This window comes from Microbispora cellulosiformans (genome assembly GCF_008728085.1).
GTDB lineage: Bacteria > Actinomycetota > Actinomycetes > Streptosporangiales > Streptosporangiaceae > Microbispora > Microbispora amethystogenes.
The window spans coordinates 284,933-646,337 of the sequence record NZ_VYTZ01000005.1 but is presented as its reverse complement, the minus strand read 5'-3'; the positions used below and the strand labels follow the sequence as shown (position 1 = coordinate 646,337).

Sequence of the window (361,405 nt, the reverse complement as noted above, 5' to 3'; positions counted from 1 at the left end):
TCACCTCCTTCGGCCCCGCCTTCACGATGGGCAACGCCTGGCAGTTCTTCATGGGCTACCGCTTCGGCATCTTCAACTACGCCACCCAGTCCCTGGGCGGCTCGGTCACCGTCAACCGGTTCGACCTCACCACCCCCTGACGAACACGATGTCGAGGAGCAGTCAGATGGGCAGGATTCTCCGCTGGGCGACGGCGGCGGCGCTCGCCGCCGGGTCCCTGGTCGCGATCGGCAGTGCGACGACCCCGGCCGCGGCCCTGGACAACGGGCTCGCCCGTACGCCCCAGATGGGCTGGAACGACTGGAACAGCTTCGGCTGCAACGTCAGCGACAGCCTGATCCGGCAGACCGCGGACATCATGGTGTCGAGCGGCATGGCGGCGGCCGGCTACCAGTACGTGAACATCGACGACTGCTGGTCCACCAAGAGCCGCAACTCCAGCGGCGACCTGGTGCCGGACCCGCAGAAGTTCCCCAACGGCATCAAGGCGGTGGCCGACTACGTCCACTCCAAGGGCCTGAAGCTCGGCATCTACTCGTCGGCGGGTCTCACGACCTGTGCGGGCTACCCGGCGAGCCTCGGCAACGAGCGGCGTGACGCGGCCCTGTGGGCGTCCTGGGGCGTCGACTACCTCAAGTACGACAACTGCGGCGACCACCAGGGCAAGAACGGGCAGCAGCGGTACCAGGCGATGCGCGACGCGCTGGCCGCGACCGGACGCCCGATCCTCTTCAGCCTGTGCAACTGGGGCCAGGAGAGCGTCTGGACCTGGGGCATGCAGACCGGCAACTCCTGGCGCAACACCGGCGACATCCAGGCGAACTGGAACTCGGTCATGGGCATCCTGGACCAGCAGGTCGGGCTCGAGGGCTACGCGGGGCCGGGCGGCTGGAACGACCCCGACATGCTGGAGGTCGGCAACGGCTCGATCACCGGCACCGAGGGCCGGGCGCACTTCAGCCTGTGGGCGCTGCTGAACGCGCCGCTCATCGCGGGCAACGACCTTCGCACGATGAGCGCCGACACCCGGACGATCCTCACCAACACCGAGGTCATCGCCGTGAACCAGGACTGGGGCGGCCGGCAGGGCAGCAAGATCAGCGACAACGGCAACCTCGAGGTCTGGCGCAAGCCGATGTCGAACGGATCCGTCGCGGTCGTGCTGCTCAACCGGGGCACCTCGACGGCGACGGTGTCCACCACCACCTCCGCCCTGGGTCTCGGCGCCGCGTCCTCCTACTCGGTCCGTGACCTGTGGGCGCACAGCACCGGCTCCTCCACGGGCACGATCAGCGCGTCCGTGCCCGCGCACGGGGCGGCCATGTACGTCGTGACCGGTGGGGGCCTCGTCACGCCCTCGGCCACGCCGACGCCTCCGGGCTCGACCGGCGCGATCAAGGGGGTGGGTTCCGGCAGGTGCCTGGACGTCGCCTCCCAGACCAACGGCACGCAGGCGCAGATCTGGGACTGCAACGGTCAGACGAACCAGCAGTGGACCTCGACCAGCTCCGGCGAGCTGCGCGTGTACGGCAACAAGTGCCTGGACGTGTACAACCGGGGCACGGCGGATGGCACTAATGTGATCATCTGGGATTGCAACGGCCAGAACAACCAGCAGTGGCGCTTCAACGCGGACGGCACCATCACCGCCGTCGGCGCGAACAAGTGCCTGGACGTGCCCAACAACGCCACCGCGAACGGCACCAAGCTGACAATCTGGTCCTGCAACGGCGGCGCGAACCAGCGATGGACCCGCGCCTGATTCCTACACGGTGACCTTTCTCGCCGGGGGACCAGCCCCCGGCGAGGGACGGCAAGGAGCACGCATGTCCCACTCGACGGCCCACGAGTCGGCTGCCTCGCGGATAAACACGAGCATCCCCCATCCGGCGCGGGTGTACGACTATCTGCTGGGCGGTAAGGACAACTTCGCGGCCGACCGTGAGGCCGCCGAGCAGCTCCTGAAGGCGTCCCCGGGCACGCGGGAGGGCGTCCGCGCCCACCGGGCCTTCCTGCGCCGGGCGGTGGGCTACCTCGCGGCGCAGGCGGGGATCACCCAGTTCCTCGACATCGGGACCGGCATCCCGACCCAGGGCAACACCCACGAGGTCGCGCAGGAGGCCAACCCGCAGGCCAGGGTGGCGTACGTCGACAACGATCCGATCGTCCTGGTCCACGGCCGCGCGCTGCTGCGGGGCAGCGTGGCCGGGGCGACGACGGTGATCGAGGCCGACCTGCGGGAGCCGGAGACGATCCTGTCCCACCCGGAGGTCCGGGAAGTGATCGACTTCACCCGCCCTATCGGCGTCATCCTGGCCGGGGTCCTGCACTTCATTCGCGACGACGAGGAGCCGTACGCGCTGGTCGAGCGGTTCAAGGAGGCGGTTCCCCCGGGAAGCCACCTGCTGCTGTCGCACATCACGCTCGACTTCGCCCCCAAGGTGGACCGGGAGGAGTTCACCAAGCCGTACGACAACAGCACCGCCCCCATGGTGCCCCGCACGCTCGCCGAGGTGCTGCCGTTCTTCGACGGCTGGCGGGTGATCGACCCGGGCCTGGTCGAAGTGGTGCGGTGGCGGCCGGACGACGGCTTCGAGTACATCCCGGGCGGGCACGCCTGGGCCTACGGCGGCGTCGCGATCAAGCCCTGACGCCGCCGTACCCGGCGCGCGTCCCCGTGCCCGTGCGGCCGGCCGGCCCGTGCGGTCCCGTGAGGCGGGACCGCACGGGCCTCAGCGCGCCGGGATGAGCGTGGGCCCGGCCTCCACGACCGTGAGCGGCGCGGAGCCGTACCGCCGCCGCAGCGCGGCGGAGGCCCGGGCCACGCCGGTGACGCCGACCTCCACCGCGGTGCCGTCGGGACGGACGGCCACGGAGGTGACCGACACCCCGCGCCGGCGCCAGTAGCCGATGTCGCGGCGCACCCGGGCGGCCAGCGCCTCCAGTTCGCGGGCCGCGTGCGGGGCGTCGCGGATCTGGACCGGCGCCCCCGGGAACCGCCTGCGCAGCGCGGCGTCCAGACGGGCCGACGGGCGCCGGTAGACGATCAGCCGGTGCCCCGAGGGGGCCAGCACGATCCCCGCGTAGTGACGGGGGAAGTCCCGGCGCAGGGCCGCGTCGATCCGGTCCGCCGTCCGGGCGAGCTTCACCTGATCGCCCGGTGTGCCACTCAACGTGTTGCCCGATGCGTTGGCGGGTGCGTTGGCGTACGCGCTGCGCGGTGCCGCGTCCGAGGTGCCGCTCGCCTCGCTCGGGGCCGCGGGGCCGCCGCCCTCACCGGAGGCCGGCGACGCGCAGGCCGCCGTGGTGAGCAGGCATCCCGCGGTCAGCGCCCCGAGCAGCGCCGCTCCGATCCGGCCTGCGGTCTTCGCCCGGCGTCGCGGGGGCGGGGTGTCGCCCCGGCCCGCCACGGCCGCTCCGGCAACCGGATCGTCCTGCTCGTGCCGGTTCATCTGTGGCCCTTCCTGTCGGTGGGAACCACCACGGCCCGCACCCTCTCCGGTGAGGGTGCGGGCGATGGTGACGGTGACGGGCGGGACCCGCCGTGCGCGCCGGGTCCCGCCCCGCCCGCCTGAAGCCGGGCCGATGGCCGGGATCAGCCGAGCGTGATCGCGATGCCGGGGAACGCGGAGGTCGCGTTGCTCCACGGCGAGTAGTACATCCGCCAGGCGCAGGTCCGGCCGCTGGTCACGTAGCCGGTGCAGGTGACGGCGGTGCTGGTGTCGATGGCGGTGTTGACGCCCGCCGCGTACACCTGGCTGGTGTTGGCGGAGTTGACGACCTCCACCGAGCCGCCGCTGTCGCCCTGCCCGACGGCGTTGAGGTGGGCGGTCTGCTCGGCGCGGACGGTGCCCGTGATCAGGTAGCCGACGTTGATGGTCACGCCCGTCTGCTGGACCTGGATCGTGCAGTTGGTGCCGGAGTAGGCGCCCGAGGTGCACAGCCACATGCCGACGTAGCTGCTGGTGGTGCCGATGACCGGGTTGTTGTACTCGGTGGACACGTTGCCGACGGGGTTGTTGAAGACCCGGCCCGCGGCACTGGTGTTGATCAGCAGGACGTCGAGGCCGTTGTTGTCCTGGGTGACGCTGCCGATCACCTCACCGGTGGGGTCGGTGGCCGTGTTGCCCAGCGCGGCGCAGTGACCCGCCGACAGGATCTTGCTCGACCCGCCGTAGGTCACCGCGAAGCCGGTGCTGCAGCCTCCGCCGGGGGACTGCCACGCGCCGCCGCCGTACCAGGGCGGGGAGTCGTTCCAACGGGTGGTCAGCTGCGGGCGGACGCCCGTCTCCACGCTGATCGGCACGGTCTCGCCCGACGCCGCCGAGCGGGCCCTGGAGGCGTCGAGGCCGGTGACGGTGAGGCCGGAGCCGTCCACGCGGGGCGCGATGGACGTGATCGCGCTGCCGGCCCTCTTGGCGATCCGGGCCATCGCGGCGGTGAGCTCCGCCGCCGAGTGCCGGGCGGGCAGGACGCTCACCGAGACGTCACCGCGCAGCTGGCCGACGAGCCCGTCGATCGCCTGGGAGGTGCGGCCCTTCCAGTACAGGCGCAGCTCGTGGTTCTCGGGGGCGACCACGATGCCGGCGTAGCCGCCGCCGTTCCGCTCCTGCGCGACGGCGGCGGTGATGCGGTCCGCGGCGCGGACGAGCCGCTCCTGGGTCGCGAGGAGGTCCTTCCAGGAGGCGAAGCCGCCGGGCACCGCCCCGGCGGGCTCGATGGCCTGGGTCGTGGTGTCCTTGCCCGGGTCCTGGGCGGCGGCCGGATGGGCGCCGGCGACGGCCACGAGGACGAGGCCGGCGCCGAGCGCCGTCGCCAGGCGGGCGAAGCGTCCCGTGGTCCTGGTGGTGGGGGAGAGGTTCACGAAGGATTTCCTCCTTGCCGGGTATCTATCGGGGCGAATCCGGTATTTCACGATTTCCGGGTTCGATCAATGGATTGACTATTGGGCGAACCGGCGGTATTGCTTAAAGTAAGACGGCCGTATATGGGGATTGCGGCTGAGAATTATGCGAGGGCCGCCTGCCCTCTGGGCTGCGACGATGGCTCTGCCTGCGAGGACTTACGCTCGATCCGAATATCGCCGTATCGGAATGCGCTTGGGGGAGAAGAATTGGTGAGCCGAAAGCGGGGATGAGGGGAGCCCTCAACGACGATCCGGGCCGTCCGTACGGGAAAAAGGCGCACGGAAAAAGGCGCACGGGGAAAACGGCGTACGCGAATACGTCGTGGACGGGGCGAGGGCCGTCGCCCCGGCCCGGTCGCGTGGGCCGCGATAACCGCCGGGTGCCTCGCCGGGCGACGAGCACGCCGCACGTGAGTCGGGGCCGCGCGTTCGGGACGAAGGCGGGAATGACGGAGGTGTGGGGCTGGAGGGGCGGGACGAGCGCGGCGAGGTGACGCGGCGGAGGATGCCGCTCGCGCACGAGCGCGGCCGGCAGGCCGGCGACCGGGCCGTCGAGGCGGCCGAACGGGTCCGGCAGCTCGCGGCGCCCCGTCTCGGCGGCCCGGGGGACCGGGACGGCGCCGACCGGGCGCGACCGGCCGGGCGGCCCGGCCGGTCGCGATTCGTCTCGGCCGTCAGCCGTCGATGCGGTGCGTGGTCCAGAACGACGACAGGCTGACCGAGGTCGCGGCCTGGGCCGCGACCTTGAAGTCTGCGGTCGTCGAGATCCCGTACCAGTGGGCGGCGGCGTAGTTCCTCAGGAGGTTCTCCATGGCCGTCGTGCCGATCGTGCGCCGCAGGTCGTGCAGCGCGCACTTGCCGTAGCCGTAGACGACCGTCGAATACCGGCTCGGGTGGGCGTCCCAGTAGGCCATCGAGTTGGTGATCTTCTCGGCGGACGACTGCCAGGAGACGCCGTTCCAGCAGTTGGTGCCGGAGAGGCCGTTGTAGAGGTCGGTGGCATAGTCGGCGAACGACTCGTCCAGCCACGGGCTGGTGTACTCGTCGTCGCCGACGATGCCGTACCACCACTGGTGGGCCAGTTCATGGGCGAGCGCCGTGGAGCTGACCACGTCGAGCACGAAACCGGGATACTCCATGCCGCCGAACCAGAAGTTGTTGTCCAGCACCACGTCCACCTCGGCGTACGGGAAGGCGCCGAACCGCCCGGCATGGGCGACCAGGGCGTTCTTGGCGGTGGTCATCATCGAGTTCGCGCTGCTCGAACTGATCGAGCTCACCCGGTAGACGTTCACCGTGACGCCGGTGGTCGTGGTGCCCGTGGTCTTCGTGAACGGCCCGGCCCCCCACGCGAACTCGCGGACGTTCTTCGCGGTGGCCCTGGTGACCGTACGGCCGGAGGCGCCCGGCGTGTCGACGGACGTGCCGGTGGCGGGCACGAGCAGCGATGTCGGATGGTCGAGCGTGACGTCGAAGTCGCCGATGAGCGCGTAAAAGGACTCCCCGTTGTTCGTGTAGGGGTCAAGGTGCCATCCGCTCGCGTCGCGGACCGCCAGGACCGGCAGCGCGTTCCCGACGAAGTTGTACGACCCGTCGCGGCCGAACCGGTCGGCGCCGCTGGGCACCACGATGCTCAGGTCGAAGCCGACCGAGGCGCTCTGGTTCTGGGCGAGCGCGGCGGGCAGCGCGATCTTCATCGCGGTGCAGCCGACGGAGAGGGCGGACGCCGTGCCCCCGGTCACGTTGGTCACCGTGATCGGAGTGGACGGGCACGCGCCGTGGGCGTTGTCCCACAACCGGAGGTAGACCTCCGTCAGGGGGTCGGCGGACGCGTTGGTGAAGGTGACGCTCTCGTGGCCCGTCCAGGTGGTGCCCGAGGCGTTGCTGCTCAGGGTGACGGTGTAGGAGGGTTTCGACGGAGTCCGGATGCCGTCCGCGGCGTGGGCCGCCGGCGGGACACCCAGGACGAGGAGCGACACCGCGGCCGCGGCGGAGATCAGGACTCGTCGCAGCATGAGGACGGTCTCCCTTCAGATACCCGGCCCCCCGAATCTGCCGACGTAATCTAACTTTTTGTCAACAACCGGTCAATGGACCTCCAGGACGACCGGCCGATGCGCGGCGCCCGGAAGTCGTTTACGGCCACCCTTTCCGTCTGTGCGAAACGGTGCGTTCTCCCGGATGTCATACGGGGAAACCTCCGGCGCGCCCACGGCTCCATACCACGTCGGCGGCCCGGCCGCGAAGTAGCCAAGACTTCAACGAACGAAAACTCTGTTACGCCGCTTTCACGTGAAGTTCGGGCAGCCGAAATCCGAATGCGGCGCGCCGTCGGATAAGAGGGTCCGGAAAGGCGGTCGGCCCGTACACCAGGGGCGACGGGGAAAACAATGCCGGCGGGCGTGATCGAAGCCACAGGCGAGCAGACCACCGCTGATCTCGTCGCGCGGCCCGGCTTGTGGCTACTGAAACCGCTTTCACCAGCGTGCGACACGCCGATTTTTTGATCACGGAGTCAGCTCAAATACACGAATTCCGCACAATTCCCATTAAGCCCGGGGAAGCCTAGCCTGATGCCGCATTGATCAACTCGCAGCAACCGGGAGACAACCCTTGCGAAGTTCATCCGTGGCCGTCGCCCTCACGACGGCCGCCCTCCTCGGCCTGCCCGCCGTGTCCACCGCGGCACAGGCAGCCTCCCCTCCGGCCCTCTCCAGTGCGGTCCCCACCGGAACCTCCGCGGCGACGGGAGCCGCCGCGGCGTCCCAGGCAGGCGACCACACCGTGACCCTCGTCACCGGCGACACGGTGCGGGCGCGCCTGGAAGGCCGCGACCTGCGCGTCCTGTCGGCCGAGCCGGGAGAGGGGCGTACGGGCATCACCTTCGACGTCACCGACCGCGGCGACCAGGTGTCGGTGGTCCCGTCGGACGCGGCCTCCCTCGTCCGGGCCGGCCGCCTCGACCCCGACCTCTTCGAGGTGGGCACCCTGATCGCGGACGGCTACGACGACGCGCGCAGCCAGTCGATCCCGGTCATGACCACCTATGACAAGAGCACGACCACCGAGAACGCCGACCGGGCCCGTGCCGCGTTCGGCGGGGCGGCCAAGAGCCGGCGCGCCTTCCCCCGGCTGGGCATCAGCGCGCTCGCCATTGGGAAGAAGGACGCGCCCGGCGCCTGGCGCGGCCTCACCGGCGGCTCCGCCAAGCCCACCGGCCTGCAGGGCGGCGTCACCAAGCTGTGGCTGGACGGCAGGGTGACGGCCGGGCTCGACCAGAGCGTCCCGCACATCGGCGCGCCGACCGCGTGGGCGAGCGGGTACGACGGCACCGGCGTCAAGGTCGCGGTGCTGGACAGCGGCTACGACACCGACCACCCCGACCTCGTCAGCAAGGTCGTCGCCTCCGCGGACTTCACCGGCAACGCCAACGGCGTCGAGGACGGCAACTCGCACGGCACGCACACCGCCTCGACCGTCGCCGGGACCGGCGCCGCCTCCGGGGGCCAGTACAAGGGGGTCGCCCCCGGTGCGAGCCTGGTCGTCGGCAAGGTCCTCAGCGACGAGAACTGGGGCTACGACTCCTGGATCATCGACGGGATGAACTGGGCGGTCGGCCAGCAGGGCGCCAAGATCGTCAGCATGAGCATCCAGAGCGGCCCGGGCTACGCCGACCACCCGATCGCGACGGCGATCAACAGCCTGACCTCGGAGTACAACGCGCTGTTCGTGGTCTGCTCGGGCAACTACGGCCCCGGCACGTCCACCATCAGCTCCATCGGCGTCGCCGACAAGGCGCTGACCGTGGGGGCGGTCGACCTGACCGACACCGTGGCGAGCTTCTCCAGCCGCGGTCCGGTGGGCGACCAGGGCCTGAAGCCCGACATGACCGGCCCCGGCGTGGACATCACCGCGGCCGTGCCCGGCGGCGGCTACGGCACGATGAGCGGGTGCTCGATGGCGACGCCGCACGTCGCCGGGACGGCCGCGCTCGTGAAGCAGCGTCACCCCGCCTGGGGCGCGCAGCGGCTGAAGGACGCCCTGATGGGCACCGCCGCGGCGGCCGCGGGCTCCACCCCCTACACGTACGGCACCGGCCGGGTCGACGCGGCCCGGGCGGTCAGCCAGTCGCTCACCGCCAACCCGCCGAGCGCCGCGCTGTCGGTCACCTCCGCCCAGCCCACCGCCACGCAGACCGTGACCTACACCAACGACACGGCCTCCGCGGTGTCGCTGAACCTGGCCGTGTCCGCGACCGACGCGGCCGGGACGACGGCCGCGCCGGCGGGCCTGTTCACCCTGAGCGCGAGCACCGTGACGGTGCCCGCGAACGGCACCGCGCAGGTCACCGTCACCCTGCACCAGGTGAGCTCGGCGATCAGCCTCTTCGGGGGCGTCCTGACCGCCACGTCCTCCGGCGGAGCGTCGGTGCGCACCTCGCTCGGTGGCCGGATCCAGGCGACCTCCACCTACAACACCACGATCCGCGTCCACTACAACCCCGGCGCGGGCAACACCATCACCCTCCGCGGCGACTCGCCGCTGAGCTGGACCAGCGGGCAGAACTGCGTCAACACCGCGGCCGGCCTGTGGGAGTGCGGGTTCAACCTCTCCACCGGGCAGCCGTTCCTCTACAAGCCGCTGATCAACGACAGCATTTGGGCCACCGGCTCCAACTACTACGGCGTCGGCGGCGGGACCTACGACATCTACCCCACCTTCTGACGCCTCGCTGAGGAGAGACCCCCGGCCGGACGCCTTCCGGCCGGGGGTCTTCCACGTCCGCCGGGGTCCGCGAGGAGGCCGTCGTACGCGAGACGCGGTCGTACGCGCGGGCCGGTCCCGGCGTGGGGCCGGTCAGGTGAGGGACTCGCCGCCGTCGACGGTGACGACCTGGCCGGTGACGTAGTTGTTGGCCATGAGGAAGAGGGCCGCGGCGGCCGCCTCCTCGGCCGTGCCGATGCGGCCCAGGGGAGCGGTGGACCCCGCGGCGGCGACGGCGGCATCGGAGTCCAGTCCGGGCATCGAGCGGATGAGTGGAGTGTCGATCCGGCCGAAGCGGACGGTGTTCACGCGCAGCCGTGCGGGGGCGAGCTCCACGGCGAGGGCCTTGGTGAGGGTCTCCACGGCGCCGGCGACCGACAGCGGGGCGCTCAGCCCGGGGGCGGGGCGGAGCACGAGGATCCCTGAGCTGAACGTGAGCGAGCCGCCCGCCGGAAGCCGCTCCGCCGCCGCGCGGGCGACGGCGAAGGCCGGCCAGAGGCGGGCGCCGAGGGTCGTACGGATGTCGTCGGCCGACAGGCCGGTCAGGGGGCCGGCGCCGCTGAGACCACCCGCGGTGACGAGCGCGTGGTCGGCGTGACCTGCCCTGTCGAAGGCCTCGGCGAGCGTCCGCTCGTCTCCCGCGTCGCCCGCGACGGCCAGCACGGCGTCGCCGGGATCCTCGGCCGGGCCCGCGCTCCGCACCCGGGCGACGGCGGCCTTCAGCCGGTCGGGGTCGCGGCCGACCAGCACGACGCGGGCGCCGACCGAACGCAGCAGGACGCCCGCCGCCAGTCCGATGCCCGAGCTGCCGCCGATGAGGACGGCGGTCTTACCGGAAAGGGCGCTCGGCAACGGCGGTCGAACGGGGATGGGAGTCGCGGTGGTCACGGGGAGCCTCCGATGAAATAAACCATCTGGTTGTTTTACTTCCGGGCTCGATCCTGCCGTCTGTGGGGAGAGGAGTCAACCGGATGGTTTAATCCGTCCATGGCCTACGACGCGGAGCAGACCAGACGACGGATCTTCGACGCCGCCGCCGCCGAGTTCGCCGAGCACGGCCTGGCGGGGGCCAGGGTCGACCGGATCGCGACGGCCGCCAAGGCCAACAAGCAGGCCATCTACCTGTACTACGGCGGCAAGGAGAAGCTGTTCGCGGCCGTCCTGCGGGCGAAGCTGGAGGAGGTCCGCGTCTCCGTCTCCATAGACCCCGACGCGGTGGCCGAGTCGGTGGGGCAGATCTTCGACTGGTACCGCGAGCACCCGGAGCTGATCAGGCTGCTGCTCTGGGAGGCGCTGGAGATGTGCGACGGACCCGCCGAGAGCGAGCGGGAACGCCGTGACGGCTTCCGCGAGAAGGTGCGCCATCTCACGGACGAGGGCGTCGCCCCCCACCTTCCCGAGCGTGCGCGGGTCCGCGCCGCCCAGGACCTGCTGTTCACTCTCATGGGGCTGATCGCCTGGAACTTCGCGGTGCCCCGGATGTGCCGCCTCGTCCTGGACGAGGAGACCGACCAGGCCGCCTTCGCCCGGCGCCGTGAGACCGTGATCGAAGTCGCTCGCGCGCTCGCCGCCGCCCCGGACGTCTTCGGAGCGGCGAGCGGAGCGACCTGACGCGGCCTGCGGTGCGCCGCCGGCGCCGGTCAGGCCGTCGTCCGGACCGGGCCGGTCCATCTCAGCTCGGGCAGGTTGACCACGATGGCCTCCTGGGTGCTCCGGGCGATGACGACGACGGCCTCCAGGCCGGGGTCCGGGTTCTCCTCCCGGTGGGGCACGAACGGAGGCACGAAGATGTAGTCTCCCGGCTTCGTGTCGATCCGCACCTCCCGCGGCTCCTCGGCGTCGACGTCGAGGAACACGAACGACGGGGTGCCGCTGACCACGTAGATGGCGGTCTCGGAGTCGCCGTGGTGGTGGTTCGCCGAGACCGTTCCCGGGGCCACGTGCGTCTGACCCATCCACAGGCGGCTCGAACCGACGGTGGCGCCGCTGACGGCGGCGCGCCGGGTCATGCCGCCCGTCTGTGCGGTCTCGGTCGTCAGGCCGGCCGGCGCCACGTGATGCAGCCTGCGGTGGAACGGGTCCTCGGGAAGGATGATGCTGCTCACCTGGCGCTCCTCCGGTGCGAACGGTTCTCCCCAGTCAATCAGTAGGGTGTAACGGAATATTCCGGCTGGGCGGCGGACGGCGCGGCGAAGGACTCGCCCGGATCACGCGTCCCAGGTGACGGGCAGGTTCTTGACCCCGAAGATGTCGGCGGTCTCGGGGCGCAGGCCGACCTCCCCGGCCGGTACGGCGAGGCGCAGCGTGGGGAATCGATCGATCAGCGCGGGCAGCGCGACCCGCATCTCGACGCGGGCGAGCTGCTGCCCCAGGCACTGGTGGATGCCGTGGCCGAAGGACAGGTGCCCTCCGTTCTCCCGGCCGAGGTCGAGCACGTGGGGGTCGGCGAAGCGCTCGGGGTCGCGGTTGGCGGTGTGGTACGACAGGATGACGGTCGTACCGGCCTCGACGGTCTGGCCGCCCAGCTCCACGTCCTCCAGCGCCGTGCGCATGAACGTCTTGGCGACGGTGAGATACCGCAGCAGCTCCTCCACGGCCCGGTCGGTGAGCGCGGGATCGGCCCGCCACGCGGCCAGCTGCGCCGGGTGGCTCAGCAGTGCGAAGGTGCCCAGCGCCAGCATGTTCGCGGTGGTGTCGAATCCCGCCGCCAGCAGGATCAGGGCCATTCCCCGCAGTTCCTCGTCGGTCAGGTCGCTGTCGGTGAGGTCGCTGAGCACGTCGTCGGTGGGGTTCGCGCGCTTGGCCGCTACCAGTTCCGCGAGATACCGCTGGGTCGCGGTGTAGGCCGTCAGCACTTCCTCGTCGCCGGCCTCGCCGCCGAGGAACTTGTCGATGTGCTCCTGGAAGGAGCCCCGGTCCTCGTACGGCACCCCCAGCAGCTCACAGATCACGACGGAGGGGATGGGCTTGGCGAACGCGGTCACCAGGTCGGCCGGCGGCCCGGCCTTCTCCATGGCGTCCAGGTGGTCGGCGGTGATCTGCTCGACGCGCTCGGTGAGCTGCCGCATCCGCCGCACGGTGAACCTGCCCACCAGCGGCTTGCGGTAGCGGCTGTGCCGCGGATCGTCCATGAGGAGGAACTCGCCGGGCGGCGCCGGTGGCACCTCGACGTCCCCGTAGTCGACCAGCGGGTGGTGGCGCATGAGCTCCCTGCGCGAGCTGAACCGCGAGTCGGCGAGAACCGATCGGACCAGGTCGTATCCGGTGACCAGCCAGCCCTGGTGCCCGTCGGGGAAGGGGAACCGGCTGATCGGGCCGTGCTCGCGAGCCTGGATCAGCTCCTCGGGCGGGTCGAAGGGGCAGCCGGACCGCCGGGCCGTCGGCAGCGTCGTGACGGTGTGGAGGGAGTCACCCATCGCCGTTCCTCATTTCGCGATAGTACGTGTTTCGGTGTATGTCGAAAGCTACGTTGCGTTCGTACAAAACGTCAATGAGGAAAAGTGTGTTTGCCCAGCTAGCTAGGGATAAATTGATGCAATGGTGCTGAGCGCGAACGCAATGAAGCGTTGCAATGAATGACGGCGAAGGCAATACTGGCGGCATGCCAGGAGGACGACTGACCCAGCAGGACCGCCAGCGCATCGCGGCCGGCCTCGCCGACGGGCTCTCCTACGCCGAGATCGCCCGGCGGCTCGGCCGGCCGACCTCGACGATCAGCCGGGAGATCGGGCGCAACGGCGGACCCGGCGGCTACCGGCCCCAGCAGGCGCACCAGGCGACGGTCCGGCGGGCACGGCGTGACGCGCCGGCTCCCTCACCCGCGGCCGGGCCGCCGCCTGGTTCGATGGAAGAGGAGATCATCGAGATGGCGGTCAGGACGGGCCTCCCCAGGATGATCGCGCGCGTGCACCTCGACCTGCTGCTGTCCGAGAACGGCAGGCGCACCGCGGCCGAGCTGACCCGCAGGCTGAAGGTCAGCCCGGCCTCCGTCTCCATGTCCGTGAACTACCTGGTCCAGCACGGGTTCGTCCGGCGTGAGCGCGATCCGCGGCGGCGTCGCGACGTCTACGTGGTCGACAACGAGGCGTGGTACCACTCGATCGTGACCAGCACGCGGCAGACGCTGGAGGCGGCCCGGGTCTCGATGGCGGCGGCGGAGACGGTCGGGCTCGACGGGCCCGTGGGGCAGCGGCTGGCCAGGGGAGGGGCGTTCCTGGAGCGGGTCAGCCTGGACATGATGGAGTCGGCCGACCGCTGGCGCGCCCTCCTGGCCTGACGGTCGTCGTCTCCCAAGGCGGCCCCGTGAGCAGGCGGGCATCGACCAGGCGACCATGTTCGGCCGCCTGGTGGGAACGCTGGTCCTGCTGATCATCGTGGGCGCGCTGCTCGCCGGCATCGCCGTGGCGGTCCTCTGGCTGCTCGACAAGGCGACCCGCGGCAGCCTCCTCCGCCTGGCCCGGGCCGTACGGGAGCGCCCCTGGGCCGCCGCGAGCGCGGGGGCGCTGTGGTGCGGGGCGAGTTACTGGGGTTTCCTCGGTTACCTGGGCCTCGGCGACGGTGCGTCCCTCGTGGCCGTCGTGATCACGGCGGTGGTCATCGGCGTGCTGGCCTTCCTCGTGCCGTTCCGGTTGCTCAGGCCGCGTCCGGCGGGCCGGGCGGGCATGAAGATCGTGGTCGCCGCCTTCACCGGCATCGGGCTGGGCTTCGCGCTCATGGGCCGGATGGAGGGCGACGCATAGGTGACCCTGGAGCCGGACCGCTCGTCCGGATACACCTGCGCGAAGCCGAAGAGCCGACCCTGGCCCGCCGCCTCGCTCCGCCTACCGGCCCAGGTCGCGTACGCGGATGTCGCGGAACGCGATGACAGACCCGCCGTCGTGGTTCTGCAGCCCGATGTGGCCTCGGGCGAACTGGCGGCCGCTCGTTCCGGGGTCCGCCGGGCGCCCGGGGAACGGGAGGCCGGGGACGTTGTCGAACTCGTTGACGACCTCGCCGTCGCGGATCACCGTGTAGTGCTGCCCGACCACGCGGATCTCCAGGTCGTTCCAGACGCCCTTGGCGGTCGGGCGGGCCCGGGCGAGGCCGAGGTCGGCGAACCCGTAGACGGACCCGGTCTTGCTGGGGTCGCCGGCGCCGCCCTCGGGGGTGTCGTTGATCTGGATCTCGTGGCCGCAGTTGACCGCGACCCAGGCGGGGTCGCCGGTGCCGCACTCCGGATGGGCGGCGGGGTCCACCCCGGGGAACCGTACGAACACACCGCCGTTCGACCGCGCGTCGGCACCCCCGGCCCGCTCGTCCCGGAACCGGAGACGCAGCGAGAAGTCGCCGAACCGCTCCGGCCGGTACCAGAGCAGGCCGAGCCCGCCGCCCGCGGGCGTGGCCACGGTCACCACGGTCCCGTCGTCGCGCAGCGCGAAGCCCCGGTCGCCGACGTAGCCCCAGTCGCCGAACGACGCCCGCGTGCCGTCGAAGATCCACCGGTACGGCCTGGGTCCGTCCGGCCGCCCGATGCCGGACCGGTCCGCGGTGCGCGTGAGCGCCGCGCGCTCCGGTTCGCTGATCACCCCCGAGCGGCTGAGCCGCCGGGCGACCTCGTCCACATGCGCGGTGAACGCGCCGTGGTCCGGCCACGCGCGCTCGTCGTCGACGAGGTCGTTGACGGTGCAGCCGCCCCCGGCGGCCCGGTTCGCCACGCCGGTGTCGGCGTCCAGGAACCTGACCGTGGGCCGGGCGTCGGGCACGGCGCACGACACCGCCCCGGCGGCGGTCGCCGGAGACGCGCTGCCGCGCGACGGAGGCGCGCTCCCACCGCACGCGACGGCCGCGACGGCGAGCAGGGCTCCCGCGAGTGCCCGCCTTCCCCTCGCGGCCGGGATGCGCCGGGGCAGCCGCACGCGCGTGGTCCCTTTCCCGAGGACGCGGCGCCGATCGCGTCGTGGCCGAACACCGTCCCGGCCCTGTCGGCGTGCCGGCACCCAGCGGGCCCGGGACGCACACATTGTCACGGGTCCGCGACAGTGTGGTCAACAGCCGGGTCCGGGCGCTCCTCCCGCAGGTGGTGTCGAAAAGCCGAACGTACTCGGAATATTTCGACACATCCTTGAAAGTTTCCGAGATTCCCATCCTCCTGGAAGGCCTGGCCGTCTCGTGAGCTTTGGCTCTTTCGGTTGGCTTCGGTACGAACCGGCCGCCGGTTGTGACGTCGGAAAGTTTTAGGCAGTCTTCTGAAACATTAAATGGCACAGGATCCGGTGGAGGCGTGGCCCGATGTCCCGCGATCTCGGAGCAGTGCGGGGAGCCCGATCCCGGGTGTCGCCGGCGCGGCACCGGGCCGGTGCGACCGGAGGAAGGAACTCTCACGTGAGACGACGCATCGTGGCCGTGCTGGCGGCCATGCTGATGCCCGTGGTCGCGCTGGCCGCGTTACTGGTCGCCCAGCCGGCCGCCGCGGCCTCGCTGACCCGGGTGACGAGCTTCGGGAACAACCCGAGCAACCTCAACATGTACATCTACGTGCCGGACCGGGTGGCCTCCCGGCCGGCGCTGCTGGTCGCCGTCCACTACTGCACGGGAACCGCGTCCGCGCTGTACAGCGGGTACTTCCGGGACTACGTCACCGCGGCCGACCAGTACGGATACATCATCGTGTTCCCCGAGGCCACCCGCAGCGGGCAGTGCTTCGACGTGTATTCGCCCCAGGCGCTCAGGCGGGGCGGCGGCAGCGACCCCGTGGGCATCATGTCGATGGTCGACTACGCCAGGTCGCGCTACAACGTGGACCCCGGCCGGATCTACGTCAGCGGCGTCTCCTCCGGCGCGATGATGACGAACGTGCTCGCCGCCGAGTATCCGGACGTGTTCAAGGCGGGCTCGGCGTTCATGGGCGTCCCGGCGGGCTGCTTCGCGACGACCGACGGCTCCACCTGGAACAGTCAGTGCGCCAACGGGCAGGTCAGCAAGACCGCCCAGCAGTGGGGAGACCTGGCCCGCTCGATGTACTCCGGATACACCGGCTCCTACCCCCGCATGCAGCTGTGGCACGGCACCACCGACAGCACGCTGCACTACAACAACTTCGGCGAAGAGATCAAGCAGTGGACCAACCTCAACGGCGTGAGCCAGACGCCGGCCGCCACCGACACCCCGTCGTCGGGCTGGACCCGCACCCGGTACGGCGGTAACGGCACCCAGCCGCCCGTCGAGGGCGTCAGCGTCTCCGGCCAGGGCCACTCGCTGCCCCTCAACGGCCAGATCGCCTACGCCATCAACTTCCTCGGCCTCAACAGCACGACGCCGAGCTCGCCGTCACCCACCCCGTCGCCCACGCCGCCGAACAGCCCCTCGCCCAGCCCGTCGGTCAGTCCGTCGGCCGGTCCGCCCGCCTCGACACTCGGCGAGGCGGCGGCCCGCAGCGGCCGCTACTTCGGCACCGCGATCAGCGCGAGCAAGCTCGGCGACTCGCAGTACACGACCATCGCGAACCGTGAGTTCAACATGATCACGGCCGAGAACGAGATGAAGATCGACGCGACCGAGCCCAACCGCGGTCAGTTCACCTTCACCAACGCCGACCGGATCTACAACTGGGCCGTGCAGAACGGCAAGCGGGTTCGTGGTCACACGCTGGCCTGGCACCAGCAGCAGCCGGGCTGGATGCAGTCGCTGTCGGGCAGCAGCCTGCGCCAGGCGATGATCGACCACATCAACGGCGTCATGTCCCACTACAAGGGCAAGATCTACGCCTGGGACGTCGTCAACGAGGCGTTCGACGACAGCAACGGCGGCCGGCGCGACTCCAACCTCCAGCGCACCGGCAACGACTGGATCGAGGTGGCCTTCCGCACCGCGCGGGCCGCCGATCCCGACGCCAAGCTCTGCTACAACGACTACAACACCGACAACTGGACCTGGGCCAAGACGCAGGGCGTCTACAACATGGTCAAGGACTTCAAGCAGCGCGGCGTGCCGATCGACTGCGTCGGCTTCCAGTCGCACTTCAACAGCGGCAGCCCGTACAACAGCAACTACCGCACCACGCTGTCCAGCTTCGCCGCGCTCGGGGTGGACGTGCAGATCACCGAGCTGGACATCCAGGGCGCGTCCGCGCAGACCTATGCCAACGTGGTCAACGACTGCCTCGCGGTGCCGCGGTGCAACGGCATCACCGTGTGGGGCGTGCGTGACAGCGACTCGTGGCGGTCGGGTGACACCCCGCTGCTGTTCGACGGCAACGGCAACAAGAAGGCCGCCTACACCTCGGTCCTCGACGCCCTCAACGCCGCCGTCCCCAGCACCTCGCCCAGCCCCACGCCGCCGGTGAGCCCCAGCGCGACGCCGTCCGACAGCCCGAGCGCGACCCCGTCGGACAGCCCCAGCCCGACTCCCTCCGACAGCCCCTCGCCCAGCCCGTCGGAGTCGCCCACGGTGGAGCCGGGCGGATGCAGCGCGACGATGCGGACGGTGAACTCCTGGCCCGGCGGATTCCAGTCGGAGGTCACGGTGAGCGCCGGCGGTTCGGCGATCAGGGGCTGGACGGTGAGCTGGAACTGGTCCGGCTCCGCGTCCATCACCCAGCTGTGGAACGGCGTCCGGTCTGGCTCCGGCTCGGCCGTCACCGTCCGCAACGAGTCCTACAACGGCACGGTCGCCGCGGGCGGCACCACCACCTTCGGTTTCACCGGCAGCGGCAGCGCCGAGACGCCCAGCCTGACCTGCGGCGCGTCCTGACCGGCGAAATCCGATGACGCGCTCCTGACCAGGAGGAGCACGCCGGGCATCCCCGCCACTCGCGGGGGTGCCCGGCGCACGCCTTCGGCGGCCCTCGGCGCGTCGGTGCGGCCGCGGTCCGGCGAACCCGGCCCTGCCGCCGATCTTCGGCGGGATAATGGGAGCGCCGTACGTGCCCCCGACCCGACGGAGAGTCATGCCGCAGCCGCTGGAGCCCGGCGACCCCGGTCGCCTGGGCTCCTACCGCATCACCGGCAGGATCGGCGAGGGAGGGCAGGGCGTCGTCTACCTCGGCGAGGGCGAGTCCGGCGGCCTCGTCGCGGTCAAGCTCTTCCACGCGCGACTCGGGGGAGACGCTGCGGCCCACGACGCCTTCGTACGCGAGACGGAGGTCGCCCGCAGGGTCGCCCGGTTCTGCACGGCCCAGGTGCTGGAGTCCGGCGTGGACGGCGGCCGGCCGTACATCGTGAGCGAGTACGTCCAGGGGCACGCGCTGAGCCAGGTGGTGGCCGCGCACGGGCCGATGTCGGGCGGCGCGCTCGAACGGCTCGCCATCGCCACGGCCACGGCGCTGGTCGCCCTGCACGACGCCGGGGTGGTCCATCGGGACTTCAAGCCGCACAACGTGCTGATCGGACCGGACGGGCCGCGGGTCATAGACTTCGGGATCGCCCGCGCCCTCGTCGGCGCGGGCACCGTGACCAGCCAAGTCGTCGGCACCCCCGCCTACATGGCGCCCGAGCAGTTCACGGCGGGCGAGCTCGGTTTCGCCCTGGACGTGTTCGCCTGGGCGTCCACGATGGTGTTCGCCGCCACCGGCCGCGCGCCGTTCGGCGCCGACGCGATCCCCGCCATCATCAACCGGATCCTCAACCACGAACCCGACCTGGACGGCGTCGAGGCGCCGCTGCGCGACCTGCTCACAGCCTGCCTCGCCAAGGACCCCGGACGGCGCCCGGCCGCACGGGAGATCCTCGACCGCCTCGTGCGCCCCCGCCACGACGCCCCGGCCGCGCCCACCCCGGCCCCGATCATCCCGGTCGCGCTCACTCCGGCCGCGATCACCCCAGCCACCATGCCCCCCGGGCCCTCCGCGTCCGGGCCGGTCGAGGCGCCGGGCCGCAGTCGGCGCGGGCGGGTCGTCGGGACCGTCGTCGCCGCCGTGGTCGTGGTGGCCGCGCTGGTCGCCGCCGTCGCGCTGCTGCCCTCGCTGCGCCGGCCGTCCGCGGGAAGCGGGCCCTCCCTGACGGAGCGGGCGGCGGCGGCCGGCACCGCCCCGGCCGCCGCCTCAGCCGGGGCCGGCGGAGGCGCGTCTCCGTCCGGGACTCCGTCGCGCACCCCCGCCTCGCGGTCCGCCTCGCCCGCCTCCTCACCCCGGCCACGGGTGAGCCGGCCGACGGCCGGGCCCGTCGTCACCCGGACGGCCCCGACGAGGACGATCACCGCACGGCCGACCGTCCGCCGCTCGAAGACGGCCACACCGGTCCCCGCGGATCCTCCGGCCTCGAAGTCGCCGAAGCCGTCGCCCGCGTCGGCCCTGCGGCTCGTGGAGCTGGGCGGCGGACACTTCACCGAGTACTGCGTGAGCCTCGGCTGGGAGTGGGTCGAGTACCGGGAGTCGCCCACGCCCGGTGCGTACTGCGTCAAGCGGAAGGGCGACACCATGTACCTCTCCCAGAGCCAGCGCGACGCGGGCTGCCGATGGCGCTTCCACGACCCGAAGGCCTTCCACCGGTTCAAGGGCAAGTCGAACTACTGCTACACGTACCGTTGATCGGGCGAGGTCAGGCGGGTAGTGGCGGGAGGGAGGCGAGGCCGAGGTAGCGGCCCGCGGCCGACAGGGCCCGGTGCAGATCGGCGGCGACCTCCCGCTCGACGTCCTCGTCGGGGAGCAGGTGCGGGTGCCCGAAGTCGATCCACGCCTCCGCGGTGAGGCGGCCCCGGGAGACCTGTTCCGCGTACGGGCCCGTCGCGAGCGTGCCGAAGACGAGGAACTCCTGCAGCCGGACGGACGCCACCACTCGGTCCAGACCGGCGTCTCGTTGAGCGCGGAGACGAGCCGACCGGCCGTCGCTAACCTCGATCTCCGCCACCGCGTCGGCGGCCTCGTCACTGTCGAACGGACCCTCGAGGAAGCCGATCTCATCGTCCATTGCGGTGATCTTTCCATGACCGCTCACGTCGCGCGGCGATCGCGCCGGACGGGAGCCAGGCTGGGGCCGGAGGGCGGGCGGTGCGGGACCGCGCCGCCCTCCGTGTCCTCACGTCAGGCGCCGCAGGAGGCGCCGTTCAGGGTGAACTGCTTGGGTGCGGTGTTGGAGCCGTTCCAGCCGCCGATGAAGCCGAAGCTCACGCTGCCTCCGTTGGCCGCGATCGAGGCGTTGTAGCTCGCGTTGGTCACCGTCACCTTCGCGCCGCTCTGGGTGTACGAGCCGTCCCACAGCTGGTTGACGGTCTGCCCGTTGCCGAACGTCCAGCCGAGCTGCCAGCCCTTCACGGCGGAGGCGCCGCGGTTGACGATCCGCACATCGGCCTGGAACCCGCCGGGCCACTGGTTCGTGATGGTGTACGTCACCGAGCAGGAGCCGGGCGGCGTCGGAGTCCCGCTGGGCGACGGCGAGGGCGACGGCGACCGCGTCGGGGAGGCGCTGGGGGAGGGGCTGGGGCTGCGCGAGGGCGACACGCTGGGCGACGGGGAGACGCTCGGCGAGGGAGACGCGCTCGGCGACGGAGAGGCGCTGGGCGAGGGGCTGGGGGACGTCACGGTCCCCGCCGGGACGACGATCGTACTGATCGAGTTCGCCGGGAACGTGCCGGTGAAGCCGCTCGCGCCCACCTGGACGTCGGCGTCCCTCCTGATGGCCGAGGTGTCGGCCGCGCCGTACCGGTAGACCTGCGCGGTCGCGGCGCCGGTGCGGCCCTTGAGCGCGATGTCGCTGGTCAGGGCGTCGCCGGTCTTGTTCACCACGACGAGGGTGAGGGCCTTGTCGGAGGCGCGCTCGGCGGCGTACACCGCGAGCTTGTCCTGGTCGGCGCTGACGGAGCTGACCGCGGTCTCGCCGAAGCGGCCGCCCTTGCCGTCGTAGTTGAGGTACATCCGGAAGGCGTACGCGCCGGGCTGGGAGGCGGTCGGCGGGCCCCACAGGCTGGCCAGGTCGACCCCCTCACGGCCGAAGATGCCGAGCACGTCGGCCTGCGCCAGCGCGCCGTTGATGTGGTCGAGGGCGCCCCAGTTGTACTCGGTGATCGCGGTCTTGGTGCCCGGATACTCGGCGGCGACCAGCTCCTTCATCCGGGGGATGAGGCGGACCTGGGTGTTGATCCAGCTCTCGTCGGTGTACGACGGGTCCCACAGGGCCCGGGTGGAACGCAGCCGCAGCGCGTCGGTCGCAGGGTCGCCGCCGCTCCCGAACGCGACACCCGAGGCCTGGGGGTAGAAGTGCTCGTCGAAGTAGTCGAGGACGCGCAGGTGGTTCGTGTCCTCGTACTTCTTCATCTGCCGCAGATACCAGGTCGTGAAGGGCAGGCCGTCGCGGGCCGCCTTGTCGGGCGGGTTCGACCAGCAGTTGGTCCGGCCGCAGACCTCCTGGTCGAGGCCCGAGTAGTCCCACGAGGACCAGCCCCAGCCGACCGGCCCGAGCGTCTTGGCGCCGGGGTCGGCGGTCTTGATCGCGGCGCCGATGAGGTATCCCTTGTCACGCAGCTCGACCGAGCTCGCGCCCTCGGGGTGGACGTCGCGGTGCGTGCCGTGCCAGATGTCGGGCTCGTTGTCGAGGCTGTAGAACTTCACCCCGCCGCTCGCCGCCGTGCCGTACTTGCCGGTGAGGTGGGCGATCCAGTCCTTCACGTACGACGCCCCGGCCTCCACGCTCGTGTCGTGGGGGTCGTTGCCGGTGATCTTCGTGCCGTCCGGCTTCACGCCGTTGCCGCAGTCGGGCCGCCACTGGTCGGTCTGCTGCTGCGGGCCGTACTTGGCGACGGAGAAGCCGCAGGAGGCGTCGCGGCCCTTCGGCGCCCAGCCGATCAGCGGCATGGTGAGGATCGTGTCGGTGCCGGTGCGCCGGTCCTGCTCCACGAACTTGTCGACGCTGGAGCCGTCGGGGAGCGCGGACGGGTTGGTGTTGTCCTCCGCGATGTTCTCGAAGAACCAGTCGGAGGCCCGGTTGCTGGTGTCGTACAGGTAGTTGTAGCGGGTGGTCGCGTTGCCGCCCCAGCGCCGTACGGGCAGGCGCAGTTCCTTGGCCAGCGTCTCGTCGGCGAAGTTCATGCCGTAGACGTACGGGCTGATGGCGTGCCGCCCCGCGGTCACGTCCACGGTGACCGCCGGGCCGGTGGCGGCGGCGAGGGCGGCCGGAGCCGCTCCGGCCGCGCCGGCGGCCAGGGCCATCGCCACCGTGAGGGCGGCGGGAAGCGTTTTTCTGAGCACGGGTTTCCTTCCGAATCCCTGGGATCCTGGCGGCCTGACGGCGGGGGATTACCGGGAGTCGCCGTCGCGGCCAGGGCCTCACGCTGGCCAAAGGCCCGGGCGGGAGACAAGGCGGAAGGCCGCCGGGGCAGCGGAAACGGGCGGTGAGCTGGCACGGCCCGCCGCGCGGGACGAAAGTTTCAGAGACGGCCGGGACCACGCCGGGCCGCCCGCTCCCGCCCGCGCGTGGACCCCGCGTGAACCGTAGGGCCGGCTTACCCGAGGGCGTCGGAGACGCTGGGCGGCCAGATGCCGACGTGCAGGAGCCGGTGCGCGTAGAAGTAGGCCACGAGCTGGCTGCGGTTGCTGCAGGCGAACTGGAGGAGCAGCTTGCTGATCCGCTCCGCCACGGTGTACCGGCTGAGGTGCATCTCGTGGGCGATCTTCGTCGTCGTGTAGCCCCTGGCCAGCATGACGATCAGCCATCGGTCGCGATCATTGATCAGGCCGTCGGAAACAAGGTCCATGTGCAGTCCCGGTTCGGATCGCTCGATTGTGTGACCTGGTGAGGCCCCCCTCTGCGGCGACCCTAGAAAGGCGCGCTTAACGATCGGTATGGCCGGGCCATGGCCGTGGTTATGGCCCTCCGGGCGACGCCGGTAGCCCACGTTTGTGGGGTTGTGTCACCTGCTCGTCCCCGGCTCATACTCGACCAGCGACGCGTTCCGAGCAGGCCGGGGGACGATCGGAGGGCGACTCACATCGCTGGGCAGCGGGAGGGCGAAGTGAAGGGCAGGCTGTGTTGAGAGACGTCGTGACGGCCGTGGGGCTGACCAAACAATATCGGGGCAGCGAGAGACCGGCCGTGGACGACGTCTCCTTCGAGATCGCCCAGGGGGAGACCATCGGGCTCCTGGGCCCCAACGGCGCCGGCAAGACCACCCTGATCAAGATGATCTGCGGCGTCACCACTCCGACCTCCGGTGAGATCCGGGTCTTCGACGCCGATCCGGTGCGTCAGCCCGTCCTCGCCAAGAGCGGCATCGGCGCGATGCACCAGAGCGGTCCGTTCGACATGATGCTGCCGGCGCTGGACAACCTGCGGATCGCCGCCCGGTTCCGCGGGCTGCGGTGGCGCGACGTGCGGCCGTGGGCGTTCGAGGTGGCGGACTTCCTCGGCGTCACCGGCTCGATGCAGCGCCTGGTGTTCCAGATGTCGGGTGGTCAGCGGCAGCGGCTGCAACTGGTGCGGGCGCTGCTCACCATCCCGCGGCTGCTCATCCTCGACGAGCCCTCCGCGGGCCTGGACGTCGCGGGGCGGCGTCAGGTCGAGCGGTTCGTGACCTGGCTGCGCGAGGAGCACGGCGTGACGGTGCTGTGGACCAGCCACCACATCGACGAGCTGGAGCGCAACAGCCAGCGCGTGCTGGTCGTCGACCGCGGGCGGGTGGTGCGCTTCGCCAAGCCGCGCGAACTCGTGGAGGAGTTCGGCAGCACCCACCTGCTGGTGACCGTCGAGGACCCGGCGTCGGGCGGCCTGGTGGCCGCCTGGGCGGAGTCGGCCGGGCTCAGGGCCAAGGCCGAGGACAACGAGGTGCGCATCGACGACGCGAAGGCACGCGACCTGCTGCCGGAGCTGTCCCGCTACTGCCAGGACCACGCCGTCGCGATCACCGGGGTGTCGACCGCCGTGGACTCGCTTGAGGAGGTCTTCCTCCGGATGACCGGGAACGAGGGCTGACGATGGCCGCCGGGCTGCACTTCCACGCCGCGCCCCCCGCCCCCACGGCGAGGGCGACGGACCTGCTCGCGGTGCTCTACCGGGAGTACGCGCTGCTCGCCCGCAACCGGGTCTACCTGATCCTCGGCCTGACGCCGATGCTGGTCTACCTCCTGCTGGTGAACACCTCGCTGAGTAACCTCGTCAGGGTCGTCGACTACAAGGGCGTCAGCGTCGGGTTCGCGGTCTTCCTGCTCCCCATGACGCTGGCGATGTCGGTCGTGAGCGCGGCGGCGACGTCCGCCATGGCCGTGTTCCAGGAGGAGATGAGCGGGGTGGCGACCCAGCTGTGGTCGTACCCCATGCGCAGGTCGCGCTTCCTGCTCGGCAAGATGATCGCCGGCGTCTCGCTGGTGCTGGGGCAGACCCTGCTGGGCCTCGGCGTGGCGGCGCTCATCTTCGACCTGCCGTTCGGCCCGGAGAACTGGGTGGGGCTGCTGTCGGCGCTCGTGCTGTCGGCCCTGGCGCTCAACGGGCTCTACCTGGCGGCGGCGATCACGATCACGGACTACCAGGCCTTCATGGTGCTGTCGAACGTGTCGATGCCCGTCCTCGTCTTCAGCGCCCCGTCGATGTACACCACCGAGAGCATGCCGACGGTGCTGCAGTGGATCTCCGTGGTCAACCCGCTGACGTACGCGATCAACGGCATGCGGGACGCCGCGGTCTTCGGGGTCGGCGAGGCCTGGGTGGACCTGCTCGTGCTGGCGGTCATGGCGGTCGTCGGCTACACCGTGGGCGGCCGCGCCCTGATCAACCGCGCACGCAACATCTGACGACCCGACACCTGACACGGCCGGCCTGACAGGGCGCCTCACCTCGACCCGGGCAAGGGGACGATGCGGACAGAAACCTCCTCCCACTCTTGGCTCCTCTCCCTCTCCGACGAGACGAAGGTCCGGCTGCCGGGGACGGACCGGGCCCGAGACCCCGCCGCCACCCTGGAGATGGCCGGCCGCGCCGCGCGCCGGGCCGGGGTCACCCGGGTCGCGGACATCACCCGGCTCGACACCCTCGGCATCCCGACGTACCAGGCGATCAGGCCTGCCGCGCGGACCCTCGCCGTCTCCCAGGGCAAGGGCGTCACGGCGGACCTGGCGAAGCTGTCGGCCATGATGGAGTCCGTCGAGCTCTGGCACGCCGAGCAGCCCATGCGGCCGGTCACGACCGCGTCCGCCCGTGAGCTGGCCGGGGAACTGGGCTACGACGTGGGCGCCCTTCCGCGCTGCGCGCCGAGCCTGCTGCACGACGGGCTGCCGGTGGACTGGGTCGCCGCCCGATCGCTCGCCGACGGCTCGCCGACGCTCGTCCCCATGGAACTGGCGCAGTTCACCCTCGTCCGCAGGACGGGCTGGCACCCGCCGGTGTTCTTCTCCTCGACCAACGGCCTGGCCAGCGGGAACACGCTGACGGAGGGCGTGCTGCACGCGTTGTACGAGGTGATCGAGCGGGACGCCGTCACCGCCTTCATGACCGGCGGCGACCGGGGGACCCGGGTCGACCCGCGCTCGCTCGGCTCGCCGGTCGTCGACGACCTGTGCGTGACGATGGAACGGGCCCGCGTCCGCATGGAGGTCAGGTCGCTGGCCTCGCCGACCGGGCTGCCGTGCTTCCTCGCCCGGATCACCTGCGACGACTATCCGCCGCCGTTCCTCGGCTTCGGCTGCCACCTCAGCTCGGAGATCGCGCTCAGCCGCGCCGTCACCGAGGCCGCGCAGGCGAGGCTGGGCTACATCGCGGGATCGCGCGACGACCTGCACGCGAACGTCCACGACGGCCAGGGCGCGCCGCGGCGACCGGAGCCGCCGCAGGAGCCCGGCGCGCCGATCACGCCGCTGCACGCGCACGAGAGCCTGGTCGACGACCTGGACGACGTGGTGAAGCGCGCCACGGTCGCCTTCTCGCACGCGCCTCTCGTCGTCGACCTGACGCGGGAGGACCTCGGCGTGCCGGTCGTCAGGGTGCTGGCACCGGGGAGCCGCGTGTGCCCGGAGGTCTTCTGATGAGCGAGGGTGTTCCGATGAGCGGGGGTCGTCGATGAGCTCGCCGAACGTGGTCGTCTACGCCGGTCCGACGATCTCCCCCGACGAGGTCCGCGGCGTCGTGCCGCACGCGCGGGTGCGGCCGCCCGTCGCCCGGGGCGACCTGCTCAGCGAGACCTGGAGCCCGGACGACACCGCCGTCATCATCGACGGCTACTACCGCGAGAAGCTGGCGGTGGGCCACAAGGAGATCCTCTGGCTGATCGCCGAGGGCGTGAACGTCGTCGGCGCGGCCAGCATGGGCGCGTTGCGCGCGGCCGAGCTGAGCCCGTACGGCATGACCGGCGCCGGGACCGTGTTCGACATGTACACGACGGGCGAGGTCGACGGCGACGACGAGGTCGCGGTGCTGCACGGCCCCGCCGACCTCGGCTACCCGGCCGGGACGGTCGCGCTGGTCAACCTCCGGTACGGCTGCCGGGAGGGGGCGAGGACGGGCCGGATCCCGGCGGAGGCCGGGGAGCGCATCGTCCGCGCGGCCAAGGCGATGCCGTTCGCGCACCGCACCTGGCAGGAACTCGGCGCGGCGGTGGACGGCGACGACCGCGCCTGCCTGGAGACGCTGCGGCGGCTGATCGGCACAGGGGAGTGGGACGTCAAACGGCTGGACGCGCTGGACGCGCTGGCCGCGCTGCAGGCGGCCGGCGAGCGCCGCGCCGGAGGGCCCGGCGAGAGGCCCGGTGGGGAGCCCGAGGCGTGGGCGGCCGACACGGCGCTGACCGGGATCACCCACTACGAGGCGCTCAAGTGGCGGTCGAGGCGCGAGTACGCGCCGGGCCGGTGGATGACCGACCTCGACGTCGTGACCGCGGGGCGGCTGTTCGGCGACGACTACCCCCGCCTGCACGAGGAGACGCTGACGGGCCTGCTGACCGGCTTCGCCGCCGGCCGGGGCCTCGACCTGGAGGCGTACGTGCGCGCCCGGCTCGGGGTCGCCGAAGCCGAGCCCTTGCCGCCCGTGCTCGCGCCGTGGCTCACGGAGACCGAGCGCGCCGCCCTCCCCATCGGAGAACAGCTGCGGCTGGTCATGGTGCGGGTCTGGCCGGTCTGGCAGTCGGAGGACTGGCGGCCGGTCGTGCTGGAACGGGTCCGGCGGTCGGGCCTCTGGCAGGAGTGGTCGGAGATCGTCGCCCGCGCCGACGAGGCGGCGGAGCGGACCCGTGGCCGGATCGCCGTCCCGCCACCGGAGATCTGCGCGAAGCTCTTCCTGCGCCACTGGCACGGGAAGGGGACGTCGGCCGAGGTGGAGATGGCCCGGCGCGGCTTCACCGGCCCGCAGGAGCTGGGACACGCCGTCAGACGGTTCTTCGCCCTCGACGTCCAGAACGCGCGTGCCTCCGGAAACCGCTGACGCCGGCGCGGGGGCCGGGGGCAGCCCGTGTCCCGGAACGCCGGTGAGTCCGCGTGAGGAGAGGGTCGTGACCGTGACCGAACCCGGGCAGCCGTCCGGCCCGGCCGCGCAGCTGTTCGACCCGGCGGCGGCGCGGCACCGGCCGGACCCCCATCCGCTGTTCCACCGGATGCGCGAGCAGGCGCCCGTCTACCGGTACGTGAACCCCGGGAGCGGCCGGGTGCTGTGGTACCTGACCCGGTACGCCGACGTGCAGCGCGCGCTGCTCGACCCGGACGTCGGCCGTCAGCTCGACCGGCTGCCGCCCGAGCTCGCCGCGCCGCACCGCAGGGCCGAGATGCGCGATCCGCTGGCCATGCTGCGGCGCAACGTCTTCCACCTCGATCCGCCCGACCACACCCGCATCCGCAGGCTGATGGCGCCGGCCTTCGGCGCCCGTACGGTGGCCGCGCTGGAGCGGCGCGTCCACCGGGTCGCGGGCGAGCTCCTGGACGGCATGGCGGCGGCGGGCGGCGAGGCCGACCTCATCCGGGAGCTGGCGCTGCCGCTGCCGGTCCTGGTCGTCGCCGACCTGCTCGGCCTGCCCCCCGAGGACCGCGCCCGGCTGCGCGGGTGGAGCGACGAGATCGTGGGCAGCGGGGACGCGGGCCGGATCCGCCGGGCCGGCCTGGAGTTCGCCGCGTACGCCAACGAGAGGATCGACGAGCGGCGGGCGCACCCGGGGGACGACCTGCTGAGCCGGCTCGCCGAGGCCGAGCGGACGGGCGGGATCAGCCGCGCGGAGCTGGTCTCCAGCGTGTTCCAGCTGCTGCTCGCCGGGGACGAGACGACCGTCAACCTGATCGGGAACGGCGTGCTGGAGCTGCTGCGGCACCCCCGCCAGCTGGACCGGCTGCGGGCGCGCCCGGAGCTGATCGGCTCCATGGTCGAGGAGGCGCTGCGGTTCAACGGCCCGGTCGGGCACTCCCGCCCGCTGTACGTCCTCGCCGACGTCGAGATCGGCGGGACCGTCATCCCCCGCGGGGACGTGGTCGTGCCGGTGCTGCTGGCGGCCAACCGCGACCCGGCGGTCTTCCCCCGGCCGGACGACTTCGACATCGCCCGCAGCCCCAACCGGCATCTGGGCTTCGGCCACGGCGCGCACTTCTGCCTCGGCGCGGCGCTGGCGCGGCTGCAGGCCGTGGCCGCCATCGGGGCGCTGGTGCGCCGATTCCCCGACATCGCCCTCGCGGTCGACCCCGCCGGCCTGGAGTGGACGCCCGACCTGTTCCTGCACGGCGTACGCCGCCTGCCGCTGCGGCTGCGCCTGGAGGCGGGCGTCGCGTGACGCCTGTCCCTTGTCTGTCAGAGCCTCCGGAAGGAGCCGGCCCATGAGTGACCGACCGCGAGGCCTCGCGGGGCAGGCGAACCTGTCCCGGATGGCCTTCGGCTACGCCACCTCGCAGATCCTCTACGCCGCCGTACGGCTCGGCGTGCCGGACCTGCTCGCGGAGGAGGCCGTACCGGTCGCGCGGCTCGCGGAGCGCACCGGGTCGGACCCCGGCGCGCTGCACCGGCTGCTCCGCGCGCTGGTGGTGCTGGGCGTGGCGGAGGAGGGGGAGCCGGGATGTTTCACCCTCACGCCGCAGGGACGGCCGCTCCGCGCCGACCACCCGTGGTCGATGCGCTCCAGCCTGCTGCTGCTCGGCGACCCGGCGACATGGCAGGCGTGGGGCGCGCTGACCCACAGCGTGCGGACCGGTGAGACGGCGTGGGACCACGCGCACGGCGAACCGCTGTTCGACCACCTCGCCCGCCACCCGGACCTGTCGGCGGTGTTCAACAGGGCGATGCGCGAGGGCACCGAACGGATCGCGCCCGCGCTCCCCAGGGCGTACGACTTCACCGGCGCGCAGACCGTGGTCGACGTCGGCGGCGGCAACGGCACGCTGCTGGCGGCGGTTCTCGCGGCAACCCCGGGCGTCAAGGGAATCCTGTTCGACACCGCCGAGGGAGTCGCCGGCGCCGACGAGGAGTTCCGGCGGGCGGGCCTGTCGGACCGGTGTGTCATCGAGACCGGCGACTTCTTCGAGGCCGTGCCCGGGGGCGACGTCATGCTGGTCAAGGGCGTGCTGCACGACTGGGACGACCGGCGCTGCGTCACCCTGCTGCGGAGCTGCCGCCGGTCGATCGCGGCGGACGGGCGCCTGCTCGTGCTTGAGCCGGTGATGCCGTCCGCCCTCGGCACGCCGGAGGCGGCCGGGGCCGTCATGAGCGACATCGCGATGCTCGTCTACACCGGCGGCCGGGAACGCGGCAGCGCCGAGTTCGGGGACCTGCTCGCCGCGGCCGGGTTCGACCTGACCGAGGTGACGCCGCCGCTCGGCGGCTCGGAGATCCGGATCCTCGTCGCGCACCCCGCCTGAGGTCCCCGGTCGATTGCCTGGTCGAGCTCCGCGGTCGAGCTTCCGGCTCAGGGCCGCGCTGCCGGCCCGGTCGCGGGCAGCGGGAACGTGACGCCGGTCAGCTCCTCGGAGACCGTCCACAGGCGGCGGGCGAGCGCGCCGTTCCGGGCGGCCCTCGACCGGCCGACGAGCTTCGGCGCGCCGCGCCCCAGCAGGCCGCCGGGGCCGGCGTAGCCGCCGCCCGGAACGTCCGCCACCGCCGCGTAGAGCGTGGGCAGCGCCCCGTCGTCACCGCTCTGCGCCAGGCCGTTGATGACGGCCGTACGGAGCCGCCGTAGCAGGGACCGCCCGTCGTCGAGGTGCCCGAGGAGGTTCGTGGCCGCCAGGCCGGGGTGCGCGGCGGTCGCGAGCACCGGCGATCCGGCCTCGGTGAGGCGGCGGTGCAGCTCCGCGGTGAACAGCAGGTTCGCCAGTTTCGACTGCGCGTACGCGGGGAGTGCCCGGTAGGGCTTGCGCTCCCAGTTGAGGTCGTCGAAGTCGATCCGGCCCATCCGGTGCGCGCCGGAGGAGACGGTGACCACCCGCCCCCGGACGCGCGGCAGCAGCAGGTTCGTGAGCGCGAAGTGCCCGAGGTGGTTGGTGCCGAACTGCAGCTCGAAACCGTCGGCGGTGCGCCCGAGCGGCGGGATCATCAGGCCCGCGTTGTTGATCAGCACGTCGATCGGCTCGGTGAAGCCGTCGGCGAACGCGCGGACCGAGGCGAGGTCGGCGAGGTCGAGCCGCCGCACGGCGACGTCGCCGGTCATGGTCCCGGCGGCGGCGTGGCCCTTGGCGGGGTCGCGGACGGCGAGCACGACGCGGGCGCCCCTGGCGGCGAGCGCCTGGGCGGCGGCCCTGCCGATGCCGCTGTTCGCGCCGGTGACGACGACGGTGCGACCGGTCATGGCGGGGATCCGCTCGGCGGTAAATGTTGTCATGGGAAACAAAGTAGGCAGTGGCAACAAAGATGTCAACGACAACATCTCAAGCTACGATGACGTCCGTGCCCGCGTACCACCATGGAAACCTTCGCGCGACGCTGCTCGCCGCCGCCGAGCGCAGCCTGCGCCGGGACGGAGCCGACCGGCTCTCGCTGCGCGATCTGGCCCGTGAGGCGGGCGTCAGCCACGCCGCGCCCCGCAGGCACTTCCCGGACCGTCAGGCGCTGCTGGACGCGCTCGCCGAGTCCGGGTTCGCCCGGCTCGACCAGGAGCTGCGCGCCGCGCTCGCCGAGGCGGGGGAGGAGTTCGGGCCGCGCCTGCACGCCACGGCCGTGGCCTACCTGCGGTTCGCGACCGAGGACGGCGCGCTGCTGGAGCTGATGTTCAACCGCAAACACCGCGAGGGCGCCGACCGGCTCGTCGCGGCCGCCGCCGAGCCGTTCGGGCTGATGCACGGTCTGATCGAGCAGGGGCAGGCACAGGGAGTGCTGGAGCCCGGCGACCCGCAGCGCGCGGGGATCGTGCTGTTCGCGACATTGCAGGGCATCGCCACGCTGGTCAACGGCGGCCTGGTGGCGCCGGAACTGCTCGACGGCATCGTGGAGACCGCCGTCGACCAGTTCATCCGGGGATCCCGCCGCCGTTAGCGCCTCGCGGCGCGGGGTTCCGGGGCGGCGCGGGGTCTGGAGGCGGCGCGGGTTCGGGGGCGGCGCTTCCGGCGCGTGGCGGAGCTTTCAGCGGGTGGCGGTGGCGGTGGCGGTGGCGGTGGCGGTGGCGAGACGCGAGCGCAGCCACGCGGCCAGGCCGGGATACTGCCCGATGGCCTCCTCACTGGTGAGGAGAGGCTCCGGCCGCCCGGTCAGCACCTGCGCGATCTCCGACCTGTCCGGCGCGGTGTCATCGGAGAGCAACGTCTGGGCGGCGAAGAGCTTGGCGGCGATCCGCGGGCTGCTCAGCTTCGCCTGCGCCAGGCGCGTGCGGATCTCGCGTTCGAAGGCGTTCGGCGCGCGTCGCGGCGCACCGTCGCGGCCGGCCCTCGCGTCAGCCCTTTCCACGTCACCCGCACCGGCTCTGCCAGCGGCACCCGCACCGGCTCTGCCAGCGGCACCCGCACCGGCCCTGTCGGCCGCACCCGCACCGGCTGTGTCAACGGTGCCTGCCCTGGCACCTGCGCCGGCACCGGTACCTTCAGTCCGCTCTCCTGTGCCCGCGCCGGCCCGTTCGCCGTCCGCCTCGACCGCCATGCGCCAGGACTGCTCCGCCTCCGCCGCGAGCGCGGACTGCAGCCCGGAGAACAGCGCCGGTCCGATCCCGCCGTGCCGAAGCAGCTCCTCGTCGAGCCGGAGCGCGCAGCGCGCGGCGACCGACATGCCGTGCGAATGGATCGGATTGACCGCGACGGCCGCGTCGCCGATCACGGCGAACCCGGCGGGCAGTCGCGCGCGCTCGAAGAACCGCCTCCGGTTGACGGTGTCCCGGTACGGCCGGATGAGGCCGAGGGGAGTGGCCTCCGCCATGAGGTCGGCGACGAGGGGGTCGCGCAGCGTGCGGGCGAAGGCCGCGAAGCCCTGCTCCTCGGTCGGCGGCTCACCGCCCCGGGTGCCGGTCAGCGTGACCACCCACCGGCCGTCCTCGACGGGGAACAACGTCGCTCCCCGGGCCGGCCGTCCCGGGTCGGGCCCGGGATGCAGCATGATCGCCGGGATCGCCTCGGCGAGGTCGGCGGGCGCCTCGTAGAGCCGTGTGGCGTAGGCGAGGCCGGTGGCGACCGCCGACTCCTCGACGTCCCCGGCGCCGATCTCGGCGAGCCACCGCGGCGACGCCGATCTGCGTCCCGTGGCGTCGACGACGAGGTCCGCGCGTACGGTCTCGGGAGGGGCGCCCCGCCTGCTGACCGAGACCCCGCCGACCCGGGCCGCGTCCCCGAGGAGACCGAGTGCCCGCGTGTCCTCCCACACCGCGACGGTGCCACCGCCGAGTGCCCGGCGCCGTACCACCTCGTCCAGCAGCCCGCGGGTGCAGGAGATCAGGTGGGCGTCGGTGCGCATCCGGCGGAACCAGCCGTCCGCGGTGAGGATCAGGGCGTCGCCGGGGAGGCCGCGCAGATGCGCGCCGCGGGCGAGGAGGGCGCCGACCGTGCCGGGCAGCAGCGCCTCCAGCGCCCTAGCGCCGCCGGCCACGAGCACGTGGCTGTGGTGCGCCTGGGGCAGCCCCCGGCGCGGGCGGGGACCGGACGGGTAGTGATCGCCCTCCACCACCACGACCTCGTCCGCGTGGCGCGCGAGCACGGCGGCGGCGAGCACCCCCGCGAAGCCACCGCCGAGGACGACCGCCCTGCTCATCGGCGGAAGGCCGGCGGACGCGGCACGACGACGCCGGTTCGGACGCACGCCCCTCCGGCCGGCTCCCGTACGGTCACGTCTGAGCCGGTCGCATTCGGGCCGGCCGCGTCCAGGGCGGTCACGTGAGGGCCTTCTCGGCCTTCTCGGACGGGACCTCCTCGATCAGGCCCTGCTCGATCATCGTGCCGATGAAGTCGCGTACGTCCGCCACGATCTGTTTGCTCATCGCGGAGTTGCTGCCGGCGAACTCGCGGGACAGCTTGAACATGACCGGCTCACGTTCGCCGTCGCTCGCCACGAGCTTCCATATCCTCGAGCCCGTGTCGTTCAGGCTGTGGAAGTCGCCCGTCTCGGTGTGGTAGAGCGAGACGCCCTCCCCGGTCTCCTGCCAGATCACGGCTTCGCTGATCCGGAGCGACACACTGACCTCCTCTATACCGGCGTGATGGGAAGCAACTCGCCGACCTTGATGGAGGGCGAGGGGCGGACATAGGTCTTCCAGTCGTCGAAGACGGGGTGGACGTCGCCGTTGACGACCAGGCGGGGCGTCGTCATCTCGCGGTCCTTGGTGGCGAGCTCCGACCGGTCGACACCGGCTTCGAGCCACAGCTGCGTGGCGACGCCGTGCCGCAGGATCCGGCACTGGTGGCGGCTGTTGCGCCGCAGGTCCTTCGACTCGGACATGTGCGAGGCCCGGCACCCGCCGCCGCAGGACGCCTTGATGTAGCACTTGGCGCAGTCGGCGTGGTAATCGCCGCCGAGAACGGTGCTGGTGCGCATCCCGCGCAGGAGCGGCCCGCCGAAGATCTCCGCCAGCGACTGCAGCCGTACGTTGCCCGCGTGGTGCGACCGCCCGGTGACCAGCTTGCACGGATACACGTCGCCCAGCGAGTTGATGTAGATCTCGTTGCCGCCCATCCCGCAGTTGGCCTTCACCGAGCACGGTGTGACCGGCCGCGGGCCGTCCGGCAGCAGCTTGCCGGCGGCGGGAGACGTCCAGGTGAGCCGCTGGATCCGCATGTGGTCGTCCCAGCCGAAGTCGTACTCGTCGCTCTCTCCCCGGCCCAGGTCGTTGTGGTACATCAGCCGGATGCTGTGCACCTCGATCCCGTCGGCGAACCTCGCGAAGTCCTCCAGCTCGTCGACGTTGTCCGAGGTGACGATGTGGTTGATCCGGGGCACCACGCCGGCCTCGTTGAGCAGCTGGAGGGCGCGGTAGGTCCGGGCGAAGGAGCCGGCCCCGCGGGTGCGGTCGTGGGTCTCGGCCGTGCCGCCGTCGACGCTCACCGTGACCATGCCGAACAGCTCGGCGAACCGTTTGGCCTGCGCCGGCTTTCTGATCATCGTGGCGTTAGTGATGATGTTCGACGTCAGCCCGCTCTCGTTGGCGTGTTCCACGATCTGGAACAGGTCCTTGCGGAGCATCGGCTCGCCGCCGGTGAAGATCATGGTACTCGCGCCGAAGGCGGCGACCTGGGAGACCAGGTCGAGCGACTCGGCGGTGGTGAGCTCACCGGGGAGGCACTTCTCCGAGGAGGCGTAGCAGTACGGGCAGCGCAGGTTGCAGCCGTCGGTGATCGCGTAATACACCTGGCGGAGCGACGGCTCCTTGAAGGAGAGTGCCGGGCGGTTCCCGTTGTAGTAGACGATGTAGTTCAGGATGAGCTTGGCGAGCGTCCGATCGGTCTCGTCGGACTCGCCGGTCGCCGTCTCGTCGAGGCGGGCCTGCTCCCCGCCCGCCCCGGGACGGGCCAGGGCCTCCAGGACGGCGAACTCGCGCGCGTCGAGGACGCACCGGCCACCCACCTGCGGGTTGACGACCAGATACTCATCGTCGTGCACGAAGTAGGTCAGGTCAGCCGGCACTTCGATCAACGAGCGGTTCCGGGCGAGCTTCCCAGACATCATTCCCCTTACGCTCCCAGCCGCAGGTGCGGCCCCAGACGTCTGTGGGCGACGCGCGGCCGGAGCCGCACCCGCGAACTGCCCGGACTACTCCGCCGCGCCGGATCCGGAGCCCGACCAGGCTCCGCACAGGCACTTGGCCTCGACCGGCACGGTGTGGGCCTCCACCTCGGGCCGGGACCACTCGCCGCCCGCGCCGGCGTGCGCCAGCACACCGGGCAGCGCGTTGGGGAGCTTGTCCTTGAGCGAGATGAGCAGGTCGACTTCCTCCCTGGTCAAGGTGGCGAACGCCGCCTCGACTTCGGCTGCCAGGGGGCTGTTGAGAACGCCCGCTTCACGCAGAGCTTCCCTCGGATCGAAGGCCATGCCTTCACCTCTCTGTCTGACGGGGGAATGCGGTGTGAATCGAGTATGCGCAGGTGAGAAGGGGGTGAGAAACCCCACAAACGTGGGGCTAGCCGCTCGTCGCCCGTCGGGTGACGGCCGGGAGGCGCGGCCTGGCCGGCCCGCGAGATCCACCGGCGGGCCGCCTGTGGACAACGTCTTCGGAGCGGCCGGGTGGCTGTCAGAATCGTGAACTCCGTGAGCCCCCGGCGGGGGGAAGGCCGAGGCAGGAGGACACATGGGCAGGGCGGACCGGGAGCGGCGCAGGGCCGGGGAGAACGAGCGCGGGAGCCGGTGGCAGGGGCGGCCCGGCGGGGCGCGGGCCTTCCCCCGGGGGCGGGCGGAGCCACCGCCGGAGGAGATGGTGGCCGAGCTGCTGTCGGCCGCCGTGGACGCGCGACTGCACGCGGAAGCGCCGCAGTTTCCGCGGCTCGTCGAGACGCTGACCGGCGACCCGGGCCTGCGGCCCGTCGTCGACCGCGCGTTGCTGGGCATGCTCGGCGAGCACCTGGCACGGGCCTGGCGGAACGGGTGGATGCCGGCCGACGTGGTCCGGCTCGTGGGGCGGCGGTTCGGGGCGCGGCACGTGTGCCTGGTCACCGACGCCGTCGCGGCCGAGATGCGGGCCTACGCCCCGGCGACCGTGGACGAGCGCTGGCACGACCAGCTGACCGCCCTGGACGCCACCGTCTGGTGGGGGAGAGACGAGGAATACCTGCGCGAGGACGGCGACCGGGCCGCGATGGTCGCCCGGGCGCTGGAGGTGATCATCCTGCTCGCGAGGCTGCAGCCGCTGGAACGGCTGTGCCCGCCGCCCGGTTCGGCACGCCGTACGGCCCGGGCGGCCGGGCGGGTGGACGAGCGGATGCTGACGCGGGTGCGGGCGCTGCTGGCCAAGGCCGAGTCGACGGAGTTCGAGGCCGAGGCCGAGACGTTCACCGCCGCCGCCCAGTCGCTGATGGCCCGCTACAGCATCGACGCCGCGCTGCTGGCCGCCGGAGAGGCGAACCGTACCGGCGACGAACCGCAGGGGCGGCGCCTGGGGATCGACGCGCCCTACGAGGGGCCCAAGGCGGTGCTGCTGGACGTCATCGCCTCGGCCAACCACTGCCGGTCGATCTGGAGCCGCCACCTCGGCTTCGCCACCGTGCTGGGGTTCCCGGCCGAACTGGCGGCGGTGGAGGTGCTGTTCACCTCCCTGCTGGTGCAGGCCACCACCGCGATGCGGCAGGCCGGCGCACGCCGGGACGGCGCCGGCCGGTCCCGCACGCGGTCGTTCCGGCAGTCGTTCCTCGCCGCCTACGCCTACCGGATCGGGGAACGGCTGCACGAGGCGGCGGGGGAGGCGGTCAGGCAGGCGACAGCCGAGACCGGCAGAGACCTGCTGCCGGTGCTGGCGGCCAGAGATGAGGTGGTCGACGCGGCGATGGAGAAGATGTTTCCCGGGCTGAGCATGGTCAGGACGGGCTCGGTCAGCAACCGCGAGGGCTGGATCTCCGGCCGGGCCGCCGCCGACCAGGCCGTGCTGGACGTCCATCCGAAGATCCCTTCCGGCCGCTCGTGAGAGGGCTCGCCGGACGGAGGCCGTTGACTCGACAGGCCGCCTCGCACCACTGATTTTTGTTAGTGTTTCGCCCGGATCGACGCTGGACCGTGGCTTGGGGGAATCGTCGTGGCAGGTCCGTTCGACGCGCCGCCGCAGCCCGACAGGCTCACCACGACCGCCGAGTTCGTCGCCGCCCTGGGCAGTCTGCGCCAGTGGTCCGGCCGGACCTTCCGGCAGCTCACGGCTGCCGCGAAGGCGAACGGCGACGCGCTGCCCGCCAGCACCATCGCCGGCGCCCTGGGGCGGGCGACCCTCCCGCGAGAGGAGTTCGTGGCCGCGTTCGTACGGGCGTGCGGGCTCGGCGAGGCGGAGTCGGTTCGATGGGTGGCGGCGAGGAAGCGCCTGGCCGCCGAGCTGCCGCCGCTCTCGTCCGTCGCCCCCGGCGACCCCGCCGCTCAGGTTCGTCCGCCAGAGGGCCCGGCGCGACGAGGGCCGCAGTGGCCGGCCCTGGTGGGAGTGGGAGCGGGTGTCCTCCTGGTGCTTTTCGCGGTGGTCTCGGTCCTGCCGTCGCTCTACGACCCCCAGCCCGGTGGCGGGACCCCGGGGCCCTCACCCTTCCGCGCCGCCGCGACCTCCCTCAACGACCGCATGCCGTCCGACGGGTGGTATCACATGGTTCCCGCGCACGTCGCGGAGGACGGCCTGTGCATCGGGGAGGGACGCGAGCGCAGCGGAAGGACGGATCGCCCGCTGGCCGTGCAGCGTCCCTGCGCGGGCCTGGTCCCGGACACCTTTCTGCGTGCGGTCGGTGACGGTGCATGGCAGATCGAGTGGCATCATCCCGTAGAGGGCGCCGGCTGCCTCACCGTGGACGAGGCGCTGAAGGCTCCCGGCGCGCTGATCGCCCCGGACTACTGCACGGGGGTGCCGTATCAGCAGTTCCTGCTGAAGCCCGCCGGATCGGGATTCGTCGTGCGTCCCCTGCACAGCGGCCTGTGCGTCGGCGCGCTGTACGGCGAGTCCGACATGCGGGCGGGGGCGGAGATCGCCCAGAAGACCTGCACGGGACGGCGCGACCAGATCTTCCTCTTCCGTCCGGCGCCCGCGCCGACCTGGACGCCACGCTGACGCGGCGGCAGGCGGCCCGTCAGTGCCGGGCGGGTGCGCGGAACACCTGCCGCGTGTGCCAGTCGATGTGGCCGCCGTCGACGGGGTCGAGCCCGCGCTGAGGTTCCCGTAAGGGGTGTCCGGCCAGGGAGAGGACCATCTGCGCGGCGGCCGGGCTGCGGCTCACGAACTTCCGGGAGACGGCGATCGTGCGCTCCGGAGTGAGCCCGAGGACGCCCTTGTCGAACAGCTTGTGGTGGATCGCGCACAGGCACAGCCCGTTGGCCACGTCGTCCGGCCCGTCGAAGGCCCACCAGCGGACGTGCGCGGCGTCCAGGCCGACCGCCGTGCCGTCCAGCCACCCTTCGTACGCGCAGAAGGCGCAGCAGTACTCGTACGCCACGAGCACGCGCTCCCGGAACGCCGGGTCCCGGCGGGCCGTGGAAAGAGAGGCCTGCTCGGCGGTGGTGACCTGGTCGTTCAGTTCGAGGCCGACGTGGCGGCAGATGTCCGGATGCAGAGACGGCTCGAAGTTGGTGTCCAGCAGGTGCCGCGCGAGCCGTGCGACGAGACCGGAGTCGTCGGTCAGGGCGCGCAGCAGGTCGGGATGGAGCCGTCCGGTGGCCTGGGCCTCGCGCAGCCGCCCGAGCTCGGAGCCGGGGCTTCCCGGACCGTCCACGGTCTCGACCAGCCAGAGACCGTAGTCGTTCGTCAGGTGATGGAAGGGATAACCGGGACTGGTCCTCCGTGGCGGCCCGAACTCCTTGAGCAGGAGACCGAGCTCGGCCTCGGCGGAGCTGAAGGGGATCGGCCGGCCGCCGTCGCGCTGGAACCGCCCGAGGGCGTAGAGCAGCAGGAGCGGCTTGTGCGGCGCCCGCTCGCCGTGCCGCTTCCAGGGCTTGATGCAGGCGACGCGCTCGACCCAGTCCATGACCGGCACCCTACGGTGATCTTCGCCCCTGCTGGGCGCCTTGTGTCCGAGTCGATACGCGCGCGTCACGCTCCGGGGAGCACCTCGTCGAGATGCCATTCCAGAGCCTCCCACTCGCGGAGGCGCCGGACCTCCTCGCCGGCGGAGGGACAACGGCCGGTCACCGTTGACGCGGCTCGGAATTCGAGTGGCGAGGCGCCTGTAGTGGCCCTATATCGTGCCTGCGTGGAAGATCTCGTCATTGCCCGGCGCCTGCGCGTTCCCGTCGACGTGGAGGGGGACGGCACGCCCGGTTGGGGTGAGGTGGCCGCCCGGCAGCTCGACGCGGCGCTGCTCAGCGTCGGCTTCACGTGCTCGCCGGCGCTGCTCGACCGCCTGGCCCGGCTGCCCGGGGAGCAGGTGATCGACCTCGGGCTGCGGGTCCTGGCCGCCGTCCGCCGCCTGGTCGGCGACCATGTCGAGCACAACGCCTACTTCGTCGACTTTCCGAGGAACGTCCCGGACACGCTGGACTTCTGGGCGGGGCTGCTGCGCGAGGCCATGCTCGACCCGGTCGCCGCCGCCCGGCTCCAGCCGGGCACCCTCAATCTGCTCGATCTGCCGCGGTACGGCCGCTATCAGCACACCTACGCCGACCTGCTGGCCGCGCACGACGAGCTGATCCCCCTGGCCAGGGACCGGGTGACCGTGCTTGAGCTGGGCGGGAGCCTCCGGGACGAGGCGTGCGAGCTCTACTTCTCGCTCGCCGGCTCCGAGGTCCCGCTCGCCGCCGAGGACCTCACGGCTCTGCGCGCGCTCGCCGCCTTCTGCGCCGGCGACCGGCCCGAGCATGTCCCCGTACGCGAGAACCGGGCCGTCCTCAACGAGGTGCGGCTGGCCGCCGGGCAGCCGCTGCTCGTCGACACTGTGACGGACGTGCTCAGGGTGGCCGCGCTCTGCTCCGGCGGCGACGTCACCCTGTCCATCCCTGCCCGCCTGCGCTCCTTCCGCCGCGCCGAGCGCCGGATCCTGCTGGCCGCCCTGGACGCCGTGCCGGCCGCCAAGCACGGCGACGTGCTCCGCCACCGGGAGCAGTGGAAGCGGCTCGGCGAGCGGCTGCACCCGCACGAGTACCCGCAGTACCCCCGAGCGGTCCAGGTCTTCGAGGTGGCCAGGGGTGCGCGTAAGGCGGCGAGCTTCGGCGGCCGGGTCGAGGCCGCGCTGGCCGAGGGCCGTACCGCCGACGCCGTCGCCCTGCTGGAGCACACGCCCGGCGCGCTGCTGCGCCGCCTCGACCACCTGCTGCGGACGGGTGGCGGCCCGGCCGTGCTGGAGGCGGCGGAGCGGGCCGCCGCGCACGCCTCCGGCCGCGTGCTGCTCTCCCTGCGCGAGCACCTGCAGAACCGGCTCGCCCCGACGGACCGGATCTTCACCAACCGGCACGGTACGGCGTGGGCGGCCGCCGACACCCGGTCTCCGCTCGACGAGGAGGCGCTCGGCCGGACCCTCGCCGTCCTCGACGAGGAGATCACCCGCCGCCTCCCCGACCCGGGCGAACTGATCGTCGACCCCGCCGTGCTCGACGTGGCGCTGCCCCTGTCGGGCAAGAGCGCCGCGCCCGGGCTCGGGGTGCTGCCCCGCGGCTCGCTGTCACCCGTGGACGGTGAGCTGCTCCGGTTCTTCGTCTACTGGCGGCAGGCCCGGCGGAGCACCGACTACGACCTGTCCGCGCTCATGCTCGACGCCACCTATGACAACCCGACGCACATCTCGTGGACGTCGTACGGCAACGACTTCGCGACCTACTCGGGTGACCTCACCGACGCCGCCGACGGCGCGTCGGAGTTCATCGACATACGACTTCCGCACGCGACCCAGCCGATCGTCATCCCCCAGGTCCACGTCTACGCGGGGGAGCGGTTCGACGAGGCCGCCGAGGCGTTCTTCGGCTTCATGACCAGGGACGCCGCGCAGGAGGGCAGGCCGTTCGAGCCGCGCACCGTGCGGATGAAGTCCGACCTGCGCGGGTCCGGCCGCGTCGCGCTGCCACTGGTGTTCCTGCGCGGGGACGACGGAGCGTGGCGGGTGAAGTGGCTGCATCTCCACCTGTCCGGCCATCCGGCGTTCAACCAGGTGGAGGGCAACCGGGTCACCACGTCGCGACTCGTACGCTCGATCGTGGAGCGGGACTACCTGCGAGTCGGCTACCTGGCCGGCCTGCTGCGGGCCAAGCCGTCCGAGGGCGGGCACGTCACGTACATCGGGCTCGACGCACCCGCCGGCCTGCCGGAGGGGGCACGCGTCTTCACGCCCGCGACCCTGCACGAGCTGATCCCCGCCTGATATCGTCTGGATCGCGAGGCCATGGGAGGGCTTCCTTCTACCTCTTTGGGAACCGGTTTGCCCGCAAGGGCGCCTGTCTAGTCCGCCCGCTTTCCTCGCGCTCCGGCCCGGTGAGGCCATTCGGGGGCTTCCTTCTCCTCCTGGTTCGATTCCAGGTGGGCCCGTGACGGGCCCGCTGGCACATCCAGCCTCCGAGCCCTCCTCACCGGCCGTCCGGCCGGTCCCCGCGACGCTCCGCGGGCTCATCGAGGACACCGGGAGACGCTGATGGACGAACGCAGGCTGGTGCGGGTCTCGAAGTACCTGGCCAAGCATCTGCGCCACGAACCCGAGCGCATCGGCATCGAACTGGACGCGCACGGCTGGGTCGCCGTCGACACGCTGCTGACGGCGGCGGCCGCGCACGGGTTCCCGATCTCGCGTGCCGAACTGGAGCAGGTGGTCGCCGACAACGACAAGCGGCGGTACGTGATCGAGGGCGAGCGCATCCGGGCCAGTCAGGGGCACTCGGTGGCCGTCGACCTCGACCTCCCGGTGGCCGAGCCACCCCCGATCCTCTATCACGGCACGGTCGCCCGGAACGTGGAGGCGATCCGCGAGGAGGGCCTGCGGCCGATGGAACGTCACCACGTCCACCTGTCGCCGGACCGGGAGACCGCCACCCGCGTCGGTGCGCGCAGGGGCAGGCCGGTCGTCCTCGTCGTGGACGCGGCGGCGATGCACGCGGCCGGGCATCGGTTCCGGCTGAGCGCCAACGGCGTCTGGCTGGTCGACCACGTCCCCCCGGCCTACCTCCGATAGCGACCGCGCGGCCGCCATTCATCGACGGTAACTGTTTGATAACTATCAGTAATGACGATCAATGTCCGCCTTCGGCACGCTCCTATTGTCACTCCATGCTTACGATTGAACACGAAGCGGTGATACGCCTGTTCCAGGAACGGCCCGATCTGGCCGCCGGACTTCTGGCCCGCTCCCTTGACGTACAGCTCCCGGACTTCGACTACGCGGCGGTGGAGTCGGCCGACCTCACCGAGGTCACGCCCGCCTCTCGTCACGCGGACTCGGTCATCGTGTTCCGGCGCAAGCGTCCGGGCGCCGACCCCGAGCCGGTGGTCGCCGTGATCGTGGAGGTGCAGCGAGGCCGCGATCCCGGCAAGCTCTGGTCCTGGCCGATGTACCTCGTCAGCCTGCGCACCCGCCTGGAATGCCCGGTCATGCTGCTGGTGATCTGCCCGGAGGCGGCGGTCGCCCGGTGGTGCGCCCGGCCGATCGAGCTCGGGCACCCCGGGCTGGTGCCGACGCCGCTGGTCGCGGGTCCCGACGAAGTCCCCGTCATCACCGACCCGGGCCAGGCGGCCGACGACATCGAACTGGCGATGCTGTCGGTGATCCATCACGCCGCCACGCCGCAGGGCCCCGATATCCTCAACGCGCTGTTCGCCGCGCTGCACAATCTCGACCGTGACCAGGGGGGTATGTACGCTGACATGGTGCGTGCGGCGCTCCCCCGAGAGATCTGGGATCACTTGGAGAGGCACATGAAGACAGAGAGCTACGAATACCTCAGCGACTGGGCCCGCGAGAACATCGCCAAGGGCCAGACCGAAGGCAAGACCGAGGCGATCCTGACCGTGCTGGCCGCCCGCGGGATCGAGGTGCCCGACGAGCTCAACGACAAGATCAGGAAGTGTCGTGACCTCGACCGGCTGGACGCGTGGATCCGCGCCGCCGCCACGGTCCAGTCCGCCGACGCCCTCCTGAACAACGACCTCTGACCCAGACCGTCCACCGAAGGCCGAATCGCCTGTCTGGCAGCGATGGCGATTCGGCGTTCGTGTGCGGCGTCCCACCTGGAAGAGGGCCGGCCCGCGGAGCCGCTCAGCGGGGGACGATCGGGAGGGTGACGTACGAGTCGGGGTGGACCTTCTGGTGCTGGACGACCAGGTCCGCCTCTCCGCTGCCGGGGCGGCCGGTGCCGGGGTTGCGGTCGAAGCGGGGGAAGTTGGAGCTGGATATCTCCACCCTGATGCGATGGCCGGCCCTGAAGACCTGGCTGGTGGCGACCAGATCGATGACGAACGTCCCGGACGGCGCGAGAACGCGGACGATGCCGTCGATCACGCTCATCGCCCGGCCGTCCGGATGGACGTCCACGAGCTTGGCCGTCCAGTCGGTCGAGGCGGCCGAGGTCTCCGCGCGGAGGGTCACCGACACCGGGCCGGTCACCTCGACGTCGGAGGCGAGCACCTCCGTCGAATAACAGAGCACGTCCGGCCGCCGTTCCACGTCCCGCTGGTCCTGGGGACCGACGTTGGTGGGATCGGCCAGCAGGGTCGGGCCGCCGACGGTCGGGACGGGGTCGCGCGGGTCGAAGACGAAGACGGCCGGCTCCGCCGCCGAGGGCGGCTCGGGGGAGAGCAGGCCGTCCGCGTGCAGGTAGTAGGGGGTGTCGACGGCGCGCTCCAGCGGCCAGGCCTCCTCGTCCCGCCAGACGTCGTCGCCCATCACGAAGATCCGCACCGCGGGGCCGTCGTCCTTGCCCGCGAGGAAGGCCATCTGCCGTTCCTCCAGGCCGATCGCCTGCGCCGACGCGGCCGCGCCGAAGAACAGCCGCCCGGTGCCGCCGGCGCCCGGCGCGAGATGGGACCACGGCCCGACGACCAGCGGGCCGCCCAGGCGGCGGTGGTTCTCCAGCGTCCCCGCGAGGAACAGGTCGAACCAGCCCGCCACGTGCATCACCGGCACCTCGACGCGGTCGTGCCGCAGCGTCTCGGCCAGGCCTTCCCAGTACGCGTCGCGCGTCACGTGCGAGGTCCAGTCGTGCCACCACGGAATGCCCGGGACGTCGCCGACGGGCAGGGTGCGTACGGCGGTCTCCTGGTCGGCCAGGACCCGCAGCACCTCGGCGAGGGCCGCGCCGGTGTCCTCGCCCGCCTCCGCCGCGTGCAGCAGGCCGAGCATCGCCTGGAACGCCCCCCAGTTCAGGGCCGATCCCAGCGCTAAGGCCCCGCCGTGATACTTCAGGCCGTCGTGGAAGTCGTGCGGCGTCATCGCCGCGACCACCGCCTTCAGCCCGGGCGGACGGGTGGCCGCCGCCTGCAACGCGCATCCGGCGAGATAGGACATGCCGCTCATCACGACCTCGCCGTTCGACCAGGGCTGTGAGGTGATCCAGCCGATCGTGTCGTGGCCGTCGGCGCCCTCGTCCAGCCACGGCCGGAACTCGCCGTCGCTGGTGCCGCGCCCCCGGCAGTGCTGCAGCACGACCGCGAACCCGGCCCGCAGGGCCGGCAGCACCGGCTCCGTACGGAACGAGTCCTCGCCGTACGGCGTGCGCACGAGCAGCGCCGGGAACGGACCGCCGTCCGCCGGGCGGTGGACGGAGCCGCGCAGGACGGTGCCGTCCCGCATCGGCATGGGGCTGTCGTGCTCGACGACGACCGGCAGCGGGGGGCGGTTGAGCTTCGGCATGCGGAGTCCTCGGGTCAGGGCGTGGTCCGTCCACCGGACAGTACGCCGAACCGCGGCACGCGCGTGACGGCCGGCACGGCCATACTGGGGCGGTACGGGCGCCTGCCGGGGCGGCCCGGCGAGGAGTCGGGAGAGAGGGACGGGCGCGGTGGGTGACGAGAACGCGGTGGCGCGGGTCCGGGAGATCTGCCTGTCCCTGCCGGAGGCGGTGGAGAAGCCGTTCGGCGGCCACACCGCGCCGTCGTTCCGGATCGGCGACAAGCTCTTCGCCATGACCAGCGAGGACGGGCGGTCCCTCACGTTCAAGGCGGGCCCGGGGGTGCAGCAGGCTCTCGTGGCCTCGGACCCGGAGCGCTTCTTCGTCCCTCCGTACGTCGGCCCGAAGGGCTGGGTGGGCGCGCGCCTCGACGCCGACCAGGACTGGGCGGAGATCGCCGAACTCCTTGAGGACAGCTACCGGATGATCGCGCCGAAGCGATTGTCCGGGCTGCTCGACCGGCGCCGGGCCGGCGACGCCGAGAACTGAGGCCCCCGCCAGACCCCGACAGGCCCCAGGCCCCGCACCCGACAGGCCCCAGCCTCGCCAGATTCCAAGACTCCGCGAACCCTCAGGCCCCCGGGCTCTGCCGGATCCGCCGGGTGCGTCCGGCCACCGGGGTCAGCGGGTGACCTCGTCGAGCAGTTCGAGCAAGTGGTGATAGGTCTTCCCGGTGGCGCGGGAGAGACCGATCTCGCAGGTGCGGTTGACCGACGCGTGGGCGTCGAAGCCGCCTTCGGCCACCGAGCGCGCCTCGGCGTGGGTGGCGGACGCGGTCAGTTCCGGGTGCAGCAGGCCGCGGTCGCCGGCGAAGGCGCAGCATTGCCATCCTTCCGGCACGACGACCTCGTCCGCGACGGCCGCGGCGATCTTCGCGACGGCGGCGTCCAGGCCGAGGCGGGTCGAGGAGCAGGTCGGGTGCAGGGCCAGCGACGCCCGCTTGCGGCCCTCCGGCGGCTCCGGCAGCCGGGGCAGGACGTGCTCGGCCACGAAGGTCACGGCGTCGACCACCCGGACGACGGGAGCCGCCGCGGCGGCCCGCTCGCTGCCCTGCACTCCATCCTGCACGCCGGCACCCGCGGCCTTTTCTCCGTCCTTCAGGACGGCCCGCCCGTCGCCTCCGGTCACGGCATGCCCGTCACCCACAGCGGCGAGCAGGCGTTCGAACCCCTCGGTGCAGGAGGCGGCGTCGCTGATCACCGGGAGGCGGCCGCCCTCGGTGGCGGTCAGCAGGGCCTTCCGCACCCGCTCGCGCATCACCTCGTAGCCCTCCGTGAACCCCTTGGACGACCACGGCGTGCCGCAGCACAGGCTCTGGACGCCCTCCGGCACGCTCAGCCGCAGACCGGCCCGTGCGGCGAGCCGTAAGACCGCGACCATGACTCCCGGGCCGCCGTCGGCGGGAGCGAACATCGTGTTCAGGCACGACGGCACAAACACCGCGTCGGCCCGCTCCGCGGACGCGGCCCGCCGGGGGACGCCGCCGCGCGGCAGGTCGCGGGTCCACTGAGGAATCGCGTCGGGGTCGCCGGCCGCGCGGGCCGCCCGGCTCGCCCGCTCGGCGAGCCCGGCCGGGGCCGCCGCGGCGGCGTCCATGGCGAGGTCCATGGCCCGGGTCACCGCTCCCCAGTGCCGGGCGGCGGACGTCCAGCCCGCCCGCGCCGCGCGTCCGTGGCGCTCGGCCCGCAGCCGCTTGGTGAGGTCGCCCGTGTTGATCAGTACGGGGCAGGCGGTGGCGCACATGCCGTCCACGGCGCAGGTGTCGACGGCGTCGTAGTCGTACTCCCGCTCCAGCCGCAGCGCGAGCGCCTCGTCGCCCGCCGCCCGGGCCGCGGCGATCTCGCGGCGCAGCACGATCCGCTGGCGCGGGGTCGTGGTGAGGTCGCGGCTCGGGCACACCGGCTCGCAGTAGCCGCACTCCACGCAGCGGTCCACCTCGGGCTCGACGGCGACGACGGGCTTGAGGTCGCGCAGGTGCGCGCGCGGGTCGTCGGTGAGCACGACGCCCGGGTTGAGCGTGCCGCCGGGATCGCAGAGCCGCTTGACCTCCCGCATGACCTCGTACAGCTCGTCGCCGTACTGGCGGCGGACGAAGGGGGCCATGACCCGGCCGGTGCCGTGCTCCGCCTTGAGCGTGCCGCCGCGATCGAGCACGGCGCCGACCATCTCCTCGGTGAACTCGGCGTACCGCTCCGGGTCGGCGCCGAAGCGCTCGTTGAGCATGAAGTGCAGGTTGCCGTCCTTGGCGTGGCCGAAGATCACGCTGCGCTCGTACCGGTGCCGGGCGAACAGCCCGGCGAGGTCGTCGCAGAGGTCGGCGAGGACGGGCACCGGGACGGCCACGTCCTCCAGCAGGGCCGTCGTGCCGCTGGGCCGGGCCCCGGCGACCGCGGCGTACAGGCCCTTGCGGATGCGCCACAGGGCCGCCCGTCCGGCGGCGTCCCCGCTGAGCCGGGCGGGGGCGGCGAGGTCCAGGCGGGCGAAGACGTCCGCGGCCTCCCGCTCGCGGCCGGCGAGCACCTCGGGCGCGGACTCCTGCCACTCGACCAGCAGTGCCGCGTGGTCGCGCACCTCCAGCGCGCGCAGCACGCCGTCGGCGCCCGGATCGGTCCGCGCGACCCGCAGCGACTCGGCGTCGAGCAGCTCGACGGCGGCGGGACCCGCCGCCACGATCTCCGGCACCGCCGCCATCGCCGCCCGCAGCGTCGGGAAGACCACTAGGCCGGTCGCGGCGAGCCGGTGCGCCGGCACCGTACGCAGGACGGCCCGGGCGACGAACGCGAGCGTGCCCTCGCTGCCCACGACGAGGCGGGCGAGGATCTGGGCGGGCGAGTCGTGGTCGAGGAAGCTGTTGAGGCCGTAGCCCATGGTGTTCTTGAGCGCGAACTGCGCCGTGAGCCGCCGCACCGACTCGGGGTTGCCGCGCACGCGGTCGCGTAGCCGTTCCAGGCCCTCGGCGAGCGCGGGCTCCAGGGCGCGCAGCCGCGCGTCGGCGTCGGGCGCGCCGGTGTCGAGGACGGTCCCGCTCGCCAGCACGAGGACCATCGACTCCAGCGTCCGGTAGGTGTTGGCGTGCGTGCCGCAGGTCATCCCGCTGGAGTTGTTGGCGACGACCCCGCCGATCGTGCACGCCGCCTCGCTGGCCGGGTCGGGCCCGAGCCTGCGGCCGTACGCCGCGAGCCTGGCGTTGACCTGCCGCAGCACGGCGCCGGGCTGCACCCGCACGCGGGTGCCGTCGTCCAGCACCTCGATGTCCCGGAAGTGCCTGCGGGTGTCGACGAGCAGGTGCTCGCTCACGCCCTGCCCGCTCAGGCTGGTGCCGCCGGACCGGAAGGTCAGCGGCAGCCCGGTCCGCAGCAGCGCGGCGACCTGATCGGCGTTCTCGGGCACCAGCACCGCCTGCGGGGTCAGCAGGTAGTGCGAGGCGTCGTGCGCCATGCCGAGCCGGTCGCTCGCCCGCGCACGGGTGATCCCCGGCACGGCCGCCTCCACCGCCGCGAGGGCGGCGGGGTCCGGCGGCGTCAGCCGGCGCGCTCCGGCGTCGCTAGGGCTCATCGCAATCCTCCGTGGACACCCCCGCATTCGGGCGGGGCGGGAATCGTGCTCGCTGCGGAGCGGAGTCGGTGGGCGAGCGCCTCCGCTATCGCCGCGGATCGATGTGGATCTTCGGGCCCGGCCCGGCGCCCGCCGGGCGTCGTCCCGCCAGCACCTCGGCGGCGTCGCCGAGCCCGACGGTGGCCGCCACGAGTGGATGGGCGTCGACCGATCCGTCCGCGTACGCCTGGATCGTTCCGGCCAGCCCGCCCGAGCCGCTGAGCACGCCGACGGCGGTGACGTCCTTGAACACGAGGTCGCGGGTGTCGACACGGCTGGGGGAGGCCGCGATTCCGATATACACTACCCGGCCCGCGGGCCTGACCAGGTCGAGCGCGAGCGCCGGGAGATCCGCCGCGTTGGACGCGTCGACCACGGCGTCCCACGGGTGCGACGGCAGTGACGGGCGGGTCCACACGTTCGCGAAGCCGAGGTCGCGGGGGAGCCCCAGCGCGGGCTCGTCGCGGCCCAGCAGGTGCACCTCGGACCCCCGCGCCCGCGCGAGCAGCGCGACGAGCAGCCCGATCGTGCCGGTGCCCAGCACCAGCAGCCGGTCGCCGGGCCCGACGGCGGCCGCCCGTACGGCGCGCAGGGAGTTGGCGCCGGGCTCGACGAGCGCGCCGAGCGTCGCGTCGATCGTCTCCGGCAGCGCGTGCAGGGCCGAGGCCGGCACGGCGAGCCGTTCGGCCAGCGCCCCGGGGAAGCCCATGCGGATCCCGATCTCGGCCCGGTCGGGACAGACGTGGCTCACACCGGTGCGGCAGAAGCGGCAGTGACCGCAGCCGAGCATCGTGTCGCCGGTGACGCGGCGGCCCAGCCAGCCGGGGTCGACCCCGTCCCCGAGCGCCGTGACGACTCCGCACCACTCGTGCCCCGGGCGCAGTGGATACCAGGCCTGGCCGGAGTGCAGATAGCTCATCGCGCCGCTGAACAGCTCCAGGTCGGTGCCGCAGACACCGGCCCGCTCGACGTCGACGACCACCTGACCGGGCGCGGCGACCGGCGGTTCGACGTCCAGGACCTCGGCCGCGCCGGGTCCCGTGATGACCAGTGCCCGCATGACGCCCTGCCCCCTTACCGGTGCGGCCGGACGGCGCGGCTGTGCGGGACGACGGGCGGGACGACGGGTGCGGCGGCGCCGGTGGCGGAGTGGTGCAAGTGGTTCTCCGTGCTGGTGGTTCCCTGTGCTGGTGGTTCCCTGCCGCGGATCGGTGCCCGCCGTCCTCTCACGATCTGTTCACGGGCGGAGCCTCACGATACGGAAGGGGCGGCGGGCGGCGCCCAGTAGGGTGCCGGAACGCCGCGTACGCCGACCCTGGCGGTGAACAGGTGTCCCGAGCCGGGGTGCTCGGCCAGCTCCTGGGGAGACATGTTCTCGGTGGCCGTGGTGATCACCAGGAGGTCGAGATCCGGCCCCGCGAAGGCCGGGCAGGTGGGTTTCGGGGCGCCGACCTCGACCACGGCGAGCAGGCGGCCCGCCGGGTCGCGGCACTCGACCCGCCCGCCGCCGAAGACGGCGATCCACAGGTTGCCCTCGGCGTCGGCGCACATCCCGTCGGGCAGCGTGCCGGGCGGCTCGTCGTCCAGCGAGAAAATCTCCTGTCTCGGCCCGGTCCGGCCGGTGGCCGGATCGTAGTCGCGGGCCCACACCACCCGGGACGCGCTGTCGACGCTGTAGAGGCGGTCGCCCGAGGGACTCCAGGCGAGGCCGTTCGACAGGGTGAGGTCCTCGTCGAGGTGGACCAGGGCCGTGCCGTCGAGCCGGGCCAGCACCTCCCGGCCCTTCCGGTCGTCGAGGGCCATGCTGCCGACCAGGAAGCGCCCGGCCGGGTCGACGGCGCCGTCGTTGAGCCTGCTCCGTACGCCCGGGGGCAGCACCCGGGCGAGTTCGGTGCGCCGTCCCGTGGGGCTGACCCCGGTGAGGACCGCCTGTTCGGCGACGACGAGGTCGCCCTCGGCGGAGACGGCGACCGCGCCCACGGTGCCCTCGAAGGTGTGCAGCGTGGCGGCTTCGATCATGCCGGTCGCCGGGTCGAGCCGCCCCTCGTGTACGGCGCCCGCGTCGATGTCCACCCACAGCAGGCGCTCCCGGGCGGGATCCCACACGGGACCCTCGCCGAGGGCGTACACGTCCCGGCCGGCCTGGGTCGCGGTGCACCGCATGGTCATATTTCGGGATATTAGGGCGTTCGGCGCCACGACTGCGACTGGCAGAAAAGTGGATCACTCGCCTCTTTCGGGACAAGTGAGGCGTGGGTTAGCCTCGCAGAGTCTTTGACCACTGTCTCTGACCTCTGTCTCTGACTTCCCGAGAAACCTGGGTGCCGCATGGGGACGCGAAGCGCCGAGTGGTACGGCGGAGCCGGCCGCAACTCCTACATCCACCGCGCGTGGATGCGGCGCGGGCTGCCGGCCCACGCCTTCGACGGTCGCCCGCACATCGCGATCGCCAACACCGCGTCCGACCTCACCCCCTGCAACTCGCACCTCGACGAGGTCGCCGAGCACGTCAAGCGCGGCGTGTGGGAGGCGGGCGGCGTCCCGCTGAACCTGCCGGTGGTGTCGCTGGGGGAGACGCAGGTGCGCCCCACGGCCATGCTGTGGCGCAACATGGCCGCGATGGCCGCGGAGGAGCTGCTGCGGGCCAATCCGGTCGACGGGGTGGTGCTGCTCGGCGGGTGCGACAAGACGATCCCCGCGCTGCTGATGGCCGCCGCGTCGGTGGACCTGCCCGCGATCGTGGTGCCGGGCGGGCCCATGCTCACCGGCCACTTCCGCGGCGTCCCGCTCGGCTGCGGCACGGACGTGTGGAAGCTCAGCGAGGAGGTCCGGGCCGGGACGCTGACCGAGGCCGAGTTCATGCGCTCGGAGTCGTCGATGATCCGCAGCAGGGGCCACTGCAACACGATGGGCACGGCCTCCACGATGGGGCTGCTCGCCGAGGTGCTCGGCATGACCCTGCCCGGCGTCGCCGGCACGCCGGCCGCCGACAGCCGGCTGCTGGAGGCCGCCCACGCCAGCGGCTCGCTCGCCGTCGAGATGGTCGCCGAGGACCGCCGCCCCAGCGCGGTGATGACGCGCGGGTCCTTCCTCAACGCCGTCGTCGCGCTCGCCGCGCTCGGCGGGTCCACCAACGCCGTCGTCCACCTGCTCGCGATCGCCGGGCGTCTCGGGGTGGAGCTCACCCAGGACGACTTCGACCGTACGGGGTCGGGGGTGCCGCTGCTGGTGGACCTGCTGCCCGCCGGGCGGTTCCTGATGGACGACCTGCACCGCGCCGGGGGCCTGCACGCCGTCCTGCGCGAGGTCCGCGACCTGCTCGACCCGGAGGCGATCACCGTCACCGGCCGGCCGCTGGTCGACTGGCTCGGCGCCGCGCGCATCCACGACCCCGAGGTCATCCGCCCCCGCGAGACGCCCCTGCTGGAGAGCGCCGGGATCGCCGTGCTGTACGGCGACCTCGCCCCCGGCGGCGCGGTGATCAAGCCGGCCGCGGCCTCGCCGCACCTGCTGCGGCATCGCGGGCCGGCCGTCGTGTTCGACTCCGTGGAGGACTTCCACGCGCGGATCGACGATCCCGATCTGGACGTCACGCCCGACTCGGTGCTCGTCCTGCGCGGGTGCGGTCCCCGGGGCTACCCCGGCATGCCGGAGGTCGCCAACATGCCGCTGCCCGCCAAGCTGCTCGCCCAGGGCGTACGCGACATGGTCCGCGTCTGCGACGGGCGGATGAGCGGCACCGCCTACGGCACGGTCGTGCTGCACGTCGCGCCCGAGGCGGCCGCGGGCGGCCCGCTCGGGCTCGTCCGCGACGGCGACATGATCGTCCTCGACGTCGACGCCCGCAGGCTCGACGTCGAGGTTCCGGCGGAGGAGTGGGCCGCCCGCGAGCCGTCCCCGGCCATGACCAAGGCCTTCGCCGCCCCGAGCCGCGGCTGGGAGCGGCTGTACGTCGAGACGGTCGGCCAGGCGAACACCGGCGCCGACCTCGGCTTCCTCACCGGCTCCAGCGGCCACCCGGTGCCCCGCGACTCGCACTGACCCGCGAGCCCGCGAGCACTGACAGGCGGACGTCGAAGGAGGCGTCAGCCGGGCTTGCCGGGGTGCAGCACGACCTTGGTCCAGCCCCGGTCCCGCGCGTCGAAGCGCGCGTACGCCTCGGGCGCGTCGTCGAGGTCCAGGTCGTGCGAGACGATCCAGGACGGCCGGGCGCCGACCTCGTGGATGAGGGCGCACAACTGCCGGTTGTAGTTCTTGACGTTGCACTGGCCGGTGCTCATCGTCTGCCCCTTCGACCAGAAGGTGCCGTAGTCGATCGCCACCGCCCCCCGCCGGTAGAGGGCGTCGCCACCGATGGGATCGGTCGGGACGAACAGGCCCACAACGGCGATGCATCCGGTGAACTTCACCGACTTGACCAGGTTGTTCAGGGTCATGCTGGGATGCTCGGAGCCCTCCGCGTCGTGGGCCTGGAAGCCCACGCACTCGCAGCCCCGGTCGGCGCCCAGTCCCTCGGTGAGCTCCAGGACCTGTTCCACCGGGGAGGACACGGAGTCGTCGATCGCGATCGCGCCGATCTCCTCGGCCTTGGCCAGCCGGTCCGGATGGTGGTCGATCACCATCACGCCGCTCGCGTTCCTGAGGAGGGCGGAGTAGGCGGCCATCAGGCCGACCGGCCCCGCGCCGTAGATCACGACGGTGTCGCCCGGCTGCACTCTCGCGAGCTCGGTCGCGTGCCAGCCGGTGGGCCACACGTCGGCGAGCATGACGTAGTCGTTCTGCCGCTCCCGTGCGTCCTCGGGCAGCACGAGACAGTTGAAGTCGCCGTACGGCACGCGCAGCAGTTCGGCCTGGCCGCCCTGGTAGGGGCCCATGCCGGCGTAGCCGTACGCGGCGCCGGCCCGGCCGGGCTCGGGGTTGGTGGTCAGGCAGAAGGCCGTCAGCCCGTTCTCGCAGTTGGCGCAGAAGCCGCACGAGACGTTGAACGGCATGCAGACCATGTCGCCGACCCTGACCCGGTCGACGGCCGCGCCCACCTCGACCACCTCGCCGAGGTTCTCGTGACCGAGGATCCGGCCCGGCTCGAAGTCGGTGCGGCCCTCGTACATGTGCAGGTCGGAGCCGCAGATGTTGGCCGCGGTCACACGGACGAGCACGTCGGTGTGCCGCTCCAGCCGGGCGTCCGGCACGGTGACGACACCGACCTTGCGGGGACCTTCGTAGACCACGGCTTTCATGGCTGCCTCGAACGCGATCGTTGCGCCGGACGGCGTGCGGGCGGTGCGCAGCCTCCGTACGCGCCGGGCGGGCCCTTTCGGCCCGCGCGCCGGCGATGCGCCGGCAAGAGAAGGCGTACCCCCGCCGGACGTGCGAAAAACGGCGGCCCGCACGGCCTTCGCCGGCCGTGACCACCTCACTTGAGGGGGAACCGCGCGGCGATCGTGAATCCGCCCTCGGGGGTCGGCCCGGCGGAGAACCGGCCGTGGGCGAGGCACACGCGCTCCCGGATGCCGGCCAGCCCGTAGCCGCCGCCGAGGGAGGGCGCGGCGCGGACGCCGGTCCGGTCGGCGGCTCGTCCATGCCGCGCCTCGTCAGGGGTGTCGGTCACGGAGACGGCGACCTGGTCGCCGACGGTCTCGCAGGTCACCAGCACGCGGGCGCCGGGCGCGTGCTTGCGGATGTTGCTGAGCCCCTCCTGCACCAGGCGGTAACACGCGTGCGAGACCTGCCGGGGCAGGCCCTCCGGGGGGACGTCGAGGCGGAGGTCGACGTGGAGGCCGGTCGCCTTCGCCTCGCCGACCAGCCGCGCGATGGCGTCTACGCCCCCGGCGAGGTCCCCCTCCTCGTGGCGGAGCACGGTGAGCAGCTCACGCAGCTCGGTGAGCGCCTGCACCCCCTTGTCCTCGATGACGGCCGTCAGCTCGCGCACCTCTCCGGGCTCGGTGGCGTCGCGCGCCATCCCGGCGTTGAGCACCATCGCGGTGACCGCGTGGGTGACGGTGTCGTGCATCTCCCTGGCGATCTTGCGGCGCTCCTCGGCCGCGGCGATCTCCTCGCGTTCGCGCACGCCGTGCCGCAGGTCCCGGATCAGGCGCCGGTAGGCGTGCACCCAGGTGCCGACCAGGGCGGGCAGGTAGATGAGGGTCACCGCGCGCACGATGTTGAGGTAGACGGAACGGTCGGTGTGGGGGTTCACGAAGTCGACGGCGCCGTAGACCACCACGAGGGCCAGGGCGACGTACTGCCACCGGCGCGGGCGGTGCTCGGCCGTCATCGAGAAGACGGCGAGGACCATCGGCACGGTTTGCCCGGTGACGCAGGCGCAGACGGCGGAGGCGGCGACGGCGGGCCACGGCGTGCGGCGCCGTACGAACATCGTCGCCGCCGTCACCACCCCCACCAGGACCTCGATCCAGAACGGCGCCGTGCCCCACAGGGCGAAGCCGTAGCCGATCATGGACGTCGGGATGGTGAACGCCAGCACGGCGCAGGCGAGCAACGCGTCGACGACCAGTTCGTGATGCGCTGGAACGATGCCTGCTTTATCCCCCATAATGCTAGTTTGCGCTGTTTATTGATTGCCGTCACCCCTCCCGGGTCGCGTCGGCCCGTCTGGATGCGGCGAAGATGACAGTGCGCCCTGCCCTCAATTTGGGCGTTGTCAGCCGGACGGATATCGAAGTGGCGGCGGCCGCGTCATCGACGCTGACAGGAGGCGCTCACAGGCCGCTGTCGCCGGCGAGCGCGGCGGCAGTACTACCCACGGGGCCGCGCCGGCATCCGCAGCGGGACGCCGAACCGGTTGAAGGCGTTCATCAGAGCCACCTGGACGACCAGCGCGCCGAGTTCCTCGTCGGTCATGAGGTCGCGGACGCCGGCCCAGATCTCGTCGCCGACGCCGTGCGGGGTCAGCGTCGTCGCGGCCTCGGTGTACTCGAGCGCCGCCCGCTCCGCCGCGGTGAACAGCGCCGACTCGCGCCACGCGGACAACTGGATGATGCGGTCCAGTGATTCTCCCTTCTCCAGCGCATCGTGGCTGTGCAGGTCGATGCAGTGCACGCAGTGGTTGATCTGCGAGGTGCGCAGTTTGACCAGTTCGCGGATGGTCGGATCGAGTGGTGAGGTGAGAACGGCCTGGTCTGCGGCGTAGAGCGCCTTGGCGGCCTTCGGGGCGGCCGTCCGCAGGTCGAGGCGGGGCTCGCCGGTGTGCACGTGGGTGGTCATGGCTTCTCCTTTGGGCGTGGGTATCGCGTTGTCGAGGCGGGCGTGCGCCGGCGGGGGGATCACGAGGGCTGCGCGGCTGACCTCGAATTCGGATAACTGTTGTCCGGGATTCTATTCGGACAAAGACTGTCCGAGTCAAGTAGGCTGGGCGGATGAAGATGTCCGGCGGGGTCGAGTGGGGCTTGCACTGCTGCGTCGTACTCAGCGGAGCGGGCGCGCCGGTGACGGCGGCCAAGCTCGCCGAGCTGCACGATGTCTCCCAGAGCTACCTGGCCAAACAGCTGCAGCTGTTGTCCCGCGCGGGCCTGGTGCGCTCAGCGCTGGGCCAGTCCGGCGGCTATGTGCTGACTCGGGCCGCGACTGAGATCACGGTGCTGGACGTGGTCGAGGCGATCGACGGCGTCCAGCCGGCGTTCCGGTGTACGGAAGTGCGTCAGCGGGGCCCGATGGCCGTGCCGGCGGAGCGGTGTGACACTCCCTGCCCGATCGCCCGCACGATGGATTCCGCCGACCGCGCCTGGCGGGAGTCGCTGCGCAGGGTCACCATCGCCGACCTGGTCGCCGACGTCGACCGTACGACGCCGCCTGAGATACTCGCGGGTGCCCGGGAGTGGCTGCACGCCTGAGCAACGGCGACGATCCCCGGCGCCGTACTGAGATCTGCGAGGCCGTCGGACGCGGCCGTTCGGCGCCTCCCCGCCTTGACGGATTCAAATGAACGGTCGTTTAATTCGGCTATGGGGCGGATCGCGGGTGTCACCGCCGCCGAGACGCGCGAGCGGCTGCTGCGCGCGGCCGCCGACGTGTTCGCCCGGCGCGGCTACGACGGGACGCGCGTCGCCGACATCGCCGCGGCGGCCGGGGTGAGCAACGGCGCGCTCTACGCGCACTTCGGCTCGAAGGCCGAGCTGATCGCCGCCGCGTTGCACGCCCACGGGCCCGGGCTGCTCGCCGAGCTGCTCGCCGCCGACCCGGCCCGGCCGGTCGCGGACCTGCTCGTCGCCGTGGGCCGCAGGCTCCCGCACCGCCTCGACGCGCGCAGCTCGCTCATCGCCGAGGCGCTGGTCGCGGCGCGCCGCGACGAGGACGTCGCCCGGCCCATGCGGGAGTACGTCGCGGAGCGGGCCGGATGGCTCACCGGCCTGGTGCGGGGGGCCCAGGACGACGGCGCGATCGATCCCGCGGTGTCACCCGGCGCGCTCGCCCATCTCTGCCTCCTGCTCGCGATGGGCAGCGTGCTCGTCACGCCGGACCTGCACGGGGTCGGCGACGAGGAGTGGAGCGCCCTGCTCACGCGGCTCGTCGCCGCCCTCGACCCGCCCGGCCCTCATCCACATCCAGACCCAGGAAGCACGGGGAGCGCCACCATGAAGGTGCAGATCGACCCTGGCCGGTGCCAGGGGCACGGCCGTTGCCACGACCTCGCCCCCGGCCTGTTCGAGGAGGACGACGAGGGCTACGGCCGGGTGCCCGGAGACGGCGCCGTGCCGCCGGGGCAGGAGCAGGCGGCCCGGCTGGCCGCGGCGAACTGCCCGGAACGAGCGGTCGTCCTCACCGAGGAGGCGTGACATGACCGTCGACGACCGCTTCACCGGGGGTTTCCGGAAGCAGGGGCCGCCCACGGGCACCCGCAACGAGATCGTCACCGGGCCGGTGTCGGACTGGGCGACCGACTTCTCCCACCTGGAGCCCGAGTGGGCCGCCGATCCGTACCCGATCCAGGACGACCTGCGGGCCCGCTGCCCGATCGCGCACACCGGGAGGTTCGGCGGCGGGTGGCTGCCGACGCGGTACGAGGACGTGGCCGCCATCGCCTACGACACCGAGCGCTTCTCCTCCCGGTCGATCATCATGAGCAACTACCGCCCGCCCGCGGAGATCGCGCCCGTGGGGGCGACCCCGCCCATCTCCTCCGACCCGCCGTTCCACCACGACGCGCGCAGGCTGCTGCTCCCGGCGTTCACCAAGAAGGCGGTGGCGAGGCGGGAGGAGGCGACGCGGGCGTTCTGCCATTCGCTCATCGACACGCTCAAGGGCGCCGATGTCGTGGACGCCGCCCGCGACTACGCCCAGCACATCCCGATCCGGGTGATCGCCGACATGCTCGGCTTCCCGCCCGAGGACGGGCCGCGCTTCAGCAGGTTCGTCGAAAGCGCCCTGGAGGGCGTCAACCTGCCGCCGGAGGAGCGGATGGCGCGCATGGACGAGCTGTTCGACTACCTGTACGCCCAGATCCGCGACCACGTGGACAACCCGCGCGACGACCTCACCACCTACCTGGTCGACGCCGAGCTGTACGGCCACAAGCTGCAGCCCAACCACGTCGCCGGCACGATCGCCCTGCTGCTCATCGCCGGCATCGACACGACGTGGAGCGCCATCGGCGCGTCGCTGTGGCACCTGGCGAAGACCCCGGCCGACCGAGAGCGGCTGGTCGCCGAGCCCGCCCTGCTGCCCACGGCCATGGAGGAGTTACTCCGGGCGTACGCCCCGGTCACGATGGCCCGGCTGGTGAAGCAGGACATGCACTGGCGGGGGGCCGAGATGCGGGCGGACGACTGGGTCCTGCTGTCGTTCCCGGCCGCCAACCGCGACCCCGAGCAGTTCGAGCGGGCCGGCGAGGTCGTCATCGACCGCGAGGTCAACCGGCACGTCGCCTTCGGCCTCGGCATCCATCGGTGCGTGGGCTCGCACCTCGCCCGGATGGAGCTGCGGGTCGCCCTGGAGGTCTGGCTGGAGCGGATCCCGGTGTTCGGCCTCGCCGACCCCACGGCGGTGACCTGGGCCGCCGGTCAGGTGCGGGGCCCCCGCACGCTGCCGCTGCGCCTGGGCCGCGCCTGACGATTACGCCCTTGGTTCCTCGCTCCGCCCGCGGTCAGGGCCGTTCTCCGGCCCCCGTGGCGGCGGCGTACGCCGCCAGGGTCCGCTCGGCCGTACGCGCCCAGCCGTAGCGCTCGCGCACGTACGCCGCGCCCCGCAGGCCGAGCCGTTCCGCCTCTCCGGGATCGTCCAGGCAGCGCAGCAGTACGGCCGCCAGCTCGCCGGGGTCGTCGCCCGTGCAGTGGAGCGCACCGTCGCCGACGACCTCGGGCGAGTAGCCGGGCCCGACGACCACCGGGCGGGCGAGCGTCATCGCCTCGACGGCGACCAGGCCGAACGGCTCGTACACGGACGGGAAGACGCACACGTCGGCGGCGAGGAAGTGCGCGAACACCTCCGGGGAGGGGAGGAAGCGGTTGCCGGCGACGACGTGCCCGGCGGCTCCCGTCCGTTCGACCAGCCGGGCGACCTCGGCGGCGTCGGCGGTCTGCGGGAGCCCCGCGCCGACGAGCACGAACCGCGTGTCGCCGTGCTCGGCTATCACGCGCGGCACCGCCCGGATCAGGGTCCCGACCCCCTTGTGCGGCGACGGGCGCCCGGCGAAGACGACGAGCCGGCCTCGCCCGCCGGGCAGGTAGCGGCGGCGCACCTCCGCGCGGACCCGCTCGCGTTCGTCGTCCGGCAGCGCGGCCAGCCGCAGCAGGTCGGGGTCCTCGAAGCCGTGCGGCACGACGAGCAGCCGGTCGGCGGGCCACCCACGGGCGGCGAGGTCGTCCCGCATGCGGGCACTCGGCACCACGATCAGCCGCGCCGCCCGGGCCTGAGCCGTCTCGAGCAGGTCGAGCAGGACGGCGTACGCCGAGCGGCGCGCTCCCGGCGCGTTCAGCTCGCGGGTGTGCACGTGGAAGACGACCGGCAGCCGCCCGAGCGCGCCACACAGGATCCCGGCCACGCAGCCCATCCAGTCGTGCACGGCCACCACCGCGCGCCCCTCCCCGGACCGCTTCCTCCCGGATGGTCCGGGACGGCGGCGGGCCGCCTCGGCGCGCAGGATGCGGGCGGCGGCGCGGACGTTGAACACCAGCAGCCCGGCGACCCTGGCCGGCCGACGAAGCGCGGGCGGGACGGGGGAGCCGCCGTCGATGCCGTAGCCGGGGGTGGCCAGCCGCCGCAGCGTCACGTCTCCACGGCGTTCGGCCGGGGACGCCGCGCCCCGGCGGACGGCCCCGAAGACCTCGGTCGGCACGCCGCGGTCCCGGAGGGCGGCCATGATCCGCTCGGCGTACCGGCCCAGCCCGCCGACGACGCCGGGCGGCACCTCCGAGCACACGATGTAGACCCGGGCCGGACCGCCCATCAGCCCACTCCGGCGGTGTCGGCCGGCGGGGGATCGTCGGTGAGCGCGGACACGAGGCGACGCTAGCGGGGCCGGGCCCTCCTCGCCAAGATCCGCCGCCACCCTCCCGCGGCGGCGTCCGCGGCTGCGCCGGCTTGTAGTCTTCGCCTCGTGCGGAACGACTCACGGTCCGGCGAGGACGCACGGTGTGGCGGGGGCGCCGGGCGCGGCCGGGTCTCCGGGGGCGGCGAGGACTCACCGGCCGGCGCTGACCCGCGGCGGCACCTGCGGGCCGTCGGGACCGTGCCCGGCAACCGCCTGCGGTTCGGGCCGGGCGCGGCCGGCATCGAGCGGCTGGAGGCCTCGCTGACCGGGGAGGGGTTCGCCCCCCACCGCCACGACACCTACGCGATCGGCCTGACGTTCCACGGGGTGCAGACGTTCCGCTACCGGGGCGAGGCGCGGCACTGCCTGCCGGGAGAACTGCACGTGCTGCACCCCGACGAGGTGCACGACGGCGTGGCCGGCACCGACGAGGGGTTCGGCTATCGGATCATCTACCTCGATCCGTTCCTCGTGCAGGAGGCGCTGGGCGGGGCCCCGCTGCCCTTCGTCGCCGATCCCGTGATCGGGCGGCGCGACGTCGACCCCTCGCTCGCCGCGTGCCTGCGGGACATCGACGAACCCCTGGACGATTTCGGCCGCCTCACGACGACGCTGCTGGCCGCCCGGACGCTGGTCAGGCACGCGGCTGTGCGCCGCCCGGGCAGGCCGGTTCCGCTGGCGCTGGAGGCGCTGGCCCGCGTGCGGGACCTCATCGCCGAGGATCCGGCGGTGCGGCACTCCCTGGCGGAGTTCGAGGCGGTCTCGGGCCTGGACCGGTGGACGATCGCCCGGCAGTTCCGCACGGCGTTCGGCACCAGCCCGACCCGATTCCGCACGATGCGGCAGCTCGACCGGGCCCGCCGCCTGCTGCGGGACGGCGTGCCGTTGTCCGAGACGGCTCAGCTCGCCGGCTTCGCCGACCAGGCACACCTCACCCGCATGTTCAAGCGCACCTACGGTCTCACGCCCGCCCGATGGGCCGCCGCCCTCGCCTGACCGCCCTCGTCTGGCCGTGCTCGCCTGGCACGCGTCCGCCGGAGAGCACGCGGTCGCCGGGATCGTCGCGGAGCTCCGGTCCCCGCTGCGGAGCGGGGGCGGGGGAGCGGGTCAGAGCCCGCCGGTGACCTCCAGTACGGCGCCGTTGACGTACGACGCGCGGTCCGACAGCAGCCAGCGGACCGCCTCGGCGATCTCCTCCGCCTTCCCGGGACGGCCCAGCGGCACCCGCGCCGCGACCCGCGCGGCCCGTCCCGGCTCTCCGGCCCTGGCGTGGATCGTCGTGTCGATCGTCCCCGGCGAGACGGCGTTGACCCGGATGCCCGCCGGGCCGAGCTCCCTGGCCAGGCCCACGGTCAGCGTCTCGGCCGCCGCCTTCGTCGCGGCGTAGGCGACGTACTCGTTCGGCGAACCGGTGCGGGCCGCGACCGAGGTGACGTTGACGATCACCCGGCCGGGCGTTCCGCCCGACCAGCGGCGGGCCGCCTCCCGGCACAGCCGCACCGGCGCGACGAGGTTCACCTCGACGACCCGCCGCAGGTCGGCGTCGGTCAGTTCGGCGATCGGGCCAAGCCTGCCGGTGACCCCCGCGTTGTTCACCAGGCCCGTCACCTCTCCGGCCGACTCGGCCAGGTCGAACAGCCGGGCCGGCGCGTCCTCGTCGGTCACGTCCAGGCGTAGGCCCCGGACCGGGGCGCCGCCGCCGGCGAGGTCGTCCTCCAGCGCCTTGGCGTCGGCGTCGGAGCCGGAGTGCGTGAAGACGACTCCGTACCCGTCCGCGCACAGGAGTTCGACGATGCGGCGGCCGATGCCGCGGGTGCCGCCGGTGACGACGACGACCGGGCGAGAGGTCATGCACATGCTCCTTCTTCGAGTGATTCGCCTGTCTCCGGCGTCCCTTGGGTCTCCGGCGTTCCCTGTGTCGCCCGCGTCCTCGCCTCGATCGCGTGGACGACGGCCGCCATGTCGAGCCCGCCGTGGCCCAGCCCGAGGGTCTCGCCGAACAGGGTGTGACAGACGTCCAGCAGCGGCGAGGCGATGCCGGCCTCCCGCGCCGCCTCGGCGATGAGACGGTTGTTCTTCAGCACGTCGGCGATGGCGGCCTGGGCGGCGAAGTCGCGCCCGGCCAGCTTCACCGCCTTGACCCGGGAGACGTCGCTCGCCATCTGGCCCGAGTTCAGCACGTCCACGAGCAGCCCGAGGTCCAGGCCCTGGCGCTCGCCGAAGTGCAGCGACTCGGCCAGGCCGGTGACCGTGGTGATCAGGAAGATGTTCACCGCGAGCTTCGTCAGCAGCGCCCTCGGCGCCGGGCCGCACACCACCGTCTTGCCGCACATCGGCGCGAGCAGCGGGCGGACCTCCGCCACTGTCTCGGGCCGCCCGGCCAGCATCGCGACCAGCCGCCCCTCCTCGGCGGGAACCCGGGAACCCGAGATCGGCGCCTCCGCGTAGCGTCCCCCGGCCGCGAGCACGTCGGCCTCCAGCCCGGCCGAGTAGCCGGGGGAGGTGGTGCCCATGTGGACCACCGTACGGCCCGCGACCAGCCCGGCGAAGCGCGGGGTGCCGCGCTCCAGCACGGCGTCGACGGCGGCCTCGTCGGCCAGCATGAGGAGCACCGTGGACGCCTGGCCGAACACGCCGGCCACGTCGTCGGCGACGACCGCGCCCGCGGCCCGCAGCGGCTCGCTCCTCGCGGGCGTGCGGTTCCACACCACCAGCGGCGTCCCCGCCCGGGCCAGGTTGAGCGCCATGGGCTGCCCCATGATCCCGAGCCCGACGAAGCCCACGTCCATCGTCCGCCTCCGCGCGCAGATGCCCGCGCCGACCGCCATGGCCGGCGCCGGAGACCGTTGTAGCGCGCGCCGGGGCCGTGGTCTTGAACGATTGTGCCGCCGGCCGATGCTCAGGCCACGCTGGTGGCCGTGGGCCGTGGGCCGTGGGCCGTGGGCCGTGGGCCGTGGGCCGTGGCTCGTGGCTCGAGGGTGGCCCGTGGCCCTTCGGTCCGGTGCCGGTGGTCAACGGGTGGCAGCGCGGTGGCCGCACCACCAGCCGAGCGCGAAGCCGGCGGCGAGCCCGGTCGCTGCGGCGAGCGCCTTCGGCGACGACATCGCGGACTTCATCTGCTTCAGGCCGCCCTTCGGGTCGGCGACGGCGCCCGCGACGCTCCCGGCCGCCGACACCACCGTGTCGCCCAGGTTCTTGATGGCGGTGTTCAGGGATTCCATGGTCGGCTCCAGTCGGCGGTGCCCTTCTCGGTGTTCCCGGGGACCCTGCCCGTGTGCCGGGATGCCCTTCCCGCCGTCCGCCCACGTAAACGGCGGGCCTGCCCGCGCGCCCCGGGCTCCCGGCGGGTCACCGGGGTTCTTTTACTCCTCCCGGTGGTCCGCCTGACCCGCGACGGGAAGGGTGGCTCACTGAGACGGGCCGCCCGCGGGCGGCCGACGTGAGGAGCGGTCATGGCGCGTGCCGCACCGAAGACGACCTCGCACCGGGAACCCACGCCGGGCCGGGAACGCACCCCCGGCGCGGGGCCGAGGCGGCCCCGGCCGGGGGAGGCCAGGAACCCGCCGCTGCCTCCGTACGCCGGGGAACTGCGCGACCGGCTCGGCGAGGTCGTGGCGGGGGAGGTGCAGTTCGGCGGCGGCGACCGCGCGTTGTACGCCTACGACGCCTCCGTCTACCGGCAGGTGCCGATCGGCGTGGTGACCCCCAGGGACGAGGCGGACGTCGAGGCCGCGCTGGAGGTGTGCCGCCGGTTCGGCGCTCCGGTGCTCGCCCGCGGCTGCGGCACCTCCGTGACCGGGCAGACCGTCAACGCGGCCGTGGTCTTCGACTTCACCCGGCACCTGGACCGGGTCGGCGAGATCTCCCCGGCGCGCCGCACCGCCCGGGTGCAGCCCGGCGTGATCTGCGACCGGCTCAGGGACGCCGCCGCGCCGTACGGCCTCACCTTCGGCCCGGATCCCGCCACCCACGACCACGCGACGCTCGGCGGCATGATCGGCAACAACTCCTGCGGCACCCACTCGCTGGCGGCGGGCAAGACCGTCGACAACATCGAGGAACTGGAGATCCTCACCTACGACGGCACCCGCATGCGGGTCGGCGCCACCGGCGACGACGAGCTGGAGTGCGTCATCGCGGCCGGCGGGCGGCGCGGCGCGATCTACGCCGGGCTCCGCCACATCCGCGACACCTACGCCGACGCGATCCGGCGGGGCCTGCCGGACATCCCGCGCCGGGTCTCCGGCTACAACCTCGACGCGCTGCTCCCGGAGAACGGCTTCCACGTCGCGCGGGCGCTCGTGGGCTCGGAGGGCACGCTCGCGCTGGTCCTCGGCGCGACCTGCCGGCTGGTCCGCCTGCCTCCCCGCCGGGCGCTCGTCGTGCTCGGCTACCCCGACATCCCCTCGTCGGGCGACGACGTGCCCTGGCTGCTGCGGTTCGGCCCCATCGGGCTGGAGTTCACCAGCGGGCACGTCGTCGCGAACCTGCACGCCAAGGGCTTCCGCCTGGGCGGGGAGGCCCTGCTGCCGCCGGGGCGCGCCTGGCTGCTCGCCGAGTTCGGCGGCGAGACCCAGGGCGAGGCCGACGCGCGGGCCGGGCGGCTGGTGCGCGCCGTACGGACCCGGCCGCACGGCCCGAGCTGCAGGTTCTACGACGACCCGGCGGAGGAGACCGCCGTGTGGGAGGTCCGGCGGCACTCCGCCGGCACCGCCCGGATGCCCGTCGGCATGGGCGGCCACGGCGGCTGGCCCGGCTGGGAGGACGCCGCCGTCCATCCGGACGTTCTCGGGCCCTACCTGCGCGACTTCCTGCGCCTGCTCGACCGGCACGGCTACGACGCCGTGTTCTACGGCCACTGGGGACAGGGCTGCGTGCACAGCCGGATCGACTGGGACCTGCGCAGCCTCCAGGGCGTCCGGGCCTTCCGGCGGTTCATGGAGGAGGCCGCCGACCTCGTCGTCTCGTACGGCGGGTCGTTGTCGGGGGAGCACGGCGACGGGCACGGCCGGGCCGAGCTGTGGCCGCGCATGTTCGCGCCCGAGCTGATGCGGGCCTTCGAGGAGTTCAAGCGCGTCTGGGACCCCGACGGGCGGATGAACCCGCACAAGCTGATCGACCCGTACCCGCTGGACGCGCACCTGCGTGAGGGCCCGGCGTACCGGCCGGTGGAGCTGGAGACCGTCTTCCGCTACCCCCTCGACGGCGGCAGCTTCACCGAGGCGGCCGGGCGCTGCTTCGGCGTGGGCAAGTGCCGCCACCTGTCCGGCGGGGTGATGTGCCCGAGTTTCATGGTGACCCGGGAGGAGAGGCACTCCACGCGCGGCCGGGCCCGGCTGCTGCAGGAGATGGCCGAGAGCGCGGGCCCGGTCCGGGACCGCTGGCGCAGCGACGAGGTGCGCGAGGCGCTCGATCTCTGCCTGGCCTGCAAGGGGTGCCGGAGCGACTGCCCGGTGAAGGTCGACATGGCCACCTACAAGGCCGAGTTCCTGCACCATTACTACGCGCGCCGGCCCCGGCCCCGGCAGGCGTACGCGCTCGGGCTGATCGACCGCTGGGCGCGCCTCGCCTCGCGCGTCCCGCGCCTCGCCAACGCCGTCACGCACGCCCCGGTGCTGGGCCGGATGGCGAAGCTGGCCGCCGGAATCGCGCAGCGGCGCGACACCCCGCGCTTCGCGACCCGCACGTTCCGGCGGCTGATGGCCGGCCATGTGCCGCGCAACCCCGGCGGGCCGCCCGTCCTGCTGTGGCCGGACACCTTCACCGAGCACTTCCAGCCGGAGGTGGGGGTCGCGGCCGTCGACGTGCTGGAGTCGGCGGGGTTCCGCGTGATCGTGCCGGACGGCCCCCTGTGCTGCGGGCGCCCGCTCTACGACTACGGGATGCTGACGCTCGCGCGGCGCTACCTGCGCCGGGTGCTGGACGCGGTCGGCCCGTACGTCGAGGCGGGAGTCCCGGTCGTCGGGCTGGAGCCGAGCTGCGTGGCCGTCTTCCGCGACGAGCTGCCCAACCTGCTGCCGGACGACCTCGGCGCGCGGCGGCTGAGCGCGGGCAGCCACACCCTGGCGGAGTTCCTGACCAGGTGCGCCCCGGACTGGCCCGTGCCCCGGCTGCGGCGCCGGGTGCTCGTCCAGGTGCACTGTCACCAGCACGCGGTGCTGGGGTTCGAGGCCGACCGCGCGCTGATGCGCGAGATGGGGCTCGACCTGGAGATCCCGGACTCGGGCTGCTGCGGCATGGCCGGCTCCTTCGGCTACGAGGCCGGGCGGCACTACGAGGTGTCGGCGGCGGCGGGGGAGCGGGTGCTGTTCCCGGCGGTGCGCGCCGTCGGACGCCGGACGCTGGTCGTCGCGGACGGGTTCAGCTGCCGCGGCCAGATCGCCGCCGGGACCGGCCGCAGGCCCCTCCATCTGGCCCAGGTGCTCGCCCTCGCGATCCGCGAGGGGGAGCTCGGGCCCGTCGCTCCGCGACGCGCGAAGGGAGACGATCATGGGTGATCAGCTCACCGCGGCGGACGTCCTCGTCGACCGGCTGATCCAGTGGGGCGTGGACGTCGTCTTCGGGCTGCCGGGCGACGGCATCAACGGCTTCATGGACGCACTCCACAACCGCCGGGACGACCTGCGGTACATCCACTGCCGCCACGAGGAGGTGGCGGCGATGGCGGCGGTCGGCTACGCCAAGTTCACCGGGCGGCTCGGCGTGTGCTTCGCGACCGCGGGGCCGGGCGCGGCCCACCTGCTCAACGGGCTGCTCGACGCGCGGACCGACCAGGCGCCGCTGCTGGCGATCAGCGGGATGACGTACCACGACCTGATCGGCACCAGCTATCTCCAGGACGTCAACACGGACTACATGCTCAACGACGTCGCGCTCTACAACCAGCGCATCATGGGGCCGGCCCACGTCGTCAACGTCACCGACTACGCCGTGCGGACCGCGCTGACCCTGCGGGGGCCGGCCCATCTCACGTTCCCGATCGACTTCCAGGCGGCGCCGGCGGGCTCCGGGAGCCGGTTCCGGCGCAATGTCGAGGGCCACACCTCCACGTCGTACCGGCCGCCGATCCGGGTGCCGCGCCGGCAGGACCTCGACGCGGCGGCGCGGGTGCTGTCGGGGCGGGCGCGGCCGGTCATCCTGGCGGGCGCGGGCGCCCGGGGGGCGGTGGACGAACTGGAGGCGGTCGCCGAGAAGCTCGGCGCGCCGATCGTCAAGGCCCAGCTCGGCAAGGACTGCGTGCCCGACGACAGCCTCTACACCACCGGGCCGATCGGCCTGGTCGGCAGCCGCCCGAGTGAGGAGGCCATGGAGGAGTGCGACGCGCTCCTGATCGTCGGGTCGACGATGCCGTACATCGAGTTCTATCCCGCGCCGGGGCAGGCCGTGTGCGTGCAGATCGACGACATGCCGGAACGGCTCGGTCTGCGTTACCCCGTGGACGTGCCGCTCGCCGGCGACGCGCGGGCCACCCTGTCTGAGCTTCTGCCGCTGCTGACCCGCAACGAGGACCGGGCGTTCCTGACGAAGGCCCAGCGGGGCATGCGCGACTGGTGGCGGCTCATGGAGGAGCGGGCGACGCGGACCGACCTGCCGATGAAGCCGCAGGTGCCCGCGTGGGCGCTGAACGCCGCGCTCGCGCCGGACGCCATCGTGTGCGGCGACTCGGGCACGGTCACGAGCTGGGCGGCCCGGCAGATCATGATCCGGCGGGGCCAGATGTTCAGCTTCTCCGGGACGAACTGCTCCATGGCGGCCGGCCTGCCGTACGCGATCGGCGCGCAGGCCGCCTATCCCGGGCGGCAGGTCGTCGCCTTCACCGGCGACGGCTCGATGACGATGCAGCTCGGCGACTTCCTCACCGCGGTGCAGCACGACCTGCCCATCAAGATCGTGGTGGTGAAGAACAACACCCTCGGGCTGATCAAGTGGGAGCAGATGGTGTATCTCGGCAATCCCGAGTACGGCGTGAACCTCGCGCCCATCGACTTCGTGAAGTTCGCCGAGGCGTGCGGCGCCCGGGGCGTGTGTGTCACCGACCCGGCGAGCTGCGCCGACCAGATGCGCGAGGCGCTCTCCTGGGACGGACCGGTCATCGTCGAGTGCCTGGTCGACCAGCACGAGCCGCCGCTTCCGGCCAAGGTGAAGAGCCACCAGGTGGAGAAGCTGACCGAGGCGCTGCTCCAGGGCACCCCGAACCGCAACCGCATCGCCCTGCAGATGATCAAGGACATGCTGGACGAGTCGAGCTTCGCGGCCAGCCCGGCGCACGCCGTGCCGCGGAAGGTCGGCCAGGCCGCGGCCACGCTGGTCGGCAGGCTGCGCGACCGCGCCAAGGGCGAGCACCCGGAATAGGGGCGGACCGCCGGTCAGCCCGGATGGCGGCGCAGGAGCAGCATGGCCGCGTCGTCGGGGACCGGTCCGCCGACGTGACGCAGCAGGTCGGCGCGCAGGTCGTCGAGGGCCGCCTGGGGATCGTCGCCCCAGGCGAGGTGCGCCCGCTCGGCGAGGGGATAGAAGCGTCCCTCCCGGTCCCGCGCCTCGATCACGCCGTCGGTGTAGAAAAGGATCTGGTCGCCGTCGCCGAAGGGCAGCCGGTGCGGCTTGGGCCGCGGCGAGCCCAGCGCGCCGAGCCCGAGCGGGAGCGCCTCCTCCTGGGGTTCGGCGAAAGAGGCCGTGCCGTCGGCGCGCAGCACGAGCGGGGCCGGATGGCCGCAGTTGAGCAGGGAGATCTCCCCCTCGTGCACCTCGGCGAGGATCGCGGTGACGAACTTCTCCCCACTCAGCTGGCGGCCAAGGCTGGCCTCCACGCGCTCGGCCACTCCGGAGAGCTCGGGCTCGTCGTAGGCGGCCTCGCGGAAGGCGCCGAGCACCCACGCCGCGGTCTCGACCGCCTCGAGGCCCTTGCCCTGCACGTCGCCGATGAGGATCCGGACGCCTTCCGGGGTGGTGACCACCTCGTACAGGTCGCCGCCGATCTGGGCCTCCGCCGCCGCCGAGGTGTAGGAGAGCGCCACCCGCAGGTCGCCGGCCCGGCGGGGAACCGGGCGCAGCAGCACTCTCTGGGCGGCCTCGGCGACCGCGCGGACGTCGGCGAGCTCCCGCTCCCGCCGGTTCCGCAGCCGGCTGGCCAGCATGCTCGCGGCGGTGACGCCGACGATCGCCGCGATCGTGAGGTTGTTCTGCGGCCGGCCGAACAGGCCGTCGTAGACGGAGAGGGGGAGGCAGATGGCGAGGGCCAGCGCCCCCACCAGGGCCGTGCGGCGCACGGCGCCGGCCACCGAGGCGAAGGTCGGCCCGAGGGTGAGCAGCGGCAGGAAGCCCAGACCGGGCCCGCTGACCAGGTCGACGACGACGACCAGGGAGATCGCGATGAACGGCAACGCACGCAGGACGCTCTGAGAACTGCTCACCGCGGCTCCAATGCCGGTCCCCGTACCACTACGAAACACCTTCCGTGATGGCTCTACTCCTTCCCGGCTCAGAAGGGGGCATTCCCGATCTTCCGGAGCGGATGACGACTTTTCGGGATCATCCCACCCAAGTGATTATGTGGGATGTGCGATCACTATGAGTGATGACGTTACTCGGATTCGTGATGTCGCGGGTGGTAAAGGCGGACATTCGCGCCACCGGCCGCGCCATGGACCCCGCCATGGACCCCGCCATGGACCCCGCCATGGACTCAGGGCAGCTCCGCGAACCGTTCGACCTTGTCCGTACGGCCGGACACGATGATCACATCGCCGTAGCCGAGCTCGGTCTCGGCGGTGGCGTAGGTGAACTCCTCGTCCGGCCGCTTCACGGCCACGACCGTCACGCCGTACTTGCGGCGCAGGCTGGACTCGCCGAGAGGGATGCCGACGTACTCCTTGGGCGGGAGGGTCTTGGCCAGCGCGAAGTTCTCGTCGACCTCCATGTAGTCGAGCATCCGCCCGCTGACCAGGTGGGCCACGCGCTCGCCCATGTCGTGCTCGGGGAAGACGACGTGCTGGACGCCGATCCGGCTGAGGATGCGGCCGTGCTGGCTGCTGACCGCCTTGGCCCAGATGTCGTCGATCTCCATCTCCACCAGCAGCGACGAGGTGAGGATGCTCGCCTCCAGGTCGCTGCCGATGGCGCAGACCGCGCGGTAGAAGTCCGGCAGCCCGAGCTGGCGCAGCGCCTCGGGGTCGGTGGCGTCGGCCCGGGCGATGTGGGTGATCTGGCCCGCGAGGCTCTGCACCACCTTGGGCCGGTGGTCGATGGCCAGCACCTCCGTGCCGCGCCGCACCAGCTCGAGGGCGAGCGAGGTGCCGAAACGGCCGAGACCGATCACAGCCACAGGGTCGTTTCTCATTTCAGCCAACGATGACGTCCTCCTCCGGTAGTTCATAGCGGCGGGTGCGTTCCTTGAGCGCCAGGGCGGAGCCCAGCGTGAGCGGGCCGATCCGGCCGACGAACATCAGCAGCGTGAGCAGCGTCTGCGCGGCGGGGGAGACGGCGGAGGCGACGCCGATGGACAGCCCTGCCGTGCCGAAGGCGGAGACGACCTCGAAGAGCACCTCGTCCGGGGCGTGTGGCGTCAGCACCAGCAGGATATAGGTGCTGAGCGCGACCAGGCTCACGCTCAGCACGGTGAGCGAGACCGCCTGCCGCTGGGCCGCCTCGGTGAGGCGGCGGTGGCCGATGTTCACCTGGCTCTCGCCGCGCAGCTCCGCCCACACGACGAACGTGAGCAGGCCCAGCGTGGTGACCTTGATGCCGCCAGCGGTGCCCGCGCTGCCGCCGCCGACGAACATCAGCAGCTCGGTGACCAGCCAGCTGGAGGGGTGCATCTGCCCGATGTCGACACTGTTGAACCCCCCGCTGCGCGGCATGACCGCGGTGAAGAAGGCCGTCAGCAGCTTGGCCTGCCCGTCCAGCGGGCCGAGGGTGCGGGGGTTGGCCCACTCGGTGAGGAGGAAGACCAGCGTGCCGCCGGCCAGCAGGACGGCGGTGACCGCGAGCGTGATCCGGGTCAGCAGTGACCAGCGCTTCGGGTGGCGCCAGGACCGGCGCAGCTCGAACACCACGGGATAGCCGAGGCCGCCCACGATCACCGCCACCGCGACGGTCAGGCAGATCCACGGATCGGCGGCGAACCGGACGAGGCTGTCGGGCCACAGCGCGAAACCGGCGTTGTTGAACGCCGAGACCGCGTGGAACACGCCCAGGTAGAGCCCGCGGCCGGGGGACTCGCCGTAGCCGAGGACGAACCTGAGCGTGAGGACGGCCGCGATCACGGCCTCGCAGGACAGGTTGAACACCACGACCCTGCCCACCACCCGCCGCAGGTCGCCCCCGTTGAGCACTCTGGTCTCCGCCTGGGCGGACAACCGGGCGCGCAGGCCGAGCCTGCGGGAGACCAGCAGGGTGAAGACGGTGGCGAGGGTCATGATGCCGAGGCCGCCGACCTGGATCAGGGCGGCGATGACCGCCTCGCCGAACGGCGACCAGTGCGCGGACGTGTCCACGACGGTCAGCCCGTTCACGCACACCGCGGAGGTGGCGGTGAACAGGGCGGTGATCCAGTCGGAGGGCTCGCCCGAGGTCGTCGCGAGCGGACTGGACAGCAGGGCGGTCCCGAGGAGCACGGCCGCGCCGAACACGGTCGTGATCACCTGCGCCGGCCGGGTGAAGCGCCCCAGCACCGCCCAGAACAGCCTCATGCCGTCCGATCTCCGCGTACGCGTTCCCGCAGGCGGCGGGCGGCGCCGTACCAGCCGGGCACGTCGCGCTCGTCGTCGAACCAGCGGGCCACCAGGACGTCTGTGGAGGAGTGCAGCAGGATCGAGGCGACGATGGTGACCGCGACGAGCTGGAAGACCTGCTGGGCGGCGACGATGCCGGAGCCCAGCACGATCAGCCCGTAGACGACCGAGGCGAAGCCTTTGGGCCCGAACCAGGCCGCCGCGGCCTGCTCGCGCAGGCCGAGGCGGGAGCCGAGGAAGGAGACCCAGATGGCCACCGGCCGGGCCACCACCAGCGCCAGGACCGCGAACACCCAGCCCGTCCAGCCCACCGCGCCCAGCAGCGACGGGGTGATCAGCGCGCCGAAGACCAGCAGCGCGGCCAGCTTGAACAGCTCGGCGATCAGCTCGCCGAAGTGCTCGAACGACTCGCGCTGCCGCTCGCCGAAGGTCGCCACCGTGATGCCCGCGCAGAACGCGGCGAGGAACAGGTTGCCGTGCGTGGCCTTGCCCAGCGCCAGCACCAGCAGGCCGATGGCCAGCGCGTTCAGCGGCTCGTACGCCGTGGAGGCGGAGAACCAGCGGGTGCGCTCCAGCGTGATCGCGAGCCAGGGGACGGCCACGCCGACGAGCACGCCCACGGCCAGCTCCAGGCCGAGTTCGCCGAGGTGCAGGTTGTCCGATCCGGCCGCGACGGCGAGGAACACCATCACGAACGGCAGCGCGAGCCCGTCGTTGACACCGGACTCGACGTTCAACAGCCGGCGCAGCCGGGGCGGCACCTTCTCGTTGCCGACCAGCGCGGCGGCGAAGACCGGGTCGGTGGGCGCGAGGATCGCGCCGACCAGCAGCGACTCGATCCAGCCCAGGCCGACGAGGTAGTGCGCGCCCACGGCGGTGATCAGCAACGTGAGCGGCAGGCCCCAGCCGAGCGCCCGGCCCGGGAGCTTCCACGCCTCGCGCAGCTCCGTCCAGCCGACCCGCATGCCGTCGGTGAACAGCACGGCGAACAGGGCGAGCTCGGCCAGTGTGCCGACGATCTCGTCGTCGGGGGCGACCGAGACCAGGCCCAGGGCGCCGTCGCCCAGCACGAACCCGGCGACCAGGAACAGGGCCGCGGTGGACAGGATCGTCCGGTTGGCCAGACTTGACAGCAGCACGGCCAGCAACAGGAGTCCGGCGAAGGCCGGCAGCAGTGCGCTCATGGGCGGCCTCGCGGGTCGCGTCGGCCGGTCGTGCTCGCTACCACCCGGAAACCTCCCTGTCCGGAAACGACGGGACGTTGCCGACCAGACTTCTCGCACACCGCGGCTAACCGTAACAGCATTTATGTCGCGTAACGCATCAGGGGCGATGCCCTGCCAAGGCGGTCCGGCGACCGAACGCCCCCACTGTAAATTTCACCGCCCGCTTCCCGCCGGTCGTCCCGGCCCGGTGCTCGTACCGGCAGATGAGGCGGGTTCGCGGCGTCCCGGCGGAGGAGGCGGCGCCGTACGGACCTTGACGGGTCCTCGCCGCCTCGTGTTTGCTCCGCTGCACCACCACCGTCCCGATCCGACTCAAGAACGGCCTGGCCTCCTCGAAGACTTGTTAGCGCTAACACTTAAGGCCCCCCTGTGTTAGCGCTAACAACCCTCCTCCTCGCAGCCCGTACGGGAGCGCTCATGAAGATTCCTCGTCTGCGGCTCTGGATCGCCGCCGGGGTCGCCGCCGTGATCGGCGGGGCCGGTGCGCTGACCACGACCACCGCCCACGCCGCCACCGGATGCCGGGTGGACTACTCGGTCAGCAGCCAGTGGTCCGGCGGCTTCGGCGCCAACGTGACCATCACCAACCTCGGTGACCCCGTCAACGGGTGGCGGCTCACGTGGTCGTTCCCCTCTGGGCAGACGATCAGCCAGCTCTGGAACGGCTCCTACACCCAGTCCGGCTCCCAGGTGACGGTAACCAACGCCTCCTACAACGGCAGCATCCCGACCGGGGGCAACACGAGCTTCGGCTTCAACGGCGCCTTCGGCGGCACCAACACGGCGCCGACGAGCTTCGCCCTCAACGGCACGACCTGCACCGGCTCGACGGGACCTTCCGTCACGCCCTCGAGCACCCCGTCGAGCACGCCGTCGGCCAGTCCCTCAGCGAGCCCGTCGTCCACCCCGCAGGGGTCGTCCAAGCCCTGTGACATCTACGCGGCGGGCGGCACACCGTGCGTGGCCGCGCACAGCACGACCCGCGCGCTCTACCGTGCCTACAACGGCAACCTCTACCAGGTCAGGCGGTCGTCCGACAACGCCACCCGGAACATCGGCGTGCTGAGCGCGGGCGGTGTCGCCAATGCCGCCGCCCAGGACTCGTTCTGCTCCGGCACCACCTGCGTCATCACCGTCGTGTACGACCAGTCCGGGCGGGGCAACGACGTCTGGTACCAGGGGTCGGGCGGGGCCGGCGGCAGGGCCACCCCCGCGAAGGCGACGACCGAGTCGCTGACGGTCGGCGGGAGCAAGGCCTACTCGCTGTACATCAACCCCGGCAACAGCTACTGGCGCGACGGCCACACGACCGGCGTGCCGACCGGCAGCGCGCCCGAGGGCGTCTACATGGTGACCAGCGGCACCCACGTCAACAGCGGCTGCTGCTTCGACTACGGCAACAGCGAGACGACCCGGAGGGCCGACGGCGCCGGCGCCATGGACGCGATCTACTTCGGCACGAGCTGCTGGTTCGGCGGCTGCTCCGGAAGCGGCCCGTGGGTGCAGGCCGACCTCGAATACGGCCTCTACCCCGGTGGGAGCAGCTCCTGGAACCCGAACCAGCGGGCCTTCACCAGCAAGTTCGTCACCGCGACGCTGAAGAACAACGGCACGTCCCGGTTCGCGATCAAGGGCAGCAACGCCCAGTCCGGCAGCCTCTACACCCTCTACGACGGCTCGCTGCCCCCCGGCTACAGCCCGATGAGGAAGCAGGGCGCGATCATCCTCGGCAGCGGCGGCGACTGCTGCGCCACCAACACCAACCTCAGCGCGGGCACCTTCTACGAGGGGGCGATCGTCTCGGGCTACCCGTCCGACGCCACCGAGAACGCGGTCCAGGCCGACGTGGTCGCCGCCGGCTACCGCTGAGCCGCCCGTCCCGCCTTTCCGCCTCCCGCCGCGAGGCTCCGTCCACCTGAGACCGCCCCTGAGATCGTCCCACTGAGATCGAGAAAGGCAGGCTCCTCGTGACCCTGTCCCGGAGAGACTTTACCAAGGCGGCGCTCGGTTCCGCCGCGCTCGTGACCGCGGGCGCGGCGGGCTTCCCGCGCGAGGCGCAGGCGGCGACGTACGCCGCCTACGTCTTCGCGTACTTCACCGAGTCGCCGTCGGCCCAGGGCGCGGACTACGGCCTGCACCTGGCGGTCAGCCGGGACGGCCTCAACTGGACGCCGCTGAACCAGAACAACCCGGTCGTCACCCCGACGGCCGGCCAACTGGGCCTGCGCGACCCGCAGGTGTTCCGGAAGAACGACGGCACGTTCGTGGTGATCGCCACCGATCTCAAGGGCACCGACTGGAACTCGAACAGTCAGTATCTGCACGTCTGGGACTCGGTGAACCTGACGAACTTCACCGGATACCGCCGGGTGCGGATGCAGACCACCAACGACCACACCTGGGCGCCGACGGTCTTCTGGGACGCCTCGCGCGGGCAGTACGGCATCGTCTACTCCGCGGCCGAGATCCTCAGGGTGAACTACACGACGGACTTCGTGAACGTCGGCGCCGCCCAGACCTTCTTCAGCCCGGGCTTCGGCGTGCTCGACGGCGACATCGTCGTGGACGGTGGAACCACCTATCTCTACTACAAGAACCTCGGCGACGGCCGTCTCTACGGCGCGCGGTCGTCCACGGGCGCCCCCAACAGCTTCACCACCTACACCAGCGGCCTGATCCAGGGGAGCGGCATCGAGGCGCCGCTGCTGCACCGGACCAACGAGGGCGGGTGGCGGCTGTGGGGCGACTCGTACAGTCCCGTCAACAACGACTACTACGCCTGGGGGTCGGCCAACGTCGGCGCCAACTCCTGGACCCCGCTGAACCAGCGTGACTACACCCCGCCGCTGAACTCCAAGCACGGCTCGATCGCCCAGATCACCGACGCCGAGTACAACGCCCTGGTCAGCCGGTGGGGGACGCCGAACTGGGTGCGGCTGAAGTCCTCCAACTTCCCCGACCGGTTCGTACGGCACCAGAACAACGTCGCGCGCATCGACGCCTATCCCTTCGATCCGTACCGCGACCAGATGTGGCGGATGGTCCCCGGCCTCGCCGACTCGGCCGGGGTGTCGTTCGAGTCGGTGAACTATCCCGGCAGCTACCTGCGGCACTACAACTACGAGCTGCGGCTCGCCGCCGCCGAGAACACCGCGACGTTCCGCGCCGACGCCACCTTCTACCGCACCGCCGGCCTGGCCGACTCGGCGTGGACGTCGTTCCGCTCCTACAACTACCCCGACCGCTACATCAGGCACTACGACTACCTGCTCCGCATCGACCCGCTGAGCGCGTCCTCCAGCTCCGTCGACCGGCAGGACGCCACCTTCCGCATCACCTCCTGACAACTCGGCTATGCCGTCCGGCCTTGAATATCATGTCTCTCGATATATGATGAGCGCATGACACCACGGCCGATCACCGAACCCGCCTTTCTCGTCCTCACCGCACTGGTCGACGAGCCGCGGCACGGCTACGGCATCGCGCAGGAGGTGGAGCGGCTCTCCGGAGGGCACGTCCAGCTCAAGATCGGCACCCTGTACGGCGTGCTCGACCGGCTCGCGGCCGACGCCCTGGTGGAGCCCGACCGGGAGGAGGTGAGGCAGGGACGGCTGCGCCGCTACTACCGGCTGACCGACGAGGGGGCGCGGGCGCTGGAGGAGGAGGCCGTCCGCCTGGCGGACAACGCCCACCGCGCCGTCGAGCGGCTCCGCCTCCGCCAGGCGGGAGGCCTGGCATGAGCGTGCTGGAGGAACGCTACCGGCGGGTGCTCCGGCTGCTGCCCGCGTCCTACCGGGCGCGGCGCGAGGAGGAGATGGTCTCCGCCTTCCTCGACGGCGCCCGCCGCGCGGAGACGGACCTCGACGACCAGCGCGTGCGGTGGGCGGAGATCGCCGGGGTGGCCGCGCTCGCGCTGCGGGTGCGACTCGGCGGCCCCGGCTCGCCGCCGGGGGAGTACGCCACGGGAGAGGCGGTCCGAGGGGCCGCGATCCTCGGCCTGGTCTTCTGGACGATGATCGGCGCGCTGTTCGCCGCGCAGACGGTGCTCACGTACGGCGTCGTCGCCGGCGTGCTCCCCGACGGCCTCATGGGCATCGGCGACCCCGGATCGCCCGAGCGGCTGCGTCAGGTGCTGTCCGGTCTCGCGCCGCTGTTGTGGGCCGCGAGCCTCGGAGCGCTCGTCCGTGGCCGGGCGGGCACGGCCAAGGCGGCGGCCTGGGCGGCCCTGGTCCTGCCGTACGCGCTGGACCCCGGGGCGGCCGGCGGACCCGGCTGGATCGCAGGGCTCCTGACGGCGCTGCCGGCCCTGGTGACGGCGCTGGCGCTGACGGCCGGGTTCCACCGCGACGCGCCGCCGCCGCGCCTGCCCGGTGCGACGGCCGCGCGTGTCGTCGCCGTCCCGGTCGCGGCGGGCGTCCTGCTCGCCCTGGCCGTCGGTGCGCTCGGCGCGGCGGCGAGAGCCGGAGGCGAACCGGGCCCGCTCACGCTGCAGCCATGGCTGTGGCTGGACCCGGCGGGCCTCGCCTGTGTCTCGCTGCTCGCGGTGACGGCGTGGCTGGTCCTGCGCCGGTCCGCGGTCCGGGCTTCCGCCACCCCCGCCCCGGCCACGCCCGCCCCGGCCTCCGCAGCCCCGGCCTCCGCAGCCCCCGTCTCCGCGCCGCCGGTGGTGGCCTCCGGCTCCGTCGCCCCCGCGGCGGCGATCCTGACCGTGCCCGCCGTGGTGGCCCGGGCGGCCACGCTGCACCCGGGGGCGGAGGGGTACCTCTCCGGCCTGATCACCCTCGTCGGAGCCCTGCAACTGGCCCTGCTCCTGGCGTGCGGGGTCACGCTCGTCGCCCTCACCGTACGGACGCCGGGCGCGGCCGCGCGGGACGACCTCACCGGCACCCGTGAGCAGCCCGGATGAACAGGGCCGGACAAAAAACAGGGGGCCGGACAAACAGAGCCGGCATATCCACCCTGCTCGCCGGACCGGAAACACGTATATCTCGGATAACCCGCTATTCCGGCTGGATCGATATGTGCTTTCCGGAAATGTCAACCACTGTAACGCCTATTGTCGGCATAGTAGCCTGCGCTCATGTTCCGCCCATTCGCCGCATGCCGGGCTGCCGCTCCGCGACCCATGGTCGTCTGGGCGGCCGTCGCCGGGGTCATCGCCGCCGGGTCGCCCATCGCGCTCGGCCCGTCCTCGGCGTACGCCGGGGAGTCGGGCTCGTCCGCCGACGCCGTCATCGTCTGGGACCGTAACGCCCAGACCGCGATCTGGGACGTCGCCGGTCAGCAGCCGCAGGTCCAGGCACGCAGCTTCGCCATGGTGCACGGGGCGGTCTACGACGCGGTGAACGCGATCGCCGGCGCTCCCTACCGGCCGTACCTGGTCGCACCGGCCGCCGACGGCACGGAGTCGACGGACGCGGCCGTCGCGGCCGCGAGTTACCAGGTGCTGCGAGCGCTGTTTCCCGACCAGCAGGCGAGGTTGAAAGCCCAGTACGACGAGTCGCTGGGCGCGATACCCGACGGCACCGCGAAACAGCGGGGAACAACCGTGGGCGACAAGGCCGCCGACGCGATGATCGCGGCGCGGCGGGACGACGGGGCGTTCGGCGACCAGACCTGGCCCGTGGGCACCCGCCCCGGTCAGTGGCGGCCGGCGCCGCCCGCGTACGCCTCGGACGGGGCATGGGTCGGTCACCTCAAACCGTTCCTCATCCCCAGCGCGTCCATGTTCCGCACGTCCGGCCCACCGGCGCTCACCGGCCGCCGGTACGCCCGGGACCTCAACGAGGTCAAGACGATCGGCTCGGCGACCAGCACGGTCCGTACGGCCGACCAGACGCAGGCCGCGATCTGGTGGCACGACCGGCATCTGGCCGAATGGGAGATCAAGCGTCAGCTCGCGACGCGGCAGCGCCTGAACGCCCTCCAGGCGGCGCGGATGTTCGCGATGGTCGACCTGGCCGAGACCGACGCCACGATCGCCTGCTACAACGAGAAGGCGGCCTGGAACTTCTGGCGCCCGGTCACCGCGATCCGGCTGGCCGACACGGACGGCAACCCGGAGACGGCCGCCGACCCCGCCTGGACGCCGTTGCTCGTCACGCCGCCGCACCCCGACTACACGTCCGGGCACACCTGCTTCACCGCGGCGAGCATGTCGGCGTTGCGGCACTTCTTCGGCCGGGACGACATTCCCTTCAGCGGTTACAGCGCCGACTCGGGCACCACCCGGTATTTCCGCGGCTTCTCCCACGCGCTCGCCGAGGTCGTCGAGGCCCGCGTCTGGGGCGGCATCCACACCCGCACGGCGGACGTACAGGGCGCGAAGATCGGCGCGCGGGTCACCGCCTACATGGTCGCGCACTACTTCACCCCGAGGCCGAGGAGCCGGTAGGGCCTCGCGCCCTCGGCTACCTGTGGTGACGGTGGCCGTGGCGGTGGGGGTGCCGGTGCGACCGCACGGGCGACCGGACGGGGGCGGTGGCCGCCGAGGTGGCGACGCCGCTCTCGTAGCCGGGGGCCGAGGCCGTCACCCGTACGGACAGCCGTGCCCCGCGGTCGCGGCCCGTGACGTGGTAGGCCCGCCCCGTCGCGCCCCGGATCTTCGCGCCGTCGCGCAGCCACTGGTAGCGGATCCTCTTCGGCGCGGGCGTCCACGTGCCGGGAGAGGCCGTCAGCCGCCGGCCGATCCACGGATCGCCGCGCACCACCGGGGGCGCGGTGCTGACCAGCGCGGACGGCCGCGCGTCGTGCAGGTCCACGTCGGCCGCCCGGACGAACACCTGCCGGTGGGCGTACCAGAGCTGGTAGTACCGGTCCTGGCCCCTGACGTCGGTGCGGTCGCCCGGGGCCGACCCGTCGAACGACGTCGCCCGGTAGTAGTCCGTCACCACGTCGTCGTCGCTCACCGCGTACGTCTGCCCGGCCGGGATCGTGTACTCCAGCGCCGAGACCGCCTGCGCGGGGACGTCGGTGCCGGTGTAGGCCGCCGCCTCCGGGTAGGCGCGGCCGTAGACGGCGGCCGGGCCGGTCGCGCCCGCCTTCACGGTGACCGTCTTCGCCGCCGCCGGGAGCACGACGGGCCGGTCGGCGGGGTTGTGCAGCCAGGCGAGCGAGCCCGCCCACCACACGCCCAGCCAGTCGCCCCGCACCTCCGCGACGACGAGCTTGTGCCCCGAGACGACGCGCGCGCTGACGTCGCTCACGTACGTCGTGCCCGCCTCGCCGCCGGGCTTCCAGCCGGGGTCGGCGGCGAGCGGGGCGTCCTCCGACGGCGCCTGGCGGAGCGGCAGGAAGTTCGTGCCCGCTCCCGGGACGCACTCCGGCGAGGGCGGCGACGCCGCGGCGCAGCCGGTGACCGGCTGCGCGTTGTCCTGGTATCCGGTGCGGACCTCCACGACGTCACCGGCGGAGACCTGCGTCGTGGCCGCGCGGCCGCCGCCGATCGGCGCGCCGAGAAGCTCGAAGTAGTGGTCCCAGTCCCAGTACGGCCCCGGGTCCCAGTGCATCGTCTTGGTCGTGCCCGCGACGGTGCCCGGCACCTGGTCGTGCCCGATGACGTGCGCCCGGTCGAGCGGGATGCCGTACGTCGCCGCGAGGTGCTTCACCAGCGTCGCCGAGGTCTGGTACGCCGACTCGGTGTACCAGGTCGCGTCACCGGCGAAGCCCTCGTGCTCCACGCCGATGGAGTGCATGTTGACGTACCAGTTGCCGGCGTGCCAGCCCACGTCCTTCGGGTCGAGGTGCTGGGCGACGTGGCCGTCGGCGGAGCGGATCGTGTAGTTCCACGCGAGATACGCCGGGTCCTGCACGAGCCGTACGGAAGGGTCGTAGTAGCCCTCCGTGTCGTGGATGACGATGTAGTTCAGCTTCGGCCCGCCCGGCCCGGTCCGATCGGCGATGTCGTGGTTGCCGTACTTCGTGGTGTTGTCCGGGTCGGTGGGCGTGAGCTTGGCGTACGGCGCGGGGATCGCCTCGCAGCCGAGGTCCTCCGGGCAGCCGGTTCCGGGAGCGGCGGCGGTCTCGGCCTTCGGGAGCGGGACCGACTCGTCGGCGGGGAGCGTCACCGTCTGTCCGTCGGCCGTGACCCGGCTCTCGCCGCCGCGCAGGGTCTGGTAGACCTGCCGGACGAAGTCGTGCCCGGCGCCGAAGCGCCCGACGGCGTCCCGCCAGGCGGCCAGTTCGCCGCCGTCGCCGCCGCTCCGGAGGCCCTCCCGCCGCGGGTTCTCGCGCTGGTAGGCGGCGAGCAGCGCCGCGCCGCCGCACACCCCGGCGTTCGGCACGCGCCTGAGGGCGTCGGCCGTCAGGCCGGTCAGCTCGGCCGCGCGGGTGATCTGGCTCTTCGCCTCGGCCACGCGGCCCTTGTCCGCGTCGGTGCCCGGGCCGGGCGTGCGGTCGCTCAGGTCGAAGACGCCGTAACCGCCGTCCGTGCTGGGCCGGCCCTGGTGGTCGTCCCACCGCGAGAGCATGTAGGAGACGGCCTTGAGCAGCGGCTCCGGCACGCCGGTGTCCCGCGCCGCCGCGGCGAAGGCGGCCTCCCGGGTGGGCGCGGACAGCGTCGCCGCGCAGGAGACCGGTGACCCGGGCGCCGGGGCGGGCATGGTCGCGGCGGCGGGAGCGGCGGGCAGCAGCAGCGCCGCGACGGCCAGGGCCGCGCTGCGGGTCGCGCGTCTCACGTGGCGGGCCTCTTCCTGCTGGGTTCCTGCCGGGATTCCTGCTGAGGCGGTCCGGGGGCCGGACCGGGGTGAATCACATCCCGGACGGGCGCGGCGTGCCACCGGGTTGGCACGATCTCGCCAAGATCGTAACCGAGTCCGGGCGCGCCGAGTCAGGAAATATCCCTTTTCATGCTGTCCGCAGAAGCGGGCAACGCCTTGATCCGCCGCTCGGCATGGCGGGGTTGATCTGCCGGAGGAGCTGGTGCGGCCGCGGGGCCTCAGTGGCGTGGGTCCGGACCCTCGGTGACCCCCCAGGTCTCCGCGAGCCGGCCGTTGTCGATGCGGAAGATCTCGATGAGCACGGGCCGGACGTCGCTACCCGGGGCCGCCATCCCCTCGACGGACGAGCGGATCGCCACCTTGTCGCCGTCGATCAGGATGTCGTCGGCGACGACGCGCATCGCCGGGAACCGGGCGACGACCTTGGCCCAGGCCTCCCTGCCCGCTTCGAACCCGGTGGTGCCCAGCGGGTGGTTGACGAAGTCGGGGGTGAACAGATCGGCGGCCTGGTCGAACCGCCGGGTGTTGAAGCACTCCTGCATCCGCAGCACCAGGGCGCCGGCTTCCTCGCGTGTGGTCATCGAAGGGTCCTCCTCGTGCTCGGCGCGGCCTGCCTCATGGTGAAGCGACCGATCACATAACCGGGGCTTCGCCCCGGTTATGTCCGAGGAGCATACGGGGCAGCGCCCCGGTTAAGCTAGGCGCGAGATGTCCAGCCGAACGCCTGAACCCACTCCAGCCGGGCCGACAACGGCGCGCGTGAACGACCGGGAGCTACGGGCCGACGCGCGCCGCAACCGCGAGCGGGTCCTTCGGACCGCGCAGCAGTTGTTCACCTCAGAAGGCCTCGGCATCTCGCTCGACGAGATCGCCCGCCGCGCGGGTGTCGGTCCAGGCACCGTCCACCGGCACTTCCCCACCAAGGAAGCGCTCTACCTCGCCGTCGCGATCGACCAGATCAGGCAGTTGGTCGCCGAGGGAGAGGCGCTCACCGCTACCGGCGATCCAGCCGCCCTCTTCACGCTGCTGTCCCGGATGATGGCCTCGGGCGCGGAGAACGCCGCGGTGAAGAGCGCGCTCACGGCCGCCGAGTTCGACCTGCGCGACGCCGCTCCGGACGCCGCCGCCGACCTCACGCACCAGGTCGCACTCCTGCTCGACCGCGCCTGCCGCGCCGGCGTCGTACGCCACGACGTGACGGTCGGCGAGGTGATGGCGATCGTCGCCGGCGCCTTCGCCGCGATCCGGCACGCCGACGCGGACACCAGCCGCGAACGCTCCGCGCACATCGCCCAGATCATCCTCGACGGACTTCGGCCCCGACCCCGATAGCCCTCGCGCGAGGTGCTCATACACATCACCACTGTCAGGTGACGCGCCAGGGGGCGGCGGCCTCCTCCTCGAACGTGAGCCCGTTGCCGGGGGCGGCGCGGCCGACCGGCGCCTCGCCGCCCATCGGCGACACCGCCCCGTCGAACAGCATGCTCTCGATCCGCACGTGGTCGTGGAACCACTCCAGGTGCCGCAGGTTCGGCACCGCCGCCGCGACCGCCAGGTGCTGGTGCGGGGCGCAGTGCCCGGAGACCTCCAGCCCGTGTGCGGCGGCGACGGCCGCCGCGCGGAGGAACTCGCTGATCCCGCCGCATCGGGTGACGTCGATCTGCAGGCAGTCCACGTACGGCGCCATGCGGGCGAAGTAGACGAGGTCGTAGCCGTACTCCCCGGCGGCCACGTCGGCCCGCACGAGGTCGCGGACGAGCCCGAGGCCGGGCAGGTCGTCGGAGGAGACCGGCTCCTCGAACCACCGCACGCCGAGATCGGCGGCCCGGTCCAGCAGTCGTACGGCCTGCTTGCGGGTGTAGGCGCCGTTGGCGTCGACGAACAACTCGGCGTCGTCGCCGATGGTCCGCCGGGCGGCGGCCATGCGTTCCAGGTCCCGCCCGGCGCACCGCCCCCACGACTCCCCGATCTTGATCTTGACGCGGGGGATGCCCAGCTCGTGGGCCCAGTGGGCGAGCTGCCGGTGCTGCCGCTCCGCGTCGTAGGTGGTGAAGCCGCCGCTGCCGTACACCGGGACGGCGGCGCGGGCCCCGCCGAGCAGCCGGGCGAGCGGCAGCCCGTGCCGGCGCGCCTTGAGGTCCCACAGCGCGTTGTCGGCCGCCGACAGCGCCAGCCCGGCGATCCCGGGCCGTCCCGCGTTGCGGATCGCGCGGGCCATCGCGGTCCACGCGGCCGGCACGTCGTCCGGGTCGAGATCGGCGACGGCGGGGGCCAGCGTGTCCGTCACCACCGACGCGGTGGCTGCGGGGCCGTAGGTCCAGCCGAGCCCGCGCACGCCGCCGGCCTCCGCGTGGACGACCACGATCGTCGTGCTCGTCCACGCGAGCGTCCCGTCGGCCTCGGGGAAGTCGGCCGGGATCGTGTACGCCCGCGCGCCGAGCCCCAGAGCCGCCCCGGGCCCGGTCGTCACCGGTTCACCTCCGCGGCAGCCGCCGCGCGAGCAGCCGCCGCCCCGCGAGCAGCGCGGCGCCCGCCACGGCCGCGCCGGTCGCGACGGCGGAGGCGGTCGCGGCGGCCCTGGCCGCGGCCGAGGGCGGCGCGGCCCGCAGGGCGTACGTCTCCTCCGGGCACGCCGTGTCTCCCTGGTCGCCGCGCAGCCCGGCCCGCAGCAACTCGGCCAGGTGCATCGCCCGGCGGCCGTCCGCCTCGCCCTGCTCGATCTGCGTACGGCAGCTGAACCCGTCGGCGAGCAGCACCGTCGTGGGACCGGCCCGCCGCACGGCGGGCATCAGCACCCGCTCGGCGCAGGCCTCCGACACCTCGTAGTGCCCCTTCTCGAACCCGAAGTTCCCCGCCAGGCCACAGCAGCCGGAGTCGAGCACCTCGGCGTCCACCCCGGCGGCGTCGAGCAGCGCCTCGTCGGCCCGATGGCGCATGACCGCGTGCTGGTGACAGTGCACCTGCACCAGCGCCTGGCGCGGCACCCTCGGCGGCTTCCACCCCGGCGTGTGGTCGTGCAGCAGCTCGGCGAGCGTCACCGTGTGGCCGGCGAGCCGCCGCACGTCCTCGTCGTCGGGGAACAGTTCCGGCGCGTCGCCGCGGAACACGGCGGTGCAGCTCGGCTCCAGGCCGACCACGAAGGTGCCCGCCCGCAGGTGCGGGCGCAGCTCGTCGAGCGTGCGGCGCAGCACCTTCCGGGCTGTGGCGAGCTGGCCGGTGGAGATCCAGGTGAGGCCGCAGCACCCGGCGCTGTCCGGCACGCGCACCCGCCACCCCGCCGACTCCATCACCTCGACCGCCGCCCGCGCGACCTCGGGGTGGAAGTGGTTCGTGAAGGTGTCGGGCCACAGCACGACCTCCCCGCGCGAGCCGTCACCGGCCGGTTCGCGGCCCGCGAACCACTCCCGGAAGGTGCGAGGCGCGAACAGCGGCAGCTCCCGCCGCCGGTCCACGCCCGCCGCGTTCTTCGCCAGCCGGTCCAGCACCGGCGCGTGCGACAGCGCGTTGGCCACCCCTGGCGCGTACGCCGCGAGCCTCGCCCACACGGGCAGCCACCCCATCGCGTAGTGGGCGCGCGGGCGCAGCCGACCCTCGTAGTGATGGGACAGGAACTCCGCCTTGTACGTCGCCATGTCGACGTTCACCGGGCAGTCGGACTTGCAGCCCTTGCAGGCGAGGCACAGGTCGAGCGCCTCGTGGACGGCCTCCGATCGCCAGCCGTCCGCCACCGCGCCGCCCCGGGCCGTGCCGTCCAGCATCTCGAACAGCAGCCGGGCGCGGCCCCGGGTGGAGTGCTCCTCGGCCCGGGTGACCATGTAGGACGGGCACATCACCCCGCCCTCGTGGCGGCGGCAGTTGCCCACGCCGACGCACCGCAGCACCGCGCGGCCGAAGCTGCCTCCGTCGTGGGGATACCCGAAGTGCGTGGCCACGTCGCCGTGGTTGTAGTCGGCGCCCAGCCGCAGCAGGTCGTCGAGCGGGTACGGCGCGGCCACCTTGCCGGGGTTCATCCGGTCGCCGGGGTCGAAGATCGCCTTGAACCGGCCGAACGCCTCCACCAGGTCGTCGCCGAACATCTTCGGCAGCAGCTCCGCGCGGGCCTGCCCGTCGCCGTGCTCGCCGGAGAACGACCCGCCGTACGCGACGACCAGGTCGGCGGCCTCCTCCAGGAAGGAGCGGAACGCCGCCACCCCCTCGGCCGAGGTGAGGTCGAACGGGATGCGGCAGTGCACGCAGCCCTGCCCGAAGTGCCCGTAGACCGAGGTCTGGCGGTAGCCGTACCGCGCGAACAGCGCGTTGAGATCGCGCAGGTAGTCGCCCAGCCGGTCGGGGGAGACCGCGGAGTCCTCCCATCCGGGCCAGGTGTCGGGCAGGCCGGGCACCCGGGCCGTCGCGCCGAGGCCCGACTCGCGGATCTGCCACATCTGCTCTTCCAGCGCCGGGTCGTCGAAGACGGCCACGCCGGGGTCGTCGCATCCCCTGCCGAGCGAGGCCAGCATGTCCTCGGCCCGGCGGTCGGCGTCGGCCTTGTCCTCGCCGCCCATCTGGATCAGCAGCCACGCGCCGCCCTCCGGCAGCTTCTTCAGCGCCTCGGCATTGAGATGGACCTCCCGCTGGTAGCGGATCAGCTTGTCGTCGATGCCCTCCAGCGCGATCGGCTTGTGCGGCAGGACCGCCGGCACGGCGTCCCCGGCGGCGGCGATGTCGGGGAAGGTCACGTACGCCATGGTCCGCGCCTTGACCACCGGGATCAGCTTCAGTCTGGCCCGCAGCACCAGGACGAGGGTGCCCTCCGAGCCGATCAGGGCCTGCGCCACGTTGAAGCGGTTCTCGGGCAGCAGGCTGTCGAGGTTGTAGCCGGACACCCGCCGCGGGATGTGCGGGTAGCGGGTGCGGATCTGTTCGAGGTACGCGTCGCGCAGCGCCCGCAACCGGGCGTAGATCTCGGCCCTCCGGCCGCCCTGCCGCTGGATCTCCGCGTACTCCTCGTCGCCGGTCTCGCCCACCCACATCCGGGTGCCGTCGTAGAGGAGCACCTCCATCTCGGCGATGTTGTCCACGACCTTGCCGGCCCGCTGCGCGGTCGCCCCGCAGGAGTTGTTGCCGATCATCCCGCCGATCGTGCAGTGGTTGTGCGTGGAGGGCCGGGGACCGAACTCCAGGCCGGTGTCGAGCAGCCGCTCGTTCAGGATGTCCAGCACGATGCCCGGCTCCACCAGGCAGGTGCGGTTCTCCCGGTCGACCTCCAGCAGCCGGTCGCAGTGCTTCGACCAGTCGATCACCACGGCGGTGTTCACGCACTCCCCGGCGAGGCTGGTGCCGCCGCCCCGGGACAGCAGGGGCGCGTCGTGCCGGCGGCAGACCTCCACCGCCGCGACCGCCGCCTCCACCGTCCGGGGGACCACCACCCCCAGGGGCACCTGGCGGTAGTTGGACGCGTCGGTGGAGTAGGCGCCGCGCATCGTCGCGTCGAAGCGCACCTCGCCGTCCACGGCCTCCCTGAGGTCGCGTTCGAGTGCGGCGAGATCCACCCGGCCGCCGCCGGGCGGGGGCGGAACCGTCACCGGGTCGGGCAGGAAGTGAATTGTCTCCGTCATGAGAGCAGCTCGTTGATCTTGTCGCGGGCGACGGCGGCGAGGGTGCTCGCCTTGTGCGGCTGGCCGCGCAGGAACGCCTCGGCGAAGTGCTTGGCCTGGTCGTACTTGACCCTGCCGGGCATCGGCGGCTCGTTGGGGTCGACGTCGCAGTCGACCAGGGCGGGCCCGTCGTGGGCGAGCGCCTCGCGGATCGCGCCGGGCAGGTCGCCGGGGTCCTTGATCTTCGCTCCGTACGCCCCGCAGGCGCGGGCCCAGGCGGCGAAGTCGGCCTCGGGCCGCTGGTGGCGGACGGCGTACTCCGGATAGCCGAGGATGATCTGCTCCCACAGGATCTGCCCGTAGGAGTTGTTGTTGTTGACGACGACCTTGATCGGCAGGCCGTGCCGGACCGCGGTGAGGAAGTCGGCCATGAGCATGGCGAAACCGCCGTCGCCGACGAAGGCGACCACCTGCCGGCCCGGATAGGCGTGCTGGATCCCGATCGCGTACGGCAGGCCGGGGGCCATCGTGGCGAGGTTGCCCGACAGGTAGAACTCCCGGCCGCCGCGGATCGTCCAGTGCCGGGCGGCCCAGGTGGCGATCGTGCCCGAGTCGCAGGTCAGGATCGCGTCGTCGCTCGCGGCCTCGTCCACGCAGCCCATGAGGTACTGCGGGGCGACGGGGTCGCGGGAGGCGTCCTGCAGCGCCTTCATGTCCGAGCGCCAGCCGTCCATCCTGCGCTGGTACTTCTCCAGGAACGACCGGTCCTTGGCCTCCTCCAGCATCGGCAGCAGCGCCTGGAGGGCGAGCTTCGCGTCGGCGGCGACCGGCGCCTCGGTGGGCCTGCGGATGCCCAGCAGGGTGGGGTCGGCGTCGATCTGCACGACCCGGGCCTGCCCCTCCTGCGGCAGATACTTCCCGTACGGGAAGGAGGTGCCGACCATGAACAGCGTGTCGCACTCCTCCATGAGCTCCTCGCTGGGCGCGGTGCCGAGGAGGCCCAGCCCGCCGGTGGTCAGCGGGTGGTCGTCGGGCACCGTGAACTTGCCCGGCAGCGTCTTCACGATCGGGCTCGCGAGCTTCTCCGCGACGGCGAGGATCTCGTCGCGGGCGTGCCGGGCGCCGACCCCGACCAGCATGGCGATCCTGTGGCCCTGGCGCAGCACGTCGGCGGCGCGGGCCAGTTCGTCCTCGGCGGGCCGCAGCGGCGCCACGGAGCAGTTGGGCATGCTGGCCGGCGGGGTGCCGGGGCCGACGTGCCGGTAGGGGTCCTCGGCGGCGGCGGCGACCTGGATGTCGTTGGGGAAGGTCAGGTGGGAGACCGTCCGTCTGGTCAGCGCGTTGCGTATCGCGAGGTCCACCACCCCGGGCATCTGCTGCGGGTTGGTGATCATCAGGTTGTACGCGGCCAGGTCCTGGTAGAGCCGGTCGAGGTGCACTTCCTGCTGGTAGTGGGTGCCGAGGACGGAGGTCTCCTGCATGCCGGTCAGCGCCAGCACCGGGACGTGGTCGAGCTTGGCGTCGTACAGGCCGTTGAGCAGGTGGATCGCGCCGGGGCCGGAGGTGGCGGCGCACACGCCCAGCCTGCCGGTGGCCTTGGCGTAGCCGGTGGCCATGAAGGCGGCGGCCTCCTCGTGGTGGACCAGGATGAAGCGGATCTTCTCCCGCTGCCGCCGGAAGCCCTCCATCAGGCCGTTGATCCCGTCGCCGGGGAGCCCGAAGATCGTGTCGACTCCCCACTCCACCAGCCGTCTGGCCAGGCTCTCACCGACGATCTCAGTCATGTGCCTCTCCGTTCGGGTGGAACCGTGGACGGATCGGGCCGGCGGCAGCCGCGACGACCATGCCACCGCGCCCCGCCGCGTCGAGGTCTGCCGAGGTCTGTCCGGCGTCTCGCGGCTTCGAGCGGCTCGCCGGTCGCCCTTCCCGATGCCGTTCCCCCCAAACGGCGCGGGCCCCGCGGCATGGTCTTTTGCTGCCCGCAAAAGGTGCGTTTAACAGGCATTTTGCTTGATGCAACTTTTTTCCGCGGGTGCCGCGGGGAGGCCGCCGGAACATGAGAGAGCCGCCCCCGCCGGGCGCGGGGGCGGCTCCGCCGTACGGCCGGGCGCCTGGTCAGGAAGGCGCCCGGCCGAAGGTCATGAGAGCATCACGCGTGGATCACCCAGGGGATCAGTTGCGCAGGCTCCACTGCTGGTTGGTTCCGCCGTTGCAGGCCCAGAGGATGAGCTTCGTGCCGTTGGCGGTGCCGGCCGAGTTCGCGTCCAGGCACAGCCCCGACTGGACGCCGGTGATCGTGCCGTTGGAGTTGACGTTCCACTGCTGGTTGGTTCCGCCGTTGCAGTCCCAGATGACCACCTGGGTGCCGTTGGTCGTGCCCTTCGCGTAGGCGTCGAGGCACTTGTTGCCGTACACCTGGAGCTCCTTGCTGGAGGTGGAGGTCCAGCGCTGGTTGTTCTGGCCGTTGCAGTCGTACAGCTGCACCTGGGTGCCGTTGGTTGTGGTGCTGTTGGGCACGTCGACACAGCGGCCGGACTGGCCGCCCACGATCTGCTGTCCGGTGCCCGGGTTGCCGCCCCCCGACGTGGCGTAGCCGGCGGCGACGATGTTGGCCTGGACGGCGTCCTCGGTGGCGTTCGACGGGTAGCCGGACGTCATGACACCCTCGTAGAAGGTGCCGCGGGCGCCGATGCTGTTGTCACCCCCGATGCCGAGGATGATCGCGCCTTCCTTCTTCATCGGGTTGTAGCCCGCGACGTTGGGGCGCACGCCGTCGTAGAAGGTGCCAAGGCCGCCCGACTGGGCGTTGCCGCCGCGGATCGCCCAGTGGTTCGGCTCACCCTTGATGATGGCCGTCAGGAAGCGGTGGCTGATGCTCGGGTCACCGGCGTTGTACTTCTGGTTGACGCCGGAGAACAGGCCGTTCTCCAGGTCGGCCATGATCCACGGGCCGTTGCCGGCGCCGTAGCCCCAGACCTTGATGTTGCCGAAGTAGATGGCCTCCATCGTGCCGTTGCCGTTGTCACGGCTGTTGGTCTCGGCGTTGCCGTAGTCGAAGCAGCAGCCGCCGTTGTAGTGGGTGCCGTCGAAGATCGCGTACATGCCCTCCGGCTGGTCGCCCTTGGCGACGCCGTTGGTGGCGTTGTTGCGGTAGCCGGTGCCCGGGGCGACGTAGACGCCGTACGCCTTCTGCCCGCCGACGGTGATCGGCGCGGCGGTCGCGTTGGCGAGGTTGTCGTACCCGCCCGCGGCCGGGCCGGAGAAGCCTCCGGGAGGTGCCTGGGTGAGGCGGTTGTTGCGTCCGGACTGGTCGTAGATGATCGTGATGAGGCAGGTCGTGCCGGCGCAGAACGAGTCCTGCGTCGCGGCGTTGGCGACGCCGCCCGCGCTCAGCACGCCGATGTCGCGGGTGGTGTTGTCCGAGGAACGGCGCACCTGGTAGAGCGGGCCGTTGTAGCTCGCGTAAAGGGCGCGGGTCGTGCTGTGCGCCGCGACGCAGGGGGTGCCGCCGGCGGCGTAGATGTCACACGGACCCTGCGTCGCGGCCTCCGACGGCGCGGACAGACCGGTCAGCAGACCGGCCGTGAGCGTGATCGCCGAGCCGGCGGCCAGCGATGCCGTCTTCAGGCGTCGTAATGCGGAGATCATGATGACCTTTTCCGCCCTTCTGGTGGGGGGTGTTCCCGGCTGTCGTAAGTGCTGCTCTTGTTAGCGCTAACATTCACAACCGTGAGCCGCCGTCTCACAGTCATGCGTGGAGATCGGTGCGCTCAGTTTTGACTTCTGACTCTCCCGCGTCAAGGCCCGATTTCCGGCCGCGGTGGAAATCGTGGTGGAAATTCCGCGCCCGCGGCCGGTGCGATCGGGCGGTCAGTAGACGTAGGGCCAGCCCGCGCTGTCCCAGCCGAGCTTGTTGATGCCGAGGCGCGAGGAGCCGTCGTCGGCGTACCAGTGGTAGAAGAGGATGTCTCCGTCGTTGTCGGCGAGGACCGACTGGTGCCCGGGGCCGTGGATGCTCCCGTGCCCGGCCAGCACCTGCGTGCCGCCTCCCGAGGTCATCGCCGTCCCGTTGCGGTCGACGTACGGGCCGGTGACCGAGGTGGAACGGCCCACCATGATCCGGTACGTGCTCGACGCGCCCTTGCAGCACAGGTCGAAGGAGACGAACTGGTAGTAGTAGCCGCCGTGCCGGTAGATGAAGGGCGCCTCGGTCGCTCCGCCGTTACGGCCCGAGATGCTGAGGATGGTGCTGTTCAGCCGCTTCCCGGTCGCCGGGTCGAGCTGCACCATCTTGATCCCCGACCAGAACGAGCCGAAGTCGAGCCACCAGCGGCCCTGGTCGTCAACGACGAGGTTGGGGTCGATGGCGTTCCAGTTGTCGGAGGTGTTCGACTCGATGACCAGGCCCTGGTTGGTCCACGACCCCGACGCCCCGGTCGTGCTCGTCGCCAGGAAGATCCCCGAGTGGTTGGAGCCGAAGGTCGAGGCCGCGTAGTACATGTAGTACCTGCCGTTGACGTACGTGATGTCCGGCGCCCACAGCGTGTTGCTGCCGTTGGTGTAGGCATGGGTCCACGAGGCTCCGCCGGGGAAGGCCACGCCCGCGTTGCGCCAGGCGGTCCGGTCGGTCGAGGTCTTGAGCGCGATGTTGTCGCCGGTGTACGCGAGCAGGTAGGAGCCGTCCGGCTTCTTGGTCACCTCGGGGTCGTGCGCGGTGACATCGCCGGTCACGTAGCCCGGGTCGGGGTAGGAGACGAGCTTGACGAGCTGCCACTGCTGGTTGGCGCCGCCCAGGTCGGTGTACTGGGAGATGCGGCCGGCGTCGGCGGTGGACCACTCCCAGACTTCGAGCGCCTTCCCGCTGTTGCGGTTGATGAGCTTGACGTAGCCGCCGTCGGTGTCGACGACCCGGAACTGCTGGTTGGTGGCGTTCTTGTCGGTGTACTGGATGACGTCGGCCCCGTCGGCGGTCGAGCGGCCGGAGATGTCGACGACCTTGCCGCTGTGGCGCGACTTCAGGCGGTAGTAGCCGCCGCCGGAGTCGACGAACTGCCACTGCTGCCAGGCGCCGTCGTTGCGGGAGTACTGCACCAGCGGAGCGCCGTCGTTGGTGGCCCAGTTGTAGACGTCCAGGACCTTGCCGCTGTTGCGGTTGACCAGCACGTACGACGCGTTCGTGTCGATTGTCGCCGCTGTCGCCGGGCCGGCCAGGACGAAGCCGAGGCTCAGGGCCAGGAGCAACGTGAGCGCCGACGCCAGAGCGCCGCGTACCGGTGAACGGGCTTTCATGAGGGATGCCTCCTAGTGTGAGCGTTAACATCGCGACGCGTGAGTGCCGGGGCTCCGTGTGTGGTCACCGGCGCGTGCCTGTGCCGGTGTCCCGGTGAGGCGCTTGTAGGGTGCTGGTCGTGACCGGCGAGACCGACCTGCGCGAACTGCTGACCTCGATGCGCCCGCGGCCGAACCCCGGGCGTTACGTGTTCATCACCGTCGACGGCGACATCCCGCCGGGGGTCCGTCCGGTCGTCACGGTCGCCGAGCAGGAGGGGCTCACGCTGGTCGTGCCCCAGCGGGACGCCGACGCGGCGGGCCTCAAGTACGACTACGTGGCAGGGTGGATCACGCTGGGGGTCCACTCGGCGCTCGACGCGGTCGGGCTGACCGCCGCCGTCGCGCGGGAACTCGCCGCGGCGGGGCTGAGCTGCAACGTCGTCGCCGGTTTCTACCATGATCACCTGTTCGTGCCGTACCAGCACGCCGCCCGGGCGGTCGGCGTGCTGGAGAATCTGTCGCGACGGTCGGCCCGGTCCCGGCGGCGGGAAGGGGAACCGCCGCCGGGCCCGGACGTCGCAGGGGACATCGCGGGGGACGTCGCGGGGGACGTCGCGGGGGACGCGGAGCGGGTCTACCGGTAGACGATGTCCGACGACGAGTAGAGGCAGTTGACGCCGTCGGCGCCGCTGCCGATCCTCGTCGGCTCCCCGCTGGTCACGCCCTTGTACTTGTCGCAGACGACGACTTTCCTGCTCCCGTCGTTCACGATCGTGATCTGCGAGAAGCGCGCCGTGTCGCCGTAGTTGGTGTTGATGCCGGCGAGGACCTTGCCCGGCGTGGTCGCGGTGACGTTCTGGATCACGACGTTGCGCTTGTACTGCTTGGAGCAGTTGCCGCAGGACCGGTAGAGCTTGCCGAAGTTCTGCACCTGGAAGTTCTTGATGACCATGGTGCCCGGGCCGTTGTGCTGGAAGACCTTGTCGCTGGCGGCCCGCGCGCCCCCGCCGTCGATGGTCATCGTCTGCGACGACGAGGTGCCCTTGAAGGTCGCCGCGTCCTCGCCGACGTCCTCCCACCACACGTTCTGCAGCGTGCAGGTGCCCATGCAGTGGACGCCGTCGGCGGCGGGGGAGCCGAGGATGACGTTCTTCAGGACGGCGCCGTCGGCCAGCTTGAAGAGCGGCGACTGGCCCTCCTGCTGACCGCCGGAGCCGAGGGCGCCGGTGCCGTAGTAGCGCTTGAGGTTCCCGTCGTACGTCCCGGAGACGCTGATCGTGGCGCCGACGGCCTGCTGGCCGCTCGGGGAGGGCCAGGAGGCCAGCCGCGCCGCGGCCAGTGAGGCGGCAGGGGCGGCGGCGGGTGCGGCGGCCGGGACCGCCGACGCGGAGGCGCCGCCGGCCGGTGCGGCCGCGAGCGCGATCCCCGCCGCCGAGGCGGCGACGAGCGCCGTACGGAGTCTTGCGAACGTGGTCATTCACACTCCAGTGAGGGACACGGCGGTGAGACCGCCGTGCGCGGTGGCGCCGGCCGAGGGTGCCGGCCGGCCTGTTCGGATGCGTGAACCGGACGCGGGCAGCGGAACAGGCCCGGGCACACCGGATCCGCGGAGCCGGCGACCTGTTCGCTTCCGGTGTCCGCGGGGCGGCGATCCCGCCCGGTTCACCCTGATCGAGCCGTGGACACGACGACGTGACATGACGATCCAGGCACGTGAAACGTACGGCCCGCCGCGTCGCCGGACGCGGCACGCGCGTGTCACTTCCGGCGACCCCCGCCGCCACCACCACCCAGGCAGGGGAGCCGTCTCGGGACAGTGTGAAAACGACCATGAAGGGTGTCAAGGCACGAGAGACGCTTGCCCGGTCCCGCCGCTCGTGACTCGGTGACGGCCGAGGCGACCGGCCCGGAAGTCGCACTGGTACGGCGCGTGCCGGGCCACCGGTGCGTGGCCCCGGGCTCCGTCCCGCACCGGAGGCCGATCCTCTGGAAGTTTCATGGATCTTCGCCCGGGCCGCCCTCCCACGGTGACCTGGCACGCGCCCTCTCCCGGTCTCCGGGGAGGATAGGTTGGCTCCCGATCATCTGGCGCGAGTCGCTCCTGGGAGGTGCGGGACGTGGTGCCGTCCGTACTCGGCGGTCGTTACGAGCTGGAGGACCTGATCGGCCGGGGCGGGATGGGCGAGGTCTGGCGGGGCCGGGACCTGCGGGCCCACCGCCCGGTCGCGGTCAAGATCCTCGCGCCGCAGGTCGCCGGGCTCGCCTCGCGGGAGCGCTTCGCCCGGGAGGCCCGCGCCGCCGCGCGGATCGTCCACCCCAACGTGGTGACCGTGCTGGACGTCGGCGAGGAGGACGCCCGGCCCTACCTGGTGATGGAACTGCTCACCGGCCGCAGTCTGGCCGAGGAACTGACCGACCGGGGCCGCTACTCGGTGGCGGAGGCGTGCGACCTGACGAGCCAGGCCGCCGCGGGGCTGGACGCCGCGCATCGCGCGGGGGTCGTGCACCGGGACGTCAAGCCCGCCAACCTGCACCGTACGGCGAGCGGCGCGCTCAAGGTGGTCGACTTCGGCGTCGCGCAGGTCGCGACGGAGGCGGCACGGCTCACCGCGGTGGGCGCCTTCGTCGGCACCGCCGCCTACCTCGCTCCCGAACAGATCGAGGGCCGGGGGGCCGGGGCGGCCTGTGACCTCTACGCCCTGGGGTGCGTCTGCTACGAGCTGCTGTGCGGGCAGCCGCCGTTCACCGGCTCGGCTCCGGAACTGGTGTACCGGCACATCCACCAGGCTCCGGTGCCGCCGAGCCGGCACCGGCCGGACATCCCGGCCGAGCTGGAGCGGCTGATCCTCGCGCTGCTGGCCAAGGACCCCGCCGCCCGCCCCGCCGGCGCCGAGGCCGCGCGCCGGGTCCTCGCCGCCGTCGCCCTCACCACCGGCCAGGCCCCACACCCGGCCGCCTCGCACCCGTCCGGGTCGTACCCGGCCGCCTCGCACCCGTCCGGGTCGTACCCGGCCGCCTCGCACCCGTCCGGGTCGTACCCGGCCGCCTCGCACCCGTCCGGGTCGTTCCCCGCCGGCGCTTCCGGAAGCACAGGCCCTTCCGGAAGCGCCGGGACGGCGATGCCGCCCGGGTCCCATACCTTCCCGGGACGGATGTCCGGCGAGAACGCGGCCGCGGCCGGGATCTTCCCGGGAGACCCGGGGGACTCCGGCGGGGGTGGCACCCGCGCGGGGGACACCGCGCTGCTGGACGTCCCCTCCTTCGACGGGCCGCCGTCCGGCGGGCGGCGATTCGACGGGCCGCTTGGCGGGCCGCCGTACGGGGGATCGTCGCCGGGCGGGCCGTCGGCGGCGGGCGGGTCACCCGAGCGGCGGACGCTCATCCGGCTCGGCGCGGCGGTGGGGGGACTGGCCGTGATCGTCATCGGGGTGGCGGCGCTGTCCGGCCCCGGAGGGCAGAGCGGGTCCACGGCCGCCGCCCCCACGGCGACGGCCACCCGCGCCGAGACCTCACCCACTCCGGCGAGGACCGCCTCGCCGCGCCCGACGCCCCGGCCCGCGACACCGAGGGCGTCCAGCAGGCCGACGGCCGCGCCCACCCCGGCCGCGCGCCGTGTCTACGGGGGATATCAGGAGTGGCTGGCCGCGTTCGACCACGCCGTACAGGAGCAGGAGAGCCAGGGCGGCATCGAGCAGGGGCTGGCCCGCCGGGCACACGACACGATCAGGAAGGCGGCCAGGGACCTCCTCCACGACCGGGGCAGGGGCAGGGGAGACAAGGGCGCGAGGCGCGTCTACGACCTGGTCCGCGAGCTGCAGAAGGCGCGCCGCGACGGCCGCCTCGCCGACGGCCCGCTGACGAGCTTCCTGAACACCACCGGCGTCGGCACCGACGGCGGCGCGGGCCACCACCCGCGCTGACCGTTTCCGCGAAACGCCCGGAACACCGCGACGCCCGGAACACCGCGACGCCCGGAACACCGCGACGCCCGGGACACCGCGACGCCCGGAACACCGCGACGCCCGGAACACCGCGACGCCCGGAACACCGCGACGCCCGGAACACCGCGACGCCCGGAACACCGCGACGCCCGGAACACCGCGACGCCCGGAACACCGCGACGCCCGGAACACCGCGACGCCCGGAACACCGCGACGCCCGGAACACCGCGACGCCCGGAACACCGCGACGCCCGGAACACCGCGACGCCCGGAACACCGCGACGCCCGGAACACCGCGACGCCCGGAACACCGCGACGCCCGGAACACCGCGGCGCGCGGGACCTCCGGGCGTTCGGAACGCGCGGACCTCGGAACGCAGAGGCTCTGCGAGGCACCCGGGGGATCAGCGGGGAGGGCGGCGGCCGGCGTCTCCGGCGGCGCCGGTGTCTCTGGCCGACCCGGTGTCCCTGGCCGGGCCGGTGTCGCGGGTCCAGGAGCCGAGCACCAGCAGGGTCTTGGTGCCGGTCACGTCGCCGGCCCGGCGCAGGCGGTCGATCACCTGCTGAAGGTGGCTGAGGTCGCGGACGCGGACGTGGATGAGCGCGTCCGGGTCGCCGGCGATCGTGAACACCTCCTGCACCTCGGGCACGTCCGTCGCGGTGCGGATGATCTTCGCGACCGGGGTCGTGCCGGGATACCGCAGTTCGGTGAAGGCTTCGATGCCCCAGCCGAGCTTGGCGTAGTCGACCCGCACGGTGAAGCCGGTGATGACGCCGATCTCGCGCAGCCGGTCGACGCGCCGCTTCACCGCGGCCACCGAGAGGCCGATCTCGGCCGCCATCTCCGAGAAGGTCCTGCGCCCGTCCTCGCGCAGCAGGCGTAGCACCTGGTGGTCGATCTCGTCTATCTCCGCGATGGGGCCACCTCCGTAACCGACGCAAAGAACAGTACTCATATGAGAGCGATTCTTCATAGTTTTGCGTCGTGGCCGCCGTCTGCCGCGCCGTGCTTGCGTACGGGGCGGGAGATTGCTGTGCTGTGGGTCACCCCCCAGTAGCCCAGGAGGTTCGCGTGAGTGTGAGCATGTCTCCGCGTCCCGTCTCGCTCGACGACAGGTACGCCGCCGAGAGCGGCACCGTGCTGATGTCGGGCGTCCAGGCGCTGGTCCGCCTGACCCTCGAGCAGCGCCTCCTGGACGAGGCGCGCGGCCTGGACACGCGGGTCTTCGTCTCCGGATATCCGGGCTCGCCGCTCGGCGGGGTCGACCTGGAGATGGCGCGGGCCGCGCGGTTCCTGGCGTCGGCGGGCGTGGTGGCCAGGCCCGCGCTGAACGAGGAGCTCGCCGCGACGGCGGTCGCCGGCACGCAGTTGCTCGACCAGCTGCCGGGCCGCCGGCACGAGGGCGTGACCGGCTTCTGGTACGGCAAGAACCCCGGCCTCGACCGCGCCGCGGACGCGATCCGGCACGGCAACATCGCCGGCACGGCGGCGCTCGGCGGCGCGGTGGCCTGGATCGGCGACGACCCCGGCAGCAAGTCGTCGACCGTCCCCAGCACGTGCGAGCCGATGTGCCAGAGCCTGACGATGCCGCTGTTCGCCCCCGGCTCCGTAGCGGAGATCATCGAGCTCGGGCTGCACGCCGTGGCGCTGTCGCGGGCCACCGGCCTGTGGGCCGGAATGAAGATCGTCACCGACATCGCCGACTCCTCGGCGACCGTCGACCTCGGGTCGCTCCGTGCGGGCGTCCCCGCGCCGGACCGCACCCCCCGCGGGGCGCCGCCCACCCTGGTCGGCCCGGCCTCGCTCGACGCCGAGCACGACATGCTCACCCGCAGGCTCGGCCTGGCCCGCGAGTACGCCCGCGCCCAGGGCCTCAACCGCGTGACGCACGACGCGCCCCGGGCCACGACGGGCGTGCTCGCGTCCGGCACCTCCTACGCGGTGGTCCTGCGGGCCCTCGCCGATCTCGGTCTGGACGAGACGGCGATGGACGACCTCGGCCTGCGGCTCATCCGGCTCGCGATGCCCTACCCCCTCGCGTACGACCACCTCGCGGACATGGCCGCCGGCCTCGACCGGGTGCTGGTGGTCGAGGACAAGGTGCCGTTCCTGGAGGGCCATCTCAAGCAGGCGTTGTACGACACCGACCACCGGCCCGACGTCGTCGGCCGCGAACTGCTGACCGCCCGCGGCGCGCTCGCCGCCGAGGACGTCGCCGAGGCGCTCGCCGTCTGCCTCGGCAAGGAGCGGCTGCCCCGCCGCGCGGTCGCCCTGTCCGCCCGCCCGGCGGCGCGTCCCCTGCTGCCGCTGGTGGCGGCCCGCACGCCGTACTTCTGCTCGGGCTGCCCGCACAACATCTCCACCCGCGCCTCCGACGACACGCTGGTCGGCCCGGGCATCGGCTGCCACGCGATGGTCGCGCTGCACACCGAGGGGCGCGGCAGGCAGGTCGGCATCACGCAGATGGGCGGCGAGGGCGCCCTGTGGTTCGGCCTGGCTCCCTTCACCTCCGACCGGCACTTCACCCAGAACCTCGGCGACGGCACCTTCCACCACTCGGGCTCGCTGGCGATCCGCGCCGCCGTGGCCGCCGGGGTCCCGATCACGTACAAGCTGCTCTACAACGACGCGGTGGCGATGACCGGCGGCCAGCGCGCCGAGGGCCGCCTCGACGTGCCCGCTCTCACCCGCTCGCTGGCCGCCGAGGGGGTGCGCCGGATCGTGGTCACCACGCCCGAGCCGGAGACCTACCGCGGCGTCCGGCTGGCGCCGATCGCGTCCGTACGGCACCGGGACGACCTCCCGGCCGTGGAACGGGAACTCGCCGAGGTCGACGGGGTGACCGTGCTGATCCACGACGACCGCTGCGCGGCGGAGGAGCGGCGGCTGCGCAAACGCGGCAAACTGCCCACGCCGACGGCCAAGGTGGTGGTCAACGAGCGGGTGTGCGAGGGCTGCGGCGACTGCGGCGACGCCTCCACCTGCCTGTCGGTCCAGCCGGTCGAGACCGAGTTCGGCCGCAAGACCCGTATCCACCAGGCGTCGTGCAACTCCGACCTGAGCTGCCTCAAGGGCGACTGCCCGTCGTTCCTGCTCGTCGAGCCCCGTCCGCGCCCCCAGGCCCGGGACGCGGTGCCCGCGCCGCCGGTCGCGCTGACCGAGCCGGCGCCGAGGTTCTCCGGGCGGCCGGTGCTGCTGCGGCTGCCCGGCATCGGCGGCACCGGCGTGGTCACCGTCTCGCAGATCCTCCAGATGGCCGCGCACCTGGACGGCCTGCACGCCGCCGGGCTCGACCAGACCGGGCTGGCGCAGAAGGGCGGCCCGGTCGTCAGCGACGTGCGCGTCTCCCCGCACCCGATCACGGGCTCGGTGCGCGCCACCCGGGGCGCGGCCGACGTCCTGCTCTGCTTCGACGTGCTCGGCGCCGCCGCGGACGGCACCCTCGCCGTCGCCTCGCCCGGACGCACGGTCGCCGTCGTGAACACCGCGATCGTGCCGACGGCCGCCATGATCTCCGGCCGCGCCGCGCTTCCCGGGCCCGAGGACGCGCTCGCCCGCCTGGAGTCGGTCACCGTGCCGGGCGGCAACGTCCACCTGGACGCGGGCGCGCTGTCCGACGCGCTGTTCGGCGACCACATGCCCGCCAACCTCCTGCTGGTGGGCGCGGCCTACCAGCACGGCTGCGTACCGATCTCGGCGGACGCGATCGAGCGGGCGATCAGGCTCAACGGCGCCGCGGTCGAGACGAACCTCGCGGCCTTCCGCTGGGGCCGGGCCGCCGTGCTGGACCGCGAGGCCGTGTTCCGGGCCGCGATCCCGGGGACGCCCGCCCCTGAGGAGGCCACGGAGGGGAACGCGGACGAGACCCTGGAAGACGCGCTGGCCGTGCGAATCGCCGACCTGACCGGATACCAGAACGCCGGGTACGCCGGGTCGTACGCCCGCGAGGTGCGCCGGGTGGCGGCCCTCGCCGCCGAGCGCGCGGGGGAGAAGGCGGGCGACCGGATCGCGATCGCGTACGCGCGGGGGCTGCACAAGCTGCTGGCGTACAAGGACGAGTACGAGGTCGCGCGGCTGCACCTCGACCCGGTGGAGCGCGCCAGGCGCGAGCGGGAGTTCGGCGCGGACGCCGACGTGTCGGTGCTGCTGCATCCGCCGCTGCTGCGGGCGATGGGCATGAAGCGGAAGATCAGGCTGCGCCGGTCGGCCGGCGTCGTGTTCCGCGGGCTGCGGGCCGCCCGCGCGCTGCGCGGCACCGCGGCCGACGTGTTCGGTTACGCCGCCGTCCGCAGGCTGGAGCGCACGCTGCCCGGGGAGTATCGCGAGCTGGTGCGGCAGGCCCTCGACCGGCTCACCCCGGCGAACGCCGCCGCCGTCGCCGAGATCGCCGCGCTGCCGGACATGATCCGCGGTTACGAGGGCATCAAGCTCGCCAGGGTGGCCGAGTTCCGCGACCGGGCCGCGGCCCTTCTCGCCCGGCTGGACGACCCGTCACCTGTGGAGGCACAGTGACATGGGGAGGCGCAGTGATTCGGGAGGCGCGGTGACCGTCGAGCGGCTGCTGCCGGGGCAGGACGCCCGGGACCTGATCGAGCTGACCCGGGAGATCGCCGACAAGGAGCTCGCCCGCCGGGCCGACGAGCACGAGCGCGCCGAGACCTATCCCGAGGGGCTGTTCGCCACGCTCGGCTCCGCCGGGCTGCTCGGCCTGCCCTATCCGGAGGAGTACGGCGGGAGCGGCCAGCCGTACGAGGTGTATCTCCAGGTGATCGAGGAACTCGCGGCGCGGTGGGCGGCCGTCGCGGTCGCGGTCAGCGTCCACACGCTGGCCTGCTTCCCCCTGGCGGCGTACGGCACGGCGGAGCAGCGGGCGCGCCTGCTGCCGGACATGCTGGCCGGGCGGCTGATCGGCGGCTACAGCCTGTCGGAGCCGCAGGCCGGCTCGGACGCCGCCGCCCTGACCTGCAGGGCCGACAAGGCCGAGGGCGGCTACCGGATCACCGGCACCAAGGCGTGGATCACGCACGGCGGCCGGGCGGACTTCTACGCGCTGTTCGCCCGCACCGGCCCGGGCCCGCGTGGCGTTTCCTGCTTCCTCGCGCCCGGCTCGGCCGAGGGCCTGACGTTCGGCCGCCCCGAGGAGAAGATGGGCCTGCACGCCATCCCGACCACCACCGCGCACTGGGACGGCGCGCTGATCGAGGCGGACCGGCTCGTCGGCGCGGAGGGACAGGGCCTGTCCATCGCCTTCGGGGCGCTCGACTCCGGCAGGCTGGGCATCGCCGCCTGCGCGACCGGTCTCGCCCAGGCCGCGCTGGACGAGGCCGTCGCGTACGCCAAGGAGCGCGAGACGTTCGGCAAGAAGATCATCGACCACCAGGGGCTCGGCTTCCTGCTCGCCGACATGGCCGCCGGAGTCGACGCCGCCCGCGCCACCTACATCGACGCGGCCCGCCGCCGCGACGCCGGCCTGCCGTACAGCAGGCAGGCCAGCGTCGCCAAGCTGGTCGCGACCGACACCGCGATGCGGGTCACCACCGACGCGGTCCAGGTCTTCGGCGGGTACGGCTACACGCGCGAGTTCCGGGTCGAGCGCTACATGCGCGAAGCCAAGATCATGCAGATCTTCGAGGGCACCAACCAGATCCAGCGCCTCGTCATCAGCCGCCACCTCGCCAGGTAGCTCATCGACCTGGTCGAAGCGCCACCGTCACTGGAGCCTGTAGACCCAGTACGCTCCCTGCCGGCCGGAGATGTTGTACGGCGTCTGTACGGCATCCGGATAACCGTACGTCGTGGGGATCATGTTGCCCCGTGTCCTGTCCCGGGAGGCTTCGGGGGTGTTGTAGACGCTCTCGACGGTGATGGGGACCGTGCTCACGGCCTCCTCGGCCGCGGCGAGGAGGTCACTGTAGAAAATCCGGAGGCGGGCCTTGCAGCCCGTGCACGGCCCGATGTTGCTGATCAGGATGACCTGGATGCTTTCGGCGGCTACGGCGAGTCCTCGCTCTTTGATCCACCCGTAGGCTTCGAGCAGAGTGCCGACCTCGCTGTCCTGCTGCGAGAGCCTGGCCTCGTCCAGGCTGATCTCCGCGGGACGTTCGGCGCCGTTCGCCCTCGTGAGGGTGTACCAGCCCTGGCCGGACCCGGGCGCCGCGACCGGGGTCAGGTAGCAGCTTTCACTGTCGTTCTCGGAAGGGATGTTACCGTCGACGATCACCATGACGCAGGAGTACAGGCCGGGTTCCCCTACCCGGGAATCCAGTTCGGCGAGTCCGCGGATTCTCCCCAGTTCCCGCACGATCGCCTGGGTTCGCGCGTCAGGGCTTTGAGCGTTGGTGTGTGACATCGTCGTCCTCTTCGATCCGGGGACTCCACCTTCTCACCAAGAAAGAGGGAATCAAGGGGAGCCGTTGTCCGGTTCCGGCCACCACCGCAAGCTGCGGAAAGCCGGTTCCACGGCTCAGCTGATCCAGTCGACGAAACGCCGATGGGCACGGACGCGGCGAGGCCGAGCGCGAAGAACAGCAACTGCTGGCGCCGCTGCTTCTCGCAGGAAAGCGTGTACGGCCGCGGCTTGTATTTCTGGATATTGCGGCCGGCTGTTCATGCGCGGCAGCCGACGCATTATGTCTCGGCAGGTCTACGCAATCGTCATCATCCTCGTGGCCGGTTTCCGCCCGTACCCTCGTGGTGGAGCGCTGCAATGAGGGCATGACGGTCAGACGGTCTCGAGTCCTGCGCACGGCGGTGGCGTCGGCTGCGCTCCTGGCGTCCGCCATCGCGGGTGCCGCCCTGGCCTCCGCGCGCACCGATGCGCGGCCCCCGCAGCGTCTCCCTGTCGCAGCGGGAGAGTCTCCGCCGGGCTGACCGCTCGCGAGCGCGCTTCCCGCGAGCCGATCTGAGCCGTATGGCATTGAGCGACACGTTCATGACGGACGCGAATGGGAGGGCCGTCTACCTCCCCACCATCGACCTGAGCGGGGCGATGCTGATGGGCGCGGACCTGTACGACGCAATGCTGATCGGGACGATCCTCGAGGAGGCGGACCTGCGCGGGGCGTTTCTGAGAGATGCGAACTTGAAAGGCGCGGACTTGAGTTTTTCGGATCTGCGTTGGGCGGACTTGCGGGGCGCGGCCCTTGAACAGGGAAAACTGCACTGGGCGAACCTGGCAGGGGCAGACCTGAGGGGGGCGCACTTGGACGGTGCGGACTTAACCGGCGCAAACCTGCACGGTGTACGTGGAATGACCGAAAAGCAGATACGGGCAGCAGCCGTCGTCGATTCGGCGACGCAGTTCTGAGGGCGATCGGCAAAGCCCATCACGTGCGCGGCCAATTTCGCGGGTGCCGGCCAGATCCAGCGCCTCGTCATCAGCCGCCGCCTCGCCCCCTGACGGCCGCGTACGGCACCGCGCCTCCGGGTTAGTCTCGTTTCCGGAGCCTCATGCCGTGACGGGGCGGACGGAGGTGTGGGCGGCGGATGAACGGGAGCGACCCGCACATCCATGTCGAGCGGAAGGTCATGCAGGCCGGCGCCGGCTACCGCAATCTGCTCGCGTCGTCGCTGGGGCGCGCGCCCGACGCGCCGGGCGTCGTCACCACCGGGTGCGGACTGCAGGTGCCCTACGCGATGACCTCGCCCCGTCCGGAGAGTGTCACCTGCCTCCCGTGCCGCGAGCACGCGCACCGGGAGCACCTGCGCTACGCCGAGCAGGTGGAGCGCCTGGGCCGGATGCCGGGTGCCCCCGTGACCGGCGCCCAGGCGGCCGAGGCCGCGCGATGGGCCCGGGACCTCGCGAAGCGGTTCTCCGGCTGACGCCCCCACCGGGCCACCCGCGCGATGCCTCTTTCGATCACGGCGTACCGTGGTGCGAGTTATATCCCTTAAAGAGCTTTGTGGGGGAATCGTGGGGAAGCCGGTTCTGCAGATCGTCGTCGCCAGCACGCGTCCGGGGCGGACGGGACTGCCGGTCGCGCGGTGGTTCCGGGAGCGCGCGGCGGCGCACGACGCCTTCGAGGTCGAGCTCGTCGACCTGGCGGAGGTGAACCTCCCGTTCCTGGACGAGCCCCACCACCCCCGGCTGCGGCAGTACGTCAACCAGCACACCAAGGAGTGGAGCGCGACCATCGAACGCGGCGACGCGTTCGTGTTCGTCACGCCGGAGTACAACTACGGCTTCAACGCGGTGCTGAAGAACGCCATCGACTACCTGCACCACGAGTGGCAGTACAAGCCGGTCGGTTTCGTCAGCTACGGCGGCGTCTCCGCCGGGACGCGCGCGGTGCAGATGCTCAAGCAGGTCGTCACCACACTGAAGATGGTGCCGGTGTCGGAGGCGGTCTCGATCCCGTTCGTCGCCCAGTTCCTCGACGAGGAGGGCCGCCTGCGGCCCAACGACGTCATGGACGGCGCGGCGGACGCGATGCTGGCCGAGCTCGCCCGGCTCGCCGCCGCCCTGCGGCACCTGCGCCCCGCCGCCTGACGCCCGCGTCCCGGGGAATCCGCCCGGGAATCCGGCCGGGAACGATCACCCGGGCAGGGAGCCGGTCTCGGGGTCACGTGCGGTAAGGCAGTAGACCCCGCCGGCCGGGTCGCGCATGACGATCCAGTGCCGCCCGCGCGCCACGAACGCCGCTCCGTGCCGCTCGTGCCGTACGCGGGCGGCCTCGGGGTCGGCGCAGGCCAGGTCGACGTGGGCGGTGCGGCCCGGCCCGTCGCCGAGCCGCTGCAGGAGGAGGCGTACGGGCATGCCCGGGCCTCTCAGCACCGTGAACTCGGGCAGCGACCCGGTGAGCGGGGGCCATCCGGTCAGCGCCGCCCAGAACGCCACCTCCTTCTCGTACGCGCCGGGCGCGATGTCGAGGCAGACCTGGTCGAGGCGGGTGGCGGCGACCACGGGCGGCCGCCGGGCCGCCCCCTCCCACGGCGTGAGGCAGAACGCCCTGCCCTCGGGGGAGCGGAGCACGGCCCAGTCGCCGTGGTCGGCCGCGACGGCGGCGCCGAGCGCGACGGCCCTGGCCACCTCCGCGCGGACGTCGTCCACCTCCAGATCGACGTGGGCTCCGCCGCCGTCCCGCACCGCCTGGAGCTTCACGCAGGCGTCGCCGTCCTCCGGCAGCAGCGTGGCCCACTCTCCGTCGTCACCCCTGGGGGCCGACAGCCGGGTGCCGGTGACGGCGGTCCAGAACGCCGCGCCCGCCGCGAAACGGTCGCGGGGCCGGTCGACGAAGGCCACGATCCAGCGCACCATGAGCGGGAGCCTAGTGCGCTCCCGCCGGTCTCCGCCCCGGGCGAACCGTGGCGGGTCGCGGCACTAATCCGCCAGCAGGGGCAGCAGCGCGGCTTCCAGGTCCGCCGGCACGCGGTAGTGGACGCCGGTCATGCCGAGGGCACTCGCCGCGGTGACGTTCTCGGCGCGGTCGTCCACAAAAAGGCAGCGCTCCGCCAGCGCGCCCGCGTGCTCGACGGCGATCTCGTAGATCCGCCGGTCCGGTTTGATCACGCCCACGTCGTAGCTGCTCACCACGTGATCGAAGGCGTCGTGCAGCTCCAGCTCAGTCAGGTGGGCGGCCAGCTCGGAGGTCGCGTTGCTGACGAGCACGACGGGGACGTGGGCGCGGGCCCGCGTGAGCAGCGCCAGCACCTCCTCGTCGGCCCAGGTGCGGGCCGTGACCCACTCGCCGATGAGCGCGTCCGCCCGCGCGGCCGAGCCCACCAGCCCGGCGAGGACCGGCACGGCCGACGCCATCCACTCCTCACGGGTCACGAGGCCGGTCAGCGCCGGGACGAGCAGCGGCGACGCGCCGGTCACCCGGGCCACCGTCCCCGGCTCCACGCCGTACGCCCGCTCGATCTCCGCCTGCTGCTCCAGGTCCTGCAGTTTCAGGACGCCGTCGAAGTCGCACAACACCGCGTCGAATGGTCTGCCCGCCACGACCCCGAGCCTACGCGGCGAGGGCCGCGTAGAAGGCGAGGTGGCGTTCGGCGGCGGCGGACCACGTATGGCGCGCGGCCAGTTCCCGGCCCGCCGTACGCCTGCCGGGGTCGTCGTCGGCGAGGGCGTCGCGCAGCTCGGCGGCGAGGCAGGGCGGCCCGGCGGCGAAGCGCGCGGCGGGGCCGAAGACCTCCCGCAGCACCGGCAGGTCGCGCACCACCAGAGGCACGCCCGCCGCGAGCGCCTCCATCGCGGCCAGGCCGAAGCCCTCCTTCAGCGAGGGGAAGGCGAACGCGCCCGCGCCCGCCACCAGCGACGGCAGGTCGGTCTCGGGCACCGGGCCGAGGACCACCGGGTCGGCGCCCAGCTCCGCCGCGCGGGCCTCCCACCGCGCCCGGTAGTCGCGGTAGTCGAAGAGCGTCTCGCCGCCGGCGATCACCAGCCGTACGTCCGGGTGCGTTCCGCGCAGCAGCGCGTACGCCTCCAGCAGGTCGAGCGAGCCCTTGCGCGGCTCGATGCCGCCGACCGTGAGGACGTAGGTCCCCAGGCGGCGGCGCCACTCGCGCACGGGGGCCGGACCGGCGGACGCGAACCGCTCGGCGGCGACGCCGTTGGGGATCACCGTGGCCCTGATGCCCCAGCCCGCCTCCAGCTCGGCCGCCACCGCCGCCGACACGCAGACGTGCGCGTACGGGGTGACGATCGCGCGCTCGTGGCAGGCGGCCAGCTCCGGAGTGGTGAAGTGGTCGATGTGGTGCACCGTGCGCACGCAGTCGCCCGCCGCGTTGGCGCTGATGCAGTCCTGCGCGTGCACGACGTCGTAGGAGGCGGCGGCCGGGGCGAACGCCGCCCGCAGCACGGCGATCGACCGCAGCACCCGCGCGCCGACGCCCTCGCCGGGGATGTCGGGGAACGGCACCACCCGCAGCCGTACGGTGGGCTCGACCGGGCGGAAGAACCCGGCGTCGCCGCCCCGGCCGAGCGTCCACACCGTCACCCGCTGCCCGGCGGCCGCCAGCGCCTCGGCCAGTGCGAGGGTGTGCACGACCCCGCCGCGCGGCTTGGTCGAATAGCTGAGCAGCGCGATGTTCACGTGGGGGTCTCCCGGTAGACGTCCGGCCTGCGCTCCCGGATGTGGTGGAGGATGCGCCGGGCGCGGTCGATCTCGGCCGCGACGTCGATCTCGGCGACGGCGAGCCCGGCCTTCGACCAGGTGCGGGCGAGCACGTCGCCGCCTGGGCCGACGACCTTGGCCTGCCCGAGGAACCGCATGCCGCCCATCACCCCGGTCTGGTTGGAGGAGGCGAGCACGACCTGGTTCTCGGCGGCCCGCGCCTGGTCGTACAGGTCGAAGAGCCGCGACTGCCGGTCCTGGGCCATCCGCGGCGCGCGGTTGGTGACGCTGGTCGGCCAGGCCGACAGGCAGGCGAGGATCTGCGCGCCGCCGAGGGCGAGGCTGCGGGCCGACTCCGGGAAGGTCTTGTCGTAGTCGATCAGCATGCCGATCCGCCCGGCGGGGGTGTCGAACGCCTCGAACCGGTCGCCGGGCGCGTAGGCCGCCGTCTCGCCCGCCGGCAGGTGCACCTTGCGGTGCAGGCCGAGCACGCCGTCGCCGCTGACGCAGACGGCGGCGTTGTAGCGGGCGTCGCCGCCGTCCTCGCAGAACCCGACGCACACGACCATCTCGGCGGCGAGCGCCGCCACGCGGGCGATCACCGCGTCGTCCGGCTTCAGCGCGGGCGGCAGCGCGTCGGGGTCCGGGCGGCGCAGGTCGGCGAGGTAGCCGCCGAGCGCGGCGTCGGGCAGCACCAGCAGCCCCGCGCCCGCGCCGCGCGCGTCGGTGATCAGCTTGGCCACGCGGGCGAGGTCGAACTCCAGGTCGCGGCCGAAGTGGGCGGCCGCGGCGGCGATCCGCAGCACGGTCACGGCCGGCCTTCGCGCCGCGGCCCGTACGCCTCCGGGCGGCGGTCGCGCAGGTGGCCCATCGACCGGCGGGCGGTCTCCAGCGCCGCCGGCACGTCGATCTCCGCGACCGCCATGCCGGCCCCGACGCCGGTCTCGGCGATGATCTCGCCGCCGGGCTCCACGACCTTCGCGCTGCCGACGAAGCGCAGCGACCCGAACGTGCCGGCCTGGTTCGCCGACAGCCACACGATCTGGTTCTCCAGGGCCCGCGCCCGGTCGAACAGGTCGAACCGCCGCTTCCAGCGGTCCCGCTCCAGGTCCGCCGCGGCGTTCGTCCGCGACCCGGGCCAGGCCGACACGCACACCCCGATCTGCGCGCCGTCCAGGGCCAGCGCGCGGGCGGCCTCCGGGAACGCCTTGTCGTAGCAGATCATCATGCCGATCCGGCCGACCGGCGTGTCGAAGGCGCCGAACCCGTCGCCGGAGGAGTAGCTGGCGTTCTCGCCGAGCGGCTGGTGGACCTTGCGGTGGTTGCCGAGGACCCCGTCGCCGCTCACGCACACCACGCTGTTGTAGCGGGCGTCGCCGCCGTCCTCGCAGTAGCCCGCGACCACGACCATGTCGCCCGCGAGCGCGGCCAGCCGCCGGATCTCCGGGCCGTCCACGGCGAGCGGGGGAGGCCCCGCGTCCGCGGCGTCGCCGTCCAGGCTGAGGAGGTAGCCGCCCAGGCACGCCTCGGGCAGCGCGAGCAGCCGTACGTCGCCGGTGCGGGCCTCCTTGATCAGGCGTTCGGCGACCGCGAAGTCCTCTTCGAGGTCGCGGCCGAACTCGGCGGACACCGCCGCCATGCGAAGGGCGCTCACGCGGTCCCCAATCCGGTCACCGGGCCGCCGACGGCCTCCGTGACCTCTCCGTCGGGCCAGCGCAGCGACACGCCCCGGCCGGTGGTCAACTCCCCGCAGACACGCGAGACGGCCGGGCCCGCGGGCGGCGCCGGCGCGTCCGGCCGGTCCGCCGTCAGCATGCCGAATCCGGGAAAACAGGTGAGCCAGTCGCCCATGGAGGCGGCGGCCGGGCGCGGCACGGCGGCCACGTCCAGCACGGCTCCGCAGCCCCCTGCCTCGGCCAGCATGCCGAGCGTGCCGGCGATCCCGGCCATCGACACGTCCTTGGCGGCGGCGGGCCGGGCCGCCGCGACCGCGCCCAGCATCTCTTTCAGCTCATCGGTACGGCGGCCGGTGGTGGAGTCCCACTGACGGCCCCGGTAGCCCGGCCGCCACCCGCCGCCGAGGTCGGCGGTGAGCCGCACGCCGTGTCCCGGGCGCCCGCCGCCTCCCGGCACCGGCCGCGTGGCCCGGCCCAGCGCGGTGACCGACAGCGCCGCCGGCACCCCGAGCTGCGTGTGCCCGCCGAGCACCGGCACGCCGTACGCGCGGGCGGCCCGCGCGAGGCCGTCGATCACCCGGGCGGCGTGCGCGGCGTTGGGCGCGGCGAGCGCGTCGAGCAGCCCGGCCGGGGCGGCGCCCATCGCGGCGAGGTCGTTGAGGTTGACCAGGACGGCGCACCAGCCGGCCCACTCCGGGTCCCGCTCGACCATGGACGGCACGATCGCGTCGCAGGCGGCGACGAGATCGCTGCCGGGCACCGGCGCGCCGTCGTCGCCGACGAAGCCCGGCCCGCCCAGCCGCGCCGGACCGCCCGGCAGGGCGGCCAGCAGCGGGCCGAGCGCCGACTTGGCGGCGGCCGCCTGCGCCGCGATCCGGCCGATCGGGTGGCGCATCAGCACGTGCGGCGCGCCCGCGACCACCGCCGGCCGCACCCGCGCCCAGCCGAGCCGCCGGAAGAACGCCTCCGCCCCGGCCCGTACGGTCGCCTCGAACCGCAGCGCGCCCTCCGCCTCGGCGCGGGCGCAGGCCGCCCGCACCAGCGCCGCGCCGACCTGCCGCGTGCCGCGGGCGGCGGGGGCCACGACCAGCCGCCCACCCGTCCACCAGCCGATGTCGGGGCCGTCGCAGGCCGGGCCGAGCCGCACCCCACCGGCGACCGAGCCGGCCGGGTCCCGGGCCACGAGCACGACCGTGCGCGGGTCGTCGTCCCGGTCGTCGAGGTCGTGGCCCTCGAACAGGCCCTGTTCCCGGACGAACGCCTCCCGGCGGAGGCGGCGGTAGGCGGCCAGGGTCGCGGCGTCCCCGGCCTGCTCCATCCGGAAGCCGGTCCGCCGGGCCAGCGTGCTGTGGTCGCCGAGCAGCGCGAGGATGTCCGGCGGCGTCTCCCGCGCCGGGGCCCGCGTGCCACCGTCGAGATGCACGGCCCTCACCCGCCCGCCGCGCTCAGCACGCCGCACGCCCCGCAGGCGGCGCAGCCCGCAACCTGGTCCGCGCCGCGCATGCCGGCCGCGCGCAGCAGCGCCGCCACGCTCTCGGTGACGTGCCGCAGCACCCCGGCGGTGGGCGCGCCGATCCCGTCGCGGGCGGCGAGCGTGCCCCGCATCGGGCGGAACGGGACCACGAAGGGGTAGACCCCCCGGTCGATCAGCCGGCCCGCGCCCGCGATCAGCTCGCCAGGGTCCTCGCCCAGCCCGACCAGCAGGTACGTCGAGACGCGGTTGCGCCCGAAGACCCGCACCGCCTCGTCCCAGGCGGCCTCGTACTCGCGCAGCGGCACCGACGACTTGCCCGGCATCCAGCGCCGCCGCACCTCCTCGTCCAGGGACTCCACGTGGATGCCGATCGCGGTGGCCCCGGCCTCGCGCAGCGCGCCGATCCAGGAGAGGTCGCCCGGCGGCTCGCACTGCACCTGGATCGGCAGCCCCGGCACGGCCTCCAGCACGGCGCGCACACACCGCGCCAGGTTCCGCGCGCCCCGGTCGGGCCCGGCGGTGGTGCCGGTGGTCATCACCATCTGCCGGACGCCGTCGAGCCGCACCGCCGCCTCCGCCACCTCGGCGAGCTGGGCGGGCGTCTTGGCGGCGGTCGTGGCGCCCGACCGCAGCGACTCCTCGATGGTGCAGAACCGGCAGCGGTCGGCCTCGCCGTACCGGACGCAGGTCTGCACGACGGTCGTGGCCAGCACGTCCGCGCCGTGCAGCCGGGCGATCCGCTCGTAGGGCACGCCGTCGGCGGTGACCAGGTCGTAGAACCTGGGCCTGCGGACGGGGACCAGCGTGACGCCGGTGTCCTGCTCGCCGAGCCAGACCGTGCCGTCCCGCACCGTGAACGGGCTGTCGGGGTCGACCGGGAGCGCGGCGCCGGCGCCGTCGACGAGGACGTGGCCGTCGCCGCTCGGCCCGGCGCCCTCCGGCCGCCGCACGGGGGTGTCCAGCGCCACGCCGCGCAGGGCCAGCTCGGCGCGGGTCATGATCCGTACGTCGGTCACGGCTAGAGCTGGTAGGTGGAGTTGATGACGGCGCCCTTGCGGGCGTAGTGGATCAGCGCGTCCTGCACGTCCAGCGGGTGGGTCGGGATGACGCCCTCGATCAGGTCCTCCTCGCGGGCGCCGTGCAGGGACAGGCCGAAGCGGCAGCAGTAGACCTTCCCGCCCTCGGCGATGAACGTCTTGAGCTGGTTGTTGATGTTGTGCTCGCCCGGGAAGGCCGAGTTGCCGGTGGTCGGGAAGCCGCGGGTGGCCAGGCAGTTCAGCGAGCCGGGGCCGTAGAAGTAGATGGCGGTCTCGAAGCCCTTGCGCAGGGCGCGGGTGGCCTGGAGCACGGCCACGAAGCTCACCGACGACTCGTGCGCGATCCCGTGGACGAGCGTGAAGTACGACTCGCCGTTCTCGGCCTTGTAGTCGGGGAAGACCTTGGTGGTGCCGTAGATGGTGGAGCCCTCGGGCAGGGACGGGTGGGGGATCTCCTCGATGCTCTTCTTCTCGAGGTCGTTCATGTCGACGGTCATGTGTGTCTCCTTCGATGGGTGGGGTCAGTCGTAGAGGGAGGCGAAGGTGTCGTGGAAGACGAGGCGGCCCAGGTCGCCGCCGCCGGTCGCGGCGCTCATCCGGGCGTGCTCGCCCGCGAAGTCGCCCCACGGCTGGTCGCTGGCGAACAGCACCCGGTCGTGACCGAGGCCGCGCCGCTCGATCTCCCGGGCCAGCCAGTACGGCGCGAAGCCGATGGCCCAGGACAGGTCGGTGTAGACCCGTTTGCCGGCCGCGATCCAGTCGAAGAACCGCGAGCCGGCCAGCTTGATGTGGCCGCTCATCCCGCCGCCGAAGTGCACCAGGTGGACCGGCACGCGGTCGGCGTACCACTCGACCAGGTGGCCGACCTCGTCGATGTCGGAGGCGGCGCCGGGGGAGGTGTGGACGTGGACGACCAGCCCGTGCCGCGCGGCCGCCGCGAAGATGCGGTCGAGCCCGGGCCGGCAGGCGGGGTCGGTGGGGCGGCCGCCCAGCAGGAAGCTGAGCTTCAGGGCCCGCACGCCCGACTCGCCCGCCAGGGCGAGGGCGCGGGCGGTGCGTTCCTCGTCGCGCGGCAGCGGTGAGACCCACAGCCCGGCGCGGACGCGGTCGTCGGCCTGCGCCGCCTCCAGCGCGAGGTCGTTCAGCGCGAAGGCGGCGTCCGGGTCGGGCACGCCGTAGTTGGGCAGCACGAGCGCCCGCTCGGTGCCCTCCGCGTCGAGGTCGGCGAGGAGCCGCTTGACGGTGGCGCGGGCGGTGACGTCCGGGTTCACGGGAGGGCCGCCGTAGAAGGGGTGGGCGGGCAGCACGCCGATGTGGCGGTGCGCGTCGAAGACCATGTCGTCACCCGACCGGGAGAGCGGGGGAGAGTTCGGCGGGGGCCCCGGTGAGAGCCCCGCACACGTCGGCGAGCCGCCGGGACGCCTCGATGTGGGCGGCCAGGAACTCGGCGTCCCGGCCCACGGCCTCCAAGCGGCCCGAGCCCCACGTGTGCTGCCAGGGCAGCCCGAGGAAGTACAGCCCTGGGCAGCTCGTCACGCCGCGCCAGTGCATCGGGTAGCCGCGCCCGTCGAACGCGGGGATCTCGATCCAGCGGTGGTCGCGGGTGAACCCGGTCGCCCAGACGACCGAGGTGATCCCGGCCTCCGTCAGGTCGAGGGAGCGCACCGGCTCGCCGGGGTCCCAGACCGGGACGTAGCGGGGCTCGGCGGGGGCCGCGACGCCGCGGGCCGCGATGTGGGCGTCGATGGCGTCCTTGATGCCCTCGGCCACCGCGTCGGCCCGGTCGAGGTTGTCCTTCAGGTCGGCGGCGAACCCCAGCCTCGCGCCGTCCACGCCGGTCAGCCGGCCGTACAGGCGCATGCCGTCGCGGGCGAAGGCCCGCAGGTCGATGTCGCGCCCGCCGTCGCGGCCGGTGACGTAGTGGTTGGCGCGCATCCGCACGGCGTCGGCGTCGCCGAACTCGTCGATGCTCCTGGCGTAGTGGCCCATGTCGTGCAGCCAGGCCACACAGTCCCGGCCGCGGTAGAAGCGGGCCACCCGGGGCGCGCCGCCGACCGCGAGATGCACTCGGCGGCCGGCGAGGTGGAGGTCCTCGGCGATCTGGCAGCCCGACTGCCCGGTGCCGACCACCAGGACCTCGCCCTCGGGGAGCTGTCCCGGGCGGCGGTACCGCGAGGAGTGGACCTGCTCGACCCCGGCCGGCAGCCGCTCGGCCAGGCGGGGGAGCGACGGCGCGTGGTAGGGGCCGGTCGCCACCACCACCTGGTCGGCGGTGAGGTCCCCGGCGGTCGTCGCGATCTCGAAGACCCCGCTCACTGCCCGCCGCACCCGGGTCACCCGTACGCCCTCGACCAGCGGCGGCCCGAAGGAGGCGGCGTAGTCCTCCAGGTAGCGGACGACCTCCTCGCGGACCATGAAGCCGTCGGGGTCGGCCCCTTTATAGGGGAAGCCGGGCAGGTCGCACTGCCAGTTGGGGGTCACCAGGCAGAAGGAGTCCCAGCGGCGCTCGCGCCACTCGTGGGCCACCCGGTTCGCCTCGATGACGACGTGGTCGACGCCGCGCCGGCCCAGGCAGTGGCTGATCGACAGCCCGGCCTGTCCGCCGCCGACGACCGCCACCGGGTAGTGTGCCCCGGCGAGCCGCGGCGTGCTGTGTGCTGCCATCCGGACCTCCAGGCGGTGCCATCGCTCTCGTGAGGCCCACTTCAGTCCGGGCGTGTTACCGATCGGCGGCATCCGGAATAAAAAGCCGTTGCCGAACGACCACCCTGCGTCACCGTACGAGGTGATGGCCACCGGGGCTGAACACGTCCATGAACAGCCGGTCGGCTCCGGGCAGGGAGGCCAGCCGCAGCAGCAGGTCGCGGGTCGCCATGCGCAGGCGCCCGGACGGCGCCATCCAGGGGAGGAAGCGGCGTCCGGACGCCTGCACGCGGGCGGCGACCGGCCGCATCCGCGCGGCGTACCGGGCGAGGGCGGGGGACAGGTCGCCCGGGGCGGCCGTGCCGAGTTCGCCCGTGCCGAGTGAAACCGTGCCGAGCTCGTCCGCGAGCGCCCGCGCCGCGGCCATCGCGAGGGACGCGCCGTGCCCGGCGAACAGGGAGACGGCCTGGCAGGAGTCGCCGAGCAGCACCACCCGGCCGTCGCTCCACCGGCCGGCCTCGATCTGCGTCACCTGGTCGTAGTAGAGCGCCGGGGGCCGCGGGCACCGGTCCAGCACCTCGGGCAGGATCCAGCCGAGGTGCCCGAAGCGCTGCCGGAGGAAGCCCGCCGGGTCGTCCGGCAGGGCAGGGCCGGGCTCACGCGACAGGAACAGCAGCGCGAGCCCGCCCCCGCGCACCGCGTAGGCCCCGGCCATGAGCCCCGGCTCGGTCAGCATGCGGTAGCGCGTGCCGACCCGGCGGCCGAGGTCCTCGTCGTGGAGGACGTACGCGGCGACGTGGTGACCCAGGTAGCGGACGAACCGGTCCTCCGGCCCGAACACCAGCTCTCTGACCCTGGAGTGCACGCCGTCGGTGCCGATCAGCAGGTCCACCTCGTGCCGGGTGCCGTCGGTCAGGTCCACCTCGGCGCCCCCGCCGTCCTGCCGGACCGACGCGACCGTGGTGCCGTACCGGACCGGGGCGCGCACCTCCTCCGCGAGCACGCGGGCGAGGTCGCCCCGCAGCAGGCTGATCACCCCGGCGAAGCCCGCCTTGACGGCGAGGCGGCTGGTCTGCCGCCCGTCCCGGTCGAGGAACCCGATCTCGTGGACGGGATGGCGGACCTCCTCCAGCCGGGGCCGCAGCCCCATCCGCTCGGCCACCTCCAGCCCCGGCCCGTAGAAGTCGATCATGTAGCCACCCTCGCGGAACGCCGGGGCGTGCTCGACGAGTTCGACCTCCCAACCTGCCCGTTCGAGATGCCAGGCGACGGTGAGCCCCGCGATCCCGGCTCCGCAGACGATCGCTTTCATGGTCCTGCTCCCTCCTGACGCACCATCGCCCGCAGCGGTCCGGCCAGAGTGGTGAGGTCGAGGCCGGGGTCGAGCCCCCGGTGCAGCACCAGGCCGTCGATCGCCGCGACCAGGACGGCCGCGGTCGCCTCGGCGTCACCCGGGTGCCCACGCTCACGGAGCCAGGCGGCGACGCGGGCGCGCGATTCCGCGACGATCTCGTGCAGCCGTTCGCGAAGCTCGGGCAGCCGGGCCGCCGCCAGGTACATCTCGACGATCAGCAGCGAGGCGGGATCGGTCCCCGTGTAGCCGGACAGTTCGCCGAGCAGCCACTCGACGCCGCCACCGAGGTCGGGCCGCTCGCCCAGCCGCCGCGTGAAGTCCTCCAGCATCGCGCCGGCGACACCCGTCGAGGCCGCGATCAGCAGGCCGGGCAGCGAGGCGAAGTGGTAGTGCACGACACCGGGCGCCACCCCCGCCCTCTCGGCCACCATCCGGGTGGTGACGCCGCCCCAGCCGGCCTCGGCTATCAGGGCCGCCGCCGCTCCGAGCAGCCGTTGCCGGGTGGTCCTGCCCCTGTCAGCGGACGCCTCCGCCATGTCCCACCCTCTCAGTTCCGGTTCGGACGACCGCCTTGGGCGATCGACTTGGACGTTTGCCCAAATGCTAACAGCCGAGTCGCGACATGGCCCGGGCGGAGCCGGGGAGAGGTGCGTAACCTGGGAGGACGCGAGCGGCGCGCGAGGGGGGTGACGCGCGGGATCATGACTGTCACGGTGTTCCTCGGCCTCGTGGCGGCGGCCCTCCTCGGGCTGGGCTTCGTCGCGCAGCAGCACGTCGCGTACACCGAGCCGCTGGGCGAGATGCTGCACGTGCGCCTGCTGTTCGACCTCGCGCGCAAGCCGGTGTGGCTGGCCGGGATCGCCCTGATGGTCGGCGGCCAGGTCGCGGGCGCGCTGGCGCTGCGGCGCGCCGACGTGGCGTCCGTGGAGCCGCTTCTCGCGACCAACCTCATCTTCGCCCTGGGCGCGGCGGCCCTGCTGTACCAGGAGCGCCTGGGCGGAACGGAGTGGCTGGGGGCGGTGCTGGTCAGCGGGGGCGTCGCCGCGTTCCTGGTGGCCGGGCGCCCGCACGGGGGCGGGATGCCGGCGTCGGGATCCCTGGCGTGGATCGCCGTGCTCGTCGTGGTCGCCGTCGCCGCCGGAATGGTCGCGGTGGCGCTGCGCATGCCCCTGCAGACCAAGGCGATGCTGTTCGCCGCCGCGGCCGGGGCGTTGTACGGCCTGCAGGACGCGCTGACCCGGGGGGCCCTGCTCACGCTGGCGCGGGGACCGGGGGCGCTGTTCGCCTCCTGGCAGCCCTACGCGCTGCCGGTGATCGCGGTGACCGGCATCCTGCTCAACCAGAGCGCGTTCGACGCCGCGCCGCTACGGATCTCGCTGCCCGCCACCACGGCGACCGAGCCGATCGTCGGCATCCTTCTCGGCGTCGCCGTCTTCGGGGAGCGCCTGCGCGTCGACCCGCCGGCCCTGGCGGGGGAGGTGGGCGGGCTGGTCGCTCTGGTGGCGGGCATCGTCGTCCTCGGCCGCTCGCCGTTCCTGCACAAGTCGGAGCAGGGGCCGAACGGCCGCCCCGCCGCGCCTTGAGTCGACGGTGAGCGGTACGGGCCTGAAAGGTACATGGGCGGCGGGGGCGGCTCCGGCCCCCGCACAGGTCGTGGTGTCCCGCTGTGAACGGCCAGGTCGGAGGGGTCGTGGTGCGGCCCCGGCAGCCGGGCGGCGGTGCGACGGCTGATATTACAGGCCTTAGTCAGGGTTGCCGACAGCGTTGTGTCGGCTACGATCGCAGCATCTTCGGGAGCGCTCCCCATCTCGCCCGGAACCCCCCACCGGAAGATGGAGACCCAACAGTGCACACGCAGTCTCAGGCACAACCCCACGCACGCCCCCGCGCCCGCCGCCGGGCGGTGCGCCTCACGGCACTGCTGACCTCGGCCGTCGCCTGCCTCGCCCTGTGGGCGGGCGCCGCCTCCGCCCATGGCTCGGTCGTGGACCCCGCCTCGCGCAACTACGGCTGCTGGCAGCGCTGGGGCAGCGACTTCCAGAACCCCGCAATGGCCCAGCAGGACCCCATGTGCTGGCAGGCGTGGCAGGCCGACCCCATGGCGATGTGGAGCTGGAACGGCCTCTACCGCATGTACCTCGGCGGGAACTTCCAGGGCTCCATCCCCAACGGGCAGCTCTGCAGTGGCGGCCACGCGGAGAACGGCCGTTACAACGCGATGGACGCGGTCGGCGCGTGGAAGGCGACCGGCATCCGCAATTCCTTCTCCGTCAAGCTCAACGACCAGGCTCACCACGGCGCCGACTATCTCCTCGTCTACGTCACCAAGCAGGGCTTCGACCCCACCAAGCAGGCCCTCACCTGGAACGACCTGCAGTTGCTCACCAAGACCGGCAGGTACGCCCCCGCTGACTACTACACGGTCAACCTCAGCACGTCCGGGCGCACCGGCCGGGCGGTGGTCTACACGATCTGGCAGGCCTCGCACATGGACCAGGCGTTCTTCTTCTGCAGCGACGTGAACTTCACAGGCTGACATCCCGCCGAAACCAGCGGGTCCCGCCGGACACCGTCCGGCGGGACCCGCGTACGGCCAGGGGATCAGCTGATGGTCAGGACGTGCCCGTGGTCCGCGTGGGCGCCGGTGGAGGCCGCCGCCGCCCCGGCGGTCCGGGCGGTGGGACGGGTGTCCGGCCCGGGCAGGTCACGGCTGAAGGCGTAGACGACGGCCGCCGTGGCGATCGCGCCGGTGTTCAGCGCGAGGGCCTTGTCGTTGATGTTCGCGATCGTGTCGCACGCCTTGTGATAGCAGGAGTCGTACGCCTGGCCGGCGGTGCCGCCGAACAGCGCCTGCTCCTCGGGGGTCTTGACGCCCTCCGCGCCGGTGAACAGCCCGCCGGCGGGAACCCCGGCGTCGATGAACGGCCCGTAGTCCGACCGCCCGTCGAAGTCGGTGCCCACGTGGCCCTGCCGCAGGGTGTTGAAGTACTTCTCGAAGAGCTTCTCGATCTCGTCGGAGCCGGCCGGCCCGGCGGGCGCGCCGGTGGCGTCGGAGTCGTCGCCGTCGTAGATCTTCAGCGCGTAGTTGGGAGAGGCGACCATGTCGAAGTTGAGATACAGCTTGATCTTCGCCAGGTCCGCCGGCGACAGGCTCGCGACGTAGTGCTCCGAACCGAGCAGGCCCAGCTCCTCGGCGCTCCAGAAGGAGAAGCGCAGCGTGTTCCGGGTGGGGATGGCGCCGAGCTTCGCGGCGACCTCCAGGATCGCGGCGCTGCCCGAGCCGTTGTCGTTGATGCCCGGCCCCGGCACCACGCTGTCGAGATGCGCGCCGATCTGCACGACCTTGTTCGGGTCGCCCCACCTGGAGTCGGCGATGACGTTGTGGGTGGTGCGGATCTCGCTGGTGGTGCTCGTCTTGACGTGGACGACGGTCCCGGCGGTGCCGGCCAGTTCCTGGCCGACCGCGAAGCTCACGCCCACGACGGGAATGTGCACGGTGGGCTCGCCCAGGGTGCCCTGCAGGGTCTCGGTGCGCCCCGGCTGGCCCTCGTTCATGATGATGACGCCGGCGGCCCCGGCGGCCTGCGCGTTCTCCGCCTTGACCTGGAAGGTGCAGGTGCCGCGCTGCACCAGCGCGACCGCGCCGGCCGGGAACGAGGCGAAGTCGGCGGCCTCGCAGCCGGAGGTGGAGCTGCTGGGGGTCGGCCCGGGCGGCAGCATCAGGTCGACGTTCCGGACGGCGGCCGTGACGTCGCCGGAGCCGGAGTAGGTCATCGTGGCGAAGTCCCCGACGCTACTGCCGTCCGGCGGAGTCGGCGCGTACGTCTTCGGGGCCGGAGCGGTGCGCTCCAGGGTCGCGGTGGCGTTCTCCTTGAAGAACGGGAACTCGAACGCCTGCAGGGTGACCTTGTAGCCGGCCTTCTTCAGCACCCCGGCGACGTAGTCGCGGGAGGCCACGTGGCCGGGAGTGCCGGCGGCCCGGGTGTGGCCGTTGGCGTCGGCGATCTGCTGCAGCTTCGTCAGGTGCTTCTTCACCGCCGACGCGACGATCGTCTGCACGATCCGTGCGGGATCGGGGTCGGCGTTCGCCGGCGCGGCGGGCAGGAGGGGAAGCACGAGGGCGGACGCCGCGACGGCGGCTGCGGCCCGCATGCCGAGGGTGGCGCGCATTGGGCTCTCCTTCGGGTCCAATGACGATCCGAGACGGCCCAGCAGGCTGGGGACCGAGATCGGCCTCCGCTGGACACTGATCGGGAAACTAACCGCGTTCCGCCGGTGTGGGAAGGCCCTCTTTTCCGGAAGGTTTTCCGGACGCCACCTTTCCTGGTGAACAAATCAGCTTTCGGCCGCCCAGTCGAGCAGAGATCCGGCGGTGTCCCAGCGGCGGCTGGAGACGTCCTCGCCGAGGATGACGCCGATCAGCCGGTGGTCGTGGCGGTCGGCCGCGAACGCCAGGCAGAACCCGGCGGCGTTGGTGAAGCCGGTCTTCACGCCGATCGCGCCGGGCAGGCCGAGCATGTGGTTGGTGTTGGACCAGTCGTACCTGCCGTCGTCGGTCGAGTGGTGCCGGGTCGAGGTGATCTCTGTGAAGACCGGGTCGCGCAGCGTGATCGCCGCGAGGCGGGCCTGGTCGCGGGCGGTGGAGTAGCCGTCGCCGTCGCGTGTGGGCAGCCCGTCGGCGTTGACGTAGTGCGTGTCGTTCAGCCCGAGGCTCTTGGCGGCGGCGTTCATCTTGGCCGTGAAGCCGGCCACTCCCGGGCCGTACACGCGGGCCAGGGCGTGCGCGGCGTCCGCGCCCGAGGGGAGCATCAGCGCGTAGAGCAGTTCCCCGACCGGGAGGCTGTCGCCGGGCTCCAGATCGGCCGTGGTGCCGTCGTTGGCCTCCGCGTAGGCGACGTCCTCACGCTTGATCGTCACCTCGTCGGACAGGTTCGCCTCGCGCAGCACGACGTAGGCGGTCATGATCTTGGTGAGGCTGGCGACCGGCATCCGCTCGGCGGCGTTCTTGTCCAGCAGTTCCTGCCCCGTGGTCGCGTCGAAAAGATAGACGGCCCGGCCGTACGCGTGCGGCGCCGCGTACGCGGGAAACGCCGGGGCGTGTTCGCGGACCGAGGCGGCGGCCAGGCTGGGGGCGGCCGTGGCGGGCTGCGCGAGCGCGGGCGACGCGACCCCCGTGAACAGGGCAAAGGCCGCCATGGAGGCACCAAGGAAAAGCTTGCGGGTCGGCATGCGTTTCAGCGTGCCATGACGATTCCTGCACTTCGGATGATTAACAGCAAAGAATCGGCAAAGCGCGTGACTAATGTGACTTCTGGAGGTTTGAGAAATAACTGGTAGCGCGGTGAGGGACCAGGCGTGTGCCGCTGTCGCGGGCCCGGATACGTATTCCTGCCGATGCGTCCGGCCGCCGGGTTGCCTACCGTCGAGGACGCCGACGAGACCCCGAGGTGAGCCATGCGCGTGCCGACCGCGTTCCTGTCCACCCTCCTGTTCACGCTCCTGTCCGCCGTCCTCACCGTCCCCTCCCCGGCCACCGCCGCCGTGGCCGGGACCAAACCCCCGCCCGGCGGCGTCGACGTCGTCTACCAGCGGGCCGTCTTCGGCCCCGGCACACGGGAGGGCGTGAAGGCGGGGAAGACCCTCTCCTTCGCCGCCCCCGTGGGCACGATCTCCTACACCGACGCGCTCGGCACGAAGAGCTGGGAGTACGCCCGGTGGACCGGCCCCGAGCGCCCGGTCGGGTTCGCCGCCACCGAACTGGTGGCCTCGTGGACCGCCGACGTCCCGGCCGGAAGCTGGCTGCAGGTCGAGATGCGCGGCCGCCACGCCGCCGGGCAGACGAAGTGGTACGTCCTCGGCCGCTGGGCGTACGGCGACGAGGACATCCGCCGCACGTCGCTGCCGGGGCAGCGCGACGCCGACGGCACGGTCTCGGTCGACACCTTCGTGGCCGCGGCGGGCAGGGCGATCACCGCGTACCAGTTGCGTGTGACCTTGTACCGCACGCCGGGCTCGGCCGTACGGCCGGTGGTCCGCACGCTCGGCGCGATGGCCTCCGCCGTGCCGGACCGGGAGACCGTGCCGGTGAGCCCGGGTGGCGTCGCGTGGGGCGTCGAACTGCCCGTGCCGCGCCGTTCGCAGAACGTCCACGAGGGCCACTACCCGCAGTGGGACGGCGGGGGAGAGGCCTGGTGCAGCCCGACCTCGACCACCATGGCGCTCGGCTACTGGGGCAGGTGGCCCAGCGAGCGGGACACCTCCTGGGTGGACCCCTCCGATCCCGACCCCGAGGTCGACTACGCGGCCCGATACACCTACGACTACGCGTACGAGGGCACGGGCAACTGGCCGTTCAACACCGCCTACGCCGGGCGGTACGGCATGGAGGGGTTCGTCACCCGGCTGCGCTCGCTGACCGAGCTGGAGCGGCTGATCAGGGCGGGCGTCCCGGTCGTCACCTCCCAGTCGTTCAAGGCGGAGGAACTGCCCGGCGCGGGATACAGCACGAACGGCCACCTCATGGTGATCATCGGCTTCACCGCCACGGGCGACGTGATCGCCAACGACCCCGCCTCGCGGGACGACGCTGCGGTGCGGCGGGTCTATCCCCGGGCGAACTTCGAGAACGTCTGGCTGCGCAGCACCGGCAGCGGCGGGATCGTGTACGTCATCCACCCGCCGGGCCACCGGCTGCCCGCCACGACGCCGGGCCTGCCGGCCAACTGGTGACCCCGGTGCGGCGGCGCTAGCGGAAGGCGGCCGCGTTGCGCCGCGCCCAGTCCGAGAACGGGCGCGGCGCGCGGCCGAGGACCCGCTCGACCTCCGGGCTGACCCGCCGCTCGCCGGGGGTCGGCTCGCCGAGGATGGCCAGGGTGCCGTCGGCCACCTCCTCGGGCATGAAGGCCGCCATCAGCGCGCGTGCCTCGTCGCGGCTCTGCTCGGTGAACCGCACGGGTTCACCGAGCGCGTCGCCGAGGGCGGCGGCGATCTGGCGGGGAGAGACCCGCTCCGGCCCGGTGAGCTCGTAGACCCGGCCGTCGTGGCCGGGCTCCCGCAGGGCCGCCGCCGCGACCTCGGCGATGTCGCCGGGATCGATGACGGGCAGCGCGACGTCTCCGAACGGGGCGGTCACCGCGCGGCGCAGGCGGACGGACTCCGCCCAGGCGAAGGCGTTGGAGGCGAAGCCGCCCGGCCGCAGGATCGTCCATTCCAGCCCCGAGTTCCTGACCTCGGTCTCGTCGTCCAGCGCCCGCCGGCCGTGGCCCGGGGAGAGCGGGCGCGTCCCGGCGGACTGGGAGGACAGCAGGACGACCCGGCGCACCCCGGCCTCCCCCGCGGTGCGGAGGATCGGCCGCACGTTCCCGCCCAGGGCCAGGTAGTCGCCCGGCGTCACCAGGAACAGGGCGTCCGCCCCCTCCAGCGCGGGGCGCAGGCCGGCCGGATCGGCCAGGTCCGCGGCGACCGTACGGACCCCCTCGGGCACGTCGGCGGCGGAGACGCGGCGGGCGACGGCGGTGACGTCCTCGCCCGCCTCCGCCAGGAGCCGGACCAGGACCCGGCCGACGTTCCCGGTGGCTCCCGTGACAACGATCATGATGATCTCCTTTGAGTTAGTTAGTTGACTGACTCAGAACCAACCGTAGCACGGGACGCGCCTATAGTCAGTCAGGTGACTGACTCGACCGTCTCCCGCGTACGGGCCACGAGCGCGAAGCGGCGGCGGCTCACGGCCGCCGCCGCCGAGGTGGTGCACCGGCAGGGCGCCGAGCGCACCACCATCGCCGACATCGCCCGCGCCGCCGGCGTCCCGGTGGGCAACGTGTACTACTACTTCAAGACCAAGGACGAGCTGGTCGCCGCCGCGCTCGACGAACACGCCCGGCATCTCGCGGAGCTCACCGGACGGCTGGAGCGGCTGCCCGATCCGCGTGAGCGGCTCAAGGGGCTGGTGGAGACCTGGATCGGGCAGCGCGACGTCGCGGCGCGATGGGGCTGCCCGACCGGCACGCTCGCCGCCGAGCTGGACAAACGCGGCGAGGGCGGGCTGGACGCGGAGGCGGGGAAGGTGATCCGGCTGCTGCTCGACTGGGCCGAGCGCCAGTTCCGCGAGCTGGGCCTGCCCGAGCCCGACGGGCTGGCGCTGACCCTGGTGAGCGCCTATCAGGGCATGTCGCTGCTGGCCAACGCGCTGCGCGACCCCGAGATCATGACACGCGAGGGCAACCGGCTGCTCGGCTGGCTCGGCTCCCTGCCCGGCTGAGCTGCCCGGCTGACCCGTTCAGCCCGAGCCGCCCTGGCGCCGCGACAGGAGCGTGGTCAGGGCGGTGGTCCGCGCGTCGTCCCAGCCTTCCGGCGGCGCGATCCGCGCCCAGGCGGCGGCCATCTCGCCGTCGTAGTCGTGACCGTGGCCGGGCGGCGCGTCGAGGGAGAACACCAGATCCGCGGTGACCTGCCAGAACGTGACGAACGGATACCAGCGGATCCAGGGCAGCACGTCGTCGCCGCGCCGTTCCTCCAGCCAGTCCGGGCGGCCGAGGACCAGCCGCGGGGTCCACCACACGATCGGATCCGAGGGGTGCTGGAGGTAGACCACCCGCGACCCGGCCCAGGCGGAGGCGGGCGCGGCCAGGTCGGCGGGCCCGTTGGCGAAGCGCACGGTCTCGCCGTCCCGGTAGACGGGCAGCACCTCCCGGCTGCCCGGGTCGCGGTCGTCCACGAACCGCCGCCACAGCGGGCTGCTGTCGGGCGGCCCGACGAACAGCGCGCCGCCGGTGCGCACGCGCAGGTCGCGGTCGTCGCGGAAGGCCGACTCCGCGCCGAACGCCCCCAGGCTCTCCCCGAACACCAGCAGCCGGGGCCGGTGACCGGCGGGCAGCCGCGTCCACCGGGCGTACACCTGGCCGAACAGCTCACGCCCCGCCGCCGTGACGCGCTCGCGGTCCACCAGGAACGACAGCCAGCTCGGCAGGTAGGAGTACTGAATCGAGACCAGCGCGGTGTCTCCTCCGTACATGAACTCCAGGGCGGCGGCCGCCTGGGGGTCCACCCAGCCCGTGCCCGTCGTCGTGATCACGCACAGCACCGCGCGGCGGAACGCGCCGGTCCGGTCCAGTTCCCGTACGGCGAGGGCGGCCCGCTCGCGGGCGGTCGCGGCCGAGTCGAGCCCCGCGTAGACCCGGACCGGCGGGAGCGCGGGCCGCCCGGTGAAACCGCTCAGCTCCCCGACGGCGGGGGCGCCGGCGACGAACGCCCGGCCCTCCAGGCCGAGCGACGCGAAGGAGACGAGGGAGGAGGGGCCGCCAGAGACGGTGGCGGACCGGGGCGGCGAGGTGCCGGGGGCGGTCTCGCTGTTGATCGCCGCGAAGCTGTTGTCGGCCCCTCTGAGCAGCGCCTCGCTGAGGATCCCGTCGGTGAGCAGGACGGCCAGCACGCCCACGCCGAGCCCCGCGGCCAGCCGCGCCGCCGTGGCGGGGATCCATCGGCCGAGCACGCCTCCGAGCGCCCGGGCCGCGACGCGCAGCGCCCGGGCGGCGGCCAGCAGGAGCAGGAACACCGCCGCCGCGACGAACGGCACGCCGAGGTAGCCGAGCCGTTCCGGCGGGCGCAGCCCCATCAGCGGGTAGATGGCCCGCTGGGCGCGTACGCCGAGGACCAGCGACGCGGCGCCCAGCCCGCAGCCGAACGTCGCGACCAGGCGGCGCACCCGCCGCCGTCCCGTACGGCGCCATCCCTCGCGCCACCTCTCGCGCCGGGCCTCGGGACACCGGCGGGCGACCGGGGCGGCGCTCCGGCGGGTCAGGGCGCCGGCGGTCACGCCGGCCAGGTATCCGGTCGCGGTCAGCACCCCCGCGATGATCCCCTGCAGCGGCCACGAGCGGGGCAGCAGCGACGGCGTGAGGGACAGGCAGAAGAAGATCGCGGCGAACAGGATCCCGGCCGTGTCCAGCGCTGCGCCGAGCCGCACCCGCCCTTCCCGCATCAGGCCCCCGATTCGCCGCCTGTCCGCCGATCTCGCGGAGCAGGCAGGCTATCAAGTCACCCGCAGGTCACCGCCTTGCCCCCCGCGTCGCTCCCGCGCCGCCGCGTCACCCCCAGTGGTCGCCCCAGCCCCAGAGGTTGGGGCCGAGCGCCGTGGCGGGGTCGTCGTGGTAGACGCCGAACCTGCCGCGGAAGAACAGCATCGGCCGCTGCTCCGGATGGACGGGTTCGAGTTCGCGGACCAGGCCGATCACCACGTCGTGGTCTCCGGCCACGTGCACCTCCCGCACCTCGCCGTGGACGCGCAGCAGCACGTCCCGCAGGGCGGGCGTGCCCCAGCGGGACAGGTCCCAGGCGAGCCCGGCGAACTTGTCGCCGTTGCTCGATCCGAACCTCGCGCACACGTCTACCTGCTCCTCGCCGAGGACGTTGACGCAGAAGCGGCCGGACGTCCTGATCCGCGGCCAGGCGCGGCCCTTGTGGTCGGCGCAGAAGAGGACGAGCGGTGGTTCGAGAGACACCGACGCGAACGACTGGCAGGCGAACCCCACCGGCTCTCCGTCGTCCAGGCCCGTGACCACGGTCACGCCGGTCGCGAACATGCCGAGCGCGCGCCGGAACTCCGCGGGCGACGGCGGCGGCACGTCGCCGGAGCCGGGGTCGCCGAGGCCGGGGCCGGCGGAAGCTGCGGTCATGGGTTCACCTTTCGCGTGCGGTCCGGTGCCTCTGGTGCGGTGCTGGTGCGGCTCTGGTCCGGTGACTCAGCGCTCAGGTCACGAACTTACAAACCCCCTCGGCGCCGCTTCGCACGGGATCCCGTCCAGCGGGCGGTCTGTACGACGAGTCTGCCCAGGTAAAAACATGTTTTGTCAGGTTTACACCATTGTTGCGCCGTATGTACCTTTAGGTGCCACGGCATGGATGCCGGTGACCTCCGCGTCGCCTCCGTTGCCGTGTCGTTGCCCGGACCGTGCGCTCACCAGGGCGCGCGGCCGCCGAGTCCGCGTTCCGCGGAGCCGGGGACCCACTTTTCGGGGTGAATCGCTGCGCAGGCCCCCAGATGCGCTCGTAGGGCACTTCCTGCCCGAACCCGTCAGCTAACCCGGTAGGCGGCATGGAAGCAAGGAGCTCCACCCGCGTCATGCCCACCCTCAGGTTCTCTCCCGCCATGCGGCCTTCCGGCCGCCGCCTGCGCGCCGCCCTCGCCGCGGCGGCACTCGCGGTCTCGGCCGGCACGGCCACCCTCACCGCCGCCACGCTCGCCGCCACCGCGGCGGCGCCCGCTCCCGCCTACGCGAACCCGCACACGTACGGCCAGGACGTCTCCGGCTACGAGGCCGACCACGACTGGATCAACAGCCGGGCGCAGTTCGGCTTCATCAAGGCCACCGAGGGCCTGGACTGGGTCGACTCGTCCTTCCCCCGGCACTGGCGCGAGCTGGACAAGAAGGGGATCGTCCGCGGCGTCTACCACTACGGCCATCCCTCCAACGACCCGATCGCCGAGGCCGACCACTTCCTCCGCGTGGTGAACGCGCAGCCGGGCAAGCGGGGCGACATCCTCGTGCTCGACCTGGAGACCGCCGACGGCCAGTCGGTGGAACGCGTCAACGCCTGGGCCAGGAAGTGGCTGGAGTACGTGACCGCCAAGACCGGTGTCAGGCCGATGTTCTACAGCGGCTGGAACTTCGCCGACAAGTACGGCCAGGGCCTGGGTGACTATCCGCTGTGGGTGGCCCACTACAGCCGGGACCCGGGCGACATCAGCCCGCCGGCCGACTGGACGAGCTGGGCGATCCACCAGTACACCGACTCACCGATCGACCAGAACGTCTCCTCGCTGAGCCCGGTCGAGCTGCGCGCACTCGGCCGTCCCTGAGGCCCGTTCCCGGGGCGAGCGCCGCCCGCCCCGGGAAAGCCCCGCTCAGACCACTTCAGATTCGGACCACTTCAGATTCAGACCACCGCGCCGGATCCGTCGCGCGCCACGGGGCGGCGACGGGGTGCGGCGGGCGCGGGCGGCGGCTGACCGGCGCGCCGCTCCAGCTCGATCGCCGCCGGCCCCGCCACGAACGACGACGACAGCGTGCCCACGACGATGCCGATCAACAGGGCGATCGCGAAGTCGCGCAGCGAGTCGCCGCCGAACACCGCCAGCGCCGCCAGGATGAACAACGCGCCGAGCCCCGTGTTGACCGTACGCGGCACGGTCTGCAGGATCGCCGTGTTCACCACCCGCCCGAAGGGCGTCCCCCGCGACACCGGCCACAGCTCTCGGACCCGGTCGAAGAGCACGACCTTGTCGTTGACCGAGTATCCGATGATCGTCAGCATCGCGGCCAGGAAGACGCCGTCGATCGGCTTGCCCATCCAGGCGAACGCGCCGACGACGACGGCCGCGTCCACGAACAGCGCCGCCACGGCGGCGGCGCCGAACGTCCATCGGAAGCGGAACGCCAGGTAGGCGAGCTGGGCCGCGAGCGCGACGCCGAGCGCGATGAGCGCGTTGCGGCGCAGCTCCGCGCCCAGGCTCGGCCCGACGAGCTCGTCGCGCTGCTTGGTGACGTCCCCGACGCTCCGGTCCAGGGCCTCCTCGACGCGGACGACGTCGTCGGCGGTGATCTGCCCGGTCCGTACGGAGATCGCGTCGTCCGACCGCTGCACCACGGCGGTGGGGAACCCGGCGTCCGACACCGCCTGCCGGGCCGCGGTGACGTCGACCGGCCTGCTCGTGGCGAACTCCACGATCCGCCCGCCGGTGAACTCGACGCCGTAGTTCAGTCCGCGGGTGACCAGCCCCGCGCCCACCAGCACGAGTAGCCCGGCCGCGACGGCGAGCCAGCGCCGCCCCGCCCGCATCAGGTCGGGATCACGCCGGGTCAGCCAGGTCCTGACCCGGCCGATCGAGCCGAGGCCCGAGACTCCCGGGCCGGCCCTGCCGATCAGGGCGGAGGCGAGCACCCGGGTGATCAGCATGGCCGAGACCAGTGAGGCGAGCACGCCGATGGCCAGCGTCACGCCGAAGCCCTTCACCGGTCCCGAGGCCAGCCAGAACAGCAGCCCGGCGGCGAGCAGGGTGGTGATGTTGGAGTCGGCGATCGCGCTCCAGGCGTTCTTGAACCCCCGGTCGAGGGCCGCCCTGAGGCCCCGGCGGGGCGACGCGCCGTACTCCTCCCTGGCCCGTTCGAAGACCAGCACGTTGGCGTCCACCGCCATGCCGATCGCCAGGACGAACCCGGCCAGGCCGGGCAGCGTGAGCGTGGCGCCCATCGCCACCAGTCCCGCGTACGAGATCAGGCCGTAGCAGGCCAGCGCGACCGCGGCCAGCAGGCCCACCAGGCGGTAGACGAGGCCGATGAAGACCGCGGTGAGGATCACCCCGGCGACGCCCGCCTTGGCGCTCGCCGCGATCGCGTCGGCGCCGAGGGTCGGGCCGACCGTACGCTGCTCGACCAGCTCCAGGGGCACCGGCAGCGAACCGCCCTTGACGAGCACGGCGAGGTTCTGCGCCTCCTCGGCGGAGAACGACCCGGTGATCTGGGTGGTGCCGCCGGAGATGCCCGCCCCGCAGGCCACCGTCTCGTCCACCTGGGGTGAGGAGATGATCTCGTCGTCGAGCACGATGGCGACCCTGCGCCTGGGATCGCCGGCCGGTTCGCAGGCCGCCTTGCCGGTCAGCTCCCGCCAGGGGCCCGGCTCCCGGAAGTCGATCGTCACGAACCAGCCGGGCCCGAGTTGGGGGTCGGTGCGGGCGGCGGCGTCGGTGACACCGGCCCCGCTGAGGGCGACCGGGCCGAGCTTCAGCCTCTGGCCGCTCTCGTCGGCGATCGCGTCCTTGTCGCCGTCTCCGGCCGGGCCGAGCACCGGATGGAAGTTGAGCTGGGCGGTCTTGCCGATGACCTCGGCGGCCTCGCGCGGGTCGAGCACGCCGGGCAGTTCCACGATGATCCGCTTCTCGCCGGAGCGGACCAGGGTGGGATCGACGACTCCGAGGGCGTCCGCCCGGCGCCGGAGCACGTCGAGGGCACGGTCGGTGGCGTCGGCGTCCGCCTTGACCGTGGGAGAGTCCCTCGTCTCGAAGACGAGCTGGGTGCCGCCGCGCAGGTCGAGACCGAGACGCGGGGCCATGGTGAGGGCGAGCAGCAGTGAGGTGGCGATGACGGCGAGCGCCGCCACCGCGCGCCACAAAGGCGCACGTGACATCGTGCCTCCACAGGCGGGTACGAGGAAGGAAAGGGGCCTCAGTACGCCGTGGAGGGGGGAGCCCGCGCGGCCGTCGTGCGGCGCGGGCGCTGGGCGGGAGTTTCGTCGTGACGCGGTCCGGCGCGGGTGACCCGGGTGCCGCCGCGCGGCGACGCGGAGGCGGGCGGCAGGGCGGGCCCGGCGGTGGCGCCGGGGCCGCTGGCGCCCGCGTGGACCCGGGGCTGGTCACTCTGGGCGGGCCGGCCCGCGCTCGGCGACCTCCAGTGCCGGGTCGCCGGGTGCCGCGCCGTCGTGTCCCGTGCGCTCGTGTTCTCCGCCCGCGCAGGCCGGGCGGTTGTGCGTTGGGCGGCCGTGGATGCGGCGGTCGCGGTGCCGGTGGTCGAGAGGCTCGGGGTGGACGAGCGGGCGTCGCCGGTCCCGGCCGCCGATGGCCAGGCGTGGGCCGCGTGAGGTGCGATGCCCATCGTGGCCGCCGGCCGCCCGGTGATCGCTGCGGCGCCCTGTGCGCCGGTGATCGCCGCGGCGGCGGGCGAGCCGCCGGTGGTCAGGAAACCGGTGGTCAGGAAGATCGCGTGCAGCAGGAGCAGCAGCGCGGCGGTCGGCCTGCTTCGCACGATCCCTCCCTTCGGTGACGGCCCGGTCTCACGTCACCGTAGCCGCTCCGGCCCGGACCCGCCGAGTCGCGTAATTCCTACGGGGCGAAAAATATGGCGATCTTCAGAAATGGGCGGAAATAAGGGGAGAAACGGGTGGCGGAAAACGTAGATGACCGTTTCGCGAAGGTGGGCTATGGTCGGTCTCATGGCGACCTCACGACGTGACATGTGCGGGTCCACCGCCTTCACGTGGGTGGTGGGCCTGCTGATGCTCGGCCTCGCCCTGGTCGCCTCCACGCCCGCCTGGTACGGCGGCGACCCCGCGCAGCACGCGCCCGCGACCGCCGCCGAAGTGTGGACGCCGGGCGCCTGGTCGCCCCAGTCCGCCACCCTGCCCGCGGGCGCCGGCTCGGAGCACATGCCGCTGTCGTTGCGGCTGCGGAGCACTGTGGCCGCGGTCGCGGCTCCGGCGCCCGCCCCGGCGCTCGTCCGGCACGACGAGGACGTCATCCTCAGCCCGCAGCAAACCGGGCATCGCACGGTCGGATCACGTAGCCCGCCGCTGGTCTAGAACCCCGGAGCGCTCCGAGCCGCGGCGCCTTCCCGATCTCGTCGCCGAGCCGTCCCGACTGGCTGGCCCGTCCAGTAGGCGGGCCGGTCCGCGCGTCGCGCCGGCAGCGTCCGCGACACCGTCTGTGAAACGGCATGTGAAACGGCCTCTGACCGGGCCTGCGAAACAGCCGAGGCACGGCCGGTGGCATGGCCCCCGACGCGGGTGCCGACTTCCACGCACCCGCCGCACGACGCGACGGGCGGCCTGCCCAGAACCGCACACGCCCCCGACCGGCCCCAGCCGGGCAGAGGGCCCAGCTGAGGCACGAGGCATGGCCGCCATCTGGCACGGCCGGGTCGGGCACTGAGCAGAGTCGCGCATCGGGCAGCTCCGGGCACGAGGCAGGCCGGGTACTTCGCGTAAGCGGGCATCCCGCTTCGCGCGTCGGGTGCACGCCCGCTCGTCCCACCGCACCGCCGCATCTCCGAGCGGTGTCGGGGGGCGGGGTGCGTACTCGTTCCGGGCCCGCCTCGCGACCTCGCCGACGCCGCGATGCACCTCGCGTCCGTTCCGTATCCGTTCGGCTTCCGCCTCGCGTTCGTTCCGCGTACGTGGGCGGGCCGGGCTCCGGCCGCTCGCCCCGCTCCGATCCGACCGTCACCCGGGCCGCCGCTCGCACACCCGTCTCGCGCCGGTGCGGGGGCGTCGCGTCCCACCCACCTTTTCCCACACCTGGAGTAATGCCGATCATGGCTGAGATCAGGTCGCCGGGCTCTCTCATGGAGGAGTGCCGGCAGTACGATGCGCAGCTCTCCGAGCTGCGCATGCTGCTCGACGAGCGGCTGCACGCCGCCCGGGCCGAGCTGGCCCTGGCGAGCGAACCACACGAGGTGACGCCGCCTGTCGCGTGGGTCCGCCCGTCCGCCGAAGCCGTACGGCGGGCGAGCCGCGACGTCGCGGCGATCGAGGCGGCGATCGAACGGATGGACCTCGGCCTCTACGGCACCTGCACGGAGTGTGAGGCGTTCCTGCCGCTCGACCGGCTCCGCCTGGCGCCGCACGTGCAGCTGTGCGCCGCCTGCGCCGGTGAGACCCGGATGTCGGCATGACCGGCACGACCGGCATGACGGCCGGGCACGGCATCACCCGTACGGGTGGGGGAGCGGGCGGAGGGACCGCCCTGGCCCTCGACCTCGGCACCGCGCGGACCCGCCTGCTGCTGTCCGGCAGCCCGGTGATCCGGGAGCGGCCCTCCGCGGTCGGCGCGCCGGCCGCGCCGCGCCACTGGCCGGTGCGGCACGGGATGGTCTCCGACATGCCCGGCTGCGCGCGGCTGGTCCGCTCCGCGCTGCGCGAGGCCGCCGGGCAGGAGTCGCCGGAACGCGTGCTGCTCGGCGTGCCGGTGGCGGCCTCACGGCTGGACCGGCGCGCGGCGCGCGCGGCGGTCGGCAGCGCCGCCCGCTGCCCGGTCACGATCGTCGAGGAGCCGCTCGCCGCCGCGGTCGGCTGCGGCGTCGACATCGATGATCCGAGGCCCCGGCTGCTCCTTGACGCCGGTGCGGGGATCGCCGAGGCCGTCGTCATTCGCAGCGGCCGGATCGCCGACGCGGGGGCCGTCCAGCTGGGCACGGACGGCCGTGCCCGCGGTCGTGCCCAGGACTGGGCCGAGAACGGTGCCGAGGACTGGGCCGGCGACCCGCCGGACGGTCCGCGGTTCCCGCCGTACGTGCGGGAACGCATCGTGGCCATGGTCGCCGACCTCGTCGCGCGCGTTCCCGCCCACCTGCGGGGGGTCGCGCGAGGGCGCGGCCTGCTGATCACCGGCGGTGGTGCCCGCGATCCGGAGCTGGCCCGCGCGCTCTGCGCCGGGCTGCGGATCACCGTCACTCCCGCCGTCGATCCCGCCCAGGCGACCGTCAGGGGCCTGGCCTGCCTGCTCCCCGCGGTCGCGCGCCGCGCCGCCCTCCTTTCCGCCGACGAAGTGAAGGACCTCGACTATGACCACCAGTGACGAGTTCACCGCCATCAGCGAGCCGCAGACACGGCTCATCCGCGCCGAGCTGGAGGAGCAGCTCCAGTGGCGTGAGGTGCAGTTGCGCGACCTGCGCGCCGAGGTCGACGGCGGCGAGCAGGACACGGCCCGGCTCGCTCTGCTCGCCGACGTCGCCGCCACCGAGCGGGCGGTCACCGAGCTGCGCCGGACGCTGGAGCGGATGGAGGAGGGGCACTACGGCCGATGCGCCGACTGCGCGGCGGCCATCCCGTTCGGCCGCTTGAAGATCCGGCCCCTGGCCCGCTACTGCATCGCCTGCCAGCGGCGCCACGAGGCCCGCTGACACCGCCCGGCCGCCCGTCCCCGGCACCCCGGGGGACGGGCGGCCACCGTGGGCGCGCGGACCGGGCCACCCGAAGCGCTTCACCACGGCCCTTACTTACTCTCGGCGGACAGTGCCTCGGAGGGCTGCCCGCTCACGCCCTGTCGTACCAGGTCACGGTCGTGCCGCTGCCCAAGGACCGGCTCCGGGCCGGGGTGAACGGCGTGGGGCGGAAGGCGCCGGTGAACGCGGAGATCCCGTCACCGGCCACGACCGGGTAGCTCTTGACGATCAGTTCGTCGATCTCCGGCAGCAGCGCGCCCGCGAGCGTGCCGCCTCCGCACAGCCAGATGTCCCCGCCCTCCTCCTGCTTCAGGCGCCGCACGAGGCCGGTCGGGTCGCTCCGCACCAGCTCCACCTGGGGATCACCGATCTCGGGGACCGAGGCCGACACCACGTACTGCCGCAGGTGCGCGTACGGGCTGGTGACGCCGGCGTCGAGGGCCGGCTGGTAAGTTCCACGGCCCATCACCACCGTGTCGAAGCGCCGGTTCGGCGCCTCCAGGCCCATCTGCGCGCGCATGTGACTCGGCACCGTCTCCGGATACTCGTCGATGATCCAGGCCAGGGTGTCCTCCATTGGGAAGAAGTCGAACTCGCCGCCGGGGCCCGCGATGTAGCCGTCGATGCTGACGCCGACGTAATAGACAAGCTTTCGCATACAATCACTCCGACTGAAGTACTCTATCTGTAGTGGTGACCATAGTACTACAATTGGAGTGGTGTCAATCGTGGCGCGACAGAATCCGGCGCGGCGGGCCGCGCTGCTCGACGCGGCCATCGAGGTGCTGGCCCGGGACGGCGCGCGGGGCCTGACCTTCCGCGCGGTGGACGCCCAGGCGCAGGTGCCGGGCGGCACGGCCTCCAACTACTTCGCCAACCGGGACGAGATGCTCACCCAGGCGGGCGCGCGCGTCTACGAACGGCTGGAGCCGGAGGGCGGGATCCTGGCCGGGAATCCGGAGGGGCGCACGGGCCGGGCGAGGGTCGCCGAGCTGACCCACGAGGTGGTCGAGCGGGTCAGCACCTACCGCACGGGATTCCTGGCCCTGCTGGAGCTGCGCCTGGAGGCGACTCGGCGGCCGGCCCTGCGGGCCGTGCTCACCGAGCGGATCAGGGCGGACGTGGACGCCAACATCCGTCACCACCTCGGCTCCGGTCTTCCCGGGGACGCCGCGACGGTGGAACTGCTCCACCTGGCCATGAACTGGCTGATCCTGGAGCGGCTCACGCTGCCCGAGGTGTTCCCCGAGGCCCGGCTGCACGATCTGGTGGAGCGGGCGGTGGAGCGCCTGGTCCCCGAAACCAGGGGCGAGGTGCCGGCGACGGGCTGACGGACCGGGCGCCGGGGCGGCCGGGTCAGGCGCCGTACGGCCGGGCCGCCCGGGCGGCCCGCAGGGCCCCGCCGAACCAGACGAGCTCGTCGAGCATCGTCGTGGCCGCGCTCTCCGCGCCCGCGGGGTCCTTCGGCCAGTTGCCGTCGTCGTCGAACAGCGTCCAGGGGCTCCGGAACGCGACGGAGTCGCGGACGGTCACCGCGTGCAACTCGGCGAAGACCAGCCGGAGCTGCTCGACCGCCCGCAGCCCGCTGGACACGCCGCCGTAGCTGACGAACCCGACGGGCTTGGCCGCCCACTCCCGGTGATAGCTGTCGATCATCAGCTTGAGGGCGGCGGGGAAGCTCCGGTTGTACTCGGGGGTCACGACGACGAAGGCGTCCGCCTCGTCCACCCGGGGCCGCAGCGCCGTGACCTCCTCGGGCCGGTCGCCGCCGAAGTGCCCGCGCAACCCGTCGGGGAGCCGGGCCTCGGCCAGGTCGATCACGTCGAGGGCGAGGTCGCCGCGCCGTTCGGCCTGGGCGGCGAACCAGTTCGCGACGAGGGGCGCCACCCGTCCGTCCCGGACGCTGCCGATGATCAACGCGACTCTGAGCCGGTCGTCGCCGTGCATGGTTCCTCCATGAGTGAGTACGTCGTACGCAGTGAGTACACCGTACGCGCAACTGCGTACGACGTACAAGTACAGGTACGATGTACACGCACCGAGGGTGAGGAGTGTGGCGATGGCCGGGAAGAGCGCGGACGAGGTCGCGGGCGACGCCGTCGAGTCCATCTGGCAGCGGATGGAACGCCCCGCCCGGCCGCCCCGCGCGGCGCTGACCCACGCCCAGATCGCCGCCGCGGCGGTGGAGATCGCGGACGCCGAGGGGCTCGACGCCGTCTCGATGCGCCACCTGGCCGAACGGCTCGGTGTGGCGACCATGGGGCTCTACCGGTACGTGCGCGGCAAGGACGACGTGATCGAGCTGATGCTCGACGCCGTCATCGCGGAGGAGGCGCAGGTGGAGCCCGCGGCGGACTGGCGTACGACGCTGCGCGAGGCGGCCTGCGGCCTGCGGCGCGCCGTGCTGCGTCACCCCTGGATGGTCCGGACGACGGCCAGGTCGGGCCAGCTCACGCCGCACCTCGTCGCGCGGGCCGACCGGCTGCTCGCCTCGCTGGAGGACCTCGGCCTGGACGCCGACGCCCGCATGGCCGTGGTCGGCACGGTGGGCGCCTACGTCAACGGGACGGTGGCGGTCGACGTGGGCCTGGCCGAGCTCATGCGCCGCGAAGGCGTCACCCGGGCGGACGAACTGCGCGGTCTCTACTCCTCGCACCTGAGGTGGCTGCTGGAGTCGGGCCGCTACCCCGCCTTCGAGCGCTACATCCGCGAGGGCGTCCGCAAGGACGACGGCGAGTGGCAGTTCGAGCTGGGGCTCGACTGCGTGCTCGACGGCGTCGCGGCCCGGCTGGGCATCTGACCAAGACACGAAGGATTCCCCCATGAGCAACGAGGTCCTGGACGAGGTACGCGCGCTGCTGCCGGAGATCGCCGCCCGCGCCCGCGCCGTCGACGAGGAACGGCGGGTCCCCGCCGAGTCGATCGGCGAGCTGTCCCGGGCCGGGGTCTTCCGGATGCTGCAGCCCAAGAGGTACGGCGGCGCGGAGAGCGACCCGGTGCGCTTCTACGAGGTGGTGCGGGAGATCTCGGCGGTGTGCGGGTCGACCGGCTGGCTCGTGTCCGTCCTCGGCGTGCACCCCTGGCAGCTCGCCCTGTTCGAGGAGGCCGCCCAGGACGAGGTCTGGGGGAGCGACCCCGGCGTGCTGGTCTGCTCGTCGTACGCGCCGGTCGGGCGGCTCGTCCCGGTCGAGGGGGGATACCGCCTGTCCGGCCGGTGGCGGTTCTCCTCCGGCTGCGGGCACGCGTCGTGGGCCCTGCTCGGCGGTCTCGTGATGGGCGCCGCGGGCCGGCCGGCGGACGTCGTGACCGTGCTGGTGCCCCGCTCCGACTACGCGATCGACGACGTCTGGGACGTCATCGGGCTGCGCGGCACGGCCAGCGACGACATCGTCGCCGAGGACGCCTTCGTGCCCGCGCACCGGGTGGTGCGCAACCACGACCTGGCCCGGCTGCGCGGGCCGGGTCAGCAGGTGAACACCGGCCCGCTGTACCGGATCCCGTTCGGCTCCGTGTTCACCACCACGATCACCGCGCCGATCATCGGGATGGCCTCCGGCTGCTACCGGTCGTACGTGTCGGCCATGCGCGACCGCGTACGGCTCAGCCTGGGCGGCGGCGGCCGGTTCGCCGACGACCAGTTCGCGCAGGTCGCCGTCGCCCGGGCGGCCTCGGAGATCGACGCGGCGGCCCTGCAGACCGACCGCAACGTGCGGGAGGTCTACGAGCACGCGGTGCGAGGCGAGGCGATCCCGGCCGAGCTGCGGCTCCGGGTGCGCCGGGACCAGGTCCGCGCCACCGAGCGGGCGCTGGAGGCCATCGACGTCCTGTTCAAGACGGCGGGGGGCAACTCCCTGCGCCGCGGCAACCCCATCGAGCGGGCCTGGCGCGACGCCCACGCCGGCGGCGTCCACGTCGCCAACGACGTCGAGCGCGCCCTCGCGATGTACGGCAGGGGAGAGTTCGGCCTGCCCGTGGAGGACAACCTCATCTGACAGCGTGGGAGGATCTTGACCCGCCCGAAAGGCGCATCCTAGCCTTCATGGCACCACGGCCACCCCCGTCGAAGGAGAGCCATGCGGCTTCAGGTGGGCTTCGCCTCCAGCCGTTCCGGTACAGCGGAGCTCGCCTGGGGACAGCGGGATATCTGGGGAGCCGTCCAGCAGGTCGGGCCGGACAGCGCGCACTACTTCAACGTGCCCAGGGTCCTCGCCGTCCCGCGCGCGGGCGGCCCGCGCCCTCCCGAGGCCGTGGCCGCCGCCCTGGCCGAGGTGACGGGACGGCACGACGCCCTGCGGTCCCTGGTGCGGCTCGGCGCGGACGGTCCCTACCAGGAGGTGGCCGCGTCCGGGACGCTGCCGGTCGAGCTGACCGAGGCGGCCCGCGACGAGGCGGGTGACGTCGCGGCGGCACTCGTCGCCCGCCTGGCCGCGCGGTCCTTCGGGGACGGCGAGCAGCCGCTGCGCGCCGGATTCGTGGTCTGCGACGGCGCCGTCACCCACGTGGCCCTCGTGATCCACCACGTCGTCGCGGACTGGCACGCGGCCGGCGTCGTGGTGAACGACCTGCGGACGCTGCTGCTCCGCGGCGCGATCGCGCGCCCGCCGTCGTCGCAGCTGCTCGACCTGGTCCGGGAGGAGCGGGCGGCGCCCGCCCGCTCGGACCGCGCGATCGCGCAGTGGGAGGCGCTGCTCCGGACCGTGCCGTCCGCCATGTTCCCCGAGGCGGTCCGGCCGGCCTCCACGCCGAGGTACGCGCGGGCCGTGCTGACGTCGCCCCGGCTGAACCACGCCGCGTACGTGCTCGCCCGCCAGGCGGGGGTCAGCACCGCCACCGTCCTGCTGGTGGCGGTCGCCATGCTGCTGCGCGAACTGACCGGGCACGAGGTGTCCGCGATCACCCCGATCGTGCACAACCGCTTCGACGACCGGAGCCGGGACCTGGTCACCAGCCTGAACCAGCTCGGGCTGTTCACCCTGCGCCCGAGCGGAGGCCTCGCCGAGACGGTCGTGAGCGCGTATCCGGCGGTGCTCGCGTCCTATCGGCGCGCCCGGTTCGACAAACCGGCCATGCAGGAGATGATCGACCGGCTCAGCGCCGACCGGGGCGTCTCGGTGTTCCCGTCGTGCTGCTTCAACGACCTGCGCCCCGGCGAGGATCCGGGCGCCGCCGGCCGCGCGGACGAGGAGTCCGAGCTGGAGTGGCTCCCCGGCACCGATCAGCGCAGCTGCGACTTCTGCCTGGCCCTGATGCGCCACAAGGGCACGCTCGGCGTGGAGGTGAACGCCGACACCACCCGCCTGTCCGAGGGTGAGATGGAGGCCCTGCTGTACCGGCTGGAGTCCTTCGTCGTCGCCTCCGCCCACCGGGAACCCGCCACCTGACGTCATGGGGTGGGAGGTGCCCGTGGACGCGGTAACCTACGGTGTTCACCGCAGTTGGGAGCCCGGATGCCTCGATCGCACGATCACACCACGACGACCCGCGTCCGCACGCCGGAGACGCGGCGATGAGCGCCGTCACGGGTGAGGCGGCGCGGCGCCGGACCTTCGCGGTGATCAGCCACCCGGACGCCGGAAAGTCCACGATGACCGAGGCGCTCGCCCTGCACGCCTCGGCGATCACCCAGGCCGGTGCGGTGCACGGCAAGGCCGGGCGGCGGGGCGTGACGTCCGACTGGATGGAGATGGAGCGCGCCCGCGGCATCTCCATCACCTCGGCGGCGCTCCGCTTCGAATACCGCGGACACGTGTTCAACCTCGTCGACACCCCCGGGCACGCCGACTTCTCCGAGGACACCTACCGCGTGCTGGCCGCGGTCGACTGCGCGGTGATGCTGCTCGACGCGGCCAAGGGCATGGAGCCGCAGACCATGAAGCTGTTCGAGGTCTGCCGCCACCGCCGCATCCCGGTCATCACGTTCGTCAACAAGTGGGACCGGCCGGGCCGCGAGCCGCTGGAGCTGCTCGACGAGATCGAGGAGCGGACCGGCCTGCGGCCCACCCCGGTGACCTGGCCCATCGGCGCCGCCGGGAACTTCCACGGGGTGGTCGACCGGATCGACGGCCGCGCCGTCCGCTACACCCGCACCCCGGGCGGCGCCACCAAGGCGCTGGAGACCACGCTGACGCCGGGGGAGGCGGAGGCCGATCTCGGAGCCGACTGGACCCGGGCGCGGGAGGAGAGCGACCTGCTCGCCGCCATCGGCGCCGAGCACGACCAGAAGGCGTTCGAGGCGCACGAGGCGACGCCGGTGCTGTTCGGCGCGGCGCTGTCCAACTTCGGCGTGGCCCGGCTGCTGGACCTGCTGGTCGACCTCGCGCCCGCGCCCGCGCCCCGGGCGGACGTCGAGGGCGCGGCCCGGCCGCTGGACGCGCCGTTCGCCGGCCTGGTGTTCAAGGTGCAGGCCAACATGGACCCGGCTCACCGGGACCGCATCGCGTTCGTCCGGGTCTGCTCCGGCCGCTTCGAGCGCGGGATGGTGCTCACCCACGCCGCGACCGGACGGCCGTTCGCCACCAAGTACGCCCAGTCGGTGTTCGGCCAGGAGCGCGCCACCATCGACGAGGCCTTCCCCGGGGACGTCGTCGGGCTGGTGAACGCGACCGCCCTGCGCCCCGGCGACACCCTCTACGAGGGCGCGGCGGTGGAGTTCCCGCCGATCCCGAGCTTCGCCCCCGAGCACTTCGCCGTGGCCCGCTCCCGCAGCACCGCCAAGGCCAAGCAGTTCCGCCGGGGCGTCGACCAGCTCGACGGCGAGGGCGTGATCCAGGTGCTGCGCTCCGACCTGCGGGGCGACCAGGCGCCCGTGCTGGCGGCGGTCGGGCCCATGCAGTTCGAGGTCGTGCAGCACCGCCTCGCCGCCGAGTTCGGCGCGGAGATCGTGCTGGACCGGCTGGAGTACACCCTGGCCCGCCGCACCGACGCCGAGTCGGCCGAGGTGCTGCGCCGCCAGCGCGGCGCGGAGGTGCTCATGCGCGGCCGGGACCAGGCCCTGCTCGCGGTGTTCACCGACCAGTGGCGCATGCGGTCGATCCAGCGCGAGCACGAGGGCCTGACCCTGGAGCCGCTCATCGCCGGCCAGGGTTGATCGGCTGACTGTCCCGCCCGTCCTACCCCAGGCGTACGGGGAGGCGGGCGAGGCGCCAGGAGAACGGCAGGAACTGGCGGCTGAGATCCTCCGGCGCGACCGCGAGCGCGAGGCGGGGGTGACGGCGCAGGAGGGCGCCGAAGGCCACCTCGCCCTCCTGCCGGGCCAGCGCGGCGCCCAGGCAGTAGTGCAGGCCGTGGCCGAAGCCGACATGGACCTCCTTGTGGCCGTCGGACTCCCGCGTGACGTCGAGCCGTTCGGGGTCGTCGAAGCGGCGGGGGTCGTAGTTGGCCGACACCAGGACCGCCATCACCGGTTCACCCCGCCGCACGGTCAGGTCGCCGATCGGCACGTCCTCGGAGGCGTACCTGATGCGGGTGCCCTGCACGGGCCCGCACCAGCGCATGAGCTCGTGCACGGCGCGCGGCAGCAGCCCGGGGTCGTCCCGCAGCGCGGCGAGCTGGTCGGGGTGGGTCAGCAGGGCGGCGGTCCCGTTGCCGATCAGATGGGCGGTGGTCTCGTGCCCGGCGAGGACGAGCGTGAGGACCATCGTGACCAGTTCGGTGTCCGACAGCCGGTCGCCGTCCTCGTCGTGGGCCCGGATCAGGCCGGTGAGCAGGTCGCCGGTGGGCTCGGCGCGACGGCGGCCGACGAGGTCGTGGATGTAGTCGACGATGGCCCGCAGCGGCTTGCTCGCCGCCCCCGGCTCCAGTGAGAAGAGGCCCCTGCCCCACTCCCGCCACCGCGGGCGGTCCTCCTCCGGGATGCCGACCAGCTCGCAGATGACGGTGATCGGCAGGGGATAGGCGAAGTGCTCGATCAGATCCACGACGCCGTCCTCGGCGTGGCCGGGGAGCCGGTCGAGCAGGTCCTCCGTGATCGCCTCCACCCGGGGGCGCAGCTCCGCCACGCGGCGCGCGGTGAAGGCGCGGGAGACCAGCCTGCGCAGTCTCAGGTGGTCGTCGCCGTCGGCGTCGAGGACCGAGTCGAGGATGTAGGGCGCGTACTCACGCGGGATGCCCCGGGCCTCGATGAGATCCTCGCGGATGTTCTGCACGTCCGCGCCCGGCACGTTGGCCGGGTTGTTGACGAACCGGCGGTCGCTCAGCACCGTCCTCACGTCCTCGTACCGCATGACGATCCAGATGGGGGAGCTCAGGCCGGGGAAGGAACCGCGCGTCATCGGGGCCTGCTCCCGCAGCCGCGAGTAGCCCCTGAACGGGTCGCTCGCCAGTTGCGGGTCGAACAGGTCGACGACGGTCGTGCCGGACGTCGTGCCGGGAGTGCTCATGCCAACCTCCACGTGCCAGGTAACGTCGCGTCAGGTGCGTACAGGTGCGTCTTTCACGTGCGGCGGACGTCAACGCTACGCCGCGGCCCACCCCCCGGCAACAGGCCGCGCGGTCCGGCCCTGACCGGACCGGTCAGAGCCAGCCGCTGTGGCGGGCGGCCCGGACGGCCTCCATGCGGTTGCGGGTGCCGGTCTTGGCGATGCACGACGACAGGTGGTTGCGTACGGTGCTCTCCGACAGGTGGAGGCGGCGGGAGATGTCGGCGGCCGTCGAGCCGTCGGCCGCCGCGACGAGCACCTCACGCTCGCGCGGCGTCAGCGGGCTCGGCCCGGCGCTGAGGGCGGCGGCGGCCAGGGCGGGGTCGACCACGATCTCGCCCGCCAGCACCCGCCGGATCGCCTGGGCCAGCTCGCCGACGGGCCGGTCCTTCACCACGAAGCCGCGGGCGCCCGCGTCCAGCGCCCGGCGCAGGTAGCCGGGCCGTCCGAACGTGGTCACGATGACCACGGCGCACGAGGGCAGCGCCGCCCGCAGCCCGGCGGTCGCGTCGAGCCCGCCGCCGCCCGGCATCTCGATGTCGAGCAGGGCCACGCCGGGCTCCGTCCGCAGCGCGGCGGGCACGATCTCGTCTCCGCTCGCGACCTGCGCGACGACCTCGAAGTCGTCCTCCAGGTCGAGCAGGACGGCGAGCGCGTCGCGCATCATCGCCTGGTCCTCGGCGATCAGCACGCGTGTCACGGGCGGAGTCGAAGGCTGGGCCATGGGTTCCGTCACGGGCCCTCGTCTCCGCCGAGGCGCGGGATCTCGGCGGCGAGGACGAACCCCCGGGGCAGCCGGGTGGCCCGCAGCCGCCCGCCCGCGGCGGCCAGGCGCTCGCGCAGCCCGCGCAGGCCGCTGCCGTCCTGCTCCCGGACCTCCCCGGCCTCCCCGCCCGCGCTGTCGGTGGCGGGGGCGCCGTCGTCGCTGACCTCCACCAGCACCGGGTCGCGGTCGCGGCGGAGCGTGATGACGCAGCGCCGCGCGCCGGAGTGCCGCACGACGTTCGTGACCCCCTCCCGGACGACCCAGCTCAGCAGCACGTCGGCCTCCCGGGGCAGCGCGGGCCCCGACTCCCGCACCTCGCAGTCGATGCCGGCCGCGGCGAGCGCCGCCCGGGCGGTGTCCAGCTCGTACGCGAGGCTCGCGTCCCGGTAGCCCGTGACCGCCTCGCGCACCTCCGTCAGCGCCTGCCGCCCGATCGCCTCGATGTCCTCGGCGTGCCGCACCGCCGCCGCGACGTCGCGCGGGGCCAGCCGGCGCACCGCCTCGGCCTTCACGACCACCATCGAGAGCGTGTGCCCGAGCAGGTCGTGCAGGTCGCGGGAGAAGCGCAGCCGCTCGGCCGAGACGGCGGCGGCGGCGAGCTGCTCCCGGGTGCGGGCGAGCTCCCCGATGATCTGGCCCATCCGGCGGAAGCCGTACGCCGTGATCCCCGCGAGCGTGGTGGTCAGCGCGGTGCCCCACAGGGCGGAGTCGAAGGAGCCGCCCCGGGCCAGCACCACGGCCGCGGACAGCACGGCCGTGGCGGCGACGAGCCAGGGCGCCACGCGGAGCGGCGCGACGACCCCCACGGCCACCGCGAGCAGGGAGAAGAGCGTCCGCCACTCCGTCGCCTCGTAGGCGGCGTTCGCCGCGACCGCGGCCACCGCGAGCAGCCCGGCCAGCGCCATCGGCAGGAACCGTAGGGACGGCGGGGGACGGCGGAAGGTGAGCACCGCGCCCGCGAACGACAGCCCCGCGACGGCCAGAACGGCCCACTCGGACCCGCTGTGTGCCGCCGACGCCGGCGCGAGCAGCAGGAGGGCGGTGAACCCCAGTGCCCATATTCCCGCCATGGCGGCCATTATGGTCCCCCGCGGCCGGGACGCGCAGGGTGGAACGTCTGCTTCCCGGCAGTACGAATCACCTGGTCCGTGTCACCCGGTCCCTATCACTCTGGCGGGGGAGTGTAGGTGTCGTCGACGGCGACGACCTCGCGGCCCGCGGCGGAGAGCAGGGAGGCGGCGATGGCCGCCCGGTAGCCGGTCGCGCAGTGCGCCCACACCTCGCCGGGCGGCACCTCGCCGAGCCGGGCGGGCAGGTCGTGCAGCGGGATGTTGACCGCCCCGGGCACGTGCGACTCACGCCACTCCGCCTCGCGGCGCACGTCGAGGACCACGACCGGCCGCTCGCGGCGCACGGCGGACAGGTCGGCGAACGTCGCCGTCGGCAGGGCCGCGGGCTTCTCCCCACCGGCACAGACCCAGTCGGCCGGGCCCCCCGTGGCGGCCGCGGCCGGGCGGTCGACGCCGATCCGCACCAGTTCGCGTTGCGCCTCCGCCACGTCCTCCGGCGTCTCGCCGAGCAGCGTCACCGGGGTGCCCCAGGGGATCAGCCAGCCCAGGTAGACGGCGAAGCTGCCGTCGAGCCCGAAATTGAGCGCCCCCGGCAGGTGGCCCGCCGCGAACGCCGTCCGGGACCGCAGGTCGACCACCCACTCGCCGTCCCGCAGGCGGCGGCGCAACTCGGCGGCCCCGGCCCGGTGCGGCGGGGACAGGTCGGGCGCCTCCGGCCCGGCCAGGTTGAGCGCCGCCATGTGCGCGTAGTACGCCGGGTAGGCGTCCAGCCCGGCGAGCAGCGACTCGGCGTACTCCTCCTCGCCCCGCGTCAGGACCGGGTTGGTCTTCGACTCCAGGCCGATCGTCGACTCGGTGGCCTCCTCCGACTGGGTGGACGAGCAGAAACTCCCGAAGCCGTGCGTGGGGTAGACCTCCGTCTCCGGGGGCAGTTCGCGGGCGAGGCGATGGGCCGAGGCGTACTGGGCCCGCACCAGCGTGCCGGTGTGCTCGGGGCCGAGCAGGTCGGGCCGCCCGGTCGCGCCGTAGAGCAGCGAGCCTCCCGTGAAGACCGCGGGCGGCCGGCCCGGGACCTCCAGCGCGTACGACAGGTGGGTGAAGGTGTGGCCGGGGGTGGCCAGCGCGCGCAGGCGCATGGCCCCGGCCTCGATCACGTCGCCGTCCTCGACGGGCCGGTGATCGAACGCCACCGGGTCGGCCGCGTTGACGTGGTAGTCCGCACCGGTCGCCGCGGCCAGGGCGGGCCCGCCGGTGACGTAGTCGTTGTGCACGTGGGTCTCGAAGACGTCGCGGATCTCGACGCCGCGCCGTTCGGCGAGGCGGAGCATCCGGTCGACGTCCCGCTGCGGGTCCACGACGAAGGCGACCTCCCCGTCGGTGACGAGGTAGCTGCGGTCGCCCAGCGAGGGGGTGCCGACGGCGACGATTTCGATCATGTATGTCCCTCCTCGGCTCGGGACAGACCCGTACCCAGGGAGAACGAATTCACCTCCGCCCGGGTGGGCGGGACCGCGCCGGCGCGGGTGCACACGATCGCCGCGGCGGCGCAGCCGCGCCGCAGCGCCTCGGCCACCCGCGCGGGGGTGAGGGCGCCGTCGTGCAGCGTGTCGTGGTGCGGCGTCTCGTCGTGCAGGGCGTCGAGGTAGGCGGCGGTGAAGGTGTCGCCCGCGCCGACCGTGTCCACGACCTCGACGGCCGGGGCCGGGCAGGTGATCACCTCGCCGCTCGGAGCTCCGTCACCTGGGGTCCGGCCGCCTGGAGTCCCGTCGCTTGGAAACCGGTCGCCGGCAAGCCCGTCGCCTGGGAGCCCGGCACGCAGCACCGCTGCCGCGCCGTCGCCGCCCCGGGTGACCACTACCAGCTCGGGGCCGAGCCCGGCCCACCGCCGCGCCACGTTGAGGCCGGGCTCGCCTGGGTAGAGCCAGTCGAGGTCCTCGGCGCTCACCTTCACCAGGCGCGACAGCCGTACGCACTCCTCGGTCAGGGCCACGGCCTCGGCGTGGTCGCCGGCCAGCGACGGCCGGATGTTCGGGTCGTAGGAGACCGTGACGCCCGCCGCCTTCGCGGCCCGCATCAGGGCCCTGACGTGGGCGCCGCCCGGGGACACGAGGGTGGCCAGGGAGCCGGTGTGCAGGCAGGTCACCCCGTCGAGCGCGACCGGGGCGGACAACCGCCACTCGAAGCGGAAGTCGTACGACGCCGAGCCGTCCGCGCCCACCCGGGCGAAGGCGAGGCCGGTCGCCGCCGCCGGGGCGAGATCGCCGGTGCCGATCCCGTGGCGGGTCAGGTGGTCGCGGAGCAGGCCGCCGAAGAAGTCGTCGCCGGTCTCCCCGGCGAACCGCACCGGGCGGCCCAGCGCGGCCAGCGCCACCGCCACGTTGAGCGGGCTGCCGCCGGGCACGGCGGTGAAGGTCCACGACCCCGGCGCGCCGATCAAATCGACGAGGCTCTCGCCCGTCACGAGGAACGTCATGTGGCGCCCTTCCCCGAATCCTCTCCTGTTTGCTCCGCCAGCACGCGCTGGGCGACGGCGAAGGCGGCGTTGGCGGCGGGCACCCCGCAGTAGATCGCGGTCTGCAGCAGGACCTCCTTGATCTCGTCGGTGGTGAGCCCGTTGCGCCGCGCGGCCCGCACGTGCATGGCCAGCTCGTCGAGCTGTCCCCGGGCCACGAGGGCGGTGAGCGTGACGCAGCTGCGGGTCCTGCGGTCGAGGCCGGGCCGGGTCCAGATCTCGCCCCAGGCGTACCGGGTGATGAGGTCCTGGAAGTCGGCGGTGAACTCGGTGGTCGCCGCCTGGGCCCGGTCCACGTGCGCGTCGCCCAGCACCTCCCGCCGCACCCGCATGCCGTCGTCGTCGCTCATGCCGTCCTCCGGGAGGTGGTCGTGGTCAGGTGCCGGACGATCGCCTCGGTGACGACGTCCGGCCGTTCGGCGGTGGCCAGGTGGGCCGCCCCCGGCACCACCAGCAGCGTGGCGTCCGGGATGCCCTCGGCCAGGACCTCGGCGTGCGCGGGCGGGGTCGCGGGATCCTCGGCTCCGGCGATCACCAGCGTGGGCGCACGGACGTCCCCGAGTCGGTCGCGGACGTCGAAGGCCGCCAGGGCGTCGCAGCAGGCGGCGTACCCCTCGGGATCGGTGCCGCGCAGCATGCCGAGGTAGCGCTCGGCGCCGGGGAAGCCCGCCGTGAACCACCGCGACCGGGTCGTCTCCACCAGGGGTTTCGTGCCTTCCGCACGCACCAGCGCGGCGCGTTCGCGCCAGCTCTCCGCGGTGCCGAACCGGGCGGAGGTGCAGCACAGCACCAGGCTCGCGATCCGGTCCGGCGCGCGCAACGCGAGTGCGGTCCCGACGGCCCCGCCCAGCGACACCCCCGCGTACGCCACGCGGCGGTCTCCCTGGGCCAGGCCGTGGCGGTCGAGCAGCGCCAGCACCCCGGCGGCGAGATCGTCCACGGTGAGGCCGTGAGTGAGGCCGTGAGTGAGGCCGCGAGTGAGGCCGGGAGAGGCGGCGGGGGAGCCGCCGTGGCCGGGCAGGTCGTAGCGGAGCACCCGCCAGGTGCGGGTGAGCGCCGCGAGCTGGGGCTCCCACAGGTCGAGCGTCGTGCCCAGCGACGGGCCGAGCACAATGACCGGGGCGCCCGGCGGGCCGTCGAATCGGTGGTGCGGGATCATCCGTCTTTCCTCGTGTGGAACTCCGGGGCAGGGAACTTCCCGGCATGGAACCGCAGGGCGCGGTCCACCAGGGCGGGGACCGGCCCGGTCCCGGTGTCCTCCCCATGCTCGCGCAGCACGGCGAGCAGCTCGTCGAGATTCTGCCGCATGCGGCCGGGGAACACCTCCAGGCCCTCGGTCAGCTCGGCGGCCGTCTCCGCCGCCCCGCCGGCGAGGCGCAGGCACTCGCGGAGCGGCTGCCATTCGGCGTGCCAGCCTCCGGCGGGCCGCTCGTGCTCGGCGACCCGCGACGCCAGCAGGATCTGCGCGAGGGCGGGCACCTGCAGCGCCGCCGACCTGATCATGGTGGCGAGCACGGGGTTGCGCTTGTGCGCCATCGCCGACGAGCCGCCCCGCCCCGGCGCGGCGGGCTCGGCGACCTCGCCCACCTCGCTCTGCGCCAGCAGGATCACGTCGACGGCGAGTTTGCCGAGCGCCCCGGCGACGGCGGCGAGCGCGGCGGCGAGATCCGTGACCGGGGCGCGCGAGGTGTGCCAGGGCAGCACCGGCTCGGCCAGCCCTGTCTCGGCGGCGAAGAGCGGCAGGAGCTCCAGGGCCCGCTCGCCGTACCCGGCCATCGTCCCGGCCGCGCCGCCGAGCTGGACCGGCGGCCGCACCGCCGCGAGGCGGTCACGGGCGTCCCGGCAGCCGAGCAGCCACCCGGCGGCCTTCAGGCCGAACGTCGTGGGCACCGCCCGCTGCATGAGCGTGCGCCCGGCCATCGGGGTGTCGCGGTGCTCGGCGGCCAGCCGGGCGAGCGCGGCGAGCACCTGGTCCAGGTGCGGCAGGATCACCGCGCGGGCCCGCGCCGCCACCAGCATCGCCGCCGTGTCGAGCACGTCCTGGCTGGTCGCGCCGTGATGCACCCACCTCCGCGCGTCCCCGGCGGCGGCGCGCAGGTCCTCGACCAGTGGTACGACGGGGTTGCCGGCGTCCCTGGCCCGCCGGGCGAGCCCGGCCACGTCGTAGCCGTCCTCCCCGCCGAGGAAACGGGCCGCCTCGCGGATCGCGGCGGCGGCGTGCTCGGGGACGACGCCGAGGCGGGCCTGCGCCCGCGCGAGGCACACCTCCGCCTCCAGCATCGCCCGCAACCAGGCGGCGTCGCCGGTGACCGCCTCGACCGCCGTGCCCGCCCGGACGGGGGAGAGCAGCCCCTGATCGGCGCCTGTGCCGGCATCCGCCTCGGAACTCGCGTCAGAAGTCAAGGAAGACCGTCTCCCGCTCACCCTGCAGCCGTACGTCGAACCGGTAGGCGTCCTTCCCGTCCGCGCGGGCGAGCAACGTCGCGCGGCGGTCCGGCTCCAGCGAGCCGAGCAGGGGATCGGGCACGTCGGCGAGGTAGACGCGGGTCCGCACCGGCTTCAGCAGCCCCCGGGCGAAGACCAGCAGGGGAAGGTACGGCCGGGCGGGCGGGGCGGCGCGGAACCGGTAGGAGCCGTCAGGCTCGGTGGCGCACCGGCCGAAGCCGCCCCCGCCGAACGCACCCCCGCCGGAACCGTCCCTGCCGGAACCGTCCCCACGGAACGCGCCACCGCCGGAACCGGCGCTGCCGGAACCCCGCGGCCCGAACCCCCCGGGCTCGCCGGTCCAGAGCTCCAGCAGCGCGTCGGGCACCGGCTCGCCCGCGCCGTCCAGCACCCGGCCGGTGATCGTGACCGCGCCCGGATGCCCCTCGGGCACGAGCTCCCAGCCGCCCTTGTACGGCAGGGCGAACCCGAAGAACGGCCCGACGGTCTGCGAGGGAGTGGTCACGCGTCCTCCTGCGGCGTCTCCAGCGGCGTACGGCCCAGCACGACGTCCCAGCGGTAGCCGAGCGCCCACTCCGGCTCGGTGACGTCGAGGTCGAAGGCGGAGACGAGCCGTTCGCGGGCGGCCGGGTCCGGGACGGACTGGAAGATCGGGTCGAACGCGAACAACGGGTCGCCGGGGAAGTACATCTGCGTCACCAGGCGCTGGGTGAACGCGGTGCCGAAGACCGAGAAGTGGATGTGCGCCGGCCGCCAGGCGTTGGGATGGTTGCGCCAGGGATAGGCCCCCGGCTTGATCGTGACGAACCGGTAGCGTCCCTCGTCGTCGGTCAGGCACCGGCCCGCGCCGGTGAAGTTGGGGTCGAGCGGCGCCGGGTGCCGGTCGACCGGATGGGCGTACCGGCCGGCCGCGTTGGCCTGCCAGATCTCCACCAGCGTGCGCGGCACCGGCCGGCCCGAGGAGTCGAGGATCCGCCCGGTGACGATGATCCGCTCGCCGAGCGGTTCGCCCGCGTGCCCGGTGGTCAGGTCGGCGTCGTGCGGGTCCACGTCCTCGTGCCCGAAGACCGGGCCGGTCACTTCGGCCGCCTCCGGGTCGTCCTTCATCGGGAGCGGGGCGTGGGAGGGCGCGCGCAGGACCGTGCTCGCGTAGCCGGGATACAGGTAGGGCGGCTGGGTCATGATGTTCCTTCGAGGATGAGGGCCAGTCCCTGTCCGACGCCGACGCACAGGGTCGCCACGCCGTACCCGCCGGTGCGGGAGAGACGGTGGGCCAGGGTGCCCGCGAGGCGCGCGCCCGAGCAGCCGAGCGGGTGCCCGATCGCGATCGCGCCGCCCTGCGGGTTGACGACCTCGGGGTCGAGATCCTTCCACTCGCCGAGGCAGGCGAGCACCTGCGCGGCGAACGCCTCGTTGATTTCGACGGAGGCCAGGTCGGCGAGACCGAGCCCGGCCCGGTCCAGGGCCCTGGCGACCGCGGGGACGGGCCCGATGCCGAAGTCGGCCGGGTCCACACCCGCGACCCCGGTGGACACCACCCGGGCGAGCGGGCGCAGGCCGTGCGCGGCGAGGCCGTCGGCGTCCGTGATCAGCAGTGCGGCGGCGCCGTCGTTGAGCGCCGAGGAGTTGCCCGCGGTGATCGTGCCGTCGGCGGCGAAGGCGGGCTTCAGCCGGGCCAGCGCCTCGGCGGACGTGTCGTCCCTGATCGTCTCGTCGCGGGTCAGCTCCTCCAGTGGGACGATCTCGGCGCCGAACAGGCCGTCCCGCCAGGCGGCGGCGGCCCGGCGGTGGCTGCGCACGGCGAAGGCGTCCTGCTCCTCGCGACTCACGCCGCGGCCGCGGGCGAGCTGCTCGGTCGCCTCGCCGAGGGAGACCGTCCACCGCTCCGGCATCTCGGGGTTGACCATCCGCCAGCCGAGGGTCGTGGAGTAGAGCTGCTCGTGGCCCCGGGGGAAGCCGCGCTCGGGCTTGGGCAGCACCCAGGGCGCGCGGCTCATCGACTCGACCCCGCCCGCCACCACCACGGAGGCGTCGCCGCAGGCCACCGCCCTGGCCGCCTGGATCACCGCCTCCAGGCCGGAGGCGCACAGGCGGTTGACGGTCGCCCCGGGGACGGTGACCGGCAGCCCGGCCAGCAGCGCGGCCATCCGGCCCACGTTGCGGTTGTCCTCCCCGGCGCCGTTGGCCGCGCCGAGGACCACATCGTCGACGCGCTCCGGGTCGAGGCCGGGGGCGCGGGCGAGCAGCGCTCTGATCACCCCGGCCGCCAGGTCGTCGGGGCGGATCCCGGCGAGCGCGCCGCCGTACCTCCCGATCGGGGTCCGTACGGCGTCCGCGACGAACACGTCCTTCATGAGATCTCGGCTCCCGTCTTCGCCCGCACCTCGCCGGCGCTGACGCCCGGCGCGGTCTCCGCCAGCCGCAGGCCGCCGGCGGTCACGTCGACCACGGCGAGGTCGGTGATGATCCGGTGGACGCACGCCCGGCCGGTCAGCGGCAGCGTGCACTCCGGCACGATCTTCGGCGTGCCGTCCTTCGCGGTGTGCTCCATCAGCACGACCAGCCGCCTCGCGCCGTGGACCAGGTCCATCGCGCCGCCCATCCCTTTGATCATCTTGCCGGGGACGGCCCAGTTGGCGAGGTCGCCGCGGGCCGACACCTGCATCGCGCCGAGCACGGCGACGTCGATGTGCCCGCCGCGGATCATCCCGAACGACAGCGACGAGTCGAAGAACGCCGCCCCGGGCAGCACGGTGATCGTCTCCTTGCCCGCGTTGATCAGGTCGGGGTCGACCTCGTCCTCGGCGGGGTAGGGGCCGACGCCGAGCACGCCGTTCTCCGAGTGGATCACCACGCGCCGGCCGTCCAGGTGAGCGGGGATCAGCGTCGGCAGCCCGATCCCCAGGTTGACGTAGCCGCCGTCGGGCAGCTCACGGGCCGCCCGCGCGGCCATCTCGTCACGGGTCCAGGCCATCTAGACCTCCCTCACAGCCGAGGTGACGGTCCGCTTCTCGACACCCTTGTCGGCGGCCTGCTCCGGAGTGAGCGGCAGCACCCGCCGCACGAACACCCCCGGCAGGTGCACCTCGTCGGGGTCGAGCTCGCACAGCTCCTCGACCTCCGCGATCGTCACCCGGCCCGCCATCGCCGCGAGCGGGTTGAAGTTGCGCGCCGCCTTGGCGAAGACGAGGTTGCCGTACGCGTCCCCCTTCGCCGCCCTGACCAGCGCGAAGTCGGTCACGATGCCGCGCTCCAGCACGTACGGCACGCCGTCGAACTCGCGCACCTCCTTCGGCGGCGAGGCCACGGCCACGCTGCCGTCGGGGTGGTGGCGCCAGGGCAGCCCGCCCTCGGCGACCATCGTCCCCACCCCCGCCGGGGTGTAGAAGGCCGGGATGCCGCAGCCGCCGGCCCGCAGCCGCTCGGCCAGCGTGCCCTGCGGGATCAGCTCGACCTCGACCTCGCCCGCCAGATACTGCCGGGCGAACTCCTTGTTCTCCCCGATGTACGAGCCGATGACGCGGGCGATCCGGCCGGCGGCCAGCAGCTCTCCGAGGCCCTGCCCGCTGCCGCCGCCGTTGGTGCCGCAGTTGTTCGACACGACGTGCAGCCCGCCGACACCGCGCTCCAGCACCGCGCGGATCAGCACCGACGGCACACCGGACAGCCCGAAACCGCCCACGGCGAGCGACGCGCCCTCGCCGACGCCGGCCACCGCCTCCGCCGCGCTCCCCACCACCTTGTTCACAGGCTCTCCTCGTACGGCAGGCCCACGTAGTTCTCCGCCAGCGTCGTACCCGCCGCGTCCGAGGAGGCGACGTAGTCGAGATGGGAGGTCTGCAGCCGCCGGGCGTAGGCGTCGTCGGAGTCGAAGGTGTGCAGCAGCGTCGTCATCCACCACGAGAAGTGCTGTGCCCGCCACACCCGGGGCAGGCAGGCCCGCGAGTAGCCGTCCAGCGCCTCCGCCGAGCCGCTCGCGAAGAACCGGGCCAGCGCCTCGGTCAGCACCCGCACGTCGGCCACCGCCAGGTTGAGCCCCTTCGCGCCGGTCGGCGGCACGATGTGGGCCGCGTCCCCGGCCAGGAACAGCCTGCCGTACTGCATGGGCTCGGCCACGAAGCTCCGCATGGGCGTGACGCTCCTCTCGATGATCTCACCGGTCGCCAGGGCGAAGCCGGGCACGGTCTCCAGCCGGGTTCGCAGCTCGGCCCAGATCCGCTCGTCGGGCCAGGCGGCGACGTCCTCGTCCGGGGCCACCTGGAGGTAGAAGCGGCTGATCTCCGGGGAGCGCATGCTGTGCAGGGCGAAGCCGCGCTCGGTCCGCGCGTAGATCAGCTCCTCCGACGACGGCTTCACCCGGGCGAGGATCCCGAGCCAGGCGAACGGGTAGTCCCGGCGATGCTCGGTCAGCACGCCGCCCGGGATCGAGTCGCGGGACACGCCGTGGAAGCCGTCGCAGCCCGCGATCACGTCGCAGTCCAGCCGCTCGCCGCCGAAGGTGAGGGAGGGCCGGTCGGTGCCGATGTCGTGCAGGGCCACGTCGTCCACCTCGAAGCGGACGTCGCCCCCGGCCGCGAGCCGCGCCGCGATGAGGTCCTTGACCACCTCCTGCTGGCCGTACACGGTGATGCACCGGCCGGGCACCAGCCGCTCGAAGGCGATCCGGTGGCCCGCTCCGCCGTACCGCAACTCGATGCCGTGGTGGGGGAGACCCTCCCGCTTCAGCCGCTCGCCCACCCCCGCCTCGACGAGCGTGTCCACCGTGCCCTGTTCGAGCACCCCCGCCCGCACCCGCCGCTCGACGTACTCCCTGCTCCGGCGTTCCAGCACGACCGACTCGATCCCGCGCAGGTGCAGCAGATGGGAGAGCAGCAGGCCGGCCGGCCCCGCCCCGATGATCCCGACCTGAGTTCGCATGGCCCAAGCATCGGCGGCGCCCGCCGTGCCGCGTAGGCTTTGCTTCCGCCCAGTGGAAGTCATCAGTGGAAGCCGTCAATGAGGAGTCACATGGCCGGCGGCGCGCGCGAATCGGGGCGTTCCGTGATGTCCCGGGCGCTGGCGATCCTCGGCGCCTTCGACGCCCGGCATCCGCGGCTCACGCTGACGGAGATCGCCGGACGCACCGGCCTGGCGCTCAGCACCGTCCACCGGCTGGCGGGGGAGCTGGAGGAGTGGCGGGCCCTGCGCCGCGGCGCCGACGGGCGCTTCCAGATCGGCCGCCGCCTGTGGGAGCTGGGGCAGCTCGCCCCCGACCCGCTGCAGGAGGTGGCCCGCCCCTGGCTGCAGGAGCTGTTCGGCGAGACCGGCGAGAACGTCCACCTGGCCGTGCGGGACGGGCTGGAGGTCCTCTACGTCGACAAGGTGTACGGCAAGCGGGCCGTGCCGATCCTGTCGCGGACCGGCTCCCGCCTGCCGATGCACCCGACCGGCGTCGGCAAGGCCCTCCTGGCGTACGAACCGGAATGGTTTGTGGCGTCCTACCTGTCCCGGCCGCTGGAGCGGCCGACGCCGCACACGATCACCGAGCCGGGACGGCTGGCCCGCGAGCTCGCTCAGGTGCGCGCCCAGGGATACGCCACAACCCATGAGGAGATGACGCTCGGCTCGTGCTCGGCCGCCGCGCCGGTGCCGGTGGGCGAGCATGCGGGAGACCGGCCCGTCGCGGCGGTCGGGATCGTGGTGTCCTCGCGGCGGGTGCGCGAGCTGCCCCGCCTGGTCGACCCGCTGCTGGCCGTCGCGGCCCGCATCGCCGACGACTACCGGGCCGCCGTCGCGCGGGCCTGACGGCTGCTGTGCGGGACCTCGGACGCTACAGCGGCGTGCAGGTCAGACCGGTCATCCCGAACGTGCCGCCGGTCGAGGAGCCGTTGGCGGTGACGGAGAGACTCCCCCCGGGCGCGATGGTGCCGTTCCAGGACACGTTGGTGGCGGTGACGGTCCGCACGGTCTGGGTCCACTTCGTGGTCAGCAGGGAGAAGAGCTTCTCGTCGCCGGTGAAGGTCCAGTAAAGCCGCCAGCCGTTCAGGGTGGTCGTCCCGGTGTTGACCACTCTGCCCTCCGCCACGAAACCCGAGGGGAAGCTGTGGACGGTCGGGAAGCTGACCGAGCAGGAGGCCGTGTCCGCGTGCGCGGCGGGCGCGCCCATGGCCGCGGTGGCGGCCAGCGCCGCCGCGGCCACCCAGGCGCCCCGCGTGTTGAAACCGGTTTCATGATACCGCCGTGCCATTCCCTCTCCTCTCGCCGTGCCGGGGGTCTCCGGCGGCTGATTCGATGAACGTCCCTCCGGATTGTGATCACGTCCGGCGGGGAATGTCATGGCCGCGGGCTCCGTACGTGCCGTAGCGCCGATACGCGGATGAACGTTTCATCGGCCGGGACGACGGGCGTACTGTGAGTGCGAGGGGCATCACAGGCAGCTTCACAGGCAGCGGCGAGGGGGCCGCCATGGACGCCGTCGTGATCGAATCGCTGGAACCGCTGATCGCCGAGTTGCGGTCGCGGGGCTTCGCCGTCGTGGGCCCGGTCGTGCGCGACGGCGCTATCCGCTTCGAGGAGATCGCCTCGGCCGGTCGGCTGGCGCGGGGGGTCACCGACGACCAGGAACCCGGCCGTTACCGGCTGCGGGAGACCGGCGACGAGATGATCTTCTCGTTCGCGGCGAGCCCCGACTCGGCCAAGCGGTACACCCAGCCGCCCCGCCAGGCGCTCTTCCGCATGCGCGGCGAGCGGATCGAGGAGGCGGAGGAGGAGGCCCCCCGGATCGCCCTGCTCGGCGTGCGGGCCTGCGACCTGGCCGCGATCGGCGTCCAGGACCGGGTCTTCCTCGGCGGCCGGCACCCCGACCCGGCCTACCGGCTGCGGCGCGAGGCGCTGCTGCTGGTCGCGGTCAACTGCGCGGTGCCCGGCGGCACCTGCTTCTGCGTCTCGATGGGCACCGGGCCCAAGGTGACGGCCGGCCACGACATCGCGCTCACCGAGCTGGCCGCGCCGCACCGGTTCCTGGTCGAGATCGGCAGCGAGCGGGGCGAGGAGATCGTCAGGGCGCTGCCGCGGGCGCCCGCCTCGGCCCGCGACCTGGCGGACGCCGAGGAGGTGTCCCGTAGGGCCGCCGGGCGCATGGGCCGCCACGTGGAGACCGAGGGCATCCAGGAGCGGCTCTCGGCGCACGACTCGCCGCGCTGGCAGCAGGTCGGCGCCCGCTGCCTCACCTGTGCCAACTGCACGATGGTCTGCCCCACCTGCTTCTGCACCACGGTCGAGGACTCCACGTCCCTCGCCGACGGCACGGCCGAACGGGTCGAGCGCTGGGACTCCTGCTTCACGCTGGGGTTCTCGGAGGTCAACGGGACGCCCGTGCGAGGCTCCAACCCCGGCCGCTACCGCCAGTGGCTGACCCACAAGTTCTCCACCTGGATCGACCAGTTCGGCATGTCCGGCTGCGTCGGCTGCGGCAGGTGCATCACCTGGTGCCCGGTGGGGATCGACGTGACCGAGGAACTGGCGAACCTGCCGTGATCTCCCACGCTGCGACTCCCCACCCGATGACACCGGTGTTGTATCGGGTGCGCTCCCGCCGCCCGGACCGGGTCGACACGGTGACGCTGACGCTGGAGCCGGTCCGCGGGGACTGCCCGCCGTTCCTGCCCGGGCAGTTCACCATGCTGTACGCCCCCGGAGTCGGGGAGATCCCGGTGTCGATCAGCGGCCGGTCCCGCTCCGGCGGGTACGCCCAGACGATCAGGGCGGTGGGCGCGGTCAGCGCCGCCCTGTGCGGCAAGCGCCCCGGCGAGGTGGTCGGCGTGCGCGGGCCGTACGGGCACGGCTGGGGGGTGCCCGCGGCGGCGGGCCTCGACGTCGTCGTCGCCGCGGGCGGCCTGGGCATCGCCCCGCTGCGGCCGGTCGTGCGGGCGCTGCTGGCCGGCCGCGACAGGTACGGCCGGGTCAGCGTGATCGCCGGCGCGCGGTCGCCCGCCACGCTCATGTACCCCCGGGAGCTGGCCCGGTGGTCCCGGCAGGGCGCCGACGTCCAGGTGATCGTGGACCATCCCGACCACGCGTGGCACGGCCCGGTCGGCCTGGTCACCCGGCTCGTCGACCGGATCGTCTTCGAGCCGCGCCGTACGCACGCGTTCGTGTGCGGTCCCGAGGCGATGATGCGGGCGACGGCGGAGGAGCTGCTGCGGCGCGGGGTCGCCCCCGGACGGGTGGAGCTGTCGCTGGAGCGCAACATGAAGTGCGCCGTGGTCCGCTGCGGCCACTGCCAGTTCGGCCCGCTGTTCGTCTGCGAGGACGGGCCGGTGCTGGGCTACGACCGGGCGGGGCCGATGCTCGCCGTGGCGGAGCTGTGATGGGAACTGTGATGGACGAGCCGGCGCCGCGCCTCGCGGTCTGGAAGTTCGCCTCCTGCGACGGGTGCCAGCTCACGCTGCTCGACTGCGAGGACGAACTGCTGTCGGTGGCCGCCCGGCTGGAGATCGCCTACTTCCTGGAGGCGTCCAGCGCCCCCGGCCCCGGGCCGTACGACCTGTCGCTGGTGGAGGGATCGATCACCACTCCCGAGGACCTGGAGCGGATCAGGCACGTGCGGCGCGTGTCGAGGCGCCTGGTCACGATCGGCGCGTGCGCCACCGCGGGCGGCGTCCAGGCGCTGCGCGACTTCGCCGGCGTGAAGGAGTTCGCCTCCGTCGTCTACGCCCGGCCCGACTACATCGCCACCCTGGACCGCTCGACCCCGATATCGGCGCACGTGCCGGTCGACTTCGAGCTGCGCGGGTGCCCGATCGACCGGCGGCAGCTGCTGGAGGTCATCTCCGCGTTCCTGGCGGGGCGGCGGCCGGTCGTGCCCGCGCACAGCGTCTGCGTGGAGTGCAAGGCCAGGGGCAACGTCTGCGTGATGGTCGCGCACGGCACGCCCTGCCTCGGGCCGGTCACCCAGGCGGGCTGCGGCGCGCTGTGCCCGTCCTTCAACCGGGGCTGCTACGGCTGCTTCGGCCCGATGGAGAGCCCCAACGCCGCCGGGCTGAACCACTGGCTGCGCGGGCTGGGGATGAGCACCCCCGAACTGGTGCGGATCTACCGGACCTACCACGCCACCACCGAGCCCTTCCAGAGGGCGGCCGAGGAAGCCGAGGAGCACGGGTGACCCACAAGACGGTGCGGATCGGCGGCCTCACCCGGGTGGAGGGCGAGGGCGGGCTGGTCGTACACGCCCGGGACGGCCGGATCACCGGCCTGGAGCTGCGGATCTACGAGCCACCCCGGTTCTTCGAGGCGCTGCTGCGCGGGCGCGGCCACACCGAGCCCCCCGACATCACCGCGAGGATCTGCGGCATCTGTCCCGTGGCGTACCAGATGAGCGCCTGTCAGGCGATCGAGGCCGCCTGTGGCGCGGAGGTGACGGGCCCGCTACGGGACCTGCGGCTGCTGCTCTACTACGGCGAGTGGATCGAGTCGCACGCGCTGCACGTCTACCTGCTGCACGCGCCCGACTTCCTCGGCTACGACAGCGGCATCGCGCTGGCCGCCGACCGTCGTGACCTGGTCGAGCGCGGCCTCGCGCTGAAGAAGGCCGGAAACGAGCTGATCGCGGTCATCGGCGGGCGGCCCATCCACCCCGTGAACGTCAGGGTCGGCGGCTTCTACCGGGTGCCCGCCCGGGCCGAGCTGGCCCCCGTCGCCGAGCGCCTGCGCCGCGCCCGCGACGACGCCCTGGCCACCGTCGCCTGGGTCGCCGGGTTCGACTTCCCCGACGTCGAGCACGACTACCGGTTCCTCGCCCTCAGCCATCCGGAGGAGTACGCGATTCTTTCCGGCGGTGTGGCGACGGGAGACGGGCGGGGCACGCCCGAGGGCTTCGCGGTCGAGGACTGGCCGGAGCACGTGATCGAGGAACAGGTGCCCCACTCGACGGCGCTGCACGCGCGGCTGGACGGCGAGAGCGGCTACCTCGTCGGCGCCCTCGCCCGCTACGCGCTCAACGCGGCGCGGCTGTCCCCGCTCGCGCGGGAGGCGGCCGCCGCCGCCGGCCTCGGGCCCGTGTGCCGCAACCCGTTCCGGGCCATCGTCGTACGCGCCGTGGAGATCGTGCACGCGTGCGACGAGGCGCTGCGGATCCTGGACGGCTACACCGAGCCCGACCGGCCCTCGGTGCCGGTCGAGCCGCGTCCCGGCGTCGGCCACGGTGCGTCGGAGGCCCCGCGCGGCACCCTCTACCACCGCTACCGGCTGGACGAGGACGGCCTCGTCGCGGAGGCCGACATCGTGCCGCCCACCGCGCAGAACCAGGCGCGCATCGAGGAAGACCTACGTGACCTGCTCGCGCCCCGCCTCGCCCCGGGTCTCGACCCGCCCGAGACGGAGCTGGCCGCCCTGTGCGAGAGGGCGATCCGGAACCACGACCCCTGCATCTCCTGTTCCGCCCACTTCCTCGACTTCCGCCTGGATCGCGGGTGAGCGCGGGTGAGTACGGGGGACACGGTCGTCGTCGGCCTGGGCAGCGATCTGCGGGGCGACGACGCGGCGGGCCTGGCGGTGGCCCGGCTGCTCGGCGACGCGCCGCCGCCCGGCGTCGCCGTGGAGGCCTGCGGGGACGCCGCCGCGCTGGTCGAGGCATGGTCGGGCGCCGCCCTGGCGATCGTGGTCGACGCCGTCCGCACCGGTGCGGCCCCCGGCACCGTGCACCACCGCCTGCCGGACCTCCCGGCGTCACTCCCGGCGGCGGGATGGCACGGCGGCACCCACTCGCTCGGCCTCGTGGACGCCGTCGACCTCGGCCGGGCCCTCGGCCGCCTGCCGGGCGAGCTCGTCGTCGTCGGCATCGAGGGCGGCGACTTCACACCGGGGGCGCCGATGACCCCGCCCGTCCTGGCCGCGGTCCGCCGTACGGCTCGTGAGCTGCGGGAACGGCTGTCCCGGGAGCGGCGTGCCGGACGTCGAAGGTGATCCGCGGCGGCACGCGCAGCGTGGTGTAGAGCGCGCAGTGCTCCAGGACCGACAGGAGCGAGGCCCGCAGGCCCTCCGGGAGGCCGGGGGCCTCCACCGAGAGCTCCACGCGGTCGATCCGCCCGGGGCAGACGCCCAGGCCGTACCTCGCGGTGACGCCGACTCCCGCCGGAAGCTGACGCTGGCGCAGGAAGCGTTCGGCGCAGTGCGCGATGCCCGCGGCCAGCCCGCCCACGAACAGCTCGACCGGCGTGGGGCCGGTGTCGCTCCCGCCGACATCCTTGGGCTGGTCGGACCGGACGGCGTGCCGGCGGATGTGGACGTCGAAACGGCCGGCTCCGTGCCAGGCGACCTGGATGACCCCGTCACGCTGTCCAGCCGGCATGACCCACCCCCTGTTTCGAGTATCTCCGGGCGATCGGGCCCGCCGAGGGCTGGCGCTGGTAAGAAGCCCGTCGTGACCTGGTAAAGAGCCGATGTCCGAACTGTCCTTGTTTGCGACACTTTCAGGTGTGGCCCACATGCTGCGGCGGGGACGAGGGTGAGCGCGGTGATCCCGCCGTGATCCCGCGGACGCGCCTGGACGAGCTGCTGACCGAGCTGCACGGGCGGCTGCAGGCGGTCCTGGTGACGCGCGACCGGGTGCAGGCGCTGCTGGAGGCCGTCGTCTCGGTGGGCGGGGACCTCGATCTCGAAACCGTCCTGCGGCGCATCGTCGAGACCGCCACCACCCTGGTCGACGCCAGGTACGGCGCGCTCGGCCTGATCGGGGAGGACAACACGCTGGCGCGGTTCGTGCCCGTCGGGATGAGTGAGGAGGAGATCGCCCGCATCGGGCACTGGCCCCACGGGCTGGGCCTGCTCGGCCTGCTGATCAAGGAGCCCCGGACGCTGCGGCTGCCCGACATCTCCCGGCACCCCGAGTCGTACGGCCTCCCGCCCGGCCATCCCCCCATGCGCGGCTTCCTCGGCGTCCCCGTACGCGTGCGGGGCGAGGTGTTCGGCAACCTCTACCTCACCGAGAAGCGCGGGGGAGGGGAGTTCGACGCGGACGACGAGGCGATCGTCGTCGCCCTCGCGGGAGCCGCCGGGGTGGCGATCGAGAACGCCCGCCTCTACGAGGAGACCCGCCGCAGGGAGACCTGGCTACAGGCGTCGGGCGAGATCACGACCAGCCTGCTGTCCGGCGCCGAGACGCCGCGCGTGCTCACGCTGATCGCCCGCCGCGCCCGGCAGATGGCCGGCGCCGACACCATGGCGATCCTGCTGCCGGACACCGGCGGGCGCACGCTCCGGGTCGCGATCGCCGACGGCGCTCTCGCCGAGACCTGCGCGGCGGCGCGCCGGATCCCCGTCGACGGCACGCTCGCCGGGCAGGCCTTCACCCTGGCCGAGCCCCGCATGGCGGCGGACGCCGCCGATGAGGACGAGGGGCCGGTGTGCGCCGTGCCGCTGGGCGCCCCGGGGGCCGTACGCGGGGTGCTGTGGCTCGGCCGGCGGCCCGGCCGCATCCCGTTCAGCCGGTCGGAGATGTGCATGCTCCACGCGTTCGCCGGGCACGCGGCGGTCGCGCTGGAACTGGCCGAGGCGCGCAAGGACGCCGAGCGGCTCGGCCTGCTCGAAGACCGCGACCGCATCGCCAGGGACCTGCACGACGTGGTCATCCAGCGGCTGTTCGCGATCGCGATGACCCTGACGGGCGCCGCGCGGCTGGTCGAGCGCCCGGAGACGTCCGCCCGCCTGCGGTACGCGATCGACGAGCTCGACGGCACGATCCGGGAGATCCGCTCCACGATCTTCGCGCTGCAGACCCCCGCCGGTGATCCCGGGCTCCGCGCCCGGCTCGTCGCGCTGGTCGAGAGCGCGCGGGCGCAGCTCGGCTTCCTGCCCGCCCTGCGGCTGGACGGCGGGCTCGACACCCGCGTCCCCGACGGCATCGGCGAGCACCTGCTGGCGGTGGTGCGCGAGGGCCTGTCGAACGTCGTCCGGCACGCCCGCGCGACCCGCACCACGGTGAGCGTCCGCGTGGACGGCGACCGCCTGACGCTGTCGATGGAGGACGACGGGATCGGCATCCCGGCCCAGGGCCGCCGCAGCGGCCTGCTCAACCTGCGGGAACGGGCCGAGGCCCTGGGCGGGAGCTGCACGGCCGGGCGTGGCCCGGCCGGGGGCACCTGCCTGAGCTGGAGCGTCCCGCTACCGCCACCTGGAGAGGCAACTGATGAGGACTAGTTTCGCCGACCGCCCGATCGTGGCGGGCACCGACGGCACGGCCCACGCCGCCCTGGCCGTGGAGTGGGCGGCCGACGAGGCCCACCGGCGGGGCCTGCCCCTGCGGGTGGTCCACGCCGCCGACCGCCTGCCGTACGACACCCCCCGCTATCCGATTCCCGACTGCTATGACCGGATGATCCCGTCCGGCCGGCAGGTGCTCGACCACGCCGAGAAGATCGCCCGGGACCGGTGGCCCGGCCTGGAGGTGACCACGGAACTGGCCGACGGGCGGCCCGGCCGCGTGCTGCGGGAGCAGGCCTGCCGCGCCGCCGAACTGGTGCTGGGCGGCCACGGGCCGGTCGGCGGCCGGCTCGCCGGTCACGTGGACGTGCCGGTCGTCGTCGTACGCCCGGCGCCTCCCGGCGCGGGCGCGGAGATCGTGGCCGGATTCGACGGTTCGCACGCGGCGACGCCCGCGCTCGCGTACGCCTTCGAGGAGGCCCGGCTGAGCGGGCACCGGCTCAGGGTCGTCTGCGCCTGGGAGCCGCCGATCTCCTCCGGGCCCAGGATCGCCGTGGACCCCGACGAGATCGGGCGGATCCGGGAGGACCGGGCGCGGCGCCTGCTGACCGCGTGGCGGGACAGGTTCGCCGACGTCGAGACCGAACTCGACATGGTCCGCGGCCACCCGGTCGCCGCGCTCGTCGACGCCTCGGCCCGGGCCGCCCTGCTCGTCGTCGGCTCCCACGGCAGGAACGCCCTCACCGCGGCCGTGCTCGGCTCGGTGAGCCGGGCCATGCTCGAACACGCCCGCTGCCCCGTGGCCGTCGTACGGCACGCCGCCTGACGGCACACACCGCCGGTGTCAGCGGCGGGCCGGTCGTATCCCGGGAGCCGCCCGCTCCAGCAGGTCGGCCACGTGCTCGGGCCCCTGACCCTCGGGGCCGCGCAGGTCGATCTCCCCGTTCCGCACGCTCACCTCCCAGGTCTCGGAGGGGTAGCGCTCGCGGAGCGCGGCGAGGACCGCGTCGCGGAGCTCGGCGTCCGACCTGGCCAGCAGCGCCATGAGGTCCCGGCGGCTGACGATCCCGACGACCCGCTCGTCCCGCAGCACCGGAACGCTCTTGATCCTCCTGGCGATCATCAGGTCGGTCAGCACCGCCGTGTCGGTGGTCTCCTCGACCGTGCTGACCTGCCGTGACATGACGTCCGCCACCGTGGCCGGCGCGGACACGCCGGGTGTGAAGGCGCCGCACAGCAGGTCGATCTCGCTGACCATTCCGACCAGCTCGCCGTGGTCCCCCAGCACGGGAGCGGCCGTGATGTCGTGGTCGTACAGCACCCGGATCGCCCGTCGGACCGTGTCACCCCGGCCCAGCGTGATCGCCGGGCTGCTCATGACCTCACCGGCGAGCATGGCCACCTCCCTCTCGTACGTCCTGGTTCCTTCATCCTTCCCGGGTGGCGCCGGAGTCGCCGGGCCGCAGGTCCCCGCAGGTCGGGACGTTCGGCACCTGTGCCGGGCCGCGTCCGGTGGTCCAATGGAGTGGCGGACGCGCGTGCCCCGCAGAGAGCCGGGTGCGGCGCCGCGGGAGGTGGACGACGATGACTGTGGAAGCCATGACCGCCGCCGACGTGATGAGCCGCGTGCTGGTGACCGTGAAGCCGGACGAGTCGCCGCTCATGGCCTGGGAGCTCATGCGCCGCGGGTCGATGCACCATCTGCCCGTCGTGGACTCCGGGTCCCACATCATCGGCGTGCTCACCCGGGAGGACATCGCCGCTCACTGGTCCGGCGGCCCGGCCGAGCAGTCGAGCGCCCAGGTGCGGCAACTGCTCGGGGGGCGCAGGTGCCCGCACGTGCCGCCGGACGAGCCGCTGCCCGGGGTGGCGGCCGCCATGCTGGAGTCGGAGGTGGACGTGGTGCCCGTCATCGGGGCCTCCGGAATGCTGAAGGGCATCGTGACCGTGACCGACCTGCTGGCGGCGGTGGCGGGCAGGCGCGTGGTCGTGCAGGACGCGGACTCCTCCGCGGGCCTGTTCCGGCTGGAGCCGGTGCTCCCGCCCAAGCCGTCGTCGCGGGCGGACTGACGTCCCGCGCTGTTGCACAATGGGGGCCATGCGCAACTCGGTGGTGATCTTCTCGTGAGTGCCCGTATCGACCATGCCGTCACCTCGGGCACGTTCAGCCTGGACGGCCAGACCTTCGACGTCGACAACAACGTGTGGGTGCTCGGCGACGACGCCGAATGCGTGGTGTTCGACGCGCCCCACGACGTCAAGGCGATCACCGACCTGGTCGCCGGCCGGCGGGTCCTGGCGATCCTGGCCACCCACGCGCACGACGACCATGTCCGGGTCGCTCCGGAACTGGCCGACGCGACCGGGGCGCCCGTCCTGCTGCACCCGGCCGACCTGCCGCTCTGGCGGCTCACCCACCCTGACCGGGAGCCCGGCGGCGCCCTGTCCGACGGGCAGATCATCGAGGTCGCCGGGACCCGGCTCGAAGTGCTGCACACACCGGGCCACGCCCCCGGCGCGTGCTGTTTCCACGCGCCGGACCTGGGGGTCCTCTTCACCGGCGACACCCTCTTCCAGGGCGGCCCCGGAGCCACCGGGCGCTCGTTCTCCGACTTCGGGGTCATCATCGGGTCGATCCGCGACCGCCTGCTGACTCTGCCGCCCGAGACCGTCGTGCACACCGGCCACGGCGACAGCACGACCATCGGCGCCGAGCAGCCCCATCTGGACGACTGGATCCGCCGAGGTCACTGATTCCGTACGGAATGGCCGAGGGGAAACGGACCGACCGAAAGCGACGCCTTTAACCTTGACGTAACTTTTGCCCGGTGTCATAGTCGGGAAATCAGCCCCGATCCCATTCCCTCGTCTATGGCAGTCAACGATGTTAGCGCAAACATTGTTAGCGTTAACATCGGATGTGATCCGAGCAGGATGCATGGAGGAACGTTCCAACATGTCGAAACCCCCCATCGGGCCCACACGCCGGAAGACCTTCGCGGCGATCGCGGCGATCGCGGCGGCGCTGGCCGGCGGCACGTTCGCGATGGCGCCCACGGCGCAGGCGGCGCCCCCGCCGGTCAGGCCGCAGGGCCCGTGTGACATCTACGCCGCCGGCAACACCCCCTGCGTGACCGCCCACAGCACCACCCGGGCGCTGTACGCCTCCTACGACGGCCCGCTCTACCAGGTCAGGAGGATGTCGGACAACAGGGTCAGGGACATCGGGGTCGTCGCCCCCGCCGGCGGGGCGTACCCCGACACGGGCGGATACGCCGACGCCGACAGGCAGGACTCGTTCTGCGAGGACACGATCTGCCTGATCACCACGATCTATGACCAGTCCGGCAAGGGCAACCACCTCTACCAGGCGCCTCCCGGCACCTTCCGGGGTCCGGCAGCCGGCGCGTTCGACACCCTCGCGATCGCGGACATGGCGCCGATCACGCTCGGCGGCCACCGGGTGTACGGCACCTACATCATGCCGGGCATGGGGTATCGCAACAACAACGCCACCGGCCTCGCGAAGGGGGACGAGCCGGAGGGCATCTACTACGTCGTCGACGGCAAGCACTACGACAGCGGCTGCTGCTTCGACTACGGCAACTCCTCGACGAACGGCCGCGCCGTCGGCACCGGCACCATGGAGACGACCTACTTCGGCACCGCCACCGCGTGGGGGAGCGGCAGCGGACCCGGCCCGTGGATCATGGCCGACATGGAGGCGGGCCTGTTCTCCGGGTACAACGCGAAGCAGAACCCGGCCGACCCGACCATCGACTCCTGGCGGTTCGTCACCGCCGTCGTCGACGGCGGCGGCGGGAACCAGTGGGACCTGCGCGGCGGCAACGCGCAGGAGGGCCCGCTGACGACCTACTACAGCGGAATCCGCCCCGGTTCGCTGACCAACGCCGGCTACTACCCCATGCACAAGAAGGGCGCCGTCCTCCTGGGCACCGGGGGTGACAACGGCAACGGCTCGTCCGGCACGTTCTACGAGGGCGTGATGACGACGGGCTATCCGTCGGAGGCCACGACGGACGCGGTGCAGGCCAACATCGTGGCCGCCAGATACGACGTGCAGCGGGTGGCCCTGTCGCGGACGACGACCTTCACCCCGAACTCGTCACAGGACGTCACCGAGACGTTCACGAACACCACGGGGGAGGCCGCGCTGAACGTCAACCTCGGCCTGGCCGGGCCCAGGAAGTGGACCGTCCGGGTCAGGGGCACCAACGACACGTCCGCGACGTTCGCCCGGGTCGAGCCGGGTGAGACCGTGCAGGCCACCTTCACGGTCACCTCGCCGGCGGAACCCGGCGCCGGCTTCCTGGCCGGCGAGGCCAAGCACGTCAACTCCGCCGGCCGGAACAGGCAGTCCACGGAGATCACCCAGGCGGTGCGGAACGCCCTCCCGATCAGGATCAACGAGGTCCGCTTCCGCACCAGCGGCAACTCGACCGACCAGTTCGTCGAGCTCTACAACGCCTCGGGCAGCGAGGCCGACCTCTCCGGCTGGACCCTGACCAACACCCCGAGTGGTGCGGCCGCCACCACCCTGGCACGGATCCCGGCCGGGACGAAGCTCGCGAGCGGCGACTACTACCTGCTCGGCCTGTCCGGCTCGGGAGTGGCGGCTCCGGTGAGCAAGGGTGCGACCACCCTCAATGTCAGGAGCACGACCGGCTTCACGGCCGGCCAGCAGATCGAGATCGGCACCGGCTCCGAGCGGGAGACCCGGACGATCCAGCAGGTCGGGACCGCGGCGACCGCGGCGACGACGCTGTTCATCCCCGTCTCCACGGGGCCGTGGCTCACGATCCCCCGCGGCTCGTCCAACGTGCCGGTCACGAACGCGAACGGCTTCGCGGTCGGCGACCGGATCAGCATCGACTCGGGCGAGAACTACGAGCCTGCCACGGTCACCGCGGTCGGCAAGGCGTCCACGCAGACGACGCTGTCGGCGGCGGCGCCCGCGGGCGCGACCAACATCAAGGTCGCGGCCGACGCCAACATGACGGCCGGTGACACCCTGACGGTGGACACGGGCGAGAACAAGGAGGAGGTCACGGTCGCCGCCGTCGGCACCACCGGCGCGAACGGTACGGGCGTCGACCTCGCCGCCCCGCTGCGGCTCGCCCACGAGCAGGGCGTGGACGTGTCCGACCGCGGGACGGGCATCAGCTTCTCGCCGCGGACGAAGGAGCCGCACACGAGCGGCGTGGCCGTGCAGGCGCTCGGCGGCGGCATCACCCTCGACCGTCCGCTCGACAACGACCACGAGATCGGCGCGGCCGTGGTCAATCCTCTGGTCACGACGACCGGCTACCAGGGGCAGCCGGCGCCCGACCAGTGGTTCGGCGGCGCCCTGTCCACCAGCGCCGGTTCGATCGCGCTGCGGGACGCCTCCGGCGAGGTGGTCGTCGACGCCATCGTCTACGGCTCCCAGCAGAGCAGTTCGAGCGGCAACGGGACCATCACCAGCCCCGAGCTCGCCGTCCTGGAAGGTGACCAGGGCGGGGGCGGCTGCATCGCGGTGGTGGCGGGAGCGGCCGCCGGCGCCGGACGGAGCAACGCCCGCCGGCCCAACGGAAACGACACCGACAGTCTCTGCCGCGATTTCGTCACCAGCAACGTGCCCACCCCCGGTGCGGCCAACGCGATGTGACCTGACCGGTCGCCGACCACTTCCGGTGCCCGCCGCGAAAAGCGGGCACCGGAACCGGCGGCCCGGCCCGTACGCGGGCAGTGCGAGCGGACGACCACAGGCGGAAGGCGCCTGTGGTCGTCCGTCTGTTTCCGCCCGCCTGTGTTCACCCGACCGTGGCGGAGGAGAACGGGGAGCCTAGCGCGGGGCGGCGCGCACGCCGGTCACGGCGAACCGTTCGACGTCGGCGATGTGACCGCCGGTGCTCGCCACGATGGTGACCGTCTGACCCGGGGTGGCACGGAAGTCGAGAGTGGCGGACCACGGGCGGTTCTCGCCCCCCGCCGAGACGCAGCAGCGCTCGCCGACCGGGCCCGTGCCACCGGGCACGCGCGCCTGTAGCCGGATGCTCTCGTCCACGCCGGTGATCCTGCCGCCTGCCTTCACGGGCGAGGAAACCGAGCTGCCGTACCGGGGAGCGGTGAGGGAGAAGGTGGTGTCGTCCGTGCCCACCACCTCCCAGGGGGCGTCCGCACCGGTGCCGAACTTCACCAGGTGGATGACGGCGGCGATGCCGGGGCGACCGCCGCCCTCGCCGCGGATGCCGACGGAGACGCGGGCGTGCACGCCGTCGACCTTGCTGTCGACCAGTTGGTCGATGCCCTTGAAGCCCAGGTATCCCTGGGTGAAGGCCAGTGCGGTCTGTCCGGCGTCAAGATGCCAGGGCTGGTGCCCGCCGGCCCGGTAGCCCTCCTGCCAGTCGCGCACCTGCTCCTCGTCGGTGAACGGCCACAGCGGCTGGTAGCGCCCTGCCACCAGGGGGGTGCCGGGGACGGGGGAGGGAGCCGGTATGCCGGTCACGGTCGCCGATGGCTCTGCGAAGGACGAGCCGGACGACGGCCCCGAGGACGCGGCGGCGAACGTGGCGGAGGGGGACGACCCGGAGCCCGTCCCGCACGCCGCCGCGAGGAACCCGAGCGCGGCCAGTGCCGCGGCCAGTACGGCGGGCGGCCGACGGCGGATCCGGCAGGGTGCGGACGGCGGGCCGGACATGACCCCGCCAGCGGCAGGTGGACGGTGGAGAATCCGGCCAGAGGCCGGCGCAGGGCCGGGCAGTGCAGGGCCGGGCACGGGCGCGGCCGGGCGCGCTCCGCTCCGCGACCGGTGAGTTGCGTCAGTCCTGTCACCACACGGCATTCCGCCAGGCACGATGCTCGCTCCCGCCAGAGACGTTTCCTGACAGAGAGCATGCCCGCCGAAAGGCTCTCGATCCATCGAGTTCGCGATGTCGGGCGGCCCCACCGCCCAGGAGGCACGGCAGGCGGCGGAAGTCCCGGGGTGAAGGGACTTTCGACTGCTGCGCGGCGGGCAGCGGACACGGTGCGATGGTCGGCGGGAGCGGTGTCCGCGCGCCGCGAGCCGCACACCATCCGCGAACACCGCGAGCCGCTGAGCACAGGGAGGAAACGGACCATGACCGGACTGGTCGTCGCCGCCGTCGACGGATCGAAGCCCGCGACGGCGGCGCTGGAGTGGGCGGCGGACGACGCGCGGCGCAGGGGAGCCGCGCTGCGGATCGTCCATGTACGCGAGCCGTGGGCGCACCAGTACCCGTTCCACGCCGTGGAGGGGTTCGCCGACTCGTACGGCGAGTTCTGCGAAGGGGTGCTCGCCGCGGCCGCCGAGCGGGCGCACCAGGTCGCCCCCGACCTGGAGGTGACGACGGAGCTCGCCGAGGGGACGGTCGTGGAGACGTTGCGCGCCGCGTCGGCCGGGGCCGACGCGCTCGTGGTCGGCAGCCGGGGGGCGGGCGGCTTCTCCGGCCTGGTCCTCGGGTCGGTCGGCCTCGGCCTCACCGGGCACGCCCCGGGCCCCGTCGTGGTCGTACGCAGACCGCACCGCGACGAGTATCACGAGGTCGTCGTCGGTTTCGACGGATCGCCTCACTCGGAGGCCGCGCTGGAGTTCGCCTTCGAGGAGGCGCGGGCGCGCCGGGCCCGGGTGCACGCCGTGTACGCGTGGGAGGCGCCGATCTTCTCTCCCTTCGCCACCGGCTACACCGCGACGATGCACGAGGTCTTCGACGAGGAGTCGCGCTCGGCCCGGCTGCGGCTGGCGCCGTGGCGCGAGAAGCACCCGGACGTCCCGCTCGTCGAGTCGGCGGTCTTCGGGCACCCGGTCCCCGCACTCGCGGAGGCGTCGCTCGTCGCCGACCTCGTCGTCGTCGGGTCGAGGGGGCTGGGCGGTGTGCGCGGCGCGCTGCTCGGCTCGGTCAGCCACGCCGTGCTGCACCGCGCGCACTGCCCGGTCGCGGTCGTACGGCTCCCGGAGGGAAAACGATGAGGCGTGAAAAATCTACAACGTAAAGGCGTCGCCGCTGCGCAGACCCCCACACCGAGTCCCGTGACCTGCGGCGACATCGCCGGGCGAGAGCATGGGAATGCCGATGTCATGGACGTCGAGGCGGGCACGTACGCGCTGGGGCCCAGGTCGGGGCGGCTGCTGGTCCTCACCGGCCGCGCCGGTCTCGGTGCGAAGGCCGGGCATGACCTGACGATCGAGGTCACCAGATGGCGGGGAGAGGCGGTGGTGACGCCGGGCGACCCAGCGGCCTCCCGGGTCTCGCTGGAGGCCGAGACGGCCTCGATGCGGGTCAGGGAGGGCCTGGGCGGGGTCAAGCCGCTCACCGACTCCGACCGGGTCGAGATCGAGAAGAACATGCGGGAGAAGGTCCTCATGCCGGACCGGCATCCCACGATCACGTTCCGGTCGACGCGGGTCGAGGGCGACCCCGAAGCGTTCCGCGTCGAGGGCGACCTGACCATCGCGGGCGTCACCCGGCCGGTCGCGGTCGAGGGAGCACTCGCCGGCGGCCGGGCACGCGGCCGGGCCACCGTCGTGCAGTCGGAGTGGGGCATCCGCCCCTACTCCGCGTTCTTCGGCGCGCTCAGGCTGCGCGACGAGGTCGAAGTGATCTTCGACGTACGGCTCGTGCCGGGCTGAGGGACCGATCGGGCACCATGGAGGGGTGAACCGGCTTCAGATGGCGCAAGCCACCCAGCAGACCGCCGAGCAGACGAGCGAGCAGGCCAGCGGGCAGACCGCCGAGCGGTGGAGCATGCTGGCCGATCTGGTGGCGGACGGCGACGTGGTGGTGCTCAGCGGGGCGGGCCTGTCCACCGAGTCCGGCATCCCGGACTACCGCGGCGAGACCGGCCGCAGGCGCAGAGCCGACCCGATGACCTACCACACCTTCGTGAGCAGCGCCTCCGCTCGCCGGCGCTACTGGGCCCGCAGCCACCTCGGCTGGCGGCACATCGTCGACGCCGCTCCCAACGCCGGTCACCGCGCCGTCGCCGAACTGCAGCGCCGCGGGCTCGTCTCCGGGATCATCACGCAGAACGTGGACGGCCTGCACGAGGCGGCCGGCGCGCACGGGGTGATCGAACTGCACGGCAGCCTGCACCGGGTCCGCTGCCTCGGCTGCGGCCACCGCGGCGCCCGCCACGAACTGGACCGGCGGCTGCGGGCGGAGAACCCCGGCTGGCACTCCCGCACCGCGCTGATCAATCCCGACGGCGACGCCGTGCTGACCACCGCCGAGATCGAGACGTTCCGTACGGTGGACTGCGAGGGCTGCGGCGGCGTGCTCAAACCCGACGTGGTGTTCTTCGGCGAGAACGTCCCGCCGTCGCGGGTGCAGGAGTGTTACGCGCTGACCGAGCGGGCCGGCCTGTTGCTGGTCCTGGGGTCATCGCTGACCGTGATGTCCGGTTATCGGTTCGTACGGCATGCCGCCGCCCACTCGATCCCCGTCGCGATCATCAACCAGGGGCCGACCCGGGGCGACGGCGAGGCGCTGATCACCTTCGACGCCCCGCTCGGCCCGGCCCTGACCACCCTCCTCGCCGACCTGGCCTAGAGGGAGCACGGAGGGCGCGCGGGTCAGCTCCAGGGGAGGGCGGCGCGGCGGGCCCAGTAGGTCTCCGGGTCCTCCGCCAGCCCGGCCAGTGTCTCCTCGGCCTCGTCGTCCCAGGCGACGTCGAGCGCGGCGAGGTTCTCGCCGAGCTGGACGGCCGTGGCCGCGCCGCTCAGCACGGTGCCCGCCCACGGGCGGGCGAGCACGGCGGCCAGCGCGAGGGCGTCCGGGGCGACGTCCCGCTCGCGGGCCGCGCGGGCCAGGGCGGGCGGCGCGCCGCGAGCCGTCAGCCGGCCGTTGGCCACTCCCTCCTTGACGATGATGCCCAGCCCGGCGGCGTGCGCCCGGGCCAGGGCGTCGCCCGCCGAACGCTCCAGCAGGTTCCACGTCGACTGCACGGTGTCGAACAGTCCCGTCGCGACCGCCTTGTCGATCGTGCCGGCCTGTTCGGGCCCGGTGGTGGACAGGCCGACGGCGACGCCCCGGTCGCGCAGCGCACGCAGCTCGCCGAGCACGTCCTCGTCGTCGAGCACCCCGCTGCCGGTCGTGGCGGAGTGGATCTGGTAGAGCGACAGGCGGTCGCCGAGCAGCGCCAGCGTCTCGCCGAGCTGGCGGCGCAGCCGCGCGGGCGACAGATCCTTCACCTCGTGGCGATCGGCGTCCATCCGCCAGCCGCCCACGTACTCGTACCCCCACTTGGAGCCGACGACGACCTCCCGCGCGGGGACGCCCCGGTCGGCGAGCCAGCCCGCGAGGAACTCCTCGGCGCGTCCGTAGGAGCGCGCGGTGTCGAAGTAGCGCACGCCGGCCGCCCAGGCGGCGTCCAGCACCTCCCAGGTGCGCGCCCGCATCGCCGCGACGTCCCGGCCGGGCCCGAGATCCTCGTCGCGCCCGAGCGTGATGTACGCGGGACGCCCGAGCGCGGCGAGCCCGAGACCCATCGGGGTGACCTGGAGGCGGCTGCGGCCCAGCGGCCGCCGGAGCATCTCGTGCACGACGCCCAACGTTAGTGGACCTCCGCGATCGGGTACGCCGACAGGCCCGGCCTGCCCGACGACGCACCCGAGCCAGAGGCGGTGGGAGCATGACGGAACCGGTGGCGGCGCGTCCGTGCGCCGCGGACGTGCTCGCCCGTACGCGCGACCTGCTCGATCCCGCGCTGCGCCGCGCGGTGGGGACGCTGCCGCCGTCGATGCGCCGCGTGGCCGGCTACCACTTCGGCTGGTGGGACGCCCGGGGGCGGCCGATCGGTGGCGCGAGCGGCACAGGAGGCGGCGGCAAGGCGCTGCGGCCGGCGTTCACGCTGCTGGCGGCGGAGGGCGCCGGGGGAGAGACGACGGCGGCGCTGCCGGCCGCCGTCGCGGTGGAACTGGTGCACAACTTCTCGCTCATCCACGACGACGTGATGGACGGCGACCGGGTCCGCAGGCACCGGCCCACCGCCTGGGCCGTGTTCGGGCGCGCCCAGGCGATCCTGGCCGGCGACTCGCTGCTGGCGCTGGCGTTCGCCGTGCTCGCCACCGGGACAGACAGCGGGCCGGACGGCAGGACAGACAATAGGCCGGACGGCGTGCCGGTGCTGGCCGGGCGGGTCCAGTCGCTGCTGGACGGCCAGAGCGCCGATCTCGACTTCGAGGAACGCGCCGAGGTGGGCCTGGGGGAGTGCGTGCGGATGGCGGAGGGCAAGACCGCGGCCCTCTTCGGGTGCGCCTGCGCCCTCGGCGCGTCGTACGGCGGCGCCACCCCGAGTCAGTCGGTGCTGCTGGAGGCGTTCGGCGAACGCGTGGGCCTGGCCTTCCAGATCGTGGACGACCTGCTCGGCATCTGGGGCGATCCGGCGGCCACCGGCAAACCGGTGCACTCCGACCTGCGCAATCGAAAGAAGTCCCTGCCGGTCGTCGCCGCGCTGGCCTCGGGCACCCCGCCGGCGGGCGCCGCGCTCGCCGCGCTGTACCGCCGTCCCCTCGCGGAGCCCGAGCTGGCGCGGGCAGCGCGGCTGGTGGAGGAGGCGGGCGGGCGTGCCTGGAGCCTCGCCAGGGTGGACGGACTGCTGGACGAGGCGCTGGAGTCGCTGCGGGCGGCGGGGCTGACGCCGGAGGCGACGGCGGGGCTGGAGGCGCTGGCCCGGCTGGCCGCCGACCGCGACCGCTGAAGCGCCCGGGGTGCTCTGAGTGCTTGCGGGCTCGGAGGGCTCGCGGGTGCCCGGGGTGCTCAGCCGAAGGTGAGCACGACCTTGACTTCGTTCTCCCGCCTCTCGTAGGCGTCCGCATAGCGGTGCAGGGGCACCCTCCGGGAGATCAGCCGGGCGAGCCAGTCGCGGTTCGACACGGCGAGGGCGCCGGCCGCGGCGGTGAAGTGGCGCAGGTTGGAGTCGATCGTCCCGATGACCACGGCGTTCTCCAGGACCATCTCGCGGTTGAGCGTGCCCACGTCCACGGTGATCCGGCGGGAGCCGGGGGTGACCCCGGTCAGGCAGACGATCCCGTACGGACCGATCGTGGAGAGGGCGCCGGTGAAGACCTCGGCCGCGCCGCAGGCCTCGACGACCACGTCCGGCCGGAGCGCCGTCATCACGTCCTCGATCCAGCCCGTGTGGTAGGTCGCGCCGAGATCGGCGACCAGCTCCGGTTTGGGCCCGCTCTTGACGAAGTCGAACACATGCACGTCGAGACCGCGCTGGACGCCGAGCAGCGCGGCGAGCATGCCGAACGGTCCCCCGCCGGTGACCAGCACCCGGCGCGGCTCGAACCAGGACCGTGTCCCGATCTTCTCGATCTGCTCCCAGGCCTTGGCGACCACCGACGCCGGCTGCAGCAGCACGCCCGTCTCGCCGAGACCCGAGTCGAGACGTACGGCGCAGTGCGTCTCCACGGACCACATCTCGCTCGCGTAGCCGTCCAGTTCCTTCAGCCCCCGCATGGTGTATCGCCCGTTGCGGCACATGTCGGGCTCGCCGTGGGCGCAAGCCACGCACGGCACCGGATCCGGGTAGCGCACCAGGCCCACGACGAGGTCGCCGGGGGAGAAGCCGGACCCGGCGGGGGCCTGCCGTACGCGGCCGAGGGACTCGTGCCCGATGACCAGCCGCTCCCGGCCCGGCGGGGCGTATCCGTAGTCGCCGGAGACGACCTCCCTGTCGGTGCCGCACACACCGACGGCGACGCTCTCGACGAGGAGGTCGCCGGGGCCGGGCACGGGGTCGGGCACCTCGGTCAGCGCCAGCGACCCGGCCCGGTGCGGCACGACGGTGAGCGCGCGCATGACGCACTCCTTCCCGCGGCTGACGTGGAGAGCACCAAGGGCAGGGAAAATGTGCTCAGCGCTCCGGCACGTCGTCGAGCAGCCCGGCGTCGTGGACCAGCAGGGCGATCTGCACGCGGTTGTTGAGCCCTAGCTTGGCGAGGACGCTCGACACGTGCGTCTTCACGGTCGGGAGGCTGAGGTGGAGCAGCGCGGCGATCTCGGCGTTCGGCCTGCCCTGCCCGACCGCCACGGCGATCTGCCGTTCCCGGTCGTTCAGCGGCGCCAGGCGCTCCTCCGCCCGCGTTCGCCGCAGGTCCCGGCCCGACCCGGCCACCCGGGCGATGAGCCGCCGGGTCACCGCCGGGGACAGCACCGGGTGGCCGCGGGCCACCCGGCGGACGGCCTCGACGATCTCGTGCGGCGGGGTGTCCTTCAGCAGGAACCCGGCGGCTCCCGCGCGCAGGGCGCGCAGCACGTGCTCGTCGGCGTCGAAGGTGGTCAGCACGATCACCTCGGGCGCGTCGTCCCGGGCGCGCAGCGCCTCGGTCGCGGCCAGGCCGTCCATGACGGGCATCCGGATGTCCATCAGCACCACGTCGGGGTGGTGCAGGCGGGCCAGCGGCAGGACCTCCGCGCCGTCTCCCGCCTCGGCGACGACGCGGAGATCCGCCGCGCCGCCGAGCATCATCACGAGGCCGGCCCGGACGAGGGGGTCGTCGTCGGCGATGAGCACGCCGATGGGCCCGCCTGTGGGTGCGCCGACGGGTGTGGGGTCGGGCGCGGGGTCGGGCGCGGGGTCGGGCGAGATCATGCGCGCCATTATGCGGGCCAGGGCAGCCAGGCCCGCACGTGCCAGTCACCCGGGCCGGCGCCGTCGTCCCGGGGCACGGGCCCGTGCTCCAGCCGTCCCCCGGCCAGGGTGACGCGCTCGGCCAGGCCGGTAAGCCCGTGACCGGTGCCTCCGCTGCCGGTGCCGCCGCTGCCGCTGCCTCCTCCGCCGCCGGTGCCTCCGCTGCCGCCACTGCCGCTACCTCCGCTGCCGCCGCCGCTGCCGGTGCCTCCGCCGCCTCTGGTCTCCGGTCGGCCGGTCGCGGGGGTGTCGTTGACCACCTCGATCGTCAGGCCCTCGCCGGGCGCCCCCGCCAGTCGCAGGCGGACCTCCGCCCCCGGCGCGTGCCTGCGCGCGTTGGTGAGCGCCTCCTGCACGACGCGGTACGCGGTGTGACCGGTCCGGCCCGGGACGGTCTCCGGGGGCCGTCCGCCGAGTTCGTCGCGCAGCCTCACCCGCATGCCGGCCTCGCCCGACTCCGCGAGGAGCCGGTCCAGATCGGCCAGGCCCGGCGGACCGGGCCGCGTGGTCGCGGCCTCCTCGCCGTACGAGCCGCCGTACGAGCCGCCGTACGGGTTGCCGGATGCGCCGCCGGAGGGGGCGCGCAGCACGCCGATCACCTCGCGCAGGTCCTGCAGCGCCTGGTGGGCGCTCTCCCTGATGACCCGCGCCGCGCGGGCGACGTCGGCGGGGTCGGCGCCGGGGTTGAACTCCAGCGCTCCCGCGTGCACGCTCAGCAGCGACAGCCGGTGCCCGAGCACGTCGTGCATCTCCCGGGCGATGGCCTCGCGGACCAGGTGCTGCGCCTGCTCGGCCCGCAGCCTCGCCTCCGTCTCCATCCGGGCCGCGCGGTCGCGCTGCGCCAGCACGAGGCGCCGCCGGTGGTGGACGAACAGCCCCCAGCCGGTCGCCGCGCCCTGCAGGGCCAGCCCCAGCATGAACGTCGCGAGCGGCGGCATGTCCGGTTCGGGCCGCAGCCACGTGAACACGACCGCGGCCAGCACGCTGGCCGCGAACACCGCCCCGGATATCCGGGGACGCCGGTGGACCGCGACCGAGAAGAGCGCGGCCAGCATCGGGCCCGCGACCATCTCGAAGACGGCCGACAGCGCGACGAGCGTCACCGCGAGCCCGACCGGCCACCGGCGGCGCAGCCACAGGGCGGCGCAGCCGAGCGCGCCCACGACCTGGTCGAGGGGGAACAGCCACCCGGGCGGCAGCGGCCCGGCGCCGAGGCGCTCCGCCGACATGAGGAAGGCGAACGCCGCGGCGAGCAGGAACATCGCCGTGTCCACGAACCGGTCGCGCCGGGTTCGCCGGTGCCGGGGGGCGGCGGGAGCGTTCATATGGCCGCAGCGTACGTCGTGCGGGCAGGCGTGCTCTCGCGGTGCCGCGAAGTCGATACCGAGGTCGGGGAGCGTCCGACTTTGGTCGGAGGGCACGCCGTGCGCCGGCGACCTTCGCCGGACGGAAGGATGCCGACGCCCGATGCCCGGCGGCCTCCCCGGTCCCTAGCGTCGGCGTCATGCGCAAGGTCATCCAGCTCGCCGGGGCGTTCCTGGTCGCCGCGGGAATCAGCGGAACCATCGACCACCTGGCCGTTCAGCCCTTCAACGGAGCGATCCTCAACGTCTTCAACCGGCAGGTCATCCCGCGCCTCGCCTTCCTGACCGGCTACGAGGTGTACGCGAACCTGCTCGTCGCGGTCGTCGGCGTCGTCGTGTTCGCCGCCACTCTGAGGCACGATGAGAACGCCTGACGCGCGCCGGGCCCGCTGGTCGCTCGCGGCGGGGCTGCTGGTGCTGTCGCCGATGTGCGCCGAGTATCTCGCCGGTTACGACGACAGCACCGGCGATCCGTTCGTGCTGGTCGTCAGCCTGATGATCTTCAGTCCGTTGTACGGCGCGCCCGCGTTGCTGATCCGCGAGACGGCCCGCCGGCTGGGGATGCGCTGGCCGGAGATCCTCGCCCTCGCGGCCGCCTTCGGCGTGCTGCAGGCGGCCGTAGTCGACCAGTCCCTGTTCAGCGAGGGCTACCGGGACATCCCGTACTGGGAGGAGATGATCCGCCCGACGTACGTCGAGCCTCTGGGGCTGGCGGCCCACACCGCGCTGGCCTTCGTCGGCGGCCACGCGATCTGGAGCTTCGGCGCGCCGATCGCGCTGATCGAGGCGCTGGCGCCCCGTCTGCCTGAATCCTGGCCGCGCACACCCTCACTGTCGCGTACGCCCTGGCTGCGCACGCCCGGGCTGGCCGTCACCGCGGCGCTGTACCTCGCGGCGGCGTCGCTGGTGCTGCGCGACCATCTGCGGACCGAGCCCGACCACGCCTCGGCGGCCCAGATCGGGGGCGCGCTGGCCGTCGCCGCGCTGCTGGCGCTCCTCGCGTTCCTCCCCGCCCTCCGGCGCCGACGGTGTGTGCCTCCCGGCCCTGCCGCGCTTCCGGAACCTCCTGGGCTTCCCGACCCTGCTGTGCCTCCGGACCGTCCTGTGCTTCCTGATCCTGCTGTGCGTCCCGGCCCTGCCGCGGCGTCACGGCGCCCGCCCCGGCCGATCGCCGTCGCGGCGGCGGGCCTGGTGGCGGGCCTCGGCTTCGACCTTCTGCCCTCGACCTGGGCCGGGGTCGCGGCCGCGGTCGCCCTGCTCACCCTGACCGCCGCCGTGGCCGGCCGGCTGGCCCGCTCGCCGGAGTGGACCGGACGCCACGTCGCCGCGCTCGCCGCCGGAGCCCTGACCGCGCGCACGGTCGTCGGGTTCTTCGTGGTGCCGCTGGGCGATGTCGCGCCGGTCGCGAAGTACGCGCACAACGTCGCCTTCCTCACCGGCGCGGTGCTGCTCGGCGTGCTCGCCATGCGGCGGCGCGGCACCACGGGCCCGGGCGGATGAGCCGGGGGCGTGTCACCCCGCCGCTCACCCCTCCCTTCGTCCGTCCGCTCGTCCCTCGGTTCACCCCTCCGCGCGGACGACCTCGCCGGGGTCCTTGTCGTCGCGCAGGCCCCGCCAGGAGGGGTGGCGCAGCCGTCCCTCACCGGTCCACTCGGCGAACTGCACCTCGCCGACCAGCACCGGCTCCACCCACCCGCACCCTCGGGCCTCCTCGCGGCTGATACCGGAGAACGGGGGCGTGTCCCGCCGCAGCGGCGCCAGGCGCTCACCGAGCCGCCGCAGCGCCTCGTCCGTGAAGCCGGTGCCGACGCTCCCGGCGTACCGGAGCAGGCCGCCGTCGTTCACGCCTACCAGCAGCGAGCCGATCGTGTCGGCGCGGCGGCCCTCCCCGGGCCGCCAGCCGCCGACCACGACCTCCTGGGTGCGGACGTTCTTGACCTTCACCCAGTCGGGGGAGCGGCGGCCGGGCCGATAGGCGGAGACGAGCCGTTTGGCGACGACGCCCTCCAGCCCCATGCGGCGGGAGTCGGCCAGCGCCTGCTCCCCGCCGCCGGAGTAGTAGGGCGGGATGGCCCAGTGGCTCCCGGCGCGCACGAGGTCCTCCAGTACGCGCCGCCGTTCCGTGTAGGCCGCGCCGATCACGGTGCCCGCGCCGACGTGCAGCACGTCGAACAGCAGGTACGTCACGGGCGTGGTGACCACCAGATGCCTGATCCTGAGCGGGTCGCGTTGGTGCATCCGCGGCTGGAGCGCCTCGAACGACGGCCTGCCCTGTTCGTCGAAGGCGACGATCTCCCCGTCGAGCACGGTCGGCTGCCCGCCGGTCGCGCCGGCCAGCCCGGCGATCTCGGGATAGGCGGGGGTGATGTCCCTGCCGTTGCGGGAGACGAGCCGGAGCGTCCCGTCCTCGACGTACCCGAGGGCGCGGACCCCGTCCCACTTCATCTCGTGCGCGTAGTCGCCCTGTGGTTCGGGCAGCGGCCCGAGCCGGGCCATCATCGGCGCGTACGCCGGAAGGGCGGCCATGCCCCGCTGGTACCCCAGCAGAACCGGCGCGTACCGCCTGACCTGCTGGTTCCTTTTCCCCGCCGGCGGTGCCACGAGGCACCCGGGGACGGAATCCTGCGGGACGGCGCGTGAGTGCGCTGCTGTCACTGGGCACAGTCCTCCGTAGGAGGACAGGCCTCCACCTGCGGGGATCGGTCTGCCACACCCGCGGTGGGCGGTGGATGCGCGACACGAGGGAGCAGACGAGTATGGTCACGCTCACGCCGCACGCTCCAGCGGATCCATACGGTGTCGCGCGGCTTCTGCGCGCGCCGGTGAGCGCCCCGCCACCGGGGAGGCGCTCCCATGAGCGGAGACGTGAGCGGAGACGTGAGCGGGCGGCGTGCCAGGTGCGATCCACTCACGGCGTTCACCACGCCGGTGAACGCGCCGGCGTACGCGCCGCCTCCGTACCGGTTCACCGACAGGGAGTACTTCAGGATCGTCTACCGCACTGATCTCGATGCTGTTCGCGGTGTCGTGCCCGAGCCGCTGACGATGGCCGATCCTCTCGTGCGGTTCGAAGTGATCAGGATGCCTGACAGCACCGGCTTCGGCTCTTATCACGAGTGCGGCCAGATAGCCATCGCCGATCACGATGGACGGCAGGTCGATTTCAACATCGGGCTCTATGTCGACAGCGTCAGCGCGATCGTCGGCGGTCGCGAGCTCGGCGGCTATCCGAAGACGGGCGGCACGCCGAGGCTGTATGTCGGCTCCGACACGCTCGTCGCCACGCTCGACTACGGAACGCTGCGCGTCGCGACCGGGACGATGGGCTTCAAACATCGCGAGCGGGACAGGAACGAAGCGATCGAGGAGCTCTGCCTGCCGGTCCACCAGCTCAAAGTGGTACGGGGAACCGGTGGTGCCCTTCGTGTCTGCGAGCTCGTCCAGACGTCGATGACCGACCTCGTCGTCAAGGGCGCCTGGACGGCGCCGGGCAGGCTACAGCTGTTCGAGCACGCGCTCGCGCCACTCGCGGATCTTCCCGTGCGCGAGGTGATCTCCGCGACGCACACCCTCACCGATCTGACGCTCGGAGAAGCCCAGACGGTCCACGACTACCTGGAGAAGTGAGATGAACGACGGCGCCGGCAACGCGTACCGCTCGGTCGCGGTTGTCGGCGCGGGCGTGATCGGGGTGTCCTGGACGGCGCTTTTCCTCGGCCATGGCCTGCGTGTGACGGTCAACGACCCGCGCCCCGACGTCGAGGACGTCGTTCGTGCCGGACTTGACGAGATCGCTCCGACGATGCGCGAGCTTGGCCTGCCGATCGCCGGCGCGGCCGCGCGGACGGAAGCGCTACGGTTCGAACCTCGCCTGGCCGCGGCGGTCGCGGGCGCGGATGTGGTGCAGGAGAACGGTCCGGAACTCCTCGGCGTCAAGCAAGAGCTGTGGGCGGTGATCGAGGAGGCCGCGCCGCCCCATGCGCTCCTGCTGAGCTCGAGCTCGGGGATTCCGGCCACCGCGATGGCGGAACACATGCGCGAGCCGGAGCGGCTCTTGATCGGTCATTCGTTCAACCCGCCGCATCTGGTGCCGCTTGTCGAGATCGTGCCGGGCAGGCACACCGATCCGGCCGTCGTGGAGCGGGCCGGCCGCTTCTACCGAGGTCTCGGGAAGCGACCGCAGGTGCTGACGAAGGAGATTCCCGGCTTTGTGGCGAACCGCCTTCAGGCCGCGCTCTTCCGCGAAGCGATCTATCTGGTCACCGAGGGCGTCGTGACGGAGCAGGAACTCGACGACATCGTGACCGCCTCGATCGGGATGCGGTGGGCGGCCGCCGGTCCCTTCCGCACATTTCACCTCGGCGGCGGGCCGGGCGGCCTGCCGGCCTTCTTCCGGCATCTCGGCAGGGCTCTGGAGGAATGGTGGGGGCAGTCGGGCACGCCGCACCTCGACGGGCCGACCGTGGCTCTGCTGAACGAGCAGGCGCAGCACTTCGGGGGCAGCGTCGAAGAGCTCGCCGCCGAACGCGACGCCGCGCAGATCGCGGTCATGCGCGCGCTCGGCGAGATTCCCGGGCCCGCACGCGAAGAGGAGAATGAGAGGTTCCGATGAGCGTGACCAAGCTTGCGCCGCATGCTCCCACGGGCCCCTGGCTCGAACCGGGGCTGCTTCCGGGGGACTTCTACGCCTGTCAGGAACTGCTGTCCGGCGAAGAGCGCGCCAAGGTCGAACGCGTCCGGGAGTTCGCGCGCACCGAGATAGCGCCGATCGTCAACGACTACTGGGCGAGTGCGGAGTTCCCGTTCGAGATCATCGACCACTTTCGTGAGCTCGGCCCGCTCACCTGGGCTGATCCGCGTTCGCCCGAGAAACCGCCGAGCAACCTGCTGACGGGCTTCACCGCGATGGAGATCGCGCACGCTGACGCGTCGATCGCGACGTTCTTCGCCGTGCACAGCGGGCTCGCCATGGGCAGCATCAGGAAGCTGGGGTCGGAGGAACAGCGGCTGCGCTGGCTGCCGCCGATGAGTCGCTTCGAGCAGATCGGAGCGTTCGCGCTGACCGAGCCCTGTGGAGGCTCGGACGTGTCGGGGGGAATGGAGACGACGGCGCGCCGCCAGGGCGACACCTGGATTCTCGACGGCGCCAAGCGCTGGATCGGGAACGCGACCTTCGCCGATCTCGTCATCGTCTGGGCCCGTGACGTGGAGACCGGGCATGTGCTCGGGTTCGTCGTCGAAAAGGACATGCCCGGCTTCCACGCGACGAAGATCGAAAGGAAGATGGCGCTGCGCATCGTGCAGAACGCGGACATCGTGCTCGACAGCTGCCGCGTCCCAGAGGCGAACCGGCTGCAGAACGCGAGCTCCTTCCGCGACACCGCGGAGGTCCTGCGGGCGACGCGCGCCGGCGTGGCCTGGGAGTCGACGGGTCTCATGCTGGCCGCCTACGAGATCGCGCTCGCGTACGCGAAGGAGCGCGAACAGTTCGGCAGGCCGATCGCCAGGTTCCAGATGATGCAGGACCTGCTGGTGAGGATGCTGGGGAACGTCACCGCGTCACTCACGTTGTGCTGCCGGCTGGCCCAACTGCAGGACGCGGGCGTCTATCGCGACGAGCAGTCCTCACTCGCGAAGGCGATGTGCACGGTACGCATGCGCGAGACCGTCGGATGGGCCCGCGAATTGCTCGCGGGCAACGGAATCGTCCTCGACTACAACATCGGCCGCTTCGTCGCCGACGCCGAGGCCATCTACTCCTACGAGGGCACCCGAGAGATAAACACGCTTATCGTGGGACGTGCGGTAACCGGGCTGTCCGCGTTCGCTCGTTAGGTGATGACCATGACGAACGAAGCGGTGTTCACGGGCGTCAAGGTGCTCGACGTCGCGAGCTTCATCGCCGGTCCTGCCGCCGCCACCGTGCTCTCCGACTTCGGGGCCGACGTGATCAAGGTCGAGCCGCCGGGTGCCGGTGACCCTCAGCGCCGCCTCGCGCTCGTGCCGCCGAATCCGCGGGCTCACGCGAACTACGCCTGGCATCAGACGAACCGCAACAAGCGCGGGATGGCGGTGGACCTGAAGTCCTCCGACGGCACCCGGATCCTCGAGCGGCTCGTCAAGTGGGCGGACGTGCTGATAACCAACTACCCGCACGCGGCGCGCGAGAGGTTGCACCTCACGTACGGCGAGGTCGCCGAGTGGAATCCGTTGATCATCTACGCGGACCTCACCGGCTTCGGCAACGCCGGACCGGACGCGGCGCTTCCGGGCTTCGACATCACCGCCTACTGGGCGCGCAGCGGCCTGCTGGCGGCGACCCGTGACGCCGGCGCGCCGCCGACGCTGCCCGTCGCGGGCAGTGGCGACTACGCGTCGGCCATGGGTCTGTACTCGGCAATCGTGACCGGCCTGTATTTCCGTGAGCGGACGGGCCGGGGGACGTGTGTCGGGACCTCCCTGCTCGCACAGGGCGTCTGGGCGACCGGCATGCTGGTGTCCGGGGCGCTGGCCGGCGGACAGTTCTACGGCCTCCATGACCGGGAAAACCCGTCGAACCCGCTCATCAACACTTACGCGACCGCCGATGGCCGCTGGCTGATGCTCGTCGTGTTCCTGCCGCACTGGCCCCGGCTCGCGAACGCGATCGGCCGCCCGGAGCTGCTCAGTGATCCGCGCTTCACCGATCCGCGGGCGATCGCCGAAAACGCGCACGCGCTGACGGACATCCTCGATCGCGCGTTCGCCGCCCAGCCGCTGGCGTACTGGAAACAGGTACTCGGCCGGGCGCGGGTCTCCTACGGGACCATCCAGACACCGGAAGAGGCGGCGGGCGACCCCCAGCTGAGGGCCACCGACATCGTCGTCCCGATCGAGGGCGTGGACGATCTCGACTCCACCATCAGCAGCCCGATCACCATGCTCGCCAGTCCCAAGGTGCCGCCCAGGCGTGCTCCCCGGCTCGGCGAGCACAACGACGAAGTCCTGGCCGAGCTCGGGTTCAGCCCGGGTGAGATAGCCGGCTTCCGCTCGGAGGGGGTGATCCCTCCGCCCGCGACGCAGGAGCCGCAATGACCATACGCGGCCGGGTTGACGCGCCCTCCGGCGCGGCGAAGCCGGCACATACCTTCTGACCTGCGGGGACGCGCGCCGTCGGCACGTCTCCGTGCACGGCCATCCTCCGAACGGGGGATGCCGGGCGACGTGCCGGGTGATGCCGCGTGATCGGCCCCGCCGGGAACCTCAGAGCATGGAAGCAATCGAGGTGACGGACCTCCGCAAGTCCTATGGGGACACCCGCGCCGTGGACGGGGTGACGTTCACGGTCCGGTCCGGTGAGACGTTCGGGATCATCGGCCGCAACGGCGCCGGGAAGACCACGACCGTCGAGTGCCTGATCGGACTCAGGCGAGCCGACGCGGGCACGGTCCGCGTGCTCGGCGAGGATCCGGCGCGCAGGCGGAGAGCCCTGGCTCACCGTCTCGGCGTGCAACTGCAGGACAGCTCCCTACCCGAGCGGATCACGGTGGCCGAGGCGCTGCGCATGTTCGGCTCGTTCTACCGGGACGGGTCCGGCTGGAGGGGGGTGATGGAGCGCTGGGGTCTGCGGCCGCTGGCGGGAAAGGCGTTCGGCGATCTGTCGGGCGGGCAGAGACAGCGGCTGATGCTCGCGCTGGCCCTGGTCGGCGACCCCGAGATGGTCGTGCTCGACGAGCTGACCACGGGTCTCGACCCGATCGCGCGCCGCGAGACCTGGCGGCTGGTCCACGACCTGAAGACGGCGGGCACCACCGTGGTGCTGGTCAGCCACTACTTCGACGAGATAGAGGCGCTCTGCGACCGGGTCGCCGTCTTCGCCCGCGGCCGGGTGGCGGCGGCGGGCACCACGGGCGAGCTCGTCGCCCGGACCGGAACCGCCTCGCTGGAAGAGGCCTACCTCGCCCTGGAGGGAACGGACCGATGAAGGCGTTCACGGCTCTGGCGGCCGCCGAGCTCAGGCTGCTGTCGCGCGACCCCGCCTCGTTGTTCTTCATGGTGGCGTTCCCCCTCATGCTGCTGGTGCTCAAACGCGGCGACAGCGGCGCGGTCCCCGGCTACCTCGCGATGATCGCCGCCATCGGCGGGATGGGTGCGCTGCCGGGCCTGCTGGCCTCCTACCGCGAGCGCAAGGTGCTCAAGCGGCTGGCCACCACGCCGATCTCCCCGGTTCTGCTGCTCGGCGCCCAGCTGGTGGCCCAGGTCGCCGCGGGCCTGGCGGGCTCCGTGCTGCTGGTGGTCGTGACGATCGCGGTGTTCGGCGCGCGGGCACCCGGCGACGTTTTCCTGCTGACCGCCGCCTTCCTGCTCTGCTCGGTGATGGCCTGCGCGCTGGGCTTCGTGATCGCCGCCGTCGTGCGCACCGCGAGAGGCGCGAGCCTGATCGGCATGCTGGTCATGTTCCCGATGATCTTCCTGTCCGGCGCGGCCGTGCCCAGGAGGGCCCTGCCCGGCTCGTTGCGTCAGATCGGCGACTTCCTGCCCCTGACCCCGGCCGTGGAAGCCCTGGGAGGCGCCTGGTCGGGCACCGCGGCGTCCTTCCCCCTGCTGATCCTGGCCGGGATAATCGTGGCGGCCACGGCCGCCGGCGCCGCGCTGTTCCGATGGGAGTGATGACGTGAACGTCTGGGAGGCGCGCTGGTTGCGCGCCTTCCACCTGTTGTACTACGCCTGTCTGGCGCTCGGGCTGATCCTCTCGTACGGGGACGGCACGGGCGGGGGCACGGGCCCCGGCCCGCTCACACCGGCAATCGTGGCGCTCATGGCCGGATGGCACGGCTTCTTCGTCGTACGGCGGCCGCGGCTGCTCGGGCGGCTGAACCCCATGGCGTTCCACCTGGCGGTCGTCTGCGCGCTCTACATTCTGCTGGTGTCGCGGGACCGGTCCTTCGACGTGGTCGTCTTCGGGCTGATGCCCCAGCCGTACCTGATGCTGGCGAGCCCCTGGTCGTACGTGGGGGCGGTGGCGACGGTCCTCAGCACGTTCGCCGCCAGAGGCTATCTGGACGGTCCCGACGTCCTGTGGGGGCTCGTCGGGAGCTCCGGTCTCGTCGTGGCGATCGGACTGTTTGTGGACTACGTGTCCCGGCAGAGCGCGCAGAACCGGACCTTCGGGGTGCTGGAGGAGCGGGCGAGGCTGGCCAGGGAGATCCACGACACCCTCGCGCAGGGGTTGAGCGGCATCGTCACCCAGTTGGAGGCGGCCGAGCAGGCGATGCCCGACCTGCGCGTCGTGCAAGAGAGGATCGCGCTGGCCAAGGAGCTGGCACGCGACAACCTCCAGGAGGCGCGGCGCTCGGTCGACGCGCTGCGGCCGGGCCCTCTCGCCGGCGCGGGGCTGGAGGCGGCGCTCGCGGAGGTGGCCGCACGGTGGTCGCGGACGTCGGGGGTGGCGCCGGTCGTGTCGGTGGAGGGGACGCCCCGGCCGCTGTCCGGCGAGGTGGGAGCGACGCTCCTGCGTACGGCGCAGGAAGGGCTGGCGAACGCGGCCAAGCATGCCAAGGCGGGCAGGGTCGCGATCACGCTGACCTACATGGACGATGAGGTGACGCTCGACGTGTTCGACGACGGGGTGGGTTTCGATCCGGACGTGCGTGGCGCGGGCTACGGGCTGGCGGCCATGCGGGAGCGGGCCGGCGGCGTCGGGGGAACGCTGACCGTGGAGTCCGCACCGGGGGAGGGGACGGCCCTGTGCCTGCGCATCCCCTCAAATTGATGATCGTCGATGACCATCCGGTGGTCCGCGACGGACTGCGCGGCATGTTCGACCACGTGGCGGACATCGAGGTGGTGGCGGAGGCGTCCGACGGGTTCGAGGCGCTGGCCCTGGCCAGGAGCGCGCGGCCGCACGTGGTGCTGATGGACCTTCGCATGCCCGGTCTGGACGGTGTCGGGGCGATCCAACGGCTCCGGGAGAGCCACCCGGAGATCAAGGTGGTCGTGCTGACCACCTACGACACGGATGCGGACGTGGCCCGGGCCATGGCCGCCGGGGTGGCGGGCTACCTCCTGAAGGACGCGCCACGCGAGGAACTGCACAGAGCGGTCCGTACGGCCGCCGCCGGCGGAGCGGTCCTGGCGCCGTCGGTCGCGTCCGCCCTGATGAGCAGGCCCGCGGCCCCGGATCCGAGCCCGCGCGAGCTGGAGGTGCTGCGCCTGGTGGCGCGGGGGTCGGCGAACAAGGAGATCGCCAGGACCCTACTGATCAGCGAGACGACGGTGAAGACGCATCTCAAGCACGTCTTCGCCAAACTCGGTGTCGAGAGCAGGGCCGCGGCCGTCGTCGTGGCCATGGAGCGAGGGCTCATCTAGGGGAGGATCTCCAGGCGGACGTCCAGGCCCTCGTACAGGTAGGGGGACGGGGTGATGATCCGCCAGTCGCGGCGGGTGGCGTGGACGACGGCGTGTGCGGCCACGAGCACGTCGGCCAGGCGCGCGTCGGCCGCCGCGGGCCGGTGCCGGCGCAGGCTCGCCCTGATCGCCTGTGCGTACGGCCCGCCCTCGACGGCGTCGTCGGGCGACAGCGCGCCGGTGACGACCATCGACATGCGCAGGAAGCGTTCGAGGCGGGGCTGGATGGGGCCCAGCGAGAGGACCTGGACGGCGAGCGCGGGAACGAGGAGGGTGACGCCGTGCGCGGAGGACTGCCGCACGACCGCCCTGCCGTACATGCTCTTGCCCTCGATCAGGTGGACGACGGCGTCGAGGTCCAGCACGTGGCCGGACAGGACGCCGGCCGGTGGGACGGGGTCGGTCACGCGGCGTCCGCCTTGGCGTCCCCGCCCATGAGGCGGGCCGCGCGGGCGCTGTCGTCGTCGGTGATGCCGTCCTGCCAGCCCGGACCCCATAAATCGGCCATGATGGCCAGGTCGCCCTGGACGCGCCGCCGCTCGCGCAGCGCCGCGGCGATGTAGGCCGAGGCGTTGCCGGACGCCTGCGCCTCGTCGGCCAGTTCGTCCGGCAAAGAGATCGTAATCTTCTTGGTCATACTCGGAAGGCTACTGAGTCATACCGTCGGTGGTCCACCGGTTCGCGGGAAAAGCCGCGCGGCTCAGACCTTCCTGCTCTCCAGATTCGCGATCCGCTCGCTGAGCGCGCGGAGTTCCGCCTTGATCTCGTCGAGCGGGTTCGCGAGGTACTGCTGCCAGTCTCCGCCGGGCCGGCCGCTCCGTCCCGGGCGGTCATCTCCGCGCCCTCCGGCAGGGTGATCACCGCTTCCACACCACGGGGATGAAAGCGGGACCGTTCTCATCACGCAGAAAGTGCGAAAGGGCGTGAGAGCGACTACCGGCGTTGGCAGGAAGAATTGACCGGGCTGGCGCGAGGTTTTGCCGGTTTCATGGACAAAGAGATTTATCCGCCCGGCGACGGCATGGCGGGAGAATGGGTGGTCGTTTTCCGTTTCGCGAGAACGGAACAGCCCGAAGCCTGCGCCCCGGCGGAGGCGGCTGCTGGAGGAGGGAAGGGGCCTGCTCGCCCGGCCCGAGGACCAGGAGGTGCTGGTCGGCGCGCCTCCGGCGCATCGGGCGGTGACGGTGGGGATCGCCCATCGCGTCACCCGGAGTGCGGAACCGGCGTTTCTCCGCTGGCAGGAGAAGGTGCGGAAGGTGCGGGAGAAGTTCCCCGGTTTCCTGGGGTTCGAGCTCTTCCGGCCGGTGCCGGGGCTCCAGGGCGACTGGGTCTCCGTCTTCCGCTTCGACACGCGGGAACACCTGGAGAGCTGGCTCGGCTCCCAGGCGAGGAGGACGCTGCTCGACGAGGGCCGCGGAATCATCGCCTCCTACGATGTGCGCCGAATCGATTCGGCGTTCAGCGGCTGGTTCCGGTTCACCGGAGATTCGGCGCGAGGCGCCGGCCCGCCCGGCTGGAAACAGGCCATGTCGGTGATCCTCGGGCTCTATCCGGTGCTCATCGTGCTCGGATCGCCGGCTGGACGGCCGGGCGGCGCTGAAGACCGGCTCAGCCGGCCCGCCCGGCGACGAGGGCGGGGAGGAACGCGCCCGCGAAGGCCTTCGCGATCGTGAACTCGCCGGCGAGGCCGGGGTGCAGGCCGTCGTAGGTGTCGGCGTACGGGTCGTAGACGGCGGCCAGCCCCACGGGGACGACGGGGGAGCGCGGCGTGGACAGGGCGGCCAGGAGGCCGGGCAGCCGGGCGTTGTACGCCTCGGTGATCCCCGGCAGATGCGACAGGGAGGGCAGCGGCGTGCGATGGACCACGTCGGCCACGAGGAACCGCAGGTCCGGCCGCACGGCGCGGGCCCGGTCCACGAACTCCGCGACGTGGGCGAGCAGGCGGTCGGGGCCGCTCACGCCCCAGGCCAGGTCGTTGAAGCCGAGCGCGACCAATAGGTGGCCGGGCCGGTGCGCGGCGACGGCGTCCGCGATGTTCCGCCTGGCCTCCTCCATGAGGCGGCCCCAGCGGGCGTAGTGCCGGTCGCCGGGGAAGCCGATCCCCGGGCGGTAGCCGCCCACCGGGGAGCGGTGCGCATGAGGCGGGGAGCGGTGCGCACGGGGCGGGGCGCGGGTGCCCGTCCACGGCCCGGTGAAGCGCACCGGCGCGCCGCGCGCGGCGAAGTGGCGGGCGAGCCGGTACCGCCACGTGTAGTCGCCGTCCGAGCCGTGGCTGAGCGAGTCGCCCACCACCATGATGGTGGCCGGGCACGTCATCGGCCGCGACGTCGGCTGCGTCATCGGCTGTGGGATGGCACGCCTCCGGAGTCCGGCGCCCCGCTGGGAGCCCCACTGTGAGCCCCACTGTGAGCCCCAGCTCGGCCGCTCGTGCGGGCGTGGAGCAGGCGCCGCACCGGTCCGCCGTACGCGACGAGCAGGATGCCGCCCGCGGCGAGCAGCAGCAGCGCGGTGAACACCCATTCCATGGAACCACCGGGGCCGTAGACCCGGCTCGGCCGCCCCACGTCCACGGCCCGGGTCTCCTGCCCCTCCCGCAGCATGTCGTGGTCGGCGCCGTACAGTTCGACGCCGTCGCGCCGTACGGCGCCGTCGTCGGAGCGGAAGTCGCCGTTCCAGGTGCAGGATTCGTGGCCGGGGTGCTCCACGCAGGCGACCGAGCGGGCGGTGAAGGTGCCGGGGACGCCGTCTGCGCGGGCGGCCCGTACGGCCGGTCCGATGCCGGGCACGGCCAGGAAGAGCAGGAAGAGGGCGAAAAGCGTGAGCGCGGCGGTGAAGGCGGGGGAGCCGCGGCGCGGCCCGGGGCCCGCCGTCACGCCATGGCCTCTCGTGGCCGCGCCGCGGGGCGCGGGGCGCAGGAGCAGCGCATCGCGGCCCGCTCGGCGGTGGTGGGACGGCGGTGCAGGATCATCGCGACCACCATCGGGATCGTGACGAGGGTGTTGTAGAACAGGTGCAGTTCCATGCGCGGCACCAGAAGCTGGATGATGCTGGTCGGCACGGGCCGGCCCAGCAGGTTGTCGCCCGTCGTCGCCTGCACGAGCAGCAGCAGGTGCTCGAAGTGGTGCCAGACCTGGATGCCGAGCGCGACGTTCCACCAGGTGCGGGCCCGGCCGGTGAAGCCGCGCCGCAGCATGAGCAGGCCGGCCAGCATCAGCAGCGCGTAGCCGTAGTGCATCCATTCGGACGTCACCAGCCATGGGAACGGCAGGCCGAGCACGCCGCGCGCCTCGGGGAGCGGCCAGCCGAGCACGTAGACCTGCACCGCCTGGGCGATGTGCTCGGCCCAGTGGGCCACGACGACGAACGCGAAGACCCCGAGAGCGGCGCGATGGTGGCGGGTGTTGAGCGCCGGCAGCAGGCCGGGCGATCGCAGTGTGGAAGCCGTTCCGGTCGCCATGCGAGAACCTCGATCCGGGAGCCTGTGACCTGACCTGAGGGCCCGGTACGGATCGCGAGCCCGTACGTCCCATGGTGCGATCCGGCGGCCGCGGGCCGCTTCTCCCGCCGTGCGGCGTCTTCTGCAGCCGTGGGACGCCGCGTCCGCGGGTACAGCCACAGAAGGGGGGAGGACGGATGCGGCTGGCGGGGGCACGGGTGCTCGTCACGGGCGCGTCGTCGGGCATCGGCACGGCGATCGCGCTCGAACTGTGGGCCCGCCGCGCCCGCCTGGTGCTGTCCGGGCGCGACCGGGAGGCGCTCGCCGCCGTCGCCGCCCGGACCGGCGGCGAGGTCGTCCCCGCCGACCTCGCACAGGACGGGACCGAGGAACTGGCGGCGCGCGCCGGGCCGGTGGACGTGCTGGTCGCGAACGCGGGCGAGGGCTGGAGCGGGCCGCTGACGCGGATGCCGGGCGGCACAGCGGAACGCCTGATCGCGGTCAACCTGACGGCCCACGTGCGGCTCACCCGGCTGCTGCTGCCCGCGATGATCGAGCGCGGGCGCGGGCACCTCGTCTACGTCGCCTCGATCGCGGGGGTGGTGGGGGTCCCGGAGGAGGCGGTCTACGCCGCGACCAAGGCGGGCCTGCTGGCCTTCGCCGAGAGCCTGCGCTACGAGCTGCCCGGGATCGGGGTGACCACCGTGGTGCCCGGGGTGGTCGACACGCCGTTCTTCGCGCGGCGCGGCACGCCGTACGCGCGCCGCCGGCCGGCGCCCGTGCCGCCGGAGCGGGTGGCGCGGGCCGTCGCGGTCGCCGTCGAGCGCGGCCGCGCCGAGGTGTACATGCCGGCCTGGCTGCGGCTGCCCGCCCGCCTGCACGGCGCCGCGCCCGGCCCGTTCCGCGCCCTCGCCCGCCGCTTCGGCTAGGGGCTGCGCAGCGCGCGCAGGGACTCGCGCAGCGAGCCGATGGTGGCGAAGACCGCCGTCGGCTCGTAGCCGCAGTGCGCCATGCAGTTGGCGCAGCGCGGGTCGCGGCCCCGCCCGTAGGCGCTCCAGTCGGTCTCGTCGGCCAGCTCCCGGTAGGTCCCGGCGTACCCGTCCGCCATCAGATAGCAGGGCCGCTGCCAGCCGAAGACCGAGTACGACGGGATGGCCCAGGCCGTGCAGGGGAAGTCGATCCTCCCCTCCAGGAAGTCCAGGTAGAGCGGCGAGTGGTTCAGCCGCCAGCGCCCCCGGTTGCCTCCGGCGAAGGCCGCGCGGAACAGCTCGCGGGTCTGCCGCACCCCGAGGAAGCAGTCCTGGTCGGGGGCCTTCTCGTACGCGTACCCCGGCGAGATCATCATCTGGTCGACCCGCAGGTCGTCGTTCAGGTAGTCGAGCACCTCGATCACCGTGCGCGGGCTGTCCCCGGCGAAGAAGGTGGTGTTGGTGGTGACGCGGAAGCCGCGCCGCCGGCACTCCCGCACCGCCGCGACCGCCTGTTCGAACACGCCCTCCTTGCACACCGACGCGTCGTGCCGCTCGCGCAGCCCGTCGATGTGCACCGCCCAGGCGAAGTACGGCGAGGGCGTGAACTGGTCGATCTTGCGCGGGATCAGCAGGGCGTTGGTGCACAGGAAGACGTACTTCCGCCGGGCCACCAGCGCCCGGACCATCTCCGCGATCTGGGGGTGCATGAGCGGCTCCCCGCCGGCGATGGACACCATCGGCGCGCCGCACTCCTCGACGGCGGCGACCGCCTGGCCGACCGGCATGCGCTGCCTGAGCACGCCGGCCGGGTGCTGGATCTTCCCGCAGCCCGCGCACTTGAGGTTGCAGGCGAACAACGGCTCCAGCTCCACCAGCAGCGGGAACCGTCTGCGCCGCCGCAACCGCTGGCGCAGGACGTACCCGCCCACGCGAAGGCTCTGACGTAAGGGCATCGGCATCAGGGCCGCACCTCCTTCGGCAGTGTGAACTCGACGTCCTCCTCGGTCACCCGCCGTTCCTCCACCTTCAGCGGCCCGAGCCCGCCGAGGGCCGCCACGATGGCGTCCACCAGCGAGGCGGGGGTGGACGCGCTCGCGGTCAGCCCGACCGTCCGCGCGCCGCGCAGCCACTCCAGCGCGATGTCGCCCGGGCCGTCGACCAGCCGGGCGAGGGGAGCCTCATCACGACCCGAACGGGCGGCGACCTCGGTCAGCCGCCGGGCGTTGGACGAGTTCGCCGACCCGACGACCAGGACCAGCCCGGCCTCGGCGGCCACCGCCCGCACCGCGCGCTGCCGGTTGGTCGTCGCGTAGCAGATGTCGTCGCCTCGCGGCCCTTCCGCCCCGGGGAAGCGCCGCCGGACCGCCGCCGCGACCTCCCCGGCCTCGTCGGCGGCCAGCGTGGTCTGTGTCAGGCAGGCGACCCCGCGCCCCTCGGCGAGCGACGCGGGCAGGGCCTCGACCGCGGCCTCGTCCTCGGCCAGCACCCCCGCGCCGGGCAGCTCGCCGAGCACGCCCTCCACCTCCTCGTGCCCGGCGTGGCCGATCAGCACGACGAGGTCGCCCCGGGCGGCGAACCGGCGGGCCTCCGCGTGGACCTTCGCGACCAGCGGGCACGTCGCGTCGACCACCCGCAGGCCGCGCCGCCCGGCCTCCTCACGCACCTCGGGGGACACCCCGTGTGCGGAGAACACGGTCACCGCGCCCCCGGGCACGTCGGGCACCTCGGCCAGCTCGTCCACGAACACCGCTCCGCGCCGCTCCAGGTCCCGTACGACGTGGGCGTTGTGCACGATCTGCTTGCGCACGTACACCGGCGGGCCGTACCGGGCGAGCGCCCGCTCCACGATCTCGACGGCGCGCTCGACCCCCGCGCAGAACGAGCGGGGGGAGGCGAGCAGCACCCGCCGGGGGCCCGTGGCCGCCGCCCACCGCGCCAGCACCGGGCCGATCCGGGCAAGCGTCCGGCACGCCGTGGCCGCACCGCCCATTGTCCCGAGGCTCAGCAGGGGGGTGGCGGGGGTGTCCACGATCACGCGTACGGCGGCGAAGGGCCGCCCCCGCGCGGCGGCGGCCAGCGGCGCGCTCTCCATGTCGGCCGCGACCGCCCCCTCGGCGGCAAGCGCGCGGCGGTCGCGGCCCGCGACGACGCGAGGGGAGGTCACGAGCGGGCCGGTGACGACGCGCAGCCCGGCGCGGGCCAGTTCGCCGGCGAGCAGCGGGGCGGAGGGGCACGGCCACACGCGGTCCCCGGAGCGGACCCTGGAGCGGACCTCGGTGGCGACGAGCACGTCCCCGGGGCGCAGCCCGTCGTCCAGGGCGCCCGCGAAGCCGGTGACGGCGAGGGCGCCGGCGGGCGGGAGCAGGGCCGCCGCGCGCGCCGCCCGGTCGGGCCCCATGCCGACCCGGACGACCCGGACGCGGGGACGCTCCCGCACCGGCCGCAGCCCCCGGGCCACGGCCCGGGCCTCCATGCCGAGCGCGGTGCACACGATCAGATCCGTCATCGAGTCCCCTCCCGGGCCTGTAGGTAGCGGCCGAGCGCGCTGACCGGGAACACGAGCCGGTAGAGGTGGTAGTTGATGTAGAAGTCGCCGGGGAAGCCGGTCCCGGTGTAGTGCGGCTCGTCCCAGGTGCCGTCCGGGCGCTGCGTGCCGGCCAGCCAGGCGACGCCGCGCTCGACGGACGGGCCCCGCTCTCCGGCGGCCAGCAGGCCGATGAGCGCCCAGGCGGTCTGCGAGGCGGTCGGCTCGCCCCGCCCGATCCAGGCGGGGTCGCGGTAGGAGCGCATGTCCTCGCCCCAGCCGCCGCCGGGGTGCTGGTGCGCCTCCAGCCAGGCGACCGCGCGCCGTACGCAGGGCGCGGCGGGCGGCACCCCGGCGGCGGCGAGGGCGGGCAGCACCGCCCCGGTGCCGTACACGTGGTTCGCCCCCCACCTGCCGAACCACGAGCCGCCGGGCTCCTGCGCCCGCAGCAGCCACGTCACGGCCCGCCGTACGGCGGGGGAGCGGGCCTCGCCCTCGGCGGCGAGGGCCTCGACCACGTGCGCCGTCACGTCGGCCGACGGCGGGTCGATGACCGCGCCGAAGTCACAGAACGGCAGTCGCAGGCACAGCGCGCGTGTGTTGTCGGCGTCGAACGCGGCGAAGCCGCCGTCGCGGGAGGCCATCCCGGCCATCCAGCGCAGGCCCCGCCGTACGGCGTCCCGGGCGGCCGGACGGCCCCACCGGCCCAGCGCGAGGATCACCTCCGCCGTGTCGTCGACGTCGGGATAGCCGTCGTTGTCGAACTCGAACGCCCAGCCGCCGGGGGCGAGCCCCGGGCGACGCACGGCCCAGTCGCCGGGCCCCCGGATCTCCTCGCGGAGCAGCCACTCACCCGCCCGGTCCAGCGCCGGGTGATCGCGCGGCAGGCCGGCGTCCAGGAGGGCGATCACGGCGAGCGCGGTGTCCCAGACCGGCGACTGGCACGCCTCCAGCCTGCGCGAGCCGTCCTCCCTGATCGTGAACCGGTCCAGCCCGGCCAGCCCCCGGCGCATGACGGGGTGCCCGGCGTCGTACCCGGAGAGGTGCAGCGCGACCAGCGAGTAGACCCAGGGCGGCTGGATGCCGCCCCACGACCCGTCGGCCTCCTGCCGGGCGACGACCCACTCGGCCGCCCGCCGGAGCGCGGCGCGGCGGAGCCCGGCGAGCGGCCGCCGTTCGTAGCGGTGCAGCACGTGGTCGAGCGCCGCGAACGCCGTGTCCACGCTCGTACGCGGGGGCGACGGCGGGCGCCGCCCGGTGCGCAGTTCCGCCAGGCCGAACGGCAGCGGGCGGACCGGCCGGTGCGCGGTCACGATCGTCAGCGGCACGATCGTCTGCCGCGCCCAGCAGGCCCAGTCGTACACGTTCAGCGGGCACCACGGGGGCAGGAACACGATCTCCGGGGGGATCACCGGCAGGTCCTCCCACCGCCACAGGCCGAACAGCGCGAGCCACATCCGGGTGAAGACCCGGGCCGACTCGACGCCGCCCAGATCGCGTACGAGGCCCGCCGCGGCGCGCAGGTGCGGCGCGGACGGCGGGTCGCCCGCGAGCCGCAGCGCGACGTACGCCTCGACGGTGGTGCTCAGGTCGGCCGGACCGTCGTGGAAGTTGGCCCAGCCGCCGCCCGCCTGCTGCTGCGACCTGATCCACCGGGCGGCCTCGGCCGTCTCGGCCGCGGTCCGCACGCCGAGGAACTCGCGGAGCAGGAGGTCCTCGGCGTCCATGGTCACGTTGGTCTGGAGCTCGCCCTTCCACCAGCCCTCCGGCGACTGCAGGGCGAGCAGGTGGTCGCGGGCCGCTTCGAGCGCGGTCGCGGCGCGGGACGCGGCGGTGACGAGTGCGGTCATCGCGCCCACCCCGCTCGCGCGGGCTCCCTGCCGTGGCCGAGGTGGTTGAGATGGCTGAGGTGCAGCCGCACCAGGCGGGCCGCCTCCAGGCCGCTGCGCACGGCGCCCTCCATCGTGTCGGGCCAGCCGGTGCCGGTCCAGGCGCCGGCCAGGAACAGCCCCGGCCACCGGGTGGCCGCCGCGGGGCGCAGCGCGCCGCTCCCCGGGCCCTGGCGGAAGGTCGCCCGCCGTTCCCTGGTGATGAAGAAGTCGAGCAGCCGCACCGTCCGCGTGGCCGGGAGCAGCCGCTCCAGCTCCGGCACGAACGCGGCGCGCATCGCGGCCGTGGGCACGTCGATCCAGTGCCGGGCCGCCGACACCGACACCGTCAGGTACTGACCCCGGGTCAGCCCGCCCGCCGCCGTCCGGTCGAAGATCCACTGCACCGGAGAGCCGACGACCGCGGCGAACGGCAGGCTGGTGACCGGCCGGTCGTAGACGACGTGCACGTTGACGATCGGGCTCGCCCCGAGCCCCGCCCACGCGTCGCGGTCCGGCGCCGCCTCGGCCGGCACGAGCCGCGCGGCCTGCCCGTGGGGGACGGCGACGACGACGGCGGAGGTCTCCACCCGTGCGCCGCCGACGAGGACCGACGGCCCCGGCAGGCCGGGCGGGGCCGGCAGGATCGCCTCGGCCTTCGCCGGCATCCGCACCGTGCCGCCGGCCCGCGCGATGGCGGTCAGCGCCGCGCCGCCGTGCAGTTCCCCGAGCGGCACGGACGGCACGCCGATGTCCGCGGCGTCGGCGCGGCCGAGCAGGGCCGTACGGAACACCATGGCCGCGGGCCCGAGCGCCGCCTCGTCGGCGGCGATGTTGAGCGCGGCCACCGCGAACAGGTCCCACAGGGCGCGCCGCACGGTCTCCCGCTGGCCCCGGGTGGCCAGCCAGCCGCCGAGCGCGGCCCGGTCCAGCGCGGGCGCGGCCGGGTCGAGCCCGCGCAGCGCCAGCGCGCCGCGCACCGCCCGCAGGCGGTCGGCGGGGGACAGCAGCCGGTAGCGCGCGAGCGCGGGGAGCAGGTGGAACGGCCCGGGCAGCGCGGCCCGGCGCAGCCGCCCCCGCTCGCCGTGCGGAGTCAGCACGCGCACGTCGAAGCGCTCCTGCAGGCGCACCCTCCCGGTCCCGCCGAGCCGGTCGAGCAGGCCGAGGTACGCCGTGCAGCAGCGCAGGAAGACGTGCTGGCCGTTGTCGGCCGTCAGGCCGCCGCGGGCGAAGGAGTGGGTGGCCCCGCCGAGCCGGGGCCGGGCCTCGTACAGGGTCACCGGCCAGCCGGCCTCCGCGACGGCCAGGGCCGCGGTGATCCCGGCGAGGCCGCCGCCGATCACCGCCACGGGCGGGACCGCGCCGCCCAGGCCGTGCAGGGGGCCCGTCATCGGGACTCTCCGGGTGCGTCCCCGTGTGCGTCTCCCCGTGACTTCCCCTGCGGCTCTCCCTGGGCCCCGCCCGTGAGGGCGCGGGCCGCGACCATCGCCTTGACCCACGGCGCGAGCGACAGCCGCCCGGCCAGGACCCGGGCCGGATCGGCGGCGATCCGCCCCAGCAGGCGCCGGTAGATGCCGGCCATCGCCGCGGTGCAGGCGGCGCTGCGCCGGTCGAGCAGCGGGATCAGCCGCATGCCCTCGGCGTACCAGCCGAGCGCCAGTGCGGCCTCGAACCGGATCAGCCCGGCCAGCCGCTCGGGCGGGTCCGTGAAGTCTCCCCTCGGGCTCAGCCCGAGTGTGCAGCCGAACCTGCGCAGGTCGTCGGCGGGCAGGTAGATGCGGTCGGCGCAGCGGTCCTCCCGCAGGTCCCTGAGGATGTTGGTGAGCTGCAGCGCCACGCCGAGGGCGTCCGCCCGGGCCGCCGCGCGCCGCAGCGTCCGCTCGCCGCCGCTCGCGGGCGCGCCGTCGGCGAGGCCGAACACGCCGAGCGACAGCCGCCCGATCGACCCGGCCACCTGCCGGCAGTAGCCCACCAGGTCGTCGTGGCATCGGTAACGCGCCCCGGCGACGTCGGCGGCGCATCCGTCGATGAGCTCCTCGAACGCCTCAAGGGGAAGGGGGAAGCGCGCCGCGGCGTCGCCCAGCGCCACCATCACGGGATCGGCCGCCACGTCGGCGGGCATGCGTCCGCCGGCCATCGAACCAGGCACCAGGGAATCAGGGCCCGGGAAATCGGGCTCCGCGGAATCGAGAGGCAGCTTTTTGAGGGCGCGCAGCCGCCTGCGCTCCTGCTCCAGCCGCTCCAGTCGTTCGGCCACGGGCCCGGCCTCGTCGCCGACGTCGTCGATCCGCCGGGCGAGCGCGTAGACGGTGCTGAGCGCGCGCCGCTTCGGCGGGGGCAGCAGGCGGATGCCGTACGCGAAGTTCCGCGCCCGGGTGCGGACGACGTGCTCGCAGTGCCCGTAGGCCCGCGACACGTGCACCAGCACCGGCCCCGGCGTCGACACTTGACCGGTCTCCGGCGCCCGCCCGGCCGGAAGGTCCGACGCCGCGCCGGCCAGGGGCTCGGGGACGGGATCAGGGATCGCGCCGGGAACCGTCACCGTCCACCTCCTTCAGCACACGCGCCCACTCCCGCAGCACCGCGTGGCGGCGGGCACGCGGGGCGCCGCCCAGCACGTCGTGCCGGCGGCGTTCGAGCGCCACGAGCTGCGCCCGGCCACCCGCGACGTAGCCGGCCACCGCCGCGCGCGCGAACCCGCGCAGGGTCTCCAGCAGCGGCGTCCCCTCGTCGAGCAGGGTGGCCGCGCGGCGGGCCTGCAGGGCGATGACCCGGCGCAGCCGCGGGGAGGCGTGCGCGGCGGCCAGGTCGGCCTCTCCGGCGCCGAACCTGCGCAGGTCGTCCGCCGGGAGGTAGACGCGGCCGCGGGCGTGGTCCTCGGCCACGTCCTGGCAGTGCTCGATCACCTGGAGCGCCGAGCAGACGAGGTCGGACAGCCGTGCCCGCTCGGGCGTCGCCAGCCCGAACACGTGCAGCACGATCCGGCCGACCGGGTTGGCCGACAGCTCGCAGTAGCCCAGCAGCTGGGCGAACGTGTCGTAGCGCCGCACCACCTGGTCACGCCGGTTCGCCTCGACCAGGTGCAGGAACGGAGCGCTCGGCACGGCCCGGCGGGCGACCAGCGGCGTCAGCGCGCGTACGGCCGGCAGGCGCGGGACGCCGCCCGCGTACAGGCGGCCGAGGTCGGCCTCGACGGCGTCGAGCAGGGCGGGCCGCTCCGCCGGGTCCGCCTCGTCACCGGCGTCGTCCACGTATCGGGCGAACCCGTACACCGCCATGAGGTCGCGGCGGTACCCGCGCGGCAGCAGCCGGGAGGCCACCGGGAAGTTCTCCCGGCGTGCGGCGTCGCGTACGTCCGCTGCGGACATGTCTGGAGAATCTCCATCGAAAATCCCCCCAAAACCCGACAGATCGGGCGGCGGCTTTGCGTGGGTGACCGGACGGGCAACCCGGCGTACACGGACGAGGGCGGACGGAAAGGCGGGCCAAAGAAACGCCCGGAGGAGCCGTCGGGGACCGGCGGAACCGTTGCCCGCCGTTGGCGCTTCCGGCCGCCGGCAAAGCTCTTCCGAAGGATCACAGGAGGTGGGCGCCGAGCGGCCCGATCCGCAGACCGGCGGCGCGGCAGCGGCCGACCACCTCGGGCAGCGCGCCGAGCGCCGAGCGCCACGACCCGGGGGCGGAGGTGTGGTCGCAGTCGTGCAGCAGCAGCGTGGCGCCGCCCCGCAGGCCGGGCGCCAGGGTCCGCAGCACCGACTCCGGCGTGGCCCGGCGCGTCCAGTCCTCGCCCCACGCCGTCCACAGCACCGGGCGCAGGCGGTGCCGCCACGCCGCCAGCAGCGCCTCGGCGCTCAGCACGCCGTACGGCGGGCGGTACCAGGCGGGCCGCGCGCCGGTGACCTCGGCGACAAGGCGTGCGGCGCGGCCCATCTCCGCCGCGACCCGGCCCGGCCGGGCGACCAGGGCGTTCACGTGGTGCCAGCCGTGCACGGCCACCTCGTGCCCGGCCCGCGCGACGCTCCGCCCGAGGCCGGGATGGCGGTCGAGCATCTCGCCCAGCATGAAGAACGTCGCCCGGCAGCCGAGCCGCGCGAGTTCGTCGAGGAACAGCGGAGTCGACCGGGGATCGGGCCCGTCATCGAAGGTCAGCGCGACGTGCCCGGGACGCCCCTCGCCCGCGAGGGCGGGCAGCAGGCGGCGGACGGCGGGCAGCCAGGCCGCGCCCGGCGCGACGTGCGCCGCGACGGGCAGCAGCGCCGCTCCGGCGGCGGCCACGCGACGTCTCATCGGGTCCATTATCGCCCGATCTGAATCTATATATGCCTCGGTGTCCGGAGTCGCCGGGCCGGGAACGAGAGCAGGAGACGGCGTCCGGCGCCTCGCCGCGTCGTCGTCCACTCGCTGGGAGGGGCCCATGACACCGCCGGCGGCGAAGGTGCTGATCGTCAGCGCGTCGATGGGGGCCGGTCACGACGGCGTGGCCGCCGAACTGGCCCGCCGCCTCGCCGCCGCCGGTGTCCGGGTGGCGGTCGTGGACGTGCTCGCTCTGCTGCCGCTGCGGCTGGGGTCGGCCCTGCGCTGGTGGTACCGCACCGTGATGCTCCGGGCCCCATGGCTGTACGCCCTCGTCTACCGGATCTTCTTCGTGTCGCGGCGCGCGTCCTCTGGGCGGGCTCGCGGGGTCTCGCCGCTGACGGTCGTGGCGGCGGCCGGGCTGAACCGGGTGGTGCGCCGCCTGCGGCCCTCGCTGCTGGTGCCGGTCTTCCACGTCGCCGCCCAGGCCGCGGGGCACCTGCGGTCCCGGGGGCGGCTGACGGTCCCCAGCGTGGTCGTGCTGACCGACTTCGCCGCGCACCGCCTCTGGCTGCACGCGGGCAACGACCGGTACCTGTGCCCGGACGCGGCCACCGCCCTCGCCGTGACTGCCGCCACCGGCCGTCCGGCCTTCCGGCACGCCCCGATCGTGCGGCCCGGGTTCGCCGCCGGGGGAGCGCCGGGACGAGGCGTCCACGCCCGGCTGGGACTGCCCGGCGGCGACCGGATCGTGCTGGTCGGCGCGGGCGCGTGGGGAGTCGGCCGGGTCGTGCGGACGGCCCGCGCCCTGTGCCGCCCCGGACCTGGAGACGGCTCGCCGGAGAGCGGGCGGTACGTGCCCGTCGTGCTGTGCGGGCGGGGCGAGCGGCTACGCCGCCGCCTGACGCGCCTGTTCGCGGAGACGAGCGGGACAGAGGCGAGCGGGACGGAGACGGCGAGGGCCGGACAGGCGGTAGGTGCGAAAGGCGTGGGCGATGCCGCCGGAGCCGTGGAGGCCGGCGGAACGCGGTCGGCGCCGCGGCCGGTGGGGCTCGCCCTCGGGTGGCGCGACGACCTGCCCGGCCTGCTCGCCGCGGCGTACGCGCTGGTGGACAACGCCGCCGGGCTGACCTGCCGGGAGGCGTTCGCCGCGCGGACGCCCGTCGTGACCTGCCTGCCGATCCCCGGTCACGGCAGGGACGGGGTGCTCGCGATGGCCCGCGCCGGGGTGAGCGTCCACGTGCGCCGTCCCGCCCGGCTGCTCCGGGAACTCGACCGGCTCGCCCCCGGCTCGCCCGCCCGGGCCGCGCTGACCACCCGCGCGGAGGCGCTGTTCGCCGCCGAGCCGGCGGAGGCCCTGCTGCTCCGCTTCGCGCGGCCGGACGGCGCGCCCGTCACGGTCTCCCGACACTCTCCCGCAGCGGCGCGTGCCGCGACAGCAGCACGCTGCCGTACAGGATGAGGGCCATACCGGTCAGCTCCGGCAGCACCCACGGGCCGGTGCGGATGCCCTCGCCGAACAGGGCCACGCCGTACGCCGTGCTGGCGACGGGGTCGGTCACGGTCAGCGCCGGCTGCACGGCGACGAGAGGGCCGCTGTGCAGGGCGTTCTGCAGCAGGAACAGGCTGCACAGGCCGGCGGCCACCATGGCGTACAGCGACCAGGCGCCGGACAGGGCCCGCAGCCCGTCGGGCAGCACCTCGACGGTGCGCTTCATCAGCACGGCGGTGTAGGCGAACCCGAGCCCGGCGGAGACCCCGAGCAGCACGGCGCGGGTGGCGCCGCCGGAGGCGATCGCGACCGCCACGCAGCCGGCCACGAGCCCGGCGGTCACACCGGCCGAGATCGTCCAGCCCAGCAGGCCCGGCAGGCGGTCGCCCGGAGTGGGGGAGGCCGCCCCCAGGAACCCGCCCAGCCCTGCCGTGAGCGCCGCGATGGCCAGCCACGTCATCGGGGAGAGGCGGGCCCGGAACATCCAGCCCGCCACCAGCATCGTGATCGGCAGTTCCGCGACGAGCAGGGGCTGCACGAGGGCGAGCCCTCCGGACGAGAGCGCGGCGGCCTGCAGCAGGAACCCCGCGATCAGCGCCCCGATGCCGCCCAGCCAGGCGGAACTGCGCAGCAGGTGCAGGATCAGCCCCAGCCGGAAGGCCTCGCCGGGGGGCATGCCGCGGGCGGCCCGGCGCTGCAGCACCGACGCGACGGCGTTGGCCGCCGCGGCAAGCACGGCAAGGACAACAGCGATCATGACCCCCCTCCCCGTCTGCGCACCCTCGGCCGGACCTCATCGGTACCCTCCCCGGCCGAATCTGCCGCTATCTTCCAGCGAATCCCCGAATGGCAATTTATCCTGCTAAAAGCAAACAATCAGCGAGATATTACGCAAAATGGAGAATTGTGCGATTTGTGGGGGTATGGCCGTCCGCGCAAACGCAACCAGCAGGAAAGGCGGGACCAGTCATGGTTGGACCTACCGGCATCGAGCGTCACCCCGACATCGCCGAACTGCGCCAGACCTACGACCGGGCGGGTTCGACGGCTCCCGCGCAGGTACTGGAAGGGCTGTCCTTCCTGGCGGGTCTTTATCTGGCGCTCTCGCCCTGGATCGTCGGGTTCTTTCGCTTCCCCGGGCTGACCATCAGCAACCTGATCACGGGCCTCGTGATCAGTGCCCTGGCCCTCGGGCTCGCGTCCGCCTTCGGACGCACCTACGGCATGGGGTGGCTGATCCCGCTACTCGGCGTGTGGGCGCTGGTCTCGCCCTGGGTGGTGCGCGGGGGAGGCGAGGCCACCACCAGCACCGTCTGGAACAACGTCGTGACCGGCATCGTGATCTTCGCGCTCGGCGCCGCCGCGCTGGGCATGGCGCAGGTCTACCGCCGGCACGAGCGGGGCGAGCGGAGCGGGCACCGGCTCGGCAACTGGTGACCGGCCGTCCGGCGGCCCGCCGCTCCGCGCGGCGGGCCGCTCGGACGTCGTGGTCTGGCGGAGCGTCACGCTGAGGCGGGCCGAGGCGTCCCTGAGATAGCCGACGAAGGCCCGCAGGGCGGGGTTGGGATTGGTCGGCCGGATCGCGGCGCCGACCCGGCGGAAGAGCCGGGGGCCCTCCACCTGGCACACCTGGACGCCCGCCGCGCCCTGCACACCGAGGCTCGGCACCAGGGCCACCCCCAGCCCGGCCCGCACCAGGCCGAGCGTCACCTCGTAGTGGTCGCTGCGGCAGCGGATCGCGGGGGTGAAGCCCTCCAGGGCGCTGGCCCGCTCCAGCACCGACACCGGGGTCTCGGTGCCGAACGTGGTGATCCACGGATCGCCGGCGAGGTCGGCCAGCCGTACGCGGGGCCGGTGTCCGGCGGGATGGCCCAGCGGCATGACCAAAAGCTGCGGCTCGTCGAAGAGGTGGACGACCTCCACGCCCTTCGGCGCCTTCCAGGGGTCGAGCGCGTGCTCGAACACGACCAGCACGTCGAGCTCACCGCGCTCCACATCGGCTAGCAGCTCGTGCGGCTGCCCGAGCACGAGGTCGAGATCGACGCCGGGGTGGCGGGCCGTGAACGACGACAGCGCCATCGGCAGCAGCCGGTAGCCGGCCGAGGCGAAGAACCCGATCCGGAGCTGCCCGGCGTCCGCCCGCGCCTGCGCGAGCAGGTCCTTCTCGGCGGACTCGATGAGATCGAGCACCTCCTGGGCCCGCCCGGCCAGGCGGCGGCCGGCGGCGGTCAGCCGCAGGCTGTGCGCGGCCCGCTCCACCAGCCCGACCCCCGCCTCCTCCTCCAGCCGGGCGAGCTGGTGCGAGACGGCGGACGGCGACAGCCGCAGGGTCTTGGCGGCTCCGGCGATGCTCCCGGTCCTGAAGACCTCCAGGAGCACCCTGAGGCGGTGGCTGCTGAGCATGCCCCCCAGTATCGGGCCGCGTCCGCGCTGGTCACGCCCGAGCGGAGGCGGCGATCACCCAGCCGGCGCAGTGCCGGTCCTGCCGGTCACCCGCCGGTCCCGGTGGGTTCCGGGCCGGTCATCGTGGCGGCGGCGGTCGCGGCCGCGGTGGCGGTCACTGGGCGGCCACTGCGGCGGTCACCGTGGCGGTCACCGTGGCGGCCACGGCGAGGCCGGCCTGTCGCACGGCCCGCACGAGGGCCTGCTCGGAGCCTTCCGGCCCGTGCGCGAGCACCGCGTAGCCCTCCCACCGGGCCGCCGCGATCACGCCGACGTCGGCCCGCGTCCCGGCGTCCGTGCCGGTCTTGTTCGCCACCCACACCCCGTCGGCGTACGGCAGCACGCGCGGCGGCTCGCGGTCCTCCGGCTCGTGCGGCAGCAGCGCCGGGACCAGGCCGCGGTCCGTGTTGCAGGCCATCCAGCCGAGCAGCAGCCGCTGCCACGGCTCCCGGCCGTACGCCACGGACCGCATGAGGCCGGCGAGCTCGCGGGCCGTCCCGGTGGCGAACGCGGGCGGGTGCGCGGGCAGTCGCGGCTCCCGGATCCTGTCGTGGACGCGGGTTTCGGCCAGCCCGAGCGCGGCGGCAGCGGCGTCCACCCGGGCGAGCCCGAGCCGCCGCAGCAGCGCGTTCGTCGCCGTGTTGTCGCTGACGGACGCGGTCAGCACGGCGAGGTCGCCGATGGTCCAGCGGCGGGCCGACAGCTCGGTGAGCAGGCCCGAACCCCCCGCGTAGTCCTCGTCGAGCAGCCCGACCGGCTCGGCCGGGTCGATCGCGCCGGCCGCGACGTCCTGCGCGAGCGCCGCGAGCAGCAGCACCTTGCCGGTGCTGGCCAGCGGCAGCACCACGTCCTCGTTCACCCCGAGCAGGCCGGGGACGCACACGGCCAGCGTCCCGGGGCAGGCCGCCGCCAGCTCCGCCAGCGAGCCGCGCGCGGTGCCGGAGACGTCCCCCGGCCCGGCGTCGCGGGGGACCCCGCCCCCGTCCCCGGCGATCGCGTCCCCGGCGTTCACCGCGCCCCCAGGGTTCACAGCGTCTCCGGCGTTCCCCGCGTTCCCGGCGTTCCCGGCGTTCCCGGCGTTCCCGGCGTTCACAGCGCCAGCACCCGTCCCGGGCGGGCGCCCGTCTCCTCGCCGTCGCGCACCACGACCGCGCCGCCGACCACCACCGCGCCGACGCCCGTGGGCGGCAGCAGCGGCTCGGTGAAGGTGGCCAGGTCGGCGACCTCCGCCGGGTCGAACACCACCAGGTCGGCGTGCGCGCCGTCGCGGATCACGCCCCGCCCGGTCAGGCCGAAGCGGGCCGCCGCCATCCCGGTCATCTTGTGCACCGCCTCCTCCAGGCCGAGCAGCCCGAGCTCGCGTACGTACCGGCCGAGCACCCGGGGGAAGGTCCCGGCCCAGCGCGGGTGCGGGCGCCCGCCGGGCTTCGGCACGCCGTCGGAGCCGATCATCGCGTACGGCGCGGCCAGCACCCGCCGCACGTCATCCTCGATCATGGAATGACTGATGATCGTCACCTCGCCGTCCTCGGCGACCAGCAGGTCGGCGGCCACATCGAGGGGATCGGCCCCCGCGGCGGTGGCGAGGTCGGCGATCGTCGCGCCCTCGGCCCGCGGATGACGGGGCGCGCAGGCCACCGAGATCCGGTCCCAGCCGCCGTTGCCGACCGTGTTCTCCCAGCCGGGCACGCCCTCGGCGATGGCCCGGCGCATCCGGTCGCGCTGGGCGGGGTCGCCGAGCCTCGCGGTCAGGGCGCGGAGCCCGCCGTCGTTCGCCCACGGCGGCAGCATCGCGGCCAGCGCCGTGCTGCCCGCCGTGTAGGGGTAGACGTCGCAGGTGACGTCCATGCCGCCCGCACGCAGTTCCGCGAGGCGCGGCAGCGTGCGCTCGGTGCGGCCCCAGGCGTACCGCCCGGCGGTCTTGTGGTGCGACACGTGCAGCGCCGCGCCGCTGCGCCGGGAGATCTCGATCGCCTCCTCCAGCGCCTCCTCCACGCGTGACATCTCGTCTCGCAGGTGGGTCACGTACGGCTTGCCGTGCCGGGCGGCCACCTCCGCCAGCGCCACCACCTCGGCGGTGCCGGCGTACGAGCCGGGGGTGTAGATGAGGCCGGTGGACAGGCCGGCGGCGCCCTGCGCCAGGGACGCGTCGAGCAGCGCGCACATCGCGCGCAGCTCCGCGGGCCGGGCGGGCCGGTCCACCGGGCCGAGCACGCCCGCCCGGAGCGTGCCGTGGCCGACGAGCGAGGCCAGGTGGTTGGCCCGGGGCACCCGGCCGTGCGCGGCGGCGAACCCCGCGAAGTCGGCGTACGCGCCGACGTCGCCGCCGAAGGTGATCCGGGTCTCGGCCCGCATGGCGGCCAGCCGCTCCGGCAGGGCCGGGAACAGGCTCGACCCGCAGTTGCCGCAGATCTCGGTGGTGACCCCCTGCAGCACCGAGGCCCGCACCAGCTCCCGGCCGGAATCACCGCCGGAAACCCTGTCGGAAACGCCGCCGGACCCGTCGCCGCCGCCGGGCGCGCCGAGCAGGGCGACGCCGTCGGAGTGCGTGTGGACGTCGACGAAGCCGGGGGAGACGACCCGCCCGCGCGCGTCGAGCACCTCGGCGGCGTCGGCCACAGAGCGCGACACAGAGCCCGAAACAGAGCCCGAAACAGAGCCCGACGCCGAACCCGGCGACGAGTCCCGGGGAAGCACGGTCAGCCGCCCGCCGGAGACCCCGACGTCGGCGGGCCGGGCCGGGCGGCCGGTGCCGTCGACCACCAGCCCGCCCCGGACGAGGAGGTCGAAGCGGGGCGTCCCCGTCACGGAAGCCTCCTCGTCACCCGATCCGTCCCCGCCCCTGTCCCCGAGATCTCCGGGGCCGCGGCACGCCGCCCGGCGGGCCGTCCCGTACGAGCGGCCGCGGCCGGGCTCACAGGACCTGTCCCAGGAAGGCGCGCAGCCGGTCGTGCCGGGGCGCCGCGAGCACCTCGCGCGGGTCGCCCCGCTCCACGATGACGCCGTCGTCCATGAAGACGAGCTGGTCGCCGACCTCGCGGGCGAAGCTCATCTCGTGGGTGACGACCATCATCGTCATGCCGCTGGCCGCGAGGTCCCGCATGACGGCGAGCACCTCCTGCACGAGCTCGGGGTCGAGCGCGCTGGTCGGCTCGTCGAACAGCATCAGGCTGGGCCGCATGGCCAGGCTGCGGGCGATCGCCACGCGCTGCTGCTGGCCGCCCGACAGCTGCGCCGGGTAGTGGTGCGCGCGGTCGGCCAGGCCGACCCGCTCCAGCAGTTCCGCCGCCTGCCGCCGGGCCTGCGCGGTGGGCGTGCGGAGCACGGTGACGGGCCCCTCCATGACGTTCTCGATCGCGGTGCGGTGCGGGAACAGGTGGAACCGCTGGAACACCATGCCGATGCCGCGCTGCTGGCGGGACAGCTCGGCCGGGCGCAGCGCGTGCAGCCGCCCGCCGCGCTCGTTGTAGCCCATCAGCTCGCCGTTCACCCAGATGCGGCCGGAGTCGATCGTCTCCAGGCGGTTGACGCAGCGCAGCAGCGTCGACTTGCCCGACCCGGACGGCCCGACGACGCAGACCACCGAGCCGGCGGGGACGTCGAGGTCGATGCCCTTGAGCACCTCCAGCGGGCCGAACCGCTTGCGCGCGGCGCGGATCCGCACCATCGGCCGGTCGGCCGGTGCTTCGGGCGTGCTCACGAGGGCTCCTTGGACGTCACGGGCCGCAGGTTGCGGCGTACGCGGGAGGACAGCCGCACGTGGCCGCGCTCGAACCGCTTCTCGACGAAGTGCTGGCCGACGCTCGCGATCGTGGTGAGCACGACATACCAGATCGACGCGACGACGAGCATCGCGATGACCTCGAAGTTGCCGAGGTAGATGCGCTGCGCCACGGTGAGCAGCTCGGCCCCGGCGATGACCGAGACCATCGACGTGGTCTTCAGCATGGAGATGAACTGGTTGCCGGTCGGCGGGATGATCACCCGCATGGCCTGCGGCAGCACCACGCGGCGCAGCACCTGCCGGTGCGACATGCCGAGCGACTCGGCGGCCTCCCGCTGGCCCGGGTCCACCGAGCGGATGCCGGCGCGGACGATCTCCGCCATGTACGCGCCCTCGTTGATCGCCAGGCCGAGCAGCGCCGCGGTGAACGGCGTGATGATCGCGTTCGCCTGCCACTCGATCAGCTTGGGCCCGCCGAACGGGACGCCGATCGCGAAGGTGGGGAAGACCAGCCCGATGTTGAACCAGAAGATCAGCTGCACCAGCAGCGGCGTGCCGCGGAAGAACCACGTGTAGAGCGCGGAGGTGCCGCGCAGCACGGGGTTGTCCGACAGCTGCATGACGGCGGCGAGCACGCCCAGCGCGAGGCCGATGGCCATGGACAGCACGGTGAGCTGGATGGTCACCCACAGGCCGCCGAGGATCCTGCCGTCGGCCAGGTAGGCGACGATGACGTCCCAGTGCAGGTTCTCGTTGACGATGACCGTGTAGGCCAGCCACACGAGGAAGAGCAGGGCGGCCGCCGCGCCGAGCCACCGGCCGGGCCGCGCGGGGCGCACGGCGTCGATCGGCAGTTCGGCGGCGGGCGCCTTCTCCTGCGTCACTTCCACGGCTTGGTGTTGACCAGTACGCCGTCGACGGCGTTGGCCGTCACGCCGTAGCTGTCCAGCACGGCCTTGTAGCCGCCGTCGGCCTGAAGCTCCTCCATGGCCTTGGCGACCGCGTCGCGCAGCGCGGTCTTGCGCTTGTCGATCGCGATGCCCCACGGCCCGGCGTCGTACTGCTCGGACAGCACGTCGTACTTGCCGGTGTCCTTGGCGTACATGACGGCGACGGGGTAGTCCACGATGGTCGCGGTGGCGCGCCCGGAGTCGATCGAGAGCAGGCCGGTGGGCGCGTCCTCGCTCTGCATGATCTTCATCTTGGTGGCGCACTTCTCGTTCTGCTTCTCGCCGATGGCGAGGTTGGAGCTGCCCTTGGCCAGCACGACCGTACGGCCGCACAGGTCATCGAGGGTCTTGATCCCCTCGGGGTTGCCCTTCTTGACCATGATCGCGCCGCCGGCGTTGAAGTAGTCGACGAAGTCGACGGCCGCGCGCCGCTCCTCGGTGTCGCTCATCGAGGACATCACGATGTCCCAGCGCCCGCCCTGCAGGCCCGGGATGAGCCCGTCGAAGGCGGCGTTGGTGATCGAGAACTTCAGCCCCAGCTTGGCCGCGATGGCCGCGCCGAGGTCGGGGTCGACCCCGGTGAGCTCCTGGGTGCCCTTCTTGTACATCTCCATCGGCGGGTAGCCCTCGGAGGTGGCGACCCGCAGCGTGCCGGTCTTGCGCACGTCCTCCGGCACCAGGTCCTTCGCGGTCTTGTTCGCCGTCGCCGCCGCGTTGTCGCCCGCGGCGGTCCCCGACGACGAACGCCCGCAGCCGCCGGCGAGCGCCGACACGACCAGCGCGCCGACTATGGCCACAGATAGGCGCTTTGTCATGGAACCTCCTGTTTCGCGAACGATTGAGCTTATGCTGACGACAGGAGGTCACTCTCGTAAGGATCGTGAACGCTTGCGCCTCTGAGCATCGACGTTCTCGATGCTCGGCGCCCGGGCCGGCCGCTGCCGGGTCAGCCCGCGCGGGTGGGCAGGGAGTGGGAGTGGGCCGCGCCAGAGGCGGTTACCGCCGGCCGCAGCCCGGCCCGTGCTCCACCTCGCATCACGGCCCGGACAACCGCCACGTGGGGTCGTTGGCCGACCGGCTGCCGCGCCGGACGGGCTCCGGCCGTCCAGCAGACGGCGCCCGCGGCGAGGGCCGTCACCAGCGTCAGCCATCCGAGAGCGCGGCCCGTCCGCAGGCCGTAGCCGGAGGCGAGCCAGTGGATCGAGAGCAGCAGCCTGGCCCGGCCGCGGGAACTGCCGAGCCGCCGCATGTCCATGGCGCCGAACGCGAAGTCGGCGGCGGTCCTGGCGTCGTCCACGCCCGGCCGCAGCCGCTCGTACAGGAGGGCCAGCCGGGCGGCGTCCGGCGACCCGTGCGACTTCTGCGGCCGCGATCTCCGCGGCCGGGCTGATCCGCGGAACCTGGATGGCGAGGCCGGAGCGCTCGGAGACCCCGAGACTCGGGACGGGTCCCAGCCGCGCCACAGGTGCTCGTCGGCGAGGACGCGGCGACGGCTCCACCACCGGACCGGCGGCCAGCCCAGCCGCAGCCGCATCCCGCCCGGTGTCGCCGCGAACAGGCACTCCCGCAGTCGCAGGCGTTCCGGGCGGCGCAGCCCGCCGAGACCGCACCCGCGCAGGTCGGCTCCCGTGAGCGTGAGCGCCCCGGCGTCGAGGCCGTCGAGCGAGGTCACCCGCAGCCGGCCGGCGCGCCGGGTGACCGCCGACGTCCCGCCGAGGACCGCGTCCCGCAGGTCGAGGTCGGTGTCGGACAGGCGCGCGACGAGCGGCCCGGCGACGTCCGCGGCCCGGAGGATCACGCGGCACCCGCCGGTCTCCAGGTGCAGCGCCGCCCCGGCCCGTACACCCGCGAGGGACAGCCGCCGCCCGACCCGCATCGGGCCCAGGTAGGCCGCGCCCTGGAACCGCGCCCCCTCGAAGGCGGCGGTCGCCCCGCAGACGGCGCCGCGGAAGGAGACGGCCCGGTGGAAACGAGCGCCGCGAAAGACGACGTCCCCCGCGAAGAGCGCCGCGTCGAACGCCGCGAACCCCCGGAACTGCGTTCCCTCGAACGAGACATCCCGTCCGCCGTGGAACGAGGTGTCCGGCGCCTGCGCGAACGGGGTGTTCCGGGGCCCATGCGACGAGACATCCGGCGCGGTCCGGAAGGCCGTGGTGCTGGGCACGCCGGGGGATGGGCTGCCGGGAAACGGGCCGTGGGATGGGGCGCCGCCGGGGGTGACCTCGGCGGGAGGGTCGCCGCCGAAGCGCGCGGCGCCGAACAGGGCGTCGCCGCGGATCGTCGCGTGGTCGAAGGCGGCGTGGCCGCGCACCCGCGCCTCGTGCAGGGACAGCTCACGTGCGAACCGTGCCGCGCGGAAGGAGACGTTGCGCAGGAACCGGGCGCCGTAGAAGGAGGCGAGCCGGTCGAACCGGGCGTGGTCGAAGGTCGCGTCCCCGGTGAAGACGACCTCGCCGAAGCGGGCCTGGCCGGTGAAGACCGCGTGGTCGAACCTGGCCCGCCCGACGCGGCGCTCCAGGCGGCCCAGCAGGAGGGTGAGCAGGTCCTCCGTCACGGTGGTGCCACGCAGGTCGAGCGCCTGGCCGGGGGCGAGGCTCCGCAGGACGGCGCCGGTCTCGGTGGGCGTCAGGTGCGCCAGGCACCGGCCGTACGGCTCGCGGGAGATGCCCGGGCACCCGGGGGAGGCGCCGCACGTCCTCCAGACGACGTCCATGAGGGCGATCTTCGGCCGGGATGTCATGTCATCGTCATACACGATGTCCCATCTCGGGACGCTAAAGCGTGATGGATAGGTAACACTGTGTATCCGCCGGGCGACCGTCGTGGCCGCCGCGCCCGCTCGTTTGCCCGGGCCGGGCAGGGGTACGCGGGGTGCATGTCCGAGCAGCCGAACTCCACACCACCACCGCAGACGCAGTCGTATCCCGGCCGGACGGGCGAGATGAGCCCCGAGCCGAGGGACGAGATGCGCGACTACACCGGACGCGACCTGCTGGCCGGGAAGCGGGCCCTCGTGACCGGGGGAGACTCCGGCATCGGCCGGGCCGTCGCCGTGGCGTTCGCCAAGGAGGGGGCGGACGTCGCGATCGCCTACCTCACCGAGCACGAGGACGCCGAGCACACCAGGAAGCTGGTGGAGCAGGAGGGCCGCCGCTGCGTGCTCCTCCCGGGCGACCTCGCCGACCCCCGCCACTGCGAGGAGGTCGTCGAGCGCACCGTACGCGAACTCGGCGGCATCGAGGTGCTGGTCAACAACGTGGCCACGCAGACCCCCGTGAAGGGCCTGGAGGAGCTGTCCGACGAGCAGTGGGAGCACACCTTCGCCGTCAACATCCACAGCTACTTCCGGGTGACGAAGGCCGCGCTGCGGCACATGCCCGAGGGCGGGTCGATCGTGAACACCTCGTCGATCAACGGGCTGCGCGGCAACAAGCAGCTGATCGACTACTCCGCGACCAAGGGCGCCATCAACGCGTTCACCTACGCGATGGCCCAGGTGCTGGTCGACCGGGGGATCAGGATCAACGCCGTGGCCCCGGGCCCGGTCTGGACGCCGCTCATCCCGGCCACCTTCCCCGAGGAGAAGGTGGAGAAGTTCGGTGAGCAGGTGCCGATGGGCCGCCCGGCCGACCCGGACGAGATCGCCCCGTCGTACGTGTTCTTCGCGGCCAACCGGCTCTCCTCGTACTACACGGGTGAGGTCCTCGCGCCGATCGGCGGCGAGACGCTGCCCGGATAAGAGGCGCTGCCCGGATAACCGGGCGGGGACGGCGCGGGCCGCCCGGGTGGATCCTCCCGCCCGGGCGGCCGTGTCATATGCCGCCTGTCATATGCCGCCTGTCATATGCCGCCTGTCATATGCCGACTGTCGTGTGCCCGCCCGGCCGCCGCGGACGGTGTGGTGACCGGACGGACAGGCGGCGGCGGGACGGGTGGCGGCGGCTACCCGTTCTCGTTCAGGCGGCGGCTCTGGTCCTGCAACTCGTCGATCAACGTGGAGGCCTCGGCCTTGCTGAGCCCCTCGGGCACGTCCCGCCCGGCCTCCCGGGCCAGCGTGCGCAGGTAGGACTCCTGCGGCGCGGTCATCGGCTCGTCCCCGGTCGCCCAGTCCTCGGGGTCCTTCTCCACCGGTCCTCGGTCCATCGTCCCTCCAATGTCGAACTGCCGTTCGCTCTACCCGTCGCCGGGAGACGTAACCCGGTGGAGGGAAGAGGCCGCCGATCATCACCTCGCGGCGGGATGACGGAGGTAGCGGGCCCGGGTCAGCTCGGACACCTCCTGTTCCGGCGGGCGCCGCAGCACCCGCGAGGCCAGCACGCCGCCGGTGGCGCACCCGGCCGCGAGCGCCGCCGCCGCGGCGACGACCGACCTCGTACGGCCGCCCGCCCGGGGCGCGGGCCGTACGGCGCCGGCCCGCCAGGCGCGCAGCCACAGCGCCTGGGCCGCCGCGTCGAGAAGAAAGGCCGGCCTGATGCGGCCGGTGGGCGCGCCGAGCAGGTCGGCGGTGAGAATCGTCGCGGCGGTGGCCATGCCGAGACGGCGCGCCTGCCCGGCGCCGTCCGGCGTGGCCGCGGCCCGCACCTGGGTCCAGCCGATCCCCACCAGCAGGCCCGTGACGGTGCGTCGCAGCCGGGGGTCGGTCGTGGGGCCGAACACCTTCTCGAAGCTCGTCAGGTGCAGGAGCGGCCACAACCCGCCCGCGATGTTGAAGAGGCCGTGGGCGCGGGCCAGGACCACCGCGCCCCTGTCGTCCTGGGTGGTCATAGGCCCTCGATGCCCACCCTCAAAACGGACAAAACGCGTGCCGGTTTGCGGCGGAGGCCGGGGGTAGGCCGTGGAAGGAGCGGCGGCAGGGGGCCTTCATGCCAGGAAATTTCAGGGTTCGTCCACTTGGTGGCGCGACGGGATGCCTCCTTATGATCATCATCTCGATCGTCGCGTCGATTCTGCTCACGGTCCTCGTGAACGCCCTGCTCCGGTGAGGATTCCGCGGCCGGTGGGCGCGATGTTTTCCCCATAAACCCAAAAGCGGGTTTCGGTTGGCGTAATTCGCATCATGATGGGAAAACGCGTTCCCATTCCCATCTCGCTGATTCCCGGGCGATGACAAATGAAACAAAGCGCCTATATCATCGCCGACCGTGGCTGAAAGCGATCTTTCGAGCCCGTCTCTTGTCGATGACTTGTATTTCGTCCTGCACGACAATGCGACGGGTCATCCACACCTGCATTCACGGCTCGCGGGGCTGGCACTGGCCGGCGGCGTCCTCGCCGAGCTGATGCTCGCCGAGCGGGTGACCCTGGATCTCACGTCGAACCCCGAACGCGTCCTCGCGACGGCCGGGGAGGACAGCGGTGACGCCTTCACCAGGAAGGTGCTCGGCCTCGTCGCCGCCGAGCCGTACCATCCGGTGAGCACGTGGCTGCTGTTCCTCGCCCGCACGGCGGACGCCGAGGTGACCGCCCGGATGATCGCCGCGAAGCTGCTCAAACCACCGGTCAGGCACCTGCTGAAACACCAGCCTCCGGCCCCGGCGGACATGAGCACGGCCGCGTGGCCGCTCGCCCGCCTGAACCTCGCCGTCCAGCGCCGCACGCCGCCGGGCCCCCGGGACCGCGTCCTCCTGGGGCTGCTGGACGCCGCAGGCTGCGCCCAGCGGGTGCTGTCGGAACACGATCCCCGCTTCGTGGCCGCCGCGATCGCCATGCTCCCCGCCCCGATGCAGAGGCTCGTCGCCCAGACCAAGGTCGCCGTCGGGCAGGCCGTCCTCAGCCGCCGGTGACCACCCCGTCCCCAACCCCTTCACGGAGTTCCAGGTGTCCCTGACAGAGCAACGGCCGAGCGCGGTCTCCGCCGCGCTGGCCCAGGACCGGCTCGGTGTGCCGTCCATCGTGTTCTTCGTCATCTCCGCGGCGGCGCCGCTGATGGTCGTCGCGGGCTCGGTTCCCACGGCGTACGCGGTGACGGGCGTGATCGGCGTGCCGCTCGCGTTCCTGCTGCTGGGCGCGGTCTTCTCGCTCTTCGCCGTCGGCTACGTGACCATGGCCAGGCACGTGGTGAACGCCGGCGCCTTCTACGCCTACGCCGCGCAGGGTCTCGGGCGCACGCAGGGCGTGGTGACGGCGTGGGTGGCGCTGCTCGCCTACAACGCGCTGCAACTCGGCCTGTACGGCATCATCGGGTCGGCGGCCGAGCCGCTGCTCCTGGACTGGTTCGGCGGGTCGCCGCCGTGGTGGGTCATCGCGCTGGTGGCCTGGGCGCTGACCGGCCTGCTCGGGCTGCTGCGGGTCGACATCAACGGCCGGATCCTGTCCGTCCTGCTGGTCAGCGAGATCGCCGTCGTCCTGCTGTTCGACCTCGGCGACCTGTTCGGCGGCGCGCGGAACGGCATCAGCTTCGAGGGCTTCAACCCCGGGGCGCTGTTCGTGCCCGGCGTGGGCGCCGCGCTCGCCACCGTCGTCGCGGGCTTCGCCGGCATCGAGTCGTCGGTCGTCTTCGCCGAGGAGTCCAAGGACCGCCACCGCACCGTGCCCCTCGCCACCTACCTGGGCATCGGGGTCATCGCCATCCTCTACTCGATCTCCGCCTGGGCCCAGACGGTGCCGACCGGCCCGGACGGGATCGTCAAGGCGGCGACGGAGCAGGGCCCCGCGCTCATCTTCGGCCAGGCGGGCGAGCACCTGGGCAACGGCGTCGCGACGATCGGCTCGGTGCTGTTCGTGACCAGCAGCATCGCCTGCATGATCGCCTTCCACAACACCACGGCGCGGTACATCTTCGCCCTGGGCCGGGAGAACGTGCTGCCCTCGGTGTTCGGGCGCACCTCGGCCCGCACCGCCGCCCCGATCGCCGGGTCGGTGCTGCAGACCGTGCTCGGCCTGATCGTGATCACCGTCTACGCCGTCGCGGGGCTCGACCCGGTCACGAAGCTGTTCTTCACCTTCGGCACCTTCGGCGGCCTCGGGCTGCTGACCCTGCTCACCGTCACCTCGATCTCGGTGATCGTGTTCTTCTCCCGCGACCTCCGCGAGGAGACGGCCTGGCGGACGCGCTTCGCGCCGGCCCTGTCGATCGTGGCGCTGGTCGTGATCATCGGGCTGACGCTGGTCAACTTCGACACGGTCCTCGGGGTCGCGCCCGACTCGCCGATGCGGTGGATCCTGCCCGCGATCTACGTCGTCGCGGTGGTCTTCGGCGTCGTGTGGGCCCGGGTGATCAAGGCCACCCGGCCCGAGGTGTACGCCGGCATCGGTCTCGGCGCCCAGGCCGCGGCGGGAGGCCCCCGATGAGCGCGGCGGCCCCGGTGGACCCGGTGATCAGCCGGATGACGGACGCGGAGGCGACCGGCCACCTGATCGCGGACACCTTCCACGTCGACGCGATCACCGCGTGGCTCGTCCCGCGCGTGGAGGACCGCCTGCCCCTCCAGCGGAGGTTCTTCACCATGTACGCCGCGCACGCGATGGAGCACGGTGACGTCTACGGCATCCACGAGGCGGGCGAACTGGCCGGCGTGGCCGTCTGGTTCACCGCGCCGTTCCCGGAGATCCCCGGAGAGCGGGAGGCGATCGACACCTTCGCCGGGGAGAACGCGGAACGCTACCACGCCCTGGGCGAGCTGCTGGAGAAGCTCCATCCGCACGAGCCGCACCACTACCTGAACTTCATCGCCCTGGAGCGGGGGAGGACCGGCCGCGGCCTCGGCACCCTGCTGCTGGAGGAGCACCATCGCCGGCTCGACGCCGAGGGGGCGCCCGCCTACCTGGAGGCGAGCAGCGAGGCGAGCCGGCGGCTCTATCTCCGCCACGGCTACGTGGACATGCCGGAGCTGGTCCGGCTGCCCGGAGGCCCGGTCATGTATCCCATGTGGCGCGAGCCCCGGCCGCCCGCGGGATAGCCGTACGGAGTGACGGGAGCGGCATCCCGGCCGCCGGTGACCTGCCGCGCCTCACGGCCTCCAGCCGGTGGCGCGCAGCCAGGTCTCGAAGGTCGTCAGGCCGGGATGCTCGGCCCGCAGGGCCTTCAGATCGACGCCGCCGGCCGGGTGCTCGTCGAAGAACTCGAACATCCGGGCCAGGTGCTCGTCGAACGCGCGCACCTGCTCGATCGGGATCTGCTCGTAGCGGGCCGGCAGGCCGCCCGCCCGGCCGAACGCCGCGGCGATCTCCGGCGGGGTCAGCTCGTCCGCGCCGATGTCCACGGTCCGGCCGACGTACCCGCCGGGCCGCTCGAAGGCGAGGGCGGTGAAGACCCCGATGTCCCGGACGGAGATCAGCTGCATCGGCGTCCCGGGCCGTGCGGGCAGGCGCAGGACCAGGGTGCCGTCCTCCACGGAGGGGCGGCTGTAGGTGAGGAAGTTCTCCATGAAGGAGACCGGGCGCAGGATCGTCGCCGGGAGCGCGAGCGCGTGGATCTCGCGCTCGATCCGCGCCTTGCTCTCGAAGTGGGGGATGCCGGAGGCGGCGTCGGTGCCGGGGAGCGAGCTGTACACCAGGTGCACGACGCCGGCCTCGGCGGCCAGCCGGATCACCGTCAGACCCCGCCGTTCCTCGGCGGCGGCGCCCTCGACGGTGATCCTCGGCCCCTGCATCATGGTCAGCGCCAGGAAGACCCCTTCGGCGTCCCGCATGGCCAGGCGCAGCGACGCCTCGTCGTCCAGGTCGCCCACCGCGAGCTCGGCCCCCGCCTCCCGCAGGGACGCCGCGGCGGGGGAGCCGGGGTCGCGCACCAGGGCGCGCACGGTCCACCCGCGGGCGAGCAGTTCGCGGGCGGTGGCGCCGCCCTGCCGCCCGGTGGCGCCGATCACCAGTACGCGATCACTCATGACACCCGCCTCCCTGGGAGACTCGCCCTGTGAAGGATCATGGCCGTCACGATAACGAGGCGACGTCCGGCGGTCCTGGCACTCGTGCTGCCAGTCACGCGCCCGGCCGCCGCATGCGGGAATCGGACCGCAGGGCCGAGCTGGGCGCGTTCCTGCGCGCCCAGCGGGCCCGCCTGCGGCCTCCCGACGTCGGGCTGCCGGAGGGCGATCCGGCCCTGCGCCGCACCCCCGGACTGCGGCGTGAGGAGGTGGCCGAGCTCTCGGGCGTCGGCGTCACCTGGTACACCTACCTGGAGCAGGGGCGGGACATCTCGGCGTCGGCACAGGTGATCGACGCGCTGGCCCGCGCGCTTCGGCTCGACCCCGACGAGCACCACCACCTGCGCGACCTCGCCGGCCTGGCCCCGCCCGACACACCGGCTCCCGGTGGGGAGCAGGCGGCGGCCCGGCTGGGGCGCCTGGTCGACGCCGCCGCCCCGAACGCCGCCTCCCTCTACGACGCGTGTTACGACTACGTGGCCTGGAACACCTCCTACACCCTGCTCCGTCTTGATCCGCTGACGTTCCCGCCGGGCCGGCGGAACCTGCTGTGGATGATGTTCACCGACGCCGCGAACCGCGCCCGGATGGTCGACTGGGAGCCCGCGGCCCGCGCCGTGATCAGCCAGTTCCGCGCCGCGATGGGACGCCGGCCGGGCGACCCGCGGCTCGCGGCGCTGGTGGAGGAGCTCAGCGAGGTCAGCCGGGAGTTCCGCGAATGGTGGGCCGACTATCCGGTGCGCCGCTTCCGGCCGGCCACGGTCGGGATCGACCACCCCGAGATCGGGCGGCTGGACCTGGAGATGTTCAAGATGCGCCCGATGGGACACCCCGATCTCGTGCTGGTGCTCCAGGTGCCGGTGGGCGAGGACGCCCGCAGGCGGGTCGCCTCGCTCCTTCACCGGACCGACGGCACCTGAGTGGGGTGTGTCCACGAAGCTCGGCCGGGGCGGTCACTGCGCCGCCCTAGCCGCCGCCGGTCTCCTCGGCGCGGGTGGAGACGTAGGCCCCCTGCCCCTCGATCGTGTAGACGAGGCCCTCGCCGCTCAGCACCTCGACGGCGCGGCGCACGTCGCCGGGGCTGCACCCGTGCTCGCGCACCAGGCGTTCCTCCGGCGGGAGGGGACGGTCGGGCTCGATCCGGCCGCGTACGATCTCCTCGCGCAGCATCGCCGCGAGCCGCCGGTACGCCGGAACCTGCTCGCCGGAATCGTCGGTGACAGCCACGTCTTGGCCCTGCCCGGCGGCCGGCGGTCCAATCCTCCTGTGCCGAGGCCGGTCGGGGCTCAGCGGTGGCTCGGTGGTGGCTCAGTGGTGGCTGAGTGGCGGCCGGGCTCGACCAGGACCTTGAGCCCGCGCCGCGAGACGGCGGCGGCGAACGCCTCCGCCGTGGCCGTGAGCGGGAACCGCTCGGTGACCAGCGCCGAGAGGTCGACCAGCCCGTCGGCGGCCAGCTTGATCGCCCGGGGATAGGTGAGGTTCATCCGGCGGACGAGGGCGATCGTCAGGCCCTTGCGCCGGGCGAGCGACGCGGGGAAGGAGGTGACGTCCTCGTCGGGGATGCCGGCCAGCACCACCCGGCCGCCGGGCCTGACCGCGGTCATGGCGAGGCGTACGGCGTGGTCGTCGCCCGCCACCTCGAACGCCACCCGCACGCCGAGGCCCGCCGGGCCGTCGGCCTCCCGCCACACGCCGGGCTCCGCGGCCTCCGGCGGCAGGGCGAGGTCGGCTCCGTACCTCAGGGCGGCGGCGCGGCGGTGCGGCAGCGGGTCGACGGCGACGACGGCGCCGGCACCGGCGAGCCGGGCCAGCCGGATCACGAGCAGGCCGATCGGTCCGCAGCCGACGACGGCGACGGGTGAGCCCAGGGGGACGTGCCCGAGGTCCACGGTGTGGATCGCGACGCCCAGCGGTTCGAGCATGGCGCCGTCGGCGTCGGAGAGGGCGGCGGGCAGCGGATGCAGGAGGTCGTCGGGCCAGGCCATCCGCTCCCGCAGGCCGCCGTCGAGCGTCCCGTGCCCGGCGAAGCGGACGTCCGGGCACAGGTTGCCGTAGCCCGTGGCGCAGACCGAGCACCGGGCGCACGGGATGGCGGGGTCCACCGCGACCCGGGTGCCGTCCCGGGGGCCGCCCTCGATCACGCCCGCGATCTCGTGCCCCACCACGAGCGGCGTGTCCAGCACGGCGTCACCGATGCCGCCCTCCGCGTACCAGTGCAGGTCGGAGCCGCACAGGCCGACCGCGGTGACCCGCACCAGGCTCTCGCCCGGGCCGGGGACGGGCGGCGGCTCGTCGCTCAGCCGGATGTCGCCCACCTTGTGCAGCCGGGCGGCCCTCACGCTCCGCCCCCCACGTCCCTCGACGCCATCGCCGCTCCCTGAGGTCGTCTTCCCGTCGATCGTAAGCCCGGTGATCGTAAGCCTGCGGTCGTGAGTTCTGATCATGAGTGCGTGATCGCCGGCCCCGGCGGCCGCGAAGGCCGGGCCGCCCCGGCATGCCCGAGGGCCGGGCCCGTCCAGCAGGCCCGGCCCTCGTGACGATCACTGGGAACGCGCCTGCCCGGTCATCTGCCTGGCCTGGTCACGGGTGTCCTCGGTGACCTGCCTGGCCTGGTCGCGGGCCTCGTCGCGGGTCGTCCTGGTCGCCTCGGCCGCCGTGTCACGCACCTGCTGCACGGCCTCCTTGGCGTCCTCGCCGACGCGCTGCGCGGTCTCCTGGACGGCCTGCTTGACCGGCTCGGCCAGCTCGCCCGCCCGCTCCTTGACCTGCAGGGCCGCCCGCTCCTCGGCCTCGGTCTTCGGCAGCAGGCTCGCGGCCAGCAGGCCCGCCCCGAAGGCGATGAGCCCGGCCGCGAGCGGGTTGCCCTGCGTGCCGCGCAGCGCCTGGCGCGGCGCGCTACGCACGGTCTCCGCGGCCTGCTGGGCGCCGTGACGTACGGTCTCGCCGGCCTCGGCCGCCGCGTGCCGCACGGTCTCGCCCGCCTCCACGGCCTTGTCGCGGACCGTTCCCGCGGTCTCGCCGGCCTGGTCGCGAACCGAGTGGGTGGCGTGTGCCGGCACCCCCATCACCTTCTCCCTCACCGATCGCGCCGTCTGGCGCATCCTGTCCGTACGACGCCGCACGATGCGCGACGGGCTCGTCCTGTCGGCGAGCCGGTCCACGTCGGCGGCGAGCTCCGCCCGAGTGGCATCGATCTCGGCCCTTATCTCCTCTGGGCTCGCGCCCATTGCACGTCCTCCTTCAGGGTCTCGATGGTCTGCTCGGGCGTGGGGTTCACCTCGCGCATGCGCTCCTTGCCCCGGGCGAACAGCACCCCGCCGATCACGGCCCACACGGCCGCGACGATGAGCGCGGCCCAGGCCAGGTCCATGACGTTGCCGAGGCCGAACACGACGGCCAGCGTGACGAGGAGCGCCACCATGTATCCGGCGAAGCCGGCGCCGCCGAGCATTCCGGCCGCTTTGCCGGCCTTGCCCGCCTCCTGGCGGATCTCGGCCTTGGCGAGCTCCACCTCCTGGCGGAACAGCTTGGACAGGTCCTCGCCGATCTCGCCGACCAGCTTGCCCAGTGAGGGCTCGGCCGGTGGGCTGGGGTAGCTCATCGCGGCTCACCTCCGGGCAGGCCGCCGGGGAAGCCGCCGCTGTTCCCACCGCTGTTCCCACCGCTGTTCCCACCGCTGTGCCCGCCACCGTGCCCGCCACCGTGCCCGCGGCCGTTCCCGTCGGTGCGCCCGTCCGCATAGCCGTCAGTGCGGCCGTCCGTGTATCCGTCGGTGCGGCCGGCGCGGAACTCGCCGGACGGATAGCGGGCACCGGTCTCGTAGCCGTTTCCGGCGCCGGTGCCGTACGACGGGGAGGTGACGCCGGTCCCCGGACCGCCGGTGCCCGTGCTCCCGGTGCCCGTGCTCCCGGTGACCGATTCCCCGGTCAGGCCGTTTCCGGTGCCGTCGCCGTACCGGACGGGTGAGGGGGACCCGGGACCGTATGCGGTGCCGCGCCCGTGGTCCGTGGCGGAGCCGTATGCGGTGCCGGAGCCGAACCGCCTCGCGTCGTTCTCGGGCGCCGGGTCCTCGGCGGAGGTGACGGCCTTGACCGCCCGCCCGGCCAGGAACCCCGCCACCAGGGCGCCCGCCAGGAACAGGCCGGGACGGCGCCGCGCGAAGTCCTGCACGTCGCGCACCGCACCGCTCAGGCCCTCGGTCTCCAGGTAGTCGGCCGTGCGGCGGCCCCGGTCGGCCACCTGCCTGACCACGCCGTGCATGGGGGAGTCGGGCCCGACGCCGCCGGCGGCGGACTCCAGGTCGTCGGTCCACTGCCGGATCGCGCCGGCCGCGCGCCTGCTCTGCTGCCACGCCTGCTCGTCGGTACGCCGGCGAAGCTGGTGGACCACGTGCCGCGTCTGGTCCTTGGCCTCCTGGGCGACCGTGCGCACCTGGTCCTTGGCGGTCGCGGCGACCTCGCCGGCGGCCTCCTTGGCCTGCTGCGCCGTCTGCTGGGCCGTCTCGCGGACCTGCTGTCCCGTGCCTTGCTGTGTCGGGCCTTGCTGACCCGTGCCCTGCTGCACCGCCCCCTGCTGAGTCGTCCCCCGCAGTGCCGTCTCCCGGGCCGTCTCCTCCTGCCGGAGCGTGCCCTGCGGCTGCTCGCTTCCCCCCGCGTATGTTCGCGTTTCGGGATGGAAGTCGCTCACGAAAGCCTCCTTGGGTCGAATTCGTCCCTGAGCGCCGAGCTACCCTCGATAGTGGAACGGACGCCCATAAAGCGGAAAAAAGTAGATTTTTCGCCTTGACACGGTCAACAGGTGTCGGCGGCCGGGCAGCCGAAACTCGGGCGACGCTTCGTCGGCGCTCTTGGGCCCCCTCGGCGGGGCAGGATGGGGGCATGTCCGAGACCTCTCTCCCCGGCGCCGTCACGCTGCCCGACGGCACCCGGGTTCGCGGGCGCGGTCTGAGGTATCCCGCGCCCGAAGGCGTCCCGCCCGAATTCGGCCTCTATCTCGGTGGTCCCCGGCTGAGACGCCGGCACGACCCCGGGATCACCTGGGCACACGAATGGATCGACTGGCCCGACTTCCTGCTGCCCCGCGACGGGGAGAGCGCGGCCGGTCTCATCCGGGCGCTGCACGGGCGCGCCCGCGACGGCCGCGCGGTGGAGGTGGCCTGCGGCGGAGGCGTCGGGCGCACCGGCACCGTCATCGCGTGCCTGGCGATCCTCTCGGGCGTGCCCGCGCACGAGGCCGTGGCCTGGACCCGGGCCAACCATCACCGGCGCGCCGTCGAGACACCCTGGCAGCGCCGCTGGGTGCTCCGCTTCCCCACGCTCTGACTCCCGGGCGCTTGCGCCTGCGGGTGAGCGGGAGGCCGCCGACGGCCGACGATGGCCCGTATGGTTGGGTTCGTCTGTGTTCGTCGACGTGCTGGGGCTGGCCGCCGTGGGTCTGGTGGCCGGGGTGGTCAGCACGGTGGTGAGCCTGGCCTCGGTCGTGTCCTATCCCGCCCTGCTGGCCTTCGGACTGCCGCCGCTGGCCGCGAACGTCACCAACACGGTCGCGCTGCTGTTCACCGGACTGGGCGCGGCGGCCGGATCCCGGCCGGAACTGGCGGGCCAGCGCACGGTCGTCGGCCGTCTGGGGCTCGCCGCCGGGCTGGGCGGCGCCGCCGGCGCGGGCCTGCTGCTGGTCACGCCCGCCCGGACGTTCGAGATGGCCGCCCCGTGGCTGGTCGGCGGCGCCTCCCTGCTGTTGCTGCTCCGCCCGCCCCGCGCGGGACAGGCGAGCCTCGGCGGGGAGAGCGGTCTGGCGCTGCGTGCCGCCGTCTTCTGTGTCGCGGTCTACACGGGCTACTTCGGCGCGGCCGGGGGCATCATCATGTTCGCGGTGCTCGCGGCGGCGCTCGACCGCACCCCGGCGCGGGTCAACGCGGTGAAGAACCTCGTGGGGGCGCTCGCCAACGCCGTCGCGGCCGTCTGGTTCGCCTTGTTCGGCCCGGTCGACTGGGCCGCGGTGGGGCCGCTCGCCGCGGGGTTCCTCCTCGGCGGCTGGGTGGGTCCCGCCATCGCCCGCCGCCTGCCCGGCGACTCGCTGCGCCTCGCCGCTGCGATCTGCGGTCTCGCGGTCGCCGTCAAGCTCGGCGTCGACGCCTACCGGAGCGGCTGAGCAGAGGCGACGGCCTCGGCGTGCCGGGCGCGCAGCCGCGTCCGGATCTCCTCCGGGGTGTAGGCGCGCCGCCGGCGCTCCGCACGGGCGATCACCACGCCGGTCGCCGCGACGCCCGCGAACGCCGCCAGGCCGAGTATCTTCCACCACCGCATGTGCCTAGGCTACTGCCGTGGCTCGTACGCGGATAAGCCTGGACAAGGCACTCGAACTGGTCCGTACCGGTGACGTGTGGGTGTTCCGGGGGCGCAGCGCGCCCGACCGCGCCATCCAGGTCACCACCAACAGCCCGGTCAACCACGTGGGCATGGCCGTCGTCATCGAGGATCTGCCACCGCTGATGTGGCACGCGGAGCTCGGCCGGTCGCTGCCGGACATGTGGTCGGGCACCCACCAGCGCGGCGTGCAACTGCACGACATGCGGGACGCGGTGTGCGTCTGGGCGGCGAGGTACGGCCAGCGTGCCTGGCTGCGCCAGCTCGAGCCGCCGGTGGGCCGGGAGATGGAGGACGCCGTCCTGCGGACGATCGCCCGGCTGGACGGCACGCCGTTCCCGTCCACCGCCCGCCTGGCGGGGCGCTGGGTGCGCGGGCGCCTGCCCGCGCTCCGGCCCCTGCCGCTCCCCGTGCTCCGCCGGGGGAAACGTGACCCGGAGGGACGCACGGCGCGGGAACGGACGCTGGAGACGGCCTACTGCGCTGAGGTCGTCGCCGTGACCTACGAGGAGATGGGCCTGCTGCCGGGCGGCCGCCGGCCCAACTGGTACGACCCCGGCAGGTTCTGGAGCGGCGACAACCTGGTCCTGAACGACGGCCGCCGGCTGGGCGGCGAGATCGCGGTGGACGTCCCCGGCGGGGAGGTCCGGCCGCTCCGGTAACGCGTCCGATAACGCGGCGGCCAATATTTCGCCGGGCCGTCAACCTCCCGGCGTCAAGGCGCGTCAGGTGTAGGCACCGTTCGTCCAGACCCGGAGGAAAGGTCCCATGCCTGCTCCTGATATGAGACGCGAAGGTCTCGCCGACGCCAGCGAACAGGAGAGCCGTGCGCGCAGCGCGCTCGACGCGATCCGGCGGCAGGGACCGGAGGCCGTGCAGGAGGAGACGCTGCGCATGAAGTCGGAGCTGCTCCGCCTGTGTGGCTGGGAGGGATACCAGCGGGTCATCGCCAAGATGGAGAGCGACCTCGCCAGGCTGCGCGAGTCGCGCTGAGCGTGCCGGGCCGCGCCGGTCGTCGCCGGACGGGGGAGGGGCCCCGCTCAGCCGGGGAACACGCCGGTCAGGTGCCGGTCGAGCCAGTCCGTCACCCGCCTGACGAACGTGACCCGGTTGGCCCGCCGCCGGATCTGGTGCCCTTCGTCCTCGAACAGCAGGGCCTCGCAGGGCACCCCCCTGGCCCGGGCCGCGCGGACGACCTGCTCGGCCTCGTACACCGGGACGTTGGTGTCCCGCGCGCCGTGCACCACCAGCAGCGGAGTGGCCAGCCGGTCGAAGGCGTGCAGGGGCGACAGGGCGTGCAGCAGGTCGCGGTCGGCCTCCGGATGGCCGTACTCGCTGACCGCCGCCGCCGCGATCCACGGCTCCGTGCGCTCGTAGAAGGTGGCGAAGTCGGCCATGCCGCAGACGTCCACCCCGGCGCGGAACAGGCCGGGGTAGGTGACGAGCGCGGCCAGCGTGAGATAGCCGCCGTACGACCAGCCCAGGCAGGCCAGCCGGGCCGCGTCGGCGAGACCGGCCCGCACGAGGAAGGCGGCGCAGTCGGCCACGTCGTCGATCGCGCGGAAGCGCAGGGCGTGGTCGTCCGCCTCGCGGAAGGCCCGGCCGAACCCGGCCGACCCGCGCACGTTCGGCGCGAGCACGCCGATCCCGGCGGCCAGCAGGCTCTGGTAGAGCGGGTTGAACGTGGGCCGTTCCTGGTCCTCGGGTCCGCCGTGCAGGAACACGGCGTACGGCGCCGGGCCCACCGCCCCGGGCGGCCGGTAGAGCCAGCCGCTGAGCTCCAGCCCGTCGCGGGCGGGGAACCGTACGAGCTCGGCGTCCACCGCCCCGGCGATCCGGCCGGCCCCGGCGACCCGCCGGTAGCGGCCCGTGTCCAGGTCGCACAGCACGACGTGCGGCGGCTGGGCCGGTCCCTCCACCGTGAGCACGGCGGCCCGGTCGTCCCGCGAGACCCTGATCGAGGTGACCACCTCTCCCGGCGGTGGGGGGAGGGGACGCCGCACCGGGCTCCCGGCCCGATCCGGCGTCTCCAGCGCCTCGGGTGTGTCCAGCACGTCGAGCTCGGAGCGGCCGGCGGCGTTCCACACGAGCACCACGCGCCGGCCGTCGGCGGTCAGGGCGAACATGTCCAGTTCGGCGTCCGGGCGTTCGGCGAGCACGACCGGGCGGCCGTCCCCGGCGACGGCCAGCAGCGCGGCGCGGTCCCGCCCCGCGTCCGACAGCAGGTAGGCCGTCTCGCCGCCGGGGGACAGGACGCCGTAGTCGGTGGAGCCGGGCAGGTCCGCCAGTAGCGGCCGCTCGCCCCCCGGGCCGGTGGCCTCCGGCGTCAGCTCCCTGACGTACATCCGCCGGACCCCGCGGGGCCCGCGCCGCAGCAGCACCCGGGCGTGGTCGCGGCTGACCGCCTCCGGGTGCAGCAGGGGCCCGCGGGCCACCGTCTCCCGGCCTCCGGTCGCCGCGTCGACCAGCAGCGCCTCGGCCGTCCCGGACGCCGCGACCTCGGCGGCCAGGAGCAGGTCGCCGCGGCCGGTCCAGCGGACGAACCAGGCCGACCCGCCCTCCGGCGCGGCCAGCGGGCGCAGGTCGCCGCCGTCGGGCCGGACGGTCCAGACCTGCGTGTGCTCGCCGCCGCCCGGCGTGAGGAGGACGGCCAGCCGTTCCCCGGACGGCGACCAGCTCACCTCCGCGACCGGTTCCGGCCCGGTGGCGACCGGCCGCGCCCGCCCGCCCCGCCGCAACCGCCTGATCCAGACCCGGGGCACGCCGTCCCGGTCGCTGACGTACGCGACCGCGCCGCGGTCGGGGGCGAGCGACGGCGCCCGGCAGCTCCAGGCGCTCAGCGCCGCGTCTCCAACCGCCTCCCCGATGGAGTCCCCGAGGGCCGAGGTCCGTACGCCGAGGGCTTCTGCCGCCATCAGACTCCCTGCGCCTGCAGCCACATCTCCAGGAGCCCGAGCTGCCACAGCATGTTGACCCCCGTCGTGGTGCGGCTGGCCTCCCGGTTCTCCAGCAGGTCCTCGACGTACGCCTTGTCGAACAGGCCCCGCTCGCGGGCGGCGGGCGCGGTGAGCGCGTCGCGCACCAGGTCGAGGAACGGCCCGTCGATGTGCCGGATGGCGGGCACCGGGAAGTAGCCCTTGGGCCGGTCGACCACCTCGCGCGGCAGCAGCGCGCGGGAGGCCTCCTTGAGGATGCCCTTGCCGCCCCCGACGAGCTTCAGCTCCGGCGGGCACGCCGCGGCCAGCTCCACCAGCTCGTGGTCGAGGAACGGGGTGCGGCCCTCCAGCCCGTGGGCCATGGTCATGTTGTCGACCCGCTTGACCGGGTCGTCGGGCAGCATGAGCCGGGTCTCCAGGCGCAGGACCGCGTCGAGCGCGGTCTCCGCGCCCGGACGGGCGAGGTGGCGGCGGATGATCTCCCCGCTCGCGTCCTCGCCGACGAGGTACCGCGGAGCCACGATGCCCGCGAGGTCCTCGTGCGGCTGGTCGAAGAACTCCTTCGCGTACGTCGCGAACGCCTCCTCGCGGGGCACGGCGGCGAGCGGCGGGAACCAGCGGTATCCGGCGAACACCTCGTCGGCGCCCTGCCCGGACTGCACCACCCTGACGTGCCTGGCCACCTCGTGCGACAGCAGGTGGAAGGCGACGCAGTCGTGGCTGACCATCGGCTCGCTCATCGCCCGTACGGCGTCCGGCAGGCCCGACAGCAGCCGGGAGTCCTCGATGAGGATGCGGTGGTGGTCGGTGCCGAAGTGGTCGGCGACCAGGTCGGAGTAGCGGAACTCGTCCCCGGCGTCGCCCCCGGCCCCGTGGAACCCGATGCTGAACGTGGACAGGTCGCGCTGGCCCTCCTCGGCGAGCATCGCGACGATGACGCTGGAGTCGAGGCCGCCCGACAGCAGCACGCCGACGGGCACGTCCGCGACCATCCGCCGCCGTACGGCCGCCCGCAACCGGTCGTGGACGGCGTCGCGCCAGTCGGCGGCGTCCATCCCCTCGTGCTCCGGCAGCCGGGTGAACGGCGGGTCCCAGTAGACGGTGTCGCGGGAGGAGCCGTCCGCCTCGACCGTGCGGACGGTGGCCGGTGGCAGCTTCCGCACCCCCGCGAGGATCGTGCGCTCGCCCGGCACCAGCGAGTGGAAGGTCATGTAGTGGTGCAGCGCGACCGGGTCGATGTCCGTGCACACCTCGCCCCCGGCCAGCAGCGCGGGCAGGGTCGAGGCGAAGCGCAGCCGGTCGCCGTTCCCGGAGACGTACAACGGCTTGATGCCGAGGCGGTCGCGGGCGAGCGTCAGCCGCCCGGTCGCCTGCTCGAACACGGCGAACGCGAACATCCCGGCGAACCGGCGCACGCAGTCGGCGCCCCACCGGTGGAACGCCTTGACCAGCACCTCCGTGTCGGAGGTGGAGAAGAAGCGGTAGCCCTCGCCCCGCAGCTCCTCGCGCAGCTCACGGTAGTTGTACAGGCAGCCGTTGAAGACCGCCGTCAGGCCGAGGGCGGGGTCGGCCATCGGCTGCGCGGCCTTTTCGGACAGGTCGATGATCTTCAGGCGCCGGTGGCCGAGGGCGACCGGCCCCCACTCCCACAGCCCCGAGCCGTCCGGGCCGCGCTCGTGCATGGAGTCGGTCATCCTGCCCACCACGCCGATGTCCGCCGGCCGCCCGTCGAAGCGGATCTCGCCGCTCAGTCCGCACACGCTCCTACCTCCCGGCCGCCGCGGCGCAGGGGCTCGCGGGTCTGGATCGGGGCCAGTTCTCGGCCCTCGTCTCGGCCAGGACGAGGTCCACCACGTCGGTCAGGCGGCCCGCCCGCCGGAAGGCCTCGCGCTGCCGCGCGGCCGAGCCGCCGCCGTCCAGCGCCTCGGCGGCGAGCGAGCTGACCAGCGCCCAGTCGCCGCGCGCCTCCAGCTGCGGCCGCAGGCCCTCCAGCAACCGGTTCACCACTGTGCGGGCCGGTTTCGGCACGCCCTCGACGGGATCGACCAGCTCGCCGTCCAGGCCCGACCGCGCCGCCCGCCACGAGGCGGCCCGGACCAGCTCCGGGCGTACGGAACCGGGGTCCAGGGGAGTGGGCGCACCGGTGGCGAGGGCGTCGAGCTCCCGGGTGACCAGCGCGCGGAACAGCCCGGCGATCAGCACGATGTCCTCGATCCGGGGGCAGGAGTCGCACAGCCGCAGCTCGACGGTCGGCACGTGCGCCGACGGCCGGACGTCGAAGTAGAGCATGCCGGGATCGCTGATGACCCCCGACCTGACCAGTTCCTTCACCATCGCGTCGTACTCCTCGGCCGACTCGAACCGCTCCGCCGGGCCGGCCGTGGGCCAGCGCTGCCACACCATCGACCGGAAGCTCGCGTAGCCGGTGTCGGCGCCCATCCAGTACGGCGAGCTGCAGCTCAGGGCCAGCAGGGGAGGCAGCCAGGGGCCGAGCCGGTGGGTGACGGCCACGGCGAGGTCCCGGTCGCGCACCTCGGCGTGCACCTGCGTGCCGCAGATGAGCTGCTCGCGGGCGAGCACCTGGTAGTCGTCCAGCATCTGCTCGTAGCGCGGGTCGGGGGAGATCTTCATCGACTCCGGGTCCACCAGCGGGACCGTCCCGGCCGCCGCGATGCCGAGACCCAGCCCCTCCGCCGCCGCGATCGCGTCGGCGCGCAGCCGCATGAGCTCCCCGGCGAGGTCCTCCAGCCGGAGCCGCGGCGTCGTCCCGGTCTCCAGGACCGACCGCTGCAGTTCCTGGGTGAAACGGTCGGATCGCAACTGCTGGAGCAGTAGGCCGGCCCGCGGAACGAGTTGCCGCGTCGTGAGGTCCACGATGTGGAACTCCTCCTCGACGCCGACCGCCATGTCCTCTGCGAATTCCGTCATGTGGCCGCTCCCCGCCGGTCATGAATGCTTTGGTGTTTCCTGCCCCGAAAGTCGGCTTCTGCACGTCATCGGCTCATGAGGGTGATGAAAGTTACAGGTAGTCACCAAACGGGGCGGACATCGCACGCAGCTCACCGGGGTCGTCGCCGCGGCCGTCGTGACCGGCCCTTGACCCGGCACCGGCCCGCAGCCAGGATCACGGCGTTCCGAGCCCCGACCGTGAGCGCAGGGAGTCCGATGACCGGCCGCGCATTCTCCGTCCGAGGTCGCATCCGGCGCCTCCGGCGCCGCATCTGGACGGCCGCCGTCGCCGCGGTGCTGCTGACCGCCTGGCCCGCCGCCTCTCCGGCCGGCGCGGTCGGCGACCCGCCCGCGCCGGTGACCGGCAACGCCACCTACTTCGACGCCCTCGGCTCGCCGTACGGCGGCTGCGGGATGCCGCAGTCCCAGCTCGACTCGCAGGACTTCGTCGCTCTCAACGTGTACGACACCCCCGGCGACTACAACTTCTATCCCCGGCCGCTGACCGGCGCCAACGCGTCCAAGACCGGGATGTGGAACAACGGGCTCAACTGCGGCCGTTTCGTCCAGGTGCAGATCTCCGACTTCTGCACCGGCGTCAACGACGGCGGGCAGAACTCGTCATTCTGCCGGAACGGCTCGTGGGTCTCCGACGCCTACAACGGCGCCACCCTGACCATGATCGTCGCCGACAGCTGCGGCGACTCCAACGGCTGGTGCCGCGACGACCGCTACCACCTCGACCTGTCGAAGCCCTCGCTCAACAGGTTCGTGAAGAACGGCGCGCCGGTCGGGGACATGTACCCGAACCACTGGAACAACCGCCGCGTCACGTGGTCGTTCATCCCCGCGCCGAACTACTCCGGCGACATCCGCATCGGGTTCCTCAAGGGCTCCCAGGCCTACTGGACCGCGATCGCGATCTCCCACCTGCCCAACGGCATCCATGGGGTGGAGTACTACGCCGACGGCGCCTGGCAGCCGGCCCAGATGAACTCCGACATGGGCCAGTCGTACCTCATCAGCGGGACCAGCCGGGGCGCGACGACGTTCCGGATCCGCGTGCGCGACGCGGCCGACCAGCCGCTGAACGGCGGCCGCGTCTACAGCTTCGGCCTGCCCTCGTCGTGCGGCACGCAGTGCGCCGCCGACTACACCGAGGCGAGCTACACCACGAGCACGAGCTCGCCCAGCGCGTCGCCCTCGGCGTCGCCGTCCCCGTCGGTCTCGCCGTCCGTGTCCCCGTCCCCCTCTCCGTCTCCGTCGGTCTCGCCCTCCCCGTCCCCCTCCGCCTCCCCGTCGGCGAGCCCGTCCGGGAGCACCGGGACGTGTCAGGTGAGCTACCAGGTGGCCAGTTCGTGGCAGGGAGGCTTCACCGCGAACGTCACGGTCAAGAACACCGGCACGACGACCTGGCCCGACTGGACGGTCGGCTGGACCATGCCGGCCGGGGTGGGCCTCGTCAGCGGCTGGAGCGCGACCGTGACCGCCAGTGGGTCCCGCTGGACGGCGCGGGCTCCCTCCTGGGGCCAGACCCTCGCGCCCGGCGCGTCGGCGAGCTTCGGCTTCCAGGCGTCCGGATCCTCCTCGCCGGGGGCGACCGCCTTCACCTGCCCCTGATCTCCCGCCCCCGATCTTCGACCGGGACCTTCCAGCGCAGGGCGGAAGGTCCCGGCAGGCAGGGACCAGCGGCCCTGCCCCAGGCGGCGCGCGGACGGTGGGATGAGGACAGGCACGAAGGAGGAGCCATGTCCGAACCCCTGTCCGAACCCGTCGTCGTCGTGGGCACCGACGGCTCGCGCGCCGCGGCCGCCGCGGTGGAGTGGGCCGCGGGAGACGCCGCGCGCAGGGGCCTGCCGCTGCGGATCGTCCACGCGGTGGACCGCATGCCGTACGAGATCGCCCGTTATCCCATCCCCATCGAGGACCAGCTCGACCGGGCCGGCCGGCGGATCCTGGAGGAGGCCGCGCAGGCCGTTCGCGAGATCCATCCCGTCGTCCGCGTCGTCCCCGACCTCATCGAGGGCGACCCGTCGAGGACGCTGCGGCGGGAGGCCGCCGGGGCCGCGGAGATCGTCGTCGGCAACCGGGGCCACGGCGGGTTCGCCGGCATGCTGCTCGGCTCGGTCAGCATGCACCTCGCCGGTCAGGTCGACGTCCCCGTCGTGGTCGTACGCCAGGGGCTGCGGGTGCCGCACGGGCTGGTCGTCGCCGGCGTCGACGGCTCGGCGGAGGCGGAGGCCGCGCTGACCTACGCGTCGGAGGAGGCGCGGCTGCGCGGCTGCCGCCTGCTCGTCCTCTACGCGTGGCAGCTTCCGGTGCACACGTTCGCGCCTGAGATCACCTATGACGTCGACGAGGTGCGCAGGGCCCAGGAGGACTACGTGGCGGAGATGCTGGCGGCGCACCGGGAGCGCTACCCGGATCTGGACGCCGAGATGCGGGCCGTCTGCGCGCACCCGGTGCCCGCCCTCGTGGAGGCCGGGGAGAAGGCCGACCTGCTCGTCGTCGGCTCCCGGGGGCACGGCGCCGTCGGCTCGGCGGTGCTCGGCTCGGTCAGCCGGGCCGTCCTGCACCACGCGCACTGTCCCGTCGCGGTGGTGCGCCCGCCCCGCCGCTCCTGACCCGGCCTGCCCTGTGGGTTGAAGGTTGTCCGCCGGAAACCTGCGATTTTTCGGGATAAGTTTCACAGGGCGGCTCAATGAGACGATTCAAGGAGGAATCAGCCGCCGAGAAAACGGGACCCGCCTTGACCGAGAACGACATCGTCGACTTCATGACCGGCCTGCCGGGCGTCGTCGCCTTCACCGCCGCCGAGGGCACCGGCGCCCCCCGGGCGGCGTGGGGAGACACCTTCTTCTTCTACGATCCCGACGACGACCCCTCCGCCCGGCAGATGCCCTTCGCCACGATCGTGGTGAAGGACTACGAGGGGTATGACACCGCCTCCGGCCTCGACCGGCCCGGGGTGTTCCGGCTGAACGTCGCCGTGGGCCGCGCCGCGTTCGAGGAACTGCTCGGCTACCCGCCGGCCGCGCACGCCGGGCAGCGCGAGACGGTGGACTACCGCGCGCTCGACCGGCTCCTGCCGCATCCGGTCTACGCCGCCCAGTCCTGGGTCTGCCTGCTCAACCCCGGCGAGGCCACGGCACCCCGGGTGCCCGCCCTCCTGACCGCGGCGCACGCCCGCGCGGCCGCCCGCCACCGGCCGCGTACGTGAGCGGGCGTCGTCAGCCCCGGGGGAGGGCGATCGACGTGGCGAGGTGGCCGTCGCGCACCGTCCACCGGCCCCGCAGCACCGTCGTGCCGACGGCCGGGTCGGCGACCAGAAGCCGGGCCTCGAACCCGCCCGCGGGGTCGATGTCCACCACCGCCTCGGAGAAGTCGAGCCATCTGCGGGTCAGCGGGAACCAGACCTTGTAGACCGACTCCTTGGCGCTGAACAGGATCGCGTCCCAGCACACCGCGTCGTCCGCGTCGCGCAGCGCCGTGAGCGCGGCGATCTCCGCGGGCGCGGCGATCCGGGGGAGGACGCCCTCGGGGAGGTGCTCGTGCGGCTCGGCGTCGATGCCGATCGCCAGCGCCGCCTCCGCCGGGCCCACCGCCGCCGCACGGTATCCCGAGCAGTGTGTGATGCTGCCGACGACGCCGTCCGGCCAGACCGGTGCGCCCCGCTCGCCGCGCGGGATCGCGACGGGCGCCACGCCGATCCCGGCGAGCGCGCGCCTGGCGCAGTGGCGCCCGGTGACGAACTCCCGCCGCCGCCGGTCGGCGACCCGCTCGACGAGCGGCCTCTCCTCCGGGAAGAGGGTCTCCTCCGGGACGTCGCCGAACTCCTCCGCCGACGCCACCCACGCCGGCAGGATGTCAGCGATCACTTGGCCGCCCCGGTGAGCACCAGACGCGGGCGCGCGGGCCCGGCCGGGCGCGCGCGCCACTCGCGCGGATAGCCCAGCGAGACCTCCTCGAAGCGTACGCCGTCGTGCCAGGTCGTCCGGGGGATGTGCAGGTGGCCGTAGACCACGGCGGCGGCCCGGTAGCGCACGTGCCAGTCGGCGGTGCGCTCGGTGCCGCACCACAGCGCGAACTCGGGATACCGCAGGATCCGGGTCGGCTCCCGGACCAGCGGGAAGTGGTTGACCAGCACGACCGGGCCACCGACGGCGGCGAGGCGGCGCTCGGTCTCGGCCACCCGCGCCTCGCACCAGGCGTCGCGGGTCGGGTGCGGATCGGGGTGCAGGAGATACTCGTCGGTGCACACGACGCCGGCCTCGTACGCCCGGGCCAGGGCCGTCTCCTTTGTCGCGGTGCCGTCGGGACGGAAGGTGTAGTCGTAGAGGAGGAACAGCGGGGCCACCGTGACCGGCCCGTCCTCGCTCTCCCACACCGCGTACGGATCCTCGGGCGTGAGCACCTCCAGGTCACGGCAGATCTGGACAAGGCGCTCGTATCGGGCGACGCCCCGGAGCTGGACCGGGTCGCTCGCGGTGGTCCACAGCTCGTGGTTGCCGGGAGCCCAGACGACCCTCGCGAACCGCCGCGCCAGCGTGCCCAGCGCCCACTCGATATCGGCCGGGGTCTCCGCCACGTCGCCGGCCACGACGAGCCAGTCGCCGTCCGACTCCGGGCGGAGGTTCTCGACGATCTCGCGGTTCTCGTCGTGGGCGACGTGCAGATCGCTGATCGCGTACAAGCCCGTCACGTTGCCGAGTCCTCCCACCGCCCGCCGGCTCCCTGGACAGGAGGGTACATATCGGCGGCGGGCCAGGGGAAGATCGATCAACCCCTACGCGTGCGGTAGTGGCTCGCCCCCACGGAGATCGCGAGGCAGGCGAAGATCACCACCAGCGACAGCCAGACAGGGATCGCGTAGATGTCGGCCAAGAGCATCTTCGCTCCGACGAACACGAGGATGGCGGCGAGGCCGTACCTGAGATAGCCGAACCGGTGCATCGCCCCGGCGAGCAGGAAGTACATCGCCCGCAGCCCGAGGATCGCGAAGGCGTTGGAGGTGAAGACGAGGAACGGCTCGGAGGTGACCGCGAAGATCGCGGGGATCGAGTCGACGGCGAAGACGATGTCGGTGGTCTCGACGGCGACCAGCACGGCCAGCAGCGGCGTCGCCGCCCACCGGCCGTCGTCCTGCCGGACGAGGAACCTAGACCCCTGGAAGGCGTCGGTGACGGGCATCACCCGCCGCAGGGCGCGCAGCACGGGGTTGCGCTCGGGATGCACCTCGATCGCCGCGTGCCTGGCCATCTTCACGCCCGTGTAGAGCAGGAACGCGCCGAAGAGGTAGAGGATCCAGTGGAAGCGGTCGAGGAGCACGGCGCCCGCGCCGATGAACACCGCGCGGAAGACCAGCGCGCCGAGCACACCGAAGAACAACACGCGGTGCTCCAGTTCGCGAGGGACCGCGAAAAAGGAGAACAGCAGCGCGAACACGAACACGTTGTCGACGGCCAGTGACTTCTCGATCAGGTAACCGGCCAGGTACTCGCCGCCCGCCTCCGGGCCCCAGGTCAGCCAGACGACGGCCCCGAAGCCGAGGCCGAGGACGATCCACACCCCCGACCAGGCCAGCGCCTCGCGGAACCGCACGACATGGGCGCTGCGATGGGCGTAGAGGTCGACGGCCAGCATGACAAGGATGACCGCCAGAACGGCGGCCCAGGCCCACAGAGGTACGGGCATGCGTCAACCCCCATCACCGCCACACGGCGGAATCGGACGGTCGACGGTCTCCCCGTGCCACCGGAAACGGTGACTCCCGCGCCGGGACGCCTCAGGTCGGCGGCCGTGATGACGACGCTGCGGAAAGCCGGGTACTCCCCCTCGAACTACGCCCGATTATTCGGGAAAGCGGGTCCGTACGTCAAAGCGGTCGCCGGGCGCGCCCCGGAATCGGGCCGCGGGCGCCGTGGCGGCGGCCTACAGGGACCAGTCGACGACCGGTCCCGCGGGCACGATGCGCAGCGGATTGATCTTGGGGTGGGTGCCGTAGTAGTGGCGCTTGATGTGGCCGAAGTCCGTCGTGCCGCCGAAGGCGGGGTTCGCGTAGAGGTCGCGGGCGTAGCGCCAGAGGTTGGGGTGGTCGGCCAGGCGGCGGATGTTCGCCTTGAAGTGGGTCACATAGACCGTGTCGAAGCGGGCGAGCGTTACCCAGAGGCGCACGTCGGCCTCGGTGATCCGGTCGCCGAACAGGTAGCGGCGGCCGGCCAGGCGCTCGTCGAGTTCCCCGAGCGCCGCGAAGAGCGCCGTGACCGCCGCGTCGTACGCCTCCTGGCTCTCGGCGAAGCCGCACTTGTACACGCCGTTGTTCACGTCGGCGTAGACGCGCTCGTTGAGCGCGTCGATCTCGGCCCGCAGGTCCTCGGGGTAGAGGTCGACACCAGGCCGAGCCCAGCGGCCGAACGCCTGCCCCAGGTCGAGACTGATGTCGGGGAAGTTGTTGCTGACGATCCGCCCGGTGCGGCGGTCCCACAGCACCGGGACCGACACGTGGCCGTCGTAGCCGGGCTCGGTCGCCTCGTACGCCTCCCGGAGCAGGGTGAACCCGTTGACCTCGTCGGGCCCGTGCCCCGGGCCCTCGCGGAACGCCCAGCCGCGCCCGTCGCGCACGGGATCGACGACGGACATCGTCACGACGTCCTCCAGTCCGAGGAGCGCACGCACGATCACCGAGCGGTGCGCCCACGGGCAGGCCAGCGAGACGTACAAGTGGTAGCGGCCGGGCTCGGCCGGAAAGCCGCCGTCGCCGTCGGTCGTGACGCCGTCGGCGGTGACGCGGTCGCGGAACCGGTACAGCGGCCGCGCGAACGACCCGTCCGGCCGGGTGGCCGCCTTCAGCGTGTAGTCACCGTAGGTCGCGAAGTCCACCGGACTCGCGACGGGAGCCGTGGTCGTCACGCGCGCATCGTCCTCTCGTTCAGCCCAGGACGAGACTAACCGGCGCCTGTGACAACCACGCGGCAGCCCGCCTCTCCCCGCCGCGCGAGAGGCCGGCCCGGTGCGAGCCCGGCACCGCGTCCAGCACCTGCTCGGGCTCGCTGCCTTGGGCTTGCTGCCCTGCGGTGCCGGTTCGCCGGCTCAGTGCGACGGTGTGCGGAAGCCGCCGGGCCGCTCGCGCTCCATCATGCCGAACCGCATCGTGGCCAGGCCGAACAGCAGGATGAGCGCGCCCACGACGACGTTGCTGATGATCGTCGAGGTGGTCGCCATGCCTCCCCGGATGACCCAGGGGGCGATGATGGTCCAGATGCCGAGCAGTGGGGCGACCCAGGAGATTCCGTAGGTGCGCCCGAACGCCGAGCTGTATCCCATCGCCAGGAGCGCCACGGCGAGACCGGTGACCAGGTTGTTCACCGCGAGCGGAGTCCGCGTGCCGCTGAATCCGATGATCCAGGGCGACAGCGCCAGATACAGCCCGCTCAGGAGCGTCAGACCATCGGCCAGCTGTGCGGCGGGATTCGCCGCGGCGGCCTCATAACGGGCACGCATCTGCATGATGTCGGGATGCGTCCCGATGTCGGCGCCGTGTGTCATGCCTCACACCACCCTTCAAAGGCGTGTGCTGTAGTCCTTATTTCTAGCGTACGCCCGTTTCGTCCCTTTTTCCCGATTGGGCGGCCGAGTGTCGGCCGGGCCGCGTTTAGCCCCTCCACCAGCGGAAAGAGGGAGGGTCGTCAGCTCTGCGACCGAGAGGGGAAACCAGATGGGTACGGAGGACAAGTTCCGTAACAAGTCGGAGGAGTTCGCGGGGAAGGCCAAGGAGGGGCTCGGCAAGGTCACCGACGACGAGCGTCTCGAGGCCGAGGGCCAGGCCGACCAGTCGAAGAGCCACATGAAGCAGGCGGGCGAGAAGGTGAAGGACGCCGCCGGCAAGGTCAAGGACGCCTTCAAGGACTGACCCGCGCGATCGTGCGTGAGGTGACGGGGCGCCGGGCCCTCCGGGAGGAGGGACTCGCGACCGTCACCGGTGCGGGGACGAGAGAGACGCCTCCGGGAGACGCCGTCGAGAGGCACTGCCGAGCCGGGACGAAGTCCCCGGCGCTCTCGTCCCCCGTGCGCGGGGTTCGCTGCGGGCATCCGTGACGACCCTGCGGGACATCCCCTGTAATCATCCCCTCAGGCCCCCTGAATCGATCCCCGTGGGAAACCCGGGTGATCGCCCCGCGTGAGTTCGGCCGTGGGGAGGCCGGGAAGCCGCCGCTCAAAGGTCGGCGGCGGTCGTCGCCGCGGGAGCGGACGGCGGCGGAGAGGGTGGAGGGCTCAACCCGGGAACGCCGGCGGCGCGAGCGGGCCGGTCGGGCCGGGTCAGGCCGCCTGTGGCATCGTGACGCGGAAGGACGACGTCACGAGGGCATGGACGAGACGCATGAGCAGCGCCTCCAGGACCATGAGGGCCGCACGGGAGAGTACGGCGGCGAGGAACTCAGTCACTTCACACCTCAGTAGGACAAATCGGCTTCTATAGAAGACTGACGCATAAACCTCCCAAACAGGCGTAGGTAAGGTTACCGTTCGGTGAACAGCGGGTGACCGTTCCGGATACTTCCCTGATCACGGGCTCAGGCCGCAGCCGCACGGGCGCCTGTCGGCCGTGCCCGTGCGGCGTCTGCCGGCCGTGCCGCCGGGCCGCCGTGGCGACTCCGGGGCGGCGCTTACTTGGCGGCGGCCCGGCCGCGCCGGGTGGCGGCGGTGGTGGGCGTCTTGGGCTCGCCCTTCGCCGCGGTCCGCCTCCCGGCCGCCTGCCTGGCGGCTTCCGGGGCCGTCTCCATGGCCCCCGTGCCGGCCCCTGTGCCGGGCATTCCCGGCGTGGTCGCTCCCGGTGTGGGCATCCCCGGCCCGGCCGCTCCCCGGGCGCCCTTCTGCTGCGGCCCGCCGAGCGGCGACCAGCGCTGCTCGCGTGACCGGGCCCGCTGAGCGATCATGGTTCCCGCGCCGATCGCCGCCGCCACCGGCCACTCCAGGATGCCGAGGACCGCCAGCGCGCCGAGACCGCCGTAGTACATGATGCGCTCCGGCGGCGGCAGGAAGGTCCGGGCGACGTCCATGGCGTGCCCGACCTCCCGCCCGCTGATGTGCGGCAGGCCGACGTGCGGCAGGTGCATCTCGGGCGCGCGAAGCTGGAGGCTCATGAACGGCAGGTCCAGGTCCAGCCGCGGCCGGTGCTCCTCCTTGGTCCCCGGGCCCATGGACGGGCCGGGCGTGGGCGGTGCGGGTACGGGCGGCGTGGGCGTCGTCGTGCGGGCACGGGATGTCCGGGCCCGGGTGGTCGTCGTGCCTCCGGCCGTCGGGCCCGGTGTCGCCTCGGTCGTGGTCATGGATCCTCCCCAGTGATCCTTCCCCCATAGATCCGTCCCGGCGATCCTCCGCGACGAGATGTCTCCCGTCGCGGACGCCCCGCGGGAACGTCACTACGAAAATGACCTTTCTATCCTCTATCGAGCCTCCTGGGGTTGCTGGTGTGGATAGCGACAATTTGCCTACTCTTGCCGGGGGTTTCGCGATCCGCGCCGAGAGCCGCCTCCGTACGGAGCGGGCGGCGTCAGCGGCCGACGATCTCGGTAAGCGCGGCCAGCGCGGCGCCCCGGGCTCCGGCCATGTCGAGGTCCTCCACCAGCGTGACGGTCGCCACCTGCCGCTGCTCCTCCCGCAGCAGGGTGTGCTCGCGGACCTTCTCCAGGAACCACTCCCGGAAGTGCGGGGCCGCCTCGACCACCCCGCCGCCCAGGAAGTACGCGTCGGGGTCGGTGAAGTTGGCCGCGACGGTGAACAGCCTGCCGATGGCCATCGCCTGCTGTTCGAAGACCTTGAGCGCGAGCGCGTCGCCGTTCTCGGCGTAGCCGCGCAGCAGCCGGGCCGCCTTCGCGACGGGCTCGATCCCGGCGAGTTCGTGGCCGGGGAAGCGGGTCAGCCAGTAGGGCAGCAGGTTCTTCTCGATGCCGGTCAGCGAGGCGACGCTCTCGGCGTCCCCGGTGAAGCCGCAGTTGCACTCCGGCAGCGGCTGGTCCTCCTCCAGGAGGCCCTGCAGGGGGATGTGGACGTGCCCGAGCTCGCCGGCCATCCCGGCCGCGCCCTTCACGACGTGCCCCGACTGGATCACGCCGCCGCCGAGACCGGTGCCGACGATCGCGGAGACCGACGAGTGCTGCCAGGCGTCCGCGCCGAAGCGTACGTGGTGGGAGTAGAGGGCCGCCGCGTTGCCGTCGTTGTTGTAGACGACCGGCAGCCCCAGCCGGGCCTCCAGGGCGGCGCGGAAGTCGAACCCGAACCAGCCGGGGTCGACGAAGTTCGTCGCGCCCTTGGAGGAGATCACGCCGCGGGCGCTGGCCGGGCCGGGGGTGTCGAGGCCCACCGCGCGCACCGTGGACCGGGGCGTCCCGGTCAGCTCCAGCACGTTGCCGAGGGCGAGGAGGAGCTGCTCGACCGCGACCTCGGGGCCCTCCCGCACGAGGCTCGGGGTCTCGACCATGCGGTCCACGAGGAAACGGCCGGAGGCGTCGAGGACGGTCGCGTTGTTGCTTGTCCCGCCGTTGTCGAGCCCGACGACGACCCAGGACCCTGCATCTGCCATTTGGGGGATGTCCTTTGTTCGAGCGTGTCAGAGCGAAGACTACGAGAGCCGGCGCCCGGCGGGCAGTCGCTCGGCCGTGACCGGCCGGACGGCGCACAGGCGCAGGGTACGGCGGCCTTCGTCACATCACGGCATGGTGAAAGATTCAGTTCGGCCACCTCCCCGGCCCGGCCGCCTCCGGCCGCCGCCGCGCCCGTGAGCTGGGCCGTACGCCGTCGCCGGACGCGCGGCCCGGCGGCGCCGCGGCGGGGGCGCGGCGGCGTCCGTTGACCTGCCGTGCGACCGGGAGAAAACATCTGCGTCCGGGGCCGCAGCGTCGCGACCCATGCGCCCGGCCACGCCGGCCGGCGCCGCTCCCGTCGCCCGCGTACGCGCGGCGTCCACCGCGGCCCGAGCGGCGGCGCCCGCCCTGCCGCCGCCTCCGGCCGGCCCGGTCCGAACCGGGCTGATCCCGCCGATCTGGGCGAGGCGGGCCGACGCGGGCCGCGCGAAGCGCCACACGACAGATGCGCAGGAAGCGAGGTACGCATGAAGCAGTTCCGTCCCGCACCCGGTGACCGGCGTGCGGGTATCCGGAGGGGTGCGCGCGCCGGTCGCGGCCTGCCGGGCTCCCCGGCGGGGCGCCTGGTCGCGGCCCTGGCCGCGCTGGTGGCCGGGCTCGTGGTCGTGCTGGTGCCCACCGTCGCCTCCGCGGCCCCCGTCTGCACGGTCGACTACACGGTCAACCAGTGGCAGGGCGGCTTCACCGCCTCCGTGCGGCTCACCAACCTCGGCTCCGCGGTGAGCTCGTGGACGCTGCGCTGGACGGCGGGCACCAGCCAGCAGATCACCAACGGCTGGAACGCCCAGGTCAGCCAGTCGGGCACGACGGTGACCGCCGTCAACGCCTCCTACAACGGCTCGCTGGCCACGGGCGGCACGGCCGACTTCGGCTTCCAGGGCACCTGGTCGGGCAGCCTCACGCCGCCGTCCGACTACGTGCTGAACGGCGTGCCGTGCGGGGGCACGTCCTCGCCGTCGCCCTCTCCCTCGCCGTCCCCGTCTCCATCTCCGTCGGCGTCGCCCTCACCGTCTCCGTCTCCGTCGCCTTCGGCCTCCCCATCCCCGTCTCCGTCTCCGTCCGCGTCTCCGTCCGCGTCTCCGTCCGCGTCGCCCTCGTCGACGCCGTCGACCGGCTGCTCGGGAAGCGGCCTGGTGGTCTGCTCGGGGTTCGAGGACCAGTCGGGCACGCCGTCGGGTGAGTGGCAGGTCAGCACGCCGAACTGCTCGGGCAGCGGCACCGCCACGATCGACACCTCCACCACGCACAGCGGTGGCAAGTCGCTCAAGGTCAACGGCGGCGGCAACTACTGCAACCACATCTTCGTCGGGACCACCAAGAACGTCTCGGCGATCGCGCCCGTGGTGTACGGCCGCATGTGGGTGCGGCACACGACCGCGCTCCCGGCCGGCCACGTCAGCATGATCACCATGGCGGACTCCCGGGACGGTGGCAAGGACCTGCGGATCGGCGGCCAGAACAACGCGCTCCAGTGGAACCGGGAGTCCGACGACGCCACGCTGCCCGAGCAGAGCCCGGCCGGCGTCGCGCTGAGCACCCCGCTGCCCACCAACCGCTGGGTCTGCCTGCGCTTCCAGATCGACACCACCCAGCAGGCGATGCGCACCTACCTGGACGACCAGGAGGTCGCCGGCCTCCGGGTGGACGGCACGCCCACCCAGAACGTGGACTCCCAGTGGCTGCGGCGCACCACCGCGCCGCGGCCCACGACGCTGCGCCTCGGCTGGGAGAGCTACGGCAGTGACTCGGACACGATCTGGTACGACGACGTGGCCCTCGGCTCCAGCCCCGTCGGCTGCTGAACGCATCCCTCGGTGGCTCCCTTGGTGACGGACGGTGACCGAAAAGGGTAAGTAGCTGAGTGCCCGCCGTGGTGCGGGACGGCTGACGGTCCCGATCGTCCCGGCGTCCGGCCTCCTCCGGGAGGCCGGACGCCGCATCCGAGGGGAGAGGCACATGACCGACGTGCACCCGGTGCCCGAACTGATGAAGGAGGGCGACGTCGTCGACCTCCTCGTCCACCAGCACGCCGTGATCAGGGACATGTTCGAGGAGGTGGAGCGGGCGGCGCCCGGCGAGCGTCACGAGCCCTTCCGGCGGCTGGTGCGGATGCTGGCCGTGCACGAGACGGCGGAGGAGGAGATCGTCCACCCCTACACCCGGCTGCGGGTCGACGGGGGAGGAGAGATCGTCGCCGACCGGCTCAAGGAGGAACACGAGGCCAAGCGCATGCTGGCCATGCTGGACGACCTCGGCCCGGAGCACTCGGAGTTCATGCCGGGCCTCAACCGGCTGCGTACGGCCGTGCTCGCGCACGCGCGGGCGGAGGAACGTTACGAGTTCACCCGGCTCCGCGCCGAGACGACGACGGCCGAGCGGCGCGCGATGGCCCTGGGCGTGCGGGCGGCGCTGGCGATGGCCCCCACGCGACCGCACCCGGGGGTGGAGTCGATGACGAGGAACCTGCTGTTCGGCCCGCCCACGGCGATCGTCGACCGGGCCCGCGACCTGATCCGCCAGGCGCTGGGCCGGAAGGGCTGACCCCGGCCCGGCCCGGGCCCGGGCGCCGTGCGGGCCCGGGCCGGGCGCCCGGTCAGTGGGAGCGCAGGCTGTAGAGAGGGTGGCCGCCCTCGATCTCCAGGCGGTACTCCTCGCCCGACCTGGCGCGGTTGTCGTCGATGACGCGCTCGCTGGCCGGCTCGACGTCGTCGTGGATCTGCTCCTGCCAGCGCTGGAACCGTTCGTGGGCCTCCTGGACGTAGCCGGTGCCCAGCGTGGTGTGGTCGATCTGGGTGGAGATGAGCTCGCGCAGGTAACCCTTGTTCGGCTCGAAGGTGACCGGCGTGGGCAGCGTGGGGGCCAGCACCTGCTCCGGGTCCCGGCCGTCGTGCTCGCGGAACAGGTCCGCGGCGATCCGCAGGTGTTCCAGCTCCATGTTCAGGTGCAGCTCCCAGATCGCCTTCACCTTCGGGTCCGACTCGGTCTCCATGAACGAGTGGTAGAGATAGCACTCGTTGTACTCGTGGTTGAGCCATTGCTCCCACCACGTCTCCCGCGGGTCGAGCAGCGATTCGTAGTGGGTGACGTGCTCCTCCTCGATGAGCCCGATCTCCTGGTAGAGCTGCCGCGCGATCGGCTCCATGTAGGTCGGGCCCACGTTCATGTAGAAGTTCATCGTCTGCTGCTCGGCCGACATGATCGTCAGCGCGTGCAGCTTGGAGACCGGCTTGGCCTTCTCCCGGTCGTAGTGCTCCCGGACGTTGTCGACGGGGTGGCGGTGGTGCATCTTCGTCGGCCGGCCCGGCATGACCTCGGTCAGCTGGTCGACGATCTTCTCGGCCTTCCGATGCTCGATCATCTCGTACAGGTTGGCGTACCGGTAGAGGTGGTCGAAGTCCTCCAGCACGCCGAACTCGTAGGCCTTCCTGAGGTAGGGGTCGGGCTCCATCCGCGCCACCCACGCCGTCAGGTCCACCGCCACCTGCTCGTACGCGATCGTCGTCTCCAGCACGGAGGCGAGCCCCGGCAGCAGCCAGTTGACCGCCTTCTGCTGCTGCTGCTCGACGTAGCGCACCTCCGCCAGGCGCTGCCGGACGCCGAGGTCGGGGCAGCGGCGGGCGAAGTGGTGGCTGAACATGATCGCTTCGATCTCGATGCCGTTCATCGTGATGATCCGGCACCGCGTGTAGGGATCGGCGTGGTCGGGGTCGATCGGCGTGACGTCCAGCTCACGCCAGTTCCGCACCTGCCGGTCCAGCGGGATTCCGCGCTCACGCAGTGGATTGAACGTCATCTCGGTGCTCCTCCCCACGATTCGCGCTGGGCGTACCCAGGCCATGGAATGCGACAAACGTCGCTATTTGGAGCTTTTGACCGAGATTGGCATCCGGTGGCGTGCGGGGATCAGCCGGAGGACGCCGTCGCGGAGTGCGGGTCGCCGACCTTCTTCGACTGCGGGGAGCCGCGCTCCCGCAGGAAGATCGCCAGCAGGACCATCGAGGCGACGGCCAGGAACTCCGACTGCCAGTTCTGCAGGGTGCGGTTCCAGAACTCGGCCGACGTGACGTACCCGACCCAGCCCACCGGGTCCTCCAGCCGGGCCAGTCGCTCCTCGTCGTACGCGGCGAGCCCGGCGACCGACTGGGCCAGCCAGGACAGCAGGAAGATCAGGCCCATCGCGATGCCGAGGGAGTGACTGAAGAGCGTCCGGCGCCAACCGGCTGCCGCCGCCCAGGCGGGGGACCGGGCGCCGGCGAAGGGGCCGACCTTCTGCTCGGCGTCGGACTCCAGGCCCTCCTCGCCCCCCTCCTTCGACTCCGGCGAGCCGCGCTGGATCAGCCACACCGTGATGATGATGTAGAGGAAGAACTGCAGATACTCCGACTGCCAGTTCTCGGCCACGTCCACGGCGAAGGTCGAGGAGGTGACGTACTGGAGCCACGTGACGGGAGCCCCGCCCTCCGCCACCTGGTCCTCGTTGTAGGCCGCCGTGCCCGCGACCGACTGGCCGGCCAGGCTGAGCAGGAACAGCAGCAGGAAGCACGACGCGAGAGCGTTGTCGCGGATCAGGCGCCTCACCCCGCTACCTCCCCGCCAGTCCGATGAAGATCACGTATCCGAGCCCAAGCGTGATCATCGCCAGAAGCGCCCAATAGAACGTGCGGGTGCCGTTCACGCCTCCACCTCGCATTCGTACGGCTCGCCCGGCCGGGGGGCGCAGCCCGCGGCCCGGATCCGCCAGCCTTCGGAGAACCGGTGCAGGAAGAGGGTGTCGCCGTCCAGCCGCACCCGTGCCTCGTCACCCCAGACGTCGACCCCGCGTACGGCGGCGGGCCGCAGGCCGACGGACACAATCTGCTTCTCGCAGTCGTCCAGGGACCGCGCGGCCTTCGGCGACAGGAGCCGGCACGCCGGTCCTCCCTGGCCCTGGCCGGCCGCGGACAGGAACCGCTCGGCCGTCGAGACGACCGGGTCCTTCTCGGCGGACGCGCAGCCCGCAGCGATCAGGGCGAGGCAGACGACCACCATTGCTCGCACAGCCATGGATGGGGACTACCCTGGGGACAGGTGTGAAACGAAGGCCGCGATTGGAACGGTCATATGGGATTTATCGCCTACAAAACGTAATATGAGCGAGTCCCGAAGGTCTTCCTGAGGGTCGTCACTCCAACGGAGGTGGGACCCTTGCACGATTTCCAGGTTTTGGTGACCCAGTCGCCGCCGTTCACGGTGGTCACGCTCAGCGGTGAGCTTGACGTGCTCACCGTGTCGAGGCTGCGGGAGCAGGTGGCTCCTCTGCTGGCCCGGCCCGGCACGCGCATCCTGTTCGACCTCGCCAGGCTGCGCTTCATCGACAGCGCGGGCATTCGGGTGCTCATCGACGCCTGCGTGCGGACGCCTCCGGAGGGCGGCGACGGCGCCGTGTGCGGTCTCAGCGGGCACATGCGGCACCTCTTCGGCATGCTCGGCCTCACCGAGCGGTTCACCACTTATCCGACCCTCGCCGACGCCCTGCACCACCCCCTGGACATCAGGCGCCACGCCGCCCCCCTCCACTGACCGGCGCCTTCACACCGCCCGCCCCGCGCCCGGCGGGCTGAGCCTCCGGGCAGGAGCGGACGGCGGGCGGACCGTCGGCTGTGGGGCGCGGCGCTCACACGATCGTCTGCCACCACCCGTCGACCGTCGGCGGGTCGTCGACGGCGACCCGCTCGCCCGGCCGCGGGACCACCAGTCGTACGTCGCGCTCCTTCGCCTCACGCCACAACTGGTCGATCGGTTCGCTCCACGCGTGCGGGGCGAGGGAGAAGGTGCCCCAGTGCACCGGCAGCAGCACCCCGGCGCGCACGTCCAGGTGGGTGAGGATCGCCTCCTCGGGCGTCATGTGGATGTCCGGCCAGCCCCTGCTGTAGGCGCCGATTTGGACCACTGAGAGGTCGAAGGGCCCGTGCGCCGCGCCGATCGCGGCGTACCCGTCGAAGTAGCCGGAGTCGCCGGTGTAGAAGACCTTCCTGCGCTCGCCCGCGATGACCCACGACGCCCAGAGCGTCTGGTCGCGGCGGAATGCGCGGCCCGAGAAATGGCGTCCGGCGGTCGCGACGAACCGGATGCCGGAGACAGTGGTCTCCTCGTCCCAGTCCAGCTCCACGATCCGCGACGCCGGCACCTTCCACCGCTCCAGGTGGGCGCCCACCCCCAGCGGCACGAGGAACGGCGCGGTCTGCGTCCGGGTCAGCAGACGAACCGTGGCCATGTCGAGATGGTCGTAGTGGTCGTGCGAGATGACGATCGCGTCGAGCTCGGGCAGTTCGTACACCGGCACCGGCGGGGGATGCAGCCGGCGGGGCCCGGTGAACGACGCCGGCGAGCAGCGCTCGCTCCACACCGGGTCGAGCAGCACCCGCCGGCCCTCGATCTCGATCAGGGCCGATGAGTGGCCGTACCAGATCGCGTCGAGGTCGCCTCCGGCGGACGCGCCCGGAGTCATCAGCGGCACCGGCAGCCGTGGCTTGCGTGGGGCCTTGCCGAACAGCAGCTCACGGACGACCCGCCGGGACGTCCCGGGCGGGAGGATCGACGAGGGCGCCGTGTTGCGGAACGCGCCGTCGCGGAACTGCTTGGAGCGGCGCACCCGATTCGCCCGCTCGCCCGACGGCCGCGCCCCCAGTGCGGCGGGAACCTCCCGCAACGTCCATCCGACGGCCGCCAGGGCCGCCGCTCCCGCGAGCAGGCCCACACGACGGCCCCACGCACCGTTCTTCTGTCCACCGGTCTTCAACGGCAATCTCCTTGCTGGGTTCTGCCGATCAGACTAGGCAATGGCGGCGCCCGCGCGCGCACCGCGCCTCCCGGTCGGGTTTCGCCCCGCCCCGCTCACCGCGCGACCAGGGGAAGGGGGCAGGGTAGGACCGAGAGCGCAGGACCGGACACACCGGATAAGACAGGAGCGTCCGGCGCGCAGGCGGAAGGAGCACTCGTGGCCGACGACGACAGCACCTCCACCCCGAGGTCCGCTCACGGACCCGCTCGGACATCCGACGAGGCGTCGGGCGGGATCTCCGGCCGGGCCTCCGCACCGGCCCCGGAGCCGGCTTCCGCCCATGGTGACGGTTCCGGCGCCGTTCCCGGCGCGGGCCGTGGCCCCGTACGGGCTCCGCGCGGCGCCACGCTGAACACGCGCGGCTGGCCGCAGGAGGCGGCTCTGCGCATGCTGATGAACAACCTCGACCCCGAGGTCGCCGAGCATCCCGAGCGGCTGGTCGTCTACGGCGGCAGCGGCAAAGCCGCCCGTGACTGGCCCTCCTTCGACGCGATCGTGCGGGAACTCACCACCCTGCGCGCCGACGAGACGCTGCTCGTGCAGTCGGGCCGGCCCGTCGGGGTGATGACCACCCACGAGTGGGCTCCCCGGGTGCTCATCGCCAACTCCAACCTGGTCGGCGACTGGGCGACGTGGCCCGAGTTCCGGCGGCTGGAACAGCTCGGGCTCACGATGTACGGCCAGATGACCGCCGGTTCGTGGATCTACATCGGCACCCAGGGGATCCTGCAGGGCACGTACGAGACCTTCGCCGCGGTCGCGGCCAAGAGGTTCGGCGGCAGCCTCGCGGGGACGATCACCCTGACCGCCGGGCTCGGCGGCATGGGCGGCGCGCAGCCGCTGGCCGTGACCATGAACGGCGGAGTGGCCGTCTGCGTTGACTGCGACCCGCGCGGCGTCGAGCGCCGGATCGCCCACGGCTACCTGGACGTGCGTGCCGACGACCTGGACGAGGCGCTGCGCCTGGCGTACGAGGCCAGGGACGCGCGGCGGCCGCTGTCGATCGGCGTGGTGGCCAACGCGGCCGAGGCCGTGCCCGCCCTGCTGGCGCGTGGCGCGGAGATCGACGTCGTCACCGACCAGACCAGCGCCCACGACCCCCTGGCGTACCTGCCGCTGGGCGTCGCGTTCGAGGACATGGCCGCGCTCGCGCGCAAGGACCCCGAGGGCTTCACCCGGCGGGCGCGGGAGTCGATGGCTCGGCACGTCGAGGCGATGGTCGGCTTCCGGGACGCCGGCGCGGAGGTGTTCGACTACGGCAACTCGATCAGGGGAGAGGCGAGCCTCGCCGGGTACGCGCGGGCGTTCGACTTCCCCGGGTTCGTGCCCGCCTACATCCGGCCGTTGTTCTGCGAGGGCAAGGGCCCGTTCCGGTGGGCGGCGCTGTCCGGCGACCCGGCCGACATCGCGGCGACCGACCGCGCCGTGCTCGATCTGTTCCCCGACAACGAACCACTGGCCCGGTGGATCAGGATGGCGGGGGAGCGGGTGCGTTTCCAGGGCCTGCCCGCGCGCATCTGCTGGCTGGGGTACGGCGAGCGCGACCGCGCGGGGGAGCGGTTCAACGACCTCGTCGCCTCGGGGGAGGTCTCGGCTCCCCTCGTCATCGGCCGTGACCACCTCGACTGCGGGTCGGTCGCCTCGCCGTACCGCGAGACGGAGGGGATGCTGGACGGCTCCGACGCGATCGCCGACTGGCCGTTGCTGAACGCCATGGTCAACGTGGCCTCGGGCGCGTCCTGGGTGTCGATCCACCACGGCGGCGGGGTCGGCATCGGCCGTTCCATCCACGCCGGACAGGTGACCGTCGCCGACGGCACACCGCTGGCCGGGGAGAAGATCCGCCGGGTGCTGACCAACGACCCCGGCATGGGGGTGATCCGGCACGTGGACGCCGGATACGACCGGGCCGCCGAGGTCGCGCATGAGCGCGGCGTGCGGGTCCCGATGGCCGGGACGGAGCACCCCGATGCCCGCGCCTGACCCGCCCGGCGCCGGTGATCTCGGCTGGCGGGCCGAGGTCGCGGAGGAGGCCGAGGACGGATTCCGCGCGATGTGGCGTGACCTGCTGCCCATCGGGTTGGACGCCGCGACCGGCGGCTACCGCAGGCACGGATGGACGGCGGCCGACGCCGACTGCCGCGCCTGGTTCGCCGGGCAGGCCCGGGCACGTGGGCTGACGTACGAGACCGACCGCAACGGCAACCAGTGGGCCTGGCTGGGCGACCCGGCGGCGGGAGACGCCGTGGTCACGGGGTCGCACCTCGACTCGGTGCCCGACGGCGGAGCGTACGACGGCCCGCTCGGGGTGGTCGGGGCCTTCGCGGCGCTCGACGCCCTGCGGGCCCGTGGTCTTCGTCCGCGGCGGCCGCTGGCCCTGGTGAACTTCACCGAGGAGGAGGGCGCCCGGTTCGGCCTGGCCTGCCTGGGATCGCGGCTGATGACCGGGGCCGTCGCGCCGGAGGCGGCCCTGGCGTTGCGCGACGCGGACGGCGTCTGTCTCGCGGCGGCCATGGAGCGGGCCGGGCGCGATCCGGAGGCCGCAGGGCGTGACGAGGAGCGCCTCGCCCGCGTCGGCGTGTTCGTGGAGCTGCACGTGGAGCAGGGCCGTCACCTCGCCGGCACCCCGCACCGGGTGGGCGTCGCCTCCGCCATCTGGCCGCACGGCCGCTGGCGCTTCGACTTCCGCGGCGAGGCCAACCACGCGGGGACCACCCGGATGGAGGACCGGCGTGATCCCATGCCGTCCTACGCGGCGGCCGTGCTCGCGGCCCGCGCCGAGGCCGAGCGTCTGGGAGCCCTGGCCACCTTCGGCCGGGTCCGGGTGGAGCCCAACGGAACCAACGCCATCCCCTCGCGGGTGACCGCCTGGCTCGACGGCCGGGCGGCCGACCCCGGTGTCCTGGACGAACTCGTCGAGGAGACGACGCGGGCGGCGGCGGGAGCCGAGGTGACCCGGGAGTCCTACACCCCGATCTTGACGTTCGACGTGCCGTTGCGAGAGCGTGCCGTACGCGTTCTCGGCGGCGCGCCCACGCTGCCCACGGGCGCGGGACACGACTCGGGCATCCTCTCGGCCGAGGTCCCGACCGCCCTGCTGTTCGTCCGCAACCCCACCGGGGTCTCCCACTCGCCGCGGGAGCACGCGGAGGAGTCCGACTGCCTCGCCGGTGTCGCGGCCCTCGCCGCCGTGCTCGCGGACCTGCTCACGACCCCGCCGACCCCACCGATGTAACCGGCCCCGCACCCCGCCGATCTCGCCGGCGTCTCCCGCGCCGGCCGCCGGGAACCCAGCCGACGGCACTGCGGGCGGGGAGGCCGAGGATCGCGAGCGTGGGGCCGGTCGGGCCGCGGACGGCAGGCGACCGCTCGTCGGCGGCGCGCCGCCCTTGGGAGAGCGGCGCGCAGGCATCAGCATGAACGGCGCTCGCCGGTAGGAGCGGCGCGCACGAGCGGGAGTGCCGTGTGGGAGTGCCGTCCGTCAGCGGGAGCGGCGGTCGCCGCCGGAGTCGCCGAGACCGGCCCGGCGGAGGGCCTCGGCCATGGAGCCGCCGGCCGGCGCCCCGCCCGAACCCCGGCCGCCACCCTGGCCCGAGCCGCCCCGGCCGCCGCCCTGGCCCTGGCGGCCCTGGCGGGGCTGGTTCTGCCCGCCCTGCCCACCACCCTGCCCACCGCCCTGCCCGCGGCGGCCGTTCGACCGGTCGTCGCGCGAGCCGTCGCGGGACTCGCCGCCGGGGCCGCCCCTGCGGCCGTTGCCCGCCGTCTCGTCGTCCAGGCGCAGCGTCAGGGAGATGCGCTTGCGCTGGAGATCCACGTCGAGCACCTTGACCCGCACGATGTCACCGGGCTTGACCACCTCGCGCGGGTCCTTCACGAACGAGGTGGACATTGCCGACACGTGGACGAGGCCGTCCTGGTGCACGCCGACGTCCACGAACGCCCCGAACGCGGCGACGTTGGTGACGACGCCCTCAAGGATCATCCCGGGAGACAGGTCGGACGGCTTCTCGACGCCCTCCTTGAACGTGGCGGTCTTGAACGCGGGCCGGGGGTCGCGGCCGGGTTTCTCCAGTTCCTTGAGGATGTCGGTGACGGTGGGCAGCCCGAAGGTGTCGTCGACGAAGTCGGACGGCTTCAGCGTGCGGAGCGCGGAGGTGTTGCCGATCAGCGAGCGCAGGTCGCTCTTCGAGAAGTCGAGAATGCGACGCACCACCGGATACGCCTCGGGGTGCACGCTGGAGGCGTCGAGCGGGTCGTCCCCGCCGGGGATGCGGAGGAAGCCCGCGCACTGCTCGAACGCCTTCGGGCCGAGCCGGGGCACCCCCTTCAACCCCGTCCGGGAGCGGAACGGGCCGTTGGCGTCGCGGTGGGCGACGATGTTCTCCGCGAGCCCGGCGCCGATGCCGGAGACCCGGGTCAGCAGGGGAGCGGAGGCGGTGTTGACGTCCACCCCCACCGCGTTCACGCAGTCTTCCACGACCGCGTCGAGCGAGCGCGACAGCTTCACCTCGGACACGTCGTGCTGGTACTGCCCGACGCCGATCGATTTGGGGTCGATCTTGACCAGTTCGGCCAGCGGGTCCTGCAGCCGCCGCGCGATCGAGACCGCGCCGCGCAGCGAGACGTCGAGACCGGGCAGTTCCTGCGAGGCGTAGGCCGAGGCGGAGTACACCGAGGCCCCGGCCTCCGAGACCACGATCTTGGTGAGCTGCGGCAGGTGCCCGACGAGCTCTCCGGCGAGCTTGTCGGTCTCCCGCGAGGCCGTGCCGTTGCCGATCGCGACCAGTTCCACGTTGTGCTCGGTGGCGAGCCGGGCGAGCACGGCGAGCGACTGGTCCCACTGCCGCCTGGGCTCGTGCGGGTAGATCGTCTCGGTCGCCACGACCTTGCCGGTGCCGTCGACCACCGCGACCTTCACGCCGGTGCGCAGCCCCGGGTCGAGGCCCATCGTGGCCCGGGCCCCGGCGGGGGCGGCCAGCAGCAGGTCGCGCAGGTTGGCCGCGAACACGCGCACGGCCTCCTCCTCGGCGGCCTGCCACAGGCGGGTGCGCAGGTCGATGCCGAGATGCACGAGGACCCGTGTCCGCCAGGCCCAGCGGACGGTGTCGAGCAGCCACCTGTCGGCGGGACGGCCCAGGTCGGCGACGCCGAACCGGCGCGCGATCCGCGCCTCGTAGTCGTTCGGCTCCTCGGCCTCCGGGTCGAGGGTGAGGGTGAGAACCTCCTCCTTCTCCCCACGGAACATCGCGAGGATCCGGTGCGAGGGCAGCCGCGTGAACGGCTCGGAGAAGTCGAAGTAGTCGGAGAACTTGGCCCCCGCCTCCTGCTTGTCCTCCCGCACCTGGGAGACCAGCCGGCCCCGGCTCCACATGCGCTCGCGCAGGTCGCCGATCAGGTCGGCGTCCTCCGCGAAGCGCTCGACCAGGATGGCCCTGGCCCCCTCCAACGCCGCGCCGGCGTCGGCCACGCCCTCGCGCACGTACGCCTCGGCGGTCGCCTGGGGGTCGAGCGAGGGATCGGCGAGCAGCGCGTCGGCCAGCGGCTCCAGCCCGAGCTCCCTGGCGATCTGCGCCTTGGTCCGGCGCTTGGGCTTGAAGGGCAGGTAGATGTCCTCAAGCCGGGCCTTCGAGTCGGCCTCCATGATCCGCGCTTCCAGGGCCTCGTCGAGCTTGCCCTGGGACCGGATCGACTCGAGGATGGCCGCGCGCCGCTCCTCCAGCTCACGGAGATAGCGCAGGCGCTCCTCCAGCGCGCGCAACTGGGCGTCGTCCAGCGCGCCCGTCGCCTCCTTGCGGTAGCGGGCGATGAACGGCACGGTGGCCCCGCCGTCGAGCAGGTCGACCGCCGAGGCCACCTGGCTCTCGCGCACACCGAGCTCTTCGGCGATCCGCCGCTGAATGGACGTCGTCACGATCCTGCTCCGCCTTCTTCCGGGTCCGCGCTCTGCGGGCTCATTCTGCCGGATCCGGCCGACACTCTCGGTCCGCCTGTGGACAAGCGGCCCGCGACGGCCCGCGACGGCCCGCGACGGCCCGCGACGGCCCGTACGGCGCTCTCAGCGGGTCAGGTAGCCGGTGGGGAAGGTGGTCACGGTGCCGCATCCGCATCCGGGGCAGGTCGCCTCGGACCAGGGAGGCTGGACCGCGACGCCCTCCCGGGTCCACACCGCGACGTCGCCACCCCCGCCGCCGTGCTCGCCGCCGTGCCCGCCGTGCCCGTCGCTGTGCTCGTCGCCGTGCTCGCGGACCGTGCGGCGGACGACGTACTCCACCTCCCAGACCAGCAGGCAGCGCAGGCACCTGAACGGCCACGTCTCGCCGGAGCCGATCGTCTCCCGCACCGGAACCACCCCCACTGCCTCCGTCTCCGAGTTTCGGCAGACGGCGAAACCACCGCAAGTGCCGGTGCGGACACGGGAAGTAATGTTTGCGCCGCGCGACGCCCCGCGACGCCGTGCGACGCCGGGCCGGAGGCGGATCAGACCACTTCGAGCAGCTCGTCGACGACCCCGAGCGCCAGCGTCTTGTAGCCCACCGAGTCGAACAGGACCGTGATCCGGTCCTGCTCCCGGCTCATCACGATGCCGTGCCCCCACTCCGCGTGCCGGACGTTCGCGTGCATCGGGAACGGGCCGTCGCCGGCCGCCGGCGCGGCCGCCGTCCCGGACCGGCAGGTGTCGCAGTCGCCGCACGCCCGTTCGTACGGCTCGCCGAAGTACTCCAGCAGGAAGCGGCGGCGGCATCCGGTCGTCTCGGCGTAGCCGCGCATCATCTCCAGCCGGGAGTCCTCCATCCGGTGCCTGAGGTCGTCGAGCTCCACCGCGCGGGCGGCGGCCTCGTCCGGAGGCGGGCCGCCGGGGGCGTACCGCAGCGCGCCGCCGTGGGCGACCTCGACCGCGCCGGCCCGCTCCAGCAGGTTGACCTGCGAGGTGAGCTTGGCCGCTCCCACGTCGAGCAGCTCGCGCAGCTCCGCGGCGTCCACCTCGCCGCCGTGCTCGCGGACCAGCGTCGCGACGCGCAGTATCAGGTCGCCGTCCGCCCGGCCGCCCGTGAAGAACTTGCGCAGCCCGAGGTCCTCGGGCCGGTAGAACAGCACGACGTCGGCCGGGTTGCCGTCCCGGCCCGCCCGGCCGATCTCCTGGTAGTAGGAGTCGATCGACTCGGGCGGCGCCGCGTGCAGCACGTAACGCACGTCGGGCTTGTCGATCCCCATTCCGAACGCCGACGTCGCCACGACGGTGTCCAGGTCGTCGTCCTGGAACCGCTCATGGATGCTGCGGCGGTCGGTGGTCTTCATCCCCGCGTGGTAGGCCTCGGCCCGGCGGCCCCGCTCCTTCAGCAGATCGGCGTACTCCTCGGCCTGCCGCCGCGTCGCCACGTAGACCAGCCCAACCCCCTCCAGCCCGGCGGCGTGGTCGGCCAGGGCCGCGCGCTTGTCGTCCTCGCCGACGAACCGCCGCACCTCCAGGTGGAGATTCGGGCGGTCGAAACCCCGGACGATCTGCTGCGCCCCGGTCAGGCCCAGCGACTCGACGATCTCCTCGCGGACCGTGGGCGCGGCGGTGGCCGTCATCGCGATGACCGGAGGATGGCCCAGGCGCTCGATGACCTTGGCCAGGCGCAGGTACTCCGGCCGGAAGTCGTGCCCCCAGGAGGAGACGCAGTGCGCCTCGTCCACCGCGATCAGCGAGGGCCGGGCCGCGGCCAGGCGCTCGACCACCTCGGGCTTGGCGAGCTGCTCGGGCGACAGGAACACGTACTCGGCGTTCCCGGCGGTGACCTGGTCGAGGCCCGCCTCCACGGAGCCGGCCGAGTTGACCGCCACCGCGCCCGCCGCACCCGCCTTGAGCAGGCTCATGACCTGGTCGCGCTGCAGGGCGATGAGCGGCGAGACGACGATCGTCGGGCCGTCGAGCAGCAGGCCGGGCACCTGGTAGACGGCGGACTTGCCGCCGCCGGTCGGCATCACCAGCAGCACGTCCCGCCCGGCGAGCAGGTGCTCCATCGCCTCCTGCTGCCCCGGGCGCAGCTGCTCCCAGCCGAACGCCTCCCTCGCCGTGGCGCGCAGCCGCCTGCCCCTGCGCCCGAAACGGCGACCGAACCGGCCGCCCGCCCACCCCCTGGACCAGCCGCCCGACCAGTCCCTCGACCAGCCGCCCGACGTCCCGCCGAGCCGGTCACCGGGCCTGCCGCCGGACAGGCCGCCGTACCGCTGCCTGACGCTCATGCCGCCGCTCCCTCGCCGATCGGGCTCCGTCGCCCGATCGGGCTGCCACTACCCGCGGGACATGGGTCGAACCCGGAGTACGCCGCCGCGGAGTGATCGGCCGTCCGGATCGGGGCCGGGAGCAGGCTGTACGGTCAGGGCATGCGACTCGGAGTCCTGGACGTCGGTTCCAACACGGTGCACCTGCTGGTCATGGACGCGCACCAGGGAGCAAGGCCCCTGCCCGCCTTCTCGCACAAGGAGGAGCTGCGCCTCGCCGAGCACCTCGTCGACGGGAACAGGCTCGGCGAGGAAGGGGCCGCGCGGCTGCGGGCCTTCGTGCGGGAGGCCGCCCGGATCGCGGAGGACAAGGGCGTGGAGGACCTCGTGGCCTTCGCCACCTCCGCGGTGCGCGACGCGGTGAACGGCGTCGACGTGCTGGCCCGCATCAAGGCCGAGTCCAGAGTGGACATCCAGGTGCTGTCGGGTGACGACGAGGCGCGGCTGACCTTCCTGGCCGTGCGCCGCTGGTTCGGCTGGTCCTCGGGACGGCTGCTGGTCACCGACATCGGGGGCGGCTCGCTGGAGATCGCCTCCGGCATCGACGAGGAGCCGGACGTCGCCGTGTCGCTCCCACTCGGCGCGGGGCGTCTCACCCGCGACTGGTTCACCGCCGACCCGCCCGGTCCCGAGGAGGTGCGGGCGCTGCGGCGGCACGTCCGCACCGAGATCGCCCGGACCGTCGGAACGGTGACCAAGTACGGCAGGCCGGACCACGCGGTCGCGACGTCCAAGACGTTCCGCCAGCTCGCCAGGATCGCCGGGGCGGCGTCCTCCACCGAGGGGCCGTACGTCAGGCGGACGCTGACGCACGAGCACCTGGTGGAGTGGACGGCCCGGCTGGCCGGGATGACGGCGGCCCGGCGCGCGGAGCTGCCCGGCGTGTCGGTGGGGCGGGCCGGGCAGCTGCTCGCCGGGGCGATCGTCGCGGACGCCGCGATGGACCTGTTCGAGCTGCCGGTCCTGGAGATCTGCCCGTGGGCGCTGCGGGAGGGAGTGATCCTGCGCAGGCTCGACAACCTGCCCATGGGGCGCTCCCCGGTGGCCGATCAGTAAGGTATGAGCGCCCGCCAAACGGGGCAAGGCACCAATACTCGGCAATTTTCCGCTCCTACCGCATGGCCGGTGATTGGACCGCCGGTCACTGGAGTGCCGTATCGGGGTCGACCTCTGGAGGAATCGGAATGGTGGAGCTGCTGGGAGCCGTGGTCTCTCTGGCGGCGGTGGCGGTGCTCGCGCTCGGGGCGCTGGTGACGGTCGCGGTCGTGACCCTCGTCGCGCTGGCCGCGCTGGCGGCGAGCACCGGGCGCGAGTCCTACGGCCGGGTGCCGCCCGTCCCGGCCCGTGAGGGCTCGGGCGAGCCGGCACGCGGCGCGGTCTCGCGGGACGGCGCGGCGGACGGCGCCGCCAAGGGCACTGCGAACGGTGCCGCGAACAGTGCCGTCAACAGTGCCGCACGTGGCGCTGCGAGCGGCGCCGTGCGCGGCGCGAAGGGCGGCGCGGCGGTGCGCGAGCACCGAGTCCGTGCGAGTGCCGCCACCCGTGCCGCCTCGGTACGCGGTGCGTGACACCGCGCGCAGGGCACGACTCACCCCGGCGTCCCCGTCAGGCCCCGCCTGGCGGGGACGCCTCGTTTCCCGGGCCTTCCGGGGAGCTTCGCGCGGGTCCTCCGCGCGGGGGTTCCACGCGGCCTCCCGCGTTCAGCGGGTGTCGCCGCTCTGCCCGGACAGCTCCTTGACCAGCTGGGTGAGGTGGGCGACCTGGCTTTCCAGCCCGCGCACGCGTGCCTCCAGTTCGACCAGCGTGGGGGCCTGGAAGCCGTCGGCGATCTGCCTGCTCATATGTCCTCCCGAACGGCGCCGATAGGGGAACCGGCATTGGGGGTGCGGGCCGAGGGTTGTCGGGGACCTGCCTTTCTATTCCCGGAATACGTCGCTTGGCACCTCTTCTCGCGGGTGAAGATGGAGGAGTGAAGGTCGTCGTGCTGGCGGACACCCATGCCCCCCGGCGCTGGAAGTCGTGCCCGCCCGCCGTCGCCCGGCACCTGCGGAGGGCGGACCTGATCCTGCACGCCGGCGACGTCTGCACGGCGGAGGTGCTGGTGGAGCTGTCGGCCTACGCGCCGGTGCGCGCGGTGCTCGGCAACAACGACGGCCCCGACGTGGCGGCCTGGGGCGCCCCCGAGACACTCGAACTCGACCTCGGCGGACTCCGGGTGGGAATGATCCACGACAGCGGCCAGACCACCGGGCGGACCGCCCGGATGCGGCGCCGCTTCCCCGGCGCCGATCTCGTCGTCTACGGCCACTCCCATATTCCGATGGACGTGACCGGTGACGGGGTGCGGGTCTTCAACCCCGGCTCGCCCACCGACCGCCGCCGCCAGCCGCACGGCACGATCGGCCTGCTCGACGTCGCCGGGGGCGCGCTTCGGCGGGCCGAGATCGTGCCCGTCACCTGACGGACCGCGCGGACCTGCCTAAGGGCCGTACGGCGGGGCATGGGGCCGGTATGAGAGAGAACAGACCACAGCCCGATCCGCGCTCGCGGTTCGAGGACGAGGGCATTCCGGACCTGCAGGAGGGCACACCCGAGCAGCAGTGGGCGTCCGACCCGCAGGAGATGCCGCTGCCCGGCGACCGGCCGCTGGGCCTCGACGAGTACGGCACCACCCCGAACGAGATGCGCGAGGGGGAGTCGCTCGACCTTCGCCTGTCCCGCGAGGTCCCCGACACCGACGTGCGGTTCGGCACCGATGCCGATGCCACCGAGGGCGACGTGCTCGGCGAGGGCGGCGAGCGGCCGTACGACGAGTACGAGGGGCTGACCGGGGACGAGGCCGGCGGGTACGGCTCGGAGGACCCCGACGGCTACGCCACCGTGAACCCGGCCCAGGCGGGCAGGTACGGCACCGGCGAGCCGGGCCGGGCCGGGCGGCTCGTCGACCCCGACGGCGGCATGGGCGTGGACACCGAGAAGGACATGATCGCCGAGGACGTGGGGCCTGACTTCGGCGGATACACCGCCGAGGAGCAGGCGATGCACCTGGAGGACGAGGGCCCCTGAACGGCCCGATGCGGCCATGAGCGGCCAAGGGGAGGAGCTGTGGCCCCGGCGTGGACCCGGGACGCGCGGACAGGGGGCGCGCGGACAGAGGGCGCGCGGGGCCACCGTCTCGCGGGCCGCGCCCGTGATCAGGCCCGGGATCAGGCCTGGAGTCACACCCGGGGGCGTGGCCGGTGCGGGCGGCGAGGAGGAGCCTGATTCGTTACGCTGCCCCGATGGCGGATGTTCAGGAGACGCGGCACCAGTGGCGGGTGCCCCGGGGGATCGTCGCGCTGAAGGCCGCCGGCGCCGTGCTGTGCGCGGCGCTGGCGATCATCGGCGACGGCTGGCTGCTCTTCCTCGCCGGCGTGGCCGCCCTGGGCTTCGCCGTACTGACCGGGCGCGACCTGGTGGCACCCGTACGGCTCGCGGCGGGCGAGGACGGCCTCGTCGTCAGCGGGCTCGGCGGCAGGGAGCGGATCTCCTGGAACGACGTGGACCGCATCCGGGTCGACACCAACCGCAGGTACGGCCTGACCACCGAACTGCTGGAGATCGACGCGGGGGAGCAGATCCACCTCTTCAGCCGGTTCGACCTCGGCGAGCCCGTGGTCGCCGTGGCCGAGGCGCTCATGCGGCTGCGCCCCTGACCGGGGGCGCCGGCCGCCGTGGGGAGCCGTGCACCCCACGGGAAAGCCGGCAAAAGAGGTGCAAGCCGATGTCAAGCTCGGCGTCCTAGAGTCCGGTGCGTGTCACAAACCGCTCTCATCACTCTGATCCTGTCCGGCCTCGGGCTCGTCTTCGGCCTCATCGGCGGAGGAGTCATCGTCAACGCCCGGGAGTTCCGCCGCCGGGCGCACCGCGCCAGCGGCCTGGTCGTGCGGCTGCGCGCGAGCCGTTCCGACGACGGCACCGTCTACTACCCGACCATTCGCTTCGTCACCCTGTACGGCCAGCAGGTCGAGGCCGAGAGCAGCTACGGGAGCAACCCGCCGCCGGCCAGGCCCGGGCAGGAGGTGCCGGTGCTGTACGACCCGGCGAGGCCCACGCGGATCCGCATCGACAGCGTGGCGGGGAGCGGCACGCTGCTCGGCGGGATCTTCCTCGCGGTGGGGGTCGTCCTGTTCACCGTGGGAGCGGGCATCGCGCTCGCGCAGACGTTCTGACCCCCCGAAGGCCGGGCCTCACGGTCGTGCCCCGCTCCTCGGGACCCAGGGGAAGTCATCCACCTGGGCCCCGAGCGAGGCCTCGGACTACGGTGCGGCGGGGCCGGTCACCCGGTCACCCGGTCATCCTTCACCCGACGGCGCAGGCCGCGCCGTTCAGTGTGAACGCCGCGGGGGTGGCGTTGGCGCCGCTGTAGGTGCCCTGGAAGCCGAAGCTCGCCGTGCCGCCGTTCGCGCCGATCGTCCCGTTGTAGGAGGCGTTCGATGCCGTGACCTGCTGGCCCGACTGGGTGACGACCGCGTTCCAGTAGCCGGTGATCTTCTGGTTCCCCGCGTACGTCCACTGGAGCCGCCAGCCGTTCACGGCGCTGGACGACCTGTTGGTGATCGTGACGTCCCCGGTGTATCCGCCGCCCCAGTCGTTCGTCCGGTAGGTCACCAGGCATCCGCCGGCCGGCGGGCTGGCGCTCGGCGAGGACGACGGGCTGGGCGACGGCGAAGGCGACGGGCTCGGCGAGGGGCTGGGGGACGCGGGAGGGGACTGGGGCGGCGGCACCGTGTAGTCGAGCCCGTAGCCGTACTTGAACAGCGCGTCCTTGCCGTCCCCGTCGTTGATCGGCTCCTGGTCGGCGCTGCGCGGCCAGGTCATCGGCAGCCGCCCGCTGGGGGCGGAGTCGCCGAACAGCATGTCGGCCACGCCGCGTCCCTCGGTGCCCGGCAGCCAGGCCGCCACCAGGGCGTTCCACTGGTCGAGCTGGCCCGCGATGTCCAGCGGGCGACCGGAGACGAGCACCACGATCAGCGGCACGCCCGACGCCTTGAGCCGCTGCAGCGTCGCGAGGTCGGTGGAGTCGAGGCCCATCGACCCCGTCCGGTCGCCCTGGCCCTCGGCGTACGGCGTCTCGCCGACGACGGCGACCGCCGCGCGGTAGGAGGAGTCGATGCCGCTGCCGTCGCGGTTGTAGGTGACCTGGGCGCCGGAGCCGACGAGGTCGCGGATGCCCTGCAGGATCGTGGTGCCGGTGGTGATGTTCCCGGACGAGCCCTGCCAGCTGATCGTCCAGCCGCCGCTCTGGTTGCCGATGTCGTCGGCGCTCTTTCCGGCCACGAAGATCTTGCCGCCGGTCTTCGCCAGCGGGAGCACGTTCCCCGCGTTCTTCAGCAGCACCAGCGACTTGCGCACGGCCTCGCGGGCCACGGCCCGGTGCGCGGCGCTGCCGACGGTAGAGGTGTACGAGCGGTCGGTCAGCGGCTTCTCGAACAGCCCGAGCTCGAACTTCTTGGTCAGGATGCGCCGGTTCGCGTCGTCGATCCGGGAGGTCGGGATGCGGCCCGCCTGCACCTCCTGCTTCAGGAGCGAGATGAACTTCTTGTAGTCGTTCGGCACCATGACCATGTCGACGCCCGCGTTGATCGCGGTGGTGATCTCGTTCGCGGTGAACCCGGTCTGGCCGTCGAGCTGGTCGATGCCCGCCCAGTCGGTCACCACGAAGCCCTTGAAGCCCAGCTCGTTCTTCAGCACGTCGGTGATCAGGTACTTGTTGCCGTGCATCCGGGCGCCGTTCCAGCTGCTGTAGCTGACCATCACGCTGCCCACGCCGCGCTGTACGGCCGCCTTGAACGGCGCGAGGTGGATGGCCCGCAGGTCGGCCTCGCTCAGCTCGGTGTTGCCCTGGCCCCTGCCTCCCGTGGTGCCGCCGTCGCCCACGTAGTGCTTGGCGGTGGCGAGGATGGAGGCGTTCCCGGCCTTCTGGAAGCCGTCCACGATCGTGGTCATCTGCGTGACGAGCTGGGGGTCCTCGCTGAACGACTCGTACGTGCGGCCCCAGCGGTCGTTGCGGGCCACGCACAGGCAGGGGGCGAAGGTCCAGTCGACGCCGGTGCCGGAGACCTCCTCGGCGGTCGCCCGGCCGACCCGCTCCACCAGGTCGGGGTCGCGGGTCGCGCCCAGCCCGATGTTGTGCGGGAAGATCGTCGCGCCGACGACGTTGTTGTGCCCGTGCACGGCGTCGATCCCGTAGATCATCGGGATGCCGAGCGGGGTGGACAACGCCTGCCGCTGGAAGTTGTCGTACATGTCGGCCCAGGACGACGGCGTGTTGGGGGAGGGCGCGGAGCCGCCGCCGGAGAGGATCGAGCCCAGCCGGTACGCCGCCACGTCGGAGACCGTCGTCAGGGCGCCCCGGTCGGCCTGGGTCATCTGGCCGGCCTTGTCGTCGAGGGACATCCGGGATAACAGGTCGTCCACCCGGGTGGCCACGGGCAGGCTCGGATCCTTGTAGGGAGCGTCCGCCGCCCGTGCGACGCCACGGCCGGCGGTGGGGACGACGCCCAGTGCCGCGGCGAGCAGCGTAACGAGCGCGATGATCCACGGGGGTCTCAGCCGGGATGTCATGGGTCCTCCCTCACATTCCTGCTGACCGTAGGAATCAAGGGATTTTCGGGTCAAACACCATGGCTTCCGGACACTCCCCACCAGCCGTGCACGAGGAAACTTTCACGGCCGCCACCTCGGGCCACGGGCGGCGCAGGTGGGGGAGACCCGGGCGAGATCACAGGGGTGAGCCCGGCGCGGACGGGGGATGTCCCGACCGTCACCCGTCCCCCAGCGGCCGCCGTGGGAGCCGCAGTTAGGGGTGCGCATGCGCGTCACCGCCGTCGAGTCCACCGAACTGTTCGTCCGCGGCCCGCGCCAGATAGTGCGCGTCATCCTCGCCGAGGTGCCGTACGGGTCCCCCTTGGTGGTCGAGGCGGACGGCCCGGGAGTGCGCGGCCGGCGGACGGCCGGCCCCGATGACGGCACGAACCCGGGGCCGCGGACGGTGGTGGTGGAGGTGCCCGTCGAGCCCGTCGAGCCGGCCGGCACAGCCGAGTCAGGGGGGCGCCCGGCGCCGGGCGCCCGCGTCCCGCTCGTCGTCCGGGCCCGCGCGGGCGGCGAGCGGTGCGCGGCGGACGGCGAGCTGGTCGTCGCCGAGCCGGGCTGGACGGTCTGGATGATCCCCCACTTCCACTACGACCCCGTCTGGTGGAACACCCAGGCCGCCTACACCGCCAACTGGGACCGGGCGGGCGGCCTCGCGCAGGCCCACCGGCAGGAGTTCCAGCACGCGGGCTTCGACCTCGTCCGGCTCCACCTGGACACGGCCCGCAGGGAGCCGGAGTACCGGTTCGTGCTGGCGGAGGTCGACTACCTCAAGCCCTACTGGAACGCCCACCCCGAAGACCGGGCCTACCTGCGCCGTCTGCTGGCCGAGGGCCGGCTGGAGATCGTGGGCGGCACCTACAACGAGCCGAACACCAACCTGACCGGCCCGGAGGCGACGATCCGCAACCTGGTCCACGGGATCGGCTTCCAGCGCGACGTGCTCGGCGGCGACCCGGCGACGGCCTGGCAGCTCGACGCGTTCGGGCACGATCCGCAGTTCCCGGGCCTGGCCGCCGAGGCGGGGCTCACCTCCAGTTCGTGGGCGCGCGGGCCGTACCACCAGTGGGGCCCGATGCTCCTCGGCGGCGGGTGGGGCGACCCGTCGGTGATGCAGTTCCCGTCGGAGTTCGAGTGGCTGTCGCCGTCGGGCCGGGGCGTGCCGACCCACTACATGCCGGCCCACTACAGCGCCGGGTGGTGGATGGACTCGGCGCCGACCCTGGAGGAGGCCGAGGCCGCCGTCTACGAACTGTTCCTGCTGCTGAAGAAGGTCGCGGCGACCCGCAACGTGCTGCTGCCCGTCGGCACCGACTACACCCCGCCCAACAAATGGGTCACGGAGATCCACCGCGACTGGAACCGGCGCTACGTGTCGCCCCGGTTCGTCTGCGGGCTGCCGAGGGACTTCTTCGCGGCGGTGCGCGCCGAGGGCGTCCGGCTGACGCCCCAGACCCGGGACATGAACCCGGTCTACACCGGCAAGGACGTGTCGTACGCCGACACCAAGCAGGCGCAGCGGCACGCCGAGACACGTCTCGCCGACGCGGAGAAGTTCGCCGCGGTCGCCACCGCCGTCCTCGGCGCGCCCTACCCGCACGCCGCGCTCGACAAGGCCTGGCGTCAGATCGCGTACGGCGCGCACCACGACGCGATCACCGGCTCGGAGTCCGACCAGGTCTACCTTGACCTGATGACCGGCTGGCGGGAGGCGTACGGCCTGGGCGGGCGGGTCCTCGGCGCGTCGCTGCGCCGCCTGGGGGAGGGCCTGACCGGCGTCGCCGTCTGGAACCCCTCCTCCTGGCCGAGGACCGATCTCGTGCGCGTGCGGCTGACGCTGCCCGAGCCGGGGGCGTACGGCGTCGCGCTCGACCCGCCCGCGCCGGGGCTGCTGCTGGAGCACCCGGAGCGCCACCCCGACGGCAGCCTGGCCGCCGTGGACGCGGTCTTCGTCGCCCGCGACGTGCCCGCGCTCGGCTACCGGACGTTCCGCCTCGCGCCGACCGGCGACCGCGTCCCGATCGGCTGGGCCGTACGGGAGGGGAACCGCATCGCGAACGCCACCCACACCGTGGAGGTCGACCCCGAGCGCGGCGGGACGGTGTCGAGCCTCGTCGTGGAGGGCCGCGAACTGCTCCAGGAAGGGCGGGTGGGCAACGAACTGCTCGTCTACGGCGAGCACCCGGCGCATCCGCGCTTCGGGGAGGGCCCTTGGCACCTGCTGCCGAACGGCGAGGTGACCGGCTCGGCCGGAGCGCACGCGGAGGTCGCCGTCGCCGACTGCCCGGCGGGACGGCGGATCACGGTGTCCGGGAAGGTGGGGCCGGTCGCCTTCACGCAGGAGATCACCCTCTGGGACGGGCTGCCCCGCGTGGATCTCACCACGCACGTGGACGACTTCCACGGCTCCGACGTGCTGCTGCGGCTGCGCTGGCCGGTGCGCGTGCCGGGGGCGCTGCCGGTCGCCGAGGTCGCCGGCGCCGTCGTCGGCCGCGGGTTCGCCCTGATCGACGTCGACTCGGCCGAGCACCCGTGGACGCTGGACAACCCGGCGCACAACTGGTTCGCGCTGTCGTCCACGGCCCGCGTCGTGCTGCGCACGCCCGCCGGCCGTATCGCCGGAGCGCGGGCCGTCGGCGTCGCCGAGATCATCGCGCCGCCGGAGGCGCAGGCGGAAGGGCTGAGGGATCTGGCGGTCGCGCTGGTGCGGCAGGGCGTCACCTCGACGTGCTCCACCGGGCCCGGCCCCCGGTACGGGAACCTGGCCGTCGACTCGAACCTGCCCGACGTGCGGATCGCCGTCGGCACGCCGGAGGAGAACCCGTTCGTCGCGGCGCTGCTGGACGACGACGAGGCGTCGGAGCTACGCGCGCGGCTAGGCGCCGAGGGCAGGGCACGGCTGTGGGTCCCGGCCGCCGAGCCGCTGGAGAAGGTCTGGGTGCCGAGCGCGGACCTCACCGGAGCGCGCGACCTTCCGGTCCTCGTGGTCTGCGGCGAGGGCGCCGTCGAGGAACTGGTCGCCGACCTCGCCGACGCCGTCGTGGAGGTGGTGACCGGCGTCCAGTCCGACAGCGCTGTGACCGACGACGCCGTGCGTGATCACGCTACGTCCGACAGCGCTGCGCTCGACCAGGCCGCGTTTGGCGACGCTGCGCGTGACCAGGCCGCGTTCGACGACGCTGTGCTTGATCACGCTGCGTTCGACGATTACACGGTCGGGCTGGTCAACCGGGGCAGTCCGGGTTTCGCGGTCGACCCGTCGGGGGCGCTGCACGTGTCGCTGATGCGGTCGTGCACGGGCTGGCTGTCCGGCGTGTGGATCGACCCGCCTCGCCGCACCGCGCCCGACGGCTCGAACTTCCAGCTCCAGCACTGGACCCACATGTTCGAGTGCTGCCTGGTGGCCGCGCCGGGCGACTGGCGCGATGCCGGGCTCGTCCGGATCGGCCACGACGTCAACCATCCGCTGATCGCGACGGTGGGGGCCGACGGCCCCGCGGGCGAGTCGCGGTCGTTCCTGGAGACCGGCCCCGGCCTGGTCCTCACCGCGCTCAAGGCCGCGGGCAACCCGATCGCCGAGGGCCGTACGCCCGGCCCGGTGACCGCGCTCACCGCCCGCGTGTACGAGGCGGGCGGCGGGACCACCCCGCTGTCGATCACCACGACGCTGCCGCTCGGCACGTGGCGGCGGGCCGGACTCCTGGAGAACGTCACCGGCGCGGCCCCCGGCACGCTCGGCGGCATGGAGATCGTCACGCTCGTCGCCCCGCTGCTCCCCGGGCGCGCTACCTCCGGGGAGGCGGCCGCGGCCGGCGGCTTTCGGACTGGAGGAACGCAGGCTGGAGAAAATCGGACCGGCGGCAATGAGGCCGGCGGCACTGCTGGCGGCAGTGAGCGCGGCGGCGCCGAGGCGGGGGGCGTGCCTGAGGCCGAGCCGCACCAACCGGTCTACACGCGGTACTGGCTCAACGACACCGGGCCCGCGCCGATCGGTGACCTGCCCGTCGCGGTGCACCTGTCCGAGCCGGACCTCGACGTCGCCGGGCCGGTGGGCCTCACGCTGACGATCGCCTCCTGCCTCACGGAGGACCGGGCGGAGGGCGTGGTGACGCTCACCGCCCCCGGCGGCTGGACCGTGACGCCCGCCGTCCGGCCGTACGTGCTGCCGCCGGGCGGCCACGCGACCGTGCCGGTGCGGCTGACGCCGCCGCCCGGCGCCGAGCCCGGCCTCTACCTGCTGACGGCGGGCACGAAGTTCGGCGGCCAGGCGTACGAGGATGTGACCCGGCTCCATCTCTTCCGGCCCGGCGAGGGAGGGCGGCGGTCACCGGGCCTGGAGGTGACGGTGGAGGGCCTGGGTCATCCGCCCGGCCTCCGACTGCGGCCCGGCGGCGGGGCAGAGGTCGTGGTCCGGCTGCACTCCGGGGCACGGTCGCCGATGCCGGCGCAGGCACAGCTGGTCAGCCCCTGGCAGACGTTCGAGATGTTCCCGGAGTGGAACGGCGGCACGGTCGTGCCGCCCGGGGACGAGGCGTGGGTGCGCTTCCCCGTGCGGGTGCCGCCCGACACCAGGCCCGGCCGGTGGTGGGCACTCGTGAAGATCGCCTGCGCCGGGTGGGTCCACTACACCGACACGATCGAGATCGAGGTCGAGCCGTGAGCCCGAGCGTCCCCGCTCGCGACGGGCGAGAAGGCGGCGGTCGGGCTGTGAGCCTGAGCGTTCCGGCGGGCGGCGAAGAGGTCCGGGCGGTGTGCCATGAGATCTGACGTCCCGGGCCGCGACGCCGAGATCGCGGCGGTGGTGGGGGAGCGGGTGATGACGGCCGCCGAGGTGGACCACCGGCTCCGTCTGCTGAGAAGCGGGCCGCTCGCGGCCCGGCTACCGGCCCCGGGCACGGCGGAGGGCCGCAATCTGCGCCGCTGGCTGGTGCAGGTCATGGTGGCCGAGATCCTGGCCGAGCAGGAGGCGGCCCGGCTCGGCCTGCCGCCGGAGCCCTCTGGGTTCGGCACCCCCGACCCGTCCGCCGTGCCCTCAGCGTCCGCCGTGCCCTCAGCGTCCGCCGTGCCCTCGGCGTCCCCCGCGCGTCCGGGCCGTCCGGTGCCGCCTCGGGCGGAGGAGGACGCCGCCCGCGCCGCGCTCACGCTCACCCTGGCGGACGCGCTGCGGACCGGCGGGGTCGCGGCGGCGGTGCTGGCGACGTCGCCGGCCGCGAGGGCGGTGTGCAGGGCGCTGACGGCCGGATGCGCGCCCTCCGAGGAGGACGCGCGCGACTACTACCGGCGCAACCTCGACCGTTTCACCACCCCAGAGACGCGCTGGGTCGAGCCCTTCGGGCCCGTACGGCGGGGGGAGATGACCGGGCCGCTGGAGGATGCCGTCTTCGCCGCCCGCGAGGGGGAGACGGCCGGGCCGGTCGAGGGCCCCGGCGGCCCCTGGACGCTGGTGGTCCAGCGGATCGAGGCGGCGCGGTGCGAGCCGTACGAGGCCGTGCGTGCGCGGATTCGTGCGGAGCTGACGGAGCGTGACGGGGAACGGGCGTTCGCCCGCTGGCTGGACGCCCGGCAGGCCGGGTGGGTGCGGCTCATGCCGGGGCACGAGCATCCCGCCGATCCGGCGCAGCCCGACGCCGGCCACCGCCACTGACCGGGTCACGGGACGCCGTACCGCTGCGGCGCTTCCGCACCGGCGGTCCGGCCGCCTGAACCGGCTCGATCCGGTGGCGTGGAAGATTCAGGGGTTGCATCCGGTACCTGGGTACAGGCTTACCGTCGAGGCATGACCCAAGGCATCGTCCTCGATCAGGGGTGGGCACCTCCGGCGTGCACGCTGCCCACCGCCGAACAGCCGCTGCGGGTGGCCGAGTTCGACGCGTTGTTCGCCGAGACGGTCCGGGCCGTACAGCGCGAGGAGCGTGAGCGCCTGCGGCTGGAGCTTCGGTCCAGCCCGGAGCACGCCGCGCGGGCGGCCGAGCTGACGGCGCGGGAGAACGGCTGCTGCTCCTTCTTCACCTTCACGCTCACCATCGCCGGCGGCGGCCTGACGCTGGACGTGGCGGTCCCGCCCGAGAATGCCGACGTGCTGGACGCGCTGCAGGCCCGCGCCGGTGCGGGCGGCCGATCGACGGCATCGGCCGAGGCGGGGCGGCCGGTGTGAAGCAGGACGTCGAGCTGCGGGGTCCGGGTGAGCCCTACCTGCGCACCGGGCAGGTGGCCGAGCGGGCCGGGGTCAACGTCCAGACGCTGCGCTACTACGAGCGGCGCGGCCTGATCGCCGAACCGGCGCGCAGCCCCGGCGGCCACCGCTCCTACCCGCCCGAGACCGTCGCACTGCTGACGGTGATCAAAGCCGCGCAGCGGCTCGGCTTCACGCTGGAGGAGGTGGCCGAGCTGCTCGACACCGGCCGGCGTGGCCACCCCACCCCCGATCTGCGGGCCCACGCCGAAGCCAAGATCCTCGAAGTGGACGCGAAGATCGCCGATCTGACCACCATCCGGCACGCGCTGGCGCAGGTGGTCAGCGCCGGATGCGACAGCCTGACCCACTGCACCTGCCCCGACTGCCCGCTGCCCGCCCGCTGCCCTTCGCCGACCTGGCCGAGGGCCGCCCTCCCAAGGAGAGCTGACCTGTGAGCACCCACGACGACCATCGCATCCCGGTTCCGGCGCCCGTCCCCTCCACGCTTCCGGCGAGGGGTCCGGCGACGCCGGTCGCGGTGTCGCTCGCCGCCGCTCACGAGTCGAAGGACCGCACCGCCGGCGAGGGCGAGCCGCCGCTGCGCAGCAAGGTCGCCGCCGCGCTGGCCGTGCTCGCGTGCGCGGCCTGCTGCGCGTTGCCGGTGCTGATCGGCGCCGGCCTGCTGACCGGCGCGGGCGCGGCGCTGGCCGAGCAGACCCTCCTCGCCGTGGCCGGGCTGCTGCTGGCCGCCGCCGGGGGCATGTGGTGGCTGCACCGGCGCAGGACCACGGCCGCCACGCGGGCCGGCGAACCAGGGTGCGGTGAAACAGGACGCGGCACGTCCGGCTGCGCCTGCGGCGGCTGCTGACCGCGCCGGCCACACAGGGCCTGCCCCTCCGGCTCTGCAGCCGGCCCTTTCCCGGCTCCTTCCTCCCGACGGAAATCGCTCGCCCCGCGTGCCCGGGCGGGCCTTCCCCGTGCTCTTCCGCTGTTCACGATTGGAAATGACACCCTCGCCGCATGGGCGGACCGGCTGGGGCCCTGGCCCATCGCGCTGACCGGGTTCGCCCTGGCCGTACTCGGCGCGACGGCCGCGCTCCACCGCCGCGCCCGCACCGGCTCGCCCGCCGACTAATCTCCAGAAGGGGGCATCGCGACCGGGTTCGGATCGAGCACTGGCGGGGCGCCGGAATAGGCACCGCGCAGCGTACCGCCCGGTCGCGCGGTGGTCGGACCTGGACGTTTCGGGGCAGGTGAGTAGACATGGCACAGCAAGTCAGCGCCTTCGACGCGCAGTTCCTCAACTTCGAGACGCCAACGAATCTCGCGCACATCGCGGCGCTCACGATTCTGGACCCGTCGGACCGGCCGGGTGGCGCGCCGACCCGTGAGGAGCTGATCGCGCTGCTCCGGCGGAGGCTCCACCTCGCGCCGCCGCTGCGCAGGCGGCTGGTCGAGGTGCCCTTCGGGCTCGACCACCCGTACTGGGCGGAGGACCGGGAGGTCGACTTCGACTACCACGTGCGGGAGCTGGCGCTGCCCCCTCCGGGTGACGATCACAAGCTGGCCGAGCAGGTCGCCCGGTTGCACGGGAGGCGGCTCGACCGGGGGCGGCCGCTGTGGGAGCTCTACCTGATCCACGGCCTCGCCGAGGGCCGGATGGCGGTCTACACGAAGGTCCATCACGCCGCCGTCGACGGGGTCACCGGAGCGGAGGTGCTGGCGGCGCTGATGGACTTCGGGCCGCAGGTGTCCGACACGCCTCTCCCCGAGGAGGAGGCCGAGCCGCAGCGGGCCCCCGACGTGGTGGAGATGGTGGTCAGGGGCGTCGCGCGGGTGCTGGACAACCCGCTGGCCCTGCTGCGTTTCGTCGCCGAGGCGGTGCCCCGGCTGGACGAGGTGCCGTTCGTCGCCCAGCTTCCCGGAGTGGGGCGGGTCTCGCGGTTCGTCCGGGGCATCGGCTCCGACGCCGACGTGAGCCTGCCGGAGCTGCCCCGGATGGTGGTGCCGCGTACGCCGTTCTCCGGGCCGATCTCCGAGCACCGGCGCTTCGCCTTCGGCGAGTTGCCGCTCGACGAGGTCAAGCGGATCAAGAACGCCTTCGGCGTGACCGTGAACGACGTCGTCATGGCGATGTGCGCGACGGCGTTGCGGCGCTGGCTGGCCAGCCGGGACGAGCTGCCCCGCCAGCCCCTCGTGGCCGGGATCCCGGTCTCCACCCGTGGTCAGCCGGTCAACGGTTCGGCCGCCAACGAGGTCATGTTGACCATGACCACCCTGCCCACCGACGTGGCCGACCCGGGTGACCGGCTGCGGTCGGTGAACCGCTCGATGCGACTGGTCAAGGAACGGCTCGCCGCCGCTCCGGCGGCCTGGCTCCTGGAGTTCAGCCAGGCGATGCCGGCCGCGCTGAGCGCCCTGGCCGCCAGGTCGGCCTTCCGGATCGCCTCGCGCCGGGCTCCCGCGATGAACCTGATGATCTCCAACGTGCCCGGGCCGCAGTCACCGCTGTACGTGTGCGGGGCCCGGGTCGTCGCACTCCATCCGATGTCGGTGATCACGGATGTCAGCGGAGGCGTGAACATCACCGTGTTCTCCTACGACGGCCGGCTCGACTTCGGCATCGTCGCCGACCGCGAGATGGTGCCCGACGTCTGGAACCTCATCGACTACCTGCGGGACTCGCTCGCCGAGTACGGCACGATGGCCGGCCCCGCCGAACCGCCCGCCGCCCAACCACGCCGGCGGGAAAAGAAGGACGCGGAGAAGGCCACCGGGAAGGGAACGGAGAAGACCGAGAGGCCCCCGAAGGCAGGCAGGAGCGCCAAGACCAGGAAACCGGCCGGCTGACCCGCCGCACGGATTCCCGACCTGCTGCCGGGGGGCGTCACGGCCGTGGCTCGGCCACATCACCCCGGCCATGTCGCTCGGCCATGTCGCCCCGCCGCCCGGAGTCTCCCGGTCTCGCGCGGGGGCCCGTCACAGCCGCGGCCCGGGCATGTCACCCGGGCATGTCACCCCGGCGCTGTCAGCCGGTGCCTCCCGCCGTGCCGCCCTGGAGGCTCCGGACGGAGGCGCTGCCGGGGCGCAGGGAGGTTCCCGGGTCTTGGCCGCCCTCCAGCAGCAGGGCCACGAGCCCGGCCGCCAGCAGCAGGGCGAAGACGGCGGCGACCACGCCGAACACCATCGACTGCCGCGACACTCCCGCCGCCGGACGCGGCGGCAGCGTGGGAGCCTGGTGGAGGCCGCGTGGCCCGGGCACGGCCCCGGGCCGGGCGCCCGGCGCCTGGGTGGGCGTGTGGGCGAGCGCGTGCGGAGGCGCGACATGGCCCGGCCCGCCGTAGGCCAAGCGGTCGTTCCCCATCTGCGCGTTCCCCGGGTGGGTGTTCCCCGGGTGGACATCCGCAGGGCGGCCGCTTTCGATGTGGCCGTACCCCGTCGGCGCATTGCCTGGGTGGGCGTTTACAGGGCGGCCGCTCCCGATGTGGCTGTTCCCGGGCCCGCTGTTGCCGGTCAGCGCGCTTCCGGGGTGGCCGCTCCCGATGGGGTCGTTCCGGGGGTGGACGTTCGCGGGGTGGGGGTTTCCGGCGGAGCCGTCGGGGGCGAGGGCCGACAGTGCGTCGCGCAGTCCGGCGGCGGTCCTGATCCGCTGGGCCGGATCGCTCGCCATGCCGTGGCGCAGGACGGCGGTGAGCGCGGCCGGCACGCCGGGGATGTCGGGGATCGGCAGCCGGTGCAGGGCCATGACGACCGCGATGTTCACCACGCCGTGCTCGGGGAACCGCGGCGGCCTGCCGTTCAGCAGGGCGTACAGCGTGGCGGCGAGGGAGTACACGTCTCCCGCGGCCGTCGGCTCGGTCAGGTCGAACGCCTCCGGAGGGGCGTACGCAGGGGTGAGCGACTCGCGGGTCACCGACACCTCGCCCGGGACGGCCCCGCCCGCCCCCGGCATGGTGGCCAGCCCGAAGTCCGAGAGCGCGACCATGCCGTAGGAGTTGACCAGGATGTTGGCGGGCTTGACGTCGCGGTGCAGCACGCCCAGGGCGTGCGCGGCGGCCAGCGCGTCGGCGATCCGGACGCCGATGTCGCGCACCTCACGGGGGCCGAGCGGCCCGCCGTCGCGCAGCCGGTCGGCGAGCGACCCGTTCGGGCACAGCTCAAGCACCATGTACGGCCGGCCGTCGCCGAGCACCCCGGCGTCGTACACGTCGGCCACGTGCGGATGGCCCGACAGCGCCCCGGCGGAGGTGACCTCCCGCATGAACCGGCGGCGGTCGCGGTCGGAGACGAGCACCCGGTTGTCGACCTTGAGCGCGACCTCCCGGCCCACCGCGAGCTGCCTGGCCCGGTACACGACGCCGAAGCCGCCCTGGCCCAGGACGCCGAGCATCTCGTAGCCCGGCACCAGCGGCCCGCCCGCCTCGCCCACCCGACACCTCCAGACCCGGCATCTCCAGACCCGGCTGGAAGCCGGGAAGTGCCCGAGAGCCCGCGTGCGGCAGACTACCGGAGTGATCGCCCGCCGGTCCGCCTCGTGATCAGGACGCGGCCCGAGCGTGACCGGCCGCCCTATCCTGGTCTGCATGACGGGCGGTACAGGGGAGCGCGGCCGGAGTCCGGAGCGGCGCAGGGACCTGCTCGACGCGGCCGACCGGGTGATCCGCCGGGAGGGCCCGCAGGCGTCGATGGCCGCGATCGCTGCGGAGGCGGGCATCACCAAACCGATCCTCTACCGTCACTTCGGCGACAAGAGCGGCCTTTACCAGGCGCTCGCGGAACGCCACACCCGCATCGTGATCGACCTGCTGCGCCCGGAGTTCGCCTCGGCGGTGGCCGATCCCCGCGAGCGTGCCAGGGCCACGGTCGACGCGTACCTGGAGACCATCTCGGCCAACCCCAATCTCTACCGGTTCCTCTTCCACCGGGCGAGCGCGGAGGACAGCCGCACCCACTCGCGGATGGCCGCCATCGTGCGCGGCGTCGGCGAGGAACTGGGCGCGGTGCTCGCCGAGGCGGGGGTGGCCGGCCCGGCGCGGGCGCGGGTGCTTGGGCACGCGTTCGTCGGCATGGTCCAGGCGATCGGCGACTGGTGGCTGGAGGACCCCGGGCTCGACCGCGACACGGTCGTGGACGGTCTCGTCGACGTCATCGCCGGGGCGCTCACGGCCTGATCTCCGCTCACGGCCTGATCTCACAGTAGGGGTCGCACCCCGGTTACACATGTCGCCCATGCCGGGAAACATCAAGTACATCCGGTGGGGGTAACTTAGTTCCTCTAACTAACTGTTCTTCCGCCGTGCGCGCGCGGGAACACGAGGAGGGGAACCACTCCGTGGCCGTAGCGAACCAGTCCCGGGCGGGGGCGTCGCCGCAGCCGGCGTCGTCCTCGCGGTACAGGTGGATCGCGCTGTCCAACACGACCCTCGGCGTCCTGATGGTGACGATCAACCAGTCCATCGTCCTGATCGCCCTCCCGGACGTCTTCCGGGGCATCCACCTCAACCCGCTCGACCCCGGCAACACGGGTTACCTGCTGTGGATGATGATGGGCTTCATGGTCGTCACGGCCGTCCTGGTCGTGATGTTCGGCCGCCTGGGCGACATGTTCGGCCGGGTCCGCATGTACAACCTGGGCTTCGCGGTCTTCAGCCTGTGCTCGATCATGCTGTCGCTGACCTGGATGGACGGCGACGCCGGAGCCATGTGGCTGATCGGCTGGCGCATCGTGCAGGGCGTCGGCGGCGCGCTGCTGTTCGCCAACTCGACGGCGATCCTGACCGACGCCTTCCCCGTCCGCCAGCGCGGCACCGCGCTCGGCATCAACTCCATCGCCGCCATCGCGGGCTCCTTCCTCGGCCTGGTCGTCGGGGGCGTCCTCGCGCCGGTCAACTGGAAGGCGATCTTCCTGGTCTCCGTGCCGTTCGGGGTGTTCGGCACGATCTGGGCGTACCTGAAACTGCGCGACAACGGCGTGCGGCGCCGGGCCCGGATGGACTGGTGGGGCAACGCGACCTTCGCCGTCGGCCTGATCTCGCTGCTGGTCGGCATCACCTACGGCATCCAGCCGTACGGGACCGGCGTGATGGGCTGGGGCAACCCCTGGGTGATCGCCGCGCTCGCCGGAGGCGTGCTGCTGCTCGCGTTGTTCGCCTGGATCGAGACCAGGGTGGCCGAGCCGCTGTTCCGGCTCACGTTGTTCCGGCAGCGCGCGTTCCTCGCGGGCAACATCGCCAGCCTGCTCACGGCGCTCGGACGCGGCGGCCTGCAGTTCATGCTGATCATCTGGCTGCAGGGCATCTGGTTGCCGCTGCACGGCTACAGCTTCGAGGAGACGCCCCTGTGGGCGGGCATCTACATGATCCCGCTGACCGTGGGCTTCCTGCTGTCGGCGCCGGTCTCCGGCTGGCTGTCGGACCGGTTCGGCCCGCGCATGTTCACCGTGGGCGGCGCGCTGGTCACGGCGGCCAGCTTCTACGCGCTGATGACCCTGCCGACCGACTTCGGCTACGGCGTGTTCGCGCTGCTGATCCTGATCAACGGAGTGGGCTCCGGCCTGTTCTCCTCGCCCAACCGGGCGGAGATCATGAACGCGGTCCCGGCGGAGTCGCGCGGCGTCGGCGCGGGCATGACCGCGACCTTCCAGAACTCCTCGATGGTGCTGTCGATCGGCGTCTTCTTCAGCCTGATGATCGCCGGTCTGGCGCAGTCGCTGCCGCACACCATGCACGACGAGCTCGTCGCCCAGGGGGTGCCCGCCGCGCAGGCCGAGGGTATCGCGCAGCTGCCCCCGATCGCCGTGCTGTTCGCGGCGTTCCTCGGCTACAACCCGTTCCGCGAGCTCCTCGGCGGCGTGCTCGACCGGCTGCCCGACGGCGGCGCCCACCTGACCGGCAAGGAGTTCTTCCCGCATCTCATCGCGGGTCCCTTCCATCAGGGCCTGGTCATCGCCTTCTGGTTCGCCGTGGCCGCGTGCCTGGTGGCCGCTCTGTCGTCACTGATGACCGGCCGCCTCGGCCGCGGCCACCGCGCCGCCGCGCACGAGACGCTCGGCTCGGAGCTGGCCGCGGTCTCCGGCGAGGCGGGCCTGGCCGGCAACGAGCTGGTGGTCCCGGACGAGGAGTTCGACGCCCAGAGGGCGGCCGCCCCGGACGCGCGGGAACCCCGGCCCTGACACGCGCGTGCGGCGGCCGGGACGGATCACGGTGGCGGGGCGTCGAAGGGTTCGAGCACCACGACCGGGATGCGGCGCGAGGTCATCCCCGTGTACTTCAGGTAGACGGGGTGCCGTCGGCTCATCATCCGCCAGAGGCGGTCGTACTCCTCGCCCACGGCCTCGCTCGCGCGCACCTTGACCACGTCGAGCCCGCCGGGGCCGCCCACCTCCAGCTCGGCCACGGGGTCGTCGCGGAGGTTGAGCCACCACGCGGGAGTCGCGTCGTCTCCTCCGTTCGAGGCGATCACGACGAACCGGCGGCCGTCCCTGCCGTACCCGACCGGCCGCGTGCGGAGCAGGCCGGTTCTGCGGCCCCGGGTCGTGAGGAGCAGGACGGGGATGCCGCGCATGGTGGCGGGCCGGCGTCCGCCGGTCCGGCGGTAGGTGCGCACCTGCCAGTCGCAGATGTGCCGGATAGCGGTGTTGAACAGGCGGGATCGCCTGGCCATCGCGCTCAGCCCCCGAAGACGAGCCGCTGACGGCGCCGCTGGCCGGGACGGATCAGGATCAGCAGCAGGCTGAGGACCGGCCCGGCCAGCCGGCGGATGTGCGCCATCTCGTCCGGGGTCGCGTACCGGTCGGCCCAGCTGAGCTCGAAACGCGGGTCGCCGCCCCTGAGCGACTTCTCCATCGCCTTCCAGTCGGCCGCCGAGACGTACTTCTCGATGACCGGGAAGATCCTCCGCTCCTCCTCCTCGATGTGCTCGTCGATGAGGTCGGAGAGCGTTCGCAGCGCGGCCGCCAGCTCGCCCGCGCCCCCGCCCGCGGCGAACGCCCGCGCCGTCACGCGGACCTTGTCGAGCAGAGGGTCGAGCTCGGAGTGGTCGTCGGACAGGTCGGCGAGGTCCACGGCGGCGCCCGCCGCCCGTTCGATGACCGGCCAGACGATCTCGTCCTCCCTGCTGTGGTGATGGTGGATCGCCGCGCAGACGTCCTCGGCGTAGCGGGCGATGGCGGCCGCGCGGGCGGCGTCCGCCCGCCGGCGTCCCGCGTCGAGGTCCTCGGCCGCCGTACGGAGCCGGTGCAGGTCGCCGCGCATGGCGCGGTGGACGATGCGGATGCCGGTGAGATCGGGGGTGTCCAAGGTGAGCCTCCGTGATGTCCGAGTGTGTGTCTCGGAACCACGGTGGCTGGGCCCGCTAAACGGCCGTTTGGCGGCCACTTGGCGGGCCCGCGCTCACGACCCCGGCGTGCCGAGCGCCCGCAGCGCCTCCTCCCGCCAGTGCGGCGAGCCCAGTCGCTCCGCGACTCTCGCGGCCGTGGCGTAGTGCTCCGCCGCCGCGGCGGGGTCGCCCAGGAACTCCGCCAGCCGCCCGAGCACGAGCCCGCCGGGGCCGAGCGTGATCGCCACGGTGTGCAGGCCGATCATCTCCTCCCGGAACGGGAGGAGCAGGCGGTGGCACTCCTCGGCCACCTCCCGGGCGCCGAGGGCCATCGCGGTGCCGGCGCGCAGCGCCATGTTGATCGTGTGATAGACCCAGCGGGTGGGCGGGCGGTCCACCGGCCAGGCGGACCGCGCCTCCTCCAGGCGCCCGGCGGCCAGCAGCGCGCTGACGTAGAACTCGTCGACCTCCCCGGGGATCTGGTCGCGCGCGGCGGCGAGCTCGTCCACCGACTCGTGCGCCCGGCCGCAGGCGAGGCGCACGGTGAAGCGGGCCAGGCTGCCGAAGACGGCGGCGTTGGCTCCGCCGGCCTCGCCCATCCGGTCGGACAGGACGGTGTAGGCCGACTCGGCCCGCTCGAACTCGCCCTTCACCAGCAGGCGGAGGGCGTCGAGGAACGCGATGATGGCGAGGACCAGGCCCAGCTGGCCGCTGGTTGAGTATTCCACCGCCCGCCCGGCGTGCCGCTCGGCCGTGGCCCAGTCGTTGCGCCCGAGTGCGACCATGCACAACGCGTGGTGGCCGACCGTCTGGTAACCGAGCAGACCGGCGCGGGCGGAGACCTCCAGCAGTTCGTGCCCGAGCGGCTCCAGCTCGTCACGGCGGCCCGGCACGAAGGCCGACCAGTAGCGCGCGCCGAGCGCCAGGCACAGCAGGCGGGGGTCGCCGATGCCGCGGGCGATCTCCACGGCCTCGGCGCTCGCCTTGCCGACCGCCTCCTCGTCGTGGCCGCCCAGCTCCTGCGCCAGGGCCGCGAGCAGCCGGCACCGCAGCTCGCCCGTCGCGGTGGGCAGGCAGGCGCGGATCACCTCCACGACGTCGACGTCGAGCACCGGGTCGTTCTGCCAGAGCATGGGAGCGTCGTGCGCGGTCGCCGCGCGGGCGAGGGCCCCGGGGTCGCCGAGCCGCCTCGCCACCGCGAGGGCGCGTCCCCGGGTGGCCGTCGCCCGGATGACGTCGCCCGCGCTCGCCTGGGCGGAGACCAGGCGGCAGAGCAGATCGAGCCGGACGTCGTCGTCCGCCCCCGGATCGGCCGTCCCACCCTGGGCGAGGTCGAGGGCGTCGAGGGCGCCCTCCAGCAGGGTGGCGGCCTCCCTGTGGGCGTAGACGGCGGACGCCCGCTCTGCCGCCCGGCGCGCGTACCGCGCGGCCTCGGGGGCGCTGGCCGCCGTGGCGGCGGCCAGCGCGTGGTAACCGAGCGCGCCGACGTCGCCGGGGCGCACCCGCTCCAGCGCGGCGAGGACCCTCGCGTGCAGCCGCGTACGGCGCAGCCGGGGGATGTCCTCGTACAGCGTCTCGCGGACGAGGACGTGCGTGAACCGGACCGTGCCGGGTCCCGGTTCGGTGAGCAGCCCGGCGAGCACCCCCGCCTCGAGGCCGTCGAGCACGGTCTCCTCGTCGGCGTCCTGGACGGCGACCAGCACGTCGACGTCGGCGTCGCGGCCCATGACGGCGGCGTTGCGCAGGGCCGTCCGGGCCGTCGCGGGGAGGCGGGCGACCCGCCTGCGGATGAGGTCGCGCACCCCGGGCGGCAGCGAGCGGGCCGCCGACGCCCCCTCGGTCGCGAGCAGCCGGGCGGTCTCGGCCACGAACAGCGGGTTGCCGCCGGTCCGCTCGGCGACCGTGCGGGCGACGGCGGCGTCCACCTCCACCCCGGAACGGTCCGCCAGCAGGCGGTGGACGTCGTCCTCGCCGAGGCCCTGGAGGGTCACGTTCTCGGCCGTCCGCACGGCCAGGGCGGCCCGGGCCGCGACCAGGTCGTCGCCCGCCTCGGCCGGGCGGAGCGTCAGGACCACCAGGATCGGGGTCCGCGCCAGCCGGGCCGCCAGGTGCCGCAGGATCTCCAGCGTCGCGTCGTCGGCGCGATGCACGTCCTCCAGCACGAGCAGCAGCGGCCCCGGCACGCTCTCCAGATAGTCGCCCACGGCCTGGGCCAGCCAGAACTGGCCGGGGCCGGATGAGCCTTCCCGCAGCAGGGGAGCGAGCCGCGCCTCCACGCCGGGGGCCGGGGGATGCGCGGCGAACAGGTCGCGCAGGATCTCGCTCCAGGCCCACGCGGGCGGCACGCCGCCGAGCGTCTCGGGGCACCGGCCGACCGCGGTGCGCAGGCCCTCGCCGCCCGCGTCCGCGTGGCGGAGCAGGGCGTCGGCCAGCGTGCTCTTGCCCGCGCCGGGGTCGCCGCCGATCCAGGCCACGCGGAACCCGCGCGCCGCCTGTCCGGCGGCGGAGACCAGCCGGGCGAGCTCCGCCGTACGGCCGATCATCCGGGCGGGCGGCGCGGTGGCGGGCGCGGGCGGGGTGGTGGCCGGCGCGCGGGCGGGAACGACGACCGCGGCGGCGGCACCTGACGCGCCGAGGCTGTCACTGTGGGCGAGGATGTCCGCTTCGAGCGTCTTCAGGGCCGGGCCCGGGTCGACGCCCAGCTCTTCGGCGAGCAGGTTCCGGGTGCGGCGCAGCGCCGCCAGCGCGTCGGCCTGCCGCCCCGAACGGTAGTAGGCGAGGGCGAGCAGCCGCACCGCGTTCTCCCGCAACGGGTGGGCGACGACGTGGCGCTCCAGCTCGGGCGCGATCTCCGCGTGCCGGCCGAGCGCCAGCCCCGCCTCCGCGCGGTACTCCACGGCCGTGATCCGCAGTTCCTCCAGCCGCGACGCCTCGGGGACCGCCCAGTCCTGGTCGGCGAACTCGGCGAAGGCGGGCCCCTTCCACAGCGACAGGGCCTCGTCGATCGCGCGCAGCGCCTCGCCCGGCTCGCCCCGGCCGAGCAGGTCCGCCACCGCGTCGACCAGAGCCGGGAACCGCCACGCGTCGACGGAGTCGGCGCCGAGCTGCAGCAGGTATCCGGGCGGGGCGGTCACCAGGACGCCCGCCGGGGTGCGCGGCGCCCGGCCCGGTTCGAGGAGGCGGCGGAGGTTGGAGACGTAGACCTGCAACGCCCCCAGGGCCTTCGGCGGGGGCTGGCCCTGCCACAGGTCCTCGATGAACCGGTCCGTCGACACCACGTGCCCGCCGGCGCAGACCAGCCTCGCGATCACCGCTCGCTGGAGCGGCGGCCCCAGATCGACCGGACGTCCTTCGACCTCGGCCCGGAACCGGCCGAGCACCCATAAGCGCACCATCGTCAGGAGAGCATAGGACCGTTCCCGCGCCCGGCCCAGCCTCCGTCGGCCCTGCACCTGTCGGCCCTGCACCTGTCAGCCGTACACCTGGGACATCCGGCGCTCGTAGGCGCGGCGCCAGGAGAGGCGGTAGAGGACCCGCATGACGACCGGGACGGTGGCGAGGAGGTGCTCGCGGTCGGCGGGCGTCGCCGTGTCGATGAGCCAGGCGGCGAGCATCGGCAGATCGCGGCCGTGGCTCTTGATGACCTTCTTGGCGGACGCGTCCCACCAGACCGCGCTGACGTGCTCCCTGATCAGCGGGACGACCTCCGACTCCTCCAGGTCGAGGTGGGCGTTCAGGAGCCGGTCCAGCGCGCGCAGGTCGGTGGCGACCTCGCCGGCCGGCCGTCCGCCGGCCGACAGGCGTCCGATCACGGCGTCCATCTCCTGGTGGTCGGCCTCCAGCCGGTCGAGCACGGGCGCGGCCTCCGGGACCAGGCCGCGCAGGAGCGGCCAGATCGCCTCGTCCTCCTCGGCGTGGTGGTGGTGCAGGACGCGCAGCAGCAGCGCGAGGTGCTCGTCGACGACCGCGCGGCGCCGCTCGTCGCGGGGGTCGCAGCGTTCGAGGGCGTCGGCCAGCCTGGCGTACTCGAACCGCAACCCGGCGTGGAAGAGGAGGAAGGCGACGAGGTCGGGGGCGGGCTCATCCGGGCGGCGCCGGTTCTGCGCCGGTGTTTTGGGTGTTGTCATGACCTCACCATGCGCGAGGCGTCTTCATCGCGACTCAACGCCCACTTGCGGCCCGCTTCCCGCGGTCACCCGGATACGGCGTCGCGCTCGCGGGTGATCGTGGCGGCCCACCAGCTCAGCCCGCCCGCCGCGCAGCGCTCCGCGGCGGTCTCCAGGTGTGCCCGCGCGGCCTCCGGGCCGGCCGCCCGGCCGAGGTGGGCGAGCCGCCCCAGGAAGTAGCCGACCGGCCCGGCACAGAACGTCCCCGCCCCGAGGGCGATCCTGTCCTCGTACGGCAGGAGCCTGTGGTAGGTGTGCACGCACCCGTCGTGGTCGCCCGCCACGATCTGGGCCTCGCCCAGCAGGCACAGGCTCGGCAGTTCGCCGAAGTCGCGCGGCAGCGGGCGCCAGCCCTGCTCGCGGGCCGCCAGGGCCGGCCCGCGGTCACCCCGCCAGTCGCCGATGAGCGCACCGGCGATCTGCCGGTGCGCGGGGAAGGGAGAGTGCCGCTCCAGCAGTTCCTCGGCGCCGTCGAGGTCCCGCATCATGATGTGCCGGGTCAACAGCGCCGTGGACAGCGCGGTGGCGGTGTGCCACAGGTTGAGCCGCTCACCGGCCTCGGCCGCCGCGGCGTACGCGTTCGCCGCGCCCTCGAAGTCGCCGTCGAGCAGACGCCGGGTGCCGGTCCAGATGAGGTGCTGGAACCGGGGCCAGGGGAGGTCGAGCCGCTCCACCAGCACGCCCGCCCGCTCGGCGGCCCGGTCGGCGCCCGCCACGTCGAACAGCTCCAGCCGGGTCCGCTCCCTGATCATGTGGCCGAGCAGTTCGAACCCGGGCAGGCCGAGCCGGGTGAGCTCCTCGCCGATCGCGTCGAGCTCCGGCATGTGCTCGGGGAGCTGAATGCCCAGATACCGGGCGTTCAGGGTGATGGCGAGCAGTTCCGGGCCGGCCTTCCCCGAGGCGGTCAGACGGCGGGCCATCGCCAGCGCCTCGGCCGTGGCGGTGTCGCACCGGGGGTCGGCGGAGCCGTCGTAACGTTCCATCCCCAGACAGCCGAGCAGGCGGCAGCGCAGCTCGGAGTCCTCCTCGGGCAGCGCGGCGAGGGCCTCCTCGATCCGCCGAACTGTGTGCAGCTCGACGTCGCCGTAGGTGTAGAACTTCCACAGTCCGGGAGCGTCAAGGCTGGTCAGCGCCCGTGCGGCGAGCAGCGGGCCGCCCGACCTGTCGGCCGCGAGCACCGCCTCCGCCCGGGTCTGCCGGGCAGCGAAGCCGTCACCGGCCGCGAGCTGCGCGCGGACCAGCTCCAGCAGCAGTTCGACGTGCTCGCGCGGGTCGGCGCCGGGCAGCGTCCCGTGTGCCTCTACCGCCCGGCGCCACCACTGGGCGGCGTCCTCGTGGGCGTACCGGCCGGCCGCCTGCCGCGCCGTGGCCGACGCCCAGCGCACCGCGTCCGCCGCGGCCTCCGGACCGGCCGCCGTCGCGTGCCGGGCCAGCAGCGCGAGATCGGACCCCGGCCGCCGTTCCAGCGCCCGCAGGGCGGCCAGGTGCAGAGCGGCCCGGCCGCGGAGCGGGATGTCGGCGTATACCGTCTCCCTGACCAGGTCGTGGGTGAACCGCAGGTCATCGCCGAGGATCCGCATGGCGATCGCCGCGTCGAGCGCCTCGTCCACCTCCATCGCGGCCGCCGTCCCGGCGACCTCGGCGAGCAGCGACCGGTCCGCGCCCGCGCCGAGCACCGCCGCGGCGTCGACGGCGGGACGGAACCGGGCGGGCAGGTCCAGCAGGCGGCGGCGCAGCACGTCGGCCAGCCCCTCGGGCACCCCGGTGAGCGCCCGTTCGAGGCCCTGGTCCTCGGCCAGGCGGAGGGTCTCGCGGACGAACAGCGGGTTGCCCCGGGTGCGCTCGGCCAGCGCCGCCACGCTCGCGGGGTCGCGCAGGCCCGACAGCTCCGCCACGGCGGCGGAGTCGAGCCCCGCCAGCGGGAGGCGGAGGGCGTCGTGCCGCCCGAGCAGGCCGAGCGCGTCGTGCACGGCGGGGGAGCCCTCGCCGGAGCGCACGGTGACCACGATCGCGATCGCGCCGCGCAGCAGCGGCGCGAGGTCCGACAGCAGGCCCAGTGAGGCCGCGTCGGCCCACTGGAGGTCCTCGATCACCACGAGGAGCGGCCGGTCGGCGGCGACCGTCTCCAGGTACGCCGCCGTGGCCTGGTGCAGCAGGAAGCGGGCCTCGCCCGCCTCGGCGGGCGGACCGTCCGGTGCGGCGGGGGAGTCGCTGAGGGGGCCGTCGAGAGGGCCGCCGAGCAGCACCCGCAGGGAGGCGGCCCACGCGGCCGGTGGGGGCACCCTCTCGCCGAGGTCCCGGGCGACCTGCTGCCAGGGCCACAGGGCGGGGGCGCCCGACGTCTCGTGACACCGGCCCCAGGCGACCTGCCAGCCGTCGGCGGTCAGCCGCTCCGCGTACGCCTCGGCCAGCCACGTCTTGCCGATCCCCGGCTCGCCCGAGATCACCGCGAGTCCCGGCCCCCGGGCCGCCCCCCGGACCAGGTCGTGCGCCAGGGCGGCCAGCCGGTCGAGCTGGCTCGCCCGGCCGACGGCCCGCCGTTCCGGCGCCGTCCCCTCCGCGTGCCCGCCGCCGGGGACCGCACCCATCCCTACGCCGATCCGTACGGGAGGCGGGGCCGGGTCCAGAGCAGGAGTCGGGGCACGGTCCAGGGCCGGGTCCTGGGTGAGGATCGCCTCCTCCAGCCTCCGCAGCGCGGGGCCGGGATCCAGGCCGAGCTCACCGGCCAGCCGGGCGCGGGCCGTACGCAGCGCCTCCAGCGCGTCCGCCTGCCGTCCGAGTGCGTAGAGCGTGCGCGCGAGCAGCTCCCACAGCCCCTCCCTGAGGGGATGCTCGGCCACCAGGGCCTCCAGCTCGCCCACCACGTGCGGGTCGCCGACCCGCTCCTGCAGCAGCCGCTCCCGGGTCACCAGGCGGGCCTCGGCCAGCCGCTCGATCTCCGGCCGGAGCCAGGGGACGTCGCCGAACTCCTCGTACGGCGCGCCGTGCCACAGGGCGAGCGCGCGTTCGGGCTCGCCGGCCCTGGCCAGCCGCAGGAACTCCTCGGCGTCCACCTCGTGGGGGCCGATGGCGTACCCGGGCGGGCGGCTGAGCAGGACCGACGACGGGGTGCGGGGCGCGCGCCCCGGTTCGAGCACCCGCCGCAGGACGGAGACGTAACTGTGCAGGGTGCTCAGGGCGCGCGGCGGAGGGGCGCCGTCGTACAGGTCGTCGAGGATCGCGTCCACCGACACCGTGGCGCCCCCGGCGATCAGCAGGCGCGCCATCAGCAGCCGGGGCCGCGGCCCGCCGAGGTCGACGGGAACGCCGTCGACGTACGCCTCGACCGGGCCGAGCACCCGGAACATGACCGCCATGCCGGGATTGTGCCACGATCAGCGCGACCGGATCGTGGCATTCCGGCCGTCCCCGGGGGCCTCTACGAACCGCCGGAGCCGGCCGCGCGCGCCGTCGCCGGGGGTGGACATGTTCCGCACCCCCGGTGACGGCCTGCGGGTCGGGTTCTAGTTGTTTGCCACCAGTCGCCACCGGTTGTCGGCGGTTCCGTTGTCGGAGTCCTGGACGGCCTGGGCGCCGTTGGCGGTGGAGTTGTTCTGGATGGCGAGCAGCTTGCCGCTGTTCACGTTGCGGATCTTGTAGGTTCCGTCGCCGTTGTCGACCAGAGTCCACCGGTGGTCGGCGGTGCCGTTGTCGGACCACTGCAGGACGCGGGCGCCGTCGTTGGCGGACATGTTCTCGACGCCCAGCACCTTGCCGCTGTTGACGTTGCGGAACCGCACGGCGTTGCCGTCGGTCACCATCACCCAGTTGTGGTCCGCGGTGCCGTTGTCGGTCCACTGCAGCGCGAGACCGCCGTCCGCGGTGGACATGTTCTGGATGCCGAGGACCAGGCCGCTGGCCGCGTTGACCAGCCGGTAGCTTCCCGTCCCCCCGTTGCCCTGCCCGCTGGTGCTCCAGTAGACGGTGTAGTTGTAGCCGTGCGCGTCGTAGAACGGGCCGAGGTTGACGGTCGAGCCGTTGGCCGTGGCCGTGAAGGCGAGCGCCGTGGTGCTGGTGCGGGTGATCGACCCGGTGTTCAGGGAGGGCGGCGCCGACAGCGAGGTGTTGCCGTAGTTGCCCGACAGCACGACCGGCCCGTAGGTGACCGCCGCGACGTTGGCGTTGTCGTTGGAGGCCTTCACGACCACCCGCATGGGCAGCCGCACGGTGACGGTGTCGCCGGAGGTCCACGACCGGGTGAGGACGGCGTAGGTGCCGGGAGTGGTGGCCACGTCCTGCTGGGCGCCGTTCACACTGATCGTGGCGCCGGAGGCCCACGACGGGATGCGGACGCGCATCGACCACGAGCCGCTCACGTTGCCGGTGACCTGCAGCGTCGTGGTGTCGCTCGCCGGATAGGAGGTCGTCTGGGTGACCGTGATGCCACGCTGGGACCAGTTCAGCGTCGACGGCATGAACAGGTTCACCGTCAGTGTGGTGCCGTTGTAGAAGTAGATGGAGTCCATCAACCTCGTGTTGACCTCCACGCCCGTCCCCTGGCAGCACCAGAACGAGTTGTAGTCGGTGCTCCACGTGCCGCCGCCCCACGCCGGGCCCACGCCGCGGCGGCCGCCCGGCTTGAGCGGGGTGAAGTAGGTGACGTGCCCGTGGCCGTCGGACGGGTTCTGCGCGCCGATGACGTGGTTGAGCAGCGCCTGCTCGTAGAAGTCCACGTACGCGACCCGGTCGGGGTTGAGCGTCCACAGCTCGCGGGTCAGGTTGAGCATGTTGACGGTGTTGCAGTGCTCGCAGGTGTCGTTGGTGAGATACCCGGCGATCGCGTTGGGCGCCCGGAAGTGCTCGGCCTGGCTGTTGCCGCCGATCGCGTAGGTGTGCGCGCCGGTGGTGATGTTCCAGGCGTTGACGGCGATGTCCCGGTAGCGGGTCGTGCCGGTGGCCTTGTACTCCCGGGCCGCGCCGATCCACTTGGGCACCTGGGTGTTGGCGTGCAGGCCGTTCAGCTGGTCCTGGTTCGACGCCAGGGGGTTGAACACGGCGGCGTGGTCGAACCGCTGCGCGACGGTGAGCCAGCGCCCGTCGCCCGTCTGCTGGTAGATGTCGGTCAGCACCGCATTCATCCCGCCGAACTCGGTGCCCAGCATGTTCTGCATCTGGCTGCTGCTCAGCCTGCTCGTCCGCCAGTCGACCCAGCCGGCGAGCGCCAGCAGCACGTCGCGCGCCTGGGTGCTGCCGATGAGGCGCCACACGTCGAGCAGGCCGGTCAGCGTCTTGTGGATGCAGTAGTACGGGACGTTGCCGTTGCTCAGCGTGCGGGCTTCGAGGGCGGTGAAGTCCGACTCGGGGAAGCCGGACAGGTATCCGGTGTTGAACCCGGCGGCGCCGTTGTTCGCCTGGCACTTGGCCAGCTCGGCGACCATGGTGGTGGCCTTGTCCCGGCAGGTGGTGTCGCCGAGCACGGCGTACGCCTGGGACCACGCGGTGAGGAGGTGGCCCTGCATGTGGGTGCGGAACGGGAACGAGGGAGCGTCCCACCCGCCGTTCGAGGCGGCGCCGTTGGTGGACAGCCGGTGGTTGGCCCGGAAGTTGTACAGCATCCGGTTGACGTCGACGAACTGGAGATAGGAGAGCGTGCGGTTCTGGTTGTCCAGCCAGCGGCTGCTCGTCAGGCGCACCTGGCCCAGCTCGAACGGGTACGCCGAGACGCCGATGTCGGGCCGGGACGGCGCGACGGCGGCGGCCGCCGCCGAGGCGCCGGCGACCCCGCCGGTGGTGGACGCGACGACGGCGACACCGGCCGCCTGCAGCAGCTGACGGCGGCTGAGCGACGGGGACGGCATGAGGCCTCCTGGAGGTCACGACAGGGGCGGCCGGGCATTCCCGGTCAGCGCTGACATCCGCCGCCGCGAGCCAGCGACAAGGGCCTGCGGAGGAAGGTGTTAGCGCTAACACGTGGGGCCGGACGACCCTTTTTGTCGGGTCTGGGTGGTGGTGGGTGGGAGCAAACATGACGCCGTGAGGATCTGTCAATCCCGGGGCCGGGCGCGGACGGGCGCGGGGGTCCTTCCGGGCGTCTCGCTTCGTCCCCGCAGGGTGGCGCTGAACGTTTCACCGGGTGGCCGCCCGCCAGGCAATCCTTTTCCGGACCGGACGCGGCCCGTTCGTGGCACGTCCTGCCGGGGGCCCGGCCTCGCCACCGCCGGGTGGCGCTGAAAGTTTCACAGGCGGCCGCCAGAGGGCAATCCTTTTCCGGACCGAGTACGGCCCGGCCGGCCGGACCGTCGATTGTGCCGGCCGAAACGAACCGCGACCGGTATTCCCCCGGGTGCCTTTCATGGATATTTCGGCGGCGTGATTTCCGGTGTCCGGCCGGATGCCTGCGGAGTTTCCGGCCGGGTGCGAAACGCCGCGGAAAGGCCGGGGTCCCGGTCTGATAGGGCCGCAAACCGTTTTCCGGAGGGCTGAACGGCGTATTACCGGAAGATTGCGCGTTCCCGGTTCGCGGGGGCGGACTCCCGGCGCGACCTCGGCGATATTGTCGGACCGGTCACGGCGGCACACACTCCTGGCAACGATTCCTCTCCCATTCTCTGGAGCCGCAGTGGACCGAGCCGTGATCCGAATTCCCGCCCGTGGAAAAACGACGTTCCGGCGTTTAGCGTCGGCCGTGCTCGCGGCGCTCGCCGTGGTGCTCCTCAGCGTGCCGCCCGCCGGCGCCGTCACGCTGCCGACGCCGAAGAGCCTGACCGCCTACCTCGACCTCGAGTGCTACCGGACCAGCGCCTACCAGCCGCCGGCCGTCCAGATCACGGTGCGGCACATCAATCCCGTGCTCGGCAACCTGCCGGTCGAGACCGTCACCCTGGGCCAGCGTGAGCAGCTGTGCGTTCCGGTCGCCAAGAACTCGCAGGAGCCGCCGTCGCCCGCGATCGACTTCATCAAGTACGTCGACCTGTCGTGCTACAAGATCTCCGGCACCACGGTGAACACGGGCCTCGTGCTCAGCCATCTCAATCCGCTGTTCCAGAACCTGCCGCGCACGCAGATCTCCATGAACACGCCCCAGCAGTTGTGCGTGCCCGTCGTGAAGAACAACGCGGTCCCGCCCACCGAAGTGCTGCAGCTCGTCCGTTACATCGATCTCAAGTGCTACGGGATCACCCCCAACACCGCGCTGAACCAGACGGTGTCCCTGCGGCAGCTCAATCCGGTCCTCACCCCGCAGATTCCCACGCACAAGGCGCAGATCCTCTACGCCCGTCAGCTGTGCGTCCCGGTGCAGAAGGCCGGTGACAGCATCCCGAGCGCGGTGCTCGACATCGTACGGTGGATCGACCTGGAGAAGTTCGACGCGATCACTCCGACGCTGCCCACCACGGTCTCGCTGAGCCTGCGGCACATCGACCCCGTCCTCTCCGGCCTCCCGGCCGAGCAGGCCACCCTCGTCGGCGCCGACCAGGTGGCCCTGCCGGTCGCCAAGAACGGCAACCTCCCGCCCGGCTGATCCGCGCGTGTTGATCGGCGGTTGCTGATCCGGGCTGCCGATCCGGCCTGCTGATCGCTGTGCCCGGAGCCCCTCCGCACGCCCCGGCGGAGGGGCTCCGGTGCTCACAGCAGGCGAGATGATCGAGCACCGGCGCCGTCGCGGGGGTCCCGGCGTCGACCACGACGAGGTCGGCGCGCTTGCCGGGGGTGAGGCTGCCGGTGACCGCCCCGAGACCGGCCACCGCCGCGCCGTCGGCGGTGGCCATCCGCAGCAGGCGGCCCGCGGTCAGCGGCGCGTCGTCCCCGGTGAAGCGGTGGTGGGCGAGCGCGGCCCGCATCCGCGTGAACATGTCCCCCGAGGTGGCGATCTCGGTGTCGGCGCCGAGCCCGGTGACGACGCCCGCCCGCAGGAGGCGGCCGGTGGCGGGCGAGCCGAGCCCGGGCACGATGTGGCGCAGCGCCGACTGCCAGGTGTGACGGTGGGTGTCGATCAGGCCCGGCAGCACGACGCTGCCGGCGGCGTCCACGACGCGGGCCGCCGGCGAGATCTACGCGGCGGGCCCGACCGAGACGATCACGCCCTCCCGGACGACGACGTCGGCGGGCCCGTCCGGCACGGCCGGGTTCATGCTGAGCACGTGCCCGCCCGTGACCACCAGGTCGGTGTTGAGAGGCATCCTCGTCTCCTTGCTTGTTCGCCGGTGATGCCTCTTCGTCCCCCCCGCATGCTTGTGGCCGGCTTCACGCGGGCGGGCCGCCGCGTCAAGCCGGCCACAAGTCGCCGGTCTCGGGTCGTACGCGACCGGTCAGGACGCGGGCGCGGTGGTCTCCAGCTCGTGGACGCGCGGGTCGCCCTTGTCGGCGAAGTAGTCCTCCGGCCGGGTCCCGTCGTGGCCGTCGGCGCTCCTGAGCGCGCGCGCCACGAAGGTCCCGAGCACGGCGACGACCAGGTTGACGATCAACGCGAGGAACCCGGCGTAGATCGTGATCTTGGTGTCGAACCCGAGCTTCTCCAGGGGGAAGGCCGAGCCGCCGAAGTGCTCGTGCTTGGTTGCGGGGTTGGCGATGTTGTAGAGCAGCAGCATCCCGGCCGCCATGCCCGCGGCCCAGCCGGCGATCAGGCCGCCGCGGTGGAACCATCTCGTGTAGAGGCCGAGCCCCACCGACGGCAGGGTCTGCAGGATGATCACGCCGCCGATCAGCTGGAGGTCGATCGAGAACTGCGGATCGATGCCCAGGATGACCAGCACCGCGCCGACCTTCACGACCAGCGACGCGATCTTGCTGACCCTGGCCTCCTGCGCCGGGGTGGCGTCCCGGTTGAGGTACTCGCGGTAGATGTTGCGGGCGAACAGGTTGGCCGCCGCGATCGACATGATGGCGGCGGGCACGAGCGCGCCGATGCCGATGGCCGCGAACGCGACCCCCGCGAACCAGTCGGGGAACAGTTTGTCGAACAGCTGCGGCGTGATCGTGTTGTTGTCCTTGCCGATCGGCGCGACCCCGGCCGCGATCGCCATGTAGCCGAGCAGCGCGATCAGGCCGAGCAGCAGGCTGTAGGCCGGCAGGGCCGACATGTTCCGCTTGATCACGTTCCGGTCGCGGGAAGCGAGGATCCCGGTGACGCTGTGGGGATAGAGGAACAGCGCCAGCGCCGAGCCGAGAGCCAGCGTGACGTACTGAAGCTGGTTGTTGGCGTTGAGCGTGATGCCGTCGCCGGGCGCGGGGGTCGCGTCGAACTTCGCCTTGGCGGCGTCGAAGATCGACGCCCAGCCGCCCAGCTTCGCCGGGATGTAGATGATCGCCACCAGGATCACCAGGTAGATCAGCGAGTCCTTGACGAACGCGATCAGAGCGGGAGCCCGCAGCCCGGACTGGTAGGTGTAGGCCGCGAGGATCGCGAACGCGATGATCAGCGGCAGGTCGCCGGTCACGCCCATCGTCTTCAGCACCGCCTCGATGCCGATGAGCTGCAGCGCGATGTACGGCATCGTCGCGACGATGCCGGTGATCGCGACCAGCAGGGCCAGCGTGGGGGAGCCGAAGCGGACCCGGACGAAGTCGGCCGGGGTGACGAGGTTGTGCACATGCGAGACCGACCACAGCCGCACCAGCACGAGCATCACCATGGGATAGACGACCACGGTGTACGGCACGGCGTAGAACCCCATGGCGCCGGCGCCGAAGATCAGGGCGGGCACGGCCACGAACGTGTAGGCCGTGTAGAGGTCGCCGCCGACCAGGAACCAGGTGATCCAGCCGCCGAAGCCGCGCCCGCCGAGGCCCCACTCGTTCAGGTTCGCGAGGTCGTCGGGGCGGCGCCAGCGGGCGGCCACGAAGCCCAGGCCGCTGACGAGCAGGAACAGGAGCGTGAAGATGACGATCTCGGTGGTCTTCACCGGTTCCTCCTCGTCGCGCGGTAGACGAGGGTGGTCGTGGTGACACCGAGCACGATGAAGGCGAGTTGCAGCCAGTAGAACAGCGGTATGCCGAACAGCCGCGGTTCCACGGCGTTGAACAGGGGCGGGAGGAGCGGGATCGCGATGGGGAGCAGCAGCAGCCAGTTCAGCGGGCTGCGGTCGCCGGTGGGGGCGCCGCTGCGGCCATCGCGGCGATCGGGAGTCGCCAACACGTTCTCCTATCGGACGACGTTCTCCAATCGGGCACGGACCAGGCGTGCCCGGCAGATCCGCGCGACGGACGGTCACGGGGATCAGCGGGACGGTCACTCTGCGGCAGATTAGGGACGCGCGGGTAACAGGGGGATCACCGATCGGCGAACGGTCGTGTTGGCGCGCCCAGCGACAGCCGGTCAGGCGCGGTCGTCAGGAGGGGGCCGGAAGGGAGTGGTCAGGAGGGGGCGACGGCGGGGAGGATCACCGCCGAGGGGTGGGCGGGGTCGTGCAGCACCTCCTGGTCGGAGGCGATCATCGTGCTGCCGGCCGTGAGCGGCGCCCCGGTCCCGGGGTTGCGGGCGATGCGCGGATAGGCCCCGCTCGCCACCTGCACCCGGATCCGGTGCCCCCGGCGGAACCGGTGGCCCATCGGCCACAGGTCGACCTCCACCCGCCGCACGCCGTCCTCGTCGCCGCGGTCGGCGGGGGTCAGGCGCCGCACGCCCTCGCAGACGTTCATCGACGCGCCGTCGGGATGGACGTCGCACACCCGTACGACGAAGTCCGTGTGCTCCCTGCCGGTGCGGACGAACAGTTCGGCGGTCACCGGGCCGATCATCTCGGTGTCCCGGCCGAGCGGGCCGGAGGTGTAGACGAGCACGTCCCGCCGGGCCTCCAGCCGCCGGTTGTCCCTGGGCTCGGAGTTGCCGATCAGCACCGGGCCGCCGATCACGGGCGTGGGGTGCGCCGGGTCGTAGCGGTAGCGGTCCGGCTCGCCGCCCGCCGGGTTCGCGGTGGACAGGGCGAAGCCCGGCTGCAGATGCCAGCGCTCGGGCCGCATGCCCGGCGGTGGCCAGTCCGGCTCGTCCCGCCACTCGCCGGCGCCGGTCACGTACAGCCGGACGGGGGAGGGGCGCAGCCCCGACGGGTCGCCGAGCAGATGGGCGCGGAACCAGGCGAGGGCGTCGGCGTTGGCCGCCCGGCCGTGCCGGATGTCGGCGTGGTACCACGGCCCGATCGTCAGGTGCGGCCGCCGCCCGGCCGCCCGCAGCGCCGCGTAGTCCTTGAGCTGCCAGGGCAGGAACACGTCGTACCAGCCGCCGGTCATCGTGATCTCCGCGCCGACCTGGCCCACCGACGCCGAGAAGTCCCTCTTGTCCCAGTAGGTGCAGACGGCCTCGCCGTGATGGGCCAGCAGGTCGCGGAAGAACGGCAGCGGGCGGCCCGCCGACAGCAGGTCGAGCTCCGGCAATGGGTGGCCCGCCAGGCCCGACAGCACGGCCCGCCGCGTGCGCCGGGGCGCGACGAACGCGGCCGCGCCGCCCAGCCTGCCCTCCAGGTGGGCGGTGAGGGTCGTCCAGATCAGGGTGGACTCCAGGGCGAACGACCCCCCGACGTACGCCGCGTCGCGGAAGCACGAGGCGGTGACCTGGACGGCCATCGCCCGCAGGTCCGGCGCCTCGGCGGCGATGGCCCACTGCGTGTACCCGAGGTAGGAGGGCCCGTGCATGGCGAACGAGCCGCCGTACCACGACTGCGTTCGCATCCACTCGACCGTCGCCAGCCCGTCCGCCTGCTCGTGGACGAGGGGGTCGAGCACACCGCCGGAGCCGAAGCCGCCCCGGCAGCTCTGCAGCAGGACCTGGAAGCCGTGCCGGGCGAAGGTCCAGCCGTACATCCAGCCGACCACCCCGGCCCGCCCGTACGGCGTGCGGATCAGGATCGTCGGCGGCCGGCCGGAGCCCACCGGGGCGTAGTGGTCGGCCAGCAGCGTCACGCCGTCCGGCATCGGCACGGGCACGTCGCGGCGGACCCGGACCCGCAGGCCGGGCGAGCCGTACGGGCCTCCGGGAGCGCGGCGGCCCACCGGCGTCCGCACCGGCACGCGGACCGGCACTCTGACCGGCACCCGGACCATGCCGACCTCCCTCCCCGGCCGAGCCGAGAGCGGGTTTCCTACTCAGTAACAGAATATCTATCCGGAAGTCGTGCTTCCAGCCACGTCGCGTTGCATGATCGCGGTCCGCGCCGCTACGCTTTTCCCATGCGAACTTCTGCACCCTCCCAGTGGTGGCGCCGCTAGCTGGCGGCGTTTTCGCATTCTTCGCATCGAGGAGACCGGCCGCCCCGTGAGTGGCGGCCTTCTGTATGTCCGCCCCGGGGCATACGAAAAAAGGGGCGTGGACAGTGGAGATCAGCGGATATACCACCGCGGGCGGCATCGCGGTCGAGCGGGCCGTGCGCGAGGTGCCCGAGGAGGCGCTGGAGGAGATCATCACGTCGCTCGCCGAGCGGCGCGGCGGAGCCTTCTCCTCCGGCATGGACTACCCCGGGCGCTACAGCCGATGGGCCTTCGGCTACGTGGACCCCTGCCTGGAGATCGTCGCGCGGGGGCGCCGGATCTCCGCGCGGGCGCTCAACGAGCGCGGCCAGGTCGTGCTGCCCGTCGTCGCCTCCTGCCTGCTGGCGGCGGGCAAGCCGGTGTCGGAGCCGACGCCCGGCTTCGTCGAGGTGCACGTTCCCGAGTCGGAGGATCTGCTCCCGGAGGAGATGCGCAGCCGCCGGCCCACCGTCTTCACCGCCATCCGCGAGGTCATCGCCGCCTTCCGCGGCGACGACCCGCACCTCGGCCTGTACGGCGCCTTCGGCTACGACCTCGCCTTCCAGTTCGAGCCGATCCGCTACCGCCTCACCCGCCCCGGTGACCAGCGCGACCTGGTGCTCCATCTCCCGGACCGGCTCGTCGTGATCGACCGGGTCCGCGAGACCACCACGGAGTTCCGCTACGAGTTCACCGTGGACGGCGCCTCCACCCAGGGCATGGAGCGCTCCGGCGAGACGACGCCCCTCGTCACGCCCGGCGCGGTCCCGCCCGACCCGGTCCGGGGCACCTACTCCCGCGTCGTCGCCGAGGCCAAGGAGAAGTTCCAGCGCGGCGACCTGTTCGAGGTCGTCCCCGGCCAGGTCTTCCACTCGGTCTGCACCGATCCCGCCGCCTTCTACCGGTCCCTGCGCACCGCCAACCCCGCGCCGTACGAGTTCCTGCTGAACCTCGGCGACGGAGAGCACCTCGTCGGCGCCTCGCCCGAGATGTACGTGCGGGTGACCGGCGACCGGATCGAGACCTGCCCGATCTCCGGCACCATCGCCCGCGGGGCCGACCCGGTCGAGGACGCCGAGGCGATCCGCACCCTCCTGTCCAGCGTGAAGGAGGAGTCGGAGCTGACCATGTGTACGGACGTGGACCGCAACGACAAGTCGCGCATCTGCGTCCCCGGCAGCGTCCGGGTGATCGGCCGCCGGCAGATCGAGATGTACTCCCGGCTGATCCACACCGTCGACCACATCGAGGGCCGCCTGCGCCCCGAGTTCGACGCGCTCGACGCGTTCCTCACCCACATGTGGGCGGTCACGGTCACCGGCGCCCCGAAGACGTGGGCCATGCAGTTCATCGAGGACCACGAGGAGACCACCCGGCGCTGGTACGGCGGCGCCGTCGGCTTCATCGGCTTCGACGGCTCGATGAACACCGGCCTGACCCTGCGCACCGCGCAGATCCGCGACGGCGTGGCCACCGTGCGCGCCGGGGCCACGCTGCTCTACGACTCCGACCCCGAGGCCGAGGAGCGGGAGACCGAGCTCAAGGCCAGCGCCCTGCTCGGCGCGCTCGCCGCGGCCACCCGCCCGCGGGAGGACGCCCCGGCGGCGCCCCCCGCCGACCTGCCGGGGGAGGGCCACCGGGTGCTGCTCGTCGACCACGAGGACTCCTTCGTCAACACCCTCGCCGACTACTTCCGGCAGCAGGGCGCGTCCGTGATCACGCTGCGGCACGGCTTCCCGATGGAGAAGCTCGACGAGATCGCGCCCACGCTCGTGGTGCTGTCGCCCGGCCCCGGCTGGCCGTCCGACTTCGGCTGCGCCGCCCTGCTGGAGGCGTTGTACGCCCGGAGGCTGCCGGTCTTCGGGGTGTGCCTCGGCCTGCAGGCGATGGTCGAGCAGGCGGGCGGCACGCTGGAACTGCTGCCGTACCCCGAGCACGGCAAGCGCGGACGCGTCCGGCGCGAGGGCGAGAGCGCGCTGCTCGAGGGCCTGCCCGGCGAGTTCGTCGCGGCCCGCTACCACTCCCTGCACGCCAAGGAGCCCGGGGTCACCGGCTTCCGGGTCACGGCGTTCACGCCGGACGGCGCGGCGATGGCCGTGGAGGACACCGAGAACCTGCGCTTCGGCGTCCAGTTCCACCCCGAGTCGATCCTGACGACCGAGGGCCGCGCGGGGGCGAGGATCATCGCCAACGTGCTGCGTCTCTGCGCCCGGTAGACGGCGGGTAAAGAGCCGTCCTCGGGCGGCGCCGGCGCGGCGGGGGAGCCGTAGAGTCCTCTGCCGTGCCGGAGACGCGACTTCATGCCCCGCCGCTTCCCGCGGACCCGTTGCCTTCCGCGGACCCGCTGCCCGTGCCGGTCCCCGACACGGTGCGGGCGGCCCTGCTCGCGCCGATGGTCGACCAGCACTGCCACGGGGTGCGGCGCGACGACCCGCCGCGTTCGGGGTTCGAGCAGCTGGTCGCCGAGGGCGGCGCGCCCGCGCCGCCCGGGACCACCCACTTCGACACCCCGGCGGGCGCGGCCATCCGGCGCTGGTGCGCGCCGGTCCTCGGCCTGGAACCACACGCGTCGGCCGCGGTGTACCTGTCCCGCCGCACCGAGCTCGGCGCCGCCGAGGTCAACCGGCGGCTGCTGCGCGGCGCCGGCGTCTCGGCCTTCCTGGTGGACACCGGCCCGGAGGCCCCCGACCTGCTCGGCCCCGCCGAGATGGGGCGGCTCGGCGGGGCCGTCGCCGACGAGATCGTCCGGCTGGAACAGGTCGAGCGGGACGTCGCCGAGGCGGGCCTGCCCGCCGTCGACTACGCGGGCGCGCTGCGGGACGAGCTCGCCGCCCGCGCGGCCCGCGCCGCCGGGCTGAAGACGGTCGCCGCGCACCGCCGCTGGCCCGGCTCCGACCCGTCCCGGCCCTCCCGCGGCAGCGTGATCGCCGCGGCCGGTCGCAGGCTCGCCGACCCCAAGGCCCGCCTCGCCGACCCGGTCCTCGTACGGCACCTGCTGTGGGCCGCCGCCGACGTGGCGAGGGAGCGGAGCCTGCCGATCCAGATCCACACGGCCGACCCGGCGGGGCTCACGGGGTTCGTCCTCGCCTTGGCCCCGCTCGGGGTGCCGGTCGTGCTGGTGCACTGCTATCCCTGCCACCGCGAGGCGGCGTACCTCGCGAGCGTCTTCCCGCACGTCTACGTGGACGCCGGCCTCGCCGTGGCGCTCACCGGGGCGGGATCGGCCCACATCCTGCGCGAGCTGCTGGAGCTCGCGCCGTTCCACAAGCAGATGTACGGCTCCGGCTGCCACGGCGCCGCCGAGCTGTGCTATCTGGCCGCCCTCTATCACCGCCGCGGCCTGGCCCGGCTGCTGGCCGGCCGGATCGCCGAGGGAGAGTGGAGCGTCTCCGACGCGGCCCGGATCGCCCACATGATCGGCTCGGCCAACGCCCGCCGCGTCTATCGCCTATAAACCGAATCTACAACGTAAAGGCAACGTCTTATTCCGCCGGGAGGCGCCGGAGCGGCACGCCCTTTCCGCAGGTCAGGCAGGCACAACGAGGTGATCGAAGATGGCCGGAACCCGCGCCGCTCTGCCGGACGCCACTGACGACGAGTTCCTGACCGGGGCCTTGGCCTCGGCCGATGCCTTCCGGGCCAAGCACCATGCGCCGCCGCTGACGCTCGATCCTGAACTCGTCGAGTAGGCCAAGTCCCGGGTGGCATCCCGTTCAGAGCACGAGGGCCTGTCGGCCGGGTACGGCGGCCTGCGCGAGGGCACCGGCGAGAACATCTTCTGGGGTGGCGGCACCGACGCCACGCCGCTGCCCGCCGCCGACGCCGTGTCCTCCTGGTACAACGAGATCGCCGACTACGACTGGGCCCAACCCGCCCGGCGACCCGCAGAAGACGGGCCACTTCAGCCGGCTGGTCTGGACGGGCTTCACCCGGGTCGGTGCGGGCCGCGTGTCCTACCCCAGCTCGGACGGCGAGTTCCTCGAGACCTACATCGCGTTCGTCCGCCGCATCCTGCCGCAGACGGCGACCGTCTCACGGCAGTACGGACCCTGCGTGTCAGCCGCCGTGCCCGTCCTGACCTCCGGAACCGCGCAGCGCAGCAGGGGCAGCCGCAGCCGTGGGCGAAGTACGCAAAGGCCCGGACCCCCGTCAGGGATCCGGGCCTTCATGTCGCCGCCCCGATCAGGCGCGACCAGGTGGCCGCCGTCCGGTTGGCCTCGACACCCTTGCACGAGATCAACCGGCAGAAGCGGCACACATACGGCGTTCCCGTCAGGAAATGGCGCAGCTGACGCCGTTGAGGGCAAACTGGTCAGGCTTGCCGGTATTGCCGGTATGGGTGGCCTGGAAGCCGATGTCGGTGGATCCGCCTGCTGCCAGCGTTCCGTTGTACGAGACGTTGCGCGCGGAGATCTGACCGCTGGAGCCGGTGTAGGTGGCGTTCCAGCCGTTGGTGATGGTCTGCCCGCCAGGAAGTGTGAACGCCAAGGTCCAACCGTCGATCGTTGATGTGCCACGGTTGGTGATGTGGATGCTGGCGGTGAACCCGTCGTTCCAGGAGTTCATCGTGTAGCTCACCTCGCAGGCGCCGGACTGGCTCGGCGAGGGCGAGGGCGAGGGCGTGGGGCTCGGCGAGGGCGTGGGGGTGGGCGAGGGCGTGGGGCTCGGTGAGGGTGTCGGGCTCGGCGAGGGCGTGGAGGTCGGGGCCGTGGAGAAGGTGATGTTGGAGACGTAGGAGTTGATGTTCCAGCTCGCGTCCGCGTCGGTTGAACTGGTGACGGGTTTGCCCTGGACGGTGAAGTTGGTGAAATGTACGCCGTTGATGTTCACGCTCGACGAACGACCGTGCAGGTTGACGACCTTCTTCACGTCGGAGGAGACGTTGGTGAAGTAGGCGTCGCGGATCGTCGCGGTGTTCTTCACGGTTCGCCAGGAAGGCGGCCGGTCCTCCTGCAGGTCGATCAGGCTGTCGGTGTTCTCCACCCTGATGTTCTCCCACCGGGTGTTCGAAACGACGGCCGTGTCGACCGCGTCGATCACCATCGAGCGTCCCGCCCTCACCACGTCGATGTCACGGAACGCGACCCCGTCCATCGACCGCCCTTCCGTCTTGGTGCCGATCTTCGCGCAGCCGGAATTGCTGTAGCAGACGACATGCTCGTGGACGACGTTCTTGGTGTCGATCGCACCGGCGGTGGTGTCCTCGTTCTTGGTCGCCATGTTGTCGTCACCGGTGTAGAGGAAGGCATTGGACAACAGGCCGTTGGTCGACTCGTCGAAATCCACACCGTCGGTGTTGTTGTAACCCGTCGTGGGCCGACAGTTGATCAGCTTGTAGTTCTTGATGGTGACCTTGTCGCTGCGGTAGACGAGCGTGTTCCAGTAGCTGGAGTCACGGACGATCGGGCCGTCGACCTGGATGTTCGAGCTCTGCTCGATCTTCAGCAACGCCAGATTCAGGCCCTGCGCCCGCAGCGACTTCCCGTTACCGTCGATGACACCGCGGCCCAGCAGCTTCGCGTTGCTGACCTGGTACACCCGCAGGGAGGCGTGCTGCATGCCCTCGATGTTCACCCCGCCGCTGCCGGTGTTGAAGTCCGCCTTGTTGTTCGAGCCGTAGAGGACCGCACCGGCGGCCAAATACAATGTCATGTTGCTTTTCAGCCAGAGCTCGCCGACCAGGTACTTGCCGGCCGGCACGTACAGGATATTGCGGGTCGCTCCCGACGCGGCGTTGATGGCACTTTGGATCTTGGCCGTGACGAGTGTCCCCCCGGTGTTGTCGACCCCGTAGTCGGCCAGGCTCTTGACGTTGGCGTCCCCCAGGTGCGGCGCATCGGACTCGGGTGCGTCAATGAGGATGAACAGCAGTTCTGCGGAGTCGAACTGGACGATCAAGTAGTTCGGGCCGCTGTCGAAGGTGATGGTGTTGCCGCTTCTGGTGACCGCCAGCTTCCGGCTCTTGGGGCTGACGGTGTACGAGTTGAAGCTTTGGGCGACGGTGACGGAGAACCTGGCGGTGCCCGCTGCCGCCATCGAGCAGTGCGCGTAGTGCACCTGCATCTCGGGAGCGAACTTGGTCATCTTCTCGACGAACAGCGGGGAGCCGTCCGCCGTGACGGTGTAGAGGGAACTCCTCGTGGCGCCCGGCAGTGTGGGATCGGCGACGCAGCCGCCGGCTGCCAGGGCGGCCGAGTCGTTGCCGGCCGGGCCGGTCGCCGCGATCGCGCCGTACTCCGGCGCCACCAGGGCGGTCGTCCCGACGCCGACGAAAACGGCAAGCAGTGTGCTTATTAGTAACTTCGCCAGAGGTTTGGTCTTCACAGGGATTCCTTGTTGTGGGAGGGCATGGAGTGCTGAGCGACTCGCATCACATCCGGTAGCCGATCCACCTCCTCTCGAAAGGGGCTGATCCCAGCGGATCAGCGGTGTGACCACGTGCGTTTCCCTGTCCGTCAGGCCGGCGGCTTCGAAGATCGCCGTGGGTCGTTCCGGGCCGCGCAGCAGGCGGAGCGCGGCCACTCGTCCGTCATGTCTGGTCGGCTCGGCGTGTACGACGAGGTCGGTGTCCACGCGAAGGCCCGCGACTCCCATGGCCGACCGGCCGCCCGCCCAGTTGGTGGCGCCGACATGCGGGACGTCGTCCGGCAGTTCGGTGGCGGGGTCGAAGACCACGAACGGGACTCTCCCTCGATGTCGGCCTTGACGGCGCCGATCAGTACTTCCTCGCGCAACCGGCATCGGACGACCAGGTATGTGGACAGGTATATGGAGACGATCGGCGCGTACTGGGCCTCGTGCGCACCATGGACTCTCCGCTGATGAGGAGCGATCCGCTCGACCCGTCGAACCATCTCAGAACAGAAACTTTCTAGATGATCAACACGAAACATAAACTAGAGATGAGGGCCGTCTCAGTCCACCCGCCCTCGGTAGCGTCGCCCTGCGCGGGCGGCTCCGCCCTCTCACCGACTGGTCCGCTGCCCCTATGACCATCGCCTTTGTCATCGACGCCGATCTGAACGCCCGTAAGTCGAGAAATTTTCCAGGCAAACTTTCCTGAATCTTTCAGAGCGGATTCGGCATACGGCGACGGCCAGACTCGCTCCCGCTGATCGCGCGCACCGCGCGTCAGGGCGCGGTGGGCGCCTCACCCCGAGTCGCGATCGTGGGGCCTGAGCTGGTTTGCTTGGACCCGTCACAACCGGCACCGACTCAACGGGGAAATGAATGCGCAGCGTCGAGCCCGAGGTCTTCCTCGTCGCCAAGCCGTCCGTCGACTACGACGAGCTGGCCCGCTATCTGCGGGAGGTCGGCGGGGAGAGCTGGCTGGAGCGGCTGGAGCGCGGCGAGTTCGACGCGCAGGACCTCGCCGAGTTCGCCGGGCGGCTGTGCTACCGCTCGTTCGAGCCGGGGCTGAACCCCAACGTGGTGCGGGTCCGTGCCGACCAGGAGGCGTACCTGCGCAACATCCTCGCCAGCGCGCACGGCAGCGTCCTGGAGCACGCCAGCTTCAGCTTCGTGCTGCACAACGTCTCGCGGGTGATGACCCACGAGCTCGTGCGGCACCGGCCGGGGGTGGCGATCTCGCAGGAGTCGCTGCGCTTCGTGCGGCTGAACGACCTGCCGTTCTGGTTCCCCGAGTGGGCGCGCGAGGACGCCGAGCTGATGAAGCGGGCGACCGAGATGCTCGACCGGATGGAGGAGTTCCAGAACTGGATGTCCGCCCACTTCGGGCTGGACGCCGACGGCGTGCCGTTCTCGGAGAAGAAGCACCGCACCTCGTTCATGCGGCGCTTCGCCCCCGAGGGCGTCGCGACGGGCCTGGTCTGGACGGCCAACATGCGCACGCTGCGCCACACGATCGAGTCCCGTACGGCCGCCGGGGCGGAGGAGGAGATCCGCCTCGTGTTCAACCGCATCGGGGAGATCATGCGGGCGGAGGCCCCGGCGTTGTTCGGCGACTACACGGTCGAGGACGGCGCCTGGATCCCCGGCTACCGCAAGGTCTGAGCGCCGGCCGGACAGTCACAACACGGCACTCAGACCACGGCGGCTCGCACGCACAGGACGTCGGGCAGGTGGCGGGCGATCAGCGTCCACGTCTCGCCCGCGTCGGTGGAGCCGTACACCTCGCCGTCCCGGGTGCCGAAGAACACCCCGGCGGGCCCGGCGGTCATGGCGTCCCGGAGCACGGCGGCGTGCGCCGGGCCCTCGGGCAGGCCCTCCGAGAAGCCCTGCCAGGTGGCTCCGGCGTCGTCGCTGCGGAACACCCGGCACCGGTAGCCGACGGGGGTGCGGTCGGCGTCGCCGTGCAGCGGGAAGACGTACAGGCGGTCGGGGTCGTCCGGACCGACCGCGATCGGGAACCCGAAGTCGGAGGGCAGCCCGGAACCGATCTCCGTCCAGGAGCCGCCGAAGTCGTCGGACCGGTAGACGCCGAAGTGGTGCTGGAGATAGAGCCGCTCGGGCCGCGCGGGATGCTGCGCCACCTTGTGCACGCACTGCCCGAACTCGGGATACTGCGCTCCCTCCGGCAGGAAGGGCGCGCGGATGTCGCTGTTGGACGGCCGCCAGCTGGCCCCGGCGTCGTCGCTGCGGAAGAAGCCGACGGCTGAGGCGGCGACACCGAGCCGGCCGGGGTCGGTGGGGTGCGGGATGACCGTGTGCAGGCACAGCCCCCCGCCGCCCGGCTGCCACCGCGGCCGGGTGGGGTGGTCCCACAGGCCCTCGACCAGCGTGTAGGTGGCCCCGCCGTCCTCCGAGCGGAACAGCGCGGCCGGCTCGGCGCCCGCCCACACCACTCCCGGCTCGGCCGGCGACGGCTGGAGCTGCCACACCCGGGCCAGCGCGGCCCCGGTGCGCTCGGGGAAGGCGACCGGCGGGGTGGCCGCCTCCTGCCACGTCTCGCCGAGGTCGTCCGACCACAGGACGGACGGCCCGAAGTGGCCGTACTCGATCCCGGCCAGGATCCGGGGCGCCGGCCCGCGCGTGTCGACGGCGACGGAGGGGACGCCGATGGTCGAGAAGCGCACGGGGTCGACCTCGAACGGCCCGCCGTTCGATGCGTGTGCCAGGAACAATCCTTTTCGGGTGCCGATCGCGAGTAGTGCGGGCATGCGTCCTCCCTGTCCGGATTTCGATCACGTTTTCGATTCGAATCCTGCCAGGAATCGGTCCGGCGTGCTCGCCGTTTCGGTCGGGTCCCTCCGGTCGCGCGCCCGATCGGTGTCGTGGCGATCGGTGTCGTGGCGATCGGTGTCGTGGCGATCGGTGTCGCGGTGGATCCGCGCGAGCGGCACCCCCGAGCGCCGCAGGCGCCGTACGGTCTCGTCCACCATGGGGGGCGGGCCGCAGACGTACACCTCGTGATCCGCCCAGGACGGGAACGCGTCCACGACGTCGGGAAGCCGGCCGCGCAGCCCCCGGTAGGCGGGGTCGTCGGAGACCACCGGCAGCACCCGCAGCCAGGGGAAGCCCGCCGCCATCCGCGCCAGATCGGGCATGTCGTACAGGTCGCCCGCGTGCCGTACCCCGAACAGCAGGTGGATGTTGGGGCGGCGGCCGGAGTCGATGACGTGCTCCATGACGGCCTTCAGGGGTGCGAGCCCGGTGCCGCCGGCGACGCACAGGATGTCGCGGTCCGACTCGGGGGGCGCCATCGTGCCCGCGGGCGGGCCAAGCAGCAGCTGGTCGCCGGTACGCGTGTGGCGGACCAGGGCCGAGCTCACCCAGCCGCCGGGCACGGCCCGCACGTGCAGGCGCAGCGTGCCGTCTGGGCGGGGGGCGTTGGCGATGGAGAAGCGCCGCCACACCCGCGGCCATCTGGCCGTCTGCACCGTGACGTGCTGCCCGGGGACGAAGTCCATCGGCTGCGACGGCCGCAGCGTGAGGACCGCGAGGTCGCGGCAGCGCGGCTCGTGGCCGATCACCTCCGCCAGCCACCACGGGGGAGTGGTCTCCGCCGCGGCCGCGTCCGTCATGATCCGCGAGGCCATGGCGTACGCCTCGGTCCAGGCGGCCTCGGTCTCCTCGGTCCAGGTCCGCGCGGCGAAGCGCCTCATGGTCGCGAGCAGGGCGGCGCCGGCGGCCGCGTGGTGCTCGGGGGAGAAGCCGTACCTGCGCTGGTCGCGGCCCAGCCCGGCGAGATAGGACGTCAGCCTCTCAGGGCTGTCGAGCTCCCGGACGATCCTCCTGAGGATGTCGAGGAGCCGGCCGCGCGGCGCCGCCATGTCCGGCGGGAACATCCCGCGCAGGCTGGGGCAGTGCGCGAACAGCAGTCCGTAGAAGTACGCGGCGGCCCGCCCCGCGACGGGTTCGACGAGCGCGAAGCTTTCCTTGATCAGGCGTGTGTTCGGCGACATCGGTTGTGTCCCACCCTAGGGACCGGAAGCGTGCTCCGGTCTGTCGATCCACCTCCCTGACGGCTCCGGGTGACGAGCGCCGGAGGCCCCGGCCCGACCGGTCGCTCACCCCGGAGTGTTCCACCCACTCCGGTGCGTCACAACCAATCTGCGGGCAAGGCGACCAGCTGTGAACGCTTCGTTATTTTTCGTGATCCTTGCCTTGTGACTGGTGTGACTGATGTGGTTACTGATCCAAAAGTCGACAAAAAGGAAAGAAGCTGCGCCATGATGGGCCCTGCTCCGCCCGTGAACCGCCACTTATGAACCGCCGCCCGTGAACCCCAGCCGCCCATGAACCACAGGAGTCGCCATGGCGCGTCCGATCGTCGGCATCACCACCTACCTTGAGGCCGCGCGCTGGGGGACGTGGGTCCGTGAGGCCGCGGTGTCGCCGCACGCGTACGCGCGTGCGGTCGAGAAGGCGGGCGGCGCGCCCGTCCTGCTCCCGCCGCTGAGCCCGGTGTCCGCCGGCGACCACGCGCGCCGCCTCGACGCCGTCATCCTCGCCGGCGGCGTCGACGTCGACCCCGCGCTGTACGGCGAGGCGCCCGCCGCCGAGGCGGACGACGGCGACGCGCTCGCCGCGCCGCAGCCGCACCGCGACCGGTTCGAGGTGGCGCTCGCCCAGGCGGCGGTGGAGTCCGACGTGCCGCTGCTCGGGATCTCGCGCGGCATGCACGTGCTCAACGTGGCGCAGGGCGGCACGCTGATCACCTCCCTGCCCGCGGCCGTGGGCCACGACCGGCACGAGACCGCGAGGCACGTCGTGACCATCAGCGTGACGAGCCGGCTGGGCAAGGCGGTCGGCGACCGCGCCGAGGTGACCGGCGCGCACGGCCGGGCCGTACGGCGTCTCGGCACCGGCCTGCTCGCCGTGGCCTGGGCGGACGACCAGATCGTCGAGGGCGTCGAACTCCAGGGCCACCGTTTCGCCGTCGGCGTCCAGTGGCACCCCGAGCGCGGCGCGGACAACCGCCTCATCGAGGCTCTGGTGGACGCCGCCCGTCCTTGATTACTGTTCAGGGATGGCGTTGCATCCCCAGGCCGCGGCCTACCTCGCGCTGTTCCCCTCCGACCTCGGCGCCGACCTCGCCTCCCTCTCCCGCGAGCAGATCGCCGAAATGCGGACGATGGACGGGCTGGCCGAGCAGCGCGGGCCGAGGATCGACCTACCTGTGGTCAGGGACGAGACGGTGGCCGGGGTCCCGGTCCGGATCTACCGCCCGGAGCCCGGCGAGCACCCGCTGCCGGTGCTCGTCTACTACCACGGCGGCGGCTGGGTCTTCGGCAGCGTCGAGCGCAACGACCCCCTCGCGCGGGATCTCGCCGCGCGCACCGGCGCCGTGGTGGTCTCGGTGGACTACCGTCTCGCGCCCGAGCATCCGTTCCCGGCGGCGGCCGACGACGCCTTCGCGGTGGTCCGCGACGTATACGACAGGCCCGGCTTCTACGGCGGCGACGCCGGCCGGGTCGCGGTAGTCGGCGACAGCGCCGGCGGCAACCTCGCGGCCGTGGCCGCGTGGCTCGCCAGGGACGCGGGCCTCCGGCTCGCCCATCAGGCGCTGATCTACCCGGTCGCCGACGTCGCCGGCGACACGCCCAGCTTCCAGGCGAACGGGAAGGGGTACGGGCTGGAGGCGGCGGAGATGAGGTGGTTCGTCGAGCAGTACGCGGGCGGCGCCGATCCGCGCGACCCCCGTCTGGCGCCGCTCCACCTGCCGGACAAGTCGGGTCTCGCGCCCGCGACGGTGATCACGGCCGAGTACGACCCGTTGTGCGACGAGGGGGCCGCCTACGCCCGGGCGCTCGCGGAGGCCGGTGTGCCGGTGGAGTACCGGTGCTTCGAGGGCGCGCTGCACGGCTTCCTCGGCCTGCCCGGGTTCTTCGACCAGGCGGTCGAGGGCCGCGACCTCCTCACCGCGCGGCTCAAGGAGGCGTTCGCGTGACCCGCGCCGAGGAGCTCAGAAGCTTCTCGGCAGGCCGAGGACCTGGGTGGCCAGGTGGTTCAGCAGCAGCTCCTCGGTGACCGGGGCGATCCTGCCGATCCTGGCGTCGGCGAGCAGCCGGGCCACGGGATACTCCAGCGAGTAGGCCATGCCGCCGTGGGTCTGGAACGCGGCGTCCGCCGCCTCCCACGCGGCCCGCGAGGCGGCCAGCTTGGCGATGTTGGCCTCGGTGCCGCAGGGCAGCCCGTTGTCGAAGGACCAGGCCGCCTTGTACAGCATCAGCCTGGCCAGCTCGATCTCGGCCTTGACCCGCGCCAGCGGGAACGCGACCGCCTGGTTGGCGCCGATCGGGCGGCCGAAGACCTCCCGCTGCTTCGCGTAGTCCACCCCCACCCGCAACGCCACCTCGGCCGCGCCGAGCGCGCTCGCGGCCAGCAGGATCCGCTCGGGGTTCAGCACGTCCCACAGCACGGCGACGCCCCGGTCCACCTCGCCGAGCACGCTGGACGCGGGCAGCCGCAGGTCGTCGACGAAGACCATGTTGGACGGAGTGGTGTTCGCGCCCATCTTGGGGATGGGCCGGTAGGTCAGGCTGCCCGCCCGCACCGCCTCGGGCACGTCGACCAGGAACACCGTCAGCCCGTCGGTGCGGGGCCGCGCCTGCTCCGCCGGGATCGTCCGGGTGACCAGCAGCATCCGGGCGGCCCGCTGCACCCCGGTGATCCAGACCTTCTGGCCGTTGACCACGAAGTCCGAGCCGTCGCGGCGGGCGAAGGTCGAGATCGCCAGGGAGTTGGACCCGGCGTCGGGCTCGGTCAGCGCGAAGCACGTCTCCAGCTCGCCCGTCGCCAGCTTCGGCAGCAGGGCGTCCTTCTGCTCGGCCGAGCCGTGCCTGGCCAGCGTGAGCGCCCCGAAGCCCGGCGTCAGCACGTACATGAAGGCCGAGCCCCCGGCCGAGCCCGAGGCCGACAGGGTCTCGGTGGCCACCGCGAGTTCGAGCAGGCCCTGGCCCGCCCCGCCGTACTCCTCCGGGACGGCCAGGCCGAGCCAGCCGCCCTTGGCGAGATCCGCCCACACCTCCTCCGGCCAGCGCTTCTCCGTCTCGCAGCGCTGCCAGTAGGCCATGTCGTACCGAGCGCAGACGTCCGCGACGCCGCGCCGCACCGCCTGCGCGCTCTCCGGCAGGGTGAAGTCCATGCCGACACTGTAGATCCGTCACCGGGGGACGGCGTCCGCCCGCGGGCGGCGGGCGTGGTAGACGAACGCGGGCGGCAGGTTGCGCCAGACGGTGCGGCCCGCCACCACCTCCTCGAAGGAGGCGGTCAGCGCGCGGCGGAAGCGCAGGGCGGCGGGCAGCGCGCGGGCGTGGACGTAGGAGAAGGTCGTGAACGCGCCGCCCGGGGCGAGCGCGCCGACCGCCGCGCGCAGCAGCGCGGCCTGGTGGCCTGCGGAGAACGCCGCCCAGGGCAGCCCGCTGACGATCACGTCGGCCGCGGCCAGCCCCCGCTCGGCGAGCAGGGCGGGCAGGTCCGCGGCGCTCCCGACGACCAGGTCGACCCCCGGGTGGCGGGCCGCGAGCCGTCCCGCCAGGAGCGGGTTGATCTCGACGGCCAGATGGCGTCCCCGTCCCGCGAGCCGCCGCTGGATCTCGGCGGTGAAGGGCCCGGTGCCCGGTCCCAGCTCCACCACGACAGGCTCGCCCCCCTCGGGTACCGGTGCGCACACCGCCCGCGACAGCCGCCGCGAGCTGGGCGCGACCGCTCCCGTGGCGGCCGGGGAGCGCAGGAACTGGCCGAGGAGAACCGCTGACTCACTGTTCATGCCGGTCACGCTAGGGCGGATCACAGCCCGATCCGCCCGCGGTACGGGCCGACCTGGCGGCCGGTAGGCACACGGAGAGCGGCCAGAAGGAGGAGGCGTGGTCCTCCGGCCGGAGGAGGGCCGCCACCCCGGGAGTTCGGTAGCGTTCCCCCATGCGGCGGCCCTTCTCGCGTGGCCCGGTTCTCGACGTCTTCCTCGCGGTGAGCGGGACCGGCCTCGACGTGCTGGTCAGCGCGGGATCCTGGACGGGCGACAACGGCCCGGCCCCGGTGTGGGTGGGGCTGGGGCTCGCGCTGCTGGCCGGGCTGCCGATGGGGCTGGTGCGCCGATGGCCCGGCCCGGTGGCCGTCTACCTGGCCGCGCTGCTGATGGCCTGCGACCAGGTCGGCGCGTTCACCGTCAACACCGTCCAGATCCTGCTGCCCATCGCCGTCGGCGTGCTGGCCCGGGGGCGCTCCTGGCGCTGGACGGCGCCGGTGGCCGTGCTCGCCGTCGCCGCGACGGCCGTGAACCTCGCCGACCCCGGCATCGCGCTCACCTCGAACACCTGGTTCTACTCGGCCGGCCTGATCGCCGCCCCGGTGCTGATCGGCGGCTATCTGCGCACGCAGGCGGGGCGGCGCCGGGAGGATCCGGCCCCGCTGCTCGACCTCCTCCTCGCCGGCGGCGGGGTGGCGCTGGCGGTGCTCACCACCTGGCCCTACTGGCACAGCGGGGCGCCGCCGGTGTGGGCGGTCGCGCTCGGGGTCATGCTCGCGGGGCTCGCGCTGGGCGTCGTGCGGCACCTGCCCGGCGCGGTCCTGCTGCTGGAGAGCCTCACGCTGGTCGTCGCCGACCAGTACGTGCCGAGGACCGGCAACAGCCTGCAGCTGCTCGCCCTGGTGGCCCTCGGCGTGTTCGCGACCCGCGCCGCCTGGCCGTGGCTCGCCGCGGCGTACGCGCTGACCTGCTCGGTCTCCGCGCTCGTGATCGTGGACGACGCCGCCGACGTCACCCCGTTCCGGGTGGTGGCGCTGATGATGATGGTGACCGCACCGGTGGCGATCGGCCGGTACGTCGGCGCGCGGCAGGCGCAGGCCCGGCACGCGGCCGAGCTGGCCGCCGAGCGGGCCAGGGCCGGGCGGCTGGCCGAGCGGGAGCGGATCGCCCGCGAGGTCCACGACATCGTTGCCCACCACGTCGGGGCGATGGTCCTGCGGGCGAGCGCGGCGCAGTACGCCGGGGCGGACGGCCCGGCCGCCGAGGCGCTGGCCGACATCAGGGAGACCGGGCACCGCGTCCTGGAGGACCTGCGCGGGCTGCTCACCGTGCTGCGCGATCCCGCCGAGGCGCTGCGCGACGACCTCCCGCTCGCGGACATGCTCGCCGACCCCGGCGACGTGCTGCGGGACGCGGTGGCGCGGATGTCGGCGGCCGGCCTGCACGTGGACCTGCGGCAGTCGCCCGAGGCGGGCCTGGCCCCGCTGGTGCTGCGCGCGGCGGCGGCCAGGATCGTCCAGGAGGGGCTCACCAATGTGCTGAAACACGCGGGGCCCGGCGCCCGCGCCGAGGTCGGCGTGCGGACGCGCGAGGGCGCGCTGGTGGTGGAGGTGCGCAACGGCCCGGGCCCGGCCCGCCCGCCGGAGGCGCTGCCGTCCCACGGCCAGGGCATCGCGGGCATGCGGGAGCGGGCCCGCGCCTTCGGGGGGCGCGTCACCGCCGGCCCGGCCGGGGACGGCGGGTGGCGGCTGACCGCCTCGCTGCCCATCCCGCCCGAGGGCGCGTGCGAGAGCCCGCCCGACTGCCACATGAGGGGGAGACTCGCGTGATCCGCGTCGTCGTCGCCGACGACCAGGCCCTCGTACGGGCCGGCGTCCGCATGATGCTGGAGGCGGCCGGGGACATGGAGGTGTGCGGCGAGGCCGCCGACGGCGCCGAGGCCGTACGGCTGGACGAGCGGCACCGTCCCGACGTCGTGCTGATGGACCTGCGCATGCCGCGCGTGGACGGGCTGGAGGCCACCCGCAGGATCCTCGCCGCCCGGCCGTCCGCCCGGATCGTCGTGCTCACCACGTTCGCCGAGGACGAGAACCTCTACGCCGCGCTGGGCGCGGGCGCGCTCGGGTTCCTGGTCAAGGACGACCCGCCCGCCCACATGGTCGAGGCCGTGCGGCGGGCCGCGGCGGGGGAGCCCCCGCTCGCGCCGTCGGTGCTGCGGCGGGTCGTCGAGCGGGCCCTGGCCGCCGAGCGGCAGACGCTGCCGCCGCCCGCGGCCCTGACCGAGCGCGAGGCGCAGGTGCTGACGCTGATCGGCGTGGGCCTGTCGAACGCGGAGATCGCCGGACGGCTGCACGTGGGCGTCACGACCGTGAAGAGCCACGTCGCCGCGCTCATCGAGAAGCTGGGTCTGCGCAACCGCACGCAGGCGGCGGTGATGGCGCACCGGTTCGGGTTGGTGGACGCCGCCTTCACCCCCGTGACGCCTCCACGGAACGGCCGGGACGCCGGCGTGTAGGTAGGGCTCGGCCCCAAGCGGTTGTTTAGCCGCTCCCAAGGCCGTGAGAAGCGGGTGTCGAGAAGGCCCTCCTAGCGTTCGTGTCCGGCGCCCGATCGGGCGCCGTCACACCGGAGAACGCGCCGTCCCCGGACGGCGGGAGGGATCACCATGGACAGGATCAGAATCGACGACATCGCGGCGGCCGGGCCGGAGCTCGACGAGGGAGACCTCCGCCTCGTCAACGGCGGCCGGAAGTTCGAGTGGTCGAGCCAGGTCATGACCCCGGACGGCAGCATCGACGCCAAGGACCTCGACTTCTGAGCGACCGCTTCCGAATGACCGCGCGGGGCGCCCTTCCGGCGCCCCGCGCCCGATCGGGAAGCCCGATCAGGAAGACAGCCCAGAAAGGGCGGGAGATGTCCGGCGAGATACTCATCCTCACGATCGACGGAGACTCCCATGCGGAGCACGTGGCCCGTCTGCTGGCCGCGCGGGGAGCGGAACCGGTCGTCTTCGACCCGGCCGGCTATCCGGTCCGCGCGGTGCTCGACGCGGTTTACCACCGTGACGGGCGGGTGCGGCGGCGGCTGCGCACGGAGACGGCGGACGTCGATCTCGATCATCTGACGGCGTTGTGGTTCCGCCGTCCCCAGGCTCCCGTCGCGCATCCCGAGATCGCCGACCCGGTGGCACGTGCTTACATCGAGCAGGAGTGCGCGGTGTTCGCCGGGGACCTGTGGGAGCAGCTCGACTGCCGCATGGTCCCCGCGCCCAGGGAACGGGTGAGGCTGGCCCAGCGCAAGCCGTCACAGCTGGTCCTGGCCGGTCGTCTCGGATTCGAGCTGCCGGACACGCTGATCACCAATGACCCCGGCGAGTTCCTGGACTTCTACAACCGGCACCGGGGCCGCGTCATCACCAAGCCCCTGGGCGTTCCCGCGACGTCCCGCGCCGACGGGGAGGGCGTGGCCCGGATGTCGGAACCGGTGTCCACCCGGGACGTGACGTACGCGGACGCGATCAGGTTCGGCCCGGTCGTCATCCAGGAGTACGTGCCCAAGCGGGTCGAACTCCGGGTGACCGTCGTGGGGCGGGCCGTCTTCGCGGCGGAGATCCACTCGCAGGAGAGCAACCACACGAGGCTCGACTGGCGCCGCTACGACCCGGGCGGCACCCGCCATGAGGTGCACGAGCTGCCGCCGGAGGTGGCCGGGCGCTGCGTGCGGATCGTGCGGCGGCTCGGCCTGCGCTATGGAGCGATCGATCTCATCCTCACCCCCGACGGGCGCTACGTCTTCCTCGAAGTCAACCCCAGTGGCCAGTGGCTCTGGATCGAGAAGGCCACCGGCCTGCCGATCGGCGCGGCGTTGTGTGACCTGTTGATGTACGGCACGGTCCGAGAGGAGACCGCACATGTTGCCCGACGCCCTTGAAACCCTCCGCGGCCTGGACGGCGCCGAGCCGTCCGAGGCCCGGGAGCGCCTGCGGGAGTTGCGGGAGCGCCATCCCGGCGTGCGCTTCCGGCTGCTGTGGCAGCGGGAGGACTACGACGACTCCCTCCACTACGACCTTCTGATCAAACGGCCGGGGGAGGGGACCGTGTCGCTGTCCTGGTGCCCCGACCGCGCCCTGCCCTGGCCCCTGCGGGGCGTGCAGCGAGCCGGCGAGACGCTGCTGCTGCGGATCGACGGAGTCGGGGTCAAGGTGGTCGACGCGGTCGCCCGGCTCGACTTCCTCTGGGACGAGGCCCGGCTGGTGGACCGGATCGTCGCCGCCGCCCTCGTCCAGGCGGAGCTGGAGGAGGCGCCGGTCGAGCTCTTCGACCACGAGATCCAGGAGGCGGTGGACGCGTTCCGGCGCGCCCGGGGGCTGCTCACCGCGGAACGGACGCGCGAGTGGATGGACCGCCGCTCCCTCACCCTGGTGGATCTCCGGGAGCTGGTCGCGGGGGAGGTGGCCGTCGCCCGCGTCCGCGAGCGGGTGACGGCCGGACGGGTCGAGCCGTACTTCGAGGAGCACCGGGAGGAGTTCGGCACGGCCCGGGTCGCCCGGCTCACCTTTCCCGGCTCCGAGGCGGCCCTGCGGGCGGCGGCCGAGATCGACGCCGGAGCCGGCTTCTTCGCGCCGGCGGAGCGGACGCGCGGCGCCCGGCTGGTCGTCGAGGACGTGCCCGCGGCCGAGATCGGCACCGCCCGCCCCGGCGACGTCGTCTCGCCCGCCCCGGACGTCCTGCTCAAGGTGATCTCCGTGGCCGGCGCCGAGCTCGACGCGGACACGCGCCGCCGCGTCGAACGGCGGGTCTTCGACCTGTGGATCGACGAACGCCGCCGGGCCGCGAAGATCGAATGGTTCTGGGGAACCACGGCGCGGACCGGCACGCGGTGAACGGGCAGATCTTCCGCGCCGAGGCGCTGCGCCGCCGTGCCGCCCCGCCGTCCGCCCCGGCCGCTGTGAAAGAGGTCGGCGACCGTGTGCTCGTCCTGCTCTGGTGCGCGGTCGCGGTGCTCGCCTCGGGGCTGGCCGTTCTCACCGCTCTGGTCCTGAGGGGTGGCGGGTGAGACGGGTCCCGGTCCTGCTGCAGAACTCGGCGACCGAGTGCGGCGCGGCCTGCCTGGCCGTGATCTTGTCCTTCCACGGCCACCGCATCACCGTGCAGGAGGTCACCGACCACCTCCAGGTGGGCAGGGACGGCCTGAGCGCGCTGGCCGTCGTCCGCGCCGCGCGGGAGTTCGGCCTGAAGGCCAGGGCGTTCTCGCTGGAGCCGGCCGACCTCGGGCGGGTGCCCATGCCCGCGATCGTCCACTGGGAGTTCCAGCACTTCGTGGTGGTGGAGCGGTGGACCCCCGATCACGTGGACATCATGGACCCCGGCCAGGGACGCAGGCGGCTCACGCCCGCAGAGTTCGACGCCGGGTTCACCGGCGTGCTGCTGGCGTTCGAGCCGGAGCCGGGGTTCCGCCGCGTGCGGTCCGGCGCCGCGCGGGCGTGGCGGCGCGACTTCCTGCGCGCCCTGGTGCTCCGCAGGAAGGGCCTGCTCACCCAGGTGCTCGCGGCGTCGGTGCTGCTCCAGGTGCTCGGCCTGGGGCTCGCGACGGCGTTCCAGGTCGTCGTCGACCGGATCCTCCCACGCGGGGACTCCGGGCTCCTCGCGCTCCTCGGCGTGGCCGTGCTGGTCGCCGTGGTCACCCAGTTCGCGGTGGGCTACCTGCGTTCGGTGCTGCTCGTCGCGCTCCGCTCGCGCACCGACGGCGAGGTGACGCGGAATCTGGTGTCGCACCTCGTCGCGCTGCCGTACCGGTACTTCGCGGTGCGTGGCAAGGCGGACCTGGTGAACCGATCGAACAGCGTCATGGCCCTGCGCGAGACGCTGACCGGCCAGATCCTCTCGTCGTTGCTCGACGGGCCGCTCGCCCTGGTCTACCTGCTGCTCGTCTTCGCCTGGGACCCGGTCTTCGGCGCCTTCCTCGCGCTGCTCGCCGCGGGGCAGGCCGCCCTCCTGCTCGGCACCGCCCGCCGGGTGGGCGAGCTGACCAGGCGCGAGCTGGCCGCTCTCGCCGACACGCAGGGCCGCCTGATGGAGGCCGTCGGCGGCATCGAGACGCTCAAGGCGTCCGGGGCCGAGCCGCGGGCGACGCGGCGCTGGTCGGACCTGTTCGCCCGGCAACTCGACGCCGACGTGCGGGGAGGGCTCGTGCGGGGGCTCATCGAGGCGGCGCTCGGGGCGGTGCGCCATCTCGCGCCGCTGGGGCTGCTGTGGGTCGGCGCGTGGCGGGTGCTCGACGGGTCGCTGAGCCTCGGGACGCTGCTCGCGCTGAACGCCCTGGCCACCGCCGCGCTCACCCCGATCGGCTCGCTGATGACCAGCCTGCGCAGCCTTCAGCAGGCCGGGGCGCACTTCGACCGGCTGTCGGACATCCTCGCCGCCGAGCCCGAGCCGTCCACGGGGATCGAGGTGCTGCGGCTGCGCGGCGGCATCGAGCTGCGCGGGGTGGGTTTCCGCCACGACCCGCGCGGCGCGTGGACGCTGCGCGACGTCTCGCTGGTCGTGCGGCCGGGGCAGAAGGTCGCGCTGGTCGGTCCCTCGGGGTCGGGCAAGAGCACGCTCGCCCGCCTCCTGCTCGCCCTGTACCGGCCGACGGCCGGGGAGATCCGGTACGACGGCGTTCCCGCGGCCGAGCTCAACCCGCGGTCGCTGCGCCGCCAGTTCGGTGTGGTCACCCAGGAGCCGTCGCTGTTCACCGGGACGATCCGGGAGAACATCGCGCTCAATCTCCCCGAGGCCGGCCTGGACCGGATCGCCGAGGCGGCCCGGATCGCGGGCCTGCACGACGAGATCATGGCGATGCCGATGGGCTACGAGACGATCCTGGTCGAGGGCGGCGGCCTGTCGGGCGGGCAGCGCCAGCGCCTCGCCCTGGCCCGCGCGCTGCTGCCCCGCCCCACGGTGCTGCTGCTCGACGAGGCGACCAGCAACCTGGACAGCGCGACCGAGGCCGGCATCGAGGCGCGGCTGTCCCGCCTGACGCAGACCCGCATCGTGATCGCGCACCGGCTGAGCACGGTGCGGGACGCCGACCTGATCCTGGTCATCGAGGGCGGCACGGTGGTGGAGCGGGGCACCCACGAGGAGCTGCTGGCCCTGGGCGGGCGCTACACCCGGCTCGTCGCCGCGCAGACGGCCCCCGCCGGGGTCGCCGCTCCGCGAAACGGCCGGGATACCGGCATGTAGGGTCTGGGGCGTGAACGCTGCCGAGGACCGGATCTGGACGGTTCCCAACCTGCTGAGCGCCCTGCGGCTGCTCGGCGTCCCCGTCTTCCTCTGGCTCGTGCTGGGCCCCCGGGCCGACGGATGGGCCGTCGCGCTGCTGATGCTCGCGGGCTTCAGCGACTGGCTCGACGGCAAGCTCGCCCGCGCGTGGAACCAGACCAGCAGGCTCGGCCGCCTCATCGACCCGCTCGCCGACCGGCTCTACATCCTCGCCACGCTGGTCGGCCTGGTCCTGCGGGGCGTCATCCCCTGGTGGCTGGCGCTCGCGGTGCCGCTGCGCGACATCCTGCTGCTGTGGATGCCGCCGGTCCTGCGGCGGCACGGATACGGCCCCGCCCTGCCCGTCCACTTCCTCGGCAAGGCGGGCACCGCCGCCCTCATGTACGCGTTCCCACTGCTGTTCCTCGCCTCCCACGAGGGCTGGTACGCCGAGATTGCCGCGATCTTCGGATGGGCCTTCGCCATCTGGGGAACTGGTCTGTATTGGTGGGCGGGGGTGTTGTATGTCGTACAGGTGCGCCAGCTAACGAAGGGGTGACCCGTGAAGGCCGTCGTCATGGCGGGCGGGGAGGGGACACGGCTGCGGCCGATGACCGCCAACCAGCCCAAGCCCCTGCTGCCCATCATCAACCGGCCGATCATGGAGCACGTGCTGCGGCTGCTCAGACGGCACGGCTACACCGAGGTCGTGGTGACCGTGCAGTTCCTGGCCGCGCTCATCCGCAACTACTTCGGCGACGGCGACGAGCTCGGCGTGACCCTCCACTACGCCACGGAGGACGTCCCCCTCGGCACGGCGGGCAGCGTGAAGAACGCCGCCGACAAGCTCCGCGAGGACCGGTTCCTGGTCATCTCCGGAGACGCGCTCACCGACATCGACCTGACCGACATGCTCCGCTTCCACCGGGAGAACCGGGCGCTGGTCACCATCGGGCTCAAGCGTGTGCCCAACCCGCTGGAGTTCGGGATCATCATCGTCGACGAGAACGGCCGCATCCAGCGCTTCCTGGAGAAGCCGACCTGGGGGCAGGTGTTCTCCGACACGGTCAACACCGGCGTCTACATCATGGAGCCGTCGGTCCTCGACGAGATCGCCCCCGGCCAGCCGGTCGACTGGTCGTCCGACATCTTCCCCCGCCTGCTGGAGCGGGGCTGCCGGCTGTTCGGCTACGTCGCCGAGGGCTACTGGGAGGACGTCGGCACGCACGAGAGCTACCTCAAGGCGCAGGCCGACGTGCTGGAGGGCAAGGTCAAGGTCGACTTCGACGCCTTCGAGCTGGCCCCGGGCGTGTGGGCCGCCGAGGGCGCCTCCGTCGACCCCGAGGCGGTGCTCAAGGGGCCCCTCTACATCGGCGACTACGCCAAGGTCGAGGCCGGGGCCGAACTGCGGGAGTACACCGTGCTCGGCAGCAACGCGGTGGTCAAGGAGGGCGCCTTCCTGCACCGCGCGGTGGTCAGCGACAACGTGTACGTCGGCCCCGCCGCGCACCTGCGCGGATGCGTGATCGGCAAGAACACCGACGTCATGACCGGCGCCCGGATCGAGGAGAACGCCGTCGTCGGAGACGAGTGCGTCATCGAGGCCGAGGCGTACGTCTCCTCCGGGGTCAAGATCTACCCGTTCAAGACGATCGAGGCCGGCACCGTCGTCAACACCAGCGTGATCTGGGAGTCGCGCGGCCAGCGCAGCCTGTTCGGCCCCCGGGGCGTCTCCGGGCTGGTCAACGTGGAGATCACCCCCGAGCTGTGCGTACGGCTCGCCAGCGCGTACGCCACGACCCTGAAGAAGGGCGACACGGTGGTCACCGCCCGCGACGCCTCACGCGCGGCGCGGGCGCTGAAGCGCGCGGTGATCAGCGCGCTGAACTCCAGCGCGATCAACGTCGTCGACCTGGAGGCCGCCGCCCTGCCGGTGGCCCGGTTCAACACCTCCCGCGAGAACGTCAGGGGCGGCATCTTCCTGCGCACCACCGCGGGAGACCCGCAGAGCGTGGACATCGTGTTCATGGACGAGACGGGCTCGGACCTGTCGCAGGCGGCGCAGCGCAAGCTGGAGCGGGTCTTCACCCGGCAGGAGTACCGCCGGGCCTTCCCCGGCGAGATCGCCGAGCTGACGTTCCCCGCCAGGGCCGTCGACACCTACGCCAGGGAACTGCTGGCCTGCGTCGACATGTACGGCGTGAAGGACGCCGAGATGAAGGTCGTGGTCGACTGCGCCGGGGGCACGTCCTCGCTCGTGCTGCCCAGCCTGCTCGGCCGGGCCGGGGTCGACGTGCTGACCGTGAACAACCGCCTCGACGACGCCTCGCCCACCGAGACCCTCGCCGAGCGCCGCCGCGACCTGCAGCGCCTGGCGGACCTGGTCGCCTCCGCCCGGGCCGCCTTCGGCGTACGGTTCGACCCGGTGGGGGAGCGGGTCTCCCTGGTCGACGAGATGGGCCAGCTCATCAGCGAGGAGCGGGCGCTGCTCGTCGTGCTCGACCTGGTCGCGGCCGAGCGGCGCGGCGGCCGGGTGGCGCTGCCGGTCACCACGACCCGGGTGGCGGAGATGGTGTGCCGCTTCCACGGTGTGCAGGTCGACTGGACGGCCACCAGCCTCGACACGCTGACCCGCGCGGCCCGGCACCCCGACACGATCTTCGCGGGCGACGGGCGGGGCGGCTTCATCGTCCCGGAGTTCGGGCCGACCCTGGACGGCCTGGCCGTGTTCCTGCGCCTGCTCGGCCTGGTCGCGCGCACCCGGCTGTCGCTCAGCCAGATCGACGCCCGCATCCCGGAGGCCAGGCTGCTGAAGCGGACCGTCCCGACGCCGTGGGCGCACAAGGGGGCCGTGATGCGCTCGGTCGTCGAGGCCGCCGAGGGCCACCGCCTGGACACCACCGACGGCGTCCGCGTCGTCGAGGAGGACGGAAGCTGGGCGCTCGTGCTGCCCGACCCCGCCGAGGCCGTCACCCACCTGTGGGCCGAGGGCCACGACGTGGACGGCGCCCAGGCACTCCTGGAACGCTGGGCCCACGTCGTCGAGCAGGCCGCCGGCTCCTGCTGAGCCGTGCCGACCCCTGCTGAGCCCTGTTGAACCCCTGCTCCCTCTTTCGTGATCAGGATGGGATGCGGGGGATGCATGTGTCGGGATGGACCTTGAACCTCTGTGGGCTGTAGCGTTGGTCAGTCCACGCCCAGCCGCGGCTTCTTGACCTTTGTGCCTGATCAGCGTAAGTTGCGGCATTCGCAGTTTGAGCCAGACCCGAGCAGTCAAGCCACACCCGAGCAGTTGAGCCAGTCCCGAGCAAGTCGTGAGAGTCGTGAGAGAGGCCGAGCCGTTCGATGCCCAGCGTCTACTGCACGCAGTGCGGTCATGCCAACCCCGAGGATGCCCGTTTCTGTTCACGGTGCGGTTCGCCGCTGAGCGCTCCGGCGCCCGTCGCAGCCGACACCACCTCGACGATCTCCCTGGAGGCGCTGGAGGCGGAGACGGGCCAGACGCTGCTTCCGGACCGGTCCGCGATCGAGCAGATGCCGCCCGGCACGGCTCTCCTTGTGGTCATGCGCGGCCCGAACGCGGGCAGCCGTTTTCTGCTCGACAGCGATCTCACTACGGCGGGTCGCCACCCGGAAAGCGACATTTTCCTGGATGATGTAACCGTGTCCAGGAGGCATGTCGAGTTCTACCGCCGCGGCGGCCAGTTCACGGTCCGCGACGTGGGCAGCCTGAACGGCACCTACGTCAACCGGGAACGCATCGAGGAGTCCCCGTTGCAGGGCGGCGACGAGGTGCAGATCGGCAAGTTCCGGCTGGTGTTCCTCACACGTGGTCCTGGAGGGCTGTGATCGGTGAGGAGGAGAAGTCATGAGCGCACAGGCCGTACGGGCGTTCATGAGCATCGGGGAGGTGCTCGGCCTGCTGCAGGCCGAGTTCCCCGACGTGACCGTCTCCAAGATCCGGTTCCTGGAGGGTGAGGGGCTCATCGAGCCCCAGCGGAGCCCCTCGGGCTACCGCAAGTTCACCTACAACGACGTGGAGCGCCTGCGGTACATCCTGCGGGCGCAGCGTGACCAGTACCTGCCCCTCCGCGTGATCAAGGATCAGCTGGACGGGCAGGTGGCACGCCCGCAGAGCGTCTCCGACGGCCCGCCGGCGGTGCGTCTCAGCAGGGACGAGCTCATCGAGGCCGCGGGCATCGACGAGGAGACCCTGGCCGAGATGGAGAGCTTCGGCCTGGTCGTGCCGGTCGCCCGCCGCTACGACGGCGAGGCGCTGGAGATCGCGCGCAGCGTGGGGGCGCTGGCGCGGTTCGGCCTGCGCGCGCGGCATCTCCGGGCGGTGCGGGCTCTGGTGGAGCGGGAGGCCGGCCTGATCGAGCAGGCGGTGGCGCCCGTGCTGCGCCGGAAGGCGACGGGAGCGATCGCGGAGGCCGACGAGACCGCCCGCGAGATGTCCGGTCTTCTCCAGGAACTGCACAATGCGTTGCTGCGTAGCAGCGTTCGTGGCGTTCTGGGCCAGTAGAGGTGGGCTGATGGGGCGGTGACCGGCACATCCGCTCCCTGGCGGGTGTTACGTTGAATGCCTGGTGATATGCCGCGACGCTTGAGACGGAGCCGCCCGTGTTGCAGATGGAGGTCGTGGGGGTTCGCGTTGAGATGCCCACAAACCAGCCGATCGTTCTCCTGAAGGAGGCGAGCGGTGATCGGTACCTGCCGATCTGGATTGGCATGACCGAGGCGACCGCCATCGCGCTGGCCCAGGCGGAGGAGCCCCCGCCGAGGCCGCTGACCCACGACTTGTTCCGCGATGTGCTTGAGGCGTTGGGGGTGCGGTTGCGCACCGTCAACATCGTCGCGCTCCGCGACGGGATCTTCTTCGCCGACCTGGTGTTCTCGAACGGGGTCGAGGTGAGCGCACGCCCTTCGGACTCGATCGCGCTGGCGTTGCGCACGGGGGCGACGATCTACGCGAGTGAGGACGTCATCCAGGAGGCGGGTGTGAGCATGCCCGACGACCAGGAAGACGAAGTGGAGAAGTTCCGCGAGTTCCTGGACAAAATCACACCGGAAGACTTCGGGCGAGCGGGCTGACGTGCCGCACGATTTCGGGAAATTACGCTTCACGACGCGCCGGACGGGGTCGTTGACTGACGATGGCCCCGGTCCTACGGTGCAAGGGAAACCACGGTTGTAATTCGCGAACCCCCAGATCAGACCGTGGGATGAGAGAAAGCCGGAGGTCCGCAGTGGCGGTCAGCAGCGGCGAGGGTAGGTCGGCCGGCCAGCACGACCCGGTTCGGCGGGCGGCACGCGAGCGCGCCGGCGAACAGGGTCTGCTGTTCGACGAGCAGCCGACGGCGCTGCCCGAGAACATCGGTTACCGCGGGCCGACGGCGTGCGCGGCGGCCGGGATCACCTACCGGCAGCTCGACTACTGGGCCCGGACCGAACTGGTGCTCCCGACCATAAGAGCAGCTCAGGGGTCCGGTTCGCAGCGACTCTACAGCTTCCGCGACATCCTCGTCCTGAAGGTCGTCAAACGTCTCCTCGACACGGGGGTCTCCCTCCAGCAGATCCGCACCGCCGTACGGCACCTGCGCGACCGCGGCGTCAACGACCTGGCCCAGATCACCCTGATGAGCGACGGCGTGAGCGTCTACGAGTGCACCAGCGCCGACGAGGTGATCGACCTGCTGCAGGGCGGCCAGGGCGTGTTCGGCATCGCGCTCGGGCGGGTCTGGCGGGAGGTGGAGGGCTCCCTGGCCGAGCTGCCGGGTGAGCGCGCGGAATCCTCCCCGGATGCGGAGGGGGACCATCCCGCCGACGAGCTGGCCCGCCGCAGGAAGGCCCGCAAGACCGGCTGAGAAACGGGTACAACGGAAGTAACCGGGTAGAGTGGACACGGCCGACGACCTCGTGCGGGAGAGACCCCTGAAGTTGCAGGGGCGCCGAAGGAGCAAACCTCCCCGGAAACTCTCAGGCATCCGTACCGCACGGACGAGGCGACTCTGAAAAGCAGGCCCGCCGGCCAGGCGGCGCCTCACCGAAGGGGAAAGCCGGGCCCGGCGGCCCGGTGAAGCTCTCAGGTCCGATGACAGAGGGGGAGACCGCATCACGGCCGGTCGCGCCCACGGGCGCGAGGCGGTCGCCGCAGGTCTCGACCCGCCCAGGAGGCCCCTGTCATGACCGACCGCTCGACGCTTGAGGATCTTTCCGCCCCGCCTTTCGCGACCCGTCACATCGGTCCTTCCGACGACGACCGCTCCCGCATGCTGGAGGTCGTCGGCTACGAGTCGACGGCCGACCTGCTCGCCGTGGCCGTGCCCGAGGCGATCCGCACGCGGACCCCGCTGAACCTGCCCGAGGCGGCGGGGGAGGCCGAGGCGCTGGCCGAACTGCGCGCGATCGCCGCCCGCAACCGGGTGCTGACCCCGATGATCGGCCTTGGGTACCACGACACGATCACTCCGGGGGTCGTTCTCCGCAACGTGCTGGAGAACCCGGGCTGGTACACGGCGTACACGCCGTACCAGCCGGAGATCTCGCAGGGGCGGCTGGAGGCCCTGCTGAACTTCCAGACGGTCGTGTCAGACCTCACCGGCCTCGACGTCGCGGGCGCGTCCCTGCTGGACGAGGCGACCGCCGCGGCCGAGGCGATGACGCTGGCGCGGCGCGCGAGCAAGGTCAAGGCGGACGTCTTCGTGGTCGACGCGGACGCGCTGCCGCAGACCAAGGCCGTGCTGGAGACCCGCGCGGAGCCGCTCGGCATCACGCTGGTGGAGTCGGACCTCGCGGGCGACCTGCCCGAGTGCTTCGGGGTCCTCGTCCAGTATCCGGGCGCGAGCGGCCGTGTGGCGTCCTTCCGGGCGCTGGCCGAGCGGGCGCACGCCGCCGGCGCGCTGCTCGTCGCGTCGGCCGACCTGCTGGCGCTGACCCTGCTGGAGCCCCCGGGCGAGCAGGGCGCCGACATCGCCGTCGGCTCCTCCCAGCGCTTCGGCGTCCCGTTGGGCTACGGCGGCCCCCACGCGGCCTACATGGCGGTCCGCGAGGGCCTGCAGCGGCAGATGCCGGGCCGCCTGGTCGGCGTCTCGGTGGACGCCGACGGCCGTACGGCCTACCGGCTGGCCCTGCAGACCCGCGAGCAGCACATCCGGCGGGAGAGGGCCACCAGCAACATCTGCACCGCGCAGGTCCTGCTCGCCGTCATGGCCTCGATGTACGCCGTCTACCACGGCCCCGACGGCCTCCGGAGGATCGCCCAGCGGGCGCACCGGCACGCGGCCGTCCTCGCCGCCGGGCTGCGCGAGGGAGGCGTGGAGATCGTCCACGACGAGTTCTTCGACACCGTGCTCGCCCGCGTGCCGGGCCGGGCGGAGCGGGTCGTGGCCGCCGCCGCCGAGCGGGGCGTCAACCTCCGCCTGGCGGACGCCGACCACGTCGGCGTGGCCTGTGACGAGAAGACCGTCGTCGCCCACCTGCGGGCCGTCTGGGAGGCGTTCGGCGTGCCGGGGACCGTGGTCGAGGACCTCGACCGGGCGACCTCCGACGCGATCCCCGCGGGCCTGCAGCGGACCTCCGGCTTCCTCACCCACCCGGTCTTCCACTCCCACCGCTCCGAGACGGCCATGCTGCGCTACCTGCGGCGGCTGCAGGACAGGGACGTCGCGCTCGACCGCTCGATGATCCCGCTGGGTTCCTGCACGATGAAGCTCAACGCGACCACCGAGATGGAGCCGGTCACCTGGCCGGAGTTCGCCGCGATCCACCCGTTCGCGCCGGCGGAGCAGGCCGAGGGGTACGCCGAGCTGATCGGGACCCTGGAGGGCTGGCTGGCCGAGGTCACGGGCTACGACCGGGTGTCGATCCAGCCGAACGCCGGCTCGCAGGGCGAGTTCGCCGGGCTGCTGGCGATCAGGTCCTACCACCGCTCCCGGGGCGAGGACGGCCGCGACGTCTGCCTCATCCCGTCGTCCGCCCACGGCACCAACGCCGCCAGCGCTGTCATGGCGGGCATGCGGGTCGTCGTGGTGGCCTGCGACGAGAGCGGCAACGTCGATCTCGCCGACCTCGCCGCGAAGATCGGCAAGCACCGCGACGCGCTCGCCGCGATCATGGTGACCTACCCGTCCACCCACGGCGTGTACGAGGAGACGATCGTCGAGATCTGCGAGCGGGTCCACGAGGCCGGCGGACAGGTCTACGTGGACGGGGCCAACCTCAACGCGCTGGTCGGCCTGGCCCGGCTGGGCGAGTTCGGGGCGGACGTCTCCCACCTGAACCTGCACAAGACCTTCTGCATCCCGCACGGCGGCGGCGGGCCCGGCGTCGGCCCGGTCGCGGTCAAGGCCCACCTCGCGGAGTACCTGCCCGCGCACGTGTCGGCCGCGCCGTACGGCTCGGCGGGCATCCTGCCGATCTCCTGGGCGTACGTCCGGATGATGGGCGGCGACGGCCTCCGCCAGGCCACCGAGCAGGCGATCCTGTCGGCCAACTACCTGGCCCGGCGCCTCGCGCCGCACTACCCGGTCCTCTACACCGGCCGGGACGGCCTGGTCGCGCACGAGTGCATCGTCGACCTGCGCCAGATCACCAAGGAGACCGGCGTCACCGTCGACGACGTGGCCAAGCGGCTGATCGACTACGGCTTCCACGCGCCCACGATGTCGTTCCCCGTCGCCGGGACGCTCATGATCGAGCCGACCGAGAGCGAGGACCTGGCCGAGCTCGACCGCTTCGCCGACGCGATGATCGCCATCCGGGGCGAGATCGCCAAGGTGGCGTCGGGCGAGTACGACAAGACCGACAACCCGCTGCGCAACGCGCCGCACACGGCCGAGTGCCTCACCGCCGGCGACTGGGCCCACCCCTACTCGCGGGCCGTCGCGGCCTACCCGGTGCCCGGCCTGCGCGACGACAAGTACTGGCCGCCGGTGCGCCGCATCGACCAGGCCTACGGCGACCGCAACCTCGTCTGCTCCTGCCCGCCCCTGGAGGCGTACGAGGACTGACCGGTTGCGCATGTCGGCCCCGCCCGGAGGCCGGGCTCGTTAAGATCGCGGATGCACGGTTCCTGTCCCTGCGACCTCTGCGAGGCCACCTCATGACGGCCATCGACCCCGGGCGGCCCGGCCGGCTCGACCAGGCGCACCGGCTCTCCGAGACGGGCGACCTCGACGCGGCGGCAGCGATCTTCGCGGAGCTCGCCGCGGACGAACAGGCGCCCGACCGCGCCGAGGCGGCGGCGGGCCTGTCGGCCGTCGTGGAGGAGATGGCGGAGCGGCTGCTCGCCGAGAGTGAGCCGGAGCGGGCCGCCGACGTGCTGCTGGAGGCGCTGTCGGTGCCCGCGGTGGCCGACCGGGCGCGGCTGCGCGTGCTGCTCGGCATCGCGCACCTGGAGATGGCCTGCGCCCAGTTCGCCGGCGCGGTGGAGGAGGGCCGCGGGGAGGGCCCGGACGCCGAGACCGGCGCGCTGGCGATCGAACTGCTGGCCCGCACGCTGCCCCTGCGGGGGCGCGACGCGGACGCAGAAACCGTGTGGCGTTACGGCCTCGACCACCCCGACCGGGCGCTCGCCGAGCAGGTGCGGCTGCGCCTCGGCCGGGACGTCGGCCCGGTCATGGAGAGCGTCGAGGCCTGACAGGCCGGCGCATGCCGGTCAGCGGTGCGTGCGGCGGCTCAGCGCGTACGCCAGGTTGACGGCGACGATCCCGCCCCAGGCGAGCAGGAGCCCCGGCCCGTTCGCGGCGCCCGCGGCGATCGCGGTCAGCGGGATGCCGATGCCGAGCGAGCCCAGGGCCACGCCCACCGAGCTGTCCTTCGGGCGCCTCCCGGGCATCGGCTGGTGCCCGATCTGCGCGGCGACCTCGTTGCGGACCCGCGCGGCGATCTCCACGTCGAGCTTGTCGAGGAACGAGTCGACCAGCGCGTCCTCGTACTCCGGGCCGAGGTCCCGGCGGGCCGCCATGACGGCGCGCAGGTCCTCCCGGGTCGACGGCGTCCCCGCCTGCTGCGGCGGCCTGTAGCCCTGCCCGGCGGCGGGCGGTTGCGATGCGATCTCCGGCACCCTGACATTCTGGCCCACATTCGCGGGGCCTGCCATCCTCCCCACGGAGGGTCCGCACCTCCTGCCCGGGGCGGAGCCGATACGGTCACCGCATGGGAACCGCGGTGGAGATCGAGACTCCGCACGGTCCGGCGCTGGCGGAGGTGGACGAGGCCCCGGGCGCCCGGCTGCTACTGGTGCTTACGCACGGGTCCGGCGGCGGGGTGGACGCCCCCGACCTGCTCGCCGTACGGGAGGCCGTGCTGCCGGCGGGGGTGACGGTCGCGCGGGTGGTCCAGCCGTTCCGGCTGCGCGGCGCCCGGGCGCCGGGATCGGCCGTGAAACAGGACGAGGCGTGGCTGGCCGTCGTGGCCGCGCTGCGGGCCCGTCACCCGGGCCTGCCGCTCGTCCAGGGCGGGCGGAGCAACGGCGCGCGGGTCGCCTGCCGCACGGCACGTGCGGCGGGGGCCGGGGCGGTGGTGGCGCTCGCCTTCCCGCTGCACCCGCCGGGGAGACCTGAGCGGTCGCGGGCGGAGGAGCTTCGGCAGGCGGGGACCCCTGTGCTCGTCGTCAGCGGGGATCGGGATCCGTTCGGCGTGCCGGACGAGAAGGACGCCGCCCGTCTCGTGGTCCTCCCGGGGGAGGGGCACGAGTTCCGGAAGAACCCCGCCCGGGTGGGCGAGGAGGTGGCGCGGTGGCTGCTCCCGTGGCTGCTGGAGCAGGAGACCTGCTACTCCGCTAGGCCGCGCTGATCGCCATGTCGGTGGGGCGGTGCGGAGCGATGACGCCGCCGTCCGGCAACAGCTCTCCGGTGTCCTCGAACAGCACCACGCCGTTGCAGAGCAGGCTCCAGCCCTGCTCGGGGTGGCAGGCTACCGTTCGCGCGGCTTCTCGGTCCTTCGCGTCCGCAGTGGGACAGGCCGGTTCATGAGGGCACATCGCCGGGGCTCCCCGTGTTCTTTATCGTTCGTCTTACGTTCGTGTGTTCCGCCGGGTGTCCGTCGCGCCGCGTATGACGTACGACACATCGGACTACTCCAGTCTGCGGTTCGGCCCCATCTGCATGACATAGTCCGTTCGGGGCATTTCCGCCGGTCGGGCTGGGGACCCGACCACACCCCCCGAGCGGCCTCACACACACTGATGTGACCTAGTACACAAGAATGCCCCATTCGAGATAACGCTCCAACCTCGACACGCCGACCATCCGGTAACCAGGAGGCCACAGCTCCGGTGTCAGCCGCCGTGTTGTCCGCCTAGTCCGCTGATCAGCGCGTCGAGGCCGTGCTCGAAGTCGTGCTCGCCCTCGGCGGTCCGCGCGTCGCGCACGGTCGCGTCCGGGTCGGCCCACCCCGACCGCTGGACCTCCACCGCGACGCTGCCGAAGACGTACGCCCGCAGCGCCCGTACGGCCGCCTCCGGGTCGCGCGCGCCCGCCTCGCCCAGTTGCTCGGTCTGCTCCCTGATCGCGATCAGGGCCGAGCCCTTCGGCGGCTTGGTGAGGGCCAGCGACAGCACGCCGGGGTGTTCGAGCAGCGCGGCGCGGCTCGCCCTGGCCCAGGCGCGGGCCCTGTCCTGCCAGCCCGGCGCCTCGGCGGGGTCGACGCGTACGGTCGTCACGTGCTCGGCGAGCGCGTCCATCAGCGCCTCCTTGCCCCGGGGCAGGTGATGGTAGATCGCCATCGCCTCCACCTGGAGGGCGTCGCCCAGCCGGCGCATGGTCAGCCGGCGCAGCCCCTGGCCGTCGGCGATGTGCAGGGCGGCGTCGATGATCCGTTCCCGGGACAGCGGCACGGGTGGTCGCTTGGCAGGCATGACGATCATGCTGCCACAGTTTTCCTTACTTCGTAAAGGGCGGCGCACCCTGCGGTGCGAGGCCTCGCGCGGACCGCGTACGCTACCGAGTGCACGACGTGACTGCACAGGGTGGATACCTAAGGGGCTGACGATGGCGTTTTTCCGTCCGCGGGTGAGCCGGGAGGCGGAGGTCCGCTACCACGCGGATCTGGAGATCCGGCGGAACTTCGGCGACGTGCTGGAGAAGGTCCGGGTGGCGCAGCGGCGGTTCCAGGAGGCGAAGGCGGCCGGGGCGCCGCTGCCCGTGCTCCGCGAGGCGGCCCTGGGCCTCGACACCGCGCTGACCGAGGCGCTGCGCGCCGCCGAGGCGGGACAGCGCGCGACCTTCGGGGTGAAGTCCTACGACAGCAGGATCGCCCGGCGCAAGGGACGGGCGACGCCCGACGGCGCGCTGTGGACCGACGAGGTGAACCGCCTGCGCACGATGCGCGAGGCGCACCGGCTCAGCGGCATCCCGCGGGTGCCCCGCGCCGGGCGTACGGGCGACCCCGCCCATCTGACCCCGCGCGACGTGCGCGGAGGCCTCGCCTCCGCCCGCGCCTGACCGCCCGCTCCTGAGACAGCCGTACGGCCCGCACCCCCGAGGGGCGCGGGCCGTACGTCGTTCAGGCTGTATCTCAGCTGGCCCGAATCTCAGCTGGCCCAGTCGAGCAGGGGCCGGGTGTTGCTCGGGTGGCGCAGCTTGGAGAGCGACTCCTTCTCCAGCTGGCGGATCCGCTCCCGGGTCAGGCCCAGGTGCTTGCCGATCTCGTCCAGCGTGTGGGGCTTGCCGTCGGCCAGGCCGAACCGCAGGCTCATGATCTTTGCCTCGCGCGGCGACAGGTTGCCGAGCACGCCCTTGAGCTGCTCGGCCAGCAGCTGCCGGTCGACGACCTCGGACGCCTCGGGCGAGTCGACGTCCTCGATGAGGTCGCCGATGCGGGTCTCGCCGTCCTCGCCGATGGTCGAGTCGAGGCTGATCGGCTGCCGGCTGGTGCGCAGCAGCTCCTCGATTTGGTCGGGCGTCTTGTCCAGCTCGGCGGCGAGCTCCTCCGGGGTGGGCTCCCGGCCCAGCCGCTGGTGCATGTCACGCTCCACGCGGGACAGCTTCGACAGCATCTCCAGCACGTGGACGGGCAGCCGGATGGTGCGCGCCGAGTCGGCGAAGCCGCGCTGGATGGCCTGCCGGATCCACCACATGGCGTACGTGGAGAACTTGTAGCCCTTGGTGTAGTCGAACTTCTCGACCGCCCGGATCAGGCCGAGGTTGCCCTCCTGCACCACGTCGAGCAGGGCCATGCCCCGGTCGGTGTACTTCTTGGCCACCGAGACCACCAGCCGGAGGTTGGCCTCCAGCATGTGGTCCTTGGCCCTGCGGCCGTCCTCGATGGCCCACTCCAGGTCCTCGCGGACGTGCGCGGGCAGGTGGTCGCCGCTCTCCAGGGCCGTCTCCAGCTTGTACTCGGCGTACAGCCCGGCCTCGATGCGCTTGGCCAGTTCCACCTCCTGGGCGGCGGTCAGCAGCGTGCGGCGGCCGATCGACTTCAGGTAGGTGTGCACCGAGTCGCCCATGACCGAGGAGGTGTCGTCGAGGTCGAGCGGCTCGTTGTCCGCCGCCTCGGCCTCCGCCTCGGCGCCGGCGACGTCCTCGTCGTACGGCTCCTCGGCGGTGGTGTCGGCGTTCGCCTTGGCCGTCCGCCTCTTCGCGGCGCCACCGCGGGCGGGCGCGTCCCCGGCGGCCTGGGCCGCGGCCTGGGCGGCCCGGCGCGACTTCCTGGCGGGCGCCTCTCCGGAGGTCTGCGTGGACTTCTGCGTCGACTTCTGCGCGGGCGTCCGCGCGCCGGCGGTGAGGCCCGGCTCGTTCTCGGCGGCCAGGTTCACGCCCGCCTCGGTGAGCTCGCGGAGGATGGAGCGGCCCTCGACGGGGCTGACGCCGGCCTCTGCGAAGGCCTCGCGCAGCTCCGACAGAGAAAGGCGACCCTGCGTACGGCCGCGCTCCAGGAGCCGGTCGAGCGTCGTCGGGGTCACCTCGCGCTCGTGCGAGTTCGCCACGGCGGTCCGGGGCATGAAGACACCTCCTCCTTGCGGAGTTCATGATCGATTCGGGGTTTCAAATGCTTGTGATCGGGGCGCGGCGTCCGGCGGCTCAGCGCACCAGTATCAATAACGCTCTCGTGCCCGGTTTGTTCCCAGACTCGGCAGGGCAGGTCTTCCGGTTCGGCCGTGCGGGCCGTTTGAGCCGTTTCCTCAGTCGTTGGGCGTGACGATGTCGATGCTGAGCTCGGGCACCGGCATCGGGCTCGCGTCCTCCAGACGCTCCGGCGTCCAGTAGCCGCCGACCTGCGCCGGGTCGTCGGTGAGGTCCTTGGAGACCACGGAGGAGTCCCCGGTGCCGGGATCCTCGGTGGGGGCGGGGCCGAGCTTGACGGCGGGGGCGTTCTGCACGACCTTGTCCAGCCGGGCGGCGAAGGCGGCGGCGGTGACCGAGGCACCGCCCAGGATGACGAGGCTCACGAGCACGGCGGAGGCCATCATCTTGTGGGCCGGCGTGAGCCGGATCGGTCGCATGCGGCGTCCCCCTTCCCCTGCTCCCGGTCGAGCGCTCTCAGTAGACGCCCCTGCTTTTTTGACGCAGGAAGGTCATCAGCGGTTCCGGTTCCTGAGTGCGACCATATCCGGTTTGCCGTTCGGCAGGAGCGGAATCCGGGGCACCAGCTCGACCGCGCGCGGCGCGGCGTAGGCGGGCAGCCGCTCCTTGGCGAAGGCCCGCAGGTCGTCCAGCCCGACCTTCGCCCCGGTCTTCCCGGCGACGACCGCCACCACGATCTCGCCCCACTCCGGGTCGGACCTGCCCACCACGACCACGTCCCGTACGGCCGGATGCCCGGAGAGGACCTCGGCGACCGCGCCGGCCACGACCTTCCGGCCGCCCGTGTTGATCACGTCGTCGGCCCGGCCCAGCACCGTGAGCCGCCCGTCCTCGACGGATCCGAGGTCGGAGGTGACGAACCAGCCGTCGTCGAGGTGCGGCTCGTCGCGGAGGCGGTAACCGGACAGCAGCACCGGGCCCGCGATCCGCACCCGCCCGTCGCCGCCGATCGCGACGTCCACGCCGTCCAGTGGCACGCCGTCGTACACGCACCCGCCGCTCGTCTCGCTCATGCCGTACGTCGTGACGATCCGGGCGCCGGCGGCGCGGGCCTCGGCCAGCAGGCCGGCGGGGGCGGCGGCCCCGCCGAGCAGGATCGTGCGGAAGGCCGCGACGCCGGCCCCGGAGTCGAGCATCCGCCGCAGCTGCGTGGGGACGAGGGAGACGTGGTCCGCGCCGCTCGCGGCGACCGCGGCGGGGGAGAAGCGCGGGTGGACGATCGGCTCGGCGCCGCACAGCAGCGACCGGACGAGCACCTGCGCCCCGGAGATGTGCGAGGGCGGCAGGCAGCACAGCCAGCGGTCGCCCTCCCCGGCCCCGAGGCGGGCCAGCGAGGCGCGGGCCGACGCGAGCAGCGCCTCCGCCGTCAGCTCGACGCCCTTGGGCGCGCCCGTCGACCCGGACGTCGCGATGATCAGCGCCGCGCCGGACGGCACGCCGTCCGGCTGACGCCGTACGCCGTCGGGGGCCACCACGTGCGTGGGGCGCAGCGTGGCGAGCGCCGCCTCCAGCGCGGGCCGCGGCAGGTCGGGGGAGAGCGGCAGCACGGCCGGCCCGTCGCCGGTCAGGGCCCGCCGCACCGCGTCGTACAGGGCGGGACCGGCCGGCAGGACCAGGGCGTGGACCGGCCGCTCTCCCGGGTGCGTTCGCGGGCGGTGTCCTGGACGGCTGAGCACGGTCGTAAGGTTAGTCCCGGCGCGGTGGCGGGAGGCGACCGCCCGGCCGGTGACGGCGTACTGGTGACGGCGTGCCGGTGACTGGTGAACTGTGACGACGAACTGTGACGGCGAAGGAGCGGGTGTGACGAGCGGGGTCGACTGGAAGCGGTCGGGCGAGTACGAGGACATCTTCTACGAGACCGCGGAGGGGATGGCGAAGATCACGATCAACCGCCCCGAGCGGCACAACGCCTTCCGCCCGACGACTCTGTTCGAGCTCCGGGACGCCTTCAACCGGGCGCAGGAGGACACCGAGGTCGGCGTGATCATCTTCACCGGCGCGGGCGACAGGGCGTTCTGCTCGGGCGGCGACCAGAAGATCCGCGGCGACGACGGCTACGTGGACGACAAGACCCACGGCGTCGGCCGGCTCAACGTCCTGGACCTGCAGGTGCAGATCCGGCGCTGCCCCAAGCCGGTCATCGCGATGGTGGCGGGCTACGCCATCGGCGGCGGCCACGTCCTGCACGTGTGCTGCGACCTGACGATCGCCGCCGACAACGCGAGGTTCGGCCAGACCGGCCCGAAGGTCGGCTCGTTCGACGGCGGGTACGGCTCCTGGCTGCTCGCCGAGACCGTGGGCCTGAAGCGGGCGCGCGAGATCTGGTACCTCTGCCGTCAGTACGACGCCGAGACCGCCCTCCAGTGGGGCCTGGTCAACGCCGTCGTGCCCCTGGAGCGGCTGGAGGAGGAGACCGTCCAGTGGGCCCGCGAGCTGCTGGAGAAGTCTCCCCTCGCGCTGCGCATGCTGAAGGGCGCGCTCAACGCGGTGACCGACGGCGCGGCCGGCATGCAGCAGTTCGCCGGCGACGCCACGCTCCTCTACTACATGAGCGAGGAGGCCCAGGAGGGCCGCGACGCGTTCAAGGAGAAGCGCAGGCCCGACTTCGGAAAGTTCCCCCGCCGCCCATAGGGCGTGGTGTGACGGGGTTTGCCCCGGTGTGCCGTACGCTGACGGCTTCGGGAACGGGAGGAGACGGGCGGTTGGACACAAACCGGGCCGACCGGGGCGTTCGGGAGGCGCGGCGGTGAACCCGGCGACCGCGCTCGCGACCGTACTGATCGACGAACTGGTGCGCTGCGGGGTCACCGACGTGGTGCTCGCCCCCGGCTCCCGGTCCGCGCCGCTGGCGCTCGCCGCGCACGCCGACTCGCGGGTGCGCCTGCATGTGCGCGTCGACGAGCGCTCGGCCTCCTTCGTCGCGCTCGGCCTGGCCAAGCGGTCCGAGCGGCCGGTGGCGCTGGTCTGCACCTCGGGGACGGCGGCGGCGAACTTCCACCCCGCCGTGATCGAGGCGTCCGAGTCGGGCGTGCCGCTGCTCGTGCTGACCGCCGACCGCCCGCCCGAACTGCGCGGCACCGGCGCGAACCAGACGATCGACCAGATCAAGCTGTACGGATCGGCCGTGCGCTGGTTCGCCGAGGTCGGCGTGCCCGAGGACCGCCCCGGCCAGGTCGCCTACTGGCGGTCGCTGGTCTGCCGGGCCTGCCAGCGGGCCTCCGGGCCGCCGGATCCCGGGCCGGTCCACCTCAACGTGGCCTTCCGCGAGCCGCTGATCCCCGACGGCGACGCGTCGTGGTGCGAGTCGCTCGACGGGGACGCCTCCGGCTCGTGGTTCCGGGCACGGGTCGCGCCGCCGTCGGCCGCCCTCCACATCCCGCCGACCCGGCGCGGCGTGCTGGTGGTCGGCGACGGCGCCGCCAACGTGCGCCGCTACGTCGCCGCCGCGGGCATGGCGGGCTGGCCGGTGCTGTCGGAGCCCAACGGCGGCGGCCGGTACGGCGACCACGCCGTCTCGGCCTATCACTTCCTGCTGGGCGACCAGGAGTTCGCAGAGGCCCACCGGCCGGACGTGGTGGTCACCCTGGGCCGCCCGGGCCTGTCCCGCCCGCTGTTGTCGTGGCTGCGCCGGGCCGAGGAGCACATCGTGGTGGCCCCCGACCTCACCCGGTGGCCCGACCCGACCCGGTCGGCCACCCAGGTCGCGCAGGCCGTGGAGATCCCGATCGCCGCGGGCGGCGACGCCTGGCTGCGCGCCTGGCGGCACGCCGACCACGTGGCCCGCGAGGCGATCGACGCGGTGCTCGACTCCTCCGGGCTGACCGAGCCGCGGCTGGCCAGGGACCTCGCCGAGGTGCTGCCCAACGGGTCGCTGCTGTTCTGCGGGTCGTCCATGCCGATCAGGGACCTCGACCAGGCCATGCGGCCCCGCAGGGGACTCCGGCTGATGGCCAACCGGGGCGCCTCGGGCATCGACGGCCTCGTCTCCACCGCCGTCGGGGCCGCGCTGGCCCACAACGGCCCGTCGTACGCGCTGATCGGCGACCTCACGCTGCTGCACGACCAGAACGGCCTGATCCTCGGCCCGCGCGAGCCCCGGCCCGACCTGTGCCTGGTGGTGGTGAACAACGACGGCGGCGGGATCTTCTCGCTGCTGCCGCAGGCCGCGCTGGAGGATCCGTTCGAACGGGTCTTCGGCACGCCGCACGGCGTGGACCTCGGCTACCTGGCCGCCGCGAGCGGCCTGCCGTACACGGTGGTGCAGGAGACGGAGGAGCTCTCCAAGGCCCTCAAGGGGGACGGCCTGCGCCTGGTGGAGGCGCGGACGGACCGGGCGCGCAACGCCGCCGTCCACGTCGCGATGCGCGAGGCCGTACGCGCGGCGATGCGCGACTGATCACGCCCCGATCGTCCCCCGATCATCCTCCGGTCGCACACGGCACGGTCTCTTCTGGTCCTCACGGCGGATGCCGCATCGGTGGGGCGGCGGCAGAATGGGGGAAGCTTTCCGCACTGAGGAGTGACATGCACGTCGACGAGTGGCTGCAGACCATCCCGTCCGTCTGGGTCTATGTGCTCGTGGGCGCCATCATCGGGCTGGAGAGCCTGGGCATTCCGCTGCCCGGCGAGATCGTCCTGGTCAGCGCCGCGCTGCTGTCGTCCCGGGGGGTCGTCGACCCGATGGTCCTCGGGTTGTGCGCGAGCGGCGGAGCCATCGTGGGCGACTCGATCGGTTACCTGATCGGCCGCAAGGGCGGGCGGCCGCTGTTCGACCGGCTGGGCCGGCGCTTCCCCAAGCACTTCGGCCCGGCGCACATCGCCAAGGCCGAGCAGGTCTTCAACCGCCACGGCATGTGGGCCGTGTTCTTCGGCCGGTTCGTCGCGCTGCTGCGCATCCTCGCGGGGCCCCTGGCCGGCGCCCTGCACATGCCCTACTGGCGCTTCCTCGTCGCCAACGTCCTCGGCGGCATCGCGTGGGCGGGCGGCACCACGGCCGCCGTCTACTACCTCGGCGTCGTAGCCGACAAGTGGCTGAAGGGCTTCTCCTGGGTGGGGCTGGTGATCGCCCTGCTGTTCGGGCTGGGCAGCACGATGTGGCTGAAGCGCAGGGCCGCCAAGGCGGCCCGCGAGGAGGAGCCCGTCCCGGAGACCGCCACCGCCGCCTGAGGGCAGCCGCCCCGGCTCTTCCATCGGCCCTGGCTCTTTCACCGGGCCGGGCCATTCCGCGTTTTCGACCTTCCCGAAAGCTCGGGCCTTTCCGCGGTCTTGACCTTCCGGTGGGGGAGCGGACACTCTGCACCCGGCGCCGGCCCCGGAGCGTCTCCGGGTCCCGCCGCCTGCCGTCCGCTCCGAGGCAGAGGGTGAGCCTTGCCCCCCAGGTCATCCGTGGTCACCCGCGCCCCGGCACCTCCGCGTGCGACCGGGCCGCGTGCGCCGCCTTCGCCGCCGTCGTACCCGCGTCCGTGAAACGTTCAGCGTCGGCCCCCCGGCGCCCGGGGGCCCCGACGGACGGGCCCGGGCGCCTTCGCGCCGGCAGGGAGAAGGGAAGACCGTGCGACGCACTCAGGTACACGCGGCACTGGCCGCGCTGGCGGTGACCGCCACCTTGCTGCCCGCGGCGGCCCATGCGGCCGCATCCGCGGCGAGCTCGCCGCCCGCGGCCGATCCGGCTCAGGCGGGGCGTCCGGGGGAGGCCGTTCCGGCCGCTCTGGCGACGGCGCACACCGCCGGCCGGGTCGAGGCCGCCGGACGCTCCGTGCGGTACAGCTGGCCGGGCGTCTACTTCGAGGGCCGCTTCCGCGGCACCGGCGTGGGGATCGTGCTCAACGACGCCGCGAACGACTACGACGTCCAGATCGACGGTGCCACCGTCGCCACCCTGGTCACCCCCGGCCGCACCACCTATTGGGTCAAGAACCTCCGCAACGGCGCGCACGGCGTACGGCTCGTCAAGCGCAGCGAGGGCCAATGGGCGGTGGGCGAGTTCGGCGGGTTCGTCGCCGCCCCCGGCGGCGCGATCCTGCCCAAACCCGCCGACCGCCGTCGTCAGATCGAGTTCATCGGCGACTCCTACACGGCGGGCTACGGCAACATGTCCGACACCCGTAGCTGCCCGGCCCCGGGCCAGATCGACCGGACCACCAACGCCGACGTCAGCTTCGGCGCCCTCACCGCGCGCGGGCTCGGCGCCGACTACCAGATCAACGCCTTCTCCGGGCGCGGCGTGGTGCGCAACTACAACGGGATCGAGCCGGGCACCGACTACCGCACCTACTACGACCGGGCCCTGATCGGCGTGCCGGGCGACGTCTGGAAGAACCCGGGCACCTGGCACCCGCAGCTGATCGTGATCGGCCTCGGCATCAACGACTTCTCCACCGCCATCAACCCGGGCGAGCCGTGGACGCCGGAGACCCTGGTCGCCGCGTACAAGAGCGCCTACCACGGCTTCATCGACAAGCTCCGGTCCCGGTACGGCAAGAAGGCGATGATCGTGGTCAGCGCCACGTACATGTCCAACACGACGGCGTTCGCCGACGCGGCGCGGCAGATCGTCCAGGACCGCAACAAGCGGGGCGACGACCGGGTCCGCTACTGGTACTACGACAACACGGACCTCGACTACGGCGGCTGCGACTGGCACCCCTCGGCCCACGACCACAAGATCATCTCTCAGCGGCTCGGCGACTTCATCGCCACCCTCCCACTGCGCTGGTGACAACCCCCGCCAAGCCGGGTGGCGGAGCGTCCGCCGCCCGCCACCCGGCTTGGCGGCGCCGTTCCAGGGTCCTCGACAGGGGCGCGGCGTCGGGTGTGCCGCACATGTGCTGCACTACCGGTCATGACGATCGTCCGTTCTCTGGTGTTGTTCGTCCTCGCGGCCGTGTTCGAGATCGGCGGAGCATGGCTGGTGTGGCAGGGCTGGCGCGAGCATCGGGGGGCCGCCTGGATCGCCGCCGGGATCCTCGCGCTGGCCGCCTACGGGTTCGCCGCCACGTTCCAGCCGGACGCGCACTTCGGACGCATCCTCGCCGCGTACGGCGGAGTGTTCGTCGCCGGCTCACTCCTGTGGGGCGTGGTGATGGACGGCTTCCGCCCCGACTGGTGGGACCTCGCCGGTGCGGCCATCTGCCTGGTCGGAGTGTCGGTCATCATGTACGCCCCGCGCGGCTGAGCGAGCGTCTCTCCCTCAGCCGCGCGGCCGTGACGCCGGCAATAGAACCCCACCCGGAGGCCCACCGCGCCTTTGCTTCCTGTGACGCCAGGTAATCGCTTGGCTGTCTTGCGCTATGTAGGTGGCGATGAAAGGATTAGGTCAAGTGTTCGAACTGTAGGCGCTGTGGGAGGAGGGGCAGATGGAGTCTCCGGCGTTCGACATGCCATTGCCTCGTCCTCCGGCTGATCCCTGGTGGGCCAGGATCATCGACGGCCCGCCCTTCTGGTCCTCGGATGGCTCGCCTACCCCGAATCCCAGCGCTGACGAATCCCCCAGTCCTCACCCTGACAGCGTGCCGGACCACGCTCGCTCCCAAGCCGGCGCTCGTTCCCAGGGCGGCGCTCGTTCCCAGGGTGGCGCTCGTTCCCAGGGCGGCGCTCGTTCCCAGGGCGGCGCTTGCTTCCCGGAGCACGCTCGCCCTCAGGCCGGCGCTCGCCTCCAGGGCGGCGCGAGTGCGAACCCCATTGCCGCGAGTAGCGGTACTTCGACCGCGAGACCTGCCGACGAGTTCCCGGCGAACCCAGCCGATGGCGCCCATGGTGCTCCCCACGCCCACGGTTCCTCCCACGCTCAGGATGCGGCCGACGCCGACGATGCCGCCGCCGAACATCGCGACGCCGGACCCCGGAGAAACGTGGCCCAGAGCGCCCCTGGTGGCACTTCCGGCTGCGCTCCGGATGCTCCTGGTAGTGCTCCCAAGGGTGCATCCGGGGGCGGCTCCGGCGATGTTCCCGGTGATGCAGCAGGTGCTCCTTCTGGGGCTGCCTATGCTGATGCCTTTGGTGCTTCCGATGCGGGGCCGGCGTCGTGGGTGGCGATGGCGGCGGTTGTCGAGGCGGCACGAGCAGTGGCGCTCGTTCCAGTGCCCGAGACGGCGGCGGTGTGCCTGGCCGAGGCCGAGGAGTTGTTGTCGGCCCGCGACCGCATCACTTCGGCGCTGGCTGCCCGGGTGGGCCGGGTGCATCGGGCTGGGGAGGCGAAGAGCCATGGGCATGCCTCCACCAAGTTGTGGTTGCGTTCCGCTGGGGGGATGACCCCTGCGGGAGCCAGCCGGTTGGTGACGATGAGCATGGAACTGCACCGTCTTTCGCAGGTGCGTGAGCGGTTCGCCGAGGGCACCTTGCCCGAGGGGATCGTGGAGGCGATCTGCACCGCCACCGCCGGGCTGACCGATGACCAGGCGACCACCGCTGAGGGGATCCTGCTGGAGTTGGCGGGGTCGGCGGGTGCGGCGGAGGTGGCCAAGGCGGGGCGGTATCTGCGGGCGGTGCTGGACCCCGACGGGCATGAGAAGGACGAGCAGGCGGACTTCGACCGCCGGTTCTTGAGGGTTCGCAAGCGCAGGAACGGTGGTGTGGAGGGGGAGTTCTACCTGCCGGTGGAGGCCGCCGCGCGGTTGCAGCAGATGCTGGAGGTCTATGCCAAGCCGAAGGCTGAGGGTGATGACCGGACGCTGAGTGTGCGGAACGCGGACGCGCTGATCGCGTTCCTGGAGAACAGGATCGCGACCGAGCTTCTGGTGCTGGTCTACGCCGAATCCCTCCCCGACGACCCCCCGAGCGGCACTCCCTCCGACGACAGCGAGCCCACCGTTGAGGAGCCCGCCGGCGAAGAGTCAAAGAGCGCGGAGCCTGACGATCGGCCATCGACCGTCAGCCCCGAACACACAGCCACAGTGCCGCCGGCGGGCGGTGATCGCTCTGCCGACGAGGACAGGTGCTCGGCCGTTGCGCCCTCCGCAGGAGACGACGCCTCCCCTGCCACCTTCCCTGGCGCCTTCCCTGCCACGTCCTCTGCCGCCGCAGGCGCGGGCGCTGACGGGCAGGAGCCCGCCACCGGTCGCGCAGCCGCCGGTAGCTCGCCCACGAACGGTCCGGCTGCCGCCTGGCCGCACGTCGACCCAACCCAAAGCGACGAGCGCGGCGACCTGCGCGACGGCGATGACATCCAGCAGGGCCACGCCAACGACCCCGACGCCGACCCCGGCGCTCAAGAAGAGGGGATCGAGCGAGGACACCGCAGAAACCGAGCGCGCCGGTCGAAGCAGGCACCCCCGCAACAGGCGCATGCCCCTGAGTCTCCACCGGAGCACGACGCTCCGCCGGGCGCGGAACACGGTGGCGACATCTGGCCGGGAGATGACGCCTGGCCGGGAGGTGACGCCTGGGCGGGGGCGGGAGCCGATGCGCCACCTGGCGCGGAATGTGGCGGTGGTGCCTGGCCGGGAGGTGAGCCTTGGCCGGGGGTGGGAGCCGACGCTTCGCCGGGTGTGGAACACAGCGACGACACCTGGCCGGGAGATGACGCCCGGCTGGGAGGTGACGCCTGGGCGGGCGACAGCGCCGGTGTTCGGTCGGGGGTGGGAGTGAACAGTCCGCCGGGGGTGTGGTTGCGGGGGTTCCCGGGGCTGATCCTGGCGACCGGGCAGCTGCTGCCCGTCTCCAGCGTGCACCGGCTGGCCCGTAGCAGCACCCTGGTGCGGATCGTCATGGACGCTGCCGGGCAGGTCCTGGACATGGGCCGCAAGGTCCGGCTGGCCACGCCCGCGCAGCGCCGGGCGGTCTTCGCCCGGTACGCCACCTGCTGGGTCGACGGCTGCCCCCTGCCCGCCACCCTGTGCCAGATCGACCACGCCGACGACTGGTGCAGCGGCGGGCTGACCGACCTCAAGCTGCTCGGACCGGCCTGCCAGTTCCACAACCGCGACCGCTACCGCCACCCCACCCGCTACACCCGCCGCAAGGTGGGCGACGACCGCTGGGCCTTCACCTACCGCAACCCCCGCACCACCTGGAGACGCTGATGAGCCACGAGACAGGCCAGGGGCTGCGGGAGGACCGCCGATTCGGGCCGATGGTCGGCGCGGCGGGAGGGGACTGCCGCGAACACCTTCGGCTACGGCGAGCCGCGAAGCAGCAGCCGGGCCAGCCGGTGCTGATCAGGGTGCTGACCTGGGTGGCGGTGGGCCCGGTCTGCTATGGAGGGGTTCCGCGTCGCCGCCGGGGCGTGATCGACGTCCTTCTTCTCTGTCGAGGTGGCGCGAAGCGGTAGGACCTTACTTCGTAAAGGGAGGTGCTCAATAGACTGACGCTGTGACAGCGCCGTACCGGACGATCGGAAACGTCGTCGAGCATGAAACCGAGATCCGCCGCTCGCGCTTCATCTGCGCCTTGGCTCCGGTGGCCACGGAGGAGGCGGCGCGCGAGTTCGTCGCGGGGCGCAGGAGGCTGTACGCCGACGCCAGCCACAACTGCACGGCGTACGTGATCGGCGGCGGCGGAGGGGTGCGCCGGGCGGACGACGACGGTGAGCCGGGCGGCACGGCGGGCACGCCGATGCTGGAGATGCTCACCCGGCGCGGATTCGCGGACGTGGTCGCGGTCGTCACCCGCTACTTCGGCGGGGTGCTGCTGGGCGCCGGCGGTCTCGCCCGCGCGTACGGCGGCGCCGTGGGGGAGACCCTTGACCGGGCTGAGGTCGTCGAGATGGTCCCCGCGGTGGTTGTGACCGTGTCGGTCGGTCACGCCCAGGCCGGGCGGCTGGAGAGCGATCTGCGCTCCTCGCCGTACGCGGTGCGTAGTGTCGACTACAGCGTCGACGACGGGGACGGCCATGGCGCGCGGGTGGCCTTCGAGGTGGCGGTCGCCGAGGACCGGCTGTCCGCCTTCGAGGAGTGGGTCGCGGCGGTCACCGCCGGGCGGGCCCAGACGGCCTTCGGAGAGACCGTCCACCTGGCCCGCTGAGGCCGCACTGAGGCAGCCTGGAGGCTCACCCCTCCAGGGCGTACTGCATCACGCGGAGCTTGGCCTGCGCCTCGGCGAGTTCGGTGGCCGGGTCGGAGCCGGCCATGATGCCGCAGCCGGCGAACAGCCGGGCGTGCCTGCCGGAGATGTACGCGCAGCGCAGGGCGATGCCCCACTCGCCGTCGCCGTGCGCGTCGATCCAGCCGACCGGGCCGGAGTAGCCCCCGCGGTCCATGCCCTCCAGTTCGCGGATCAGGCCGAGGGCGGTGCCGGTGGGCGTCCCGCCGACGGCGGCCGTGGGGTGCATGGCGGCGACCACGTCGAGCACCGACGCGCCGTCGGACAGCCGCCCGGTGACCCGGCTCGCCAGGTGCTGCACGTTGGGGAGCACGAGCAGTTCCGGCTCCTCGGGCACGTGCAACGCCGAGCACAGGGGGGTCAGGGCCTCACGGACCGAGGCGACCGCGCAGGCGTGCTCGTGCCGGTCCTTCTTCGACGCGTACAGGGCGGCGGCGCGGGTGGCGTCGTCGGCCGGGCCCGACCCGCGCGGCGTGGTGCCGGCCAGGACCAGTGACTCCACCGCCTGGCCGGTGTGCCGGACCAGCAGTTCGGGGGTCGCGCCGACCAGGCCGTCCACGGAGAACGTGTAGCACTCGGGGTAGCTCCGGGCGAGCCGCCCGAGCAGCACGCGGATGTCGATGTCCCGGTCGGCGACGGCCGTCAGGTCACGGGCGAGAACCACCTTGTCGAGGCCGCCGTCCCTGATGCGGCGCACCGCTCGCGCGACCCGGTGCTCCCACTGGGGCGCCGTCAGCGTGCCGTCGCCGTACCGGATGCGGCCGGGCTCCACCGGAGGGCGGGCCAGGTCGAACGCGTTGTCGCCGATCGTGGTGAGCCAGGCGCGGCCGTCCCGCCGGGCGAGCACCACGCGAGGGACGACCAGGACGGTCCCCGGGGCGTCGGCGTCGAACGTGAAGGAGCCGAAGGCCACCGGGCCCGAGCCCGGCATGCCGACCTCGTCCCGGATGAGCGCGCCGGCGAACAGCGAGGAGAGCCAGCCGCGGGCCCAGTCGAACCGTCCGGGGCCGGGAGGCACCATCGCACGCGCCGCCTCCCCCCAGCCCACGAGTCCCTCGCCGTTCCTGATCCACGCGTACGGCGCGGCGCCGGGCAGGCGTGCCAGGAGATCGTCGGGGTCGCTCACCGCGACCGTGCGAACCACCAGGGGCTGGATAAGGGCGACACTCACCCGAATCACTCTACGCACGATCTGAACATGTTCGACAAGAGGCCCCCGCATGCCGCTTGAGCCCACTCTGTCAAGCCGCGATAGGAAATCGGTCACGGAAGGCCCGCCTTCCCTGAAAGCGATAGAGCGCACCTCCAAGAAATCCCTACCGTTGATCTTCCGGAGGTGTACATGCTCAAGAAGATCGCGCCTGTCCTGGCCGCGTCCGTCCTGCTCGTGCCTGCCGCCGCCCACGCAGGCACGTCGCCCACCGTGATGGCCGCGCTCGGCGACTCGATCAGCGCGGGGTTCAACGCCTGCGGCTGGTACGTCGCCTGCAGGTCACGCTCCTGGTCGTCGGGCGACAACACCAAGGTGGACAGCCACTACCTGCGCCTGCTCGCCTCGGAACACGCGATCAAGGGGCACAACCTCAACTTCGCGGTCCCCGGCTCGACCAGCGCCGCCCTCGCCGGGCAGGCCCGGCAGGCCGTGCGCGAGAAGGCCGACTACGTCACCGTCCTCATCGGCGCGCAGGACGCCTGCGTCGGCTCGGAGAAGGAGATGACGCCGGTGCCGGTGTTCCGGGAGCACATCGAGGAGGCCTTCTCCGTGCTCCGGCCGACCGGCGCACGGGTCTTCGTGGCCAGCATCCCCGACATCGAGCGCCTGTGGCGCATCGGCAAGGGCAACGGGTGGGCACGGACCTTCTGGGCGGTCGGCCACATCTGCCAGGCGATGCTGGCCAATCCCCGGTCGACGGCGAAGAAGGACGTGGCCAGGCGCGACCGGGTGCGCGAGCGGGTGATGGACTACAACGAGCAGCTCAGGGAGGCGTGCGCCCTGTACGGTCCGGCCTGCCGCTACGACGGGGGAGCGGTCTTCTCCTACCCGTTCACGCTCAAGCAGGTCAGCGGCTGGGACTACTTCCATCCCAACGCCGACGGGCAGCGGGCTCTCGCGAAGGTCACCTACGACGCCGGCTTCTTCCGCGACACCGACGCCTGACAGTCATGTCATCACCCCGCTGGGACGTCGCGGGAGCGGTGCGCGCGCACCTTCTGCCGGTTGCCGCACCGCTCCATCGAGCACCAGCGCCGGCTGCCGGGGCGGGAGGTGTCGACGAAGACGAGGGGGCAGCCGTCCGCGGCGCACTCGCGCACCCGCGTCGCGAAGGGCCCGGTGAACAGGTCGATCGCGTCCCGCGCGACGGTCGCCACCACCTGACGGCCGGTGGCCGCGGGAGCCCAGGACCTTCGCCCGTCCACGGTCATGACGGGCACCAGTGGGGCCGCCGCGGCCGCCTCGTTCACCGCGTCGACGTCGGCCTGCCGTGGCGTACGGCCGTGCGCCCGGTCGGCGGCGAGCCCCCACAGGGCGGCGCGCAGGGCCTTCGCCTGGGCCAGGTCGTCCATGGTCGTGTCCACCCGGTCCAGGCCGAGCCGGGACACGGCGGTCCAGCGGGCGAGGTCGGCCGGCTCGTGCAGCGACTCGTAGCAGGCGTAGACCCCCACGCCTCCGCTCATGAGGAACTCCAGGCAGAGCGCGCCCGGATCGAACCGGAAGGTGGCCCCGTCGCGGGCGCGTAGCGTCAGGCTCATGTAACCATTGTCACGTAACCACCGTCACTGGTTACCGCTACGGGCTACAGCCAGCCGTTGTGGCGGGCCAGGCGGGCCGCCTCGATCCGGTTCCTGGTCCCGGTCTTGCCGATCGACGACGACAGATAGTTGCGTACGGTGCTCTCCGACAGGTGGAGCCGCGCGGCGATGTCGGCGATGGTCGAGCCGTCCGCCGCCGCGGCGAGGACGTCGCGCTCGCGGTCGGTCAGCGGGCTCGGGCCGGTGCTGAGCGCGGCGGCCGCGAGGGCGGGGTCGATGACCAGATCGCCCCGCAGCACCCGGCGGACGGCGTCGGCCAGTTCCTCGACCGGCCCGTCCTTGACCAGGAACCCCCGCGCCCCGGCTTCCATCGCCCGGCGCAGGTATCCGGGCCGCCCGAAGGTGGTGAGGATGAGCACGGCGCAGCCGGGCAGGCGTTCGCGCAGGTCGGCGGCGGTCTCCAGGCCGCCGCGGCCCGGCATCTCGATGTCGAGCAGGGCGACGTCGGGCCGGGCGCGCAGGGCGGCGTCCACCACCTCGTCGCCGCGCCCCACCTGGGCGACGACCTCGATATCGTCCTCCAGGCCGAGGAGCAGGGCCAGCGCGCCGCGCATCATGCCCTGGTCCTCGGCCAGCAGCACCCTGATCACGCTCGCTCCTCCGTGTCATGTGGCACCGCGTTGTCATACGGCACCGTCACCCGGAGCAGGAAGCCTCCGCCCGGCGGCGCGGCGATCTCCAGGCTGCCGCCCACGGCCCGCACCCGCTCACGCAGCCCCGTCAGCCCGTTGCCGTGCCCGGGGGCCTTCTCCCGCGCCGGGCCGTCGTCGCGGATCTCCAGCAGCAGACGGCCGCCGCCCTCGACCAGGTCGATGTCACAGGCCGCCGCGCCGCTGTGCCGTACGACATTGGTGACGCCCTCGCGTACGGCCCAGCCGAGCAGCGCGTCGATCTCCGGAGCCGCCCGCACCGGGCAGGTGCGGACCACGGCGCCGATGCCGGCGTCGGCGAGGACGGCCCGGGCGGCGTCGAGCTCGGCCGAAAGGCCCCTGCCGCGGTAGCCGGTGACGGCCGCCCGCACCTCCGCCAGCGCCTCCCGTCCGATTCGCTCGATGTCGGCGGCCTGCGCGGTGGCCGTCTCCGCGTCGACCCGCGTCAGCCGGCGTACGGCCTCGGCCTTGACGACCATCACCGAGAGGGTGTGGCCGAGCAGGTCGTGCAGGTCGCGGGAGAAACGCAGCCGCTCCTCGGTCACGGCGGTCCGGGCCAGCTCCTCCCGGGTGGCCTTGAGCTCGTGGATGGCCGCCCAGAGCCTGATGATTATCGCCGGGATGAGGCCGGCGGTGAACGTGCCCCAGACCAGCGGGGCCGCGTCGGTGAGGCCGGCTCCGCCTCGTACGGCCAGCAGCAGGGCGGTGGCACACTCGGCGAGCAGCAGCAGCGGCAGGACCCGGCCCTGCACGGCGATCCCGGTGGCGGTGGCGAGCATGACGACCAGGTACAGCCAGTTGTCGCCGAACCCGGCGGTCGCCGCGAGGACGACGACCGCCAGCAGTCCCAGCGACGGCAGGGCCCGCCGCCGGTCGGCGAAGGCGTGGTGGGCGGTGAGGAGGTACAGCCCGGCCGCGGCCCCCGCCGCCGGCCACGCCAGCCAGAGCGGGTGGGACCGGCCGTGCGCGATGTCCCACACCGGTCCCGCCGTCAGGAGCACCCAGATGTACAGCCCCTTGGCGTCGGGGCCGCGCTCGCCCTCCCGCAGCGGGTCGAGCCAGATGTCGCGTTCGGTCGTCATGGGGCGTTCGGTTGTCATGGAGATCGCCAGGGTACAGGGGGTCAGGCCCGGCGCCCGGCGCGGCGGTAGCCGTACATCGCGTAGGCGGCGAAGAGGAGCAGCCACGCCAGAAGGATCGCGGCCTGCCGGAGGGTGGGGACGTCGCCGAACGCGACCCGCCAGGACAGGCCCGCGTAGCTGTTCGACGGCGTCCAGTCGGCGATCGCGCGCAGCCAGGAGGGGAACGTCTCCGCCGGTATCCACAGGCCGCCGACGATGGACAGGGTCAGCATGGTCGCGACGTTGGCCACCGCCGCCGTCTGGCCGGACAGGCGGTAGCCGTTGCCGAGGCCGAGCAGGGAGAACGGCACGGTCCCGGCCCACAGGAGCACGATGATCGCCAGCCACCGCTGCGGCGGGAGCGTGACGTGGTTGACCAGCACGCCGGCCAGCAGCACGGCCGCGATGCTCGGCACGACGCCGACGACCCCGGTCAGCACCTTCCCCGTGACGACCTGCACGGGGGTCAGCGGGGTGAGCCGTAACTGACGCAGCCATCCGGTCGCGCGGTCCTCGGCGATGCCGCTGCCGTTGTTGAACGCGCCGCCGAGCGCGCCGTAGGCCGCCATGCTGACCATCACGTAGATCGCGGCGTCGTGCCGGTCGCCGGGAGCCAGGCCGAGGTTGGTGAAGATGAGGTACATGACGACCGGCATCACGACAGCGAATATGACATAGCCACCGTCGCGGAGGGTCCTGGTCAGTTCGAGCCGGACATATCCCCACATCACGCGTTCTCCTTGCCGGCCGGGGTGGTAGTCAGGGCTGTGGCTGCAACTGGGGCTGGAACTGTGGGTGGAGCCGTGCTCGTCAGGGCGACGAAGGCGTCCTCCAGGTCGGCCGGGACGACCTCCAGGTCGCGTACGGCTCCCGCGTGGGCGAGGGCCATGACGGTGGCGTCGGAGTCGCCGCTGCGCAGGTGGGCCCGGCCGGCCCGGATCTCCATGTGGCGCACGCCGGGCAGGGTGGCGAGCCAGGAGGCGTCGCCGTCGACGGTCACGCGGACCGTGGTCAGCGCCGCCGCGCGCTTGATCTCCGCGCTGGTGCCGTCGGCGATCACGCGGCCGTGGCCGAGCACCACGATCCGGTCGGCCTGCTCGTCGGCCTCCTCCAGATAGTGCGTGGAGAACAGGATGGTCTTGCCCTGGTCGGCGAGCCCGCGCAGGCCGGTCCAGAACTCCCGCCGGGCCTCCACGTCGAGGGCGGCGGTTGGCTCGTCGAGGACGACGAGGTCCGGATCGCCGCACACCGCCATCGCGAACCGCACGCGCTGGGCCTGGCCGCCGGACAGCCGGTCGACCCGGCGGCCGAGCAGGTCGCCGATCCGCGCGAGCGCGACCACCTCGTCGAGGGGGAGGGGAGCGGGGTAGGTGCCGGACACGAAGGACAGCAGTTCGCGGACCGTGACCCGCTGGACCAGGCCGCCCTCCTGCGTCATCGCGCCCACGCGGCCCTGCCGTACGGCCCGCTCGGGGGCCAGGCCGAACAGCGCGGCCCGCCCGGAGTCGGGAGGTATCAGCCCGAGCAGGAGCGCGATGGCCGTCGACTTGCCGGCGCCGTTGGGACCGAGGAGGGCCAGGGCCTGGCCGCGGGGCACGGTGAGCGTGAGCCCGTCGACGGCCCGTACGGGGCCGAAGCTCTTCGTCGCAGTGGTCAGGGACACTGCGGGGGAGTCAGTGGGGTCGGGGATGTCGGTGTCCACGTCGAAAACGGTAGAAGCACGGCGCCCGCGCGAACAGAGCGATCGGTCCGGCCTTGCGCAGGACAAAAGTCCTGCGCAAATCTACTTTGTAAAGGGCGCGGCTCGAATGCCAGAACCACCAACCGGTGCAGCCGCAGCTCGACCTGTTCGGTCTCGCCTCACTCGCCGGCGGCTTTCACCAGGGAACCCGGTCATGTCGTGGCCGCCCGGATATCCTCGGCGCCGTCCCGGCCACGACTACGGGCCCGGTCGCGACAGGACCGACGACGCGGGGAGATCCGGCTCCGCCTCGTCGGACGGATCGTCGGACAACTCCTCGGACGGCCCACCGAGGGCACGCCTGCGTTCGACGAGACCGGAGAGCAGGTTCTCCCACCGGGCGCCGATGACGTCGAGGTCGTAGCGGGCGGCGGTGGTCAGGGCGTTGGCGCCCATCTCGCGGCGCAGGCCCTCGTCCTCGATGAGGGTGCCGATGGCGTCGGCCATCGCGTGGATCTTCTGCGGCTTCACCAGCAGCCCGTCGCGGCCGTGGCTGATCATCTCCTTCGGGCCGGTGGGGCAGTCGTAGCTGACGACCGGCACACCCTTGCTCATCGCCTCCAGGATGACCATCGGCATGCCCTCGTGGCGGGAGCTCAGCACGAACATCGAGGCGTCCGCGAGGACCGCGCCGACGTCGTCGGCCGGGCCTTCGAGGAACACCCGCTCCGTCAGCCCGCGCTTGTCGATCGCCGCCTGGAGCTTCTCCATCCGGGGACCGCCGCCGTAGATCCGCAGCGTCCAGTCCGGGTGCCGCTCGGCGACGTGCGCCCACGCGCGGATGAGCAGGTCGTAGCCCTTGCCCCAGGTCAGGCGGCCCACGGTGACCACGGTCTTGGCGGTGAGCGGCGAGGCGCCGCCGCCCAGGCGGGGCGTCGCGTTGGGCACCTGGGCCAGCACGGCCGGGCGCTCCCTGCGGGCCTTGTCGAAGGACCGCTCGTAGGTGCGCAGATCGGTCTGCGTGAGAGTGACGACCGCGTCGTGCCTGCCGTACCGGCGGACGATCTGCCTGCGCACCAGCGGCTGGTGCGAGGACAGGTTCCCGTGCTCCTGGGCGACGGTGATGATCTCCGGGGGCGCGAAGCGCGCGGCGATCAGGTTCAGGCCCGGCCGGGTGCCGATGACGATGCCGCGACGGCGGGACCGGATGTAGCGGACCAGCTTGAGATCGGTGCGCAGGGTGAACCAGTGGTAGGCCGCCTCGTCCTTCGGCACGAGTCTGCTGGGGAAGCGGGACAGCAGGCCCTTACGGCGCGGCAGGCGGTCGTCGAGGTAGCGGACGCGCACCCCGGGCGGGACGGGGAAGGAGGGCTCCTCACGCTCCCGCACGACGCTGACGATCTCGACGTCGTGTGTGCGGGCCAGGTGGCCGGCCAGGTTGAAGACCGTCCGGACCGTGCCGCCCATGCCGTTGGCGTGCAGCAGCAGGATGCGGATCTCGCGACCGTCGGGCGGCGGCGCCGACCTCGCGCGACGCCGGTCGCGGGCCTCCAGAGCCCTGACCACCACCCTGGCCCCGATTCTGCGTAGAGAAACCACAATCACGCCCCGTCCGTGTCGGTGAAGATCCCCTTCCCTTGGACGTCACCGACAGTTCATGTGTTGCTGTGATGTGGGTCACTTGCTTCAATGTCGGCCGGAAAGCCGATATATCGTCGTCCGCTTCCGGGGCGCGTCCTCCAGGAGGGTGGGCACCTCGTGCACGCCCACCGGCTCGAACACGCCGTCCGGCAGGTAGGAGCAGGCCCGGTCGGGCACCCCGGTGAGGACCACCCCCGCTGCCATCGCGGCCCTGGACAGGAAGGGGACGACCCGCAGGGCCAGGGGCCTTTCGTAGAAGACGTCTCCGGCGAGCACGACGTCCTGGTGCGGCGCGCCGTCGAGCAGGTCGCCGCCGAGGACCCGCATGGCGACGCCGTTGGCGGCGGCGTTGAGCCGCACGGCCGCCAGCGCGTACGGGTCGACGTCGTTGGCCACGACCAGAGCGGCGCCGGCCAGCGCGGCGGCCACGGCGACCAGCCCGGACCCGGTGGCGAGGTCGAGCACGGTCCGGCCGCGCACGGTCTCCGGATGATCGAGCACGTGGCGCGCGAGCGCCTGCCCGCCGGCCCAGGGGTACGCCCAGAAGGGCAGCCCCCCGGCGCGTTCCCAGATCTCGTACAGCTCGGCGCGCTCCCCGCCGTGAGCGCCGTCGTCGACGGCCAGGCGCAGCCGGATCTCCGGCACGTATGGCACGGCCGCCGGCCTGGTGTGCGCGCGGACGAACGCCTCGGCGTCCAGGTCGTTCAAGTCGTTGAGAGCGTGCAGGTCGTGCCCCATGCCGGGCGATCGTAGCGTCACCCGGACGAAACGCCGCGGGGGTGCCCGTACGCCGAACCCCTATTGGCAACTCATCGTAAATCGCGGTCCTGGAAACGGCTAACGATCTTCATCGTTGGGGACAACGTCGGCACATACCTTGCGTTCTGGGAGTGTTGCGCGATGGCCTGGTCGCAGGACGAAGAGCGGATGCTGGCGATGATCGAGCGGCACCTCACGGACGAGGACCCGAAGCTGGCGGCGAGGCTCGAGTCGTTCAACCACCGTGCCAGTCACCGTGCCAGTCAGCGTGCCGGCCACCGCGCGGGGCGGGGCGCCGCCCGCCGCCGGCCGGGCCGCTCCACGCTGATCATCGCCGTGAGCTGGCTGCTCATCGCCACGCTGATCGCGACCCTGCTGGTCATGGCCCTGCGGCACGACGCCGCCGCGTTCCCCGTATGACGAAACCGGCTACAGGACCTTGACGACTACAGGGCCTTGAGGAAGCGCGCGGCGACCGGGGCGGCCACGTCGCCGCCCATGCCGCCGGCCTCCACGACGACGGCGAAGGCCAGGTCGCCTCGGTAGCCCATGAACCAGGCGTGCGATTCGAGCTTGGGCCCGGTGCCGAACTCGGCGGTGCCCGTCTTGCCCGCCGTGCCCGAGGGCAGCCCCGCCTTGCGGGCGGTGCCCTTGCTGACCACCGCCCGCATCATCGAGCGCAGGCCCTTCACCACCCCGCCGGGCAGTTCCCGGGGAGCCTCGGCCTGCTTGCGGGAGGGCACCAGCGTGGGCGGGCGCCAGGAGCCGTCCGCGACCGCCGCGGCCACAGTCGCCATGACCAGCGGGCTCGCGGTGATCCTGCCCTGGCCGAACGACTCGGCGGCCAGTTCGGCGTCGCTGGTGGCCTTCGGCATGCTGCCGGGCGTGGCCGGGACGCCGATGCGCAGCGGCTGGTTGAACCCCAGTTCGGTGGCCAGGTCGTACAGCTTCTTGGCCCCCAGCTTCTCGGCGGCGAGCGGGGCGAAGGTGGTGTTGCACGAGTGGGCGTAGGAGTCCAGGAACGACAGCGACCCGAAGGCCTCGTGGTCGGAATTGCGGATCTTCATGCCGCCGACCACGGCCTCCTTGGGGCAGGTCACCCGGCTCGACGGGGTCAGGCCCTCGGCCAGCAGCCCGGCCGCCGTGATCGTCTTGAAGGTCGAGCCGGGGGCGTACTTGCCGTCCAGCGCGCGGTTGAACCCGCCCTTGTTGTTGACGACCGCGAGGATCTCGCCGGTCGAGGGCCGTACGGCCACAAGTGAGGCGGGCTTGGGCAGGTCGCGCACCGCGTCGGCGGCGGCGTGCTGCACCTTGAGGTCGAGGCTGGTCGTCAGGTCGCGGCCGGGGGAGCCCTTGATCGAGTGCAGGGTCTTCCGGCTCGGTCCCACCGCCTGGATCTCGGTGGTGGGGGTGCCGGCGAGCTGCTTCTGGAAGGTCTCCTGCAGGCCGGCGCGCCCCACGGGGTCGTTCTTCTTGTACGCGCTGCCCAGCTTGCCGAGGTCGTCGTCGCCGGCCTTGTCGAGGTAGCCGACGAGCTGCTGCACCGAGCCGCCCACGTCGCCGCCGTCGATGCGGTCACCGTTGGCGTCGGTGATCGACGCCCGTTGCGGCCACGACGTCTTCAGCGCCAGGTGGGTGTTCCCGTCGAGGGCGGGATGGACCGCGGCGGGCGACCAGTCGACCTTCCAGTAGTGGTCCTTCACGACAAGCCTCAGCGAGCCCTGGTAGGTCCAGTCGCCGACGTCCTTGAGGCTCGCGGTGGCGGTGAACGACGCGGCGGCCCGGTCGTCCTTCGCCTGACCCGCCCGCACGTCCCGTACGGCGACCTTGACGGCCCCCAGGTTCTTGGTCAGCTCCGCGTACGTCGCGTCGAAGCCGGGCGCGGGGGAGGCGAGCTCGGCCTTCATGGCCGTGAGGTCGCCCCGTGACCAGGCCGAGGTGAAGCGCGTCGCCGTCTCCTGCGGCGTGCCGCGCGTGTGCAGCAGGTAGTAGGCCCCTCCGGCGGCGCCCCCCGCCACCACGACGGCCGCGGCGGCCGAGATCGCGACAGTTCGTCCTCGCGGCACAGGTACCCCCAGTCACGCCCGTGTCCCTTGGTCGGGACCAGAGCCTAGCGGGGCCTGATCGGTTGTTCACACCCCCGTTTCGCCGGCGCCCTTGACGCTCGCGCCGTACCGGGGCACGTACTCCTGGCCGGACAGGCGCTGGATCGCGGCCATGACCTCGTCGGTCACCCGCCGCCGGTCCCGGGCGCTGCCGGGGTCGCCGGTGAAGGTCATCGGCTCACCGAACCGCACGCCGATGCGGCGGAGGCGCGGCACCGACGCACCGGGCGGCAGGACCTTGTCGGTGCCCAGCATGGCCACGGGCACGATCGGCGCGCCGGTGGTCAGCGAGAGCCAGGCGACGCCGATCTTGCCGCGGTAGAGGCGGCCGTCGGGGGAGCGGGTGCCCTCGGGGTAGATGCCGAACAGCTCGCCGGCCTTGAGGACCTCCACGGCGGCGTCGAGCATGTCCTGGGCGGCGGTGACGTTCTCGCGGTCGATCTCCACGGCTCCCATCGCCCGCATCCACTCGGCCGCGAGGCGGTTGCCGGTGAAGTACTCCTTCTTGGCCACGAAGCGCACCATGCGCGGCACCAGCGCCGGCATGAAGAACGAGTCGAGCACGGAAAGGTGGTTGGAGGCGAGGATCGCGGGCCCGTGCGCGGGGACGTGCTCGCGTCCCTCCATCCGCGGCCGCCACAGCAGGTGCATGACGGGAACGCTGACGGCCTTCAGGGCGGAATAGAGCACGGCCTCTCCTTCTCAGCACCACCGGACTCGGGCTCGGACTCGGCTCGACGGACATACCCTAGGCCGCGCCGGGTGCCGTTCAGGTGTACGCCCCCTGCAACACACCCTCCCGTGTTTTGTACGGCATCGCCAACACTTCGCTGTACCTACTAGTATGTACAGCATGAGAACATCGGACCGCCTGATCGAGAGCACGCGCGAGCTGTTGTGGGAGCGCGGCTACGTCGGGACCAGCCCGCGGGCCATCCAGCAGCGGGCGGGAGCGGGTCAGGGCAGCATGTATCACCACTTCTCCGGGAAGCCGGACCTCGCGCTCGCCGCGATCGGCCGTACGGCCGGGGAGATGCGCGCGGGGGTGGAGGAGATCCTGTCCGGGCCGGGCACGGCCGCCGAGCGCGTCTCCGCCTACCTGCGGCGGGAGCGGGAGGTGCTGCGGGGCTGCCCGATCGGCCGGCTGACCCAGGACCCCGAGGTGATGGCCGACCCTGCGCTGCGGCGGCCGGTGGAGGAGACCTTCGCCTGGCTGCGCGACCGGCTCGCGGCGGTGCTGGCCGAAGGACGGGACCGCGGCGAGATCGGTGCCGGGCTCGACCCCGCCGCCGTCGCGTCCGCCGTCGTCGCCGTGCTGCAGGGCGGATACGTCCTGGCCCGCGCCGCGGCCTCGCCCGAGCCGTTCGACCAGGCCGTCGACGGGCTGCTCGCCCTGCTGTCCCCTGTCCGACCCTCCTGAGGAGTCCCGGCGTGTACGCCATGCAGTACGACATCACCCTGCCCGCCGACTACGACATGACGGTCATCCGGGAGCGGGTGGCGACGCGCGGGCACGCCCTCGACGAGCGGGCCGGGCTCGGCCTCAAGGCCTACCTGATCCGCGAGCGGGGCGTGGCGGGGTCGCCGGTGAACCAGTACGCACCGTTCTACCTGTGGCACGACGCCGGACGGATGGGGGAGTTCCTGGTCGGCGGCGGCGGCTTCCAGGGGATCGTCGCCGACTTCGGGCGCCCGGCGGTGCGGCAGTGGGCCGGCCTCGCCGTCGCGCCCGGCCCGGCGCGGGGAACGGCTCCGCGGGCCGCCTCCCGCCTCGTCACTCCCTTGCCCGAGACCGCCGACCTGACGGCGTGCGTCGCGGAGGCGCTGGACGGCCTGCGTGCGCTTGGCGACGCCGCGGGCCTGCACACCGCCGCCCTGGCCCTCGATCCCGGTCGCTGGAGGCTGATGACGTTCGCCCTGTGGGAGCGGGAGGCGCCGGGCTCCCACGGCGACACCGAACACTACGACACCGAACACTACGACGCCGAACACTACGAGGTGCTGCACCTGTCCGCCCCCGGCCTGGCGCTCCTGCGCGAGGGCCGGGCCTGGTGACAGGCCGCCGGACCGCACAGCCCCAAAAGACGACGCCCCGCGAGACAGGGTCTCGCGGGGCGTCCACGTCGAGGGCCGATGTGGCGGTCGCCTCCTCGGCGGAATGCACAACACGGCTCCAGCCGAACGGTATTCCGTGAAGGCGGTGTTTGCGGCCCGGGGGACACAAACCACATCGGCCACAACCGACTCTAGCCGACGCCGGCCCCTGGTTTCTCCCACCCCCTATTCTCGGGGGGTGAATCTCATCGAAACCGACAGGCTGGTGCTGCGGCGCTGGCGCGAGGACGACAAGGAGCCCTTCGCGGCGCTGAACGCCGACCCGGTCGTCATGGAGCACTTCCCGGCCACGCTCACCCGCGAGGAGAGCGACGCGCTCGTCGAGCGCATCGAGGCGGTGTTCGAGGAGCGCGGGTTCGGCTGGTGGGCGGTCGAGGCGGACGGCGTGTTCATCGGCTTCACCGGGTTGCAGGTGCCGAGGTTCACCGCGCACTTCACGCCGTGCGTGGAGATCGGCTGGCGGCTCGCCAGATCCGCCTGGGGGCACGGGTACGCCACCGAGGCCGCGCGGGCGGCCCTGGACCACGGGTTCGGCGCGCTGGGGCTGACCGAGGTCGTCTCATTCACGGCGGTGCCGAACGTCCGCTCGCAGGCCGTGATGCGGCGTCTCGGGATGACCCGCGACCCGGGGGAAGACTTCGACCACCCGGTGCTCCCCGAGGGGCATCCGCTGCGCCGTCACGTGCTCTACCGCGCACGAAGGCCAGCGTGCTGAGCAGGGCGAGCACCGCGATCACGGACGCGCCGGCGAACGCCGAGGAGGTGCCACGCGCCATCGACTCCGCCCCGCCGCCGCCCGCGGCCGCGTGGTACAGGGTGACCAGCACCGCGAGGCCGAGGGACCAGCTGGTCCACTGCAGTGTCTGGAACACGCCGGCCCCGGCGCCGGAGTCCTCACGGCGTACGCCCGACAGCGAGGTGACGCTCAGCGCGACGGTGGTGAGCCCGGCGCCTGCGCCGAGCAGCACCAGCGGGCCGAGCACGCCGGTCAGGTAGCCGCTGCCGCCGGTCAGCCGGGAGAGCCACAGCAACGCGGCGGTGACGAAGGCGATCCCGGCGGCCATCACCAGGCGGGTGCCCCACCGCGTGATCAGCCGGTCGGCGAGGCGGACCACGCCCATCAGCACGACGGTCATGGGGAGGAAAGCGAAGCCCGACACCACCGGGCCGTAGCCGAAACCCTCCCGCAGATACCGGGTGAGGAAGTAGACGACCGCGAAGACGGTGCTCGGCACCAGCAGGGTGTTCACATACGCCCCGGCCCTGCGCCGGTCGGCGAACAGCCGCAGCGGCATGATCGGCTGTTCGGCCCGGGCCTCGATCAGGGTGAAGCCGGCGAGCAGCAGCGCCGCGGCGGAGAAGACCGCGACGGTGACCGGGTCGCCCCAGCCGGAGGTGGCGGTGCGGATCACTCCGTAGGCCAGCCCGGTCACGCCGGTGGTCGCGGTGACCGCGCCCGCGAGGTCGAACCGGCCGGGGTGCCTGTCCGTCTCCCGTACGAAGACCGGGGTGAGCGCGAGGATCGCCGCGCCGATGGGCACGTTCACGAAGAACACCCAGCGCCAGGAGCCGGCCGAGGTCAGCACGCCGCCGGCGAGCAGGCCGAGGGCGAGGCTGGCGCTGGAGACCGCGGCGAACACGCCGAGCGCCCGGGTCCGGCGGGGGCCGTCCTCGTACGCGGACATGATCAGCGACAGCACGTTCGGCGAGGCCATCGCGCCGCCGGCGCCCTGCAGCGCGCGGGCCGCGACCAGCCACCACGAGTGGGTGGCGAGACCGCCGAGCAGTGAGGCCGCGGTGAACAGCAGCACGCCGACGGCGAACATCCGGCGACGGCCCAGCAGGTCGCCCGCGCGTCCGCCGAGCAGCAGCAACCCGCCGAACGCGAGGGTGTAGGCGTTGAACACCCAGGCCAGGCCGGTCTGCGTGAAGTGCAGCCGCGCCTGGATCTCGGGCAGGGCGATGTTGACGATGGTGGCGTCGATCCCGACCATCAGCTGGCAGGCGAGCACCACGGCGAGCACGATCGCCGGCCGTCCGGTCATGTGAAGCCTCTTCCATGGGAGATGGGCAGGTGCTCCAGGCGGGGCCATGTCCTGGTCAGGCGCGCACTACGATATGGGCGACCCGCCCACTTTGTAAATGGGCGGCCCGCCCACTTATTGGAGGCCGACGATGCCCGCGGATCACGCGAAGGGACTGCGCTCGGACGCCCGGCGCAACGTCGAGCGTCTGGTGGAGATGGCGACCCGGGTCTTCGAGGAGCAGGGGCCGGAGGCGCCGCTCAGCGAGGTCGCACGGGCGGCGGGGGTGGGCACGGCCACGCTGTACCGCAGGTTCCCCACCAGGGAGGCACTGCTCGCCGCTGTGTACGCCGGGCACGTCCAGGCACTCGCCGTCCGTGCCGACGAACTCGCGGCCTCCTCCGAGGACCCGCTGACGGCGCTCGTCGGCTGGCTGCACGAGTTCGCCGGTCTGCTCATCGAGCACCGCGGGATGAAGGGGCTGATCACCGGCCGGTACGACGGCGACGCCGAGTTGTTCCGGAGTTGCCGGAGCAGCCTGTCGCGGGCCGTCGACTCGCTGCTGCGGCCCGCGCAGGAGGCCGGCCTGATCCGCCCCGACGTCGACGCCGAGCGCACCCTGATCCTGGTCAACGCCGTGGTGCTGGCCGCGGGCCAGGCAGGCGAGGACCGGGACGAGACCGGCCACCTGATCGGCCTGGTGATCTCCGGCTTCCGTGCCCAGCGTTGATCGTTTTGCTGGTTTGGCAACGGGATTTGCGATGAGTCGTGCCTGTCCACACGATGAGGGGCATGACGACGCACGGGTTCGACAAGGACTATTGGGAGCGGCACTGGCGGCAGGGGCGGGACGGGGGCCCGGGCTCCATGGGCGGCAACCCGCCGAATCCGTACCTCGCACGTGAGATCGGCGGCCTGGCACCGGGCACGGCACTGGACGCCGGGTGCGGCGGCGGCGCCGAGGCGATCTGGCTCGCTTCGCACGGCTGGGAGGTCACCGCGGCCGACATCTCGTCCGAGGCCCTCGCCCTGGCCGCTGACCGCGCGGCGGCGAGCGGGGCGGGCGAGCGCGTGCGGTGGGTGGAGGCGGACCTGGGCGTCTGGAGCCCGGACACGCGGTTCGACCTGGTCATGACCCACTACGCCCATCCCGCGATGCCGCAGCTGGAGTTCTACGACCGCATCGCCGGATGGGTGGCTCCCGGCGGCACGCTGCTCATCGTGGGGCACCTGCACGCCACCGGTCCCGGCGGGCACGATGAGCACCGTGAGCACCATGAGCACGGGCATCGCCCGCCGGCCGAGGCGTCGGTCACCTCCGCGGCGGTCGTCGCGCGCCTGGACGACTCGGAGTGGGAGATCGTCACCGCCGAGGAGCAGGTGCGTACGCTCTCCGGGCACGGCGGCCCCCTTCACGACGTCGTCGTGCGCGCCGTCCGCCGCCGGTGACCACGCTCAGCCGGGGGCGCCGGGGACGCGGAGCCGGTCGACGGCCTCGCGGCGACGGCGCTCGGGCCGCCGGTCGTACCGGGCGGTGGTGGCGGGGGAGGCGGGGGAGGCGTGGCCGACGAGGGCCTGGGCCGTGGCGAGATCGACCCCGGCGTCGAGGAGCTCGCCGATGAACGTGCGCCGGAAGTCGTGCGGGGTGCGGGGCGAGGCCCCGGCGGCGGCCAGGCGGCGCGAGACGATGTCGGCGATGGCCTGGCCGGTCATGTGGGCCAGGCGCAGCCGCCCGGCCTTGTTGATCGGGCAGAACAGCGGCCCGGCCGCCCGGCCGCGTACGGCGAGCCACAGGCTCAGGCGCTCGACGGCCTGCGGGGTCAGGTAGACGAGCCGTTCCTTGTCGCCCTTGCCGCGCACCCGCAGGGAGCGGGCGTGCGGGTCGAAGTCGGCGAGCCGGAGCCCGGCGATCTCGGCCCGGCGGCAGCCGCTGGAGTACAGCGCCGCCAGCATGGCGCCGTCCCGGCGGCCGGCGGGGGAGTGGTCCTCGTCGCACACCTCCAGCGCGGCCGCGAGCGCCTCGGCCTCGACGTGCCGTCCCGCCGGGACGCGGGTGTGCTTGTAGGCGGGCAGGTCGGCGGCGCGCTGGTAGTCCTCGCCGCTCATCAGGCCGAGCCGCCAGGCCTCCTTGAGCACGCGGCGCAGCGCCACCAGGTGCTTGTTGACGTGGGAGGGGGACCACCCCTGCTCGCGCATCAGCGTACGGAGGCGGACCGTGTGCTCGTAGCGCAGCAGTTCCCAGGGCTGCCCGGCCCCGGTGGCCTCGGGGTCGCCGGTGACGAGGCGGGCGATGCGGTCGAGGCAGCCCTTCATCGTGCGCCGGGACTCCGGGCTCTGCAGCGCGCCGAGATACACCTCGTACGGATCGGGCGTGGAGGGTGCGGGGGCGCGCCGCTCGGGAACCGCGGGGATGCTCATCGGTCCCGATCATACTATGAATCTACAATGTAAAGGCGCTCGGGTTTTTGCAGGCTAGTCACGCAACAGCGTCAGAAACCTCACCGAGAGGGGAACCGCTTCAAAAAATCTTGTGCCGTGTGTCGAGAATGTGGCGTCGGCTCCGTCCCAGGGGCATGAGCGGCCGAACGGGGCCGCACGACGATGAAGGAGAAGCACGATGAAATACCTGCTCCTGAAGCACTACCGCGGTGGTCCCGCTCCCGTCGTCGACTGCGGGTCGATCGACCAGTGGAAGCCGGAGGAGGTCGACGCGCACGTGCAGTACATGCGCGACTTCGCCGCCCGTCTGGAGGAGACGGGCGAGTTCGTCGACGGCCAGGCGCTGGCGCCTCAGGGCACGTTCGTGCGGTACGACGGCGAGGGGCGCCCACCGGTGACCGACGGGCCGTTCGCCGAGACCAAGGACCTGATCGCGGGATGGATGGTCATCGACGTGGAGTCGTGGGACCGCGCGGTCGAGCTGGCCGGGGAGCTGTCCGCCGCTCCCGGGCCCCGAGGCGAGCCGATCCGCGAGTGGCTGGAGGTCCGGCCGTTCCTCACCGAGCCGCCCGTGGTCACCGAGTGAACGAGTCGCTGCTGCGGGAGCTCGTGCCCGCGGTCATCGGTGTCCTCGTCCGGCGCGGAGCCGACTTCGCGTCGGCCGAGGACGCTGTGCAGGAGGCCCTGATCCGGGCGTTGGCGACCTGGCCGGACGATCCACCGCGCGATCAGAAGGCGTGGCTCGTCGCGGTCGCGTGGCACAGGTTCCTCGACGCCACGCGTGCCGAGGCGTCGCGGCGGGGGCGGGAGGTGGCCGTACAGGCCGAGCCTCCCGCCGGCCCGGCGCCCGCCACGGACGACACGCTGCGGCTCTACTTCCTGTGCGCGCACCCCACCCTGCCGCCGGCCTCGGCCGTCGCCCTGACGCTGCGCGCGGTCGGCGGCCTGACCACCCGGCAGATCGCGGCGGCGTACCTCGTCCCCGAGGCGACCATGGCGCAGCGGATCAGCCGGGCGAAGCGCAAGATCGCGGGGCTGCCGCTCGGCCGGCCCGGGGATCTCGGGACGGTGCTGCGGGTGCTCTACCTCGTCTTCAACGAGGGGTACGGCGGGGACGTCGACCTGGCGGCCGAGGCGATCCGCCTCGCCCGTCAGCTCGCCACCCTGACCGAGGAGCCCGAGGTCGCGGGGCTGCTCGCGCTCATGCTGCTGCACCACGCCCGCCGGGCGTCCCGCACCGGCCCGGGAGGTCGCCTGGTGCCGCTCGCCGAGCAGGACCGATCGCGCTGGGACACCGGCCTGATCGCCGAGGGGGTGACGATCCTGCAGACCGCGCTGGCCCGTGACCGGCTGGGCGAGTACCAGGCGCAGGCCGCGATCGCCGCGCTGCACGCGGACGCCCCGGCCGCCTGCGAGACCGACTGGGTGCAGATCGTGGAGTGGTACGACGAGCTGCTTCTTCTCACCGGCAGTCCGGTGGTGCGGTTGAACCGCGCGGTGGCGGTGGGGGAGGCGGACGGGCCGCAGGCCGGCCTGGCGGCGCTGGCCGGCGTGGACCCCGGCCTGCCCCGATATGCCGCGGTGACGGCGTACCTGCACGAACGCGCCGGCGACCTGGAGCGCGCGGCCGAGCTGTACGCCGAGGCCTCGCGTGCCGCCGCCAGCGTGCCGGAGCGCGACCACCTCACCCGGGAGGCCGCGCGGGTGCGGCAACTGCTGCATCGCTGACCAGGAGGGCGGGAGGTTCACAGGGTTTTGGTGAGTCCTCCGTCGATGACGAAGTCGGCGCCGGTGACGTTCCCCGCCCGGTCGCCGGACAGGAGCAGCACCAGGTCGGCGATCTCGTGTGGGTGAGTGAACCTGCCGGTCTCGGCTTGCGCGGCGGTCTGCTTGGCCACCGCTTCCGGGTCGGCGCCGCTCGCGCGGGCGACGGTCGCGGCGACACCTTCGTCCCCGAGCCACAGGTCCGTGGTTACCGGGCCGGGACTGATGGTGTTGACCCGGATGCCGTGGGCCCCGACCTCCTTCGACAGGGCCTTGGAGAAGTTGGTCAGAGCGGCTTTGGCGGCGCTGTAGTCGATCACTCCTGGGTCCGGCAGGAAGGCGTTGACCGAGCTGATCGTGACGATGTTGCCGTGCCCGGCCGCGAGCATGGCCGGCAGCGCGGCGCGGGTGGTGCGTACCGCCGCCATCAGGTTGAGTGTCACGCTGTGCAGCCATTGTTCGTCGGTGACGTTCAGGAACCCCGTCAGGCGCGGCGTGACCGCGCCGACGTTGTTGACCAGGATGTCGAGGCGTCCGTGTGCCAGCGCGGCGGCGACAAGATCGGCCGGGCCCGTGGCGGTGGCGAGATCGACCTCGACCGCCTGCACACTTCCTCTTCCGCCCAGTTCTTTCAGTTCGGGGGTGCTTCGGCGTGATCCGGCGACGACGTGGGCTCCCTCCTCGACCAGGGCCCGGGTGACGGCCAGGCCGATCCCCTTGCCTGCGCCGGTCACCACCGCGACCTTGCCCTGCAGTTCCATGTCCATGGGATCCCTTCGGCGCCTTCAGCGTGCCTGCAGGTCGTTCCTGGCGAGCCAGGTCAGGCAGGCGTCGGCGATCTCACGCCAGCCGTGGTCGATGGTCAGGGAGTGGCCGCGGTCGGGGAACTCCTGGAAGTCGGTGATCGCGGTGGAGTCCCGGTACTGCTTGAGGGTCGCCTTGGTGACGGTCTCGGGAACGGTGTGGTCCTTGCCGCCGGCGATCAGGAGCAGCGGTCCGCGGGCGTTGTTGCCGGTGTCGACCTTGGCGGGAGAGTGGGGGGAGAAGTTGGCGGCGGCGGCCTCGAACAGCGGCTTGCCCGGTGCGGGGATGGTCCAGCGTTCGTAGAGTTCGGCGGCCTCCTGAGCCGGGATGGCGTTGCCGAACGCGTAGGTGAACTGGTCGAGGGTGAGGGAGACGGCCCGGTGCTTGTTGGCCGGGTTCTTGAACACCGGCAGGGTCGAGCGGAGCGCCGACAGCGGCAGCGGCAGCACGCCCTTGATCTGCGCGGCGTCGATCGCGATCGCGGCTCTGGCCAGGTCCTGCCCGAGCAGTTTTTCGGCGATCATGCCGCCGAAGGAGTGGCCGATCAGGATCGGCTTGACGTCCAGAGCGTTGATGATCTCCGTGTAGTGGGCGACGACGTCGTCGATTCCGTGGTCGGCGATGCTGTCGGGGTCTTTCCGGGACAGTTCGACGCTCTCGCCGTCGCCCGGCCAGCCGGGGGCCGTCGCGTCGTAGCCGGCGGCCGTGAACAGCTCGATCCAGGAGGACCAGGAGGTGGCGTGTAGCCACAGGCCGTGGATGAAGATGACGGGGATGGCCGGTGCGGTCATCGGCTGCTCCTCTGCGTATGCTCGTCCGCCTGGGTCGCGGCGGCGGTACGGATGTGGGTGACCAGGGCCTCACCGTAGGAAGGCCTCCGCGCACCTCGCTAGCGTCACATGACTGCGTCACCGAGCGTCACCCGAGGGTCACTCGAGCGAAGCGGCGGGTTCAGGCCGACACGCGCAGGGCGGTGCTCAACGCGGATCGCGAGGTGATCCCCAACTTGGGGAAGATCCTGTAGAGGTGGGAGCTGACGGTTCGATGGGAGAGATAGAGCTTCTCGCCGATCTCCCGGTTCGTCAGGCCGTCGGCCGCCATCTGGGCGATCTGGAGCTCCTGCGCGGTCAGCACGTCGCGCGCTTCGCTGATGCGACTGCGGCTGCTCTCGCCGGAGGCCCGCAACTCCTGGCGCGCTCGCTCGCTCCAGGGGATCACCCCCAAGGCATCGAACGTCTCTCGCGCCATGCGCAGGGGCGCCCGCGACTCGGCCGTACGCCGCTGGCGCCGCAGCCATTCCCCGTACGCCAGGTGCACCCGGGCCCGCACGAAG

326 protein-coding genes, 3 pseudogenes and 2 riboswitches (1 of these 331 only partly in view) are annotated in these 361,405 nt (G+C 72.9%); of the genes and pseudogenes, 157 read left to right on the top strand and 172 right to left on the bottom strand.

The window, feature by feature from the left end:
* Nucleotides 1–166 precede the first annotated feature (166 nt).
* Complete coding sequence (locus tag F5972_RS17165) at nt 167–1,762, top strand: lectin (RefSeq protein WP_150934463.1); 1,596 nt, start codon at nt 167–169, stop codon at nt 1,760–1,762.
* Between the two features lie 64 nt (nt 1,763–1,826).
* Entirely contained in the window at nt 1,827–2,651 is an 825-nt protein-coding gene (locus tag F5972_RS17160; protein WP_150934462.1) for an SAM-dependent methyltransferase, read from the top strand.
* An 81-nt stretch (nt 2,652–2,732) separates the two neighbouring features.
* On the opposite strand, the gene F5972_RS17155 is transcribed toward F5972_RS17160, so the two are convergent.
* The 3 genes from F5972_RS17155 to F5972_RS17145 all read right to left on the bottom strand — a co-directional run bounded on the left by F5972_RS17155 (nt 2,733) and on the right by F5972_RS17145 (nt 6,921).
* Nucleotides 2,733–3,452: a hypothetical protein gene (locus tag F5972_RS17155; RefSeq protein WP_150934461.1), complete on the bottom strand. Its 720-nt coding sequence runs from the start codon at nt 3,450–3,452 to the stop codon at nt 2,733–2,735.
* Between the two features lie 143 nt (nt 3,453–3,595).
* Nucleotides 3,596–4,864 (bottom strand): chymotrypsin family serine protease, encoded by a 1,269-nt coding sequence (locus tag F5972_RS17150; protein WP_150934460.1) that lies wholly within the window; start codon nt 4,862–4,864, stop codon nt 3,596–3,598.
* 716 nt (nt 4,865–5,580) lie between these two features.
* The gene (locus F5972_RS17145; protein ID WP_150934459.1) at nt 5,581–6,921 is read right to left on the bottom strand and encodes a M1 family metallopeptidase; all 1,341 of its coding nucleotides are present in this window, start codon (nt 6,919–6,921) and stop codon (nt 5,581–5,583) included.
* A 598-nt stretch (nt 6,922–7,519) separates the two neighbouring features.
* Here F5972_RS17145 and F5972_RS17140 point away from each other — a divergent pair.
* Nucleotides 7,520–9,631, top strand: a complete 2,112-nt coding sequence (locus F5972_RS17140) for a S8 family peptidase (protein ID WP_150934458.1) — start codon at nt 7,520–7,522, stop codon at nt 9,629–9,631.
* Nucleotides 9,632–9,763: 132 nt separating this feature from the next.
* Here F5972_RS17140 and F5972_RS17135 read toward each other — a convergent pair whose 3' ends face one another.
* The gene (locus F5972_RS17135) at nt 9,764–10,558 is read right to left on the bottom strand and encodes an SDR family oxidoreductase (RefSeq protein WP_150934457.1); all 795 of its coding nucleotides are present in this window, start codon (nt 10,556–10,558) and stop codon (nt 9,764–9,766) included.
* A gap of 99 nt (nt 10,559–10,657) precedes the next feature.
* Between F5972_RS17135 and F5972_RS17130 the strand changes: the two genes are divergently transcribed.
* Nucleotides 10,658–11,281, top strand: a complete 624-nt coding sequence (locus tag F5972_RS17130) for a TetR family transcriptional regulator (protein WP_150934456.1) — start codon at nt 10,658–10,660, stop codon at nt 11,279–11,281.
* A 29-nt stretch (nt 11,282–11,310) separates the two neighbouring features.
* On the opposite strand, the gene F5972_RS17125 is transcribed toward F5972_RS17130, so the two are convergent.
* Nucleotides 11,311–11,775 carry a cupin domain-containing protein gene (locus F5972_RS17125; RefSeq protein WP_150934455.1) on the bottom strand — a complete coding sequence of 155 codons (465 nt, stop codon included), beginning with the start codon at nt 11,773–11,775 and terminating at the stop codon, nt 11,311–11,313.
* Nucleotides 11,776–11,877: 102 nt separating this feature from the next.
* Nucleotides 11,878–13,086 (bottom strand): cytochrome P450, encoded by a 1,209-nt coding sequence (locus F5972_RS17120; protein ID WP_150934454.1) that lies wholly within the window; start codon nt 13,084–13,086, stop codon nt 11,878–11,880.
* A 185-nt stretch (nt 13,087–13,271) separates the two neighbouring features.
* On the opposite strand from F5972_RS17120, the gene F5972_RS39385 reads away from it, so the two are divergent.
* Both F5972_RS39385 and F5972_RS17110 read left to right on the top strand, forming a co-directional pair.
* Nucleotides 13,272–13,946 carry a MarR family transcriptional regulator gene (locus F5972_RS39385; RefSeq protein WP_150934453.1) on the top strand — a complete coding sequence of 225 codons (675 nt, stop codon included), beginning with the start codon at nt 13,272–13,274 and terminating at the stop codon, nt 13,944–13,946.
* A gap of 70 nt (nt 13,947–14,016) precedes the next feature.
* Complete coding sequence (locus F5972_RS17110; RefSeq protein ID WP_191910165.1) at nt 14,017–14,409, top strand: hypothetical protein; 393 nt, start codon at nt 14,017–14,019, stop codon at nt 14,407–14,409.
* Nucleotides 14,410–14,490: 81 nt separating this feature from the next.
* Here the strand turns inward: F5972_RS17110 and F5972_RS17105 are convergent, their stop codons facing one another.
* Complete coding sequence (locus F5972_RS17105) at nt 14,491–15,564, bottom strand: 3-keto-disaccharide hydrolase (protein WP_225311566.1); 1,074 nt, start codon at nt 15,562–15,564, stop codon at nt 14,491–14,493.
* Nucleotides 15,565–16,030: 466 nt separating this feature from the next.
* On the opposite strand from F5972_RS17105, the gene F5972_RS17100 reads away from it, so the two are divergent.
* Entirely contained in the window at nt 16,031–18,397 is a 2,367-nt protein-coding gene (locus F5972_RS17100) for an extracellular catalytic domain type 1 short-chain-length polyhydroxyalkanoate depolymerase (protein WP_150934452.1), read from the top strand.
* A 196-nt stretch (nt 18,398–18,593) separates the two neighbouring features.
* On the top strand, nt 18,594–20,171 hold the full coding sequence (locus tag F5972_RS38160) for a serine/threonine protein kinase (RefSeq protein WP_225311565.1): 1,578 nt from the start codon (nt 18,594–18,596) through the stop codon (nt 20,169–20,171).
* A gap of 10 nt (nt 20,172–20,181) precedes the next feature.
* On the opposite strand, the gene F5972_RS17090 is transcribed toward F5972_RS38160, so the two are convergent.
* The 3 genes from F5972_RS17090 to F5972_RS17080 all read right to left on the bottom strand — a co-directional run bounded on the left by F5972_RS17090 (nt 20,182) and on the right by F5972_RS17080 (nt 23,329).
* Complete coding sequence (locus F5972_RS17090) at nt 20,182–20,550, bottom strand: hypothetical protein (RefSeq protein WP_150934451.1); 369 nt, start codon at nt 20,548–20,550, stop codon at nt 20,182–20,184.
* Between the two features lie 113 nt (nt 20,551–20,663).
* Nucleotides 20,664–22,823: a glycoside hydrolase family 44 protein gene (locus tag F5972_RS39605; protein WP_225311564.1), complete on the bottom strand. Its 2,160-nt coding sequence runs from the start codon at nt 22,821–22,823 to the stop codon at nt 20,664–20,666.
* Nucleotides 22,824–23,077: 254 nt separating this feature from the next.
* On the bottom strand, nt 23,078–23,329 hold the full coding sequence (locus tag F5972_RS17080) for a LuxR C-terminal-related transcriptional regulator (RefSeq protein WP_150934450.1): 252 nt from the start codon (nt 23,327–23,329) through the stop codon (nt 23,078–23,080).
* A 272-nt stretch (nt 23,330–23,601) separates the two neighbouring features.
* Between F5972_RS17080 and F5972_RS17075 the strand changes: the two genes are divergently transcribed.
* The 6 genes from F5972_RS17075 (at nt 23,602) to F5972_RS17050 (ending at nt 30,380) form a co-directional block, all read left to right on the top strand.
* The gene (locus F5972_RS17075) at nt 23,602–24,543 is read left to right on the top strand and encodes an ABC transporter ATP-binding protein (protein ID WP_204288811.1); all 942 of its coding nucleotides are present in this window, start codon (nt 23,602–23,604) and stop codon (nt 24,541–24,543) included.
* Between the two features lie 2 nt (nt 24,544–24,545).
* Complete coding sequence (locus F5972_RS17070) at nt 24,546–25,358, top strand: ABC transporter permease (RefSeq protein WP_150934449.1); 813 nt, start codon at nt 24,546–24,548, stop codon at nt 25,356–25,358.
* Between the two features lie 63 nt (nt 25,359–25,421).
* Complete coding sequence (locus F5972_RS17065) at nt 25,422–26,585, top strand: YcaO-like family protein (protein ID WP_150934448.1); 1,164 nt, start codon at nt 25,422–25,424, stop codon at nt 26,583–26,585.
* 34 nt (nt 26,586–26,619) lie between these two features.
* Nucleotides 26,620–27,975 (top strand): TfuA-like protein, encoded by a 1,356-nt coding sequence (locus tag F5972_RS17060; protein ID WP_150934447.1) that lies wholly within the window; start codon nt 26,620–26,622, stop codon nt 27,973–27,975.
* Between the two features lie 67 nt (nt 27,976–28,042).
* The gene (locus F5972_RS17055) at nt 28,043–29,302 is read left to right on the top strand and encodes a cytochrome P450 family protein (protein WP_150934446.1); all 1,260 of its coding nucleotides are present in this window, start codon (nt 28,043–28,045) and stop codon (nt 29,300–29,302) included.
* 43 nt (nt 29,303–29,345) lie between these two features.
* On the top strand, nt 29,346–30,380 hold the full coding sequence (locus F5972_RS17050; RefSeq protein ID WP_150934445.1) for a methyltransferase: 1,035 nt from the start codon (nt 29,346–29,348) through the stop codon (nt 30,378–30,380).
* Nucleotides 30,381–30,427: 47 nt separating this feature from the next.
* Here F5972_RS17050 and F5972_RS17045 read toward each other — a convergent pair whose 3' ends face one another.
* Nucleotides 30,428–31,336 (bottom strand): oxidoreductase, encoded by a 909-nt coding sequence (locus F5972_RS17045; RefSeq protein WP_150934444.1) that lies wholly within the window; start codon nt 31,334–31,336, stop codon nt 30,428–30,430.
* Nucleotides 31,337–31,401: 65 nt separating this feature from the next.
* Here F5972_RS17045 and F5972_RS17040 point away from each other — a divergent pair, with 65 nt between their 5' ends.
* Nucleotides 31,402–31,986, top strand: a complete 585-nt coding sequence (locus F5972_RS17040) for a TetR/AcrR family transcriptional regulator (RefSeq protein ID WP_225311563.1) — start codon at nt 31,402–31,404, stop codon at nt 31,984–31,986.
* Nucleotides 31,987–32,073: 87 nt separating this feature from the next.
* On the opposite strand, the gene F5972_RS37290 is transcribed toward F5972_RS17040, so the two are convergent.
* From F5972_RS37290 to F5972_RS17025, 4 genes are all read right to left on the bottom strand, one after another.
* Nucleotides 32,074–33,681, bottom strand: coding sequence for an NAD(P)/FAD-dependent oxidoreductase (locus F5972_RS37290; protein WP_191910164.1), 1,608 nt, complete (start codon nt 33,679–33,681; stop codon nt 32,074–32,076).
* A gap of 118 nt (nt 33,682–33,799) precedes the next feature.
* Nucleotides 33,800–34,102, bottom strand: a complete 303-nt coding sequence (locus tag F5972_RS37285; RefSeq protein WP_191910163.1) for a PqqD family protein — start codon at nt 34,100–34,102, stop codon at nt 33,800–33,802.
* An 11-nt stretch (nt 34,103–34,113) separates the two neighbouring features.
* Nucleotides 34,114–35,589: a StsB family radical SAM/SPASM domain sactipeptide maturase gene (gene stsB / locus F5972_RS17030; protein WP_225311562.1), complete on the bottom strand. Its 1,476-nt coding sequence runs from the start codon at nt 35,587–35,589 to the stop codon at nt 34,114–34,116.
* An 84-nt stretch (nt 35,590–35,673) separates the two neighbouring features.
* Nucleotides 35,674–35,952: a StsA-related sactipeptide RiPP gene (locus tag F5972_RS17025; RefSeq protein ID WP_150934441.1), complete on the bottom strand. Its 279-nt coding sequence runs from the start codon at nt 35,950–35,952 to the stop codon at nt 35,674–35,676.
* Between the two features lie 256 nt (nt 35,953–36,208).
* On the opposite strand from F5972_RS17025, the gene F5972_RS17020 reads away from it, so the two are divergent.
* Both F5972_RS17020 and F5972_RS17015 read left to right on the top strand, forming a co-directional pair.
* Nucleotides 36,209–37,534 (top strand): DUF2786 domain-containing protein, encoded by a 1,326-nt coding sequence (locus F5972_RS17020; protein WP_150934440.1) that lies wholly within the window; start codon nt 36,209–36,211, stop codon nt 37,532–37,534.
* Nucleotides 37,535–37,642: 108 nt separating this feature from the next.
* Nucleotides 37,643–38,644, top strand: a complete 1,002-nt coding sequence (locus tag F5972_RS17015) for an XRE family transcriptional regulator (protein ID WP_150934439.1) — start codon at nt 37,643–37,645, stop codon at nt 38,642–38,644.
* A gap of 19 nt (nt 38,645–38,663) precedes the next feature.
* On the opposite strand, the gene F5972_RS17010 is transcribed toward F5972_RS17015, so the two are convergent.
* On the bottom strand, nt 38,664–39,554 hold the full coding sequence (locus F5972_RS17010; protein ID WP_150934438.1) for a phosphorothioated DNA-binding restriction endonuclease: 891 nt from the start codon (nt 39,552–39,554) through the stop codon (nt 38,664–38,666).
* 225 nt (nt 39,555–39,779) lie between these two features.
* Here F5972_RS17010 and F5972_RS17005 point away from each other — a divergent pair, with 225 nt between their 5' ends.
* The 3 genes from F5972_RS17005 to F5972_RS16995 all read left to right on the top strand — a co-directional run bounded on the left by F5972_RS17005 (nt 39,780) and on the right by F5972_RS16995 (nt 43,654).
* Nucleotides 39,780–41,876 carry a TerD family protein gene (locus F5972_RS17005; protein WP_225311561.1) on the top strand — a complete coding sequence of 699 codons (2,097 nt, stop codon included), beginning with the start codon at nt 39,780–39,782 and terminating at the stop codon, nt 41,874–41,876.
* A 267-nt stretch (nt 41,877–42,143) separates the two neighbouring features.
* Nucleotides 42,144–42,677, top strand: a complete 534-nt coding sequence (locus F5972_RS17000) for an RNA 2'-phosphotransferase (protein WP_150934436.1) — start codon at nt 42,144–42,146, stop codon at nt 42,675–42,677.
* Between the two features lie 95 nt (nt 42,678–42,772).
* Nucleotides 42,773–43,654: a hypothetical protein gene (locus tag F5972_RS16995; RefSeq protein WP_150934435.1), complete on the top strand. Its 882-nt coding sequence runs from the start codon at nt 42,773–42,775 to the stop codon at nt 43,652–43,654.
* A 103-nt stretch (nt 43,655–43,757) separates the two neighbouring features.
* Here the strand turns inward: F5972_RS16995 and F5972_RS16990 are convergent, their stop codons facing one another.
* Entirely contained in the window at nt 43,758–45,350 is a 1,593-nt protein-coding gene (locus tag F5972_RS16990) for a CocE/NonD family hydrolase (protein ID WP_191910162.1), read from the bottom strand.
* A 148-nt stretch (nt 45,351–45,498) separates the two neighbouring features.
* On the opposite strand from F5972_RS16990, the gene F5972_RS16985 reads away from it, so the two are divergent.
* Nucleotides 45,499–45,876, top strand: coding sequence for an MmcQ/YjbR family DNA-binding protein (locus F5972_RS16985; RefSeq protein ID WP_150934433.1), 378 nt, complete (start codon nt 45,499–45,501; stop codon nt 45,874–45,876).
* A gap of 132 nt (nt 45,877–46,008) precedes the next feature.
* On the opposite strand, the gene F5972_RS16980 is transcribed toward F5972_RS16985, so the two are convergent.
* The 3 genes from F5972_RS16980 to F5972_RS16970 all read right to left on the bottom strand — a co-directional run bounded on the left by F5972_RS16980 (nt 46,009) and on the right by F5972_RS16970 (nt 51,150).
* Nucleotides 46,009–48,942 carry an FAD-binding and (Fe-S)-binding domain-containing protein gene (locus tag F5972_RS16980; RefSeq protein ID WP_225311560.1) on the bottom strand — a complete coding sequence of 978 codons (2,934 nt, stop codon included), beginning with the start codon at nt 48,940–48,942 and terminating at the stop codon, nt 46,009–46,011.
* A gap of 85 nt (nt 48,943–49,027) precedes the next feature.
* Nucleotides 49,028–50,041 carry a zinc-dependent alcohol dehydrogenase gene (locus F5972_RS16975; protein ID WP_150934432.1) on the bottom strand — a complete coding sequence of 338 codons (1,014 nt, stop codon included), beginning with the start codon at nt 50,039–50,041 and terminating at the stop codon, nt 49,028–49,030.
* A gap of 191 nt (nt 50,042–50,232) precedes the next feature.
* Complete coding sequence (locus tag F5972_RS16970; protein ID WP_150934431.1) at nt 50,233–51,150, bottom strand: SMP-30/gluconolactonase/LRE family protein; 918 nt, start codon at nt 51,148–51,150, stop codon at nt 50,233–50,235.
* 159 nt (nt 51,151–51,309) lie between these two features.
* Between F5972_RS16970 and F5972_RS16965 the strand changes: the two genes are divergently transcribed.
* Nucleotides 51,310–53,022 (top strand): IlvD/Edd family dehydratase, encoded by a 1,713-nt coding sequence (locus tag F5972_RS16965; RefSeq protein ID WP_150934430.1) that lies wholly within the window; start codon nt 51,310–51,312, stop codon nt 53,020–53,022.
* Nucleotides 53,023–53,066: 44 nt separating this feature from the next.
* Here F5972_RS16965 and F5972_RS16960 read toward each other — a convergent pair whose 3' ends face one another.
* The 3 genes from F5972_RS16960 to F5972_RS16950 all read right to left on the bottom strand — a co-directional run bounded on the left by F5972_RS16960 (nt 53,067) and on the right by F5972_RS16950 (nt 56,205).
* A complete protein-coding gene (locus F5972_RS16960) occupies nt 53,067–54,218 on the bottom strand; it encodes a glutathione-independent formaldehyde dehydrogenase (protein WP_150934429.1) in 1,152 nt (383 codons plus the stop codon).
* Between the two features lie 176 nt (nt 54,219–54,394).
* On the bottom strand, nt 54,395–55,534 hold the full coding sequence (locus F5972_RS16955; protein WP_150934428.1) for a sensor histidine kinase: 1,140 nt from the start codon (nt 55,532–55,534) through the stop codon (nt 54,395–54,397).
* 203 nt (nt 55,535–55,737) lie between these two features.
* Nucleotides 55,738–56,205 carry a carboxymuconolactone decarboxylase family protein gene (locus F5972_RS16950; protein WP_150934427.1) on the bottom strand — a complete coding sequence of 156 codons (468 nt, stop codon included), beginning with the start codon at nt 56,203–56,205 and terminating at the stop codon, nt 55,738–55,740.
* 152 nt (nt 56,206–56,357) lie between these two features.
* Between F5972_RS16950 and F5972_RS16945 the strand changes: the two genes are divergently transcribed.
* The 3 genes from F5972_RS16945 (at nt 56,358) to F5972_RS16930 (ending at nt 59,046) form a co-directional block, all read left to right on the top strand.
* A complete protein-coding gene (locus F5972_RS16945) occupies nt 56,358–56,831 on the top strand; it encodes an RrF2 family transcriptional regulator (RefSeq protein ID WP_150934426.1) in 474 nt (157 codons plus the stop codon).
* Nucleotides 56,832–56,942: 111 nt separating this feature from the next.
* Nucleotides 56,943–57,773, top strand: coding sequence for a TetR family transcriptional regulator (locus F5972_RS16940; protein WP_225311559.1), 831 nt, complete (start codon nt 56,943–56,945; stop codon nt 57,771–57,773).
* Nucleotide 57,774: 1 nt separating this feature from the next.
* Complete coding sequence (locus F5972_RS16930; protein ID WP_150934425.1) at nt 57,775–59,046, top strand: cytochrome P450; 1,272 nt, start codon at nt 57,775–57,777, stop codon at nt 59,044–59,046.
* Nucleotides 59,047–59,080: 34 nt separating this feature from the next.
* Here F5972_RS16930 and F5972_RS16925 read toward each other — a convergent pair whose 3' ends face one another.
* The gene (locus F5972_RS16925) at nt 59,081–60,382 is read right to left on the bottom strand and encodes a glycosyltransferase family 4 protein (RefSeq protein WP_150934424.1); all 1,302 of its coding nucleotides are present in this window, start codon (nt 60,380–60,382) and stop codon (nt 59,081–59,083) included.
* Between the two features lie 150 nt (nt 60,383–60,532).
* On the opposite strand from F5972_RS16925, the gene F5972_RS16920 reads away from it, so the two are divergent.
* Complete coding sequence (locus tag F5972_RS16920; protein ID WP_225311558.1) at nt 60,533–61,462, top strand: AraC family transcriptional regulator; 930 nt, start codon at nt 60,533–60,535, stop codon at nt 61,460–61,462.
* 111 nt (nt 61,463–61,573) lie between these two features.
* On the opposite strand, the gene F5972_RS16915 is transcribed toward F5972_RS16920, so the two are convergent.
* From F5972_RS16915 to F5972_RS16905, 3 genes are all read right to left on the bottom strand, one after another.
* Entirely contained in the window at nt 61,574–62,317 is a 744-nt protein-coding gene (locus tag F5972_RS16915) for an SDR family NAD(P)-dependent oxidoreductase (protein ID WP_150934423.1), read from the bottom strand.
* Nucleotides 62,314–63,255 carry an NAD(P)-dependent oxidoreductase gene (locus F5972_RS16910; protein ID WP_150934422.1) on the bottom strand — a complete coding sequence of 314 codons (942 nt, stop codon included), beginning with the start codon at nt 63,253–63,255 and terminating at the stop codon, nt 62,314–62,316. The genes F5972_RS16915 and F5972_RS16910 overlap by 4 nt, the downstream gene beginning before the upstream one ends.
* A gap of 222 nt (nt 63,256–63,477) precedes the next feature.
* A complete protein-coding gene (locus F5972_RS16905; RefSeq protein ID WP_150934421.1) occupies nt 63,478–63,687 on the bottom strand; it encodes a hypothetical protein in 210 nt (69 codons plus the stop codon).
* A 231-nt stretch (nt 63,688–63,918) separates the two neighbouring features.
* Between F5972_RS16905 and F5972_RS16900 the strand changes: the two genes are divergently transcribed.
* Together F5972_RS16900 and F5972_RS16895 are read left to right on the top strand one after the other, a co-directional pair.
* Nucleotides 63,919–66,963, top strand: a complete 3,045-nt coding sequence (locus F5972_RS16900; protein WP_150934420.1) for an FAD-binding and (Fe-S)-binding domain-containing protein — start codon at nt 63,919–63,921, stop codon at nt 66,961–66,963.
* Nucleotides 66,956–68,818: a thiamine pyrophosphate-dependent enzyme gene (locus tag F5972_RS16895; RefSeq protein WP_150934419.1), complete on the top strand. Its 1,863-nt coding sequence runs from the start codon at nt 66,956–66,958 to the stop codon at nt 68,816–68,818. Before F5972_RS16900 ends, F5972_RS16895 begins: the two co-directional genes overlap by 8 nt.
* A 14-nt stretch (nt 68,819–68,832) precedes the next feature.
* Here the strand turns inward: F5972_RS16895 and F5972_RS16890 are convergent, their stop codons facing one another.
* The 4 genes from F5972_RS16890 to F5972_RS16875 form a co-directional block, all read right to left on the bottom strand.
* Nucleotides 68,833–69,876 (bottom strand): PP2C family protein-serine/threonine phosphatase, encoded by a 1,044-nt coding sequence (locus F5972_RS16890; RefSeq protein ID WP_225311557.1) that lies wholly within the window; start codon nt 69,874–69,876, stop codon nt 68,833–68,835.
* A 272-nt stretch (nt 69,877–70,148) separates the two neighbouring features.
* The gene (locus tag F5972_RS16885; protein ID WP_191910161.1) at nt 70,149–70,802 is read right to left on the bottom strand and encodes a potassium channel family protein; all 654 of its coding nucleotides are present in this window, start codon (nt 70,800–70,802) and stop codon (nt 70,149–70,151) included.
* Between the two features lies 1 nt (nt 70,803).
* The gene (locus F5972_RS16880; protein ID WP_150934417.1) at nt 70,804–72,153 is read right to left on the bottom strand and encodes a TrkH family potassium uptake protein; all 1,350 of its coding nucleotides are present in this window, start codon (nt 72,151–72,153) and stop codon (nt 70,804–70,806) included.
* Nucleotides 72,150–73,379 (bottom strand): cation:proton antiporter, encoded by a 1,230-nt coding sequence (locus tag F5972_RS16875; RefSeq protein WP_150934416.1) that lies wholly within the window; start codon nt 73,377–73,379, stop codon nt 72,150–72,152. Before F5972_RS16875 ends, F5972_RS16880 begins: the two co-directional genes overlap by 4 nt.
* Before the next feature lie 459 nt (nt 73,380–73,838).
* Here F5972_RS16875 and F5972_RS16870 point away from each other — a divergent pair, with 459 nt between their 5' ends.
* The 5 genes from F5972_RS16870 (at nt 73,839) to F5972_RS16850 (ending at nt 79,815) form a co-directional block, all read left to right on the top strand.
* Nucleotides 73,839–75,290: an arabinofuranosidase catalytic domain-containing protein gene (locus F5972_RS16870; protein WP_150934415.1), complete on the top strand. Its 1,452-nt coding sequence runs from the start codon at nt 73,839–73,841 to the stop codon at nt 75,288–75,290.
* Between the two features lie 98 nt (nt 75,291–75,388).
* Nucleotides 75,389–76,765, top strand: coding sequence for a glycoside hydrolase family 43 protein (locus F5972_RS16865; RefSeq protein ID WP_150934414.1), 1,377 nt, complete (start codon nt 75,389–75,391; stop codon nt 76,763–76,765).
* 57 nt (nt 76,766–76,822) lie between these two features.
* A complete protein-coding gene (locus F5972_RS16860) occupies nt 76,823–77,161 on the top strand; it encodes a PadR family transcriptional regulator (protein WP_225311556.1) in 339 nt (112 codons plus the stop codon).
* A complete protein-coding gene (locus F5972_RS16855; protein ID WP_150934413.1) occupies nt 77,158–78,327 on the top strand; it encodes a hypothetical protein in 1,170 nt (389 codons plus the stop codon). The genes F5972_RS16860 and F5972_RS16855 overlap by 4 nt, the downstream gene beginning before the upstream one ends.
* A gap of 174 nt (nt 78,328–78,501) precedes the next feature.
* Complete coding sequence (locus F5972_RS16850) at nt 78,502–79,815, top strand: vanadium-dependent haloperoxidase (RefSeq protein ID WP_225311555.1); 1,314 nt, start codon at nt 78,502–78,504, stop codon at nt 79,813–79,815.
* A gap of 16 nt (nt 79,816–79,831) precedes the next feature.
* Here the strand turns inward: F5972_RS16850 and F5972_RS16845 are convergent, their stop codons facing one another.
* On the bottom strand, nt 79,832–82,096 hold the full coding sequence (locus tag F5972_RS16845; RefSeq protein ID WP_225311554.1) for an N-acetylmuramoyl-L-alanine amidase: 2,265 nt from the start codon (nt 82,094–82,096) through the stop codon (nt 79,832–79,834).
* Nucleotides 82,097–82,356: 260 nt separating this feature from the next.
* A complete protein-coding gene (locus tag F5972_RS16840) occupies nt 82,357–82,719 on the bottom strand; it encodes an ester cyclase (RefSeq protein ID WP_150934412.1) in 363 nt (120 codons plus the stop codon).
* A 178-nt stretch (nt 82,720–82,897) separates the two neighbouring features.
* Between F5972_RS16840 and F5972_RS16835 the strand changes: the two genes are divergently transcribed.
* On the top strand, nt 82,898–83,470 hold the full coding sequence (locus F5972_RS16835; RefSeq protein ID WP_225311553.1) for a TetR/AcrR family transcriptional regulator: 573 nt from the start codon (nt 82,898–82,900) through the stop codon (nt 83,468–83,470).
* Between the two features lie 34 nt (nt 83,471–83,504).
* Here the strand turns inward: F5972_RS16835 and F5972_RS16830 are convergent, their stop codons facing one another.
* The 5 genes from F5972_RS16830 to F5972_RS16810 form a co-directional block, all read right to left on the bottom strand.
* Nucleotides 83,505–84,608 carry an enolase C-terminal domain-like protein gene (locus tag F5972_RS16830; protein WP_150934410.1) on the bottom strand — a complete coding sequence of 368 codons (1,104 nt, stop codon included), beginning with the start codon at nt 84,606–84,608 and terminating at the stop codon, nt 83,505–83,507.
* 4 nt (nt 84,609–84,612) lie between these two features.
* A complete protein-coding gene (locus tag F5972_RS16825; protein WP_150934409.1) occupies nt 84,613–87,735 on the bottom strand; it encodes an FAD-binding and (Fe-S)-binding domain-containing protein in 3,123 nt (1,040 codons plus the stop codon).
* The gene (locus tag F5972_RS16820) at nt 87,732–89,498 is read right to left on the bottom strand and encodes a thiamine pyrophosphate-dependent enzyme (RefSeq protein WP_150934408.1); all 1,767 of its coding nucleotides are present in this window, start codon (nt 89,496–89,498) and stop codon (nt 87,732–87,734) included. Before F5972_RS16820 ends, F5972_RS16825 begins: the two co-directional genes overlap by 4 nt.
* 388 nt (nt 89,499–89,886) lie before the next feature.
* On the bottom strand, nt 89,887–91,362 hold the full coding sequence (locus tag F5972_RS16815; protein ID WP_150934407.1) for an arabinofuranosidase catalytic domain-containing protein: 1,476 nt from the start codon (nt 91,360–91,362) through the stop codon (nt 89,887–89,889).
* Nucleotides 91,363–91,584: 222 nt separating this feature from the next.
* Nucleotides 91,585–93,003 carry a family 43 glycosylhydrolase gene (locus F5972_RS16810; RefSeq protein ID WP_150934406.1) on the bottom strand — a complete coding sequence of 473 codons (1,419 nt, stop codon included), beginning with the start codon at nt 93,001–93,003 and terminating at the stop codon, nt 91,585–91,587.
* A 119-nt stretch (nt 93,004–93,122) separates the two neighbouring features.
* Between F5972_RS16810 and F5972_RS16805 the strand changes: the two genes are divergently transcribed.
* Complete coding sequence (locus F5972_RS16805; RefSeq protein ID WP_150934405.1) at nt 93,123–93,629, top strand: ACT domain-containing protein; 507 nt, start codon at nt 93,123–93,125, stop codon at nt 93,627–93,629.
* On the opposite strand, the gene F5972_RS16800 is transcribed toward F5972_RS16805, so the two are convergent.
* Entirely contained in the window at nt 93,620–94,462 is an 843-nt protein-coding gene (locus tag F5972_RS16800) for a pectate lyase (RefSeq protein ID WP_150934404.1), read from the bottom strand. The genes F5972_RS16805 and F5972_RS16800 overlap by 10 nt on opposite strands.
* Nucleotides 94,463–95,102: 640 nt before the next feature.
* Between F5972_RS16800 and F5972_RS16795 the strand changes: the two genes are divergently transcribed.
* The gene (locus tag F5972_RS16795) at nt 95,103–96,905 is read left to right on the top strand and encodes a serine/threonine-protein kinase (RefSeq protein ID WP_150934403.1); all 1,803 of its coding nucleotides are present in this window, start codon (nt 95,103–95,105) and stop codon (nt 96,903–96,905) included.
* Nucleotides 96,906–97,330: 425 nt separating this feature from the next.
* Here F5972_RS16795 and F5972_RS16790 read toward each other — a convergent pair whose 3' ends face one another.
* On the bottom strand, nt 97,331–97,882 hold the full coding sequence (locus F5972_RS16790) for an Lrp/AsnC family transcriptional regulator (RefSeq protein ID WP_225311552.1): 552 nt from the start codon (nt 97,880–97,882) through the stop codon (nt 97,331–97,333).
* A 116-nt stretch (nt 97,883–97,998) separates the two neighbouring features.
* Here F5972_RS16790 and F5972_RS16785 point away from each other — a divergent pair, with 116 nt between their 5' ends.
* Nucleotides 97,999–101,439, top strand: coding sequence for an indolepyruvate ferredoxin oxidoreductase family protein (locus tag F5972_RS16785; RefSeq protein WP_225311551.1), 3,441 nt, complete (start codon nt 97,999–98,001; stop codon nt 101,437–101,439).
* Nucleotides 101,440–101,470: 31 nt separating this feature from the next.
* Nucleotides 101,471–102,610: an acyl-CoA dehydrogenase family protein gene (locus tag F5972_RS16780; protein ID WP_150934402.1), complete on the top strand. Its 1,140-nt coding sequence runs from the start codon at nt 101,471–101,473 to the stop codon at nt 102,608–102,610.
* A gap of 27 nt (nt 102,611–102,637) precedes the next feature.
* On the opposite strand, the gene F5972_RS16775 is transcribed toward F5972_RS16780, so the two are convergent.
* On the bottom strand, nt 102,638–103,150 hold the full coding sequence (locus F5972_RS16775; protein WP_150934401.1) for a hypothetical protein: 513 nt from the start codon (nt 103,148–103,150) through the stop codon (nt 102,638–102,640).
* A 693-nt stretch (nt 103,151–103,843) separates the two neighbouring features.
* Here F5972_RS16775 and F5972_RS16770 point away from each other — a divergent pair.
* The 3 genes from F5972_RS16770 (at nt 103,844) to F5972_RS16760 (ending at nt 105,415) form a co-directional block, all read left to right on the top strand.
* Entirely contained in the window at nt 103,844–104,233 is a 390-nt protein-coding gene (locus F5972_RS16770) for a pentapeptide repeat-containing protein (RefSeq protein ID WP_225311550.1), read from the top strand.
* Nucleotides 104,234–104,412: 179 nt separating this feature from the next.
* Nucleotides 104,413–104,748 (top strand): hypothetical protein, encoded by a 336-nt coding sequence (locus F5972_RS16765; protein WP_150934399.1) that lies wholly within the window; start codon nt 104,413–104,415, stop codon nt 104,746–104,748.
* A 91-nt stretch (nt 104,749–104,839) separates the two neighbouring features.
* Complete coding sequence (locus F5972_RS16760; RefSeq protein ID WP_150934398.1) at nt 104,840–105,415, top strand: NADPH-dependent FMN reductase; 576 nt, start codon at nt 104,840–104,842, stop codon at nt 105,413–105,415.
* Nucleotides 105,416–105,460: 45 nt separating this feature from the next.
* Here F5972_RS16760 and F5972_RS16755 read toward each other — a convergent pair whose 3' ends face one another.
* From F5972_RS16755 to F5972_RS16700, 12 genes are all read right to left on the bottom strand, one after another.
* A complete protein-coding gene (locus F5972_RS16755) occupies nt 105,461–106,183 on the bottom strand; it encodes a VOC family protein (RefSeq protein ID WP_150934397.1) in 723 nt (240 codons plus the stop codon).
* 63 nt (nt 106,184–106,246) lie between these two features.
* Nucleotides 106,247–106,867, bottom strand: coding sequence for an HAD-IA family hydrolase (locus F5972_RS16750; protein WP_225311549.1), 621 nt, complete (start codon nt 106,865–106,867; stop codon nt 106,247–106,249).
* A gap of 10 nt (nt 106,868–106,877) precedes the next feature.
* The gene (locus F5972_RS16745; RefSeq protein WP_150934396.1) at nt 106,878–107,960 is read right to left on the bottom strand and encodes an MSMEG_0565 family glycosyltransferase; all 1,083 of its coding nucleotides are present in this window, start codon (nt 107,958–107,960) and stop codon (nt 106,878–106,880) included.
* Nucleotides 107,957–108,793, bottom strand: coding sequence for a carbon-nitrogen hydrolase family protein (locus F5972_RS16740; RefSeq protein ID WP_150934395.1), 837 nt, complete (start codon nt 108,791–108,793; stop codon nt 107,957–107,959). Before F5972_RS16740 ends, F5972_RS16745 begins: the two co-directional genes overlap by 4 nt.
* Entirely contained in the window at nt 108,790–109,635 is an 846-nt protein-coding gene (locus tag F5972_RS16735; RefSeq protein ID WP_150934394.1) for a carbon-nitrogen hydrolase family protein, read from the bottom strand. The genes F5972_RS16740 and F5972_RS16735 overlap by 4 nt, the downstream gene beginning before the upstream one ends.
* On the bottom strand, nt 109,632–111,080 hold the full coding sequence (locus tag F5972_RS16730; protein ID WP_225311548.1) for an MSMEG_0567/sll0787 family protein: 1,449 nt from the start codon (nt 111,078–111,080) through the stop codon (nt 109,632–109,634). Before F5972_RS16730 ends, F5972_RS16735 begins: the two co-directional genes overlap by 4 nt.
* A 5-nt stretch (nt 111,081–111,085) precedes the next feature.
* A complete protein-coding gene (locus F5972_RS16725) occupies nt 111,086–112,147 on the bottom strand; it encodes an MSMEG_0568 family radical SAM protein (RefSeq protein ID WP_225311547.1) in 1,062 nt (353 codons plus the stop codon).
* A 2-nt stretch (nt 112,148–112,149) separates the two neighbouring features.
* Nucleotides 112,150–112,665, bottom strand: coding sequence for an MSMEG_0572/Sll0783 family nitrogen starvation response protein (locus F5972_RS16720; protein WP_150934393.1), 516 nt, complete (start codon nt 112,663–112,665; stop codon nt 112,150–112,152).
* Between the two features lie 24 nt (nt 112,666–112,689).
* Nucleotides 112,690–113,505: an amidohydrolase family protein gene (locus F5972_RS16715; protein ID WP_150934392.1), complete on the bottom strand. Its 816-nt coding sequence runs from the start codon at nt 113,503–113,505 to the stop codon at nt 112,690–112,692.
* Between the two features lie 4 nt (nt 113,506–113,509).
* Nucleotides 113,510–114,832, bottom strand: coding sequence for an MSMEG_0569 family flavin-dependent oxidoreductase (locus tag F5972_RS16710; RefSeq protein WP_150934391.1), 1,323 nt, complete (start codon nt 114,830–114,832; stop codon nt 113,510–113,512).
* Nucleotides 114,833–114,941: 109 nt separating this feature from the next.
* Nucleotides 114,942–116,123, bottom strand: a complete 1,182-nt coding sequence (locus tag F5972_RS16705) for an FAD-dependent oxidoreductase (protein ID WP_150934390.1) — start codon at nt 116,121–116,123, stop codon at nt 114,942–114,944.
* The gene (locus tag F5972_RS16700) at nt 116,120–116,701 is read right to left on the bottom strand and encodes a TetR/AcrR family transcriptional regulator (RefSeq protein ID WP_150934389.1); all 582 of its coding nucleotides are present in this window, start codon (nt 116,699–116,701) and stop codon (nt 116,120–116,122) included. The genes F5972_RS16705 and F5972_RS16700 overlap by 4 nt, the downstream gene beginning before the upstream one ends.
* A 165-nt stretch (nt 116,702–116,866) precedes the next feature.
* Between F5972_RS16700 and F5972_RS16695 the strand changes: the two genes are divergently transcribed.
* The gene (locus F5972_RS16695) at nt 116,867–117,748 is read left to right on the top strand and encodes a DMT family transporter (RefSeq protein ID WP_150934388.1); all 882 of its coding nucleotides are present in this window, start codon (nt 116,867–116,869) and stop codon (nt 117,746–117,748) included.
* A gap of 263 nt (nt 117,749–118,011) precedes the next feature.
* A complete protein-coding gene (locus F5972_RS16690; RefSeq protein WP_225311546.1) occupies nt 118,012–118,701 on the top strand; it encodes a lytic polysaccharide monooxygenase auxiliary activity family 9 protein in 690 nt (229 codons plus the stop codon).
* 65 nt (nt 118,702–118,766) lie between these two features.
* Here the strand turns inward: F5972_RS16690 and F5972_RS16685 are convergent, their stop codons facing one another.
* The gene (locus tag F5972_RS16685; RefSeq protein ID WP_150934387.1) at nt 118,767–120,335 is read right to left on the bottom strand and encodes a M28 family metallopeptidase; all 1,569 of its coding nucleotides are present in this window, start codon (nt 120,333–120,335) and stop codon (nt 118,767–118,769) included.
* Between the two features lie 165 nt (nt 120,336–120,500).
* Nucleotides 120,501–121,361: a D-alanyl-D-alanine carboxypeptidase family protein gene (locus F5972_RS16680; protein ID WP_225311545.1), complete on the bottom strand. Its 861-nt coding sequence runs from the start codon at nt 121,359–121,361 to the stop codon at nt 120,501–120,503.
* Nucleotides 121,362–121,619: 258 nt separating this feature from the next.
* Between F5972_RS16680 and F5972_RS16675 the strand changes: the two genes are divergently transcribed.
* Complete coding sequence (locus tag F5972_RS16675; RefSeq protein ID WP_150934385.1) at nt 121,620–122,894, top strand: C39 family peptidase; 1,275 nt, start codon at nt 121,620–121,622, stop codon at nt 122,892–122,894.
* A gap of 16 nt (nt 122,895–122,910) precedes the next feature.
* On the opposite strand, the gene F5972_RS16670 is transcribed toward F5972_RS16675, so the two are convergent.
* Nucleotides 122,911–123,759 carry an NAD(P)H-binding protein gene (locus F5972_RS16670; RefSeq protein ID WP_150934384.1) on the bottom strand — a complete coding sequence of 283 codons (849 nt, stop codon included), beginning with the start codon at nt 123,757–123,759 and terminating at the stop codon, nt 122,911–122,913.
* Between the two features lie 75 nt (nt 123,760–123,834).
* On the opposite strand from F5972_RS16670, the gene F5972_RS16665 reads away from it, so the two are divergent.
* The gene (locus F5972_RS16665) at nt 123,835–124,425 is read left to right on the top strand and encodes a TetR/AcrR family transcriptional regulator (RefSeq protein WP_150934383.1); all 591 of its coding nucleotides are present in this window, start codon (nt 123,835–123,837) and stop codon (nt 124,423–124,425) included.
* An 18-nt stretch (nt 124,426–124,443) separates the two neighbouring features.
* Here F5972_RS16665 and F5972_RS16660 read toward each other — a convergent pair whose 3' ends face one another.
* Both F5972_RS16660 and F5972_RS16655 read right to left on the bottom strand, forming a co-directional pair.
* Nucleotides 124,444–126,129, bottom strand: coding sequence for an alpha/beta hydrolase (locus F5972_RS16660; protein ID WP_225311544.1), 1,686 nt, complete (start codon nt 126,127–126,129; stop codon nt 124,444–124,446).
* Nucleotides 126,130–126,250: 121 nt separating this feature from the next.
* A complete protein-coding gene (locus F5972_RS16655; protein WP_150934381.1) occupies nt 126,251–126,838 on the bottom strand; it encodes a flavin reductase family protein in 588 nt (195 codons plus the stop codon).
* 288 nt (nt 126,839–127,126) lie between these two features.
* A riboswitch (cyclic di-AMP (ydaO/yuaA leader) is annotated at nt 127,127–127,270 on the top strand.
* 14 nt (nt 127,271–127,284) lie between these two features.
* On the opposite strand from F5972_RS16655, the gene F5972_RS16650 reads away from it, so the two are divergent.
* A complete protein-coding gene (locus tag F5972_RS16650) occupies nt 127,285–128,022 on the top strand; it encodes a glycoside hydrolase family 25 protein (RefSeq protein WP_150934380.1) in 738 nt (245 codons plus the stop codon).
* A gap of 77 nt (nt 128,023–128,099) precedes the next feature.
* On the opposite strand, the gene secD is transcribed toward F5972_RS16650, so the two are convergent.
* The gene (secD, locus tag F5972_RS16645; protein ID WP_150934379.1) at nt 128,100–130,346 is read right to left on the bottom strand and encodes a protein translocase subunit SecD; all 2,247 of its coding nucleotides are present in this window, start codon (nt 130,344–130,346) and stop codon (nt 128,100–128,102) included.
* Nucleotides 130,347–130,384: 38 nt separating this feature from the next.
* Nucleotides 130,385–130,960: a hypothetical protein gene (locus tag F5972_RS16640; RefSeq protein ID WP_150934378.1), complete on the bottom strand. Its 576-nt coding sequence runs from the start codon at nt 130,958–130,960 to the stop codon at nt 130,385–130,387.
* A 187-nt stretch (nt 130,961–131,147) separates the two neighbouring features.
* On the opposite strand from F5972_RS16640, the gene F5972_RS16635 reads away from it, so the two are divergent.
* The 4 genes from F5972_RS16635 to F5972_RS16620 all read left to right on the top strand — a co-directional run bounded on the left by F5972_RS16635 (nt 131,148) and on the right by F5972_RS16620 (nt 133,831).
* Nucleotides 131,148–131,513, top strand: a complete 366-nt coding sequence (locus F5972_RS16635; RefSeq protein ID WP_150934377.1) for a hypothetical protein — start codon at nt 131,148–131,150, stop codon at nt 131,511–131,513.
* 731 nt (nt 131,514–132,244) lie between these two features.
* On the top strand, nt 132,245–132,604 hold the full coding sequence (locus tag F5972_RS16630) for a TraR/DksA family transcriptional regulator (RefSeq protein ID WP_150934376.1): 360 nt from the start codon (nt 132,245–132,247) through the stop codon (nt 132,602–132,604).
* Nucleotides 132,601–133,506 (top strand): rod shape-determining protein, encoded by a 906-nt coding sequence (locus tag F5972_RS16625; RefSeq protein ID WP_150934375.1) that lies wholly within the window; start codon nt 132,601–132,603, stop codon nt 133,504–133,506. Before F5972_RS16630 ends, F5972_RS16625 begins: the two co-directional genes overlap by 4 nt.
* Nucleotides 133,493–133,831 carry a TraR/DksA family transcriptional regulator gene (locus tag F5972_RS16620; protein WP_150934374.1) on the top strand — a complete coding sequence of 113 codons (339 nt, stop codon included), beginning with the start codon at nt 133,493–133,495 and terminating at the stop codon, nt 133,829–133,831. The genes F5972_RS16625 and F5972_RS16620 overlap by 14 nt, the downstream gene beginning before the upstream one ends.
* 133 nt (nt 133,832–133,964) lie before the next feature.
* Here F5972_RS16620 and F5972_RS16615 read toward each other — a convergent pair whose 3' ends face one another.
* Complete coding sequence (locus F5972_RS16615) at nt 133,965–134,531, bottom strand: dihydrofolate reductase family protein (protein WP_150934373.1); 567 nt, start codon at nt 134,529–134,531, stop codon at nt 133,965–133,967.
* Between the two features lie 70 nt (nt 134,532–134,601).
* Here F5972_RS16615 and F5972_RS16610 point away from each other — a divergent pair, with 70 nt between their 5' ends.
* Nucleotides 134,602–135,204, top strand: coding sequence for a TetR/AcrR family transcriptional regulator (locus F5972_RS16610; RefSeq protein WP_150934372.1), 603 nt, complete (start codon nt 134,602–134,604; stop codon nt 135,202–135,204).
* Between the two features lie 25 nt (nt 135,205–135,229).
* Here the strand turns inward: F5972_RS16610 and F5972_RS16605 are convergent, their stop codons facing one another.
* Entirely contained in the window at nt 135,230–135,820 is a 591-nt protein-coding gene (locus F5972_RS16605) for an NADPH-dependent FMN reductase (RefSeq protein WP_150934371.1), read from the bottom strand.
* A 112-nt stretch (nt 135,821–135,932) separates the two neighbouring features.
* On the opposite strand from F5972_RS16605, the gene F5972_RS16600 reads away from it, so the two are divergent.
* The 4 genes from F5972_RS16600 to F5972_RS16585 all read left to right on the top strand — a co-directional run bounded on the left by F5972_RS16600 (nt 135,933) and on the right by F5972_RS16585 (nt 140,960).
* The gene (locus F5972_RS16600; protein ID WP_150934370.1) at nt 135,933–136,673 is read left to right on the top strand and encodes a TetR/AcrR family transcriptional regulator; all 741 of its coding nucleotides are present in this window, start codon (nt 135,933–135,935) and stop codon (nt 136,671–136,673) included.
* Between the two features lie 22 nt (nt 136,674–136,695).
* Entirely contained in the window at nt 136,696–137,865 is a 1,170-nt protein-coding gene (gene hsaA, locus F5972_RS16595) for a 3-hydroxy-9,10-secoandrosta-1,3,5(10)-triene-9,17-dione monooxygenase oxygenase subunit (RefSeq protein ID WP_150934369.1), read from the top strand.
* Between the two features lie 81 nt (nt 137,866–137,946).
* A complete protein-coding gene (locus F5972_RS16590; RefSeq protein ID WP_150934368.1) occupies nt 137,947–139,254 on the top strand; it encodes a condensation domain-containing protein in 1,308 nt (435 codons plus the stop codon).
* A gap of 125 nt (nt 139,255–139,379) precedes the next feature.
* The gene (locus tag F5972_RS16585; RefSeq protein WP_150934367.1) at nt 139,380–140,960 is read left to right on the top strand and encodes a peptide chain release factor 3; all 1,581 of its coding nucleotides are present in this window, start codon (nt 139,380–139,382) and stop codon (nt 140,958–140,960) included.
* 22 nt (nt 140,961–140,982) lie between these two features.
* Here the strand turns inward: F5972_RS16585 and F5972_RS16580 are convergent, their stop codons facing one another.
* The 14 genes from F5972_RS16580 to pobA all read right to left on the bottom strand — a co-directional run bounded on the left by F5972_RS16580 (nt 140,983) and on the right by pobA (nt 154,000).
* A complete protein-coding gene (locus tag F5972_RS16580) occupies nt 140,983–142,251 on the bottom strand; it encodes a cytochrome P450 family protein (protein ID WP_150934366.1) in 1,269 nt (422 codons plus the stop codon).
* 133 nt (nt 142,252–142,384) lie between these two features.
* A complete protein-coding gene (locus tag F5972_RS16575; RefSeq protein WP_225311543.1) occupies nt 142,385–142,990 on the bottom strand; it encodes a response regulator transcription factor in 606 nt (201 codons plus the stop codon).
* 32 nt (nt 142,991–143,022) lie between these two features.
* Nucleotides 143,023–144,126, bottom strand: a complete 1,104-nt coding sequence (locus F5972_RS37280; protein WP_225311542.1) for a sensor histidine kinase — start codon at nt 144,124–144,126, stop codon at nt 143,023–143,025.
* Nucleotides 144,127–144,221: 95 nt separating this feature from the next.
* Nucleotides 144,222–145,562, bottom strand: coding sequence for an MBL fold metallo-hydrolase (locus tag F5972_RS16565; RefSeq protein WP_150934365.1), 1,341 nt, complete (start codon nt 145,560–145,562; stop codon nt 144,222–144,224).
* Complete coding sequence (locus F5972_RS16560; RefSeq protein ID WP_150934364.1) at nt 145,559–146,599, bottom strand: carbohydrate kinase family protein; 1,041 nt, start codon at nt 146,597–146,599, stop codon at nt 145,559–145,561. Before F5972_RS16560 ends, F5972_RS16565 begins: the two co-directional genes overlap by 4 nt.
* On the bottom strand, nt 146,596–146,988 hold the full coding sequence (gene pcaC / locus F5972_RS16555; RefSeq protein ID WP_150934363.1) for a 4-carboxymuconolactone decarboxylase: 393 nt from the start codon (nt 146,986–146,988) through the stop codon (nt 146,596–146,598). Before pcaC ends, F5972_RS16560 begins: the two co-directional genes overlap by 4 nt.
* Nucleotides 146,985–147,797 carry a 3-oxoadipate enol-lactonase gene (pcaD, locus tag F5972_RS16550; protein WP_150934362.1) on the bottom strand — a complete coding sequence of 271 codons (813 nt, stop codon included), beginning with the start codon at nt 147,795–147,797 and terminating at the stop codon, nt 146,985–146,987. Before pcaD ends, pcaC begins: the two co-directional genes overlap by 4 nt.
* A complete protein-coding gene (pcaB, locus tag F5972_RS16545; RefSeq protein WP_150934361.1) occupies nt 147,794–149,041 on the bottom strand; it encodes a 3-carboxy-cis,cis-muconate cycloisomerase in 1,248 nt (415 codons plus the stop codon). The genes pcaD and pcaB overlap by 4 nt, the downstream gene beginning before the upstream one ends.
* Nucleotides 149,031–149,588, bottom strand: coding sequence for a peptidase associated/transthyretin-like domain-containing protein (locus tag F5972_RS16540; RefSeq protein WP_150934360.1), 558 nt, complete (start codon nt 149,586–149,588; stop codon nt 149,031–149,033). The genes pcaB and F5972_RS16540 overlap by 11 nt, the downstream gene beginning before the upstream one ends.
* Entirely contained in the window at nt 149,585–150,265 is a 681-nt protein-coding gene (gene pcaH, locus F5972_RS16535) for a protocatechuate 3,4-dioxygenase subunit beta (RefSeq protein ID WP_150934359.1), read from the bottom strand. Before pcaH ends, F5972_RS16540 begins: the two co-directional genes overlap by 4 nt.
* Nucleotides 150,262–151,437, bottom strand: a complete 1,176-nt coding sequence (locus F5972_RS16530; RefSeq protein ID WP_150934358.1) for a thiolase family protein — start codon at nt 151,435–151,437, stop codon at nt 150,262–150,264. Before F5972_RS16530 ends, pcaH begins: the two co-directional genes overlap by 4 nt.
* Entirely contained in the window at nt 151,434–152,057 is a 624-nt protein-coding gene (locus tag F5972_RS16525) for a CoA transferase subunit B (RefSeq protein WP_150934357.1), read from the bottom strand. The genes F5972_RS16530 and F5972_RS16525 overlap by 4 nt, the downstream gene beginning before the upstream one ends.
* Nucleotides 152,058–152,831 (bottom strand): CoA transferase subunit A, encoded by a 774-nt coding sequence (locus F5972_RS16520; protein WP_150934356.1) that lies wholly within the window; start codon nt 152,829–152,831, stop codon nt 152,058–152,060. It abuts the gene before it with no gap.
* Nucleotides 152,828–154,000 (bottom strand): 4-hydroxybenzoate 3-monooxygenase, encoded by a 1,173-nt coding sequence (gene pobA / locus F5972_RS16515; RefSeq protein WP_150934355.1) that lies wholly within the window; start codon nt 153,998–154,000, stop codon nt 152,828–152,830. Before pobA ends, F5972_RS16520 begins: the two co-directional genes overlap by 4 nt.
* Nucleotides 154,001–154,090: 90 nt before the next feature.
* On the opposite strand from pobA, the gene F5972_RS16510 reads away from it, so the two are divergent.
* Nucleotides 154,091–154,867, top strand: a complete 777-nt coding sequence (locus F5972_RS16510) for an IclR family transcriptional regulator (protein ID WP_150934354.1) — start codon at nt 154,091–154,093, stop codon at nt 154,865–154,867.
* Nucleotides 154,868–154,892: 25 nt separating this feature from the next.
* On the opposite strand, the gene F5972_RS16505 is transcribed toward F5972_RS16510, so the two are convergent.
* A complete protein-coding gene (locus tag F5972_RS16505) occupies nt 154,893–155,309 on the bottom strand; it encodes a cellulose binding domain-containing protein (RefSeq protein ID WP_191910159.1) in 417 nt (138 codons plus the stop codon).
* A 218-nt stretch (nt 155,310–155,527) separates the two neighbouring features.
* Here F5972_RS16505 and F5972_RS16500 point away from each other — a divergent pair, with 218 nt between their 5' ends.
* The 5 genes from F5972_RS16500 to F5972_RS16480 are packed head-to-tail and all read left to right on the top strand — an operon-like array spanning nt 155,528 to nt 160,024.
* Nucleotides 155,528–156,598 (top strand): 4Fe-4S dicluster domain-containing protein, encoded by a 1,071-nt coding sequence (locus tag F5972_RS16500; protein ID WP_150934352.1) that lies wholly within the window; start codon nt 155,528–155,530, stop codon nt 156,596–156,598.
* Nucleotides 156,599–156,624: 26 nt separating this feature from the next.
* Entirely contained in the window at nt 156,625–157,431 is an 807-nt protein-coding gene (locus F5972_RS16495) for an FAD/NAD(P)-binding protein (protein WP_150934351.1), read from the top strand.
* Nucleotides 157,431–158,225 (top strand): NADH-quinone oxidoreductase subunit B family protein, encoded by a 795-nt coding sequence (locus F5972_RS16490; protein ID WP_225311541.1) that lies wholly within the window; start codon nt 157,431–157,433, stop codon nt 158,223–158,225. The genes F5972_RS16495 and F5972_RS16490 overlap by 1 nt, the downstream gene beginning before the upstream one ends.
* On the top strand, nt 158,222–159,535 hold the full coding sequence (locus tag F5972_RS16485) for a Ni/Fe hydrogenase subunit alpha (RefSeq protein WP_150934350.1): 1,314 nt from the start codon (nt 158,222–158,224) through the stop codon (nt 159,533–159,535). The genes F5972_RS16490 and F5972_RS16485 overlap by 4 nt, the downstream gene beginning before the upstream one ends.
* Nucleotides 159,536–159,541: 6 nt before the next feature.
* Nucleotides 159,542–160,024, top strand: a complete 483-nt coding sequence (locus tag F5972_RS16480; protein WP_150934349.1) for a hydrogenase maturation protease — start codon at nt 159,542–159,544, stop codon at nt 160,022–160,024.
* Here F5972_RS16480 and F5972_RS16475 read toward each other — a convergent pair.
* A complete protein-coding gene (locus tag F5972_RS16475; protein WP_191910158.1) occupies nt 159,915–160,409 on the bottom strand; it encodes an OsmC family protein in 495 nt (164 codons plus the stop codon). The genes F5972_RS16480 and F5972_RS16475 overlap by 110 nt on opposite strands.
* Before the next feature lie 176 nt (nt 160,410–160,585).
* Here F5972_RS16475 and F5972_RS16470 point away from each other — a divergent pair, with 176 nt between their 5' ends.
* Both F5972_RS16470 and F5972_RS16465 read left to right on the top strand, forming a co-directional pair.
* Entirely contained in the window at nt 160,586–162,256 is a 1,671-nt protein-coding gene (locus tag F5972_RS16470) for a sensor histidine kinase (RefSeq protein WP_318527594.1), read from the top strand.
* Complete coding sequence (locus F5972_RS16465; RefSeq protein WP_150934347.1) at nt 162,246–163,085, top strand: universal stress protein; 840 nt, start codon at nt 162,246–162,248, stop codon at nt 163,083–163,085. Before F5972_RS16470 ends, F5972_RS16465 begins: the two co-directional genes overlap by 11 nt.
* 18 nt (nt 163,086–163,103) lie before the next feature.
* Here the strand turns inward: F5972_RS16465 and F5972_RS16460 are convergent, their stop codons facing one another.
* Nucleotides 163,104–163,655, bottom strand: coding sequence for a CBS domain-containing protein (locus tag F5972_RS16460; RefSeq protein WP_150934346.1), 552 nt, complete (start codon nt 163,653–163,655; stop codon nt 163,104–163,106).
* A gap of 188 nt (nt 163,656–163,843) precedes the next feature.
* Between F5972_RS16460 and F5972_RS16455 the strand changes: the two genes are divergently transcribed.
* From F5972_RS16455 to F5972_RS16445, 3 genes are all read left to right on the top strand, one after another.
* Nucleotides 163,844–164,329 (top strand): CBS domain-containing protein, encoded by a 486-nt coding sequence (locus F5972_RS16455; RefSeq protein ID WP_150934345.1) that lies wholly within the window; start codon nt 163,844–163,846, stop codon nt 164,327–164,329.
* A gap of 54 nt (nt 164,330–164,383) precedes the next feature.
* Complete coding sequence (locus tag F5972_RS16450) at nt 164,384–165,013, top strand: MBL fold metallo-hydrolase (RefSeq protein ID WP_150934344.1); 630 nt, start codon at nt 164,384–164,386, stop codon at nt 165,011–165,013.
* Nucleotides 165,014–165,215: 202 nt separating this feature from the next.
* A complete protein-coding gene (locus tag F5972_RS16445; RefSeq protein WP_150934343.1) occupies nt 165,216–167,927 on the top strand; it encodes an arabinofuranosidase catalytic domain-containing protein in 2,712 nt (903 codons plus the stop codon).
* Between the two features lie 177 nt (nt 167,928–168,104).
* Here F5972_RS16445 and F5972_RS16440 read toward each other — a convergent pair whose 3' ends face one another.
* On the bottom strand, nt 168,105–168,959 hold the full coding sequence (locus tag F5972_RS16440; RefSeq protein WP_150934342.1) for a hypothetical protein: 855 nt from the start codon (nt 168,957–168,959) through the stop codon (nt 168,105–168,107).
* Between the two features lie 420 nt (nt 168,960–169,379).
* Here F5972_RS16440 and F5972_RS16435 point away from each other — a divergent pair, with 420 nt between their 5' ends.
* The 3 genes from F5972_RS16435 to F5972_RS16425 all read left to right on the top strand — a co-directional run bounded on the left by F5972_RS16435 (nt 169,380) and on the right by F5972_RS16425 (nt 171,828).
* Nucleotides 169,380–170,249 (top strand): universal stress protein, encoded by an 870-nt coding sequence (locus tag F5972_RS16435; RefSeq protein WP_150934341.1) that lies wholly within the window; start codon nt 169,380–169,382, stop codon nt 170,247–170,249.
* A gap of 108 nt (nt 170,250–170,357) precedes the next feature.
* Nucleotides 170,358–170,909 (top strand): YceI family protein, encoded by a 552-nt coding sequence (locus F5972_RS16430; protein ID WP_150934340.1) that lies wholly within the window; start codon nt 170,358–170,360, stop codon nt 170,907–170,909.
* 25 nt (nt 170,910–170,934) lie between these two features.
* A complete protein-coding gene (locus F5972_RS16425) occupies nt 170,935–171,828 on the top strand; it encodes an NAD-dependent protein deacetylase (RefSeq protein ID WP_225311540.1) in 894 nt (297 codons plus the stop codon).
* Nucleotides 171,829–171,851: 23 nt separating this feature from the next.
* On the opposite strand, the gene F5972_RS16420 is transcribed toward F5972_RS16425, so the two are convergent.
* Nucleotides 171,852–172,811, bottom strand: a complete 960-nt coding sequence (locus F5972_RS16420; RefSeq protein ID WP_150934550.1) for an aldo/keto reductase — start codon at nt 172,809–172,811, stop codon at nt 171,852–171,854.
* 98 nt (nt 172,812–172,909) lie between these two features.
* Between F5972_RS16420 and F5972_RS16415 the strand changes: the two genes are divergently transcribed.
* The gene (locus F5972_RS16415) at nt 172,910–173,977 is read left to right on the top strand and encodes a polyprenyl synthetase family protein (RefSeq protein ID WP_150934339.1); all 1,068 of its coding nucleotides are present in this window, start codon (nt 172,910–172,912) and stop codon (nt 173,975–173,977) included.
* 59 nt (nt 173,978–174,036) lie between these two features.
* On the opposite strand, the gene F5972_RS16410 is transcribed toward F5972_RS16415, so the two are convergent.
* From F5972_RS16410 to F5972_RS16400, 3 genes are read right to left on the bottom strand one after another with little or no spacing between them, the layout of a single operon-like run.
* Nucleotides 174,037–175,086: a glucose 1-dehydrogenase gene (locus F5972_RS16410; RefSeq protein ID WP_150934338.1), complete on the bottom strand. Its 1,050-nt coding sequence runs from the start codon at nt 175,084–175,086 to the stop codon at nt 174,037–174,039.
* Nucleotides 175,087–175,141: 55 nt separating this feature from the next.
* Nucleotides 175,142–175,879 (bottom strand): response regulator, encoded by a 738-nt coding sequence (locus F5972_RS16405; protein ID WP_150934337.1) that lies wholly within the window; start codon nt 175,877–175,879, stop codon nt 175,142–175,144.
* An 8-nt stretch (nt 175,880–175,887) separates the two neighbouring features.
* On the bottom strand, nt 175,888–177,243 hold the full coding sequence (locus F5972_RS16400) for a sensor histidine kinase (RefSeq protein WP_191910157.1): 1,356 nt from the start codon (nt 177,241–177,243) through the stop codon (nt 175,888–175,890).
* Nucleotides 177,244–177,422: 179 nt separating this feature from the next.
* On the opposite strand from F5972_RS16400, the gene F5972_RS16395 reads away from it, so the two are divergent.
* Entirely contained in the window at nt 177,423–177,656 is a 234-nt protein-coding gene (locus tag F5972_RS16395) for a hypothetical protein (protein ID WP_150934336.1), read from the top strand.
* The gene (locus tag F5972_RS16390) at nt 177,643–178,782 is read left to right on the top strand and encodes a hypothetical protein (RefSeq protein WP_150934335.1); all 1,140 of its coding nucleotides are present in this window, start codon (nt 177,643–177,645) and stop codon (nt 178,780–178,782) included. The genes F5972_RS16395 and F5972_RS16390 overlap by 14 nt, the downstream gene beginning before the upstream one ends.
* Before the next feature lie 60 nt (nt 178,783–178,842).
* Here the strand turns inward: F5972_RS16390 and ligD are convergent, their stop codons facing one another.
* Entirely contained in the window at nt 178,843–179,808 is a 966-nt protein-coding gene (gene ligD, locus F5972_RS16385; protein WP_150934334.1) for a non-homologous end-joining DNA ligase, read from the bottom strand.
* A 327-nt stretch (nt 179,809–180,135) separates the two neighbouring features.
* Between ligD and F5972_RS16380 the strand changes: the two genes are divergently transcribed.
* The 8 genes from F5972_RS16380 to F5972_RS16345 all read left to right on the top strand — a co-directional run bounded on the left by F5972_RS16380 (nt 180,136) and on the right by F5972_RS16345 (nt 187,629).
* Nucleotides 180,136–180,909, top strand: a complete 774-nt coding sequence (locus tag F5972_RS16380) for an acetoacetate decarboxylase (protein ID WP_150934333.1) — start codon at nt 180,136–180,138, stop codon at nt 180,907–180,909.
* Nucleotide 180,910: 1 nt separating this feature from the next.
* Complete coding sequence (locus F5972_RS16375; RefSeq protein ID WP_150934332.1) at nt 180,911–181,894, top strand: 3-hydroxyacyl-CoA dehydrogenase family protein; 984 nt, start codon at nt 180,911–180,913, stop codon at nt 181,892–181,894.
* Nucleotides 181,891–183,117 (top strand): acyl-CoA dehydrogenase family protein, encoded by a 1,227-nt coding sequence (locus F5972_RS16370; protein ID WP_150934331.1) that lies wholly within the window; start codon nt 181,891–181,893, stop codon nt 183,115–183,117. Before F5972_RS16375 ends, F5972_RS16370 begins: the two co-directional genes overlap by 4 nt.
* Nucleotides 183,118–183,120: 3 nt before the next feature.
* Nucleotides 183,121–184,356 carry a CaiB/BaiF CoA transferase family protein gene (locus F5972_RS16365; RefSeq protein ID WP_225311579.1) on the top strand — a complete coding sequence of 412 codons (1,236 nt, stop codon included), beginning with the start codon at nt 183,121–183,123 and terminating at the stop codon, nt 184,354–184,356.
* A gap of 175 nt (nt 184,357–184,531) precedes the next feature.
* Nucleotides 184,532–185,245 carry an ABC transporter ATP-binding protein gene (locus F5972_RS16360; RefSeq protein ID WP_150934330.1) on the top strand — a complete coding sequence of 238 codons (714 nt, stop codon included), beginning with the start codon at nt 184,532–184,534 and terminating at the stop codon, nt 185,243–185,245.
* Complete coding sequence (locus tag F5972_RS16355) at nt 185,242–185,931, top strand: ABC transporter permease (protein WP_150934329.1); 690 nt, start codon at nt 185,242–185,244, stop codon at nt 185,929–185,931. The genes F5972_RS16360 and F5972_RS16355 overlap by 4 nt, the downstream gene beginning before the upstream one ends.
* Before the next feature lie 4 nt (nt 185,932–185,935).
* A complete protein-coding gene (locus F5972_RS16350) occupies nt 185,936–187,033 on the top strand; it encodes a sensor histidine kinase (protein ID WP_150934328.1) in 1,098 nt (365 codons plus the stop codon).
* Entirely contained in the window at nt 187,033–187,629 is a 597-nt protein-coding gene (locus F5972_RS16345; protein ID WP_150934327.1) for a response regulator, read from the top strand. The genes F5972_RS16350 and F5972_RS16345 overlap by 1 nt, the downstream gene beginning before the upstream one ends.
* On the opposite strand, the gene F5972_RS16340 is transcribed toward F5972_RS16345, so the two are convergent.
* Together F5972_RS16340 and F5972_RS16335 are read right to left on the bottom strand one after the other, a co-directional pair.
* Entirely contained in the window at nt 187,626–188,075 is a 450-nt protein-coding gene (locus F5972_RS16340) for a PIN domain-containing protein (RefSeq protein ID WP_150934326.1), read from the bottom strand. The two genes, F5972_RS16345 and F5972_RS16340, sit on opposite strands and share 4 nt — an antisense overlap.
* Nucleotides 188,072–188,305, bottom strand: coding sequence for a ribbon-helix-helix domain-containing protein (locus tag F5972_RS16335; protein ID WP_117410272.1), 234 nt, complete (start codon nt 188,303–188,305; stop codon nt 188,072–188,074). The genes F5972_RS16340 and F5972_RS16335 overlap by 4 nt, the downstream gene beginning before the upstream one ends.
* Before the next feature lie 508 nt (nt 188,306–188,813).
* On the opposite strand from F5972_RS16335, the gene F5972_RS16325 reads away from it, so the two are divergent.
* Nucleotides 188,814–189,341, top strand: a complete 528-nt coding sequence (locus F5972_RS16325; protein WP_191910156.1) for an antibiotic biosynthesis monooxygenase — start codon at nt 188,814–188,816, stop codon at nt 189,339–189,341.
* On the opposite strand, the gene F5972_RS16320 is transcribed toward F5972_RS16325, so the two are convergent.
* Genes F5972_RS16320 through F5972_RS16315 form a run of 3 tightly spaced genes read right to left on the bottom strand, consistent with a single transcriptional unit; the run spans nt 189,277 to nt 191,125 of the window.
* On the bottom strand, nt 189,277–190,008 hold the full coding sequence (locus tag F5972_RS16320; RefSeq protein WP_191910155.1) for a GDSL-type esterase/lipase family protein: 732 nt from the start codon (nt 190,006–190,008) through the stop codon (nt 189,277–189,279). The genes F5972_RS16325 and F5972_RS16320 overlap by 65 nt on opposite strands.
* A complete protein-coding gene (locus F5972_RS37275; RefSeq protein WP_191910154.1) occupies nt 190,005–190,541 on the bottom strand; it encodes a hypothetical protein in 537 nt (178 codons plus the stop codon). Before F5972_RS37275 ends, F5972_RS16320 begins: the two co-directional genes overlap by 4 nt.
* Complete coding sequence (locus tag F5972_RS16315) at nt 190,538–191,125, bottom strand: hypothetical protein (protein WP_150934322.1); 588 nt, start codon at nt 191,123–191,125, stop codon at nt 190,538–190,540. The genes F5972_RS37275 and F5972_RS16315 overlap by 4 nt, the downstream gene beginning before the upstream one ends.
* A 176-nt stretch (nt 191,126–191,301) precedes the next feature.
* Here F5972_RS16315 and F5972_RS16310 point away from each other — a divergent pair, with 176 nt between their 5' ends.
* Nucleotides 191,302–192,033, top strand: a complete 732-nt coding sequence (locus F5972_RS16310) for an SDR family NAD(P)-dependent oxidoreductase (protein ID WP_150934321.1) — start codon at nt 191,302–191,304, stop codon at nt 192,031–192,033.
* Here the strand turns inward: F5972_RS16310 and hpnH are convergent.
* The 7 genes from hpnH to F5972_RS16275 all read right to left on the bottom strand — a co-directional run bounded on the left by hpnH (nt 192,030) and on the right by F5972_RS16275 (nt 200,754).
* The gene (hpnH, locus tag F5972_RS16305) at nt 192,030–193,034 is read right to left on the bottom strand and encodes an adenosyl-hopene transferase HpnH (RefSeq protein WP_150934320.1); all 1,005 of its coding nucleotides are present in this window, start codon (nt 193,032–193,034) and stop codon (nt 192,030–192,032) included. The genes F5972_RS16310 and hpnH overlap by 4 nt on opposite strands.
* Nucleotides 193,034–194,581, bottom strand: coding sequence for a 4-hydroxy-3-methylbut-2-enyl diphosphate reductase (gene ispH, locus F5972_RS16300; protein WP_150934319.1), 1,548 nt, complete (start codon nt 194,579–194,581; stop codon nt 193,034–193,036). The genes hpnH and ispH overlap by 1 nt, the downstream gene beginning before the upstream one ends.
* Nucleotides 194,578–196,449, bottom strand: a complete 1,872-nt coding sequence (shc, locus tag F5972_RS16295; RefSeq protein ID WP_150934318.1) for a squalene--hopene cyclase — start codon at nt 196,447–196,449, stop codon at nt 194,578–194,580. Before shc ends, ispH begins: the two co-directional genes overlap by 4 nt.
* Nucleotides 196,446–197,858, bottom strand: coding sequence for a hydroxysqualene dehydroxylase HpnE (hpnE, locus tag F5972_RS16290; protein ID WP_150934317.1), 1,413 nt, complete (start codon nt 197,856–197,858; stop codon nt 196,446–196,448). Before hpnE ends, shc begins: the two co-directional genes overlap by 4 nt.
* Nucleotides 197,855–199,009, bottom strand: a complete 1,155-nt coding sequence (locus F5972_RS16285; RefSeq protein ID WP_225311539.1) for a squalene/phytoene synthase family protein — start codon at nt 199,007–199,009, stop codon at nt 197,855–197,857. Before F5972_RS16285 ends, hpnE begins: the two co-directional genes overlap by 4 nt.
* Nucleotides 198,984–199,835, bottom strand: a complete 852-nt coding sequence (hpnC, locus tag F5972_RS16280) for a squalene synthase HpnC (protein ID WP_150934316.1) — start codon at nt 199,833–199,835, stop codon at nt 198,984–198,986. The genes F5972_RS16285 and hpnC overlap by 26 nt, the downstream gene beginning before the upstream one ends.
* Before the next feature lie 208 nt (nt 199,836–200,043).
* Complete coding sequence (locus F5972_RS16275; RefSeq protein WP_150934315.1) at nt 200,044–200,754, bottom strand: polysaccharide deacetylase family protein; 711 nt, start codon at nt 200,752–200,754, stop codon at nt 200,044–200,046.
* Between the two features lie 127 nt (nt 200,755–200,881).
* Here F5972_RS16275 and F5972_RS38155 point away from each other — a divergent pair, with 127 nt between their 5' ends.
* Nucleotides 200,882–202,222, top strand: coding sequence for an MGDG synthase family glycosyltransferase (locus F5972_RS38155; protein WP_225311538.1), 1,341 nt, complete (start codon nt 200,882–200,884; stop codon nt 202,220–202,222).
* On the opposite strand, the gene F5972_RS16265 is transcribed toward F5972_RS38155, so the two are convergent.
* Nucleotides 202,155–203,009 carry a DMT family transporter gene (locus F5972_RS16265; protein WP_150934314.1) on the bottom strand — a complete coding sequence of 285 codons (855 nt, stop codon included), beginning with the start codon at nt 203,007–203,009 and terminating at the stop codon, nt 202,155–202,157. The genes F5972_RS38155 and F5972_RS16265 overlap by 68 nt on opposite strands.
* Nucleotides 203,010–203,221: 212 nt before the next feature.
* Here F5972_RS16265 and F5972_RS16260 point away from each other — a divergent pair, with 212 nt between their 5' ends.
* Nucleotides 203,222–203,689 (top strand): SPW repeat protein, encoded by a 468-nt coding sequence (locus tag F5972_RS16260; protein ID WP_150934313.1) that lies wholly within the window; start codon nt 203,222–203,224, stop codon nt 203,687–203,689.
* Nucleotides 203,690–203,785: 96 nt separating this feature from the next.
* Here the strand turns inward: F5972_RS16260 and F5972_RS16255 are convergent.
* The 7 genes and pseudogenes from F5972_RS16255 to F5972_RS16225 all read right to left on the bottom strand — a co-directional run.
* A pseudogene (locus F5972_RS16255) lies at nt 203,786–204,655 on the bottom strand (LysR family transcriptional regulator); the annotation flags it as partial.
* Nucleotides 204,656–204,809: 154 nt separating this feature from the next.
* Nucleotides 204,810–205,787: a serine hydrolase gene (locus tag F5972_RS16250; protein ID WP_225311537.1), complete on the bottom strand. Its 978-nt coding sequence runs from the start codon at nt 205,785–205,787 to the stop codon at nt 204,810–204,812.
* Entirely contained in the window at nt 205,784–207,502 is a 1,719-nt protein-coding gene (locus tag F5972_RS16245; protein ID WP_150934312.1) for an N-acyl-D-amino-acid deacylase family protein, read from the bottom strand. Before F5972_RS16245 ends, F5972_RS16250 begins: the two co-directional genes overlap by 4 nt.
* A gap of 106 nt (nt 207,503–207,608) precedes the next feature.
* The gene (locus F5972_RS16240) at nt 207,609–208,361 is read right to left on the bottom strand and encodes an amino acid ABC transporter ATP-binding protein (RefSeq protein ID WP_150934540.1); all 753 of its coding nucleotides are present in this window, start codon (nt 208,359–208,361) and stop codon (nt 207,609–207,611) included.
* A gap of 29 nt (nt 208,362–208,390) precedes the next feature.
* On the bottom strand, nt 208,391–209,308 hold the full coding sequence (locus F5972_RS16235; protein ID WP_150934311.1) for an amino acid ABC transporter permease: 918 nt from the start codon (nt 209,306–209,308) through the stop codon (nt 208,391–208,393).
* Nucleotides 209,299–210,183 carry an ABC transporter substrate-binding protein gene (locus F5972_RS16230; protein WP_150934310.1) on the bottom strand — a complete coding sequence of 295 codons (885 nt, stop codon included), beginning with the start codon at nt 210,181–210,183 and terminating at the stop codon, nt 209,299–209,301. The genes F5972_RS16235 and F5972_RS16230 overlap by 10 nt, the downstream gene beginning before the upstream one ends.
* Nucleotides 210,184–210,314: 131 nt before the next feature.
* Nucleotides 210,315–212,108 (bottom strand): pentapeptide repeat-containing protein, encoded by a 1,794-nt coding sequence (locus tag F5972_RS16225; RefSeq protein ID WP_150934309.1) that lies wholly within the window; start codon nt 212,106–212,108, stop codon nt 210,315–210,317.
* A gap of 135 nt (nt 212,109–212,243) precedes the next feature.
* Here F5972_RS16225 and F5972_RS16220 point away from each other — a divergent pair, with 135 nt between their 5' ends.
* A complete protein-coding gene (locus F5972_RS16220) occupies nt 212,244–213,107 on the top strand; it encodes an SDR family oxidoreductase (RefSeq protein WP_150934308.1) in 864 nt (287 codons plus the stop codon).
* 203 nt (nt 213,108–213,310) lie between these two features.
* On the opposite strand, the gene F5972_RS16215 is transcribed toward F5972_RS16220, so the two are convergent.
* Both F5972_RS16215 and F5972_RS37270 read right to left on the bottom strand, forming a co-directional pair.
* Nucleotides 213,311–213,511 (bottom strand): DUF3072 domain-containing protein, encoded by a 201-nt coding sequence (locus tag F5972_RS16215; RefSeq protein ID WP_111701298.1) that lies wholly within the window; start codon nt 213,509–213,511, stop codon nt 213,311–213,313.
* An 81-nt stretch (nt 213,512–213,592) separates the two neighbouring features.
* Nucleotides 213,593–214,132, bottom strand: a complete 540-nt coding sequence (locus tag F5972_RS37270) for a hypothetical protein (RefSeq protein ID WP_191910153.1) — start codon at nt 214,130–214,132, stop codon at nt 213,593–213,595.
* A 377-nt stretch (nt 214,133–214,509) separates the two neighbouring features.
* On the opposite strand from F5972_RS37270, the gene F5972_RS16205 reads away from it, so the two are divergent.
* From F5972_RS16205 to F5972_RS16195, 3 genes are read left to right on the top strand one after another with little or no spacing between them, the layout of a single operon-like run.
* Nucleotides 214,510–215,151 (top strand): GOLPH3/VPS74 family protein, encoded by a 642-nt coding sequence (locus tag F5972_RS16205; RefSeq protein WP_191910152.1) that lies wholly within the window; start codon nt 214,510–214,512, stop codon nt 215,149–215,151.
* 34 nt (nt 215,152–215,185) lie between these two features.
* Entirely contained in the window at nt 215,186–216,658 is a 1,473-nt protein-coding gene (locus F5972_RS16200; RefSeq protein ID WP_150934306.1) for an APC family permease, read from the top strand.
* Complete coding sequence (locus F5972_RS16195; protein WP_150934305.1) at nt 216,655–217,266, top strand: GNAT family N-acetyltransferase; 612 nt, start codon at nt 216,655–216,657, stop codon at nt 217,264–217,266. The genes F5972_RS16200 and F5972_RS16195 overlap by 4 nt, the downstream gene beginning before the upstream one ends.
* Before the next feature lie 51 nt (nt 217,267–217,317).
* Here F5972_RS16195 and F5972_RS16190 read toward each other — a convergent pair whose 3' ends face one another.
* Nucleotides 217,318–218,193 carry an NmrA/HSCARG family protein gene (locus F5972_RS16190; RefSeq protein ID WP_150934304.1) on the bottom strand — a complete coding sequence of 292 codons (876 nt, stop codon included), beginning with the start codon at nt 218,191–218,193 and terminating at the stop codon, nt 217,318–217,320.
* 113 nt (nt 218,194–218,306) lie between these two features.
* On the opposite strand from F5972_RS16190, the gene F5972_RS16185 reads away from it, so the two are divergent.
* Complete coding sequence (locus tag F5972_RS16185) at nt 218,307–219,152, top strand: helix-turn-helix transcriptional regulator (RefSeq protein WP_150934303.1); 846 nt, start codon at nt 218,307–218,309, stop codon at nt 219,150–219,152.
* 46 nt (nt 219,153–219,198) lie between these two features.
* Here the strand turns inward: F5972_RS16185 and F5972_RS16180 are convergent, their stop codons facing one another.
* The 5 genes from F5972_RS16180 to F5972_RS16160 all read right to left on the bottom strand — a co-directional run bounded on the left by F5972_RS16180 (nt 219,199) and on the right by F5972_RS16160 (nt 222,918).
* Nucleotides 219,199–219,459 carry a winged helix-turn-helix domain-containing protein gene (locus F5972_RS16180; RefSeq protein WP_225311536.1) on the bottom strand — a complete coding sequence of 87 codons (261 nt, stop codon included), beginning with the start codon at nt 219,457–219,459 and terminating at the stop codon, nt 219,199–219,201.
* 59 nt (nt 219,460–219,518) lie between these two features.
* Nucleotides 219,519–220,571 (bottom strand): alcohol dehydrogenase catalytic domain-containing protein, encoded by a 1,053-nt coding sequence (locus F5972_RS16175; protein ID WP_225311535.1) that lies wholly within the window; start codon nt 220,569–220,571, stop codon nt 219,519–219,521.
* Nucleotides 220,572–220,772: 201 nt separating this feature from the next.
* Nucleotides 220,773–221,459: a DUF3618 domain-containing protein gene (locus F5972_RS16170; RefSeq protein ID WP_150934301.1), complete on the bottom strand. Its 687-nt coding sequence runs from the start codon at nt 221,457–221,459 to the stop codon at nt 220,773–220,775.
* Nucleotides 221,435–221,833, bottom strand: a complete 399-nt coding sequence (locus tag F5972_RS16165; protein ID WP_111701289.1) for a phage holin family protein — start codon at nt 221,831–221,833, stop codon at nt 221,435–221,437. Before F5972_RS16165 ends, F5972_RS16170 begins: the two co-directional genes overlap by 25 nt.
* A complete protein-coding gene (locus tag F5972_RS16160) occupies nt 221,830–222,918 on the bottom strand; it encodes a hypothetical protein (protein ID WP_150934300.1) in 1,089 nt (362 codons plus the stop codon). The genes F5972_RS16165 and F5972_RS16160 overlap by 4 nt, the downstream gene beginning before the upstream one ends.
* A 191-nt stretch (nt 222,919–223,109) precedes the next feature.
* Between F5972_RS16160 and F5972_RS16155 the strand changes: the two genes are divergently transcribed.
* Nucleotides 223,110–223,553, top strand: a complete 444-nt coding sequence (locus tag F5972_RS16155) for a protein-tyrosine phosphatase family protein (protein ID WP_150934299.1) — start codon at nt 223,110–223,112, stop codon at nt 223,551–223,553.
* Nucleotides 223,554–223,629: 76 nt separating this feature from the next.
* Nucleotides 223,630–224,382 carry a sulfite exporter TauE/SafE family protein gene (locus F5972_RS16150; RefSeq protein WP_225311534.1) on the top strand — a complete coding sequence of 251 codons (753 nt, stop codon included), beginning with the start codon at nt 223,630–223,632 and terminating at the stop codon, nt 224,380–224,382.
* Here F5972_RS16150 and F5972_RS37265 read toward each other — a convergent pair.
* Nucleotides 224,367–224,537: a hypothetical protein gene (locus F5972_RS37265; protein ID WP_191910151.1), complete on the bottom strand. Its 171-nt coding sequence runs from the start codon at nt 224,535–224,537 to the stop codon at nt 224,367–224,369. The two genes, F5972_RS16150 and F5972_RS37265, sit on opposite strands and share 16 nt — an antisense overlap.
* Before the next feature lie 17 nt (nt 224,538–224,554).
* Between F5972_RS37265 and F5972_RS16145 the strand changes: the two genes are divergently transcribed.
* Together F5972_RS16145 and F5972_RS16140 are read left to right on the top strand one after the other, a co-directional pair.
* Nucleotides 224,555–225,259: a hypothetical protein gene (locus F5972_RS16145; RefSeq protein WP_150934298.1), complete on the top strand. Its 705-nt coding sequence runs from the start codon at nt 224,555–224,557 to the stop codon at nt 225,257–225,259.
* A 121-nt stretch (nt 225,260–225,380) separates the two neighbouring features.
* Nucleotides 225,381–225,590, top strand: a complete 210-nt coding sequence (locus tag F5972_RS16140; RefSeq protein ID WP_150934297.1) for a hypothetical protein — start codon at nt 225,381–225,383, stop codon at nt 225,588–225,590.
* 47 nt (nt 225,591–225,637) lie between these two features.
* Here the strand turns inward: F5972_RS16140 and F5972_RS16135 are convergent, their stop codons facing one another.
* Genes F5972_RS16135 through F5972_RS16125 form a run of 3 tightly spaced genes read right to left on the bottom strand, consistent with a single transcriptional unit; the run spans nt 225,638 to nt 230,461 of the window.
* Nucleotides 225,638–227,512 (bottom strand): S9 family peptidase, encoded by a 1,875-nt coding sequence (locus F5972_RS16135; protein ID WP_150934296.1) that lies wholly within the window; start codon nt 227,510–227,512, stop codon nt 225,638–225,640.
* Complete coding sequence (locus F5972_RS16130) at nt 227,512–229,293, bottom strand: N-acetylglutaminylglutamine amidotransferase (protein WP_150934295.1); 1,782 nt, start codon at nt 229,291–229,293, stop codon at nt 227,512–227,514. Before F5972_RS16130 ends, F5972_RS16135 begins: the two co-directional genes overlap by 1 nt.
* A gap of 4 nt (nt 229,294–229,297) precedes the next feature.
* A complete protein-coding gene (locus F5972_RS16125) occupies nt 229,298–230,461 on the bottom strand; it encodes a carboxylate-amine ligase (protein ID WP_225311533.1) in 1,164 nt (387 codons plus the stop codon).
* A 237-nt stretch (nt 230,462–230,698) separates the two neighbouring features.
* Between F5972_RS16125 and F5972_RS16120 the strand changes: the two genes are divergently transcribed.
* From F5972_RS16120 to F5972_RS16110, 3 genes are all read left to right on the top strand, one after another.
* A complete protein-coding gene (locus F5972_RS16120; protein WP_150934294.1) occupies nt 230,699–232,102 on the top strand; it encodes a cellulose binding domain-containing protein in 1,404 nt (467 codons plus the stop codon).
* Between the two features lie 128 nt (nt 232,103–232,230).
* A complete protein-coding gene (locus F5972_RS16115) occupies nt 232,231–233,106 on the top strand; it encodes a universal stress protein (protein ID WP_150934293.1) in 876 nt (291 codons plus the stop codon).
* A 125-nt stretch (nt 233,107–233,231) separates the two neighbouring features.
* Entirely contained in the window at nt 233,232–233,702 is a 471-nt protein-coding gene (locus F5972_RS16110) for a DUF6194 family protein (RefSeq protein WP_191910150.1), read from the top strand.
* Between the two features lie 10 nt (nt 233,703–233,712).
* Here the strand turns inward: F5972_RS16110 and F5972_RS16105 are convergent, their stop codons facing one another.
* The 5 genes from F5972_RS16105 to F5972_RS16085 all read right to left on the bottom strand — a co-directional run bounded on the left by F5972_RS16105 (nt 233,713) and on the right by F5972_RS16085 (nt 238,027).
* Nucleotides 233,713–234,360 (bottom strand): 4'-phosphopantetheinyl transferase family protein, encoded by a 648-nt coding sequence (locus F5972_RS16105; protein WP_150934292.1) that lies wholly within the window; start codon nt 234,358–234,360, stop codon nt 233,713–233,715.
* Nucleotides 234,357–235,184 (bottom strand): metallophosphoesterase family protein, encoded by an 828-nt coding sequence (locus F5972_RS16100; RefSeq protein WP_150934291.1) that lies wholly within the window; start codon nt 235,182–235,184, stop codon nt 234,357–234,359. The genes F5972_RS16105 and F5972_RS16100 overlap by 4 nt, the downstream gene beginning before the upstream one ends.
* A gap of 77 nt (nt 235,185–235,261) precedes the next feature.
* Nucleotides 235,262–236,176 (bottom strand): TerC family protein, encoded by a 915-nt coding sequence (locus tag F5972_RS16095; protein ID WP_150934290.1) that lies wholly within the window; start codon nt 236,174–236,176, stop codon nt 235,262–235,264.
* 237 nt (nt 236,177–236,413) lie between these two features.
* Nucleotides 236,414–237,391, bottom strand: a complete 978-nt coding sequence (locus F5972_RS16090; protein WP_150934289.1) for a glutathione S-transferase family protein — start codon at nt 237,389–237,391, stop codon at nt 236,414–236,416.
* A gap of 180 nt (nt 237,392–237,571) precedes the next feature.
* Nucleotides 237,572–238,027, bottom strand: a complete 456-nt coding sequence (locus F5972_RS16085; RefSeq protein WP_150934288.1) for an SPW repeat protein — start codon at nt 238,025–238,027, stop codon at nt 237,572–237,574.
* 169 nt (nt 238,028–238,196) lie between these two features.
* Here F5972_RS16085 and F5972_RS16080 point away from each other — a divergent pair, with 169 nt between their 5' ends.
* A complete protein-coding gene (locus F5972_RS16080; protein WP_150934287.1) occupies nt 238,197–238,391 on the top strand; it encodes a CsbD family protein in 195 nt (64 codons plus the stop codon).
* A gap of 407 nt (nt 238,392–238,798) precedes the next feature.
* Here the strand turns inward: F5972_RS16080 and F5972_RS38860 are convergent, their stop codons facing one another.
* From F5972_RS38860 to F5972_RS16070, 3 genes are all read right to left on the bottom strand, one after another.
* A complete protein-coding gene (locus F5972_RS38860) occupies nt 238,799–238,924 on the bottom strand; it encodes a hypothetical protein (protein WP_263641835.1) in 126 nt (41 codons plus the stop codon).
* Between the two features lie 221 nt (nt 238,925–239,145).
* Entirely contained in the window at nt 239,146–239,808 is a 663-nt protein-coding gene (locus F5972_RS16075; RefSeq protein ID WP_150934286.1) for a hypothetical protein, read from the bottom strand.
* A 224-nt stretch (nt 239,809–240,032) separates the two neighbouring features.
* Nucleotides 240,033–241,061 (bottom strand): ROK family protein, encoded by a 1,029-nt coding sequence (locus tag F5972_RS16070; protein ID WP_150934285.1) that lies wholly within the window; start codon nt 241,059–241,061, stop codon nt 240,033–240,035.
* A gap of 528 nt (nt 241,062–241,589) precedes the next feature.
* Here F5972_RS16070 and F5972_RS39185 point away from each other — a divergent pair.
* Together F5972_RS39185 and F5972_RS16060 are read left to right on the top strand one after the other, a co-directional pair.
* Nucleotides 241,590–242,924 (top strand): cellulose-binding domain-containing protein, encoded by a 1,335-nt coding sequence (locus F5972_RS39185; RefSeq protein WP_150934284.1) that lies wholly within the window; start codon nt 241,590–241,592, stop codon nt 242,922–242,924.
* Between the two features lie 154 nt (nt 242,925–243,078).
* Entirely contained in the window at nt 243,079–243,663 is a 585-nt protein-coding gene (locus F5972_RS16060; RefSeq protein ID WP_150934283.1) for a hemerythrin domain-containing protein, read from the top strand.
* 52 nt (nt 243,664–243,715) lie between these two features.
* On the opposite strand, the gene F5972_RS16055 is transcribed toward F5972_RS16060, so the two are convergent.
* The 3 genes from F5972_RS16055 to F5972_RS16045 all read right to left on the bottom strand — a co-directional run bounded on the left by F5972_RS16055 (nt 243,716) and on the right by F5972_RS16045 (nt 246,165).
* Nucleotides 243,716–244,915 carry a hypothetical protein gene (locus F5972_RS16055; protein ID WP_150934282.1) on the bottom strand — a complete coding sequence of 400 codons (1,200 nt, stop codon included), beginning with the start codon at nt 244,913–244,915 and terminating at the stop codon, nt 243,716–243,718.
* Between the two features lie 110 nt (nt 244,916–245,025).
* Complete coding sequence (locus F5972_RS16050) at nt 245,026–245,700, bottom strand: DUF6766 family protein (RefSeq protein WP_150934281.1); 675 nt, start codon at nt 245,698–245,700, stop codon at nt 245,026–245,028.
* Nucleotides 245,701–245,793: 93 nt separating this feature from the next.
* Nucleotides 245,794–246,165: a hypothetical protein gene (locus F5972_RS16045; RefSeq protein WP_150934280.1), complete on the bottom strand. Its 372-nt coding sequence runs from the start codon at nt 246,163–246,165 to the stop codon at nt 245,794–245,796.
* A gap of 141 nt (nt 246,166–246,306) precedes the next feature.
* On the opposite strand from F5972_RS16045, the gene F5972_RS16040 reads away from it, so the two are divergent.
* Entirely contained in the window at nt 246,307–246,681 is a 375-nt protein-coding gene (locus tag F5972_RS16040; protein WP_191910149.1) for an STAS domain-containing protein, read from the top strand.
* Nucleotides 246,682–246,775: 94 nt separating this feature from the next.
* On the opposite strand, the gene F5972_RS16035 is transcribed toward F5972_RS16040, so the two are convergent.
* Nucleotides 246,776–247,900, bottom strand: a complete 1,125-nt coding sequence (locus F5972_RS16035) for an MBL fold metallo-hydrolase (RefSeq protein ID WP_225311532.1) — start codon at nt 247,898–247,900, stop codon at nt 246,776–246,778.
* Nucleotides 247,901–248,098: 198 nt separating this feature from the next.
* Between F5972_RS16035 and hutU the strand changes: the two genes are divergently transcribed.
* A complete protein-coding gene (hutU, locus tag F5972_RS16030; protein WP_225311531.1) occupies nt 248,099–249,925 on the top strand; it encodes a urocanate hydratase in 1,827 nt (608 codons plus the stop codon).
* A gap of 70 nt (nt 249,926–249,995) precedes the next feature.
* Nucleotides 249,996–251,177 (top strand): allantoate amidohydrolase, encoded by a 1,182-nt coding sequence (locus F5972_RS16025; RefSeq protein WP_150934530.1) that lies wholly within the window; start codon nt 249,996–249,998, stop codon nt 251,175–251,177.
* A gap of 246 nt (nt 251,178–251,423) precedes the next feature.
* Here F5972_RS16025 and F5972_RS16020 read toward each other — a convergent pair whose 3' ends face one another.
* The 3 genes from F5972_RS16020 to F5972_RS16010 all read right to left on the bottom strand — a co-directional run bounded on the left by F5972_RS16020 (nt 251,424) and on the right by F5972_RS16010 (nt 256,168).
* Nucleotides 251,424–253,853 (bottom strand): Tex family protein, encoded by a 2,430-nt coding sequence (locus tag F5972_RS16020; protein ID WP_150934277.1) that lies wholly within the window; start codon nt 253,851–253,853, stop codon nt 251,424–251,426.
* Nucleotides 253,854–253,997: 144 nt separating this feature from the next.
* The gene (locus F5972_RS16015) at nt 253,998–254,282 is read right to left on the bottom strand and encodes a hypothetical protein (protein WP_150934276.1); all 285 of its coding nucleotides are present in this window, start codon (nt 254,280–254,282) and stop codon (nt 253,998–254,000) included.
* 137 nt (nt 254,283–254,419) lie between these two features.
* Nucleotides 254,420–256,168: a RecQ family ATP-dependent DNA helicase gene (locus tag F5972_RS16010; RefSeq protein WP_150934275.1), complete on the bottom strand. Its 1,749-nt coding sequence runs from the start codon at nt 256,166–256,168 to the stop codon at nt 254,420–254,422.
* 141 nt (nt 256,169–256,309) lie between these two features.
* On the opposite strand from F5972_RS16010, the gene F5972_RS16005 reads away from it, so the two are divergent.
* A complete protein-coding gene (locus tag F5972_RS16005) occupies nt 256,310–257,263 on the top strand; it encodes a Ppx/GppA phosphatase family protein (protein ID WP_150934274.1) in 954 nt (317 codons plus the stop codon).
* Between the two features lie 128 nt (nt 257,264–257,391).
* Entirely contained in the window at nt 257,392–257,775 is a 384-nt protein-coding gene (locus tag F5972_RS37260) for a hypothetical protein (protein ID WP_191910148.1), read from the top strand.
* 132 nt (nt 257,776–257,907) lie between these two features.
* On the opposite strand, the gene F5972_RS37255 is transcribed toward F5972_RS37260, so the two are convergent.
* Nucleotides 257,908–258,048, bottom strand: coding sequence for a hypothetical protein (locus F5972_RS37255; RefSeq protein WP_191910147.1), 141 nt, complete (start codon nt 258,046–258,048; stop codon nt 257,908–257,910).
* Nucleotides 258,049–258,176: 128 nt separating this feature from the next.
* Between F5972_RS37255 and F5972_RS15995 the strand changes: the two genes are divergently transcribed.
* From F5972_RS15995 to F5972_RS15980, 4 genes are all read left to right on the top strand, one after another.
* Nucleotides 258,177–258,668, top strand: coding sequence for a metallophosphoesterase family protein (locus tag F5972_RS15995; protein ID WP_150934272.1), 492 nt, complete (start codon nt 258,177–258,179; stop codon nt 258,666–258,668).
* A gap of 50 nt (nt 258,669–258,718) precedes the next feature.
* Nucleotides 258,719–259,273, top strand: a complete 555-nt coding sequence (locus F5972_RS15990; protein ID WP_150934271.1) for a DUF5709 domain-containing protein — start codon at nt 258,719–258,721, stop codon at nt 259,271–259,273.
* 215 nt (nt 259,274–259,488) lie between these two features.
* On the top strand, nt 259,489–259,902 hold the full coding sequence (locus F5972_RS15985; RefSeq protein WP_191910146.1) for a PH domain-containing protein: 414 nt from the start codon (nt 259,489–259,491) through the stop codon (nt 259,900–259,902).
* Nucleotides 259,903–260,001: 99 nt separating this feature from the next.
* Nucleotides 260,002–260,418 (top strand): DUF3592 domain-containing protein, encoded by a 417-nt coding sequence (locus F5972_RS15980; RefSeq protein ID WP_191910145.1) that lies wholly within the window; start codon nt 260,002–260,004, stop codon nt 260,416–260,418.
* Between the two features lie 130 nt (nt 260,419–260,548).
* Here the strand turns inward: F5972_RS15980 and F5972_RS15975 are convergent, their stop codons facing one another.
* The gene (locus F5972_RS15975) at nt 260,549–262,813 is read right to left on the bottom strand and encodes a glycoside hydrolase family 3 N-terminal domain-containing protein (protein WP_150934269.1); all 2,265 of its coding nucleotides are present in this window, start codon (nt 262,811–262,813) and stop codon (nt 260,549–260,551) included.
* Between the two features lie 247 nt (nt 262,814–263,060).
* Here F5972_RS15975 and F5972_RS15970 point away from each other — a divergent pair, with 247 nt between their 5' ends.
* The 6 genes from F5972_RS15970 to F5972_RS15945 all read left to right on the top strand — a co-directional run bounded on the left by F5972_RS15970 (nt 263,061) and on the right by F5972_RS15945 (nt 271,865).
* Nucleotides 263,061–267,500: a glycoside hydrolase family 38 N-terminal domain-containing protein gene (locus tag F5972_RS15970; RefSeq protein ID WP_150934268.1), complete on the top strand. Its 4,440-nt coding sequence runs from the start codon at nt 263,061–263,063 to the stop codon at nt 267,498–267,500.
* Nucleotides 267,501–267,596: 96 nt separating this feature from the next.
* Nucleotides 267,597–268,484 (top strand): peptidylprolyl isomerase, encoded by an 888-nt coding sequence (locus F5972_RS15965; protein WP_150934267.1) that lies wholly within the window; start codon nt 267,597–267,599, stop codon nt 268,482–268,484.
* A 132-nt stretch (nt 268,485–268,616) separates the two neighbouring features.
* Nucleotides 268,617–268,994, top strand: a complete 378-nt coding sequence (locus tag F5972_RS15960; RefSeq protein WP_150934266.1) for a hypothetical protein — start codon at nt 268,617–268,619, stop codon at nt 268,992–268,994.
* A complete protein-coding gene (locus F5972_RS15955) occupies nt 268,991–269,470 on the top strand; it encodes a MerR family transcriptional regulator (RefSeq protein WP_225311530.1) in 480 nt (159 codons plus the stop codon). The genes F5972_RS15960 and F5972_RS15955 overlap by 4 nt, the downstream gene beginning before the upstream one ends.
* Nucleotides 269,467–269,883 carry a hypothetical protein gene (locus F5972_RS15950; RefSeq protein ID WP_150934265.1) on the top strand — a complete coding sequence of 139 codons (417 nt, stop codon included), beginning with the start codon at nt 269,467–269,469 and terminating at the stop codon, nt 269,881–269,883. Before F5972_RS15955 ends, F5972_RS15950 begins: the two co-directional genes overlap by 4 nt.
* A 395-nt stretch (nt 269,884–270,278) precedes the next feature.
* Complete coding sequence (locus F5972_RS15945; protein WP_150934264.1) at nt 270,279–271,865, top strand: WS/DGAT/MGAT family O-acyltransferase; 1,587 nt, start codon at nt 270,279–270,281, stop codon at nt 271,863–271,865.
* A gap of 178 nt (nt 271,866–272,043) precedes the next feature.
* Here F5972_RS15945 and F5972_RS15940 read toward each other — a convergent pair whose 3' ends face one another.
* Complete coding sequence (locus F5972_RS15940; protein ID WP_225311529.1) at nt 272,044–273,444, bottom strand: serine/threonine-protein kinase; 1,401 nt, start codon at nt 273,442–273,444, stop codon at nt 272,044–272,046.
* Between the two features lie 154 nt (nt 273,445–273,598).
* Here F5972_RS15940 and F5972_RS15935 point away from each other — a divergent pair, with 154 nt between their 5' ends.
* Both F5972_RS15935 and F5972_RS15930 read left to right on the top strand, forming a co-directional pair.
* A complete protein-coding gene (locus F5972_RS15935; RefSeq protein WP_150934263.1) occupies nt 273,599–274,186 on the top strand; it encodes a TetR family transcriptional regulator in 588 nt (195 codons plus the stop codon).
* Between the two features lie 161 nt (nt 274,187–274,347).
* Nucleotides 274,348–276,186 (top strand): MFS transporter, encoded by a 1,839-nt coding sequence (locus F5972_RS15930; RefSeq protein WP_225311528.1) that lies wholly within the window; start codon nt 274,348–274,350, stop codon nt 276,184–276,186.
* 26 nt (nt 276,187–276,212) lie between these two features.
* Here the strand turns inward: F5972_RS15930 and F5972_RS15925 are convergent, their stop codons facing one another.
* The 6 genes from F5972_RS15925 to F5972_RS15900 form a co-directional block, all read right to left on the bottom strand.
* The gene (locus F5972_RS15925) at nt 276,213–276,677 is read right to left on the bottom strand and encodes a nitroreductase/quinone reductase family protein (RefSeq protein ID WP_150934262.1); all 465 of its coding nucleotides are present in this window, start codon (nt 276,675–276,677) and stop codon (nt 276,213–276,215) included.
* Between the two features lie 5 nt (nt 276,678–276,682).
* Nucleotides 276,683–277,312, bottom strand: coding sequence for a hemerythrin domain-containing protein (locus F5972_RS15920; RefSeq protein WP_225311527.1), 630 nt, complete (start codon nt 277,310–277,312; stop codon nt 276,683–276,685).
* A 93-nt stretch (nt 277,313–277,405) separates the two neighbouring features.
* Nucleotides 277,406–280,726 (bottom strand): BTAD domain-containing putative transcriptional regulator, encoded by a 3,321-nt coding sequence (locus F5972_RS15915; protein ID WP_150934261.1) that lies wholly within the window; start codon nt 280,724–280,726, stop codon nt 277,406–277,408.
* 75 nt (nt 280,727–280,801) lie between these two features.
* On the bottom strand, nt 280,802–281,458 hold the full coding sequence (locus F5972_RS15910; RefSeq protein WP_150934260.1) for a hemerythrin domain-containing protein: 657 nt from the start codon (nt 281,456–281,458) through the stop codon (nt 280,802–280,804).
* Between the two features lie 65 nt (nt 281,459–281,523).
* Nucleotides 281,524–284,853: a BTAD domain-containing putative transcriptional regulator gene (locus F5972_RS15905; protein ID WP_150934259.1), complete on the bottom strand. Its 3,330-nt coding sequence runs from the start codon at nt 284,851–284,853 to the stop codon at nt 281,524–281,526.
* Nucleotides 284,854–285,000: 147 nt separating this feature from the next.
* On the bottom strand, nt 285,001–287,334 hold the full coding sequence (locus F5972_RS15900; RefSeq protein WP_150934258.1) for a beta-L-arabinofuranosidase domain-containing protein: 2,334 nt from the start codon (nt 287,332–287,334) through the stop codon (nt 285,001–285,003).
* An 827-nt stretch (nt 287,335–288,161) separates the two neighbouring features.
* Here F5972_RS15900 and F5972_RS15895 point away from each other — a divergent pair.
* Nucleotides 288,162–288,998: a hypothetical protein gene (locus F5972_RS15895; protein ID WP_225311578.1), complete on the top strand. Its 837-nt coding sequence runs from the start codon at nt 288,162–288,164 to the stop codon at nt 288,996–288,998.
* Nucleotides 288,999–289,191: 193 nt separating this feature from the next.
* Here F5972_RS15895 and F5972_RS39365 read toward each other — a convergent pair.
* The 5 genes and pseudogenes from F5972_RS39365 to F5972_RS15875 form a co-directional block, all read right to left on the bottom strand.
* Nucleotides 289,192–289,425 (bottom strand): annotated as a pseudogene (locus F5972_RS39365) (amidohydrolase family protein); the annotation flags it as partial.
* 102 nt (nt 289,426–289,527) lie between these two features.
* On the bottom strand, nt 289,528–289,656 hold the full coding sequence (locus tag F5972_RS38850; RefSeq protein ID WP_263641834.1) for a hypothetical protein: 129 nt from the start codon (nt 289,654–289,656) through the stop codon (nt 289,528–289,530).
* A 129-nt stretch (nt 289,657–289,785) separates the two neighbouring features.
* Nucleotides 289,786–291,378: a monocarboxylate uptake permease MctP gene (mctP, locus tag F5972_RS15885; protein WP_150934256.1), complete on the bottom strand. Its 1,593-nt coding sequence runs from the start codon at nt 291,376–291,378 to the stop codon at nt 289,786–289,788.
* The gene (locus F5972_RS15880) at nt 291,375–291,608 is read right to left on the bottom strand and encodes a DUF3311 domain-containing protein (protein ID WP_191910144.1); all 234 of its coding nucleotides are present in this window, start codon (nt 291,606–291,608) and stop codon (nt 291,375–291,377) included. The genes mctP and F5972_RS15880 overlap by 4 nt, the downstream gene beginning before the upstream one ends.
* 221 nt (nt 291,609–291,829) lie before the next feature.
* Complete coding sequence (locus tag F5972_RS15875; protein ID WP_191910143.1) at nt 291,830–293,512, bottom strand: CocE/NonD family hydrolase; 1,683 nt, start codon at nt 293,510–293,512, stop codon at nt 291,830–291,832.
* 230 nt (nt 293,513–293,742) lie between these two features.
* On the opposite strand from F5972_RS15875, the gene F5972_RS15870 reads away from it, so the two are divergent.
* The 3 genes from F5972_RS15870 (at nt 293,743) to F5972_RS38845 (ending at nt 297,384) form a co-directional block, all read left to right on the top strand.
* Nucleotides 293,743–295,911: an anthranilate synthase component I gene (locus F5972_RS15870; protein WP_225311526.1), complete on the top strand. Its 2,169-nt coding sequence runs from the start codon at nt 293,743–293,745 to the stop codon at nt 295,909–295,911.
* Nucleotides 295,912–296,021: 110 nt separating this feature from the next.
* Nucleotides 296,022–297,149 carry an amidohydrolase family protein gene (locus F5972_RS15865; protein ID WP_225311525.1) on the top strand — a complete coding sequence of 376 codons (1,128 nt, stop codon included), beginning with the start codon at nt 296,022–296,024 and terminating at the stop codon, nt 297,147–297,149.
* Between the two features lie 100 nt (nt 297,150–297,249).
* The gene (locus F5972_RS38845) at nt 297,250–297,384 is read left to right on the top strand and encodes a hypothetical protein (RefSeq protein ID WP_263641833.1); all 135 of its coding nucleotides are present in this window, start codon (nt 297,250–297,252) and stop codon (nt 297,382–297,384) included.
* A gap of 583 nt (nt 297,385–297,967) precedes the next feature.
* Here F5972_RS38845 and F5972_RS38135 read toward each other — a convergent pair.
* The gene (locus tag F5972_RS38135; protein WP_225311524.1) at nt 297,968–300,370 is read right to left on the bottom strand and encodes a cellulose binding domain-containing protein; all 2,403 of its coding nucleotides are present in this window, start codon (nt 300,368–300,370) and stop codon (nt 297,968–297,970) included.
* A gap of 555 nt (nt 300,371–300,925) precedes the next feature.
* On the opposite strand from F5972_RS38135, the gene thyX reads away from it, so the two are divergent.
* Complete coding sequence (gene thyX, locus F5972_RS15855) at nt 300,926–301,708, top strand: FAD-dependent thymidylate synthase (RefSeq protein WP_150934252.1); 783 nt, start codon at nt 300,926–300,928, stop codon at nt 301,706–301,708.
* A gap of 29 nt (nt 301,709–301,737) precedes the next feature.
* Here thyX and F5972_RS15850 read toward each other — a convergent pair whose 3' ends face one another.
* A complete protein-coding gene (locus F5972_RS15850) occupies nt 301,738–302,814 on the bottom strand; it encodes a WD40/YVTN/BNR-like repeat-containing protein (RefSeq protein WP_150934251.1) in 1,077 nt (358 codons plus the stop codon).
* A gap of 24 nt (nt 302,815–302,838) precedes the next feature.
* Nucleotides 302,839–304,059 (bottom strand): FAD-binding oxidoreductase, encoded by a 1,221-nt coding sequence (locus F5972_RS15845; protein WP_150934250.1) that lies wholly within the window; start codon nt 304,057–304,059, stop codon nt 302,839–302,841.
* Nucleotides 304,060–304,411: 352 nt separating this feature from the next.
* Between F5972_RS15845 and F5972_RS15840 the strand changes: the two genes are divergently transcribed.
* Both F5972_RS15840 and F5972_RS15835 read left to right on the top strand, forming a co-directional pair.
* The gene (locus tag F5972_RS15840; protein WP_150934249.1) at nt 304,412–305,113 is read left to right on the top strand and encodes a gamma-glutamyl-gamma-aminobutyrate hydrolase family protein; all 702 of its coding nucleotides are present in this window, start codon (nt 304,412–304,414) and stop codon (nt 305,111–305,113) included.
* Nucleotides 305,114–305,126: 13 nt separating this feature from the next.
* Nucleotides 305,127–306,047, top strand: coding sequence for an alpha/beta hydrolase (locus F5972_RS15835; protein ID WP_150934248.1), 921 nt, complete (start codon nt 305,127–305,129; stop codon nt 306,045–306,047).
* Between the two features lie 15 nt (nt 306,048–306,062).
* Here F5972_RS15835 and F5972_RS15830 read toward each other — a convergent pair whose 3' ends face one another.
* Together F5972_RS15830 and F5972_RS15825 are read right to left on the bottom strand one after the other, a co-directional pair.
* Nucleotides 306,063–307,244 carry an acyl-CoA dehydrogenase family protein gene (locus tag F5972_RS15830; RefSeq protein WP_150934247.1) on the bottom strand — a complete coding sequence of 394 codons (1,182 nt, stop codon included), beginning with the start codon at nt 307,242–307,244 and terminating at the stop codon, nt 306,063–306,065.
* Nucleotides 307,245–307,262: 18 nt separating this feature from the next.
* Nucleotides 307,263–307,868, bottom strand: coding sequence for a class I SAM-dependent methyltransferase (locus tag F5972_RS15825; protein ID WP_150934246.1), 606 nt, complete (start codon nt 307,866–307,868; stop codon nt 307,263–307,265).
* 152 nt (nt 307,869–308,020) lie between these two features.
* On the opposite strand from F5972_RS15825, the gene F5972_RS15820 reads away from it, so the two are divergent.
* The 15 genes from F5972_RS15820 to F5972_RS15755 all read left to right on the top strand — a co-directional run bounded on the left by F5972_RS15820 (nt 308,021) and on the right by F5972_RS15755 (nt 324,731).
* Nucleotides 308,021–309,676: a histidine kinase gene (locus F5972_RS15820; protein WP_150934245.1), complete on the top strand. Its 1,656-nt coding sequence runs from the start codon at nt 308,021–308,023 to the stop codon at nt 309,674–309,676.
* The gene (locus tag F5972_RS15815; RefSeq protein ID WP_150934244.1) at nt 309,673–310,362 is read left to right on the top strand and encodes a response regulator; all 690 of its coding nucleotides are present in this window, start codon (nt 309,673–309,675) and stop codon (nt 310,360–310,362) included. Before F5972_RS15820 ends, F5972_RS15815 begins: the two co-directional genes overlap by 4 nt.
* 150 nt (nt 310,363–310,512) lie before the next feature.
* On the top strand, nt 310,513–310,665 hold the full coding sequence (locus F5972_RS37240; RefSeq protein ID WP_191910142.1) for a hypothetical protein: 153 nt from the start codon (nt 310,513–310,515) through the stop codon (nt 310,663–310,665).
* A gap of 95 nt (nt 310,666–310,760) precedes the next feature.
* The gene (locus F5972_RS15810) at nt 310,761–311,777 is read left to right on the top strand and encodes an MvdC/MvdD family ATP grasp protein (protein ID WP_150934243.1); all 1,017 of its coding nucleotides are present in this window, start codon (nt 310,761–310,763) and stop codon (nt 311,775–311,777) included.
* On the top strand, nt 311,758–312,729 hold the full coding sequence (locus F5972_RS15805; RefSeq protein WP_150934242.1) for a TIGR04500 family putative peptide maturation system protein: 972 nt from the start codon (nt 311,758–311,760) through the stop codon (nt 312,727–312,729). Before F5972_RS15810 ends, F5972_RS15805 begins: the two co-directional genes overlap by 20 nt.
* Nucleotides 312,726–312,902 carry a hypothetical protein gene (locus F5972_RS15800; protein WP_191910141.1) on the top strand — a complete coding sequence of 59 codons (177 nt, stop codon included), beginning with the start codon at nt 312,726–312,728 and terminating at the stop codon, nt 312,900–312,902. Before F5972_RS15805 ends, F5972_RS15800 begins: the two co-directional genes overlap by 4 nt.
* On the top strand, nt 312,899–315,073 hold the full coding sequence (locus F5972_RS15795; RefSeq protein WP_150934240.1) for a peptidase domain-containing ABC transporter: 2,175 nt from the start codon (nt 312,899–312,901) through the stop codon (nt 315,071–315,073). The genes F5972_RS15800 and F5972_RS15795 overlap by 4 nt, the downstream gene beginning before the upstream one ends.
* A gap of 10 nt (nt 315,074–315,083) precedes the next feature.
* Complete coding sequence (locus F5972_RS15790) at nt 315,084–315,650, top strand: CDP-alcohol phosphatidyltransferase family protein (RefSeq protein ID WP_225311523.1); 567 nt, start codon at nt 315,084–315,086, stop codon at nt 315,648–315,650.
* Nucleotides 315,651–315,653: 3 nt separating this feature from the next.
* Nucleotides 315,654–318,158: a mannose-1-phosphate guanyltransferase gene (locus F5972_RS15785; RefSeq protein WP_111698635.1), complete on the top strand. Its 2,505-nt coding sequence runs from the start codon at nt 315,654–315,656 to the stop codon at nt 318,156–318,158.
* Nucleotides 318,159–318,436: 278 nt separating this feature from the next.
* Nucleotides 318,437–318,940, top strand: a complete 504-nt coding sequence (locus F5972_RS15780; RefSeq protein ID WP_111698632.1) for an FHA domain-containing protein — start codon at nt 318,437–318,439, stop codon at nt 318,938–318,940.
* A 19-nt stretch (nt 318,941–318,959) separates the two neighbouring features.
* Nucleotides 318,960–319,616: a transcriptional regulator FtsR gene (ftsR, locus tag F5972_RS15775; RefSeq protein ID WP_150934238.1), complete on the top strand. Its 657-nt coding sequence runs from the start codon at nt 318,960–318,962 to the stop codon at nt 319,614–319,616.
* Between the two features lie 98 nt (nt 319,617–319,714).
* On the top strand, nt 319,715–320,185 hold the full coding sequence (locus F5972_RS15770; RefSeq protein WP_111698626.1) for a bifunctional nuclease family protein: 471 nt from the start codon (nt 319,715–319,717) through the stop codon (nt 320,183–320,185).
* Between the two features lie 155 nt (nt 320,186–320,340).
* A complete protein-coding gene (locus F5972_RS15765) occupies nt 320,341–320,958 on the top strand; it encodes a MerR family transcriptional regulator (protein ID WP_150934237.1) in 618 nt (205 codons plus the stop codon).
* A gap of 45 nt (nt 320,959–321,003) precedes the next feature.
* Nucleotides 321,004–321,096, top strand: a riboswitch (glycine riboswitch).
* Nucleotides 321,097–321,276: 180 nt separating this feature from the next.
* Nucleotides 321,277–324,102: an aminomethyl-transferring glycine dehydrogenase gene (gene gcvP, locus F5972_RS15760; RefSeq protein WP_150934236.1), complete on the top strand. Its 2,826-nt coding sequence runs from the start codon at nt 321,277–321,279 to the stop codon at nt 324,100–324,102.
* 92 nt (nt 324,103–324,194) lie between these two features.
* Entirely contained in the window at nt 324,195–324,731 is a 537-nt protein-coding gene (locus tag F5972_RS15755) for a hypothetical protein (protein ID WP_150934235.1), read from the top strand.
* An 18-nt stretch (nt 324,732–324,749) separates the two neighbouring features.
* Here the strand turns inward: F5972_RS15755 and F5972_RS15750 are convergent, their stop codons facing one another.
* Nucleotides 324,750–325,157, bottom strand: a complete 408-nt coding sequence (locus F5972_RS15750; RefSeq protein WP_150934234.1) for a hypothetical protein — start codon at nt 325,155–325,157, stop codon at nt 324,750–324,752.
* A gap of 92 nt (nt 325,158–325,249) precedes the next feature.
* Here F5972_RS15750 and F5972_RS15745 point away from each other — a divergent pair, with 92 nt between their 5' ends.
* Nucleotides 325,250–325,888, top strand: coding sequence for an alpha/beta hydrolase family protein (locus tag F5972_RS15745; protein ID WP_150934233.1), 639 nt, complete (start codon nt 325,250–325,252; stop codon nt 325,886–325,888).
* On the opposite strand, the gene F5972_RS15740 is transcribed toward F5972_RS15745, so the two are convergent.
* Nucleotides 325,875–326,075, bottom strand: a complete 201-nt coding sequence (locus F5972_RS15740; RefSeq protein WP_111698608.1) for a DUF5999 family protein — start codon at nt 326,073–326,075, stop codon at nt 325,875–325,877. The genes F5972_RS15745 and F5972_RS15740 overlap by 14 nt on opposite strands.
* A 297-nt stretch (nt 326,076–326,372) precedes the next feature.
* The gene (locus F5972_RS15735) at nt 326,373–326,951 is read right to left on the bottom strand and encodes a TetR/AcrR family transcriptional regulator C-terminal domain-containing protein (RefSeq protein ID WP_150934232.1); all 579 of its coding nucleotides are present in this window, start codon (nt 326,949–326,951) and stop codon (nt 326,373–326,375) included.
* A 133-nt stretch (nt 326,952–327,084) separates the two neighbouring features.
* Here F5972_RS15735 and F5972_RS15730 point away from each other — a divergent pair, with 133 nt between their 5' ends.
* Complete coding sequence (locus F5972_RS15730; RefSeq protein WP_225311522.1) at nt 327,085–327,537, top strand: hypothetical protein; 453 nt, start codon at nt 327,085–327,087, stop codon at nt 327,535–327,537.
* A gap of 89 nt (nt 327,538–327,626) precedes the next feature.
* Here F5972_RS15730 and F5972_RS15725 read toward each other — a convergent pair whose 3' ends face one another.
* The 3 genes from F5972_RS15725 to F5972_RS15715 all read right to left on the bottom strand — a co-directional run bounded on the left by F5972_RS15725 (nt 327,627) and on the right by F5972_RS15715 (nt 330,797).
* Nucleotides 327,627–329,039, bottom strand: a complete 1,413-nt coding sequence (locus tag F5972_RS15725; protein WP_150934231.1) for an RNA polymerase sigma factor — start codon at nt 329,037–329,039, stop codon at nt 327,627–327,629.
* Between the two features lie 180 nt (nt 329,040–329,219).
* Nucleotides 329,220–329,540, bottom strand: a complete 321-nt coding sequence (locus F5972_RS15720) for a hypothetical protein (protein ID WP_150934230.1) — start codon at nt 329,538–329,540, stop codon at nt 329,220–329,222.
* A gap of 75 nt (nt 329,541–329,615) precedes the next feature.
* Nucleotides 329,616–330,797, bottom strand: a complete 1,182-nt coding sequence (locus tag F5972_RS15715) for an AMP-binding protein (protein WP_225311521.1) — start codon at nt 330,795–330,797, stop codon at nt 329,616–329,618.
* Between the two features lie 124 nt (nt 330,798–330,921).
* On the opposite strand from F5972_RS15715, the gene menB reads away from it, so the two are divergent.
* The 8 genes from menB to F5972_RS15675 all read left to right on the top strand — a co-directional run bounded on the left by menB (nt 330,922) and on the right by F5972_RS15675 (nt 340,080).
* Nucleotides 330,922–331,752: a 1,4-dihydroxy-2-naphthoyl-CoA synthase gene (menB, locus tag F5972_RS15710; RefSeq protein WP_150934228.1), complete on the top strand. Its 831-nt coding sequence runs from the start codon at nt 330,922–330,924 to the stop codon at nt 331,750–331,752.
* A gap of 115 nt (nt 331,753–331,867) precedes the next feature.
* Nucleotides 331,868–333,517, top strand: a complete 1,650-nt coding sequence (gene menD, locus F5972_RS15705; protein WP_150934227.1) for a 2-succinyl-5-enolpyruvyl-6-hydroxy-3-cyclohexene-1-carboxylic-acid synthase — start codon at nt 331,868–331,870, stop codon at nt 333,515–333,517.
* A gap of 128 nt (nt 333,518–333,645) precedes the next feature.
* A complete protein-coding gene (locus F5972_RS15700; RefSeq protein ID WP_150934226.1) occupies nt 333,646–334,287 on the top strand; it encodes a DedA family protein in 642 nt (213 codons plus the stop codon).
* A 385-nt stretch (nt 334,288–334,672) separates the two neighbouring features.
* Nucleotides 334,673–335,839, top strand: a complete 1,167-nt coding sequence (locus F5972_RS15695) for an SGNH/GDSL hydrolase family protein (protein WP_225311520.1) — start codon at nt 334,673–334,675, stop codon at nt 335,837–335,839.
* A 123-nt stretch (nt 335,840–335,962) separates the two neighbouring features.
* A complete protein-coding gene (locus F5972_RS15690; RefSeq protein WP_150934225.1) occupies nt 335,963–336,295 on the top strand; it encodes a YnfA family protein in 333 nt (110 codons plus the stop codon).
* An 889-nt stretch (nt 336,296–337,184) separates the two neighbouring features.
* Nucleotides 337,185–339,140 carry an HNH endonuclease signature motif containing protein gene (locus F5972_RS15685; RefSeq protein WP_191910140.1) on the top strand — a complete coding sequence of 652 codons (1,956 nt, stop codon included), beginning with the start codon at nt 337,185–337,187 and terminating at the stop codon, nt 339,138–339,140.
* Entirely contained in the window at nt 339,140–339,388 is a 249-nt protein-coding gene (locus F5972_RS15680) for a hypothetical protein (protein WP_150934223.1), read from the top strand. The genes F5972_RS15685 and F5972_RS15680 overlap by 1 nt, the downstream gene beginning before the upstream one ends.
* 41 nt (nt 339,389–339,429) lie before the next feature.
* Nucleotides 339,430–340,080, top strand: a complete 651-nt coding sequence (locus F5972_RS15675; protein WP_150934222.1) for an IMPACT family protein — start codon at nt 339,430–339,432, stop codon at nt 340,078–340,080.
* A 25-nt stretch (nt 340,081–340,105) separates the two neighbouring features.
* On the opposite strand, the gene F5972_RS15670 is transcribed toward F5972_RS15675, so the two are convergent.
* The gene (locus F5972_RS15670) at nt 340,106–341,335 is read right to left on the bottom strand and encodes an isochorismate synthase (protein WP_225311576.1); all 1,230 of its coding nucleotides are present in this window, start codon (nt 341,333–341,335) and stop codon (nt 340,106–340,108) included.
* A gap of 165 nt (nt 341,336–341,500) precedes the next feature.
* Between F5972_RS15670 and F5972_RS15665 the strand changes: the two genes are divergently transcribed.
* On the top strand, nt 341,501–342,316 hold the full coding sequence (locus F5972_RS15665) for an SGNH/GDSL hydrolase family protein (RefSeq protein ID WP_150934220.1): 816 nt from the start codon (nt 341,501–341,503) through the stop codon (nt 342,314–342,316).
* A gap of 11 nt (nt 342,317–342,327) precedes the next feature.
* On the opposite strand, the gene F5972_RS15660 is transcribed toward F5972_RS15665, so the two are convergent.
* The 7 genes from F5972_RS15660 to F5972_RS15630 form a co-directional block, all read right to left on the bottom strand.
* The gene (locus F5972_RS15660; RefSeq protein ID WP_150934219.1) at nt 342,328–342,909 is read right to left on the bottom strand and encodes a CGNR zinc finger domain-containing protein; all 582 of its coding nucleotides are present in this window, start codon (nt 342,907–342,909) and stop codon (nt 342,328–342,330) included.
* Between the two features lie 44 nt (nt 342,910–342,953).
* A complete protein-coding gene (locus tag F5972_RS15655) occupies nt 342,954–343,559 on the bottom strand; it encodes a response regulator transcription factor (RefSeq protein ID WP_150934218.1) in 606 nt (201 codons plus the stop codon).
* A complete protein-coding gene (locus tag F5972_RS15650; protein WP_150934217.1) occupies nt 343,556–344,719 on the bottom strand; it encodes a sensor histidine kinase in 1,164 nt (387 codons plus the stop codon). The genes F5972_RS15655 and F5972_RS15650 overlap by 4 nt, the downstream gene beginning before the upstream one ends.
* 23 nt (nt 344,720–344,742) lie before the next feature.
* Nucleotides 344,743–345,468, bottom strand: a complete 726-nt coding sequence (locus tag F5972_RS15645; protein ID WP_150934216.1) for an ABC transporter permease — start codon at nt 345,466–345,468, stop codon at nt 344,743–344,745.
* Entirely contained in the window at nt 345,468–346,442 is a 975-nt protein-coding gene (locus F5972_RS15640) for an ABC transporter ATP-binding protein (RefSeq protein ID WP_225311519.1), read from the bottom strand. Before F5972_RS15640 ends, F5972_RS15645 begins: the two co-directional genes overlap by 1 nt.
* A gap of 237 nt (nt 346,443–346,679) precedes the next feature.
* The gene (locus F5972_RS15635) at nt 346,680–347,990 is read right to left on the bottom strand and encodes a glycosyltransferase family 4 protein (protein WP_225311518.1); all 1,311 of its coding nucleotides are present in this window, start codon (nt 347,988–347,990) and stop codon (nt 346,680–346,682) included.
* A 117-nt stretch (nt 347,991–348,107) separates the two neighbouring features.
* Entirely contained in the window at nt 348,108–348,800 is a 693-nt protein-coding gene (locus F5972_RS15630) for a class I SAM-dependent methyltransferase (RefSeq protein WP_150934215.1), read from the bottom strand.
* Nucleotides 348,801–348,962: 162 nt separating this feature from the next.
* Between F5972_RS15630 and F5972_RS15625 the strand changes: the two genes are divergently transcribed.
* Entirely contained in the window at nt 348,963–349,241 is a 279-nt protein-coding gene (locus tag F5972_RS15625) for a DUF3040 domain-containing protein (protein WP_150934214.1), read from the top strand.
* A gap of 26 nt (nt 349,242–349,267) precedes the next feature.
* On the opposite strand, the gene F5972_RS15620 is transcribed toward F5972_RS15625, so the two are convergent.
* A complete protein-coding gene (locus F5972_RS15620) occupies nt 349,268–350,887 on the bottom strand; it encodes a penicillin-binding transpeptidase domain-containing protein (RefSeq protein ID WP_150934213.1) in 1,620 nt (539 codons plus the stop codon).
* Nucleotides 350,888–350,953: 66 nt separating this feature from the next.
* The gene (locus F5972_RS15615) at nt 350,954–351,577 is read right to left on the bottom strand and encodes a lysophospholipid acyltransferase family protein (protein ID WP_150934510.1); all 624 of its coding nucleotides are present in this window, start codon (nt 351,575–351,577) and stop codon (nt 350,954–350,956) included.
* A 202-nt stretch (nt 351,578–351,779) separates the two neighbouring features.
* On the opposite strand from F5972_RS15615, the gene F5972_RS15610 reads away from it, so the two are divergent.
* The 3 genes from F5972_RS15610 to F5972_RS15600 all read left to right on the top strand — a co-directional run bounded on the left by F5972_RS15610 (nt 351,780) and on the right by F5972_RS15600 (nt 353,756).
* Nucleotides 351,780–352,346 carry a TetR/AcrR family transcriptional regulator gene (locus F5972_RS15610; RefSeq protein WP_150934212.1) on the top strand — a complete coding sequence of 189 codons (567 nt, stop codon included), beginning with the start codon at nt 351,780–351,782 and terminating at the stop codon, nt 352,344–352,346.
* 20 nt (nt 352,347–352,366) lie between these two features.
* A complete protein-coding gene (locus F5972_RS15605; RefSeq protein WP_225311575.1) occupies nt 352,367–352,981 on the top strand; it encodes a DUF4865 family protein in 615 nt (204 codons plus the stop codon).
* A gap of 238 nt (nt 352,982–353,219) precedes the next feature.
* Nucleotides 353,220–353,756, top strand: a complete 537-nt coding sequence (locus tag F5972_RS15600; protein WP_225311516.1) for a GNAT family N-acetyltransferase — start codon at nt 353,220–353,222, stop codon at nt 353,754–353,756.
* 130 nt (nt 353,757–353,886) lie between these two features.
* Here F5972_RS15600 and F5972_RS15595 read toward each other — a convergent pair.
* Nucleotides 353,887–355,086, bottom strand: a pseudogene (locus tag F5972_RS15595) (MFS transporter); the annotation flags it as partial.
* A gap of 130 nt (nt 355,087–355,216) precedes the next feature.
* Here F5972_RS15595 and F5972_RS15590 point away from each other — a divergent pair.
* On the top strand, nt 355,217–355,795 hold the full coding sequence (locus F5972_RS15590; RefSeq protein WP_191910138.1) for a TetR/AcrR family transcriptional regulator: 579 nt from the start codon (nt 355,217–355,219) through the stop codon (nt 355,793–355,795).
* Nucleotides 355,796–355,857: 62 nt separating this feature from the next.
* Nucleotides 355,858–356,514, top strand: coding sequence for a class I SAM-dependent methyltransferase (locus F5972_RS15585; protein WP_150934208.1), 657 nt, complete (start codon nt 355,858–355,860; stop codon nt 356,512–356,514).
* 6 nt (nt 356,515–356,520) lie between these two features.
* On the opposite strand, the gene F5972_RS15580 is transcribed toward F5972_RS15585, so the two are convergent.
* Complete coding sequence (locus F5972_RS15580) at nt 356,521–357,483, bottom strand: tyrosine-type recombinase/integrase (RefSeq protein WP_150934207.1); 963 nt, start codon at nt 357,481–357,483, stop codon at nt 356,521–356,523.
* A gap of 199 nt (nt 357,484–357,682) precedes the next feature.
* Between F5972_RS15580 and F5972_RS15575 the strand changes: the two genes are divergently transcribed.
* Nucleotides 357,683–358,090 (top strand): YciI family protein, encoded by a 408-nt coding sequence (locus tag F5972_RS15575; protein ID WP_150934206.1) that lies wholly within the window; start codon nt 357,683–357,685, stop codon nt 358,088–358,090.
* Nucleotides 358,087–359,232 carry an RNA polymerase sigma factor gene (locus F5972_RS15570; protein ID WP_150934205.1) on the top strand — a complete coding sequence of 382 codons (1,146 nt, stop codon included), beginning with the start codon at nt 358,087–358,089 and terminating at the stop codon, nt 359,230–359,232. Before F5972_RS15575 ends, F5972_RS15570 begins: the two co-directional genes overlap by 4 nt.
* A 17-nt stretch (nt 359,233–359,249) precedes the next feature.
* Here the strand turns inward: F5972_RS15570 and F5972_RS15565 are convergent, their stop codons facing one another.
* The 3 genes from F5972_RS15565 to F5972_RS15555 form a co-directional block, all read right to left on the bottom strand.
* On the bottom strand, nt 359,250–360,035 hold the full coding sequence (locus tag F5972_RS15565) for an SDR family NAD(P)-dependent oxidoreductase (protein WP_150934204.1): 786 nt from the start codon (nt 360,033–360,035) through the stop codon (nt 359,250–359,252).
* Between the two features lie 18 nt (nt 360,036–360,053).
* Entirely contained in the window at nt 360,054–360,863 is an 810-nt protein-coding gene (locus F5972_RS15560; protein ID WP_150934203.1) for an alpha/beta hydrolase, read from the bottom strand.
* Between the two features lie 160 nt (nt 360,864–361,023).
* Nucleotides 361,024–361,405, bottom strand: partial view of a helix-turn-helix transcriptional regulator gene (locus tag F5972_RS15555; RefSeq protein WP_225311574.1) — the final stretch only. 2,393 nt of this gene lie beyond the right edge of the window; the window shows 382 of its 2,775 coding nt (coding positions 2,394–2,775); its start codon lies off the right edge, out of view; its stop codon occupies nt 361,024–361,026.

Excerpts from the sequence above, each read along its gene's own strand:
- F5972_RS17165 (WP_150934463.1), top strand. The coding sequence starts at position 167 with ATGGGCAGGATTCTCCGCTGGGCGACGGCGGCGGCGCTCGCCGCCGGG.
- F5972_RS17160 (WP_150934462.1), top strand. The coding sequence starts at position 1,827 with ATGTCCCACTCGACGGCCCACGAGTCGGCTGCCTCGCGGATAAACACG.
- F5972_RS17155 (WP_150934461.1), bottom strand. The coding sequence starts at position 3,452 with ATGAACCGGCACGAGCAGGACGATCCGGTTGCCGGAGCGGCCGTGGCG.
- F5972_RS17145 (WP_150934459.1), bottom strand. The coding sequence starts at position 6,921 with ATGCTGCGACGAGTCCTGATCTCCGCCGCGGCCGCGGTGTCGCTCCTC.
- F5972_RS17130 (WP_150934456.1), top strand. The coding sequence starts at position 10,658 with ATGGCCTACGACGCGGAGCAGACCAGACGACGGATCTTCGACGCCGCC.
- F5972_RS17120 (WP_150934454.1), bottom strand. The coding sequence starts at position 13,086 with ATGGGTGACTCCCTCCACACCGTCACGACGCTGCCGACGGCCCGGCGG.
- F5972_RS39385 (WP_150934453.1), top strand. The coding sequence starts at position 13,272 with ATGCCAGGAGGACGACTGACCCAGCAGGACCGCCAGCGCATCGCGGCC.
- F5972_RS38160 (WP_225311565.1), top strand. The coding sequence starts at position 18,594 with ATGCCGCAGCCGCTGGAGCCCGGCGACCCCGGTCGCCTGGGCTCCTAC.
- F5972_RS17090 (WP_150934451.1), bottom strand. The coding sequence starts at position 20,550 with ATGGACGATGAGATCGGCTTCCTCGAGGGTCCGTTCGACAGTGACGAG.
- F5972_RS17080 (WP_150934450.1), bottom strand. The coding sequence starts at position 23,329 with ATGGACCTTGTTTCCGACGGCCTGATCAATGATCGCGACCGATGGCTG.
- F5972_RS17070 (WP_150934449.1), top strand. The coding sequence starts at position 24,546 with ATGGCCGCCGGGCTGCACTTCCACGCCGCGCCCCCCGCCCCCACGGCG.
- F5972_RS17065 (WP_150934448.1), top strand. The coding sequence starts at position 25,422 with ATGCGGACAGAAACCTCCTCCCACTCTTGGCTCCTCTCCCTCTCCGAC.
- F5972_RS17060 (WP_150934447.1), top strand. The coding sequence starts at position 26,620 with ATGAGCTCGCCGAACGTGGTCGTCTACGCCGGTCCGACGATCTCCCCC.
- F5972_RS17050 (WP_150934445.1), top strand. The coding sequence starts at position 29,346 with ATGAGTGACCGACCGCGAGGCCTCGCGGGGCAGGCGAACCTGTCCCGG.
- F5972_RS17045 (WP_150934444.1), bottom strand. The coding sequence starts at position 31,336 with ATGACAACATTTACCGCCGAGCGGATCCCCGCCATGACCGGTCGCACC.
- F5972_RS37290 (WP_191910164.1), bottom strand. The coding sequence starts at position 33,681 with ATGAGCAGGGCGGTCGTCCTCGGCGGTGGCTTCGCGGGGGTGCTCGCC.
- stsB (WP_225311562.1), bottom strand. The coding sequence starts at position 35,589 with ATGATGTCTGGGAAGCTCGCCCGGAACCGCTCGTTGATCGAAGTGCCG.
- F5972_RS17025 (WP_150934441.1), bottom strand. The coding sequence starts at position 35,952 with ATGGCCTTCGATCCGAGGGAAGCTCTGCGTGAAGCGGGCGTTCTCAAC.
- F5972_RS17020 (WP_150934440.1), top strand. The coding sequence starts at position 36,209 with ATGGGCAGGGCGGACCGGGAGCGGCGCAGGGCCGGGGAGAACGAGCGC.
- F5972_RS17010 (WP_150934438.1), bottom strand. The coding sequence starts at position 39,554 with ATGGACTGGGTCGAGCGCGTCGCCTGCATCAAGCCCTGGAAGCGGCAC.
- F5972_RS17000 (WP_150934436.1), top strand. The coding sequence starts at position 42,144 with ATGGACGAACGCAGGCTGGTGCGGGTCTCGAAGTACCTGGCCAAGCAT.
- F5972_RS16995 (WP_150934435.1), top strand. The coding sequence starts at position 42,773 with ATGCTTACGATTGAACACGAAGCGGTGATACGCCTGTTCCAGGAACGG.
- F5972_RS16990 (WP_191910162.1), bottom strand. The coding sequence starts at position 45,350 with ATGCCGAAGCTCAACCGCCCCCCGCTGCCGGTCGTCGTCGAGCACGAC.
- F5972_RS16980 (WP_225311560.1), bottom strand. The coding sequence starts at position 48,942 with ATGAGCCCTAGCGACGCCGGAGCGCGCCGGCTGACGCCGCCGGACCCC.
- F5972_RS16975 (WP_150934432.1), bottom strand. The coding sequence starts at position 50,041 with ATGCGGGCACTGGTCATCACGGGACCCGGCGCGGCCGAGGTCCTGGAC.
- F5972_RS16970 (WP_150934431.1), bottom strand. The coding sequence starts at position 51,150 with ATGACCATGCGGTGCACCGCGACCCAGGCCGGCCGGGACGTGTACGCC.
- F5972_RS16965 (WP_150934430.1), top strand. The coding sequence starts at position 51,310 with ATGGGGACGCGAAGCGCCGAGTGGTACGGCGGAGCCGGCCGCAACTCC.
- F5972_RS16960 (WP_150934429.1), bottom strand. The coding sequence starts at position 54,218 with ATGAAAGCCGTGGTCTACGAAGGTCCCCGCAAGGTCGGTGTCGTCACC.
- F5972_RS16955 (WP_150934428.1), bottom strand. The coding sequence starts at position 55,534 with ATGGGGGATAAAGCAGGCATCGTTCCAGCGCATCACGAACTGGTCGTC.
- F5972_RS16950 (WP_150934427.1), bottom strand. The coding sequence starts at position 56,205 with ATGACCACCCACGTGCACACCGGCGAGCCCCGCCTCGACCTGCGGACG.
- F5972_RS16945 (WP_150934426.1), top strand. The coding sequence starts at position 56,358 with ATGAAGATGTCCGGCGGGGTCGAGTGGGGCTTGCACTGCTGCGTCGTA.
- F5972_RS16940 (WP_225311559.1), top strand. The coding sequence starts at position 56,943 with ATGGGGCGGATCGCGGGTGTCACCGCCGCCGAGACGCGCGAGCGGCTG.
- F5972_RS16930 (WP_150934425.1), top strand. The coding sequence starts at position 57,775 with ATGACCGTCGACGACCGCTTCACCGGGGGTTTCCGGAAGCAGGGGCCG.
- F5972_RS16925 (WP_150934424.1), bottom strand. The coding sequence starts at position 60,382 with ATGGGCGGTCCGGCCCGGGTCTACATCGTGTGCTCGGAGGTGCCGCCC.
- F5972_RS16915 (WP_150934423.1), bottom strand. The coding sequence starts at position 62,317 with ATGACCTCTCGCCCGGTCGTCGTCGTCACCGGCGGCACCCGCGGCATC.
- F5972_RS16910 (WP_150934422.1), bottom strand. The coding sequence starts at position 63,255 with ATGGACGTGGGCTTCGTCGGGCTCGGGATCATGGGGCAGCCCATGGCG.
- F5972_RS16905 (WP_150934421.1), bottom strand. The coding sequence starts at position 63,687 with ATGGAATCCCTGAACACCGCCATCAAGAACCTGGGCGACACGGTGGTG.
- F5972_RS16900 (WP_150934420.1), top strand. The coding sequence starts at position 63,919 with ATGGCGCGTGCCGCACCGAAGACGACCTCGCACCGGGAACCCACGCCG.
- F5972_RS16895 (WP_150934419.1), top strand. The coding sequence starts at position 66,956 with ATGGGTGATCAGCTCACCGCGGCGGACGTCCTCGTCGACCGGCTGATC.
- F5972_RS16885 (WP_191910161.1), bottom strand. The coding sequence starts at position 70,802 with ATGAGAAACGACCCTGTGGCTGTGATCGGTCTCGGCCGTTTCGGCACC.
- F5972_RS16880 (WP_150934417.1), bottom strand. The coding sequence starts at position 72,153 with ATGAGGCTGTTCTGGGCGGTGCTGGGGCGCTTCACCCGGCCGGCGCAG.
- F5972_RS16875 (WP_150934416.1), bottom strand. The coding sequence starts at position 73,379 with ATGAGCGCACTGCTGCCGGCCTTCGCCGGACTCCTGTTGCTGGCCGTG.
- F5972_RS16870 (WP_150934415.1), top strand. The coding sequence starts at position 73,839 with ATGAAGATTCCTCGTCTGCGGCTCTGGATCGCCGCCGGGGTCGCCGCC.
- F5972_RS16860 (WP_225311556.1), top strand. The coding sequence starts at position 76,823 with ATGACACCACGGCCGATCACCGAACCCGCCTTTCTCGTCCTCACCGCA.
- F5972_RS16855 (WP_150934413.1), top strand. The coding sequence starts at position 77,158 with ATGAGCGTGCTGGAGGAACGCTACCGGCGGGTGCTCCGGCTGCTGCCC.
- F5972_RS16850 (WP_225311555.1), top strand. The coding sequence starts at position 78,502 with ATGTTCCGCCCATTCGCCGCATGCCGGGCTGCCGCTCCGCGACCCATG.
- F5972_RS16840 (WP_150934412.1), bottom strand. The coding sequence starts at position 82,719 with ATGACCACACGCGAGGAAGCCGGCGCCCTGGTGCTGCGGATGCAGGAG.
- F5972_RS16825 (WP_150934409.1), bottom strand. The coding sequence starts at position 87,735 with ATGACGGAGACAATTCACTTCCTGCCCGACCCGGTGACGGTTCCGCCC.
- F5972_RS16820 (WP_150934408.1), bottom strand. The coding sequence starts at position 89,498 with ATGACTGAGATCGTCGGTGAGAGCCTGGCCAGACGGCTGGTGGAGTGG.
- F5972_RS16815 (WP_150934407.1), bottom strand. The coding sequence starts at position 91,362 with ATGATCTCCGCATTACGACGCCTGAAGACGGCATCGCTGGCCGCCGGC.
- F5972_RS16810 (WP_150934406.1), bottom strand. The coding sequence starts at position 93,003 with ATGAAAGCCCGTTCACCGGTACGCGGCGCTCTGGCGTCGGCGCTCACG.
- F5972_RS16800 (WP_150934404.1), bottom strand. The coding sequence starts at position 94,462 with ATGACCACGTTCGCAAGACTCCGTACGGCGCTCGTCGCCGCCTCGGCG.
- F5972_RS16790 (WP_225311552.1), bottom strand. The coding sequence starts at position 97,882 with ATGAGTACTGTTCTTTGCGTCGGTTACGGAGGTGGCCCCATCGCGGAG.
- F5972_RS16775 (WP_150934401.1), bottom strand. The coding sequence starts at position 103,150 with ATGGTGATCGTCGACGGTAACATCCCTTCCGAGAACGACAGTGAAAGC.
- F5972_RS16765 (WP_150934399.1), top strand. The coding sequence starts at position 104,413 with ATGAACGGGAGCGACCCGCACATCCATGTCGAGCGGAAGGTCATGCAG.
- F5972_RS16755 (WP_150934397.1), bottom strand. The coding sequence starts at position 106,183 with ATGGTGCGCTGGATCGTGGCCTTCGTCGACCGGCCCCGCGACCGTTTC.
- F5972_RS16720 (WP_150934393.1), bottom strand. The coding sequence starts at position 112,665 with ATGACCGTCGACATGAACGACCTCGAGAAGAAGAGCATCGAGGAGATC.
- F5972_RS16715 (WP_150934392.1), bottom strand. The coding sequence starts at position 113,505 with ATGGTCTTCGACGCGCACCGCCACATCGGCGTGCTGCCCGCCCACCCC.
- F5972_RS16710 (WP_150934391.1), bottom strand. The coding sequence starts at position 114,832 with ATGGCAGCACACAGCACGCCGCGGCTCGCCGGGGCACACTACCCGGTG.
- F5972_RS16705 (WP_150934390.1), bottom strand. The coding sequence starts at position 116,123 with ATGAAAGCGATCGTCTGCGGAGCCGGGATCGCGGGGCTCACCGTCGCC.
- F5972_RS16700 (WP_150934389.1), bottom strand. The coding sequence starts at position 116,701 with ATGGCGGAGGCGTCCGCTGACAGGGGCAGGACCACCCGGCAACGGCTG.
- F5972_RS16695 (WP_150934388.1), top strand. The coding sequence starts at position 116,867 with ATGACTGTCACGGTGTTCCTCGGCCTCGTGGCGGCGGCCCTCCTCGGG.
- F5972_RS16685 (WP_150934387.1), bottom strand. The coding sequence starts at position 120,335 with ATGCGCGCCACCCTCGGCATGCGGGCCGCAGCCGCCGTCGCGGCGTCC.
- F5972_RS16680 (WP_225311545.1), bottom strand. The coding sequence starts at position 121,361 with ATGGCGGCCTTTGCCCTGTTCACGGGGGTCGCGTCGCCCGCGCTCGCG.
- F5972_RS16675 (WP_150934385.1), top strand. The coding sequence starts at position 121,620 with ATGCGCGTGCCGACCGCGTTCCTGTCCACCCTCCTGTTCACGCTCCTG.
- F5972_RS16670 (WP_150934384.1), bottom strand. The coding sequence starts at position 123,759 with ATGATCGTTGTCACGGGAGCCACCGGGAACGTCGGCCGGGTCCTGGTC.
- F5972_RS16655 (WP_150934381.1), bottom strand. The coding sequence starts at position 126,838 with ATGACCGCAGCTTCCGCCGGCCCCGGCCTCGGCGACCCCGGCTCCGGC.
- F5972_RS16650 (WP_150934380.1), top strand. The coding sequence starts at position 127,285 with ATGCCCACCCTCAGGTTCTCTCCCGCCATGCGGCCTTCCGGCCGCCGC.
- secD (WP_150934379.1), bottom strand. The coding sequence starts at position 130,346 with ATGTCACGTGCGCCTTTGTGGCGCGCGGTGGCGGCGCTCGCCGTCATC.
- F5972_RS16635 (WP_150934377.1), top strand. The coding sequence starts at position 131,148 with ATGGCGACCTCACGACGTGACATGTGCGGGTCCACCGCCTTCACGTGG.
- F5972_RS16630 (WP_150934376.1), top strand. The coding sequence starts at position 132,245 with ATGGCTGAGATCAGGTCGCCGGGCTCTCTCATGGAGGAGTGCCGGCAG.
- F5972_RS16625 (WP_150934375.1), top strand. The coding sequence starts at position 132,601 with ATGACCGGCACGACCGGCATGACGGCCGGGCACGGCATCACCCGTACG.
- F5972_RS16620 (WP_150934374.1), top strand. The coding sequence starts at position 133,493 with ATGACCACCAGTGACGAGTTCACCGCCATCAGCGAGCCGCAGACACGG.
- F5972_RS16615 (WP_150934373.1), bottom strand. The coding sequence starts at position 134,531 with ATGCGAAAGCTTGTCTATTACGTCGGCGTCAGCATCGACGGCTACATC.
- F5972_RS16605 (WP_150934371.1), bottom strand. The coding sequence starts at position 135,820 with ATGCACGGCGACGACCGGCTCAGAGTCGCGTTGATCATCGGCAGCGTC.
- F5972_RS16600 (WP_150934370.1), top strand. The coding sequence starts at position 135,933 with ATGGCCGGGAAGAGCGCGGACGAGGTCGCGGGCGACGCCGTCGAGTCC.
- hsaA (WP_150934369.1), top strand. The coding sequence starts at position 136,696 with ATGAGCAACGAGGTCCTGGACGAGGTACGCGCGCTGCTGCCGGAGATC.
- F5972_RS16590 (WP_150934368.1), top strand. The coding sequence starts at position 137,947 with ATGCGGCTTCAGGTGGGCTTCGCCTCCAGCCGTTCCGGTACAGCGGAG.
- F5972_RS16585 (WP_150934367.1), top strand. The coding sequence starts at position 139,380 with ATGAGCGCCGTCACGGGTGAGGCGGCGCGGCGCCGGACCTTCGCGGTG.
- F5972_RS16580 (WP_150934366.1), bottom strand. The coding sequence starts at position 142,251 with ATGAGCACTCCCGGCACGACGTCCGGCACGACCGTCGTCGACCTGTTC.
- F5972_RS37280 (WP_225311542.1), bottom strand. The coding sequence starts at position 144,126 with ATGGCGGGAATATGGGCACTGGGGTTCACCGCCCTCCTGCTGCTCGCG.
- F5972_RS16565 (WP_150934365.1), bottom strand. The coding sequence starts at position 145,562 with ATGATCGAAATCGTCGCCGTCGGCACCCCCTCGCTGGGCGACCGCAGC.
- F5972_RS16560 (WP_150934364.1), bottom strand. The coding sequence starts at position 146,599 with ATGACGTTCCTCGTGACGGGCGAGAGCCTCGTCGATTTGATCGGCGCG.
- pcaC (WP_150934363.1), bottom strand. The coding sequence starts at position 146,988 with ATGAGCGACGACGACGGCATGCGGGTGCGGCGGGAGGTGCTGGGCGAC.
- pcaD (WP_150934362.1), bottom strand. The coding sequence starts at position 147,797 with ATGATCCCGCACCACCGATTCGACGGCCCGCCGGGCGCCCCGGTCATT.
- pcaH (WP_150934359.1), bottom strand. The coding sequence starts at position 150,265 with ATGACCCAGCCGCCCTACCTGTATCCCGGCTACGCGAGCACGGTCCTG.
- F5972_RS16530 (WP_150934358.1), bottom strand. The coding sequence starts at position 151,437 with ATGAAGGACGTGTTCGTCGCGGACGCCGTACGGACCCCGATCGGGAGG.
- F5972_RS16525 (WP_150934357.1), bottom strand. The coding sequence starts at position 152,057 with ATGGCCTGGACCCGTGACGAGATGGCCGCGCGGGCGGCCCGTGAGCTG.
- pobA (WP_150934355.1), bottom strand. The coding sequence starts at position 154,000 with ATGCGAACTCAGGTCGGGATCATCGGGGCGGGGCCGGCCGGCCTGCTG.
- F5972_RS16510 (WP_150934354.1), top strand. The coding sequence starts at position 154,091 with ATGGCCGGCGGCGCGCGCGAATCGGGGCGTTCCGTGATGTCCCGGGCG.
- F5972_RS16505 (WP_191910159.1), bottom strand. The coding sequence starts at position 155,309 with ATGGCACGGCGGTATCATGAAACCGGTTTCAACACGCGGGGCGCCTGG.
- F5972_RS16500 (WP_150934352.1), top strand. The coding sequence starts at position 155,528 with ATGGACGCCGTCGTGATCGAATCGCTGGAACCGCTGATCGCCGAGTTG.
- F5972_RS16495 (WP_150934351.1), top strand. The coding sequence starts at position 156,625 with ATGACACCGGTGTTGTATCGGGTGCGCTCCCGCCGCCCGGACCGGGTC.
- F5972_RS16490 (WP_225311541.1), top strand. The coding sequence starts at position 157,431 with ATGGGAACTGTGATGGACGAGCCGGCGCCGCGCCTCGCGGTCTGGAAG.
- F5972_RS16475 (WP_191910158.1), bottom strand. The coding sequence starts at position 160,409 with ATGCCGGCTGGACAGCGTGACGGGGTCATCCAGGTCGCCTGGCACGGA.
- F5972_RS16465 (WP_150934347.1), top strand. The coding sequence starts at position 162,246 with ATGAGGACTAGTTTCGCCGACCGCCCGATCGTGGCGGGCACCGACGGC.
- F5972_RS16460 (WP_150934346.1), bottom strand. The coding sequence starts at position 163,655 with ATGCTCGCCGGTGAGGTCATGAGCAGCCCGGCGATCACGCTGGGCCGG.
- F5972_RS16455 (WP_150934345.1), top strand. The coding sequence starts at position 163,844 with ATGACTGTGGAAGCCATGACCGCCGCCGACGTGATGAGCCGCGTGCTG.
- F5972_RS16445 (WP_150934343.1), top strand. The coding sequence starts at position 165,216 with ATGTCGAAACCCCCCATCGGGCCCACACGCCGGAAGACCTTCGCGGCG.
- F5972_RS16440 (WP_150934342.1), bottom strand. The coding sequence starts at position 168,959 with ATGTCCGGCCCGCCGTCCGCACCCTGCCGGATCCGCCGTCGGCCGCCC.
- F5972_RS16435 (WP_150934341.1), top strand. The coding sequence starts at position 169,380 with ATGACCGGACTGGTCGTCGCCGCCGTCGACGGATCGAAGCCCGCGACG.
- F5972_RS16430 (WP_150934340.1), top strand. The coding sequence starts at position 170,358 with ATGGACGTCGAGGCGGGCACGTACGCGCTGGGGCCCAGGTCGGGGCGG.
- F5972_RS16420 (WP_150934550.1), bottom strand. The coding sequence starts at position 172,811 with ATGCTCCGGCGGCCGCTGGGCCGCAGCCGCCTCCAGGTCACCCCGATG.
- F5972_RS16415 (WP_150934339.1), top strand. The coding sequence starts at position 172,910 with ATGACGGAACCGGTGGCGGCGCGTCCGTGCGCCGCGGACGTGCTCGCC.
- F5972_RS16410 (WP_150934338.1), bottom strand. The coding sequence starts at position 175,086 with ATGCGCGCGCTCACCGTCGTGCCGCACCGGGCCGGGTCGCTGGCGCTG.
- F5972_RS16405 (WP_150934337.1), bottom strand. The coding sequence starts at position 175,879 with ATGATCTCGCCCGACCCCGCGCCCGACCCCGCGCCCGACCCCACACCC.
- F5972_RS16400 (WP_191910157.1), bottom strand. The coding sequence starts at position 177,243 with ATGAACGCTCCCGCCGCCCCCCGGCACCGGCGAACCCGGCGCGACCGG.
- F5972_RS16395 (WP_150934336.1), top strand. The coding sequence starts at position 177,423 with ATGCGCAAGGTCATCCAGCTCGCCGGGGCGTTCCTGGTCGCCGCGGGA.
- F5972_RS16390 (WP_150934335.1), top strand. The coding sequence starts at position 177,643 with ATGAGAACGCCTGACGCGCGCCGGGCCCGCTGGTCGCTCGCGGCGGGG.
- ligD (WP_150934334.1), bottom strand. The coding sequence starts at position 179,808 with ATGGCCGCCCTTCCGGCGTACGCGCCGATGATGGCCCGGCTCGGGCCG.
- F5972_RS16380 (WP_150934333.1), top strand. The coding sequence starts at position 180,136 with ATGAGCGGAGACGTGAGCGGAGACGTGAGCGGGCGGCGTGCCAGGTGC.
- F5972_RS16375 (WP_150934332.1), top strand. The coding sequence starts at position 180,911 with ATGAACGACGGCGCCGGCAACGCGTACCGCTCGGTCGCGGTTGTCGGC.
- F5972_RS16370 (WP_150934331.1), top strand. The coding sequence starts at position 181,891 with ATGAGCGTGACCAAGCTTGCGCCGCATGCTCCCACGGGCCCCTGGCTC.
- F5972_RS16365 (WP_225311579.1), top strand. The coding sequence starts at position 183,121 with ATGACCATGACGAACGAAGCGGTGTTCACGGGCGTCAAGGTGCTCGAC.
- F5972_RS16360 (WP_150934330.1), top strand. The coding sequence starts at position 184,532 with ATGGAAGCAATCGAGGTGACGGACCTCCGCAAGTCCTATGGGGACACC.
- F5972_RS16355 (WP_150934329.1), top strand. The coding sequence starts at position 185,242 with ATGAAGGCGTTCACGGCTCTGGCGGCCGCCGAGCTCAGGCTGCTGTCG.
- F5972_RS16345 (WP_150934327.1), top strand. The coding sequence starts at position 187,033 with ATGATCGTCGATGACCATCCGGTGGTCCGCGACGGACTGCGCGGCATG.
- F5972_RS16335 (WP_117410272.1), bottom strand. The coding sequence starts at position 188,305 with ATGACCAAGAAGATTACGATCTCTTTGCCGGACGAACTGGCCGACGAG.
- F5972_RS16320 (WP_191910155.1), bottom strand. The coding sequence starts at position 190,008 with ATGACGCAGCCGACGTCGCGGCCGATGACGTGCCCGGCCACCATCATG.
- F5972_RS16315 (WP_150934322.1), bottom strand. The coding sequence starts at position 191,125 with ATGGCGACCGGAACGGCTTCCACACTGCGATCGCCCGGCCTGCTGCCG.
- F5972_RS16310 (WP_150934321.1), top strand. The coding sequence starts at position 191,302 with ATGCGGCTGGCGGGGGCACGGGTGCTCGTCACGGGCGCGTCGTCGGGC.
- hpnH (WP_150934320.1), bottom strand. The coding sequence starts at position 193,034 with ATGCCGATGCCCTTACGTCAGAGCCTTCGCGTGGGCGGGTACGTCCTG.
- ispH (WP_150934319.1), bottom strand. The coding sequence starts at position 194,581 with ATGACGGATCTGATCGTGTGCACCGCGCTCGGCATGGAGGCCCGGGCC.
- shc (WP_150934318.1), bottom strand. The coding sequence starts at position 196,449 with ATGACCGCACTCGTCACCGCCGCGTCCCGCGCCGCGACCGCGCTCGAA.
- hpnE (WP_150934317.1), bottom strand. The coding sequence starts at position 197,858 with ATGACGGGCCCCCTGCACGGCCTGGGCGGCGCGGTCCCGCCCGTGGCG.
- hpnC (WP_150934316.1), bottom strand. The coding sequence starts at position 199,835 with ATGTCCGCAGCGGACGTACGCGACGCCGCACGCCGGGAGAACTTCCCG.
- F5972_RS16275 (WP_150934315.1), bottom strand. The coding sequence starts at position 200,754 with ATGAGACGTCGCGTGGCCGCCGCCGGAGCGGCGCTGCTGCCCGTCGCG.
- F5972_RS38155 (WP_225311538.1), top strand. The coding sequence starts at position 200,882 with ATGACACCGCCGGCGGCGAAGGTGCTGATCGTCAGCGCGTCGATGGGG.
- F5972_RS16265 (WP_150934314.1), bottom strand. The coding sequence starts at position 203,009 with ATGATCGCTGTTGTCCTTGCCGTGCTTGCCGCGGCGGCCAACGCCGTC.
- F5972_RS16260 (WP_150934313.1), top strand. The coding sequence starts at position 203,222 with ATGGTTGGACCTACCGGCATCGAGCGTCACCCCGACATCGCCGAACTG.
- F5972_RS16240 (WP_150934540.1), bottom strand. The coding sequence starts at position 208,361 with ATGGTGCGGATCCGCGCCGCGCGCAAGCGGTTCGGCCCGCTGGAGGTG.
- F5972_RS16230 (WP_150934310.1), bottom strand. The coding sequence starts at position 210,183 with ATGACAAAGCGCCTATCTGTGGCCATAGTCGGCGCGCTGGTCGTGTCG.
- F5972_RS16225 (WP_150934309.1), bottom strand. The coding sequence starts at position 212,108 with ATGACATCCCGGCCGAAGATCGCCCTCATGGACGTCGTCTGGAGGACG.
- F5972_RS16220 (WP_150934308.1), top strand. The coding sequence starts at position 212,244 with ATGTCCGAGCAGCCGAACTCCACACCACCACCGCAGACGCAGTCGTAT.
- F5972_RS16215 (WP_111701298.1), bottom strand. The coding sequence starts at position 213,511 with ATGGACCGAGGACCGGTGGAGAAGGACCCCGAGGACTGGGCGACCGGG.
- F5972_RS37270 (WP_191910153.1), bottom strand. The coding sequence starts at position 214,132 with ATGACCACCCAGGACGACAGGGGCGCGGTGGTCCTGGCCCGCGCCCAC.
- F5972_RS16195 (WP_150934305.1), top strand. The coding sequence starts at position 216,655 with ATGAGCGCGGCGGCCCCGGTGGACCCGGTGATCAGCCGGATGACGGAC.
- F5972_RS16190 (WP_150934304.1), bottom strand. The coding sequence starts at position 218,193 with ATGAGTGATCGCGTACTGGTGATCGGCGCCACCGGGCGGCAGGGCGGC.
- F5972_RS16185 (WP_150934303.1), top strand. The coding sequence starts at position 218,307 with ATGCGGGAATCGGACCGCAGGGCCGAGCTGGGCGCGTTCCTGCGCGCC.
- F5972_RS16170 (WP_150934301.1), bottom strand. The coding sequence starts at position 221,459 with ATGGGCGCGAGCCCAGAGGAGATAAGGGCCGAGATCGATGCCACTCGG.
- F5972_RS16165 (WP_111701289.1), bottom strand. The coding sequence starts at position 221,833 with ATGAGCTACCCCAGCCCACCGGCCGAGCCCTCACTGGGCAAGCTGGTC.
- F5972_RS16155 (WP_150934299.1), top strand. The coding sequence starts at position 223,110 with ATGTCCGAGACCTCTCTCCCCGGCGCCGTCACGCTGCCCGACGGCACC.
- F5972_RS37265 (WP_191910151.1), bottom strand. The coding sequence starts at position 224,537 with ATGCGGTGGTGGAAGATACTCGGCCTGGCGGCGTTCGCGGGCGTCGCG.
- F5972_RS16140 (WP_150934297.1), top strand. The coding sequence starts at position 225,381 with ATGAGACGCGAAGGTCTCGCCGACGCCAGCGAACAGGAGAGCCGTGCG.
- F5972_RS16135 (WP_150934296.1), bottom strand. The coding sequence starts at position 227,512 with ATGGCGGCAGAAGCCCTCGGCGTACGGACCTCGGCCCTCGGGGACTCC.
- F5972_RS16125 (WP_225311533.1), bottom strand. The coding sequence starts at position 230,461 with ATGACGGAATTCGCAGAGGACATGGCGGTCGGCGTCGAGGAGGAGTTC.
- F5972_RS16120 (WP_150934294.1), top strand. The coding sequence starts at position 230,699 with ATGACCGGCCGCGCATTCTCCGTCCGAGGTCGCATCCGGCGCCTCCGG.
- F5972_RS16115 (WP_150934293.1), top strand. The coding sequence starts at position 232,231 with ATGTCCGAACCCCTGTCCGAACCCGTCGTCGTCGTGGGCACCGACGGC.
- F5972_RS16095 (WP_150934290.1), bottom strand. The coding sequence starts at position 236,176 with ATGCCCGTACCTCTGTGGGCCTGGGCCGCCGTTCTGGCGGTCATCCTT.
- F5972_RS16085 (WP_150934288.1), bottom strand. The coding sequence starts at position 238,027 with ATGACACACGGCGCCGACATCGGGACGCATCCCGACATCATGCAGATG.
- F5972_RS16080 (WP_150934287.1), top strand. The coding sequence starts at position 238,197 with ATGGGTACGGAGGACAAGTTCCGTAACAAGTCGGAGGAGTTCGCGGGG.
- F5972_RS16075 (WP_150934286.1), bottom strand. The coding sequence starts at position 239,808 with ATGACCACGACCGAGGCGACACCGGGCCCGACGGCCGGAGGCACGACG.
- F5972_RS16070 (WP_150934285.1), bottom strand. The coding sequence starts at position 241,061 with ATGGCAGATGCAGGGTCCTGGGTCGTCGTCGGGCTCGACAACGGCGGG.
- F5972_RS39185 (WP_150934284.1), top strand. The coding sequence starts at position 241,590 with ATGAAGCAGTTCCGTCCCGCACCCGGTGACCGGCGTGCGGGTATCCGG.
- F5972_RS16060 (WP_150934283.1), top strand. The coding sequence starts at position 243,079 with ATGACCGACGTGCACCCGGTGCCCGAACTGATGAAGGAGGGCGACGTC.
- F5972_RS16055 (WP_150934282.1), bottom strand. The coding sequence starts at position 244,915 with ATGACGTTCAATCCACTGCGTGAGCGCGGAATCCCGCTGGACCGGCAG.
- F5972_RS16045 (WP_150934280.1), bottom strand. The coding sequence starts at position 246,165 with ATGGCTGTGCGAGCAATGGTGGTCGTCTGCCTCGCCCTGATCGCTGCG.
- F5972_RS16025 (WP_150934530.1), top strand. The coding sequence starts at position 249,996 with ATGTGGCGTGACCTGCTGCCCATCGGGTTGGACGCCGCGACCGGCGGC.
- F5972_RS16010 (WP_150934275.1), bottom strand. The coding sequence starts at position 256,168 with ATGAGCGTCAGGCAGCGGTACGGCGGCCTGTCCGGCGGCAGGCCCGGT.
- F5972_RS16005 (WP_150934274.1), top strand. The coding sequence starts at position 256,310 with ATGCGACTCGGAGTCCTGGACGTCGGTTCCAACACGGTGCACCTGCTG.
- F5972_RS37260 (WP_191910148.1), top strand. The coding sequence starts at position 257,392 with ATGGTGGAGCTGCTGGGAGCCGTGGTCTCTCTGGCGGCGGTGGCGGTG.
- F5972_RS37255 (WP_191910147.1), bottom strand. The coding sequence starts at position 258,048 with ATGAGCAGGCAGATCGCCGACGGCTTCCAGGCCCCCACGCTGGTCGAA.
- F5972_RS15990 (WP_150934271.1), top strand. The coding sequence starts at position 258,719 with ATGAGAGAGAACAGACCACAGCCCGATCCGCGCTCGCGGTTCGAGGAC.
- F5972_RS15985 (WP_191910146.1), top strand. The coding sequence starts at position 259,489 with ATGGCGGATGTTCAGGAGACGCGGCACCAGTGGCGGGTGCCCCGGGGG.
- F5972_RS15975 (WP_150934269.1), bottom strand. The coding sequence starts at position 262,813 with ATGACATCCCGGCTGAGACCCCCGTGGATCATCGCGCTCGTTACGCTG.
- F5972_RS15970 (WP_150934268.1), top strand. The coding sequence starts at position 263,061 with ATGCGCGTCACCGCCGTCGAGTCCACCGAACTGTTCGTCCGCGGCCCG.
- F5972_RS15965 (WP_150934267.1), top strand. The coding sequence starts at position 267,597 with ATGAGATCTGACGTCCCGGGCCGCGACGCCGAGATCGCGGCGGTGGTG.
- F5972_RS15960 (WP_150934266.1), top strand. The coding sequence starts at position 268,617 with ATGACCCAAGGCATCGTCCTCGATCAGGGGTGGGCACCTCCGGCGTGC.
- F5972_RS15945 (WP_150934264.1), top strand. The coding sequence starts at position 270,279 with ATGGCACAGCAAGTCAGCGCCTTCGACGCGCAGTTCCTCAACTTCGAG.
- F5972_RS15935 (WP_150934263.1), top strand. The coding sequence starts at position 273,599 with ATGACGGGCGGTACAGGGGAGCGCGGCCGGAGTCCGGAGCGGCGCAGG.
- F5972_RS15925 (WP_150934262.1), bottom strand. The coding sequence starts at position 276,677 with ATGGCCAGGCGATCCCGCCTGTTCAACACCGCTATCCGGCACATCTGC.
- F5972_RS15915 (WP_150934261.1), bottom strand. The coding sequence starts at position 280,726 with ATGGTGCGCTTATGGGTGCTCGGCCGGTTCCGGGCCGAGGTCGAAGGA.
- F5972_RS15910 (WP_150934260.1), bottom strand. The coding sequence starts at position 281,458 with ATGACAACACCCAAAACACCGGCGCAGAACCGGCGCCGCCCGGATGAG.
- F5972_RS15905 (WP_150934259.1), bottom strand. The coding sequence starts at position 284,853 with ATGGCGGTCATGTTCCGGGTGCTCGGCCCGGTCGAGGCGTACGTCGAC.
- F5972_RS15900 (WP_150934258.1), bottom strand. The coding sequence starts at position 287,334 with ATGCCGTCCCCGTCGCTCAGCCGCCGTCAGCTGCTGCAGGCGGCCGGT.
- F5972_RS38850 (WP_263641834.1), bottom strand. The coding sequence starts at position 289,656 with ATGCCTCTCAACACCGACCTGGTGGTCACGGGCGGGCACGTGCTCAGC.
- F5972_RS15875 (WP_191910143.1), bottom strand. The coding sequence starts at position 293,512 with ATGGTCCGGGTGCCGGTCAGAGTGCCGGTCCGCGTGCCGGTGCGGACG.
- F5972_RS15870 (WP_225311526.1), top strand. The coding sequence starts at position 293,743 with ATGTCCGCCCCGGGGCATACGAAAAAAGGGGCGTGGACAGTGGAGATC.
- F5972_RS38845 (WP_263641833.1), top strand. The coding sequence starts at position 297,250 with ATGGCCGGAACCCGCGCCGCTCTGCCGGACGCCACTGACGACGAGTTC.
- thyX (WP_150934252.1), top strand. The coding sequence starts at position 300,926 with ATGCGCAGCGTCGAGCCCGAGGTCTTCCTCGTCGCCAAGCCGTCCGTC.
- F5972_RS15850 (WP_150934251.1), bottom strand. The coding sequence starts at position 302,814 with ATGCCCGCACTACTCGCGATCGGCACCCGAAAAGGATTGTTCCTGGCA.
- F5972_RS15845 (WP_150934250.1), bottom strand. The coding sequence starts at position 304,059 with ATGTCGCCGAACACACGCCTGATCAAGGAAAGCTTCGCGCTCGTCGAA.
- F5972_RS15840 (WP_150934249.1), top strand. The coding sequence starts at position 304,412 with ATGGCGCGTCCGATCGTCGGCATCACCACCTACCTTGAGGCCGCGCGC.
- F5972_RS15835 (WP_150934248.1), top strand. The coding sequence starts at position 305,127 with ATGGCGTTGCATCCCCAGGCCGCGGCCTACCTCGCGCTGTTCCCCTCC.
- F5972_RS15830 (WP_150934247.1), bottom strand. The coding sequence starts at position 307,244 with ATGGACTTCACCCTGCCGGAGAGCGCGCAGGCGGTGCGGCGCGGCGTC.
- F5972_RS15825 (WP_150934246.1), bottom strand. The coding sequence starts at position 307,868 with ATGAACAGTGAGTCAGCGGTTCTCCTCGGCCAGTTCCTGCGCTCCCCG.
- F5972_RS15820 (WP_150934245.1), top strand. The coding sequence starts at position 308,021 with ATGCGGCGGCCCTTCTCGCGTGGCCCGGTTCTCGACGTCTTCCTCGCG.
- F5972_RS37240 (WP_191910142.1), top strand. The coding sequence starts at position 310,513 with ATGGACAGGATCAGAATCGACGACATCGCGGCGGCCGGGCCGGAGCTC.
- F5972_RS15810 (WP_150934243.1), top strand. The coding sequence starts at position 310,761 with ATGTCCGGCGAGATACTCATCCTCACGATCGACGGAGACTCCCATGCG.
- F5972_RS15805 (WP_150934242.1), top strand. The coding sequence starts at position 311,758 with ATGTTGCCCGACGCCCTTGAAACCCTCCGCGGCCTGGACGGCGCCGAG.
- F5972_RS15780 (WP_111698632.1), top strand. The coding sequence starts at position 318,437 with ATGCCCAGCGTCTACTGCACGCAGTGCGGTCATGCCAACCCCGAGGAT.
- ftsR (WP_150934238.1), top strand. The coding sequence starts at position 318,960 with ATGAGCGCACAGGCCGTACGGGCGTTCATGAGCATCGGGGAGGTGCTC.
- gcvP (WP_150934236.1), top strand. The coding sequence starts at position 321,277 with ATGACCGACCGCTCGACGCTTGAGGATCTTTCCGCCCCGCCTTTCGCG.
- F5972_RS15755 (WP_150934235.1), top strand. The coding sequence starts at position 324,195 with ATGACGGCCATCGACCCCGGGCGGCCCGGCCGGCTCGACCAGGCGCAC.
- F5972_RS15745 (WP_150934233.1), top strand. The coding sequence starts at position 325,250 with ATGGGAACCGCGGTGGAGATCGAGACTCCGCACGGTCCGGCGCTGGCG.
- F5972_RS15740 (WP_111698608.1), bottom strand. The coding sequence starts at position 326,075 with ATGTGCCCTCATGAACCGGCCTGTCCCACTGCGGACGCGAAGGACCGA.
- F5972_RS15735 (WP_150934232.1), bottom strand. The coding sequence starts at position 326,951 with ATGCCTGCCAAGCGACCACCCGTGCCGCTGTCCCGGGAACGGATCATC.
- F5972_RS15730 (WP_225311522.1), top strand. The coding sequence starts at position 327,085 with ATGGCGTTTTTCCGTCCGCGGGTGAGCCGGGAGGCGGAGGTCCGCTAC.
- F5972_RS15725 (WP_150934231.1), bottom strand. The coding sequence starts at position 329,039 with ATGCCCCGGACCGCCGTGGCGAACTCGCACGAGCGCGAGGTGACCCCG.
- F5972_RS15720 (WP_150934230.1), bottom strand. The coding sequence starts at position 329,540 with ATGCGACCGATCCGGCTCACGCCGGCCCACAAGATGATGGCCTCCGCC.
- F5972_RS15700 (WP_150934226.1), top strand. The coding sequence starts at position 333,646 with ATGCACGTCGACGAGTGGCTGCAGACCATCCCGTCCGTCTGGGTCTAT.
- F5972_RS15690 (WP_150934225.1), top strand. The coding sequence starts at position 335,963 with ATGACGATCGTCCGTTCTCTGGTGTTGTTCGTCCTCGCGGCCGTGTTC.
- F5972_RS15680 (WP_150934223.1), top strand. The coding sequence starts at position 339,140 with ATGAGCCACGAGACAGGCCAGGGGCTGCGGGAGGACCGCCGATTCGGG.
- F5972_RS15665 (WP_150934220.1), top strand. The coding sequence starts at position 341,501 with ATGCTCAAGAAGATCGCGCCTGTCCTGGCCGCGTCCGTCCTGCTCGTG.
- F5972_RS15660 (WP_150934219.1), bottom strand. The coding sequence starts at position 342,909 with ATGAGCCTGACGCTACGCGCCCGCGACGGGGCCACCTTCCGGTTCGAT.
- F5972_RS15650 (WP_150934217.1), bottom strand. The coding sequence starts at position 344,719 with ATGACAACCGAACGCCCCATGACGACCGAACGCGACATCTGGCTCGAC.
- F5972_RS15645 (WP_150934216.1), bottom strand. The coding sequence starts at position 345,468 with ATGTGGGGATATGTCCGGCTCGAACTGACCAGGACCCTCCGCGACGGT.
- F5972_RS15630 (WP_150934215.1), bottom strand. The coding sequence starts at position 348,800 with ATGGGGCACGACCTGCACGCTCTCAACGACTTGAACGACCTGGACGCC.
- F5972_RS15625 (WP_150934214.1), top strand. The coding sequence starts at position 348,963 with ATGGCCTGGTCGCAGGACGAAGAGCGGATGCTGGCGATGATCGAGCGG.
- F5972_RS15615 (WP_150934510.1), bottom strand. The coding sequence starts at position 351,577 with ATGCACCTGCTGTGGCGGCCGCGGATGGAGGGACGCGAGCACGTCCCC.
- F5972_RS15610 (WP_150934212.1), top strand. The coding sequence starts at position 351,780 with ATGAGAACATCGGACCGCCTGATCGAGAGCACGCGCGAGCTGTTGTGG.
- F5972_RS15605 (WP_225311575.1), top strand. The coding sequence starts at position 352,367 with ATGCAGTACGACATCACCCTGCCCGCCGACTACGACATGACGGTCATC.
- F5972_RS15590 (WP_191910138.1), top strand. The coding sequence starts at position 355,217 with ATGCCCGCGGATCACGCGAAGGGACTGCGCTCGGACGCCCGGCGCAAC.
- F5972_RS15585 (WP_150934208.1), top strand. The coding sequence starts at position 355,858 with ATGACGACGCACGGGTTCGACAAGGACTATTGGGAGCGGCACTGGCGG.
- F5972_RS15580 (WP_150934207.1), bottom strand. The coding sequence starts at position 357,483 with ATGAGCATCCCCGCGGTTCCCGAGCGGCGCGCCCCCGCACCCTCCACG.
- F5972_RS15575 (WP_150934206.1), top strand. The coding sequence starts at position 357,683 with ATGAAATACCTGCTCCTGAAGCACTACCGCGGTGGTCCCGCTCCCGTC.
- F5972_RS15565 (WP_150934204.1), bottom strand. The coding sequence starts at position 360,035 with ATGGACATGGAACTGCAGGGCAAGGTCGCGGTGGTGACCGGCGCAGGC.
- F5972_RS15560 (WP_150934203.1), bottom strand. The coding sequence starts at position 360,863 with ATGACCGCACCGGCCATCCCCGTCATCTTCATCCACGGCCTGTGGCTA.